The 371,258-nt window shown below is 22.0% G+C and carries 320 protein-coding genes, 27 tRNA genes, 6 rRNA genes, 1 other RNA gene and 1 pseudogene; 301 read left to right on the top strand and 54 right to left on the bottom strand.

The genetic code is table 11. From position 1 onward, the window contains the following. Positions 1 to 28 precede the first annotated feature (28 nt). From ATP_RS00940 to ATP_RS00955, 4 genes are all read right to left on the bottom strand, one after another. Positions 29 to 104 (bottom strand) — tRNA-His (locus ATP_RS00940). 218 nt (positions 105 to 322) lie between these two features. Next, entirely contained in the window at positions 323 to 2,527 is a 2,205-nt protein-coding gene (locus tag ATP_RS00945) for a RelA/SpoT family protein (RefSeq protein WP_012504333.1), read from the bottom strand. Between the two features lie 61 nt (positions 2,528 to 2,588). Then, entirely contained in the window at positions 2,589 to 3,758 is a 1,170-nt protein-coding gene (mnmA, locus tag ATP_RS00950; protein ID WP_269445978.1) for a tRNA 2-thiouridine(34) synthase MnmA, read from the bottom strand. A gap of 2 nt (positions 3,759 to 3,760) precedes the next feature. After that, entirely contained in the window at positions 3,761 to 5,557 is a 1,797-nt protein-coding gene (locus ATP_RS00955) for a nitrilase-related carbon-nitrogen hydrolase (protein ID WP_012504335.1), read from the bottom strand. Between the two features lie 441 nt (positions 5,558 to 5,998). Here ATP_RS00955 and ATP_RS00960 point away from each other — a divergent pair, with 441 nt between their 5' ends. Further along, complete coding sequence (locus ATP_RS00960; RefSeq protein ID WP_041186064.1) at positions 5,999 to 6,256, top strand: molecular chaperone GroES; 258 nt, start codon at positions 5,999 to 6,001, stop codon at positions 6,254 to 6,256. A gap of 177 nt (positions 6,257 to 6,433) precedes the next feature. Continuing rightward, positions 6,434 to 8,044 carry a chaperonin GroEL gene (gene groL, locus ATP_RS00965; protein ID WP_012504337.1) on the top strand — a complete coding sequence of 537 codons (1,611 nt, stop codon included), beginning with the start codon at positions 6,434 to 6,436 and terminating at the stop codon, positions 8,042 to 8,044. Between the two features lie 726 nt (positions 8,045 to 8,770). Here the strand turns inward: groL and nrdF are convergent. From nrdF to ATP_RS01005, 7 genes are all read right to left on the bottom strand, one after another. Next, positions 8,771 to 9,817, bottom strand: coding sequence for a class 1b ribonucleoside-diphosphate reductase subunit beta (nrdF, locus tag ATP_RS00970; RefSeq protein ID WP_012504338.1), 1,047 nt, complete (start codon positions 9,815 to 9,817; stop codon positions 8,771 to 8,773). Between the two features lie 39 nt (positions 9,818 to 9,856). Then, positions 9,857 to 12,349, bottom strand: coding sequence for a class 1b ribonucleoside-diphosphate reductase subunit alpha (nrdE, locus tag ATP_RS00975; RefSeq protein WP_012504339.1), 2,493 nt, complete (start codon positions 12,347 to 12,349; stop codon positions 9,857 to 9,859). Between the two features lie 402 nt (positions 12,350 to 12,751). Continuing rightward, complete coding sequence (locus tag ATP_RS00980; RefSeq protein ID WP_012504340.1) at positions 12,752 to 13,159, bottom strand: hypothetical protein; 408 nt, start codon at positions 13,157 to 13,159, stop codon at positions 12,752 to 12,754. 1,753 nt (positions 13,160 to 14,912) lie between these two features. Beyond that, on the bottom strand, positions 14,913 to 15,281 hold the full coding sequence (locus ATP_RS00990; RefSeq protein ID WP_012504341.1) for an SVM family protein: 369 nt from the start codon (positions 15,279 to 15,281) through the stop codon (positions 14,913 to 14,915). A gap of 23 nt (positions 15,282 to 15,304) precedes the next feature. After that, complete coding sequence (locus tag ATP_RS00995) at positions 15,305 to 16,063, bottom strand: hypothetical protein (RefSeq protein WP_041186065.1); 759 nt, start codon at positions 16,061 to 16,063, stop codon at positions 15,305 to 15,307. 1,015 nt (positions 16,064 to 17,078) lie between these two features. Beyond that, positions 17,079 to 17,831: an ABC transporter permease subunit gene (locus tag ATP_RS01000; protein ID WP_012504343.1), complete on the bottom strand. Its 753-nt coding sequence runs from the start codon at positions 17,829 to 17,831 to the stop codon at positions 17,079 to 17,081. A 13-nt stretch (positions 17,832 to 17,844) separates the two neighbouring features. Continuing rightward, a complete protein-coding gene (locus ATP_RS01005) occupies positions 17,845 to 18,876 on the bottom strand; it encodes a MetQ/NlpA family ABC transporter substrate-binding protein (protein WP_041186066.1) in 1,032 nt (343 codons plus the stop codon). 1,046 nt (positions 18,877 to 19,922) lie between these two features. On the opposite strand from ATP_RS01005, the gene dnaA reads away from it, so the two are divergent. The 31 genes from dnaA (at position 19,923) to ATP_RS01160 (ending at position 46,330) form a co-directional block, all read left to right on the top strand. Then, positions 19,923 to 21,290 (top strand): chromosomal replication initiator protein DnaA, encoded by a 1,368-nt coding sequence (gene dnaA, locus ATP_RS01010; protein WP_012504345.1) that lies wholly within the window; start codon positions 19,923 to 19,925, stop codon positions 21,288 to 21,290. Position 21,291: 1 nt separating this feature from the next. Next, positions 21,292 to 22,422: a DNA polymerase III subunit beta gene (dnaN, locus tag ATP_RS01015; protein ID WP_012504346.1), complete on the top strand. Its 1,131-nt coding sequence runs from the start codon at positions 21,292 to 21,294 to the stop codon at positions 22,420 to 22,422. Positions 22,423 to 22,575: 153 nt separating this feature from the next. Beyond that, complete coding sequence (gene gyrB, locus ATP_RS01020) at positions 22,576 to 24,477, top strand: DNA topoisomerase (ATP-hydrolyzing) subunit B (RefSeq protein ID WP_012504347.1); 1,902 nt, start codon at positions 22,576 to 22,578, stop codon at positions 24,475 to 24,477. Between the two features lie 45 nt (positions 24,478 to 24,522). Further along, a complete protein-coding gene (gene gyrA / locus ATP_RS01025) occupies positions 24,523 to 27,039 on the top strand; it encodes a DNA gyrase subunit A (RefSeq protein ID WP_012504348.1) in 2,517 nt (838 codons plus the stop codon). Between the two features lie 149 nt (positions 27,040 to 27,188). After that, a complete protein-coding gene (locus ATP_RS01030) occupies positions 27,189 to 28,193 on the top strand; it encodes a serpin family protein (protein WP_012504349.1) in 1,005 nt (334 codons plus the stop codon). Positions 28,194 to 28,243: 50 nt separating this feature from the next. Continuing rightward, positions 28,244 to 28,690, top strand: a complete 447-nt coding sequence (tsaE, locus tag ATP_RS01035; protein WP_012504350.1) for a tRNA (adenosine(37)-N6)-threonylcarbamoyltransferase complex ATPase subunit type 1 TsaE — start codon at positions 28,244 to 28,246, stop codon at positions 28,688 to 28,690. A 51-nt stretch (positions 28,691 to 28,741) separates the two neighbouring features. Next, entirely contained in the window at positions 28,742 to 29,296 is a 555-nt protein-coding gene (tsaB, locus tag ATP_RS01040) for a tRNA (adenosine(37)-N6)-threonylcarbamoyltransferase complex dimerization subunit type 1 TsaB (protein WP_012504351.1), read from the top strand. Between the two features lie 18 nt (positions 29,297 to 29,314). Continuing rightward, on the top strand, positions 29,315 to 30,304 hold the full coding sequence (gene tsaD, locus ATP_RS01045) for a tRNA (adenosine(37)-N6)-threonylcarbamoyltransferase complex transferase subunit TsaD (protein ID WP_012504352.1): 990 nt from the start codon (positions 29,315 to 29,317) through the stop codon (positions 30,302 to 30,304). A 17-nt stretch (positions 30,305 to 30,321) separates the two neighbouring features. Next, the gene (glnS, locus tag ATP_RS01050) at positions 30,322 to 31,944 is read left to right on the top strand and encodes a glutamine--tRNA ligase (protein ID WP_012504353.1); all 1,623 of its coding nucleotides are present in this window, start codon (positions 30,322 to 30,324) and stop codon (positions 31,942 to 31,944) included. Between the two features lie 380 nt (positions 31,945 to 32,324). Further along, positions 32,325 to 32,765 carry a Spx/MgsR family RNA polymerase-binding regulatory protein gene (locus ATP_RS01055; protein WP_012504354.1) on the top strand — a complete coding sequence of 147 codons (441 nt, stop codon included), beginning with the start codon at positions 32,325 to 32,327 and terminating at the stop codon, positions 32,763 to 32,765. Between the two features lie 693 nt (positions 32,766 to 33,458). After that, a 16S ribosomal RNA gene (locus tag ATP_RS01060) occupies positions 33,459 to 34,977 on the top strand. A gap of 79 nt (positions 34,978 to 35,056) precedes the next feature. Continuing rightward, positions 35,057 to 35,133, top strand: a tRNA-Ile gene (locus ATP_RS01065). Positions 35,134 to 35,191: 58 nt separating this feature from the next. After that, positions 35,192 to 38,056, top strand: a 23S ribosomal RNA gene (locus ATP_RS01070). A gap of 33 nt (positions 38,057 to 38,089) precedes the next feature. Further along, positions 38,090 to 38,202, top strand: a 5S ribosomal RNA gene (rrf, locus tag ATP_RS01075). Together the 16S, 23S and 5S rRNA genes with 12 tRNA genes alongside form the textbook arrangement of a ribosomal RNA operon. Before the next feature lie 15 nt (positions 38,203 to 38,217). After that, a tRNA-Val gene (locus ATP_RS01080) sits at positions 38,218 to 38,293 on the top strand. Between the two features lie 22 nt (positions 38,294 to 38,315). Then, a tRNA-Thr gene (locus ATP_RS01085) sits at positions 38,316 to 38,390 on the top strand. A gap of 14 nt (positions 38,391 to 38,404) precedes the next feature. Continuing rightward, positions 38,405 to 38,480 (top strand) — tRNA-Lys (locus ATP_RS01090). Between the two features lie 34 nt (positions 38,481 to 38,514). Next, positions 38,515 to 38,601, top strand: a tRNA-Leu gene (locus tag ATP_RS01095). Between the two features lie 10 nt (positions 38,602 to 38,611). Further along, positions 38,612 to 38,687 (top strand) — tRNA-Ala (locus ATP_RS01100). Positions 38,688 to 38,738: 51 nt separating this feature from the next. Next, positions 38,739 to 38,815: transfer RNA gene (locus ATP_RS01105), tRNA-Met, on the top strand. 5 nt (positions 38,816 to 38,820) lie between these two features. Next, positions 38,821 to 38,897, top strand: a tRNA-Ile gene (locus ATP_RS01110). 12 nt (positions 38,898 to 38,909) lie between these two features. Further along, a tRNA-Ser gene (locus ATP_RS01115) sits at positions 38,910 to 39,000 on the top strand. 64 nt (positions 39,001 to 39,064) lie between these two features. Continuing rightward, positions 39,065 to 39,141: transfer RNA gene (locus tag ATP_RS01120), tRNA-Met, on the top strand. 5 nt (positions 39,142 to 39,146) lie between these two features. Beyond that, positions 39,147 to 39,222 (top strand) — tRNA-Asp (locus ATP_RS01125). A gap of 29 nt (positions 39,223 to 39,251) precedes the next feature. Then, positions 39,252 to 39,327, top strand: a tRNA-Phe gene (locus ATP_RS01130). 261 nt (positions 39,328 to 39,588) lie between these two features. Next, entirely contained in the window at positions 39,589 to 40,281 is a 693-nt protein-coding gene (locus ATP_RS01135) for a YitT family protein (RefSeq protein WP_012504355.1), read from the top strand. Positions 40,282 to 40,397: 116 nt separating this feature from the next. Beyond that, entirely contained in the window at positions 40,398 to 41,429 is a 1,032-nt protein-coding gene (gene hrcA, locus ATP_RS01140) for a heat-inducible transcriptional repressor HrcA (RefSeq protein ID WP_012504356.1), read from the top strand. Between the two features lie 29 nt (positions 41,430 to 41,458). Further along, positions 41,459 to 42,166 carry a nucleotide exchange factor GrpE gene (locus ATP_RS01145; RefSeq protein ID WP_012504357.1) on the top strand — a complete coding sequence of 236 codons (708 nt, stop codon included), beginning with the start codon at positions 41,459 to 41,461 and terminating at the stop codon, positions 42,164 to 42,166. Then, positions 42,150 to 43,997: a molecular chaperone DnaK gene (gene dnaK / locus ATP_RS01150; protein ID WP_012504358.1), complete on the top strand. Its 1,848-nt coding sequence runs from the start codon at positions 42,150 to 42,152 to the stop codon at positions 43,995 to 43,997. Before ATP_RS01145 ends, dnaK begins: the two co-directional genes overlap by 17 nt. Positions 43,998 to 44,104: 107 nt before the next feature. Further along, entirely contained in the window at positions 44,105 to 45,211 is a 1,107-nt protein-coding gene (gene dnaJ / locus ATP_RS01155) for a molecular chaperone DnaJ (protein ID WP_012504359.1), read from the top strand. 105 nt (positions 45,212 to 45,316) lie between these two features. Then, positions 45,317 to 46,330 carry a lipoate--protein ligase gene (locus tag ATP_RS01160; RefSeq protein ID WP_012504360.1) on the top strand — a complete coding sequence of 338 codons (1,014 nt, stop codon included), beginning with the start codon at positions 45,317 to 45,319 and terminating at the stop codon, positions 46,328 to 46,330. A 615-nt stretch (positions 46,331 to 46,945) separates the two neighbouring features. On the opposite strand, the gene recU is transcribed toward ATP_RS01160, so the two are convergent. Further along, positions 46,946 to 47,518 carry a Holliday junction resolvase RecU gene (gene recU / locus ATP_RS01165; protein ID WP_012504361.1) on the bottom strand — a complete coding sequence of 191 codons (573 nt, stop codon included), beginning with the start codon at positions 47,516 to 47,518 and terminating at the stop codon, positions 46,946 to 46,948. Between the two features lie 102 nt (positions 47,519 to 47,620). On the opposite strand from recU, the gene ATP_RS01170 reads away from it, so the two are divergent. From ATP_RS01170 to ATP_RS01210, 9 genes are all read left to right on the top strand, one after another. After that, positions 47,621 to 49,300 (top strand): ribonuclease J, encoded by a 1,680-nt coding sequence (locus tag ATP_RS01170; RefSeq protein WP_012504362.1) that lies wholly within the window; start codon positions 47,621 to 47,623, stop codon positions 49,298 to 49,300. Between the two features lie 61 nt (positions 49,301 to 49,361). Beyond that, the gene (locus ATP_RS01175) at positions 49,362 to 51,056 is read left to right on the top strand and encodes a ribonuclease J (RefSeq protein WP_012504363.1); all 1,695 of its coding nucleotides are present in this window, start codon (positions 49,362 to 49,364) and stop codon (positions 51,054 to 51,056) included. Between the two features lie 63 nt (positions 51,057 to 51,119). Further along, positions 51,120 to 51,836: a TrmH family RNA methyltransferase gene (locus ATP_RS01180; RefSeq protein WP_012504364.1), complete on the top strand. Its 717-nt coding sequence runs from the start codon at positions 51,120 to 51,122 to the stop codon at positions 51,834 to 51,836. A gap of 271 nt (positions 51,837 to 52,107) precedes the next feature. Further along, positions 52,108 to 52,617, top strand: a complete 510-nt coding sequence (locus ATP_RS01185) for a sigma-70 family RNA polymerase sigma factor (RefSeq protein WP_041186067.1) — start codon at positions 52,108 to 52,110, stop codon at positions 52,615 to 52,617. 565 nt (positions 52,618 to 53,182) lie between these two features. Then, positions 53,183 to 53,551 carry a hypothetical protein gene (locus tag ATP_RS01190; RefSeq protein WP_012504365.1) on the top strand — a complete coding sequence of 123 codons (369 nt, stop codon included), beginning with the start codon at positions 53,183 to 53,185 and terminating at the stop codon, positions 53,549 to 53,551. Between the two features lie 460 nt (positions 53,552 to 54,011). After that, positions 54,012 to 54,161: a hypothetical protein gene (locus ATP_RS02890; RefSeq protein WP_158300323.1), complete on the top strand. Its 150-nt coding sequence runs from the start codon at positions 54,012 to 54,014 to the stop codon at positions 54,159 to 54,161. Positions 54,162 to 54,191: 30 nt separating this feature from the next. Beyond that, positions 54,192 to 54,641, top strand: a complete 450-nt coding sequence (locus ATP_RS01200) for a hypothetical protein (RefSeq protein WP_012504367.1) — start codon at positions 54,192 to 54,194, stop codon at positions 54,639 to 54,641. A gap of 39 nt (positions 54,642 to 54,680) precedes the next feature. Beyond that, entirely contained in the window at positions 54,681 to 54,998 is a 318-nt protein-coding gene (locus tag ATP_RS01205) for a Panacea domain-containing protein (protein WP_049821842.1), read from the top strand. A gap of 1,294 nt (positions 54,999 to 56,292) precedes the next feature. After that, complete coding sequence (locus ATP_RS01210) at positions 56,293 to 59,070, top strand: N-6 DNA methylase (protein ID WP_012504369.1); 2,778 nt, start codon at positions 56,293 to 56,295, stop codon at positions 59,068 to 59,070. Between the two features lie 371 nt (positions 59,071 to 59,441). On the opposite strand, the gene ATP_RS01215 is transcribed toward ATP_RS01210, so the two are convergent. Further along, a complete protein-coding gene (locus ATP_RS01215; RefSeq protein WP_012504370.1) occupies positions 59,442 to 62,189 on the bottom strand; it encodes a cation-translocating P-type ATPase in 2,748 nt (915 codons plus the stop codon). A gap of 466 nt (positions 62,190 to 62,655) precedes the next feature. Here ATP_RS01215 and ATP_RS01220 point away from each other — a divergent pair, with 466 nt between their 5' ends. The 15 genes from ATP_RS01220 (at position 62,656) to ATP_RS02770 (ending at position 78,141) form a co-directional block, all read left to right on the top strand. Next, positions 62,656 to 65,412, top strand: a complete 2,757-nt coding sequence (locus tag ATP_RS01220) for a cation-translocating P-type ATPase (RefSeq protein WP_012504371.1) — start codon at positions 62,656 to 62,658, stop codon at positions 65,410 to 65,412. A gap of 56 nt (positions 65,413 to 65,468) precedes the next feature. Next, the gene (gene pth, locus ATP_RS01225; protein WP_012504372.1) at positions 65,469 to 65,999 is read left to right on the top strand and encodes an aminoacyl-tRNA hydrolase; all 531 of its coding nucleotides are present in this window, start codon (positions 65,469 to 65,471) and stop codon (positions 65,997 to 65,999) included. Between the two features lie 786 nt (positions 66,000 to 66,785). Continuing rightward, on the top strand, positions 66,786 to 67,364 hold the full coding sequence (pduL, locus tag ATP_RS01230) for a phosphate propanoyltransferase (protein WP_012504373.1): 579 nt from the start codon (positions 66,786 to 66,788) through the stop codon (positions 67,362 to 67,364). 101 nt (positions 67,365 to 67,465) lie between these two features. Beyond that, positions 67,466 to 68,713 (top strand): HD domain-containing protein, encoded by a 1,248-nt coding sequence (locus tag ATP_RS01235; protein WP_012504374.1) that lies wholly within the window; start codon positions 67,466 to 67,468, stop codon positions 68,711 to 68,713. A gap of 4 nt (positions 68,714 to 68,717) precedes the next feature. Then, positions 68,718 to 69,527, top strand: a complete 810-nt coding sequence (gene rsmA / locus ATP_RS01240; protein ID WP_012504375.1) for a 16S rRNA (adenine(1518)-N(6)/adenine(1519)-N(6))-dimethyltransferase RsmA — start codon at positions 68,718 to 68,720, stop codon at positions 69,525 to 69,527. Positions 69,528 to 69,636: 109 nt separating this feature from the next. Then, positions 69,637 to 69,936, top strand: coding sequence for a SpoVG family protein (locus ATP_RS01245; RefSeq protein ID WP_012504376.1), 300 nt, complete (start codon positions 69,637 to 69,639; stop codon positions 69,934 to 69,936). Positions 69,937 to 70,019: 83 nt separating this feature from the next. Further along, positions 70,020 to 72,023: a heavy metal translocating P-type ATPase gene (locus tag ATP_RS01250; RefSeq protein WP_173024101.1), complete on the top strand. Its 2,004-nt coding sequence runs from the start codon at positions 70,020 to 70,022 to the stop codon at positions 72,021 to 72,023. 130 nt (positions 72,024 to 72,153) lie between these two features. Continuing rightward, complete coding sequence (locus ATP_RS01260; protein WP_041186070.1) at positions 72,154 to 72,768, top strand: S26 family signal peptidase; 615 nt, start codon at positions 72,154 to 72,156, stop codon at positions 72,766 to 72,768. 11 nt (positions 72,769 to 72,779) lie between these two features. Beyond that, on the top strand, positions 72,780 to 73,421 hold the full coding sequence (locus tag ATP_RS01265) for a uracil-DNA glycosylase (RefSeq protein WP_012504379.1): 642 nt from the start codon (positions 72,780 to 72,782) through the stop codon (positions 73,419 to 73,421). A gap of 112 nt (positions 73,422 to 73,533) precedes the next feature. Beyond that, entirely contained in the window at positions 73,534 to 74,001 is a 468-nt protein-coding gene (gene dut / locus ATP_RS01270; protein WP_012504380.1) for a dUTP diphosphatase, read from the top strand. 180 nt (positions 74,002 to 74,181) lie between these two features. Further along, positions 74,182 to 74,916, top strand: a complete 735-nt coding sequence (rpsB, locus tag ATP_RS01275; RefSeq protein ID WP_012504381.1) for a 30S ribosomal protein S2 — start codon at positions 74,182 to 74,184, stop codon at positions 74,914 to 74,916. Between the two features lie 57 nt (positions 74,917 to 74,973). After that, entirely contained in the window at positions 74,974 to 75,813 is an 840-nt protein-coding gene (gene tsf / locus ATP_RS01280) for a translation elongation factor Ts (protein WP_012504382.1), read from the top strand. A gap of 91 nt (positions 75,814 to 75,904) precedes the next feature. Then, positions 75,905 to 76,630: a UMP kinase gene (gene pyrH, locus ATP_RS01285; protein WP_012504383.1), complete on the top strand. Its 726-nt coding sequence runs from the start codon at positions 75,905 to 75,907 to the stop codon at positions 76,628 to 76,630. A 2-nt stretch (positions 76,631 to 76,632) separates the two neighbouring features. Then, positions 76,633 to 77,190: a ribosome-recycling factor gene (locus ATP_RS01290; protein ID WP_012504384.1), complete on the top strand. Its 558-nt coding sequence runs from the start codon at positions 76,633 to 76,635 to the stop codon at positions 77,188 to 77,190. 57 nt (positions 77,191 to 77,247) lie between these two features. Beyond that, positions 77,248 to 78,141: a phosphatidate cytidylyltransferase gene (locus ATP_RS02770; protein WP_012504385.1), complete on the top strand. Its 894-nt coding sequence runs from the start codon at positions 77,248 to 77,250 to the stop codon at positions 78,139 to 78,141. Between the two features lie 49 nt (positions 78,142 to 78,190). Here ATP_RS02770 and ATP_RS01300 read toward each other — a convergent pair whose 3' ends face one another. Next, positions 78,191 to 78,703: a DJ-1/PfpI family protein gene (locus ATP_RS01300; RefSeq protein ID WP_012504386.1), complete on the bottom strand. Its 513-nt coding sequence runs from the start codon at positions 78,701 to 78,703 to the stop codon at positions 78,191 to 78,193. Positions 78,704 to 78,890: 187 nt separating this feature from the next. Between ATP_RS01300 and ATP_RS02860 the strand changes: the two genes are divergently transcribed. Both ATP_RS02860 and ATP_RS02865 read left to right on the top strand, forming a co-directional pair. Continuing rightward, entirely contained in the window at positions 78,891 to 80,054 is a 1,164-nt protein-coding gene (locus tag ATP_RS02860) for a CCA tRNA nucleotidyltransferase (protein WP_012504387.1), read from the top strand. A gap of 6 nt (positions 80,055 to 80,060) precedes the next feature. Then, positions 80,061 to 80,978 (top strand): HD domain-containing protein, encoded by a 918-nt coding sequence (locus ATP_RS02865; RefSeq protein ID WP_012504388.1) that lies wholly within the window; start codon positions 80,061 to 80,063, stop codon positions 80,976 to 80,978. Positions 80,979 to 81,076: 98 nt separating this feature from the next. Here the strand turns inward: ATP_RS02865 and ATP_RS01315 are convergent, their stop codons facing one another. The 9 genes from ATP_RS01315 to alaS are packed head-to-tail and all read right to left on the bottom strand — an operon-like array spanning position 81,077 to position 87,446. After that, positions 81,077 to 81,499: an OsmC family protein gene (locus ATP_RS01315; RefSeq protein WP_012504389.1), complete on the bottom strand. Its 423-nt coding sequence runs from the start codon at positions 81,497 to 81,499 to the stop codon at positions 81,077 to 81,079. A gap of 48 nt (positions 81,500 to 81,547) precedes the next feature. Then, positions 81,548 to 81,907 (bottom strand): hypothetical protein, encoded by a 360-nt coding sequence (locus tag ATP_RS01320; protein ID WP_012504390.1) that lies wholly within the window; start codon positions 81,905 to 81,907, stop codon positions 81,548 to 81,550. Positions 81,908 to 81,929: 22 nt separating this feature from the next. After that, on the bottom strand, positions 81,930 to 82,127 hold the full coding sequence (locus ATP_RS01325) for a YneF family protein (RefSeq protein WP_012504391.1): 198 nt from the start codon (positions 82,125 to 82,127) through the stop codon (positions 81,930 to 81,932). Positions 82,128 to 82,162: 35 nt separating this feature from the next. After that, positions 82,163 to 82,723 carry a 16S rRNA (guanine(966)-N(2))-methyltransferase RsmD gene (gene rsmD / locus ATP_RS01330; protein ID WP_012504392.1) on the bottom strand — a complete coding sequence of 187 codons (561 nt, stop codon included), beginning with the start codon at positions 82,721 to 82,723 and terminating at the stop codon, positions 82,163 to 82,165. A 17-nt stretch (positions 82,724 to 82,740) separates the two neighbouring features. Continuing rightward, the gene (gene yqeK / locus ATP_RS01335; protein WP_012504393.1) at positions 82,741 to 83,310 is read right to left on the bottom strand and encodes a bis(5'-nucleosyl)-tetraphosphatase (symmetrical) YqeK; all 570 of its coding nucleotides are present in this window, start codon (positions 83,308 to 83,310) and stop codon (positions 82,741 to 82,743) included. 20 nt (positions 83,311 to 83,330) lie between these two features. Further along, positions 83,331 to 83,897, bottom strand: a complete 567-nt coding sequence (locus tag ATP_RS01340) for a YqeG family HAD IIIA-type phosphatase (protein WP_012504394.1) — start codon at positions 83,895 to 83,897, stop codon at positions 83,331 to 83,333. Next, complete coding sequence (gene greA / locus ATP_RS01345; RefSeq protein ID WP_012504395.1) at positions 83,887 to 84,375, bottom strand: transcription elongation factor GreA; 489 nt, start codon at positions 84,373 to 84,375, stop codon at positions 83,887 to 83,889. Before greA ends, ATP_RS01340 begins: the two co-directional genes overlap by 11 nt. Positions 84,376 to 84,417: 42 nt before the next feature. Further along, entirely contained in the window at positions 84,418 to 84,855 is a 438-nt protein-coding gene (ruvX, locus tag ATP_RS01350) for a Holliday junction resolvase RuvX (protein WP_012504396.1), read from the bottom strand. Then, the gene (gene alaS, locus ATP_RS01355; RefSeq protein ID WP_231834339.1) at positions 84,852 to 87,446 is read right to left on the bottom strand and encodes an alanine--tRNA ligase; all 2,595 of its coding nucleotides are present in this window, start codon (positions 87,444 to 87,446) and stop codon (positions 84,852 to 84,854) included. The genes ruvX and alaS overlap by 4 nt, the downstream gene beginning before the upstream one ends. Before the next feature lie 466 nt (positions 87,447 to 87,912). On the opposite strand from alaS, the gene ATP_RS01360 reads away from it, so the two are divergent. Further along, positions 87,913 to 88,494 carry a lambda-exonuclease family protein gene (locus tag ATP_RS01360; RefSeq protein WP_012504398.1) on the top strand — a complete coding sequence of 194 codons (582 nt, stop codon included), beginning with the start codon at positions 87,913 to 87,915 and terminating at the stop codon, positions 88,492 to 88,494. Positions 88,495 to 89,065: 571 nt separating this feature from the next. Then, the gene (locus ATP_RS01365) at positions 89,066 to 89,626 is read left to right on the top strand and encodes a hypothetical protein (protein ID WP_012504399.1); all 561 of its coding nucleotides are present in this window, start codon (positions 89,066 to 89,068) and stop codon (positions 89,624 to 89,626) included. Positions 89,627 to 91,101: 1,475 nt separating this feature from the next. Here the strand turns inward: ATP_RS01365 and ATP_RS02925 are convergent. After that, positions 91,102 to 91,227, bottom strand: coding sequence for a hypothetical protein (locus ATP_RS02925; RefSeq protein ID WP_269445974.1), 126 nt, complete (start codon positions 91,225 to 91,227; stop codon positions 91,102 to 91,104). Between the two features lie 524 nt (positions 91,228 to 91,751). Here ATP_RS02925 and ychF point away from each other — a divergent pair. From ychF to holA, 4 genes are all read left to right on the top strand, one after another. Then, positions 91,752 to 92,849 carry a redox-regulated ATPase YchF gene (ychF, locus tag ATP_RS01370; protein ID WP_012504400.1) on the top strand — a complete coding sequence of 366 codons (1,098 nt, stop codon included), beginning with the start codon at positions 91,752 to 91,754 and terminating at the stop codon, positions 92,847 to 92,849. Positions 92,850 to 92,896: 47 nt separating this feature from the next. Next, entirely contained in the window at positions 92,897 to 95,635 is a 2,739-nt protein-coding gene (ileS, locus tag ATP_RS01375; RefSeq protein ID WP_012504401.1) for an isoleucine--tRNA ligase, read from the top strand. Between the two features lie 53 nt (positions 95,636 to 95,688). Then, positions 95,689 to 96,393 carry a YitT family protein gene (locus ATP_RS01380; protein WP_012504402.1) on the top strand — a complete coding sequence of 235 codons (705 nt, stop codon included), beginning with the start codon at positions 95,689 to 95,691 and terminating at the stop codon, positions 96,391 to 96,393. Positions 96,394 to 96,462: 69 nt separating this feature from the next. Beyond that, on the top strand, positions 96,463 to 97,437 hold the full coding sequence (holA, locus tag ATP_RS01385) for a DNA polymerase III subunit delta (RefSeq protein ID WP_012504403.1): 975 nt from the start codon (positions 96,463 to 96,465) through the stop codon (positions 97,435 to 97,437). Between the two features lie 383 nt (positions 97,438 to 97,820). Here the strand turns inward: holA and ATP_RS01395 are convergent, their stop codons facing one another. Both ATP_RS01395 and ATP_RS01400 read right to left on the bottom strand, forming a co-directional pair. Next, complete coding sequence (locus ATP_RS01395; protein WP_041186072.1) at positions 97,821 to 98,543, bottom strand: hypothetical protein; 723 nt, start codon at positions 98,541 to 98,543, stop codon at positions 97,821 to 97,823. Positions 98,544 to 98,559: 16 nt separating this feature from the next. Then, positions 98,560 to 99,213, bottom strand: a complete 654-nt coding sequence (locus tag ATP_RS01400; RefSeq protein WP_012504405.1) for a Panacea domain-containing protein — start codon at positions 99,211 to 99,213, stop codon at positions 98,560 to 98,562. Between the two features lie 818 nt (positions 99,214 to 100,031). Between ATP_RS01400 and ATP_RS01405 the strand changes: the two genes are divergently transcribed. The 9 genes from ATP_RS01405 (at position 100,032) to ATP_RS01450 (ending at position 110,570) form a co-directional block, all read left to right on the top strand. After that, positions 100,032 to 100,808 carry a hypothetical protein gene (locus ATP_RS01405; protein WP_012504406.1) on the top strand — a complete coding sequence of 259 codons (777 nt, stop codon included), beginning with the start codon at positions 100,032 to 100,034 and terminating at the stop codon, positions 100,806 to 100,808. A gap of 154 nt (positions 100,809 to 100,962) precedes the next feature. Next, entirely contained in the window at positions 100,963 to 101,781 is an 819-nt protein-coding gene (locus ATP_RS01410; protein WP_012504407.1) for a hypothetical protein, read from the top strand. 421 nt (positions 101,782 to 102,202) lie between these two features. Continuing rightward, on the top strand, positions 102,203 to 102,676 hold the full coding sequence (locus tag ATP_RS01420) for a Panacea domain-containing protein (protein ID WP_012504408.1): 474 nt from the start codon (positions 102,203 to 102,205) through the stop codon (positions 102,674 to 102,676). 104 nt (positions 102,677 to 102,780) lie between these two features. Further along, positions 102,781 to 102,912, top strand: a complete 132-nt coding sequence (locus tag ATP_RS02930) for a hypothetical protein (protein ID WP_269445975.1) — start codon at positions 102,781 to 102,783, stop codon at positions 102,910 to 102,912. Beyond that, complete coding sequence (locus ATP_RS01430) at positions 102,902 to 105,010, top strand: N-6 DNA methylase (RefSeq protein ID WP_012504410.1); 2,109 nt, start codon at positions 102,902 to 102,904, stop codon at positions 105,008 to 105,010. Before ATP_RS02930 ends, ATP_RS01430 begins: the two co-directional genes overlap by 11 nt. Before the next feature lie 504 nt (positions 105,011 to 105,514). Further along, positions 105,515 to 106,693, top strand: a complete 1,179-nt coding sequence (locus ATP_RS02775; RefSeq protein WP_012504411.1) for a hypothetical protein — start codon at positions 105,515 to 105,517, stop codon at positions 106,691 to 106,693. 36 nt (positions 106,694 to 106,729) lie between these two features. Further along, the gene (locus ATP_RS01440; RefSeq protein WP_012504412.1) at positions 106,730 to 106,996 is read left to right on the top strand and encodes a hypothetical protein; all 267 of its coding nucleotides are present in this window, start codon (positions 106,730 to 106,732) and stop codon (positions 106,994 to 106,996) included. Between the two features lie 254 nt (positions 106,997 to 107,250). Further along, positions 107,251 to 110,118, top strand: a complete 2,868-nt coding sequence (locus ATP_RS01445) for a S1 family peptidase (protein WP_012504413.1) — start codon at positions 107,251 to 107,253, stop codon at positions 110,116 to 110,118. Between the two features lie 23 nt (positions 110,119 to 110,141). Next, positions 110,142 to 110,570: a hypothetical protein gene (locus ATP_RS01450; protein ID WP_041186076.1), complete on the top strand. Its 429-nt coding sequence runs from the start codon at positions 110,142 to 110,144 to the stop codon at positions 110,568 to 110,570. 97 nt (positions 110,571 to 110,667) lie between these two features. Here ATP_RS01450 and ATP_RS02895 read toward each other — a convergent pair whose 3' ends face one another. Then, complete coding sequence (locus ATP_RS02895; protein WP_012504415.1) at positions 110,668 to 111,435, bottom strand: hypothetical protein; 768 nt, start codon at positions 111,433 to 111,435, stop codon at positions 110,668 to 110,670. Positions 111,436 to 111,888: 453 nt separating this feature from the next. Here ATP_RS02895 and ATP_RS01460 point away from each other — a divergent pair, with 453 nt between their 5' ends. The 11 genes from ATP_RS01460 (at position 111,889) to ATP_RS01510 (ending at position 124,398) form a co-directional block, all read left to right on the top strand. Continuing rightward, the gene (locus ATP_RS01460; RefSeq protein WP_231834340.1) at positions 111,889 to 112,224 is read left to right on the top strand and encodes a cyclic-di-AMP receptor; all 336 of its coding nucleotides are present in this window, start codon (positions 111,889 to 111,891) and stop codon (positions 112,222 to 112,224) included. Between the two features lie 43 nt (positions 112,225 to 112,267). Then, a complete protein-coding gene (gene rpsO, locus ATP_RS01465; RefSeq protein ID WP_012504417.1) occupies positions 112,268 to 112,483 on the top strand; it encodes a 30S ribosomal protein S15 in 216 nt (71 codons plus the stop codon). Between the two features lie 374 nt (positions 112,484 to 112,857). Next, positions 112,858 to 114,126 carry a histidine--tRNA ligase gene (hisS, locus tag ATP_RS01470; RefSeq protein ID WP_420887221.1) on the top strand — a complete coding sequence of 423 codons (1,269 nt, stop codon included), beginning with the start codon at positions 112,858 to 112,860 and terminating at the stop codon, positions 114,124 to 114,126. Next, positions 114,123 to 115,847 carry an aspartate--tRNA ligase gene (aspS, locus tag ATP_RS01475; RefSeq protein WP_012504419.1) on the top strand — a complete coding sequence of 575 codons (1,725 nt, stop codon included), beginning with the start codon at positions 114,123 to 114,125 and terminating at the stop codon, positions 115,845 to 115,847. Before hisS ends, aspS begins: the two co-directional genes overlap by 4 nt. Positions 115,848 to 115,881: 34 nt before the next feature. Further along, positions 115,882 to 117,129 (top strand): tRNA lysidine(34) synthetase TilS, encoded by a 1,248-nt coding sequence (tilS, locus tag ATP_RS01480; RefSeq protein WP_012504420.1) that lies wholly within the window; start codon positions 115,882 to 115,884, stop codon positions 117,127 to 117,129. A 182-nt stretch (positions 117,130 to 117,311) separates the two neighbouring features. Further along, a complete protein-coding gene (gene ftsH, locus ATP_RS01485; RefSeq protein WP_012504421.1) occupies positions 117,312 to 119,372 on the top strand; it encodes an ATP-dependent zinc metalloprotease FtsH in 2,061 nt (686 codons plus the stop codon). Positions 119,373 to 119,479: 107 nt separating this feature from the next. Next, the gene (locus tag ATP_RS01490) at positions 119,480 to 120,379 is read left to right on the top strand and encodes an RluA family pseudouridine synthase (RefSeq protein WP_012504422.1); all 900 of its coding nucleotides are present in this window, start codon (positions 119,480 to 119,482) and stop codon (positions 120,377 to 120,379) included. Positions 120,380 to 120,430: 51 nt separating this feature from the next. Beyond that, on the top strand, positions 120,431 to 122,410 hold the full coding sequence (gene ligA, locus ATP_RS01495; protein ID WP_012504423.1) for an NAD-dependent DNA ligase LigA: 1,980 nt from the start codon (positions 120,431 to 120,433) through the stop codon (positions 122,408 to 122,410). A 320-nt stretch (positions 122,411 to 122,730) separates the two neighbouring features. After that, complete coding sequence (locus ATP_RS01500; RefSeq protein ID WP_320408552.1) at positions 122,731 to 124,071, top strand: hemolysin family protein; 1,341 nt, start codon at positions 122,731 to 122,733, stop codon at positions 124,069 to 124,071. A gap of 121 nt (positions 124,072 to 124,192) precedes the next feature. Next, positions 124,193 to 124,267: transfer RNA gene (locus ATP_RS01505), tRNA-Thr, on the top strand. Positions 124,268 to 124,323: 56 nt separating this feature from the next. Beyond that, a tRNA-Gly gene (locus ATP_RS01510) sits at positions 124,324 to 124,398 on the top strand. A 145-nt stretch (positions 124,399 to 124,543) separates the two neighbouring features. Here the strand turns inward: ATP_RS01510 and ATP_RS01515 are convergent. From ATP_RS01515 to ATP_RS01520, 3 genes are all read right to left on the bottom strand, one after another. Next, a tRNA-Leu gene (locus ATP_RS01515) sits at positions 124,544 to 124,633 on the bottom strand. A 40-nt stretch (positions 124,634 to 124,673) separates the two neighbouring features. Continuing rightward, on the bottom strand, positions 124,674 to 124,853 hold the full coding sequence (locus tag ATP_RS02945) for a hypothetical protein (RefSeq protein WP_148208585.1): 180 nt from the start codon (positions 124,851 to 124,853) through the stop codon (positions 124,674 to 124,676). 869 nt (positions 124,854 to 125,722) lie between these two features. Further along, positions 125,723 to 127,207, bottom strand: a complete 1,485-nt coding sequence (locus ATP_RS01520; RefSeq protein ID WP_012504425.1) for a DAK2 domain-containing protein — start codon at positions 127,205 to 127,207, stop codon at positions 125,723 to 125,725. Positions 127,208 to 127,422: 215 nt separating this feature from the next. Here ATP_RS01520 and rpmB point away from each other — a divergent pair, with 215 nt between their 5' ends. After that, complete coding sequence (gene rpmB / locus ATP_RS01525; protein WP_012504426.1) at positions 127,423 to 127,611, top strand: 50S ribosomal protein L28; 189 nt, start codon at positions 127,423 to 127,425, stop codon at positions 127,609 to 127,611. 73 nt (positions 127,612 to 127,684) lie between these two features. Then, on the top strand, positions 127,685 to 129,109 hold the full coding sequence (locus ATP_RS01530) for an SAM-dependent methyltransferase (protein ID WP_012504427.1): 1,425 nt from the start codon (positions 127,685 to 127,687) through the stop codon (positions 129,107 to 129,109). A gap of 283 nt (positions 129,110 to 129,392) precedes the next feature. Here the strand turns inward: ATP_RS01530 and ATP_RS01540 are convergent, their stop codons facing one another. The 9 genes from ATP_RS01540 to ATP_RS01580 all read right to left on the bottom strand — a co-directional run bounded on the left by ATP_RS01540 (position 129,393) and on the right by ATP_RS01580 (position 135,804). After that, the gene (locus tag ATP_RS01540) at positions 129,393 to 129,977 is read right to left on the bottom strand and encodes an ECF transporter S component (protein WP_012504428.1); all 585 of its coding nucleotides are present in this window, start codon (positions 129,975 to 129,977) and stop codon (positions 129,393 to 129,395) included. A 28-nt stretch (positions 129,978 to 130,005) separates the two neighbouring features. After that, the gene (gene obgE, locus ATP_RS01545; RefSeq protein WP_012504429.1) at positions 130,006 to 131,271 is read right to left on the bottom strand and encodes a GTPase ObgE; all 1,266 of its coding nucleotides are present in this window, start codon (positions 131,269 to 131,271) and stop codon (positions 130,006 to 130,008) included. A gap of 65 nt (positions 131,272 to 131,336) precedes the next feature. Beyond that, positions 131,337 to 131,627 (bottom strand): 50S ribosomal protein L27, encoded by a 291-nt coding sequence (rpmA, locus tag ATP_RS01550; RefSeq protein WP_012504430.1) that lies wholly within the window; start codon positions 131,625 to 131,627, stop codon positions 131,337 to 131,339. Between the two features lie 25 nt (positions 131,628 to 131,652). Then, the gene (locus ATP_RS01555) at positions 131,653 to 131,970 is read right to left on the bottom strand and encodes a ribosomal-processing cysteine protease Prp (RefSeq protein ID WP_012504431.1); all 318 of its coding nucleotides are present in this window, start codon (positions 131,968 to 131,970) and stop codon (positions 131,653 to 131,655) included. Between the two features lie 13 nt (positions 131,971 to 131,983). Continuing rightward, positions 131,984 to 132,292 carry a 50S ribosomal protein L21 gene (gene rplU / locus ATP_RS01560; protein ID WP_012504432.1) on the bottom strand — a complete coding sequence of 103 codons (309 nt, stop codon included), beginning with the start codon at positions 132,290 to 132,292 and terminating at the stop codon, positions 131,984 to 131,986. Between the two features lie 29 nt (positions 132,293 to 132,321). Then, a complete protein-coding gene (gene trhO / locus ATP_RS01565) occupies positions 132,322 to 133,254 on the bottom strand; it encodes an oxygen-dependent tRNA uridine(34) hydroxylase TrhO (RefSeq protein ID WP_012504433.1) in 933 nt (310 codons plus the stop codon). A 184-nt stretch (positions 133,255 to 133,438) separates the two neighbouring features. Then, positions 133,439 to 134,035, bottom strand: coding sequence for a nitroreductase family protein (locus ATP_RS01570; protein WP_012504434.1), 597 nt, complete (start codon positions 134,033 to 134,035; stop codon positions 133,439 to 133,441). Positions 134,036 to 134,045: 10 nt separating this feature from the next. Then, entirely contained in the window at positions 134,046 to 134,372 is a 327-nt protein-coding gene (locus tag ATP_RS01575; protein WP_012504435.1) for a hypothetical protein, read from the bottom strand. A gap of 94 nt (positions 134,373 to 134,466) precedes the next feature. Continuing rightward, entirely contained in the window at positions 134,467 to 135,804 is a 1,338-nt protein-coding gene (locus tag ATP_RS01580) for an FAD-dependent oxidoreductase (RefSeq protein WP_012504436.1), read from the bottom strand. A gap of 355 nt (positions 135,805 to 136,159) precedes the next feature. Between ATP_RS01580 and lepA the strand changes: the two genes are divergently transcribed. The 5 genes from lepA (at position 136,160) to ATP_RS01605 (ending at position 142,358) form a co-directional block, all read left to right on the top strand. Next, positions 136,160 to 137,977, top strand: a complete 1,818-nt coding sequence (gene lepA, locus ATP_RS01585) for a translation elongation factor 4 (protein ID WP_012504437.1) — start codon at positions 136,160 to 136,162, stop codon at positions 137,975 to 137,977. Between the two features lie 231 nt (positions 137,978 to 138,208). Then, on the top strand, positions 138,209 to 139,501 hold the full coding sequence (locus ATP_RS01590; RefSeq protein ID WP_012504438.1) for an ABC transporter ATP-binding protein: 1,293 nt from the start codon (positions 138,209 to 138,211) through the stop codon (positions 139,499 to 139,501). Further along, complete coding sequence (locus ATP_RS01595) at positions 139,501 to 140,304, top strand: ABC transporter permease (protein WP_012504439.1); 804 nt, start codon at positions 139,501 to 139,503, stop codon at positions 140,302 to 140,304. Before ATP_RS01590 ends, ATP_RS01595 begins: the two co-directional genes overlap by 1 nt. Positions 140,305 to 140,325: 21 nt before the next feature. After that, positions 140,326 to 141,117, top strand: a complete 792-nt coding sequence (locus ATP_RS01600; RefSeq protein WP_012504440.1) for an ABC transporter permease — start codon at positions 140,326 to 140,328, stop codon at positions 141,115 to 141,117. Beyond that, complete coding sequence (locus ATP_RS01605) at positions 141,114 to 142,358, top strand: extracellular solute-binding protein (RefSeq protein ID WP_012504441.1); 1,245 nt, start codon at positions 141,114 to 141,116, stop codon at positions 142,356 to 142,358. Before ATP_RS01600 ends, ATP_RS01605 begins: the two co-directional genes overlap by 4 nt. Positions 142,359 to 142,487: 129 nt before the next feature. Here the strand turns inward: ATP_RS01605 and ATP_RS01610 are convergent. Beyond that, positions 142,488 to 142,579: transfer RNA gene (locus ATP_RS01610), tRNA-Ser, on the bottom strand. Positions 142,580 to 142,738: 159 nt separating this feature from the next. Next, positions 142,739 to 143,092 carry a holo-ACP synthase gene (gene acpS / locus ATP_RS01615; RefSeq protein ID WP_012504442.1) on the bottom strand — a complete coding sequence of 118 codons (354 nt, stop codon included), beginning with the start codon at positions 143,090 to 143,092 and terminating at the stop codon, positions 142,739 to 142,741. A gap of 326 nt (positions 143,093 to 143,418) precedes the next feature. On the opposite strand from acpS, the gene ATP_RS01620 reads away from it, so the two are divergent. The 35 genes from ATP_RS01620 (at position 143,419) to ATP_RS01790 (ending at position 179,012) form a co-directional block, all read left to right on the top strand. Further along, on the top strand, positions 143,419 to 143,676 hold the full coding sequence (locus ATP_RS01620; RefSeq protein ID WP_012504443.1) for a cold-shock protein: 258 nt from the start codon (positions 143,419 to 143,421) through the stop codon (positions 143,674 to 143,676). A 126-nt stretch (positions 143,677 to 143,802) separates the two neighbouring features. Further along, the gene (gene metK, locus ATP_RS01625) at positions 143,803 to 144,936 is read left to right on the top strand and encodes a methionine adenosyltransferase (RefSeq protein ID WP_012504444.1); all 1,134 of its coding nucleotides are present in this window, start codon (positions 143,803 to 143,805) and stop codon (positions 144,934 to 144,936) included. 206 nt (positions 144,937 to 145,142) lie between these two features. After that, positions 145,143 to 146,456, top strand: coding sequence for a trigger factor (gene tig, locus ATP_RS01630; protein WP_012504445.1), 1,314 nt, complete (start codon positions 145,143 to 145,145; stop codon positions 146,454 to 146,456). Positions 146,457 to 146,544: 88 nt separating this feature from the next. Next, a complete protein-coding gene (lon, locus tag ATP_RS01635) occupies positions 146,545 to 148,881 on the top strand; it encodes an endopeptidase La (protein WP_012504446.1) in 2,337 nt (778 codons plus the stop codon). Between the two features lie 87 nt (positions 148,882 to 148,968). Continuing rightward, positions 148,969 to 149,208 (top strand): hypothetical protein, encoded by a 240-nt coding sequence (locus ATP_RS01640; protein ID WP_012504447.1) that lies wholly within the window; start codon positions 148,969 to 148,971, stop codon positions 149,206 to 149,208. Between the two features lie 124 nt (positions 149,209 to 149,332). Next, positions 149,333 to 149,500: a 30S ribosomal protein S21 gene (rpsU, locus tag ATP_RS01645; protein ID WP_012504448.1), complete on the top strand. Its 168-nt coding sequence runs from the start codon at positions 149,333 to 149,335 to the stop codon at positions 149,498 to 149,500. 163 nt (positions 149,501 to 149,663) lie between these two features. Next, positions 149,664 to 150,110 carry an rRNA maturation RNase YbeY gene (ybeY, locus tag ATP_RS01650; RefSeq protein ID WP_012504449.1) on the top strand — a complete coding sequence of 149 codons (447 nt, stop codon included), beginning with the start codon at positions 149,664 to 149,666 and terminating at the stop codon, positions 150,108 to 150,110. Between the two features lie 16 nt (positions 150,111 to 150,126). Continuing rightward, a complete protein-coding gene (gene era, locus ATP_RS01655; protein WP_012504450.1) occupies positions 150,127 to 151,008 on the top strand; it encodes a GTPase Era in 882 nt (293 codons plus the stop codon). Beyond that, the gene (gene recO, locus ATP_RS01660) at positions 150,963 to 151,655 is read left to right on the top strand and encodes a DNA repair protein RecO (protein WP_041186078.1); all 693 of its coding nucleotides are present in this window, start codon (positions 150,963 to 150,965) and stop codon (positions 151,653 to 151,655) included. Before era ends, recO begins: the two co-directional genes overlap by 46 nt. A 54-nt stretch (positions 151,656 to 151,709) precedes the next feature. After that, the gene (locus tag ATP_RS01665) at positions 151,710 to 153,068 is read left to right on the top strand and encodes a glycine--tRNA ligase (RefSeq protein WP_012504452.1); all 1,359 of its coding nucleotides are present in this window, start codon (positions 151,710 to 151,712) and stop codon (positions 153,066 to 153,068) included. A 15-nt stretch (positions 153,069 to 153,083) separates the two neighbouring features. Then, positions 153,084 to 154,904, top strand: a complete 1,821-nt coding sequence (gene dnaG / locus ATP_RS01670; RefSeq protein ID WP_012504453.1) for a DNA primase — start codon at positions 153,084 to 153,086, stop codon at positions 154,902 to 154,904. A 37-nt stretch (positions 154,905 to 154,941) separates the two neighbouring features. After that, positions 154,942 to 156,201, top strand: coding sequence for a sigma-70 family RNA polymerase sigma factor (locus ATP_RS01675; RefSeq protein WP_012504454.1), 1,260 nt, complete (start codon positions 154,942 to 154,944; stop codon positions 156,199 to 156,201). 712 nt (positions 156,202 to 156,913) lie between these two features. Further along, entirely contained in the window at positions 156,914 to 157,339 is a 426-nt protein-coding gene (locus ATP_RS01680) for a tRNA (adenine(22)-N(1))-methyltransferase TrmK (RefSeq protein ID WP_269445979.1), read from the top strand. 111 nt (positions 157,340 to 157,450) lie between these two features. Continuing rightward, positions 157,451 to 157,527, top strand: a tRNA-Arg gene (locus tag ATP_RS01685). Between the two features lie 134 nt (positions 157,528 to 157,661). Further along, the gene (gene rpmF, locus ATP_RS01690) at positions 157,662 to 157,847 is read left to right on the top strand and encodes a 50S ribosomal protein L32 (protein ID WP_012504456.1); all 186 of its coding nucleotides are present in this window, start codon (positions 157,662 to 157,664) and stop codon (positions 157,845 to 157,847) included. 112 nt (positions 157,848 to 157,959) lie between these two features. Next, a complete protein-coding gene (locus ATP_RS01695; protein WP_012504457.1) occupies positions 157,960 to 158,601 on the top strand; it encodes an energy-coupled thiamine transporter ThiT in 642 nt (213 codons plus the stop codon). Positions 158,602 to 158,821: 220 nt separating this feature from the next. Next, the gene (gene rpsD / locus ATP_RS01700) at positions 158,822 to 159,421 is read left to right on the top strand and encodes a 30S ribosomal protein S4 (protein WP_012504458.1); all 600 of its coding nucleotides are present in this window, start codon (positions 158,822 to 158,824) and stop codon (positions 159,419 to 159,421) included. 188 nt (positions 159,422 to 159,609) lie between these two features. After that, positions 159,610 to 162,273 carry a magnesium-translocating P-type ATPase gene (mgtA, locus tag ATP_RS01705; protein ID WP_012504459.1) on the top strand — a complete coding sequence of 888 codons (2,664 nt, stop codon included), beginning with the start codon at positions 159,610 to 159,612 and terminating at the stop codon, positions 162,271 to 162,273. A 65-nt stretch (positions 162,274 to 162,338) separates the two neighbouring features. Next, entirely contained in the window at positions 162,339 to 163,100 is a 762-nt protein-coding gene (locus ATP_RS01710; protein ID WP_012504460.1) for a diadenylate cyclase, read from the top strand. 372 nt (positions 163,101 to 163,472) lie between these two features. Further along, positions 163,473 to 164,549, top strand: a complete 1,077-nt coding sequence (nusA, locus tag ATP_RS01715) for a transcription termination factor NusA (protein ID WP_012504461.1) — start codon at positions 163,473 to 163,475, stop codon at positions 164,547 to 164,549. Positions 164,550 to 164,591: 42 nt separating this feature from the next. Further along, positions 164,592 to 164,864: a YlxR family protein gene (locus ATP_RS01720; protein WP_012504462.1), complete on the top strand. Its 273-nt coding sequence runs from the start codon at positions 164,592 to 164,594 to the stop codon at positions 164,862 to 164,864. A gap of 48 nt (positions 164,865 to 164,912) precedes the next feature. Next, complete coding sequence (infB, locus tag ATP_RS01725; RefSeq protein ID WP_231834341.1) at positions 164,913 to 166,730, top strand: translation initiation factor IF-2; 1,818 nt, start codon at positions 164,913 to 164,915, stop codon at positions 166,728 to 166,730. Between the two features lie 5 nt (positions 166,731 to 166,735). Continuing rightward, complete coding sequence (gene rbfA / locus ATP_RS01730; protein WP_012504464.1) at positions 166,736 to 167,080, top strand: 30S ribosome-binding factor RbfA; 345 nt, start codon at positions 166,736 to 166,738, stop codon at positions 167,078 to 167,080. Between the two features lie 75 nt (positions 167,081 to 167,155). Beyond that, a complete protein-coding gene (gene priA, locus ATP_RS01735; protein WP_012504465.1) occupies positions 167,156 to 169,513 on the top strand; it encodes a replication restart helicase PriA in 2,358 nt (785 codons plus the stop codon). A gap of 97 nt (positions 169,514 to 169,610) precedes the next feature. After that, positions 169,611 to 170,333, top strand: coding sequence for a PAQR family membrane homeostasis protein TrhA (gene trhA / locus ATP_RS01740; protein ID WP_012504466.1), 723 nt, complete (start codon positions 169,611 to 169,613; stop codon positions 170,331 to 170,333). 61 nt (positions 170,334 to 170,394) lie between these two features. Beyond that, positions 170,395 to 171,570, top strand: coding sequence for an acetate kinase (locus ATP_RS01745; RefSeq protein ID WP_012504467.1), 1,176 nt, complete (start codon positions 170,395 to 170,397; stop codon positions 171,568 to 171,570). Between the two features lie 342 nt (positions 171,571 to 171,912). Beyond that, positions 171,913 to 172,003, top strand: a tRNA-Ser gene (locus ATP_RS01750). A gap of 242 nt (positions 172,004 to 172,245) precedes the next feature. Beyond that, positions 172,246 to 173,112, top strand: a complete 867-nt coding sequence (thyA, locus tag ATP_RS01755; RefSeq protein WP_012504468.1) for a thymidylate synthase — start codon at positions 172,246 to 172,248, stop codon at positions 173,110 to 173,112. Then, on the top strand, positions 173,109 to 173,582 hold the full coding sequence (locus tag ATP_RS01760; protein ID WP_012504469.1) for a dihydrofolate reductase: 474 nt from the start codon (positions 173,109 to 173,111) through the stop codon (positions 173,580 to 173,582). The genes thyA and ATP_RS01760 overlap by 4 nt, the downstream gene beginning before the upstream one ends. Before the next feature lie 44 nt (positions 173,583 to 173,626). Next, positions 173,627 to 174,424: a lysophospholipid acyltransferase family protein gene (locus ATP_RS01765; RefSeq protein WP_012504470.1), complete on the top strand. Its 798-nt coding sequence runs from the start codon at positions 173,627 to 173,629 to the stop codon at positions 174,422 to 174,424. Between the two features lie 64 nt (positions 174,425 to 174,488). Further along, positions 174,489 to 175,877, top strand: coding sequence for a TldD/PmbA family protein (locus tag ATP_RS01770; RefSeq protein ID WP_012504471.1), 1,389 nt, complete (start codon positions 174,489 to 174,491; stop codon positions 175,875 to 175,877). Positions 175,878 to 175,882: 5 nt separating this feature from the next. Next, on the top strand, positions 175,883 to 177,193 hold the full coding sequence (locus ATP_RS01775; RefSeq protein WP_012504472.1) for a TldD/PmbA family protein: 1,311 nt from the start codon (positions 175,883 to 175,885) through the stop codon (positions 177,191 to 177,193). Positions 177,194 to 177,256: 63 nt separating this feature from the next. Further along, a complete protein-coding gene (trxA, locus tag ATP_RS01780) occupies positions 177,257 to 177,556 on the top strand; it encodes a thioredoxin (protein ID WP_012504473.1) in 300 nt (99 codons plus the stop codon). A 50-nt stretch (positions 177,557 to 177,606) separates the two neighbouring features. After that, positions 177,607 to 178,458, top strand: coding sequence for a tRNA pseudouridine(55) synthase TruB (gene truB, locus ATP_RS01785; RefSeq protein WP_012504474.1), 852 nt, complete (start codon positions 177,607 to 177,609; stop codon positions 178,456 to 178,458). Positions 178,459 to 178,532: 74 nt separating this feature from the next. Beyond that, the gene (locus tag ATP_RS01790) at positions 178,533 to 179,012 is read left to right on the top strand and encodes a hypothetical protein (RefSeq protein ID WP_012504475.1); all 480 of its coding nucleotides are present in this window, start codon (positions 178,533 to 178,535) and stop codon (positions 179,010 to 179,012) included. A 296-nt stretch (positions 179,013 to 179,308) separates the two neighbouring features. Here ATP_RS01790 and smpB read toward each other — a convergent pair whose 3' ends face one another. The 4 genes from smpB to mscL all read right to left on the bottom strand — a co-directional run bounded on the left by smpB (position 179,309) and on the right by mscL (position 181,781). Next, the gene (gene smpB, locus ATP_RS01795) at positions 179,309 to 179,764 is read right to left on the bottom strand and encodes an SsrA-binding protein SmpB (protein ID WP_012504476.1); all 456 of its coding nucleotides are present in this window, start codon (positions 179,762 to 179,764) and stop codon (positions 179,309 to 179,311) included. A gap of 184 nt (positions 179,765 to 179,948) precedes the next feature. Continuing rightward, the gene (locus ATP_RS01800) at positions 179,949 to 180,482 is read right to left on the bottom strand and encodes an inorganic diphosphatase (RefSeq protein WP_012504477.1); all 534 of its coding nucleotides are present in this window, start codon (positions 180,480 to 180,482) and stop codon (positions 179,949 to 179,951) included. 99 nt (positions 180,483 to 180,581) lie between these two features. Beyond that, a complete protein-coding gene (locus tag ATP_RS01805) occupies positions 180,582 to 181,235 on the bottom strand; it encodes a transporter permease (RefSeq protein WP_012504478.1) in 654 nt (217 codons plus the stop codon). Positions 181,236 to 181,361: 126 nt separating this feature from the next. Beyond that, positions 181,362 to 181,781 carry a large conductance mechanosensitive channel protein MscL gene (mscL, locus tag ATP_RS01810; RefSeq protein WP_012504479.1) on the bottom strand — a complete coding sequence of 140 codons (420 nt, stop codon included), beginning with the start codon at positions 181,779 to 181,781 and terminating at the stop codon, positions 181,362 to 181,364. A gap of 415 nt (positions 181,782 to 182,196) precedes the next feature. Here mscL and rplM point away from each other — a divergent pair, with 415 nt between their 5' ends. From rplM to tuf, 72 genes are all read left to right on the top strand, one after another. Next, complete coding sequence (rplM, locus tag ATP_RS01815; protein WP_012504480.1) at positions 182,197 to 182,634, top strand: 50S ribosomal protein L13; 438 nt, start codon at positions 182,197 to 182,199, stop codon at positions 182,632 to 182,634. Positions 182,635 to 182,641: 7 nt separating this feature from the next. Next, positions 182,642 to 183,034: a 30S ribosomal protein S9 gene (rpsI, locus tag ATP_RS01820; RefSeq protein WP_041186080.1), complete on the top strand. Its 393-nt coding sequence runs from the start codon at positions 182,642 to 182,644 to the stop codon at positions 183,032 to 183,034. Between the two features lie 74 nt (positions 183,035 to 183,108). After that, positions 183,109 to 184,443, top strand: coding sequence for a glutamate--tRNA ligase (gene gltX / locus ATP_RS01825; protein WP_012504482.1), 1,335 nt, complete (start codon positions 183,109 to 183,111; stop codon positions 184,441 to 184,443). A 63-nt stretch (positions 184,444 to 184,506) separates the two neighbouring features. Then, a complete protein-coding gene (gene cysS / locus ATP_RS01830; protein WP_012504483.1) occupies positions 184,507 to 185,823 on the top strand; it encodes a cysteine--tRNA ligase in 1,317 nt (438 codons plus the stop codon). Positions 185,824 to 185,880: 57 nt separating this feature from the next. Continuing rightward, complete coding sequence (locus ATP_RS01835) at positions 185,881 to 188,340, top strand: HAD-IC family P-type ATPase (protein WP_049821845.1); 2,460 nt, start codon at positions 185,881 to 185,883, stop codon at positions 188,338 to 188,340. 50 nt (positions 188,341 to 188,390) lie between these two features. Next, the gene (rlmB, locus tag ATP_RS01840) at positions 188,391 to 189,107 is read left to right on the top strand and encodes a 23S rRNA (guanosine(2251)-2'-O)-methyltransferase RlmB (protein WP_041186081.1); all 717 of its coding nucleotides are present in this window, start codon (positions 188,391 to 188,393) and stop codon (positions 189,105 to 189,107) included. Between the two features lie 587 nt (positions 189,108 to 189,694). Then, the gene (locus ATP_RS01845) at positions 189,695 to 192,286 is read left to right on the top strand and encodes a valine--tRNA ligase (RefSeq protein ID WP_012504484.1); all 2,592 of its coding nucleotides are present in this window, start codon (positions 189,695 to 189,697) and stop codon (positions 192,284 to 192,286) included. 37 nt (positions 192,287 to 192,323) lie between these two features. After that, on the top strand, positions 192,324 to 193,100 hold the full coding sequence (locus tag ATP_RS01850; RefSeq protein WP_012504485.1) for an alpha/beta fold hydrolase: 777 nt from the start codon (positions 192,324 to 192,326) through the stop codon (positions 193,098 to 193,100). A gap of 229 nt (positions 193,101 to 193,329) precedes the next feature. Continuing rightward, positions 193,330 to 193,644, top strand: coding sequence for a 30S ribosomal protein S10 (gene rpsJ, locus ATP_RS01855; protein WP_012504486.1), 315 nt, complete (start codon positions 193,330 to 193,332; stop codon positions 193,642 to 193,644). A gap of 50 nt (positions 193,645 to 193,694) precedes the next feature. Further along, on the top strand, positions 193,695 to 194,354 hold the full coding sequence (gene rplC / locus ATP_RS01860; RefSeq protein WP_012504487.1) for a 50S ribosomal protein L3: 660 nt from the start codon (positions 193,695 to 193,697) through the stop codon (positions 194,352 to 194,354). After that, positions 194,347 to 194,970, top strand: coding sequence for a 50S ribosomal protein L4 (gene rplD / locus ATP_RS01865; protein ID WP_012504488.1), 624 nt, complete (start codon positions 194,347 to 194,349; stop codon positions 194,968 to 194,970). The genes rplC and rplD overlap by 8 nt, the downstream gene beginning before the upstream one ends. Beyond that, positions 194,970 to 195,254, top strand: a complete 285-nt coding sequence (rplW, locus tag ATP_RS01870) for a 50S ribosomal protein L23 (protein ID WP_012504489.1) — start codon at positions 194,970 to 194,972, stop codon at positions 195,252 to 195,254. The genes rplD and rplW overlap by 1 nt, the downstream gene beginning before the upstream one ends. 75 nt (positions 195,255 to 195,329) lie before the next feature. Then, a complete protein-coding gene (gene rplB / locus ATP_RS01875; protein ID WP_012504490.1) occupies positions 195,330 to 196,172 on the top strand; it encodes a 50S ribosomal protein L2 in 843 nt (280 codons plus the stop codon). 15 nt (positions 196,173 to 196,187) lie between these two features. Continuing rightward, the gene (rpsS, locus tag ATP_RS01880; protein ID WP_012504491.1) at positions 196,188 to 196,469 is read left to right on the top strand and encodes a 30S ribosomal protein S19; all 282 of its coding nucleotides are present in this window, start codon (positions 196,188 to 196,190) and stop codon (positions 196,467 to 196,469) included. A 17-nt stretch (positions 196,470 to 196,486) separates the two neighbouring features. Then, on the top strand, positions 196,487 to 196,882 hold the full coding sequence (rplV, locus tag ATP_RS01885; protein ID WP_012504492.1) for a 50S ribosomal protein L22: 396 nt from the start codon (positions 196,487 to 196,489) through the stop codon (positions 196,880 to 196,882). Then, entirely contained in the window at positions 196,866 to 197,603 is a 738-nt protein-coding gene (gene rpsC / locus ATP_RS01890; RefSeq protein ID WP_012504493.1) for a 30S ribosomal protein S3, read from the top strand. Before rplV ends, rpsC begins: the two co-directional genes overlap by 17 nt. A gap of 2 nt (positions 197,604 to 197,605) precedes the next feature. Beyond that, positions 197,606 to 198,028 (top strand): 50S ribosomal protein L16, encoded by a 423-nt coding sequence (gene rplP / locus ATP_RS01895; protein WP_012504494.1) that lies wholly within the window; start codon positions 197,606 to 197,608, stop codon positions 198,026 to 198,028. Continuing rightward, the gene (gene rpmC, locus ATP_RS02840) at positions 198,028 to 198,315 is read left to right on the top strand and encodes a 50S ribosomal protein L29 (RefSeq protein WP_012504495.1); all 288 of its coding nucleotides are present in this window, start codon (positions 198,028 to 198,030) and stop codon (positions 198,313 to 198,315) included. Before rplP ends, rpmC begins: the two co-directional genes overlap by 1 nt. 59 nt (positions 198,316 to 198,374) lie before the next feature. Further along, positions 198,375 to 198,644 (top strand): 30S ribosomal protein S17, encoded by a 270-nt coding sequence (gene rpsQ, locus ATP_RS01905; protein ID WP_012504496.1) that lies wholly within the window; start codon positions 198,375 to 198,377, stop codon positions 198,642 to 198,644. Continuing rightward, positions 198,641 to 199,009 (top strand): 50S ribosomal protein L14, encoded by a 369-nt coding sequence (rplN, locus tag ATP_RS01910; protein WP_012504497.1) that lies wholly within the window; start codon positions 198,641 to 198,643, stop codon positions 199,007 to 199,009. Before rpsQ ends, rplN begins: the two co-directional genes overlap by 4 nt. 17 nt (positions 199,010 to 199,026) lie before the next feature. Further along, complete coding sequence (rplX, locus tag ATP_RS01915; RefSeq protein ID WP_012504498.1) at positions 199,027 to 199,374, top strand: 50S ribosomal protein L24; 348 nt, start codon at positions 199,027 to 199,029, stop codon at positions 199,372 to 199,374. 16 nt (positions 199,375 to 199,390) lie between these two features. Then, entirely contained in the window at positions 199,391 to 199,927 is a 537-nt protein-coding gene (rplE, locus tag ATP_RS01920) for a 50S ribosomal protein L5 (protein ID WP_012504499.1), read from the top strand. Positions 199,928 to 199,941: 14 nt separating this feature from the next. Next, on the top strand, positions 199,942 to 200,211 hold the full coding sequence (rpsN, locus tag ATP_RS01925; protein ID WP_012504500.1) for a 30S ribosomal protein S14: 270 nt from the start codon (positions 199,942 to 199,944) through the stop codon (positions 200,209 to 200,211). Between the two features lie 24 nt (positions 200,212 to 200,235). Beyond that, on the top strand, positions 200,236 to 200,628 hold the full coding sequence (gene rpsH / locus ATP_RS01930; RefSeq protein ID WP_012504501.1) for a 30S ribosomal protein S8: 393 nt from the start codon (positions 200,236 to 200,238) through the stop codon (positions 200,626 to 200,628). 16 nt (positions 200,629 to 200,644) lie between these two features. After that, complete coding sequence (gene rplF / locus ATP_RS01935) at positions 200,645 to 201,190, top strand: 50S ribosomal protein L6 (protein WP_012504502.1); 546 nt, start codon at positions 200,645 to 200,647, stop codon at positions 201,188 to 201,190. A gap of 21 nt (positions 201,191 to 201,211) precedes the next feature. Continuing rightward, positions 201,212 to 201,565: a 50S ribosomal protein L18 gene (gene rplR / locus ATP_RS01940; RefSeq protein ID WP_012504503.1), complete on the top strand. Its 354-nt coding sequence runs from the start codon at positions 201,212 to 201,214 to the stop codon at positions 201,563 to 201,565. 11 nt (positions 201,566 to 201,576) lie between these two features. Further along, positions 201,577 to 202,083 carry a 30S ribosomal protein S5 gene (rpsE, locus tag ATP_RS01945; RefSeq protein WP_012504504.1) on the top strand — a complete coding sequence of 169 codons (507 nt, stop codon included), beginning with the start codon at positions 201,577 to 201,579 and terminating at the stop codon, positions 202,081 to 202,083. A gap of 6 nt (positions 202,084 to 202,089) precedes the next feature. Next, positions 202,090 to 202,275, top strand: coding sequence for a 50S ribosomal protein L30 (gene rpmD, locus ATP_RS01950; protein ID WP_012504505.1), 186 nt, complete (start codon positions 202,090 to 202,092; stop codon positions 202,273 to 202,275). 15 nt (positions 202,276 to 202,290) lie between these two features. Further along, positions 202,291 to 202,731 (top strand): 50S ribosomal protein L15, encoded by a 441-nt coding sequence (gene rplO, locus ATP_RS01955; protein ID WP_012504506.1) that lies wholly within the window; start codon positions 202,291 to 202,293, stop codon positions 202,729 to 202,731. A 3-nt stretch (positions 202,732 to 202,734) separates the two neighbouring features. Continuing rightward, positions 202,735 to 203,979 (top strand): preprotein translocase subunit SecY, encoded by a 1,245-nt coding sequence (locus ATP_RS01960; RefSeq protein WP_012504507.1) that lies wholly within the window; start codon positions 202,735 to 202,737, stop codon positions 203,977 to 203,979. Positions 203,980 to 204,029: 50 nt separating this feature from the next. Next, positions 204,030 to 204,776, top strand: coding sequence for a type I methionyl aminopeptidase (gene map / locus ATP_RS01965; protein ID WP_012504508.1), 747 nt, complete (start codon positions 204,030 to 204,032; stop codon positions 204,774 to 204,776). A gap of 29 nt (positions 204,777 to 204,805) precedes the next feature. Beyond that, positions 204,806 to 205,045, top strand: coding sequence for a translation initiation factor IF-1 (gene infA / locus ATP_RS01970; protein ID WP_012504509.1), 240 nt, complete (start codon positions 204,806 to 204,808; stop codon positions 205,043 to 205,045). Positions 205,046 to 205,082: 37 nt separating this feature from the next. Continuing rightward, complete coding sequence (gene rpmJ, locus ATP_RS01975) at positions 205,083 to 205,199, top strand: 50S ribosomal protein L36 (RefSeq protein ID WP_012504510.1); 117 nt, start codon at positions 205,083 to 205,085, stop codon at positions 205,197 to 205,199. A 17-nt stretch (positions 205,200 to 205,216) separates the two neighbouring features. Beyond that, positions 205,217 to 205,600: a 30S ribosomal protein S13 gene (gene rpsM / locus ATP_RS01980; RefSeq protein WP_012504511.1), complete on the top strand. Its 384-nt coding sequence runs from the start codon at positions 205,217 to 205,219 to the stop codon at positions 205,598 to 205,600. 19 nt (positions 205,601 to 205,619) lie between these two features. After that, complete coding sequence (gene rpsK, locus ATP_RS01985; protein WP_041186083.1) at positions 205,620 to 206,006, top strand: 30S ribosomal protein S11; 387 nt, start codon at positions 205,620 to 205,622, stop codon at positions 206,004 to 206,006. Between the two features lie 14 nt (positions 206,007 to 206,020). Beyond that, the gene (locus tag ATP_RS01990; RefSeq protein WP_012504513.1) at positions 206,021 to 207,016 is read left to right on the top strand and encodes a DNA-directed RNA polymerase subunit alpha; all 996 of its coding nucleotides are present in this window, start codon (positions 206,021 to 206,023) and stop codon (positions 207,014 to 207,016) included. 6 nt (positions 207,017 to 207,022) lie between these two features. Continuing rightward, positions 207,023 to 207,379, top strand: a complete 357-nt coding sequence (rplQ, locus tag ATP_RS01995) for a 50S ribosomal protein L17 (RefSeq protein ID WP_012504514.1) — start codon at positions 207,023 to 207,025, stop codon at positions 207,377 to 207,379. A 304-nt stretch (positions 207,380 to 207,683) separates the two neighbouring features. After that, complete coding sequence (locus ATP_RS02000) at positions 207,684 to 208,508, top strand: ATP-binding cassette domain-containing protein (RefSeq protein ID WP_012504515.1); 825 nt, start codon at positions 207,684 to 207,686, stop codon at positions 208,506 to 208,508. After that, complete coding sequence (locus ATP_RS02005; RefSeq protein ID WP_012504516.1) at positions 208,484 to 209,329, top strand: ATP-binding cassette domain-containing protein; 846 nt, start codon at positions 208,484 to 208,486, stop codon at positions 209,327 to 209,329. Before ATP_RS02000 ends, ATP_RS02005 begins: the two co-directional genes overlap by 25 nt. Positions 209,330 to 209,352: 23 nt before the next feature. Beyond that, positions 209,353 to 210,396 carry an energy-coupling factor transporter transmembrane component T gene (locus ATP_RS02010; RefSeq protein WP_012504517.1) on the top strand — a complete coding sequence of 348 codons (1,044 nt, stop codon included), beginning with the start codon at positions 209,353 to 209,355 and terminating at the stop codon, positions 210,394 to 210,396. A 25-nt stretch (positions 210,397 to 210,421) separates the two neighbouring features. Next, positions 210,422 to 211,156: a tRNA pseudouridine(38-40) synthase TruA gene (gene truA, locus ATP_RS02015; RefSeq protein WP_012504518.1), complete on the top strand. Its 735-nt coding sequence runs from the start codon at positions 210,422 to 210,424 to the stop codon at positions 211,154 to 211,156. Between the two features lie 20 nt (positions 211,157 to 211,176). Next, positions 211,177 to 211,803 carry a dTMP kinase gene (gene tmk / locus ATP_RS02020; protein ID WP_012504519.1) on the top strand — a complete coding sequence of 209 codons (627 nt, stop codon included), beginning with the start codon at positions 211,177 to 211,179 and terminating at the stop codon, positions 211,801 to 211,803. Positions 211,804 to 211,814: 11 nt separating this feature from the next. Further along, entirely contained in the window at positions 211,815 to 212,759 is a 945-nt protein-coding gene (locus ATP_RS02025) for a hypothetical protein (RefSeq protein WP_158300324.1), read from the top strand. 30 nt (positions 212,760 to 212,789) lie between these two features. Next, positions 212,790 to 213,632: a 16S rRNA (cytidine(1402)-2'-O)-methyltransferase gene (rsmI, locus tag ATP_RS02030; protein WP_012504521.1), complete on the top strand. Its 843-nt coding sequence runs from the start codon at positions 212,790 to 212,792 to the stop codon at positions 213,630 to 213,632. 21 nt (positions 213,633 to 213,653) lie between these two features. Next, on the top strand, positions 213,654 to 215,189 hold the full coding sequence (locus tag ATP_RS02035) for a methionine--tRNA ligase (RefSeq protein ID WP_041186084.1): 1,536 nt from the start codon (positions 213,654 to 213,656) through the stop codon (positions 215,187 to 215,189). A 233-nt stretch (positions 215,190 to 215,422) separates the two neighbouring features. Continuing rightward, entirely contained in the window at positions 215,423 to 216,703 is a 1,281-nt protein-coding gene (locus ATP_RS02040) for a glucose-6-phosphate isomerase (protein WP_012504523.1), read from the top strand. A gap of 314 nt (positions 216,704 to 217,017) precedes the next feature. Next, on the top strand, positions 217,018 to 217,152 hold the full coding sequence (rpmH, locus tag ATP_RS02045) for a 50S ribosomal protein L34 (RefSeq protein ID WP_012504524.1): 135 nt from the start codon (positions 217,018 to 217,020) through the stop codon (positions 217,150 to 217,152). 109 nt (positions 217,153 to 217,261) lie between these two features. Then, positions 217,262 to 217,600 (top strand): ribonuclease P protein component, encoded by a 339-nt coding sequence (gene rnpA, locus ATP_RS02050; RefSeq protein ID WP_012504525.1) that lies wholly within the window; start codon positions 217,262 to 217,264, stop codon positions 217,598 to 217,600. A 23-nt stretch (positions 217,601 to 217,623) separates the two neighbouring features. Beyond that, positions 217,624 to 219,342 carry a YidC/Oxa1 family membrane protein insertase gene (locus ATP_RS02055; RefSeq protein WP_012504526.1) on the top strand — a complete coding sequence of 573 codons (1,719 nt, stop codon included), beginning with the start codon at positions 217,624 to 217,626 and terminating at the stop codon, positions 219,340 to 219,342. Positions 219,343 to 219,481: 139 nt separating this feature from the next. Then, positions 219,482 to 219,565, top strand: a tRNA-Tyr gene (locus ATP_RS02060). A gap of 134 nt (positions 219,566 to 219,699) precedes the next feature. After that, positions 219,700 to 221,218, top strand: a 16S ribosomal RNA gene (locus ATP_RS02065). A 79-nt stretch (positions 221,219 to 221,297) separates the two neighbouring features. Continuing rightward, positions 221,298 to 221,374: transfer RNA gene (locus ATP_RS02070), tRNA-Ile, on the top strand. 58 nt (positions 221,375 to 221,432) lie between these two features. Beyond that, positions 221,433 to 224,297, top strand: a 23S ribosomal RNA gene (locus tag ATP_RS02075). Between the two features lie 33 nt (positions 224,298 to 224,330). Next, positions 224,331 to 224,443, top strand: a 5S ribosomal RNA gene (rrf, locus tag ATP_RS02080). A 15-nt stretch (positions 224,444 to 224,458) separates the two neighbouring features. Then, positions 224,459 to 224,534, top strand: a tRNA-Val gene (locus tag ATP_RS02085). Positions 224,535 to 224,556: 22 nt separating this feature from the next. Then, positions 224,557 to 224,632 (top strand) — tRNA-Asn (locus tag ATP_RS02090). Between the two features lie 121 nt (positions 224,633 to 224,753). Next, positions 224,754 to 226,940 carry a polyribonucleotide nucleotidyltransferase gene (locus ATP_RS02095; protein ID WP_012504527.1) on the top strand — a complete coding sequence of 729 codons (2,187 nt, stop codon included), beginning with the start codon at positions 224,754 to 224,756 and terminating at the stop codon, positions 226,938 to 226,940. Between the two features lie 61 nt (positions 226,941 to 227,001). Then, positions 227,002 to 227,413: RNase P RNA component class B (rnpB, locus tag ATP_RS02845), an RNA gene on the top strand. A gap of 68 nt (positions 227,414 to 227,481) precedes the next feature. Then, on the top strand, positions 227,482 to 229,284 hold the full coding sequence (locus ATP_RS02100; RefSeq protein WP_041186085.1) for an AAA family ATPase: 1,803 nt from the start codon (positions 227,482 to 227,484) through the stop codon (positions 229,282 to 229,284). Between the two features lie 109 nt (positions 229,285 to 229,393). Continuing rightward, a complete protein-coding gene (rpmG, locus tag ATP_RS02105) occupies positions 229,394 to 229,543 on the top strand; it encodes a 50S ribosomal protein L33 (RefSeq protein WP_012504529.1) in 150 nt (49 codons plus the stop codon). Between the two features lie 38 nt (positions 229,544 to 229,581). After that, positions 229,582 to 229,974 (top strand): preprotein translocase subunit SecE, encoded by a 393-nt coding sequence (gene secE, locus ATP_RS02110; RefSeq protein ID WP_012504530.1) that lies wholly within the window; start codon positions 229,582 to 229,584, stop codon positions 229,972 to 229,974. Further along, a complete protein-coding gene (gene nusG / locus ATP_RS02115; protein WP_012504531.1) occupies positions 229,971 to 230,558 on the top strand; it encodes a transcription termination/antitermination protein NusG in 588 nt (195 codons plus the stop codon). The genes secE and nusG overlap by 4 nt, the downstream gene beginning before the upstream one ends. 76 nt (positions 230,559 to 230,634) lie before the next feature. Further along, positions 230,635 to 231,060, top strand: coding sequence for a 50S ribosomal protein L11 (gene rplK, locus ATP_RS02120; RefSeq protein ID WP_012504532.1), 426 nt, complete (start codon positions 230,635 to 230,637; stop codon positions 231,058 to 231,060). Between the two features lie 56 nt (positions 231,061 to 231,116). Next, the gene (gene rplA, locus ATP_RS02125; protein ID WP_012504533.1) at positions 231,117 to 231,812 is read left to right on the top strand and encodes a 50S ribosomal protein L1; all 696 of its coding nucleotides are present in this window, start codon (positions 231,117 to 231,119) and stop codon (positions 231,810 to 231,812) included. A 161-nt stretch (positions 231,813 to 231,973) separates the two neighbouring features. Further along, complete coding sequence (rplJ, locus tag ATP_RS02130) at positions 231,974 to 232,462, top strand: 50S ribosomal protein L10 (RefSeq protein ID WP_012504534.1); 489 nt, start codon at positions 231,974 to 231,976, stop codon at positions 232,460 to 232,462. 16 nt (positions 232,463 to 232,478) lie between these two features. Beyond that, the gene (gene rplL, locus ATP_RS02135; RefSeq protein WP_012504535.1) at positions 232,479 to 232,862 is read left to right on the top strand and encodes a 50S ribosomal protein L7/L12; all 384 of its coding nucleotides are present in this window, start codon (positions 232,479 to 232,481) and stop codon (positions 232,860 to 232,862) included. Positions 232,863 to 233,052: 190 nt separating this feature from the next. Then, positions 233,053 to 236,874 (top strand): DNA-directed RNA polymerase subunit beta, encoded by a 3,822-nt coding sequence (rpoB, locus tag ATP_RS02140; RefSeq protein WP_012504536.1) that lies wholly within the window; start codon positions 233,053 to 233,055, stop codon positions 236,872 to 236,874. Continuing rightward, complete coding sequence (rpoC, locus tag ATP_RS02145) at positions 236,874 to 240,932, top strand: DNA-directed RNA polymerase subunit beta' (RefSeq protein WP_012504537.1); 4,059 nt, start codon at positions 236,874 to 236,876, stop codon at positions 240,930 to 240,932. Before rpoB ends, rpoC begins: the two co-directional genes overlap by 1 nt. A 193-nt stretch (positions 240,933 to 241,125) precedes the next feature. Next, on the top strand, positions 241,126 to 241,539 hold the full coding sequence (gene rpsL / locus ATP_RS02150) for a 30S ribosomal protein S12 (RefSeq protein WP_012504538.1): 414 nt from the start codon (positions 241,126 to 241,128) through the stop codon (positions 241,537 to 241,539). Positions 241,540 to 241,590: 51 nt separating this feature from the next. Then, positions 241,591 to 242,061, top strand: a complete 471-nt coding sequence (gene rpsG, locus ATP_RS02155) for a 30S ribosomal protein S7 (RefSeq protein WP_012504539.1) — start codon at positions 241,591 to 241,593, stop codon at positions 242,059 to 242,061. 35 nt (positions 242,062 to 242,096) lie between these two features. Continuing rightward, on the top strand, positions 242,097 to 244,163 hold the full coding sequence (fusA, locus tag ATP_RS02160; protein ID WP_012504540.1) for an elongation factor G: 2,067 nt from the start codon (positions 242,097 to 242,099) through the stop codon (positions 244,161 to 244,163). Between the two features lie 65 nt (positions 244,164 to 244,228). Beyond that, a complete protein-coding gene (gene tuf, locus ATP_RS02165) occupies positions 244,229 to 245,407 on the top strand; it encodes an elongation factor Tu (RefSeq protein ID WP_012504541.1) in 1,179 nt (392 codons plus the stop codon). 51 nt (positions 245,408 to 245,458) lie between these two features. Here the strand turns inward: tuf and ATP_RS02170 are convergent, their stop codons facing one another. Further along, positions 245,459 to 246,277, bottom strand: a complete 819-nt coding sequence (locus ATP_RS02170; RefSeq protein ID WP_012504542.1) for an alpha/beta hydrolase — start codon at positions 246,275 to 246,277, stop codon at positions 245,459 to 245,461. Between the two features lie 664 nt (positions 246,278 to 246,941). On the opposite strand from ATP_RS02170, the gene ATP_RS02175 reads away from it, so the two are divergent. From ATP_RS02175 to ATP_RS02360, 41 genes are all read left to right on the top strand, one after another. Beyond that, complete coding sequence (locus ATP_RS02175; protein ID WP_012504543.1) at positions 246,942 to 247,757, top strand: sigma-70 family RNA polymerase sigma factor; 816 nt, start codon at positions 246,942 to 246,944, stop codon at positions 247,755 to 247,757. 173 nt (positions 247,758 to 247,930) lie between these two features. Then, complete coding sequence (locus ATP_RS02180) at positions 247,931 to 248,239, top strand: single-stranded DNA-binding protein (RefSeq protein ID WP_012504544.1); 309 nt, start codon at positions 247,931 to 247,933, stop codon at positions 248,237 to 248,239. A gap of 29 nt (positions 248,240 to 248,268) precedes the next feature. Beyond that, positions 248,269 to 248,649, top strand: a complete 381-nt coding sequence (locus ATP_RS02185; RefSeq protein ID WP_012504545.1) for a hypothetical protein — start codon at positions 248,269 to 248,271, stop codon at positions 248,647 to 248,649. 190 nt (positions 248,650 to 248,839) lie between these two features. After that, the gene (locus tag ATP_RS02190; RefSeq protein ID WP_041186086.1) at positions 248,840 to 249,022 is read left to right on the top strand and encodes a hypothetical protein; all 183 of its coding nucleotides are present in this window, start codon (positions 248,840 to 248,842) and stop codon (positions 249,020 to 249,022) included. Between the two features lie 230 nt (positions 249,023 to 249,252). Further along, positions 249,253 to 249,459, top strand: coding sequence for a hypothetical protein (locus ATP_RS02195; protein WP_012504546.1), 207 nt, complete (start codon positions 249,253 to 249,255; stop codon positions 249,457 to 249,459). A gap of 5 nt (positions 249,460 to 249,464) precedes the next feature. Beyond that, the gene (locus ATP_RS02200) at positions 249,465 to 249,860 is read left to right on the top strand and encodes a hypothetical protein (protein WP_012504547.1); all 396 of its coding nucleotides are present in this window, start codon (positions 249,465 to 249,467) and stop codon (positions 249,858 to 249,860) included. Between the two features lie 25 nt (positions 249,861 to 249,885). Next, positions 249,886 to 250,518 carry a lambda-exonuclease family protein gene (locus ATP_RS02205; RefSeq protein ID WP_012504548.1) on the top strand — a complete coding sequence of 211 codons (633 nt, stop codon included), beginning with the start codon at positions 249,886 to 249,888 and terminating at the stop codon, positions 250,516 to 250,518. Between the two features lie 11 nt (positions 250,519 to 250,529). Then, entirely contained in the window at positions 250,530 to 251,147 is a 618-nt protein-coding gene (gene tmk / locus ATP_RS02210) for a dTMP kinase (RefSeq protein WP_012504549.1), read from the top strand. Between the two features lie 135 nt (positions 251,148 to 251,282). Then, complete coding sequence (locus ATP_RS02915; protein WP_173024102.1) at positions 251,283 to 251,426, top strand: hypothetical protein; 144 nt, start codon at positions 251,283 to 251,285, stop codon at positions 251,424 to 251,426. Positions 251,427 to 251,504: 78 nt separating this feature from the next. Beyond that, complete coding sequence (locus ATP_RS02215) at positions 251,505 to 252,122, top strand: hypothetical protein (RefSeq protein WP_012504550.1); 618 nt, start codon at positions 251,505 to 251,507, stop codon at positions 252,120 to 252,122. A gap of 127 nt (positions 252,123 to 252,249) precedes the next feature. After that, positions 252,250 to 252,621 carry a hypothetical protein gene (locus tag ATP_RS02220; protein WP_012504551.1) on the top strand — a complete coding sequence of 124 codons (372 nt, stop codon included), beginning with the start codon at positions 252,250 to 252,252 and terminating at the stop codon, positions 252,619 to 252,621. 100 nt (positions 252,622 to 252,721) lie between these two features. Beyond that, positions 252,722 to 253,948: an ATP-binding protein gene (locus ATP_RS02225; protein WP_231834342.1), complete on the top strand. Its 1,227-nt coding sequence runs from the start codon at positions 252,722 to 252,724 to the stop codon at positions 253,946 to 253,948. Between the two features lie 629 nt (positions 253,949 to 254,577). Continuing rightward, positions 254,578 to 254,727: a hypothetical protein gene (locus ATP_RS02900; protein ID WP_158300325.1), complete on the top strand. Its 150-nt coding sequence runs from the start codon at positions 254,578 to 254,580 to the stop codon at positions 254,725 to 254,727. 55 nt (positions 254,728 to 254,782) lie between these two features. Beyond that, positions 254,783 to 255,091 (top strand): hypothetical protein, encoded by a 309-nt coding sequence (locus tag ATP_RS02230; protein WP_012504553.1) that lies wholly within the window; start codon positions 254,783 to 254,785, stop codon positions 255,089 to 255,091. A 33-nt stretch (positions 255,092 to 255,124) separates the two neighbouring features. Then, positions 255,125 to 255,373, top strand: coding sequence for a hypothetical protein (locus tag ATP_RS02235; RefSeq protein WP_012504554.1), 249 nt, complete (start codon positions 255,125 to 255,127; stop codon positions 255,371 to 255,373). A gap of 50 nt (positions 255,374 to 255,423) precedes the next feature. After that, positions 255,424 to 255,732 (top strand): hypothetical protein, encoded by a 309-nt coding sequence (locus ATP_RS02240; RefSeq protein WP_012504555.1) that lies wholly within the window; start codon positions 255,424 to 255,426, stop codon positions 255,730 to 255,732. A 33-nt stretch (positions 255,733 to 255,765) separates the two neighbouring features. Further along, positions 255,766 to 256,188, top strand: a complete 423-nt coding sequence (locus tag ATP_RS02245; protein ID WP_012504556.1) for a hypothetical protein — start codon at positions 255,766 to 255,768, stop codon at positions 256,186 to 256,188. A gap of 13 nt (positions 256,189 to 256,201) precedes the next feature. Beyond that, on the top strand, positions 256,202 to 256,702 hold the full coding sequence (locus ATP_RS02250; RefSeq protein WP_012504557.1) for a Panacea domain-containing protein: 501 nt from the start codon (positions 256,202 to 256,204) through the stop codon (positions 256,700 to 256,702). A 490-nt stretch (positions 256,703 to 257,192) separates the two neighbouring features. Beyond that, positions 257,193 to 258,821, top strand: a complete 1,629-nt coding sequence (locus tag ATP_RS02255; RefSeq protein WP_041186087.1) for a coiled-coil domain-containing protein — start codon at positions 257,193 to 257,195, stop codon at positions 258,819 to 258,821. Between the two features lie 119 nt (positions 258,822 to 258,940). Continuing rightward, positions 258,941 to 259,717, top strand: a complete 777-nt coding sequence (locus tag ATP_RS02260; protein ID WP_012504559.1) for a hypothetical protein — start codon at positions 258,941 to 258,943, stop codon at positions 259,715 to 259,717. A 134-nt stretch (positions 259,718 to 259,851) separates the two neighbouring features. Further along, positions 259,852 to 261,693: a hypothetical protein gene (locus tag ATP_RS02785; protein ID WP_049821846.1), complete on the top strand. Its 1,842-nt coding sequence runs from the start codon at positions 259,852 to 259,854 to the stop codon at positions 261,691 to 261,693. Positions 261,694 to 261,770: 77 nt separating this feature from the next. Then, positions 261,771 to 262,943 carry a toprim domain-containing protein gene (locus ATP_RS02270; RefSeq protein WP_012504560.1) on the top strand — a complete coding sequence of 391 codons (1,173 nt, stop codon included), beginning with the start codon at positions 261,771 to 261,773 and terminating at the stop codon, positions 262,941 to 262,943. A gap of 53 nt (positions 262,944 to 262,996) precedes the next feature. After that, positions 262,997 to 263,266 (top strand): hypothetical protein, encoded by a 270-nt coding sequence (locus tag ATP_RS02275; RefSeq protein ID WP_012504561.1) that lies wholly within the window; start codon positions 262,997 to 262,999, stop codon positions 263,264 to 263,266. Between the two features lie 112 nt (positions 263,267 to 263,378). After that, a complete protein-coding gene (locus tag ATP_RS02280; protein WP_012504562.1) occupies positions 263,379 to 264,017 on the top strand; it encodes a hypothetical protein in 639 nt (212 codons plus the stop codon). Between the two features lie 77 nt (positions 264,018 to 264,094). Further along, positions 264,095 to 264,571 carry a hypothetical protein gene (locus ATP_RS02285; protein ID WP_012504563.1) on the top strand — a complete coding sequence of 159 codons (477 nt, stop codon included), beginning with the start codon at positions 264,095 to 264,097 and terminating at the stop codon, positions 264,569 to 264,571. A 95-nt stretch (positions 264,572 to 264,666) separates the two neighbouring features. Next, on the top strand, positions 264,667 to 265,821 hold the full coding sequence (locus ATP_RS02290; RefSeq protein ID WP_012504564.1) for a hypothetical protein: 1,155 nt from the start codon (positions 264,667 to 264,669) through the stop codon (positions 265,819 to 265,821). A 30-nt stretch (positions 265,822 to 265,851) separates the two neighbouring features. Next, the gene (locus tag ATP_RS02295; protein WP_012504565.1) at positions 265,852 to 267,303 is read left to right on the top strand and encodes a DnaB-like helicase C-terminal domain-containing protein; all 1,452 of its coding nucleotides are present in this window, start codon (positions 265,852 to 265,854) and stop codon (positions 267,301 to 267,303) included. Positions 267,304 to 267,517: 214 nt separating this feature from the next. After that, a complete protein-coding gene (locus ATP_RS02790; RefSeq protein ID WP_012504566.1) occupies positions 267,518 to 268,681 on the top strand; it encodes a hypothetical protein in 1,164 nt (387 codons plus the stop codon). 1,028 nt (positions 268,682 to 269,709) lie between these two features. Then, on the top strand, positions 269,710 to 274,059 hold the full coding sequence (locus ATP_RS02305) for a PolC-type DNA polymerase III (RefSeq protein WP_012504567.1): 4,350 nt from the start codon (positions 269,710 to 269,712) through the stop codon (positions 274,057 to 274,059). 73 nt (positions 274,060 to 274,132) lie between these two features. Continuing rightward, positions 274,133 to 275,050: an IS3 family transposase gene (locus ATP_RS02310; RefSeq protein WP_083767384.1), complete on the top strand. Its 918-nt coding sequence runs from the start codon at positions 274,133 to 274,135 to the stop codon at positions 275,048 to 275,050. Positions 275,051 to 275,684: 634 nt separating this feature from the next. Continuing rightward, the gene (locus tag ATP_RS02795) at positions 275,685 to 276,104 is read left to right on the top strand and encodes a hypothetical protein (protein ID WP_049821847.1); all 420 of its coding nucleotides are present in this window, start codon (positions 275,685 to 275,687) and stop codon (positions 276,102 to 276,104) included. A 407-nt stretch (positions 276,105 to 276,511) separates the two neighbouring features. After that, positions 276,512 to 276,709 carry a hypothetical protein gene (locus ATP_RS02320; RefSeq protein WP_231834343.1) on the top strand — a complete coding sequence of 66 codons (198 nt, stop codon included), beginning with the start codon at positions 276,512 to 276,514 and terminating at the stop codon, positions 276,707 to 276,709. Positions 276,710 to 277,102: 393 nt separating this feature from the next. Further along, a complete protein-coding gene (locus ATP_RS02325; protein WP_012504569.1) occupies positions 277,103 to 278,299 on the top strand; it encodes a hypothetical protein in 1,197 nt (398 codons plus the stop codon). Further along, positions 278,296 to 279,297, top strand: a complete 1,002-nt coding sequence (locus ATP_RS02330) for a hypothetical protein (protein ID WP_041186089.1) — start codon at positions 278,296 to 278,298, stop codon at positions 279,295 to 279,297. Before ATP_RS02325 ends, ATP_RS02330 begins: the two co-directional genes overlap by 4 nt. A gap of 133 nt (positions 279,298 to 279,430) precedes the next feature. After that, positions 279,431 to 279,562, top strand: coding sequence for a hypothetical protein (locus ATP_RS02935; RefSeq protein WP_269445976.1), 132 nt, complete (start codon positions 279,431 to 279,433; stop codon positions 279,560 to 279,562). Positions 279,563 to 279,821: 259 nt separating this feature from the next. Then, positions 279,822 to 280,781: a hypothetical protein gene (locus ATP_RS02800; protein ID WP_049821848.1), complete on the top strand. Its 960-nt coding sequence runs from the start codon at positions 279,822 to 279,824 to the stop codon at positions 280,779 to 280,781. A gap of 28 nt (positions 280,782 to 280,809) precedes the next feature. Next, the gene (locus tag ATP_RS02340; protein WP_041186090.1) at positions 280,810 to 281,520 is read left to right on the top strand and encodes a hypothetical protein; all 711 of its coding nucleotides are present in this window, start codon (positions 280,810 to 280,812) and stop codon (positions 281,518 to 281,520) included. Between the two features lie 804 nt (positions 281,521 to 282,324). Beyond that, entirely contained in the window at positions 282,325 to 282,600 is a 276-nt protein-coding gene (locus ATP_RS02345; protein WP_012504573.1) for a hypothetical protein, read from the top strand. Positions 282,601 to 283,170: 570 nt separating this feature from the next. After that, entirely contained in the window at positions 283,171 to 284,667 is a 1,497-nt protein-coding gene (locus ATP_RS02350; protein ID WP_012504574.1) for a leucyl aminopeptidase, read from the top strand. A 769-nt stretch (positions 284,668 to 285,436) separates the two neighbouring features. Beyond that, a complete protein-coding gene (locus ATP_RS02355; RefSeq protein ID WP_041186091.1) occupies positions 285,437 to 286,291 on the top strand; it encodes a hypothetical protein in 855 nt (284 codons plus the stop codon). 129 nt (positions 286,292 to 286,420) lie between these two features. Further along, complete coding sequence (locus ATP_RS02360; RefSeq protein WP_012504576.1) at positions 286,421 to 287,125, top strand: hypothetical protein; 705 nt, start codon at positions 286,421 to 286,423, stop codon at positions 287,123 to 287,125. A gap of 1,099 nt (positions 287,126 to 288,224) precedes the next feature. On the opposite strand, the gene ATP_RS02365 is transcribed toward ATP_RS02360, so the two are convergent. Next, positions 288,225 to 290,351 (bottom strand): ATP-dependent helicase, encoded by a 2,127-nt coding sequence (locus ATP_RS02365; protein ID WP_012504577.1) that lies wholly within the window; start codon positions 290,349 to 290,351, stop codon positions 288,225 to 288,227. A 282-nt stretch (positions 290,352 to 290,633) separates the two neighbouring features. Between ATP_RS02365 and proS the strand changes: the two genes are divergently transcribed. From proS to ftsH (ATP_RS02505), 27 genes and pseudogenes are all read left to right on the top strand, one after another. Further along, entirely contained in the window at positions 290,634 to 292,055 is a 1,422-nt protein-coding gene (gene proS, locus ATP_RS02375) for a proline--tRNA ligase (protein WP_012504578.1), read from the top strand. 79 nt (positions 292,056 to 292,134) lie between these two features. After that, a complete protein-coding gene (gene argS / locus ATP_RS02380) occupies positions 292,135 to 293,832 on the top strand; it encodes an arginine--tRNA ligase (RefSeq protein WP_012504579.1) in 1,698 nt (565 codons plus the stop codon). Between the two features lie 241 nt (positions 293,833 to 294,073). After that, positions 294,074 to 294,149: transfer RNA gene (locus ATP_RS02385), tRNA-Glu, on the top strand. Between the two features lie 21 nt (positions 294,150 to 294,170). Then, positions 294,171 to 294,247, top strand: a tRNA-Arg gene (locus ATP_RS02390). A 49-nt stretch (positions 294,248 to 294,296) separates the two neighbouring features. Further along, positions 294,297 to 294,373, top strand: a tRNA-Pro gene (locus tag ATP_RS02395). A gap of 19 nt (positions 294,374 to 294,392) precedes the next feature. Continuing rightward, a tRNA-Gly gene (locus tag ATP_RS02400) sits at positions 294,393 to 294,467 on the top strand. Positions 294,468 to 294,659: 192 nt separating this feature from the next. Further along, positions 294,660 to 294,905 (top strand): 30S ribosomal protein S16, encoded by a 246-nt coding sequence (gene rpsP / locus ATP_RS02405; protein WP_012504580.1) that lies wholly within the window; start codon positions 294,660 to 294,662, stop codon positions 294,903 to 294,905. A 68-nt stretch (positions 294,906 to 294,973) separates the two neighbouring features. Continuing rightward, positions 294,974 to 295,450, top strand: a complete 477-nt coding sequence (rimM, locus tag ATP_RS02410) for a ribosome maturation factor RimM (protein ID WP_012504581.1) — start codon at positions 294,974 to 294,976, stop codon at positions 295,448 to 295,450. Next, on the top strand, positions 295,447 to 296,178 hold the full coding sequence (gene trmD, locus ATP_RS02415; RefSeq protein WP_012504582.1) for a tRNA (guanosine(37)-N1)-methyltransferase TrmD: 732 nt from the start codon (positions 295,447 to 295,449) through the stop codon (positions 296,176 to 296,178). Before rimM ends, trmD begins: the two co-directional genes overlap by 4 nt. Before the next feature lies 1 nt (position 296,179). After that, on the top strand, positions 296,180 to 296,524 hold the full coding sequence (gene rplS, locus ATP_RS02420; protein ID WP_012504583.1) for a 50S ribosomal protein L19: 345 nt from the start codon (positions 296,180 to 296,182) through the stop codon (positions 296,522 to 296,524). A gap of 418 nt (positions 296,525 to 296,942) precedes the next feature. Further along, a complete protein-coding gene (gene infC / locus ATP_RS02425) occupies positions 296,943 to 297,500 on the top strand; it encodes a translation initiation factor IF-3 (RefSeq protein ID WP_012504584.1) in 558 nt (185 codons plus the stop codon). A 17-nt stretch (positions 297,501 to 297,517) separates the two neighbouring features. Further along, positions 297,518 to 297,715 (top strand): 50S ribosomal protein L35, encoded by a 198-nt coding sequence (gene rpmI, locus ATP_RS02430; RefSeq protein WP_012504585.1) that lies wholly within the window; start codon positions 297,518 to 297,520, stop codon positions 297,713 to 297,715. Between the two features lie 14 nt (positions 297,716 to 297,729). Then, positions 297,730 to 298,410 (top strand): 50S ribosomal protein L20, encoded by a 681-nt coding sequence (rplT, locus tag ATP_RS02435; protein WP_012504586.1) that lies wholly within the window; start codon positions 297,730 to 297,732, stop codon positions 298,408 to 298,410. A gap of 64 nt (positions 298,411 to 298,474) precedes the next feature. Beyond that, positions 298,475 to 299,074, top strand: coding sequence for a hypothetical protein (locus ATP_RS02440; RefSeq protein WP_012504587.1), 600 nt, complete (start codon positions 298,475 to 298,477; stop codon positions 299,072 to 299,074). Between the two features lie 1,005 nt (positions 299,075 to 300,079). Further along, positions 300,080 to 300,334, top strand: coding sequence for an acyl carrier protein (gene acpP, locus ATP_RS02445; RefSeq protein WP_012504588.1), 255 nt, complete (start codon positions 300,080 to 300,082; stop codon positions 300,332 to 300,334). 24 nt (positions 300,335 to 300,358) lie between these two features. After that, positions 300,359 to 302,794: a leucine--tRNA ligase gene (gene leuS / locus ATP_RS02450; RefSeq protein ID WP_012504589.1), complete on the top strand. Its 2,436-nt coding sequence runs from the start codon at positions 300,359 to 300,361 to the stop codon at positions 302,792 to 302,794. Between the two features lie 64 nt (positions 302,795 to 302,858). Continuing rightward, the gene (gene gmk, locus ATP_RS02455) at positions 302,859 to 303,491 is read left to right on the top strand and encodes a guanylate kinase (protein ID WP_012504590.1); all 633 of its coding nucleotides are present in this window, start codon (positions 302,859 to 302,861) and stop codon (positions 303,489 to 303,491) included. Next, positions 303,488 to 303,703: a DNA-directed RNA polymerase subunit omega gene (rpoZ, locus tag ATP_RS02460; protein ID WP_012504591.1), complete on the top strand. Its 216-nt coding sequence runs from the start codon at positions 303,488 to 303,490 to the stop codon at positions 303,701 to 303,703. Before gmk ends, rpoZ begins: the two co-directional genes overlap by 4 nt. A 35-nt stretch (positions 303,704 to 303,738) precedes the next feature. Then, positions 303,739 to 304,641, top strand: a complete 903-nt coding sequence (gene rsmH / locus ATP_RS02465) for a 16S rRNA (cytosine(1402)-N(4))-methyltransferase RsmH (protein ID WP_012504592.1) — start codon at positions 303,739 to 303,741, stop codon at positions 304,639 to 304,641. A gap of 46 nt (positions 304,642 to 304,687) precedes the next feature. Continuing rightward, positions 304,688 to 305,860: an NAD(P)-dependent malic enzyme gene (locus tag ATP_RS02470; protein WP_012504593.1), complete on the top strand. Its 1,173-nt coding sequence runs from the start codon at positions 304,688 to 304,690 to the stop codon at positions 305,858 to 305,860. Between the two features lie 461 nt (positions 305,861 to 306,321). Next, positions 306,322 to 306,870 (top strand): DUF2963 domain-containing protein, encoded by a 549-nt coding sequence (locus ATP_RS02475; RefSeq protein WP_041186093.1) that lies wholly within the window; start codon positions 306,322 to 306,324, stop codon positions 306,868 to 306,870. Between the two features lie 568 nt (positions 306,871 to 307,438). Continuing rightward, positions 307,439 to 308,230 (top strand): hypothetical protein, encoded by a 792-nt coding sequence (locus tag ATP_RS02805; protein ID WP_049821849.1) that lies wholly within the window; start codon positions 307,439 to 307,441, stop codon positions 308,228 to 308,230. A gap of 40 nt (positions 308,231 to 308,270) precedes the next feature. Further along, the gene (locus tag ATP_RS02485) at positions 308,271 to 308,909 is read left to right on the top strand and encodes a hypothetical protein (RefSeq protein ID WP_012504594.1); all 639 of its coding nucleotides are present in this window, start codon (positions 308,271 to 308,273) and stop codon (positions 308,907 to 308,909) included. Between the two features lie 223 nt (positions 308,910 to 309,132). Then, positions 309,133 to 309,471, top strand: a pseudogene (locus ATP_RS02920) (cell division protein FtsH); the annotation flags it as partial. Between the two features lie 272 nt (positions 309,472 to 309,743). Then, positions 309,744 to 310,997, top strand: a complete 1,254-nt coding sequence (locus ATP_RS02495; protein ID WP_012504595.1) for an exodeoxyribonuclease VII large subunit — start codon at positions 309,744 to 309,746, stop codon at positions 310,995 to 310,997. A gap of 468 nt (positions 310,998 to 311,465) precedes the next feature. Then, the gene (locus tag ATP_RS02500) at positions 311,466 to 313,547 is read left to right on the top strand and encodes an ABC transporter substrate-binding protein (protein WP_012504596.1); all 2,082 of its coding nucleotides are present in this window, start codon (positions 311,466 to 311,468) and stop codon (positions 313,545 to 313,547) included. Beyond that, positions 313,541 to 315,346: an ATP-dependent zinc metalloprotease FtsH gene (gene ftsH / locus ATP_RS02505; protein WP_041186094.1), complete on the top strand. Its 1,806-nt coding sequence runs from the start codon at positions 313,541 to 313,543 to the stop codon at positions 315,344 to 315,346. Before ATP_RS02500 ends, ftsH (ATP_RS02505) begins: the two co-directional genes overlap by 7 nt. A 676-nt stretch (positions 315,347 to 316,022) precedes the next feature. Here ftsH (ATP_RS02505) and ATP_RS02510 read toward each other — a convergent pair. Both ATP_RS02510 and ATP_RS02515 read right to left on the bottom strand, forming a co-directional pair. Beyond that, entirely contained in the window at positions 316,023 to 316,421 is a 399-nt protein-coding gene (locus ATP_RS02510) for a hypothetical protein (protein ID WP_012504597.1), read from the bottom strand. A gap of 86 nt (positions 316,422 to 316,507) precedes the next feature. Further along, on the bottom strand, positions 316,508 to 316,711 hold the full coding sequence (locus tag ATP_RS02515) for a hypothetical protein (protein WP_041186095.1): 204 nt from the start codon (positions 316,709 to 316,711) through the stop codon (positions 316,508 to 316,510). A gap of 893 nt (positions 316,712 to 317,604) precedes the next feature. Between ATP_RS02515 and ATP_RS02525 the strand changes: the two genes are divergently transcribed. Beyond that, the gene (locus ATP_RS02525; protein WP_012504598.1) at positions 317,605 to 319,803 is read left to right on the top strand and encodes a coiled-coil domain-containing protein; all 2,199 of its coding nucleotides are present in this window, start codon (positions 317,605 to 317,607) and stop codon (positions 319,801 to 319,803) included. Between the two features lie 522 nt (positions 319,804 to 320,325). Here ATP_RS02525 and ATP_RS02530 read toward each other — a convergent pair. Continuing rightward, positions 320,326 to 321,399, bottom strand: a complete 1,074-nt coding sequence (locus tag ATP_RS02530) for an AAA family ATPase (RefSeq protein WP_148208581.1) — start codon at positions 321,397 to 321,399, stop codon at positions 320,326 to 320,328. Positions 321,400 to 322,338: 939 nt separating this feature from the next. On the opposite strand from ATP_RS02530, the gene ATP_RS02535 reads away from it, so the two are divergent. The 4 genes from ATP_RS02535 to ftsH (ATP_RS02550) all read left to right on the top strand — a co-directional run bounded on the left by ATP_RS02535 (position 322,339) and on the right by ftsH (ATP_RS02550) (position 329,050). After that, positions 322,339 to 322,776, top strand: coding sequence for a hypothetical protein (locus ATP_RS02535; RefSeq protein ID WP_012504600.1), 438 nt, complete (start codon positions 322,339 to 322,341; stop codon positions 322,774 to 322,776). Between the two features lie 1,714 nt (positions 322,777 to 324,490). Further along, positions 324,491 to 324,898 carry a hypothetical protein gene (locus tag ATP_RS02540; protein ID WP_012504601.1) on the top strand — a complete coding sequence of 136 codons (408 nt, stop codon included), beginning with the start codon at positions 324,491 to 324,493 and terminating at the stop codon, positions 324,896 to 324,898. Positions 324,899 to 325,321: 423 nt separating this feature from the next. Continuing rightward, positions 325,322 to 327,229 carry an ABC transporter substrate-binding protein gene (locus tag ATP_RS02545; RefSeq protein ID WP_012504602.1) on the top strand — a complete coding sequence of 636 codons (1,908 nt, stop codon included), beginning with the start codon at positions 325,322 to 325,324 and terminating at the stop codon, positions 327,227 to 327,229. A 21-nt stretch (positions 327,230 to 327,250) separates the two neighbouring features. Continuing rightward, a complete protein-coding gene (gene ftsH, locus ATP_RS02550) occupies positions 327,251 to 329,050 on the top strand; it encodes an ATP-dependent zinc metalloprotease FtsH (protein ID WP_012504603.1) in 1,800 nt (599 codons plus the stop codon). A gap of 397 nt (positions 329,051 to 329,447) precedes the next feature. Here the strand turns inward: ftsH (ATP_RS02550) and ATP_RS02555 are convergent, their stop codons facing one another. Continuing rightward, positions 329,448 to 330,248, bottom strand: coding sequence for a hypothetical protein (locus ATP_RS02555; RefSeq protein ID WP_012504191.1), 801 nt, complete (start codon positions 330,246 to 330,248; stop codon positions 329,448 to 329,450). 1,105 nt (positions 330,249 to 331,353) lie between these two features. Between ATP_RS02555 and ATP_RS02560 the strand changes: the two genes are divergently transcribed. Further along, positions 331,354 to 332,055, top strand: a complete 702-nt coding sequence (locus tag ATP_RS02560; protein WP_041186048.1) for a hypothetical protein — start codon at positions 331,354 to 331,356, stop codon at positions 332,053 to 332,055. Between the two features lie 251 nt (positions 332,056 to 332,306). Here ATP_RS02560 and ATP_RS02565 read toward each other — a convergent pair whose 3' ends face one another. After that, positions 332,307 to 332,981 carry an adenylate kinase gene (locus ATP_RS02565; RefSeq protein ID WP_012504189.1) on the bottom strand — a complete coding sequence of 225 codons (675 nt, stop codon included), beginning with the start codon at positions 332,979 to 332,981 and terminating at the stop codon, positions 332,307 to 332,309. A 348-nt stretch (positions 332,982 to 333,329) separates the two neighbouring features. Here ATP_RS02565 and ATP_RS02570 point away from each other — a divergent pair, with 348 nt between their 5' ends. The 18 genes from ATP_RS02570 to ATP_RS02655 all read left to right on the top strand — a co-directional run bounded on the left by ATP_RS02570 (position 333,330) and on the right by ATP_RS02655 (position 355,588). After that, positions 333,330 to 333,944, top strand: a complete 615-nt coding sequence (locus ATP_RS02570; protein ID WP_012504188.1) for a superoxide dismutase — start codon at positions 333,330 to 333,332, stop codon at positions 333,942 to 333,944. Positions 333,945 to 333,994: 50 nt separating this feature from the next. Then, complete coding sequence (locus ATP_RS02575) at positions 333,995 to 334,423, top strand: transcription antitermination protein NusB (RefSeq protein ID WP_012504187.1); 429 nt, start codon at positions 333,995 to 333,997, stop codon at positions 334,421 to 334,423. A 111-nt stretch (positions 334,424 to 334,534) separates the two neighbouring features. Further along, on the top strand, positions 334,535 to 335,731 hold the full coding sequence (locus tag ATP_RS02580; RefSeq protein WP_012504186.1) for a DEAD/DEAH box helicase: 1,197 nt from the start codon (positions 334,535 to 334,537) through the stop codon (positions 335,729 to 335,731). After that, complete coding sequence (locus tag ATP_RS02585; protein ID WP_012504185.1) at positions 335,724 to 336,584, top strand: deoxyribonuclease IV; 861 nt, start codon at positions 335,724 to 335,726, stop codon at positions 336,582 to 336,584. The genes ATP_RS02580 and ATP_RS02585 overlap by 8 nt, the downstream gene beginning before the upstream one ends. 180 nt (positions 336,585 to 336,764) lie before the next feature. Continuing rightward, a complete protein-coding gene (locus ATP_RS02590; RefSeq protein ID WP_012504184.1) occupies positions 336,765 to 339,122 on the top strand; it encodes an N-6 DNA methylase in 2,358 nt (785 codons plus the stop codon). A 533-nt stretch (positions 339,123 to 339,655) separates the two neighbouring features. Next, positions 339,656 to 339,967, top strand: a complete 312-nt coding sequence (locus tag ATP_RS02595; protein ID WP_012504183.1) for a hypothetical protein — start codon at positions 339,656 to 339,658, stop codon at positions 339,965 to 339,967. Positions 339,968 to 340,114: 147 nt separating this feature from the next. Next, positions 340,115 to 340,315: a hypothetical protein gene (locus ATP_RS02600; RefSeq protein ID WP_012504182.1), complete on the top strand. Its 201-nt coding sequence runs from the start codon at positions 340,115 to 340,117 to the stop codon at positions 340,313 to 340,315. Between the two features lie 319 nt (positions 340,316 to 340,634). Then, on the top strand, positions 340,635 to 341,396 hold the full coding sequence (locus tag ATP_RS02605) for a hypothetical protein (protein ID WP_148208572.1): 762 nt from the start codon (positions 340,635 to 340,637) through the stop codon (positions 341,394 to 341,396). A gap of 421 nt (positions 341,397 to 341,817) precedes the next feature. After that, entirely contained in the window at positions 341,818 to 342,012 is a 195-nt protein-coding gene (locus tag ATP_RS02610) for a hypothetical protein (protein ID WP_012504180.1), read from the top strand. Between the two features lie 115 nt (positions 342,013 to 342,127). Then, positions 342,128 to 342,703, top strand: a complete 576-nt coding sequence (locus tag ATP_RS02615) for a hypothetical protein (protein ID WP_012504179.1) — start codon at positions 342,128 to 342,130, stop codon at positions 342,701 to 342,703. A gap of 645 nt (positions 342,704 to 343,348) precedes the next feature. Beyond that, positions 343,349 to 344,065 carry a hypothetical protein gene (locus tag ATP_RS02620; protein ID WP_041186046.1) on the top strand — a complete coding sequence of 239 codons (717 nt, stop codon included), beginning with the start codon at positions 343,349 to 343,351 and terminating at the stop codon, positions 344,063 to 344,065. A 439-nt stretch (positions 344,066 to 344,504) separates the two neighbouring features. Next, positions 344,505 to 345,878, top strand: a complete 1,374-nt coding sequence (locus tag ATP_RS02625) for a 2-hydroxycarboxylate transporter family protein (protein ID WP_012504177.1) — start codon at positions 344,505 to 344,507, stop codon at positions 345,876 to 345,878. 741 nt (positions 345,879 to 346,619) lie between these two features. After that, positions 346,620 to 347,390, top strand: coding sequence for a hypothetical protein (locus tag ATP_RS02630; RefSeq protein ID WP_012504176.1), 771 nt, complete (start codon positions 346,620 to 346,622; stop codon positions 347,388 to 347,390). Positions 347,391 to 347,661: 271 nt separating this feature from the next. Continuing rightward, entirely contained in the window at positions 347,662 to 349,911 is a 2,250-nt protein-coding gene (locus tag ATP_RS02635) for a hypothetical protein (protein WP_012504175.1), read from the top strand. 369 nt (positions 349,912 to 350,280) lie between these two features. Then, positions 350,281 to 351,777 carry a carboxypeptidase M32 gene (locus tag ATP_RS02640; protein ID WP_012504174.1) on the top strand — a complete coding sequence of 499 codons (1,497 nt, stop codon included), beginning with the start codon at positions 350,281 to 350,283 and terminating at the stop codon, positions 351,775 to 351,777. Positions 351,778 to 351,883: 106 nt separating this feature from the next. Beyond that, positions 351,884 to 352,582 (top strand): hypothetical protein, encoded by a 699-nt coding sequence (locus ATP_RS02645; protein WP_049821837.1) that lies wholly within the window; start codon positions 351,884 to 351,886, stop codon positions 352,580 to 352,582. A gap of 294 nt (positions 352,583 to 352,876) precedes the next feature. Then, on the top strand, positions 352,877 to 353,455 hold the full coding sequence (locus tag ATP_RS02650; protein ID WP_012504172.1) for a hypothetical protein: 579 nt from the start codon (positions 352,877 to 352,879) through the stop codon (positions 353,453 to 353,455). 483 nt (positions 353,456 to 353,938) lie between these two features. Next, positions 353,939 to 355,588, top strand: coding sequence for an ABC transporter ATP-binding protein/permease (locus ATP_RS02655; protein WP_012504171.1), 1,650 nt, complete (start codon positions 353,939 to 353,941; stop codon positions 355,586 to 355,588). A gap of 805 nt (positions 355,589 to 356,393) precedes the next feature. On the opposite strand, the gene ATP_RS02660 is transcribed toward ATP_RS02655, so the two are convergent. Beyond that, on the bottom strand, positions 356,394 to 356,804 hold the full coding sequence (locus ATP_RS02660) for a hypothetical protein (protein WP_012504170.1): 411 nt from the start codon (positions 356,802 to 356,804) through the stop codon (positions 356,394 to 356,396). A 314-nt stretch (positions 356,805 to 357,118) separates the two neighbouring features. Between ATP_RS02660 and ATP_RS02665 the strand changes: the two genes are divergently transcribed. The 10 genes from ATP_RS02665 to ATP_RS02715 all read left to right on the top strand — a co-directional run bounded on the left by ATP_RS02665 (position 357,119) and on the right by ATP_RS02715 (position 369,565). Beyond that, on the top strand, positions 357,119 to 358,384 hold the full coding sequence (locus ATP_RS02665; protein ID WP_231834336.1) for an AAA family ATPase: 1,266 nt from the start codon (positions 357,119 to 357,121) through the stop codon (positions 358,382 to 358,384). Between the two features lie 219 nt (positions 358,385 to 358,603). After that, positions 358,604 to 359,341 carry a hypothetical protein gene (locus ATP_RS02670; protein ID WP_012504168.1) on the top strand — a complete coding sequence of 246 codons (738 nt, stop codon included), beginning with the start codon at positions 358,604 to 358,606 and terminating at the stop codon, positions 359,339 to 359,341. A 491-nt stretch (positions 359,342 to 359,832) separates the two neighbouring features. Then, the gene (locus ATP_RS02675) at positions 359,833 to 360,636 is read left to right on the top strand and encodes a Bax inhibitor-1/YccA family membrane protein (RefSeq protein WP_012504167.1); all 804 of its coding nucleotides are present in this window, start codon (positions 359,833 to 359,835) and stop codon (positions 360,634 to 360,636) included. A gap of 1,027 nt (positions 360,637 to 361,663) precedes the next feature. Further along, entirely contained in the window at positions 361,664 to 362,380 is a 717-nt protein-coding gene (locus ATP_RS02815; protein WP_012504166.1) for a hypothetical protein, read from the top strand. A 104-nt stretch (positions 362,381 to 362,484) separates the two neighbouring features. Continuing rightward, positions 362,485 to 363,204: a hypothetical protein gene (locus tag ATP_RS02820; RefSeq protein ID WP_012504165.1), complete on the top strand. Its 720-nt coding sequence runs from the start codon at positions 362,485 to 362,487 to the stop codon at positions 363,202 to 363,204. Between the two features lie 1,592 nt (positions 363,205 to 364,796). Further along, positions 364,797 to 365,870, top strand: coding sequence for a metal ABC transporter substrate-binding protein (locus tag ATP_RS02695; protein ID WP_012504164.1), 1,074 nt, complete (start codon positions 364,797 to 364,799; stop codon positions 365,868 to 365,870). A gap of 54 nt (positions 365,871 to 365,924) precedes the next feature. Beyond that, positions 365,925 to 366,671, top strand: coding sequence for a metal ABC transporter ATP-binding protein (locus ATP_RS02700; protein WP_012504163.1), 747 nt, complete (start codon positions 365,925 to 365,927; stop codon positions 366,669 to 366,671). A 1-nt stretch (position 366,672) separates the two neighbouring features. Next, positions 366,673 to 367,746, top strand: a complete 1,074-nt coding sequence (locus ATP_RS02705) for a metal ABC transporter permease (protein ID WP_012504162.1) — start codon at positions 366,673 to 366,675, stop codon at positions 367,744 to 367,746. A 6-nt stretch (positions 367,747 to 367,752) separates the two neighbouring features. Continuing rightward, a complete protein-coding gene (locus ATP_RS02710) occupies positions 367,753 to 368,847 on the top strand; it encodes a metal ABC transporter permease (protein WP_012504161.1) in 1,095 nt (364 codons plus the stop codon). A gap of 70 nt (positions 368,848 to 368,917) precedes the next feature. Continuing rightward, positions 368,918 to 369,565 (top strand): hypothetical protein, encoded by a 648-nt coding sequence (locus tag ATP_RS02715; protein ID WP_041186045.1) that lies wholly within the window; start codon positions 368,918 to 368,920, stop codon positions 369,563 to 369,565. A gap of 268 nt (positions 369,566 to 369,833) precedes the next feature. On the opposite strand, the gene ATP_RS02720 is transcribed toward ATP_RS02715, so the two are convergent. Beyond that, entirely contained in the window at positions 369,834 to 370,022 is a 189-nt protein-coding gene (locus tag ATP_RS02720; RefSeq protein ID WP_012504159.1) for a hypothetical protein, read from the bottom strand. Between the last annotated feature and the right edge of the window lie 1,236 nt (positions 370,023 to 371,258).

The raw sequence follows: 371,258 nt of genomic DNA on the forward strand, positions 1-371,258 counted from the left end.
ATAATAATTTATAATAAATAATATTGTTTGGGGCGGTTGATGGGAATCGAACCCACGAATATCGGCGCCACAAGCCGCCGCGTTAACCACTTCGCCACAACCGCCATTTTTAATAAATAATTAAATAACTTAAATATTTTAAACTAAAATTATTTATTCATAAAATAAACAACACATTACACATTTTATAATCATATTAATTAATAATTTATAAATTAAAAATTATATTCAATATTGAAAAATATTAAAATTACAAAAAATTATAATTATTTAAACATATAATATATAAGTATATCAAACATTTAAATTTTATGAATATAATTTAATTAACATTTCTAGAAATATAATGAATATTAGAAAAATTTCTTAAATTAATCATTAAATTATCTAATTCTTGTTTATTATTAACTAATATTTTTAATTTAATAATGGTTTCAAATTTATTATTAATAACATTTAAATTAACAACATTAATAGCAAATTTATTCAATTTATTCATAATTTGTGGCAATAAAGAAATATTTTTAGAACATTTTATATACAAATAAGTTGAATTTTTGATTTTAACATTAAAATCCCAAACAACATTAACTAATTTATTTTTATTATATTTTTTTAAATTTTTACATTCACTACAATGTATAACAACACCTTGTTCTTTACTAATAAATCCTAAAATTGTATCTCCTAAAACAGGTAAACAACAATTAGCTAATTTTAATTTTATATTACTTAAACCATCAACAATAATACCAATTTTATTTTTTTTATTTGATATTTGTGAAGATTTATTAATATAATGATTCAATAATTTTTTTTGTTCATCTTCTTTAAAAACATGTTGTTGAAAAATTAATTTAGGAGAAATATTTTTTTTACCTATTTCTAAATAAAAATCATTTAAAGAGTTAAAATTATATTTTTTTAAATTATTTTTTAAAAATTTATTATCAATAGTAAAAAATATTTTTTGTAATTGCTTTTCTTTTTCTAATAATTCTTTTCCTAATGAAATCAAGTCTTCGTTTTGATATTTATATAATATATGTTTAATTTTTCTTTTTGCATAAATAGTTTTAACAATTCTTAACCATTCTTTATTAATTGTTGCAACATTTTTATTAGTTTTAATATCAACAAAATCACCATTTTTTAATTGATAATTTAAAGGAGTAATTTTACCATTAATAATAGCTCCAGACATTTTAGCACCAATTTCAGTATGAATTCTAAAAGCAAAATCAATTGGTGTGGAACCTTTAGGCAATTCTAAAACTTTTTGTTTAGGAGTAAAAACATAAACATTTTCACTTAAAATATCATTTTTAATTGCATCCGTAAACTCTTTAGAAGTTTCTTGAGGATAATTATCAGAATCTTTAGTGATTTTAATAAGTTCATTATACCATCTTAATTTTTTCGCAATTTCTAATTGTTTTGTTTCTTTAGAATAAACTTTATTTTCTTTATAAGTCCAATGAGAAGCAATACCTTTTTCAGCTATTTCGTCCATTGCCATTGTTCTAATTTGAATTTCGAATAAAATACCTTCTGTTTTTGATAAAACTGTAGTATGCAAGGATTGATATAAATTAGGTTTAGGAACAGCAATATAATCTTTAAATTTTAACGGAATAGGAAAATAATTAGCATGAATAATTCCTAAAATTTGATAACATAAATCTAAATTATCAACAATAATTCTAATAGCAAATAAATCAAAAATTTCAGAAAAACTCAAATTTCTTTTAGTCATTTTTTTATAAATGCTATAAATATTTTTAACTCTTCCTTTAATTATAAAATTATTTAAATTATTTTGAAAAAATAATTGTTTAATATTAGTTATAATTTTTTCTATAGCTATTTCTCTTTCTCTTTTTTTAGCCTTAATTAATTCTGAAATATGATAGTAAATTTGAGGATTAATATATCTTAAACATAAATCTTCTAATTCAGATTTAATTTCAAAAAGGCCTAAACGATGAGTTAAAGAAGCATAAATTTCTAATGTTTCTTTAGCTATTCTAACTTGTTTTTCGGGTCTTAATGATTTTAAAGTTTGCATATTATGTAATCTATCAACAATTTTAATAATAACAACTCTAATGTCTTGAGCCATTGCTAAAAAAATTTTTTGATGATTATCAGATTGTCCTGAATCTTGATTAAAAACTAACTTATCTAACTTAGTAACATATTTAACTAAATTAGCTATGTCTTCACCCATTAAATTAGTTAATTCTGAAAAACTTAAATCAGTATCTTCTAAAATATCATGTAATAAACCAGCCATTAAAGTATTAGGTTCTACATTTAAATGAGATAAAATTTTAGCTACAGTGACTAAGTGAACAATATAATCTTCACCTGTTAATCTTTTTTGTCCAGCATGTTTATACTTAGCCAACTGATAAGCTTTAGTTATTTTATTTAAAATTTGTGTTTTAGAAATATTTTTAGTAACAGTTTTAATTAAATCTTGAAATAAAATATCATTTTGTAAATAGTTTTTTTTTATTATCAAATAATATCCCCCTTTTTTTCTTTATAATTATTTAAAAAAATAATATAAATTTAAATAATTTTTAAACATAAATCATTTTTTTATTGTGAGAATAAACTTCTTTAATCATACCAGAACCCAAACAAATATCTTCTAAATAAAAAGCACAAATTTGTCCTGGAGTCACGGCTTTAATTTTTTGAGGATAATAAACTTTAACTGTAGTATTATTTAACCAAGTAATACTAATTTTTTGATCTAATTGACGATAACGAAATTTAGCGTTTAAATTTTTTTTAGAAATTTTAATTTGTTCTTGAATATCATAAATAGTACCACGCCATACCACATCTACTATTAAAGCAGAATCACTGTACAAATAAAAATGTTCTGAGCCTTGTTCTACATATAATATATTCTTTTTTAAGTTTTTGCCAACAACAAACCAAGGGGATTGATTAAATTGACAACCACCTAAACCTAAACCTTTTCTTTGACCAATAGTATAATATATGGTCCCTCGATGTTCTTTTAAATAAGTTCCATCAAGCTTTTTCATTTTTCCTGGTTTCATTGGTAAATAATTTTTTAAAAAATCAAAAAAACGTCTTTCACCAATAAAACAAATACCAGTTGAATCTTTTTTATTAGCGTTTATTAAACCAGCTTTTTTAGCTATTTCTCTAACTTCTGGTTTAGTTAAATTTCCTAAAGGAAAAATAATTTTTTTCAATTGATGTTGTTTTAATTGAGATAAAAAATAACTCTGATCTTTATTTGTATCAAAAGCTTTTTTTAAAATTAATTTATTATTTTTATCATAATCTATATTTGCATAATGACCGGTAGCAATAAAATCAGGTTTAAATGTATCAACATATTTAGTAAAAACATTAAATTTAATTTCATTATTGCACAATACATCAGGATTAGGAGTTAAATTTTTTTTTAAAGAATCTAGAAAATATTTAAAAACTTTATTCCAATATTCTTCTACAAAATCAACCTTATGTAATTTAATTTCTAATTGTTGGGATATTTTTAAAGCGTCTTGATAATCTTTTGTTTGAGGACACACTAATTCTTTAATATCAGGATTACCCTTAATATCAAAATTTAAACCAGAATCCCAATTTTTCATAAAAACAGCCTCTACTAAATAACCTTTTTGTTTTAATAATAAAGCTGCAACACTACTATCTACTCCTCCAGATAAACCAATAATAACTTTTTTTTTCATATTTTTATTAATTTTTAATTTTGATTTATTTCAAAATCTAACGGTAATTTAAATTCTGTTCGAGAAGATAAACTGTTGTCTAATATTTTTGGTCCTGGAGAAATATATTGTCTTTTGTGTTGTGATTTATAAAATTTTTGTAAATAATCATTAACTAATTTTAAACTTTTTTTACTGTCAAAATTAAAAACTTCTTTTAAAAACCAAGCTATTTTATCTTTTTTCAAACCTTTAAATAAAAAATAATATAAAATAAAATCTTCAATAATTATTTTTTCTTGTAATAAATCATTGGCTTTTGATAAATAAATTTTTTTTAATTCTGAATCCATATTCAAATCATCAAATTCTAAATTATATAAAAATAATTTTTGCATAAAAGTATTAGATATTCCAACATTAACATTATAAATATAATCATAAAAAAACTGAATTTTAATCTTACCTAATGCAATATCAGATAAATTATAGGTAGCTAAAAATAAATTTTTTTTATCAAATATATCTTTATTATCAACATCTCGTAAAATATTCTTTTCAGAATTTAATAGTAATGAATGATTTTCTTTTAATATAGAAACAGTTTTTACAATATTATTGATTTCTAATTGTTTTAAAAATTGTTTAATTTTTTTAAAATGATTAATATCACTAAATTCATAATAAGGTAAAATGATAATCAAATTATTTAAATCTTTTTTTAAATTTAAAAAAACTTTATAAACAACCATTAAAGATAAAAAATCTTGAATGCTATTGGTAATATTTAAAATTACTTTAACTTTTGGTAGATAATTTAATTTATTTTGTAAAGAGTAAACTTGAAGCATATCAGCTATTTTTAATTGTTTAGATAAATTATTATTCGGGATAAATGGCAAACAATCTAAATTATTTTCAAAAATATATTTTTTCGTTTCCTTTAATTGAAAATTAACTTTTTGAAATTTAAAAAATTTATTAATTATTTGATCACCGTAAGTAGTATCAACCATTCTTTGATTTTTGATAGAATCAAGACAAACATCCACAACCAAACTAACATCTTGATCAAATAAATGTTTTTCACCTATCAATTGACCTAAAACGGCAGCTATTTTATGATTAGAAAAAACAACATCTGTTGATGATTCTGTTATTCCACTACTAGTATAAAAATATCCTCCTATTTGTTTACGAGAATGATTTATTACAGCCATTAAACGTTGTTCTGTTTTACCAATATGTTCAACAGAAGATGATAAATTAAAAATTATGTGAGCACCATTTAAAACTAAAAGATCACTGGGAGATTCTATAGTCCATAAATCTTGACAAATTTCAACTCCAAAAATTAAATCAAATTCTTTATTAATAAATAAAATATCACCAAATGGAACTTTTTGTCCTAATAAAATAATTTCTGTTTGATAAAAATTTTTCCCCGATTGAAACCATCTTTTTTCATTAAACTCTTTATAATTTGGAATAGTTTTTTTAGGAACAATGCCTAAAATACGTTTATTTTGTATAATAACTGCTACATTAAAAATTAAAGCATTAATAACTAAAGGTATTCCCAAAATATAAATTCCTTGGAAAGATGTATTATTGATTAACCATTCTAAAGCTTTAATATTTTCCTCTAAAAAATCAGTTTTAAAAAATAAATCTCCTGCACTATAACTACTTAAACAAAGTTCTGGAAATAATACAAAACTAGATAAACTTAAATCTATAACTTTTAATATTTTTTCAGCATTAATAAAAGGATTGCAAATTTTAATATCAGGACTAGATAATTCAATTTTGATTAAACCATTTTTATACATAATTATAATTAAAAACCTTTCTATATTTTTTTAAAAAAATAAATCTCATTATATTAGTATTTATTAATCTTTCTAAAATTTAATTAAAAAAACAATTTACAATTTTAAATTATAATTTATTAGAAAAAATATTATCAATATTAATAATATTATATATATTTTTTAATAAAATTTTATCATAAAAATTTAATCTTTTAAAATTTTTTTAAAAAATAAGTAATATTTATTTTTTATAAATTTGACATTTTTTTTTAACTATATTATAATTAAATTTGATGTTATATACAATAATTTATTATTTTTGAATTTTAAAAATTAATGAAAATATCATCATTAAAAAAACATTATTTATAAAACATCGTAATTTCATTAAGATATAATAAATATTTAAATTTCATAACATTTTAATGCATTTTAAAAATTTAAAAAAAAGGGGTGAAGATGTTGATTAGACCTTTAGAAGATAATGTAATTTTAGAATTTAAAATTGAAAAAAATACTACAGATAGCGGAATTATTGTAAATACTCAAGAAAAAGAAAAATCATCAGTTGGAATAGTTATTGCAGTAGGACCAAAAGTATCAGAAATTAAAAAAAATGATGAAGTAATTTACAAAAATTATTCAGGTAATAAAATTAAAATTGAAGAAAAAGAATATTTAGTAATTTCTTCGAAAGATATTTTAGCTCTATTGTAAAATAATTTTTTAAAAAAAGTTTATAAATAAATGTCGTTATTATTAACATTTATTATAAAATTAAAAATAAATTTTTAAAATAAAAAACAATAATAAATACTTAAAAAGTAAATTAAATTGCTAAAAATATTAATAATTGAAAAAATAAATTAAATACGAAAGGAGTAAATTTTTAATATGGCAAAAGAAATTATTTACAATAAAGAAGCAAGAAAAGAACTTCTTAAAGGAGTAGATATTTTATCAAATACTGTTAAAGTTACCTTAGGTCCTAAAGGACGTAATGTTATTTTAGAAAAAAATTACGAATCTCCTTTAATCGTTAATGATGGAGTTTCTATTGCTAAAGAAATAGAATTAAAAGATCCTTTTCAAAATATGGGAGCTAAATTATTATATGAAGTTGCTTCTAAAACAAATGATAATGCAGGAGATGGAACCACAACTGCTACTATTTTAGCTCAAAAAATGATTCATAGAGGTTTTAAAGCAATAGATTTAGGGGCTAATCCTGTTTTAGTAAAAGAAGGAATAGAAAAAGCAACAAAAAAAGTTATATCAAAACTTTTAGAAAAATCAAAACCAGTAATAACACAAGAAGATATAGAAAATGTAGCTTCTATTTCATCTGGAAGTAAAGAAATTGGAAAAATAATTGCTTTAGCAATGCAAAAAGTAACAAAAAATGGTGTTATTAACGTTGATGAATCTAAAGGATTTGAAACCAAATTAGAAGTAGTTGAAGGTATGCAATATGATAAAGGTTACGCTTCACCTTATTTTGTTAACAATAGGGAAACTATGTCAGTCGATTTAGAACAACCTTTAGTTTTAGTAACAGACCATAAAATAAACAATATTCAAGAAATTTTACATTTATTAGAAGAAGTAGTAAAACAAGGTAAGTCATTATTAATAATTGCTGATTCTGTTGAAAATGAAGTTACCAGTATTTTAGTTATCAACAAAATGAAAGGAACATTTAATATAGTTGTTACTAATGCGCCTGGTTTTGGTGATAATCAAAAAGAAAATTTACAAGATATTGCTATTTTAACTCAAGCTAAATTTATTTCTAAAGATTTAAATATGAATCTAAAAGATATAAAAATGAAAGATTTAGGTAATGTTCATAAAGCATTAATTAAAAAAGACAACACTGTATTAGTTGGAGCTCAAAAAACTTCCGCTTTAAAAGAAAGAATTAAAGAAATAGAAATCCAATGTGCTAATGCTGATAACGAATTTGAAAAAAATAACTTAAAAGAAAGATTAGCTAAATTATCAGGAGGAGTCGCTTTAATTAAAGTTGGAGCAGCTACTGAAACAGAATTAAAAGAAAAAAAATTAAGAATTGAAGATGCTTTAAATGCTACCAAAGCAGCTATAACTGAAGGAATTGTTGTAGGTGGAGGTAAAGCTTTAATAGAAATTTATAAAGAATTAAACGTTAACTTAACTGATTCTAATCCAGATATACAAAAAGGGATTAATGTAGTTATTGAAAGTCTTTTAGCACCAACATATCAAATTGCAGAAAATGCAGGTTTTGATGGTGATCACGTAATTCGTAAACAATTATCCGAACCAGAAAATTTTGGATTTGATGCCAAAGAAGGTATTTATACTAATTTATTAAAAAAAGGTATTATTGATCCAACCAAAGTTGCTCGTCAAGCAGTTATAAATGCAGCTTCTATTGCTTCGTTAATAATAACTACTGAAGCAGCAGTAGTAACAATAAAAGAGAACAATAATAAAGAAAATTCTATGATGATGCCAGAATAATAAAATTTAAATATTTTATCATAAAAAATAATATAAAAAGCTAAATTATTTAAAAAATAATTTAGCTTTTTTTTGTATAAAAAAATAATTTAATTTGCCTAGTACAATATTTTAAAAAAATTAAAATATATTTTTTTATATTTTAATAATGAATAAAAATTAAATTTATAAAAACTAGAAAGAAAAAAATAGTTTAATGTTAATAAAAATTTGAAAAATAATTTTTTTATTTATTATGAAATTAAATTTAATAAATGGTTTTTTTATTTTTTTTAAAAGTCTAAAAAATGCAACACTTCACAATTTTATGAATAGTATAAAATTCATCAAATTTTCTTTCATTTGTTAAATGATTATTTTGAAATTTTACTATATCGATATGTGGATATTCAATTTCAAGTTGATTAATTATAATGTGGTATTTCTATTTTGGGAGTTTGATATTGTTGTTTAATGGTATTAATAATTTTCATCGTGTCATTATTAAAACATCGTGATAATGAAGTTGAATCAGAGTTAGTGTCAGAACAATAAGCGATAATTTTTTCCGATTCGAAAAACAAAATTGGAATTTTATTAACCGTTGGTTTTGTAATTTCTGAATTAATTTTAGATGAAATTAAAGGTTTAATATTGGTGGCAGTAGGTTTGCAATAGGTAGCACTAAGTTTAACTAAGATTTTATTTTATTAGAAAATAATGCATGAACAAATTTTAAAATTAAATTTAATTAATTTTTGGTTCAACAAAAACAAAATCACTATCTTGTAAACTTTCAGATCTCATTTTTTGATAACCATTACCTTTCATAGAAAAGTTATCCATGGTTTTAGTTTCAGTATTCAAACCATTTAAAATCACTGGATTTACTTCTTCCTTTTCAAAATAAGGATTAAAACCTAAATTCATTAAAGCTTTATTAGCGTTATAACGTACAAATTTATTAACATCATTAATTAAATAATGTTCATTATAAACACTTTTTACTAAAGCAATTTGTTCTTGATAAAAGTATTTTAATAAATCATACATCCATTTTGATAATTCATCTTTAATTAATTTATCGAAAGAATTATAAATATTTAAAGCTAATCTAGCAATATAAACTCCATGCACACTTTCATCTCTAATAATTAAATTAATAATTTCACCTGATTGCATTAATTTACCTTGACTATAAAAAAACAAAGGATAATAAAAACCACTGTAAAATAGCCAAGTTTCTAGAAAAACAGAAGTGACCATAGCTTTCCATTGATATTTTTTAAAAATTAAATCGGTTATATTTTCATCATTATATTTACGTTGAAAAATTTTTTTTTCTAAATCTTCATAAACATCAATAATTTTACCAATAATATTTTGTAAATATTTTTGATTACCTCCCCAAACAAATAAATCATCAATTTCTTTACTGTTTAATAAAGTCATAAAAATATTTGAATAACTTTTAGCATGAACTGCATTTTCCATTGCACCCATAAAATTAAGTGTCGCTTTTTTTTGATGTTCTTCTTTTTTGAATGAAGAAGAAATAATGAACATTCCAGAATCACCTTGATAAGTATCTAAAAAAGTTAAAATTAATAAATTTTTAGAATAAACATTTTTTTCAAATTTACTTAGATCTTTCCAAGTTTGCAAATCCCCTTGTAAACTAATATCTTCAGGACGCCAAAATTGACTTAAATTTTGTTCATAAAAAAAATGAGTATAAGGATCTTCGAATTGATTCCAATTGGCACCAATATAATTAATATCTTTATTTTTCATTATTAAACTTTCTTGTTTTTATTTTTTTAATAATTTTATTTAAACTCCACAAGCTTCACATTCATTAACTTTTAATTTTTGAGTTCGTGTATAATATAAAGTTTTAATACCTTGATAATGTGCATATAAATAATATTTTTGTAATTCTCTAGTTGTAATATCGGATGTAATACCTAATTCAAATGAAATTCCTTGATCAATGTGTTTTTGTGCAGTTGCTATAACATCAATTAAACGATACTTATTAATTTTATAAGCAGTTTCATACATAAAAGAAAATTGTTCTAAACCAGGAGTAGGAAAATATGTTTTAGAATTACCATAAGTTCTTTCTTCAATTAATTGTTTAATTGGGGTTAAAGAAGGAGTAGTGCTCATAATATAACCAATTGAACCATTCGGGGCAACCGCTAAACGATGTGAATTATAAAGACCATATTTAATAACGTTTGTTTTCAATTCTGTCCAGTCTTTATTACTAGGTAATTTAATATGTTTGAAAATATTTTTTACTTTAATATTTTTTGGTAAAATTTCACCTCGATTGTTAAAGTAACTTCCGTCAGCATATTTAGATTTCGAAAAATTAAAAAATTTTTGACCAGTAGTTTTAGCTTTTTGCATTGAATGTAGTAGACTATAATAATTAACTGCGTTAAAAAATACGTCAATTAAATCTAAATCTTCTTCACTACCAAAAAAAATAAAATTTTTTGCAATAAATTCGTGATGTCCCATAATGCCAAAACCAACACTACGATTTAAACGATTAGCTTTAGCAACTCCAGGAACATAAGCAATATCAGTATTTAAAGCAACGGAATTCATTACTTCCATAGCCATAAATACTGTTTCTTTGATTGAGTTATTTTTAATCATATTACCCATGTGACCAGAAGATAAATTACAAGAAATATCCATTCCAATTCTATCTTCTTCTCTTTTATCATAATCGGCATAATGAGAAGTAATCGTTGGTTGTAAAATTTCGGTACATAAATTAGAAAATTTAATTGGTAAATTCAACATATTATTTTTATTGACATTATCACAATACATAATATAAGGATAACCTGATTCGCCTTGTAATTGGGCAATTAAATCTAATAAATTACGCGGATTAATGATTTTCTTTTTAATTTTTGAATTTTTGACTAAAATATCATACCAATAATCCATATTAATACTAATATCAGCAAAATTTTGACCATATTCTAAAAAAACAGTATGAGGATAAAATATATACATCATTTCATTATTTTTAGCTAATTCTAACATTTTATCAGGAATTACAACTCCTAGAGATAAAGTTTTAACTCGCACATCTTCATCGGCATTTAATTTTTTAGTATTTAAAAAATCTTTAATATCAGCATGAAAAACATTTAAATAAACCGCGCCAGCACCATTTCTTTGACCCATTTGATCAGCATATCTAAACCCATGATCAAGTAACTTACAAACCCCAACTACCCCTTTACAAACATTGGCATTTTTTTTAATTGTTTCTCCTTTGGCACGTAAATTACTCAAATTAATTGAAACTCCGCCACCAATTTTTGAAAGTTGCATAGAAAATTCAAAAATACGCGCAATATCGTTTAAAGAATCGCCACCTTCAATTAAAAAACAAGAAACAAATTCGCCACGATATTTTTTTCCGCTATTAAGTAAAGTTGGAGTCGCAGGAGTGAAATTTTGTTGAATTAATGATTTTATTAATTTTTTAGCAAGTATAAAATTACCATGTGCATGATACAAAGCATTAACAACTAAACGATCTTCATAAGTTTCTAAATATTTTGTTTTATTTCTATTTTTTAAAGCGTAATCATTATAAAATTTAAAAATACCCATAAAACTAGCAAATTGAAATTTTTCTGCATAAGCTATTTGATAAATAGTTTTTATTTGTTCATAAGTGTAATGATTAAAAAAATCTTTTTCATAATAATTATTTTCTAATAAATAATCTATTTTAGCTTTTAAACTATAAAAATATTTTAATTTAGGCTTTATTTCTTCTTTAAAATAAATTTCTAACGCTTCTTGATCTTTGGTTAAATCTTTAATATTCCCATTTTCATCAATAACTTGGTTATTTAACATAATCCACTTAGGAATGACATTTTTTTGACCATTTTTATAAATATAATCAGATAACCATTTTTTTAAATACAAAACATCTTCATCAAAACCACTACCTTCAAATTTTAAAACCAAAGGAATACTAAAATTAGAAGCAATTAAATCTCCCGCTTTACCAAAATTAGAACCCCAATTTTTATTTCCAGAAACAGCAACACCTATAGTAGAAGCAGAATGTTTATCTAAAAAAATTTTAGTTTCCTTTGGAATTTCACCAAAATTCACACTTTTAGTAATAAGAAAAATTGGAAGACCACTTATTAAATGTTCTTTCAATTCTAAATTAGATAAATATTCTTTTACGTGATAAAAAGAATAATTTAAGTTTTTAGCCATATTATAAACTTGACCATGTTTTAAACCATCATAAACAATTTTTATCATTTTTAAAATCCTCTCGCCGAAAAAAATTATATTAATCCATATTAACCATGTTAATAATATTATTATCTTAATAATATTATATCATAAATAGAATTTAAAAATTTAAAAAATGATAGGATTTAAATAGTTTTATAAAGTATTTATTTAAAATTTAAATATAAAAAAATATTTAAAATAAGCCCTAGAATAATTATTATTTTAATTTTAAAAATAATCATTATCTAAAAAAATATTTGTTTAAAAAAATCAAAACAACAGTAATTTTATGAAATAAAGTCAAATATAATCAAAAAATATTTTTTAATTATATTTGTTGTAATTGTTCATTAAATTGAATCATTAATTGATGTAAAATTGTAAAATTCTCTTGTTGTTGTAATAATATTGATGTGGGTATATTATTTAATGTATTTCTAAATGTTGTTGTAATAATATTGATGTGGGTATATTATTTAATGTATTTCTAAATGTTATAATATTTTGATTATTATTTATTGTTTTATAAATTAATTCTCTTTGTTCTTCTAAATTTTTAATCATCCTTACTACTCGATAATATTTTTCATTCAATAAAGATAAATTTTGTGGATATAAGTTTTGATTAGTATTTACTGATAACATAAATAATTGTTGTTTTTTGTTTGCAAGATAATAAGTTTTATCATTTATTTCTCTCAAATGATTTGATAATAAAATATAATTAAAATCATGATTATGATGTTCCATCGCTATAATAAAATTATTATTAATAATAAATAATATTCCTAAAAAATTAAAAAACCCAATATAAATTATTTTAAATTTAAACATTAATTAAAAAACCTACTTTTATTTTTGTATCTATTAATTTTATAAAAAACTTAAATTAAAAATAGTTTATTTTTTTATTTTTAATTTAAGTTAAAATTTTGATTGGTCAATCACAAAAACACACAAATATTTCAGTTTTTCTGTTAATTATAGAATGTGTTATACAAATTAAACAAAAAGATTGTTCTATTTCTTAAATGTTGTAAATAAATTTCTTTTCTATTATTTGTGGTAATAATTCCAACATTGATTTATAAAAATCATTAAATTCTTCTTTACGTTTAGAATCTCATTTATTTTTAAAAAATGTATTAAAAATAATTGCGTGATATATAATTAGAATATTTAATTAATTAAATGATTTTTGTAATCTTTTAATAATTTCGTCATTTTTATGATCCCATATTTTACATTCAATAATAAAATCTTGATCTTTTACTAATCGAATAGAAATATAAAAACAGATATTTATAGATTGTTATTCAACAGTAATTTTTTTCAAACAAATTATTTAAAAAAAACTACAATATTATGATATGTACATTCATTAAATTGTTTAAAATCATATCGATATTTTCTAATAACAAAAAAAGAATGCCAAATAATTCCTTTAATTTTTTCTATTTTTTTATTAATTTTAAAAAATAAAAATAACAAATTATTATTCAATAATAAAATAAAAAAATATTTTTAGAAAAATATGTTCTTAAAAGTTAATTTGGAATAAAACTATCATTATTTTAATAACATGTTAGATGAGTTTTAATATACCATGGTTATTGATTATGTAAAATATAAGATAAAAAATAAAACATCAATATCTTGAAATAAATTTAAAAATTCGTTAATAATTTGTTGTCTTGAAAAATAAACTTTTTTATTTTTGTAATTTTTAAAAAGTTTTTTTATATTTTTATCGTAATAATCTTTCAAAAAAATATAAATTACCAATTACAGATCCATAAAACAAAGTTTTAGGTTTTTATTTAATTAAACATTTGTTGTATTTTAATAAATATTTAATATAAGTATAATAAATTAATTTATGTAATTTCATACGTGTTAAAATATTATCATTTTTAAAATTTACAATAATGTAATTAAAAAATTCAAAAATATTTGATTTCATTTTCATTATTTTTGATTTTCATCATATTTACTCTCTTTAAATTTATTTAGTAACTATACTATATAAAGAATTTAATTATTTTTCAAGAGATTGGATTTTTTATTAAATTGGATACTTAGTCATATAATTTTCACTACCTTTCTTTTTTGAATTAATTTAAATAATTTGTAACAAATTTAAATTAAATTTAAATATAAAAAAATACTCCCTAAAGAAAGTATAATTTTATATTTAAATTTTTATTAATTATTTATTCTTATTTAACGAAGATTTCTTGATGGATTTGAAATAGCAAGTATTTGTTGTGTTATTTGTCTTCCTTATAACATTAAAGCACTTAAAGTCGTAGTTTCATCTACTATATTTTGATTATTATTTATGGTAAAAATACATTTATTAATAATAAATAATAAAAAAGTAAATAAATATAAATTAATTTCAATTGACTTTTAAATTGCAACATTAATTAATAAATCTTTTATTTTTTGATTACCCTGCAGAGGTGATTTTATAGAAGGTTTAAAAAAATATAAATTAAATATTTTTATGATATTTAAAAAATTAATTAGTATTTAAAAAGGTTGAAATTAAAAATAAATGATTATATATAAATATTATTTATCTTTATTTTTTTCCTTTGTCTTTATTGTTATCATCATGTTGAGATGATGAACTTCCTCCTCTTTTTTTATTTGCTTCATCTTGAGCTTTTTTTAATAATACTTCCATTTTTTCAGGATTATTTAAAGTTTCCATAATCGTATTTCTTTCTTCCTCTGGAAGTTGATTTAATGCCATTTCTAATTCCCGATATTCTCTAATAGATACTGTTTCTCTTTTTGAAGAAACCGACTTATCAATCGATTTTCCTTTATTAGAATCTTTTTTAGGAGGAGATGCCATAACATGATTATTATTGATAATAAAAAATAATCCTAAAATAATAAATAAACAAATATAAATTACTTTAATTTGACTTTTAAATTTAAACATTAATTAATAACTCCTTTATTTTTTTATCCCTCTGCAGAGTTTATTGGATAAATATTTTTGATAAAAAAATATTGAAAAATATTTTTATATTCTTTAAATAATTTTTTTAAAAATTTTTTAAATTCTTCAATATTTTTTAGTATATTAATTAAAAATTCATATTTGTTTTTAATAAATATGATGATTTTGGGGTTATTTTTGAATATTTGGTTAAATAATTCTGTTTTTTTATCTTGTAATTGTTTTATTATATTTAGGAATGGTTGAAATTCAGAATTATCAAAAACTTTTTTATTTTTTTGTATGATTTTTGATATTTCTCTTTTTTTAGAATTAATCTTTTTTATTTTTATTATTAGTTGACTTTTTAATTCTGCTAATAAAGTTTTTAATGTTTTAATTTTAGAAAAAATTAAATTTATTTGCATGTTTATTAAATTGTAAATTTGTTTTTGAAATTCATTAATTTCTTTTTTTTCGTTTTTAATGGTTTGTGAAGAAAAAATTTGACTATTTTTAATTTTATCAAAAACTAATTTTTTAAATATCGAAATATCGAATGTTAATAGATTTTCATTATTATTTAATAAAAAAACATAATCTTTAATTTTATAAAAATCAAATGTAAACATCATAATTTGAATTTTATATTTAAAAGATTCATTTTTAATTTTTAATAATTTTGTTAATTTTTTATTATTGATTAATAGTTTTTTAGAAAAATAAAAATTTGATTCACTTGTTGTTTTAACATCTTTAATTCTAAAAGATGATAATGACAATAATATTACCTCCAAAAAAGAAATAATGTCAATAATAAAGTTAATATTTTTAAAATTTTATTAACTTTTTATTAACTTTTAATTATTTTTAATAATTATTATTATATAAATTTATATTTTCACTGTCTAATAAAATACTTTATATTATTTTTCTTTTGCTAATTATTTTAATTTTCCATTTTAAAATGATGATATTATTCAAAATATTGTTTAAATTGTTTTTAATTTATTTAACTATTTATTAATTTTTATCTCAAAATACTTAAAATTTAATTTCAATTTCTTGATTTTTTTAAAAAAAAGATCGATAAAAATCGATCTGATATCTGATAGGTAAAATTATGATTTTTTTAAAAAAAATATAAAATATAAAATTTTTATTGTTTTTAAAAAAATCAAATTTAAAAATATTAATTTTGGTGGAGATGATGGGATTCGAACCCATGTATAATATCAATCTTTTTTATATTTTCTACATATTTAGTTTTTTTAAAATTTTTATAATTTAATATAAAAAACAAAAATATTAAATTAATAGTCTTTAAATTGTTATTAATTTTAAATTATAGTTTTTATTTTTTCTATAATTTATTAATAAATAATAAATTTTAAAGAGATAATAAAAAATTAAAATAACTCTTAATAAAATAAATATATTATTTTATATCTATATATTTATTTTATTTTTTCAAAACATAAAAATATATTGTAATAATTTTAAAAAATTATTTTTATGATAAAAAAGCTGAACTCATTCTAGAATTTAATGTTGGATAATAATTATTTATAGAATTTATTAAAGCTCCATTATCTTGTAATGATTTATTATTTTCGTCGTTTATTTAAAACCTCGATGTTTTTACTTGCATAACCAAGATATGCTTTATAAAATTAATTGATACTAGCAAATCCAAAAACATCCCCATAACGATATTATAAACAAATTATTAAATAAATTCAAGAAAAATAATTATATATAGAGGAATTAAACATAATAATATTAACGAGAAATAATTTATTTTTTATTATTATTTATTATATTATTAATAATAATTCCTATTAAATAAATGATACACACCATTAAAAGATTTATAAAAATACATACAAATATTACATCTTCGTTTGTAAAATTATTCGCCTGTCTATGATATGGTGGAGATTGTAAACCATAACGATAAACTATTTCCCCTAAACCATTAATACCAATAGGACCTAAAACACTTGCATAAGCTAAGCAACTAATAAAAAGTGATATTGTTTTTAAAATTATACTCTGAATAGATTCTCTTATTATAAAATATCTTACAAATTGAAATCTATTTGCACCCAACATATAAGAAGTTTCATAAATATTCTCATCCAATTCTAAAAAAATTTGTTCACAATTGCGAGCAAAAATAGGAATTAATATAAAAATCAAACAAAAAAAAGCAGCTTCAAACCCATAATACAAATTAAAATAAGGTCCTAAAAATTTTTTAATAATTAAAATAGAAAAAGCTAAAAAAGGCGCAGACATTAATAAATTAAAAATAAAATTTATCAAATAATAAATTTTATTTTTAAAATATGTTTTTTTTATTCTAATAATATATAAAAAAATACCTAAAAATAAACCTATAACAAAAGAAAAAAAAGTAGCAGGCAATATTAATTTTAAAGTTTCTAAAAAACCATTTAAAATTAAATAAGGTTTTTCTTGGTTGAAATTAACTTTGGGTTCTTTATAAGATAAAACTGCTAAAAATCTTTTTAAAAAAGAATTCATAAATTACCTTTTCTTAACTTTTTCTTAAATGATTGTTGATAAATAATTCTTCTATATTGTCCATAATATTTTTTATTTTCTCTTGTGAATCAATCATAATATGTGTTTTTTGTAAATTTTGTTCGCCAAAATTAATTATTTCATCTTGTTTTAAAGATTCTTTTAAATATTTTATTTCTTCATTATTTTTATTATTTTCCCTCGACATTAAAGTAATTGCAAAAAAATTAAATTCTTTTTCTTGTAATAAAAAATTATCATTTGGTATTACATTGGGAAAATTATTATTATCTATTTTTTCATAATCAACATCAACATTGGACATGAAAGAAGGAAAATTAACAGCTAAATTATATTTATATTCATTACTAATTCGTTCTTGAAAAGCTTGTTCTATTTGAGCTAAAGGTTTACATTCAAAATTATCTTCTTTTAATTTAGAATTTTGATGTAAATCATCCAAAGACAAAATAAAACTTAATGGTTGATTTTTTTTATTATTATCTTTTAATTCCACTAAACCATATTTTTTAAAAAGATTTAAAGCAAAAGTCCTATTTGAATCATCATCTGGAATTAATACTTTAAAATTTTTAAAATTATTATCAATATTTAAATTAATATTTTTATGTTTATAAATACCAAATTTAGCAATATAAAAAGGTTGTACTGGAACAATATTATTCAATGTTTGTTTTTTATTTTGTTCAATCAAAAGCCAAGGAGTATGACATGATATAACGGCATCAATTTGTCCATTGTCAACTAAATTTACTGTTTCGAAAAAACTACCCCTAAGCAATTGAACTTCTAAATCAATATTGTGTTTTTTTAAAAATTCTTTACATGATTCATTTAAAAATTTTTCAACCGGTGTTAAAGCTGTTGCTACTTTTAATTTTGTATGTTTTTGCAATTCTTTTTGATCGTTTTGATTATGATTTGTATTATCATTTTTAAATAATTTATATGAAAAAAATCCAGCTAAAATTAAAATTAGAAATAAAATAAAACTAAAAAAAAATTTTTTAAAATATTTATTCATGTTTTTAATTTGACCTCTTAAATGTTTAATTTTAAACAAATAATTTAGATATTTTATATAACACTTTATTTTTTTATTATTTATTTGGTTTTATTATAATTGAAAAAAATAATTAATGTAATTTATAATCATTTATATTTTAAATTAATTTTTATAAATTGAAAATGTTTCCATAAATAGTTATTATTTTTTTTAAAAATTAATTTTTTGTATTTTTAAGAAAATAAAGAAAAATAAATAAAAATTATATTTTTAGTTTAAAAAAAATTTCGAATTAATTAAAAAGAAAAAAAATCGTTTGTAATTATTAATTTTTAAAATTTATAATAATAATCATAAATTAATTATTTCAAAAAACTAGACTTTTTAAAAAATTAGGAACATTAGACACTTAATTTTTTTTTAACTCTAAAAAAAATGTTCCTGCTTTTTTAAAATTAAGTAATTTACGAATACTAAAATTCATTCTAGAAACATTTTTAAAAATTGTTCCTATATTTAAAAATGTTCCTAACTTAATATTTATTTATTAAATAATTAACAAAAAACAAATTATTTAAGCCAAAAAAAAATGTTCCTAACTTATTCAAATTAGTAAGCTTTTTTAAAAAAATAAGATATAAAAAATTTTTTTTAAAAAAAAATAAAAAATAAAAAAATCTGTCAATTAATATTTAAAAATATGTTTTAAAAATATTAAAAATTATATATCTTATTTTTTTTATGTTCCTATAATGTTCCTATAATGTTCCTATAATGTTCCTATAATGTTCCTATAATGTTCCTATAATGTTCCTATAATTTTTATTATTAAACGTAAAATACTTAAAAAAAAAAATAAAGAACATAAAAAAAACCCTATAATAATAATAATAAATATTTATATATATAATAAAAAATAAATAAAAATAAAAAAAATAAATTAATAATTAAAATAAAAAAATATGTTAATATTATTGTTATAGAAAGAAAAAATAATTATAAAAAAATTAATAATTAAATAAAATAATTAATAATTAAATCGAAAAGAGATTTAAATTTTAATCATGGAAAAATATAATTATATTTGGGAAAAAATTTTAAAAGAAATTTCGAAAATTTACAGTGATGAAGTTTTTAATGAAACTTTTAAAAATACTAAAAAAGTTTATAAATATGAAAATGAAATAATTTTTATTTTAGCAGAAAATGAATTTATAAAAAATAAAATTTATAAAATTTATTTATCAAAAATAAATGAAATATCAAAATCTTTTTTTAAAGAAAATTTAAATTTTAAATTTATAACTAAAAAAGAAATTAAAGAAGAAAAAATAGATAATACAAATTATAATATTTATAATTATGGAAATTTAAATAAAAAATATAATTTTAAAAATTTTATAATAGGAGAGAGTAATAAATTCGCTTTCGAAATGTCTAAAAAAATTTCAGAAAATAAAGAAATAAAAATAAATCCTCTTTATATTTTTGGAAATGTTGGATTAGGGAAAACACACTTATTACATTCAATAGGAAATAAAATTATTAAAAATAATAAAGATAAAAAAGTTTTATATGTAAAAGCTGATGAATTTATAGAAGATTTTATTAATCAACTAAAAGAAGAAAAAATAGAAAATTTCAAATTAAAATATAGAAATATTGATGTACTATTGATGGATGATATTCAAATAATGTCTGAAGCAAAAAGAACTCAAATAGAATTTTTTAAATTATTTGATTATCTTTATTTAAATAATAAACAAATAGTTATTACTAGTGATAAAAATACTTCAGAATTAAAAAACATAATGTCGCGTTTAATATCAAGATTTGAAGCTGGATTAATAATAGATATAAAAAAACCAGATTTTAAGCACAGAATTAATATTTTAAATCAAAAAATGTATGAATTTGAAATAAAAAAAATTAAAATTAATAAAGAAATTTTAGAATTAATAGCTTCTTGTTTTGTTAATAATATTAGAGAAATGGAAGGAGCTTTACTAAGACTTTTTAATTATATTCAAACTTATAGTAATGAAATTGATTTAAATATTGCTAAAGAAATTTTAAAACCACTTCTTAAAGGAAAAATGAATAATTTTAAAAATAAATCTTACAAAAAAGAATATTTAGAAAAAATAAATATTATAATAAGTAGTTTTTATAATATTGAAATTAATGAATTATTAGGAAAAAAAAAACATAAAAAATATACTTTACCGCGTCACATATCGATGTATTTATCTAAAAAATTATATAAATTTTCCTATAATGAAATTGGAAAATTTTTCAAAAAAAATCATTCTGCTATTTCTAAAGGTTGCAAAAAAATTGAAAAAAATATTGAACAAAACACAGAATTTAAAAAATCAGTTGATTTTATTATAAAAAAAATAAAATCAAAAGAAGAAACTGAGGAAATATAAAATGCATTTTAAAATTAAAAAAGAAATATTTTTAGAACAATTATTGAAAATTCAAAAAATTATTCCTCATAAAACTTTTTTTCCTATTTTTTTAGGAATTAAAATAAAAATTAAAAAAGATTTTTTAATATTAGAATCAACCGACGGAAATGCATCAATTAAAATAAAAATAAAAAATGAAAGTTTAAAAATTCAAGAAGAAGGAAGTTTATTAATTTCAGGAAAATATTTTATTGAAATTATTAAAAAAATAAATAGTGATTTTATTGAAATGAAAAAAAATGAAAATAATTCATTAACTATAAAAACAGAACTTTTAGAATATAAATTAAAATTAATGAATTTAAATTATTTTCCTAAAATTAATTTTTTTTTAGAATTTAAAGAAAAAATTGAAATTAAAGGTAATATTTTTAAAAAAATTATTAAAGAAATTAAAATATCAGCCGCAAAAGATGAAAAAAAATCAATTTTAACAGGTATAAATTTTATTTATCAAAAACCATTTTTAAAAGTTTTATCAACAGATTATTTTCGTTTAAGTCAAAAAAAAATAAAATTAGATTTTAATTATAAAAATTTTAACATTGTAATACATTATAAAATTTTAGAAGAACTAAGCAAAATTTTAGAATACTATGAAGATGATAATTTACAAATTTATTTTAATTCTAAAAAAATGTTTTTAAAAGCTAATGATTTATTTTTTCAAACAACACTTTTAGAAGGTGAATTTCCTAAAACACAAGAAATTTTAGAAAATAATTTTATTTATAAAATTAAATTAAATAAAGAAAAATTAATTAAAACTTTAGAAAGAGTTTCTTTTATTTCAAATAAAGACATAAATGATGTTAGTGTTGTTAAATTAACAATAAAAAAAGAAAAAAAAATAGAAATATCTTCTTATAATGATGAAATTGGTAATATTGTAGAAGAAATATTACCTTTAGAAAATATTTTATTCAAAGAAATAGAAATATCTTTTAATGCAAAATATTTAGAAGATATTTTAAAAGTTTTTTTAGTTAAAGAAATTATTATTTCTTTTCAATCTGCCTTCAAACCTTTTATTGTTACTAGTTTTGAAGATAAAACTTCTTTACATTTAATTCTACCCTTATTAAATTAAAAATTTTTAAAATAACAAAATAAAATAACAAAAATTATTTAAAAATAAATTAATATAAAAAATGTTAATATAATAAAATATATAAATTAATTTTTAGAAATAAATATTATATTATTAAAAAATTATTAAAAAGAAAGGTAATTTTTTAACAAAATGTTAAAAAAAACAAAAATATATAATGCTGAAAGCATTCAAGTTTTAGAAGGTTTAGAAGCAGTAAGAATAAGACCTGGAATGTATATTGGTTCAACAAATGAAAAAGGATTAAATCATTTAGTTTGGGAAATTGTTGATAATGCTATTGATGAATCTCTAGAAGGTTATGCAAATGAAATAATACTTGAAGTTTTACCTGAAAATATTATTCGTGTAACTGATAATGGTAGAGGAATACCTGTAGATATTCATCCAAAGACTAATAAAACAGTGGTAGAAACAATTTTAACAACATTACATGCAGGAGGAAAGTTTGATAATTCTTCTTATAAAATTTCTGGTGGTTTACACGGTGTTGGTGCTTCAGTAGTAAATGCTTTATCTTCTTGGTTTTTAGTTGAAATTCATTTACAAGGTAAGATATATTTTCAAAAATATGAAAAAGGAAAACCGGTAACTAAATTAGAAATTAAAGGTAATACGAATAAAAAAGGAACTGTTATTACTTTTTTACCAGATAATGAAATTTTTAAAGAAACTACAAATTATAATTTTGAAATTTTGAAGATAAGAATGCAACAATTAGCATTTTTGAATAAAGGAATCAAATTAATTATTATCGACAAAAGAAAAGATATAGAAGAAAAATTTGAATTTTATTATAAAGAAGGATTAAAAGAGTATATTAAATATTTAAATCAAAATAAAACAAGTTTAAATAAGGAATTTTATCAAGAGAAATTTTTTGAAAAAATGTTTTTTGAAATTGTTTTTCAATACACTGAAGTTTATAATAATAATATTTATTCTTTTGTTAATAATATTCCGACTCATGATGGTGGAACACATGAAGAAGGTTTTAAAATGGCTCTTAATAGAATTTTAAATAAATATGTTAAAGATAAAAATATGTTAAAAAAAAACATTAATTTTATTAGTGAAGATACTTTAGAAGGTTTAACTGTAGTTATTTCTTTAAAACATCCAAATCCTTCTTTTGAAAGTCAAACTAAAACTAAATTTTTAAATTCTGAAGTTAGACAAATTATTTCTAAGTTTTTTGGTGAAGAATTAGAAAAATATTTATTAGAAAATCCTCAAGAAGCTAAAAAAATAATAGAAAAATGTTTATTATCTTCTAAAGCTAGAATTGATGCTAAAAAAGCTCGTGAAGCTACTAGAAGAAAATCACCTTTAGAAACTTTAGGATTTGCATCTAAATTAGCAGATTGTTATAATAAAAATCCTCAAGAGTCAGAATTATATATTGTTGAAGGCGATTCGGCTGGTGGATCTGCTAAACAAGGAAGAGATTCTAAATATCAAGCTATATTGCCTTTAAAAGGAAAAGTTTTAAATGTTGAAAAAGCTCGTTTAGAAAAAATTTTAAGTAATAAAGAAATTATTTCTTTGATTCAAGCAGTAGGAACTGGTTTTGGTAAAGATTTTAATATTGACAAAGTTCGTTATCATAGAATTATTATTATGACTGATGCTGATGTTGATGGTGCTCATATTAGAACTTTACTTTTAACTTTTTTCTTTAGAAATTTAAAACCTTTAATTGAAAAAGGTTATATTTATTTTGCTAAATCACCTTTATATAAAATTCAATATGGTAAAAAAATAACTTATGCTTATGAAGAACAAGAATTAAAAAAAATTTTAAGTCGAATAAGTGGAAAATTTTATATTCAAAGATATAAAGGTTTAGGAGAAATGAATCCTGAACAACTTTGGGAAACTACAATGAATCCAGAAACTAGAACTCTTTTGCAAGTTAATTCAGAAAATGATTTAGAATCTGATCAAGTTTTCAATATGTTAATGGGAGAAGAAGTTTCTGTAAGAAAAAAATTTATTCAAGACAATGCAATTTATGCTGATTTAGATGTTTAATAAAATATCTAATAAAAAAATTTTTTAAAAAGAAGAGACTAAAAAATGTCAAAAAAAAATGATTTATTAAAAAATGAAGATTCTTTGGTTGGAAAAATTAAAAAAATTAATATTAATCAAGAGATTAAAAAATCTTTTTTAAGTTATGCTATGAGTGTTATTGTAGCTAGAGCATTACCTGATATTAAAGATGGGTTAAAACCTGTTCAAAGAAGAATTTTATATGGAATGAATGAATTGGGTGTTTATTCTCATTCTAGTTATAAAAAATCAGCTAGAATTGTCGGGGATGTAATGGGTAAATTTCATCCGCACGGAGATTCTAGTATTTATGAAGCTATGATTAGAATGGCTCAAGATTTTAATTATCGTTATCCTTTGGTTGATGGTCATGGTAATTTAGGTTCTATTGATGGCGATAATGCTGCAGCTATGCGTTATACTGAAGTTAAGATGTCTAAAATATCTATGGAATTATTAAAAGAAATTGATCAAGAAACAGTTGATTTTGTTGAAAATTATGATGGTAGTGAAAGAGAACCGGTTTTTTTGCCTTCTAGTTTTCCTAATTTATTGGTAAATGGGTCAACTGGTATTGCTGTTGGAATGGCTACTAATATACCTTCTCATAATTTATCTGAAGTAATAGACGCTTTAATTAATTATATTGATAATAAAGAAATTGATACTGAAGGTTTAATGAAATTTATTAAAGGGCCTGATTTTCCTACTGGAGGAGAAATTTTAGGTATTTCTGGTTTAAAAGAAGCTTATGAAACTGGAAGAGGAAGAATATTTGTTCGCTCTAAAACAGAAATTATTTATTCTGATAAAAATAAACCAATTATAATAATTAAAGAAATTCCTTATCAAATAAAAAAAACTAGTTTAATTGAAAAAATTGCTTTTTTAGTTAAAGAAAAAATTATTGAAGGTATAACTGATTTAAGAGATGAATCTAATAATTCTAGAGGTATGAGAATTATTATTGAATTGAGGAAAGATGTTGAACCTAAAATTATTTTAAATAATTTATATAAACATACTCAATTACAAACTTCTTTTTGTTTTAATATGATAGCTTTAGTTAATGGTGTTCCTAAAATAGTTTCTTTAAAAAATATGTTGGAAGAATTTTTTCTTTTTAGAATAGATGTTATTAATCGTCAAAAAAAATTTGAATTAAATAAAGCTAAACAAAAAAAACATTTAATTACTGCTTTAGCAATTATTCTTAATGATATAGAAAAAGTTTTAAAAATTATTAAAAATTCTAATGATGTTAAAGAAGCACAAAAAAATATTATGATAAATTATAATTTTGATGAAATTCAAAGTAAAGCTATTTTGGAAATGAGTTTGCAAAAAATTACTAATTTAGAAATAAAAAAAGTTATAAAAGAAGAAGAAATTTTGAAATTAAAAATTTATGAATGTGAAAACATTATTAATTCACAAACTAAAAAAGAAAAAATTTTAAAAAAAGAATTATTAAAAATTAAAAATCAATTTCAAGATAAAAGAAAATCTATTATTAGCAATGAACAATATTTAACTGTTGAAAATGAATCTTTAATTAATAAAGAAACAATTTTAATTACAGTTACTAATAAAGGTTATATTAAACGTTTAAATCTTGATACTTATAAAAAACAAAATCGTGGTGGTAAAGGTGTTTCAGGTTTAAAAATGCAAGAAAATGATTTTTTAGAACATATTTTAATTACTTCTACACATGATCATCAATTATTTTTTACTAATAAAGGTAAAATTTATCAGTTAAAAGGTTATGAAATTCCTTTAGGTTCACGTTACTCCAAAGGTATTCCTTTGGTTAATTTATTACCTTTAGAAAAAAATGAATTTTTAACTTCTTTAACAAGTGTAAAAGATTTTAAAGAAGAAAAAAATTATTTAGTTTTAGTAACTAAAAAAGGTTTAATTAAAAGAAATTCTTTAAAAGATTTTGAAAATGTTCGTAGAAATGGTAAAATAGCTGCTGTTTTAAAAAATAATGATGAAGTTTTATTTGTTAGTAGAACTACAGGTCAACAAGACATTATTTTAGCTGCCTCCGATGGGAAAGCTATTCGTTTTAATGAGTTTGAAATTAGACAAACAGGACGTAAAAGTTCTGGTGTTAGAGGTATTAAAATAAAAACAGAAGAAGAAATTATTGGTATGACTGTGGTTGATAGCGAAAAACAAAATATTTTAGTTATTACTGAAAAGGGTTATGGAAAAATAACTAAAGCTAACGAATATCGTAATCAAATTCGTGGTGGAAAAGGTACTAAAACATTAAAAATAACTTCTAGAAATGGTAAATTAGTTAGACTTTTAACTATTTATCGAAATGAAGAATTAATTATTTTTTCTGATCATGGAAAAGTAGTTAGAATTGATACCAAACAAATACCTTTAACTAAATCTAAAGTAACACAAGGAAATATTTTAATTTCACTAGAAGAAAGTGATAAAGTATCTTCAGTAGCTTTGATTAAAAAAACTTTGATTAAAAAAGAAGAATCAAATGATGAAACTTTAATTGAAATTTTTTAAAAAAATATTTTTAAGACTATTTTGTTAAATAGTTTTTTTTATTTTTAATTATAATATTAAATTTTTTTCCTATATTTAAATTTTGTTATAATTATATTATATTAAAATAAATTAAATTTTCTTTTATATGTAAAAAGCGTGGTAAAATAATGATTAAGTATTTTAAAAATTTTAAAATTATCAAATTTTTATTATTTATTTTATTTTTTTTCTTTATTATTTTAAATCATAATTTTATTTATGGTTTAGATAAAGAAATAGAAAAAGAATTTATAACGTTTGATGTTTATTTAGGTAAAAATTCTAATAAAAAAGATATCACAGAGTATTTACAAAAAAATATAAAAAATTTTGATTTTTCACAAAAAAAAATATTAAGTTTAATTGAAATTGATAATTCAATTATTAATTCAAATTTAATGGCTATTTATTTAGAACCATCATCAAAAGAATTATTTCCAAGTAAAAACATTAATAATTCCAAAGATATTAATTACACAAATATTTATTTTTTTTGGTTTTTAGAAAATAAAAACTTTAATTTCAATATTAAAGAAAATATGTATGATTTATTAGAACAAATTTCCCAATTTGATTTTATAAAAAAAGAAGATTTAAAAAAAATTAAATTAAAAACTTTTAAAAAAATAAATTTCCAAAGAATTAAATTTTGTATTAAAAATATTTTTAAAAAATTATCTAAAAATACTGGATTTATTTTACAAAATTTACTTAATAATGTTTTATTTGAAAATTTTGTATTTAAAATGTTAGAATTTATTGAAATTAAAACAGGTTTATTTTTAAATATAGAAATTTTAAATTTTATAGAAATTAATTTAAATAGATTTGAAAAAATTAAAGAAGAAGTTTTATATTTTGGTGAAAAAAAAACTTTTCTAGGTCCAGGCATTATATTTTTGAAAGAAATTTTTTTAATTATGGAAAAAATAAATAATTCTATTAATGAAAATTTAAATATTGTTATAAAACAATTTAATGAAGGTATTTATGATTTATTTTCTGGAAATTTCTTTAAAGGTTTTTTAGAAATTTTTGTTGATATTCCTAAAAAAATTTTTCAAGGTTTTTTTAATGTTATTGATCAAATAATGATAATTTTTTATCAACAAGATATTTATTTAATTAATTAAATTTTAAATATAAAAAATTTTCAAATTCAAGGAAGTTTAAAAGTTTTAAAATGCAAACACAAAATAAAAAAATAATATCAAAAAAAACTAATTCTTTTGAAGAAACCAAAGAGATAGGTAAATTTTTAGGACAAAAAATTAAATTTATTAAAAAAACAGTTATTGTTTTGTTAGAAGGAAAAATAGGTTCTGGTAAGACTTCTTTTACAAAAGGTTTAGCCAAATCTTTAGGTATAAAAAAAAATATTAATAGTCCTACTTTTGTTTTAATGAAAACTTATTTTGGTTCGACAAGGAATTTACATCATATAGATATTTATCGTTTTGTTTTGAAACCTGAAAATTTAGAAGAATTATTAGAAGAAGTTGAAATAGGAGATGTTTTAGTTATTGAAACTTATCAAGATTTAAGAAAATTATTTAGTAATTTTAATTTTAGGGTAAAAATTGATTATTTAAGTGAAAATCAAAGAAATATTTTAATTGAATTAAATTAAAATATTAAAAAATAAAATTAAAAATATATAGTAAAGGTATGTATAAAGTAAATGAAAAATTTTCTTATTTTAGATACTTCTACTGAAGTTCAAATTGTTATTTTAGTTATTGATGGTAATATAAAAACTTTTAAAAAAAATTTTGGAAAAAAAAATTATGTTGCTAATATGGTTCCTTTGATGGATACAGTATTAAAAGAAAATAAAATAAATTTAAAAGATTTAAATGGTATTTTAGTAGGAACAGGTCCTGGTTCTTATACGGGCACTAGAGTTGCTGTTTTAACATCGAAAATAATTGCTTTATCTTTTAATATACCTTTATTAGAAATTAATAGTTTAATTCTTTTAACTAGTGGATATCTTCAAAAATATTTAACTCCTTTAATAGATGCTAGAAATAATTTTTTTTTTGGTTTAAGTTTAAAAAATAATGAAATAATTTTACCAGAAGGCAGATATAATAAAGTTTTTTTAGATAATTATCCGAATCATATTTTAATAACTAATGATAATATTAAATTAGATTTGAAAAAAGTTTTTTTTTATGCCAAAAAAGTTAAAAACGTACATAATTTAGTTCCTAATTATTTAGTTAAAATTTAAAAATTTAAGGAAAAAAATATGATAATTTTATCGATAGAAACTAGTTGTGATGAAACTAGTGCATCTGTAACTCAAGATGGTAAAAAAGTTATTTCTAATATTGTTTTTTCTCAAATTAAAGAACATTCATTAAATGGAGGTGTTATTCCCGAATTAGCTTCTAGAGAACATTTGAAAAATATTACTTTAGTTTTAGAAAAATCTTTAAAAGAAGCTAATATTCAACCTCAAGAAATTGACTTAGTTGCATTTACTCAAGGACCAGGTTTAATTGGTTCTTTGTTGGTAGGTATTAATTGCGCTTTGGTTTTTGGTTATATTTATAAAAAACCAGTTTTAGGTGTTAATCATTTGTTAGGACATATTTATGCAGCACAAATAGAAAATGAAATTGAGTTTCCTTCACTAGTTTTGATTATTTCAGGTGGACATACAGAATTATTAGCTTTAGAAAATTATTTACAAATTAAAAAGTTAGGTTTTACTTGTGATGATGCTGTTGGAGAAGCTTATGATAAAGTTTCTAGAATTTTAGGTTTTGGTTATCCTGGAGGACCTATTATCGATGAATTAGCTCAAAAAGGTAAAGATATTTTTAATTTCGTTCGTCCATATTTAAAAAATGATAATTTTAATTTTAGTTTTTCTGGTCTTAAAAGTTCAATATTTAATTTAGTTTCTAAAAATAATTTTAATTTACAAGAAAAAATAAATATTTGTAGTTCTTTTCAATCTAGTGTTATTGATGTTTTGGTAGAAAAAACAAAGAGAGTTTTGAAAAAATATTCTTTTAAGCAGTTAATTATTACAGGTGGTGTTGCTGCTAATTATAGTTTAAGAAAAAGATTTTTAAGTGAATTTTCTCAATTAAAAGTTATTATACCTAGTTTAAAATATTGTGGTGATCAAGCAGCTATGATTGGAATTGCAGCTTATTATCAATTTAAATATCAATTAAAATTTAATCAAAATTATCATTGGGAAGGTAAACCTAATTTATCTTTTTAAAAATTAAGGGTAAAAAAATGCAAAAACAATCTAATTTTATTAAAAAAATCATGATGGAAGATTTAAAAAAAAAAAAATATCATCAAATTATTACACGTTTTCCACCTGAACCTAATGGTTTTTTACACTTAGGCCACGCAAGAGCTATTTTTATTAATTTTGAGTTAGCTAAGTTTTTTAATGGGAAAACGAATTTAAGATATGATGATACAAACCCTACTAAAGAAGATAAAATTTATGTTAATTCTATCTTAGAAGATATTAAATGGTTAGGTTATAAACCGAATAAAATATTATTTGCTTCTGATTATTTTTTAGAAATGTATGAAAGAGCATTAAAATTAATTAAAAAAGATAAAGCTTTTGTAGATGATTTAAGTTCTAAGGAAATATTTCAAACTCGCGGTAATTTAATTGAACCTGGTCAAAATTCACGTTATCGTAAACGTAGTATTGAAGAAAATTTAAATCTTTTTCAAAAAATGAAAGAAGGTTTTTATAAAAATGGGGAAAAAGTTTTAAGAGCTAAAATAGATATGAAAAGTTCTAATATTAATTTACGAGACCCTGTTTTATATCGTATTTTACATGCTAAAACTTTAAAAAATGTTAATTGGTTTATCTTTCCTACATATGATTATGCTCATCCTTTAGAAGATGCTATTGAAAAAATTAGTCATTCATTATGTTCTTTAGAATTTGAAAATCATAGAGTTTTATATGATTGGGTTATTAAAGAAACAGAAATGTCTCATATTCCTACTCAAATTGAATTTGGTAAGTTAAATATTACAAATTTTATTTTAGGTAAAAGAAATTTAAAATTTTTAGTAGAAAATAATTTAGTTAATGGTTGGAGCGATCCAAGAATGCCTACATTGTCTGGTTTAAGAAGAAAAGGATATACTCCTGATTCTATTAAAAATTTTTTATTGAACATTGGTTTATCTAAAACTAATTTTAAAGTAAAAAAAAGCATGTTAGAATCTTTCGTAAGAGATGATTTGCAATCGAAAACTTTTAAAATGATGGCGGTAATAAATCCTTTGAAAGTAACAATTACTAATTATCCCTTAAACAAAAAAGAAATTTTAGAGTTTCAAGAAAATAATGATTATTTATTTCCAACTAAAAAAATTTTTTTTTCTAGAGAAATATATATAGAAAAAGAAGATTTTCAAATTAAAAAACCCGATATAAAATACAAAAGATTATTTTTAAATGGTGAAGTAAGATTATTACACGCTTATTTTATTAAAATTTATGATGTTATTAAAAATAATCATGGTGAAGTAATTGAATTATTAGCTACTTATGATCCTAAAACAAAAAGTGGCAGTGGTTTTAATGAAAGAAAGCCTAATGGAACTATTCATTTTGTAGAAGTTAATACATCGCAAAAAGCTAAATTTAATTTTTTTACATCTATGTATAAAAATGAAACACCTCAAGATTTAAAATCAGAATTTAATTTTAAATCTTTAGAAACTAAATTTGGGTTTTTAGATAGTTCTGTTAAAAATTTTAAACATTTAGATAAATTTCAATTCATTAGAAATGGTTATTTTGTTTTTGATAAAACAGAAGAAAAAATATTAAATTTTAATGAAATTATTTCTTTAAAAAAATCTTATAAATAAACAAATTATAAAATTAATTTAATATTTATTAATTAAATAACCTAATATTTAAAAAAAATAACAATCGTGATCAACTTTAAGTTGGTCTTTTTTTATTTTTAAAATATTAATAATATATTTATTTTAAAAGGTATTTAAATTTTTATTTTTAATTTTAAATTTTTCATAAAAAACAACATAATTATCATCTAAATTTTAAAATTATTGTGATATTTTTTTTATATATTTGTCTATTAGTTGAATATTTTTTGTTTTTTGTTATAATTCTTTTCATATATTAATTATTATTATTATTAATTATTATTTTAAATTTTAAATAATTTAATGTTAAATATCTTAAAAAATATAAATTAAATTATCATAAAGGAGAAATATATAAATTGATCAGAATATATACTAGTTTAAGTAGCTCTTCATGTAGGAAAGCTAAAAATTGGTTAGATGAACATAGATTAGATTATAAAGAATTTAATTTAAATTTTTATAAAATTAACTATTTTGATATTAATTTTATATTAAAAAATACAGAATATGGTTTTACAAATATAATTTCTAAAAGATCAAATATTTATAAAGAAAAAAAAATTGATTTTGAAAATTTAAATGTTGTGGAATTGAAAAATATTATTATTAAATATCCAAGTATTTTAAGAACACCAATAATTGTTTGTGATACAAAAATTCAAGTAGGATATAATAGTGATGATATTAGAATTTTTTTGTCAAGAGATTTAAAACGTTATTTTATGAAAAATAAAAATTATAATAGTTTTGAAGAATATCAAAAATTACTTAAATTTTATTTTTATCAAAAAAAATAATTTATATATTAAATAATAATATTTTTTTGTAATTATTTAATTTTAATATCATTATTTTTTTAAGATTTAAATAAATGATTTAAGATTATTATTATAAAATTTATCAAATTAATGATTTAAATTAATAAATAATAAAAGTATTTAGAACATACTGAAATTTTTAAATTAAGTAGTATTTTAAAAAAAGATATTCAAATATAAAAAATATATTATTAATGTTTATAAAAATATTTATTTTAGAATTTTTTAGTTATTACATATTAAATTACTGTTATTTTATATAAATTTTTAAACAAAAAGATTTATATAAATAAATTATTTTTGTTTGTTATTTTTTTATGTTTATTATGAGAATATATAAAATTAAAACATTTTTTATCTTTTAGATTTAATTTTTTAAAAAATTATAATATTATTTTAAAATATTAATTAAAAAATAATTTAATTTATGTTAAAATTATAAAAGTTAATTAAGTTTTTATTTTTTAAGATAAAAAAATTATTTTATAAAATAATAAATTATTGACATTGTTTTTTTAACATGTTATAATATATTTACTTAGAGAAATATTTTTAATTTAAAAAAAATTAAAATATTTTGTTTAGTCTTTGACAACTGAAGATGATAAAAATTTATTACATTTATAAATTTAATTAATTTATCTTATTTTAATTAATTAAAGTTTTTGATTTTATATTAAGAGTTTGATCCTGGCTCAGGATGAACGCTGGCGGCGTGCCTAATACATGCAAGTCGAACGGAAACTTTTAGTTTCAGTGGCGAACGGGTGAGTAACACGTAAGTAACCTGCCTCTTAGACGAGGATAACAGTTGGAAACGACTGCTAAGACTGGATAGGAAGTTTTAAGGCATCTTGAAACTTTTAAAAGACCCGCAAGGGTATGCTAAGAGATGGGCTTGCGGCACATTAGTTAGTTGGTAAGGTAACGGCTTACCAAGACTATGATGTGTAGCTGGACTGAGAGGTTGAACGGCCACATTGGGATTGAGATACGGCCCAAACTCCTACGGGAGGCAGCAGTAAGGAATTTTCGGCAATGGAGGAAACTCTGACCGAGCAACGCCGCGTGAACGATGAAATATTTAGGTATGTAAAGTTCTTTTATTAAAGAAGAAAAAATGATGGAAAAATCATTCTGACGGTATTTAATGAATAAGCCCCGGCTAACTATGTGCCAGCAGCTGCGGTAATACATGGGGGGCAAGCGTTATCCGGATTTATTGGGCGTAAAGGGTGTGTAGGCGGTTTAATAAGTCTATGGTATAAGTTCAACGCTTAACGTTGTGATGCTATGGAAACTGTTTGACTAGAGTTGGATAGAGGCAAGTGGAATTCCATGTGTAGCGGTAAAATGCGTAAATATATGGAGGAACACCAGTAGCGAAGGCGGCTTGCTGGGTCTTAACTGACGCTGAGGCACGAAAGCGTGGGGAGCAAACAGGATTAGATACCCTGGTAGTCCACGCCGTAAACGATGAGTACTAAGTGTTGGGTTAAACCAGTGCTGAAGTTAACACATTAAGTACTCCGCCTGAGTAGTACGTACGCAAGTATGAAACTTAAAGGAATTGACGGGACTCCGCACAAGCGGTGGATCATGTTGTTTAATTCGAAGATACACGAAAAACCTTACCAGGTCTTGACATACTCTGCAAAGCTATAGAAATATAGTGGAGGTTATCAGGGATACAGGTGGTGCATGGTTGTCGTCAGCTCGTGTCGTGAGATGTTGGGTTAAGTCCCGCAACGAGCGCAACCCTTATCGCTAGTTACCATCATTTAGTTGGGCACTTTAGTGAGACTGCCAATGATAAATTGGAGGAAGGTGGGGATTACGTCAAATCATCATGCCCCTTATGACCTGGGCTACAAACGTGATACAATGGCTGTTACAAAGAGTAGCTGAAGCGTGAGTTTTTAGCAAATCTCAAAAAAACAGTCTCAGTTCGGATTGAAGTCTGCAACTCGACTTCATGAAGTCGGAATCGCTAGTAATCGCGAATCAGCATGTCGTGGTGAATACGTTCTCGGGGTTTGTACACACCGCCCGTCAAACCATGAAAGTTGACAATACTCGAAACCAGTAGCCTAACTTGCAAAAGAGGGAACTGTCTAAGGTAGGGTCGATGATTGGGGTTAAGTCGTAACAAGGTATCCCTACCGGAAGGTGGGGATGGATCACCTCCTTTCTAAGGAAAATATCATCTTCAGTTGTGAAAGACTTAAAAAAGTTTTTTATTTTTTAAGATAAAAATAAATAATGGTCCGGGGCCTATAGCTCAGTTGGTTAGAGCACACGCCTGATAAGCGTGAGGTCGATGGTTCGAGTCCATTTAGGCCCACCAAAGTATTTATCTTAAGAAAACAAGCTCTTTGAAAAGTAGATAAATTAAGGTTAAAAGAATTGAAGAAATTAAGGGCGCACAGTGGATGCCTTGGCACTAAGAGACGATGAAGGACGCAATTAACGGCGAAACGTCACGGGGAGCTGTACATAAGTGAAGATCCGTGGATTTCCGAATGGGGCAACCCGCTATGTTAAAAACATTAGCATCTTTGTTTTATAACAAAGAAGAAAACGCAGTGAACTGAAATATCTAAGTAACTGCAGGAACAGAAAGTAATAACGATTCCGCTAGTAGTGACGAGCGAACGCGGAACAGCCAGATACCATATTTAGTTATAAAATTTTAATGAAGTTGAAGTTTTTGGAAAAAAACACCACAGCGGGTGATAGTCCTTTAAACGTAAGTTAAAATCTAAGGTATCAAAAAGTACGGCGAGACACGAGAAATCTTGTTGGAATATGGGAGGACCATCTCCTAAGGCTAAATACTCCTTAAGTGACCGATAGTGAACTAGTACCGTGAGGGAAAGGTGAAAAGAACCCCGGAAGGGGAGTGAAATAGATCCTGAAACTGTGTGTCTACAATTAGTCAAAGTTCGTTAATGAACGATGGCTTGCCTTTTGCAGAATGAACCGGCGAGTTACGATATGTAGCTAGGTTAAGTTTTAAGGAACGGAGCCGTAGTGAAAGCGAGCCTTAATAGGGCGATTCAGTTGCATGTCGTAGACCCGAAACTGAAGTGAGCTAGCCATGAGCAGGTTGAAGTTTAAGTAAAATTAAATGGAGGACCGAACCAGGACACGTTGAAAAGTGTTTGGATGACTTGTGGCTAGGGGTGAAATTCCAATCGAACTCAGAGATAGCTGGTTCTCCCCGAAATAGCTTTAGGGCTAGCGTTGATTAAATATTTTAATGAAGGTAGAGCACTAAATGGGCAAGGGCTTCACCTCGAAGTACCAAACTCAATTAAACTCCGAATGTTATTAAAGTAAGTCAGCAGTCAGACTGTGGGTGATAAGGTCCATGGTCAAAAGGGAAAGAGCCCAGACCGTCAGCTAAGGTCCCAAAATTGATGTTAAGTGGAAAAGGAAGTAAAGATGTTTAAACAACTAGAAGGTTGGCTTAGAAGCAGCCATCCTTTAAAGAGTGCGTAATAGCTCACTAGTCGAATGACTTTGCGCCGAAAATGTAACGGGGCTCAAACATCATACCGAAGCTACGGATAAATAAAATTTGATAATTTTATTATATGGTAGGGGAAGCGTTCTGACATCGCTGAAGCTATAGCGGAAGCAGTAGTGGAGAGGTCAGAAGTGAGAATGCCGGTGTAAGTAACGAAAAGATAGGTGGGAATCCTATCCGTCGAAAACCTAAGGTTTCCAGGGGAAGGTTCGTCCGCCCTGGGTTAGTCGGGTCCTAAGGTGAGGGAGAAATCCGTAGCCGATGGCAAACAGGTTCAGATTCCTGTACTAGTTAATAAACTGATGGAGGGACAAAGTAGGCTAAACGCACCTCTTAATGGATTGAGGTAGAAAGACCAAGTTTGAGAAAATAGGCAAATCCGTTTTCTTATTAAAAACAAGGTTTGAAGGTAACGTGTTTGATGTCAGACTTTCAAGAAAAGCTTCTAGGGTTAATTTATTAACTACCCGTACCGCAAACCGACACAGGTAGGTAGGTAGAGTATACTAAGACGCGCGAGAAAACTCTTGTTAAGGAACTCGGCAAAATAACTCCGTAACTTCGGGATAAGGAGGGCTTTTAACAAAAATTTAAAAGCCGCAGAGAATAGGCCCAAGCGACTGTTTATCAAAAACATAGGTCTCTGCTAAACCGTGAGGTGATGTATAGGGGCTGATGCCTGCCCGGTGCTGGAAGATTAAGAGGGGATGTTAGTTGTTTTACAACAAAGCATTGAATTGAAGTCCCAGTAAACGGCGGCCGTAACTATAACGGTCCTAAGGTAGCGAAATTCCTTGTCGGGTAAGTTCCGACCTGCACGAAAGGCATAACGATTTGGGCGCTGTCTCAACAAGAGTCTCGGTGAAATCAAACTGTCGGTGAAAATGCCGACTACCCGCGACAGGACGAAAAGACCCCATGGAGCTTTACTGCAGCTTAATATTGATTTTATAATTAGAATGTACAGGATAAGTGGGAAACTGTGAACAAAAGACGCTAGTTTTTTGGGAGTTAACGTTGGGATACCACTCTTTTTATTTGTAAAATCTAACCTCCACAAGTAGATTGTGAGGGACAGTGTTTGGTGGGCAGTTTGACTGGGGCGGTCGCCTCCTAAAAAGTAACGGAGGCGTTCGAAGGTTCCCTCAAAATGGTTGGAAATCATTTGAAGAGCATAAAGGTAAAAGGGAGCTTGACTGCGAGACCTACAAGTCGAGCAGGGACGAAAGTCGGACTTAGTGATCTTGCGGTACCGTATGGAAGGGCCGTGACTCAACGGATAAAAGCTACCCTGGGGATAACAGGCTTATCACTTCCGAGCGTTCATAGCGACGAAGTGGTTTGGCACCTCGATGTCGGCTCATCGCATCCTGGAGCTGAAGAAGGTTCCAAGGGTTGGGCTGTTCGCCCATTAAAGCGGAACGCGAGCTGGGTTCAGAACGTCGTGAGACAGTTCGGTCTCTATCCGTCGTGGGCGTTGGAAATTTGAAAGGAGCTGTCCCTAGTATGAGAAGACCGGGATGGATATACCTCTGGTGTTTCAGTTGGTTTGCCAAAGCCATAGCTGAGTAGCTAAGTATAGAAAGGATAAATGCTGAAAGCATATAAGCATGAAGCCTCCCTTGAGATGAGATTTCCCTATGAGATTCCTGAAAGACTATCAGGTTGATAGGCTAGAGGTGTAAGAACAGCAATGTTTTCAGCTGACTAGTACTAATAAATCCATTGACTTTAATTTTTTTAACCCATTTATCTAGTTTTGAAAGATTTTCCTGGTGCTTAAGTTAAAAAGGACACACCTGTTCCCATCCCGAACACAGCAGTTAAGCTTTTTAACGCCGACAATAGTTCGATTTTTCGCGCCAAGATAGGTTGTCGCCAGGAAATGCTGAAAATTATAGAGGATTAGCTCAGCTGGGAGAGCGTCTGCCTTACAAGCAGAATGTCGGCGGTTCGAACCCGTCATCCTCTACCATCAACAAATAGAAAATTTAAAAGCCAAAATAGCTCAACGGTAGAGCAACTGTCTTGTAAACAGTAGGTTGCAGGTTCGATTCCTGTTTTTGGCACCAAATCAGTAATTAATGTCCCGTTAGCTCAGTTGGTAGAGCACTTGACTTTTAATCAAGGTGTCAAAGGTTCGAGTCCTTTACGGGATACCAATTTATTTTTTAAAAAAAATTTTGGGTTATTATTGCCCGGATGGTGGAATAGGTAGACACGTGGGACTTAAAATCCCATGGTTGTAAGACCGTGCCGGTTCAAGTCCGGCTCTGGGTACCAAATATTTTAAGGGGCTTTAGCTCAGTTGGTAGAGCATCTGTTTTGCACACAGAAGGTCGACGGTTCGAATCCGTTAAGCTCCACCAATGATTTATTTTTAATATTAAAAATTTAAAATTAATTAATATATTTTAAATGGCGGTGTAGCTCAGTTGGCTAGAGCGTACGGTTCATACCCGTGAGGTCGAGGGTTCAAATCCCTCTGCCGCTACCACATAAGGACCTGTAGCTCAGCTGGTCAGAGCCACCGGCTCATAACCGGTTGGTCGTAGGTTCGAATCCTACCGGGTCCACCAAAACAGTTTTTAGGAAGAATACCCAAGTTCGGTTTAAGGGATCAGTCTTGAAAACTGACAGGTCTGAAAAGACGCGGGGGTTCGAATCCCTCTTCTTCCGCCATTTATAAGTATTTAATTATAATTAAATTTTAATTTTTTTTTAATAAATTTTAGTTTTATAATATCGCGGGATAGAGCAGTTTGGTAGCTCGTCGGGCTCATAACCCGAAGGTCGTAGGTTCGAATCCTTCTCCCGCAACCAAAAATGGTTCGGTGGTGTAGTGGTTAACATGCTTGCCTGTCACGCAGGAGACCGCGGGTTCAAATCCCGTCCGAACCGCCAGAATTTATTTATATATGTAAAATACGACCGGCTCTGTAGCTCAGTCGGTAGAGCAGTGGCCTGAAGAGCCTCGTGTCGGCAGTTCGATTCTGCCCGGAGCCACCATATTTTATTAGTATTAGAAATTTTTCAAATATTACATTATATTTTTTTTAATAATTTAAGTAGTAATCTTTATTAAAAATAGAGATTACTTTTTTTTATTTATATTATATTATTTTTTGTGATGAATTTAATTTTTTATATTTTTAAATATTTTTATTTTTATTTATAATGAAAACAATTTTTATTTATAATGAATTTTTTTCTTTTTGAAAAAAAATTAAATTTTAAAATTAAATTAAATTTAGCAAGTGGTGTTTATATTTGAAATATTTTGATTTTATTAATTTATTTATATTTTTTAAATTTATTTTGGGTTTTATTTTTTTATTTTTTGGTATTTATTTTTTTATTTTACCCAAAGATTTTATTATTGGTGGATTAGAAGGCAGTTTAATTTTTTTAGATAAAATATTTTTTTATAAAAATGGTAAACAAAATCACTTTTTTACTAAAAATAATGTTATTGTTATTATTAGAATTATATTTTTATTTTTAAGTTTCTTTTTTCATGATTTGCCATTTTTTTTAAAGACTTTGATAATTACAATATTTTTTTCTTTTTGTTTTAAATTATTTGATTATTATAAAATTAATAAAAATTTTTTTATTTATAAATTTCCTAATTTTATTAAAAACAATAATATATATGAATTATTTTTATCTATTATTATAATTATTTTAAGTGTTGGTTTTGGGTGTGGTTTTATTTTTTCTATTGATGCTTGTACAGGCGGAACGGATTGTATTTTTTTAAAATTAAATTTAAAATATAACATTGAATTATTTTATATTTTATTTTTTACAGATGGTTTGATTATTATTATTTCTTTTTTAATAGATTTATATAGAAAAATTAATAATAAAAAAATTATTTTTGTTAAATATATTTGTTCGTATATATGTTTTTTTACAGTTAGTTTTATTATAAATATATTAAATAAATATATTAAATAAATATATTAAATAAATATATTTATTTAATATAATTATTTATAACTTGACATTTTATATATAAAATAATACAATATTTTTAGCAGTCATTTTAATGATTGCTAATGAGGTATTAACTGATGTTGTCTAATAGAAAAAAAATTATTTTAAAATCTATTATAGAAAATTATTCAAAAGAAGCAAAACCTGTCAGTTCTAAATTGTTAACTTATACACTTCATTTAAATGTTTCTAGTGCTACTATTCGAGCCGATATGGCTGAATTAGAAAAACAAGGTTATTTATTAAAAAAAAACTATAATTCTAGTGGTAGAATTCCTTCGTTTAAAGGTTACAATTATTACTTAAATAATTTAATTAAGAGAAATGAAGAATTTATAGAAATGTTTTCTTTTGTTGATAAAATTATTCAAAAAAAAAGTTTTACTAAAGAACAATTGATTAAAAAAGTTTTAGAACTTTTAAGTGAATTTACAAGTTATACCGCAATAGCAATTGGGTCTGATATTTTGAAAACTAGTAAAATTAATAAAATTGATTTAATTTATTTAAATTATTTTGAATTAATTATTTTAATTGTTACAGATAAAGGTCATGTTCAACACCAAAATATTGTTTTAAATCAAAAAAAAGATGTTAACATGTTAGATATTAAGAAAGTAATTATAATTTTAAATGATTTGTTAAAAGGAAAATTTTTGTTTGAAGCAACACTTATTATTCAAAGTGATATTGTAAAAAAAACTATTGGTAAATATATTAATTGTGAAGAACAATTTATTGAATCTTTTGTTGAAATTTTTGCTAATTTTGTAGATAACAATTGTTATTTATCTGGGGTTTTAAATATTTTAAATCAACCAGAATTTAATAATATAGAAATTATAAAAAAATTGATTAATTGTTTAACTAAAAAAGAATTAATAAAAATTATGACTATTAAAAAAAGACTTACTTTTAAATTTTCTGATAATATAGAGTTAATTCAATTAGAAAATTTTACTATTATTTCTATACCTTATTCTATTAATAAATATGAAAAAGGCCAAATAGCTATTTTAGGACCTTATAGAATGAATTATCATAAAGTTATTCCTCTTTTAGAATATTTATCAGTTTATTTATCTAATTTATATGATTTAAATAATTGAAAAAAAGTTAAAAATTAAGGAGTTTTATTATGGCTAATAAAGAAAAGGTTTTTGATTCTAAAAAAAATGAAGAAATTAGTCATGAAGAAAAAAATTTTTCTTCTGAAAGTAAAAATTTATCAGAAAATGATCAAATTCCAAAAGTAGAAAATAATGATTTTTCTAATAAAGATGAATTTGGTCATAAACACAAAAATAATGACAAACATAAAGAATTAAATGTTAAAGATTATATTCAAATTTTAGAAACAAAAATTAAAAATTTAGAAAAAGATTTTATCAATTTAAATAAAACACATGAAAATGAAAAATTAAGATTTAGATCAGATTTAGAAAATTTTACTAAAAGAATTAATAAAGAAAGAATTAACGAACGTAAATATGCTTCTATTAATTTTATAGAAAATATTTTAGTTCCCTTTGATCAATTTGAAAAAGTTTTAGAAATGAATGTTGAAGATGAAATATTAAAAAAATTTTTAGTTGGATTTAAAATGGTTCATCAACAAATGAAAAATATTTTTAAAGAAGAAGGCTTAGAAGAGATTGAATCTTTAGGAAAAATTTTTGATCCTAAATTACACTATGCAATAGAAAAAATATCTGACAAAAATCAACCTAATAATTCTAATATTGAAGTTTTACAAAAAGGTTATTTATATAAAGAAAGAGTATTAAAACCAGCAATGGTTAAAGTAAATGAATGGAGTAATGAAACAAATGACAAAGACAAATAAAATTATTGGTATTGATTTAGGAACAACAAATTCTTGTGTTTCTGTTATGGAAGGTGGAGAAGCAAAAGTTATTACTAATGCTGAAGGTGGAAGAACTACTCCTTCTGTGGTGGCTTTTAAAGGAAATAATATCATGGTTGGAGAAATTGCCAAAAGACAAGCTATTACAAACCCCAACACTATTATTTCTATTAAAAGGCATATTGGAGAAACAAAATATACAGTTTCTGTTAATGGAAATAAATATACTCCTCAAGAAATTAGTGCTATGATTTTACAAAATTTGAAAAAAACAGCAGAAGATTATTTAGGTTCAGAAGTAACTCAAGCTGTTATTACAGTTCCTGCTTATTTCAACGATGCTCAAAGACAAGCCACTAAAGATGCAGGTAAAATTGCTGGTTTAGAAGTTAAAAGAATTATTAATGAACCAACTGCGGCTGCTTTAGCTTATGGAATTGATAAAAATAATCAAAAAGAACAAATTGTTTTAGTATTTGACTTAGGAGGAGGTACTTTTGATGTTTCGATTCTTAATTTAGCAGACGGAACTTTTGAAGTTTTATCAACATCTGGAGATAATAAACTTGGTGGAGATGATTTTGATCAAAGAATTGTTGATTATTTAGTTAAAGAATTTAAAAAAGAAAATTTAGTAGATTTATCTAAAGATAAAATGGCTTTACAACGTTTAAAAGATTCTGCAGAAAAAGCTAAAAAAGAATTAAGTGGTGTAAGTTCTACTCAAATATCTTTACCTTTTATTACTATGAGTGAATCGGGTCCATTACATTTAGAAAATAATTTAACTAGAGCTAAATTTGATGAATTAACTATTGATTTAGTTCAACGTTGTTTGGGACCTGTAAAATCTGCTTTAAGTGATGCTAAATTAACTCGTGACAAAATTGATCAAGTTCTTTTGGTTGGTGGATCGACTAGAATACCTGCAGTTCAAGAATTAGTTAAAAAAGAGATTCAAAAAACACCTAATAAAGGTATTAATCCTGATGAAGTAGTTTCAATGGGTGCTGCTATTCAAGGCGGTATTTTATCTGGTGATGTTAAAGATATTTTATTATTAGATGTAACTCCTCTTTCTTTAGGTATTGAAACTTTAGGTAATGTTTTTACTAAATTAATCGAGAGAAATACTACTATTCCTACTTCAAAAACTCAAGTCTTTTCTACTGCAGCTGATAATCAACCAGCAGTAGATATTCATGTATTACAAGGTGAAAGAACATTATCTACCGATAATAAAACTTTAGGTCGTTTTCAATTAACCGATATTCCACCAGCTCCAAGAGGAACACCACAAATTAGTGTAACTTTTGATATTGATGCTAATGGTATTGTATCAGTGAAAGCTAAAGATTTAGGTACTAATAAAGAACAAAAAATAGTTATTACAGGATCAGGAACTTTATCTGAAGAAGAAATTAAAAGAATGATTAAAGAAGCTGAAGAAAATGCCGAAACTGATCGTTTAAAAAAAGAATTAATCGATATTAAAAATGAAGCCGATACTTTAATTTTTCAAACTAAAAAAGCTTTAGTGGATTTAAAAGATGATGTTGAAGTTCAAGAAAAAGAAAAAATTGAATCTAAAATTAAAGAACTTGAAGAAGTTATTTCTAAAGATGATGTTAATATTATCAAAGATAAAATTAATGCTTTATCTCAAGATGCACAAAATATTGCTATTAAAGCTTATCAAAAAACTCAAAATAAAACAGCTAATGATGATAAAAATCCATCATCTAATGACAATAAAGATGAAAAAATTAAAGATGATGTTGTAGATGCAGATTTTGAAGAAAAAAAATAGTTTCAAATTTTTTTAAAAAAAGGGACTGTATCAGTCCTTTTTTTATATTATTATTTTTATTTTATTTAATATTATTTAGAATTTGATAAAAATTTGGGGTTTAAAATATGGTAAAAAAAAGAGACTATTATGAAATTTTAGGTATATCTCGAGATGCAAGTGATGAAGATATTAAAAAAGCTTATAGAAAAATGGCTAAGAAATATCATCCTGATATTTCTAAAGAACACGATTCTGAAAAAAAATTTAAAGAAGTTCAAGAGGCTTATGAAGTTTTAAGCGATTCTAATAAAAAATCTAATTATGATAATTTTGGTCATCAAAATGCTAATGGTAGTGATGGATTTGAAGGTTTTGGTAGTAATTTTGGTGACTTTGATGATATTTTTAATAATTTATTTAGTAAAAATAGTAGAAATACAAAAACATCATCTGATTTGGACGAAAGAATCGAAATGGAAATTGATTTTTTAGAAGCCGTTTTGGGAACAAAAAAAACCATTCAGTTAGTTTTAGAAGATTATTGTCAAGAATGTAATGGTTCTGGTGCTCATAATAATAAAGATATTGTTACTTGTCAATATTGTAATGGTTTAGGATATGTTAATGTAGAACAAAGAATTTTTTTTGGTAATGTTCGTTCACAACAAATGTGTTCTTATTGTGATGGCCAAGGACAAAAAATAAAAAATAAATGTTTTTTTTGTAAAGGTAAAAAAACTCAAAAATATAAGAAAACTTTAGTTGTAGATATTCCTGCTGGGATTGATAATGGTATGACTTTAAAAATGTCTCAAAAAGGTAACGGTGGTAGAATTGGTAGTAATAATTTAAGAGGAGATTTGTATATTACTTTTAGAGTTAAAGCAAGTAAAATTTTTTCTAGAAAAGGTTTGGATGTTTATACAGAAATTTTTATTACTTTTTCTCAAGCTGTTTTAGGAGTTGTTGCAGCAACAGAAACTATTTATGGTAAAGTTGATTTGAAAATTCCTGCTGGAACACAATCTGGTAATAAAATGAGATTAAAAAATAAAGGCATAGCAGATGTTAATAGTTATTATCGCAAGGGTGATCACTATGTTATTGTTAATATAGAAACACCTAAGAATATTTCAAAAGAACAGAAAAAAATATTTGAAGATTTAAAAAAATTAGAAAATAATTATTATAAAAATAAAACAAGCAGTGGTTTTTTTAAAAAAATTTTATAATAAAAAAAGTTAATAAATGTTATAATTAAATTTGAATAGCGTTAATTTTATAAAATTTATTTAATAAATAATATTAATATAATTAAAAAAAGGAATATTATAGGGATGATTTTAATTAAATATAATCGAAAAAATGATTTAAAACCTTATTTTTATTTTGCTTTAGAAGAATATATTTTATCTAATTTATTGAATAAAGAACAAGAAGCTTTCTTTTTCATGTGGCAAATTCATGGAATTGTTATAGGAAAAAATCAAATTATAGAAAATGAAGTTAATTTAGGTTTTTTGAAAAAAAATAATATTCCTATTTTTAGACGTCCTACAGGTGGTGGCTGTGTATATAATGATCCTCAAGTGCCTTTATTTAGTATTGTTGTTAGAAAAAAAGATAAAAAATTTAATTTCAAAATATATTTACAAAAAATTATTGATACTTTTAAAGATTTAGGTGTTATTTTACATTTTAGTGGTAGAAATGATATTTTATTAAATGACAAAAAAGTTTCTGGTAATGCCTTTATGCAAACTAAAGATGGCATGATCATGCATGGAACATTGCTTTATAATTGTGATGTAGAAACTATGGTTAGAGCTTTAAATCCTAATGATGAAAAACTTATTTCTAAAGGTATTACTAGTGTTAAATCTAGAATTACTAATTTAAAAAATTATATTAAAAATATTTCGCAAGAACAATTGCATCAACTTTTAGAAAAAAAACTAACTGATAAAGAGTATATTTTAAGTGATAAGCAGATTTTGGAAGTAGAGTCATTATCTAAAAAATACATGACTAAAGAATGGCTTTATTTTCAACATCCTGAATATTCAAAAATTTTAAAAAAACGTTTTTCTTGGGGATATTTGGAAATTTTATTAGTTTTGAAAGATGGTAAAATTATAAAAATGAATTTGGCTGGTGATTTTTTTCATAAAAGTGATAATTTACAATTATTTGTAGAAAAATTCGAAGGGTCATTATATTCTTTACCATTTTTAGAAAAAATTTTAGTTAACACTAATATTAGTGAATATATTTTAGATGCTTCGAATAAAGATTTTATTTCACTATTAAAAGAAGGTATTTTAGAAAAATTATTGGTTTATAATAATTAATATTTTAATTATTTACAAATTAAATATTTTTTATTTTTTGATAATAAAATAATTAATTTAGTAATCTTATTATCAAAAAATATTATATATTTAATTGATATTTAATAAAAAATATTAAAAAAATATAATATAAAAATAAATAATATGAAATTTATATAATCTAGAGGAATATATTATAAAATGCAAATTATTTTTTGCTTTAAAGAGTAATTATTATTTATAAATAGTTTTGTAATTAAAATATTTTCTAAATTTATTATTAATGATTTAATAGATTTTTATAATTATTTTTTGATAGTTTTTATTGTATTTGAAATATTATTTTTTTCTATAATTGTTATATTTATTAATTCATTTTATAATTGAATGTTTTTATTTTATACATTACCTTAATCTTTAGAATTATAAACAGAATTTATTTTTTTATTTTTTTTATCTTATATATTATTTTGTTTTTTGGTTTATTTTATATATATAAGAATTAAAATATCAAAAAAAATATTATATTGTTTTTTTTATTATAATTATATTAATAAATATTTTTTATGATTAAATTTTTATCTAAATTATGATATTTTAATTATTATGATGATACGAAATTATAATATTTTATTATTATTTAGAAAGTTTTGTTAATAATTGATCTACTATTTTTAAATAATTTATACGTGGATTGTTATATTGAAAAGATATATTTAAATTATTATTTAATAAAATTTTGTATTTAATGCTTTTAAAACCTTTTTCTAAATATTCTATGATTAAATTAATTGGAACTAAAAAATATTTATCATTAATTTTAAAATGAACAATAAAAAAAGCTAATCCTTCATTATTATTTATTTGTTGTAGATGTTTAATTTGGTGAATAGGTATATTTGAAAATGGATAAGAAGTTTTGCAATTAGTTTCTTTTACATCAAATGTTATATATTTTCCTTTGTATAGGCCGTGATAATCTGGTAGAGCTTCTTTACGAAAGTAAGCTTCAGTTATTTTAGCTTTATTTCTAGAAGGATAACTAACTTTTACAATTTGAATAGGGATAGGGTTTTTATAAATAAAAGCAATTTGATTGTCTAAATAAAATTTATTAGTAATATTAATATCTTTTTCTAATGACATTCCTAAATTACTTTTATTATTGTTTTTTTGACTTTTATTTTTTTTAATTGTTGGATACTTCATAATATTTTACTTTTCTTTCTGTTTAAATTATATATTTAATTATAAACGAGATTTTTACTTTTCTTATTTTATTGACACTTTAAATAAAGGATATTTATTCATATGAAAGAAATTCAATTTTTTGCTTTAGGAGGTCTGAACGAAAATGGTAAAAATTTTTATTTATTAAAAATAAAAAAATCATATTTTATTATTGATGCAGGTTTAAAATATCCTAATGAAATTATGTATGGTATTGATTGTATTATTGCCGATTATAATCAATTAGAAAAAATTAAAGATCAAATTCAAGGAATTTTTTTAACTTCTGCTTCTGAAACTTATGTAGGCGCTTTTGCTTATTTAATTCAATATTTAAAAAAACCAGTTTATACAACTTATTTTATTATGCAGGTATTAAAAAAATATTTAAAAAAACACAAGATTATTTATCAAGATTTAGAATTAAATATTTTAAAAGATGATCAAATAGTCATATTTACAGATACAAAAGTTTCTTTCTTTTTAATTACACAATACTTGCCTGAAACTTTTGGTTTAGCTTTTGAAACCGAAAAAGGTTTTGTTGTATATTCTAATGAAGTTCAACTTTTACAACAAAAAGATAAATCTTTTTTTACTGATTTTTTTAAATTAACGTCAATTGCAAAACAAAAAGTTCTTGCTTTTTTTACAACTTCTCAAAAAGCTTTTATCTCTGGTGAGCCAGAAAAATTACAAAATATTCATTATTGTTTGAATAGTTATTTTATTAATCTTCAAAGAAATATTATTATTGTTCTTTTAATTCCAGATTTATTAAAAATTCAATTAATTATTGATATTGCTGTAAAAAGAAATTTAAAAATAGCAATTTTAGGCCGAAAAAGTCAAATTATCATGGATGTAGCTTTACAAAAAAAATACTTAAAAATACCTGATTCTAATTTTGTTAATTTAAAAAAAATAGAAGATCATTTAAATTATAAAAATTTAGTTGTTATAGTTGTGGGTAAACAATTCGAACCTTTTTATCGTTTACAAAGGATGTGTAAAAAAACTGATCGTTTAGTTCATTTAACTTCTGAAGACAAAGTGTTATTAATGTCTGTTGAATCTGCAGGCAGTGCTAGAATTTACTCTAAAACTTTAGATTTTTTATCTCGTAATAATGTTTCGATAGATATTTTGATTAAAGATTTATTAACTTATTCATATAATTTTAGTGAAAATTTAAAATTTATGTTAAATTTACTAAAACCTAAATATTTGATTCCAATTTCAGGTGAATATCGTCATCAATATCAAGTTAAAAAAATATCTAATGAATTAGATTATTTAGATAAAAATATTTTTTTATTAGAAAATGGTGATATTTGGCACTATGATTTTAAAAAAGAACCTTATGTTCAAAAAAAAGCTTTTAAAAAACTGGGTGAAATTTTAATAGATGGTACTCCTGTAGAAGATGGTAACGATTTTATTATGAAAGATCGTGAATTTTTAGCTATGGATGGTGTTATTATATTTATTGCTAATATTAGTATTAAAAATAAAAAAATATTAGGTAAAACTGAATTAGTAAGTAAAGGTTTTATAGCTTCAAACGAAGTTAATAATGTTTTTTTTGCTAAATTAAAACAAAATTTTGAAAATAAAATTGAATTTTTTTTGAAACAAAATAATTTAAAATGGTTGGTTTTTAAAAAAAATTTAAGAGAAGAATTAATAAAGTTTATTTTTAAAGAAATTAGAAAAAAACCTATTGTTATTCCTATTTTGATCACTATAGGTAATTATTGATTTATAAATTATATTATAATTTTATATTTTTTATTAATATAAGAAAGGCATTATGAAATAAATGAAAATTATTCATCCAAAGGCTAATTTACAAGATTTTGATATCTTTTTTTGTGCTTTAGGTGGATTAGGTGAAGTCGGTAAAAATATGTATATTTTCGAAATCGAAAAAAATATTTTTATTGTAGATGCAGGTATTTTATTTTCTGAAAATATTTTATTCGGTGTTAATTATGTTATTCCTAATTATGAATATTTATTAGAAAACGAAAGTAGAATAATAGGACTTTTTGTAACTCATGGTCATGAAGATCATATTGGTGGTATTCCTTATTTATTAAAAAAAGTTAAAATTCCTAAAATTTTTGTTTCTGGCATTGCTTATGATTTACTTGAAGTTAAATTATCAGAACATAAAGATATTATCAATAATTTAACTAAAATGGAAAAATATAATAATAATTCTAAATATAAATTTGGTAATACAGAAATTTCTTTTGTTCGTTTAAATCATTCTATTCCGGATATGTTTGGTATTATTTTCAAAACTAAAAATGGTAACGTTTTTTATACTGGAGATTTTAAAATCGATCATACTCCGGTTGGGCCTGTTGCAGAATATGAAAAATTAACAGAAATTCAAAAAGAAGGTGTTTTATGTTTATTGTCTGATTCAACAAATGCTGAAAAAGAAGAATTTATTCAATCAGAAAGTAAAATTGGCGCTTCTATTAATGATCTTTTTTCGCAAATTACTGGGAGAATTATTATTGTTACATTTGCATCTAATTTGTATCGTATAAAACAAATTATTGAATCTACTATTTTTACTAAAAGAAAATTAGCTGTTTTTGGTCGTAGTATGGAAAAAACTATCGAAACAGGAAAAAATAATGGTTATTTTAAAATCTCTAATGATTTAATTGTTAATAATAATATTATAAATAAATATAATGATATTACTTTGCTTTGTACGGGTTCTCAAGGAGAACCCTTGGCAGCTTTAAGTCGTATTGCGAACAATACTCATAAACAAATTAAACTGAATCAAGGAGATACTGTTATTTTTTCTTCTTCTCCTATTCCAGGTAATCAAGATAGTATTAATAAAATTATTGATTTACTTTTAAAAATAGACATTAATATTATTACTCATGGGCCTTTGATTAATACTCATACTTCAGGACACGGAAGTCAAAATGATTTAAAATTAATTTTAAGTTTAGTGAAGCCGAAATATTTTATTCCTGTACATGGTGAACATCGTATGTTGACTAAACATAGACAATTAGCTATTGATTGTGGTGTATTGCCGGAAAATATTTTAGTTTTAGATAACGGTCAACTAGTTGGTTTAAATGATCAAGAAATGAAATTATTAGGAAGATTACCGTCAGGAAATATTCAAATAGATGGTTCTGGTATTGGCGATGATATAGGTAATTTAATTTTAAAAGAAAGACGTACTTTGAGCGAAGAAGGTTTATTATCGGTTATTGTTACTATCGATTATAAGAAAAAAAAAGTTTTAAATTTTCCTATGATTATTTCACGAGGTTTTATTTATATGAAAGGCAATCAAAAATTAATTCGTAAAATATCTTTGGAAATTAAAAAAAAAGTTGAAGAAAAAATACAAAAACAAGAAATTATCAAATTATCTTTGAAAAAAATAATTATAGATTATTTAACTTCTTATATTTATGAATTAACATTACGTAATCCTATTATTGTTCCTATTATTTTAAATATTTAATATAGTTTTTATATTTAAGAATTATTATTAAATAAATCTTTTTTGAATAAAGGTTTTATAAATATGATTTCATCGAAACAAAATATTATTTTTAAAAAAATGAAAAAATTATTAAATAAAAAATATTGTGACTTATACCAACAATTTTTAGTTTTCGGAGATCATTTGATTGAAGAAGCAGAAAAAACGAAATCTATTTTAGAAATTTATAGTACTTCTTTGAATAAAAAAGGTATTTTAATATCTAATAATTTAATGAAAGATTTAAAACAAACAAAAACTTTATTTAAACAAGTGGCAATTTGTAGACATCAAAATAATCCTATTGTTAGTAATAAAGTTTTAGTTTTAGATGATATTCAAGATCCTTCGAATTTAGGTGTTTTACTAAGAAGTGCACTAGCTTTTGGTTTTAATCAGGTTTTATTAAGTGAAAATAGTGCAAGTTTTTATAACGAAAAAACCATTAGAGCTAGCCAAGGAGCTATATTTTATCTTTATTTCCAAAGAGGTAATTTAGAATATTTATTACAAAATTTTAAAAATAAAAATTATAAAATTTTTAGTTCTTTAGTTCGTAAAAATAAAAAAACTTTAAGTATTGATCAATTAAATAAATTTCCCGAAGATGTTAAAAAAATATTAGTTTTAGGAAATGAAGGCGCTGGTATTTCTCATAATATTGAATTAATTACTGATTATTTTTTAAATATTCCTACTAAAAAAGTAGAGAGTTTAAATGTATCCGTAGCAGGTAGTATTTTGATGCACTATTTATAATATAATTTTTTTTAATTTATATTAAATAAATTTAAAAAAAATTTTAAATTATAAATATAAAAATTGATTCAAATATTTTTTTTAAAATCATCCTTTTTTAATTTTTCATATTTTTTTATATATTTTTTTACTTTATTCAAGATTTTATTTTTAAACTGCACCTATATATAACGAAGTGTTTAAAAACTTTAGACTTTTTTTAAAAATTAAATAATTTAACTATTTAGATCGATATTTATATCGATCTTTTTTTGTTTTTAAAAGGACAAAAATGTTAAATAAATTAAATACCGAACTGGAAATAAAAGTTCAAGCTTTTTTATTAGATTCACAAAATCTTAAATTACGAGATGAAATTTATGAATTATGTCAAAGACCACTTTTTAATATTGCTAAAAAATTTAAATTGCCACCAATGTTAGAACGTGGTGATTTAATTCAAGAAGGTTATTTATGTTTAGATGATGCAATAAAAAACTATCAAGATAATTTAAGTAATTTTATTACATTTTTTTATAATAACGCAAAAATGAAAATGCGTAAATTAATAAATAAAACAGCGGGTATTAAAAAACATGAAGCTGAATATAACAAACTAGCTATTCAATACAACAACGAAGATATTGAAGAAGAAAAAGCAAGTAGTTGTGGCGAACACCATTTTATCGATCCGCACCAAGTATTAATGCGGGAAATTAACGAATTAAAACTTTTAACCAAAATTAAATCGGTAAAATTAACCGAAAATGAATTAAAAGTTTTAAAATTAGCGTTTAATTGACATATTTCAAAAGGTTTATATGATTTATCTTTATTAGAATTAACTAATATCGAAATCGCTAACCAATTAAATTTAACAACAAGACAAGCTGAAATTTTTAAAAATAAAGCAATTACCAAACTAAAAACCTATTTCAAAACTCAAATAATTACTGAAAACGATTGTAATTACATTCGAATTTATACAGTTAAAAATTGTTATCATCATAAAACCAAATTATATAATCGCCAACAAAAAAACTTAATTGCAATTATTATCAAAAAAAATGGTTTATTTTTTTTAACCACGAAATTTCATTATAGTTTGTAAATAATTCAATCTTGACCTTAACAAGTCATTAAACTGTTATAAATAAAAAATTCAATTAATAACTAAAAAAAGTATTCGAAAGAGTTCAAACTAAACTTAATAGCGACTTTTCAAATAATACTTTCTATTTAAATATTAATTAAATTATTTTTTAAAATTAATTTTTAAAAATTAGTTATCTGTAAAATTTAAATCACTTTTGTGATTGTAAATAACGTTTCATTTTTAGTTATTAAATAAAAGGAGTAATAAATTAATGAAAAAACCATATTTTAAAGATATAGATAGTGCTATTGATTGGTATATGTATTTTTTAAATGAAATTGATTTATTCGATGAAGACCCACAAGATTATTGTCAAAAATATGGTGTTATTAATAATTTATTAACCATTTTTGGTAAATTAGACGACTTTGTTAATCATACTCATGGCGATAGGTTTTATTTCGAACCAATTAATTGTTCTAATGCGATGATCGCTGATGTTAACGCTAAAGCTGATAAATTAAATACCCAAGTTCGTGAAGTAGTCGATCAAATTGACAATGTGATTACTAAATTAGACAATATTGCACACGATATTATTAAATTAAAAACTGAATATAAAATTGTCGATGGAGATTAATTATTTAAAAAAAATAACTAAAAAATTTTATTATAATTTTAAAAAATAATTTTAATTCAATTTGGGCCTCAATAAGTCATTAAATTGTTACCAATAAAAAATTAATTAATAAATCAAAAATTAAATGAGCATTACATGTCAACAAATAAAGTATTAAGTAATTTAGAACGTGAAAAATTATTAGAAAAAATAACTAAAAAATAATTTAAACAAAATTTTAAAAAATTTACAGAAATTTGGTTTAAAGATTGGTTTAAAAATATGTTTAATACTAAATCCAACCATTTTTCAACTTTTGAAATATTTTTAAACAATTTAACTACACAACTTAAACTGCCACAAGATTTTCAGTTAACGGAAAAATATGTAAAAATTGTTACTACAATTATGACGACGCAAACCGAAAATCATCGTCAGGTTATGAGTTGTTTGTTTTAATTTAACGAAAGGAAAAATAATTATGAATAAAAAACCAATTATTTTAAAAATTAATCCTAATAAATTTCCTCGAATTCGTTATTTAATTCCCAAAACTGGTTATTTAATTAAATCCAAAAAAAAATATCATCGTATTCGTGATAAAAAAATTAACTTTGAAATTGATTTTTAAAATTTAAAATAAAAACTAAAAGGATAAAAAATGGTTAAAAACAAAATTAAAACATTAAAAACAAAATTAACGAAATTAAAATGTCAAAATATTGAAATTATTCAAAATAATAAAAATGAAATTAAAGAAATTAATTTTGATTTTGAAGGAATAGATCAAGATAGTTTACAATTTTTACAAATTAAATTTTACACAAATGGTAATTTAAGACGTATTCAATGTTTGGATGATAAATCAATTCCTAACGATAAAGATTTTACTTATGATTTTTATGATGAAAATAATCAGCAAGCATTTAAAATTTGTTCTTTTTCTATCGTTCTAAAAGTTTTTAAATATTTAAAAACAATTAGCAATATTTTACAAAATGAATATTTTATTCCGATTTTGGATAATGACGATGATGAAGAAACAACTTATAATTTAATGTCAACTAAAACTTTTGATATGTACTCCGACATTTATGAAGAATTATTTTAAAACATCATTTTCAAATAAAAAAAACGAGGAAAAATAAAAATGGAAAAAAGTAATGAAATAAATATTTTTGATGTCGCAAATTATATTATTGCCAATAAAAAAATCCCTGATTTAACCAATTTAAAAATTCAAAAATTAATTTTTTATATTTATGCAATTTATTTAGTAAAAACAAATCAAAAAACAAAAATGTTTCATTCAGATATCGAAGCATGGCCTTATGGTGTGGTATCACCGAAATTGTATTTGCATTTAATGCATGAAACTAAAACTTTATCGAATAAAAAAATTATTATTCGTAATTTTAATGAATTAAAATTCGATCCATATCAAAAAACGTTTGTGATTATGTTTTAGAAAAATATGGTGTTTGGACTTCTAGAAATTTAGTCTCTTTAACTCATAAAGACTTTTTAACTTGGTATAAATCATTTTTGGAGTAAAGATTGGAGTTTGAATTCAATTGGTAATCGAGCAATTATTGACTATTATTCACAATTAGAAAATCAAATTTGATAATTTTAAAATTAAGCTATTTTTCAAGGTAGTTTTTTTAGTTTTAAATCGATCTCAACAAATCATAAAACTGTTTTTTAAATTAAATAAAATTTGTAAAAAACCGAAAGGAAGTAAAACATATTTTAACGTCAATAGATTTAATTAGTGGTTTTTTAGAATTTAAAAGTTATTTCACTTGGATTTTTTTAGGAATTGGTTTAACATATTTATATGCTTTAAATTGAAAGGAATATTGATTGGCATATTAATTATTTTTGTAATCTTGGTATTATTATTTTTTTGTTTTTTTGTAAGAAGTCTAAGACAATATAGTCAAAGGTTCTGATAAAAGTATTCAATTGAAAGTTATATATTGCATGAGGCCATTAGCCTGGTGCCAAAGTGGAAGCGGATCAATATGATCTTAAATCGCAGTTTGGTGCAGATAGCGTTTCAACTATGATCAGTGTTGTTAGCAGTGAATTACTTCAATGAAAAAAATTTATTTATTTGTCTAAACAAATTTGTGTAAATAAGGAAAAGCAATTTATTATTGTGTAACTTATAAAGAAACCACTACACAACATCAGGAAATCAAAGAAAAAGAATTTACCATGGGGAATTAGATAAACAATTAGGAAATGCTAAAATGTTATTTTTAAACCACCCTCGGGGATGGGGGAGCTATGAAAAGGATTGACGAAAGCACTTTTAATTCCGCCATTAATACTTATGTTTAAAGTGAACTTTCACAATTAGATTACGGAATCAAAATTGTGCAAATGAATTAAAATCTAAAATTTTATCAATAACAACAAATTGGTATAGCAATGGAAAATAAAATCAACGAAATTTCAACCAAATCAGGTAGTAGACTTATGAGATATTTAAATACTTTAAACGAATTTGAAAAATATGACTAACAAATTAAAAAAAATGAATTGCGGTGCTCAAAAAAAGCGATTTATTCTTATCTGCAAATAAAAAACTCTCTAAATTAAACGACTTAATTTTACAATTAGAAGTCTATGAAAAAACATTAAAAGCTGACTATCCTAGAATTCAAGATATTTGAACCCAAATCCAAAAATTGAAAAAAACGCTCAATTTTGTAAATAAATTGTGAAATAAAATTAATTAAAAAGGAAAAAAAATGAATAAAAGTTTGACTGAAGCAGACATTACTTCTACTATTGATGTTATGTTGATTAAAAAGGGTTGGTGTATAAAAGGTGAAAAAAAAAATATTTTTTGTGAATACCCTATTGGTAGAAAAAGAGCTGATCGAGTATTGTTTTTAGACAATAAACCTTTTTTAGTTTTAGAAGTAAAAAAAAAATCTACTAATTATAACTTAAAAAATGGTTTAGAACAAGCTATTGATTATGCTGAAAACATTGGTGCTCCTGTTGCTTGTGTTACTAACGGAAGTATTATCAAAACTTATCATTTAATTGATAAAAAACCGTTATTTTATAATGATTCGGAAATAGATTTTTTTATACCAAATAATTTAGCTAATGTTTTTTCAAAAAAACACAAATTCAATAATATATCTAAAGAAGTAAGAATATCAAGGGAAAATTTAATAAGTATTTTTAAAAAAATTAATAATTTATTACAAGAAGTTGGAATCAGCGCTGGCATCCAAAGAATTAATGAATTTTGCAATATTTTGTTTTTAAAACTTTTTAGTGAACAAAATATAAAAAACATCAATGAATTATATTTATGGGAAAATTTTAAAAATACACCAGATAATAGTTTATTAGAATTTTTTAAAAAAAACATTATCCCTGAATTTCAAAAAAAATATAGTTCTGATGTATTTATTCAAACGGAAATTAAAAATTCATCTGTTTTAAGAAAAATAATTCAATTACTGGATCCTTTAAAATTAATTGATTTAGAAACAGATATTAAAGGTGATGCTTTTGAATATTTTATTAGTGTTTATTCAGGTGGTCATGGTCAAAAAACTGATTTAGGAGAATATTTTACACCACGTCATATTGTGAAAAACACAGTAAAAATTGTAAACCCAAAAATAGGCGAAACTATTTTAGATCCTTTTTGTGGTACGGGTGGTTTTTTAATTGAAGTCTTTAAACATATTCATCAACAAATTTCTCTTGACGATAAAACTTTATTAAAAAAACTCCAAAAAGAAACTATTTTTGGACAAGAAATTACAAGTACATCTCGATTAGCTAAAATGAATATGATTTTAGCTGGAGATGGACATAATAATATCATTCAATGTGATAGTTTAAAGGTAACCAACAAACAAAAATATGATTTAATAATAACTAACATTCCTTTTGGGAATCAAAAAGAACAATTATATATCGAAACTTGCCTTAATTTTTTAAAGAAAGGTGGTAGAATGGCAATCATTATTCCAGATGGAATATTATCAAATCAAAAAAATTTATTTTTAAGAAAAAAACTTTATAATAATTTTGATATAAAAATTATTTCTATGCCTATGGGAATGTTTGAACCATATACTAGTGTTAAAACTAGTATTTTAATAGCCAATTCTAAAAAAGAAAATCAAACAAATTCGTTTATTAAAATATATAAAATTGAAAGCGATGGGTTTAGTTTAGATAAAAAAAGAAAAAAATTATTAACTATCCAAAACGATTGGGATCGATATCATTTGGAAATGTTAAAAATATATACTACTATCCCTACGGAAAATAATAATTATTCATTTTTAAATCAAAAAGAAATATTTGTTACCTTAAATAATGATTATCCAAAAATTAAATTAAGTGATGTAGTGAATATTCAAAAAGGTAATAACCCGCCTAAAGATGAAAAAGCTTATATAGAAGGAAAAATTCCCTTTTTTAAAGTTTCTGATATTGCTAAATTTCATATAAAATTGAATTTATCGGAAAGCGTTCATAAAATTAATCCTGCTTACAAAACAACTTTAAAATTATTTAAAAAAAATTCTTTATTAATACCTACCACAGGAGAATCTTGTAAATTAAATCATCGTGCCTTAATAAGTAAAGATTCTTATGTAGCATCCACGATTACAGTTTTAACTTGTGATGAAAATAAAATTTTACCTCTTTTTTTATTTTATTGTTTGTTATTTGTTGATATGGGTAATTTTGTAAAAAATGATTTTTATCCTGGTGTAGATTCTCAAATGTTTAAAAACATACTAATTCCTTTGCCAACAATCAAAGAACAAGAAAAAATAATTAAAAATTTAATACCATATAATAAAATCATTGAACAATCTAAAAAAATTTATGCTAATTGGAGACCTCATTTTGTAATAAAAAAAGAATGGAAATCTTTGCGTTTAAAAGAAATTTCTTCCATTATTCAAGGTGTATCAATAAAAAAATTTATTTCTTTTGAAATAGATAATACTAAAAAAATAGATAAAGAAAATAAAGTTGAATTTATTAAATCAGGTCAAGTTAGAGGTTTAGATAAATTCAACCTAAAAAAAAGACATTATTCAAATGAAAATTTAAAAATACCTGAAAATAAATTATTACAAAATGAAGATTTAATTTTAAACAAACAAGGAATAGGAACAGCTGGACGTATTTGTTTTTTTAAAAGTTCTCTTTTTAATAATTCAACAACTATTAACACTTGTGGTTATATTATTCGTGCCAATAAACAAATAATTAATCCTCGATATTTATTATATTTTATGTCTGGAATTATAGGTTTTAGTGAATTACATAATATGGCTATAGGTACTACTGGGCAAATTCAAATTCCTATAACAAAAATTGAAAATTTAATAATAAAATTTCCTAGTTTAGAAGAACAAGAAAAAATTATACAATCATTAAATGTTGAATATGAATTAATTAAAAATCAAAAAAAAATAATTCATATTTTAAACCAAAAAATAAAACAATATTGTGAATCAATAGGATTATTTTAATTAAAAAAACTTAAAAAAATAAATCAAAACCAAGATTCTCAAATGAGAGTCTTTTTTTATAATAATTTACCACATAAGCAATTGCGATTATTAATGAAATTAAACAAAATTATCAAAAGTTCATTCATGAAAGTTTAAATTAAAAATTAAAAAATTAAACGAATTTCAATTACAAATTACAAAATTAAAAAATAAAATTACCCCAATTGATTTACAAATTAAAACGTTTAAACCTAAAATAAAATCCTAAGTGTTACATTTTTTTAGACTTTTTTATTTAATTTATAAATTTTTTTTAGTTTTTTGTTAAAAAAAAATCACCATAATGGAGATTTCATTGAATAAATTATTTTAAAATATTATTAAAAAAATTATAAGATGTTTAAAAATTTTGATGATTTTATTTTTTTCAATATTTCTATTATAAATAAAGGTGTAAGAGATAAAATAATTATTAATAAAAAATCTTTAAAATCTAAATTTGCTAAATTTAAAATATTTTTTAAAAATGTTAAAGATATAGTTGAAAATTGTAATAAACAACTAAAAATAAATATTTTTATTAAATAATTACTAGGCTTTACGACAAAAATAGATTTACGAAAATTTATCAAATTTAAAGCGTGAACTAATTGAGATAAAGCTAAAACCATAAAAGCAAAAGTTTGAGCATATTTATAATTATTAATTATATCATTTTTATGAATATTGAAACCAATCATAGCAGATGCAAAAGTTAAAGAACCAATCATTATTCCTTCTAATATTATTTTTAATATTAAATTTTTATTTATAATATTATTTTTAATATTTCTTGGTGGTTTTTTCATTAAATTATGTTCTTTTGAATCTATTCCTAAAGCTATTGCTATTAATGAGTCTGTAATTAAATTAATCCAAAGAATTTGTACAGCATTTAATAATAAAAAATTAGAAGAAAATAAAAAACTATTAAAAAAAGTATTTATTAAAACAGCTAATATTTCACCAGTGTTGCAACTTATTAGAAAAATTAAACTTTTTTGCATACTATTGAAAATATTTCTACCTTCTTTAATAGCATGAGTAATAGTTAAAAGATTATCATCGGTGATAATTATATCTGAAGCTGTTTTAGAAATTTCAGTACCAGATTTACCCATAGAAATGCCTATATCAGCTTTTTTTATACTGGGAGCATCATTTACTCCATCACCTATCATTGCAACAATTACACCTTTTTTTTGCCAAGCATCTATAATTTTTAATTTATTTTCTGGATTTGTACGTGCATAAACTTTAATTAAGTGCAATTTTTCATTAAATTCTTTTTCAGACATTTTATTTAAAATATCTCCAGTAATGATTAAATCTTTTGTTTTATCAAATATTTTTAATTCTGTTGCTATTGCTTCTGCTGTATTAATATTATCACCAGTAATCATAATGGTTATTATGTGAGCTTTTTTAAAAATTTTAATAGTTTCAAAAGCTTCTTTTTTAACATTATCTTTAATTGATATTAAACCTAAAAAAATTAAATTTTTTTCAATTTTTTGAATATCACAATTATTTTTTATATTGAAATTATAATTTAATTTTTGATATGCTAATCCTAAAATTCTTAAAGATTTTTTACTCATTTTTTCTAAATAATTTTCAAATAATTTTAAATTATTATTGTTTTTTATTAAAATTTTCCCCTTATTATCTATATATTTACAAATGTTTAATAAAATTTCTGGGGCTCCTTTTGTTATTGCGAAATATCCTTCTTTATTTTGGTGCACTGTGGTCATTAATTTTTTTTTGGAATCAAAAGGTAATTCATAAATTTTAATATTTTTATTTCTTAAGTTTGGAATATCATATTTAAAAAAAATACCTAAATCTATAAATGATTGATCTATTGGATTGTTAGCATATGGACAATATTTTTTGTTTTCGTTATTTTTTTCAATATCATAATCAGCATTATTACATAATAAACCATAATTTAATATTTTTACTACATTTTGATTTAAGATATTTTTTTTGTTAATTATATAATTATTTTCATATAAATATAGATCTGTAATTTTTAATTTATTTTCTGTTAAAGTGCCTGTTTTGTCTGTGCAAATGATTTTTGTTGCTCCTAAAGATTCTAAAGAACGAATATTTTTTATAATTGTTTTTTTATCTAATAATTTTTTCATACCTAATGTTAAAATAATAGTAATAATAGTTAATAATCCTTCAGGGATAGCTGCTACAGCTAAAGAAATAGAAGTTAAAATTGTATTTTGAAAAATTTTTAAACTAATTTCTTTTAAATAATAATGTTTTGATAAGATAACAAAAGTATTTATAATAATTAATATTAAAATTATAATAGTTAAAAATTTACCTAATTTATTAATATTATTTTCTAGAGGTGTATTTTTTTTTTTAGTGTTTTGTATTAATGAAATAATTTTTCCTATTTCTGTTTTCATACCGGTAGCAATTACTAAACCTTTTGCTTTTCCATAAGTAACTACAGTGTTTTTAAAAACTAAATTTTTACAATTTAAAATTTCTGTTTCTTTATTTGAAATTATTAAATTATTTTTTATTATTGGTATATTTTCTCCCGTTAAAAAAGATTCTTCTATTTGTAAGTTATAAGTTTCTATTAATCTTAAATCAGCTGGAACCAAATTTCCTGTTTCTAAAAAAACAACATCTCCTTTTACTAAATTTTCTATTAAAACCATTGTAATTTTATTATCTCTTAAAACTTTAATATAACTTAATGTTTTTTTGTTTATAAATATAGACGCTTTTTCTGATTTGTTTTCATAAAAAACACCTAATAAAGCATTAAAAAAAACAATTAATAAAATTAACATTCCTTCAAATAATTCACTGTTATTTTTTGTGAAAAAACCAATGATTAATGTAATAAATGAAGATATTAATAAAATAAAAACTAAAAAATTTTGAATTTGTTTTTTTAGTTTAAACCAAAAAGAAGTTTTAATAAAATCTTTTAATTTATTTTTACCTTCTAAATTAAGTTTTTCTTTTGCCTTATCTGAACTAAGTCCTTTTTTTATATTTGTTGCTAATATTTTTTCTAATTCTTGAAGATTTTTTTTGGCAAATAATATTTTCATATTTTAATTTTTTTTATTTCCTTGTATTATATTTTTCATATGAGATTTAATAAAATTTAATATATAATATTCATTACTTTTTATATTATAATTATAGAATATCATAAAATATTGACAGCAATAATTAATTTTTTTTATTTTAATAATTAAATTTTTATTTTGTTATTTATTTTGTTATAATACTTAAATATGTTGTAAAAAATATTTTAGAAAATATTATATTTATTTTTTTATTAAATTTATTTATCATTTTATTATTATATTTTTTAATATCTTGTATATAACAAATTGTCATAGTTTTTAATTTAAAAAATTTTTTATAAATTAATTTATATTTATTTTTTAGTATAAACTTAAAAAAATATATTTTATTTAAAATTAATTTATTTCAATTTGATATAATTATTTATACACATTTGATTAAGTTTTATATTACCATAAGAGGAAGGATAATAATAATTTTTTTATGTTTAATAAAGATATTTTACATATAAGTAGTTTAAGCTCAGAAGAGGTTTTAAAATATTTGAAAATAAGTCCACAAGGTTTAAATAATCAAGAAGTTGCTGAAAGGCAATTATTATATGGCAAAAATATAATGAAACAAACAAAAAATTTTAATTTTTGGAGACAATTTATTAAACAATTTACTTCTTTAATAGCTTTTGTATTGTGGTTTTCGGGTTTTTTAGCAATTATTATTAAAGAAATTGAAATTGGTAGTGCTATTTTTTTAGTTATTATTATTAACGGTTTATTTTCTTTTTCTCAAGAATATAAAACTGATAAAATTTTATCTTCTTTAGCTAATATGATTCCTAAAAAAATACAAGTTTATCGTAATGGTAAAATTCAAATGATTTCAACCGTTGAATTAACTATTGGTGATATTATTTTTATTGAAAATGGTACTGCTATTCCAGCTGATGCTAGAATTATAGATTCTAATCAATTTTTTGTTGATAATTCAATGTTATCAGGAGAAACTGTTCCCTTGAATAGGACTCATTTTCCTAATAATAAAGGATTTAAAGTGATTTCGGAAATCCCTAATTTAGTTTATGCGGGTACTACTGTTTCACAAGGAAGTGCTAAAGCTGTAGTATATGCTATTGGAGATCAAACTCAAATTGGTGAAGTTTCTGTTTTGGCTCAGTGCATTGATAAAGGAAGCGGAACTTTAGATCGTGAAATTCATAAAATTATTAAAAAAATTAGTTTAATAGCTTCCACTTTAGCTATTTCAGCATTTTTTATTTATATATTATCTGAAATATTAAGACATGAAAACCGTAATATATCATCAGTGTTTAAAACTTCTATTACGGTAGCTTTAGGTATGTTGGTCGCTAATATTCCCGAAGGGCTTTTACCAACTGTTAATTTAAGTTTGGCTGTTGGTTCTCAAAGAATGGCTAAACATAATGCTTTAATTAAGAAATTATCTTCAGTTGAAACTTTAAGTTCAGCAACTGTTATTTGTACTGATAAAACAGGAACTTTAACCAAAAATCAATTAACTGTTAGAAAAATTTTAACACCTGATGGTTTAATTAATGTGACTGGTTTGGGTTATGAAAAAAAAGGTAAAATTTGTTTAAATAATGTTCAAGATAAAAAAGGACTAGAAAAACTTTTAACAGCATCTATTTTATGTTCTGAAGCTAATATAAACATTAACCTAAAAAATCCAAAAGATTTTGAAATTATTGGTAGTCCTACTGAAGGATCATTATTAATAGCTGCTTCTAAATATGGTTATGATATTAATAAAACTAGAAATGATTTTGATATTCTGAAAGTTAATTCTTTTACTTCTGAAAGAAAAAAAATGAGTGTTTTAGTAAATAATAATAGAAATTCATTTTATGATATTAATAATAAATATTTATTTATTAAAGGTGTACCAAATATTATTTTAGAAAATTGTTGTATGCAATATAAAAATCAAAAAGCCATTACTTTAAGTACTGCTGAAAAACAGGAATTTTTAAACAAAAATAATGAGTTTTCTAGTGAAGGATTTCGTATTTTAGCTATAGCATATAAAAAAAATGAACAAGAAGATTATCAAGAAAATGATATGGTATTTTTAGGTTTTGTTATAAATTATGATCCTCCAAAAATAGGAGTGAAAGAAGCTATTTATGATTTAACTAAAGCAGGTTTAAAAACCACTATCATTACTGGAGATTATGGCATTACAGCAATAGCCATAGGTAAACAAGTTGGCATTATTAAAGATGATTTTATTAATATTAATGGTTGTGAATTAGATCAATTATCTAAAGAAGAATTAAAAAATATTTTAAAAACAGACAAACCTGTCATTTTTTCACGAACAACACCAAAACATAAATTACAAATTATTAAAGCATATAAAGATAATGGTGAAATTATTTGTGTTACCGGTGATGGTGTTAATGATATTTTAGCTATGAAAGCTGCACACATTGGAATTGCTATGGGTCAAAATAATAAAGATATTGTATTTAATGCAGCTGATATGATTTTATTGGATGACAATTTTGTTACTATTCCTAAAGCATTATTAGAAGGAAGAGGTATTTATGAAAACATTAAAAAATTTATTACTTATGTTTTTGCTTCCAATGTGCCGCAAATTTTTCCTATTATTTTAATGGCAATTTTTGGAACACCTCTTTATTTAACAGTTTTACAAATACTTGCAATTGATTTGTTAACGGATTTAATTCCCGCAATTGCTTTAGGTGCTGAAGAACCAGATTCTTCTTTATTAGAAAATAAACCAAGAACGAAAGATCAGAATTTATTAGATAAAACAGTTTTCAAAAGAGCTTATTTATTTTTAGGTTTAATAGAAGGATTTATAGCTTTATTTTTATTTTTATATTTTTACTATATTCATGTACAAGATCATCAACAAATAAAAGATTTGCGATTAGCTTCAACTATGGCATTCGGCGGAGTTATTTTTGCGCAGATTGGTAATGTTTTTTGCTGTCGTTCAGATAAGTTTTATTTTTGGAAAACTTTTAACAAAAAAAATAAAATTTTATATTTAGGTATTTTATGCGAATTTATTTTATTTGTTTTAATAACAAATATACCATCATTAAATAAAGTTTTTGACACTAAATCAATTACTTTGAATCAATATTTAATTTTATCGATTTGTCCTTTTATTGTTTTATTATTTGATACTATTTGGAAAAGATTTTTAATTTACAAAAAAAAATAATTTATTATATTTTTAATTTTTAAAATATATTAGTTATTATAATGAAGGTTAAAAATATGAAATTAATTGTCGGTTTAGGAAATCCAGGTCAAAATTATCAATTTACTTTACATAATATAGGTTTTATGATGATTGATTATTTATTGAATACAATTATTACAGATAAAAAAATTGTAAAAAAACATAATTCATATATATATAAAGCTAATGTAGGTTCAAACTTAGTTTTATTTGTAAAACCACAAACTTATATGAATTCATCCGGTCATGCTGTAAAAAAAATTTTAAATGAATATAAAATTATTTTAAATGATTTATTAGTTTTATCTGATGATATTTATTTACCTGAAGGTAATTATAAACTTAAATTAAAAGGTGGTCATGGTGGCCATAACGGATTAAGAAATATTATTGATTGTTTACAAACAAAAAAATTTAAAAGATTAAAGATAGGAGTTAGTCAAGATCATAATATATCTTTAGAAGATTATCTTTTAACTCCTATAGATGATAAAAAAAAATTAATGGTACAAAAATCATTTCCTATTATTTCAAATATTATTAAAAATTTTATTCAAGATTGTTAGGATAAAAAGTTACTTAATTTTAATTTTTCTAATCAAATTTAAATAATTAATATAAAAAAATCTAAATTATTTATTAAAAAAATAAATAGTTCAGATTTTTTTATTATATATTAGTTAGATTATAATTGAATAGATTTAATCAAAAATAAAAAACATATTTATTATTATTGACAAATTTTATAAATTATTAAAATTTATCATTTTTAAAAAAAAAGTAATAATTTTAAATTTTTTATTAACAATTCAAAGTTTCCAAAAATTGTTTTTAAATTTTACTGATTAGTTTTTAAAATTTTGTAATTTAATATATAATTATAATTAATTTTAATAACAATAAATGTTTATTATATTTAAATTAGCAGTTGATGGTTTTATATTTTAGTTTTTAATAAAATGAATACGAAAAAATTCATTAATTTTACTACAATATGATTGCTATTTTATTATTATTTTTTTGACTTTAATATTTTAAGTACTATTTTTATATATTCATAAATTAAAATTATTAATAAAGAAATAAAAAAATATATTTACAAAAATATAATTTTTAATTAAAAAATAATCATTTTATTTAATTTTAATAAAATAAATAAAATATAAGTTATAATAGTATTTGAAAATGTTTACAAAAAAAACATTTTAAAACTTTTAAAAAATAATTTAAATTTTCATATTAAAAGTTTTTTAATTTTTTTTAATATTGTTGTATTATAAAAAAATAATATATTATTTTATATTAAATTTTTATAATTTAAATCAATAAAAAAACAAGGAGATGTTATTTTAATGAATTATCAAATACCTGTAGGAATTTCAGGAAGGCACGTTCATCTATCTCAAAATACTTTAGATATTTTATTTGGAGAAAAAAATTATCAATTAAAAAAATTTAAAGATTTAAAACAATTAGGTCAATATGCTTCAACAGATAAAATAAATATTTTAAGTCCTAATGGTCAAATATTAACAGGAGTAAGAGTTTTAGGTCCAACTAGAAATTTGAATCAAGTTGAAATTAGTAAAAGTGATGCTTTAAGATTTGGTTTTGTTGCTCCGGTTAGAAATTCAGGAGACATTAAAAAATCAGGATCTGCAACTTTAATAGGGCCAAAAGGACAAATAGACATTGAAGAAGGAGTAATCATAGCGGATAGACATATTCATTTATCAAAAGAATATGCAGAAAAATTTCAAATTCAAGATAAACAAAAAGTTAAAATAAAAATAAATGGTATAAAACCTGGTATATTAGAAAATATAACATGTCGTGTTGATAAAGATTTTATATTAGAATGTCATTTGGATACAGATGATGCGTGTGCTTTTTTATTACAAAATAATGATATAGTTGAATTAATTATATAAATTTTATTAAAATATAAATAAAAAAATAATTATTATTATCAATTTTATTTTAAATCATAAAATGATATTCATAAAATTATTTAAAGGTTAAAATTAATAAAATGAAACAAATAAAACAATTTAACAGACCTGAAGTTTTTAGAGATCCTATTTACGGTTATATTTATTTGGATTATGTTTTTTTAGAAAAATTAATAGACACCAAAGCCTTTCAAAGATTACGTAGAATAAGACAATTGGGTTGCGCGAATATTGTATTTCATAGTGCGGAACATTCTCGTTTTACTCATAGTTTAGGAGTTTATGAATTATCTAGACGTTTTTTAGATTTTAAAAATATAAAAAATCATTTTTCTGAAAGAGAAAAGCTATTGTTAATGGTGGCTTCTTTGATGCATGATATTGGTCATGGAGCATATTCACATATTTTTGAAAAATGTTTTCATATAAAACATGAAAAAAAAAGTGCTCAAATTATTATTCATGATCAAGAAATTAGTAAATTATTGGATTCAGAAATTGATTTTAAATTTAAATATGAAGTTGCTTCTATTATATTAAAAGAGCAAAAATTTCCTTTATTAGAACAAATTTTAACTAGTCAACTTGATATTGATCGTTTAGATTATTTAGAAAGAGATTCTTATTTTACAGGAGCAATTTATGGTCATGTAGATACACAACGTTTAATGCGTAGTATGATTATCAAAAACAATAAAATTGTTTTTAAAGAAAGTAGTGTTTACGCTATAGAAAATTATTTAATAAATCGTTATCATATGTATTGGCAGGTATACCATCATCCTAAAATTAGATCTTACTTAATAATTTTAGAAAAAATTTATATTCGTATACAATATTTAATAAAAAAAAATATTTCTATTAATGAAAATATTACAATAATTAAATATTTTATAAAAAATAAAAATGATTTAAATTCATATTTGGAAATGGATGATTATTATATTAATGGTTTAATTGTTTCTTTAAAAAATAATTCAGATGAAATATTAAGTAATTTATGTAATGATTTTTTAAATCGTAAAATTTGGCATTTTCTTGACAATAATGAATATAATCAAAAAAAAATACAAAAAATTTTAATTTATTATAAAAAAAATAATGAATATTATACCGCAATTGATGATGTAAATCATAACGCTTATGATGAAAAAAAAAAAAATATTGGAGATCAAATTTTTATTTTAAATAATCTAGAAGATAAAATTCAAACTTTAAAAAAAAAATCATATATGATTAGTAAAATAATTAAATATGGCATTAGAAAGGACTCTAAATTTTTTTATCGTCCTTTACAACAAGAAGATATTGAAAATAACAAACTTTAAATATATGCATAATAGTAAAAAAAAATATGGTCAAAATTTTTTAAGTGATATTAATTTATTAAAAAAAATAGTTAATGAAGCTAATTTAAAAAATAAGAATGTTGTAGAAATAGGACCCGGGAAAGGGGCTTTAACACAATTTATTATTTTACAATCAAAAAAATTTTTAGCTTATGAAATTGATGAAACATTAAAACCATTTTTAATTTTTGAAAAAAGTAATAATTTTAAAATTATTTATGATGATTTCTTAAAAAGAAATTTAAAAGAAGATTTTTTTAATTACTTCGGTGAAGAAAAAATAACTTTAATTGGTAATTTGCCTTATTATATTACAACTCCGTTAATTTTTAAATTTTTAGAAGAAAAACAAATAAATTCTTTTACGATTATGTTACAAAAAGAAGTTGGCTTACGTTTATTAGCAAAACCGAATACAAAGCATTATAATGCATTATCGGTTATTATACAATTTTTAACAAAAATAAAAAAGATTTTAGAAGTTAAAAAAAATATGTTTAAACCAAAGCCTAAAGTAGATAGTATAGTTTTAAAATTTGATAAAAAAAATCAAAAAAATTTAACAATAAATTTTAAAAACAATTTTTTTATTTTTGTTAAAATTTCTTTTAGTCAAAAAAGAAAAACTTTAATTAATAATTTAGTAAAAGGTTATAAAATTAATAAAAAAAAGATAATTATTTTTTTTGATAATAATAATATTCAATATCATATTAGAGCAGAACAAATAAGTATTGAACTTTTCAAAGAAATTAGTTATTTATGGTTTATGTTTTTAAAAAACATAAATTAATTAGTTTTTGTGTTATTATGTTAAAATATATTATATTAAGAATTTTTTAAGAAAATTTATATTTAAATTTTTAGATTTTTATAATAAATATGGGAGAGTTTAAAATTATATGCAAATAACAAATGTAAGAATTATATTAATAAAAGATGATGCAAGTGTATTAAAAGGAATTGCTTCCGTTATATTTGATGATGTTTTTTTGGTACGTGATATTAGAATAATTGAAAATGAAAAAGGTATGTTCATTTCTATGCCTAGTAAAAAAACAGCTAAAGGAATTATTAAAAATATAGCTCATCCTTTGAATGCTGAAACAAGAAAAATGATGGAAATAGAAATTTATAAAGCTTATGATTTAAAAAAACAAGATTTGGCAAATGACAATCAAGAAAAAACAGAATTAAATTAAAATAAACTAAAATTTTTATAAAAATAAATTATTTTTGATAAAAATTATCTTTTAAAAATTTATATAAAGGAGTGTTAAACAAATTGTCGCATGATTTTTTGAAAAAAAATAAAAATAAAATATTTAAAACTCCTTTTATTTTATTTTTATTAGGTATAAATATTTATTTATTTATATTTTTACCTTTTTTTCATTTGGATCTTTTAACAATTCCTTGGAATAATTCTTATCCATTAACAGAAGGAATTTTTAAAATAATTGTAACATTTATCATTTTAATATTAATTGGTTATCATATATTATACGAAGGTTTTATAGAAACCTTTAATGAAACAATTAAAAATAAAAAATTTACTCCAAATATTCATATTTTGATGTCATTAGGTGCTTTGGGATTTATTTTTATAGGCAATTATAACGATTCAATTATATTAATCATTATTTTTTCAGGAGCTAATTTTTTAGAAGAATATGCCGAATCTAAAAGTCATAAAGAAATAAAAAATCTTTTAAAAATGGCACCAACTAAAGCTCGTTTATTGAAAGAAAATAACAATATAGAAATTATTGATGTTAAAAAATTAAAAATTGGTGATCATATAATAATTTTAAATGGAGATCAAATACCTTCGGATGGGTTTATTTTTTCGGGTAATTCAACTATTAATGAGGCAAATATTACAGGCGAAAGTTTACCTATTGATAAAAAAGAAGGAGATAGTATATTTTGTAGTACTATCAATATAACAAATTCATTTATTATGGAAATAACATCTAATAGCGATGAAACAATTTTTTCTAAAATAATTAAATTGGTTAGTCAAAATAAAAATAATATTTCTAAAAAAGCTAGTTTTATTAAAAAAATAGAACCCATTTATGTGAAATTAATATTAATTATTGTTTTTATAATTTTAATAATAGGTTTAATAATAGGAAAAATAACTAAAATAGATATTAATGAATTATTTTATAAAACTATAATATTCTTAACAGTTGCTTCACCTTGCGCTTTGGCAGTTGCAGATATTCCTGCTACATTATCAGCTATCTCCAATTTAGCTAATAAAAAAATATTATTAAAAGGTGGGAGAACATTAGAAATATTTTCTGATATAAAAAATATTGCTTTTGATAAAACAGGTACTTTAACTAAAGGAAAACCCGTAGTAGAAAATTTTATATTTAAAAATAATATATTAGAAAAAGATAAAAAAAAATATTTAGATATTTTGTTTGCTATGGAAAAAAAATCTAATCATCCAGTTGCTTTTTCAATAAAAAATTTTTTAGAAAAAAATAAAAATATTGATAATAATTTAGAAATAGAAATTAAGAACTTACTTGGTGTTGGTATCGAAGCTTTTTATAAAAAAAAATTTTATAAAGTTGCTAAAATTGATACATTTACAAATGTTACTGATTATATTTCATTAAAAACAAAAAAATTTTTATCTGAAGGAAAAACAGTTATTGGTTTCAGTTGTGATAATGAAATAATTATTTTAATAACTATTTTAGATAAATTAAGAGAAGAAGCAAAAGAAGTTGTTAAATATTTTAATGATCAAAAAATTAATACCTTTATGATTACCGGAGATAATTACCAAACAGCTTTATCTTTGAAAAAAAAAATTCTTCTAAAAAAAATATTTCATAATGTTTTACCACATGAAAAATCAGAAATTATTATAAAATTAAAAAATAAATATGGAATGATAGCTATGGTAGGTGATGGTGTAAATGATACTCCCGCTTTAGTTAATTCTGATGTTGGAATTACATTAAAAGAAGGCACTGATGTTGCTATTGATGTTTCTGATGTTATTTTAATGCAAAATAATTTAAAACAAATTATTTATTTACATAAGATATCTATTAAATTAAAAAAAATTTTGTGGCAAAATATTGTATTTTCGATTACAATAATTTGTTTATTAATTTTTATAAATTTTTACCCCTATATTACATGGATGCCGAAAAATTTCACCACTATAATAGTTGTATTTTGTCATGAATTAAGTACTATTTTAGTAATTTTAAATGGATTAAGAATGTTAAAAAAAATTAAAAATATTTTAATATAAAATATTATTCAATGTAAATTATTATATTTTTAAAATATAAAAAAATATAAAAACTATATTATAAAATAAAAAAGTAATAACAATATTAAAGAAAAAATATAATAATAGAAAGATGATTAATTTAAAAAAAATGATTAAAATAGAATTTAAAAAAATATTTTCTTTTTTAGTAAAAATAAAAATAATATTGTGTTCATTCATATTAATTTATATGATGTCCATATTGATTCATGATTTTATAGATCCTAAAACAACAGTAAAACATCTTTTTTTTAATAAATATATAGTTAGTAGCGGTAGTATGGAACCAACTATAAACACTCATGATGGAGTGTTTGTTTTTAGAATAAATAACTGTGAAGACTTAAAAAAATCTACAAAGCCTCATGTTCCTGTTCCTTTTCCTAATGATAATAACTCTCAAAAAATTGAACAATTTGATAAAAATAATGATGACGGAGATATTATAGTTTTTCAAAATAAAATTAAACCTGCTGAAATGATTATTCATAGAGTTGTTCACAATGATAAAATAAACAAGAAAATAACGACTTTAGGAGATGCTAATGATTCTTATAATCAATCTGATCAAGATATTGATTATGATCAAGTTATTGGGAAATATATTTTTAAATTTAATCCAAAATATTTATTTATATTAACATTTTTAATTTTATTTATATTAATTTATATTCCTGATATTGTAAAAAAATTTTTATATTACATTAAAAAGTTAAAAAAATAGGAATTTAAAAAATGTGGTCTAAAATTATCAATAAAGAAAAAAATAAACCATACTTTAAAAGTATGGTTTATTTTTTACAAAAAGAAATAAAAAAGGGGAAAATTATATTTCCCGAATTTCAAAAAATTTTTTTAGCTTTTGAATTAACACCTTATGAAAAAGTAAAAGCAGTTATTTTAGGACAAGATCCTTATTCTGGGGATAACCAGGCTCATGGTTTATCTTTTAGTGTTAAAAATAATAAAACCCCTCCTAGTTTGAATAATATTTTTAAAGAATTAAAAAATGATCTAGGGATTATAAATAATAAAAATAATTTAAAATCATGGGCTCTAGAGGGAGTGTTAATGTTAAATTCTATTTTGACTGTTGAAAGATTTAAATCTTTTAGTCATAATAATATTGGTTGGCAAATATTTACTAAAAATATTTTTAAATTTTTACAACAAAGACAAAATATTGTTTATATTTTATGGGGTAAATTTGCTCAAAATTATGAAAAATATATTATTAAAGAAAAAAATTATATTATAAAAAGTTCTCATCCTTCTCCCTTGTCATCTTATCTTGGATTTTTTAATTCTAAACCTTTTTCTAAAACCAACAATTTTTTATCTTTTCGAAATATAAAAATTATTAATTGGAAAACATAATTAAAATATTTTAATATAAATTTTTTTTTATTAAATATATTTTTTTCATAAAAATAATAAAAAAATAAATTTTAAAATTAAGTAATAAAATAAAAATAAAAAGAGAATTAATATGAAAAAAAATCAACGTTATTTTGAAATTATTAGTAATTACACAAATCATAATATTAAAATACCTCAACGACAAACTAAATTTAGCGCAGGTTATGATTTAGAATCAGCTGAAGATATTATTTTTCAACCAAAAGAAATTAAATTAGTACCTACCGGAGTTAAAGCTTATTTTGAACCAGAAGAATTTTTAATTATTTGCATCAGATCTTCTGTACCTATTAAAAAAAAATTAATATTATCTAATGGTGTTGGAATTATTGATCATGATTATTATAATAATAAAGAAAACGAAGGACATATTTTTATTAGTTTATATAATTTTACAAACGAAACTATAAAAATTAATAAAGGCGAGAGAATTGCGCAAGGAATTTTTCAAAAATATTATTTAGTGACAGAAAAAATAGATAATAATAAAATTTCTAATAATAAAAGAAAAGGTGGTTTTGGCAGTACTAATTATTAATGTTTTATAATTAAATTTAAAAAAATATAAAAATATGTTAAAATTTTAGATATGTGTAATTGAAAAAAAATAAAATTAAAATACATGAATAATGTTTGAATATTCTAGTGCTTTTAAATTAAAAAAGTGGATATTTTTAAGTTATTCAGAAGATAAAAACAAAAAAGAGGGATTATAAAAATGGCTGCTGTCGTTACAATTAAACAATTATTAGAATCAGGAATACATTTTGGACATATTACAAGAAAATGGAATCCCAAAATGAAACAATATATTTTTACTTCAAGAAATGGTATTCATATCATTGATTTAAAAAAAACAGTAGAAAAAATTGAAAAAGCTTATCAAGAATTACAAAAAATAGCTGCTACTGGTGGTAAAATATTATTTTTAGCTACAAAAAAACAAATTAAAAATATAATAAAAGAAGAAGCACAAGACGCGCAACAATATTATGTGATTCAAAGATGGTTAGGTGGCACTTTTACTAATTTTAAAACTATTACGCAAAGAATTAATTTATTACATCAATTATACAAACAAGAAAAAGATGGTTTGTGGAAAAAATTACCTAAAAAAGAAGTATCAAAATTAATGCAAAAAAGAGAAAAATTAGAAAAATTTTTGGGTGGCATTAAAAATATGAAAACATTACCGCAAGCAATTTTTATTGTGGATCCACAAAAAGAAATTATTGCAGTTTATGAAGCTGCTAAATTAGGAATTAAAATTTTTGGAATTGTTGATACTAATTGTGACCCAGATTTAGTAGATTATATAATTCCGGCTAATGATGATGCTATTAGAGGAGTAAAATTGATTACTTCGATTATAGCTAAAGCAATGAAGGAAACAACAGTAGAAATAAATAATAATAATGTTGATGAAAAAAACAATCAAGTTATACAAAAATAATTAAATTTATTATTATTTTTTTCATTAATTAATTTTAAAAAAAGGATAAAAAATAAAATGCAATTTGATGTAGAAAAAATCAAATTTTTAAGAAATAAAACACAAGCAGGAATAATGGATTGTCAAAAAGCATTAATTAATTCTAAAGGTGATATTGATCAAGCTATTATTTTTTTAAGAAAACAAGGTATTAAAAAAGCATCCGAGATAACTGGGAAAATATTGGGTGAAGGTTTAACTAATGTAATCATAGATAATAATGAAGCTGTTTTATATGAATTAAATTCTGAAACAGATTTTGTTGCAAAAAATAAAATTTTTTTAGATTTATTAAATTTGTTAGGAAAAATTTTATTAAAAGAAACTAAACCAAATATGAATATAGATGAAATTTTAAATTTAAAATTTGAAGATAAAAAAATTAAAGATTTATTATTAGAAAAAACCGCTATAGTTCAAGAAAAAATTTGTTTGAGAAAAGTTATTAAGGTTATTAAAAAAGATGATGAAAATTTTGGAATGTATAAACATCAAAATGGTTTTATTTCTGTTTTAGTAATTACTAAAAATAGTAAAAAAGATGTTTCAGAAGATATAGCTATGCATATAGCAGCAAATAAACCAAAGTTTATAAATAAAGAACAAGTAGATTTAGAAACATTAAATCAAGAAAAATCAATTATCGAAGCACAAGTAAATAAAGAATTAGGAAATGAAAAAACATTTAATATAAAAGAAAAAATCATAGAAGGTCGTTTAAATAAATTTATTCAAAATATTTGTTTAATAGAACAATCTTTTGTAAAAAATCCTGAGCAAAAATTAAGAGATTATCTTAAAGAAAAAGAAGTTGAAATTATTAATTATTGGCGTTTAGAAGTAGGAGAAAGGATTTAAAAAATATAAAAAATAAAAAAATGTATATTTTTTAAAAATTATTATATATTAATAAAATTAATTTATCTTTGGAACAGGGAAATATTATTTTATGTATAAAAGAATTCTTTTAAAATTGAGTGGTGAAGCATTAAAAGGTAATGAAAATTACGGTATAGATGTTGGTGAAATACGTAAAATAGTTGAGGAAATTAAAGAAATTAAAAAATTAGGAACTGAAATAATTATTGTAGTTGGCGCAGGTAATATTTGGCGTGGTTTTGATGGGCAACAAAAATTTGGAATGGATAGAGTTCAAGCCGATTATATAGGTATGTTAGGTACAATTATGAATTCTTTAATTTTACAAGATGCTTTAGAACAAATCAATATTCAAACTAGAGTAATGACAGCTTTTTCTGTACCAACAGTAGCGGAGCCTTATATAAGAAGAAGAGCTTTGCGTCATTTAGATAAAGGTAGAGTAGTTATTTTAGGTGCAGGGTTAGGTTCGCCATATTTTTCTACAGATACGGCTGCTTCTTTAAGAGTGATTGAATTAAAAGCTGATGTATTTTGTATGGCTAAATTTGGTGTAGAAGGTGTTTATGATAAAGATCCTAGAAAATTTAAAGATGCTATTTTGTTATCTAAAATAACTCATGAGCAATTAATTTCAAAAAAATCAGATATAATGGATTTAACAGCAGTTTCTTTATGTTGGGAAAACAATATAGATATTTTGGTTTTTAATATGAGCACTAAAGGTAACATAAAAAAATCTTTTTTAAAAGAAAAAATTGGGACCATTATTACTTCTAAAAATAAGGATAAATAAAAATGCAAGAACAAATGAATGAAATTTTAACTAATGTTGAAAACAAAATGCAAAAATCAAGCATTGAAATGTTAAAAGAATTATCTAGTATTAGAACAGATATATCTAATCCTAATGTTTTAGATAAAATTAATATCAACTATTATGGTGAAAATATATCTTTAAAACAATTAAGTTCTATTAGTGTTGTTGAAGGGAACCAATTAAACATAAAACCATATGATATCAAAATAACAGATCAAATTAAAAAAGCTATTTTAGCTTCAGATTTAGGAATAAATCCAGAAGTAGTTAATAATTCACTTATTAAATTAATTTTTCCACCATTAACAGAAGAAAGAAGAAAATCATTAATTAAACAAGTGGAAAAAATTTCTGAAAATGTTAAAGTTGTAATTAGAAATATTCGTCGTGAAGGCAATAATAAAATTAAAACAATGATATTAACAAAAGATTTAGAGTTACTTTTTTTAAAAAAAAATCAAATTTTAACTGATAAATATATTGAATTAATAGAAAAACAAACTAATGATAAAAAAAAAGAATTATTAAAAATTTAAAGCATATAAAATAAAAAATATTTTAATTATAACTTAAATTATAAAAGGAATTATATAGTGAAACAAAGAATAATTACTGGAATATTTTTATTTTTATTTTTATTTTTATTTTTTATATTACAATTAAATTTCTTAGAGTATCGTTTTGATTTATCAATTTTATTAGGATTTTTTTTTATTGTTTTAGCTAGTCAAGAAATGTTTAATATGATTGAACAAAAAAAAAAAATAAAATTTAATTATAAAATATTTATTTTAATATCAAGTGTAATTGTTTTTTTATTTTCTTTATTACAATGGTCCAGTGATGATGGTAATAATAATAACTTAGAAAACGGAATAATACAATATTTATCAATATTTGTTTTATTTGTAATTTTAATATTATTAATATTTTTTGTTATTTTTGATAGCATTATAGTAAAAGATTTAGAAATAAATTTTATTATCATATTTTATATTAGTATTGGAACATCGAGTTTTTTTTCAATTTTTTTAAAAAATCCCCTTTTTTTTTGGTATATTATTTTAATTACTGTTTTAACAGATAGTTTTTCTTTTTTAACTGGTTTTTTGTTTGGTAAAAAAAAAATATTTCCAAATATAAGTCCTAATAAAACTTTAGAAGGATATATATATGGTAACATATTATCTACTTTTATTATTTTTTTAATTTATTATTCTATCAACAGGTTTTTGAATATTAATTTTTTTCCAATTCAGAACCCATTTATTTTTATTATAGTTACTTTTTTTAATTCTATTATTGTACAAACGGGTGATTTAATAAATTCTAAAATTAAAAGAAATTATAATATTAAAGATTTTGGCAAATTACTTCCTGGTCATGGTGGATTATTAGATCGTTTTGATTCTGTATTATTTCTTTCTTTATTTATAAATTTTATTTTTAAATTTCAAAATTTAATAATAAATCTAAAAATATTATAATAAATAATATAAATATTTATTATAATATTTTTTGGATTAGTTTATGTAATTAATTTAATTTTTTTATTAATGTAAAAGCAAAATCAAAAACAGTTTCAGGAGAACGAGAAGTAATTAAATTATCACTAACTACTGTTGAAATATTAGGACAATATTCACCTTCTATTAATATTTCACATCCAGGATAACAAGAAAATTTATGTTTTTTTAATAGACCTAATTTACCTAAAAATATTGGAGCAGCACATATAGCTCCAATTATTTTATTATTTTTATTAAAGTAATTGATAATGTCTAAAATTTTAGTTAAAGCATAATCATTTTTATTTATAACTGATTTAACATAAGGCCCACCAGGAATAATTAAAAAGTTATAATCATCATAATTTATATTTTCTAAATAGCAATCTGCTTTTAAATTTAATCTAGTAGCAGAAAAAACATTTAAATTTTTATTATTAGTTACAGTTGTAATATCGAAATCATTTTTTTTTAAAATAGCTCTCGTAACTAAAGCTTCACAATCTTCAAAACCATTATATAAAATTAATAAACCTTTCATAAGTTCTCCTCTTTTTATTAATATTTTTAAAATAACAATTAATATAATTTTATCATTATTTTTTAAATTATACAAAAATATATAATTGTTATGTAAATTATTTTTTTAAAAAATTAATATTAATTAATAAAATTTTTATCAAATTATAAAATAATTATTTATTAAATAAAAAAAGAAAAATATAAAAATGAAAATAAAAAAATTAAATTTAGCTAACGATATTTTAAAAATATTACAACAAAATGGATTTGAAGCTTTTATTGTAGGCGGCGCAGTTAGAGATTATTATTTAAATTTACCATTTGTTGATATCGATATTATTACTAATGCCTTGACCTTAGATTTAATGAAAATTTTTAAAATCAATTCTAATAATATAAAGCATGGTTCTTGTAATGTTTGTTTTAAAAATAGCCAATTTGATATAACTACTTATCGAATTGAAGAAAAATACAAAAATCATAGACATCCTACAAAAATAATTTTCACTAATGATGTAAAAAAAGATCTTTTAAGAAGAGATTTTACTATTAATAGTCTTTTAATGGATGATAAAAAAAATATTATTGATTATTTAGGTGGATTATCTGATATTAAAAACTCCATTATTAAAACAATAAAAGATCCTGAAGAAAAATTTCAAGAAGATAGTGTTAGAATATTAAGAACTTGTTATTTTCAAGCAAAATTATGTTTTGAAATAGAAATAAACACAAAAAAAGCTTTAAAAAAACAAAGCTATTTATTAAAAAAAATTTCTAAAGATAGAATTTTACAAGAATTTATAAAAATTATTTCACAAAAACACTTTTATAAATCTTTGATAACTATAAAGGAAACTAATATAATAGATTTTTTAAAAGGTTTAAGTCAGGGAATTAATTTTTGTATTGAAAATAAATTAAAAAAAATAAATAAAGATATTTTCTTTAGTTTATCTTTAATATTAAATAAAAAAATGTTTAATTATTTTAATTTTTCTAAAAAAGATCAAAAATTATATCAAACTGTTGAATTTTTATTTAATAAAAAAAAATTAGATATAAAATGGTCATTATTTAAATATGGTTTAGAAATATGTTTGTTAACCAATAAAATTAATTATTTATTTAAAAAAGAAAAAAATGAAACTCAAAAAATAAAAATAATTTATAAAAATTTAATTATTAAAAAAAATTCAGATTTAAAAATTTCATCTATAGAAATTTTAAAAATAATGCAAATTTCACCTGGTTTATGGTTAAATAATTTAAAACAGCAAATCATTAAATTAGTTTTAGATGAAAAAATTATAAATAGTAAAAAAAACTTATTAAATTATGTAAGAAAAATTAAAAAAAGAAGTGATTAAAAAATAATGTTTGAAAAAGAAATAAATAAAGAATATATTTTATTAGGGCAAGCAATAAGCATTAATCAAGGAGAAAATTTTTATAATTTAACATTAAAATTAACGGATAATAAAGATATTAATATTAAATTAAATAAAAATGACAAAAAACCAATTATAAATAAAATATATCAATTTAAAGTTATTTGTATTTTAAAAAAAGAAAAAAAATTTTTAATAAATAAAGAATTTGATTTAGTGGAAAATATTTTACCAGTAAACGAATTATATCAATTATTTTCTCATTTTTTTTTATGTACCAAGATTAATTTTGCTGTTACACAAAAAATTATAGAAAATTATTTATATAAAATAAAAAATACTGTAATTTTTCAAATCACTAAAAATTTATATGAAAAAAATAAAAAATCTTTTTTAATACATCCTGCAGCATTGAAAATGCATCATACTTATTATGGTGGTTTAAGCAATCACACTGTTAATATTTTAAAAATGTCAGATTTTTTTATTGAATCATTTCCTTATTTAAATTTAGATTTAATATATGCTGGTATTATTTTACACGATATGGCAAAAATTAGAGAATTAAACGATTTAAATAGAACATATACTAAAGAAGGTGTTTTGTTAGGTCATTTAGTAATGATGAGTAATGATATTTCAGAAGAAGCATTTTTATTAAATTATCAAAATAAAGAAGAAGTTTTGGTTTTAAAACATATTATAATTTCTCATCATGGATTATTAAATTTTGGCGCTTTGCAAAAACCTAAAATAGGAGAAGCTCTTTTAATTTGGCATTTGGACAGTATAGATAGTCAGTTTTCTGTTTTAGGAGAAAATTTAAAAAAAATTGAAAAGGGTAATTTTACAGAACCAATATCAGTTTTAAATAAAAATTCTTTTTATAAGCCTAATATATAAAAATCATTGAGATTATTTTTGATTAAATATTTAATATAAAAAAAACCACTTTTACATGGTTTTTTTATTTTTTATAAAATTAAATTTAAAAAATATTACTAATTAATTAAAATATCTTGATAATTAACAGGAAAAATTTTTAAATGATTATATTTGTTAATCATTCTAGAAATTGGGCATTTTTGATGAGCTTCTTCTAATATAACTTTAATATCATCTAGTGAAAAATTTTCTATCCCTACTTTCAAAATTAATTCAAAATAAAAACCTTGTTGATCTTTGTGTAAATTAGAAACTAAATTAATTTTTATATCTACATCATTAAATCCTTTGTATAAAAGAATTTTTTGAGATGTTTTATAAAAACAAATTATCCAAGATAAAGAAAATAATTCTTGAGGATCACTTTGATTTTGATTATTTGGTATCAAAGCAGAAGTTAATTTGTTTTTAATATTATCTTTAATAAAAATAAAATCATTTATTTTTTTTTCATAAAAAATAGTTACTTGAAAAGCCATATATTTATATTTTCCTCGGAAAGTTATTTTAAAAATAATAAAAATATATTAATTAATAAAATAAATTTTTTTAAATTTTTGATATTTTTTCATTAATTTATATACCTTAGGATTTATATAATAAAAACTTTGTTGTGGTTGAAGATTAATGTTTTCATCATCATTATTATCATATTTAATAATAATAAATAAATTACTTAAAACATGAGTAATTTTATGTTTATCATTTAATTTATGAACTGTATTGGGTTCTTTGCAAAAAGTTTTTAAAATTTCTTGTTCTAATGAAGAACACGTAGTTAAATATTTTTTTAACTTGTAAAACCATATTTTTTTATCACAAAAATCCATTAATATTATAATTAATAAAACTAAAAAAAATAAAATTAAAAAATATTTCCATTCCATTATATTATTAAATATAAATTAATCATTTTGTTTTTTTCATACTTTCAACAATTTGTTTAATTTGTTTTTCTGAAGGTGTTCTTCCCATTTGTTTAAACATTTCTCTAATTTGTTTTTCATTAACGGGAGGATTTTTTGTTAAATATTTTCTGAATCCAAAAAACATTGAAACAGCCCCAATTATAGTACCTAAAAATAAATAAGCAATTTCACTCAGCATTTTTGTATTTATCCTTTCTGTTTTTAATAGCTTAATTATACTTTATTTTTTTTTTTTTGATAAAATTTTATTTTTTTACTACCATGTTGTTTATCTTTGATTAATGTTAATTGATCAATGTTATTAGGCAAAATAACCCTTTTATCAATTTCACAAACAATAAAACCATTATCTTTTATAATAAAATTTAAATTTTTCAATAAAGGTAAATAAAAATTAAAATTATATGGAGGATCAATTATAATTAAATCAAAAAAAATTTTTTTCTTAAAAAAAATTTTTAAAATTCTAGAATAATCCAAAAAAAATAATTTAAAATTCGAAGATGTTAAATTAAGTTTAATCTTATTTTTATAAATAGTTTTAATAGCAGACAAAGAATTATCAACTAAATAAATTTTTTTAGCATTTCTACTTAAAGCTTCAAATCCACATGCTCCACTGCCAGAAAATAAATCTAAAACATATTTATTTTCTAACCAAGAACCTAAAGTATCAAAAATCACTTTTCTAATTAAATGAGTAGTTGACCTAGTTGTTGCAGAAGGAACTGATTTTAATTTAAAGCCTTTATATTTACCACTAATAATATACATAATAGTATTTCATAATTTTATTTTTTTCTAATTTTATTTTTTAAATTTGATAAAATTTCTTGTTGTTCTTTGTGCATAATATTTCCTTTTTTTTGATTAAAATCATAATTAAAATCTAAAATTTGATAAACTGCTTGATTTAAATCAATAAAAGCTAATTTTCTAAAATAATCAACTTGTGTATATTTTCTTTGAGGTTCTATTTTATCGCTTAATAAAATTATTTTGTCTAATTTGTTCATAACTTTATGTCCCCAAACATGTTTTCTCAAAGCATTTAAAATTTTAATATCATTTATTTGAAATTCTTTTTGTAAAATAACTGCCGCACTAAATGCATGGTAAATATGTGGAGTAGATTGATATTTTTTTATTATTTTAGGTGGTAAGCAAGATATATGAAATTCTAAAGGTTCGTTTTTAGTATAGTCATGCCATAGAGCGGCAACTTGAGTTTGTAACATATTTTCTTTATAAAAACGTGATAATTTAATAGAAGTGCGATGAACGCCTAAAATATGGCTCAATCTTTTTTTATCATTTTTAAATTTTATTTTAACTTTTTCAATGATTTTTTCTAATAACATAAAAAACTAATTGCCTTACTTTAAAATTTTAAATAATTTGCAAAATTTTTTAATTTATTTTCATATATTTCATTTTTTTGTTTTTTAATTTTTTTTAAAATTACTCTTTCAAACCAAAAACGTTTAAATTTTGTGAATAAAAATTCTTTTTCTCTATTGATAGGTTTAACTAAAATTGATTTAATTTTCATTTTGTGGGCACCCCAAATATCAGTTATTAACTGATCTCCTACCATTAAAACTTGATTAAATGGTAAATTAATTAATTTTAAGGCATGTTTAAAACCAAATAATGACGGTTTTTTACAAAAAATATTTAAATAAACATATAAAAAATCATTATTACAAATTTTTTGTAATTTTTTTTTAGAAGCATTAGAAACAATAACAATTTTAAATTTTTCATTAATTTTTTGTAAGAATTTTTTAGTAAAATTGCTTAAATTTTTATCTGAATAACACATTAAAGTATTATCTAAATCAAAAAATATACCTTTAAAACCTTGGCTTAAAAATAAATCGTAAGGAATTTTAAAAATATTATCAAAATAAAAGTCCGGAACATATCGATTTAATTTATAATTCATGTTGTTCTACTTTTAATATCTCCACTTGAAAATTTTTACCAGTCTCTGATTGAATCGTAATTTTGTCTCCAACTTGATGGCCTCTAATGCCTTTGCCTAAAGGGCAATCAATTGAAATTTTATTTAAAGAAGGGTCTGTTTCTAAAATACCAACTAGGTAAAAACTTTTTTTTATATTTTTTTCTAAAAAATTTAACTCTACTAATTTACCAATATTCACTTCTTTATTTTTCAAACTTTTAATAATTTTAATTTTTTTTAAAATATTTTTGATTTTTAAAATTTCATTTTCGATTAAAGCTTGTTCATTTCTGGCAGCATCATAATCAGCATTTTCAGATAAATCACCTTGTTCTCTAGCTTCTTTTAAAATTTTTAAATTTTCAATTCTTCTAATTTCTGTTAAATGATGTAATTGTTCTTTTAATTCTAGTACTCCAGATTTTGTTAATTCATATATATTTTTTTTATCTTCCATTTTTAAATCCTTTTTCAATTTAAAATTATAAATAACATTATTTTAAATATTACTTTGATAATCTAAAAAATTTTGTAAAATAAACATAGCAGCAACTTCATCTTTTAGTTGTTTAATTTTTTTTTTATTTTTATTATTATTTTTTAAAAATATTAAAGATTGTTTTGTAGATAAACGTTCATCCCATAAAATTATTTTTACATCCAATTTTAAATAATCTTCTAATCTTTTTTTAAAATTAATACTTATTAAACTTTTCACTCCTAAATCATTATTCATATGTTTAGGTAAACCCAAGATAATTGTTTTGATATTTTTTTGAATAATTAATATTTTTAAAGGTTTTAATAAATAATTATATTGGTGATTAGGGAAATTTAAAGTTTTAAAATTAACAGAAAAAAAACCTGCTTCAGAAATAGAAATACCTAAGGTTTTTTCTCCTAAGTCAAGACCCAAATAAGGAGGAAAATAAATCATGATAAATTATCATTCCAATATTTTAAAACCGATTTTAATTTATTTGGGTGTTTAGTACTTCCTTGAGCAAATTTATTGTTACCTCCACCAAAACCTTCTGCTATTTGAGATATTGTTTTTATTATTTGACCAGCGTGTAAAGTTGCGCTTTTACAAAGAAAAAACATTTTATCATCTTGTAAATAACAAATTAATAATATTTCCATTTTAAATTTAACAAATAAATATTCTAATAAATATTTCAGTACTTCCATTTCCATCTTATCATTAATTTTTAAAAACATTTTAGTAGTAATTTTTGATGGAATAAATTTTTTTATATTAGATAAAACATATTTTTTTTGATTTTCTAATAATTCTTTTTTAAAAAAATTAAAATTTCGTTGTAGATTTTGTATATATAATTTATAATTTAAAATGTCTTGAAAACTTTCTGTTATAATGATATTTTCTGGTAATAATAATTTAAAATTAGAAATAGACATTCTTTGTGCTTTTTTAATAATATTTTTTTTTTCATCTAAATAAAAATTAATTTTTTGATTTAAAATATTTATTGCATTTAAACCCACAGACGCTTCTATTCTATAAATCCCTGAACTTATTAAATTACAAGATAAAATAATTATTTTTTTTAAATCTTTAGTATTTTTAGCATGTGTTCCGGCACACAATGTTATAGAATAATCATCCATTTGAACAATTCTTACTATTTCGGGATATTTTTTATCTTTAAAGTATTTAATATTAGGAATTTTTTTAGCATCGGAAAATAATATTTCTTTAATTATAACGTTTGTTTTTTTTTGAATCCATTTATTAACTTGAATTTCAAATTTAAGAATATCTTGAGGTTTTATTTTTTCATAATGATTAAAATCCCATCTTAATAAATTATCTCCAATAAATGATCCTTTTTGTTCAATATGTTTACCTAAAATTAATATAATAGCATCTTGTAATAAATGAGTAGCAGTATGATGTAAAGATATTTGTTTTCTGGCATTAAAATCAATTTTAGCAATTACTTCTTGATCTTCATAAAATAAGTCACTTTGAACTTGATGTAATAATTGACCATGGTGTAAACGAATAATTTTTTTTACTGGTATATTATTAATAAAACCTTTATCATTAATTTGACCACCCATATTAGGATAAAAAGGTGTTTTTTCTAAAATAATACCTTCTTCAAAAATCTTAATAACTTTAGTTTTAGTTTCTAAAATATTATAACCAATAAAATTACTTTTATCTTTAAAATTTAAAAATTTATCATTTTTTTTTTGAATGCTTAATTTAAAATGTTGATTTAATTTTGACAAATTTTTATGTGATTCTAATTTTTTAATAAAACCATCATTATCGATAATAAACCCTTTTTGTTCACAATAGTTTAAAATAATTTCTTTTGGAATTCCATAAGTATCATATAATTTAAAATATTGTTCCCCACTTAAAAAATTATTTTTTATTAAATTTAAAATTTTTTCTTCGCAATTTTCTAGCATATCAAAAAATTTTTTTTCTTCTTTATAAATTATTTTTTCTAAAATACTTTGATATTCTTTTAATTTAGGATAAAAAAATTGATTTTGTTTAACAACTATAGGTATTAGTTTATATAAGAAAGGTTTTTTAAAATTTAAAATTTTTCCTTTTTGTATTGCTCTTCTTAAAATTTTTTTTAAAACATATCCTCTTCCATCGTTTGCAAAAATAACCCCATCTCCAATTGCAAAAACTAAAGTTCGGATATGGTCTGAAATCACTTTAAAAGCTTCTTGATTTTGATATTTAATAGAACTTAAATATGATATTTTTTGAATAATAGGAAAAAAAATATCTGTTTCAAAATTATTTTCGACATCTTGAAGTATACAAGCTAATCTTTCTAAACCAGCGCCAGTATCAATATTTTTACTTGGTAATTCTTGATAAATATTTTTTTTATTTTCAGGATTAAAGTTATATTGTGAAAAAACAATATTCCAAATTTCAACAAAACGATTATTTGGGATATCTTTTTTTATTAATTCCTTACCTTTAGGATGATATTTTGATCCTCTATCGAAAAATATTTCTGTACAAGGGCCACAAGGACCTTGTCCTATATTCCAAAAATTGCTTTCTAAAGAAATCAAATGTTCTGGGTGAATATCTTTTTTTAACCATAAATTTAATGTTTCTATATCTTTATAATAATAAGTAATATAAATTTTATTAGAATCAAATCCAAACCATTGTTTTGACATTAAAAGTTCATAAGCAAAATCGATAGCTTCTTTTTTAAAATAATTACCGATAGAAAAATTACCTAACATTTCAAAAAATGTATGGTGTGTAGATGTTTTTCCAACGTTTTCAATATCATTTGTTCTTAAACATTTTTGAATATTAACGATACGAGAATTAACAACAGGTAGAGAGCCATTAAAATATTTTTTCAAAGGCGTAATGCCTGCATTAACCCATAATAAAGTTGGATCATTTTCTGGTATTAAAGAAAAAGAATTTTCTTGATAATGCCCTTTATTGATAAAAAAATTCAACCACATATTTTTAATTTCCAAAGACGTCATTTTTTTCATTTAAATTTTTGCCTTATTTTTTAATTTTATTTATATTTTTATCTATCTGTTAGAGTTTTATTTTATCATTTTTTATTGATGTTATCAACTTTAAATATTTTTAATAATTGTATTTTTTATTTATATAAAATAATAAATATAATAATTAAAATTGATTATATTTAAATAAAAGTATTAAATTCCCTTCAAAGGGGTTAAATTTAAATAATTTTAAAAATATTTATATAAATAAGCTTCAAAATTTTATTTAAAATTTAGAGTTTTTAAAAAATGAAATAATTTAATTTTTTAGATTAATTAAAATAAGTATTCTTTTTTAATAAAAAAATTTTAAAAATATTTTTTCCTTAATTTTTTGTTAAAATATTTATTATATTTTTTTAAAACATAATTTTTTAATTATTTTACAATTAATGTTAAAATAATTAACAGAAAATATAAAATAAAAAAGATAGAATAAAAAAAGATGGATAAAAAAGAAATTAAAAAAAATACTAAAGAATTTTATCATTATTGTAAAAATTGTATTAATGCTACAGAAATAGCAACTATTATGGGTTTAAATCCTTATGAAACTAAAGAAGAATTAATTAAAAAAAAATTATTAACTTATAAATTTATTCAAAGTGAAGCTATTGAACATGGTAGAAAAACGAAGCCTCGAGCAAATTTATTTTTTAGTATAAAAATGAAAACCAATTATAAACCAATTACTTTAGTTAAAGATATTTTTTTTACAACTTTAGATGGGTATGATGAATCAAAAAAAACTTTATTAGGTATTAAATGTCCATTTAGACCAGAAAATTTAGAGTGGAAAAATTTTTTTCAAAAAAAAATAATTCAACCTTATTACTGGGCTCAAATACAATGTCAATTGTATATTTCAGAAAGTAACTTAGGTTATTTTTTAGCATTTGTTGATTCTGAAAATTTTCAATTTATAACAATTAAACCAGATATAAAATTTATTAAAAGTATTATTCAAGAAGGAGAAAAATTTCAACAATTGTTGATTAAATATCAAAATAAATTTTTAATAAAATAAAAAAATGATTATATAAACATGCGAAAAAAATATATTAATTAATTAATAACCATTTTATTGCCTTAATTTTTGGTATTAATAACATATAACCTACAAAAAAATAACACCTTTTTAAATTTAATTAAAATAAAATTAAATTTAAGCTAAATTATTTATTAAAAAAATAAACATTTTAGCTTTTTTTATTTTCTAAATTGTTATTGAATTAAAAGTTTAATATTATTATAAATTATAAAATAAATAAATCGTATTAATTTATATTTATGATTTAATCATATGTACAATTAATAAAAACAATTATTGTAACTATTTTATTTTTATTTTTTTCACTTTAAAATTATTTTTTTGAGTTGGAAATAGTAAATGAAATTGAAGAATTTTATTTAAAACTAATTTGCTTAGATTTAAGATGTATATATAAGATATACCTTTTAATAATTTGTATTTAGAAATAAAAAAAAAGTCTAAATTTTGTAATACTTTTTAATTGATAATTTATAAAATTTTAATAATAAAAAAAATATTTTTTTCAAATAATTAAACAATTTCTATTGGAAGGTAATTTTATAAAATGAGAATAATACCGCATGAATTATATAAATATAGCCCTGATATTGCATTGTGCGCCTTAAGAAAAGAATTTGGAATGTATGATTATTGTTTAAATATGAATATTCGTAATCAAGGGATGCAATCTTTTTTAGATTTAGGAAGAGTTTATTTTAATTTATTAATTAAAAAATGGGTAGAAGAAATGAAAAAACGTGAACATTATGTAAACACTTTTCATTTATTTTATTTTCAACAAGTAATTAATACTCAATTAATTTCGACAGATGTTTTTTTAATTTTGGAATGTTGTATTCAATGGGATATAAAAGATTTTAAACCTTATAATATTAATTTATCTTGGTATCAAATAGTAATTAAAATTTTGAAAAAAAATAAAAAAACGATAAATAATTTTAATTTAGAAAATTATCATAAATTACTTCAATGGTATCAAAATTATTTTATGAAAATAAATAAAAATGGAAAACTAAAACCTTATAAATTAAACATTTTTAAAGTAATTTTATTTTTTTCTGAATTTTTGAAAAATAATAAAATTTTATTATACAATGATCAGTAGATAAAATAATCTTATTTTTTCTAATTTATTATTATTATTTATTTTAAATGTATTTTTGACGTCTTTTAAATTTATAAAATAGAGAAGAAAGAAAAAATATAACTTCTAATAAATTTTTTTATTAAAAAAGTTATATTTTTTTCTGTTTAATTATTTATGATTTAAAAAATCTTTTATTGAAATTAATTTGAAAATAACTAAAAAAATTATTTTTTCAAATTTTTATTAAAACTAAATTAATTATTGTTTTTCTGTTTAAAATTTAAAAACAAAAAAATTAATTAATGTTTATATTGCATTTAATATATTTTTTTTTATTTTTTTAAACTCATTTTAATATTTAATAACATAAAAAATTATAATAATTTTAAATTTACTATCAAAATAGATTGTATTTTAAATAAAACATTTTTAAGTTGAAAAGTTTCTTGGGGATAATAATTTAAATATTGGTGGGAACTTATACTGGTTATAATACTGAATAAAGTTATTAATCATGTTTATAATTTCTTTTGGTAACAAACAATTGTTGAATCATTTTGAAGTTTTAAATTTTTAAGCTGCCCTAAGAAATATATAAAAGGGAATTATGGATGAGACCTAGATTTATTGGATTAACAACATTAGACTGGATTTTTTTGTTTAAGTTGTAGGGTATTTGATTGATGTTGTTGATAATTAATTTGATTACTGTTTGGTTAGCAATTTGAAAAATTACAATTTCTCAATTATATAAATCCATAATTGCCAATAAATAAAGGTTATTTGTTAAATAGGTGATATCGGTATTAATAATTTTTGATAAAGTTAATTGTTAATGTTAATTTAAATAAAAATCTTATCTAATTTTAATAATTTTTTTTTAATTGACCTAAAACAGTTATCAAACTGTTTGAACTTTCCAATAAACTAATGAAGATTTACATTACATTTTTCTTGAAAATTTTGAATTTAATCTAGTAATTAATTGAATCCAATAAAGATGTAGAAATAAAATTAAACAAACAAATAACTAATTTTATGCAAATCATTATTACCAAATTATTTATTATTTTTATAATAATAACTCTTTAAAATGTTTTGTCAATGATAATGGATAAAATTGAAAATATTTATATGTTTTTTTGATAAAAATTTCAAATAAATTGCATAAAAATATAAATAATATTTTTTTATAATTTAAAAATAAAAAAAAAATCACTAAAAGTGATTTCGAATATAAAGATAAAAAAAATAAAATATTATTTATATTTTTATGATGAATGTTTGATAGTAATTTTTTTAATTTTTGTTACGTTATTATAATTATTTTTTAAGTTTTTTTTAAAATTTTATAACTCAATATTTATCTTTTCATTTATTTCTTCTTTATTTTTAAAAGAAATTTGATTTTTTATTATGTTATTAGTTATTTTTTAGCTTTTTTATTACATCATAAAATTCTTAATTAATAATATAAAAAATTTTTTAAATAATTAACGTTGATTTTGTTTTTTATTTAACTTTGTAGAATGTAAAAAATTATGTTTATCATAACTAATTGGATAACAACCATTTTTAATTCTAATAAATAAAAAACATTCAATCTTGGTTAATTTCATAATAAAAATATTCAATTCGTTAGAATAAAATTTATCAAAACAATCTTAAAATACAATGCATTGGTGTTTTTTATTTTGAAAATTGTATAAAGGGTTTAAATATAAAAAAAATTATTAAACAAATTGAAAATAATTATTAATTTTTTGATTAACAAAATGAATTAATTAAATTTTTTAATTTAATTTTTATTTTGCATTTTTATTTTATTAATTTATATAAAAAATTTATTTTATTTTTTTTATTTTTGGTAACGAAAAAAATTGGGTTACTGCACACTCTAGTTGTCTCACAATGTAAAAAAATATTTTCAATATTTAATTTATTTTTATTAATTTATTCAAAATATATTTATATCATAAATTCAAATTTAAAAAAATGAAATTTAAATTTATGATATAATTTATATTAAATAAATAGTTATATTTTTTTTGAAAATTGTGTTATTTAAAAAATATTAATTTTTTTCGATAAAATTACATTTATATTATTTTAAATTGAATTATTTCAGGAGAATTTTAAAAGAATGAAAGTAGGAATTGTAGGATTACCTAATGTTGGAAAATCTACCTTATTTAATGCTTTAACTAAAATGTCCGCATTAGAAGCTAATTATCCTTTTGCAACTATTGAACCCAATACAGGAGTTGTTAATGTATTTGATTATAGATTACATTCATTAGCTAAGATTTTTAATTCAAAAAAAATTATTTTTACTACTATTGAGTTTATAGATATTGCAGGTTTAGTTGAGGGTGCTTCCAAGGGGGAAGGGTTGGGCAATCAATTTTTAAATCATATTAGAAATGTAGATGCTATTTGTCACATTGTTAAATGTTTTGATAATGATAATATTTTGCACGTTAGAGAAAAAATTGATCCTATTAAAGAAATTGATATTATTAATACTGAATTAGTTTTAGCGGATTTAGAACAAATAGAAAAGCGTTTATTAAAGATTAAAAAAAAAGGTGAAAAATTAAAAAATAAAGATATTTTATTAGAAATAGATTTATTATACAAAATTAAAAAATTTATAGAAAAAGGACAAAAAATTAATGATTCACTTTTTAATTTGGAAGAAAATAAAATAATTAAAAATTTTAATTTATTATCTTTTAAACCTATGCTTTATTTAGCTAATATTGAAGAAAATAATTTACAACATTTTCAAAATAGTGATTTATTTAAAAAAGTTTTATTTTATACTCAAAAAGAAAAAAGAAAATTAGTTCCTATTTGTGTTAAATTTGAAAAAGAACTTTCTTTATTAAACCAAGAGGAACAAGATTATTTTTTAAAAATTTATAACTTGAAACAATCTTCTCTTCAAACAGTTATTCAACAAAGTTATGATTTATTAAAATTAAAAACTTATTTAACAGCTGGACCACAAGAAATAAAAGCTTGGTCTTTTATAAAAGGTATGACTGCTCCCGAATGCGCTAATATTATTCACACTGATTTCAAGAGAGGTTTTATTAAAGCTGAAGTTATTTCTTATAAAGAATTAATTAAATATGAAACATTTCAAAATGCCAAAAATAAAGGTAAAGTTCGATTAGAAGGTAAGGAATATATAGTTCAAGATGGTGATATAATTACTTTTCATTTTAATGTTTGATTAATTTTAAAATGTTTGAAAAATAAATTTAAGGAAATTATTTTACTATGGATTATAAAAAAACTTTATTATTACCAAAAACAGATTTTCCTATGAGAGGGAATTTAGGTATTAATGAAATTAACATTCAAAAAAAATGGGAACAAATTAATTTATATTCGAAAGTTTTAGAAAAAAATAAAAATAATAATAATTTTTGTTTACATGATGGTCCTCCTTATGCTAATGGTAATATTCATATAGGACATGCTTTAAATAAGATTTTAAAAGATTTTATTTTACGTTTTAAAACTATGAATGGATATAAAACAGTTTATATTCCAGGTTGGGATACGCATGGCCTTCCTATTGAAATTGCTGTTTCTAAAAAAATTAACAAAAACGATTACTCTAAGGCAGATTTTATACAAGAATGTAAAAATTTTGCTATACATTATATTGAAAAACAAAAAAAACAGTTTAAAAGATTAGGTATTTTAGGTGAATGGCAAAACCCTTATGTAACTTTAGATAATGTTTATGTATCTGAACAGATTAAATTTTTTGGTGAAATGGTAAAAAATAATTTAATTTTTAAAGATTTTAAACCTGTTTATTATTCGCCAACCCTAGAATCTGTTTTATCTGAGGCCGAAATTGAGTATTATGATGTACAATCTATTTCTATTTTTGTATCTTTTAAAATATTTTTAAATTTTAAAGATAGTGATCAAAAATTTTGGCAACATTCTGAGTTATTAATTTGGACTACAACTCCTTGGACATTGCCTGCTAATGTAGCTGTAGCTGTTAATCCTCAGGCTGATTATAATTTAATTAAAATAGATAATAAAAAATATTTAGTAGGAGTAAAAAATTTAAATTATTTAAAAAAAATTTTTAATTGGAATGATAATATCGAAATAATAAAAATTTTTAAAGGAATTGAATTAGAAAATTTACAATATCAAAATCCCACTGTACAAAGATATAGCAAAATTATTTTAGGAGAATATGTCTCAGAAACTGAAGGAACTGGATTAGTTCATATTGCAACCGCTCACGGTCTTGAAGATTATTTAGTTGGTAAAAAATATAATTTACCAATTATTTGTAGTGTTGATGAAAAAGGTTTTATGACTAAAGCAACTGAAAAATATCAAGGTATTTATTATCAAAAAGCTAATTCATTAATTATTGAAGATTTAAAAAAAATAGGTTTATTATTAAAAGAACAAAAAATTTATCATAATTATCCTCATGATGGCCGTACTAAAAAACCAGTAATTTTTTTAGCTATTCAACAATGGTTTATTTCCATTGAAAAAATTAAAAAAAAATTATTATCTGAAATTAAAAAAGTTCATTGGTTTCCTAGTTGGGGTGAAATGAAAATGCATAATATGATTGCAGAACGTAAAGATTGGGCAATCAGTAGACAAAGAGTTTGGGGTGTACCCATTCCTATTTTTTATGATGAAAATAATATTCCTATTTTAGATATTGATGTAATTAATCACGTAGCTTCTTTGTTTTCAAAATATGGTTCAGAAATTTGGTACAAATGGGGAATAAAAGATTTATTACCTGAAGAATATGTTAAAAATCAAAAATTCATTCATTTATTTACTAAAGAAACTGATATTATGGATGTTTGGTTTGATTCGGGTTCTTCTTTTAATATTTTAAAACTTAAAAATCAAAATTTTCCAGCAGATATTTATTTAGAAGGAGCAGATCAATATAGAGGATGGTTTAATTCTTCTTTAATTATTTCTACAGCTGTTTATAATCATTCTCCTTACAAACAAGTTATTACTCACGGATTTGTTTTAGATGGTAAAGGTCAAAAAATGAGTAAATCTTTAGGAAATATAATTGACCCTTTAAAAATTATTCAAAAAAAAGGTGCAGATATTTTAAGGTTATGGATTGCTACCACTAATTATAATATTGATGTTCGAGTGGATGAAAATATTTTGAAACAAACAGAAGAAATATATCGCAAAATAAGAAATACTTTTCGTTTTATGTTGGGTAATTTAAATAATTTTATTCCTGAAAAACATTATTTAACTTTTTATGAAAGAAAACCAATTCATCAAGTTATTATTATTAAATTTAATAAAATTTTAGAAGCAAGTTTAGAAGCTTATGAAAAATTTCAATTTGAAAAAGCAGTTCGTTATATTCATGTTTTTTTGAATAATGAAATTAGCGCTTTTTATCTTGATTTTGCTAAGGATATTTTATATATTGAAAAAGAAAATAATTTAGAAAGAAGAATGATACAATCAACTATTTATGATGTTTTGCTAGATAATTTAAAAATTTTGACACCAATTATTCCTCATACCACATCAGAAGCTTATCAATCTTTATCTTTTTTACAAAAAAAAGAAGATATTTATTTAGAATTAATGCCAAAAATTAAAAAATTTAAAAATATCAATAATATTGAAAAATCTTATGAAATTTTTTGTTCTTTAAAAGAAATGGTTTTTAAACACTTGGAAAAATCAATAAAAGGTAAGATTATTAATAATTCATTACAAGCAAAATTATTATTAGAATTAACAGATGAATATTTATTAGCTTTAAAAATATTAAAAATTGAAAATAATTTGCATCAATTGTTTATAGTTTCACAAATTAATATTAAACCTTCATTATATGATGTTAATATTCAAGTTTCTAAAGCTTTAGGAAATATATGTCCTAGATGTTGGAATATTATATATGATAAAAAAAACATTGATGATTTATGTATTCGTTGTTATGAAAATGTTAATGATAAATTATATTAGAAAGTTGAAAATATAAATTCAAAATAAAAGATTTTAAAATTATTTTAATTACTATGATTTGTTGTTGTTTTTTTGGTTATTTTAGTGTTTGTTTTTTTGGCCCCCAATATAAATGTGTTATTTATACTTCTGGTATTTATGGAGTTTCTGATGCAGTTTCTAGATTTTTTATTAAAATAGGATTTTTACAAGAAAACAATAAAGATTATTTTGCTTCTTTTCTTTATATATTGGTAAATTTTTTATTGTTTTTATTCATAGCTTTTCCAAAATTAGATAAAAATTTTAATATTAATTCTATTTTTTCTATTGTTTTTCTTTCTCTTTTTGTTTCTTTTTTTTCTTTTCATATTGTAAAGAACCCAAACAATGAAGGTTTTTTTGCTCAAAGTAAAAATTTTTTTGGTATTTTTGATACAGAATCAATAGAACTTAAAAAAAATATTCTAAGAGCTTTTTTATCGGGAATTTTAATTTCTATTTGTTTAATTATTCCTATTAAAATTGGTAGTTCTACAGGTGGTATAGATATTATAGCTAAATATTTATTTATTTATAAAAATAAAGATATTAGTTTAGTTATTATTATTTTTAATTATAGTATTTCGTTTTTTTTTGTTTTAATAAATTTTTTTTTAAATCCATCAGAAAATTTTAATATAAATAGTATTTTATTAAGTAATTTAAAAATGATTTCTTTTTCTATTACTACTTATTTTTTAAATCCTAGTAATAAAAAAATTTTTATAAAAAAATAAAATTATATATTTTTTTTATATTATTTATTAGTTAATTATTGTAAATTATTCAAAAAGTAAGGAATTTTAATGATTTCATCTCCGCTTAATTTGACAATTGTTAATCAAAAATTTTTTTTAGAAAAAAAAATTAAATTTTTAGTTCAACAAAGTAAAAAAAAAAATATTCATTGTATTTTTTATAATTCAGAACAAAATAATTTATATAATTTAGAACAAGAATTGAAGACAACTAATTTTTTTTCTACTAAAAAAATAATTATTATAAAAAAAAGTAATTTGTTATTTGAATCAATTACTATAAAAAATAATTTTTTGTTTAATTATTTTAAAAATCCACGTTTGGATGTAATACTTTATTTTTTTAGTAAAAATTTTAATTTTAGTTTAGATATAAAAAATATTTTAAATAAATATTTTAAAATTAATGAAATTCCTATTTTACAAAAAAAAGATTTTTTTATTTATGTTAAGAAAAAATTGAAAAAAAAAGGATTAGATATTTCTGATAAAATTATTATTAGTTTGATTGAAAAAACTAATTATAATTTATTTTTTTTAGAAGAAGAAATTAAAAAAATTCAAATTTATAGTTATTATGAACCCAAAATTAATAAAAATATTTTAGAAAATTTGGTTTTTTCTGATTTTGAATATTATATTTTTAAATTAATTAATTATTTTTTAAATAATAAAATATCATCTGCACATAATATATTAAAATATTTAATACAAAATAAAGAAGATGTTTATTATATTATTAATCAAATGTTTATTAAATTAAAACAATTAATTATAGTTCAAGATTTATTATTAAAAAAACATAATCAATCGCAAATTTCCTCTATTTTAAATTTTTCTCCAGGAAAGGTTTATTTTTTAATAAAAGAAACTTATTTATTTTCAATTAATCAAATCACTCATTTATTTATGAATTTATTAGAATTAAAATATTTAATTAAAACTAATCAGATAGATTCTAATATAGGGTTGGAGATTTTTATGATTAATATTTGTTTCAATCGAAGTGTTCCAAAACCTTAGATTTTTTTAAAATTAAATAATTTAACTATTTAGATCGATATTTATATCGATCTTTTTTTGTTTTAAAAAGTCTAAAAAAATGCAACACTTCGAATTTTGTTATCTGAAGTTAAATGACAACAAGTTGGGTTTTGGCCTTGATGGATGGAACAAGGAAAACGATATTTGGGGTTAAAGTTTGGTGGTATTATATTTAATTTTTTTAATAAAACTGACATAGGGAAATAGGTTTGGATGTGTTTTATTTTATCTTGAAAATTCATTGATGAAGCTCCTTAATTTATTGTATTATTGTTGTTTATAAACAAAAAAAGCCACTTTTGAAAGTGGCTGGGGGAAAATGGGTATAAAAAAGACCTTCAAATTGAAGGTCTTAATTTGTTTTATTTAATTGTTTTAGTTTTTTTATCATGACAAGATAAACAAACGTCTCTTTTTGGTTTTTTTAATTTAAACATTTCTTTGCAATCTTTACATTGGGAATAATTCTGAACAGGACAATGACACATAAATAAAGATACTTTAACTTGTTTTTCTGTTTTTTTATTAATAATTTCAAATTCCCATTCATAATTATTTTTTTGATTAAAATTTTTTATAACTTTATCTCTTTTTTGTTTTGAAAACCATTCATTTATATTATCGCGAATTTTTAGAACATTATCATTTCTTGCTTCAACAAGTGCTTCCTTATACTCGTAAAAGGTTTTTTTCTTTAATTGTTTTATAAGATGTTTATTACGAAAAAGAATTATCGCAAGCTCATCATCGTTTGTACGATGGGAAGTATAAGTGATAAGTTGATAAAACGCTTCAATAATTATTGAAGCGTTTGTCCATATCTTGCATTCAATATAAAGACTTTTTTTATGATGAATGGGTATACAAATATCTGGATATCCTTCGTTCATCAGAGGTTCAGCGAATAAATATGTATTTTTAAATTCTTCTGAAGTTTGAAAAAAATTATTTAATCCTACAGCAAGAATACTTCTAAAACCACGCTCTATCAAAAAAGTAAAATCTAAACTAAATTTTTCAACATTGTAACAAATATTTGAAATGTTTTGTTTTATTAAATTAATTTTATCTTTTAAAAAAATCATTTATCTTAATATATCCTTATTCGTTTAGAAAAAAATCTGGAAAAGTATTTTGAAACATTTCATCTAAATTTTTTGGTTGTGTAAAAAGCTCGTTTTTCGAAAAAAATTCTAATAAAAGATCATCAGAAATTGTATTATTTTTTGTTTTAGGCCAATAATAATAAAAAGTATAATCCCAAGGGGGTTGGTTGTGAGAAATTTCAGATAATTGAACAGCATTCATGTTTTTAGTTTTTTCTAAGATATTATTAATTACTTCAGCGCGTTCTTTATCAATTTTAGACATATTACCACCTTCAAGGGGTTTTGTTATTATTTTTTCATAATAATTTCTTAAAATATGAAATAATTGTCCAAAAACAGGTCCATATTTCCAAGCTTTAGGTTTTTCAAAAATTAATCTTTTTGTTTTGGATGTTTGATTTTGTATTAAATAACTTATATAGGAATAATAAATAATTTTATGTAACTTCATATGGGTTAAATTATTATTTGGAAGTTTTTTTGATTTTGTAATAATATAATTAGCAACGTCAAAAACGTTAATTTGGTTATCTTTATTTTCCATAATTAATTCCTTTTTTTTAAAATTATTTTGTATATTCGTATTATAACATTTATCTTTTAAAAATGCAGTGGACCAGCAAAATTGAACTACTAAAAAACACAAAAATAAAAAAAATCGTTTATTAAATTTAATTGAATGATAACTAAAAAAAATATTTTGTCAAATTTTTTACTAAAACGAACTGAATTATTTTTTAGAAAGTTATTTACCCTTTCGAGAATTTTTAAATTTAATTTCTTATTTGTTATTAAACCAGAAAAAAAAATAAAAGTCAAATTAATTGATTTTTTTAAAAAAATTTAAAAAATTTAAAAAAAAGAAAGAAAGAAAAAGAACCAAAAAGAAAGAAAGAAAAAAAATTATTTGTACATTAAGTTATATACATTAATTATTATTTTTTATATTTTTTTTAAAGATGTAGATGTTGATGTAGTTTTGGTTTTTAAATGTAGTTTTTTAGGTTTTTAAATAAAATTTTTTCCAAATATAAAATTAAAATATTAAAATAATTTTTTAAAATTTAAAAAAATAATTAAATTACTTGACAAGATTTTTAAAAAAAGTTAAAATATCATCTAAAAGATAAAAACTACATCAACATCTACATCTTTAAAAAAAATATAAAAAATAATAATTAATGTATATAACTTAATGTACAAATAATTTTTTTTCTTTCTTTCTTTTTGGTTCTTTTTCTTTCTTTCTTTTTTTTAAATTTTTTAAATTTTTTTAAAAAAATCAATTAATTTGACTTTTATTTTTTTTTCTGGTTTAATAACAAATAAGAAATTAAATTTAAAAATTCTCGAAAGGGTAAATAACTTTCTAAAAAATAATTCAGTTCGTTTTAGTAAAAAATTTGACAAAATATTTTTTTTAGTTATCATTCAATTAAATTTAATAAACGATTTTTTTTATTTTTGTGTTTTTTAGTAGTTCAATTTTGCTGGTCCACTGCATATCCAACTCCGCCAGATACAAAGGTTGTTAAACCATCATCAGCGAGTCCTAAAAGTGAACCGGAAATGCCAATTATCCCTACGAATATTAATCCACCACCAATTATTCCGGTTCATAATTCGGAATTGGTAAAACCTCAAACTACTACTAAAATTCCTATTTCGTCGTCGCAATCTGCTGAAATTACTGCTTATTGTGCCGATACAAATTCGGCGGTGACTTCATTATCACCAACATTTAACGCTGATGCCATTAAAATTATTAATGAGATTAAAACGAGTTATCAAAATAAAAAAAACGAATATTTAAGCAATCAAACCAAAGACGACCCAACATTAAAAGAATATCAAAAAATGGAAGATGAATTACAAAATCAAATTACTCCAATTAATCCTCAAATTGAAAAAATTAAACCTCGAATAACTGCATTAGATAAAGATATTGCAGATAAAATAAAAGCCATCGAGCAAAGTAGAATTCATAAAGGATATCGTGACCCTAAAACTGAAAAATTACAAACTGAACACTACGACTTAATTGAGAAAAAAGAACTAGCTGAAAAAGAAATTGGCAGATTAGAAGTAAAAGAAAAATCATTACTTGAACAAATAAGAATAGTTCAACGATATAAAAAATCACACGAAGAACAATTCGCGGATTCCGATGCTAGTGATAAACAACGTCTCGACGAACACATTCCCGAACAAATCAACAAACATTTTGACATTCAAAAATAAACTTAATTAAATTTAGCGGTTATTCCACAAGCAATTCATATTCATTATTATAACCAAGTATTTTTAAACCGCATTAGCAGTTTAAAAATATCTTTATTTTAATATTAAAACTTTAACTTTATTAATTCAAAAATAAATTAAAAAGGAGGAAAAAATGCGTTTTAAATTAAAAGTTTGGCTGTTATTATTTGGTACGCTGATTTTAATTGTTGTTGGCGTGATTATTTTTCAATCGTATCCAACTTCACCAGATACAAAAGTTGTTAAACCATCATCAGTGAGTCCTAAAAGTGAACCGGAAATGCCAATTATCCCTACAAATATTAATCCACCACCAATTATTCCGGTTCGTAATTCGGAATTGGTAAAATCTAAAGCTACCACTAAAATTCCTATTTCGCTATCACAATCTACTGACATTACTGCTTATTGTACCGATGCAAATTCGGTGGTGACTTCATTATCACCAACATTTAATGCTGACGTCATTAAAATTATTAATGAGATTAAAGCGAGTTATCAAGGTTTAATTAATGATATTTCAAATGATAAAACCAAACAAAACCAAGAATTAAATAAATTTCAAACACAAATTACCGATTTACAAAACCAAATTACTCCAATTAATTCTCAAATTGAAAAAAATAAACCTCGAATAACCGCATTAGATAAAGATATTTATATTAAAAGAGAAGCCATCGAACAAAGTAAAATTCATAATGGATTTAGTAGTCCTAAAACTGGACAATTACGCGATGAAGTAATAAAATTAATGCGTGATAAAGAACTAGCTGAAAAAGAAATTAGTGGATTAAGAAAAAAAGAAAATTTATTACTCGAACAAATACAATTAAATCAAGAATATGAAAAAAAATTTAAAGAACGATACGCAAGTCTTGATGAAAGTGATAAACAACTTCTCGACGAACACATTTCCCGACAAATTAACAAACATTTCAACATTCAAAAATAAACCTTAATTAAATTTATCGGTTATTCCGCAAGCAATTCATATTCATCATTATAACCAAGTATTTTTAAACCGCATTAGCAGTTTAAAAATATCTTTATCATGATTTAAAATTCGCTTCCCGAGCGGAATCGAAAGAATCGATTGTTAAGCATTATTAATCATTAATTATCATCTTTAACCTAATTGTTTTTTAATGATGATGGTTTACTGTTGACTCTCAACAGCCTAAACCAACAACCTTCTTGTAGGCATGCTTTTCGAGTACTGTTTGAAATACAATCCCAAACAAAAAAAGTACCGAAACCAAAGCATGCTTTCAAGCACTGGTTTAAACACCGCCCAATTAAATTATCAACTAACCCAACACCATTAAATGGTGTTTTTTTTATTTTTAAATTAAAAAAAGAAAAGGAATTTCAAAATGGAAAATAAAAATCAATTCAATATTTTTGATATTGGAAAATATCTTTTAGAAAATTGTCGTAAAAAATATGGTACCGGTATTACTCAATTACAAAAATTATTATATTATGCGCAAGCTGAATATTTAGTTTGTTATAATCAACCATTATTTTTAGAAGAAATACATGCATGGGATTTTGGGCCAATAGTACCGTCAGTTTATTTTGAATTTATCAGATATCTTGCTGAAAGCAAAGATATTTTTAAATATAAATGTAGTAAACACCCTTTACCTAGTAAAGTTATTAAAATATTAAATTTGGTACTTGAAAAAAATGGTAATAAAGATTCACGAACTTTAACTGCCCAAACTCGCAACGAAGCACCGTGGAAAACTACATATTATCCTAATAAAAAAATATCAATTGCCATTATTTCAACTGCAAAAATTTATAATTTTTTTAAAAATAATTCACTAAAACATTTAAAATAATAATAAAATTTTTCTAAAAGTTTTTTAACCAACACCATTAAATGGTGTTTTTTTTATTTTTATTTTTAAAAATAACATTCAAAAAACAAAAGAAAAATATTAAAATGTCAAAACAAATTAAAAAAATATTAAAACAATTTGCTACATTAAACGAATCAGTTGTATTATTAACTCAAATATACTATAATTCTAATATTAAAAATAGTTATAAAAAAGGAAGAAATGATGGAAAATAAACACAAATTAACTCATTTTTATATCAAAAACAATTCTATTATAGAATTAAAAGACAAATTATCGATTTCAGAAATTTTAAAAAATGATGATGAATATTTACAATTATTTAAAAATAATAAATTCGAATTAGATACTATTATAAAACAATCAGCTAAAACAGCTAGAATAATTAATATTCAATTAAGACCATTAGAAGTTCAATATAGACCTATTTTAATTTCTATTTTATTAATTTGCTTAAAAAATACCAAGTTTAAAGAAGAGTTTGATAATCAAAAAAACAATCGATATTCTTATGATTCTAAATTAAAAGCAAACCAAAGAAAAATAGAATATGAATGTGCTTATGACAGTTTATTACAAGACATTAATATTGCTATAACAAATGTTTTACTAAATCAAAACATTAATGATGAAAAAATTAAATATTTACACGAACAAATGTGTTTAATTAAATCCTTATTAGGAGATAATGGTTTAGAAATAATTAAAGATGTTTTAGAAGAATTGAAAACAAACATTTATCATCTATTAGACAGCAAAAATAAATATAGTTATGATATTATTGGTAATTTTTATGAGGTTTTTTTAAAATATGCTGGTGTAACTAATGTCAAAAACGGCATTGTTTTAACACCTAGACATATTACTGAATTATTTACTAAATTAATTGATATTAGTAGTACTGATGTGGTTTTAGATCCCTGTTGTGGCACTGGCGGGTTTTTAATTGCGGGCATGAATTCTATTATCGATAAATTAGATAATAAAAATGAAAAAGAAATTAATAAAATAAAACAAAATCAAATTATCGGTTTCGATAAAGACCCTACTATGTATACTTTATCAATTTCTAATATGTTATTTCGTGGTGACGGGAAATCACAAATTTATAATTTAGATTTTTTCAGTGAGGAAGTTGATAAAAAAATCAAAGAGGGAACAAAAAAACCGACCATTGGATTTATTAATCCACCTTATGCTGGAAAAAGCACACCAATAAACCCTACTAAAAAAGAAATTGAGTTTTTAGAAAAACTGTTAAAGTTGGTTGATGGTCGTGTTGTGATGATTGCACCTTTAAGTACTTACATAAATGACAATCCAATCAGAAATAGAATTTTAAAAAAACATACTTTGGAAAAAATAATTCAAATGCCAAAAAAAATATTTGAACCTAATGCTTCTACGCATACAGCAATTTCTATTTTTAAAACTAACATCCCTCACAACAATAAAGAAGTTGATTTTTATAACCTAGAAGATGATGGTTTAGTTTTATTTAAAAACAAAGGTAGAGTTGACCGTTTTCACAAATGGGGTGATATTGAAAAAGATTTTTTAAATAAATTTCATTCCAAATATTACGATGGTTATAATTATTTAAAACACCAAATTAAAGAAAATGATGAATGGATTTCATTTGCATATGTTAAAACCAATTATAATCACTTAACCGAAAAAGATTTTTTGTTAACTATTAAAAAATATGTTATTTTTCAAATAAAAAAAGATTTAGGAATTTTAAATAAAAATTTCGATGAAATTACTTTGTTAGAAAAACTTAACCAAAAAATTGTTTTCACACCAAAAAAATCGAACATAACGAAAAATTCTTATTTTGACATATTTAAAAATTGTAAAAGTTTTCAAATTAAAGATTTGTTTAAAGTTAAAGGAACCAAAACAACATCTAAAGAAGAAATAGAAGAATATGAAAAAGGTGAATATGCATATATTTCTACTAGAGCGACTAACAACGGAGTTAACGGATTTTATTCTTTTTATTCGGAAGAAGGAAATGTTTTGACTGTTGATTCAGCGGTGATAGGTTCGTGTTTTTATCAAGAAAATAAATTTACAGCTACAGACCATGTCGAACAATTAAAACCAAATTTTAAATTAAATAAATATATTGCTATGTTTTTAACCACTATTATTAACCAAGAGCAATTTCGATATTCTTATGGTAGAGGCTTCAATCAAAAACGTATCAAAAAGACAATTATTAAATTGCCGACAAATAAAGCAGGAACACCAGATTGGGAATTGATGGAAAATTATATTAAAACTTTACCTTATAGTAAAAACTTATAATATTTATTATAGAAACAATATATTACCCTTTATAATGAAAAAATAAACACTAAAGATAGTAAACAAACAAAAAAAACAAAAAAATTAAAAAATAATCTTTAAAACTTTTTGATAAATGATAATTCATTTTAAATATTCTTTTTCATTTATACACTTTTATTGAATTATTAATTAAATTGAATATTTAAATTAAAACAAAAATAAATTACAAAAAATAAATTATAAGTTCTAGATTCTCTTAATGAGAGTCTTTTTTTTATTTTTAAATTCAAATTAAAACCAAAAATTAAACCCTAAGGAGGTGAAAATTAAATGTATCAGTTTTTAAAACATTTTATTATTCAATTAACGCTCGAATTTTTAATAGTTATTAGTTTAATTAATCTTGCTGTTGGAGTTCATGCTGCTTATGGTGCTTTTAAGAAAACTCGGTTGCTCTCGTTTTCACATGCACACTACCGAAACTATTAGTTTTACGGATCCTCATGTATATACTTATCAATATTGGTTACCCCATCAACCCCGCATGCTAGAGTTCACCATTTTAAAATTTTAGATTCCACAGATGTGGATCAAATATTAGCTTTATTTGGTATTCGTGGTGTTAATTGTAACGGATATTCACCTGGATTTAATCGGTTTAATGAAAGCACATTGAATTGGTATTTTAAAAATCCCGATCGATATTTAAAACATGCTTATTTTAAACCGCGTTTTAATCCTTATCAACTTAAATATCCTTATGCTGATTATCAATACACTTTAGATGATATGTTAAGTTATCAAAACGCACCATTTATCGAGGAAGCATTTATTTTTTGGGACGCAAATAAAACTTTACCGAACGAACAGGTTAATTATCATTTAGTTCCGATTACGATTGCTGGGGAGACTAATCAAACCACAATTCGCGAACAGATTAATAATTATTTATTAAATAATCGTATAATTAGTACTACTAAAGTTATTAATCTCAATAGTTATAATATGAGTGTTGATTGTGGATTGGTTTTACCTTTACCAGCCGGCACCTATCAAAATCAAGCTATTACTGCGGTTTATTTTGACGGCGGTATTCGAATTATCGAAAATCCTTCCAAATATTCACTCGCCGATTTATTAAAATTAACGAATGGTGCCAACAATGTTTATTTATTTACGATTAAAACTCCTCAAAAAATCAACATCATTAACCATCATGTTGCCAACATGGAAGAAATTGTTTCATTAATGCAATCTAATTATAATATTAAAATAGATGGTGTTGATATTATTCCAAGTTTTAATATTCCTATGGAAAATTGTTTATATTATTATTTTAAAAATCCCGATTCAAATCTTTTAGGAGCTTATTTTGAAGCTTATCCTAATAAATCTTATCCATATGCCGATGATACATATACTTTACAAGATATGTTGCAAAAACACGATACCATTAAAACCGCTCACGTATTTTGGTTTGATAAGGAAAAAGCTGCAAAAACCAAATACAACAAGGACTTAAAACAATACGAAATCGATCTCCAAAATTGGAAAGATCAACGTATATTTAAAGCTGGAAATGTATATCGTATTGGAGAAATTAGAGCAATTTTAGGAAATAATAATCGTCTTCTTTATTGTTTAGACAGAGGAAAAATTAAAAATATTACTGATCCACGTGGTGGTATAGGTGGCAAATGATATATTTATCCTCTAACTCATGATGACGAATATCGATTGTATTATAAACATATAGCTGGATATTTTGATAGTAATTGGTATTTTGGTATATATAATAACGAAGTACCAAAATATTTTGTTTCTCAAAATAATGGCAATAGTAATTTACTTTGTATAGGTTCAATTTTATATCCAGATAGTATTAAGTTTGAAACTGATGTTAGTCTTTTTAAACCACCAACTAAACCAACTTTAGAATCATTCCAAACTGAATTTGAAAAAAAAATTGATGCTGATATTTTAAGTGGAAAACTTTTATGCTAACTTAACTAAAAGACTATATTAACTGTAGTCTTTTTTTTATTTAAAAATCACTTAAAGGACGAAGTGTTTCATGCTATAATAAAGTTAATAATGATATTTTTTATTTTTTAATTATAATTTTTTTATATTAATAAAAATATTTGTAAATTATTAATTTTATAATTTTAATTTTAAAAATTAATTTTTAAATAATTTAAATTTTTAATATTTTTATAATATTATTGTTTATAAATTTTACATAGAAAGTTTTTCGGATGAATCAAAATTATAAAAAAATTAACTTAAACTATTGGTTTTTTTTTAATTTATTATTTTTATTATTTTTTTATTTTATTATTACAAAATATTATTTTTTTTCAACAATAATAAAAGATTATGAAAAAGAAAATTATATAGATAAAAATTATTTAAGTTTTAATCAACAAAAATCTGATAAATTAGAAACTATAAAAAAAGATTTATTAAGTATTGATAAGTATCCTTTAAGTTTAATTTTTAGTAAAAAAAAATTAGAATCTAATGATAAAATAGAAAAATTTGAATATTATTTAATTTCATTAGATATAATTAATGATAAAAATTTTAAAGAAATAACATCTCGTTTAAATAATTTTGGAATTTATATTTATTCTTTTATTTCTCAAGAAAAATATAACTGTTTTGATTTAAAAAAAAAAACTTATGAAAAAGGTGATACATTATATTCTTTTTCCAAAGATAATTTTTTAAAAAATGTTTTTTATAAAGAAGGAGTAATTAGTTCTTTAAATAATGATGATGAACATGATTCGGAATTTATTTTTTATGTTTATACAAAAGGTAAAGAAAATAAATTTTTTTTTAATGAAAAAGGTGAGTTTGTGGGATTTAAAAAAAAATTTATTAAAGAAAAAGATAATCAACATTTTAAATTTTTAAATTTAGTTTTTAATGTAGATTTCATTTTGGCTTTATTGCCTCAAGAATTAATTTTAAATATTAATAAATCAACAGATATTAAAAATAAAATAAATACTAATTTAAATAATTCTTTTATGAATAAAAAAGATTTTTTTTTATCTAAAGAACAGGATTTATCTAAAATTACTGTGGCTGTTAACTCTATTAATAGTATAGAAGATGATGATAAAATCAGTGTACTAGGATCTGGTATTATTTTTAAATATCACAAAATAAAAGATACAGAATATGAATATTATGTTTTAACAAATCGACATGTTATTATTGATATGGATAACGAAAATGAACAAAATGTTAAAAATAAAATTTTTCATATTCAAAATAAATTTTTTTCTCCTGAAATAAAAGCTAATGTACATTTTTATATTGATAATAATCACGAATATGATGATTTAGCAGTTTTAAAGTTTAGATATCAAAATAATTCTTTAGAAATATTAACTGATATTAATAAAATTATCGATAATCTTGATTTTGATAAAAATTTATCCAATGATTTTTACATAGGAAATTCTGTTTATGTTCTTTGTTCACAAATACAAAAAATAAAAACAATTTATTTTGAAGATGAATATAAAACTTTTTTTAATTTATTTAAAAAAGGGGTTATTTCGACTTTTTTTGAAAAGGAGATTATTTTTGATGTAATTATAGAACCCGGCAATAGCGGAAGTCCTCTTTTTGATTATAAAGGTTCTTTAATTGGGATTAATAAATCTTCTAGTAAACCGAATAATTTATCACAATCTATTAATATAAATTATATTAAACCAAAAATCAAAAATATTATGGATTTAAAATCTTATAATAATGATAAAATAGCATTTTTAAATCCTAAAGATCCTGATATTATTTTAGATACTAAAAAAAAAATTATTAATTTTCGCAATAATATATTTAATAATATTGAAGAAAAATTGTTGATTTCTTTAGAAAATATTATTTCAGCTAATATCAAAGAGTTGATTTTACCTCAATGTAATAATATTTTGAATCATAATAATTTAGTTCAATTTACTATTCAAGGTTTTAATGAATCATCTAATTTGATAGAATATGATCCAAAAATAGAACAATTAAATATTTTTTTTGATAGTAAAAATAAAGAAGAATTTAAATATAAAATTATTATAGAAAAAACTAATTTTACAAATTCATTTATTTCGAGAAATACATATATTTTTTCATTAAATGATAATTCTGAGGATAAGGTATTTTTTATTTTAGAAAATAAATTTAATAAAAATAATTCGAATTTATTTACAAATATTAAAAATGATATTGTTGAAAATACACATTTGCAAGAAATTTATCAACAAAAAATAAGTCAAAATATTATTAATAGTTTTGTTTTATTTGATAATTATGATGATAATATAGGTATTATTATTGACAAAAAGAAAATAAGTACATTAAATCAAGAAAATTATTTTGTTTATTCTATTTTAACTAAAAAATATATTAATTCTGAATATGAGAGAAAATTACAACAAGTTAAATATTTTTTATCTTCAAAATTAAAATTAAAATTAAAAATTAATAATGATTTTTTTGAAGAAGTAGGTTATATGGATAGTTATTTTTTTACTCCGGACAAAAACAATCTTTTAGGTTTAATTAAATTTAATTCTAAAAATAACTATTGCAATGTTTCTGTTAATGATAATGAATTTATGTTGGGCGAAAATATATATGTAGTTAATAATTTTGATGATAAAAATTTTTCTTCATATTTAATAAAAAGTAATTTATCTTTTTATAATTTGAATGATAATGTTGAAAAAAATAATGTTATTGTTATGGATTTGCCTTTTGACCAGCCTAAAATGAAAAATTTTTTTGAAAAGAAATTAAATAATTTTTGTTTTTTTTTTGATCATAAAGGGAGATTAATTAGCATCAATAATGATTTAGATTTTTTATCTTATGAATTGTCTTTTTTTACAAAAGTTAATGTTTCATTCAAAAATATGATTTTGAAATTTCAACAAAATAAAATATTTAAACAATATTTTTTTTTGTTGCTATATTTATTTTTAACTTCGTTAGTTTTTTATTTACAAAAGAATTATTTATGTATTATTTTGTTTTCACGATTTGATAAAATAATTTTTAAAAATATTTATTTTTTATATAATAAATGTTATAATTATAGTGATTAGTAAAGAAGGAGGTGAAATATATGATGAATGTTTCGCCCAAAAAAAATTTTTTAATAATTAATTTGTTTAAAATTTTATTTATATTTATTTTATTTTGTTTTTTATTATCTCCAATTGATATTAAAGCTAAAAGTTTTAAAGATCAAGAATGTTTAAAAATTACAGATCCATTTATTAAAATTAAGCAAGATGAAAATAATAATTTTAAATATCAACAAGAAAATATAAATAAAGTTACAGAATTTAAAGAAGTAAATAAATCATCAAACACAACGCCAATCATTAATTTAGATGTAAAAGTTAAAAAATCAATAATTGATTTAATTAATAATTTAACAGATAAATTAATAGATGTTGTTGGGGAAAAATCTTTTATATTTGGATATGTTATAAAAGCATTTAAACCTATTATTTTATTTCTAGTTAATAATTTAATGACACAATTATTATAGTTATACATATAAAATAATAAATATTACGTTATTTAATTTGTTTTAATTAATTATATATAATAAAAAAATGGCTACTTAAAAAGTAGTCATTTTTTTATTATATTTTTTTTATAAATTTAATGATTCCTATTTTAATCATCATGATTAAAGTAATATTAATAATAATTAAAGTAGCAAAAAAATAAAAATAATTTTTTGTTGATTTATTACTGATTTTTTTATCGTTTTTGTAAAAATATTTTTTTTTTATATTTAATATTTTTTTATTTTTGTTTGATACTTGAATATTTTTATTATTGATTACTTGTTCTAATATTTGTGCTAATTTAAGTGTTTTTTGATCTATTTTTAATGACGGTATCTTTTTTTGTTTTATAACATATTCTAATTCTTTTATTTGATTTTGAATTAATTTTTTTTGATAGGAAGAAAATTCATTTTCAAATAATTTTAAATATTTACGACTATTTTCAATATTTAGAATAGCTGTATTTTTAGCTTCTTCAATTTCTTGAAATAATAATATTTCTTGGTCAAAAATCCATAAATGATTAATTTTAAGTTTAATTTTAGAAATATTTGATGTTTCTAATATATTTTTTAAATTTTGAATTAAAATATTAGCTTTTTGTTTTTCGTCTTTAGTTATTTCATTACTTTTTATTTTTTTTTCAATTTTATTAATTATTTCTTGTGCTTCTGTTTTCGTTTCTTCTATTTTATTTTCTAAAATTTTTTCATAAATATTATTAAAATTTATAAAATTAAATTTTAATTCTATTAAATTATCCTCTTTATAATTTTTTTCTAATAATTCTTTTATTTCAAAATTTAATTTTATTGTTATATTTTTTAATGTATACAATTCTGAAGTATTTAAAAATACATGTATTTTTTCTATTTGATTCCAATTTTTAAGAAATATTTGATTTATTTCGGTTTTTAATTTATTGGAAAAAATATTAATATTTTTTTCATATTTGGATAAAAATATTTGTAATTTATTTTTTAAATATTGAATTTCTTTTTGAATTTTTTGCCATATTTTATTGTTATTAAAGTAATGATTGGATAATTTTTTTTTATTATTCCAAATTATTATTTTTTCTTTGTTATTGTTATCTTCTGAATAATTTTTATAATTTTTTTCTTTTTTATTATAAAAATATTCGATAAAAAAACAAAAAATTAAATAAAAAGTAATAAAATAATATTTTAAAATTTTTGTGCCTCCTTTTTTAATAATAATAATTAAAATTTAATATTGGAATATTTATAAGTATTATGAATAAATTTATATTTAAGGTATAATATTCATATGCAAGAGAAAATGAAATTAATTTTATCAATTGTTTCTTATGAAAACGCTAGTGAAATTCAAAATAATTTAATTAAAAAAAATTTTTTTATTACTAGATTAGCCACTAAAGGAGGTTTTTTGAAAGAAAATAATTCTACTTTTGTTATAGGAGCAAAAGAAAGCCAAGTAGAACAAATATTAAAAATAATAAAGGATTATTCTAAAAAGAAAACTCAAATGATCCCAAATAATATTATAAACCAATTTGGTGCTTATTATAATTTATCTAACGAAATTACTACAGGTGGTTCGATTACTTTTGTTTTAGATATTGAACAATTTGTTAAATTATAACTATAGTTAAAAATTAATTTGAAAAAAATGAAAGGCTTTAAACATGGCATTAAGCAAAGAACAAAAAAAAATAATTATAGAAAAACATCAACGCTTTAAAGGAGATACTGGTTCAACTGAAGTTCAAATAGCTCTTTTAGATGAAGATATTAAAAATAGTAATCATTTAAAAGAACATCCTCATGATTATCATTCAAAAAGAGGTTTGTTTATAAAAAGTAGAAAAAAACAAAAATTATTGAAATATTTAAAATCATAAAAATAAAAATTTTTATCATCATTATTATTAAAAAAATAATTTAAAAAACAAATAATTAAAATTTAAAATATTTATATTTAATAAAACGATTAAATTTTGATTTATTTGTTTTTTATTATTTATTTAACTTAATAAAATTTTACTTTTTGAAATAATTTTAATTATATCCATAATTAAATGCTGTATTTTTTTATTATTTTATATGTCATAATTATATATATTTTTAATAAATATTTTTAAATAATGAAATTATTTATTAAAAGAAATTGTATATTTAAATTAAAAATTTTAAAAATAAAATAAAATTATATGATTTGAAATATAATTAGAATTTATTCTTTAATGAATTAAAAGGATTTTAATGAATTTTTATGATTATCAAAAAACCTAAAGGTACATACGATTTATTATTTGATGAAATATCACAATGGCAAGAATTAGAAAAAAAAGTTAAATTTTTTTTTGAAAATTATAATTATCTAGAAATTAGAACTCCCATAATAGAATACAACGAAATTTTTAATCGAACAGCAACACATTCTGATATGGTTAACAAAGAAATTTATAATTTTTATGATAAAAAAGGTAGACTTATTGCTTTAAGGCCAGAAGGTACAGCAGGTGTTGTTCGTAGTTATATTGAAAATAAATTAGACTTTAACGAAAATTTAAATAAATTTTATTATTTAGGTTCTTTTTTTCGTTACGAAAGACCACAAAAAGGTCGCTATCGTCAATTTCATCAAATAGGGGTTGAAGTTTTAGGCGATAATACTCCTTTTTTAGATTTAGAAGTTATTGCGACGGTTTCAGAAATGTTAATTTTTTTAGGATTAAAGGATTTTAAAATTATTATTAATACTTTGGGTGATGAAAGTTCTTATAAAAAATATATTAAAGTTTTTAATGATTATATTAAAAAACAAGATATTTTTTTATGTTCTTTATGTAAAGAAAGATTAAAAAAAAATTCTTTAAGAATTTTAGATTGTAAAACTTGTGCACAAAAAAATTTTTTAAAATCAGTACCATTAATTACGGATTATTTAAATGATTTTTCCAAACAACGTTTTGATTCTGTAATTAAAGGTTTAAAATTTATGAAAATTAATTTTCAAATTTGCCCTCATTTAGTAAGAGGTTTGGATTATTATAATCATACTGTTTTTGAAATTATTTTAAATTCAGATTCTATCGGAAAACGAAATAGTTTAGGTGGAGGAGGATGTTATGATCGATTAGTTGAAATTTTAGGTGGTCATAAAACTTCAGGAATTGGTTTTGCTTTAGGAACTGAACGTTTAATTTCGGTTTTAAAAAAATACGATTTATTAGAATATTCTAATAATAATCAAATAGATGTTTATTTTTTATTTTTAGATTCTAAATTATTTTTTAAATCTTTATTTTTAGTAAATCAATTAAGAAATGCCGGTATTAAAACTGAAATTAATTATCGTTTTTTACCTTTTTTAAAACAATTAAAAAAAGCTTTAAAATATAATCCTAAATACTTTGTGATTTTAGGTGAAAAAGAAGATAAAAATAATGAAATTTCTATAAAAAATACTATTAATCAAAATCAAAAAAAATTATCTCAATTAGAAATGATTAAATTTTTAAAAAAGGAACTTGATTTATGAATATTAAATATACTCATAATAATAATGATTTAAATTTACAACATATAGGAGAACAAGTTTATTTAAAAGGTTGGATATCAAATAAAAGAAATTTAGGCAAAATGATTTTTTTAGATTTAAGAGATTTTACAGGTAATGTTCAATTAATTGTTAAATCTGATCATTTGCAGTATCAACAAATTTTATGTTTAAAAATAGAAACTGTTGTTGAAGTAAAAGGTTTAGTAATAGAACGTATTAATAAAAATAAAAAATCAATTACAAACGATATTGAGGTTTTAATATCTGAATTATTTATATTATCTCCGGCCAAAACTTTACCTTTTAGTATTAATTCAACTTCTATTGAATCTTTAGAAGAAATAAGATTAAAATATCGTTATTTAGATTTAAGAAGAAATGAAATGAAATTATTTTTAATAACTAGACATAATATTACTCAAATTATTCGTCAAAATCTTTTAGTTAATGATTTTTTAGAACTAGAAACTCCTTTATTATCAAAATCAACTCCAGAAGGTGCGCGAGATTATTTAGTGCCATCTAGACTTTATGCTGGTAAATTTTATGCTTTACCTCAATCTCCTCAAATTTTTAAACAATTATATATGATATCCGGTTTTGAAAGATATTTTCAAATAGCACGTTGTTTTCGTGATGAAGATTTAAGATCTGACAGGCAACCTGAATTTACACAAATAGATATTGAAACATCTTTTTTAACCAAAAAAAATATTATGCATTTGATTGAAAATATAATGATTGATTTGTTTCAAAAAATTTGGTATAAAAATTTATCTTCACCTTTTTTAACATTAACTTATGAAAAAGCTATAAATACTTATGGTACCGATAAACCAGATTTACGATTTGAACTTCCTATTGAAAATATTACTCATTATTTAAAACAAGAATTTATACAAAAAAATATTTTTAATTCAGAAATTAGAGGCATTAAAGTTAAAAAAAATTTTTCAAAAATAAATTTAACAAATAAAATAATAAATAAATATAAATCATTGTTAAAAGAAAAATATAATTTAAATTTAGTTACATTAAAAAAAGAAAATCAGGTTATTAAAGGTTTTTTAAGTCAACATATCAATGATAATAGTTTTTTGAAGGAAGATGAAATTTTTTTTTCTTTTAATGATTATTCACAAGATCAATTATATATTAATAAAGCTTTAGGTTTTGTTAGAAATCAATTGGCTCAAGATTTAAATTTAATTGATTATAATAGAGAATCACTATTATGGATTACAGATTTTCCATTATTTGAGTTTGATGTTAAAACTAATAGATATTACAGTACTCATCATCCCTTTACTGCTCCTAAAGATATATCAATTTTCAAAAAAAACCCGATTAAATCTTTTGCACAATCTTATGATTTAGTATGGAATGGTTATGAAATTGGTGGCGGATCTTTAAGAATTAATGATTATAGTATTCAACAATTAATGTTTAAAACTTTAGGTTTTACCGAAGTAGAAATTGAAAAAAAATTTGGTTTTTTTATAGAGTCTTTAAAATATGGAACTCCACCTCATGGTGGTATTGCTTTAGGATTAGATCGTTTATCTATGTTATTTAATAAAACTAATAATATTAGAAATGTTATTGGTTTTCCTAAGACTCAAAGTGCTAAAGATTTAATGTTAGAAACTCCTGATTCTGTAGAACAAGAACAATTAAAAATTTTAAATTTAAATTATTAATTTTTTTAATTACTTTTATTAAAAGGAATTTAATATGTGTATTAGTTTATCCATTAATTTAAATAAAAAATTATTTTATATTATTTCAGTTAGTGGTGGAGTAGACTCAATGGTTTTATTAAATGTTTTATTTCATAAAAATATTCGTTTAGCTGTAGTTCATTTTAATCATTTAAAAAGAAAAGAATCATTTAAAGATAAAATATTAGTAGAAAATTATTGTTTAAAAAATAACATCCCTTTTTTTTATTTTGAAATTAAACCACTATCAAATAATTTTCAAAATGAATCTAGGCTTTTAAGACAAAAAAATTTACAATCGGTTGCTTTGCTTTATCGTACTTATTATATTATAACAGCTCATCATTTAGATGATTTGGCAGAAAATATTTTTATGAAAATTTCTCGAGGGAGTTCTTTGTTAGGATATAGCGGTGGTATGCAAGTTAAACAAAAAATTTCTGATTTTTATTTTTTAAAACCTTTTTTATATGTAAACAAAAAAGAAATTTTAAACTATGCAAAAAAAAATAATATTCATTATTTAGATGATATTACTAATACTTTAGATATTTATAAACGTAATGAAATTCGTAATCAAATTATTCCTTGGTTCAAAAAAGATATTAATTTTTTAAAACATATTAAAATTTATCATTTTCAACTCTTGGGTGCTCATAAATTTATTAGAAATGAAACAAAAAATTTTTTTAAATTACAAAATTCTAATCTTTTTTGTTTAAAAATTTTTTTAGATTTACATTCAACAGTACAAAAAGATATTATTTTGTTTTTGTTCGAAAATAAAAATATTTTTAAAAATTTTAATTTATTGCAAGATATTATCAAGGGTTTAAAAGAAAAACTTAAACCTAATTTATGTTGGGATATTTCTAAAAATTTTCAATTTGTTAAAAGTTATGATCATTTTTTTTTGTTAGATAAAACAAAAAAATCTTTAAAACAATTTAAAAAACCTATTTTATGTATGGTTTTATTTTTAGAATTAATAAATTTTATTTTTAATCACATGTGTCAAATTTATTATGATAATTTATTATTGCCTTTAAAATTAAGACATCGTAAACAAGGCGACATTATAAAATTTTTATATGGTACAAAAAAATTAAAAAGTTTTTTAATTGAAAAAAAAATACCTTTATACAAAAGAGAAGAATTATGGTTAATAGTTGATGATCAAGATCAAATTTTATGGATACCACAAATATATATTAATAAAACTTTAGGTAAAAAAAATAATTGCTATTTAATTTTAAAATAATCATTTTAATATAGTTTTTTTTTTATGATAAAATAAATTATAATAATTATCAATTTTTATATTTTATTTTAATTAAAATAAAAATAAATTATAAAGCAATTAAATTATATAAATAGAATTTTAAATTAAAAAATTTATAATTTTATTTTTTTGACTATTACATAATAAGGAATATTAAGTTAATGAAAAAAAATATAAAAGACATTTTTAAAAATTTTAATATTTTTTGGTTTTGTTTTATTTTCTTACTTTTAAGTTTATTGTATTGTTTAATTATGATGGAAATTAGTCATCAACATGACAATAATAAACCTTCAGAAATTATTGCTGTATTAAAAGAAATTAAAGAATTACAAACAAAATCAACAGAAGAATCAAAAAAAGAATCAAAAGAATCAAAAGAATCAAAAGAAGACAAGACTAAAATTATAAAAATAAAAAAATTTGACATTCACGAAACTTCAAATTATGGTTCTTATTTAATTGTTTTCCAATGGGGAACGGGAAATAAAGATTCTTTTGAATGGGAGAAAGAACTGAAATTTCCTAATGTTGATCAAGAAACTTATAAAGAAATAATGAAAATTTGTTTTGAAATTATAGGAACACCTATAGATAAAAAAGATAATATTACAAATTTATCACAAATGATTACTAAAATTAAGGAAAAAACTAATTTGATTCCATTACAAAGAATACCGTATCAGCCTTATTTTGGATTTGCTCCTTTTATTTCCGCTGTTAATATTTGTATTTTAATTATTATATTTTATTTTATATACAACAGTATTGAAAAAACTAGCGCCCAAATTTCTGGAAAAAATTTAAATATATCAAGACAAAAAGTTTTAGTTAATCAACAAGAATTTACTTTTAAAGATATTGCTGGAGCTGATGAAGAAAAAGAAGAAATGTCAGAATTGATTAATTTTTTAAAAAACCCTTTTAAATATGAAGCTATGGGTGCTAGAATCCCTAAAGGTGTTTTATTATATGGACCTCCTGGGGTTGGAAAAACTTTGTTAGCAAAGGCTGTTGCTGGTGAAGCTAAAGTACCTTTTTTTGCTGTTTCTGGTTCTGATTTTATAGAAGTATATGTAGGATTAGGTGCTTCTAGAATTAGAAAGTTATTTAATGAAGCTAAACAAAATGCTCCTTGTATAATTTTTATTGATGAAATAGAAACTATATCACATCAAAGAGGGAGTGTAAATTATAGTAATAGTGAACATGATCAAACTTTAAATCAGTTATTGGTTGAAATGGATGGATTTACTAAAAATATTGGTGTTATTGTAATGGCAGCAACAAATCAACCAGAATCTTTAGACCTTGCTGTTACTAGACCAGGTCGTTTTGATCGTCATTTTCATATTACTTTACCAAGTGTTAAAGATCGAGAAGCTATTTTGAAACTACACGCTAGAAATAAAAAATTTAATGATGATGTAGATTTTGAATCTTTAGCTAAACAAACTCCAGGATTTAACGGAGCTCAATTAGAAGCAATTTTAAATGAATCTGCATTATTAGCCACCAGAAGAAACGTTTTAGTGATTTGTAACGAAGATATTAGCGAAGCCCTAGATCGTGTTTTAATGGGGCCTTCTAAAAAAAGTAAAAAATATAACGATAAAGAAAAAAGAATGGTGGCATATCACGAATCAGGCCATGCTGTTATTGGTTTGAAATTACCAGAAGCTGACCAGATTCAAAAAGTAACAATTATTCCTAGAGGTAATGCGGGTGGATATAATTTAACTTTACCTCAAGAAGAAACTTTTTTTTCTTCTAAAAAAAGACTTTTAGCTCAGATAACTTCTTTTTTAGGCGGCCGTGCTGCTGAAGAAGTAGTATTTCAAGATGTTTCGAATGGTGCATATAGTGATTTTAAATATGCTACAGAAATTGCTAAAAAAATGGTAACTCAATATGGTATGAGTGATTTAGGTCCTATTCAGTACATGGAAAATAATTTTTATAAAAATTTTTCAGATTCTAAAGCTGTGGAAATTGATAAAGAAATTCAAAAAATAATTGATTATTGTTATCAAAATGCTAAGAAAATTATTACTGAAAACAGAGATCTTTTAGATTTAATTTCTAAATATTTATTAGAAATAGAAACTATTACTCAAAAAGATTTAGAAGAAATTTTAAACACTGGTATTATTGAATGGTGGGAAAAAGATAAATTAAAAAAAAATCTTCAAAAATCAGAAAAAGAAGACTGTAATAAATAAAAATAAATATAATTTTATATTTATATTAATGTTTTATAAAATCTCTTTTTTAAGAGATTTTTTATTTTTTAATTATAATATTTTTTACTAGAAAGGAAAAAATAAATTTGGGGGAAGAATTTTTTATTATTGATGTAGAAAAAGGTATGCGTTTAGATCATTTTTTAAATAAAAAAATTAATTTTAGTAAAAACAGATGTCAAAAATTAATAATTTTGGGAAAAATTTTAGTTAATAATAAACCATCTAAAAAAAGTTATATTTTAAAAGAAAATGATCATATAAAAGTATTTATTCCTTCAACACCTCTTAATGTTTTACAACCTATTGATTTAAATTTAGAAATTATTTATGAAGATGAATTTTTAGCTGTTATAGATAAACCGAAAAATTTAGTTATTCATCCTTCTATAACTTTTTCTGGAGTTACTTTGATCAATGGTTTATTATTTCAAATTAAAAATTTTAGAAAAATGGATGGTTTAAGACCTGGAATAGTTCATCGTTTAGATAAAGACACAACTGGTTTGATTTTGGTAGCTAAAAGTGAAGAAATTAGACAACAATTACAATTGTCTATTCAAAAAAGAGAAATAAAAAGGTATTATTGGGCTTTAATTCATGGGCACTTGGAAAAACAAGGTAAAATTATTTTGCCTATTGGCAGACATCCTCATAATCGTATAAAGATGGCGGTTGTAAAAAACGGCAAACCATCTATTACTTATTTTAAAGTTTTAAAATATTTTAATAATTTTTCTTTAATAGAATGCCAATTAGAAACAGGTAGAACACATCAAATTCGAGTTCATTTATCTTATTTAAAACATCATATATTAGGTGATAAATTATATGGTTTAAAAGAGAATTGTTACTCTAATGAGAGTCAATTTTTACATTCTAAAAAAATAGAGTTTATTCATCCTATAACTAAAAAAAATATTTTTTTAGAAAGTATTTTACCTATTGGATTTCAAAATGTTGTTAAAAAATTATCTATAAAATAATTATTTATTATATGTTCTTTAATTTTATTATATATAAGGGTAGTGAGGTTAATGGAAGAAATAAAAAAAAGAATTATATTTTTGATTGACAAAATTAATAAAACAAATTATGAGTATTATACTTTGAATGAATCTAGTTTAAACGATCAACAATATGATGCTTTATTTCGAGAATTACTATATTTAGAATCTAAATATCCAGAATATAATTATAAATTTAGCCCAACAACTAAAATTGGTGGTCCTATTTCATCAAAATTTCATAAATTTTTACATGAAAAATCAATGTTATCATTAAACAATGTTTTTAATATTAAAGAATTAAAATTGTTTTATGATAGAATTTCTAAAAAAATTTCTAATTTTACTTTATTAACTGAATTAAAAATAGATGGATTAGCTGTTAGTTTAAAATATAAAAAAGGAATTTTAGACAAAGCTATTACTAGAGGTGATGGTTATCAAGGAGAATTAATTACTGATAATGTTAAAACTATTAAAGAATTACCTTTAAAACTAAAAGAACCTTTAGATTTAGAAGTCCGCGGTGAAGTTTATATGTCTTATGAATCATTTAATTATTTGAATCAAATTAGAAAAAAGGAAAATAAAAGTTTATTTGCCAATCCAAGAAATGCAGCTTCCGGAACATTAAGACAATTAGATTCTAAAGTGGCTGCTGAAAGAAATTTATCTATTTTTCTCTATACTATTGTAAATCCTCCAAAATTTATTATTACTCAAAAATCAATTTTAGAATTTTTAACTTATTTGCAATTTCCTGTTAATAATTATTACGAATATGTTTTGAATTGGGATCAATTAATTAAAAAAATTAGTTATTATGAAGAAATTAAAAATCATTTAGGTTATAATACTGATGGCATTGTTATTAAAATTAATGAATTATCATTTCATTCTATAATTGGTTATACTTCTAAAGCTCCTAAATGGGCTATTGCTTATAAATTTAAAGTTTTTAAAACTGAAACTTTAATTAATAATATTTTATTTCAGATTGGAAGAACAGGCATTGTTACTCCAATCGCAGAGCTTTTACCAACTATAGTTGATGGTAGCGTAATTTCCAAAGTTAATTTACACAATTTTGATTATATTAAACAAAAAGATATTAGAGTTAATGATTTTGTTTTGGTTCATAAATCTGGTAGTATTATTCCAGAAATTATAGAAGTTATTAAAACTAAAAGAAAAAATCAAATTCCTTTTGAAATGATTACACATTGTTATTCTTGTAATACTAAATTAATTAAAAAAGACTCTAATCATTTTTGTTTCAATTTAGATTGTGAAGAAAAAAAAATACAAGAATTATTTTATTTTGTTTCTAAATCAGCTATGGATATTAATGTTTTAGGATTACAAACTTTAAAGATATTATTTTATAAAGGTTTTATAAATAATATTTCAGATCTTTATTCTTTAAATCAATATAAAAAAGAAGTTGAAGAATTACATGGTTTTGGTAAAAAAAAATTTAATAATATTATTATTTCTTTAGAAAAAAGTAAAAATAAATGTTTATCTAATTTTTTAATAGGTTTAGGAATTAAGAATGTTGGTATTCATTTAGCTAAAATTTTAGCTCAAAAATTCGAAAATATTGATAATTTACAAAAAGCTTCCATAGAAAGTTTATTAAAAATTGATGAAATAGGAATAAAAAGTGCTCAAAATATTAAAAATTTTTTTTTAAATTCAAAAAATTTAAAATTAATAGAAAAATTTAAAAATTTAGGGCTTAATTTATTTTATTTTAAAAGTAAAAATAATATTAAAAATAATATTTTTAAAAATAAAAAAGTTATTTTTACAGGTATTTTAGAAAAATATTCTAGAAATCAAGCACAAAATATTGTTATTGAGTTAGGAGGTGTTATTATTAATAGTATTACTAATAAAACAAATTATTTAATCTTAGGTAAAAATCCTGGTTCTAAATTATTAAAAGCTAAAAAATTTAATATTAAAGTTTTGCAAGAACATGAATTTGAAGAATTAATTAAATAATTTTTAAATTTTTAAGTTTATATTATATTTTTTAATATTCATTATTTTAAAATTTTAATAAATAAATGTTAAAATTTATATGTATTTTAAATTTATATATTTTTACAAAGATTTTAAAAATTATATTTCATTCTAATTGTTTCAATTATTTATATATTAAAAATAGTTTATTTTATGAATTTATAGATTTAATTAATTTTATGATATATTATATAATTTATATAGAATAAATAACATTATTTAAATAATAATATAAAATATAATGAAACAACTTATTTTTTAAAAATTTTTTTAAATAGAAAAAGAGGTTTATATTATAAGTGCAGTCGTTGTCGTCGTTATTAGGAGATTTAACATATCCTATAATTATATTAATGATTTTAATAATATTTAATGCTATTTTTGCTGCTAGTGAAATAGCTTTAGTTTCTTCAAGTGAGAATGCAATTGATTTAGATATAAAAAAAGGTTTTAAAAAAGCTATTAAAGTTAAAAAAAATAAAGAAAAACCAACGAATTTTTTATCAATGATTCAAATAATGATTCATATCTTAACTTTTTTACAAGGTAATGTTGTGATGAAATATTTTAGTGATTTTAAAGGTTTTCAATTATATATTATTGAAATAATTATTATTTTTGTTTCTATTATTTTTGGTGAGTTAATTCCTAAAAGATTAGCTATGAATTCTCCCTTAAAAACTACTTATATTTTTGTAAATTTAATGAATTTTATTTCTTTTCTTTTTACACCTTTAGTTTGGTTATTAACTAAAATTAATAATTTTATTTTAATTATTTTAGGATTTGATCCAAATAAAATTGTTAATTCTTTTTCTGAAGATGAAATTCGTTTATTATTATCTTCAAGTTACCGAAAAGGAATTATTGATCGAAATGAAAATGAAATTATTCAAAATGTTTTCGAATTTGATAATACTTCCGTTTCTGAAGTAATGCATCATAGAAAAGAAATAGCTGCGGTGGAGATTAAATGCACCAAAAAAGAATTAATTCAATTTATCGAAACTCAAAAATATACTAGATTTCCGGTATATGATGAAAGTATAGATAATATTATTGGTATAATTCATATTAAAGATTTTTTTAAATATTTAATAGATAATGACGAAATAGATATTAATGAAAGTAAAAAATTTTCAATTAATAATTTTATGAGAGAAGCGCATTATGTTTTAGAATTTAAAAAAATTAGCGAATTGTTTAGAGAAATGAAATTGAAACAAAATCATATGTCTATTGTTATTGATGAATATGGTGGAACTGCTGGTATTGTTACTATTGAAGATTTGATTGAAGAAATTTTAGGTGAAATTTCAGATGAATATGATAATAAAAGTGTTGATATTGAAAAAATTTCTGATAATGAATATATAATTAAAGGTTTTACTAGTTTATATGAAGTTGAAAATATTATTCAAGCCGGATTACCGGTTGATGATTATGACACAATTAGTGGTTTTATGATTAGTCAATTAAAAAGATGGCCGAAAAAAAACGAAAACGTAACAATTATTTTTCAAGGTTATCAATTTCAGAGTTTAAAATATGTTAATAGAGTAATTACTAAAGTTAAAGTGATTAAGATTTCATCTATTGATGAAAAAGATAGTGTTGTATCTATTAGTGATAAAAATTAATTTTTATTTTTATTAAAATAATTTTATTATATTTATTATTTTTTAATTTAAGTGTATAATATTTTTGATTATTATTTTTATAAAATTTAATTTTCCAAAAAATTAATTTATTATTTGGTTAGTCCTTATAGTTTTAATGGTAAAACGTAGCAATGGTAATGCTAAAATACAAGTTCGATTCTTGTTAAGGGCACCAAAATTAATTATGTATATAAATAAATTATTTCATATTTTTTAATTTTTTGGTTAATCGCGGACGTCGTATAGTGGTTATTATACGTGCTTGCCAAGCACGAAATGGGGGTTCGATTCCCCTCGTCCGCTCCATGATTAATTTGAAGTTATTATTTAGAAAATATTTATTATTAATAATAAAAAGTTTTAATATAAAAAAAGCTAGATTAAATTATATCTAGCTTTTTTTATATTTATATATTTTATTATATGAATTTTAACAATGATTACTTAATTTTGGTGCGGATAATGAGATTTGAACTCATATAAGAAATAATTCTTACATACCCCTCAAGCATGCGCGTCTTCCAATTTTCGCCATATCCGCAAATGATAAATTAATATCATTATTATATTTTTTAATTTTTTTATTCTATGGAAAAAATATAAAAAATATTTTTTTCTTCATTTTCTATCATTTCTATCTCTATTTGAACAAAATTTTTTTTTAAAAATGATTTTAAATTATTCAGATTTTTTTTTCGGATTAATTTTTTGTTATAGAAAATAGTTAAAAATTCTGAATCATTTTTTATTAATTTTTTTATTAAATAAAAAGTAGCTTATTGGGATAGAATTAAGGAGTTTCTTCTTACGTTTATTACCCTTAAAGCCCCCCACACCACCGTACAAGCAAGTTTCCAAGCATACGGCGGTTAATTGAGTTTATTTTTTCAACATATAATTTTAGTATAATATTATATCATTAACAATGATAAAAATATTTTAAAATTTAGTTTTCGAAATCAGTTATTTCTGATACTCTGTGTTGGGAGTTTTTCTTTTTTTGTTTTTTATATTTACTCAAAATTCTTCCAACATTCTATATGATGAAACTCAGTTTTCCCCTTTCGCCTTGTAAAGGTTATTAACCTTTTCCTTGGTGAGTCAGTTAATCAACATATTCCAATGTTGATTTTTAATTGTTCACGACTACTATGGTTCTGCTTTCCCCTTGCCATTAATGATTTTTTTCTTATTTAAGGAAAAAATATGGTTTAGGGGGATAGAAGTTACTCTAAATTACTACCTGATATCTTTAGGTGAGATGACCTCTTTTTATTTTTTCTACCATAATTAAATTATGTATAAAAAATTCGTTTTTAACTAGAGGTGAGTTCTTAGATTTTATGACCTATTTTGTTAGGTTGATAATTTTAAGCATCTAAACAAAAAAATACTTAACCGCTCTAAGATTGGAAAAATTTAACTATTGTATTCCCAAGTTATGTTATTACTCTTCTTTTTTCTCTTAGGAGTATTTCAACTCTTATCCATAGATATCTTCATCTTGCGTAATCTTTTTGGGTAAATAGTTTTCCCGCATTTCGCTTTTATTCTCTGCTGTAATTCTAAATTCTTTCGTTTTTAGAACCGAGAATCTGATGTAGCATATTATCACAATGCTTGCAATTGGTTAGTTTGCTAGTAATTTAGGCATCTTTCTCGCCCTGTTTAAATCATTGTTTTTATATATTTTTTTTTCTTCTAAAAAACATATAAAATCATTATTATTTTCATTATTATTTAACGTTAAATCTGTATCTTTTTCATTTATTATTTTACCTATTTTTGTATTTTTTAACTTTTGTTTCATATTATTTAAGTTTTTTTCTAAATCTAAATTAGGATCAAAAGTTAAAAGCACACTATATCCTTGTGCAAAACTTTCTGTTTTTATTATTTTGATATTTTTTTCGGGTAAAATATTAATAATTTTTTGTACTTCAAGATATATTTTTGTTCGGTTAGGTAAAATAATAATATTTCTATTATCAATTTCTTTAATTTTTTCTATAAAATCATTAACTTTTAAAGACATATTTATTGTTTCATCTATTATAATATCAGCATTTAATTCTTGAAATGATTGTAACATTTTGTTACCAGATACTACAGTTATTATAGTATATTTAGAATTTTTTTTTTCTTTTAATTGATTATTTTTTTTTGTTTTTATTATTTTTTCATGTTGTTGCTTCATGTTATCTATTTTTATTTTATTTAATTCGCCATAATTTAATAGATAATTTAATACAATATCAGGGTTATTAGTATGTATATGTAATTTTAGAATATTTTCATCAATAATTAAAACTACAGAATTCCCTTTATTATGTAATTTTTTTTTTATTTTTTCTTTATCTATTTGATTATCATTTTTTAAATTTATTATGTACTCGCTACAATAAATATATTTTAATTCCTCTATATCTAAATTATGAATAGCTTCGAAATTATTGTTTTCTTCTTCTTTATTATTATATTCTAATTTATTGCCTTGTAAGAACATAAGCATCCCTTTTAAAATTTCAATAAAACCAGCTCCTCCACTATCAACTACTTTAGCTTTTTTTAAAATAGGTAATAATTGTGGTGTTTTTTCTAAAGAAATTTCACTATTTTTAATGATTTTTTGCATTAATTCATTAATATCTTGGTCTTTGTATTCAATTTCTTTCATACTTTCGACAGATTCACGAATTACTGTTAAAATAGTTCCTTCTGTTGGTTCCGAAACAGCTTGATAAGCTTTTTGATAGCCACAAATTAAGGTTTTCATAAATTCTGAAATGTTTATAGTATTTTTATTAATTTCTTTTAATTTTATATAAATTCCCGCAAAAAATTGAGATAAAATAACTCCTGAATTACCTTTAGCACCTATTAATAAAGCTTTAGATAAAACTTCTGCAATTTTAATAATAGAATCAGATTGTATTTTATTGATTTCTTTAATACCTTCCATCATTGTCATTTTCATATTATTTCCAGTATCTCCATCCGGCACGGGAAAAACATTTAAATTATCTATTTTTTTATAATTATTTTTTAAATTAATAGCACCATTAGTAATCATTTTTTTAAATAAATCTGCGTTAATTTTTTTTGCATTTATCATTTTTGTTGTTACCTATTTTCTAATTTATTTCTATATTAATAGTTAATAATATTTTTTTATATAATATTATTTAACTTTATATTTTAAATTTGATTTTTTTTAATAATTATAATATAATTATGATAATCATTATTTATTTTAGTATATTTTTATATTTTTATCAAATATTTTTAATATTAAAATATTTGATATCGAAAGGGTGGTTCAAATTTCATATGGGAAGATGTTATATTTCACAAAAATCAACTTTATTTGGTAATAAACGTAGTCATTCTATGAATGCAATCAAAAGAATTTGGAAAACAAATTTACAAAGTATTAGAATTGAAGATGAAAATGGTAAAATTAAAAAAATTAAAATATCTGCCCGTTCTTTAAAAAAATTAAATTTTAAAAGAGTTTGATTAATTTAATTTTAATTTAATTTTTTAAGTAAAGCATAATATTTATTTAGAAAGCAACAGGTTTTAATTATTTATGTATAAAAATATTGAAAATAAAAAAAATTTTCTTTTTCGTTTTATTTTAGTTATTACATCTTTTATGGTTTTATCATTAAATTTTGTAAATGGTCAGAAAAATTTTGAAAATATTTTTAGTTTTATACAATGTAGTTATTTATTTTCATTTTTAATTTTAATTTTAAGTTTTATTAATTCAAAAAGTAAATTGATTAATAAATTCCAATATCAAAAAATTGTTTCTAAACTGAATTTTATTTCTTTAGTAAATATTTTGATTTCAGTTATAATTTTAGTTGGTTTTATTAAAAGTAGTGGATTAATTAGTCCAAAGGATTCTTCAAATAATTTGAGTCTTCTTAGTTGGCTTTTTAATTATATTTTGTGTTATTTTATTTTTCCTATTTTATTATCATATTTTGTTTGGCGTAATTACTCTTTTCCAAGTTATAAAAATCTTTGGATTCTTTTAATTTTCCCTTTTTTTTATTTTTTAATTGATTTTTCAATATATTATTTTAGATATTGGGACGGGAATGAATTACGATATACTCGTTTTATTTCACCAGATATTCAAACAGAATCAATATCATTAATTTTTAATTTAATTAAAATTATGCTATCTTTTCTTATTTTAGGTGGATCCTTTATTTTTATTAAAAATTTAAAAAATTACAAATTATTTAAATTTTTTTTAATTATTTTATCATTTTTTTGTATATCTTTAATTTTTTATAATAAATACGACTTTCAACATATGAGAAAAGCTTTATTAGAACATGATATTCAAGGTTCTTTGCAAAGTGTTGAGTCGCAACATATTGCTTATGAAATTAGTAGTATGGTAACTAATAAAACTAAAGATGAATTATTTTCGAATAATAAAAAAATTTTAGAATTAGGCGCTGGAATAGGCAATATTACTCAATATTTAGTTGATAAATATGGTGTACAAAATATTATTTCTATTGAGATTAATTCTGATTCTTGTGATTTTTTAAGAAAACGTTTTCCTGAATTAACGGTTATTCAAGGTGATGTAAAAGATGTTCAAAAATTATTAAAAGAAAATAGTATTTTATTGACAAATATTGAGGGGATAATATCTACTTTACCGGTTACTATTTTGTCTACTGAAACTGTTCAAAAATTAGATTCTTTAATTGAAATAATTATGCAAAAAAACAACAACATTAAATATATAGAATATCAATTGTTTCCGTTTTTTGATATTATTCATAAAAATAAATTACATTTGATAGATTATAATAAAGAAATTTTTAAATTAAATAAAAAATATGTGTTTACTAATTATTTTATACCTGTAGTTTTATTAGAATATACATTTAAGAAAAAAGTTGATGAAGAAACTTTAGAACCTTCTTCTGATAATCATAGTTTTAATAATGTATCAACTTTTTTTGATAACGGTTCTTATTAGTTCTATTAATAATAATCATCGATTATCACCTTGCTCATCTTCTTTATCAATTTATTCAAAACAAGATATTTTGGAAAATTCTAAAGATAATCATTCCGAAAATTTATCAAATATAATGAATTCGGTAAGGAGTTTATCTGAATTTTCTAATAAAAAAAGTAAAAATAGAAAAAATTTTTTAAATAAGTTTAAAAAATGGATAAATAAAATTTTTTAAAAAAATTCAATAAAATATATTTTTAATAAAAAAAGTTATTTTCTATAATAATAGAAAATAACTTTTTTATTTTATTATTTCATTAAAAAAATTTAAACTATTGATTATTTTTTTAATAATAAAAGTTAAAAAAAATGTTGTTATTAAAATTGATAATGATTTCCATAATATATATTTTTTTCCAATTATGTTCCACAAATTTATGTTGTTATTATCTTGATAATAATATATATTAAAATATATAAAAGATAAAGTATTAAATATTTGATAAAAAAATGAAATTAAAACAAAAAAAATATAAAATTTTAAATAGCTATTTTTTTTTTTCAAAATTAAACCTGGTAAAATACCAAATAAAATAGCAATAATAATACTAATTATAGGATTATAAGTATATTTTTGATGATTGTTAATTAAAAAAAAACCTAACGTTTCTGATAAAAAAGAACCTAAAAAAGATAAATAAAAAGGAATATAAAAAGACATTATTATTAGTGGTAAAAATTTAATTGTATAATCATAATTTCTAAATTTTATAATTGAATTATTTAATGGTATTGTATTATTAATTTTTGCTAATACAATTGATAACGATGATAAAAGAGATGTTAAAGTAATTTGTTTTAAAATTATTAAATTATCTTTTTTCATGATATAAATTAATTTTTCTATAATAAAATTAAGTTATAAATTCAAAAACACGATCACAAATTTTAATTTTATTTTTAGAAAAATAAACTCCTTTTTTTATCAATTCTTCTTCAACTCCTATTTTTTTTAAAAAAATAGCAAATTTTTTAGTAGCTTCTTCATTATTAAAATCAGTTTTATAAAAAAATTTTTCTATTTTTTCTCCTTTAACAACAAAAAATCCTTGATTATCTTTTTTAATAACAAAATCAGGTTTTTCTTCTTCTAGTGTGTATGTTTTAAAAGAAGAATTTTCGCATAATGGTAAGTTTACAACGTTTTTTTTTATCATTTCCAACATTTTATATTTTAATATTTTTAGATTTTGGTTTTTTAATAATGAAGTAGGTATAATATTTTTATTTAATATTTTTTTTTGTAATTCTATTAATTTTGTTTTCGCACCTATTATATCCATTTTGTTTGCTATAATTATTTGTGGTTTTTTTAATAAATTCTTATTATATATTTTTAATTCTTGATTTAAGTTTTCAATATCTTGTAATGGATTACTTTTACTCATATCACACATATGTATCAAAATACGGCATCTTTCGATATGTTTTAAAAATTTAATTCCCATTCCTTTTCCTAAATGAGCATTTGGTATTAAACCTGGTAAATCGGCTACAATAAAACTTTCATTGTCCACATAAACCATTCCTAAATAAGGTTTTAAAGTTGTAAAAGGGTAGTCCGCTATTTTTGGTTTAGCATCAGAAATTATAGAAATTAAGGTAGATTTACCTACACTAGGATAACCTATTAAACCAACATCAGCCAGAATTTTTAATTCAGTTTTAATTTTGAAGCTTTCTCCTATTCCTCCTTTTTCTGCATATTTAGGAACTGGATTTTTAAAAGTTGCTAAAGATTTATTCCCTTTTCCACCTCTTCCTCCTTTTGCAATGGTTAATATTTCACCATGTTTTAATATTTCTCCAGTTATTTCATTTTGTAAATTATAAATAATAGTTCCTAAAGGAACTTTTATATAAATATTTTCAGCATTAGCGCCATGTTTATTTTTATTTTTACCATTTTCACCATTTTTAGCTTTTAAGTGTTTTTGGTATTTTAGTTTTAATAAATTATTTTCGCTTTGTTCTCCTATAAAAAAAATAGAGCCACCTTTTCCTCCGTTACCTCCATCAGGACCACCCAAAGGAACATATTTTTCTTTTCTAAAGGAAACAACGCCATTACCGCCATTACCAGCTTTAATTTCATTAATTGCTTCATCTATAAAATACATTTTATATAATTTTCCTTCAATTTTTTAGAATATTAAAATTAAAAAAAAATATAAAAACTATCTTTTTATATTTTTTTTATATTTTCATAAACAGAAACTTGTTTCTTGTTTTTTTTATTTGTATATTTAATAAACCCATTTATTTTAGTAAATAAAGTGTAATCACTACCTACTCCTACATTATAACCAGGATGTATTTTCGTTCCTCTTTGACGATAAATAATAGAACCCGCAGTAGCATATTGACCGTCTGATATTTTTGCTCCTAATCTTTTAGAATGGGAATCACGTCCGTTACGAGTAGATCCTACTCCTTTTTTAGATGCAAATAATTGAATATTTAATTTTAATAACATTTTTTCTCCTTATTAAATTTCAAAATTATTTAATGTTTGAATATTCTTTGATATGCTTTTTGTAATTTTTTTCTAGTTCTTTGAAACAATATTCTAAATTATTTAATAAAACCATCATTATTGAATTTTGTTTTAATATTTTTAAATTTAAAAAACCATTTTTTAATATATAATCAATATTTTTTTTTAATCCTAACATTTTTAAATTATTTAAAGTTAAAATAATTGCTGTTGAAACCGAAGAACAAACAATATCATTATTTTTTTTATCATATAAAGAGTGTCCAAACACTTTAATTTTTTCTATTTTTTTATTTTTTTTATAAAAATAATAATAAATCATATTTTAATTAAATTTATGCAATTATTTTTGTAATTAAAAGTTTAGTATAATTTTGTCTATGTCCTTGTTTACAACGATATTTTTTTTTACTTTTATATTTAAAAACAATAATTTTTTTTGCTCTTCCATGTTTAATTATTTGTGCTTGAACTTTAGCACCAGATACAAAAGGTTGGCCTAAAATATTATTTTTACCACCAATAGCTAAAATTTCTTTAAATTCATAATTACTTTTTTCCATAAGTGATATTTTTTCTACAAAAATTTCTTGTCCTTCAAAAACTCTAAATTGTTTACTACCATTTTTTATTATTGCAAACATATTTTTTATCCTTTGTTTTATTTTTTTATTTAAGTTGATAAAGTATTTTTGATATTTTTATTTTTCATTATATAACGATTATTTTTACTAATTTGACATTCATAACAACAACTACCAAAAAATTTATGTTCATTTTTTTTGCTACAAAAGAATTGTTTATTGCAAATTGGATTTGCACAATTTATATACCTTTCACAGGGTTTATTGTCAAAATTATCTTTACCTACTATTTTATATTTTTTATTATTTATTTTAATAGCAATGCGACTATCAAAAACATATAATTTTCCATTCCATAAAATGTCGTTTGTTAAATTTGCACTACCATAAGTAATAATTCCACCTTTTAATTGGTAAGTTTCATCAAAACCTTTACTTTTTAAAAAAGCAGAAAATTTTTCACAACGTATTCCGCCAGTACAATATGTTATTATTTTTTTATTTTTAAGTAAATTTTTGTTGTTTTCTACCCATAAGGGTAATTCACGAAAATTTTTAATTTTAGGGTTAATGGCGTTTTTAAAATGACCTAATTGATATTCATAATGATTTCTAACGTCTATTATGATATTATCGTTATTTTTTAAATTTTCATGAAATTCTTTAGGATTTAAATAATTACTTTTTATTTTTAACATATCTATATCTTTATCTAGTTTTAAATTAACTATTTCTTTTTTAATTTTAATAGATAATTTATTAAATACGTTTTTTTTATATTTAGTAATTTTAAAATCTATATCTTTAAAAATTTCATTTTCTTGCATTATTTTAATGTACTTGTTTATGTTGTCGACTTTTCCAGATAAAGTGCCATTAATTCCTTCATGAGATATAATTATTCTACCTAAAAGTTTTAAATTTTGACAAAATTTTAAATGTTTATTTTTAAAACATTGAAGATTTTTAATTTTTGTGTACTTATAATATAAAATTATAATATATTTTTCTATTTTTTTCATAAAAAATAATAACCCTTTATTTATAAAAATTAATAATTTATTATTAATTATAGCATTTTGTTTGTTAAAATTTTTAATTTTAAAATTTTATTAAAAATAATAATGATCATAAATTCTTTATTTATTTTAAAAGATTTATGATCATTTAATTATTTTGATTTATAAAAAAACTAATTTTTAAAAATTATAACCAATGTGTGAAATCTGTAGTTTCCATTTTAAAATTTTTTGTTTCTTCATCTTTTGTAACTTTTTTTCCTATTGCTACTATTAAAATTGGTAAATATTTTTTTTCAATTTTGAAAAGTTCATTTATTTTCTTTTTATTAAAACCACCAATAGGACATGTTTCATAACCATAATTTTTAGCAGATAACATTAATTGCAAAGATACAATACCACATTCTAAAAAAAGTTCATTTTTTATTTCTTCATTGGTCATAGAATCATAATAATTATTGATTTTTTTAAATATTATTTCTTTTTTTGATGTTTCTAAATCATTATATATTTTTGTTTTTAGTTCTTTTTTGTTTATATCTCCAAAAATTAAAATCATAGCCGAACTAGTTTCTAATTGACTTCGATTTCCATTATTTAAACAAATTGCTAATTTTTTTTTATTTTCTAATGTTTCAATAATAAAAAAATGCCATGGTTGAAGATTAAAAGAAGAGGGAGCATATGAGGTATCTTTTAGAATTTTTTTAAAAACATTTCTTGGTATTTTATGATTGTTTTCGAAAGTACGAATTGCTCTTCTAGAAGTTAATAAATTCATTTAAAAATCTTTAACTTAATTGTTGATTGAAATATTTTAAATTATTTATATATATTTCTAATTCGTTTATATTTTTTTCTTTGCAATAAACTTGAAAAACACCTTTTATTAACATAGATTTTGTTTTCTGTAAATTTGTATTAAATTCTGCATTAAATTTTTTTTTAAAGGTTTTAAAATTGTTGTTTGTTTCGTCTATTAAATTTGAAATTTTTTTTTGTTGTAATTTTGACATATTTGCAGAAATTTCTGTATTTTTTAAAGTTAAAGTTAAAGTTAAAATTAATAATATAAATAAAACTAAAAAATTTTTTTTTTGTTGATTTATAATTTTCATTTTTTTAAACTTTCTTTTATTTATTATTTATAATTTTATTTATTTTAAATAAATAAAATATTAATTAGAATATATTTTTTATTTTAAGTAGTTATTATTTAATATTTAAAGCTTTCAAGCCTGCTAAATTTAATATACTTAAAGGTTTATTGAAATGTGGTTGAAAGAAGAAATCTACTAATGATAATTCTTCAACAGTCATGTTTTTTTGAATACAAACACTTAAAGTATTTATTTTTTCTGTTAAATCTGTTTTAGAAATAATTTGGCCACCTAAAATTTTACGAGAAATTTTATCGAATATTATTTTTAATATAACTGCATCATATTTAGGCATAAATTCAGGTCTATTAGCATCTTTAATAATTACAGAATCATAATTATTCCCTAATTTTTTAGCTACATTTTCATTTAAACCGGTAGAAGCAATATGCCAATCATAAATTTTAATACCGCTTGTTCCTTGAGTTCCTAAATATTTAAATTTTGGGGTTTTAATATTTAAACCTACAATCATTCCTGTTCTAATAGCGTTTGTTGCTAAAGGAATGTATTTGGGTTCTTTTGTGGGGTTATAATAACTATTTATACAATCACCACATGCATAAACATCTGGATGGGAAGTTACCATGAATTCATTAATTAATATAGCTCCATTTTCTGAAACTTTTATTTTATCTTTTATTAAATTTGTATCTGGTCTGAAGCCAATACACATAATTAACATTTCAGTTTCAAAAGTTGATTTTTCAGTATGAACTTTAGTTATCAATTCTCCTTCAACATCAAAACCGGTAATTTTTTGATTTAAAGCTAAATGAATACCATGATCTTTTAGTGTTTTTTCAGCTATATCAGTAAATTCTTTATCTAAATATTTAGGCATAATTCTTTTTTCTGCATCTATTAAAACTATTTTTTTACCTTGTACTGCTAAAGCTTCTGCTAATTCAATGCCAATGTATCCAGCTCCAACTATTGTGATTTTATTAATATTTTTAATATATTTTATAATATTATTTGCGTGATTAAAATTTTTAGATAATAAAACATTTTTTGATTTAATTCCTTCTAATTGTGGTATGATAGGCCAAGAACCTAAAGCTAAAACTAATTTATCAAAATTGTCAATAAATTCCTTGTTTGTTTCTAAGTCTTTAACTAAAACTTGTTTTTGTTTTAAATTTATATCGATAATTTCATGTTTTAATTTGATTTCTGCACCCATATTTAAAAGTTCATCTTTATTAGAATAAAATAAACCATTTTTATCTTTAACAACTCCTTCTATATATAAAGCTATACCACAAGAAAGAAATGAAATATTATCATTTTTATCGTAAATGGTTAATTTTGCTTGAGGATTGTTTTTTTTAATAGTTTTCACTGCTGCTGTTCCTGCATGAGTACAACCAATTATAATTACCTTCATTTTATAAGAAAACCCCTTTCAACATTCATTTATTTTTTTATGCATACTTATATATATTCAGCTCATTTACATTATAATATATTTTTATTTTTATAATGTATTTAAAACATATTTAACACTATTATATCTAACATTATTATTTTAAACTTATATCAATTTATATTCAAGTATTTTTTAAAATATTTTCAATTTTTTTTATATATTTTTTAAAAATTTTAATTTTTGATTATAAATATATAAATCTATTTATTTAAATAATTTTTATTGTTATAATAATGTAAAACTTTTATTATTATTTTATAATAAACTTAATTTAATATTTTAAATATTAAATTATTTTATACGGTGTTTAAAAATGCAAATAAAAAAAATAAACAATAAACAAAAAAGAATTAGAAATTTTTCTATTATTGCTCATGTTGATCATGGAAAATCAACTTTAGCTGATAGAATTTTAGAAATTACTAATACAGTTGAAAAAAGACTTATGCAAAAACAATTTTTAGATTCTATGGATTTAGAAAAAGAACGTGGTATTACTATTAAATTAAATGCTGTTCAAATTATTTTTAATGATAAAAAAGGTGATGAGTATATTATGCATTTAATTGATACACCTGGACATGTAGATTTTAATTATGAAGTTTCTCGTGCTCTTGCTGCCTGCGAAGGGGTTATTTTAGTTATTGATGCAACCCAAGGCATCCAAGCACAAACTTTAACTAATTTTTATTTAGCTATAGAAAATAATTTATTAATAATTCCTGTAATTAATAAAATTGATTTACCAAATGCTGATGTTAATAAAGTTCGAAGAGAGATTAAAGATACTTTAGGTATTGAACCAGAAAATACTATTTTAGTTAGCGGTAAAACTGGTGTAGGAGTTACTGAAATTTTAGAAAAAGTTGTTTCTAATATTCCATCGCCTAGAGGAGATATTAATGAACCTTTTCAATCTTTAGTTTTTGATTCTTTTTTTGATCCTTACAAAGGTGTTGTTTCTTTAATTAGAGTTTTTAGCGGCAAGATTCAAAAAGGTGATCAAATTCGTTTTATGTCTAATAACGAAGTTTATGAAGTTTCAGAAGTTGGAGTTTATAGTCCATTTCAAACTCCCAAACCATTTTTATTTGTAGGAGAAGTAGGTTATTTATCTGCTTCTATTAAAAATATTGATAAAGTTAGGGTTGGTGATACTATTACTAATCATAAAAATCCTACTAAACAACGTTTACCTGGTTATCGTAAAATTCAACCGGTTGTATTTTGTGGTCTTTATCCGATTACTTGTAGTAAATATGAAACTTTAAAATCAGCTTTAGAAAAATTGAAGTTAAACGATGCTTCTTTAACATTTGAACCCGAAACTTCTGTTGCTTTAGGATTGGGCTTTAGAATAGGTTTTTTAGGCCTTTTACATATGGAGATTATTCAAGAAAGGATTAGCAGAGAATTTGATATAGAAGCTATCACTACTGCTCCTTCTGTAATTTATCATGTTTATACTAAAAAAGGTACCAAAATTTTAGTTGATAATCCTTCTAAATGGCCTAATACTCAAATAATTGAAAGAGTAGAAGAACCTTTCATAAAAGCAACTATAATTTGTCCACAAATTTATATTGGAACTGTTATGACTCTTTCACAAAGTAAAAGAGGACAATTAAAAGATATTAGTTATTTAGATAAAAATATAGCTATGATAATTTATTTTTTTCCACTTTCTGAAATTATGTATAATTATTTTGATAAACTAAAATCTGTTACTAAAGGTTATGCTTCTTTTGAATATGAAATAGATAGTTATCGTTCTTCATCGTTACAAAAAATGGATATTTTACTAAATGGAGAAGTTATTGATGCTCTTTCTATTATTATTCATAAAGATTTTGCTTATTCTAGAGGTAAAGTAATTTGTTCTAAATTAATAGAATGTATTCCTAAACAAATGTTTGAAGTTCCTATTCAAGTAGCAATTGGAAAACGAGTTATTGTAAGAGAAAACATTAAATCTATGCGTAAAGATGTTATTTCTAAATGTTATGGTGGAGATGTTAGTAGAAAAAAAAAATTATTATCTAAACAAAAAGAAGGTAAAAAGAAAATGAAAAATTTAGGAAAAGTGAAATTACCACAAAAAGCTTTTTTAGCTATTCTTTCTACTGAATAATAATTTGATCAATTTAATTATTTAAATTTAATAAATTATTATTTATTTTCGGATACTTTTTTTAATTGGATATTTTTAAAAATATAGAAAAAATATAGAATATTTTTGATTAAATGAATATTATTTGTTTTATTATATATTACTTAATTATTTTTATTTATTAAAAAATTTTTAAAAAAATTTAATAATTATTTTATTTATATTAATATTTTTTAGGAAGAAACTGAATTTATGGCTAATTTGATTGAATTAAAAGATATAACTAAAACAATTGATGAACAATTAGTTTTAAGAGGTATTAGTCTCGAAATTAAAACTAATGAGTTTGTTACTTTATTGGGTCCTTCGGGTTGTGGTAAAACTACTATTTTAAAAATTATTGGAGGATTTGAAGCTCCTAATAATGGTGATCTTTTATTCGAAGGTAAAAGTATTTTGCAAATACCTGCTCATAAAAGACCAGTTAACACTGTTTTTCAAAAATATTCTTTATTTCCTCATTTAAATGTTTTTGAAAATATTGCCTTTGGTTTAAGAATTAAAGATTTTAATTTATCTATTAAACAAAAAATAAAAATTTTTAAAAATGATAATAAACAAGAAATATATAATTTAAAACAAATTTATCAAATCAAAATTCAAGAGTTATCAAATATTTTAAAATATTTTACTATTCATAATAAAGATAAAATTAAATTTAACATTAAGCAATTAAAACAAAAATTAAAAATAGAAATCACTAATTTTAAAAATAATTTTAATTTTGAATTAAATAAAATGTATGATAATATTTTAGATAAAAAAGATATTGAAAAATTAATTCGTCAAAAAGTGTTTAAATATTTAAAAATTGTGGGTTTAGAAGGTTTTGAAAATCGAAATATTAATCAATTATCAGGTGGGCAACAACAAAGAGTAGCTATAGCAAGAGCTTTAATTAATGAACCAAAAGTATTATTACTAGATGAACCTTTAGCAGCTTTAGATTTAAAATTAAGACAAGAAATGCAATATGAATTAAAAGAAATTCAAAGAAATTCAGGAATTACTTTTATTTTTGTTACACATGATCAAGAAGAAGCCTTAACTATGAGTGATAAAATATTAGTTATGCACCAAGGTGAAGTACAGCAAATAGGAACTCCAGAAGATATTTATAATGAACCGACTAATAATTTTGTTGCTAAATTCATAGGAGAATCAAATTTAATTTCTGGAATAATGAAAGATGATTATTTAGTATTTTTTGATAATCGCGAATTTAAATGTATTGATCATGGTTTTAAAAAAAATGAAAAAGTTGATATTGTTATTAGGCCTGAAGATATTGATATTGTAAAAGAAGAAAAAGGTTTAATAACTGGTAAAGTTATCTTAGTAGCTTTTAAGGGAATTCATTGGGAAATTAATGTAGAAACTTCTTATAGAGTATATATTATTCACACCACAGATTATTTTAAATTTAATAGTTTTGTTGGGCTTTTTTTTAATCCCGAAGATTTACATGTTATGGAAGTGTGGTAATGGTTTATAGAAAAAAAAATTATTTATATAAAATATCATTAATCCCTTATTATTTAGTTTTAATATTTTTTATTTTGTTGCCTATTTTTTTTGTTATTTTAAATTCTTTTCAAGAAACTAATAATGAAGGTTTTGTCCATACTACTTTTACTTTAAAATATTATCATTCTCTTTTTACTAATTTTTCTTTTTTTTATATTTTATTGAGATCATTATCGATATCTATTATTACTGTTTTTTTGCTTTTTATCATATCTTATCCTTTGGGTTATATTGTTTCTAAATTTAATCCTTTAACACAAGGGATTTTAGTTTTATTAATTAATGGTATGATTTGGATTAACATGATTTTAAAAACACAAGCATTAGTTCAAATTTTTAGTTTTTTAGAAAAAATTTTTCATGTTATAATTTTAGAAACTAATTTATCCATGTTTATTGGTTTTATTTATTTATTTTTACCTTATATGTTTTTGCCTATTTATTTAAGCATTATTTCCATAGATCCTCATTTAATTAATGTTGCTAAAGATCTTGGTGCTAATGAAACACAAGTTTTTAAAAAAATTATTTTTCCTCTATCTTTCAACGAGTCTTTTATAGGGTGTATTTTAGTTTCTTTTCAAGTGGTAACTAATATTGTGGTTTCTAAATATCTTGGTCATTCTACTATTCCTATGATTTCTGAATTGATAGAAAATCAAACCCTTTTAATTGGAGATATTCAAAGTGTTTGTTCTATTGCAGTTAATTTAATTTTATTAGTGTTATTGGTTTTTATTTTTTGTAAAAAAAGAAAATAATTTAAAGGTATTGTTAAAATTATGTTTAAAAAAAATTTTTTAGATTATTTTTATTTAAATTTAATATTATTATTTATTTACATTCCTATTTTATCTTTAGTAATTTTTTCTTTTAATCAAACAGAAGGTAGAATTGCTTCTTTAGTAAATTGGGAACGTTTTGGTTTTCGATGGTATGGTAAAATTTTTAGTAATTCTGCTATTAGAAATTCCATTATCGTTACTTTTAAAATTGCCATTTTTTCTACTTTTATTTCGACTATTATAGGTACGTTAGCAGCAATTTCTTTAGCTCAAAATAAATTAAAATGGCAACATTTTATTTTAAATTTAAATCAAATTTCTTTTGTTATTCCAGAAATAATTATTGCTTTAGCTTTATTTGTTTTTTTTGGTTTTATTAGATTAGAAAACGGATTTTTAAGAATGCTTTTTGCTCATATTTCATTTAGTGTTCCTTATGTTTTAGCTACTATTTTTCCTAAATGTAATAATTTTGAAATAAATTTATTTGAAGCTGCTTATGATTTAGGAGCCAACCCTTTACAAACTTTAATCAGGGTTGTTTTACCACAATTAAAAAGTGTTATTTTAGCTGGTGCTAGTTTAGCTTTTGCTTTATCATTTGATGATTTTATTATATCTTATTTTGTAGGGGGATCTGATTATCAAAATATTTCTTCTTATATTTATAGTTTAAAGGGAACTATTAATCCTGCTATTAACGCATTATCATCTATTTTGATTTTATTTATATTTTTTAAAATTTTTATTAATTATCTAAAATTAAGAAAAGAATCTATTTTTAAATGAAAAAAATTATATTTTTGATTTCTTTAGTTATTGTTTTAATTGTATTATTTTTTTATTATCCAACTAAAAGACATAAAGAAATTATAACTTTATTTAATTGGGGGGAATTTATTGATAATGGAATTATTGAAGAATTTAATCAACAAGATCCAGATTTTGAAATTAAGCAAAGTTTTTTTGTTTCCAACGAGTTAGCAATAAATAAAATTAAAACAGGAAATATTTATGATATTGTTATTTTAAGTGAATATGCTATAGAAAAATTAAAAAAGGATGATTATCTTACAAAATTATCTTTAGGTCCTGGTGGGTTGTTTGATGAATCCAAACCAATTTTAAACAATTCTTTATCAAAGATTTTAAGAAATAGCACTACTTTTAAAGAAATTTTTTATAATAATGATAATAAAGTGGATCAAAACAAGGATTTTTATGCAATCCCTTATGTTTGGGGGAATGTTGGTTTATTATATAACAAAAAAATTATTGAAAATATGAATATGAAAATTGATGAATGGAAAAGCATATTAAAAAATCCTAAGATAAAAATATCTTTATACAATAATCCTAAAGATGTTTTATTTATAGGTTTAAAAGCGACTGATTGTGATAATATAGAAAAACCTTCAGATGAACAGATTAAAAAAGCTAAAGAATGGTTAGTAGAATTAAAAAAAACAAATTCTCAACTTTCTTTTGTTACAGATCAAATATTAGATAATATGAAAGAAAAAAATAATGAACGTTATGATATATCATTAGTTTATTCTGGTGATGCTGCTTTTTTAATGGATCAAAATGATAATTTAAGTTACTATACCTTTGATCATGAGGATGAAACAAATAAGGGAACTAATATTTGGATTGATGGTATTATTATTCCTAAAGATGCTAATAAAAAAGGAGCTTATAAATTTATTAATTTTTTATTTAATAAAGATAAATTACAACAAAATTATAATTATATTAAATATGATTCTCCTTATTCTGAAGATGTACCAAATATTAAAACTATGAGTGACGGTTTTAATAAAAATTTGAATAACAAACAATATATAATATATAATTATGATAAAGAATTAAATAAAAAAATTTTTGATGCTTGGTATGAAATTTATTCCGCATCTATTGAAAGTGATAAATGGTTATTTATTTTTAGTTTTTTTATAATTATTTTTATATTATTATTTAATTTATTTTTTTCTTATTCTAAAAAAAAATTAAATCTTTATTTAAAATAAATATTATTTTAAAATAATGATTTAATTTTTATAAAAAGTTCAAAATTTCAATAATTTTATTACTTAATAAATTTTTTTATAATTTTAATAATTTAATTTTATTAAAAAATTTATTAAATTTAAAATTTGTGGCGGAGCAGAAGGGATTCGAACCCTTGCACCGATTACTCGGACTACGTCCTTAGCAGAGACGCCTCTTACAACCACTTGAGTACTACTCCAATTGATTACACTTTTTTATTTTATTTAAAATTTTACTTAAAAAATTTAAAAAATGAAAAATTCTATTTCCTATTTCAAAAAAATAACTTTTTATATTTTAATAACAATTAATTTTATTATAATTTTATAATAAAGTCAAATCAAATTTATTTTTTAATTTATAAGGTTGTTAAAATTGCCAATGCTATGGCATATTTTTCGCTATGTGAAATAGAAATCATAATGTTTTTTGTATCTAAATTTTTGACATAAGGTTTTCCTAATTCATTATTTAAAATCGTGTAAGAACAAAAATTAATTTTTTTATTTTTACTAGTATATGCAGTTTTAAAAATAGCTTCTTTGACTGCCCATCTACCAGCAACAAAACTTAATTTTCTTTTAATATTTTTTATATTTAAAAATATATTATATTCTTCTGGTGATAAAATTCTTTTAGATATTTTTTCTATTCCTATTTTTTCAATTTTTTTAATCTCTATAATATCTATGCCAATATTTTCTATTTTCATTATTTTCTTTCTTTTTTAAAATAATTTTTATTTTTTCATTAGTTATTAATTTTATTAAAATATTTTTTTAATAAAATTGATGCAAATATATTAACTTTTATTTTATCAAAGTTTTTTTATTTTATAATATTTTAATTATTAAATTTATTTGATTTTTGTGAATATAAAATAATTGAATATTTTATTTTTTATTCTAATATTTATGGAATTTAAATGTTTTTAAAATTTATATTTTAAATATCTTGAAATTTTAAATAAATTAGTTATAATATATTTAGGTTGTATTAAACCGAAAATGTTAAAATTAAAGGAGTATATATTTTACTATGTCAGAAAAAGAAACAAAACATTGTACAGAAAAGATCAAAGGTGTTTGTAGATGGTTCAATAAAGATAAAGGTTTTGGATTTTTACAAAAATTAGATAGTGATTCTCAAGACATCTTTTTTCATCAAACTGACATTAAATGTGAAGGTTTTAGATCTTTAGATGAAGGCGAAGAGGTTGAATTTACTCTTGTTCAAGGAGAAAAAGGACCACAAGCTATCGAAATTGTTCGTTTTACAAAACAATCAATAAAATAATAAAATTATTTACAATTATTTTAATTAAAAAAAACTTGAAAAAACAAGTTTTTTTTTAATTTATAATTTATTATTTGTAAATAATTTTTTAAAAATATTCAAATTAAAAAATTAAGCGGTGTTAAAATGCAAAAATTTACTAGTGAATCAGTTACTAAAGGTCATCCAGATAAAGTAGCAGATCAGATTTCTGATGCTTTATTAGATGCTTTTTTAGAACAGAAAAAAGATGCTAGAGTTGCTATAGAAACTATTGTAACTGCCAAAACAGTTTTTATTTTAGGTGAAGTTGAACCGAATATTTTTATTGATTATAATAATATTATTAAAAAAATTGTTCGTTCGATAGGTTATGATAGAAGAGAAGAAAATTTTTCTTATCAAGATTTAAAAATTATCAATAAAATTCATTCTCAATCGAAAGAAATTTCTTTAGTTGTTGATAAAAATGTACCAGGAGATCAAGGTTTAATGTTTGGTTATGCCACTAATGAAACACTTTCCTTTTTACCTTTAGGTTTTGATTTATCAAAAAAACTTTCTTTAAGATTGACAGAAGTTAGAGAAAATAAAATTCTCCCTTTTTTACGACCAGATGGAAAAACTCAAATCACTATGGTATATGATTTTAATAATAATCCATTATATATTGATTCAATAGTTATTTCTTCTCAACATGAGGCTAATATTGATAGAAAAATTTTAGTTGATGCTATTAAAAAAGAAGTGATAATGCCGGTTATAGATAATAATTTTATTAATTCTAAAACAAATTATTACATTAATCCTGCAGGATCTTTTATTAATGGTGGGCCTAATGCAGATACTGGATTAACAGGCAGAAAAATTATTGTAGATACTTATGGTGGTTATTCTCGTCATGGCGGAGGTTCTTTTAGTGGTAAAGATTCTTCTAAAGTTGACCGTAGTGCTTCTTACATGGCAAGATACTTAGCTAAAAATATTGTTGCTTCTGGAATTTGTGATATTTGTGAAATTCAAATCTCTTATGCTATAGGAATTGAAAATCCGATGGGAATTTATATTAACACTTTTAACACCAATAAAGTTTCTGAAAAATTAATTTTGCAAACAATTAAAAATAATTTTGATTTAAGACTTAAAGGAATTATACAAAAATTAGATTTACAAAATCCTATTTATCAACAAACAGCTTCTGAAGGGCACTTTGGAAATTATAAACATAATTTTTCTTGGGAAAAAATAGATAAAAAAAATATTTTTGAAAAATTATTTTAATTTTTATTTTTATAAATTATATATTTATTGTTTACTATTATTTTTATTTATGTTTTTTTTGAATAAATTTTATATTTTACTGAAAATTTTGTATAATATTAATGTATATTAACAAAAATTTTTACTATGATATTCTAATATGAATTAATTTAATTTTATTAAAACTTATTTCAAAATGCGTAATAACAAATATCAGAGAGAAAATTATGGAAATAAAAAAAATTAGTGATTATCGTATAATATATTATTTTTGTATTAATGTTGATGAATTGGAAAAAAAATTGTCTGATAATTATAATCTTATAAAAGATAAAATAAGTTTTAAAGGTTTTCGTAAAGGACATATACCAATAAAAGTTTTTCAAAAATTTTTTAATACTGATTATTTATATAATAAAGTTTTTGAAGAGTTGATAACTCAAAAATATCAAGAAATTTTAAAAGATAAAAAATTAGAAATTATTGGTCAACCTGAATTAATAGATTTAAAACCATATCCTTTTGATTTTTCACATCCTTTAAATTTCGGTTTAGATGTTAATTTAGTTCCAAAAATTGATTTATGTAAATATAAAGGTTTAGAGATAATTAAAAAAAATTTTAATATTGAAGAAGAAATAAAAATCAAAATAAAACATTTATTAGAAAAACAATCTATTGTTGAAGATAAAAAAAGTAATTTGTTTTTAGAATTAAGAGATATTGCTATATTTGACTTTGAAGGCTTTATTAATAAAAAACCTTTTGAAGGAAATCAAGCTAAAGATTTTTCTTTAGAAATTGGAAGCGGTATGTTTATTCCTGGATTTGAAGAATCTATGATAGGAATGAAAATTAAAGAAAAAAAAGAAATTCATATTATTTTTCCTTCTGATTATCATGTAAAAAATTTAGTTAACCAAAAAGCTATTTTTAATGTTTTTTTAAAAGCTATTAAAATTAAAAAACCAGTTGTTCTTTCGGATGAAGTAGTAAAAAAAATGAACTTTAAAAATATTGAAAATATATTTGAATTGAAAAAAAATATAAAAAAAAATTTAGAAATTGAAAATAATTTTAAAGAACAAAAATATTTTAAAGAACAAATTTTAAATCATATAATTAATAATTCTTATGTAGATATTTCTAAATATTTTTTAGATAAGATGAAAGAACAAGAAATACAAAATTTAAAAACCAAAATTATGAAAGAAAAAATTACTTTAGAACAATATCTTATTTCTTTAAATATATCTAAAAAAAAATTTGAAAAAAATATAGAAGAAAAAATTTTTCATAAATTTAAATGGGAAATATTATTAAAAAAAATTATTGAAAAAGAAAAATTAACAGTACTTGAAACAGAAATAGAACAAATTAAACAAGAAATAAATAAAGTAGATAATAAAAATATTCAAGTAAATAAAAACCATTATTCTTCTTCGAGAATTAAAAATTATTTATTAGAAGAAAAAGTTTTTAATTTTATAATATCAAAAGCGATTATTAAAATAGATATTGAAAAAAATCTTAAAAAATAAAAAATTAATGCATGAAATATATTTTTTTTATTTTTTATTTATTTATAATAATAATTTAATAATTTATTTTGGATAGGGGTAAACAAATATGGATAATTATAAAGAAGAAACAAAAATTATTACTAATGAATTGCCTGCTGTAGTTATTAGAGGGCTTGTTCCAATTCCACACAATGATTTTAGAATTGAGGTAGGACGTTCTTTTTCTGTTGAAGCGTTAAAATTGGCAGAAAAAAATAATTATCCTTATGTTTTGGTTTTATTACAAAAGAATTTTTTTAGTGATAAGATTAAAATTTTAGATATTGAAAAATTTGGAGTTTTAGCAAAAATTATTACTAAAGTCAAAATTTCTAATGATATTTATAAAGTTAAGTTTCATGTTGTTAAAAGAATTAAAGTTAAAAAATTTGTGAAAACTTCTCCTTTATATTTAGTAGAATATAATGAAGTTAAAACTTTATATGGTGATTTAAAAGATGAAAAAGTTTTAATTAAAATGGTTATTGAAGAAATTAGCAATAATTCTAATGAAATAGTTGGTAATTCAGATAAAAATCTTTTAGAGCAATTTGGACAAGAAATTAGCAGCGAAAAGTTAACTGATTTAATTATTTTTTGTTTGCGTATTGATGAATCTCAAAAATATAAATATTTAAAAGAATGTAATTTAAATAAAAGACTTTTTTACATTTTAAATGATATTGCTTCTTACATGTTTAATATTTCTATTGAACAAAAAATTAATGATCAGGTTAGACGTAGTATTGATGAAAACCAAAAAGAGTTTTATTTAAGAGAAAAAATGCGTGCTATTCAAAATGAATTAGGCGAAAAAGTTAAAAAAGAAGAAGAAATTGAAGAACTTAGAAATAAAATTAAAATTTCTAAAATGCCTTCTAAAATCAAAGAAAAAGCTTTTCAAGAGTTATCACGCTATCAATCATCTTCTTCTTTGGTAGCTGAATATTTTGTAATTAGAACTTACTTAGATTTTTTAATAGCTTTGCCTTGGAATAAGTTTAGTAAAGATGTTAATGATTTAAAAAAGATTCAAGATAAATTAGATATTAATCATTATGGTTTAAAAAAGGTTAAAGAACGTATTATTGAATATGCTGCAGTAAAAATTATGACTAAAAAAAATCCTCAAACTATACTTTGTTTATCTGGTCCTCCGGGTGTGGGGAAAACTTCTTTGGCTATTTCTATCTCAGAAGCTTTAGGACGTAAATTTGTAAAACAATCACTTGGCGGTTTGAAAGAAGAAAGTGAAATTAGAGGTCATAGAAAAACTTATGTTGGTGCTATGCCAGGACGTATTTTAAATGGTTTGAAAGAAGCAGGCACCATGAATCCAGTATTTTTATTAGATGAAATTGATAAATTAGTATTTAATAATAGTTATGACCCATCTTCAGCTTTAATGGAAGTTTTAGATCCAAAACAAAATAAAACTTTTATGGATAATTATTTATCTGAACCTTTTGATTTATCGCAAGTTTTATTTATTACAACTGCTAACTATTTAGAAAATATTTCTGCTCCTTTGAGGGATCGATTAGAAATAGTTGAATTAAATTCTTATACAGAACAAGATAAGTTTATGATTGCTAAAAATCATTTAATTTCACAACAAATTAAAAGTCATGGTTTAAATGAGTCACAATTTGAAATTGATGATTCTAGTATATTTCATATAATACGTCATTATACCAAAGAAGCAGGTGTTAGAGAATTAAACAAAAAATTAGCTGATTTAGTTAGAAAAACTGTAAAAGAGATTTTAATTAATGAAAAAGAAAAAGTTGTTATAAATAAAGAAAATATTGAATTTTATTTAGGTAAACCTATTTATTTTCATACATTAGCTAATATTAAAGAACAAATTGGAATAGCTAATGGTTTAGCTTATACTTCTTTTGGTGGAGACATATTGCCTGTAGAAGTAACTTATTATAAAGGTAAAGGGCAATTAATTTTAACAGGAAAATTAGGTCAAGTTATTAAAGAAAGTGCTATGACAGCTTTAAGTTTTTTAAAATCTCATGCTAAAGAATTCGAAATTGATTTTGAGATTTTTAATCAAAATGATTTTCATATTCATCTACCAGAAGGCGCTATTCCTAAAGATGGACCATCTGCAGGCATCACTATTGCTACTTCTATTATTTCTGCTGTAAAAAAAAGGTATATTCGTAAAGATATCGGTATGACGGGAGAAATTACTTTAAATGGAACGATTTTGCCTATTGGTGGTTTAAAAGAAAAAGCTATTGCCGCTAATCGTAGTGGTTTGAACACTATTTTAATTCCTAAAGATAATTTAAAAGATATTGATGATATTCCGGAAGAAGTTCTTAAGGTTTTAGAAATTATTCTTGTTGACAATATTAATGATGTTTTTATGAAAGCTTTGGTTTAATATTAATTTATATTTTATTATTTTATTATTACCCAAAAATATTTATAATAAAACATATAAAATAAAGTTGAATAGAGGTTAATAATTATGAATTTAGAATATCTATCGCAATGTATTTTAATTTTGTTTAATTTTTTGATTATTTTTAGTGTAATATTATTTTCTGATGATAATAACATTAATTCTTATTCGGGTAGTTATTCAGAAAAAGATAAAAATCGTAAGATTCAAGGTGCAGAATTGTTTTTAAACCGTTTATTGTTTTTTTTGATTACTTTTTATTTTAGTTATATTATTTTTTTATGTTATTTACCAAACACAAAATAAATATCATTTTAAAGATATTTTTTTTAAAAAATTTATTTGACAAAAAAAATAAATTTTGTATAATTGTTTAGGACATTATTTTTATTTATTAAATTATTTGATATGAAAAGAGGTGTTAAAAAATATGCCAAAAACTATAGTTCGTGAAGAAGAAACTATTGAAGAAACTTTACGTCGTTTTAAACGTGAGGTATCAAAATCTGGTAATCTTGCTGCAGCTCGTAAAAAAGAATATTATATTAAACCAAGTGTAGAAAAGAAAAATCGTCGTAATAAAATGTCATTACGTTAATAATAATATTATTAAATATAAATTTGAATAAAAAGCATCTTTTTAAGTTGCTTTTTTTATTTTATTTTTTTATTATTAACAAATTTATGTAATAAGATATTTGTAATTATTTATTTTTAATTATTTTTAAAAATCTATTTAAAATTAAAAAAAGTTTAAAAAAATGAAAATTAAAATACATAATAAAACTAATATTTCAATTAAATATTTGACAAAAATTTTAAAAAAAATATTTTTTTTTGTACCTGAAAGACAAAATATACATATTATTTTTATAACTCCTTTAAAAATGAAAAAAATGAATTTTTATTATCGTCAAAAAGATTATGATACTGATGTTTTATCTTTTATTAATGAAATTGATAAAGATTCTTTAGGTGATATTTTTATTAATTTAAAGAAAGCCCAAAAACAATCACAAAATTATAATCATAGTTTAAGTCGCGAAGTTTGTTTTTTAGCAACTCATGGCTATTTACATTTAAAAGGTTATGAACATCATTCCAAGGATGAATTAAAAAAAATGCTTATTATTCAAGAAAAAATGTTAAAAAAAGTTGATTTAGATAAAAAAATCATTTCTAAAAATAAAAAAAATAATAATGATTAATTTTAAGGAGATAAATATGAAATTTAAATCCGGCTTTATAACTATTTTAGGAAGACCAAATGTTGGTAAATCTACTTTGATTAATGTTTTAGTTAAACAAAAAATTTCTATTGTTAGTGATAAACCTAACGTTACTATTAATAAAATCATAGGAGTTTGTAATGATATTGATTCACAACTAGTTTTTATTGATACACCTGGATTTAATAATCGTAAATTTTTATTATCAAAAAGAATGGACGAATCTTCTTTAAAAAGTATTTATGGTGTGGATGTAATTTTATTTTTGATAACTGATATTTTAAACTCATCAGAAAAAAAAATTTTATCAAATATTCAAAAACATAAAAAACCTATTATTATAGTAATTAATAAAATAGATAATTTTAAAAATAAAAGCCAAATAGACAAAATTATTTTAGATTGTTTAAAATATTTTAAATTTGATGATATTATTCCTATTTCTGCCATTAATAGTCAAAATTTACTTCCTTTAAAAAATAGTATTTTGTCTTATTTAAAAGAAGGACCAAAGTATTATCCTTCTGATATGGTTACTGATCAAAAAAAAGATCGTTTAATTGCTGAATTAGTGAGAGAAAAAATATTTTTTTATTGTCGTCAAGAAATACCTTATTCTGTTGGCACTATGGTTGAACGCATGAATTATATTAATGATGATTTTATTGAGGTTTGGGTATTAATTTTAATAGAAAAATTATCTCAAAAAAAAATTTTAATAGGTAGTAAAGGCGAAAAATTAAAACAAGTTTCTATTAATACTGCAAAAGAAATTCAAAATATTTTAAATATAAAAGTACGTTTAAATTTATGGATTAAAACAAAACCAAAATGGCGCGAAAATATTTATTTATTAAAACAATTAGGTTATTATTGATGGTTAGAACTCCAGGTATTATTTATAAAATTTCTTCATATCAAGAGTATTCAAAATTAGTTTTTATTTATACACCTGAAGGAAAAAAAACTTTAATTGCTAAAGGTTGCCAAATGATAATAAACCCTTATCGTATTTGGATTGAATATTTAAATTTAATAGAATTTGAGAACAAGCAAAATTCTTTATTTTTAGTTCTTAATAAAGCTTTTTTATTAAATAATTATAAAAATATTAAAAAAGATTATATAAATATTAAAAAAGCTTCTTTAATTTTAGAATTAATTGATAAAACAATTGATAGTCATGATAATCATTTACCTCATGATGTTATTTTTCAAGAAGTTTTAAAAGCATTACAATTTATTCAAACTGGATATTTAAGTTTCGCTCTAAGACTTTTAAATTTTTTAGGATATAAAATTAATTTTAATAGTCTTTTATTAAAAAGTAAAATTATTATAGATGTTCAAAGTGATTTTAATTTAAAAGAAAACAATAATCTTAGTGATGTTCAAATTAAGAAATTATCTTTACTTCGATCTTCTTATGACATTCAAGAAATTAAAGAAAAACTCCCTATTTTAAATTTTATTTATTATTATTATGAATTTTATCTAGATATAAAATTACAAAATCTTTATTAAAATGAATAATATTAATTATTTTTTTCAAAATATATAAAATAATTAGAGGTTTTTATGACATCTTTAGATAAAATTTTTATTTTTGCTAAACAGACAGGTTTTGTTTTTGCAAGCAGTGAGATTTACGGTGGTTTTGCTAATAGTTTTGATTATGGTCATTTAGGTTCATTATTAAAACAAAATATAAAAAAAGCTTGGTTAAAAAAATTTATTCAAGAACAAGAAAATAATATTTTGTTTGATAGTGCTATTTTATTAAATCCACAAGTATGGGAAGCTTCAGAACATGTATCACATTTTTCCGATCCTTTAATAGAAAATAAAGATGATAATAAACGTTATCGTGCAGATAAATTAATTAATCAAAATGATTATAAATTAAACATTAGTGGTTGGTCTTTTGAACAAATGCAAAAATATATTATTGATCATAAACTTTTAGGTACTCGAAATTGGTCTTCTGTAAAAAATTTTAATATGTTGTTTCAAACTTATCAAGGTGTAGTTGAAGAAAAAAGTAAAAAAGTATATTTAAGACCAGAAACAGCACAAGGAATTTTTATTAATTTTAAAAATATTTTAAAAACAGCTAGAAAAAAAATTCCTTTTGGGGTTGGTCAAATTGGTAAATCTTTTAGGAATGAAATAACACCAGGAAATTTTATTTTTCGTACTTGTGAATTTGAACAAATGGAATTAGAATTTTTTTGTGAGCCGGGAACACAAAAAAAATGGTTTTTATATTGGAAAAAATATGTTAATGATTTTTTATTATCTTTAGGAATTAATTCTAAAAATTTAATGTTAAAAGATTATTTACCAGAAGATTTAAGTCATTATTCTGATTTTACTACTGATGTATTATTTAATTTTCCTTGGGGTTTTTCTGAATTATGGGGTATTGCTTCAAGAAGAGATTTTGATTTAAAAAAGCATCAACAATTTTCTAAACAAAATTTAACTTATTTAGATGAAAAAAATAAAAAAAAATATTTACCTTTTGTAATTGAACCTTCAGTAGGTGTAGAAAGATTATTTTTAGCTTTTTTGTTTAACTGTTATGAAGAAGAAAAATTAAATATAAAAGATACTAGACAAGTTTTAAAAATTCATCCTTTTTTAGCTCCTTTTAAAGCAGCCATTTTACCTTTAAATAAAAAAGAACATAGTTCTAAAGCGAAGAAAATTTATAAAGATTTAATGTTATATTTTGAAGTTTGTTATGAAGAAAATCAAAGTATTGGTAAAAGATATCGTAAACATGATATGATAGGCACTCCTTTTTGTATTACGATAGATTGTCAAACTTTTGTAGATGAAACTTGCACTATTAGAAATCGCGATAATTTGAAACAACATAGGATATTTATTAAAGATATAAAAAAATATTTAGAAAATAAGTTATTATTTTAGTTTTTGAGGTAATATATGGGAACAGACAAATTGAAATTTAAAGAATTTATTAATAAAATTAATACAGAAGTGCCCATTTATGATTTAGTTCAAGAAAATAATGTTATTTTAAAAAAAGTTGGTAAGAATTTTATGGGTTTATGTCCATTTCATTCTGAAAAAAACGCTTCTTTTTCTGTTTCGCCAGAAAAAAATATTGCTGTTTGTATGTCGTGTAAAAAAGGCGGTAGGCCTATTTCTTTTTATAAAGAAATAAAAAAAGTTTCTTTTCAATATGCTGTTTCAGAATTAGCTCAAAGATTAAATATTGTTGATTTATCTAAAAAAATTTTTTTATCTAATTCAAACAACCATTTGTATCGAATTATAGAAGAAACAATGATTTTTTTTCAATCTAATTTGTATGATAGAACATTTGGTAAAAAAGCTTTTAAATATCTTGAAGAAGAACGTAAAATAAAAGATGAAACAATCAAATATTTTAAATTAGGCTATGCTTTGAGTCATTTAGAAGAAAATATTTTTAATAATAAAATAAAAAATAAAAAAGAATTTAATAATTTTTCATCTTTGGTTGATTATTTAAAAAAAAATTTTTCTATTAACGATTTGATTGATTTAGGAATTATTAAAGAAAATGAAAAAACAGGTGATTATTATAATTTTTTCAATGAACGTTTGATTTTTCCAATTACTGATCATTATGGTAAATTTGTTGGTTTTGCTGGGCGTAATTTAAATAATAATGAACCAATTAAATATTTATTTAATACTAATACCAAGTTGTTTAACAAACAAGAACTTTTATATCAATTTTATGAAAATAAATCAGAGATTATAAAAAAAAATCAAGTTATTATATATGAAGGTTTTTTTGAAGTTATAGTTTCTTTTCAGTGTGGTATTAAAAATACTGTAGCTACTATGGGTACTAATTTAAGCATTAAACAAATTAAAATATTAAGTGAATTAACTAAAGAATTTATTTTTGCCTATGATAATGATTTTGCCGGTCAAGAGTCATTTTTTAAATTGGGTAATTATTTAACTAAAGAAGGTTTTAGAGTTAAAAGAATATTATTTCCAAACGGTCAAGATCCAGATGAATATTATCGTCAAAAAGGCACCATTCAATTTCAAAAATTTATTATAGATAATACAGAAGATTTTTTAGATATTAAATGTGAAGAATTATCTAAAAAAATAAATTATTTTTCTTTAGATACTGTTGAAAAAGAAAAAATTAAATCGGAATTATTTTCTTTATTTTATAAACAAAATGAAAAAATTAAAATACATTATCAAAGTATTTTGAATAATAAATATAACATTAAAATTAAATTATTTTTTGATAAAAATAACAATATACAAAAATCTGCTGATATTTATAAAGTTAAACAGCTTATGACAACTAATTTTTTATTAGATGTTATTTTTGATAGACATTATTTGTATATAAATTGGGATAGATTATCTAAAGATGAAAAATTTTCTAATTTTCAACAAAAGTCACCTGATGTTTTATCTATAAACGATTTAATTTATTATTATTATGTTTTTTTATTTAAAGAAATTAAAAAATATTATGATTCTCACCCTCAAGAAAATTCTATTACAATAAAAAATATAGATGATTTTTTCAAATTATATCCTCAAGCTTCTTGTTTTATAATTGATTTAAAAAACAAAATTAAAATTAAAGAAATTAATAATTCAATTTATAAATACAAATTAAAAATGAAAAATGAAAAAAAAGAAAATAAAAAAAAAGAAATTTTAAACAAAGTATTAAAACTACAATTACAATTAAACAATTTCAAATTATATAAAGACTAAAAATGAAAATAAAAAAAATAAAATAAAGGTAATTGATATGAATTGGAAAATTTTAATTGAAAATTTATTTAAAAAATTTAATATTAGACAAAAAATAAAAAATGAATTTTTTTTTAATTATGTTAAAAAAAATGATATTAATAATAATTTATTATTGAATTTTAAAAAAGAAGATGATAATTCTTTAATCTTAAAATATTCAGAAGATAAAATAAAAGATTTATCTGATTCGTTAGATGAAATTATTTTAGAAGAAGAAGATTTGGTTTATGAAGATGAAACAGATACTTTAGTATTAGATGAATTTGAAGAAAAAAAAGAAGAATTTTTAAATATTGATAAAAATCCAATTGATTTAAAATTTTATGATCCTGTTAAGATATATTTGAAAGAAATTGGCCAAATTCCATTATTAACTTTAGAAGAAGAACAGGAACAATTTAGATTAGTTTATGATGGAAGAGAAGCAGAAGCGAAACTAGAAAGTTATAGAAAAAAAGAAATTGAATTATCAGAGAAAGAAATTTCTGAATTAAACGATATTTTAAAAATATCTAATAAAGCTAAACATAGATTGGTTGAAGCTAATTATCGTTTAGTTGTTTCTATCGCTAAGCGTTATATTAGAAGAGGTTTAGAATTTTTAGATTTGATTCAAGAAGGCAACAGAGGATTAATGCGTGCTATAGAAAAATTTAATATTGATAAAGGTTGTAAATTGTCTACTTATGCTACTTTTTGGATTGTACAAAAAATTTTAAGAGCAGTAGCTGATCAAGCTCGTATTATTCGATTACCTGTTCATATTGTGGATAGAATTAATATTATTTCTATGGCAAAAAGTAAGTTAAGATTAAAATTACATCGAGAACCAACTATTGAAGAATTATCTGAATTTATTAATATTTCTGAAAAAAAATTAAGAATTATCGAAATAATTAAGAAAAAACCTATTTCTTTGGAAGCAAGGGTTGGAGAAAAAGATGATTCTTCTTTAGGGGAATTTATTAGTGATCCTGATTCTTTATCACCTCATGATTATATGTTACAAGAAATTATGAAAAATACTTTAAATGAAATTTTAGAAGACACTTTAACAGATAGAGAAGAAAAGATTTTAAGAATGCGTTATGGATTATCAAATGGGAAAGTTCATACTTTAGAAGAAGTAGGAAATGTATTTGGTGTTACACGTGAAAGAATTAGACAAATAGAAGCTAAAGCTTTTAGACGTTTAAGAACTCCTGCAAGACAAAATAAATTGAAAACTCTTTATAATAGGATGAATAAAAAATAGGATATATCAAAAATGAAAAGAATTTTATTTATTGCTTCGTTAAGGGCGCCTGTTAGGATATAAAAAGATATCTAGAAAAAAGACTAGACGTTTTAGAAATGACAAAACGAGAACAACAGATTCACTTTTGAATCGAAAGATAAAAAAGGAAAATAGCATATCTGTAAAGCGATAAGTTAACTAAAAAGAATATTATGTTACTACTAAATTGCAAGTTCATATGAAATAAGGTTAAAGTCAAAAGATTGAAGTTCAGGTCGAGTGGGCAAAGCAAGCCTCTAATAGGTAATGAGACTGAATTAACATTCAGTATAGGAATATTCCCTATCAAAACCCTATTTGTTATCATTAATTTTAAAAATTAGTTAACGGTTTTTAAAAGTCATTTACTCTAAAATAGGGTTGTAATAATGATAAACATTTTATAAAAATAAAAAAAGACATTGAAATAACCGATATTCATTATCACTTAGCTTTTTGTATTACCAGGGAAGCCTAATGGGAACACACAATAATTTTTAATTTATTAGTGTTTTTTATGGTGGCAGAGGCGTTGTAGTAGTTTGAGACGGTAACACCGATTACATGGCAAAGAACGCTAGAATTATGTTTAAATTATTAAACTTAATTGTGAAAGCTTAGTGCATGGAAACATGCCCGCTGGGTTTGGGAAGAAGCTTTAAAGTAAATATTTCTTGAGTTAATTGCTTTAATTCGATCTTCATCTAAAAATTATGAAAAAGTTTTAGATATTGGCACTGATCATGGATTAGTTTTAAAAAAGGCTTTTGAATTAAGATATATAAAAAAAGGTATTGCTTCAGATAATAAATTTAAGCCTTTAATGCAAGCTAAAAAAAATTTAAAAAAATATTATGTTAATTTTTATTTAAGTGATGGTTTTGATAATATTAAAGAAGATTTTGATTTAGCTTTAATTTGCGGTATGGGGGTTTTCAATATTATTAAAATTTTATCAAAAGCTCCTCATAAAAATAAACATTTTTTATTAGGACCACAAGGTAAAATAGAATATTTATTATATTGGTTGGAAGAAAATGATTTTGAAATTATAGAAAAATATCATATTTTTGATAAATTTGATTATTTATTTTTAAAAGTAACTTTAAAAATTTAAAATTTATAATTAATATTTTATTATCGATTTTTTCATTTAATATATAATTATTTGAATTTTTTTTTTTTTTAAAGTATAATATAGGTTGTTGAATTTCTTAAAATTTTTAGTGTTTGAGTAGCTCAGTTGGATAGAGCAACGGCCTTCTAAGCCGTCGGTCAGGGGTTCGAATCCCTTCTCAAACGCCATTAAGTCATAAATTTTAATAAATTTTGAAGATTAAATTATGATTATTTTAATTTTATTATTTTCATTAACTTATTGTTTAAAAGATATTTTTTTATATTTTATGTGATTAATAAGAACTGAGGAGAAAATTATTATGGCTGTCCCGTTTAGAAGAACTAGTAAAACTGTTAAAAGAAAAAGACGTACACATTATAAACTAAGTGCGCCAAATTTAGTAGTTTGTCCTATAACTAAAAATTTTACTTTGCCACATCGTGTTACTAAAAACAGTGGTTATTATAAAGATAAATTATATTTAGCAAATAAAAAAATTGATTAAAAATTTTATTAATTTTTTTCAGTATATTTTAATTAATTCATTACATAAAATTATAATATTTTATTTTTATTAATATAAAACATTAATCATAAAGAGAGTTAATAAAAAATAAGTGAAATTAAATAATTTACAAAAAACAGCAGCTTCAGCTTCCTTAGTTTCTTTTGCTATTGTTTTAGATATTTTTTGGACTTTAACTTTTTCTTGGAATACAATCGGTAGTGGAACAATATTTAAAATTTCAGTTTTGCCTTTAATTTTAATAGGCTTTATATTTGGTTTTAAGTACGGTTTATTATCTTGTATTTTGTTTAATTTTTATCACTTACAAAAAGCAAGTTTTTTCACATTAAAAGTTTGGTTGGATTTATTTAATATTAATTCCACTTGTTCAATATTTATTTATCTTTTGGATTATACTTTGCCTGATTTATCTTATAGTATTTCTGGATTATTTTATTTACCTGATTTTAACAATAATAATCATTTTAAAAAAATTTGTTTAGCTTTATTTTTAATTTTTTCTTTAAAAGCTATATTTCATATTTTATCTGGTTACCTTTTTTGGATTAATCTTACACTTACTCCTGAAGTAATTAGTAAATTTCCTAATTTTTTTCGAAAATTATTGGATCATAAACATTATTTGATTTTTTCTATTATTTATAATTTTATTCCAACTATAACAACCGGTTTATTAAATGGAGTAATTTTTTATTTTTTGAATAATAAATTTCGATTTAAATTATTTTAAATAATTTTTATATAATTATTATTTATTTTAGATATTCTAAAAAAAATATTATTTTTTTTTTAATTATTTTATTATTATTTACATATTTTTTAATTTTTAATAAAAATTTTATTAAAAATTTTTAATTTATTTTAAATTAAAATATTTTTATTATTTAATATAAATTAATTTAAAAATTTTTAATTTTATTTTTTATAAATTTAAGGAGAAAATACAATTAATGTCTCGTTATACAGGTTCTATTTGGAAAGTTTCACGTCGTTTAAATTATTCTTTATCAGAAACAGGTAAAGAATTAATTAAAAGACCTTATGCACCAGGAATGCATGGTAAAAAAAGAATTAAAGCTAAAGATTATGGTTTACAATTACAAGAAAAACAAAAAGTTCGTTTTACTTATGGTATTTCTGAAAAACAATTTAAAAAAATTTTTAAAGATGCGGGTAAATTAAAAGGCATTCATGGTGAAATGTTTTTGTTTTTATTGGAGTCTCGTTTAGATAATGTTGTTTATCGTTTAGGATTTGCTAAAACTAGACAACAGGCCAGACAATTGGTTAATCATGGCCATATTTTGGTAGATGGTAAAAAGGTAGATATTCCTTCTTATAGTTTAAGAGTTGGGCAAATTATAACTTTGAAAGAAAAATCAAAAGATTTGATTATTGTAAAAGAAGCTTTAGCAAATAAATTAAATCGTGTTGATTATATTTCTTTAAATAAAGAATTAGTTGGGAAATATGTTCGTATTCCTCACAGAGATGAATTATTGCCTAATATTAAAGAACAATTAATAGTTGAGTTTTATAATAGAAAATAAAAAAAATTTATGCACCCCTTTCTTAAGAGGTGTTTTTTTATTATATTTTTATATTAAATTTAAGTTTGTTTATTCAAAATTAAAAAATTTAGTAAAATTAACTTATAAGTTTAAATTTTATTGATTGATTTTGATAAAAAAAATTTTTATATTTTTTTAAGTTATTCATTACTCGGGGGTTTAATTTTATGAAAAAAAAATCAAATAAAAATTCTTCTTTTGATTATGTTAAATATATAAAAGAAATTAGTCAAAAAAATTTAAAAGAAACTTTAAATTATTTTAATTCTGACGAAGAAAATGGAATAATATCAAAACAAGTTATAATTAATCGAAAAATTTACGGTGGAAATGAATTTTTAAAATATCAAAAAATTTCTTATATTCAAAAATTTATAAAATTTTTTTTCAATCCTTTTAATATTATTTTATTATTAATGTTAATTATTTCTTTATTAACTGACGTTATATTTATAAAACCGGATCATTCTAAAGATTTTACAACTATTATTATCATTTTTTTAATATTTTTTTTATCTAATTTTATTTCTCTATTTCAAGAAATGAAATCTTCAAAAATAGTTGAAAAACTAAAGAAATTGGTTCAAACCACTACTAAAGTAAAAAGAGATAATAAAATTCAAAAAATTATTTCAGATGATTTAGTGAGAGGTGATATTGTTTTTTTTACTTCTGGTGATATTATCCCTGCTGATATTAAATTAATTGAGACTAAAAATTTTTTTGTTCAAGAAGCTAGTTTAACAGGCGAAGCTTATTCAGTTCAGAAAGATGCTAAAAATAAAGATATATATGAAAATTTTTTAGAAGATAAAAGATTGATTTTTACGGGGACTAATGTCATTTCTGGTTATGCTAAAGGTATTGTGATTATTACAGGTGAAAATACTTATTTAGGTAATATAAATAAAAATATTGATAAACAAAATAATTTTTCTAATTTTCAAAATGGTATTGCTTCTATTTCTAAATTATTACTTATTTTTATTTTTTTTATGATGCCTTTAATGTTTATAATTAATTATTTTAAAAATCCTAATTCTCCCAGTATAATAATGGAATCTTTATTATTTTCATTGACTATTGCATTTGGATTAACTCCAGAAATGTTACCTTTAATTACTACTACTTCTTTATCTGTTGGATTACTTTTATTATCAAAAAAAAAAGTTTTAGTTAAAAATTTGAGTTCTATTCAAGATTTTGGTGTTATGAATATATTATTTACTGATAAAACAGGCACTTTAACAGAAGGTCATGTTTCATTAGATGGTTATTTTGATTTAAATAATAATTTAAATCAAAATGTTTTAAAAAATGCTTATCTTAATAGTTTTTTTCATTCTGGGGCTAAAAATATTATAGATGATTCTATTATTTCTAAGATTCAAGATTTACAAAAAAATAATTTTATTAAAATTGATTATCATCAAAAATTTCATAAAATCGATGAAATTTCTTTTGATTATACTAGAAGAATGGTTAGTATTATTTTAGAAAATAAAAATAATAAAAAAAAAACAATGATTACTAAAGGAGCTATAGAAGAAATTTTAAATATTTGTGATTATGTTGAATTTAGTAAAAAAAATATTGTTCCTTTAACTCCTGAATATAAAAAAATAATTTATGATAACATTATTGATTATAATAAAAAAGGTTTTAGAGTTGTTGGAGTAGCGAAAAAAAATATTTCTTCTTTTGTTAAATCTTTAAATGATTTTGATGAAACAAAAATGATTTTAATAGGTTTTTTAACTTTTTTTGATTCTATAAAAAAAAGTGCTAAAAAAACAATATCTTCTTTAAAAAAATACGGTGTTGAAGTAAAAATTTTAACAGGCGATAATGATATTTTAACTAAAACAATAGCACAAATGATTAATATTAATAATATTAGTTTGTTATCTGGGACTGAAATAGACAAATTAGATGACGATGAATTATATCAAAAAGCTAAAAAAATAAATATTTTTACAAAATTTTCACCAGAACAAAAAGCAAGAATTATAGATGTTTTTAAAAAAGAAAAAAATATTATTGGTTTTATGGGTGATGGCATTAATGATGTGCCAGCAATGCAAAAAGCTCATTTAGCTATTTCTGTTGATTCTGGAACAGATATTACAAAAGAAGCGGCAGATATTATTATTTTAGGAAATGATTTAAGTATTTTACAAAAAGGAATTATCGAAGGTAGAAAAACTTATACTAATATGTTAAAATATTTAAAATTTACTTTAGCTTCTAATTTTGGTAACGTTTTAAGTGTTTTAACAGCAAGTTTATTTTTAAAATTTATGCCAATAAAAACAATTCAAATTTTATTTTTAAATGTTGTTTATGATTTAACTTGTTTCGCTATTCCTTTTGATAATGTAGATTCTAATTATTTAAAAAAGCCACGTAATTGGGATTTAAAAAACATTAGAAATTTTATGATTTTTTTTGGATTTATTTCTTTTTTATTTGATTTATTGTTTTTTTTCATTTTGCATGGTGAAAGTGAAACTATATTTCAAACTGGATGGTTTATTTTTTCTATGTGGTCGCAAGTTTTTATTATTTATTTATTACGCACAGAAAATATTATTAAAGATATAAAACCATCGTTATTAATGTTTATTTTACCTATAACGGGTGTTTCTGTTGTGACACTTTCACCTTTTATACCTTTTTTATGTGATCCATTAAAATTGAATTCTGAATTTTTTAATAAATTTCAAAATGTGTCTTTTTTATTATCATTTGTATCAATATTAATTTTATATTTTATTATGGTAAAAATAGCTAAAAATATTTTTATTAATAAATATAAATATTTATTATAATTTATATATATTTAGATATAAATTTAATAATTTGTAACCAAAATAAAAAAAAGAAAAGGTATTTTATGGATTTTTTTTTAGAATTTTTAATTTATTTTATCTTATTGATATTATTATTTTTTTTCGCTTTTAAAATTATTTTTAGTAAATATCAAATTTTTAAAATTATTTTTTTAATGTTTTTATGTACTGGTTTAGTTTATTATTTTAAAAAAATTACTAAAAATTTATTATGCGATTTAGACGACTTATTAGGGTTACAAATTTATAATTCATTATTAATTTTTACTTTAATTAGTATTATTATTATAAAGGCACCTTATTTAAGAATTTATTTTAATAATTATTTAAAATTTTGGTCTAAACAGAAAAATATCGTTATGGGAAGTCATACTACTCAAAAAGCTATTTTAGATTCTGTAATTGAAATGTCAAGTAAAAAAATTGGAGCTTTAATTACTATAGAAAAACATAATACTTTAGATATGTTTTCGCAAAAAGCTATTTTAATTAATGGTATGGTTTCAAAAGAATTAATAATGAATATTTTTATTCCTAATACTCCACTTCATGATGGTGGTACTATTATTCGTGGAGATAGAATTTTATGTGCTGGCGCTTATTATACATTATCCGATGATGAACATTTTGAAAAAACCACAGGTTCTAGACACCGTGCTGCTTTAGGCATTAGTGAAACTACTGATAGTATGACTTTAGTGGTTTCTGAAGAAACCGGACGTATTTCTATTGCTTTAGAAGGTATTATGTTAAATATTGATGATAAAAATAAAATCCAAGAATATTTAATTATGTTTATGATTTAATACAGTAGTGGTATTAATTTTATTATCATTTATAAAACGAAATTTATTGTTTTTTATCTATTTATTTTGAAATATTTATATAATCTTTAATTTAATTTTAATGTTTTTATAAATATGTTATAATTATAATATTAAAAAAAAGTTTTTATTTTAATTTTAGGATTTTTTCTTTTGAATTATTTTATTATTTTTAGGTTTTAAAATTAGTTTTTTAATTATAATAGTGATTTTAAATCACTATTTTTAATTTAATATTTATTTTTAATATTGTTGATAGCATAAATTAAAAAATTTTATAAAATCAATAATAAAAAATATTTATTTAATTTTTTATTATGTATAATTATTTTTTTTATAAGGTAGGTATAAATTTTGAATAGTAAAGATTTTTTTAATATTATTAGTGAGTTTGCTGAAGAAAATGAATTAACTAAGGAACAAATAAAAGATGCTTTTACGAAAGCTCTTATTTATGGTTGTAGAAAAGCACATAAGATTAAATCTTGTAAAGTTGATATTAAAGAAGATCGCAATGAAATAAATTTATATAAGCAATATTATATAATTGATCCAGAAGAACAATATTTAAATAATTACAAAGATTATACTCACATTGATTTAGAAGAAGCAAAAAAAATTAAAAAAAGAGTCAAAGTAGGTCAAATTATTAATATTAAGACTAATCCTAAAGATTTTAACCTTTATGCTGTTAAAGATTTTAAAAATAAATTTAAAGAAGAATTAACTAAACAAAAAAGAGAAAATATTTATGATTATTTTAAAAGTTATGAAGGTAAATTGATTAATGCGAAAGTTATTGGTTCTAATAGTAAATTTTATTATCTAGAATTGGAAAAAGAAATGACTACTTTGTTGCCTAAAAAAGAAACTTTAAATAAAGAAATTTTTGCCGAAGGTGATCGTATTAGAGTTTATATAGTTGAAGTTCAAAAAACTACTAAATTACCACGAATTTTTGTAAGTCAAACTCATATTGGTTTAGTGACTAAAATTTTTGAAGATTGGATTCCTGAAATTAATGATGGTACTTTAAAAATTATGATGATTGCTAGAATTCCAGGCGAAAGAACTAAGATAGGGTTATTTTCTAATAATCCTCAAGTCGATCCGATTGGTTCTTGTATTGGTAAAAACGGTAATCGTATTAAGAGTATTATTAAACTTTTACAAGGAGAAAAAATTGATTTGTTTTTATGGAGCGAAAAAAATGAAGAATTAATTTCTAATTCTTTACAACCAGCTAAAATATTTCAAGTAAATATTAAGAATTTAGAAAATAAAAAAGCTTTGGTAATTGTAGAAGATGATCAACTATCTTTAGCAATTGGTAAATTAGGTAAAAATGTGAAATTAGCTGCTCAAGCTACTAAATGGAATATTGATATTAAAACTTTATCTCAATTAAAAAAAATAAAAACAATGACTTAAAAATATTTATGTTATAGATATGTCATAAAATAAGGTAAATTAATGATAAAAAAAAAACTTATTTTAAGAACTTGTATTGCAAGTCGCTGTATTTTACCAAAAGAAAAATTAATAAGAGTTGTAGTTACAAGAGATAAATTAATTTTTATTGATTTTGATCATATACTTTTAGGTAGGGGAGCTTATTTTGTTTTAACTCTTAAAAATGTTTTATTAATTCAAAAAAAAAAGATTTTAGAAAAAAAACTAAAAACTTATATACCTAAAGAAATTTATCAAAAACTTTTAGAAATGGTTCAAACTATCGAAAATTAATTATTGATTTTAATAAAAAAACATTTTATTTATGAAAGGATAAAGCTTGTGAAAAAAATAATACCTCAATCAAAAAATAAAACCAAAAATGATGACTCGAACGTTAAAAAACAAAAAATAAAAAAAAGTTATGTTTTTAATTCAAAACATAATATTCAAGAGATAGCTAAAATATTTGGTATTTCTAGTGCTATCTTAATTAAACAACTTTTAAAAATAGGGATAATAGTTAATATTAATGATACTTTAGATAAAAACATTATTGAATTATTGGGTACTGAGTTTAATGTTGAAATTATTTTTGAAAATTCGGATAATTTAAAAAAAATAATTATGAAAAAAAAAAATATTCCAAAATTAGAAAAAAGACCTCCAATTATTACCATTATGGGCCATGTTAATCATGGGAAAACCACATTATTAGACACAATTAGAAAAACCAGGATAGTTGATAAAGAATTTGGTGGCATTACTCAACACATAGGTGCATATCAAACCAATTATAAAGGAAATTTAATCACTTTCATAGATACTCCAGGTCATGAAATTTTTAATCAAATGAGAGCTAGAGGAGTGCAATTTACAGATATTTGTATTTTAATATTGGCTGTTGATGACGGAGTTAAACCGCAAACTATTGAAGCTTTACAACATGCACAAGCAGCAAAAGTACCTATTATTGTTGCTTTAAATAAAATTGATAAAACTAATAGAATTAATTTGGAACCAATTATGTCTGAACTTTCTAATTATGATTTATTACCTGAAATTTGGGGTGGCAAAACTCCATATGTGGAAATTTCTGCATTAAAAAATAAAGGTATTGATCAATTATTAGAATTAATTTTATTAATTAGCGAAATAGAAAATTATCAAACTGAAATAAAAATTCCTGCTGAAGGTCATGTTTTAGAAAGTAACTTAGCTATATCTAAAGGACCCATAGCTACTTTTATTATTAAAAAAGGAACTTTAAAAGTTGGCGATATTGTTGTTGTTGGTCAAACTTATGGTAAAATTCGTTCTATAGAAAATGACTTAAAACAAAAATTAAAAATAGCTTTACCTTCACAGCCTATTAAAGTTTCAGGTTTAAAAGAAGTTGTGTTAGCGGGAGATTTTTTTATGGTTGTTAAAGATGAAGTTACTGCTAAAAAAATAGTTAATCAAAAAAAAGAACAATATAAAAAAAATTTAGAATCAGAAAATAAAATTTCTGGTTTAGAAAATTTTTTAAGTAATTTAGATACTGCAGAGACCAAATATTTAAATATTATTTTAAAAACAGATTTTCAAGGTAGTTTAGAAGCTATAAAAAGTATTTTAGAAAAAATTTCTTTATCTGATGTTAAAATTAAATTTATAAAAATGGGTGTTGGTGATATTTCTGAAAGTGATATTAATTTAGGTCAATTAAATTCATCTTTAATTATAGGTTTTAATGTAAATTCTAATGTTTTTGTTAGAAGTTTAGCAAAAAATAAAGGTATTAAAATAAATTTATATAATGTTATTTATCGTATTTATGAAGATGTAGAAAAGATAATGAAAAGTTTATTAAAAACTTCTTTGGAAGAAAAAGTTATAGGTCAAGCTGAAGTTAGAAAAATATTTAATATTAGTACAATAGGAACTATTGCTGGTTGTTATGTTATTAGCGGTATGATAACTAATGATTCATTATTAAGAGTAATTAGGAATAAAAAAATTATTCATCAAGGGAAAATAATTTCTTTAAAACATTTAAAAGATAATATTCCAAATTCTAAGAAGGGTCATGAATGTGGTATTTTAGTAGAAAATTTTAGTAATTTTGAAATCAATGATATAATAGAAGCATATAAGTTAGAGAAAGCGGAGAATTAAAATACATGGGATTAACAAATGAAAAATTAGCTAGTTTGATAAAAAAAGAATTAGCGTTAATAATTAATGTATCTATTCGTAATAATAAAATTGGATTTATTAATGTAACTGAAGTTAAGTTAACTAATGATTTATCTTTTGCAAATGTTTATTATGTTATTTTAAATAATCAACCAGAATTTTTATCTTTAGCTGCTGAAATTATAGAGAAAAATAAATCTACAATTAGAATGTTATTGGCAAAAAAAATAAGAAATATAAGAAAAATACCTGAATTAGTATTTATTTATGATACATCTTTAGAATATGGAAATCATATTGATAATATTTTAAAAGGTATTAATAAATAAAAATTTAAATTATAGAATAATTCTTAAATATTTTTATTAATTAAATAAAGGAATAATGGGTGGAATTAGATTTTAATGATTGCTCAAGTTGTTATTGATTTGAAGGCATTTACATTAAGAAACCGACATTTTGATTATATAATACCTGAAAAGTTTCATGGAATGATTCAAAAAGGTATGCGTGTTATAGTTCCTTTTGGTTTAAAAGATAACAAAAGATTAGGATATGTTTGTGATTTAGTTAACTATAGTGATTTTGCTAAAAAAGAGTTATTAGAAGTTTTAGATTTGGAACCTTGCATTGATCCAGAACTTTTTTTATTAGCAGAAGAAATTTTAAAAATTCCTTTTATTTCGAAAGCACTAGTTTATGAGACAGTTATTCCTAAAGGGCTTTTGATAAATTACCAAAAAAAAGTTTTACTTTTTAATAAAAAAGGTATTTCGGAAGAAATAATACAAAAATTTAATAATAAAAATGAATGGTTACTTAATGATTCAGAATATAAAAAATTTGGAGTTGAATTAAATAAATTAGCTTGTAAACTTGATATTTTAAAAATACAAACTTTATTAAAACCTCGTTATTCAGAAAAAAAAGAAACTTTTTATTATTTTAATCCTATTTGTAAAGATTATCATCAAATACAATTAAATCCTAAAGAAAAACATGTTATAGAACAATTTAAAACAACATTAAATATTAAAAAAATAGATTTTTTGAAATTTAGTACTTATGCTGTCATTAATAATTTATTAAAAAAAGGAATTATTTTAAAATATGAAAAAAATTTAAATGATTTTATTTTGCATCATAATTTTTCTTTATCAAAAAATAAAAAAGTAACTTTAAATCAAGAACAAGAAGAAGCTTTAGGACAAATTGATTTAAATAAAAATAAAGTATATTTACTTTATGGTAAAACTGGAACTGGTAAAACAGAAGTTTATTTAAAATTAATTGAGAAAATTTTAAAAAACAAACGTCAAGTTTTAATTTTAGTTCCTGAAATAATTTTGATAGCTCCTTTAGCACAAAGACTTAAATCTAAATTTACTGAAGAAAAAATATCTATTATGCATAGTTTATTGTCGTCAAAAGAAAGATATAATCAATATAAAATGATTAAAAATCAAGAAGCGACAATTATATTAGGTACTAGAAGTGCTATTTTTTCTCCTTTACAATCATTGGGTATTATTATTATCGATGAAGAACACGATGAATCTTTTATACAAAAAGAACAAGTATCTTATGATGTTAAAGAATTAGCTAAAATTAGAACAAAATATCATAATGTACCTTTAATTTTAGGTAGCGCTACTCCTTCTTTAGAAAGTCATTATAATGTTCAACAAAATATATATAAATTATTAACTTTAAATCAAAGAATTTTAGTAAATAATTTTCCTTTAATAAAATTAGTCGACATGAAGAAAGAATTAACAAAAGGTAACTTAGAACCTTTTTCTTTTGAATTAAAAAAAAAATTAAACGAAACATTAAAAAAAAATGAGCAAGCAATTATTTTTATTAATACTAAAGGTTATGCACCTTTTTTATTGTGTCGTTTTTGTGGTTATGTTCCTAAATGTATTGAATGTAATATTAGTCTTACTTTTTATAAAAAAAAAAATCTTTTAAAATGCAATCATTGTGGATTTAGTTTAAAATTTAAATTAATTTGTCCTAAATGTAATCAAAAAAAAATTAAAACTTTTGGAATAGGAATTGAATATTTAGAAAATTATTTAAAACAAAACTTTCCCACAATAACAATTAAAAGATCAGATGCAGATACTATTACTAAAATTAGTCAATATGAAAATATTTGGAATGAATTTAATCAAAATAAATATCAAATTTTATTAGGAACACAAATTATTTCTAAAGGTTTAGATTTTTCCAATGTTACTCTTGTTGGAATCATTGCGGCAGATAGTTTATTAAAAATACCTGATTTTAAAGCTTCTGAAAAAACTTTTCAGTTGTTAATGCAAACATCAGGACGCGCCGGAAGAGCTAAACAAGGCACAGTAATTATTCAAAGTTATGATATTGATAATTATGTTATTAAATCAGTTGCTAGTTATCAAGAAAAATATGTTGTTCAAAAACTTTTAGATGAAAGAAAAATATCTCAATTACCTCCATTTAATTATGTTAGTAAAATTTTAATTTGTCATGAATCATACTTGCAGGTTTTTTCAATATCTAAAAATATTAAATATATTTTAGAACAAAAATATAACAAAAAAGAAATGATAATATTAGGACCTATTTTATCTTTAATATCCAAAAAAAATAATAAATATAGAATATTATTAACATTAAAATATTCAAAATGGCCTTTAAATTTAGATTTTATTTTAAAAGATAACATTTTAAAAAATGCTGATATTTTTTTTGATAGATTTGCTCATTTATTTTAAATTTATGGTTTAATTATTTATATTATTAATTTTTAATTTTAAGTATATTTAGTAATTTTTTTTAAGTATTTTTATATTTTTTAAGAGAGAATTTTTTATGACTAAGAGAAAAAAAGAAAATAGTTCACAAACATTAGGAGAAGAAATAGCTAATTCTATTTCGCACGGTTTAATGGTTCCTTTCGGAATTATTATGTTAATTTTAATTTCATCTTATATTTATTATATATGGCCCAAATTAACTGAAATCCCTTTTTTTAATAAAGTTTTTTCTATATTTTACCCCTTTTCTATAATTTTTCTTTATTTAACTAGTACTTTATATCATTCTTTAAGTTTTACAAAGGCAAAAAAAATATTTAAAAAATTTGATCATATTGGTATTTATTTATTAATCTTTGGAACTTTTACTCCTTTTTTACTTTTATCATCGGAATTAAATAAGCCATTGTTTTCTGAATATATTATTACTAAAGGATTATTTTTTTTTGTTTTTCAATTTATTATCACAATAATTGGAATTATATTAAAATGGTTTTGGATTTATAAATGGAATAAAATACATATTTGTTTATTTCTTTTATTAGGTTGGAGTTCTTTATTTATTTTTCCATACTTGTATAAAACAGGTAATGATGATTATAATTTAGTTTTTTATCTTTTGTTATCTGGTGGATTTTTTTATAGTTCGGGAGTTTATTTCTATATTAAAGATTATAAAAAATATTATCATTTTATTTGGCATTTATTTGTTTTATCAGGGACTATTTGTCATTTTATTGCTATTATGTTTTTTTTACATTTTATATCGAAATCTTAGAATACTAAATTATAATTTATAGTAATAATACATACATATCACAGGAGAAATGTTTAATTATATGAAAATTATATCAGTAAACGCCGGAAGTTCTTCTTTAAAATTTAAATTATTCGATATGCCGAAAGAAGAATTGATTTTTTCTGGCTTGATTGAAAAAATAGGTGATCAAAAATCTATTTTTAGTTTAAGTTATGGAAATACTAAAAAAGAAACAATCATGCCAGTTTTAAATCATCAACAAGCAGTAAAATTATTATTAGATTCTTTACAAATTAATAAAATTATTGATAATTTAGAAGAAATTAAAGGAGTAGGACATAGAATTGTACAAGGCGGAGAATTATTTAAAGATTCTGTTGTTTTAACTGAAGAAAATATTTTAAAAATTGAAAGTTTAAATGATTTAGCTCCTTTACATAATTATGCTAATGTTTTAGGAATAAAGGCTTTTGAAAAAAATATACCTAATATTTTTCAAGTGGGTGTTTTTGATACTACCTTTCATCAAACTATAAAACAAGAAAATTTTTCTTACGCTATTCCTTATGAATGGTATCAAAAATATAAAATTAGAAAATATGGATTTCACGGTATTTCTTATAAATATGTTTCCAATAGAACTTCAGAAATATTAGCCAATAAAGATTCAAAAATTATTGTTTGTCATGCTGGTAACGGCGTTTCTTTATGTGCTATTGAAGGTAATAATTCTGTAGATACTTCTATGGGATTCACGCCACTCGAGGGTGTACCGATGGGTACAAGAAGTGGTAACATTGATCCTACTATTATTGAATTTATATCTTATAAAGAAAATAAAAGTATTAAAGAAATTATGAATATTTTGAATAAGAAATCAGGTTTTTTAGGAGTTTCAGGTGTTTCTAATGATGCTAGAGATATTGAAATTTCTTTACAAAATGGAAACAAAAGATCTTTATTAGCGCATGATGTTCAAATTAAAAGAATATGCGATTATATTGGTAGTTATTATTTTTTACTAAAAGGGATAGATGCTTTAGTTTTTACTGCTGGTATGGGTGAAAATTCTTCATTATTTAGAAAAAAAATTATTCAACGTTTATCATTTTTAGGAGTTTTTTTAGATGATGAATTTAATAATTCCAAAGGTGAAAGAATTATTAGTACTTCAAATTCTTTTTTTAAAGTTTTAGTTATACCTACAAATGAAGAAATTGAAATTGTTAGAGAAGTTTGTAAAATTAAAAATTAAATTTTTATTATCAGATAACAATATTATATTTTTTATTGATAAAATTATTTATTATTTTATTTAATTATTTAATTAAATAGAATATATTTTTATTAATTTTATCAATAAAATTTTAATTCTTTTTTTAAAGTTTTAGTTATACCTACAAATGAAGAAATTGAAATTGTTAGAGAAGTTTGTAAAATTAAAAATTAAATTTTTATTATCAGATAACAATATTATATTTTTTATTGATAAAATTATTTATTATTTTATTTAATTATTTAATTAAATAGAATATATTTTTATTAATTTTATCAATAAAATTTTAATTATTACATTTTTTTATTTTATTTATTGGATGGAGGAATACTCAAGGGGCTTAAGAGGTACGCTTGGAAAGCGTATAGATCTTTAAAAAGATGCAAGGGTTCGAATCCCTTTTCCTCCGCCATTATTAATTAAATAAAAATAACTCATTATTTTTTAAACTATTTAATAATTTTGGTTTATTTTTATTTAATTAATTTTTTTGAAATTAATATATTTATTTGTTAAAATTTATTATTAGTAATCATTTATTTCAATTTGAATATATTTTTTACAAAATATTTTATACATTTATTAATAATTTTGATTATTTTTTAACTAAAAATTAAAATTTTATTATATTTATTGATAGGAGTTTAAATTATTATGCAAGCTTATTTAAATTTATGTCGAGATATTTTAAATTATGGGAAAAAAAAAATAGATCGTACAAAAACAGGAACTAGAAGTATTTTTGGTTATCAAATGCGTTTTAATTTAGAAAAAGGATTTCCTTTATTGACTACTAAAAAAATGAATTTTAAAGCTATTATACATGAATTATTATGGTTTATTAAAGGTGATACTAATATTCGTTATTTGGTACAAAATAATGTTAATATCTGGAATGAATGGCCTTATCAAAAATATTGTAATTCTAACTTTTTTCAAAATTTAACATTACAAGAATTTATTGATAAGATTATAATAGATGAAAAGTTTGCTAAAATTCACGGAGATTTAGGTCCTATTTATGGTCATCAATGGAGAAATTTTCAAGGCATTGATCAATTAACTGATTTAATTTCAGAAATTAAAAAAAATCCTCATTCAAGACGTTTAATTTTAACTGCTTGGGATCCTACTGTAATTAAAGATATGTTATTACCACCTTGTCATGTTATGATACAGTGTTATGTTGAAAAAAATAAAATCTCTATGCAACTTTATCAAAGAAGTGGAGATGTTTTTTTAGGTATACCATTTAATATTGCTTCTTATTCTTTGTTATTAATTATAATTGCTCAATGTACAGGTTTAAAACCTTTTGAATTTATTCATACTATAGGTGACGCTCATATTTATAATAACCATATAGAACAAATTCAAAAACAAATAAAAAGAATTCCTAAAAAGTTACCAATTATGACTTTAAATCCTCACATAATCGACATTAACCAATTTACATTTAATGACTTTAATTTAGAAAAATATGAATCTTATGGTATTTTGAAAGGGGTTGTTGCTGTATGATTAGTTTAATTACTGCTTTAGATCCTAATTTTTTGATTGGCAATTGTAATATGCTTCCTTGGCATTATCCCCAAGATTTAAAATTTTTTAAAAAAATGACTAATAATAAAAATGTTTTGATGGGTTATTGTACTTATAAATCTTTAAAAAAATATTATAAAAATAAAAATTTTTTATTTCAAAAAACTTATGTTGCAAGTTTTGATCAGTCATTACAATTACCTGATGCAATTGTTATAAATAATTTGTTTAATTTTTTAAAAAATATTCAAGATGAAATAATTATAATTGGCGGAAGTCAAATTTATAAACAAACGTTACCTTATATAAATATACTTTATGTTACTCATATTTTAACAAGATTTCAAGGAGATTCATTTTTTCCTTTTGTTAATCTAAAAAAATATAAAATTGTATCTAAAAAAATTTATCCCGAATTAATTTTTGTTGAGTATCATAAAATTAGTTAAATTAGTTTGTGTTATTTTAAAGAAAAAGGTTATTCAAACAAAAAATGTTTAATTTAATTTTTTTATTTATTTTTTTTATTAATTGGGGATTTTTAATTTATCAATTTGATCATTGTCATTACTTTTATTATGTATTTGTTTTTTCTTTATTCCCTATATTATCTTTTTTAATATCTTTAATTTTTATTTTTTTACTTTGTTTACTTTGTATGATAATTATGAAAAATTTAAGAGTAAATCATATTTTTAAGTATATAGTTACCCGTCATATATCTATTTTTTTATTAAGATTATTAAGAGTTAAAATAGTTTTTAAAAATTATGATTTAATACCTTCAAAAGAAAATTTAATTATTTATGCAAATCATAAATCATGGTTTGATGCATTTATTATTTTAAGTGTGATTCCGAGATGTTTAGCTTTTACTCCTAAAGATACTTTATATAAATATTCATTGATAAATTATTGTTTTAATTCTTTCGATTGTATTCAGATATTTAGAAAAAATAATCGTGAAACATTTAAAAATTTAATCAAGGGCATTGAAAATATAAAAAAAGGGTTAGCCATTGTTATTTTTCCTGAAGGAGGCATCAAAGATATTAAAAATGAAAAAGCTGTAGAATTTTTACCTGGTGCTTTTAAAATCGCTTTTAAAAGTGAGGCTATTATTTTACCTTTGAGTATTAAAGGTTCTATAAATATTAAAAATTTTTTTTTTCTTAAAAGAAAAATTGTTGAGGTTCATTGTCATAAAACTATTAATTTTCAAGATTATAAACTTCAAAATACAAAACAAATATCAGAAAAAACACGAGAAATAATTAATTCTATTTTTTAATATTGTTATTTTAAGTTAATTTTTTTAAAATATTATATTTTTTGAAAGGGAAAAAAGCTATTAAATGTTAAATAAAAAAGAAATTCAAACTATTTTAAATCAATCTTTAGAAACAGGTGCCGATTTTGCTGAACTTTTTTTCGAAGACACACATACTAATAGTTTAGAGATTATAGGTCAAGAAGTCACTAATTGTAGTAGTAAAAATATTTTTGGTGTGGGTATTAGATTATTAAAAGGAATTGACGAAGTTTATTGTTATACTAATGATATTAGTTTTTCTAATATTTTGGATTTAGTTAAAAATTTGAAATTAAATTTTTCAGGTCCCCCACATAACGTAATTCCTTTAACGGAACCAGAAAAATTACTTAATAATATTAAAATACCATATTCCAATATGACTAAATTAGAAAAATCAAAAAAAATGCTTAATTTATCTAAAATTATGAAAGATTATGATGTTAAAATTATTCAAACTCGTGTAAATTTTTCAGAAAAAGAACAAAAAGTTTTGATAGCCAATACAAAAGGAGTTTATCAAAATGATATTAGGAATTATATTAATTGTAGTTTGATTTCTGTTGCTAAAAAAGATAACCAAATAAAAGATAATTATGATGTAGTAGGAAAATCTGTCGGTTTAGAATTTTTCGAAATGTTTGATTTAGTTAAAATAGCTAAAAATGTATCAAAAACAGCAATTATTTTACTAGATGCTAAAGAGATAAAACCACAAAAAATGTCTGTTGTAATTAATAATGGTTTTGGTGGTGTAATTTTTCACGAAGCTTGCGGACATCCTTTAGAAGCATCATCGGTTGCTAAGGGTTTTTCTCCTTTTGCTGGAAAGATTAATCAAAAAATTGCGTCTGAATTGGTAACAGCCTATGATGATGGTAATATTAAAAATTCTTGGGGTAGTTTAAATTATGATGATGAAGGAAAAAAAACTCAAAAAAATTTATTAATTAAAGATGGTATTTTAAAAAATTATTTAGTTGATTTACGTAATGGTAGGGAAATGAATATGGAATCAACTGGTTCTTCACGAAGAGAATCATATAAGTTTTCTCCTACTTCTAGAATGAATTCTACTTATATTGAATCAGGCAAAGACACTCCTCAACAAATTATTCAAGATACAAAGTATGGTTTGTATGCTAAAAGTTTAGGTGGTGGCACAGTTGTTCCTTTAACTGGAGAATTTAATTTTGTAGTTAGAGAAGGGTATTTAATTGAAAATGGTAAATTGACTTTTCCTGTCAAAGGAGTCATGTTAATTGGTTATGGGCATGAAATTTTACATAAAATTGATCGAGTTGCGAATGATTTAAAATTATCACAAGGTTCTTGTGGCGCTGGTTCGGGTTATGTTCCAGTAGATGTAGGACAACCAACTATTAGGGTGAAAGAAATAATTGTTGGCGGTACAGAAAAGGAAAATTGTTAATAAAAATGTATCAAAAATGGATTGAAAAAGGAATATCTAAAGGATTTTCTGATTTAGAAATATTTATTAATAAAAATAAAAAATTAAATATTTCTTTAGAAAATGCAAAAATTGATAACTATACTGAAAGTAAGATAATTTCTGTTTCTTTAAAAGGCATTTATAAAAATAAAATATCTCAAGTTTATTTTGAAAATTTAAGTGATGATAATTTTGAAAAAATGTTAGATGTTTTAAAAAATAATATATCTGTTATAGATACCAAAGAACCGGCTATAATTTTTGAAGGTTCTGAAAAATACCCCAATATAATAGAAAATAATTTTGATTTTTCTAAAGTTGATTTAGAAATGAAAATTAATTTATTAAAAAATTTAGAAAAAATTATTTCTAAAAGCCCTTTTTATAAAAAAATTGAAAAAAATAGTTATCAAGAAGTATTTCATCAAAAAATATTAATTAATTCTAAAGGAGTTAATTTACAAAGCAATAATAGTTTTGCTTATATTTATACATCTGCTATTTTTACAAAAAATAAAGATGTTCAAAGTTATGGAAAAGTTCAACTGGTTAAAAATTTTCTTGAATTTGATTTTGAAAAACACGCTAAAAAAATTATTCATTATGGTGAAAAAAAACTTTGTGGAAAATCTTTGAAATCTAATGTTTATCCAACTGTTTTTTCTAATGAAATGTTCGCAGAACTTTTGCAAAGTTTTAGTGGTATATTTAATGCAGAAAATGCTTATAGAAATTTAACTCAATTAAAAGATAAATTGAATGAAGTTATTGCTTCTCCTAAAATTAATATTATTGATGATCCGCTATCTGATTTTACTTATTTTAAAGAAAAATTTGATGATGAAGGCGTTGCTTGTTATAAAAAAATTATTGTTCAAAAAGGGGTTTTTAAATTATTTGTTAATAATTTAAAAACTGCTAAAATATTTAATAATAAACCAACAGGTAATGGTTTTGGCAATGGAATTTCTATGACTAATTTTTATTTAGAAAAAGGTGAAAAAACTTTAAAAGAAATGATTTATCCTATTGAAAATGGAATTTATATTACTGATTTAGTAGGTTTACATACTGGTGTGGAGATGATAAGTGGTGATTTTAGTTTACAAGCTAGTGGTTTTAAAATTGAACAAGGGGAAATTACTACTCCAATTAAAATGATTGTTATTTCAGGTAATTTTTTTGATATTTTAAAAAATTTAAAAGATATTGGTAATGATTTTAAATTACAATTATCTGGATTTGGTAGTGCTAGTGTTTATGTTGGTGATTTAACTATTGGTGGAGATGAATAATAATAATTAAAAATTTTAAAAAAATATTATTTTAATTAAAAAATAATTTTAGAAAGTGAAAATATGTACAATTATAATGGAATAAATTATCAAACTTTAATTAATCAAAAAGAATTAGTTTTGGTAGATTTTTTTGCTGAATGGTGTGGTCCTTGTCAAAAGTTAATGCCAATTTTAGAAAAAGTTTCTCAAATTGAGAAAGATATTTTTTTTTGTAAAGTGAATGTGGATAATTATCGCTCTTTGGTTTTAGAAAATAAAGTTATGAGTTTTCCTACTTTGATTTTATATCAAAAAGGTAAAGAAATTAAGAGACAAATTGGTTATTGTTCACAAAATGAATTGATAAAGTTTTTAACTTAAAAAATATTTTTATATTTAATTATAAATTTTTTTTAAAAAGGAATTAATAAATGGAAGGATTTTTTTTAGTTTATAAAAATAAATTTGTTACATCTCATGATGTTGTTAAACAAATTAAAAAAAAATTTAATTTTTTAAAAGTTGGCCATTCTGGTACTTTAGATCCTTTAGCTGAAGGCCTTTTAATTGTTTTTATTAATAAAGCTACTAAATTAGCTTTTTTATTTGAAAATTTAGACAAAAAATATGAAGGTACTTTTGTTTTTAATCAAAAATATGATACTTTGGATATTTTTGGTAAATTGATTGATGTAAAAAATGATATTATTTCTGATGAACAAGTGCAAAGATCTTTTGAGAAATTTCATAAAAAAAAATACTTACAAAAACCACCAATGCATTCATCTATAAAAATTGAAGGTCAAAAAATGTATAATTTGGCTAGAAAAAATATTATAGTAGAAATTCCTAAAAGAGAAGTTATAATTCATAGTTTGTTAAAGACTTCATTAGTTTATGATAATCAAGTGGATTTTTTAACTCACGTTTCTAAAGGTACTTATGTTAGAAGTTTGGCTGCTGATATAGCTTTAGATATGAATACTTATGGAGCTTTAAAAAAATTAAAAAGAATATCGATTGGTAATTATTTGTTAAATGATGCAAAAACTGTAGAACAAATTAGTTTAAAAGATTTAATTATGGTTGAAACATTGTTTTCTAATTATGATGAATTAATTTTAAATGATTATTTAATTAAATTAGTTAAAAATGGAATTTATTTAGATCAAAGACAAATTATCACTAATAAACCTTTTATTGTTAAAAATAATAAAAATAAATGGATTGCTTATTATGAGAAAATTGTTAAAAATACATATGCTCCTAAATATTTTTTTTGATAAACATAAATTTGTTAAAAATAATGATTTATAAAATAAATCAATTATCAAAAAAATAGAAAGTTAATTTCATTATGAGATATCAAATCAAATATAATAAAAATAAAAAAATTTTAATATCTTTTATTTTTATATTTTTTTTATATTTAATTTTTAAAAATCAATTATTATTAAAAATATATAATGATTTTAACAAATTTAAAAAAGAAATAAAAAATAATGAATTCATTAAGTATGAAAAACAAGAATTAAGTAAAAAAAAATTTATTTTAAATATTTTTATTTATAAAAATAAAATGTTAAAATTAAAAATTCGAAAATTTAAGAAAAAAATACAAAATTTATTTAAAAAAAATAAAAAATTAAATTATATTTTAAACTTAAAAGATGAAATAATAAAAAAATTAGATAAAAATTTTAAATTTTTTCAAATAAATGCAAATAAATTTATAGAATTATCGAAAGAACAATTAAAAGAAATTAGTTATTTAAAAAAAAATATAAAAGAAAAAGAAAAAATTATAGATTTATATATAAGATTTAATAACCTCTAGTTTTAATTGCTAAATAAAAATAAAAAAATATTTTAAAAAAAACTAAATTGTTTATTAAAAAATAAACAGTTTAGTTTTTTTTATTTTCTAAAATAGCAATATACTTATTGTTTTATTAGAGTGAAAAAAGAGAGCGATGTCTAATTTTTTTATAGACAAAAAATTATTAAATTATAGTTTTTATATATATATATATATATATATATATATTTAAAAACCCAATTTTTTTTAAAATTGACACATTTGATAATTTTTTAAATTATAATTTTAAAATTTAAAATATTTTGAATTTTTATTTAAATTAATGGATAATTTTTTTTAAGATCTAATTTAATAGTTTTTTCTTTTAAATCATTTCTTTTATCATATTTTTTTTTCCCTTTTGCTAAGGCAATTTCTAATTTTGCTAAATGTTTATCTAAATAAAGTTTTACTGGAATAGTTGTTAAAGATTGAATTTTCATTTTATTTTTTATTTGTATAATTTCTTTTTTATTAAGTAAAAGTTTTTTTTCTCTTTTTTCCTGAAAAAATAAATCACAACTTAATTTATATTTATCGATTAACATATTCATTATAAAAATTTCATTATTTTTAATAAAAATATGTGCATTTTGTATATTAACTTTTCCTAATCTAATTGATTTAATTTCACAACCTAACAATTTAATACCTGCATAATATTTTTTTTCTAAAAAATAATCATATTCTGCTTTTTTGTTAACAGTAATTATTTTAAAATTTTTTTTCATAATTTATTAATACTTTCGTTTAATAATTATATTTTTTAATAATTTATTTTGTAAAATTTTCAATATTTTTAAATTTATTATATTATGAATATTTTAGAATTTATATCAAATATATAAATTTTTTTTATTATTATTAATATTTTTTTAAACGCTGTTAATTTATTTAAAAAATATATTATTGATTTTAATTATTATTTATTTTTTTTGCGTAATTTTTTAAATGTTTGTCAATAATTTCTATTGCTTCTTTTTTTCCTTTTATGTTTTCTATGAAACATTTTTTATTTTCTAATGTTTTATAGTTTTCAAAAAAATGTTTAATTTCTGATAATAAATTTTTTGGTATTTCTTCAATATTTTTATAATTGGACGTAATTGGGTCTTTAGTTGGAACAGCTATTATTTTTTCATCTAATTCATTATTATCAATCATTTTTATAATTCCTATTGGCAAGCATTCCACTAAAACCATTGGTTCTAAGGGTTCTTGTGTTAGAACTAACACATCTAAAGGATCATTATCTTCACAATGAGTTAGAGGTATAAAGCCATAATTAGCTGGATAACGAAATGCCGTATTTAAAAAACGATCTAATATTAACATTCCTGTTTCTTTATCTATTTCATATTTTTTTTTACTACCTTGTGGTATTTCAATCACAGCTATAAATTTATTTTTAGTAATTTTTTTAGGATTGAAATTTTTTATTAAATTCATTTTTATTTTCCTTTTTTTATAAATATATTTACTATTTTTGTATATATTAATAAATAATTAAATAATAAATAGATTATTTTTATTTTTATATTTTAAATTTTAAATATTTTTATTTATTTTGATTTTTTGGGATAAATAATTCCCTATTAAATATATTATTTGAATAGTTAAAACAATAACAATGAAACAAATCAAAACATTAAAACCTTGGTCATTTTTATATTGTTCATAAGCTATAACTCCTAATCCCAGACCACCTTCATTATTTCCACCAAAAGAACCACCTGCAATTGTTGAATAACAAATTCCTGTTATAAATAAAGAAGTTATTTGAATTGTTAATTCACTTATGAAGTTTTTATTTTTTATTATTTTTTTTAAACAAAAAATATAATTTTTTGTATTTTTAATAAACATTTTTTCTATTTTTTTAGCAAAAACTAAAGTTAAATATGAAGTTAAAATAAAACAAGCACATATAAACCCTCCTTTTTCATTATTTTTGGAAAAAAGTTCAAAAATCAAAACAGTAAAAAGAGAAAAAAATATAAAAGGTAAGTGAGTAAATATATTAATTATTTTATTAATAGTTGAATAAAAAATTTTTTTTATTATTTTATCATTTTTACGTGTTTTATATAAAGAAATTCCTAATAAAAAACCTAATAAAGCACCCATAAAACAAGATATAAAAGATAATTCTAAAGTTTCTTTTAATTTTGACATTAATTTTATTAAGAAGACAACATCCATTACTTTTGTTATTCCTTTAACTTTAATTTTTTATATATATTTATAAATATTAAAACAGGATTATTTTAAAATTCACATATTTTTAAAAATTATTAAAAAAAAAAATATAAAATTATTATTTTTCTATTAATTTTTTTTTTTTAAAATTTCTTTAATTTCTTTTATTAAAATGATTTGTTCTTTAGTTAAACTTTCTATATTAACTTTTTCTGAATTTAAATTTTGTCTAAAAACAATAATAAGAATTATGTAAATAAAAAAAGACATTATTAAAAATTCAAAAACTGTTTTTAAAAATTTACCATAATATATGTATATATTACTGTTTGAGGTTATACGAAAACGCAAATCTGAAAAATCATTTTTATCACTACTGAATAATAGATTCATGAAAGGCATAATAATATCAGAAGATAAAGAATTTACTATTTTAGAAAATAATTGACTTATCACAAAAGCAATTGATAAATTTAAAACATTGCCCTTATTAATAAATTTTTTAAATCCTTTGGTAAAGTTATTATTTAAGATTTTATTAATATTCATATATGTTAACCTCCCTTTTTTAAAACTATTTATAGTGTAATTTTAACATAAAAAAAATATTTTTTATTAGAAAATAATTTAAAGAAATTTTTTTATAAATTATATATAATTATATTATAATATAATTAAATTTATTAATTTATATATTTAATTTTTTGAAACATTTTTATTTAGTAAATTTTTTTATTAATAATAATATCTTATTTTGATATTAATTGACATTTTTATACTAATTTAATATAATTTAATGAAATAGTGATAATTATAAAATTTTATAATAACTAATTAATAAAGATGATTTTTTAAATTTTATCAAAATTAAAATTTTTTTAAATAAATTACAGATAGATGAAGGTATTTTTATATTATGGAAAAAAATAATGATATAAATCATAAATTGGATGACAAAATATTTATGTATAATGATAAAACATTTATGGCAAACGATAAAACATTTGTCAAAAAATGGTTTATAGTTGATGCTAAAAATAAAACTTTAGGTAGATTATCAACTAAAATAGCTTCTATTTTAAAAGGTAAGCATAAACCTTTTTATACTCCACATATAGATAATGGTGATTATGTTATTGTTATTAACGCCGATCAAGTTGCTTTAACAGGCAATAAATGGAAAAAAAAATATTATTATAGACATTCTGGTTATCCTGGTGGCTTAACTAAAGTAACTGCAGGTGATATGATTAAAAAATTTCCTACAAGAATTGTAGAGAAGGCTATTTTAGGTATGTTACCACATAATAAATTAGGTTCTAAAATAGGCAAAAAATTATTTGTTTATGCTAAAGAAAATTATAAACAAAAAGCGCAAAAACCAGAAAGTCTAGAGGTATAATTATTAAATTATGAAAAATCAATATTTTGGCTTGGGCAGACGTAAAAGAGCAGTTGCTAGAGTTATTTTAACCAAAGGAACAGGTAATATTATTGTTAATAAAAAAAAATTTGAAGAATATATACCTTTTATTACAAAACGTTTGGAAACTCTTTATCCTTTAAAATTAACTGATAGTTTAGAAAAATATGATGTTATGGTTAATGTTAACGGTGGCGGTTTGGTATCACAATCTGGAGCAATGCGTTTAGGTATTTCGAAATCTTTATTGATTATTAATCCAGAATGGAGAACTGTTTTAAAAAAAGCAGGTTTACTTACCAGAGATCCACGTTCAAAAGAACGTAAAAAATATGGTTTAAAAAAAGCTCGTCGTGCTCCTCAATTCTCTAAACGTTAATTTTATTTTTATATTATTTTAAAAAATAGTTTTTTATTTAATTAATTTTTATAGTTAAAAAGGAAAAATATAAAATGACAAAAATAAGAGTTCGTTATGCTCCTAGTCCAACTGGTTTTTTGCATATAGGTAACGCTAGAACAGCCTTATTTAACTATTTATTTGCTAAACATTATAATGGTGATTTTATTATTAGAATTGAAGATACTGATTTATCTAGAAATATTTCCGGTAGTGAAAAATCACAATTAAAAAATTTAAAATGGTTAGGTATAAAATGGCAAGAAGGTCCTGATATTGGAGGTTTATTTGGTCCTTATAAGCAATCAGAAAGACTAAATATTTATCAAAAATATGCTCAAAAATTATTTTCTCAAGGTATGGCTTATAAAGAATATAAAACAGAAGATAATCAAAAATACTCTCTTCGTTTTAAAGTGCCTAAAAATACTGAATATATTTTCAATGATTTAATTCGTGGTAATATAGTTTTCCAAAGTAAAGAAATTGAAGATTGGATTATTATTAAAGAAAACGGATTACCAACTTATAATTTTGCTGTTGCTATTGATGATTTTTTAATGAAAATATCACATATTTTTCGGGGCGAAGAACATATTACTAATACTCCAAAACAGATTATGATTTATCAGTCTTTAGGTTGGAAAGTACCAATATTTGCTCATATGACTTTGATTTTAAATGAAAATAAAAAAAAGTTAAGTAAAAGAGACCATTTATCTATTCAATTGGTAGAAGAATATGCTAATAAAGGTTATTTGCCTGAAGCATTATTTAATTTTTTATCTTTACTAGGTTTTTCTCCTAAAAGTAGTACAGAGATTTTATCTCATGATGAAATAATTAATTTGTTTGATGAAAAAAAAATAACAAAATCTCCAGCAATTTTCGATTATATTAAATTAAATTATATTAATAGCCAATATATTAAGAAAATGTCTACTATTGATTTAGCAAAAAAATCACAAAAATATTTTCAAAAAGAATATCCTAATTTTGATATTTTATTTTTAGAAAAATTAGCTACTTTATTGAAAAATAGAATTCATTATATTCAAGAAATTTTTCATTTATATCAATTTTTTTTTATAAAAAATAAAGAATTAAAATTAGAGGACAAAACTTTTTTACTTAATCATCAGAGTTTATTATTATTAGAAACATTAAGAGAAATTTTTAAAAAAATAGATTTTAAAGCTTTATATATAGAAAAAGCTATTGAAAAAGTTTTAACAATGCATAATATGAAAAAAAATTTTTTCATTATTGTAAGAATTGCTACTACTTTAGAAACGCAAGGACCCTATTTACCTCTTTTTTTAGAATTATTAACTCGTAAAAAAGTATTATCTAATTTAGAAAAAGTTATAAAAAAAATTTCTTGTTAATTTTTATAAAAAATTTTATTATTATTTTTTTTGATTATATTAATTAAAGGAAAAAATAACTTAATGTTAAAAATTTATAATACTTTAACGCGTAAAAAAGAAATTTTTAAACCCTTATATTCAAATATTATTAATATGTATGTTTGCGGTCCTACAGTTTATGATAATATTCATCTTGGGAACGCTAGACCTTTAATTTTTTTTAATATGTTAAAAAAATATTTACAAAATTTAAATTTTCAAGTAAATTATGCAGTCAACATTACTGATATTGATGATAAAATTATTAAAATTGCTATAGAACAAAAAACAACAGAAAAATTTATTTCAACTAAATACATTAATTGTTTTTTAAATATTTTAAAACAGTTAGAAATTGAAAATATTGATTATTTTCCTCAAGTTACGGATTTTATTCCTTCAATTATTTCTTATATTGAAAAATTAATATTCAAAGGATATGCTTATATTAATGATCAAGGAGTTTACTTTAGAGTTGGATTAATATCTAATTATGGTCAGTTAGGTTCTAAAATTATTGAAGATTTAAAAAAAAACAATAGAAAAGAATTTGATTCACAAAAAGAAAATCATCAAGATTTTATTTTATGGAAAAAAACTAAATTTGGAATTAAATATCAAAGTCCTTGGTTTGAAGGCAGACCTGGGTGGCATACTGAATGTGTTGTAATGATTAAAAAAATTTTTAATGTTACTTTAGATATTCATGGTGGTGGTAATGATTTAAAATTTCCACATCATGAAAATGAATTAGCTCAATCTATTGCTTATGATGGGAATAATCTAAGTAATTTTTTTATCCATATAGGTCGTATTGATTATCAACAAGTTAAAATGAGTAAATCTTTAGGAAATGTCATATGGGTAAAAGATTTATTAAAAAAATTTCATCCTAATGTAATAAAATTATTAATACTTTCTCATTATTATCGCCAACCTATTAATTTTCATGATTCTTTAATGGAGCAATTTGTTGCTAAATATGAAAAAATAAATAATTTATTACAAAAAAATAATTTTATTTTAAAAATTAATAATATTTTTTCAAATCAATTAGAAATATCAATGATAAAAGAATTTTATGAATACATGAATGATGACTTAAATACACCTAATGTAGTAAGTTTAATTGAAAAAGGATTAAAGATTTTTCATCAAAACATTAATTTTGATAGATTATCTCAAATTCAAAATACTTTAATTTTTATTTTAAATATTTTAGGAATTAAAATTTTTTTAAAACCAGTTACCAAAGAAATAATAGAAATTTATCATTTATGGCAAAAAGAATTTAAATGTAGAAATTTTGAAAAATCGGATTATTATAGAAAAATTTTAATAGATTTAGGATTTATTTAGTTTTCGATATATATTATATTTTATTTAAAAAAAATGATATTTCTACGTGGAGTATTTATGAAAAAAAACAAAAAAACAAATATTAATAATATTAATGAAAATAATTTAAAAAATAAAATTTTTTCTCAATTTTATGGATTAAACAATAAAGAAATAGAAGAAAGAAAAAAATCAGGAAAAGTAAATATAATTACTCAAAAGGTTCAAAAAACAGCATTAAGCATTATTTTAAGTAATTTTTTTAGTTTTTTAAATTTATTAGTATTTTTAATAGCTTGTTTTTTAATTTATCTAAAAAGATATGAACAACTTTTTTTTCTATTTACTAACACAACTAATGTTTTGATTGGAATTTTTCATGAACTTAGGGCTAAATATACTTTAGATAAAATATCTTTATTAATTTCTAATAAATCTAAAGTTATTCGTAATGGTAAATTAATTGAAATTAATGCTTCCGAAATAGTAATTGATGATATTTTGTATATAGAAACAGGATATCAAATTTTAGTAGATGCTAAAGTAAAAGATGGATTTATTGAAGTAGATGAATCTTTTTTGACTGGAGAATCAAATTTAGTTTCTAAAAAAAAAGACGATTTTTTATTTTCTGGTAGTTATGTTTTTTCAGGTCAAGCTTGTGCTGAAGTTAAAGAAATAGGAAATAATACTTATATTCAAAAAATTTCTAAAGAAGCTAAAAAATATCTTAAAATTCAAACACCTTTAATGAGAAATTTATCTTTTTTTGTTAAAGTTATTTTGATTATTATATTTCCGATGGCTATAACAATGTATTTAACTTTTCCTCATGAATCAATGTATAATACATTAAATTTGTATTACTTGGGCTTGTTTGGGATGATTATTGGAATGATGCCGACAGGAATTTTTCTTTTAATAAGTTTATCTTTAACAATTAGTTGTTTAAAATTAGTTAAAAATAATGTTTATGTTCAAGATTTTTTTGCTATTGAAATGTTATCTCAAATCAATATTTTATGTTTAGATAAAACAGGCACTATTACCGATGGTAAAATGAATGTTAAAAAGGTTTTAAAAATTAACCAATTACATAACATTTCCTTAGAACAAATTATCTCACAAATGTTACCCACAAAACAAGATTTAAATTTTACTAGTGATGTTTTACGAAAAAGTTTTGTTACTTCACAATCTGATTTTTTGCCATATAAAAAGATTGATAGTTTAAGTTTTTCTAGTATACGTAAATATAGTGCTATAGAATTTGAGCAATTAGGTACTTTCTTTTTAGGTTCTCCTGAATTTATTTTAAAAAAAGATTTTAATATTATTCAAAAAGAGGTTGATGAATATTCAAGTTTAGGTTATAGAGTTATTTTATTAGCTAAAAATAATTTTTCTTTAAAAGAAAATGAAAAAACATTTTGCGAAAAAGAACCATTATATTTGATTATTATTGAAGATAATATTAAAAAAAATATTATTTCTACTATAAATTATTTTAAACAAAATGATGTAGCAATTAAAATTATTTCAGGAGATAATTATTTAACTGTGGCTAGCATTGGTAAGCGTTTAGGAATTATAGAAAATAATCAAGAAGCTATTAGTTTAGAAAATTTAACTGATAAAGAAGTCAGTGACTTGGCTTTAAAATATAAAGTTTTTGGTAGAACCTCACCTAAACAAAAAAAAATTTTAATTGAAAGTTTTAAAAAACAAAATTATAAAGTAGCCATGACTGGTGATGGAGTTAATGATGTTTTAGCTTTTAAAGTTTCTGATATTTCTATCGCGATGGGTTCTGGCAGTCAAGTAACACGTAATTTAGCCAATATAGTTTTAATGGATTCTCAGTTTAATTCAATACCTAATATTGTTTCAGAAGGTAGAACAGTAATCAATAACTTGGAAAAAGTTTCTATTTTATTTTTTTCTAAAACAATTTCTTCTTTTTTATTAGGATTAACCGTTGTTATTAGTAATTTGTTTTTATTTTCATATATGAAAAAATTAATTTTTCCCATTGATCCTTTACAATTAAATTTATTAGATTTTTTTTCTATTGGAATTCCTTCTTTCTTTTTAATGTTTGAAAATAATAATAAAGTTGTTAAAGATGATAAATTTTTAATAAAAGTTTTAAAAAAAGCTTTTCCTTTTTCTTTTCTAATTTTTTTAAATTATGTATTTTTATTAATTTATTTTAGTAATGATGGCTCGGATAATTCGCAAACGCAAATAATAGTATCAAATTGTTTAGTTTTGATTGTGACGTTTGTTTTATTCTTTTTATTATTTTGTAAATGTTATCCATTTAATAAATGGAAAAAAACATTATTTATTTTTATGATAATATTTTTTGTAATTACTTTTTATTTATTAAACCTTAAAGAAATTATTAATTTTGTAATTTTTACACCAGAATTTCTAAAAAACACATTACATTTATTTAGTTTTTATTTTTTATTTTTTAATTTTTTTGTTATTTGTATGTTTTTTTTAATTAAAAGATTTGTGAAGAAATATTAATAATTATAATTATTAATATAATAAATAAAAAATTTAAAAAGGTTTTTATAATGATTATTTATGGTAAAAATACAGTTAAAGAAGCAATTCATTCTAAAAGAAAAATTTTTAATTTGTTTATAGATGAAAAAAATTTAGATTTAAGATTGTTAAATTTTTTGAAAAAGATAAAACTTAATTTTCAATCAGTAGATAAACAATTTTTAAATAATTTAACTGGAGTTAGTAAACATCAAGGAATAGTTGCTAAAGTTGATGATTATAAATATAGTTCTTTAGAAATATTTTTAAATAATGTTAATTCGAGTAAAATAAAAAGATTTTTAATTTTAGATCAAATTCAGGATCCTCATAATTTTGGAGCTATTTTAAGAACTGTGGAAGCTTCTGGGTTCGATGGTATTATTATTAGTTCTAAACATCAAGTTCCTATAAATTCTACTGTTGCTAAAATTGCTAGTGGGTCTTTAGAATATGTTAAGATTTTTTTAGTAGCAAATATTTATCAAACAATTTTAAAATTAAAAAAACATAATATTTTAATTGTTTCTGCGGACGAAAAATCTTCTTATACTTTAGAAAAAATTCCTTCAAAACAATCATTAGCTATTATTGTCGGGAATGAAGGTTCAGGAATTCGTTTTTTATTAAAAAAAAATTCCGATTTGTTAGTTAAAATACCTATGCAAGGTAAAATTAATTCTTTAAATGTTAGTGTAGCGGCTGCTTTATTAATTTATTCTATTTTATTATCAAAGGATTTATAATATTTGATTTAATTTATAAATTAGCAAATATTAATTATTTTTTAAATATTTCATAATTTATAATTTTTATTGTATAATATTTAATATAATTATTGTTTAATAAAGATTCATGAATTTAAATTATTTAAGTAATTTATTATATATTGTTTCATAAAATATCTATTTATATATATTTTCAGAAGTAAATAATCATAGTTTATATTTTTTACATATTGTTTATTTTATATCGAAAATGTTTATTCATATATATTAAATTTATAGTATAATTAATAAAAATTTTAAAAAATAAATACTTTAATTAATAAATTTTTTATGAAAATAAAAATTATTTAATGGATATTTTTATATAAAATTTAATTTATTGATTATTTTTAAATAAATATGATTTTTTTTTATTATTTTTATCAACTTTAAATTTTTTTTATTTTAACAATTTTACAAATATTAACAATCATAATTATTTTTTAATTATTTTTTAATTATTATTTAATTAACATTTTATTTTTTTTTACTATATTATTAATAAATTTGATAATTTATTTTAATTAATTCATTTTTTGAGAAAAATTTTAATTAGGAACTTTATTATGAAAAAAAAATATGATTTTAAAATCATAGAAAAAGATAGATATAAAAATTGGATAAATAAAAAATATTTTAAAGATAATTTAAAAAATAATATTACTAATAGCACTATTAATAAAAAACCTTTTACTATTATTCTTCCACCTCCAAATGTGACTGGCAAACTACATTTAGGTCATGCTTTAAATAATGTTTTACAAGATGTAATTATTAGAAGAAAAAAAATGTTAGGTTTTGAGGTTCTTTTTTTACCAGGAATGGATCATGCTGGCATTGCTACACAAATTAAAGTAAAAAAAAGATTGAAATCTGAAGGATTATTTAATAAAGAACTTTCTAAAGAAACTTTTTTAAAATACGCTTGGCAATGGAAAGCAGAATACGCAAATAAAATAAGACGTCAATGGGAAATTTTAGGTTTACATTTAGATTATGACAATGAAAAATTTACTTTAGACTCAGATTTAAGTTCCACTGTTAAATATGCTTTTATTAAATTATATCATCAAAATTTAATTTATCGTTCGGATAGAATTATTAATTGGGATCCACAAACACAAACAGCTTTATCTAATGTTGAAGTATATTATCAAGAAAAAAATTCTAATATGTATTATTTAAAATATTTTTTGCAAAATGATAATAGTTTTTTTTTAGAAGTGGCCACTACTAGACCAGAAACTATGTTTGTTGATCAAGCTTTAATGGTTCATCCAGATGATAACAGATATAAACATTTTATTGGTTCTAAATTTTTCATTCCTGATACTAATATTGTTATTCCTTTGATTAGTGATCCTTATGTTAAACCAGAATTTGGATCAGGAGTTGTTAAAGTAACTCCAGCTCATGATGAAAATGATTTTTCAATTGGTAAAAAACATAATTTAAAAGCAGTTTTATGTATGAATAAAGATGGAACTATGAATAAAATGGCTTTTAATTATGAAAATTTAGACCGTTTTGTTTGTCGTCAAAAATTAATTAATGTTTTGGAAAAGAAAGGTTTTGTGAGTAAAATAGAACCTTATGTTTGCTCAATAGGTTATTCTTCTATTTCTAATGTTCCTATCGAACAAAGACTTTCTTTACAATGGTTTTTAAAAACTAACGAATTAGCTAAAAATGTTTTAAATAAAAACAAAATTAATTTTTATCCCGCGCGTTATAAAAAAACATTTATGCGTTGGTTAGAAAATTTACAAGATTGGTGTATTTCACGCCAATTATGGTGGGGCCATTCTATTCCTGCTTGGCAAAAGGGTTCTAAAATTAAAGTTCAGATTGAAAGTCCAGGTAAAGAATGGAAAGCTGATCCGGATGTTTTAGATACTTGGTTTTCTTCTTCTTTATGGCCTTTTAGTGTTTTAGGTTGGCCAAATAAAGATAATTTTAATTTTAAACATCGTTTTCCTACGGATGTTTTGGTTACAGGTTATGATATTTTAACTTTTTGGGTTTCTCGTATGTGTTTACAAAGTCTACATTTAACTCATAAAGATCCTTTTAAAGATGTTTTATTGCATGGATTAATTAGAGATTCTAAAGGGAATAAAATGTCTAAATCTAAAGATAATGGTATTGATCCTAATTTAGTTATAGAAAAATATGGAACAGATGTTTTAAGATGGTTTTTAACTACAAATTCTAGTCCTGGTATGGATTTCAATTATGATGAAATTAAAATTGATGCTAGTTGGAATTTTTTAAATAAAATATGGAATATTAGTCGTTTTTTTAAGTTAAAATTTAATATTTTTACAGAAGATTTCGATGAAAATAAATTATTATTTCCAGAAAAAGCTATTTTAACTCAATTTAAACAATTATTAACTAAAGTCGATATTTTATTTGAAAAATATGAATTTCATGAAGTAGGGAAATTAATTTATAAATTTCTTTGGGAAGATTTTGCGAATTGGGGATTAGAATTTTTAAAAGATCATATTCAAACAACTAACACACAAAAATTTTTAATTTATATTTTTAATAATATTTTAAAGTTATTGAATCCATTTATTCCATTTTTAACAGATTTTATTTATGCAGAAATTAATAAAACTGATACTATTATGTTATGTAATTGGCCAAAAATTCATTATGAAAATTTAGAATGTTTGAAAGATTTTGAAATTTTAAAGAACTTGATTATTAAAATGCGCCAATTTATTAAAAAATATGAAATTAATAATTTTAAATTAATCTCTATAGAATTAGAACTTTCTATTGAAAAACAAGAAATCTTATTACCTTTCAAAAGTATTTTAAAAAAATTTTTTCAGGTTAATGACGTAATTTTCATTAAACAAGTTAATAAAGAAAGTAAAACTCTTTTATTTGTTGAAAGAGATATGAGTGTTTATTTAGATAAAAATATTTTTTTATTTTTAAATAAACAAAAAAGTAAAAATAATCTACAAAGTCAAAAAGAATTTATTTTTAAAGAAATTAAACGCAGTGAAAATATTTTAAATAATAAAGATTTTTTAACAAAAGCTAATCCAAATAAAATAATAGAAGAGAAAAATAAATATCAAAATTATTTATCTGAGTATAAAAAAATAATGAATTTTTTATCTCATGAAAAAGAATAAAATTGATAATAATTAATTTATCAATGAGGTTTTAAATATGATTATTAATAATAATATTATTTATACTGAATTTAAAATTGTGAATAATCCCAAAGCTAATATTATTATTACTCATGGTTTAGGCCAAAATTCTAAAGATTATTATAGTTTATCGAAATATTTTAATCAAGCTGGTTATAATGTTTTATTATATGATGTTCGTGGACATGGTAAAAGCAGCGGCCCAAGAGGCGATATTCATAATTTTCATTTTTTTTTAGATGATTTATTTCAATTAGTTTTGTTTTTGAAAAAAATTAATAAATTAAAAATTTTTTTATTAGGCCATAGTATGGGTGGCATTATTGTTAATAGTTATGCTGTTAAATATAGTAATATCGATGGATTAATTATTAGTTCAGCGCCTACCATGATTGATAAAAAATATTTATTTTATCAATATCCTTATTATTTTTTTAATTTTAAGAAAATTAAACTAAATTTTCAAAGATTTAATAATGTTTCAATTGATAACTATAATCCTTATAGTTTAGATTATGTAAAGCCACGTTTAATGAGAAATATTTTAATTTTAAGCATAAAATATTTCAATAAAAATTTAAAAAAATATTTATTTCCTGTTTTGTTTTTGCATAATTTTCAAGATAAAATAGTTTCTTACTTACATAGTAAAACATTATTTAATAAAATTGAATCAAAAGATAAAAAAATTAATTTATATCCTTATTATGATCATAATTTATTTAATGTTTTAGAACATAAAATAGTTATATCAGATATTTTAGAATGGTTAGATTTACAAATTTTAAAATAAAAATTTATTTTATAAAAATATTTAACATTATTAAATATTTAATTATTTATATTGCAATATATTTTTTTTTAAGTTATAATATTTAATGTTTATTTTTAATTCTAATTTATTTAATAAAAAAAAATAATAATTATTTTTTTAAATTTAATATCATTTATGAAATTTATTTTATATATAATCTTTGAATTGCTTTTTATGATATTTAAAAAATAATATATGGAGAAATAAAATGTCTAAAGAAAAAGAAATTATTAAGATTTTTTTGAAAACATATGAACATCACTTGATTGATCAAGTTGCGAAAAAAATTATTAATAATGTTTTAAAAACAGGAGTTGAAGTTAAAGGACCTGTACCTTTACCTACCAAAAGAGAAGTTTTTACTGTTTTACGTTCTCCTTTTGTAAATAAGGATTCTCGAGAACAGTTTGAACGTCGAACTCATAAGCGTTTAATTCAAATTATTAATCCTAATCCAAAAACTATTGATGCTTTAATGCATATTGATTTGCCTTCTGAGGTAGATATTTTATTAAAAAAATAAAAATTAGATAAATAATTGTTAAAATTTTAGAAAGGAAATAATTAAAGTATATGGCTAAGGGAATCTTAGGAAGAAAAATAGGTATGACACAAGTTTTTGATGAAAAAGGATCATTAATTCCTATTACAATTGTTGATGTTTCGGATAATGTTATTTTACAACAAAATAGTGTTGAAAAAAATGGTTATCTTTCTACTCAATTAGGATTTAGTTCTAAAAGAGAGAAATTAAGTACAAAACCAGCTTTAGGACATTTTAAAAACGCTAAAACATCACCTAAGCGATTCATTAAAGAAATTCGTTTTTTACCAGGTATTAAAAATGAATTATCAGAATTAGATTTAGGCACTAGTCTAAAAACTAATTTATTTCAACCAGGAGATATTGTCGATGTTATTGGTATTTCTAAAGGTAAAGGTTTTTCTGGTTCTATTAAAAGACATAATCAAAGTGAAGGTCCTAAAAGTCATGGTTCTAGATACCACCGAAGACCAGGTTCTATGGGACCAATTAAAGGTAAAATAAAAGGTAAGAAATTGCCTGGACAAATGGGACATCAAACTGTAACTTTGCAAAATTTAAAAATTAATTCTATTGATCATGAACAAGAACTTTTTTTAATTAAAGGTAGTATTCCTGGGCCTAGAAAAGGATTTGTAATGATTAAAACTGCAATTAAAACAGTCATAAAGGAGAACCAAGATGCCTAAATATAATTTGATTAATCAAAAAGGAGATTTTTTATCTCAAATTGATTTAGATGATGAAATTTTTGGTATTTCAATAAATAAACAAGTTTTATATGATGTAGTTAATGCTCAGAGAGCATCAATGAGACAAGGTACTCATGCTACCAAAAACAGAGCTTTAGTTTCAGGTGGGGGTAAAAAACCTTGGCGTCAAAAAGGAACAGGACGTGCTCGTCATGGAACTATTAGATCACCTTTATGGAGAGGTGGGGGCGTTGCTTTTGGTCCTTCTCCTCGTGATTATTCTGTGAAAGTTAATCAAAAGGTACGAAGATTAGCTTTAAAAATGGCCTTATCTTGGAAAATTAATAATAAAAATTTAATATTAATAGATAATATTAATTTAGAAACACATAAAACTAAAGAATTTCAAAATATTTTAGATCAATTAAATATTCAACAAAAAACTTTAATTTTAACTAAAGATTTAAATCATAATTTATGTCTTTCTATTAGAAATTTATCTAAAGTATTATTAGAAACTGTAAGTCATGTTAGTGTTTATCAATTGTTAAGTTATTCTACAATTATTTTAACAAAAGAAGCTGCTAATTATTTTGAGGAGAATTTAAAATAATGATTAAATATTATGATTTGATTAAATCGCCTATTTTTACAGAAGAAACTAATAAATTAATCGAAAGACAAAATAAATATTTTTTTAAAGTATCTAAAAAAGCTAATAAAATAGACATTAAAAAAGCTTTAGAAAAGATTTTTTTAATTAAAGTAAAATCTGTGAATACTTTAAATGTTTCTCCTAAGTTTAAAAGAAAAGGTAAATATTCAGGTTATACATCAGGTTATAAAAAAGCTATTGTGAAATTATTTCCTGGTCATAAAATAGATATTATTAATTAATATATAAAATATTTATTTGTTTATTATAAAAAAATAAACATATATTATAATTTTTTAAGGAAGGTTAATCAATCAATGTCAATAAAGACATCAATTAAAAAATATAAACCTACTACTAATGGTCTACGTAATATGAGTGTTTCTAGTTTTTCTGAAATTACATCTAAAAAACCTGAAAAAAGTTTATTAGTTACTCGTAAAAAAATGAGTGGTCGTAATAATCAAGGTAAGATAACTGTTAGACATCAAGGCGGTGGCGTTAAGAGAAGATATCGTTTAATAGATTTTAAAAGGAATAAAGATAATATTATAGGTAACATATCTCAAATTGAATATAATCCTAATTGTAGCGCTAATGTTGCTTTAGTTTATTATGCCGATGGTGAAAAAAGATATATTTTATGCCCTAAAGATTTAAATGTTGGTTCTAAAATTTCATCTGGACCTAAATCTGATATTAAAATTGGTAATACTTTACCTTTAATTAATATTCCTGTTGGTACTAAAGTACATAATATTGAACTAAAACCAGGTAAAGGTGGCCAATTAGCTCGTAGCGCTGGAACTTATGTTCAAATTATCAGTAGGGAAGATAAATATGTTTCTTTACGTTTACCTTCTGGCGAAGTTCGTAAAGTTTTAAGTTCTTGTCGCGCTACTATTGGTGAAATCGGTAATGAATCTCATAAATTAATTAATTATGGTAAAGCTGGTAAAAAACGTTATTTAGGCATTAGACCTACTGTTAGAGGCTCTGCAATGAATCCTAACGATCATCCTCATGGAGGCGGCGAAGGTCGTGCTCCTATTGGTCGTAAATCACCAATGACTCCTTGGGGTAAAAAAGCTCGAGGCGTTAAAACTAGAGATCGTAAAAAGAAATCAAATTGTTTAATTATTAGAAGTCGTAAAAAATAATTAGGAGGAAAAAATATGCCACGTTCAGTTAAAAAAGGACCTTTTTATGACAATCATTTATTAGTTAAAGTTTTAAAACAAAAAGATCTTAAAAATAAAAAAGTTATTAAAACATGGTCAAGAAGATCAACTATTTTGCCACAATTTAGAGGAAACACTTTTGCTGTTTATAATGGACGTGTACACATACCTGTTTATATTAATGAAGATATGGTGGGACATAAATTGGGAGAATTTTCTCCAACACGAACTTATCGTGGACATGATAAAAAAGATAAAAAAATTCAAAAAAAATAGTAGAAAGGAATAAAAAAATGATTTCTAAAGCTATTATAAAAAAAGTATCAATTGCTCCTCGAAAAGCACGTTTAGTAGTTGATTTAATTCGTGGTAAAGAAATTAAAGTAGCTAAAGCTATTTTAATGTTTACTCCTAAATCAGCTTCAAGTATTGTTTTAAAACTTTTAAATAGTGCTGAAGCTAATTTGGCGCAAAATATTAATTTAAAATCTAATGATTTTTATATTTCTGAAGTTTATGTTAATGAAGGAATACGTTTAAAACGTTTGTTTCCGCGAGCTAAAGGTTCAGGTGATATGATTAAAAAAAGAACTAGTCATATTGTTTTAAAATTATCTATGGCAAAAGAAATTAAAGAAGAAATTAAAGCTAAAAAAAAGGAGGTTAATATTCATGGGACAAAAATCTAATCCTAATGGTTTAAGATTAGGTATTATTAAAAATTGGGATTCTAAATGGTTTGCAAATTTTAAAAAAACTCCACAATTTATTCATGAAGATTTTTGCATTCGTAATTTTATTAATAAAAATTACTCTAAGGCTTTAATTGCTCAAATTGAAATTGAGCGTAGTAAGAAAAAAGATAAAGAAATTATTAAAATTAATTTACATGTTGCTAAATCTAATATAATTAACGGGAAAGATAATGAATCACTGAAAAAAATTACTAAACAAATAGAACAAATAACAAAAAAAGAAGTATTTTTTAATGTTATAGAAATTAAAAATCCTGATAAAGTAGCTATTTTAGTAGCAAAAACAATGGCTGAACAATTAGAACAGCGTTTTTATTTTAGACGTGTACAAAAAATGGCCATTCAAAAAGTTTTAAAAACAGGAGTTAAAGGTGTTAAAACTTTAATTTCCGGTCGTTTAGGTGGTTTAGAAATGGCCCGTAGTGAAGGTTATTTAGAAGGTAGAGTTCCACTTAATACTTTACGAGCAGATGTTGAGTATGCATTTACAGAAGCTCATACAACTTACGGATCTTTTGGTGTTAAAGTATGGATTTTTCATGGTGATGTTTTACCAGGCGAAACTATTTTAGATACTAGAAAACCTTTTGCTATAAAAAGCAATTATATTTCTAAAAATAATAAAAAAAGCAATAATTATAAAGGTGATAAATAATTATGTTAATGCCTAAGAGAACTAAATACCGTCGTCCTCATCGTTTAAGTTATGAAGGTAAGGTGAAAGGTAAAAATTTAATTGTTAATGGTAATTATGGTTTGATAGCACAAGAGGGTAATTGGATTACTAACAAGCAAATCGAAGCTGCTCGTATCGCTATGACTCGTCATATGAAAAGAACAGGAAAAGTTTGGATTAATATTTTCCCTCATTTATCTTTAACTAGAAAACCTTTGGAAGTACGTATGGGTTCGGGTAAAGGTGCTCCAGAAGAATGGGTAGCTGTAGTTAAAAAAGGTAAAGTTTTATTTGAAGTAAGTGATTTAAATAATTCTGTTAAAGCAGAATTAGAAGCTTTAAGATTAGCATCGCATAAATTACCTATTAAAACTAAAATTGTTAAAAAGGGTGAGCAAAAATAATGAAAATACAACAATTTCGTAAAATGAATATTAAAGAATTGCAAGATAATTTAATTAATTTTAAAGAAGAATTTTTTCGTTTACGATTTAAGTTATCTTTAGGTCAATTAACCAATACTTCTCAAATTAATAAAGTTAAAAAAAATATTGCTCGTGTTAAAACTGTTATAACAGATAATTTTTTATCTAAAAAAAATTTTTCTAAACTTGAAAATAGTAATTTTAAAGATACAGAAGAAAATAAAAAAGAAAAAATAATATTAGAAAAAAGTATAAAATCATTATAATAATAATTAAGATAACTTTAATATTAATTTTTTTAACTATAATATAAGGAGGGATTAAAATGTTACGTAATTCTAGAAAAATTTTTACAGGCAATGTTGTTTCTGATAAAATGAATAAAACTATCACTGTAGTAGTAAATGTTTATAAAAAAGATTTGTTATATGGAAAAATAGTTAAAAAATCTAGAAAATTTTATGTTCATGATGAAACTGAAAAAGCCAAAAAGGGTAACTTAATTAGTTTTATGGAAACTAGACCTCTTTCTAAAACTAAAAAATTTCGTTTACTAAAAATTATTTTTAGCAATGATAAGGATAAAAAACAATGATTCAACGAGAAAGTCGTTTAGTTGTTGCCGATAATAGTGGCGCTAAAGAGGTTTTAGTTATTAATATTTTAGGTGGAAGTACTGGTTTTTATGCTAATATTGGAGATATTGTTATTGTAACTGTAAAAAAAGCAATTTCTTCTGGTGCTATTAAAGCGGGAGATGTATTAAAAGCTGTTATAGTTAGAACCAAATATGGTTTAAGACGTAAAGATGGTTCTTATATTAAATTTGATGAAAATGCTGTAGTTATTATTAAAGATGATTTAACTCCAAGAGGTACTCGTATTTTTGGCTCAATAGCACGCGAATTAAGAGAAAAAAAATTTACTAAAATTATTTCTTTAGCACAAGAAGTATTATAAAGGAAGTATGATACGATATGCATATTAAATTAGGAGATAAAGTAGCAATTATTGCTGGTAAAAATCGTTTTGTTACTGATGAAAACGGTAAAAAAATTATTAAAACTGGAAAAATTTTAAAAATTTTCCATAAACAACAAAAAGTATTGGTTGAAGGTATTAATATTGTTTTTAAGCATAAAGCTCCTTTAAAAGATGAAGATAAAGGTAATATTATTAAACAAGAAGCACCAATACATATTTCTAATGTAGCTTTAATTGATTCTTTAAAAAATGTTCCCACTAGAGTTGGTTATCGTATAGAAAATAATAAAAAAGTTCGTTATTTTAAGAAATCAGGAACTATAATAGAAGATTTGAACTAAGGAGAAATTTTAATAAATGACAAAAAGATATCATAACAAAGAAGAAATAATTTCTTTTTTAACTAAAAAATTTAGTTATAAATCTTTAATGCAAGTTCCTAAAATAGATAAAATTGTTATTAATATGGGCGTTGGTGATGCTGTAACTAATCCTAAAGTTTTAGAAAATGTCCTTGAAGAATTAACTTTATTAAGTGGTCAACGCCCGGTAGCTACTAAAGCTAAAAAATCAATTTCTAATTTTAAACTAAGAGAAGGAATGCTTATTGGCGCTAAAGTTACTTTAAGAGGTGAAAGAAAAGAATCTTTTTTATATAAATTAACTCAAGTAGTTTTACCTCGTGTAAGGGATTTTAGAGGTGTTTCTTCTAAATCTTTTGATGGTAGAGGTAATTATTCTTTAGGTTTAAAAGAACAAATTGTTTTTCCAGAAATAAATATTGATAAAATAACTAAAAATCGTGGTATGGATATTATTATTGTTACTACTGCTAAAACCAATAAAGAAGCTAAAGAATTACTAGAGCTTTATGGTATGCCTTTTAAAGATTAAGGGAGAAAAAATATATGGCTAAAAAATCCAAAATAGTTAAAAATCAAAAACAAATGTTATTAATCGCAAAATATGCTGATAAATATTTTGAATTAAAAAAAAATGCTGATTATGAAGGTTTATCTATGATTCCTGCTAAGGCTTCAAGAGTACGTTACAGAAATAGAGACTCAATTGATGGCCGCTCTCGTGGATATATGCGAAAATTTGGTATTTCTAGAATTAAATTTCGAGAATTAGCACATAAAGGTGAAATACCAGGTATTAAAAAAGCTAGTTGGTAAAAAAGGGAGATTAATAAATAATATATGGTTATGACTGATAATATTGCTGATATGTTAACTCGCATTAGAAATGCGAATCAAATGCATCATTTGCAAGTAGTAGTTCCGATTTCAAAGTTGAAAGTGGAAATTTTAAAAGTATTAAAAGAAGAAGGTTTTATAAAAAACTTTTTTATTAAAGAATTTAAACGAGAAATTATTATTAGTTTAAAGTATACAATCGAAAGAGAAAGAGTTATCAAAGGTTTAAAAAAAATTTCTAAACCGGGTTTAAAAGTATATACTTCAGTAGAAAAAATTCCTAAGGTATTGAGTGGTTTAGGTATTGCATTGATTTCTACTAATAAAGGTATTTTAACAGATAATAAAGCTCGTTTAGAAAAAGTAGGCGGCGAAGTATTGGCTTATATTTGGTAATGAAAGGAATAACAACATGTCAAGAATAGGCAATAAAGAAATTCAAGTTCCTGATTCTGTTAATGTACAAATTCAGGATAAAAATTTTATTGTTGTTACAGGCCCTCAGGGAAAACTTGAATATCAATTTAATCATAAAATTAAAATTCTTCTTATAAATACTATTATCAAAGTATCACGTCCTAATAATGAACTTTTTATGAAAAAAATTCATGGTACTACTCGTGCTTTATTATCTAATATGATTGAAGGGGTAGAAAAAGGATTTGTTAAACGCTTAGAAATTGTAGGTTTAGATTACAAAGTTGATTTACAAGGCGATAATTTAATTTTACATTTAGGTTTTTCGCATTCTATTAAAATTACGATACCTAAAGGTATTGATATAGAAATTCCTAAAAAAATTAAAGGTATTCATATTAAAGGTATAGATAAACAATTTGTAGGTGAATTTGCTTCTAAAATAGCTAAATTACGTAAACCAGAACCTTATAAAGGAAAAGGTATTCGTTTTGAAGGTCAATATGTTATTCGTAAAGCTGGTAAGAGTACTAAAAAATAAAGAAAGGTTGATTAAATATTTATGATCATTAAAAAAATATCTAATTTAGTTCGTAAAAAACGTCATTTAAAATTAAGAAAAAAAATTATTGGTACAAACCAAAAACCACGTTTAAATATTTTTCGTTCTAATAAATCTTTTTATATACAATTAATAGATGATGAAAAGCGAATAACTTTATGTAGTGTTCATAGTAAAGAAGTTGATTCTAAAGGTTTAAATATAACAACCGCTACTAAAGTTGGTGAACTAATAGCTCAGAAAGCTTTAGCTCAAGGTATTGTTAATGTAGTTTTCGACAGAGGTGGATTTTTGTATCATGGCAAAATTGAAGCTTTAGCTGATGCTTCTCGAAGATTAGGGTTAAAGTTTTAAAGGTAATTGATATGATAAAACAAAAGTTTAATAAAAAAGTAAATTTATTTGAAGAAAAAGTAGTTAAAATAAAACGCATTACTAAAGTAGTTAAAGGCGGACGACGTTTTCGTTTTGCTGTTTTATTAGTTGTAGGTGATAAAAAAGGTAGAGTAGGTTTTGCTACTGGAAAATCTCAAGAAGTTGTAGAGTCAATAAAAAAAGCTTCAGAAAAAGCAAAAAAAAATTTAATAAATGTACCTTTATATAGAACAACCATCACACATTTGATTACTGGTCACTTTGGTGCTACTAAAATTTTGTTAAAACCAGTTATTAAGGGTACAGGTATTATTGCAGGTGGTAATGCTGCAAGAACTATTTTTGAATTAGCAGGTATTAATGATATTTCAGCTAAAACTTTAGGTTCTAGAACATCTATTAATGTTTTAAGAGCTATTGTAGATGGTTTAAAAAAATTAAGAACAAAAGAAGAAATTGCTAAAATAAGAGGAATTTCTTTTGATAAGGTGGAATAATAAAAAATGAAAAAACCACAATTTATTATTATTTTAAATAAAAGTTTAATTGCTCGAACTAAATCACAAATTCAAACAGCACATATTTTAGGTTTAAGAAAAATTAATCAAAAAGTTATAAAAGATGATAATCCAGTTAATAGAGGTATGATTAGAAAAATTTATCATTTAGTTACTATTGAAAAACTTTAGAGAGGATATGAAATTATGTTGCATCAAATAAAACCATTTAAAGGCGCGCGTAAAACAGTTAAGCGTTTAGGTCGAGGTTGTGGTAGTGGCACTGGTAAAACTTCTGGCAAAGGTCATAAAGGGCAATTAGCACGTTCTGGTGGTGGTGTTAGACCAGGTTTTGAAGGCGGTCAAATACCTTTTTTTCAGAGAATTCCTAAACGTGGGTTTCATAATATTAATCAAAAAAAATATTCTATAGTTAATCTAGGTGCTTTAGAAATATTGGAAAATAACACTTTAGTAAATCAAGAATTATTATTAGAAAAAAAAATTATTAAAAGTATACTACCTAATGGAGTTAAAATTTTATCTAAAGGGAAATTAACAAAAAAATTAAATTTTAAAGTTTCTAAATATTCAAAAAAAGCTCAAGAAAATATTAAATTAGTTGGTGGCAATATTGAGGTTAATTAAAAGATGTTAAAAAAAATAAAATTAATTTTTAATAGTAAATTAATTTTCAGATTCATTTTCACTTTATTTATTATTTTTATTTTTATTTTAGGACGTAGTATACAAATCCCTTTTTTAAATGTACAAATACAAACTATTATTCAATTATTGAAAGGTTTGACTACATCTGATAAATTTTTAATTAATTTTGATCTTAATAATTTTAATTTATTATCTTTAAGCATATATCCTTATATTACTATTTCTATTTTTATTCAATTGGTTCAAAAATTCATTCCTCATTTGAAAGAATGGCGTGAACAAGGCGAAGTTGGAAAACAAAAATTAAATCGTTTAACTCGTTTTTTAGCTATTTTATTAGCTATGTTTCAAAGTTATTTAATGATTAATAAATATAGTGGTAATAAAGAAAGTGGTGGTGAGATATTTATTGGAGAAAAGTTATATATATCGTTTTTTTTAGCTACCGGAACAGCTATTGCTATTTGGTTATCTGATTTAATTACAGCCAAAGGGGTTGGTAATGGAACTTCAATTTTAATTATGGTTGGAATGAGTAGTGGAGTAATTACTACTTTTCAAAAAATATTTGCATTTTGGAATACAGACAAAATTAAATTTTTTGCTTTATTGTTTTTTTTATTATTTATTTTAATATCTACTATTATAGTTTATTTAGCTACTTTAAAAATTCCTATTATTTATCCTAATAAAAAAAGTCAAGTAGAAAATTATATTCCTTTAAAAATTAATGTTCCTGGTGTATTGCCAATTATTTTAACATCCACAATGCAAGCATTTTTTATGTTTTGTATTAATAATATACCATTTTTTAATCAATTAAAATGTAAAGATAAAATTATAGAGTTTATTAGTATATCTACTAATTTAGGAATTATTTTTTTTGTTTGTTTAATAATTTTCTTCTCTTTTTTAACTGCTTTTTTAATTGTAAATACTAATGATATTGCCGAACATTTATCTAAACAAGATGCTTATATTGAAAATTGTAGACCAGGTAAACAGACTGTGGAAAAAATATCTTATGATTTTTTCAGAATTACTATTATTGGTGTTTTTTTTATGATTTTTTTATTTGTATTACCTCTGTTAATTAGTAAAGGTTTTGATTTTAAGGAATTTAAAATAGGGGGAACAGGATTTTTAATTATTGTTGGTGTTTCTATTGAAACTTTACAACAAATTAGTTCTACTGCCAATAAAGAAGATTATGCAAAAATTTTTTAAAAAAATAATAATTACATGTTTTTTATTTTATAAATTTATAGGTAAATTAAATGATTCTGATTAAAACAGAAAATGAAATTAATTTAATGAAACAAGCTGGTTTTATTTTAAAAACTCTTAGAAAAATGTTAAGTTTATATTTAAAACCTGGCATTTCAACTTATTATTTAGATATTTTGGCTAAAAATTTTATTAAAAAACAAAGAGCTGTTTCTGCTTTTAAAGATTATCAAGGTTTTTCTAAACATATTTGTACTTCTGTTAATGAAGTAGTTGTTCACGGTATTCCTTCTAAAAAACAAATTTTAAAATCAGGTGATATTATCACTATTGATTTAGGAATTAATTATAAAGGTTACTTTGTTGACTCAGCTTTTACTTATGCTATTGGAAGTGTTGAAACACCAATTATTCAACTTATAGAGGTGACGCAAAAAGCTTTATATGAAGGTTTAAAACAAGTTAAACCTAATAATTATATTGTTGACATTTCTCGAGCTATAGAAGAATTTATTAAACCTTACGGATATGGAATTGTTAAGGATTTTACCGGCCATGGGATTGGAAAAAATTTACATGAAGAACCTTATATTCCAAATTGTATAGTGGTTGATCAAGAAAACGTTGAATTAAAACCAGGAATGATTTTTTGCATTGAACCAATGATTACTTTAGGTAATGAAGAAATAGAAATTTTATTGGATAATTGGACAGCTGTTACTGTTGATCGCAGTTTGAGTGCTCACTTTGAACATACTGTTTTAGTTACTGAAAAAGGTTATGAAATTTTAACTTAAGATTTAAAAAAAGGCTGGTGATTTTATAAGTGTTAAAACAAAACTCTAAAGAAGAATTATTACAAGTAGATGCAAAAGTTATTGAAGTTTTACCTAATGCAAATACTAAATTTAAGGTTAGATTAATTTCTAATAATAAAATTATTTTAGCTCATGTTTCTGGTAAAATTCGTATTAATAAAATCCGTGTTTTACTTGGCGATAGAGTTAAAGTAGAAATATCTGCTTATAATTTTAATGAAGGACGAATTGTTTATCGTTATACATAAAATTAATTAATATTTTTTTCAAAAGGAGAAATATATAATGAAAGTAAGATCATCTGTTAAAAAACGCAGTCCAGATGATATTATTGTACGTCGAAAAGGACGTGTTTATATCATTAATAAAAAAAATAGAAGACATAATCAAAGACAAGGATAATTTAAAGGAGTATTTTTATGGCAAGAATTGCAGGTGTTGAAATTCCTAGTAATAAAAGAGTTGTAATTGCTTTAACTTATATTCGCGGTATTGGAATAAAAAAAGCTCAAAATATTTTGAGTGATTTAAAAGAAATTGATATCAATACTAAAGTAGAAGATTTAAAAGAACAACATTTGATCGCTATTAGAAATAAAATTCAAAATGGTAATTATTTAGTAGAAGGCGATTTAAAAAGAGAAGTTGCTTTAAATATAAAACGTTTGATGGAAAATGGATCTTATAGAGGTTTACGCCATCGTAAAGGTTTACCTTCTCGTGGTCAAAATACTAGAAATAATGCTAGAACTATAAAAGGTAAGCGTAGGACAAAAAACACGGTTGCTAATAATAAAAAATAGAAAAGGTTAATATTTGTTTATGATTAAGAAAAAAAAAAATAAAAATAAATTTAAAAAAAATATTAATTTAGGAATAGCACATATTCACACTACTTTTAATAATACTATTTTAACTATTACTGATTTACAAGGCAACACTATTACTTGGAGTAGTGCTGGATCTTTGGGTTTTAAAGGAAGTCGTAAATCAACACCTTTTGCGGCTCAAATTGCATCATCAACCGCAGCAAAAGCAGCTTTAGAACATGGAATGTTGAAAGTAGAAGTTTTTATTAAAGGCCCAGGCGCAGGACGAGAAGCTTCTATACGTTCTTTACAGGCTTCAGGATTAGAAATTACTTCAATTAGGGATGTTACAACAGTACCGCATAATGGTTGTAGACCTCCTAAACGTCCTCGTGGATAAGAATTTATAAAGATATGAAAAAAATTAAATTTATTAATCTTTTTTTTCTTGAAGAAAATTTATCTGAAGATTTATCTTTTGGTAGGTTTATTATTCAAAATTTAGAACCTTCTTATGGTGTTACTATTGGTAATCCTTTAAGGAGAGTTTTATTATCTTCTTTACCTGGAGCCGGGATAGTTTATGTGGAAATTAAAGGTGTTGATCATGAGTTTAGTACAATTCCTGGAGTTTATGAGGATGTAATGTCTATTGTTTTAAATTTAAAACAAGTGGTGATATCTGTAGATTCAATAGATGATGATTTTGAACAAGAAATGGAATTGTTTGTTACAGGAAAACAAAAAGTAACAGCTTCTTGTTTTGAACAAGTTGAAGGTATTAAAATTATTAATCCTGAACAAGAGATAGCTAATTTAGTATCTGAAAATGCTTCTTTAAAAATGACTGTATTAATTAAAAGAGGAATAGGTTATGTTAGCGCTGAAGAAAATAAGATTTATACAAAAAAAAAGAAAGGTTTAATTAGTATTGATACTTTGTACACACCTGTTTCAAAAGTTTCTTATGATATAGAAAAAAAATTAGGTGATAAAGAAGAATTAGCAATTGAAATTACTACTAATAAATCTACTACAGCTAAAGATGCTTTAACTACAGCTTCTAAAATTTTATTTGATCATTTTAGTTTTTTAGCTAATTTAAATGAAAAAAAAGATCAAATCAGTTTCATTTATAAACCAAAGAAAGAATTACCTAATAAATCTTTAGAATTAAGAATTGACCAATTAGAATTATCTGTTCGTTTGTTTAATTGTTTAAAAAAATCAGGAATTGAAAAAGTATCTGATTTAGTTTTATTAAAAGAAGAAGAAGTTTTTAAATTAAAAAGCTTAGGTAGAAAATCTTTTAATGAATTAAAAGAAAAATTTAAGCAACATGGTCTTGAATTTCAAAATGATTTAGAAAAAAAATTATATTATGATGATGAAGAAGAAATGGAGGAATAATCGATAATGGCTTATAGTAAATTAAGACGTAATACATCTCAAAGAAAATCTTTATTAAGAAGCTTAGTTTCTGATTTAATTATTAAAGAAAAAATTATTACCACCGAATCTAAAGCTAAAGAATTACAAAAAAAGGTTGAAAAAGTCATTACTTTAGCTAAAAAAAAGAGTTTACACCATAGACGTCAAGTATTTAAAAAATTATTTGATGAAAATATCAATAAAGAACAAACTGTTACTCAAAAATTATTTACAACTACAGCTGAAAAATATATGAAGAGAAATGGTGGTTATACAAGGATAATTAAAACTGTTCCTCGTCGTGGGGATGCGGCTCCTATGGCTATAATTACTTTTGTTTAAAATAATTAAATTTTAAAAAATGTCTTATTTTATTTCTATAAGACATTTTATTTATTTTAATACAGAAATTATTTTACATTGTTCATATTTTAAAAAAATTAATTATTTATAAAATACTTAATTTAAATATTTTTTTTACTAAAATATTAATATAATTTAGTACTTATATTTTATAATAAAGTAAATTTTTTAATAATTTATTTTAAATTATATTTTTTACATATAAAATCACAATAATTTATTAAAAATAAATAATAATATCTTATTTAATATATAATAAAAGTTAAAGGTGATTATATTTTTTATGTTAGAAATTCAAAATTTAAGTTTTGTTTATGATGATAAAACAGTATTAAAAAATTTAAGTTTTAATATTGACAAAAATAATTGGGTCTCTATTATGGGTCATAATGGTTCAGGTAAATCAACTTTAGCTAAAATTTTAGTTGGTTTATTAGAACCTTTTGAAGGAAATGTTTTAATTGATAGTTTAAAGTTAAATTATAATAGTTTACCATTTTTACGTAATAAAATTGGTATGGTTTTTCAAAATCCGGATTATCAATTTATAGGTCATACAGTAAAAGATGACATAGCTTTTGGTTTAGAAAATCAAAATTTGTCTAGAAATGAAATTATAAAAAGGGTTTATGATTATTCTGAAATGGTTGGTATGAGTAATTTTTTAAATAAAAATCCACAAGAACTTTCTGGTGGACAGAAACAGAAAGTTGCTATTGCATCTGTTTTAGCTATGCAACCAGAAATTATTATTTTTGATGAAGTTACCGCTTTTTTAGATAATCAATCAAAAAAAGAAATTGAAAATATTATTAAAAAAATTAAAGATAAAATTGTTATTACTATTACTCATGATTTAGATTTCGCTTCTAAAAGTGATGAAATCATTGTTTTATCACAAGGTAAATTAGTAAAGAAATCTAAACCAGAAATTATTTTAGAGAATCAAGTTTTTGTAAATCAATATAGTTTAGAACCAACTTTAGCTTTAAAAATTTATTATGAAATGCAAAAAGATATTATTTTTTATAAAGATAAAAAAATTAAAGATATACAAATATTAGAAAAGATGAAAGAAATTTTATGGCTATACAATTTGAAAAAGTAAAATATTTTTATGACAAAAAAAATAAAATTTCTTCTTTAAAAGATATTAATTTAAGTATTAAACCTGAAGGTGAATTTATTGCTTTAATTGGTAAAATAGGTTCTGGAAAAACAACTTTGGTTCAATTAATGAATGCTTTATTAATTACTGATATTGGTAAAATAATAATTTTTAATCAATTAATTAATTCTAAAACAAAAAAAAAAAAATTAGTTGCTTTAAAAAAGCAAATAGGATTAGTTTTTCAGTTTCCGGAGTATCAATTATTTGAAATTAGTGTTTTAAAAGATGTTATGTTTGCACCTGAAAATTTTACTAATGATTATGAATTATCTAAACAAAAATCGATTCAAGTTTTAAAAAAAATTGGTATTTCGGAAGATTTATTTGATAAATCTCCTTTTCAAATTAGTGATGGTCAACAGAGAAAAGTAGCCATTGCAGGTGTTTTAGCTATGGAACCAGATATTTTAATATTAGATGAACCTACAAGAGGTTTAGATTCTGTTAGTAAAAAAAATATAATGAATTTTTTTAAAGAAATATATAAAAAACAAAAAAAAACTATTATTATGATTACACATGATATTGATTTAGTGGCTGAATATGCTTCTAGAATTTTATTTTTGAAACAAGGTGAACTTGTTTTTGATGGGAATAAAGAAACTTTTTTTGAAAGTGATGATTTTTCTAAATTTGATTTAGATTATCCACAAACTTTTAAAATTTTAAAACATTTACAACAAACTATTGGAATTCCTTTTGAATATAAATATTGTTTTAAAACTTTATTAGAATATTTAAAAAAAATTTATCTTTAAAAAATATTTTTAAAGGGGTTTTTATGACAAAAAATGATTTAAATCTGAAATATGACAGAGAAATGATTTTTTCTGTTTCTAAATCTTCTTTGTTGCAAAGAATTCATCCCTCGTTTAAAATTTTAATTTTATTTTTTACACTTTTTATTATTTTTCGTTTACCTATTTATTTTCCAGAAGTTTCAGATAAAGAAAAAAAAATATTTTTAATATATGGATTTTTATTTTTTTTATTATTTTATTATTGTTTTTTTTATAATTGTTTTTTCCAACATTTTCTTGAACAAATTAAAAATTTAAGATTTTTATTTCTTTTTTCACTACTGATTCAATTTGAATCTTTTGAAAATAGAATTTCAACAAAACTATTATTTGCAATCCCCATTTATGATTGGAGTGGTTATAATAATTTTTTAATATTGATATTTTTGGTATTCTTTTATAATATAACTAAACAAAAAATTTTTTTTAAAATGATTTATTTTATTTTTTTGTTATTTTTATTTTTTGTTTTTCCGAGTTTAATTTTATCTTTATCCAAACCTTTATCAAATGTTCAAAATTATGGACTCCAAACAACATCTTTTTTAAAAAGTTTTTTTATTTTTTTACGATTAATAATTATTATTATGGTTATTTTTGTTTTTAATAAATCAACTTCTTTTATGGAAATTAATGATGGTTTAAGAATAATTTTATCTCCGTTAAAAAAAATTAAAATACCAGTAGAAATATTTACTTTTATGTTATCTTTAATTTTTATTTCTGTACCTTTTTTATTTCAAGAAACTGAAAAAATTTTAAAAGCTCAGACTTCTCGAGGAATGGATTTGCAAAATAAAAATTTTTTAAAAAAAATTAATAATTTATTATCTTTATTGATTCCTATTTTTGTTTTAGTTTTTAAAAGATCTTTAATTTTAGCTAATGCTATGGAAGTGAGAGGTTATGTTTTAGGAGCACCACGTACTAAAATGATTTATTATAAAGTTACAAAAATTGATGTTTTTTTTACTATGACGATAGTTTTTGTTTTTTTTATAATTAATTATGTTTTAATTAATTAAAAATTAAAAAATATAGGAGATAAATTTGAAAGATTTTAATTATAAATTAGTTTTAAGTTATGATGGCACTAATTATTATGGCTTTCAAAAACAATTGCATTTAAATACAATTCAATCTGTTTTAGAAAATGTTTTAAATAAAATTACTAAGCAAAAAAAAATTAAAATTTACGGTGCCAGTAGAACTGATAAAGGTGTGCATGCTTCAGGTCAAGTAGTACATTTTCAACTCCCATTTTTAATTCCTAATGATCATTTTCAAAAAATATTAAATTTTTGTTTACCGTCAGATATTCAAATTACCAAAATTATTTTAATTTCGAAAGAATTTCATTGTCGTTTTCAAGCTAAATCTAAAATTTATCATTATGTTTTTTCTAAAAAAAAATTAAATGTTTTTAATTATCGCTTTCAAGTTTATATTCCTAATATGGATTTTAATAAAATTAAAGAAGCAATCTTATTTATCGAAGGTAAACATGATTTTTCTTTATTTACTTCACAAAAAAGTTTAAAAAATTATCAAAGAATTATTTTTAAAGCCTTTATAAAAGAAACAAAACAAAAATATTTTTTGATAATTCATGGTAATAGTTTTATTCAACACATGATTCGTTTTTTAGTTGGTTTTTTAATTGAAATTGCTCAAAATAAAAAAACTTTATCAGAATTTAAACAAATGTTAGATTTAAAAATTAATCAAAAAGCTAGATTATTAGCACCAGCTAAAGGTTTAATTTTAAAAAAAATTTTTTATTAATTATAATAAGGAGTACAATAATGTTTATTTCTTTTGAAGGTTGTGAAGGTACAGGTAAAACTGTTTTATCTAAAAAATTAGAAAAAAAATTAATAGAAAAAAATTATTTAACAATACTTACTAAAGAACCCGGTGGTTGTTTACAAACTCAACCAATTAAAAAAATACTTTTAAATTCTTCTTTTAAAAAATTACACTGTTACACTGAGTCTTTATTATATGCTGCAGACAGAATAGAACATTTGAATCGAATTATTATTCCATCTCTTCAACAAAAAAAAATTGTTATTTGTGATCGTTTTTTAGATTCGTCAGTGGCTTATCAAGGATACGGAAGAAATTTAGGAGAAGAATTAATTTATAAAATTAATTTTTACGCTTTAAAATATTTACCTGATATTACTTTTTATATTGACATAGATCCTTTTATTGGTGTCCAACGTATTAAAAATTTTAGAAAAGAAAAATTAGATAATTTCGATTTAGAAAAAATGGATTTTCATGAACGTGTACGTGAAGGTTATTTAAATATTTTTAAAAAAAATAAATCCAGAATTATATTAATTGACGGCAATCAATCTTTAGAAAATATTTTTACAATTATTTATCAAAAAGTTATAAAATTTTTAAATATTAAGGTTAAATAATGACAATAACAATGTTGTCATTATATCAAAAGTTTAAAAAAATTATTCAAAATAAAAAAATATCTCACTTGTATTTGATTGAAGGCAACAAGATTTTAAATAAAAAAGAATTAGTTATAAAAATATCTTATGAAATTTTAAAAATTGATGATCAAAATTTAACATTAGAACAATTAACGATGACAAACATTTATCCTAATTTTTATTATTTAAATAAAAACGATTCTTTGATTAAAAAAGAAGATATTTTAAATTTAAAGTTTTATTTTTTACAAAACCCTTTTTTATATAAAAAGAGAGTTTATGTAATTGAAAATATTAATCAAATGACTTATTCGGCTAGTAATATTTTGTTAAATTTTTTAGAAAACTCATTTAATAAAAATACTCATGGTTTTTTATTATCTCATGATATATCGCAACTATTACCAACTATTGTATCACGTTGTCAAGTTTTTAGTTTAGCTTTTTCTTATGTTGCTGAAGAAAAAAAAAAATATTTGTCTTTGCAAGAAGAAGGTTTTGAATTTATAGATTGTTTTTTGATGTCTTTAATTCAACAAGAAAAAATAAATTTACTTTTTTTTAATACTTCTTACTATATTAATTTTAAAAAAACTTTTTTAAATATTATTGAAGGTTTACAAAAATCATATTTTTTAAGAACTATATTTATTCATTGTCCAATATTAAAAGAAAAAAAGGGTTGGTTTCGAGATTTATTAATTTGTTTGTTAAAATATTTCTTAGTTATTTTTTATAAAAAAACAAACATTGAATGTTTTTATAATTATGAATTATCAGATATTTTTTTGATAGATTTTTCTATAAAAAATTTAAATATGATGATAAATTTAATTATAAATTTACAAAAAAAAGAAAAATATTTATTTACTGATGAAGATTTATTTATGACTTTATTGATTGGTTTAGATGATATTTGTTTTATAAAATAATATTTTAAAATTAAAGGAAAATTAAAATTAATGTTTTTATCACAAAAAAGTTTTATAGAAATTAAACCCACTTTATATTTAGTATCTACTCCTATTGGTAATTTATCTGATATAACTTTAAGAGCTTTACAAATTTTAAAATCTGTTGATTTTATTTTAGCAGAAGACACAAGAATATCTAAAAAGCTTTTAAATTTTTATGATATTAAAAAACCTATAATTTCTTTTTATCAATATAATCAACAAAAACGTTTAAATAAAATCTTACAACTTTTGACTTCTAATCATAATTTAGCTTTAATTAGCGATGCTGGAACACCTTTAATTAGTGATCCTGGTGATTTATTAGTTCAAGAAGTACAAACAAGAGGCTTTCATACAATAGCTATTCCTGGTGTAACTGCTTTTTTAACAGCTTTTATTACTTCTTCTTTTAAATTACCTTTAATTTTTTTAGGTTTCTTACCTCGTTCACAAAATAAAAAAAAACTTTTTTTATTAAAATATCAGTTTTGCGAAGCAACTTTATTGATTTATGAATCATCTTATAGAGTATTAGAAACCTTGCAGTTGTTAAAAAAAATTTATGGCAATAGAAACATTTCTTTAGCAAGAGAATTAACTAAAAAATTTGAACAAATCATTAATACTTCATTAGAAGAAATTTTAAAAAAAGAATTATTTTTAAAAGGTGAATATGTTATAGTAATTGAAGGTTTTACTAAATCTTCTATGTTATATGAAAATTTTTCCTTACTACAACATATTCAATTTTATTTAAAACAAGGTTTTAGTGAAAAAGAATCTTTTCATAAAGTAGCTAAAGAAAGAAAAATATCCAAGAGAGAAATTTATAAAAAATATAAAATTTAATTTTTGAGGAATTATAAAAAAATGAAAAAAAAAGAAAAATTTTATCTTGCAACAGCTATTGCTTATGCTTCAGATATTCCTCATGTTGGCAATGTGTATGAAGTTGTTTTAGCTGATTTTTTAGCTCGTTTTAAAAGATTAGAAGGTTATGATGTTTATTTTCAAACCGGAACAGACGAACATGGTCAAAAAATATTTCAAAAATCAAAATCTAAAAATCAAAAACCACAAACTTATGTTGATTATTTTTCTCAAGAAATTAGAAGAATTTATGATTTAATGAATGTTAGTTATGATAAATTTATTAGAACTTCTGATGAAAATCATAAAAAATCAGTACAATCAGTTTTAGACAAATTATATCAAAAAAAAGATATTTATTTAGGAAAATATGAAGGATTTTATTCTGTTATTGAAGAATCTTACGTGTTAGAAAAAGATTTAGTAAATGGATTGACTAAAAGTGGTGAAATTCCCATATGGAATAGTGAAGAAGTTTACTTTTTTAAATTATCTAAATATCAAAAAAAATTATATGATTTTTTAAAAAATGATAGTGTTTTAATTAGGCCAGTTAATAAAAAACAAGAGATTTTAAATTTATTAAAAGAACCTTTGCCTGATTTATGCATTACTAGAACTTTTTGTAAATATGGTATTAATTTGAATTTTAATTCACAACATTTTGTTTATGTTTGGGTTGATGCTTTGTTAAATTATATAACTGGTTTAAATTATCATCCAGATTTACCTAAAAGTAAAGAATTTTTAAAATATTGGCCTTGTGATATTCATATTATAGGTAAAGATATTATACGTTTTCATTTGGTTCATTTTTTAATTTTACTGATATCATTAGAATTGCCTTTGCCAAAAATTTTTTTTGTTCATCCCTTTATTTTATTTGATAAAAATAAAATGAGTAAATCTAAAGGTAATGTTTTATATATTGATGATTTATTAAAAACTTTTTCAGTCGATACAATTCGTTATTTTATGTTACACGAAATACCATATAATCAAGATGGAAATATTACGCATGAATTATTAAGAGAAAGACATAATACTGATTTAGCCAATACTATAGGTAATTTGTTAAATAGAACTTTAGGAATGTTAAAAGCTTATCGTAATGGTCATTTAAAAAAGGTTATTCTACCAGAAATTTTAGAAATTGATTTATCTAAAAAGTCTTTGGAAGCTTTACCATTAATACAAAAAAAAGTATTTAATTTTCATATTTCTGATGCTATAGAAGTTATTATACAATTAGCTCGTTTTTCTAATAAGTACATTGATTTAGCTAAACCTTGGATTTTATTTAAAGAATCTGATAAACAAGATGTTTTAGATCATGTTTTATATAGTTTAATAGAAACTTTAAGATTTATTGGTGTTTTATTACAACCTTTTTTGCCTACTACAGCTAAATCTATTTTAAAACAGATTAAATCTGAAAATAATACCTTTGCTAGTTTAGAAATTTTTGGTGTTACTGAAAGTAAAACAATATTTTCAAAAGAAATACTTTTTATTCGCTTTGAGGATAATAATTAATTTTTTAATTTTAAATTTTTATATATTGAAATTTTTTTATTTATAAATTAATTTTCAAAAAATATAATAGATGATGCTTAAAATTTTTTAATTATATTTTTTATATTATAATAAATGATAGTTGGATTTTTTTATTTATTATTTTTTTAAATATAAATGTTTATATTTTTATTTTTATAATATTTTAAAAAAATAAATGTTTTAATGTTTTAAAGGAGTTTTTTTAAAATTATATGGGATTAAAATTAGATTTATCGGGTATAAAAAAATTTATTAATTTTGAAAAAGAAAGTCAGAAATTAATATCTAAAATTAAGACAATTCATCAAAATATGCAAAATAAAAGAGGTGTTGGAAAAGATTTTTTAGGTTGGTTAGATTTACCTTTTAAAGTTAATTCTCAAGAAATTATTAAAATTAATCAAATTAAATCTTATTATAATTTAGAAGTTTTAATAGTAATTGGAGCAGGCGGTTCTTATTATGGCGTAAAAGCTGGTTTAGATTTTTTAAAATTTGACTTTGTGTCATCTAATCCTCAAATTATTTTTGCAGGTTATCAAATATCAGGTTTTTATTTATCTAATTTAATTAAATATTTAAAAAACAAAAATTGGGCTATTAATGTTATTTCTAAATCAGGTAATACTATTGAACCGGCTATTGCATTTCGAATTTTAAAACAAGAATTAGAAGTTAAATTTGGTAAAAAAGAAACTAAAAAAAGAATTTTTGTAACAACTAGTAAAAATAAAGGGAATTTATTTAAATTAGCTTTACAAGAAGGATATGAAGTTTTTGATGTTCCAGAATCTGTCAGTGGACGTTTTAGTGTTTTATCTGCTGTAGGATTTTTACCTTTTATTTTTGCTAATATTAATATAGAGAATATTTTAAAAGGTGCTAGAGATGCTTTTTATGATACTAGTAGTTGTGAATTATCAAAAAACCTTTCTTATCAATATGCAGTTTCTAGATTTTGTTTATATCAAAATAAAAAACATATTGAATTATTAGTTAGCTATGAACCTAGTTTAATTTCTTTTACTGATTGGTGGAAACAATTGTTTGGGGAATCTGAAGGTAAAAATGGTAAATCTCTTTTTCCGTGCGGTCTATATGCTACTTCAGAATTACATTCTTTAGGACAATATTTACAAGAAGGTCCAAAAATTTTTTTTGAAACTATTTTAAATGTTAAAAATATACCCGATGATTGTTTGATTCCTGATGTATTTAATGATATTGATAAATTAAATTATTTATCTAATAAAAGTTTATCTTATGTAAATCAACATGCTTTAAATGCCGTTAAGATTGCTCATATCCAAGGTAATGTACCTAATATAGAAATTACTTTTGATTATTTAGATGAATATCATTTTGGTTATTTAGTATATTTTTTTGAAAAAGCTTGTGCTCTTTCTGCTTATCTTTTAGAGGTTAATCCTTTTGATCAACCTGGAGTAGAAAATTATAAAAAAAATCTTTTATCTTTGTTAGGTAAAAAATAATAAAATTTATTTACCTATCTACTTTGTTATGAATTTAAAATTTTAATTAATTTATTTTTATAAAATAAAAAAATTTAAAAAAAGAGTAATCATTTATTTTATTATTTTTGTATATAATATTACTAATTATTGATTAGAAAAATTTTTTATAATAAAAATTTAATTAAAAAATATATATTAAAATATAATTTTTAATTAAATTTTAAATTATTATCAAAAATATATTTTAAAAAATATTTTTTAATTTATTTATTGTTGACAAATAAAAAAAATCTAGTTATAATTTAAGAAAAAGAGGTACGGGATTATTTTGTATGAAAAGAACATATCAACCAAGTAAAATTAAAAGACAAAGAACTCATGGTTTTAGAGCTAGAATATCTACTATCGGGGGTAAAAGAGTTATTGCCGCAAGAAGATCTAAAGGACGTGTGCGTTTAACGGTTTAATTATTAAATATAAATATTATAATTATTAAAATTTTTATTTATATTTACGAGGTATTTATAATTTAATAATTTGTTTATAATTTATTAAAATTAATCTAAATTTGAAATTATGAAAAAAAAATTTATTATTAAAAAAGATATTGATATTAGCAATATTTTAAAATTAAAAAAAAGCATTGGTAATCCTTTTTTTGTTTTATATTATTCTAAAAATAAAAATCAAACACATTTTAAATTTGCTTTAAGTATTGGTAAAAAATATGGTAAAGCTTATGAAAGAAATTTAATTAAAAGACGTTTAAGAATGATTATTCACGAATTTCATATTTTAATTGATTTTAAAATATCTTTTGTTTTAGTTATCAAGCCTAAAGCTAAAAATTTAACATTTCAACAAATTAAAGAAGATTTTTTTATTTTATTAAAAAAATCTAATTTAATAATTTAAATTTAGTTAGGAATTAAAATATTATGCCCAAACAAAGCAGTAATTTTATGCAAACTATTTTTTTAATATTATTTTTCATTATTTGTTTTATTTTTATAAGATATATATTTGTTAAACCAGAACCAAAAGAAAATTTACTTTATGTGGCTGCTGTTTTTAAAAATAAAGATAAAATGTCAGAATTTAGTCAAGAATTGAAAAAATTGCATTCTTTAGAACCACATTTATCTAAAGAATATGATATTCAAAAATTATTCATAGACCAACAATATTTAGATGTTTTTAAATTATATACTAATAATCAAGAACAAAATATTCAAATTAAAAAGTTAACAGAAAGTCAAGAACTTCTTAATAATATTAAAATCGAATTTGAATATAAAGAAGATGATAAAACAGCATCTCAATCTGTTTTTATTATTAAAATTATAGATATTCAAAGTAAAATTCAAAATATTATTAAATTTGATAATGAATATAATTTTAATTATTTTTATTTTGATTTGCAAAAAAACTTTCCTCCAGAATCCAAAGATTTTCAAAAACAACAAAATAAAAACGCTAATGATGTTAAGGATTTTTTTACTGTTTTAATGGGAACTAATTATAAATATATTGTTGAGGAAAAATATAAGAAATATTTTGATATAAGCGAAAATAAAGACTTTTTTTTAAAATTTTCAAATAGTAACAATAATAAAAAATTTGAATCACTTTTAAGTCAAGAATTGTTTAATAACGAAAAAAAAGAAATTAATTCTCACGATTTAAGTATATATAATCAAATTATTAAGCAAGTTGTGGCAGGTAATAATAATCCTCCCCACTTAATTGCAAAATTAAAATTTAATAATGATATTTATTTTGATTTTCCAATATTTGTTAATAATTCTGGATATTTACCTATCCAATGGCCTTCTAAATTAGATTGGAGTGGTAAATTAGGTTTTTATTATATTTGGAATGTTTTGATAATTTCTATCGGTTTTTTTCTATACATTTTTTCTTACATTTTTGGGAATTTAGGTTTTGGTATTATTTTAACTACTATTTTAGTTAGAACTTTATCTTGGCCAATTTATACTAAAACCAGTACTTTTACATTAAACATGAGTTTAGTACAACCTGAAATAGATAAAATTAGAGATAAATATATTTTAAAAAAAGATCCTGTTTCTATTCAAAAAATGCAATTAGAAACTTTAAGGGTTTATAAAAAATATAATATTGGTTTTTTAGGTATGTTTACAACATTTTTACAAATACCTATTTTTATATCTATGCTGACTACTTTAAATCGTTTTCGTATTCCTGGAGGTATTTTTAATTTAGATAATAAATTTTTAGATAAAACACCATTTTTGGGTTTTATTAAATTATCAGCTTCAACAACTAATGACAATGATATAAGAGATATTTTAATTAAAATTTTACTTTCAACTTTTGTAGGTATTACTATGATTATTTTAAATAAGATTAGTTTTAAAAAACCATTTTATTTACAAAATAAATCTTATACTGTTTTAAATATAGAAGAAAAAGCTAAAAGAGAACAAACTGAAAAAAGTTTTAAAATCGTTAGTTATTTCATGGTTGCTATTATGGTGTTTGCTGCCTTTAATGATAATGTTTTATCTTTATATTGGTTGGTTGGTAATACTTATACTATTTTTCAAACTGTTTTTAATCGTCAACAAATGGAAAAAAAATATTATTTGTTAAAACAAAAAAATTATGAATAAATTCTGTAATTAAGTATTTATTATTTTATATTTTTTTTAATAATTTATTTTTTACAAAAAAAAATATAAAAAAATTTGATTTTTATTTTTTAATATGGTAAAATTTTAATTGGTTTTGAATTAATTAGAATTTTTTTACGGAGGGGTAGCGAAGTGGTTAAACGCAGCAGTCTGTAAAACTGTTCCGCAAGGTACGATGGTTCGAATCCATTCCCCTCCACCATTTTTTAATTTTTTTTAAATTAAAAAAAATTAAAATATTTTGTTTAGTCTTTGACAACTGAAGATGATAAAAATTTATTACATTTATAAATTTAATTAATTTATCTTATTTTAATTAATTAAAGTTTTTGATTTTATATTAAGAGTTTGATCCTGGCTCAGGATGAACGCTGGCGGCGTGCCTAATACATGCAAGTCGAACGGAAACTTTTAGTTTCAGTGGCGAACGGGTGAGTAACACGTAAGTAACCTGCCTCTTAGACGAGGATAACAGTTGGAAACGACTGCTAAGACTGGATAGGAAGTTTTAAGGCATCTTGAAACTTTTAAAAGACCCGCAAGGGTATGCTAAGAGATGGGCTTGCGGCACATTAGTTAGTTGGTAAGGTAACGGCTTACCAAGACTATGATGTGTAGCTGGACTGAGAGGTTGAACGGCCACATTGGGATTGAGATACGGCCCAAACTCCTACGGGAGGCAGCAGTAAGGAATTTTCGGCAATGGAGGAAACTCTGACCGAGCAACGCCGCGTGAACGATGAAATATTTAGGTATGTAAAGTTCTTTTATTAAAGAAGAAAAAATGATGGAAAAATCATTCTGACGGTATTTAATGAATAAGCCCCGGCTAACTATGTGCCAGCAGCTGCGGTAATACATGGGGGGCAAGCGTTATCCGGATTTATTGGGCGTAAAGGGTGTGTAGGCGGTTTAATAAGTCTATGGTATAAGTTCAACGCTTAACGTTGTGATGCTATGGAAACTGTTTGACTAGAGTTGGATAGAGGCAAGTGGAATTCCATGTGTAGCGGTAAAATGCGTAAATATATGGAGGAACACCAGTAGCGAAGGCGGCTTGCTGGGTCTTAACTGACGCTGAGGCACGAAAGCGTGGGGAGCAAACAGGATTAGATACCCTGGTAGTCCACGCCGTAAACGATGAGTACTAAGTGTTGGGTTAAACCAGTGCTGAAGTTAACACATTAAGTACTCCGCCTGAGTAGTACGTACGCAAGTATGAAACTTAAAGGAATTGACGGGACTCCGCACAAGCGGTGGATCATGTTGTTTAATTCGAAGATACACGAAAAACCTTACCAGGTCTTGACATACTCTGCAAAGCTATAGAAATATAGTGGAGGTTATCAGGGATACAGGTGGTGCATGGTTGTCGTCAGCTCGTGTCGTGAGATGTTGGGTTAAGTCCCGCAACGAGCGCAACCCTTATCGCTAGTTACCATCATTTAGTTGGGCACTTTAGTGAGACTGCCAATGATAAATTGGAGGAAGGTGGGGATTACGTCAAATCATCATGCCCCTTATGACCTGGGCTACAAACGTGATACAATGGCTGTTACAAAGAGTAGCTGAAGCGTGAGTTTTTAGCAAATCTCAAAAAAACAGTCTCAGTTCGGATTGAAGTCTGCAACTCGACTTCATGAAGTCGGAATCGCTAGTAATCGCGAATCAGCATGTCGTGGTGAATACGTTCTCGGGGTTTGTACACACCGCCCGTCAAACCATGAAAGTTGACAATACTCGAAACCAGTAGCCTAACTTGCAAAAGAGGGAACTGTCTAAGGTAGGGTCGATGATTGGGGTTAAGTCGTAACAAGGTATCCCTACCGGAAGGTGGGGATGGATCACCTCCTTTCTAAGGAAAATATCATCTTCAGTTGTGAAAGACTTAAAAAAGTTTTTTATTTTTTAAGATAAAAATAAATAATGGTCCGGGGCCTATAGCTCAGTTGGTTAGAGCACACGCCTGATAAGCGTGAGGTCGATGGTTCGAGTCCATTTAGGCCCACCAAAGTATTTATCTTAAGAAAACAAGCTCTTTGAAAAGTAGATAAATTAAGGTTAAAAGAATTGAAGAAATTAAGGGCGCACAGTGGATGCCTTGGCACTAAGAGACGATGAAGGACGCAATTAACGGCGAAACGTCACGGGGAGCTGTACATAAGTGAAGATCCGTGGATTTCCGAATGGGGCAACCCGCTATGTTAAAAACATTAGCATCTTTGTTTTATAACAAAGAAGAAAACGCAGTGAACTGAAATATCTAAGTAACTGCAGGAACAGAAAGTAATAACGATTCCGCTAGTAGTGACGAGCGAACGCGGAACAGCCAGATACCATATTTAGTTATAAAATTTTAATGAAGTTGAAGTTTTTGGAAAAAAACACCACAGCGGGTGATAGTCCTTTAAACGTAAGTTAAAATCTAAGGTATCAAAAAGTACGGCGAGACACGAGAAATCTTGTTGGAATATGGGAGGACCATCTCCTAAGGCTAAATACTCCTTAAGTGACCGATAGTGAACTAGTACCGTGAGGGAAAGGTGAAAAGAACCCCGGAAGGGGAGTGAAATAGATCCTGAAACTGTGTGTCTACAATTAGTCAAAGTTCGTTAATGAACGATGGCTTGCCTTTTGCAGAATGAACCGGCGAGTTACGATATGTAGCTAGGTTAAGTTTTAAGGAACGGAGCCGTAGTGAAAGCGAGCCTTAATAGGGCGATTCAGTTGCATGTCGTAGACCCGAAACTGAAGTGAGCTAGCCATGAGCAGGTTGAAGTTTAAGTAAAATTAAATGGAGGACCGAACCAGGACACGTTGAAAAGTGTTTGGATGACTTGTGGCTAGGGGTGAAATTCCAATCGAACTCAGAGATAGCTGGTTCTCCCCGAAATAGCTTTAGGGCTAGCGTTGATTAAATATTTTAATGAAGGTAGAGCACTAAATGGGCAAGGGCTTCACCTCGAAGTACCAAACTCAATTAAACTCCGAATGTTATTAAAGTAAGTCAGCAGTCAGACTGTGGGTGATAAGGTCCATGGTCAAAAGGGAAAGAGCCCAGACCGTCAGCTAAGGTCCCAAAATTGATGTTAAGTGGAAAAGGAAGTAAAGATGTTTAAACAACTAGAAGGTTGGCTTAGAAGCAGCCATCCTTTAAAGAGTGCGTAATAGCTCACTAGTCGAATGACTTTGCGCCGAAAATGTAACGGGGCTCAAACATCATACCGAAGCTACGGATAAATAAAATTTGATAATTTTATTATATGGTAGGGGAAGCGTTCTGACATCGCTGAAGCTATAGCGGAAGCAGTAGTGGAGAGGTCAGAAGTGAGAATGCCGGTGTAAGTAACGAAAAGATAGGTGGGAATCCTATCCGTCGAAAACCTAAGGTTTCCAGGGGAAGGTTCGTCCGCCCTGGGTTAGTCGGGTCCTAAGGTGAGGGAGAAATCCGTAGCCGATGGCAAACAGGTTCAGATTCCTGTACTAGTTAATAAACTGATGGAGGGACAAAGTAGGCTAAACGCACCTCTTAATGGATTGAGGTAGAAAGACCAAGTTTGAGAAAATAGGCAAATCCGTTTTCTTATTAAAAACAAGGTTTGAAGGTAACGTGTTTGATGTCAGACTTTCAAGAAAAGCTTCTAGGGTTAATTTATTAACTACCCGTACCGCAAACCGACACAGGTAGGTAGGTAGAGTATACTAAGACGCGCGAGAAAACTCTTGTTAAGGAACTCGGCAAAATAACTCCGTAACTTCGGGATAAGGAGGGCTTTTAACAAAAATTTAAAAGCCGCAGAGAATAGGCCCAAGCGACTGTTTATCAAAAACATAGGTCTCTGCTAAACCGTGAGGTGATGTATAGGGGCTGATGCCTGCCCGGTGCTGGAAGATTAAGAGGGGATGTTAGTTGTTTTACAACAAAGCATTGAATTGAAGTCCCAGTAAACGGCGGCCGTAACTATAACGGTCCTAAGGTAGCGAAATTCCTTGTCGGGTAAGTTCCGACCTGCACGAAAGGCATAACGATTTGGGCGCTGTCTCAACAAGAGTCTCGGTGAAATCAAACTGTCGGTGAAAATGCCGACTACCCGCGACAGGACGAAAAGACCCCATGGAGCTTTACTGCAGCTTAATATTGATTTTATAATTAGAATGTACAGGATAAGTGGGAAACTGTGAACAAAAGACGCTAGTTTTTTGGGAGTTAACGTTGGGATACCACTCTTTTTATTTGTAAAATCTAACCTCCACAAGTAGATTGTGAGGGACAGTGTTTGGTGGGCAGTTTGACTGGGGCGGTCGCCTCCTAAAAAGTAACGGAGGCGTTCGAAGGTTCCCTCAAAATGGTTGGAAATCATTTGAAGAGCATAAAGGTAAAAGGGAGCTTGACTGCGAGACCTACAAGTCGAGCAGGGACGAAAGTCGGACTTAGTGATCTTGCGGTACCGTATGGAAGGGCCGTGACTCAACGGATAAAAGCTACCCTGGGGATAACAGGCTTATCACTTCCGAGCGTTCATAGCGACGAAGTGGTTTGGCACCTCGATGTCGGCTCATCGCATCCTGGAGCTGAAGAAGGTTCCAAGGGTTGGGCTGTTCGCCCATTAAAGCGGAACGCGAGCTGGGTTCAGAACGTCGTGAGACAGTTCGGTCTCTATCCGTCGTGGGCGTTGGAAATTTGAAAGGAGCTGTCCCTAGTATGAGAAGACCGGGATGGATATACCTCTGGTGTTTCAGTTGGTTTGCCAAAGCCATAGCTGAGTAGCTAAGTATAGAAAGGATAAATGCTGAAAGCATATAAGCATGAAGCCTCCCTTGAGATGAGATTTCCCTATGAGATTCCTGAAAGACTATCAGGTTGATAGGCTAGAGGTGTAAGAACAGCAATGTTTTCAGCTGACTAGTACTAATAAATCCATTGACTTTAATTTTTTTAACCCATTTATCTAGTTTTGAAAGATTTTCCTGGTGCTTAAGTTAAAAAGGACACACCTGTTCCCATCCCGAACACAGCAGTTAAGCTTTTTAACGCCGACAATAGTTCGATTTTTCGCGCCAAGATAGGTTGTCGCCAGGAAATGCTGAAAATTATAGAGGATTAGCTCAGCTGGGAGAGCGTCTGCCTTACAAGCAGAATGTCGGCGGTTCGAACCCGTCATCCTCTACCATCAACAAATAGAAAATTTAAAAGCCTATGTAGCTCAGTTGGTAGAGCATCTGACTGTTAATCAGAGGGTCCTAGGTTCGAGCCCTAGCATAGGCGCCATATTTTTATATAGTTTATACATTTTTCAATTTTTTAAGACCTTAAGGTCTTTTTTATTTTTAAAAATAATTACAAATATTTTGCATAAAAATTAATTATTATTAAGGGAAGGATTTTGAATATGGATTTAAATACTAAAAATAATAATAAAAAAGTTTTTGAAATTATTTTTGAAAATAACGTTTTAAGAATTGAAATTGGTGAAATATCAAGACAAGCTAATGGATCTGTAATGTTATTTTATAAGGATACTGTTATTTTAAGTGTTGCTGTTTGTGGAGATAAAAAAAATTCTTTAAATTTTTTACCTTTAACTGTTAATTATCAAGAAAAATTATATGCTGCTGGTAAAATACCTGGAGGTTTTTTAAGAAGAGAAGGAAAACCTTCGGATCAAGAAATTCTTTGTTCTCGTTTAATTGATCGTACAATAAGACCATTATTTTCTAAAAATTTTAAAAATGAAGTTCAATTGATAAATATGGTTTTAAGTAGTGATCCAGATGGCAACAACGAAAATATTGCTTTATTAGGTAGTTCTTTAGCTTTATTAATTTCTGATATTCCTTTTTTTGAACCAGTTTCTAGTGTTTGCGTTGGTAAGATTGGTGATAATTTGATTATTAATCCTACATTATCCCAAAGAGAAAATTCTTCATTTTTTTTAATTTTAGCAGGAACTAAAGATAGTTTGAATATGGTTGAAATGAGTTCTAAAGAAATTAGCGAAAATAATTTTTTAGAATCTATTAAGTTTGGTCATGAAATTATTAAAAAACTTTGCTTGTTTCAAACAGAAATTGCTAATCAAATCGGTAAAACCAAAATAAAAATTCCCTTACATAATGTTAATAATTTATTAGAAGTAGAAATAAAAGATAAATATTTTTCTGAAATAGAGATGATTTTAAAAAACAAATGTAATGTTAATAATGTAAAAAAATCTGATATTTTAAAAAAATTAAAAGAAAATGTATTAGAAAATTATAAAGAAAAATTTTTAAATAATAAAAAAGATAATTTTAATTTACTAGATTTAGAAAATCAAAAATTATATTTAAATGAAGTTGAGATTATATTTGATTTTTTAGTTAGAACTATAATTAGGGAAACAATTTTGAAAGAAAATATTAGACCTGATGGAAGAAATTCTTCAGAAATTCGATCAATTACATCTCGTATTGATATTTTACCTAGAACTCATGGTTCAGCTTTGTTTACTCGCGGAGGAACTCAAAGTTTAGCTATTGTTACTTTAGGAACTTTAAGAGAAAGTAAAATTATTGATGATTTATCAGATGAAGTTGATAAACGTTTTATGCTTCATTATAATTTTCCTGCTTTTGCTGTTGGTTCAGTGGGTAGATATTTGGCCCCCAGCAGAAGAGAAATAGGGCACGGCATGTTAGCAGAAAAAGCCTTAGAATGTGTTTTACCATCTGAAAACGATTTTCCTTATTCTATTCGTGTAGTTTCAGAAATTTTAGATTCAAATGGTTCATCTTCTCAAGCTACTATTTGTGCTTCTTCTATGGCCTTAATGTCTGCTGGAGTACCTTTAAAATCTTTAGTTGCAGGAGTAGCTATGGGTTTAATTGTTGATGATATTGATAAAATAAATCATTATACTATTTTAAGTGATATCGAAGGGTTAGAAGATTATCAAGGTGATATAGATTTTAAAATTGCTGGTACTAAAGTTGGTATTACTGCTTTACAATTAGATATTAAAATTAAAGGCATTACATTAGAAATTTTTGAAAAAGTTTTAGAACAAGCAAAAAAAGATAGAATAAAGATTTTAAATGAAATGGAAAAAGTAATTAATAAGTCTCGCAATGAAGTTTCCAAATATGCTCCTAAAGTAAAGATGATTTTAATTAAACCAGAAAAAATACGCGATATTATTGGTAGTGGTGGTAAAATAATTAATCAAATTATTGAAAAACATGATAATGTTAAAATTGACATTATGCAAGATGGAAAAATTTATATTATGCATCAAAATATGGAAATTGTTGATTTAACAGTTACTTACATTCAAAATTTTTTAAAAAAAATTAAAGTAGAAAATGTATATGAAGTAAAAATTTTGCGTTTTGTTAAAGATAAAATGGATAAAACATTTGGAGCTATAGCAGAAATTTTTCCAGGTATTGAAGGTTTTATTCATATTAGTAAATTAGAAAATTATAAAGTTGATAAAGTTGAAGATGTTTTAAAAATAGGTCAAATTATTTTAGTAAAATGTATTAAAATTAATGAACGCGGTCAAATTGATTTATCCAAAAAAGATGTATTTAAATAAAAAATATATAAATATTTTAAAATTTATTAAAATTTATTAAAATTAAAATAGTTACCAAATTAATAGAAGGCGATCGAGGGTTAAAATTAATTTTTAAAATTATTTTAATTTTAGGAAAGTCCATGTTAGCACATACTTAAAGGAATGTATGTAGTGTTTGTGTCTAAGAAAAAAATAACTTAGAGTACCTTAAATTTATTAGGTAACGGCTTTTTCAATTCTAAGGACTATATATAATACAAACAATAGTTTATGAAAAGAAAAAATAAAGTGCCACAGAGACGAGATAATTATAAATAATTATGTGAAACGCGGTAAACCCCTCAAGCTAACAACCCAAAATATGGTAGGGGCATATGAGAATTAATAATTCCTTTTGAAAAATAAAGTTAATTTTTATACTATTTTTTTAAAAAATAGAGATAAATGATCGCACTTGTTAAAAAAACAAGAACAGAACATGGCTTATGCATATTATTTGGTACTTTTATTATTTACATATTTTATTTAAAAAATATAATATAGTTTGGATAAATTATATATGAATTTAAAAAAAGAAGAAAGAAATAAAAAAATTAATTTTTATTTTTATATTATTAGTAAAATTTTATCATTTATAGTAAATTTATTATTTATTGTTGCTATAATTATATTTTTATATCAATTTAATAATAATAATCCTTTAATGAATAACAATGAAGTATCTTGGGTGGAAAAACATTTAGTTAAAGATGAAACAAATAATTTAGACAATATTCAAGGCTATGAGTATGTTAAAACAGAAATGGACAAATTGGTCGAATTTGCTAAAGGAAATAGAGATGAATCAACTATCGAAAGAGGAATTTTATTATATGGTCCTCCAGGCACTGGTAAAACATTTTTAGTAAAGGCTTTAGCTGGTTCAGTTAAAAAATATGCAGATTTTTATTATTTTTCAGCCTCTTCTTTTCAAGAAAAATATGTAGGAGTTGGTGCAGCTAGAATTAGAAGTGTTTTTGAATTAGCTAAAAAAAAATCTATAGAAGATAAGAAAAAAACTTATTTTATTTTTGTTGATGAAATTGATGCTCTTGGTAAAGACAGAGTTTTTGACGATAATAGTAAAAATGATTCTGTTTTAAATGAATTATTAGTTCAATTGGATGGTTTTCATGATAACAATAACCAAAATGAACCCAAAGTAGTATTTATTGCATCTACTAATAGAGAAAAATTTTTAGACGAAGCTTTAACACGTTCAGGGCGTTTAGGTAAAAAGATTAAAGTAGATTTTCCTGATAAAATAATGATTAAAAAAATTATTGAATATTTTATTGAAAAGGATGATGGTATAATTAAAGAAATTTTTTCTAAATTAAAAAATGAAAATGAAACAGATTATTCAACAAAAATAGAAGATTTATCTTCTTTAATGGTTAAACTTAAATTTACTCCTGCACAAATAAAGTCATTATTTAAAAATTTTAAAGATTTATTATTAAAAGAAGTAGAAAACAGCAAAAACTTAACATTAGTTGAAATAATAGATAAAATTTTTGAATCAATTGATACAGTTATTTTTGGTCCTAAAAATTCTTCAGCATTAGAAAATAACGACAAAAAAATATTAATTTTTCATGAATTAGGCCATGCTTTTTTCGCTTTAATTAATGAACACAGAGTTCAAAGAATTTCTTTAGAACAAAGAGGGCCTGTTCAAGGATATACTATGAATGTTCCTAAAAACAAAAATATTTTAAAAAATAAAACAGATTTTTTACAAGAAATAAAAATTGCTTTAGGTGGTAGAATTTTTGAAGAAATATTTTATGGTTCGGAAAATATTACTTTAGGATCTGCTAATGATTTTCAACAAGCTTACCAAATAGCTTATTCTATGGTTGCTGATTTAGGAATGTCGGTAAATCAACAAGAAAGAGACAAATTAATAAAAGATTTTTCAAAAATTTCTAAAAAACAGCAAAATTCTGAAACGTTAATTGCAAATAATGAAAGTATCAAAGAATTTTCAAAAAATTTAAAATTAGGTAGCGGCTTTGAAGATATTAAAAATATTGTTTTACAGAATAAAAATTACGATTCCAATATTCGTTCATCAATGATGGAAATTATTAGCTTTTGTTATTTTCAAAATATTTTAGATTTTTATAAGAAAATTATGAATGTTTCATCAACTTCAAACACAAACAACCAAGAAAACAATAATGATGAAATAATACAACAATTTGCAAATGACTTTGAAAAGAAAAAAAAAGAAATAAATCAGAAAGTTATAAATATTAATTCTATCAATTTAAATGAACAACAAATAGAAGAAATTTTAAAAAACATTTTAATATAAAATTTTAAAAATTATGGTAAAATTTATTAAGAAATGTTTTAAATTATTTTGAATTTAAAAAAATATATCAATAGTTTAAATTTTTAATTTGTTTTATTTAAGAGGTTTTATGGTAAAAAAAAATATTTTAATTTGTAGTATTTGTTTGAATCGTAATTATAATACAAAAACTAATAGTATTTACATTTCCAAACGTTTGATTTTGAAAAAATATTGCCCTAATTGCAATCGACATACTTTACATAAAGAAAATCAGTGATAATAAAAAATTAAGAGAAAGGGATATTATGCATTTATATGATATATAAAAAAAACGAAGAACAATCCAAAAATCAATTATTAGAAGTTATCATAAACAAATATGACTGGAAAAAAATTTTATTATTTTATGTTTCTTTTATTTTTATCGGTATATTTCTGGATCAAAAAATTTATGAAAAAAATAAATTATTAGCTTATTTTTTATTTGGAGTTTCTTTTTTTACTCTTGTATTAGGAATTTATCCTTTTTTGAAAAGTTCTTTATTAAAAATTAAGCATATCAGTTGGCCTTCTATTCAAGATATTTTTTTTAATATTTTTTGTGTAATTTTGTTTACTTTAATATTGATTTCTATGGTGTATTTATTTGATAAATTTATTCATAAATATTTATTTAAATATTTATCGGTTTTAATAAATTCAAAATGATAAATTTAAAAAAAATATTAGAAAAAGAAAAAGATGAAAATATTAAACAAGAAGCCAAATGGTACATCTTGCAAACTTATTCTGGTTGTGAAAATTCTGTAAAAAATAATTTATTACAAGTAGCTGATAGTATGAATATGTTAGATTCAATTATTGAAGTTGTATCTCCTAAAGAATTTTATACTGAAGTTAAAAATGATGGCAAAAAAAAGAAAAAAGAAAGACATATTTATTCTGGTTATATTTTTATTAAAATGATTATGACTCAACGTTCTTTTTATTTAGTTAAAAATGTTCCTAGAGTTAATGGTTTTTTAGGCTCTTTAAATAATCATACAAAACCTGTTCCTTTAAGCGAAAGAGAAATAAAACCAATTTTAATGAAAATAGGTATGCTTTCTAAAAATGATCTTAATTATTTAAATGGTAAAAATGTAGAAATAATTTCTGGTTCTTTCTCAGGCCAAATATGTAAAGTTTTACATGTTGATAATCAGCAAGAAAAAGTAACTGTTGAAATTGATTTATTCGGTAGGTCAACACCAATAGAAATTTATTGTTCTCAATTTAAAGAAATTAATTAAAATTTAATTAATATTTTTGATTAAAAATAAAATAATAAAAATTTTTAGTAATAAAAAAGGATGATATATATATATTATGGCTAAACAAGTTGTTAAAAAAATAAAACTGCAAATTCTAGCTGGTAAAGCTAATCCAGCTCCACCCGTTGGTCCTGCTTTAGGTCAAGCTCAAGTTAATATTCCTTCTTTTTGTTCACAATTCAATGAAGCAACAAAAGATCAAGCAAATTATTTGGTTACTGCAGTTATTTCTGTTTATAATGATAGAAGTTTTACTTTTATTATAAAAACACCTCCTGCAAGCAGTCTTTTAAAAAAAGCTGCCAATATTAAATTAGGTTCTGCTAATTCAAACAAAAATAAAGTAGCAACTATTAAATTTGATCAGATTAAAGAAATAGCAACTTTGAAGATGCCAGATTTAAATGCTTATACTTTAGAAAGTGCTTGTAAAATTATTGAAGGTACTGCTCGTAATATGGGAATTATAGTTGAAAAATAATTAAGATAAAAAAATAGTATATTTTGTTTATTTTGTTTAAGAAAGGAATTGTATAAATGAAAAAAAGAGGAAAAAAATATTTGTCAGTTAAAACAATGGTTGATAAAAATAAATTATATTCTCTTCAGGAAGCCATTGAATTAATTAAACAAATTAGTACAGTTAAATTTGATGCTTCGGTTGATTGTTCTTTTAGGTTCAATATAAATCCTAATAAAGCTGATCAAAATATTAGAGGAGTTATAGTTTTACCTCACGGCATTGGTAAAGTTTTAAAAGTAGCTGTTATTGCTAAAAGTAATGAAGCTCAAGAAGCAGCGAAAAAAGCAGGAGCAGATTATATTGGAGAACAAGAATTAATTAATAAAATTTCTAAAAATTGGTTTGATTTTGATGTTTTAGTATCTACACCAGAAATGATGCCACAATTATCCAAATTAGGACGTGTTTTAGGTCCTAAAGGATTAATGCCTAATCCAAAAACAGAAACTGTGACTAATGATGTTTTTAAAGCTGTTCAAGATATTAAAAATGGTAAAGTTGAATATCGTACAGATAAAACTGGTAATATCAATTTAATGATTGGTAAAATTTCTTTTTCTGCGCAACAAATTTTAGAAAATTTTAAAACTTTATATGAAAATTTAATGTTGGCTAAACAAAATATAAAAAATTTACATATTAAAAATATTAGTATTTCAAGTACTATGTCACCTGGAGTTAAAATTAATCCAATTTTTGCTAATAAATAATATTTATTACAAAAATAATAATGTGTTAAAGAAAATAGGAATTTTTAATTAATTTAATATTTCCCTATTTGGGTAATATTATTTAAAGTTTCATTTTTCTTTGTCGGAATATAATATTTTTTATTTGAAAAAAATTTGTAAAAAATATAAGGAGAAAGAACTTGAAATTAATTATTGCAGAAAAAATTAAAGCTGTAGAACAATTAACTGATAAATTAAATCAAGCTAAAACTGTTATTATTTTTGAATATACAGGAATACCTGTTAGTTTTTTTACAGAATTACGTTCGGAATTAAGAAAATCTGATTGTGAAATGAAAATATATACTAATAATATTATGAAAAGAGCTGCTAAAGCAACTAATTATGATGGTTTAATTTCTTATTTTAAGGGTAATAAGGCTTTGGTTTATAGTTCAACAGATTTAATCAGTCCTGCCAAAATTATTTATGAATTTTCTAAGAAAAATTCTATGATTAAAATTATTTCTGGAGTAATTGAAAATAAAGTAGCATCATTGGATGAAATTAATTCTTTAGCTTCTTTACCTTCAAAGGAAATATTGTTAACTATGTTGGTTTCCGGCATGATGACACCATTAATGCAGTTATCAGCTTGTCTTTGTATGTTATCAAAAATAAAAAAATAGGAGAAATAATAAAAAAATGGCTAAATTAACAAAAAAAAATTTTATTGATTCTTTACGTGAAATGTCTTTATTGGAAGTTAAAGAATTAGTTGATGGTTTAAAAGAAGAATTTGGAATAGATCCAAATGCTTTATTTGTATCTGGTTCAAATCAAGATAATAACAAAATTCAAGTAGAAGAAAAGACAGAATTTTCAGTAATAGTGAAAGATTTTGGTGATAGTAGTAATAAAATTCCAATTATTAAAACAGTAAAAGAAATTACTGGTTTTGGGTTATACGATATACAAAAATTATTAAATACTCCTGATGCGGTAATTCAAGAAAAAATTTCTAAAGAAAAAGCAGAAGAAATTAAAAATAAATTAGAATTAATTGGAGCTGTCGTAGAAATTCAATAATTTTTAGTTTTTAATATTTATTATATTTTATAATATTTAAAATTTTATTTTATTTTTATTTAACCTTTCAGAAGGTTTATTTAAATATAAAACAAAATTTTTATTTTTTTAGATGATAAAAAATTATTTGATTATTTTTTTTGAATAATAATAATTTAATAATTTAATAATTTATAGGAGTTTTTTATATATGGAATATCGTAATATTAAATACGGCACAAAAACTGAACGTCGTAATTATTCAAAAATGAATTACGATATTGAATTACCAAATTTAATTGAAATTCAAACTAAATCTTTTGAATTATTTTTAAAAGAAGGCATTAAAAAAATATTAAAAGATATTTCTCCGATTGAAAGTAATAATGGTGATTTAAAATTATATTTTGATGATTTTTATTTAGATAAACCTAAATACAACATTGAAGAGGCCAAAAACAGAGATATTACTTATTATGCGCAGTTATTCGCTAAAGCGAGATTAGAAAATGTTTTAACTAAAGAAATTAAAGAAAGTAATATTTTAATTACAGAATTACCATTAATAACTCCCTCTGGAACTTTTATTATCAATGGAACTGAAAGAGTAGTAATTTCCCAAATTGTTCGTTCTTCAGGTATTTATTTTACTAAAAAATTTGATTCTAAAATACGTTATTTAGCTCAATTAATTCCTACTCGTGGTGCTTGGATTGAATATGAGCAAAGCAATAAAGATTTTTTATATGCTAAACTTGATCGTTCTAAAAAAATTCCCTTAAATAAATTTATTTGTTGTTTAGGTTTTGATACTAAAGAAAAAATTGAGTCTACTTTTGGATATAATAAATTTTTAGATTTATCTTTAAAAAAGGATCAAATTTTAAATATTAATGAAGCTATTATTGAATTACATTCTAAATTACATAGAGGTGAAAAAGTACCGGTTGATGTTGCAAGAGAGTTTATTTTTTCTAAATTATTTTATGCTAAAAAATATGATTTATTAGCTGTAGGAAGATATAAATTTAATCAAAAATTAGATGTTTTAAAACGTATTAAAAATACTTATTTAGCTAAAGATTTAATAGATCCAGAAACTAATGAAATATTTTTATCAAAGAAAACTTTTTTGAATGAAGAAATAATTGAAAAATTAAAAAATAAACGTAATTGTTTTACTTTTGAATTGGTTAATGCTGATAATAATTTAGAAAATGAAATTAATGAAGAAATATTAACTTATGCTAATTATAATAAAGATAAAATTCTTGAATTATATATTAAAGACAATATTATTAATATAAAAACAGGAGAAATTTTAGTTGAAAAAGATACTTTAATAACAGAACAAGTTATGAATATTATTAGAAAAAACGGACAATTTATTCATGATAAAGTATCAAAATATTTTTTATGTAATAAAGATTTATATCAAAAACATAAAGAACGTAAAGGCGTTTTTAATGAAGTTTTAGAAGTTTATATTTTAGATAATTTAGGGAATCCTAAACCAACTATTAAAGTTATTGGTAATATACAATCAGAAAATAACAAACAACATATTACTGTATCTGATATTATTGCAAGCATTAGTTATTATTTAAATCTTTATGAAGATATCGGCAAAACTGATGATATTGATCATTTAGGTAATCGTCGTTTACGTTTAATTGGAGAACTTTTAACTAATCAATTTCGATTAGGTTTAATTATTTCTGAAAAAAATATTAAAGATAAAATGTCTATTAGTAAATTTAATAATATCACAGTTAATAGTTTAGTTAATTTTACTTCGCTTTCTGCTATTATAAAAACTTTTTTTAATAGTTCTCGTTTATCTCATTTTATGGATCAAATTAATCCTTTAGCAGAATTAACTCAAAAAAGAAGGGTTTCGGCTTTAGGTACGGGTGGTATTGATCGTGATCGAGCAGGAATTGAAATTAGAGATATTAATAATTCTCATTATGCTAAATTATGTCCAATTGAAACTCCCGAAGGACCTTCTATTGGACTGATTGCCTCTTTATCTACTTATGCTCGAGTAGATAAGTATTGTTTTATTCAAACTCCTTATTTAAAGGTCATAAAAAATGAACAAGGGCAACCTAAGGTTTCCGAACATATTGATTATTTAACAGCAGATCAAGAAGAAAAAGAAGTAATTGCTTCAGTTACTTATTTAAATTCTGATAATACTTTTAAAGAAAAAAAAATTATTGCCAGAAAAAATGGTGAAACAGGCTTACACGAAATAGACAAGATAACTTATATTGATGTTTCACCTAAACAAATTGTTTCTGTAGCTACTTCGTCTATTCCGTTTTTAGAACATAACGATGCTTCTCGTGCTTTAATGGGTGCCAATATGCAAAGACAAGCAGTTCCTCTTTTAATTCCTGAATCACCTATTGTAGGCACTGGCATTGAACATAGAATTGCTAAAGACTCAGGATGTTTAATATTGGCTAAAAATAGTGGTTATGTAACTTATGCTGATGCTCAAAAAATTGTAATTACAGAAAAACCTAAAAAAACTATTACAATTAATAATGAAGTGATTTATAAAAATGAAGAAGAATTTAATTATGAAAAAGCTAAAATTTTACATAAAAAAAATGTTTTTAGTTGTCAAACAGAATATAAATTAATTAATTTTGCTAAATCTAACCAAGATACTTTAATTTTACAAAAACCATTGGTTTTAGATGGTGATTTTGTAAATAAAAATGATATTATTACTGATGGTCCGGCCACCCATAAAGAAGAATTAGCACTGGGTAGAAATGTTACAGTAGCTTTTATGACTTGGGAAGGTTATAATTACGAAGATGCTATTATTATATCTGAAGATTTAGTAAAAAATGATATTTATACTTCGGTTCATATTGATAAATATGAAATTCAAACAAGAGAATTAAAAAAAGGCGCTGGAGTAGAACAAATTACTAGAGAAGTTCCTAACGTAAGTGCTGAAGCAATCAAAAATTTAGATGAAAGAGGAATTATTATTCCTGGTTCAGAAGTTAAAGAAGGAGATATTTTGGTTGGTAAGATTACTTCACAAGGTATGGTAGAACAAACTGCTTATGAGAGATTAATTAATGTTATTATTGGTGAAAAATCCAGAGAACATAAAGATTCTTCTTTAAGAGTTCCTTGTGGTGAAGGTGGTATTGTTCAAAGCGTTAAATATTTTTCTAAAGAAAATAATGATATTTTGCCACCCGAAGTAAACGAAAATATTCGTGTTTATATTGCTAAAAAAAGAAAAATTAAAGAAGGTGACAAAATTGCCGGTAGACATGGCAATAAAGGGGTAATTTCTTTAATATTGCCTAAAGAAGATTTACCTTATATGAAAGATGGCACTACTATAGATATTATTTTAAATCCTTTAGGTGTTCCAAGTAGAATGAACATTGGTCAAATCTTAGAAATGCATTTAGGAATTGCTGCTCAAAAACTTAATATTAAAGTTGCTACTCCTGTTTTTGATGGTGTTAATAATGATGATTTAAGAAAAATTATTAAAGAAGCAAAATTATCATTAGATGGCAAAATGACTTTATATGATGGTCGAACAGGAGAACCATTTGATAGTTCTATTTCTGTCGGAGTTATGTATATGATAAAATTGTCTCATATGGTAGAAGATAAATTACATTCTAGAAATATAGGTCCTTATACTCTTATGGCTCAACAACCCATGGGAGGTAGAAATCAAAATGGTGGACAAAGATTTGGAGAAATGGAAGTTTGGTCACTTTATGCTTATGGAGCTGCTAATTCTTTACAAGAAATTTTAACTATCAAAAGCGATGATATTATTGGACGTCAAAAAACTTATAGTGCTATTACAAACGGATTGCCACTTCCTAAACCTTCCATTCCAGAAAGTTTTAGGGTTTTTGCTAAAGAACTTCAAGCTTTAGGTTTATATGTTGAATTAATTAATTCTAAAACGAAAGAAAATGAAATATTAAAATCTTTAGTTGAAAACCAAAAGAAGGGTTCTAATAATAGATAATGATGTTAAAAAAAACAAAAATAAAAAATATTAATATTTCTGACCGAATTATTAATAAATTAAAACTTTTAGGAATTAATTATTTAGAAGAATTTAATACTTTTAATTTAGATGATTTAAAAAATTTATTAAAAGAAGATTTTGTTGATATTATTCCAATATTAAAAGAATATTCTTTACCTTCTGATTTTAAAAATTTACATTTAGAACAATCAGTTATAGAAAAACTTTATGAAAATGGTATCACAGATTTTAATTCTTTAATGTTAACTTCTAAAGATATTTTAAGTAAAATATTTTTTAATGATATGGATGCCATAGATAATTTAAATAATTTATTTATTTTATATAAATGTGATACTATTAAATTTTTTTCACAATCTAATAATGTATTGTCTAATTCTAAAAAAAGTAATTCTAATAGAAATTATCAACATTTTAAAATTCGTTTATCTTCAAGCGATGAAATTAGACAATGGTCTTATGGTGAAATTGTTAATTATGAAACTATTAATTATCGTACTTCAAAACCGGAAACTGGTGGTCTTTTTTGTCAAAAAATTTTTGGACCAGTAAAAGATTTTCAATGTATTTGTTCTAAAAAACAAATTGTTAACAAAGGACAAATTTGTTCAAGGTGTAATGTAGAATTTACCGAATCAAAAGTTAGAAGAGAAAGAATGGCTCATATTGAGCTCGCCACACCTGTAGTACATACTTGGTATTTTAATAACTCACCTAGTCGTTTATCTATTTTATTAGGTATTAAAGCAAAAGAAATTGAAGAAATAGTTTATTATATGTCTTATATTGTAATTGAACCTGGAAAATCTTCATTAAATAAAAAACAAATTATTTCTGAAATGGAATATAATAATTATTCTGAATATTTTAGTAATAGTTTTGTAGCTTTGACTGGAGCAAAAGCAATTAAAACAATGTTGCAAGCTTTAGATTTAGAAAAAAATATAAAAATTTTACGTAAAAATCTTAAAATAGTTCCTAAACCTAAAAGGAACGCCATTATCAAAAGGTTAAAGATTTTTGAAGATTTTAATAAATCAGAAAATAAACCAGAGTGGATGGTTATGGATGTTATTCCTGTACTTCCTTGTGGTTTAAGACAAATGGTTCCTTTAGATGGTGGTCGTTTTGCTACTACTGATTCAAATGATTTATACAGAAGAATTTTAAATCGTAATAGTCGTTTAAAAAAACAATTGCAACAAAAAGCACCTAAGTTAATTATTAAAAATGAAAAAAGAATGTTACAAGAGGCAGTGGATGCTTTGTTTGATAACACTAAACCTAATAAAAAAAATTATTCTAGTATTAATAGAAATAAAACTTTAAAACCTTTATCAGAAACATTAAGGGGTAAAACTGGTCGTTTTCGTCAAAATCTTTTAGGCAAGAGAGTTGATTATTCTGGACGTTCAGTAATTATAGTTGATCCTTATTTAAAGATGCATCAATGCGGTATTCCAAGACAAATGGCGGTAATTTTATTTAAACCTTTTGTTTTGAGAAAATTACAAGAACAAGGTATTGACAAAACTAACATTGTCCATGTTTATGATAAAATGGATGAACAAGTATGGAAAGCTTTAGAAGAAGTGGTAAAAGAACATCCAGTATTATTAAATAGAGCGCCAACTTTGCATCGTTTAGGAATACAAGCTTTTGAACCAAAATTAATAGATGGTAAAGCAATTCGTTTACATCCTTTAGTAACGCCAGCTTTTAATGCTGATTTTGATGGTGATCAAATGGCAGTATATTTACCTCTTTCTTTAGAAGCACAAGCGGAAGCTCGTTTATTAATGTTAATGTCTAATAATATTTTAGATCCTAAAAACGGTAATCCTGTTGTAACTCCATCACAAGATATGGTTTTAGGTAATTATTATTTAACTATTGAAGAAAAAAAAAGCCGTATTCTAGAGGGTGGTTTTAATATTGAACAAAAAAATAAAGAACATCAATATAAACATCGTAAAGAAGGTAAATTTTTTAATAATTTACAAGAAGCTGAAATTGCTTTTGAGAAAAAAGAAATTGCTTTACATACAAGAATAGTGATTAAACCAAGCGGTATTACATCTAGTTTTACAGATGAACAAAAAGAAAAATATTTAGTTACTACTTTAGGTAAAATGATTTTTAATAATATTTTACCTTCAAATTTTCCTTATATTAATGAACCTACTAAATATAATTTAGAAATTCAAACTCCTGATTGTTATTTTATTAATAGGGGCATTGATCCAAAAACAGTTTTAAATGATATTCCAATTCCAAGTCCTTTTAAAAAGAAATTTTTATCTATGGTAATTAATATATTTTTTAAAAAGATGCCAATTATCGAGACTTCTAAAATGTTAGATGATATTAAATCTTTAGGTTTTAAATATTCTACACTTGCGGGTATTACCATTTCTTTTGAAGATATCAATATTTATTCAAAAAAGAAAGAATTATTACAAAAAAAAGAAAAAAATATTATTAAAATCGAAGAATGGTATGAAGACGGTCTTTTAACTAGTTATGAACGTAAAAATTTAGTTATTAAAGAATGGAAAGAAGTTCGAGATCAGATTCAAGAAGGATTAATGAATGATTTAAAACAAGATAATCATGTATTTATGATGAGTGATAGTGGAGCACGTGGAAGTATTTCTAATTTTACTCAATTAATGGGTATGAGAGGTTTAATGAACAATCCTAAAGGTGAAATTATTGAAGTTCCGGTAAAGACTTCTTTTATAGAAGGATTAACTGTATCAGAATTTTTTATTTCTACTCATGGGGCTCGTAAAGGCTCAACTGATACTGCTTTAAAAACAGCTGAATCTGGATATTTAACTCGTCGTTTGGTAGATGTTGCACAAGATATTATTATAATTAAAGATGATTGTGGAAGTGAATTAGGTTTTAATGTTGAAGCTATTAAAAATGATGGTAAAGAGATTATATCTTTACGTGACCGCATATTAGGTCGTTTTTTAAGTAAAGATATTTTACATCCTCAAAGTAAAAAAATTATTTTTTATAGAAATCAATTAGTAAATGAAGATATTTGTAATAAAATTATTGATTTAGGTATTGGAAAAGTAGAAATCAGAAGTATTTTAAATTGTAATTGCCCACGTGGAGTTTGTATTAAAGATTATGGTATAAATTTAGCAACTAATAAACTAGTAGAAATAGGCGAAGCAGTAGGAGTTATCGCTGCTCAATCTATTGGTGAACCAGGTACACAATTAACTATGAGAACTTTTCATACCGGTGGTGTTGCTTCAGTTTCTGATATTACTCAAGGTTTACCAAGAATTCAAGAATTATTTGAAGTAAGAAAACCTAAAGGGAAAGCTATTATTAGTGAGTTGAAAGGTAAAGTTAAAAATATTGAAAAAATAAGAACTTTAAATCCTGAAATTGTAATTTTATCTGATGATGAAGAACAAGAAATACGTTATATTGCGGATGCTAACTCTGAAATTTTAGTTTCTAAAGGTATGAAAATAAAATCTGGTCAAAAATTGACTTCTGGTTCTATTGATTTAAAAGAATTATTAAGAGCTACAAACATTGTAGAAACTCAAAAATATATTTTAGAAGAAGTTCAAAGTGTTTATCGAGCGCAAAATGTATCTATTAGTGATAAACATATTGAAATTATAATTCATAAAATGTTAACTCATTTACTAATAATTTATGAAGGAGACACTGACTTATTACCAGGTTCAGAAATTAATATTCAAAAATTTAAAAAAACTAATCTTGAAATGTTAAAACAAAATAAATCTTTAGCTGCTGGAAAACCGATATTATTAGGTATTACAAGTTCTTCTTTAAAAAGTGAATCTTTTTTATCTGCAGCATCTTTCCAAACTGCTACTAAAATTTTAATTGATGCAGCTATTAGAGGTCAAGTTGATCGTTTAGAAGGTTTAAAAGAAAATGTTATTGTAGGTGGTTTAATACCTGCTGGAACTGGTATTTTAGAAACTTCTAGTTTTGAATACAAAACTTCAAATCCTATAAAAGATAATTAACAAATATAATTACAATTTTTAAAAAAATAAAAAAAATTTAATTTTTTAAATATATTTTATTTTTATATTTTTTAAGATTAAATTATTGACTTTTTTTTAATAAATAGTTATAATTACATATAATTATAATGATTAAAATTATACAATTCTAAATTTAAGGTTAAAAATATTAAATTTCAGAAAGGAGAATTTTGTGCCTACTATTTCACAATTAATTAGAAAAAGACGAGTTGATAAAATTGTTAAAACTAAAGCGCCTGCTTTAAGTTATGGTTTTAATAATTTAAAAAATAAAGTTCAAAAATATAAATCTCCTCAAAAAAGTGGAGTTTGTATTCGTGTAACGACAATGACACCTAAAAAACCTAATTCCGCTTTACGTAAATATGCTAGAGTTCGTTTAAGCAATGGTACAGAGGTGAATGCTTATATTCCAGGAATTGGACACACTTTGCAAGAACATAGTGTAGTTTTAATACGTGGTGGTCGTGTTAAAGATTTACCTGGTGTACGTTATCATATAATTAGAGGAATATTAGATGCTAAGGGCGTTATTAATCGTAAACAAAGTCGTTCTAAATATGGTTCTAAGAAAAATAAAAATTAAAAGTTATTAAAAATTTAAAGACAAAAAAGAAAATAGGTGAATAAACTTAATATGCCACGTAAGAAAAGTATAAATAAACGCGATGTTTTACCTGATGTTTTTTATAATTCTAAGTTAGTTACTAAAACTATTAATACTATTATGAAAGATGGTAAAAAAGCAACTGCTCAAGCTATTTTATATGGAGCTTTTAATAAAGTAAAAGAAATTACTCAACGTGAACCTATAATTGTTTTTGATGAAGCTTTAAAAAACATTATGCCTGAATTAGAAGTACGTTCTAGACGTATAGGTGGGCAAAAATATCAAATTCCTTCTGAAGTTCGTCCTGAAAGAAAACAATCTTTAGGTTTAAGATGGTTAGTACAATTTGCTCAAAAACGTAATGAAAAAACAATGCAACAAAAACTTGCCAAAGAAATTATTGATGCTGCTTCTGGAAATGGTTTAGCAGTAAAAAAAAGAGAAGAAATACATCGCATGGCTGAGGCTAATAAATCTTTTGCTCATTATCGTTGGTAATTTATATATAAGTAATTTAAACTAAGGAGAAAAAAATGCCTCGTAAATTTCCTTTGGAAAAAACACGTAACATTGGTATTATGGCTCATATTGACGCAGGAAAAACTACCACAACAGAAAGAATTTTGTTTCATACTGGTAAAATTCATAAAATTGGTGAAACTCACGATGGTGATTCACAAATGGATTGGATGAAACAAGAACAAGAAAGAGGAATAACTATTACTTCTGCGGCAACTACTGCTTTTTGGAAAGAACACAGAATTAATATTATTGATACTCCGGGTCATGTTGATTTTACTGTTGAGGTTTCGAGATCATTAAGAGTTTTAGATGGTGCGGTAGCAGTAATAGATGCTAAAGCTGGCGTTGAACCTCAAACAGAAACTGTTTGGCGTCAAGCTACTGAATATAAAGTGCCCAGAATTATTTTTGTTAATAAAATGGATAAGATTGGTGCTAGTTTTGATTATGCTGTTAAAACTTTGTATCAAAGACTAGGCATCAATGCTTCTCCTATTCAATTACCTATAGGTTCCGAAAATGAATTTAAAGGTATAGTTGATTTATTAGAAATGACTGGGGTTGAATTTTTAGGTACTTCAGATGAAAAATTTAAAACTATTGAAATTCCTGAATATATGAAAGAATTAGCTCAAAATAAAAGAATAGAATTAATTGAAAAAATGGCTAATTATGATGAAGAGTTAATGATGGATTATTTGAATGGTAAAGAAATTACTGTCGAAAAATTAAAAAATGTGATCAGGCAAGCCACTTTAAAAGCTGATTTTTTTCCAGTTTTATGTGGATCAGCTTTTAAAAACAAAGGAGTTAAGAAAATATTAGATGCTATTATTGATTATTTACCTTCTCCAATGGATGTTTCTTCGATAGTAGGTTGTAATTTTGAAAATAAAGAAATTATTAGAAAAACCTCAGATAATGAACCTTTCACTGCTTTAGCTTTTAAAGTAATGACTGATCCTTATGTAGGTAAATTAACTTTTTTTCGTGTTTACGCTGGTACAATTAAAACAGGCTCTTATGTAACTAACGCTACTAAACAAGTTAAAGAACGCTTAGGACGCTTGTTACAAATGCATGCTAATTCTAGAGAAGAAATTAAGGAAGTATATGCAGGCGATATTGTTGCTGCGGTAGGTTTAAAAAATACTACAACCGGTGATACTTTAACTTCAATAAACGATGATATTATTTTGGAATCTATGAATTTTCCTGAGCCAGTAATAGAGATTGCTATTGAACCAAAAACTAAAGCTGATCAAGATAAAATTGGAATTGCTTTATCTAAATTATCTGAAGAGGATCCTACTTTTAAAATTTATACTAATCGTGAAACTGGTCAAACTATTATAGCAGGCATGGGTGAATTACATTTAGAAATTATTTTAGATCGTTTAAAAACTGAATTTAAAGTAGAAGCTAATGTAAATCAACCTCAAGTAGCTTATCGTGAAACTTTAACAAAAATTTCTACTACAGAAGGAAAATTTATTCGTCAGTCAGGCGGAAGAGGTCAATATGGCCATGTTATCATTCGCTTTGAACCTAATTCAGATAAAGGTAACGAATTTATTAATAAAATTGTAGGTGGAGTTATTCCTAAAGAATATATTCCAGCAGTTAAAAAAGGTTTAGAAGAGTCTTTATCAAATGGTATTTTGGCCGGTTTTCCTTTGATAGATGTGAAAGCAACTTTAATTGATGGTTCATATCATGATGTAGATTCTTCTGAAATAGCTTTTAAAATTGCTGCTTCTATGGCATTAAAACAAACTAAAAATGAAGGCAATCTTGTTATTTTAGAACCTATTATGGAAGTTGAAATTATTACTCCTAATGATTATATTGGAAATGTCATTGGTGATTTAACTTCTAGAAGAGGAAAATTAGAAAATCAAGATTCTAGAGAAAATACTGTTATCATTAAAGCATTAGTTCCTCTTTCCGAAATGTTTGGTTATGCTACTATTTTACGTTCTAATACTCAAGGTAGAGCCAGTTTTATTATGCAATTTTTAAAATATGAAAGAGCACCTAAAAATATTGCTGAAGAAATTATTAAAAAACGCAATTGAATTATAAAAATATATTAAAATAAATATGATTAAAAAATAATTTTAAAAAGGAGATTTAAATAAAGATGTCTAGTAAAGTATTTTTAAGAGATAAAGTGCATGTTAATGTAGGAACTATTGGTCATGTTGATCATGGAAAAACTACTTTGACTGCTGCTATTACTAAAATTTTATCAACAAAAGGCTTAGCAGAAAATAAATCATATGATCAAATTGATAAAACTAAAGAAGAAAAAGAACGTGGTATAACTATTAACACTACCCATGTTTCTTATGAAACTGAAAAAAGGCATTATGCTCATGTTGATTGTCCTGGACACGCTGATTATGTTAAAAATATGATTACGGGTGCTGCGCAAATGGACGCTGGTATTTTAGTTGTTTCAGCTTATCATGGAGTAATGCCTCAAACTCGTGAACATGTTTTGTTAGCTGGACAAGTTGGTATCTCTAAATTGATAGTATTTTTAAATAAATGTGATTTAGTTAAAGAAGAAGAATGGATTCATTTAGTAGAAATGGAAGTTCGTGAATTATTAAACGAATATAAATTTGATGGTGATAAAACTCCTTTTGTTAGAGGTTCAGCTTTAAAAGCTTTAGAAGGCACAGATGTTGAAGGTATCAATAAATTATTAGAAGTTTTAGATGAATATATTGAAGATCCAATTCGTGATGTAGAAAAACCATTTTTAATGCCGGTTGAAGGAGTTCATACTATTACTGGTCGTGGAACTGTTGCTACTGGTCGTGTAGAAAGAGGAAAAATTAAGATTAGTGAAGAAGTTGAAATTATTGGTTTAAAAGAAACTAAAAAAGCTATTATTACTGGTCTTGAAATGTTTAAAAAAGAATTAGATTTTGCTCAAGCTGGTGATAATGTTGGTATTTTATTACGCGGTATTACTCGTGATCAAATTGAAAGAGGTCAAGTTTTAGCTAAACCAGGTTCTTTAAATGCTTATCATAAATTTTTGTCTCAAGTTTATATTTTGACTCAACAAGAAGGTGGACGTCATACTGCATTTTTTTCTAATTACAGACCACAATTTTATTTTCGTACTACAGATGTTACTGGTTTCATTAAATTAAAAAAAGATGTTAAAATGGTATTACCAGGTGATAGAACAGAACTTATTGTTGAATTAAATCATCCAATCGCTATTGAAGCAGGCACTAAATTTTCTATTCGTGAAGGTGGACGCACAATAGGAGCTGGTACAGTAACTGAAATTATTGAATAAAAAAAAACTCTGTTAAAAAAATAACAGAGTTTTTTTTATTCAATTTTATTTTTAATTTATTTGTTTATTTAACCATTCTATAATGTCTAAATTTACTTGTTTATAATCTGAATCATTAAATAAATTGTGATCAGAATTTTCATATAATTTTATTTTTTTATTCACTGCAACTATTGTAAAAAAGTTTGTACTATTATCATACGGTACTATTGAATCTTTTTGACCGTGTAATACAAAAAATGGTACTTTATATTTATCTAAGTTTTCGTTTAAATAATTTATGCCTAAAATCATAATGTTTTGAATAAAATTTTGTGTTATTTTAATATTATTTTTTATTATTTTTAATTCATTATTGTTTTCTAAGTTTAAAAAATATGATTTGAAAATTGAAGTAGGTGTTGCAATATTAATAATTCCCTTAACATCATTATATTTTATAGCATAACAATTATTTAAAATCCCCCCTATAAAATTACCTAATAAAAAATTTGGTAATTTATTTTTGTTTTTTAAAAACATTAATATTTTTTGTAAATCTTTTAATAAAATTTCCAAATTATCATTATCTATTTTATTTTTAGAACTTTTATTATATCCTCTTATATCATATAAAAAAACATTATATTTATTTTTTTTTAATTCTTTAATTAAATTTTTATATTTTTGACAATTTTCTTCTATTTCGTTAGTTATAACTATATTTGCCTTAGCATTGTCAGCTTTTTTAAATTCATAGTAAATAATATCTTCTAAATTATCAGAATAAGCATAAATATTTAAAGAGAAAAAAAATAAATTTAAGTTAATTAATAAAATAAAACTTATAATTAAATAAAAATACTTATTTTTTAAATATTTTATTTTCAATATTAATGATGCTCCTTTTAATTTAATTATTTTTTTTAAATCAAAAAATAAAATTTGAAAATGATAAAATTAATTTATAAAATATCTAGTTTTTGTTTTATTTATTTTAATTTAAGAATTTTTATAAATTATTTTGTTCTTCTATTGTAATTATAACAATAGATACTTTAATTTTTTCATTATATCCACTATTTTTAATAAAATCTTTTTAAGTTTAAAATTTTTTTAAATTAATAAAAAAATGAACAAGTTTATTTTTATCTTTAAGAACGTCATTAGCATTTTTTTTAGTAAATATTGCTATTTTTATTGCAAGAATTTAAATTTAATTTTTGTTTTTTCAATTTATTAGAAAAAATTTCCCTAATTTGTTTTTTGTTTATCATTTATTAGTAATCTTTTATTTATTTTTTTATTTGTTATTTTAATATTTTAATTATTTTATTATAATTTTAATTTTATATGATTTATTTTTAATTCAGGAATTAAAATTTAAACATTGGTATATTATTAGTGCATCTTTATCCTTTAATAAAAATACATAGGTTTCGAATTTATAAATGGCGAACTGTTGCAAAACTTTAGACTTTTTTTAAAAATTAAATAATTTAACTATTTAGATCGATATTTATATCGATCTTTTTTTGTTTTTAAAAGGACAAAAATGTTAAATAAATTAAATACCGAACTGGAAATAAAAGTTCAAGCTTTTTTATTAGATTCACAAAATCTTAAATTACGAGATGAAATTTATGAATTATGTCAAAGACCACTTTTTAATATTGCTAAAAAATTTAAATTACCTCCAATGTTAGAACGTAACGATTTAATTCAAGAAGGTTATTTATGTTTAGAATATTCATTAGAAAAATATCAAGATAATTTAAGTAATTTTATCACTTTTTTTAGTAATCAAGCAAAAAAAACAATGCAAAAATTAATAAATAAAACAGTTGGTATTAAAAAACATGAAGCTGAATATAACAAATTAGCTATTCAATACAACAATGAAGATATCGAAGAAAAAGCAAGTAGTTGTAGTGAACGTTATTTTATTGATCCACATCAAGCATTAATGCAAGAAATTAAAGCTGAAAAAATCATAACTAAAATTAAATCAGCTAAATTAACTAAAAATGAATTACAAGTATTAGCATTAATAACAAATTTAAACATTAATCAAGGTACTCATGATGTATCTTTACCAGAATTAACTAATATCGAAATTGCAAATCAATTAAATTTAACAATTAGACAAGTAGAGAATTTTAAATATCAAATAATGAAAAAACTAAAAACCTATTTCAAAACTCAAATAATTACTGAAAACGATCACAATTATATTCGAATTTATACAATTAAAAATTGTTATCATCCTAAAACCAAATTATATAATTATCAACAAAAAAACTTAATTGCAATTATTATCAAAAAAAATGGTTTATGTTTTTTAACCACGAAATTTCATGATAGTTTGTAAATAATTCATTCTTGACCTTAACAAGTCATTAAACTGTTATAAATAAAAAATTCAATTAATAACTAAAAAAAGTATTCAAAAGAGTTCAACCAAACTTAATAGTGACTTTTCAATAATACTTTCTATTTAAATATTAATTAAATTATTTAAAAAATCATTTTAAAGGAGAAAATATGTTAAATCAAGTTATTTTAATTGGTAGAATTACTAAAGATATTGAATTAAAAACTTTTACTATTAAAAATGAAACTATTTCCAAAGTTAATTTTCAATTGGCAGTTAATAGTTCCAAAGATAAAGCAGATTTTATTTCTTGTATTAGTTTTCGAAAAATAGCTGAAAATATGCCAAAATTTTTAAAAAAAGGTTCAAAAATTGCAGTAATTGGTAAAATAAAAACTAATTTTTTTGAACGTGATGGTAAAAAGGAATCACGTACTTTTGTAATTGTTAACAATATCGAATTTTTAGATAATAAATAAAAAAAATAAAAAAAAGGAGTATTAAATTAATGAAAAAAACAATTTTAAAAGATCATAGTGAAGGTTTAGTAAGTTTTACTCATTATTTAGATGAAATTAATTTATTTGAAGCAAATCTTGAAGGTGAATTTCCTGATTCAGCTTTAGGAATTATTGCTAATTTAGAAGCAATTACCTATCTTTTAGATGATTTTAAGATTAATACTGGAGGTTTTGATTTTGTTCCAATTGATTATTCGACTACAACTGAATTTGATGATGTTGAAAAAATAACTGATAAATTAAATGCTAAACTTCGTGTTGCAATTAATCAAATTAAAGATGGTATTCAAACTTTACGCGAAATTGGTTCACATCTTGATGATTTAAATGAAAAATATGAAATTATTGATCCTGATGATGAAGAATAAATTAATTTAAATTTAAAATAAAAACTAAAAACACCATAATGGTGTTTTTTTTATTTTAAAAACAATTAATTGAGGTAATTTTAATGGCATTAATATTCGAAATTATTCATGTACTACATTTAATTTTTATTATTTATGGCTCATTGATGATATTTTGTTTTCCTTAATTTAATTCAAGGAGAGTTTAAAAATGTTTAACGAAACAAAAATAGGTTATTATATCTTAATTATTACTTCAATATGTTGTATATTAAGTAATTTATTTTGTTTATTGTTTGATTTAATGTTAGGTTTAAAAATTAATCTTTTTATTTGCCTTTTAAATGAAACCATTTTTTTAATTTATTTAATTGTTAACGAACATAAAACCTAATTAAATTAAGAAGATTAATTAGATTAGTACTTACAATTACCAATTTATTTCGTAATTTTAAAATGATTAGAGTTAAAACTACTATTGATTGAAATACTATCAATTTTAAAATAAATATCAAAATAATTATTAAATAATTATTAATTAACTGTATTAGTTTTTAAACTTTAATTAAAAATTGGATTAAATAATAAAATTTCCCAAATTTTTCGTCAAGGAGGAAAATAAGCATGGTTCAACAAAATCCTAATTTATTATTAGCTATTTTAAAATTTATTTTTAATTTTTTTAAACAAGTTTTGATTTTATTATGTTTATTTTTAATATCATTAGGATATTTAATGAAATATTCTTATTTAACCTCATTTACACGATTGAAAAAAGGAAATTTTGTTAAATTATACTATTTTATTAAAAATATTAAAAACAATGTTTAAAATTAATGACAATTTTAACAATTTTTGAAAAAATACTTCAATTTTATAATTGGATTTTAGAAACTTATATTTTATTAGTTAATTTTTATCAAAATAATAATCAAATTTTAATTCGTGGTTTAATTATTTTTATCGTTTTAATTTTAATTCCATATATTTTAAATATCATTGATTTTATTTTAGGAGTTATTGGTAAAATTTTCGAAACAATTGGTAATTTGATTATTATTATTTATCAAATTTTTTTAACAATTTTAGGAATTAAATCTAAACCACGTAATTTAGTTTATTACCAAAATTTAAATGGAATTAAATTTTGGTTTAAGATTAATTCTGATTATTCTTTGACACCAATTAATGAAAATTTTGGTATTATTATCGATCAAATTAAAGAAAAATAAAAATAAATAAAAAGGAATCAAAAAAATGGAAATTAAAGATTTAAAACAACGTAGTAAACAATGGTATTTACATCGTATTAAATATGTTAACGCAACTGAAATTGCAACAATTACTAATAACGATCAATATCGTAATCTTAACCAATTAATTCATGATAAATTATTTGGTACAACTTTTACTGGTAATAAATACACTGAGCATGGTATTTTAATGGAACCAATTGCTAAACAATTTTTTGAAACTTTAACTAAGCATCAATTTGAACCAACTATTTTTGTTGATGATACTGAAACTTTTTCAGCATCATTAGATGGTTATAATGCTAAAACTAATACCATTTTAGAAATTAAAGCACCATTTATTGATGAAAATAATTGTGTTTCAAAAAGTTGGGATAATTTTTTAACTAACAAAGAAATTCCAATTAATTATTATTGTCAAATTCAATGTCAACTATATTGTAGCAAAGCTAAATTAGCTTATTTTTTAGTTTATTTTTCCGAAACTAATTATCATATTGAAAAAGTTTATTTGAATTCAAAATTTATTCAAACAATGGTTCAATGTACCAAAAAATATTTAGATTTTTACCAATTAGTTAAAACTGAATTATTAAATACCACTTTTGTTAAACAATTAGCTAAAAAAAATATTTAAGGAGAATAAAAATGTTATTAATTGTTTTTGAAGGTATTGATGGTACTGGTAAAACAACCTTAATTAATAATTTAGCTCAAACTTTAAAAACAATTCAACCAAATTCAAAAGTAATTATTATTAATGGATTAGGTAGTACTAACATTGGCACATCAATTCGTGAAATGTTTTTATTTAATCCAAAAATGATTTCGGAAACACGATATTTTTTAAGTTTTGCTAATTTAATTCAAATTCAAAATGAGTTAATTAAACCACATTTAAAAACGAATACCATTATTTTAATGGATCGTTATTTAGGATCAAATTTTGCTTATCAAGCTTATCCTTTTCAAATTGATCCACATTATTCAATTTTTCAATTAATCCAAAAAAAATTTTTAAAACCACAAATAACAGTTTTAATTGATTTAGAACCAAAAATTGCTTTAAAACGTAAAGGTGATTTAATCGATTTAATTGAAAATCAACCTTTAAGTTATTTTCAACAAGTTGTTAAAGGATACCAATTATTTTTTAATCATTATTTAAAAACTGATTACAAAATTAAATTAAATGGTTTAAATTCAACTTTACAACATCAAACTGTTATTTTTAATTATCTTGACCTAATTAAGTCTTTAAACTAATTAAAAATAAAAGGTTATTATTATCAAATAGTTTTACTAAATCCTTATTCATAAAAATAAGGATTTTTTTTATTTAAAAATAACTTAATTAATTTTCAAGTTGTTTTTAAAAAGAAATTAATTAAAGGAGTAATTATGGCAACTATTGTTAAAAAATATCGAAATGGTAATATTTATTATTACTACGAAACTGGCAAAATTAAACGAATTAGCCAAGATGGTAAAATCACTTGGTATACCAAACATATTTTTTTTAAACATCCAAAAAGTTTAAATTAATTAAATTTTTAGACCTAAATAAGTCTTTAAACTGTTTATAAAATTTAATCAAAATAATTATAGAAAGGAGAAACGAAATTGAGTAAATCTAACATTAAAATTTTTGATAAGTTAGGTTTAGTTTTATTAATTGTTTTAGCTTTTGTTAGTACTGGATTTACATTATATGCTATTCAAAAATATTTTTATCAAGAAGTAAGAGATGAAATTTCAATTTTTGATGTTAAAGATTATCCTGAATTTAACGTTGTTAAAACTAATGGTAATAACTTAACGAAACAAATTTTTCCATTAAATTTACCTAATTTATCACCAAGTACTACTGCATCTATTATTAATATCGAACATACAGCAACTTTAAATGCACCAAATTTCAAGATTGAAATTCCAATGTATTTAAAAGTTAAAAATCATTTTGATACTTTAGGAACTTTTACTTTATCCGAAAATGATTTTAGTTTAGAACGTAAATGTGATTTTGCTAATTATGATGATGCAAATCGTCCACAAATGATTTTAAAAGATAAAAAAGGTCAAATTAAAATTGATTATCGAATTGAAAGTAATCGTGTTTTTAAAAATCATTCTAATAAATTAGAATTGGTTTCAATTTATGAATTAGTTGATAAACAAGGTAATAGTTTTGAAGGTTCAACTCCTCAAATCACTAAAAATGTTATTAAATTAACTAACTAGTTTGTTAACTAATTGATTTTCATAATACCTTTAAATATCAAATTAAAATTGGTATTTAAAGGTTATTTTATTTAAAAATTTTAAAATATTAATTTATTCTATTTTTATTGAAAGGAGTTTTTTACAAATGAATGAATTAGAAACCAAAATTGCTGTTTTAACTAAAAAATTAAAAACTGTTTATGAATGGTTATTCTCTTTAACTATTATTGTTGTGATATTAATAATTTTTCATTTTATTACTATTTATAAAATGAAAACTAATTGTGATAAAGTTAATGAAGTTAACCAAAAATTTAATACTGAATTAGGAAGAAAATGTGATTATCCAATTTTACATAAAATGTTTACTGATTTTTCAAATACTAACAATCATCGTCTTATTGTTGTTGAAATTCCTAATAAAAACGGAGTTAAAACTGAATCCAAAGGATCATCAACTAATAATGAAGTAAAAAAAGATGACAAATCAACTGATAATCCCGATTCCAAAAAATAATTTAATTAAAATCCAAAAACACCATTATTGGTGTTTTTAAATTTTAATTAACCAATTTTATATTCAAAACATTTAATTTAAATTGAAAGGAGAAACCAAAATGTCGAGAAAAAATACACCAATTGAAAACAAAACCTCAAAAACTAAACCAATTGCTAATAATAATAAATTTCCTAGTTTAGTTAAAATAAATTTAATTTTATTTATTTTTAGTGGTTTATTTATTAGTGGATTTATTTATTTTCTATTATTAAACACCAATGTTCGTGAATTAGAAAAACGTGTTATTATTTCTGAAAATGATTTTACTAATTTAAAAACTACTCTTAATCAACTAAAAGAAACCAATAACAAAGCTAATTTAGAAAAAGAAACAGTATCTAATAATGGTAATCAAGATGATTTATTAGTTCCACAATTTCAAATTTCGGATTCTACTAAATTTTTATCATTTGATAAATTAATTGGTTTTAAAGAAGAAAAAGTGGCAGTTGATGGTTTTATCGATTATATCTATAATAAAACCAAATATGAAAATGTTGGAGATGTTGACCCTCCTTTTGGAATTTTACTTTATGGAGTTCCAGGTACTGGTAAAACTACTTTAGCTCGAGCTGTAGCTAAAGAAACTAAATTACCTTTTTTTGAAATTTCAAGTTCAATGTTTTCTCAAAAATATCGTGGTATTGCTCCACAAATGGTAAAAGATTTATTTGCTATAGCTAGAGTAGTGGCCGAAGAAAAAGGTGGTGCTATTATTTTCTTAGATGAATGTGAAACCATTTTCGTTAATATTAATAATCTTGAAGCAAATTCTGAAGTTGCTAACGTTGTAAATGCTTTTAAAACTGAAATGACTTCAATTGATAATAATCCTAATAAACCAATTTTTGTAATTGGTGCTACAAATCACATCGATCAATTAGAAGAAGCAATTAAATCACGTTTTACTTATAACATTGAAGTAAAACCATTTGAACGAAAAGAACGTCAAGAATTCTTAGAATTTATGATTAATCGTCGTAAAAATCCTTATAGTGATGAATCTAAAAAATATTTATTTGAAGTAATTAATGTGGCTTTAGATGATTATCAAGGTGAAAATAGTTTTTTGAAATCTAATCGTACTTTAGAAAATATTTTAAAAACTGCTATTAATGTTTTTTGTAAAAATCGTGAAATTAAGGAACCTAAAACTTCCGAAAATTCTACAAAATCAAAATTACGTGAAACAATTGATAAAACTGATTTAAAAACTGCTTATTCAATGGTAGTTTCCAAAGATACCACAATTTTAGACAAAATCGAAAATTCAATTAATAAATAACCTTTTATTAAAAATTAAGTTATTTATTAACAAAGATTCCAAATAATTCCTTTACTATCAAAAAACAGGTACCAAAAAATACCTTTATTTTGTTAGTAAATTTATTTTTGGTATTATTATACCTTTAAAAAATACTAATTAAATTTAATAATTAGTATTTTTTTTTTATTTATTTTTAAAATATTGTTTTAAATTATTAAAAATATTTTGATTTTAATAATTTAAATGAATATTTTAATTTATATTCAAATAAAAACGAAAGGATTAAAACTTTAATAAATTTTATTATAATTACTAATTTCATATTTGTAATTATTTTCATTAAAGTTAATTTTAGTATCATTTTGCTTCAATTTATTTCTCAATTCAAAATTTTTTTTTATTTTTTTTTAAAAAATAAAAAAAATATTGATAATAATTTAATATTAAATCAACATGAGAAATTTATAAAATCGAGCTTTTATTATAAACATTATTTCTCTTATAAGGAATAAAAAGGAAACTGTTAAACAAAAATAACTATCCTTAAATAAAAAAATAATGCCATTAAAACATCACCAAAAATAACCAAAGTTAAAACAAATTTTAAATTATTACCAAAATAAATCAATATGAAAGGAAAAACAATTATGAATAAAAAACCAATTATTTTAAAAATTAATTCTAATAAATTTCCTCGAATTCGTTATTTAATTCCAAAAACTGGATTTTTAATTAAATCCAAAAAAAAATATCATCGTATTCGTGATAAAAAAATTAACTTTGACATTGATTTTTAAAATTTAATTATTTATTAAATAAAAATAAAAAATAAAAAAAAGGAGAATTTAAAAAATGCAAATAGAAGAATTATTAAAAAATGAAGTATTTACCAAAAAAATGAAACGTTATATTGAATTTGAAAGCACACTTGATTCTTTAAATGGTGGTGGTAGAGGTTTTACATCTCTTTGTGAAACTTTATACGAAACTAAAATGCATATATCAGACACTTTTTATGAGTTCATTAATAATTTAGATGAAACACTTCAAGAGTTCAAAAAAATAATTAAAGTAAAAAAAGTGTTTTTAAAAGAATTAATTAAAGAAGAATACAAACTAGATGACGAATATTTTCGAGATTTATATAATAAAATTTTATAAAAAAAATAAAAAATTTCAAAGGAGAAATAAAAAATGAATGAAAACAAAAAATCTAAATTATTAAAAGATAAAAATTTTATAAACAAAATGAAAAAATTTACTGATTCTATTTCAAGAATTTTTTTATCTCAATGGGCGAAATTTGAACCTATGTGTGATAAAAAAATTTTCAAATTTAAAAATAGTGTTTCGAATAAATTAGAAATTTTACAAAATAAAATTCAACAAGAATTTCAATTAACTTCTGAAGAATTTACCGAAATTCATGAAGAATTATTTTAAAAATCATTTTAAATAAAAATAAAAAATAAAAAAAAAGGAGAATTTAAAAAATGAAAAACGACGAATTATTAAAAAATGAAGTATTTATCAAAAAAATGAAAGATTATATTGAATTTGAAAAGACACTTAATTCTTTAGATGGTGGAGATCGAGGTTTCGAATCTCTTCTTGAAACTTTATACGAAACTAAAATGAATATGTCAGATACTTTTTGTGATTTCATTGGTGATTTAGATGCAAAACTCCGAGAGTTCGAAATCATAATTGAAGCAAAAAAAGCAATGTTAGAAGAATTAATTAAAGAAGAATACAAACTAGATGATGATCGTTTTGAAGATTTATATGAAGAAATTTTATAAAAAAAATAAAAAATTTCAAAGGAGAAAAAATTAATGACGAAAAATCAAATGAAAAAATTAAAAACAAAATTAACGAAATTAAAATGTCAAAATATCGAAATTATTCAAAATAATAAAAATGAAATTAAAGAAATTAATTTTGATTTTGAAGGAATGTATCAGGATAGTTTACAATTTTTAAAAATTGAATTTTATTCAAATGGTAATTTAAAATATATTCAATGTTTTGGAGATAAATCAACTCCTAAAGATGAAGATTTTACTTATTATTTTTGTGATGAAAATAATCCAAAAATATTTAAAGTTCGTTCTTTTTCTATTGTTCCTGAAGTTTTTAAATATTTAAAAACAATTGGTAATATTTTAAAAAATGAGTATTTTATTCCAATTATGGATATTGATGATTGTGAAATAACTTATAATTTAATGTCAACTAAAACCTTTTATATGAATTAAAGGGAAAATAAAAATGGAAAAAAGTAATGAAATCAACATTTTTGATGTGGCAAATTATATTATTGCCAATAAAAAAATCCCTGATTTAACCAATTTAAAAATTCAAAAATTAATTTTTTATATTTATGTAGTTTATTTAGTAAAAACAAATCCAAAAACCAAAATGTTTCATTCAAATATTGAAGCTTGGCCTTATGGTCCAGTTTTTCCTGAACTTTATTTTGCTTTAAGTAAATTTCATAATGTTATTATTGATAAACCACTAGTCGTTGATTTTCCAAAAGTAATCAACCATTTACCAAAAAGTTGTATTGAATATATTTTACAAAAATATGGTAATTTAAAAGCTTATGAATTAACAAGACAAATTCATGATGAAGAACTTTGGAATGATGTTTATGTTGATAATATTTCTTTTGAAGAAAATAAAATTACTGATAAGGTAATTTTTGAATATTATCACGATGAATTTGATGATTTTAAAATAGATAAAACTTATTTTCTTAAAAAATAAATTACCAGTTCAAGATTCTCTTAATGAGAATTTTTTTTTATTTTTAAAATTAAAAATAAAATTCAAATATCAAAACTAAAAATTTCATTAAAGTTAATTTTAGTATCATTTTGCTTCAATTTATTTCTCAATTCAAAAATTTTTTTTATTTTTTTTTAAAAAAATAAAAAAATATTGATAATAATTTAATATTAAATCAACATGAGAAATTTACAAAATCGAGCTTTTATTATAAACATTGTTCCTCTTCTAAGGAATAAAAAAGAAACTGCTAAACAAAAATAACTATCCTTAAATAAAAAAATAATGCCATTAAAACATCACCAAAAATAACCAAAGTTAAAACCAATTTTAAATTATTATTATCGTTAAAATCAATTTTAAATTATTATTATCGTTAAAATCAATTTTAAATTATTATTATTAACATTTTAAACAATTAATTCCTTAATATGAATTCAAACTATTAAGAAAGTAGGTGTCAAAAAAAATGATAGGAATTTTCGACTTATTTAATATGTATTTTAATTTTCATCATTATTTTACTTGGTTATGTATTGGTTTAATTTTAATCACGATTTATACTTTTGTGAGTAAATTTATTTTTGGTAAATTTTCAATTAAAAGTTTTATTTTTATTATTATTATCATCTTTTTAATTTTATTTTTAATTAAAACGATCTTTTTTAATCCTTATGCTAAAAATAGTGAATATTGTAATAAGTTAATTACCAAAACTGATGAGGTATTAAAAAAAGTTGATGAATGTATTAAAGAAAAAACTGAATTAGGCGTTGAATTATTAAATAGTTTAAATATTTATCAAGAAATGATTAAAGATTTAAATGATATTAAAGGTTTAAATATTCAACAACAAAATGAAATTAAAACCAAAATTAAAGTTATTGATGAAGCAATTATTAAAATTAAAGCTGATATTGAATCAAGAAAACAAACAATTATTAAACTCGAAACGGAAAAAGGCAGTAAAATTAAAACTAAAAATGAAATTGAAACCAAAATTAAAGATTTAGAAGAAAGATTAAAAACTGAAACTGATCCCGACATTCGTGCTAAATTAAAAACTGAAATTGCGGAATTACAAAATCAACAAACTACTTTAGTTCAAGAATTAATTAATCTTGATGTTGAAATTAAAAAATTAAATAATGAAATTAATTATTTAAATAAAAATTTAGAAAATTTAAATTTAGTTAAAACTGATTTAGAACAAAATTTTAAAAGATTAATGAATGAAGATACACAAATTAGTTATCAAATCGATTCAATTGAAAAACGTAAAGAACGTATTCAAGTTGAAATTAATGAAAATGAAAAACAATTACAAGAATTAAAAGATAAAAAAAGAAATTATGAAATTTCGAAAAAAAACTTAGAAGAATTATTAGTTTTAGGTAAAACTTATGAAATGGAAAATGCTTGGAATGCTAAAAATATTCATCAAAGTATTACCAATGTCGGTAATATTGCTTGTAAATGTATTGCAGTTAATCAAGGAATGAAATTAGCTGGAAAATTTTTAGATTTATGTTCTAGTTTTAAAACAGTTCCTCAAATTACTAATATTCCACTTAATACTGCTTCAGCAAATTCAATATTAGAACAAAAAATTAAATCTGCTAAAAATGGTGAATTTCCAATGATTGATAAACCAACTTTTGAACGTCTTTTGCAAAGTTTAGAAGATGATATGGCTAATATTGATAACGAAATTATATCTACTCAAAATCATCGACAAGAATTACAAAAACGAATTTCAAGTGAAGTTAATATAGAACATGGTAAAATATTGCAAAAAATTCAAGCATTAAATTCGATAAATAATGATACTAGAGAATTTTATAATGAAAGATTTCGAGAAAAAATTTCTAAATACGACAAAATTGAAAAAGAATTTAATGACGATAAATTCACTTTCCAAGGGAAAGCTGATTCAATAATTGATTTATACAATAAAAAAACTCCTTTAAATGAGGATTTAAAATTAGCTATTTCTACTAGACTAGAAGAATTAAAATTAAAAAATCCTTCATTATTTAGAGCTCAAACACGTTATTTAAAAAGTAAAGGTTTTGATATTGGTGCTAATTCAAAATAAAATTTGAAATTGGTACCAATTAATCAAAATTTTTTTTGCATATTAATTCCAAATTTAAATTAAAAAAAGTATCTTTATAATATATTTTAAAAAATTAATTAGAAAGGATTTACATTATAATGAACTTTAAACAAACTTTATTAACTTTAATTGGTATTTTAATTGGTGTTTTAATTATTTTAATATTTTATTATCAAAATACTGGTAATTCTTCTCAATTACCAGTATTGTCTCCTGATTCTAATTTACCGAATTCTAATCCAATCAATCATAAAACCATTATTGATGAAAATGTTTCTAATCATAAACCAATATTATTTGATGAAAACGTTTCTAATCATGAACCATTAATTACTTCCAAATTGGATAATGCTGAAACTAAAATTATTCCAATATTAATTACTGAAAATGAATTTAATCTTATTATTAATTATATTGAAAATGCAACTATGACTAAAATACCTGAATTTATTCAAGATCAAGTTCAAATTACTAAAATCAACGAAATAAAAGAATCTTATCAAAAAAGACAAGATCTATATAGATCATGGGTGAAAAGTGATCTTGAAACAACAAATCGGTTTCAAGAAAAAATTGATAATTATAAAAAAGAAGAATTAGATATTAATAATAAAAAAGAAAAAATTCAAAAAATAATTCAAAATTTAAAAAACCAAAAAATTTCTCATGATATTAATACCAAAATTTTACAACAAGAAAATGAAATTAATTATTTAAACAAAAATTTAAAGAATTTAAATTTAGTTAAAACTGATTTAGAACAAAATTATCAAAGATATCAAAAAACTAATAATGATAATAATAAATATCGAGACAATTGTGAAAAACAAAACACCAAAGAACGTTTATTAAAAATTTACACTATTAAATCTTAAATTCGATTTAAAACCTAAAATTTAATAAATAAAAAAAATAAAAAAATAAAAAATAAATAAAAATAAATAAAAAAAAATAAAAAAAGAAAGGAGTAAATCATGTTAAAAAAAATAAAAAATGAAAGGAGTAAATCATGTTAAAAAAAATAAAAAATTTAATTATAACCAAAAAATTAATTTTAATTAAAAATTTTTTCATCTTATTGGTTTTAATGAGTTTTTCCTTTATTACAATTAAAGCAAACACTAATACTTATTTTTATGCTAAAATTCGTGATGAAATTAAACTTGGAGTTTGTGATGAAAAATGGCAACAAGAATTGTTAAAAAATCAACCAAAAATGAATATTAAACGTTTTAAAGTTTTCGAATTTGATGATATTTATAAAATATTAGAGTTTCATGATATTAAAGGTTTAAATCAAGTGTATAGTAATGCTGGATATAATTCTTATGATAAAAAAAATTTAAATGCTTGGAGTTTTAAAAATCCTCCTGCTAATTTATTAGCTGTTTATTTTAAACCACGAATTCCTTGTCATTATTCAGTAAAAGAACCATATCCTGAATCTGATAATTATTATACTTTAGAGGATTTATTAAAACATGAATATGAAATTAGCGAAGCATATATTTTTGAAAAAGTTGATAAAATTGATTCGAATTTAAATATTCATTATATTAAAACTACTATTCCATATTACCAAACTGAAATCAATTATATTAAAAATTATTTAAATTTCAATCAATCAATTAACTTAAATTGTTATAACTCTAATTTAAAATCTGGTATCATTTCACCTTTACCTAATTCTAACTATAATGGTTCTTTTGTTGATGTAGTTTATTTTGATGATGGTATTCGTTTTATGAATCCTAATAACCATGATATTAATGATTTATTAAAATTAAGTAATGGTGCAAAAAATGTTTATATATTCTCTTTAAATATTGCACCAAAACCTCAACCAAAAATTGAGCCACCAAAAAAAATAAATCGTATTGATATTTATGTTGCTGATAAATTTGAAATTCCTAATATTATGTCTAATAAATATGGAATTAATGGAATAAATTATTGGAGTAATTATAGTGAACCAAGTTATAATGATTCAAATACCGATTTTCGTGGTAATTATTTGATTAAAAATCCTGAACCAAACCTTTTAGGAGCTTTTTTTGAATATTATCCTAATAAAGGAAGTAGTGATTTTAATTATCGTGTTTATTCTTTAGAAGGAATGTTACAAAACCATGATACCATTAAAACTGCTTATATTTTTCATCATCAACCAAAAATCAACATCATTAACCATCATGTTGCTGATAGAGATGAAATTGTTTCATTAATGCAATCTAATTATAATATTAAAATAAATGGTGTTGATATTATTCCAAGTTTTAATATTCCTATGGAAAATCGTTTATATTATTGTTTCAAAAATCCCAATTCAAATCTTTTAGGAGCTTATTTTGAAACTTATCCTAATAAATCTTATCCATATGCTGATAATACATATACTTTACAAGATATGTTGCAAAACCACGATACTATTAAAACTGCTTACATATTTTGGATTGATAAGGAAAAAGCTACAAAAGCCAAATACGATAAAGCTTTAAAACAATACGAAATCAATTTGCAAAACTGGAAAAATCAATGTATATTCAAACCAGGAACTCATTGGGGTTGGGATATTCGTAATACATTAGGCACTAGTAATCAATATCTTTATAGTAATGATAAAATTAATTTTGACATTTATCTTCTATTAGGTACTAAAGTATCAAGATTTGAACCATCAAAAAAACTTTTATATGAATATTCTTCAGGTTGGATAGAAAGTGAATGGTATTTTGATAAATTAGTTATAGGTCAAAGTAGTCTTTATGGTAATAGGAAAGTAGATATAAAAAATTATCTTCATACCACTAGACCACCAACTGAACCAACTTTAGAATCATTCCAAACTTAATTAAATAAATTTTAAAAGACTACATTAACTGTAGTCTTTTTTTTTATATAAAAATCACTTTTTAAGGAGTTTAATTTATGGATATTATTACTATTAAAAATCAAATTAAAACCAAAATTCTAGTTACTAAATATTTATCACAAACTTTACCTAATTCTAATTATTATAATTGTTTTAAATGTCATCAAAAAAATAAAATTATTGTTAATCATAGTCAAAATATGTATAAATGTTTTAAATGTGATAATCGATTTCACGATATTTTTGATTTATATCAAGAATTATATCAAGTTAATTTTAATACTGCTTTTCAAGCTTTAATTAACGAATTAGATGAAATTAAATTATCACCATTAATTCAAAATCCGCATCAATTTTCTCATTTAAATAAAACTAAATTTAAAATTTTAACTACTAGTGCTAATTATTATCATTATTTATTAAAAAATTATGTACCTTTTAATGAATTAGCTTTAAATTATTTACAAAATCAGCGTCAATTAAATTTAACCACAATTAACGAATTTAAACTTGGATTAGCTCCACAAACTAATTCTAATTATCAATTTATCAATATTTTAGTTAATTACTTAACAAAAAATAATTTTGATTTAGATTTAGTTCAATTTTTAAATTTAGCTATTTCCACTAAAAATCCTCATTTAAAAAATTTTGGTTTAAAAGATGCTTTTTATAATGCAATTATTATTCCAAAAACTGCTTTAATTAACCAAAAAATTCAAGTCATTAGTTTAAAAGCTAATTTATTAAAACGTCAACTAAATACACCAAAATATTTAGAAATGAAAAGTAATGATTTAATTAAACCACGAGATTATTTATATCGATTATTCGAACATTTACCGTTTATTAATGCTAAAAAACAAGTAATTATTGTTGAATCAGAATTTGATGTTATTAAAAGTTATCAACATCAACTTAAAAATGTGATTTCTATTTGTGGGAAAGATTTCACGAATATGCAATTAAAACAAATCTTTCAATATATTCCAAAAAATTACGAAATTTTAATTATTTTAGATCATGATTATGGTGGTAAAATCCAAGCTTTAAAATTATATTTAAAATTAATTCAAGCTAATTATTTAGTTGTTAAAGTTATTATTTTACCTCAATATAAATCTCTTGATGAATTTTTAGATCATTATAATTTAATTGAATTACAACTAATTTTAAATGATGCCAAATTTTGTTTAACTTTAGATCATGCAATTAAGAAAACTCCTTAAAAAGGAGTTTTTTGTTTTAAATTAAAAACTAAATTCAATTTAAAAAGGAATTTATGAATATTAAGCAATTTATTTTTAATTTTTTAAAATATCATTTACTAAAAATACTAATGATTTTTATTATCATTTGTATCATTAGTAATTATATTCTTTATTATTATTTTGATGATTATGAAGCTTATTTTAATTATTGGTTTTATAGTTTATTAGATATTCCAAATAAAATATTTGGTAATTTTAATCAAAGAACTTTAAATAGTTGTCTTAATAATCAAATCTATTTTCGATTAATTACCAAAAATCAAAATCATGAATCAAAATAAAATTTTTTATCTTTACCTATTTAATTAAACATCTCATCGAGATGTTTTTTTTAGCTTTAAAAACAATTCCATCAAAAACCAAAAATAAAAAAAAGAAAGTTAGGTATTATCTATGCTGAATTCTAAAGACAACGTTTTAAATTATCTTTTTACAGTTTTAAATAATTTTTCGAATATTGAAAAATATCCGAATCTTACCACTTTATTAAAACAAATCACTTTAATTTTCCACGAAATTGAAAACGATTTTATCGATCTTAAAAAACAAGATTTAAAAATTAACGAAATTGATGATATTACTAATTACCAATTTTTTAAAATTTTAACTCATAATTTACAAATTAGTAATATTAATTTGAATTTAATGAATCATCACATTATTGAAATTAATCAAATTAGTCAAAAAATTTTAACGATTTTAAATTCAACCAAAACTACTAATTTATCCATCAAATATGATGTATTTACCACTAATTTAGATCTCGGTTTTTATTTAAAAGTGAATAATTTAAATTTAATTGGTATTTTAAAAACAATTTTCGAATTAATTACTGTTAATGAATGTCTTTTTATTTCAAGTAATTCAAATGATTATTTCAACCAATTTCAATTATTTCAAAAATATTTAACTAATATTCAAAATAATTTAATCATTATCATTAAATCTTTAACAATAATTAATGCTTATTATCACCAAATTTTAAAAGATTTTAAAATTCCTGCCACAAAACCTAATCGTTTTCAAAATTAACTATTTTTTAAAAACTCCTTGAAAAAGGAGTTTTTTTTATATTCAAAATCCAAAATCAAAGAAAAGAGTTAACTAATATGTTTACTAAAATCGAAAATCAAATTAAAGCCGTTTTTACTAATGATGCTGATAAATTAAGAATTCGAATTTTAAATTATTATCATCGTTATAATATTAAACCAATTTCACATCATTTAGAACAAATAATTTATAGTTTTTTAAATAAATCTCGAAAATTTAATCAAGTTCAATTAAAACCACGATTAAATCCTGAATATGATATTTTAATTAATAATTTTTACAAAATTGATCTTAAATCTAGTTTAAGTGGAGATAGATTTTTAACTAAAACAATTTCCTTTACTAAAACTTTTTTAATTTGTGTTTACAATTTAAATAAAATTAAATTTTATTGGTTGAATTCACAAGATCAAGAAAAATATTTAGCTAATTTTAAATTTAATCAATCAATGAGACATTTTCGATTTCTTAATCTTAATCGTTTTTTAAAACCAATTTTAATTCTTGAATTTCCTGAATTTAAAATATTTTAATTTTAAACTTAAATAATTTATTTTTTTTAAAACTCCTTGAAAAAGGAGTTTTTTTTATATCCAAAATCCAAAATCAAAGAAAGGAGTTAACTACTATGTTAACCAAAATTGAAGACCAAATTAAAGATGTTTTTATCAATAACTCAATTGAATTAAAAAACCAAATTCAAAATTATTACGATCAAAACAAACGAAAACCAAAATCTCAAGATTTTGAAAAAATTATTGCTGATTTTTTAACTAATTCCAAAAAATTCACTAATATCAAATTAGAAAAAGGTAATAATCCGAATCATGATATTTTAATTAACAATTTTTACAAAATTGATTGTAAAACTAGTTATTCAAATACTGATATTAAAATTGGTAATTATATTAATATTCGTAAAACTTTATTAATTGCAACTTTTATTAATGATAAAATTAATTTTTATTTATTAAATTTACAAAATCAACAAAAATATTTATCTAGTTTTAAATTAATTAAAGGTAGTACTAATTTAAGATTTTCATTATCCAAATTAATTAAACATGGTTTTAAATCAATTCTTGAATTAACAATTTTAAAACCAAAATCATTTTATACTTTTGATGAATTTTTAAAATTAAATTTAAAATACCAATTTATCCAAACTGAAATTAAATCATTAACTTCAATTTCTAAAATCGAAATTGAATTAAAAAAATTTATTCAAAATAATCAAAAGATTTTAATTGATTATTTAAATCAATACCAAAATTATCATCAAAAAAATTGTAATAGTTTTGAATTCGAACAAGTTATTTTTGATTTTTTAAATCAAAATCATAACTTAATTAATCATATTTTTAAATGTAATGGTTCTAATAAATTTTATGATTTCGGTATTAATTTTTTTAATTCGAAAATTAATCAATTTCAAACTTATTATTTAGATATTAAAACAACTAATAAGATATGGCGCATTGCGTATAATAATACTACTTTTTTTAATTCTAAAAATCTAATTAAAAATTCTCATATTTTTACTAAATCTAAAATGAAACAATTTTTAAAACATAATCCAAAATCGTTATTAATTTTTTGTTATGAAAAAAACACTAATAATGGTTTATTTTTTTTAAATGCTAAAACTCAATTAAAATATTATCAAATTTTTTTTCAAGCAAAAAATACTTTTCAAATTCAATTTTCATTAGTTTTTAAAAAATATAAAAACACTAATTTTTTAAAATCAATTACGATTTTTAAAAATGTTTTTAATTACTAAAAAATCAAAAAAATAAAAAAAGGAGTAAAAATGACGAAAAATATTAACTTCAAATCTGAAACAATTTTAATTACTAAATTAATTCAAACTTTAAATTCTAATCAATCAAAAGATATTAAAAACATCATTATTTTATTAAAAAATGTTAAATTTAACGAAACAAAATATCAACAAATTTTTAATTTAATTTACCAAATTTATCAAAATAATTCTACCATTAATTTAACTGATTTTTTAACTTATAATCAATATTTACCTAATTCTAATATTAATCAAGTTTTAATTCAAGAATTATTAAAAACACCTTTAATTTCAAATTTAGAATTAAATGATAATTTAAACACTTTAAATAATTTTAAAATTCAACAACAAATGTGGTTAAATATTTCAACTACTTTAAATAAAATTAAAACTAATACAATTTTACCTAATTTTAACGAATTAAATCAATTAGCTAATCAAATTTTAACTATTCCTAAAATTGAAAATTCAAGTAGTAAACATTTTGCTGAATTAATTATTAATTATTTAATCAAAATGAATTCAGGTATTGCTAATTTACAAAAAAGTGTTTTAACTAATAATTTTAAAACTCTTAATTATTTACAATTTAATCATTATTTTAATTCAATTAGTAAAGGCAAATTAATTACTTATTCAGCTTTAACTGGATTTGGAAAAACTACTTTTGCTTTAAATTTAATTTTAGAATTTTCAGATAATTATTATTTAATTCATCAAAAATATCCTAAAATTAAATTTTTAAGTTTAGAAATGAATTGTGATGAATTATTAGAACGTATTTTAGCTATTAAAACTAAAACTAATTTAAGTACCATTATTAATAAAAGTTTTGAAATTGATAATTTTTATACTACTAATGGAATTAATAATGGTGAAATTTACTCTACTCAATTTGATGAATACGTTAATAAAATTAAAACAATTCCAAAATATAATTTTTTAATCGATTCATTTCCAAAATTTAACGATATTAATAGTCTTGAAAATCAAATTCGTCTTGAATCTCGAAATAAAAATTTAGATATGTTGTTTATTGACTATTTAAATTTAATTCAAAATCCTGAATTTACTTACAATCCTGAAAGAAGTATTGATAACATTGTTTTACGTTTAAAAACTCTAAGTGTTGAATTAGAAATACCAATTTTTCTAATTACTCAATTTACTAAAGAAGCTTCTAAAAATACTAAAAACAACGATTTTAACGTCGTTGATATGAAAGGTTCAAGTTCAATTTCTCAACATTCAGATATTGTTTTTTATTTACAAAATCTTAATTTCAAATCCGAAAATGAAAAAAATCATTATGCTACAACTAATCCAATCAAACTATTAATCACTAAAAATCGAAACGGTAAATTAGGTTCAATTATTTATGATTTTCAAAAAAAATACCAAACTTTTACTGAAATTGAACCATTTATTGAAAAAGATGACGAAAAAATACTCAATGATTAAAAACAGGTACCAAAAAATACCTTTATTTTGTTAGTAAATTTATTTTTGGTATTATTATACTCTTATTAAGAAAAAATACTAATTAAGTTCTATAATTAGTATTTTTTTTAATTTAATTTTTAAATATCGTTTTAAATTATTAAAAAATTTTAAATTTTAATAATTTAAATGGATATTTTAATCAATATCCTTATTAATTAAAAAAGGAGGAAATATGTTAACGAATTTAACAAAAATTACTAATTTTACTATTTTAACTGAAAAGTTATCAAATATTGAAACCATTAAAATTGCATTATCTTTTCGAATTAATTATCAATTTTCAATTTCTAATCAAAGTAAAAAAGCCGATTTTGTTGTTAATTTTGGTTCAAATAATTTAAACGAATATGAAAATTCAATTTTTTATGATAAAAGTTTTTTTAATCATATTCAAAAAAATATTAAAGAAAAAATGGATTTTCCAATTTCCATTGTTTATGAAAAAACTAAAATCACTACTAATTCAAATTCAAATTCAAATTCAAATTCTAATATTAAACCAATTATTAACTTTTTAAACCATTTAAATCCAAATGCTTTATCTAATTTAACCATTTTAATTCAAAAATATACCAAAAAAAATCAAGTTTTTGAATACTATAATTACAAAAATCATACTTTTTATGTTTCAGAAATTAATTATCCTTTAATTATTAATCAAAAAAACATTCTATATCAACAATTAAATCACGATTTACCAATTACAAAACCTCAAACTAATGAAACAAATTTAGAAATTGATTATTTTAATGATACTAAATATTTAGGTTCAAAATCAATTTTTCAACATCAATATCGTGATTTTAATAAAAATCAAATCAAAGAGTTATTAATTCCAATTTTAAAATCAAAATTAAAAACTTTAAAATTAATTCCTTTTAAAAACGAAACGAAATTAGATCAATTTCAACAACCATTAAAAACCAATTACGTTCTAAAATATAATCGAATTTTATATTTAAAAGCTGATTTACCATATTTAAAGTTTTTCTTAAAACAAACATCAATTGGTTTTAAAGTTAAAAGTAATCGTTTAAATATTAAACGAAAAAGTTTTTATTTTAAAAATCGACGATTTTATTTTAATTTAAGTACTTTAAAATATCAAAATCAAAATTTTGAATATTTAATCGATTTAAAAGGTAAAAATCGTTATAGTTTAGGAATCATTAATTTAAATCAAAAAAATGAATTCAAATATTTAACTATTAATATTGAAACTAATTTATCAATTAATAAGATTAATTTAATCCAAGATTTATATTCTAAATTAAGTATCAAATTTGATTTAAAACTTTTTAATCAAATTTGGAATTTAATTGAAAAAGAATTATAATTTAAAACTTAATTCTAAATTAAACCTAAAAAAATACCATTATTTGGTTATTAAATCAAAATAAACATCTATTATATACCTTAATAAACTATTAACCAAATAAAGGTCTTTAAACGTTTAATAATTATAATTTAAATTTTTTTAAAAAAAAACTTCAATTTGAAAAAAGATACGTAAAATACGCGCTAAAATGTCGAATTTACAATGACAACACATACCAACATAGATACAACAATAGTGACAACATTAGTGGCAATGATAAGTGATACAACGACAACAATAGTGACAACATTTGCTTTTCGTTTTTATTCGATTTTTATTTACGATTTAAGTACCTGATATTTATATTTTATATTTATAAAAAAATAGATATATTTTTTTTATATTTATATATGTCTGTTTTTTTTATTATTATATATATATTTTTTTATATAAAAACCAAGCTTTTTTTTAAATCACGTTTTGAAGTAATTTTGGTTTATATTATCATAGCATTATTTTTTTATTTTAAGAATAGTTATTTTTATCTAGCAGTTTCTTTTTTATTCCTTATAAGAGAAATAATGTTTATAATAAAAGCTCGATTTTGTAAATTTCTCATGTTAATCTAACATTAAATTATTATCAATATTTTTTTTATTTTTTAAAAAAAAATAAAAAAAAATTTTGAATCGAGAAATAAATTGAAGCAAAATGATACCAAAATTAACTTCATCAAAATTAAATTACAATTGAAAATTTAAATTATCTTTAAATTGAAAAGAATTTAAAAATCTAAAAGAAGTAAAAAATAATTTATCACCTTTTTTTCGTTTTCCATTTTGTCTTAAAATTTTTTTATAATTGGTAATTTCAATATCGAAAATACCTTTTATTTTGTTCGTAAATTTATTTTGAGTATAAATGTATCATTTAAAATTAAAAGTTAACAAAAACGTTATTTTTATTAAAATCAAATTAATTAATTTTAATACCATTTTTTAATGGTATTTTTTTTTATTTAAAAAATCATCTTTAAAGGAGCTTTTATGTCAAAAATTATTAAACAAATTATTAAGAATCATGAACTTTTTTACGAAAACAATCAATTAATTAAAATCTTTCATCGTGATTTTATTCTTGAAATTACAAAAAAAGAATTCATTTTAATTATTAAAAATCAAACTAAATTTCAAAATTTTAAATTTCAAAAAACTAATTTCCAATTAAAAGAAATTAATTATCAAAATTTGGATTATCAAAAATTAATTATTAAACCAAATAAAATTAATCCACATTTAATCCAAAATCTAAAATTAGATCAAAAAATTATTTATAAAAACAATCAAATTATTAAAAAAATTCGAACTAAAATCGAAAATAATACAAAAAATTATTATTTTTTAGATTCAAATTTAATTTATTGTCAAGAATTAGATTTAACTCACCAAGGTTATAAAAATATTTATCATTATATTTACGCTCAAAAAAATAAAGGTGATTTATTACTCAAAATAGTTAATCAAACTATTCCAAAATTAAAACCACAATACCAAACTTTATATCAAACTTATCAAACTATTAAACCACAAATTAAATTACAAGTTGATAATTTTACGATTATTCCACATTCTAAAGTTCAATATTTAGCTTTAATTAACCAAAATTATGGTTTTAAAAATAAAACTTTAACATTAAAAGGTTATATTCAAGAAATTCAATTTAAACCAAGTTATTTAGATAATGAAAAATTGGTTTTAGAATTTATTTTAGCTAAAAAAACTTTCGATTTAAGTAGTGATGATGCAATTTTGGTTAAAAAATTCGATTTTAATATTGATGAAAAACAAAAATGGCAAAATGCTGAAATTCAAAATGATGATTATTTAGAAATTACTGGAACAATTTATCAACCAAAAATCAACGATCAAGTTTATTTAATTTTAAAAACTTATCAAAAAATTATTTTACCAATTAAAATTGACAAACAAGTTGGTTTAAAACGAATTGAATTTTCAGCTCATACAAAAATGTCAGAATTTAATGGTTTAATTAGTCCTGAAACTTATTTAACACGTTTAAATCAATATCAACATTCAAGTATTGCTTTTATTGATTTAGATAATGTTATTGCATTTCCAAAAATTGAAGCAGTTTTTAAAAATACAAATATTAAACCAATTTATGGATTAGAAATTTATTTTCAATCAAATCAAAAACTTTATCTTAATAATCCAAAAATTACTCAAGATTATGATTTAAATTTAGCTACATATGTAATTTTTGATTTTGAAACTACTGGATTATCAAAAATTAACGATCAAATTATTGAAATTGCTGCAATTAAAATTCAAAATAATCAAATTATTGATGAATTTCAAACTTTAATCAATCCTCAACAAGAATTAACTCCTTTTATTGAAAATTTAACCAATATTTCTAATCAAGATTTAAAAAATCAACCATTAATTGCTACAATTTTACCAAAATTTTTAAAATTTTGTGAAAATAGTATTTTAATAGCACATAATATTAGTTTCGATATGGGATTTTTAGTTAATCAAACTAAAAAACATTTAAATTTGAAATTAAATTTACCTTTTATTGATACATTAAATTTAGCTCGTTATTGTTTGGATTCAAATTTACGTTATTTTAATTTAAAAAGTTTAGCTAAATATTTTAAAATTTCTTTTGAAAATCATCATCGTGCTATGAGTGATGTTTTAATTACTAAAACCATTTTTCAACAACTTTTAAATTATTTATTAACCAAAAACATTCAATTTTATCAACAATTAAAATTAACTTTACCAGTTAAATTTATTAAACCTTTTCGTATTACACTATTAGTTAAAAATCAAATTGGTTTAACTACTTTATATCAATTATTAAGTAAAGCACAAATAACTAATTTTAATTCAACCACTAAATTAACATTTATGGATTTAATTAATCATCGTTCTAATTTATTAATTGGTAATACTATTAATGATGGTGATTTAATGGAAATTGCTTTAAATGAAAATGATTTTGATTTAGAAAATGCTATTAATTTTTATGATTATATTACAATTCAACCAATTACTTGTTATCAACATTTAATGTTAAATTTAGGTACTAATGGTTCAAAAATTATTCAAAATGCTATTAAAAGAATTATTAAATTTGCTAAAAAAGCTAAAAAATTAATTATTGCTACAGGAAATGTTTTTTATTTAGATCACGAACAAAAAAAATATTATGCTATTTATACCAAAACTGCTTTAATAGCTAAGAAATTACATCCATTAGTTAAATGTGAATTCGAGGATTTACCTAATAATGCTTTTTTAACAACCACTGAAATGTTAAAAATGTTTGAATTTTTAAATGATTCAAAATTAATTGAGGAAATTGTGATTATTAATCCTAATTTATTAAATACCAAAATTGCTTCAATTAATATTTTGCCACAAAAATTATTAACTTTAGCTGATAATGAATTAGCTACTTCACCTTTAAAAATTAATAGTATTAATCAAACTTTAAAACAAATCATTTTAACTAAAATGATAACTAAATATGGTGAAAATTGGTCTTTAGAATTAAAACAACGTTTTTATCAAGAATTTCAAATTATTATTAATCATCAAAGTCCTAATTATGAAAATATTACTGTAATGTATTTATTAGCTTATTTATTAGTTCAAAAATCACTTCAAGATGGTTATTTAGTTGGTTCTCGAGGTTCAATTGGTTCATCATTTATTGCTTATTTAATTGGAATTACGGAAGTTAATCCATTAAAACCACATTATTATTGTCAAAATTGTTTACAAACTTGGTTTAATGTATCAGAATTAGAATCAACAATTGAATGTCCTCGTTGTGATTTATTATTATTCAAAACTGGTAATAATATTCCATTTGAAGCTTTTTTAGGTTTAAATGGTAATAAAACCCCTGATATTGATTTAAATTTTGCTTCTAAATATCAAGAAAAAGCTCAAAATTATTTACAGTTTATTTTAGGCATTAAACAAGTTTTTAAAGTTAGTACAATTCAAACTATTTCGAATAAAACTGCTTTTAGTTATGTTTATAATTATTTAAAAACTCAACAAATTAAAGCACGATTTCATCAAATTAATTTAATTAGCAAACAATTAATTGGTACCAAAAGAACTATTGGCACTCATAGCTCAGGTCTAATAATTGTTCCAAAAAATAATTCAATTTATCAAATTGCCCCTTTTCAAAATTCAATTCATAACTCAAAAATTTGGCAAACAATTAGTTTTGAATATCACAGTTTTGAAAATAATTTATCAAAATTAGATATTTTAAGTCATGAAAATCCTACTTTATTTAAAATGTTTTTTGATTATATTAAACAACATCCAAAAAAATTTCCTTTTAAAAATTATCATGAAATTCCAATTAATGATTCCAAAGTATTTCAATTATTTACTCAAACTTTTAAAAATAGTCAAGGAATTACAATTAGTACTTTAGGTATTCCAGAATTTGGTACTAAATTTGTCCGTAAAATGTTAGTTAATATTTATCAAGTTGAAAATCAACCCTTTAATTTAGAAAAATTAATTAAAGTGTCAGGATTATCTCATGGTACTAATGTTTGGTTAAATAATGGTTTAGATATTATTAATCAAACAAATGAATTTCAAAATTTACCAGTTAAAATTACTTTCAAAGATATTATTGCATGTCGTGAAGATATTTATAATTATTTAATCATTAATCAAGTACCAAAAATTAAAGCTTTCGAAATCATGGAATTTGTTCGAAAAGGTAAACAACATCAAAACCTCACTGAATGGCAAACTTTAATTAAACCTTATCAAAATTTAATTCCAACATGGTATTGGAAATCAGCTTTTAAAATTAAGTATTTATTTCCAAAAGCTCATGCTTCAGCTTATACTTTAATGGCAATTAAAATTGCTTATTTTAAAGTTTATTATCCAATTTTATTTTATTATGGATATTTTTCACAAAAAATAACTCAATTTAATTACCAATTAATCATTGGTTCAATTAAAAATTTAGAACAAGAAATTAAAACTTTAAATCAAATTAAACAACGAAAATTAACCAATTTAGAAAATGAATCCTTAATAACTTATGAATTAGTTTTAGAATTTAAACAACAAAATTTTAAATTACAACCAATTAATTGGAATTATTCAGCAATTAATGAATTTTTAATTATTAACGAAACTACTTTATTAATACCTTTAACTGCTTTAAATTCATTAGGAATTGAAAAAGCAAATTTAATTATTCAGCAACGTCAACAAAAATTATTTACTGATAAAACTGATTTTATTAAACGAACTAAAATTAGTAAAACTTTAATCTCCCAATTAGAAACATTAAATGGTTTTATTTTTTAGTTAGTTAGTATTTGATTTGAATAACCTTTTAAATTATGTTAACATCGAATTAAAAATAAAAGGGTTAAAAATTGTGGAAAATCAAATTCGAAAAAAAATTATTGAAAGTTTTAAATTTCCTAAAGTGTTTTTGTTAAAAATGATTCAACAATATCAAGGAATAACATCTTTAAGAAAAATATTACGCATCTTAAATGTTAGTAAATCAACTTATTATTATTGGTTAAAAGTTTCTCAAGATCAAAAACGTAAATTAGCAAATCGAAATTTGATTGTGAAAAGAATTAAACGTTTATGTCAAGTTAACAAATTTTATTATGGTTTTCGTAAGATTACTATGTTATATAATCGTCAATATCAAGCTAATTTAAATATTACTACTGTTTATCGTATTATGAAACAAAATCACTGTTTATGTAAATTAAAACCAAAACGTTATCGTCATCAATATCAATCAAATTTTACAATTTCCGAAAATTTAATCCATCAAGACCAAAATACTTTTTATACTAATCAACCAATGCAAAAATTATTTACTGATATCACACAATTTAAAATTATTGATAATCAATTTTTATATTTATCAACCATTATTGATGCTTATAATCGAAAAATAATTGCTTTTAAGATTTCTCAAAATCCAAATAAAATTTTAATTTACGATACTTTTAACCAAATTATGCAAATTAAATCTAATTGTATTATTCATTTCGATCAAGGAACAATTTATCGTTCTTATAATTTCCAAAATTGGTTGATAAAACGAGGTTTTAAAATTAGTATGTCACGTAAAGCTAAACCTAACGATAACGCTTTAATGGAATCTTTTTTTGGTTTAATTAAAACGTTAATTTATCACGAAATTCCTTATTTAGAAAATTTAACTTATGAAAAAGCTAAACAATTAATTTATAATTTCTTAATATTTTATAATAATAATTGGATTTTAACTAAACTAAATTATCAAACTCCTAATAATTATCAAGAATAGACTTTTTTAAATCATCAAATAATTAAGGAATAACAATCTTAAAAATAAAATTTAGAAATTTTCATTTTAATTGTGGTTAATTTTTGAATCTTATACCTAAAAAATACCTCAAATTTACCACTTTAAATTATTTTTGGTATCATTATACCTTTTAATTCAAAAAAGTAAATTTTCTTAATATATATAAATTCATTCACTTTTTACGAATTAATTAAACAAAATTAAAAATTTTGGAACCTTTTCGTAAAAAAGGGGATCCTTATAAGTGTAGGGTATTTTTTTAAAATAAAAATATTTTTAAAAAATATTTTTAAAAATATCATTATAATTGCTATTTAAAATTCATTCACTTTTTACGAACTAATTAAACAAAATTAAAAATTTTTAAGAGTTTTCGTAAAAAGGGGGATATATATAAGTGTAGGGTATTTTTTTAAAATAAAAATATTTTAAAAAAAACAACGTTTTAAAAAATAAAAAAATAAAACAAAAAATCTAAGTAGTTATTTTATTTTTTTAAAAAGTCCAAAAAAATGCAACACTTCGATTTATTTATAAAGATCCTCATAAAGCCAAAACCTTAAATAATATTGATTTTGGTGAATCGTTACCAGATGTTCCTATTGAAGGTGATATGTATTATTGTTATAAATCAGATATATATGGTAAAGAATTACCTGGGGAAAAAAATTATTTTTTAAGAAAATTCTTTCAATTAACATTTTGGATTGCTTTAACTACATTTATAGTGTTTTTAATTCCGAAATTTAAGCCCGCAATCAATCAAAATCCAATTTATAATCACATTTATTATATATCAATGTGGTTTTTAATTATTATAGGTATGTTAATGTCAATATATTTTTTTTGTGAAAGATATGCTTGTTTTTGGTGTTTTTATGTAAAATTATTTCAATTATTAGGGATTTTCCGTTTTTTAGAAAAAGATTTTAATAAAACTATTAATTCCCATAATTATTTTCCAATTAGTAAATTTTATTATGAAAAATTAAAAGCGAAAACGCCAAAACCAAAATCAAACCCAAAAGATTAATTAATAAAAAATATTAAATGACTCTCAAACTGAGAGTCATTTTTTTTTAAACAACCTATTATCACTAATTTTTAAACTTTTAAAATTCTTTAATAAAATTTTACCTATGTAAATTCTAAGTATATTTTTTTTAAATTTTTTCAAAAATCAATTAATTTGACTTTTATTTTTTTTGGTTTAATAACAAATAAGAAATTAAATTTAAAAATTCTCGAAAGGGAAAATAACTTTCTAAAAAAATAATTCAGTTAGTTTTAATAAAAAATTTGACAAAATATTTTTTTAGTTATTATTCAATTAAATTTAATAAACGATTTTTTATTTTATTTTTGTGTTTTTAGTGGTTCCATTTTCTGGTTCACTGCAATTATATATTAATGTGTTTTTTAATTATTATGGGTATTTTAGTGTCAATATATTATTTTTGTGAATCTTTTGCTTGTTTTTGGCGTCACTATGTTAAATTTTTTAAATGGTTAGGTATTTTCTTATTTTTAGAAAAAGATTTTAATAAAACTATTAATTCTCATAATTACTTTCCTATCAGTGTTTGTTATTATGAACAACAAAAAGAAATTGAAAAAAAGCAACAAAAAATAAAATAATTGAATCTTTAAAAATATTCAATACTGTTTAATAGCAGTATTTTTGGTTTTCTTAGGTGCATAATCGCTTCACCAAAAATTTATTTTAAACATTTTTTTAATTAGTGTGTTATCATATACACAATATATATTTTACGAGTTTCAAATACATGATATTCAAAAGATATGAGTTGATATCAAAAACAATCCCAACCAAAAACCAATTGTATAAAAAATATATAATTAAATTATTAAAGGAAAAAAGTAACAAAAATCTTTTAGGATAATCAATTTTCATTCTAGTTATTTTTAATTTTTCGCAAAGAGATGTTAATTTTTATAAATTATTATCTATTTTTAAAAAAATACAATATTTTAATTTTATTAAATAAAAAATAATTTTTAGGGGGTTTTATGTCTTTTAATTTTTTTAAAAATCTTAAAATAAAAGTTTTATTTTTTATTTTTTTAATCTTTTCTTTTTTAAATATTTCTTTAATTCCTGTTTTTGCTTTAATTACTGATGGTGGAGGCGGGACTAATCAACTATCTTTTAATCCTAATGATTATGAAATAGATTATAGTCAAAGACATAATTCAAAATTTTGGCGACACGAAGATGGACATGTTTTTGCTAGTAATGCAAGAATGTTTTATGATTTTCCAGGAATGAAAATGGTTCCTTGTAGAACTTATCAAGAGTATGCTAATAAACCTCAAATAGCCAGTAATGCTATTAACATCGGTTTGAATTTTTTTTCTCCAGCTAAATTGTTTAAAGTAATTAAAACAGGTTATCAAATAGCCAAAGAATACGGTGGTGATCAAATTTGTGATTTTAAAGATGATGGCGTTGCCATGATTAATGATATTGTTAGATATTATACTTTAAATGATCAAGGGAAAGCTTTTTTCTTTTTTGATCCTAGTCAATTGAATGAAATAAAACAAGTAGATATCACTTTTTGTGATTGTGATATGTCTCCTTCTTTCATTACTAGTGTTATTGATTTTGTCATTAATTTAACAGATTTTTTAGAAACAGCTAATTTTGATGAATTGGTAGAAAAATTATTATTAAAAGGTGAATTTTCAGATGCAGAATTAGTAGAAATAGGCATAGCAAAAATGGATTTAACCCAAAAAAAAATCACCAAAGAAATCCAAACCAAAATTAAAAATTATATTAAGAAAAAAATAAACCAAAAAGTAGGCCATGCTATCGCCAAAACCGCTTTAAAAAAAGGAACTAAAAAAGTTGTTGGAAATACCTGGGGGAAAATTTTTTTTCCTGAGGTGTTTGAAGCAATTGATATGGCAGAAAAAAAATATGAGTCTTTTGCATCTAAAAAAGAAAATATTCTTTTTGATATAAAAAATAATAGTTATGAAAAAACATTAGGGTTTGTGCTTCGTTTTCCTTCCAAAAATGAATTAAAATTGTATGAATTAAAGAAAGATAGTAACAACAATAGTGTTTATAGATTAATTAAGAGAGTTAATTTTTCTGATTCTAGCCATATGCTTATAAATTTAATTCAACTTAAACACGGTCTAGAAATGGAACCCCAAAAAAACTTAACCGTTTATTGTGGTAAATTAAAAAAATGAATTATTATTATTTAGGTATTAATTTTATTGTTGGTTGTCTTGCTTTATATATCATTACAAAAACTAAATATTTGGATTTTATGATCAATCCTTCAAGTAAGTTTTATAAACAAAATTTCAAAACTTATATTAATAACCATCATGACGATCAAAGACAAAATAAATTTATTCAAAAAAACATTCATAAAATTAACCAATTAAAAGAAAATATTTTTCAAAAAACTAAATCAGACGCCGTTATATCTCATAAAAGTGTTTTTTATAGGTTATATAGTTTGATTGGTATTCTCATCTTATCAGCGATTATTACTATTTGTTTTTTAATTAATTTCAAATGTGAAATTACATCATTATTTTCATTTTGGTATTCAACATTAATCATTATAGTTTTATTATATTTCATACGTTTTTTATTTTATTGTTTTGTAGATGTATATGTTTTTGCTAGTCGGATTTGTTTTTTATTTTCGATTTTTTTGGCTGTTGTATGGGGAGTATATTTTGCGTGTTTTTATTTTGCAGAACATAAATTATTAACAACTACATTTGTATCATCGCCTTTATCAAACACTATTTTAAGGTATTTTTTAATATTATTTGTTTTATTACCATTTTTGATAAGTTTTATAGTGCTTTTTTTAATAAGCTATTTATATAGAGTTAATAAAATAAAAGTTAACTTGAGATTCCATGTTTGGCTCAAAAAATTATTTATCATTAGTTTTTTTTGTGGTACATCTTTTTTGCCTTCTTTTTTAGGCAGTAATAAATTAATTGTTTTATTTTTAGGATTATTAGAGGCGTTATTTTTCTTGATATTATATAGTTTAGTTTGGGTTAATACTTTAAATCAACTAGATCGTTTTATCGAACAAAAAATACCTAAAAAATGTGAATGGCTTTTAGTTTGGTTTTTATTAGAAGCTTTTGTGACAATATTTTTATCAATTTTATATATTATTGTAAGTATTGTAAATTATTTTATTAAAAAAAAATAAGATAAAATATTTATTTATTTTTTTGACTTATTATACATAAAAAACTTATAATGAAAAAAAGCAGTATTTGAATAATGTTTTGAATTTCCATTAAAACCAAAACTTTTTATATTTTCATTGATTAAAAGACTTATTGTTTATAAGTCTTTTTTTATTAGAATTTATTTGTGTTAAGAAAAAAAGAAAACCAACTTCAACATTAAACAAACAAAAAACTTTAAAAACCTTAAATACTGTTGAATGGCAGTATTTTTTGTTTTCTTAGGTGCACAATCATTTCACCAAAAATTTTATTAAACATTTTTTTACTTGGTGTTATAATATATATAATTAAATTATCAAAGGAAAGAAAGTAACAAAAAAATTTTAGGATAATCAATTTTCATTCTAGTTATTTTTTAAATATTTGTTTTATTTTATTGATTACTATTTGTTTATTATTGGTTTTTGATAATCAAGTTTTTGGGTTGTGTTAGAATGAATTTTCCGAAAGAACTATTAGACAAACAGAAATTATTCACATCATGTTAGAATCTGATGCTGATCAAAATACAGTTCTAAATTATATTAAAACCCGTATTAATCCTAATTTTAATGGTTCTGTCAGCAATATTTCATCATATAATGCTACAAAAGAAGGGTCTATTCATTGGTCTATTAAGGATGAAGAAGACATTCTAGCCGTTTATTTTGATGGTGGTACTAGAAATAAAAGAGATCGCAATTATGATTTTGTGGATTTAAGATGGTTAGGCAATGGTTCACCCCATATGTATTTTTTTTGGAAAATAAGAGAAGATGTGAATGTATTACAACATCATGATATTTTAAAAGCAAGACATGCTAAAAAAGATAATCTTGCAGTAAAATTTGCTTCCGCTATAATAGATAAAGCGTCAGATAAAGTGCCAAGTGTTAAAAATATTAAAAACAAAAAAATAACTATTAAAAAAATTATGAAAAAGATTGCTCAAAAAGTATCTAAAAAAGCTGTTAAAAAGATATCTTTAGGTAATTTTGTAATTACTGGTGCTGTTGAGGTTGTAAGTGAAAAATTAGCAGATTTAGTAATTGATATTTTCGAAAAAAATAATCCTGCCGCTTTAGAAATGGTCAGTTCACATATTAGCAAATTGGAAGATTTTGCAATGAATGTGACCGATTTCGTGGACGATGTTCCAGTAGCTCGTGTTTTAGCCAGAGGATTTTTTGAATTTGGTGAAACTATAAATAAAGCAAAAAGTTATCCAGTTAACGTTTTTAAAGAGTTATTTAAAAATCTTTCGAATCAAAATAATTATAAAAAAGTAAACGACCCTTTAGATTTCGCCAATAACGTTGGTAAAAGTACCACAGTAGCTTTTGAAAGTGTTAACAAAGCAACCGTTAATACAGCTAAAGATATTTGTTACGGTGCTTATGACACTTTGACTAAACTTTTTCCAACTTGGAGAACACCTCTAAAAAATTTTTTAAAATTATAAAAAAATATAAAGAAAAGGAGGTTATAAAATGCAACGTAAACAAATAATTAAAGATATCATCGCCTTTTTAATTTTAAGTTCTATGTTGTTTATTACTGCCTTAGAATTAAAAAGTAGTCATTTGGGTTTTATGGAACACCAAATAATATATTGGATTTTTAGTTTTATTTCATGCTTTATAGCATGGGGAATATTAAATTATATTTCTTTTAAAATAGTACGAGGAACAGGATTTATTTATAAAGATCCTAATAAAGCCAAAACCTTAAATAATGTTGATTTTGGTGAATCGTTACCAGATATTCCTAGTAAAGGTAATATGTGTAATTGTTATAAATCGGATACATATGGTAAAGAATTACCTGAAGGAAAAAATTATTTTTTAAGAAAATTCTATCAATTAACATTTTGGATTGTTTTAACTACATTTATAGTGTTTTTAATTCCGAAATTTAATTCCTCAATCAATCAAAATCCAATTTATAATAAAATTAATTATATATCAATGTGGTTTTTAATTATTATAGGTATGTTAGCGTTAATATATTATTTTTGTGAAATATCTGCTTGTTTTTGGTGTTTCTATGTAAAATTATTTCAATTATTAGGAATTTTCCGTTTTTTAGAAAAAGATTTTAATAAAACGATTAATTCCCATAATTATTTTCCAATTAGTAAATTTTATTATGAAAAATTAAAAGCAAAAACGCCAAAACCAAAATTAAACCCACAAGATTAATTAATAAAAAAATATTTAAATGATTCTCGAAATGAGAGTCATTTTTTCGTTAAACAACCTATTATCATTAATTTTTAAACTTAAAAAATACTTTAATAAAATTTTACCTATGTAAATTCTAAGTGTTTTAAAAATTATATTTTTTTTAAATTTTTTCAAAAATCCATTAATTTGATTTTTATTTTTTTTGGTTTAATAACAAATAAGAAATTAAATTTAAAAATTCCAGAAAGGAAAAATAACTTTCTAAAAAAATAATTCAGTTAGTTTTAATAAAAAATTTGACAAAATATTTTTTTAGTTATTATTCAATTAAATTTAATAAACGATTTTTTATTTTATTTTTGTGTTTTTTAGTAGTTCCATTTTTCTAGGTCCGTTTCACATTTTAAAATTTTCATAATAAATAAATTCAATATTTAATTATAAACTAACAGTTTCATCATTTTTCAAAACTTTAGAATTTTTAAAATCAAATGAAATAAATATTAATTTTATTTTGATAATTCTTATTAATTTTGGAAAATAGTATTTTTTATATATTTAAGTATTTGATTTGTTTTAAATTAATATTTATGTTAGAGTGAAATTAGAAATATTAGAAAAAAATATTATTATATCATAAAATTAATTTAAACTTTTTTAAATTATTTTTTAAAATAATCATAAAAAAGGATAATAAAATTAAAGATTAAGGAATGAATTACTAATGTTTAAATTTAAAAACCAATTTATAAAAATTAGTGTTTATTTATTTTATTAGGATTATTTTTTATTATTAACAATAATAATTATGTAAAAGCAATGAGAAATAGTAAAAAAAATAATAATGATGATGAAATTTTAAATGATGAAATGTATTTATTTTGGCAAAATGAACAATATTTAATACAACAACAAATGATCGAATATCATTTGGATAATACAAGAAAAATAAATCTTTCGGTCCAATATGATTATATTAGTCAAAAAATTAAAAATTATCAACAAAGAAAAGTTAATAATAAAACAACTAAAACAAAAAATAATGATCAACCAGAAAGCAGCAGTCAACATAAAAATTTATCAAAAAAAAAATAAAAATAATTTTAAAATTAATTCATTGAATTATTTTAATTAATATTTTAATTTAAATGAGTTTATATAATATAATTTTATCTATTATTTGAATGTATTGATGTAAATCAGAAAATTTTATTTGACATCAAATTAAAAACGGCCTAATTATTTATAATATAAAATTTCCTGTTTTTTTAGCAAGATAAAAAGTAAGGTATTTTTATAATAATCTTTTTAAGATTAAACACATTAATTATAATCTTTATTATAAAAAAATAAAAATAATAAAAAAACTATTTAATTAAGTTATTTTTTTAAAAAATTTTAAAAATTTGTTTAAGTTTGGTAATTTAAAAGTACATAAAATTTATTTTTATGATTTGAAATAATTTTTAAACAGTATTATAATATAGTCATATTATAATAAAAATAATTAAAAGCAATTTAAATTGTTCATTGTTATAATTGATTTAAAAATACAAAAGTAAATCATAATATTCTTAGAATTATTGATAAGAATAAATAGCAATCATAATAATAAAATAAAATTTTAAATTTATATTTTACAAAAAAGAAAGGTATTTATAAAAAATGAATGTTTCTTTTATAACTCAATATACATCATCTATTGATGCTGATGCAGCAATACTTTTACAAGTAGAAAAATTTGAAAAAACTTTTGGTTTAGAATTAGTTGATCCTAATAGAATTATAAAAAAAGGTTATTTAATAGAAAATTTTCAAGGTTCTTTTGGCTCTCAAATAAAATTTTTATATTTAGAAGGTTCTCCTTTTGCTTTTGTTAAGGTTGTTGGTTTAGGAAAAGAACAAAGCATAAATGATGAAACTTGGCTTAAAGCGGGGGGGCTTTGTGTTTCTGAAATTAAAAATTATCCTAAAAAAGTAGTTGTTTTTGCTGATGCTTTGGGTATTGATGTTTCAACAACACAAATAATGAATTTTGTTCTTGGAGCTTTATTAAAACAATATTCTTTTGAATGTTATTATACCGATAAAAAAAAATCTAAACAAAAAAACAAAAATATTTTGGAACTCGTTATAATTACGAAAAATGCTGAAAATTGTCAAAAAGAGTTAAAACAAGTACAAGCTATTTGTGAAGGCGTTAATTTAACTAAAGAACTAGTTAATGAACCTGCTAATATTTTAGGTACAGAAGAATTTGTTGAAAAAATTAAAAAATTAGAAAAATTAAATGTTAAAGTTCAAGTTTTAGACAAAGAAAAATTAAAAGAATTAGGAATGAATGCTTTATTATCGGTAGCTCAAGGTTCTTCTCGTCCTCCTTATTTAGTGATTATGCAATGGAATGGAAGTGATAACAAAGAAGAAGAACCATTAGCTTTTGTTGGTAAAGGAGTAGTTTTTGATTCAGGAGGAATTTCCATTAAGCATTCATCCGGTATGGAAGATATGAAGGCTGATATGGGTGGGGCTGGAACTGTTGTTGGATTAATGCACACTTTAGCAACTAGAAAAGCTAAAATTAATGTTACCGGAGTTGTTGGTTTAGTTGAAAATATGCCTAGTTGTCATGCTCAACGTCCTGGTGATATTGTAACTTCTATGTCTGGACAAACTATTGAAGTCATCAATACCGATGCTGAAGGAAGAATGGTATTAGCTGATGTTTTATGGTATTGTAAAACCAAAATTCAACCTAAATTAATAGTAGACTTGGCTACTTTAACTGGCGCTATTAGGATTGCTTTAGGAGAACAACATGCAGGACTTTTTTCAAATAATGAAGCTTTAGCTAAGCAAATAATTAAATCAGGTGAGGCGACATCAGAAAAAGTTTGGCAATTACCTTTAGGTCTTGAATATGATAAGTTAATCGATAGTAAATTTGCTGATATGAAAAATTCATCTGGTGGTTCTGCCGGTTCGATTACTGCAGCTCAATTTTTAAAACGTTTTGTAGATGAAAAAACTCCTTGGGCTCACATAGATATAGCGGCTGTATGTATGGGTAATAAATTAAATGAATTTAATAATTCTTGGGCTTCCGGATTTGGTGTACGTCTTTTAAATTATTTAATAAAAAATTATTATGAACAAAAATAATTTAATAAATTACATTAATCTACTTTTTGTTAATATTAAAAAATATAAAAATAAAATAAATTAAAATTATAAAAAAATTATTACCAAGTATATTAATATTTTGGTAATAATTTTTTAATACAAGTTAGTATTTTTTTGGCACTAATAAAGAAAAATAAACAAAATTAAATTCAACTTATAAAAAAAGCTAAATTTTTTATTAAAAAAATAAATAGATTTAGTTTTTTTATTATTTAAATTAAAAATATATTGATTATATATCATAAAAATTCACATAAATAAGAAATAATAACTTTTCAAAAAAAATTAATTCAGCTAGTTTTAATAAAAATTTGACAAAATATTTTTTTTGTTTATCATATAGTTAAATTTAATAAATAATTTTTTCTTTTGGTACTTCTAACGGTTCTATTTTTCTCTCACAAATGATAACAAGGAACCAAAAAATGAACACAAAAAATGGATAACCTTTAAATTGGAGTTATATCATATAATAAACTATTAAACGAGTTAAGAAGGAAATTGCTATTTAAATTATATTATTTATTAAATTTTATTTTAATTATTTACATAGTTTTGTAAAATATCAAAAATAATTGGAGGTTTTATATTCATTAATATGATGTTAAAAAATAAATTTGCTTTTTTTCAAAAAATTATTTTATGAATCACTATTTGTTTATTATTTGTTTTTGATAATCGAATTTTTGCGTTGCGTGAGAATTAATTTTCCGAAAGAACTATTAGACAAACAGAAATTATTCACATCATGTTAGAATCTGATGCTGATCAAAATACAGTTCTAAATTATATTAAAACCCATATTAATCCTAATTTTAATGGTTCTGTCAGCAATATTTCATCATATAATGCTACAAAAGAAGGGTCTATTCATTGGTCTATTAAGGATGAAGAAGACATTCTAGCCGTTTATTTTGATGGTTGTACTAGAAATAAAAGAGATCGCAATTATGATTTTGTGGATTTAAGATGGTTAGGTAATGGTTCACCCCATATGTATTGTTTTTGGAAAATAAAAGATGTCGACTTATTAGAACATCATGATGTTTCAAAAGCAAGACATGCTAAAGGTAATCTTGCAGTAAAATTTGCTTCCGCTATAATAGATAAAGCGTCAGATAAAGTACTAAGTGTTAAAAATATTAAAAACAAAAAAATAACTATTGAAAAAATTATGAAAAAGATTGCTCAAAAAGTATCTAAAAAAGCTATTGAAAAAATACCTTTAGGTAATTTTTTAATTACTGGTGCTGCTGGGGTTGTAAGTGAAAAATTAGCAGATTTAGTAATTGATATTTTCGAAAAAAATAATCCTGCCGCTTTAGAAATTGCCAGTTCATATATTAGCAATTTTGAAGATGTTATAATGAATGTGACCGCTGTAATGGACGATGTTCCAGTAGCTCGTGATTTAGCCAGAGGATTTTTTGAATTTGGTGAAACTATAAATAAAGCAAAAAGTTATCCAGTTAACGTTTTTAAAGAGTTATTTAAAAATCTTTCGAATCAAAATAATTATAAAAAAGTAAACGACCCTTTAGATTTCGCCAATAACGTTGGTAAAAGTACCACAGTAGCTTTTGAAAAAGTGTTGGTAAAGTAACCGTTAATACATCTAAAGATATTGGTTACGGCGCTTATGACACTGTGACTAAACTTTTTCCAACTTGGAGAACACCTCTAAAAAATTTTTTAAAATTATAAAAAAATATAAAGAAAAGGAGGTTATAAAATGCAACGTAAACAAATAATTAAAGATATCATCGCTTTTTTAATTTTAATTTCTATTATTCCGTTGTTATGCCTAGAAAAACATTTTGGTTTTATGGAACACCAAATAATATATTGGATTTTTAGTTTTATTTCATGCTTTATAGGGTGGGGAATATTAAATTATATTTCTTTTAAAATAGTACGAGGAACAGTATTTATTTATAAAGATCCTCATAAAGCCAAAACCTTAAATAATATTGATTTTGGCGAATCGTTACCAGATGATCCTAGAGCACGTAATATGTATTATTGTTATAAATCAGATATATATGGTAAAGAATTACCTGAGGAAAAAAATTATTTGTTAAGAAAATTCTATCAATTAACATTTTGGACTGTTTTAATTATACTTATAATATTGTTTATTCCAATTTTTCATGATTCTTCTATATATAAAACTTCGTTTTATAAGAAAATTAATTATATATCAATGTGGTTTTTAATTATTATAGGTATGTTAATGTCAATATATATTTTTTGTAAAACAAATGCTTGTTTTTGGTGTTTTTATGTAAAATTATTTCAATTATTAGGGATTTTCCGTTTTTTAGAAAAAGATTTTAATAAAACTATTAATTCCCATAATTATTTTCCAATTAGTAAATTTTATTATGAAAAATTAAAAGCGAAAACGCCAAAACCAAAATCAAACCCAAAAGATTAATTAATAAAAAAATATTTAAATGACTCTCAAACTGAGAGTCATTTTTTTTAAACAACCTATTATCACTAATTTTTAAACTTAAAAAATTCTTTAATAAAATTTTACCTATGTAAATTCTAAGTGTTTTAAAAATTATATTTTTTTTAAATTTTTTAAAAAATCAATTAATTTGACTTTTATTTTTTCTGGTTTAATAACAAATAAGAAATTAAATTTAAAAATTCTCGAAAGGGAAAATAACTTTCTAAAAAAATAATTCAGTTAGTTTTAATAAAAAATTTGACAAAATATTTTTTTAGTTATTATTCAATTAAATTTAATAAACGATTTTTTATTTTATTTTTGTGTTTTTTAGTAGTTCCATTTTTCTGGTTCACTGCCAAAATTATAAATGCGTTTTGATGAATGTTTAAATTAAAAAAATAATTTATATTTTATTATTTATTATTTTAGGATTATATTTTGTTTTTAAAAATAATTATTTAAATGCTATTAGAATAACTTTAGAAAAAATAAAAATTTAACTTATGAAGATGAATTAATTATTTGTTAGTATATTTAGTAGATTTAACGACATTTTTAATGATTTATTTTTAAATTTTGATAAAAATTTAAGCATAAATGTAGATGGTTACACAAAAATTATAATTATTTCAAACTAAACTTTAATCTAATAAAAAAATAAGCACAAGATAAAACAACTTAAATTTACCATATAATAATGGAAATATTTAATTTAATATATATATAATTTTATTTATAAGACTCTCTTCATCGAGAGTCTTTTTTTATACTCAAAAACAATATTTATTAAAGATATTGATAATAATTTCTCAATTTTTAATCGAATTTTATTTATATAATAAAATATTAGGTTTTTAAATTGGGAATGATTATTCCAATTGAAAAAATTTAATTTTATTTGTATTTGATTAATCTTTTTTTATTTTTAGTAATATTTACTTATCTTTTTTTAAATTTTTATTAATGCATGATGATTTGGTGAATTAAGCAAAACTAAATAATAATCCACCATAGTTTTTTATTAGTGCTAAAATAATGATATATAAATTTTAGTAATTTTATTTGTTTTTTTAAATTACGATATTTTTTTTAAATTTATTTTAGCATAATCATAAGCTATTTTTTTTATTCCAAATTGAGGTTCAAAAGCAATTATTAATAAATTATTTTCAATATTAGTAATAATTCTACCAATTCCAAAAATATCATGTTTTATTTTATCACCAATTTTAAAAAAATTATAATTATTATTGAATTGATATTTTGATTCGGATATAGATTTTTTTCTAGGTAAAAAAATTTTCATATTTTCAAAAAAATCTGATTCTTTAATATTAATTGTTTTATGACCAAAAATATTTCTTTCATAAGCTCCTAATAAAAATAATCTTTCTTTGGCTCTGGTAATTGCAACATACGCTATTCTTCTTTCCTCTTCTAAAGGAGCATTATATTTATTATTTTTTAAAGGTAAAATATTTTCTTCAAAATAAACCACAAAAACTATTTTAAATTCAAGTCCTTTAATTTTATGAATGGTAGATAATGTTACTTTATTTTTATTATCTTTTTTAACTTCATTGTTTAAAGATATTTGATCTAATATATCAATCAATTCTTGTTTAACTGTTTTCTTTTTATCTTGATCTTTTTTTTTAGTAAAAAATGATTTTAAGTCTTCGATATATGTTAAATTATCATTTTCCGGATTAATTTTTTTTTTATTTATTGATTTTGAATAGTTTACTTTTTGATCAATATAATCAATAATGTTTTCTAATTTTAAAAAACTATTAGAATTAATTTTTTTGATCATTTCTAAAATTAAATTTTTAAAATTTAATAAATTTTTATTGCATTTTTTTTCTTCTTTGCATAATAAAATTAATGTTTCAAATAAAGAAATATTTTTTTCTTTACTAATTATTTCTAAATTAGAAATGGTTTTTTTACCAATTTTTCGACTAGGAACATTAATAATTCTTTTTAAGTAAAAATCTTGTTTAGGATCGATTAAAATTTTAATATAAGCTAAAATATCTTTTATTTCTTTTCTATTAAAAAAATTAATATTACCGAATACAATATAAGGAATATTTTTTTTTAAAAAAATTTTTTCAAATTTTTTTTCTAAGCCATTTAATCGGTATAAAATTGCTATATCTTCGTAATTACATTTTTCTTTCTTAATTAAATTTTTAATTTTTTCCGCAACAAAATCTACTTCTTGATCATCATTTTCAAACATTTTAGGAAATACTTTATGACCTTTACCAAAAAAACTTTGAAGTTTTTTGGTAAAACCATAAAAACTGTTATTTTGAATTAATAAATTAGCTTTATCTAAAATATTATTAGTAGAACGATAATTTTCATCTAAAATTAAAGTTTTTGCTTTAAAATCTTTTAAAAATAATTTATTATTAGTAATTTCAGCTCCGCGAAAAGAATAAATACTTTGATCTGGATCGCCAACTGCGAATATATAATTATTTTTGGTATTTAATAATTTTAAGATTTGATATTGTAAAAAATCAGTATCTTGAAATTCATCAATTAAAATATGAGTAAATTTATTTTGAAAATAATTTTTAATATTTTCATGTTTTTTAAGAAGTTTATAAGTATAAATAATTAAATCATCAAAATCAAGTAAATTATTGTTTTCTAAAAATTGTTGATAATTATTATAAATTTTTAAAATATTATTGTCATAATTATCAATAAAAATTTTTTTTTCTTTTTTATTTTTAATATTAGAAATATATTTATTTAATTCTTTTGGTTTATATTTTTCTTTATCAATATTTAAATCTTTTGAAATCTTTTTTATAATTTTTAAACTATCTTTAATATCTAAAATACTATAATTAGAATCAAAATTGTTATTTAAAACGTGAATAAATTTTTTTAATATTCTGTTTCCTAAAGAGTGAAAAGTACATATAGTACTTTTATAAATATCTACTTTCATTGCAACTAGACGTTCCTTCATTTCAGAGGCTGCTTTATTTGTGAAAGTGATAGCCAAAATTTTTTCATTATTTATATTTAAATATTTAATTAAATATGCAATTCTTATTGTTAAGGTTTTTGTTTTTCCGGTACCAGCACCTGCTACCAAATATACAGCTTTATCTTTTGAAGTAACGGCTTGATATTGTTTACTATTTAGTTGTTTTAAATATTCATCAGAAAACATTTTTATACCTTCTTTTTGATTATGTTTTATTTATTTTTTATATATGTTAAAATTTAATTTATAATTTTATTTTTATAAAAAAATATAACATATAAAAAAATTAATAAAAATATTTATATATAATTGATTTTGTTTATTTTTATAATTTCGTGTAAAATAAAAACATATTAAAAAATAAATTTCAATAAAAAATCGTATTATAATTAAATTATAATATTTTTTTAATTTTTTAACACTTAAAAACAAAATTTTAAACATTTAAAAAAAGGTTAAAACTTAAATATGAAAAAAAAATTAGTAAAATCAATTACTTCTCGAACTTTTGATTTTGGAAAATGGTATACTGATGTTTGTGTTAAAGGAGAGTTAATAGCTTATTCAGATGTTAAAGGTTTTATTATTTATTTACCTGACGGTTATTTTTTATGGGAGCAAATTCAAAAATTTTTTAATAAAGAATTACAAAAAACAAATCATCAAAATGTTTATTTCCCTTTATTATTTACTGAAAATTTATTTAAAAAAGAAAAAAAACATATTCAAGGTTTTCAACCAGAAACTGCTTTTGTAACTTTTGCAGGTGATAAAAATTTATCTGAAAAATTAATTTTAAGACCCACATCAGAAGTTTTATTTTCTCAACATTACGAAAAGACAATCACTTCTTATCGTGATTTACCTAAGCTTTATAATCAATGGTGTAATGTTATTCGTTGGGAAAAAAGCACTAGGCCTTTTTTAAGAGGTAAAGAATTTTTATGGCAAGAAGGGCACACTGCTCATGCTAATGCTCAAGAAGCTATGTCAGAAACTTTATCTATAATAAAATTATATCAAAAATTAGGTAAAGAACTTTTAGCTATTCCGTTTGTAATAGGTAAAAAAACTGAATTAGAAAAATTTGCCGGCGCAATAGAAACTTATTCTATTGAATCTTTAATGCCTGATGGTCAATCATTACAATCTGGAACATCTCATTTTTTAGGAACTAAATTTTCTGAAGCTTTTAATATTAAATTTCAAGATTTAGATAATAAAATAAAATTTGTTTATCAAACTTCTTGGGGAATTTCAACTCGTTTATTAGGAGCTTTAGTTATGGTTCACGGCGATGATGAAGGTTTGGTTTTCCCTCCTTACATTGCTCCTTTACAAATTATTATTATTCCTTTACAACCGAAAGATGCAAATGTAATAAAATTTTCTAATGAAATATTCGAAGTTTTAAAAAATAAATACCGTGTTAAATTAGATGTTCAAAATAAAAATACAGGATGGAAATTTAGTCAGTACGAAATGAAAGGTATACCTTTAAGAATAGAAGTTGGCAAACACGGATTAGAAAAAGATGAGATAACTGTTTTTACTAGGTATAATTTTTTAAAACAGCAATTTAAAAAAGATGATTTATTAACAAAAATACCTTTTTTATTTAAAAATATTCACTTAATGATGTATCAAAAAGCTTTAAAATATTTAAATGAGCATCAATACAAAGCTAATAATTACGAAGAATTTAAAATTTTATTAAAAAAAGGTGGTTATGTTGCTATTAGCATTAGCGGTACTAATGCTGAATTAAAAATTAAAAAAGAAACAGGTGCAACAGCTCGTATTATATTAGAACAAGAATTAATTACTGATAATTGCCCTATCACTAATGAAAAAGCAATATACACTGCGTTATTTTCTAGAGCTTATTAAAAAAAGTTATAATTTTTTTAGTTAATATTATTATCTATTTTACGTTTGATTAATAACATTTAAAAAAAGAGGTAAAAAAATGATTTTTTCTAATATTAAAAGTCAATTAGAAAAAAAATTAATATATATTTATAATATTGATATTAATTTAATCGATAATTCAACTAATTTTGAAATTGATTTTTTTATACCTTTATTTTTATATAGTAAATTATTAAAAAAAGAAATTTTAAATGTCTTTGAAGAATTTAAAGAAACATTATTAACTTATGAAGAAATATCAACAGTTGAATTTTTAAATGGTTTTTTGAATATTAAATTAAATCGAAATTTATTAACTAAAAATATATTATTAAATATTGTTGATTCTAAAGATAAATATGGTTCTAAAGAATATAATAATCAAACTATTGTTTTAGATTATTCTTCTCCTAATATTGCTAAAAATTTTTCTATTGGACATTTACGTTCGACTGTTATTGGTAACGCTTTAAAAAATATTTATCAAAAATTAGGCTTTAAGACTATAAGTATTAATCATTTAGGTGATTGGGGAACCCAATTTGGTAAATTAATTTTAGCTTATAAAAAATGGGGTAATCACAAAAAGGTTTTAGAAGATCCTATGAATGAATTACAAAAACTTTATGTTTTTTTTCATGAACAAGCTAAAATTAATCCTAAATTAAATCAAGAAGCTAGTGATTTGTTTTATCAATTAGAACAAAAAAATGAGGAATTAATTGGTTTATGGAAATTATTTAAAGAAATTTCTTTAAAAGAATTTCATAAAATTTATGATTTATTAGGAATTAAATTTGATTATTATATTGGAGAATCTTTTTATAATGATCAAATCCCTGACTTGATTTTAGAATTAAAACAAAAAAAACTTTTAAAATTAGACCAAAATGCTTATATTGTAACTTTAAATGATATGCTTCCGCCCGCTTTGATTCAAAAAAAAAATGGTAGTACTGTTTATTTAACTAGAGACATAGCTGCTTTATTATATCGTTTTCGTCATTATAATTTCAGTAAAATTTTATATGTAGTTGGTAACGAACAAAAACTTCATTTTCAACAATTAAAACAAGTAGTTTTTAAAATGGGATATGATATTGATTTAGTAAATATTAATTTTGGTTTAATTTTATTTAAAGGTAAAAAACTTTCTACTCGTTTTCAAAAAACTATTAAGTTAATTGATGTTATTGAACAAATTAAAAAATTAGCTAAAAAAATTATTACTATTAAAAATCCTAATTTATTAAACATTGAAGATATTTCAAATAAGATAGCTATCGGTTCTATTATTTTTAATGATTTAAAAAATAATCGTCATTTAGATATTGATTTTGATATTGAAAGAATGATTCAATTTGAAGGTCAAACTGGTTCTTATTTGCAATATACTTGTGTTAGAATAAATTCTATTTTAGAAAAAATAAAAAAAGAAAAAAAAAAACAAATTGTTTGGCATGAATTAGAAATTAATAATAATAGTTATTTAAAAGAACATTATTTTATTTTAATTAAATTATTAGATCGTTTCTCTTTAATTTTAGAACAAACAAAAATTGAAAATATGCCAAGTATTTTGGCTCGATATCTTTTGAAAATAGCTAAAAAATTTAATCATTTTTATTCTAAGGAAAAAATTATAACTTCTCAAATAATTTTACAAAACACTAATCTTTTACTAGTTCAATCAGTTTTTATTATTTTAAAAGAAGGTTTAAGGTTATTAGGAATACCTTTATTAAATAAAATGTAAATTAATATTAGTGTTTGATATTTTAAAAAATATTTTTTATATATTAATTACTTATTATTTTATTTGTTTTTAATCATAATATATGTTATTATATTATAGTAAATTGTTATATTATTTTTTTTATTTTAAATTATAAAATTTTTTCTGATATTTTATATTTTATATTTTATATTTTATGTTATAATGATTTAATACTGAAAGATTTAATTAGTAATAAATTAGTAATAATTGAAATGAAAATGGCCCGTTGGAGAAACGGTTAACTCACATGCCTTTCACGCATGCATTCACGGGTTCGAATCCCGTACGGGTCACCAAAAAATAATTATAATAAATGTGCACCCATAGCTCAATTGGATAGAGCGTCTGACTACGGATCAGAAGGTTGGGGGTTCAAGTCCTCTTGGGTGTGCCATAAAAATTTTATTAAAATAATATAATAAATATTGACTATTTTTTATTAACGGGAAGTAGCTTAGCTTGGTATAGCGCCTGGTTTGGGACCAGGAGGTCGCGGGTTCAAATCCTGCCTTCCCGACCATTAGAAAATTATTATAAAAGCGAATGTCGTATAGTGGTTATTACTCTAGCCTTCCAAGTTATAGACGTGGGTTCGATTCCCACCATTCGCTCCATTGTTTTATTATTATTTTAAACAACAGTAATTTATTTTTTATATAAAAATGTTATTTTAAAGTTTTTATTTTAATTATTTTATAATATAGACATTTCAATAATTAAAATAAAAACTTTAATTGGAAATTAATATTTGTTAAATTCATTTTTTTATTTTTTAATATATATAAGAAAGAAGGTTTTAATAATATATGTCAGTTAAAATACGTTTACAACGTTTTGGTAAACACAAAAAACCTTTTTATCGGGTTGTAGCTATTAATTCTAAAAATTCTAGAGATGGTAAATTTTTAGAAATATTAGGTACTTATGAACCCTTATTAGGTAACATTAATTTGAATACTAAAAACATTGAAAAATGGTTATTTTATGGTGCTGTGCCAACTTTAACTGTTAAAAATTTAATCAATAAGCAAAATAAAAATAATAAATCTTAAATTCAATAATAATTTTATTTTAATTTTTAGAAAAAAATTTAAAATTATTAGTGGAGAATTTTAAAAACATGCATTATTTAGGAAAAATAATTAATACACACGGAATAAAAGGGTATTTAAAAGCCCAATTAGAAATTGATTTTTTATCGTTTTTTAAACCTCAACAAAAATTTTATATTAATAATTTTTTAGTTGAATTAGTGAGTTTACAAAAGTATAAAGATTTTTTTTTACTTAAATTAAAAGACTTAAATAATTTAAATCAAGTAGAAAAATTTAAATTTTGTGATATTTATATTGATAATGAATATTTTTCTGCTGTTAATAATTTTTATAGTTATCAAGAGTTAATTGATAAATCAGTTTATGATGAAAAAAAAGTTTTTTTAGGTAAAGTTAAATTTATTATAAAAGTTCCGCAAGGTTATCTTTTGGAAATAAAAAAAAAATGTGGTAACACTAGTTTGGTTCCTTTTTTGAATTATTTTGTTAAAGAAATTAATATTGATAATATTATTATTAAAACTATTGAAGGATTAATATGATAATTGAAATTATTACTATTTTCCCGAAATTTTTTGATTCTTTTTTTGAACATTCTATTATTAAGAGAGCAATTAAAAAAAATAAAATTATTTTTCAAGTTCATGATTTAAGAAATTATAGCAATAATAAGCATAATCAAGTAGATGATTCTCCTTATGGTGGAGGAGCAGGAATGTTATTGAAATTCCCTCCTTTTTATGAATGTTTAAAAAAAATAAAAAAATCTTTTAGTAAAGTTATTTTATTATCACCCCAAGGGACTTTATTAAATCAAAAAATGGCCTTTGAATATGTAAATGAAATAAAACATTTAATTATTTTAAATGGCAACTATGAAGGCATTGACGCTAGAATATTAAATTATATTGATGCAGAAATTTCTATTGGTGACTATATATTAACAGGCGGAGAAATAGCTACTATTGTTTTAATTGATGTATTAGTAAGACTTTTACCAGGTGTTATTAATTCTGAATCTTATTTAGAAGATTCGCATCAAAAAGATCTTTTAAAATATCCTCAATATACTAAGCCTAAAATTTATCAAAATCAAAAAGTTCCTGAAATACTTTTATCTGGTAATCATAAAAATATTAAAGATTGGCGTTATAATCAAAGTTTAAAAAATACTTTTTTTAAAAGGCCTGACATTTTAAAAAAAATTAACTTAACAGAAAAACAACAAAAAATATTATTAGAAATTAAAAAAAAATTAAAAGAAGGTTAATATGAGTAATTTAAAAGGACAAAATTTAATTGAATACGTTAATAATAATAATTTAAAAAAATTTCCTGATTTTAGAACCGGTGATATAGTTAAAGTTTTTGTTAAAATTGATGATGTTAACCGTCAAAGAGTTCAGTTTTTTGAAGGTTTAGTAATTAAACGTAAAGGTAGACACATCACAGAAACTTTTACTGTAAGAAAATTTGGAGTAGAAAGAATTTTTCCACTTCATTCCCCTATGAATGATAAAATAGAAGTAGTTCGTCGTGGTATTGTTCGTCGTTCTAAATTACATTATATTAGGAAACTTTCTGCTAAGGCTTCTAGAATTAAAGAAAAAAAATAAAATTATAGTGTTGTTATGTTATATTTTATTTTGGTTTTATATGAAATCAAAATAATTTTTTAATTAATTTTTATTATTTTAATTTAATTAAAATTTATTAAAAAAATTACATTTTTTATTTTTATTGTATAATTATTTATATAACTATATTAAAATTTAAAATATTTTTTCAATTATCTTTAAAAAAATATGAAAAGAAGAGAAGATAACTCTCTCGCCTGATTAAAATTTAAATATTTTAAAAAAATTTTTGGGCAAATAGCATATTATTGAATCATATAGTACAAATTTTATTTTTGTATTTTCTTGATATCAGGATTTATTAATGTTATTTTAAAAGAGTTACTTTATTAAAAAGTAACTCTTTTATTTTTTAATGATTATAAAAAAATAATTAATCTATTAAGAGGAGATTTTTTTGATTAAAAATAAAAAAGTTAGTGCGAATGTTAATTTAAATATTTTATATAATGAAGATATTCCTAATGGTAAATATTTAATCATTGATGAAAAAGGTAATAAAATAGGCGTTTTTGATAAAAAAGAATGTCTTCGAATTGCGGAAGAAAAAGAAATTGATATTTTATTAGTTAATTCTAGTTCAGTTCCTATGATTGCTCGTTTAACTGATTATTCTAAGTATCGTTATAATCAGCAAAAAAAAAATAGAGAAATGAAAAAAAAACAAAAAAATATTAATGTTAAAGAAATTAGAATAGGTCCTAATATTGGTTTAAATGATTTTAATATTAAAGTTAAAAACATTCAAAAATTTTTATCTCAAGATGATAAGGTTAAAATTATTATGCGTTTTCGTGGTCGTATGATAATTCATCATAAATTAGGTTTAGAAGTTTTAAAAAAAATAATTACGGAATTAAGACATATTTCTTATACTGAAATGGAACCAAAACTAGTAGGAAATCAGATAATAATTATTTTATTACCTAATAAATTAAAAAAAATTAGTGAATAAAAAAGAAGGTTAAAAAAATGATTAAAAAGAAATCTCATAGTGGATTGAAAAAACGCATTAAAATTAGTAAAAATAAAAAAATTTTAAGAGGTCATGCTTATAAAAATCATTTAGCAGCTTCTAAAACTACTAAACAAAACAGACAATTACGGGGTTTAACAATGGTACATAAATCTGATGTAAAAAGAATTAAAATTATGCTTAATAATTTATAAGAGAGGTCAAAAAAATGTCTAAAATAAGTTTTGTACCTGCGAGACATCGTCGACGTAAAAAAATTTTAAAATTAGCTAAAGGATATGTTGGATCTAAAAGCACTATTTATAAAACAGCTCATGAACAAGTAATGCGTTCATTACAATATGCTTATAGGGATCGTAAACAAAGAAAAAGAGAATTTAAAAAACTATGGATTTCGAGAATTAATGCTAGTGTATTTGCTTATGGAATTAAATATTCTTCTTTTGTTCATGGATTAAAATTGGCAAATGTATTTATTAATCGTAAAGTTTTATCTGAACTAGCTATTCATAATCCAGATGTTTTTGTTCAATATGTTGAATTAGCAAAAAAATTTTTATCAGAAAAAATATCAACAACAATAACTAAACCTAAAAAAGTTTTAATCAACGAAATATTAAATGAAAAAAAAATAAATGTTAATCAATTAAAAAATGAAAAAAAAAATACTAAAGATTTGAATGATATTGATAAAAGAACATCAGAATTAAAAAATAACAATGATAAAACATTATTGCTAGAAAAAGAAAATGATATTGAACATATAGATTTATCAAAAATGTTAGTAAAAGATTTAAAGGATTTAGCAAAAAAACATAATATTAATAATTTTAATAAATTAAAAAAAACAGATTTAATTAAAGTTTTGAAATCTTTTTATAAACAATAATTTTATTATATTTTAAAAAAAATATTTTTTAAATTTAATTTTTATAAAAGGGGTATATAAAAAAATGTATAATAATGTTCAAAAAAATAATAAATTTCATAAAAAACAAGTTTTTTTTTGTTTGTTTATGTTTTTTTTCATGATTTTTTTATCTTTAATATGTTTTTTTAAAGATAAAATTATTCCTTTCAGTAATAAAGAGGGGGGAATAAAAATACATCTAATTTTATTAGGAATATTTTTATTTTTTTTAATTTTTTTATTAATTTTTCCACGTAGAACAAAAAAAAATTTACTTCATAATAGAAAAATATTTTTGTTCGAATCTGTTATTTTTATTCTTATAGCTTTGGTAAGTTTTATTTTTCCTGGTTTAGGTATGCCATTATTCGGAGTAAAAAATAATTTTTTTAGTATTGATAATAGTATCGCTATTATTTTAATCATATATGGATTATCTAATTTATATATTGATTATTTTTTTAATTCTCCAAAACGTTTTCATCATTTTTTCATTAATTTAATTATTTTTGGTTTAGGTATGAATTTAATAGGAGATCATTATCAATTAGAAGAAAAAATTTTTAATATTTTGTTTTTTATTTTTATTTCTTCTGCTTTTTATTATTTAATTTTATTTTTTATCAAAAATTTTAATCATTAATAAAAATTAAATAAGGGATTTTAAAATTAATTATTTAATATTATTTAAAATTTATAAAATAATTTAATTTATTTTAATTTTTGATGTAGGTAATGAAAACATAGATGTGTTTAATAATTATGTTAAAGAGGAATTATAAAAAATAATAGTTTAAATTTTATAAATTATGATAATTTAAAATTTCTATTCAATTATTTCTAAATTTTTTCCAATAATTAAATCTTGTCATAATTTGAGTTTTTAAAAACATTAAAACTTATTTCTGAATAAGTTTTAATGTTTTGATAGTTTAATAAAAAGTTGTTTTTTTTAAGAATTTATATTAATAAAAGTGCTAATCAAATTCCTTAATAAATTGTTATTGCTATAGTATATCTTACAATATCCAGGATTATATTAAAATTTGAAAAAATAAAAAATTACATTCTTTGCTTAATGAATAAATCTTAAAAAATATTTTAATGATTGTGGTTTATTTGTTGATTATTAAGATTTAAGAAAATTTATATTAAAAATATCTTTATAAAATAGTATTTCTTTTGGTTAATACAAATTAATTTATGTTATTTATATAACTATATTTTTTAATAATTTATTTTATTAATCAAACAAAACTTTCTTATTAGTAATTTTTATTCCAATTAGATATTATTAACTCTTCATATTTCAATTTTCAATAAATAAGATATTTAAAATTCCATTAAACTTTTAAGTTTATTATTAGAAGAATTAGATGAAAAAAACATTACAAGATATTTTATTTCATTAAATTTAATGTATTTTTAAAAATATTAAGAAGAGATTTTTATAATCTCTTTTTTTTATTTATAATTTATATTTTTATTACAGTGATATAATTAAATTATAAGTGGCAATTTAGAATTTAATTATATTGGGGTTAGAAATATATAAAATTCAAATATTTTTAATTTAAATAATTATTTAAATTAAATTTTATTAAAAATTATTAAAAAAAAACATATATTCAGGAGAGTATATTTAAATATGATTTTTCAAAAAATCCAAGAATTTATCGCAGAACAATTATCTATTGATAAAAATAATATTAAGTTAGAATCTGATTTAAAAGAAGATTTAGGAATTGATTCTATTGATGCGGTGGGCTTAATTATTAAAATCGAAGAATTTTTTAAACTTGAAGTTAGTGATGAAACTTTACAAAAATTTAAAAATGTTAAAGATATTTTAGAGTATATACAACAACATGTTGATAATTATGATTATTTAGAAAAAAAATAAAAATTTTAATTTAAAGGAATATACATGAGAAATGTTTTATATGATTTTAAAAAGATAGAGTACAAATGGCAACGTTATTGGCTTGAAAATAAAGTTTTTAAAACTTCTGATAATTTTGATAAAAAAAAATTTTATTGTTTAGATATGTTTCCCTATCCCTCGGCCGAAGGTTTACATGTAGGTCATATTGAAGGTTATACGGCCAGCGATATTTTTAGTCGTTTTAAAAAAATGCAAGGATATAATGTTTTACATCCTTTTGGTTGGGATTCTTTTGGTTTACCAGCTGAACAATATGCTTTAAAAACTGGCAACAATCCTAGAAATTTTACTTATGAAAATATTAAAAATTTCAAAGAACAAATTATTAAAATGGGAAAAGGTGTAGATTGGGATAAAGAATTAGCTACTTCTGATAACGATTTTTATCATTGGACGCAATGGATTTTTAAGAAATTATATCAAAAAAATTTAGCAGTTTTAAAAGATTTAGAAGTTAATTTTTGTGAAGGATTAGGAACTGTTTTAGCTAATGAAGAAATAGTTTCTAAAGATGGTAAACTTTTTTCCGAAAGAGGCGATTTTCCGGTTGTTAAAAAAACCTTAAAACAGTGGGTTTTGAAGATTACTGATTATGCAGAAAGGCTTTTAGATGATTTAGAACTTGTTGATTTTCCTTCAAATTTAAAACAAATTCAACGTAATTGGATTGGAAAATCTAGTGGAGTAATCATTACTTTTAAAGTTGATGGTTTTTCGGAAACTTTCGATGTTTTTACTACTCGTCCTGATACTATTTTTGGCGTTACATGTTGTATTTTAGCGCCAGAACATATTTTAGTTAAAAAAATAACTAAAACTTTATTTCAAAAATCCATTTTTGATTATATTGAACAAACTAAACAAAAACAAGAACTAGAACGATCTATTGATAAAAATAAAACAGGTGTTTTTACTGGTTCATACGCTATTAACCCTGTTAATCAAAAAAAAGTACCAATTTGGATTTCAGACTATATTTTACCTCATTATGGGACTGGTGCTTTAGCAGCTGTTCCAGCACATGATCAAAGAGATTTTGAATTTGCTAAAAAATATCAATTAGAAATTATTTCTGTAATTAAAGATAAAGATAATCAAATACAAGAAGTTTTTTGTGGTGACGGAATACATTTTCAAAGTCATTTTTTAGATGGTTTAACTAACGAAACAGCTAAAATAAAAATTATTGAATTTTTAGAAAAAAATAAATTAGGTTATATTCATAATATTTATAAATTGCATGATTATTTTTTTTCACGTCAAAGATATTGGGGAGAACCTTTTCCAGTATTTTATGATGAAAAAGATAATATTCATTTACTTTCTGATGAAGAATTGCCTTTAGAATTACCTTATTTAAAAGATTTTAAACCTTCTAATAATGCAAAAGAGGCTCCTCCTTTATCGCGAGTTAAAAATTGGATTTATTTTGAAAAAAATGGTAAAAAATATCGAAGAGATGCTAATACTATGTCACAATTGGCTGGTAGTTCTTGGTATTACATAGCTTATATTTTGAAAAATAGTTTAGGCATGTTACCTTTAAATACTTTGGATTCTAAAAAAAAAATAGATTATTTTTTGCCTGTTGATTTATATATTGGAGGAGCTGAACATTCAACTGGTCATTTATTATGTGTTCGTTTTTGGCATAAAGTTTTATATGATTTAGGTTTAGTTTCTACTAAAGAACCTTTTAAAAAAATTATTCATCAAGGTATTATTTTAGGTAATGATAATACTAAAATGAGTAAATCTAAAGGTAATGGTGTTAGTGCTAAATTAATGTTAGATCAATATGGAGCTGATGTTTTAAGATTATATGAAATGTTTTTAGGTCCATTGAGTGATACAAAAATTTGGTCTTATAAAAATATTAAAGGTTCTATTAAGTTTTTGGAACGTGTTTATAATATTTTTAATTTTGAAATTACAACAATTAATCAAAAAGAGTTAGAATTTTTATATCATACCACTGTTAAAAAAGTAACTGATTTATATGAAAAATTAAAATTTAATGTAGCGATAAGTCAGTTAATGATTTTTGTTAATGAAGTTTATAAACATAAAAAAATTTCTAAATACCAAGCAAGAGGTTTTTTAAAATTATTAAATCCTATCGCTCCTCATTTAACAGAAGAATTAAATCAATTATTTTTAAATGAAAAACCAATATGTTTTTCTTCTTTCCCTTCTTATGATGAAAGTTTTTTATCTTTAAAAAATGTAGAAATTATAATTCAAATTAATGGTAAGTTACGTTCAAAAATTACTAGTTTAATGAATGAAAGTAAAGAAAATATTTTAAAAATAGCTTTACAAGATGCTAAAATTATTAATTATATTCACCATAAACAAAAAATTCAAAAAATAATTTTTGTTAATAATAAATTGTTAAATATTGTTTTAAAAAAATAATAAAAATTGATTTATTATATTAATTTTTTAATTATAAAAATATGAAAGGGTATAAATAAAAATTATGAAATTAAACAAAAAAGGACTTTTAATTATTATTTCTGGTCCTTCTGGCGTTGGTAAAGAAACTGTAAGAAAAGCTTTATTTAATATTAAAAATCATAATTTTATTTATTCTATTTCTTTTACTACTAGGCCGCAAAGATCATATGAAAAACAAGGAAAAAATTATTATTTTGTTTCTGAAAAACAATTTTTAAATTATATTAATAAAGATTATTTTTTAGAATGGGCTAAGTTTTTAGGTTATTATTATGGTACACCTCGTAATGCTATTGAAGAAGATATGAAAAAAGGTAAAGAAGTTATTGTAGAGGTAGAAGTTGAAGGGGCTTTAAAAATTAGAGAAAAAAACATTAAAGATGCTGTTTTTATTTTTATTGTTCCACCGAGTAAGAAAAGTTTATATGATCGTTTGAAAAAAAGAGGAACAGAAACAGAACAAATTATACAACAAAGAATTCAAAAAGCAGATAAAGAATTTTTACTTGCTTATAAATATGATTATATTGTTATGAATGATGAAATTAACAATGCTGCTAATAGAATAATTTCTATTATAAGTGCAGAACATTCTAAAACTAAAAGAAGTATTTATACTTATTTTAAAATTTTAGAAGGAGAGAAAATTAAATGATAAAAAAAAATAAAGATGGTCTTAATTATCCTTCCATTGATAAATTATTGGAAAAAGTTGATTCTAAATATAAATTAGTTTATATTGCTAGTAAAATTGCACATATTATAGAAGATCAAAAATTAGAATTAAAAGAATGCATTTGTCAAAAAAACATCGGTAAAGCTTTGGAAGAAATTATTAAAGATAAAGTAACAGTCGTTTTTGAATAATTTATTTTTCAAAAATTATAATTTTTAATTATTGAATGAAATTAAACCATATTCCAGTTTTACCGAAAGAAGTTTTAAAATATTTAAATGTTAAATCATCCGGCATTTATGTTGATGCTACATTAGGCGGTGGTGGTCATAGTGAATTGATTTTAGAAAAATTAAAAAAAGGTTTTTTATATGCTTTTGACCAAGATATTTTTGCCATTAAACAATCAAAAAAATTATTTGCTAATAATCATAAAATTGAATTAATTCATAGCAATTTCTTTTTTTTAAAACAAGAATTAAATAAAAGAGGCGTTTTTTTTGTTGATGGTATTATTTTTGATTTAGGTTTATCTTCTTTTCAGATTGATGATAAAGAGAGAGGTTTTAGTTATTTATCTAATGAATTTTTAGATATGAGAATGGATAGAGAACAAAAACTTACTGCTCATTATATAATTAATAATTATAGTTTTGAAAAATTAAGAAACATTTTTTTTAATTTCGGACAAGAAAAAAATTCTTCTTTAATAGCTGCTGAAATTATAAAAAAAAGACCTTTGAACACAACTTTTGAATTAGTTGAAATTGCAGATAAATTTAATTATAATAGAAAAGGTCATAGTTCTAAAAAAATTTTCCAAGCTTTACGTATTGAAGTGAATAAAGAATTAGAGTTATTACAAAAAACCTTACATCAGTGCTTATCTTTATTGAAAGAAGGTAGTTCGATAGTAGTTATTAGTTTTCATTCTTTAGAAGATCGTTTAGTTAAAAATTTCTTTAGAGCAAACAGTATTATTAATCTGCCAACTAAATTACCAATAGTTAGTAATTTCAAAACTGTTTTAAAAATCATTACTAAGAAAGTTGTTAAACCTAGTTTAGAAGAAATAGCTTTTAATCATCGTAGTCGTTCTGCTAAATTAAGAGCTGCGGTAAAAAATTAATAAAATTTTTAAAAAAAATAAAAAAAATAGGAGTTTTAAAAAAATCATGGATATAAATCAAAAATCTTTACTTTTACATGAAAAAAATAAAGGTAAATTAGCAACTAAATCTAAAATAGAAATAAAAAACTTTGATGATTTATCGTTAGCTTATACTCCGGGAGTAGCTGAACCTTGTCGTAAAATTAATCAAAATAATAACGATGTTTATAAATATACTATGAAATCAAATACTGTGGCCGTTATTACTAATGGGACTGCGGTTTTAGGTTTAGGTGATATCGGTCCTAAAGCTGCTATTCCTGTTATGGAAGGTAAATCGATTTTATTTAAACAATTTGCTGATATTGATTCTTTTCCGATTTGTATAGATTCAAAAGATTCTCAAGAAATTATAAATATTGTTTCTAAAATTTCTTCTGTTTTTGGTGCAATTAATTTAGAAGATATCAAAGCTCCAGAATGTTTTGAGATAGAAGAAAAATTAAAACAAAAATTAGATATTCCAGTTTTCCATGATGATCAACATGGTACAGCTATTGTAGTTTCGGCTGGAATTATTAATTCTTTAAAAATTGTTAATAAAAAGTTAGAAGAATCTGAAGCTCTGATTATTGGTGCTGGTTCTGCTGGTATTTCTATAGCTAAAATGTTAATTTCATTAAAAATTAAAAATGTTGTTTTATATGATAAAAAAGGTGTTATTTATAAAGATCGTGAATGGTTAAATAAAGAACAACAGAAAATATCTTTAATTACTAATTTACATCAAGAAAAAAGTAATCTAATTGATATTTTTAAAAATAAAGATATTGTAATTGGAGTGGCTGGACCTAATATTATTACTAAAGAAATGATTTCTAATATGAATAAAGATTCTATTGTTTTCGCTTTAGCTAACCCAGTTCCAGAAATTATGCCTCAAGAAGCTAAAAAAGCTGGTGCTAGAATCGTTGCCACTGGTAGATCTGATTTTCCTAATCAAATTAATAATGTTTTAGTTTTTCCTGGAATATTTAAAGGTGCTTTAGAAGCTAAAGCTACCGAAATCAATGATGAAATGAAAATATCCTCAGTTTATGCTTTATCTAACATCATTTCTGAAAAAGAATTAAACGAAAATAATATTATTCCTAATGTTTTCGATAAAAGAGTAGTTAAAGAAATTTCTAAATCTGTTATTGAAGCAGCCATTAAAACTAACGTAATAAGAAAATAATTTTTTTAATTAATTTAATCAATTAAAATCCAAATAGGATTTTAATTTTTATATATTGAATAAATATTTGCAATATAATTAAATTAACTATTGAATGGTTAGAAAATTTTTTTACGATGTGTTTATTTTGTGATGGGGATTAAAACAATAATGATGAAAATTAAATATTTTAATTATATCTCGATATTTTAGTTTATTAAATTTCAGAACAATAATATTTTAATTTATTTATCATATTTGATAAATGAATTACCAAAAATTTAAAAATGATTGACAAGATTTGATTATTTTTTATAAAAATTATATGTGCTAAGCATTTATCTTGAAAAAAAAATAAATAATGATAAAATAAAGATTAATAATTGAGATAATAAAAAAAATAATAATAATTATCTTGATTATTTTTTTTTTTTTTAGACAATAAATTTTTGTTTATAATTAGAAAGTTGAGGTTTTTTATTTTGAAAATTAACAATAGATTTAAAAATAATAATATTTTATTATTTTTTTTAACAATAATATTTTTTTTATTAAGTAGTAATTTAATTAAGGCTAATTCGGATAATGTAGGGACAAATATAGAAAATATTTTTGATGTTAAAAATCAATCAATTCAAAGTATTAAAACAGAAATAGAACCTCCAATTAAACCAATAACAAATACTAAAATAGGTTATAATTCTGATGGTAAAACTATAGATTATCGTACTAAATATCACCCTTTAACACAAAATAAAACTCAACATACTTGTTACACTCCAAATGGTAAAAGAATTTTGTGTAGACAAATATTCGATCCTCAAACCGAAGAATTAATTTCTTTAGACACTAGATTTAATTATTTAAATAATGGTAAAAAAGTTGTAATTAGGTATGTCACAGAATTTGATCTTTTAACAGGTAATATAGCAAAAAAAACATGTTATCGTCCTGATAGGAATCAACAAATTGCTTATATTGAATATTATGATCTTCAAACAGAAGAATTAACAGGAATATTTTATTTTTAAAATTATTTATTTAAATAATATTTAATTAATTAGGTTATTAATTTATTTTATTTTTTCTAATTTTTAAATTTATCCGAATTAATAATCAAAATAAAAAGTAAATATTATAATTTAAAATTAGTTTTATTAAAAAATACAAAAAAATCATTTATCGAAAATAAAAAAATAAGTAAAAAGCTTTTTACTTTTTTTTTATTTTATTTTGCTATAATATTGAAAATGTTTAATTAAGTAAGAATACTTCTTCAAAAAAAACATTATTTATTCAATTAGTTATTCAGGAATAAAAGAAAATGGTGTTTTAGAATATACAATGACTGAATTTGTTGATTTTTTTGAAGAAAAAATTATATCACCAATTCAACCATATAATTCTCAATCTATTTCTAATGAATTGAAAAAAGTTAAATAAAAAACTCATGAAGAAATATTTGAAAAAATATTATTTTTGATATTTACAAGTTATTTATATATTCCGATAGTTGTTTTAAAAGAAAATTAAAAATATAATATAAAAATTAATAATATTAAATTTATATATAACTGAGAGGAAAAAATATATTTTAAAATGAAAATTACTTTGTTAAAAAAAATAATTATTATTACATTATTGTTTATAAGCGCTTCCTTAATTGAAGCGGTGTCTAAATTTACTATTAATGCTTCAACAGATTGTCATAATTCTTTTTTTAAAATAGAATTTTTACCATTGATTTTAATAGGTTTTTTGTTTGGTTTAAAATATGGCGTTCTAGCTAATTTGTTATATTTATTAATTCATTATATATTTGAATATGTTGTAGTTTTACATTCATTATCTGCAACTTTATCATTACCATCATCATTTAATTTTTATTTGTTTTTTTTTAAATTTTTTTTACCTTATATATTTTGTTCTCTTTCTGGTTTATTTTATAGACAGGACTTGGAACATTTAAATCAAAAAAAAAATATTATATTAACTTTTTTGATTATAGTTATATTAAATATTATTTCTGTTTTTTTAACAGTTAATTTTTTATCTATTTCTTCTTTAGAAGCAGATCATCATCACGAACATGAACATCACGAACATGAACATCACGAACATGAACATCACGAACATGAACATCACGAACATGAACATCACGAACATGAACATCACGAACATGAACATCACGAACATGAACATCACGAACATGAACATCACGAACATGAACATAATAGTTTATTGAAAAAATTTTTTAATGATAGTGTTCCTTTTAAAACCATTTATTTAATTTATAATTTATTATCAGTTTTATTTAATAATCTTACTATTTGCGTACTGGTTATTTTGATGACTCCTAGATTAAAAGAGAATTTAAATAAAATATCTTAATATTTAAAAAAATAAAAATATATATTATAAAGGAATAATCATGCTTAAAACAAAAAAAATATCTCGAATAGAAAAGATATTCACTTTGATTACTTGTATAATTGGAATTTCAATTATTTATCTTTATATATTTTTTTCTTATTTAAACAATGAAGAAATAATAAAACCCATTTCTAAAACAAAAATTAACCAAAAATCTGCTTTTGAAACACATAAATTATTGAAAAGTGAACAAAATCTAATTTTTTTAAAAGATATTGATAAAAATGTGAGTCCTAGATTTAAAGAGAAATATCAAGAAATGAATAAATTTAAAGATAAAATAAAAAATAACAATTTCCAATTATCAATATTAGAAACAAAATTAAAATCATTAGAAGAACAATTTAATTTAATAGAAAATAAAAAAAATGATGTAAAATTAAAATTACAACAAGAAGAAGACTTAAATAAATGGAAAGAATTGCAAATTGAACAAATTCACTTACAACAACAATATAATCAAAAAAATCATTTAATAGAAAGTATAAAAAAAATTAAACAAGACAATATGTTTTTAGAAATTTATATACGTGAATGCATTAAAATATTAAAATTTGAAGAAGATTTAAAACAATATTTAATTCAACAAGAAAAAAATAAAATTGATCGAAATATAAAAAAAATTAATATATCTTGACCGCTTTTTAATGGGGCCCGTCAAGAAGTCAATTAAATATGACCCTGAAGAAAACGCCTTTATGGTCGCTTATCATGAAACGAGGCATATAGCAGAAGTTACCATTGGGGATTAAATTAAAACATGCTCAAAAAAGTTCAAAAATCACTATTATCCCCAACAGCATGCCTGCGTTTATAATTTAATGATGTCGGCAAAATAAACTTTCTTTTCTTCTCGAAAAAGAATGTTAGCACAAATCCAATCCTTTTTAGGAGGACGTGTCGCGGAAGAATTAGTTTTTGATGATATTTCTTCTGGTGCCTTTGACGACTTTCGACAAGCGACTAAAATTGCCCGGTTAATGGTGACTAAATACGGGATGAGTGATTTAGGAGTTAGTCAAGATTCCGAATTTTCGGATAAAAAACTGATTGATACCGCAATTAAAAAAATCATTTCCGAATGTTATCAACAAGTTCAAATAATTATTAAAGAAAACAAAGATTTGTTAGATAAAATTGCTAATATACTTTTAGAACAAGAAACGATTACTCAAGCGGAAATAGAACAATTAGTGTGATTATTATATTTTTCTTATTATCTCGGTTTATAAAAAAAGCATAACAATAACTTTATAATTTTTTACATTCTTTTTTTTATTTGCATTTATTTTAAAAAAGTATTATATTAAAAATTATTAATTGTTAAAAATAAATTTTTTATTTTAATATTTATAATTTCTTTATTTGAGGTTTCAAATAATAATTGTTATTGGTGAATTACTATCATTTTTAATATATAAACATTTCATAATTTTAAAATGTCTTAAATATATATAGGAAAAAAATAAATATGGTATATTCTATAGAAAATTGTTTCGATGTTTCTGATTTTTTAGAACAAATTGATGAATTTAAAAAAGATAAAAATAAAAAAATACCTTTAATGAGAGGTTATATTAGAAACGAAGAAAAAATTTTCTATTTTATTAGTCATAAAAATGATAATAAAATAAAGATACAAATGAAAGTATTCACAAAAGATATAATAGATCGAGATATTATTGTTAAAAGTAAGTTGATCTGTAAAAATTTTTATGGTAACTATATTTTTAAACTAGAAATTATTGATTGGTTATTTATAGAAGAAGATGAAAATAAAAACTGCCAAAAAACTATCAAAGTGATTAAATCAGATTCAAAAATAGGGATTTTAACCAATGAAAAAGGAGATGCTATTTCAGATATTGAAGCTGAATTAAACAAAGAAAATTATAAAAAATATGAAATATTTTCTGTTTTTACTCAAGGCTACAATGCTATTGTTGATATTTCTGACAAGGTGAAAGAAATAAATGATAAAAATCAATGTAATATCATTTTACTTAGCCGTGGAGGTGGTAATGAATCAGATATTGATGCAGTTTTTAATAATTTAGATATAATAAAAACTATTCAACAATCAAAAATCCCGATTGTTACTGCGATAGGTCACGCAAATGATGTTACTTTTTCTGATTTAGTGGCTTTTGATAATGCTACTACTCCCACCTCTGGTATTCAAATAGTTTTGAAATTAATAAAATCAGCTGTTGAATTTAAAAATAATAATAAAAATAATAATAATGATAAACAATTATATTTATCTTTATATAAAATTATGTTAAAAATTAGAAAGTTTTTTTCAATATTTTTTAAATTAATAAAATCAGTTTTTGGCGTTAAAAATAATAACAATGATAAACAATTATATTTATCTTTATATAAAATTATGTTAAAAATTAAAAAAGGTTTTTCAGAAATAATAAATATTGAATTTTCAAATCAAACTATTATTACCAATGTATATGATGAAAATGAAAATATAATTATTTTAAATTGGTGTTTATTGATTGAAATATTAAATCATTATAATTTTAAAATTTATCGTTTATATTATGATAATGTTTCAAGTAATTTAAATTTAAAACAAAAAAGATTATATTTAAATGAAACTCAGTTAAAAGAAACGATAGATTTTGTATTTTTTGATTTTAATAATAGAGTTACTAATTATAATAATGATAAGAAATTATTATTTATCAATAAAAATATCGTCATAAATTAATGTAATAATTATAATAATAACTTTAATTGTCGTTTTTATAAATATAATTTTCAATTTAGATAACAAAAAAATTAACTTTTTTATAAACTTGATTTAATTTTGTTGGTTCTCCAAACGAGTACTTTATTTTAGTTTGATTTAAAAAAATAATTTAAATCAATCTAAATTAAAAAAAGGTTAATTTAAAAAAATAAATTTATTTTTTTAATATTTATTTTTAATACTTTGAAGACTAGCGTTTTGCTAGTCTTTTTTTATTTTTAAGAATTAAAAATATTTATAATTTTCTTTAACATTGTGAAATTTTATTCATTTTTTGAAATATAAAATTTGTATATAAAAAATTTAAGATTTTTTTTCTAAATTATGTTATTTATTTATCAAGTAAAAAAACATTTAACTTGTTTTTTTTTTTTTTATATGTCATAATAAATGAAATATAAAAAAGAAAGGTTACAAAATATATAAATGGCTTGGAAAGAATTTTTTGTTAAAAATAAAAAGATTTTAATAATTTTTTTTGTAATATTATTGACTATCGGAATTGCTTTTTTTATATATTGTTTGTATCTTAGAAATGACAAAAATCATAGCCAAAAAAATATTGATATTTATAATAATGAAAATTTAATAGAATTAGAAAAAGAAAAAATGTATACTAAATTAATTCCTGAATCCCAAGAAATTAGTGATTTAAAATTTGTTATTGATTTAACAGATTTACAAAAAGAAATGCTTTTATTAATGAGAGAAAATTTTGTTGTAGTAAAACCTGATTGGCAAGAATCAATAAAACAAGGTCGAGCTGCTTTTGAAGGAGATTTTAGTAAAGTTTTAAAAGAAAATGAATTAAAACCTTATTTAAAACCTCAATATGATTTGGGGTTATTGGGAGATTTACCGAAAGATGAAGAAAATATCTCATGCGATATTAGAGGTTATAATAATTTTTATAAATTACGCAATTGGGAATCTCATCGATGGCATTTTAAGTTAAGAGATAATTTGCAATTTGAAAATCAAACAGAAATTAATAATCAAGTTGTCAAGTATTCTTTAGAAAAACATAAGGAAATAATAAAATTATTATATGATATCGATAAATTACCCGATAATCCTGATTTGCCATCAAATTTTAAATTTTTATTAGAAACAGAATGTGATATTGATATTAATGAAAAATATGATTTTATTTTATCTTATAAAGAAAAAAAAGATTTACATTCTGTTATTAGCTTACTGAATCAATTAACTTTATTTTCATCCGATATTTTTGAAAATACTTATTCATTAAATAATGGCGATATAGATAAATCCAATTATGGAACTTCAGCTTTCCCCTTTTTATCTTATGGTCCTTATTTACTTAAACAAGGTTATGATTCTCAAAAGGATTGGATATTTGAAAAAAACGATTTTTTTTATCGAAAAAACGAATACCCTTTAAAAAATATTCTTTATAAAAAAACTAATTCTTCAGAAGAAAAATATGATTTATTTAATAAAGATCAAATTAATGAAATCATTATTAAAGATACAAAAGATATTTCAAAAATTAATCAAAACAAATTTAAAAATTTTTTAAAAAAAACTATTAGTAATTCTATTTATATTTTTTTTAAACAAGAAGAAATTGAGAATGAAGATGATGAAATTTTAAAACAACAAAAAACCAAGACTAATTTTTTTCTAAATGATGCTCGTTTTCGTAAAGCTTTATTTTTATCTTTAGATCGTTGTTCTTTATTAGAAAAAGAAGATTATTTTGGTTTAGTACCTAATTTTTCTTTTGTTTCTGATTTAGTGAAGTTTACTGAAGAATATCACTTTAATGAACAACAATTTCATCAACAAAATTTAAATAATATTTTTAATTTAAAAAATATACAATCAGAACAAGATATTAATTCAAAAATATATCAACCTGAACAAGCTCGTCAATTATTAGAAGAAGTAAATACAGATTTTAATAAACAATTTCCTCAATTTCAACAACCTTTAATTATTAGAATTTTTACTGGATTTGATGAAACAACTGAATTTAGAGAATTAAAATTGACTTCATTTTTAATTGATAGTTGGAAAAATGTTTTTTCATCATTATCAGATAAAATTCAATTTGATCAAACAACAGATCCTTCTTTTTCTTATAATGTAGATCTTGGACCAGGTTTTTTAGCAACAATTAAAAATCCTCATCAAATATTTATTTATATGTATGATCAATTTGAAATATTAGATTCATTAGGTAAAAGCAACAAAAGAAAATTTATTTTAAAAGAATCAGAAAGTTCTGAAAAAGAATTTACTGTAGGAGAATTACAATCATTTCTTCAAGAATTACAAAAAAAAATAGATAAAAAAATTAATAACAATAAAAGGGATGATTTTGAAAAATATTGTCTTATTTTAGCACAATTAGAAAAAAAAGCTTTAGAAGAATTATACTGTTTGCCTTTGATTAAAGGAACAAGGTATAAAATTTATCAAGTTTTAGAACGGGATTTTAAAAATTCTTTTCTTTTGTGGGGATTGAATGATATATGTTAAAAATTAAAAATTTTATTATTTGGATTAAAAAAAAATTTATTTTAATTATTTTATTAACCTCATTTAGTCTATTTTTATTTATGATTTTTTATAATTATCAATTGAATTATTATAATTTACCTAAAAAAGAAAAAGAATTTTGTGTATTAATGTCGGATATTGACAAAAATAAAATAAAAAAAATAATTTATCAAAAAAAATATGATCTTTTGAATGGCGATTACTTTTATATTGAAGCAACTGATAAAGATAAAAACGAAACATGCTATTGTAAAACAGAAATTATGCTTTATGATAAATTTGTTCAGTTATTAGAATTTAAATATCAAAAAAATCAATTGACAGAAATAAAGTCTCAGCTTGATACAAATTATTTTAAAACAATTATATATTTATCACAATTAATTAATGTTTTTTCTAGTATTATTTTTATTATATATATTGTATATATTATGAATACATCATCAGTTAAATTAAATTCTAATTATCAAATTGTTTCCAAACAAAAATCTCTTTTCACTTTCAAAGATGTGGCCGGTAATGAAGAAGAAAAAGAAGAAATGACCGAGTTAATTGATTTTTTACAAAATCCTAAAAAATACGAACAAATAGGAGCTTCCACCCCGAAAGGTGTCTTATTAGAAGGACCACCAGGTACCGGTAAAACTCTTTTAGCCAAAGCTTTAGCGGGCGAAGCTAACGTCCCTTTTTTTGCTGTTTCAGGTTCGGAATTTGTAGAAATGTATGTGGGTGTGGGCGCTTCAAGGGTCAGAACCTTGTTTAAAGAAGCGAAATTAAATGCTCCTTGTGTATTATTTATTGATGAAATTGATGCTTTAGGTGGAAAAAGAAATGTTAGTGGTCACGGTTCTTCCCAAGAAAAAGATCAAACTTTAAATCAACTTTTAACCGAAATGGATGGTTTTACCAAATCTCAAGGTATTATTGTGGTAGCTGCCACTAATCGCGTGGATATTTTAGATCCTGCTTTATTACGTCCAGGCAGATTTGATCGAATTTTTAAAGTAGGTTTACCGGATATCAAAGCTCGAGAAGCCATTTTAAAAGTACATGCACAAAATAAAAAATTATCCCCTGATATTGATTTTCATCAATTAGCGAAACAAACTCCGGGGATGAGTGGGGCTCAATTAGGAGCGGTTTTAAATGAAGCTTCAATTTTAACGGTGCGAAATCAAAAAGATCAAATTACTATGATCGAATTAGAAGAAGCCATTGATCGTGTTTTAATGGGACCCGCGAAAAAATCGCTTAAATATGATGCGGAAGAAAGAAAAATGGTCGCTTATCATGAAGCTGGCCACGCTGTCATCGGTTTAAAATTAAAATATGCACAAAAAGTTCAAAAAATTACGATTATTCCTCGGGGTAACGCCGGTGGTTATAATTTAATGATACCTGAAAAAGAAACCTTCTTTTCTTCTAAGAAAAGAATGTTAGCAAATATTACTTCTTACTTAGGTGGTCGAGTAGCGGAAGAATTAGTTTTTGATGATATTTCTAATGGATCTTATGATGATTTTAAACAAGCTACTAGAATTGCTAAATTAATGGTAACTAAATACGGGATGAGTGATTTAGGAGTTACACAAGATTCTGAATTTTCAGATAAAAAAGCGATTGATACCGAAATTAAAAAAATAGTTGATGATTGTCATCAAGAAACTAAAAATATTATTAAGCAAAATAAATCTTTATTAGATAAAATTGTGGTTTTACTTTTAGAACAAGAAACGATTACTAAAGAAGAGATAGATAAACTATTTGAAATAAAATAATTTATTGAAAGTTAATTAACAATATTTTTTTATATTATTCAAAAAAAAGAATTCGATATGAATTCTTTTTTATTTATTTATTATTTATTTTTATAATATAATATAAATTTGTAAATTATTTTATATGATATTATAAATTTCTTTAAGTTAGTTTTTAATATATTTTATGTTTAATATCAGTTTTTTTAAATTATTTTTATTAAATATTTGTTCTAATTTTAGTTGTTTTATTTTTTTGATTTAATTTATTTCATTTGATTTTGGTTTTTTTAAAATAACTAAAATTTCCTTCAAGTAAAAAGTTTTTTTTATTTATTTAAATATTGGTTGTATTATTTTAAACATTTCTGACTGTTTAGTGGTCTTGATGTGGTTAATTCTTAATATTTGTTCAATTTATAATGGATAATAAAGGTGTAATGTTGGTGTACAAGTATTTATTAATTGGATTTTCACTCTGTTAACAGGAAAAAGTTAATAATATATTTTGGGAATTTAAATTATAAAAAGAGAAGCTCAAACGGTTAATTAAATAACTGTCTTAGCTTCTTTTTTAAGTTTTATTTTGGTTTTCTACACTATTTAGTGTCTATTTAATAAATAAAATATTGATATTCAATATTAGATTAATAAACTCAATAAACTCTTTAATAAAAAATGATTTTCCACCAATAATTTATAATTGGCGGTTATCATGATTGTCGTCGTTTGAATGATTTCCATTATGATTTTGATAATTAGTTGGATAATGATTAGCTTGTGGGGCTTGTGTTAAAATTATCATTTGTTGTTCTAGATTAATAATTATTTGGTTTAAATTTTGATATCTTGATGTTAGAATTTCGATTATTTCAGGATTATAATATCGATAATTTAAAATTTGTGTCATTATTCGATTTCTTTCTGTTGATAATTCGTTAATTCGTTGTTGTATTTCGTTGAGTGACGATTCAGGATGATCATCAATTTGATGATTTTCCAACGCCTGAACATAATTATGACTAAATAAGATTAATAATAAACTTAATAAATAACTTCCATTAAGGATTTTGAACGCATTTTTTAATTTGAACACGATATTAAATAACTCCTTTTTTTATTTAAAGATTGGACTTATTTTGTGAAAGCTCGAATTAATAATTAAAATGATTATTCTTATTATCAAATATTTATTTTTTCCATAATAAATTTAATTAATTTTAACCAATAGCTAGCGATATTATTTAAAAGTGTTTGATCAGTTTTGAAAAAATCCAAATTAAGACTCATAATTGTATTTTTAAGATTATAATGATATAAACAACCCCCAATAATAGCTCCTAAAAGTAATATTATGATAGTTTGCATGATATTAGAAAAAAACATATTTTTTAACTTCCTTTCTGGTTAAGATAAATTTAAAAAAATAAGATTTTTAGTTTTGGATCAAAAATTAATATTTTAAAAATTTAATTTTTTCATCAATTTCTTATCACTAAAAAAATTATTTTTTTTTCTATTGGTTTAAATTTGAAATTTATTTTTTTAAAAAAATTAAAAACATAATTATTAATATTCTTAATTTTATTATGATATTTTTATCAATTATTTAAATACATTTTATTTTTTATTTTAAAAAAACAAAATATATATATATAATTATAATATATAAAAAACAAATATAAGGTAAAATTAATTTTTTTTACATAAAATTTTAATTTTAAATTTATTAGTTTTTTATATATTAATAATAAATTTGAATTTAAACCAATAGAAAGCAAAACAATTTTTTAAAAAACTCATTAGTTAGTGATAAATATGAAACTATATTGATAACACAATTGTGGTAGTGATTATTTTTTTAAAACCATAATAGTTTTAAGATTTTTTATATTTGATAATTAAATAAAATTACGATCATTGAATCAATTTTAAAATTTTAATTGCTTTTTGATTATTTTTTATGATGATGTTAGAGTTCCCCTCCTATAAACACTATTTGATTAGAAAAATTATATGTTTTATTTATATATCAATGTGCCTAATTATCATTAATTTAAAAAACTATAATCTGAATAATATTTTAAATTAAATTAATTAATATTTATTAATTTAAATCGAATAAAATAGGTAATTATTAAAATTTTATAATGAAGAAAAAAATATTAACTTATTGAAAGTAATTAAAAAAAGTTAATTAATAGCGAAAACTAAATAAAACATTTAATATCTAAACTGCAAAATAAATAATTATAAATAATTAAGAAAGGAATAATTTTTTGTTAAATAATAATTATTTTATTAAAAAATCGATTTTTATGTTTTTTATATTTTTATTTTTTTTGGGATTAATATTTTTTATTAAGTCAAAATTATTTCTCTCTTGGGACTATTTTAAGGAATCAAATAAAAGTTTAATTGATTCCAAAAATTTTGTTTTAATTAAATCTAAAATAAAAATTTTAGAACAAGACAAAGATTCTTTACAAGCTAAAATTGATAGTTTAAGTAAAGAAAAAGAACAAGAAATAGCTACTTTAGAACAAGACAAAGCTTCTTTACAAGCTAAAATTGATAGTTTAACTAATGAAAAAGACAAACAAATACAAAATTTACAAAAAGAAAAAACTAATTTAGAAGCAACAAAAATTACTTTAGAACAAGACAAAGCTTCTTTACAAGCTAAAATTGATAGTTTAACTAATGAAAAAGACAAACAAATACAAAATTTACAAAAAGAAAAAACTAATTTAGAAGCAACAAAAATTACTTTAGAACAAGACAAAGCTTCTTTACAAGCTAAAATTGATAGTTTAACTAATGAAAAAGACAAACAAATACAAAATTTACAAAAAGAAAAAACTAATTTAGAAGCAACAAAAATTACTTTAGAACAAGACAAAGCTTCTTTACAAGCTAAAATTGATAGTTTAACTAATGAAAAAGACAAACAAATACAAAATTTACAAAAAGAAAAAACTAATTTAGAAGCAACAAAAATTACTTTAGAACAAGACAAAGCTTCTTTACAAGCTAAAATTGATAGTTTAACTAATGAAAAAGACAAACAAATACAAAATTTACAAAAAGAAAAAACTAATTTAGAAGCAACAAAAATTACTTTAGAACAAGACAAAGCTTCTTTACAAGCTAAAATTGATAGTTTAACTAATGAAAAAGACAAACAAATACAAAATTTACAAAAAGAAAAAACTAATTTAGAAGCAACAAAAATTACTTTAGAACAAGACAAAGCTTCTTTACAAGCTAAAATTGATAGTTTAACTAATGAAAAAAAAAGAGAAATAAAAATTTTAGAAGCAACAAAAATTACTTTAGAACAAGACAAAGATTCTTTACAAGCTAAAATTGATAGTTTAACTAATGAAAAAGACAAACAAATACAAAATTTACAAAAAGAAAAAACTAATTTAGAAGCAACAAAAATTACTTTAGAACAAGACAAAGATTCTTTACAAGCTAAAATTGATAGTTTAACTAATGAAAAAGAACAAGAAAAAGCTGCTTTACAGAAACAAATTATTAATTTAAATAATGAAAAAAAACAATTAGAAATATCAAAAACAATAAATATTCCTATTGTTGCAGAAGAACCTTATTTAACATATGAAGATCAAAATGGCGATATAATTAGAGAATACAAATTTTTTGAAAATATGATACCAAAGGAAAAAGATAATATTGGTAGAATTAATTTTTTTTCTAAAAAAGATTTTTTAGACAACATGGATAAACTTAAATTAGATACTTATCCGATTATTTGGAATGAAGGGATTGAAAAATTAGGCGTTTTAGAAACAAATGAAAAACTAAAAAATAAAGGAATAATAAAGCAGCCCAATATTTATAAATCCGACTATCGATTTATTTATACTAGTATTCCGAATGGTAGTGACAAGGAGTTATTAACTAAATTTTCGAATGTAACTGGAATTAAACGAGGTCGTATTAATGACAACATATCTTTTTCAGAAAAATCAAGCAGTAATATTGATTTAATGTCTAATTCTAGTATTAGAAGACTTATTTTTTTAAAAGATGAAGTTAATTGTATACGTTTAATGACTAAAAATTTAAAATTGTCTTTTGATTGGGTAAGACTTATAACTGATAAGTTTCAAAAATATTTACCCGTTACAAAAAAAATTATAGATTTATTATTATCAAATCAATTGGTAGAAGCAAAAGAATTGTCTGAACGAAATTCTGAAGAACCAAAATTTCAATTTCAAATTGAAAACAATTTTCAAATTCCGTCAAATTTATATATAAGAAAAATTTATAATATTAATGATTTTACCGATTTTCTAAAAAAATTAAATTTACAAAAAAGTGATTATTTATATGATATCCGTGAATTTGTTATTTACAACATTGAAAAAAAGCTTTATGATCCATATAATAAATATCATATTCAAATTCCGGCTTCAAATGATAATAGGCAATTTTTAATTTAAAACTAATATATCATCAATTCAATATCTAAATTAAACCTAACTTTATATTTTTTAATTTCTACTAAATAATTTATTTAATGAGAACGCTTTGAGCGTTCTTTTTTTTCAAAAATTAAATCAAAATAAATAACTTGCCTATTTTAATAATATTTCACTTAAGATAGTGTGTTTAAATTGTTAAAATTTAGCTATTTTGTAATATTTTCTAGATAAAAATAAAATAGATTTATTAAAATTATATGGTTGTTTGATTATTTGATTAATATATATAATTAAGATGATTTATTTGGATATTGATAAAATTTAATATTTATAATATTTATTTTTTAATTTATGATGTTTCAGGGAATAAAAAAAATTTAACTGTTTAATTTGAATTAAACAGTTAAACTAAATTTTTAAAATACCATTTTAGATTATTAAAATATTTCTCAGTTTCATGAGCTTGAAAGATATTTAAAATTGAAAAAAGGACATTTATATTAATCAAATGTTTTTTTTATGGCTGTGAGTGGAAATTAATTAAGTTTTAGATATATGTTTTCCAATAACCATTTGATAGGCCTCTTCTATATCGTCTTTATTGATGTTATCACGTAATTTTGAATTTGAATTTTCTTTTTCTTTTTTTATTTTGCGATTTTGTACAAAAATACTCACAATAGTTTTCAACAAGTTTTCTAAAGTCCGATTAGTTTTTAGATATTCTGGAGCATCATTAGGTAAACTTTCTAAACGATCATTAATATCCTTTAATAAAAATGTTTCAGCGTCATTTTCATAAGGATTCTGACGTTTTTTAATCATAAATTTTAAAAATGCTTCTCTGTCTTGTTTGGTGCCGGGTTTAATTTCGATGTGATAGTTAAAACGTGATTTTATCGTTTCATCAATTTGATAAAAATGATTCGTCGCTCCGATAATAAAAATCGGTTTTTCAGGATTATTATGCATCGAAGTCAGTTCCGTTTTAAATTGATTCACCACATTAGCAATATCTGTATCATTAGCTGACAATGATAAATTAGTAAAGATGGTTTCGCATTCATCTAAAAAGATAATAGCTCCTCCTTTACTTTCTGCTTCTTTCCGAGCATTATCAAATAATTCTCTCACCATTTCGGGGGCATCGCCAATATATTTTTGGGAAAAAATTGAACTTGGAACTTCAAAAAAAGGTAACCCCGTTTCTTTGGCCACCGATCGGGCTAAAGTAGTTTTTCCAGTTCCCGCCACGCCATAAAATAAAATACCTAACGGAGGTTCAACTTTCCCAATATTTTGATAATCTTCCGGATTTTTAATATAATTAATAAAACCGTCTAAAGCTTTTTTTTCTTCTGAAAAACCAATTAAATCTTGAAAACAAGGAAATTTTTCGGTGTTTGAAGAGGTGAAATTTATATTTTTTCCTTCTGGAGCATCAGTTAATTTTTTTGTTTCTAATAATTGTTGTTCTTTTTTTGGAGGGATTTCGGGCACATTTTTTTTCTTTATTGAATAACGATAACAAAAAAAGTAAATAATAATATAAATAATTATGCTAATAACCACATAACAAATAATTTGAACTTTTGATAAAGGTTTTTTAGACATCTTTTTTAACCTCTTTGACGAAAATTTTAACAAAATAATTACTTGATTAATTAATTTTTTTGATTATTATATGTTAACTTAAAAAAATATTAAATATAAGAAAAATACTCAAATTAGGGAATTATTTATTTGGCGAATTATTAATCCAATCTACTCAATTTTTTATAATTAAATTTTAACTGAAAAAAAATTTTAGTACAATAAAAATGCTTTAATCTGAGAATGATCAAATACTAACGGGTAAATTAACTTTAATAAAAATTATTAAAATGATCATGATTAAAAATATTAGTGATTGGGATTGTTAATTAATCATAGATCAATTTAAATTAAAAAAAATCCCAATTTAAAGTTAGGATTTTGCTTTTGAGAAAGTGAAAATCTTTAAATATCAAAATTATTTTAAAATAAATCAATTTGATATTTAAAGATAAAGGATTATTTTTAATTTAAACTCAATCATTTATTTTTTGGTTTGGGTAAAAAATTTGATAATGAAACCAATATTAAAAAAAATAAATATCTTTTTGGACCTTCAAAAATTTGATTATTGTGATTAATAATGAAAAATAAAACAATTAGAAAATTGATTGAATTAAATTTAGTCGTTAAAAAATATTTAAAAAGAAATCAGATTTTTTAATATCATGTAGAAAATCAAAAAAACCAGTCGAAAGCTTTTTACTGGTTTTTTTATTTTATAGTGTTACAATACTAAAAATTGAAAATATTTAACTCAGTTATTTTTTAAATCAATGCGAATCAAATTCCATTTTCAATGGGAAGGTAGGTGGTATGTACGATTTTTGATTGATTTTGATAATCATTCAATCAATTTTATTAAGAAAATAAAAAAATTAAATTTTTACTATTGGCTGGCTAATATTACCTTAGTTCAGAGGAAGATCATCAAAATACGCAAAGGAATGATTAATTAAAATGTTTCCATTTAAAAAAAATTTATTTTTTTTAAAAATTAGTTTGTTGACTTTTTTAGGATTTGGCTTCATTATGAACATGAATATTATGGCTATGCAATTAACAGCGATTAATCCAACAGACACCCGTGAAGCCATTACAACGCCATCAATTGCTGATAATAATCAGAATACCGTAATAATCAGTCAGTTATTTAAAAAAATAACTCATTATCAAAATATTGAAAACCAAAAAATTATTTCCCATGTTGAAACCTTTAACCTTAGAACTGGCAAACTAGCCAACGTGACATATTATTATGCGGATGTTAAAAATAAAAGAGATTATAAAGAAATTTTTGATATTGAAACAGGTGACATGATTAAAAAAATTAAGTATGATCGTAAAACCGGTCGTATCAGTTACACTAATAGATTAAGATTAATACATTATTTATAATTGTCACTCTGAAAATGAAAAAATCATTGATATTATGAAGTATAAAAAATAACATTGCCAAAAATATATCAACCTTTAACAACATTAAATCATGCAGGTTATTAAATTTAAAAAACAATTTAATCACCTATTGCTTATAGTAAAAAAATTTTTGATCGCCCTCCTTGGAAGTGGCGTTTTTTTTAGACATCTTTTTATTTGGTGAAAAGATTAAAAAAAGTTTGATCAAAAGACCAAAATTAAAATTATTCGACAACAATCACCATGATGTCATTAGCTTCTGGATTTTGAAAGCTTTTACGGAATGACCTTGTTGGAGTGATAAAAAATCATGAGCGAAGGTATTAATCATAAACCTTTCTGCAATTAATTTTCCTAATGAGGTTGAAATAATGAATTATTTAGGAGAACAATTATTGAACTTTTAATTTATAAAAACTTGGTGTACCAACAAATACTCACGCTGGGAATGATCAAATATTAACGGTTAAATTAACTTTCATGAAAATGATTAAATTATCATTATTTATCCATATTGGTGATTTTAACTGTGAATTGTTTAAGGATAGATCAATTTAAATTAAAAAATATTTCAATATCCAATATCCAATTTATTTATTGTCAAATCATTTTCATTAATTAAATTGAAGGATGATGGCTAATTTCAACTCGATCATTAATGATTTTTGGTCATAGTTCGCAAAATGTTTTACTTGCATAAAAAAATAAAAATGTTATAATTTAAAAAATATTTTAAAAAAAAAAAAATAAAAGAGATGAAATTTAATTTTATCAACCAAATTAATAACATCCCAAAAAATATTAATATTGACATCTGGTTTTTGATCGGAATGTTTATGTTATTAAATATATTCGATCCGTGATCAAATGATGACTACGAAATTAATAGAGAATCATCCAGAAAAGATAAATCAAAAAATCTCCATGGCATTCATTGGTGATAATAATGATAATACCATCACCACCAGTAAGTGATGGAAAACAATCACTCATGATCACAATATGGAAAACCAAAAAATTATTGCCGATGATAAAGTAGGATTTGATCGGTCAACCAATCAAGCTCCAAAAATTCAATCTTGATTATGATGATGGCACTACCAACTATTGGGAAGAAAATAATGTTTCAATTTCGAACAACTTAGAAGAAAATTAAAATTAATCCTTGAATTAATTTTTAAAAGTTCCTAATTTTTTTAATATTTTTTTTTTAATATTACGGATTGCTGCTCTTTTAAGAAGTTTTGATATTATCAAAATTACTGTCAAAATAAATTTTTGGAAGTTAAAATAATAGCCATTAATTTAAATAATATCAAAAATGACATTTTTTTAGAGACCGATCATTAAAAAGTTGATGATTCAATAATATTTGTTATGAAGGCATGAAGTTTAAAAATTAAAAAATGAAACTCCCAAACTGCTGGGTTGTATAAATATTTACCAATTAAATTGGGAATTATTATATTAGTCATTGATAATTTAAAATTTTTCATTGTATAATTGCGAAGGTTTTTTTCAGAGGGTGGATACTGCTACTTTTAAAAGATGAAAAAAATAGTTTGATCAGAAAACCAAATAAAATTTATTGGGAAATAATCACAATGTTGTATTGAGAGATTCTTGATTTGGAAAGATTTGACGGAATGAACTTGGTTTAGTGATAAAAAATCATGAGAGGGGGTGTTAATTAATGTTTGAATTCAAAAAACCATTACAAATATTTAAAATTGGATTTTTGATTTTATTGGGATTATTTATCTTCAATAGTTCTGATTTAATAGCAGTCCTTCCTGAAGCAGAATTTGTAGGTAACATGAGGATTGTTAATTCAACTGTGACTGACATGGGTGTTTTAGAAAAACATGCATCATTTAGTGAATATTTTGATTTTAAGCAACCAAACGCTTGTTATAATGGCAATTTAGGTGAATTTGGTATTATGTGGAAAATCAAAAACGCACCGCATAATTTATTAGGAGTTTTCTTCGATGATGGTACTAGAATTGATGAAGATGATAGATTTACTTTAGAAGAATTAAAACAAATGGGTAATGGTGCTCAAAATATGTATATTTTTTGGCAGTACCAACAAAAATAATTATTTTGCTTTGATTTTTATAAATCAAACATTTTCTATTGCTAATTTAGAATATTCTGATTCTTATTTTGTTATTATACCGGATTGATCTTAAAATGAAAACATGGCTGAAAATGATTAACATTTTTATGATGTTGAGAAAGAAAAATTAAAATAATATGGTTTAAATAAGAATTATCAAATTGATATTATAAAAATCATTAATTGACGGAAAATTAATATCTTCGTCATTAGCACTAATGAGTAAACCGAATAAAATAATTTTCAATTGGGTTGGTGAAAGCAACAGAAGTTTTCATAGGTTCATCATTAATGATGGAAAAAGATATTGAAAATTGAGATTATTTTGCCTTTTTCTTCAAGTTTAGATAAATTTTAAAAAATATTTTCAGAGTAAATATTCACGAAAGAGAGTTTATAAAGTTGGATTTTCAAAAATTAAAGCGATTTATTTCTTCATATAAAAACATTATATTAACATTAATATGTTTTATTGCTATAAGTTTGATAGCAATTGTAATTTATATTAAAAATCCAAATAAAAATACAACAGAACAAACAAATTCGAGTATTCCATTGTTAAAAAAATCAGATAATAATTTTATTTATTCAGTTCCAAACGGAATAGGGCAATTATTTCCTAACAAAGAATTGGGATTATATGCTTTATATGCGGATTCTCAAGAGTTTTTAGTCCAAAAACCTTTAATCAGTACCTTTTTTGAAGAATTAGTAGATGAAGAGGCATGGAATCAATTAAGTTCAAATGACAAAAGTGATATGCTTCATTATAATTCTCATTTAATTCCTCGAAAATTTGTTTTTCATTTAATTGAAAGTATTAAAAATTCTAAAGATTTCAATCAATATATAGGTACAAATGATGGATTTAAGCAATCACAAAACCAAACAAGCAAAAATTTTACTTTTGTTTTGCGTCCGGATGCTAAATTTGAAAATGGAACTCCAATCAATGCTAAAACAATACAAACAACAATAAACAAATTTATTTCTTTATTTGGTGATTTTAAGGACATGTTAGGTTTAAAAAACATAGGTACAGAAAAAGATAGTAATTATGTAAAAACTTTTGAAGATAAACCATATGAATTTCAATTAAAATTTTCTGCACCAAAAAGTTTATTTGAAGTTATTAAAAATATTAATAGAATTATTTTAATTGAAGAAACACAATACAACGCATCTATTTCTCCCGATGGACAAATAAAATATGGAACAGCAGCATATCCTTTTATTTCCTATGGTCCTTATATCATTAATCAAGGCTATAACGATAAAACATGGATTTTTTCAAAAAATAATTCGTATTTTGACCACCACAAAAACGTTTTGCCGTATGACGAAGTTCAAATGTTAATTGAACATAATTCAGGATCATCAGTTCAAGAAACAGAATTATTCCAAGATAATAAATTACATTTGTATGTATGTGATGCAAACAAAATAGATTCAAAATTTTTGGATAATTTTAAAAAAGATTTATTTTGTAAACCTGCGGGTTATTCTTTGATAATGAGTTTTTCATCAAATCCGAGAGTAAAAGATCCTAATTTACGAAAGGCTTTATTTTATAGTATAGATAGAAACAAAATAAAATCAATATCCTCTTTTTTATCTCCATCATTAGATTTGATGAGTGATGTTTATAGAACAAAGGATTCTATCTTCACTTTTAATGACACCCAAGAACATGAACAGAATATTACCGACATGTTTAAACAAGATTTAAAAGAATATTGTAAAAAACAAGGCACATATCCAAATCATTCAAAAGGCCAAAAAGATGCAGCATTACAATCATTAAAAAATAATTTTGGTTATGATTCAAAATTATCTCAATTTTTTTTATCAAAATATAAAAAAAACCAACAACAAATAGAGTTGACTTTGGCAACTAGAGATGGTGTATTTACAGATGAAAATTTTATTAGAGAAATCAAAGAACAAATAGAAACCGCATTTACTATTGATGGTATTAAACAAATTAATTTATTATATCGATTAAATGATTCAACGGCGGATATAAATATTTCAGTTTCAGGATTGAAACCTGAATGTTTAATTTCGACCTCAGAATATAATATTAGACGAGGAAATAACAACAGCTTTTATTTACCAGAAGAGGAATCAACACAAACAGCATTACTAAAATTGGAAAAAAAAGTTTATTCAGAATTATTATTCAATATGCCTTTGGCACAAATGAAACAAATGCGTTTTTTATTTGATGTTGAACACAACTTTATTAAATATTTTAAATTTTTTGGCTTTAAAACAAAACCTTATGATTTTGTAGGCGAATTTATGTAAAATTTAAATAAGGAAAAAATTATGAAATATAAAAAGAAAAATATTTTATTTATTACCACGATTATTGTGATATATTTGGCATTTTTATTTAATTGGTTAGAAATAGGAATATTTAAACCAAAAGGCGAATCAATTAGTGAATCAGAAATGTTAAGCAAGATTTCGCGTAAAGATATTAGTGAAAGTGTTAGATATAGTGTTTATAAAACAATGTTTTTAAAAGACAAACCTTTTGACATCAGAAATGTTTATCAAATAGAATTAACAACTCATAATAATGAAAAATTTCATGCAGAAATTATTAAAAATACCAAAGAAGAACTATCTTTTGAATTATTGCCTAGAAATAAAATTTCTTATCAATATGAATTCAGACCTTTTAGTTGGTTGTTGAGTATTTTTAGTATTTTGTTAAATTTTATTAATGTATTATCTAGTTTAGTATTTACTATTTATATTTTTCTAGCTATTCATCGTGAATCAGGTAAACTTAATTCTAAATCTTTAATTACTTCCAAACAAAAATCCCTTTTCACTTTCAAAGATGTGGCTGGGAATACCGAAGAAAAAGAAGAGATGACCGAATTAATTGATTTTTTAAAACAACCACAAAAATACGAAACTATAGGGGCTGCCATTCCGAGGGGTGTTTTATTAGAAGGACCACCAGGAACTGGTAAAACTCTTTTAGCCAAAGCTTTAGCGGGCGAAGCCAGTGTTCCTTTTTATGCTGTTTCAGGTTCGGAATTTGTGGAAATGTATGTAGGTGTAGGCGCTTCCAGGGTTAGAAAATTGTTTAAAGAAGCGAAATTAAATGCTCCTTGTGTGTTATTTATTGATGAAATTGATGTTTTAGGTGGTCGAAGAGGAGGAAATTCTTCAGGCGGCAATCAAGAAAAAGATCAAACTTTAAATCAACTTTTAACCGAAATGGATGGTTTTACTCCATCTCAAGGTATTATTGTGATTGGAGCTACTAATCGCGCCGATATGTTAGATGCAGCCTTATTACGACCAGGGAGATTTGATCGTAAAATTCTGGTTAATTTACCAGATATCAAATCACGTGCGGAGATTTTAAAACTACACGCCCAAAATAAAAAATTATCTTCTGATATTGATTTTCATCAATTAGCACAACAAACTCCAGGGATGAGTGGGGCCCAATTAGCTGCGGTTTTAAATGAAGCTTCGATTTTGACTGTCCGTAATCACAAAGATTTCATTACCATGACTGAATTATCCGAAGCTCTAGACCGCGTTTTAATGGGACCCGCTAAGAAATCGATTAAATATGACCCTGAAGAACGCCGTATGGTTGCTTATCATGAAGCAGGACACGCAGTCATTGGGATTAAATTAAAACACGCTCAAAAAGTTCAAAAAATTACGATTATCCCTCGGGGTAACGCTGGTGGTTATAATTTAATGATGCCAGAAAAAGAAACTTTCTTTTCTTCTCGAAAAAGAATGTTAGCACAAATCCAATCCTTTTTAGGAGGACGTGTCGCGGAAGAATTAGTTTTTGATGATATTTCTTCTGGTGCCTTTGACGACTTTCGACAAGCGACTAAAATTGCCCGGTTAATGGTGACTAAATACGGGATGAGTGATTTAGGAGTTAGTCAAGATTCCGAATTTTCGGATAAAAAACTGATTGATACCGCAATTAAAAAAATCATTGATAATTGTTATGCCCGAACTAAACATTTAATGTTAGAAAATAAAACCTTATTAGATCAAATCGCTCATTTATTATTAGAACAAGAAACGATTACTCAAGCAGAAATAGAACAATTAGTTGTAAATACTAAGAAATAAGAATTTAATCAAAAGACTTTTTGGAGTCTTTTTTTATTTTATTAGTGCTAATTAAAGTAAAAAAATATCAAAATAAAAACATTGTGATGAAAAATTAACAATTAAAACAGAGATTGAAGTTAAAATATAGATTTCAAAAAAATAGTTGGTTCAGAAGAAAAAATTATTATTCATACACGCAGAAAAAGAATTTAATTCGTTAGCAGAAGAAAATAAATTAACTATCTTGATCTTTTGTTTTTTTCGGTTGATTTGATTAATGTTTGGAGATATTTTTTGAATATTATTTTTGAGATTTTTAATAACATGATATTAATTATTTTATAGATTAAATTTGGTTAACGGTAGTTAAATAAAAAAACTCTCTTAAAAGAGAGTGGGATCATAATGTTTGAATTTAATTTTTACTTTCGATAGTTTCATAAATAGGTGGTTTTATACTGATAATTTGACCTTCTCGATTGTATTTAGTATCTTGTCTTTGACTATAAAGATTATATTCAGTTATTTCTAATTTAGGTTTGGTTTTAGGATCATTAGGATTAATATTAAATATCATATAATTATCATCCATATGATAATAAGTTATTATTTTTTTAAACTTATTAGCTTGATAATATTCATTCAACCTAATAAGTTGTTCAAAATTGAGTGTTTTAATATAATATTCTTTTATAACTAATTCATCATTTTGATTAAATTTACTAATTATTTTACTATAGGTTTTATTAGCTTCAATTTTGGTTTTTTGTGGATCAATATTTTTATCTAAAATTTCGTACCGAATTGGATAATTAGTATTAATAAATTCGGATGTTATTTGTGGTAATTGAACATCATAAAATTGTTTTTCTTGAATATTAAATTTATTTTGATAAGGTGCCATTTTTTCCATTATTTCAACTAATTCATGATAAAAATTTATTTTTTTATCTTTAGCTTCGGTTTCAGTAGTCGCATTTAAAATAGAATTTTTAGTTTCGGTAAATTTTTTCATTATGCCGTTAATATCCCAATTATTAGCAGCATCCGAATCATTTAAAGCTTGATCATTAGGTAAATCGTGATGATTTAAAAATTGTGAAAAGTTATCTAGATTTTTTTTCTTATTTACAGTTTTAAAAAATAACCATCCAATAACTAAACTAATTAAACTTAACGCACTTATTATGAATAAAAGTTTGTTTATTTTTGACATTTTTATGACTTTCTAATAAAAAAATCACATTTTTATTATACTTATTTTTTTTCGCTCTTAAAAAAACTAGTAGTTGTTTATTTATATTTTAATTAATAGAAGATAAATTTAGCCTTAACTATTGAGTAATAAAGCTATTTCAATTATTTTTTTTTATTTAAAATATTATTTTGATCAAAAAAATACTAAGTTGCTAAATTAGATTGAATTAAATTCATTATTACTGGTAAATATTTTGCATAATGTTAGACATGAAAAATATAAATTTGTATATTACCTTAAATCTTAAAATTGGACAATAAAATACTTTTTAAAATTAAATATTTAATTTTTAGTTTTGTTATTTAAGTTGAAAATATATTGATTATATATCATAAAAATTTACACAAGAAAGCAAAAATCACTTTTTAAAAAAAATAATTAATTTATTTTTAATAAAAATTTGACAAAATTTTTTTTGTTTATCATATAGTTAAATTTAATAAATAATTTTTTCTTTTGGTATTTATAATAGTCCTATTTTCTGAGATTTATATTGATTAAAGTTCCCTCCTCCTATTTTATTAATTAAAACTAAAATTACTTATAAAAAAAATAAAGAGACAATTTAACCACTTATAAAATCACAAATTATAACAAGTAACCAACAAATAGATAACCTTTATAAATCGGAGTGATATCATATAATTAAATTATTAAAAGAGTTAAGAAGAAATTGCTATTTAAATTATATTATTTATTATTTTTTTATTTTAATTATTCATTGGAAGTTTAACATTGATTATATGTTAAAAAATTAATTGGCTTTTTCTCAAAAAATTATTTGAATGATGACTATTTGTTTATTATTTGTTTTTGATAATTAAGTTTTTTTGGGCTGCGTGAGAATGAATTTTCAGAAAGAACTATTAGACAAATAGAAATTATTCACGTAATATATTAGAACCTAATGCTGATCATTTTTAAAGCATTAGTAAAGCAACAGTTAATGCAGTTAAAGATATTACTTACGGTGTTCAAGATACTTTTTTAAAACTTAACCGTTTTTTATTTTAAAAAAATATTAATAAATTATCAAAAAATATAAAAAAAAGGAGGTTATATGATGCAACGTAAACAAAGAATTAAAGATATAATCGTTTTGTTGATTTTAAGTTCTATTTTTGTTATTACGTTACTAGAAGTAAAAAATTTACTAAAAGTAAACAAAAGTTATTTTGATTTTATGAAAAATGAAATAATATATTGGATTTTTATTTTTATTTCATTCTTTATGATAATTGGATTATTTTTTTATATTTGTTTTAAAATAACAAACGGAACAGCATTTATTTATAAAGATCTTGATAAAGAAAAAAACTTAAATAATATTGATTTTGGTCAATTATTTTTGTTTTTGGATATTTTTATTTTTCGTAAAAAAAGAGATTGTAATAATAAATTAATTAATCATGGTACAGAATCACATTCCGAAAAAAATTATTTTTTAAGAATATTTTTTTCATTATTATTTTTAATGATGTTTTTATTTATAATTACACATTTTTTAATTCCAGTTTTTTATTGTTCTATAGATAAAGATAAAATTGAGATTTATTATAATATTTGTTATGATATTTTATATCGTATTTCACTTACTGTATGTTTTTTATTAGGAAATGGAAATATATATAAATTTTTGGAAAATTTTGCTATTTTTTGGTGTTATTATGTAAAATTATTTCAATTATTAGGAATTTTCCATTTTTTAGAAAATGATTTTAATAAAACTATTAATTACCATAATTATTTTCTGATTATTGAGTAGTATTATAAAAAATTAAAAGCATAAAACCAAAAAACCAAAATCAATAAAAAAAATGAATAAAAAATATTTAAATGACTCTCAAACTGAGAGTCATTTTTTTTAAATAACTAAACGTCATAAACTACACAAACTATTGATTTTTTAATTAATAATTTAGTTAGTTTTAAAAGTTGAATTTATTTTATTTTTTTAGTTTTTTTATATAAAAAAATTGTTTACAACAACTATTTTTTTAATAATTATAAAATTTTTTAAAAAATTATTTTTGCTTTTCGCATTTGTATTAAAATTAAATTGGTTACTTCCGAAATTGAAGTTTTCAAATCATCTACTTTAATTTCTAAAAAATGCGTCGGTGTTTGATTTTTAAAATATTTAACTAAAGGTAAAGTTTCTTTTTTATAGACTACTAAACGTTTTAAAAAAGTTTCTTTTTGATCATCTTTTCTTTGGATTAAAGGGGTTTGATCATCATCACAAAACCATAATTTTCGCGGAATTTTTGTTTCAATATGATAAATATTACCACACTTCGGACAAATTCGACGGCCAGTAATTCTTTTTTGTAAACAATCTTCTGAAGTATTTAAATAAATTACTGCGGTTAAATTAATTTTTTTAGTTTGAAAAAATTTTTTTAACATTTTGGCTTGAGCTAAATTGCGTGGAAAGCCATCAAGTAAAAAGCCTTTTTTAAATTTATCTTCAGATAAGTAATCTATCACCATTTTGTTAGTGATTTCATCCGGAACTAAAAGTCCTTTTAAAATATAAGCTTTAGCTAAGTTTCCTAGCTCAGTATTTTGACTAAAATTTTTTCGAAACATATCTCCAGTAGAGATATTGTAAAGTTTAAACATTTGAGAAAGAAGAGCAGCTTGAGTTCCTTTTCCAGTTCCTGGAGCTCCTAATAATATTATTTTCAATTTCTTTCCTTCCTGAAAGTTAACTTAGTGAAATTTAAGATAACTTTTAAGCCGATTTATGGTATATTTTTTCCAAAAGTTTTTCAAAAATTTTTAAATGGTTAAAATTTAAATCCAACATTATTGAACTTGATTTTTTAACTATTTATCATTATCTTTGGATTCAATTATTTCAATTTTTAAAACTATACTTAATATTTATAACATATAAAATAATAATTTTCAATCTAATTATAAAAAATTAAAATCATGTTATAATTATGTGTATATAAGATATTTATTTTTGTGTATAAATATTTTAAAAAATTTTAATTTTAAAAAAATATTTTCCGAAAGGGAAGCTATAACGTGTTAAATTTTAAATTACCTGAATTATCTTATAATTATGATGCTTTAGAACCATTTTTCGATGCTAAAACGATGGAAATTCACTATACTAAACATCATCAGACTTATGTTGATAATTTTAATCAAGCTTTAAAAAATTATCCAAATTTAAATTATTCTTTAGAAGCAATGTTAACTGATTTAAATTTAGTTCCAATTGCGATTAGAACAGTGGTCCAAAACCACGGTGGTGGTCATTTTAATCATTCTTTTTTTTGGAAGATTTTAAAATTAAATTATCAAAAAACTCCGAAAAATGAACTAGCTAATTTAATTAACCGACATTTTGAATCTTTAGAAAATTTTAAAAATGAATTTATTGCGGCTGGAAAAAAACTTTTTGGTAGTGGTTGGGTTTGGTTATTATTAACTTTCGATCAAAAATTAATAATTACTACTACTATTAATCAAAATACTCCTTTGCATTTAGGAACACCGTTATTAGGTTTAGATTTATGGGAACATGCTTATTATTTAAGTTATCAAAATCGTCGTCCTGATTACATTGAAGCTTTTTTTAGTGTTATTAATTGGTCTCAAGTGGAATATAATTTAACTTCAGTTTTAAAAAAATAAGAATTTCTTCAACTGATTTTAAATTCATAAAGGAAAATAAATCTTTTGTTATGAAAAAACCAAGTTTAATACGTATTGAAGTACTTATTTTATTATATCAATATGATTTTTACCTCCAGGATTTAAAGTTTTTGAATTATACCACCAAACCTCAAAGTTTGGTTTTTTTTCAAAAAATTATTCCTAAAATAACTTTAATTGATGAAATTATTCAAAAAAATCTTTATAATTATCAATTAAAACGTTTAAATAAAGTAGACCAAGCTATTTTACGTTTGGCTACGTTTGAATTATTAGAAAATAAGATCATTGCTCCTATTATTATTGATGAAGCTTTGGAATTAACTAAAAGATATTCAGAATTAGATGATCAAAAACAACATAAATTTAATAATAAAATTTTAGATCAAATTTATCATAGTTTAAAATCTCTCAAAACTAATTTGGAGGTTAAAAAAATCTCTGAAAACCATATTTAAAGTTATTTTTCTCTAATTTTTTAGTTAGAGATTTTTTTATCTTTAATTAAACTAAAAAAAATTAAAAATAAAGATCAACCAAGTTTTATTTTTAGAAAGAATGGAATTATTTTGAAAAATTATATTAAAGATAAATTACAAAAATTAAATTTTTCTTATTTAACTCCTATTCAAGAAGAAGTTTTTAAAAATTTCTCTCAACCACAACATTTAATTGGTTTAGCACCGACGGGTACTGGTAAAACTCATGCTTATTTATTAGCAATTTTAAGTCAAATTGACGTTAACCAAGCTGTCGTTCAAGCTGTTATTATCGCACCAACAAATGAATTAGTTTTACAAATTTTTAAAATGTTACAAGCGATTCCTGAAAATGCAGTTAAAGTACGAATTTTTTATGGTGGTATGGATAAAAAAAGAACTAGTTTAAAATTACAAAAACAGCAACCTCAAATTGTGATCGCTACTCCAGAAAAATTATTTGAATATGCTATTTCTTTAGGACAATTAAAAATTAACCGCACCCTTTTTTTTGTTTTAGATGAAGCTGATATGTTGTTAGATCGAAAATTTTTATCTTTTTTAAAACCATTAATGATTACTAAATCAAAACCTAAAATAATGCTATTTTCTGCTACTTTTAAACCATTTTTAACTAATTTTATTAAACAAAATTTTGGTCCTACTTTATTAATTGATTTAACTAAAAATTATTTAAAAAATATTAAATATTATTTATTAAAAAGTCATGATAAATTAAAAACTTTATTAACTTTAACCCAAAAATTAAAACCTTATTTAGCTTTAATTTTTGTTTCTCGTAAGCAAGATCAATTACCGATATTTGAAACTTTAAAAAAACATCAGTTAAATGTTTTTAATTTTTCATCAGATTTATCAGTTAAACAAAGAAAACAAAGTTTAAAAGCTATTGAAAATTTAAAATATCAGTATATTATTACGAGTGATTTAGCTGCTCGTGGTTTAGATTTAGATATTTCTTTAGTGATTCATTATGATTTACCTTTACATTTAGAATTTTTTCAACATCGCTCCGGTCGTACTGGTCGCATGGGAAAACCAGGTGAAGTAATTACCATTTACAATGAATCAGAAATAAAAACAATTAATAAATTAAAAAGTCAACATTTTAATTTTCAACAAATGATTTTAACTTCTAAAGAAATTGAAATTTTAAAACCTAAACCGGATCGCAACCACAAACCGCATTTAATTAAAACTCCTAGAAAAAAAAATAAAATTCGATCAATTCAAAAATATTCCCAAGGAAAGAAAAAAAATGCTTAAAATTGGTTGTTTTGTTTCTTTAAAAAAACCCGATATGTTTTATGGTGCGGTTCAAGCGGCTATTGCCTTTCAAGCGAATACTTTTATGGTTTATAGTGGGCCACCCACGAACACTCAACGTGTGGCTTTAAATAATTTTAAAATTTCTGAAGCTTTAACGTTATTGAAACAACATCAAATTAATCCGGATGATTTAGTTGGTCATGCTCCTTATATTATTAATTTAGCGAATCCTAATCCAGTTAATCGGTCATTCGCCATTGATTTTTTAACTCAAGAAATTATTCGTTTTAACGAAATGCAAATTAGTCAAATGGTACTACATCCTGGAAATGCTCTTCGACAAACTAAAAATACCGCCATTGAATTAATTGCTCAAGGAATTAATCAAATTTTTAAAAATACCTCACATTGTCGAACTAAAATTGCTTTAGAAACTATGGCTGGTAAAGGTACAGAAATTGGGCGCGAATTTCAAGAACTAAAAGCTATTATTCAATTAATTCAGGATCAAAGTCGAATTAAGGTTTGTTTTGATACTTGTCATGTATTTGATGCGGGTTATGATATTAAAAATAATTTTTTAAAAGTGATTGAACTTTTTGATCAAATTATTGGTCTGAAATATCTTTCTTGTTTGCATATTAATGATTCCAAAAACTGTTTAGGTAGTAAAAAAGATCGTCACCAAAATTTAGGCTTAGGACAAATTGGATTGAAGGCATTAATGGAAATTATTTATCATCCTTTATTTTTATCTTTGCCAAAGATCTTAGAAACACCTTATATTGATGGTCAACCGATTTATAAACAAGAAATTATTATGATTAGAACCGAAAATCATTTTGATTAATTAAGCGAACTGTTGCATTTTTTTAGACTTTTTAAAAAAATAAAATAACTACTTAGATTTTTTGTTTTATTTTTTTATTTTTTAAAAAAAGTCTAAAAAAATGCAACACTTCGCTTTATACGAAGAAATTTAATCCAAAAGAAAATAAATAAAAAAATAAAAAAAGGAAAATAAACAATAATGGTAAATGAAAGGAAAACTGAACAACTTGTACGAAAAATGTTAAAAGAAGCAGGATACTATAATAATCCGAATATCATTATTGAAGAACAATCATCAGACAATCCTCGAATAAATAAATTACTTAAAACAGCTAGTAAAAGCGGTGATGGAAAAGGTTATCCTGATTTTATCATATCATTTGTAAACCAACAAGATAAATTAATATTAATAGAATGTAAAGCATCTACAACTAAACATGAAAGTTTAGATAAAAAACAATATAAAGATTATGCTTTTGATGGTGTTTTGCTTTATGCTAATTACTGTAAAAAAGATTTTGATGTGACTGCTATCGTGATAAGCGGAGAAACAGAACAAGAAAAGAAAATATCTACTTTTTTATGGATTAAAGAAAGTTATTATTATAAAAATATTCAAAATAAACTAATATTAAATCCTCAACAATTAAACGAAATAATAACAGAACAAAAAAAACCTATTAGCGAAGAAGCTTTAATAATGAAAGCTGTTGAATATAATAAATTATTACATTCTAACTCTATCCCTGAAGTGGAAAGGTGTATTATTATTAGTTCTATTTTAGTAGCTTTACAAAACAAAGTTTTTATTAATGAGTATAAATTATATACTCATAAAGAAAATGACAGACTGATCGATGATATTGTAAAATTTTGTAAACAAATTTTAGAAGATAAGCAAATTTCAAAAGATAAAATTCAAACTATAGTAACTGAATATTCTAAATATAAAAATAATAAGCAATTAACTTCGCCATTTATTAAAGATAAAAAAACTAAAACAAATATACCTAATAATTTATTAAGAAATTTAATAGATGATGTAAATGATAATATTTTACCTTATATTCGTGATAATAAATTTGATATTTTAGGTAAATTTTACACTCAATTTATTAAATATGCTGGCGGTGATAAAAAAACAGGGCTTGTTTTAACACCGATTCATATAACTGAATTTTTTTGTGATTTAATAAATATACAACCAAATGATATTGTTTTTGATCCTTGTTGTGGCACTGGTGGTTTTTTAGTTTCAGCAATGAAAGCGATGGTTCAAAATGTCAAATATGAAAAAAATAAACAAGCAGAAATTAAATTAAATCAATTGATAGGTATTGAAATTAGACCAGATATGTTTAGTCATGTATGTTCTAATATGATGATGAGAGGCGATGGGAAAAGTAATATTTTTCATGGAAATTGTTTTGATGATGAATTAATAAAAATAGTTAAAAAGAAAAAACCCAATATTAGTTTTTTAAATCCTCCTTATAGTAATGGAAATGCTGAAGAACAATTAGAATTTATTGAAAATAGTTTGAATTGCTTAACCAAAGGGGGGGAATGCGTCGCTATTTGTCAAATGAGCACTGCCTTAAATACTAAAGGATTAACCATTAAAGAAAGATTATTTCAAAAACATACTTTAAAAGCAGTTTTATCGATGCCTGAAGATTTATTTTATCCTGTGGGAGTAGCTACTGTCATTTTAATTTGGGAAGCTCATATTCCTCATGATAGTAATATTAATACTTTTTTTGGTTATTTTAAAAATGATGGTTTTGTGAAAACAAAATATAAAGGAAGAATTGATATTAACAATAAATGGCCTTCAATTAAGAATGAATGGTTAATTACTTATAAAAATAAACAAGACAAAGAAGGTTTATCTGTTAATCATCCTGTTAAATATCATGATGAATGGTTGGCCGAAGAATATTTGACAACTAATTATGATGATTTAACTGATGATATTTTTATCAAAAAAATAAAAGAATTGATCGCTTTTGAATTTTTAAACGTTCATAATAATACTTTGTGTTCTTTAACAAACGAAAAACAATTACTTCATCGATTAAATTTAAATATAAATAAAATGAAATTTTTTTCCATTCAAGAATTATTTATGATTGAAAGAGGTAAAGATATCATCAAAGATTTAGAACAAGGAGACATCCCTTTAGTAAGTTCCAGCAGTTTAAATAATGGTGTTAAAGATAACGTCCAAAAAGGAAAAAAACTTTTTCCAGCTAATTGTATTACAATAGCTAATAACGGCTCCATAGGTTCTTCATTTTATCAAAATAAATCTTTTTATGCTACTCCTGATGTAACTATTTTAAGAAATAAAAAACTAAATGTTTATAACGCTTTATTTATTACTATTCTTCTTGAAAAAGAAAAATATAGATTTAATTATGGTAGAAAATGGAGCAATGATAAAATGAAAAATAGTCAAATTAAAGTTCCAACCAACGATAAAGGGGGGGCAGATTGGGAATTTATGGAAGAATATATCAAATCATTACCTTACAGTGAAAATTTTAATAAATAAAAGTTTTAATAATAAATTTATATACTGATAAAATAAATATTAAAGATAGTAAACAAACAAAAAAATAAAACAAAAAATTTAAGTAGTTATTTTATTTTTTTTAAAAGTTCAAAAAAATGCAACACTTCGATATATATATCTATTATGGTATTTTTATTTTTTTGCTTAAGCAGGGAAGAATATTTTTTATTTTTGGTTCAATTTTATCTTAATGAATTAGAGATATTTTGAAATCATATGAATGAAATAATTATTATTCAGGTCTCATTTGATTAAAACTATCACTAATTTTTTTACTTTGATAAAATTTAAATTACTTCAAATCGAAACTTAATTCATGCAGTAGTAATTAATTAGGTTTTAATTTTAAAAATAATTTTTTATTTAAGTAATGAAATCAATATTGATTATGATAACAAACAATAAATTAGTTCTTCTCATTAATCAAATTACACAGAGAAATTTTATTTCACTAATTTTTAAAAATTTAATAGTGTAAGGAGTTTTATAAATTAAAATTAAGGAAGTTAGATATGATAAAAATAATTTTAGAAAAATTTTTAGCTTTAATTGGTTTGATTTTTTTATTAGGTTTAGCTTTTTTTTGGGCTGATGGTATTTATCCTGAAGACATTTTACGAACTGTAATTAATATTCCTACAAGTACAACTTTTAAACCAGATTCTGAAAAAGATCAAGATCAATTACCAGTTACTTCGCCATCGTCAGTTCTTCCACAAGATGAGAAATTACCAGTTACTTCGCCATCGTCAGTTCTTCCACAAGATGAGAAATTAACAGTTACTTCACCATCGTCAGTTCTTCCACAAGGCGAGGAGTATTAATAACGAAATTATTTAAAATATTATTTTAAATTTGCAATTAATTGATATTTTTATTAAACCAAAACGTTTCGTATATAATATTTTTTTTGATTTAAAAAAGTTTTTTTAACTTATTAAAATTAAAAATCTATTTGTCAGGTTTTAAAAATGAAAAAACAAACTAAAGAACAAAAAATTAGAAAAATGTTAAAAAACGCTAATTTATTAACTTTAAAAATTGTAATTTTAAAAAATTTAAATACTAAAACCAAATATATTAAAAATAAAAATATTTTGTTTGTTAATCCTCAAGTTAAACATTTAGTTTTTCAATTCTTAGTGAAACAAAAAAAGGACTACTTTTTATAAAGATATTTTTAAAGTTTTTTTAATTTTAAAATTTAAATGAATAATATTTTACTAAATTTTTAAAATAATTTAAAAATTTAGTATTTTTTTTCTCTAAAATTCTTTTTTAATTTTAAACATGCTAAAAAAAGTTTAAAATTAAAGTAGGTATATTAAGTATTTTAAATATATTTTTACTTTATATATTTATTTTAATTATTTAAAAATATTACTATTATTGAAGATTTAAATATTAATAGTAATAATTTTATTAGAAAAAAGGATATTAAATTTGTTTATCATTAATCAAAAATTTTTATTTAAGTTTATAATATTTTTATTGATTGTCAGTTTTTTAAATTTTATTTTTATTAAAGGTGAAGAAAGTGCGACTGTTTTAAATAATAATAACCATTCAGTTGGTTTATCGCTTCCTTCTTCTTTCGTTGAACAAAATAAAGATTTAAAGCATGAAGACTTTACTTTAACACTATTTGTGAGACAACCAAATCAATTTATAATTGAAGTGGAATTTTCGCCAGTTTACAGATATTATTTAGATTTAAGAATTAACCAAGATCAATCATCTTTTACGAAAGTTATTAATATAAAAACTAAATTTATGGATGATACCGAATCTAATCATGTGAACCCTGTGCCAGTTATAATCTTATTTAAGTTGAAATTAATTGAAATTGAATTTGAAACTCATGATAAAGTTATCTTTTCGAACGAACATTTAGAAGAAAAAGACCCTGTTACTCATGAAAATAAAATTTTTAATGGTTTTTATAAAAAGTTGTATAGAGATGGTGTACATTTTACTAATAAAAGTTTAAAAGAACTGATATTTCCGAATAGTATCACCTCAGTAACTCAAATATCAACATTGGAAAAAAATAATGATCAAACACCACACCCTTTTAACAGTATTCCAGAATCATTTTCATATTCGGTAAATGAAAATAATGATCATAATCTTCAACAGCTTAGTAGTATGCATCAAAATCAGTTTCCTCGGAAATATTATTTTTTAATTATTCCAGTAGCGATGATTTTGATTATATGTTTGATTATTTTTCTATTTTGGTTTAAAAAATAATTTTAAATTAAACTATTTGGAACATTAAAATAGTTTGTTTTCTATAAATAACTTAAGTTTAGTTAAAAAGTATTTTGAACACCAACTTTGAGTTATTTAAATTAAATAATGTCATTCAATCAACAACTCTGTTTGAGTTTTGTTGATTTTTTTTATTTTAACCAATTAATTCAGTTTTAAAATTTTAACAGATATCAAAGAAAAAGAAAACATTTCATTACCGGAAATTTTTAATTGCTTTATATTTGTAAAATTTTTTTTAAAATGATATATTTTAATAAGTTAAATATTTAATTCGGATTATGGTTTTTTGTATGATAAAAAAATAATATTGTTTGGTATTAATTTTTTTAATAACTAAAGTTATATATCTTTTGAATATTTAATTAATTAAATTTATTTTATTAGGAAAAAAATCGATATGAATAAAAATAAAAGTGATAATTCAACACCAATATTTTTTAGTTTAGATTTAAAAATTTTAATTTTTTTAAATTTTTTACTTTTAATAATTAACGGTTCTTGTATTTTGTTTAGATTTCAAGCTTTACCTAAAATATTGTATTATTATAATTTTATAGAATGGATAGAAACAAAGACTTCCCCAAAAAAATAATTACTTTAAATAAAAAAATCATATTATATAGAATTTGAATTCTTTTATATAGAGAGATGTTTTTGTGGTTATAGATTGTTATTTAAATTGATGATAAATAGAGGTTTGGTGGGATATGACTTTATTTAAAATTTTTTTAAAAAAAAAGATTTTTTTATTTTTTTTAATGTTTTTATTTTTGATGCTTTATATAACCATTAATGGTGTTCAACAACCTGCTCATAAACGGGAAACAAAATATCAATTATCGGTTAAATTGCCTTCTAAATTGCCTTCTCCTTCTATTAAATTGTTATATAAAAAGGATAAAGAGGAACATACAATTGATAATCCAACTATTCAACAAGTTGTTGATGTTGTTTGGGAAGATAAATTATCTGTCTGTAAAGTTTATACAGATACAAAAAGGTTTGTTAACGGTAGAATTGATCTTGTCAAGAAATGGAAGGATAACGATGACAACATTTTACAAATAGAAGAAATGGATTCAGAAAACTCATCATCATTCAAAAAAGCTTATAGGACTAATGAAAAAGATTCCTACAATAAAATACTTGAATTTATTATTTATCAAAATCTTGATTCTAAAGAAGATTATAAATCACCTACTAAAACTATAGAATTTACACCTATACAACCACGTACTCATCATTATTTAGAATCAAAATTTTTCGATTTCAAACAATTTTGATATTACAAAATAATTCAGCAAAATAAAAAAAACGAAGTGTTGCATTTTTTTAGACTTTTTAAAAAATAAAATATTTGTTCAAAAGTAGTTAAATTTGATTAATTAAAGTTTTTATAAAATTTAAAAAAAATATAAATATGATTTTGATAATTAAATAGACAATATTATAATTTTAAAACTACATTAACAACCAAATGCAATTTTTAAACGTAAAAAATAAAATAAAATAGTGGTTAATATCGGTTATTTAGTCTAAATTTATCATCATAAAAACAATTAATTCAAACATGATTTGATAATCATTAATTAAAAAACAAAGTTTTAAATTGAAAAAATTTAACAGTGAATATCAAGACATAAAGATATTTACTATCAAAGTGTTTTAGTTTATCATAGGTGTCTTATAAATAACATTTGGACATTTTTTTAAATCATTTACAATATCAAAAAAATTAGATCAAGTTTAAGTTTTCTTTTTAGAAGATTAAAAAATAACAAATAAAAAAATAAAATATTTGTTCAAAAGTAGTTAAATTTGATTAATTAAAGTTTTTATAAAATTTAAAAAAAATATAAATATGATTTTGATAATTAAATAGACAATATTATAATTTAAAAATTATGTTTAATCAGGGAAAGTCAAATATGATCTATAGTCAAAATAAATTATTAAAATTATTTTTAATAATTCCTTTATTTATTGCTTTCACAATTTTTTGTTATGGTTTACAAAATCATAAAAAAAGTCTTCAATATAAAGTGAGTGTTAAATTACCAAAACCGATACAACCACCGACAGACACAGAGATTTCAGAATATTTTAAGGTAAATCTAACTAATAACCCCGTTAATTTAGAAAATTTTCAACCATCAGAAGATTCAAATAAAACTGACTCAGAATTAATACCAATTACAACAAAAACTTCTATTTCAAAAACAATACCACAAATAAAAGATTCAATAATTACGCGAGAATATGAAGTTTTTTTAGATGATCAAGTTTCTTCTAAGGAATATATTAAAGTTCATGTAGATTATTTTGCAATAAAAAACATTTCATACTACGACAAATCATCAAATGAAAAAAAAAATATTTCAAACAATTTGTTTAACCAACACTACATATACGATTGGTTCTTAAAAACACCATTATTTAAAAATTCAACAAATCAAATCGATGATGTTATTTTAAAAGCTTCAAAACAACCAGGAGAAACAAATCCCAAGTTAAAGTTAGACCTTAAACAAACTTTAAATTATCAAATATTAAAAGAATATCCTATAATTAAAGAATTAATCTCAAAAAATGTTGATAACATCGAATTAGAAATTGATTTTACAATCAAAACTATAGAAGATTAATATTTTGGATTTAATTGACTACAAAATTTAATTATTTTTACTAATGGTTAATTTTGTAGTTTTTTATTTAATGATAATGATTTAATTTTTCATTATTAGTTATCTTTGATATTTTTTTAAATTCTTTATCAATTATTTTTAAGTTTAATTGAACAGTATTTGATGAATTTTATTTTCATATTTTTCAATTAAAGTTAAATTATTTTTTTTTTCATTGACAATATTTTTAAATTTTTAATTTTAAAAAATTTATTTAGAAAACCTAATGTTAAAGATGAAGATTATTTGTTATATTGTGATGATAAAAATTAAATATTGTTTTTTTTAAAAATTAAATGTTATCATATAATTATTAGTAAGATATTTTGAATAAGATCTTATTAAAATTTGAATTTTTAAAAAAAATTATTATAAAAATCGAAAAGGTGAAGAAATTAAAATGAAAGAAGCCAATATTATAAAAAATAAAAATAACAAATATGAAATTTTTAGTTTAAAATCTTTATTTTTTTTAGGTTTAATGTTTATTTGTGTTTTAAATGTTTATATGTTTAAACAAAATACTGCTTCATATTATCAACAATTATTTACACCTTTATTATTATGTATGGTTTTAGGTATTTTTTTACATTTTGTCGGTAATATGATCCCTTTTTTGAATAAATTCGGACTAAGTTTTTTATTATGTGCTTTAGTTCCTTCTTATTTAGTTTATCAAAAGGTAATATCACCGAAATTAGTAGAAAAATTTCATGAAGATTTTTTTAATAAAGGTATTAATTTTCCTCATTTTTTTATTCTTTTAGTAATTGCAGGTAGTATTTTTAGCATTGATAATAAATTATTAAAAAAATCTATGAAGAAATTTCTTCCTTTAACTTTAATTTCTGTTACGGTTGCTTTTTTATTGGTTGGAGGAATAGGACATTTATTACACTTTTCAGTTCCTAAAGGATTTATTTCCAAAGGTTCCTTCTTAGATGCTATTTTTTATGTTTTTGTTCCTATAACTAATGGGGGAGTTAATTTTGGTGTTAATGGTCTGACTAATGGTCTGTACGGAAGAGTATCATCGAAAATAAATAACTTTGAATTACGTGCATTTTTAATTGCTCCTTTAATTTTAACTCGTATACTGGCGATTGTTTTCACGAGTTTATTGTGTAATTATTTAAATAAAACGAAATTAAATGGTCAAGGTCAATTAGAATATATTAAAAATAAAAATAAAAGTGATTTGACAAATAAAAATAAAAAATTATTTGAACTGTCCGATATCAGAACAGGATTGTTAATAGCGATTGCTTTTTATATGTTGGGACGTGTATTAAGTTTTGTCTTTTTTAAAAATAACGATTTTGTTTTAGTATTTATGATAATTTTATTATTTATTTTTAAATTATTTAATTTAATGCCTATCAGTTTTCAAGGGAATTTGATTCAAACTGGTAAATTTATGACTACTAATTTTGCTGCTCCTATGTTGGTTGGTTTTAGTTTAACTACTAATTGGAAAATTTTATTAGCAGCTTTAACGGCATCCAAGATAATTTTATTAGTTTTAACTTCTTTATTAACAGTAACTTTAATTTCTCTTTTACTGGCGAAAAAATTTGGTTTTTATGCATTAGAAGCTGCCTTAACTGCCGGTCTAGGTTCTCACAGTGTTGGTGATTCTCCAGAATTTGGCGGAATTATCACTATTAGTAAAAAACTAGATTTATTGCCTTTAATGAACATTACTACTCGTATTATTGGACCAATGATTTTTTTTATTTCGTCTTTAAGTTTTCAATATTTTTATACATCTTAATAAAATTAATTAATAACAACAACATTGTTGATAGTTAAAATAGTATGATGATGTTATTAATATTGATAAATTTTTTGATTTGTTTGAGATTTTTTCAAATTAAACCATTAATAATTAGACTAGCTATGATCGAGCTAGTCTTTTTTAATTTATTATTTTTTTATTTGTCAATGATGATTAAAATATGAAATTGAATCTCGAAATCAGTGTCAATTAAATTGGTTTCGGAAAAATAAATTTATTAAATAAGAAAATATTTTTTAGAATTGATAATACATCATTAATTTATTTTCATAAAGCATCATATATATAAACAGTTAATAATTAACTAATCTTCTAATTTTGAAAATATTTTTAATCAGTCTTATAATCCATAAAAAGAAGATAATCAATATTACTTTAAAAAATTTCTTTACTCCAATATTAATTATTTGATAGTTGAGTAAACAGGAGATTTCTTTTTATTTTATCTTCGGAAAAAAATATCATTTTTTTATTTACCAGGTTTATTTTTTTTAGTTTTTCTTTCAATCAGAGTTAATAAAATAACTCAATTATAAATATAAATATTAATATTTATTATTATTGATTTTTTTTATTTTAGCATTATTTTCATTTTGATTTCATTAATTGATTATAATAATTATAATTTAAAGAAATTTTTTAAATGATAATTTTTTATCTTTAATTATTTTCATTGGGAAAATAAAAATATATTTGATGAATTTGGAGGTATAAAATTTGATTTTAAATAAATTTAAAAAAATCTTTTTTATTAATTTATTTTTGACTTTAATGAGTTTGATATTGATAGGTCTGAAGTTTTTTGATCCATCATTTAATGTTTTTCATTTTTATTTAAAATTATTTTTTTTATTAACTTGGACTTTAAATGATGTAATTGTTAATCACAGATGTGATGAATTAAAAAAAAAATATATGTTTTTAGATTCTAAACGTCTCTTTTTTAAAAGATATTTGATTAGTTGGGGTTTATTTTTACTAGGATTTATTTTGATAATTAAAATTTGTTTTTATGCTCCTACTGAAGAATTGGCATTAAATAAATTTATTTTGCAGATGATGACGACTGATACTCTCAATATAGATCGTATTATTATTTTAGGTTCTATTTTATTGATCATATTTTTAATTTTTTTAATATTGATAGTTTCTTGGGTATTATATGTTTATAATAGATTAAAAATTTTTATTTTTTTAGATTATTTAGAAAAAAAAGTAATCTCCAAAATTATTCGTCAAGAAGAGCATGATATTCATTTTTCAGAATTTCAAAAAAGACATTTTTTCGTTATTAAAATGTATTTTTTAACTTTTTTGGTATTACCTTTTTTATTTTTGTTTATTATTTTTTTTATTAATCATAATTTAATTTTGAATGCAATGTTTTTAAAAATTTATTATTTCATTTTGGCACTACCTTTATTAATTGGTAATTTTTTTAGTTGGATTAATTTTTATAAATTAGCTGTTCTTTTAGATGAAATTTAGTATAATTAACTATTTTTCAGATTTTTGATGAAAAATTTTTAAAATTAATAATTGATCGATGGATTGGGAACAGATATTAAAAAAATAAGATCAATTTATTTTTTTGCATTTTACTTGAATTTTTATTTTTTATAATTATACTTAAAGAATATAATAAAAAAATTAGTATGTTTATTTTTTTATTTGTTATTTTGTTAATAAATAATATATTTAAATTTTTTTTATTAATAATAATATTATTAAGAAATATAAAGGAGTAAAAAAAAGTTTTATGTTTACATCGAATTTTAAAAATAAAAAAAATTTAAATATATTATTTTATTTTTTTGCGATATGTTTAATGTTTTTGGCATTTATTGTTAGTGTTCCAATAAGTGCTGAAAAAAAAGATTTTAAAGCATTAGTTGATGCTCGAGCAATAAAAATTAGCCCTATAGAACATAAGGTATTTGATGGTAAATCAACACCAAACACATATACAATAAAATCAGACCAAATAGATGCAATAAAATCATTATTAAAAACAGAATTTGACCAAATAGATGGTATAAAAGACAATTATGACCTTTCAGTAGAAATCGCTGAAGGTGATGCAGCAGGTGTTTTAAAAGTAACTGATGGAACAATTAAAGATTTAAAAATTGTTGCAAAAGTGAAAGAAGACAAAAAAACTTTATTCTTAGAAGGAGACGATGCAAAAACAGCATTTACCTTTTCTAATGATCTTACTAAACTTAGAGTTCCAACAACATCAACAGACAAAAAAACTGTATTAGCATTTGCAGACTTTGAAATATTGGAAAAAGGTCTACTTGAAGATTTAGAATCAACAGAATCACAAAAAAGAAAAGCAAATCAAACACACAATAACAAATATAAAGAAATAGTTAAAACAATTATTCAGGATATAAATAAATTAAATCCTTTTACAAAATTAGATGACCAAGAATTTAAAAATTTTACAATAATTACTGTTAATAACAATGGTGTGAAACAAGTTAAATTATCAGGTAAAACTCAAGGAAAAGCAGACGATAAAAGTGAATTTTTAAATTTTAGAGGAGAAAAAACTATTGATTTAAATGTTTCGCCCGCATTACAAGATGCAGAAACATTTATTAAAGCAAAAAATAACAATAGTTTATATATTGGTCCTATAAAAAAAGAGACAACAGACGCAAACGCAACACTAACAACTGAAGCACAAAAAGAAAAAATTAAAACATATTTGATAACAAAAATATTACCAACAAAAGACAATCAAGATAAATTACTTGCAATAACAAAAGACGATTATGGAATTACATTTGACGACACAAATAAAAAAGTTAAAATAAAATTATTAAATACAGGCAAGAAAACAACAATTTTGTCTGCAAACAATGATCTAGTAGAATTATCATTTGATAATGATCTTGAAAGACTTAAATTGTTAGACAATTTCGAAATAGACACAAAAAAATATGAAGAAATAAACAATAAAAGTATTAAAAAATCAGCAAAATACGAATTTATTTTTCAAAATATTAAAGAATTAAATCCTTTTACAGAATTATTAGCGAGTGATTTTGATGTAGATTTTGATTCATCAACAAAAAACGTTATATTAAAAGGTAAAAACACTGGTACACCAGAAAATAAAAGTTATAAATTGATTAATAGTAAAATGACTACATTGAAAGTTAAAGTAGTTGATGAAGATTCAACAAAATCATCCCAATCAAAAAATAACAACAGGGACGATAGACAAAATCAAAATACATCAGGCGAAAATCAACAATCATTACAAAAAACAGATTTAAAAAAATTAATTGAAAACAAAAATCATAATTCTTTAACTGTGGGACCTGTAAGATTTGAAGCATGGGATGTTTCAACAGACCAACAAACAGTTAAAAATGACCAATTTTCATCAGTTATTACTAATAATATACCGGCAGCATTATCAGGTAAAGTAGAGATAGGAGACTGGAATTATAGATTAAAAACATTTAAATTAAAAGTAAAAACTGAAAATCAAAGTGATTTTGTTCAAAATGAATTACAATTAACATTTAGTAATAATCTTAATGACATTTTTTTACCGTCATCAACAACAAAAATTACATTAACAGAAGAACAATTTAACACAATGAAAAACTCAAACAACTCAGATCCTAACAAATATAAACTTATTGTTGATTTTATTAAAACACACAATCCTATGATATTATTAGAATCAAAAGATTTGGAAATAAAATTTTCTGAAACAAAACAAGATTTAATTTTATCAGGTAAAACAATAGATATAGACGGAAATCGTACAGGACTAAATTTTAGTAATACAAAAGTAATTCCGTTGGAAGTTACAGAAACTAAAACAAAAACTAACCAAGAACAAAAAACAACAACTCAAGACCAAACAACAGCAACAACTCAAGACCAAGGAATTTCTTGGTGGATATATGTTATAACTATTGTTTTTGTGGTTACTATAGGTTTTATCGCTTTTAAAATTTTTAAAAATAAAAATAGACAATAATATAATATTTTAAAATTAAAAAAAATATTTTTAGTACGAAAATAAGAATATAAATGTTTAAATTTCTTTCAAATAATTAAAAAAAATTTAAACATTTAGTTCTTATTTTTTTATTTATTTTTCTTATTTATTATTAATAATTTCTAAAAAAGTAGTTTTTTTATTTATTTTTCTTATTTATTATTAATAATTTCTAAAAAAGTAGTTTTTTTTATTTTTTTATTTGTTATAGTTGAAATTTTATAAAAAAATATATAATATTTATAATAATGATTATTTTTTTGATTTAATAATCATGATTTTATTTTTTAGGTTAATTTTTTTTATTTAAAAAAAATGTAAATTAAAATTTAATTTCAGGAGAAAAAAATGAATTTTTATTATCATAAATTAGAACAAAGATTTGAAGAAATTGGGCATTTAGGTAATATTTTAAATTTATTAAGTTGGGATATTGCTTGTAATATGAAAAATGGTTCAGAAAATAGTCGAACTAAAGAAATTATTACTTTAAATAATATTATTCGTAAATTATTGATTTCGAAAGAAAATAAAAATTGGCTTTTAGAAGCTCAAAAAGAAATTAAAGATTTAGATCAATGGCAACAAGTTAATTTAAAAGAAATAGCTTTAACAATTAAAAATAAAGAAATTATTTCTGAAGAATTACAAAATAAATTGATTTTAGCCACTAATCAAGCTGATTTAATTTGGCGTAAAGCTAAAGTTAATAATGATTATGAATTATTTAAACCTTATTTATCAGAAGTTATTAAATATACTAAGGAAATTGCTCAAGTTCGTGCTAAAGCTTTGGGTTTATCATTATATGATGCTTTAATTGATCTTTATGATACTGGAACGACAGTCCAAAGTATCAAAAAAACCTTTGCGGTTTTAAAAGAAAAATTACCTCCTTTAATTAAAGAAATTTTAAAAAAACAACAATTAAAAAAACATTTATATCAACAAATTTCTTTACCAATTAAACAACAAAAAAAAATTAATTATCAAATTATGCAAACTTTAGGTTTCGATACTAATAAGGGTCGCTTAGATGAATCCGCTCATCCTTTTTGCGGTGGTACTCCTCATGATGTTCGTTTAACTACTCATTATTCTGCAGACAATTTTTTGAATAGTTTTTATGCTACCGTACATGAAACAGGTCATGCTTTGTATGAACAAAATTTACCTGAAAAATATAAAAATCAGCCTGTTGGTAATGCTCGAGGTTTTCAATTTCACGAAAGTCAATCGTTATTAATGGAAAAACAAGTTGGTAAATCGAAAGAATTTTTAAATTATTTAACTAATTTATTAAGTCAAAAATTTAATTTAAATGATGATTTATTTAAAACGGAAAATTTATATTTAGCCGCTAATCAAGTTAAACCTGATTTCATTCGGATTTATTCTGATGAAGTTACTTATTGTTTGCATATTATTTTACGTTTTGAAATTGAAGAATTATTAATTAATGATCGATTATCTTTAGATGAACTACCAACCGTTTGGAATCAAAAAATGCAAGATTATTTAGGTATTTCACCCAAAAATTTTACTGAAGGTTGTTTACAAGATGTTCATTGGTCAGCAGGTTGTTTTGGTTATTTTCCAAGTTATGCTAACGGTATGATTATAGCCGCGATGGTTATGGAAAAAATTAAAACTATTTATCCTAACATTAAAAATGATTTCATTCAAGGAGAATTTAGTAATTTAAATCAATATTTAAATCAAAACTTTAGAAATTTTGGTTCTCTTTATTCTAGTGAAGAAATGTTATTTCAATTGACAGGTGAAAAAGAAGTTAATCCATATACTTTTTTAAAATATTTAGAAGATAAATATTTATTTAATTAAAGATTAATATTTTTAATTATTTAATATTTGGATAGAAAAATTTAATTTCATAATTTTTATATTTAAAGTTAATTTTAAAAAAAATAAAGAAAGAAATTTAATGAATATGAAAAATCAATTTAAAAAATTATTTAAACATCGCGCGGATAATGTTTTTAAAATATTATTTGCAATGGGTTTAATTTTAATAGTTTATATTATTTTTACTATACAATTAAAAAATATTTATCAAAAATCATCTATTAAAGGTTCTAAGACATGGTTGGATTTAATTTATTATTATACTAATCAAAGTAATATTTTAGTTTTAATTACAATGACTTTATTTTTTACTTCGTTTAGAAAAAATCCTAAATTTTCTTGTTTAGCTTTTATTACTTTAACATCTATTTTATTTACTGCAATTATTAATCATACTATTGTTTGTCCAACAGAACTTAAAGATTTCAGTTTTTCCTTAGAAACTTATTATCATTATCATCACACTATAATTCCTATTTTATATACTATTTTTTATTTTTTTAAAAATATTCCACCGATAGATATGAAAAAAGTTTATATTAGCTTAATTCAACCTTTAGTTTATTTTTACTTTTTTTTATTTCAAGGTTTATTTAACAAAAATACTAAATATCCTTATTCATTTATTGATCCTATGAACAAAGGTATTTTTAATATTACAAGTGAAGGTGGACAAGGTTATTTTTTAGTTTTATTAATGTCTATCATTTTAACAATTTTATTTTACTTTTATAATTATGTATTAGCTTTTATTAAAAATCGATATTTTTCTTATAGGGGTTAAGATGGTTTTTATCAAAAAATAATGATAATGGCTATTTTTAAATTAATTTTAATAAATTAATTATTGTTATTAAGAAGTTTATTAGAAATTATATTTTTTATAAAACATTAAATACCAAATTATTATTCCGTTAAATAAATAATTTTCAATAAAAAAATGTAACACTTCGTTGCAACATAAAGATTTTTTAAAAATATTTTAAAAAATCAATGTTTTAAAAAATAAAAAAAAATCTAAGTAGTTATTTTATTTTTTTTAAAAGTCTAAAAAAATACAATATTTCAGGGAGTAATAATGAATCAAATTCAAACTATTAATATAAATTTGGATAAAAGTAAATTAAGTACAGTACAATTAGTTTTCGTTACTGTTATAAGTGTTTTGACTTTAGGTCTAGCATGGTTTAGTGTTTATCCTTTTTTTAAAGTTTTTGCTTTTAAACGCGATATTGAATTACAAATTTCCATAAAAAAAAATTTTTTACAAGAAATAAATAATTTACAAAATAAAATTCAAAAAAATATTAATTTTAAAGTAGAAAATTATGATATATCAAAAAATAATCCAAAAAAAGAAAGATCTTTATTCGCATTAGGAAAAATACAAATAATTTTTACATCTATAATCGCAACTATTTCTATTATATGTATAATATTTAATAATATTATTGATTTACCAAATCATGAAGAAACATATCCTTTATTTAGTTTGTTCTATATTTATTGTTGGGAAGTTGTTTATAATGGGAATATAATATTCCAAAAAAATAAATATTCAATTATTCAACTAGAAAATGAAAAAGAAAGATTATATGAAGATATAAAAAATTTTGAACAAAAAGAATTTTTATTATCACAACAAAACAAAAAATAATGATAAAATGCACTATTTATTTTTAAAATAAATAGTGAATTTTTTAAATTATATTTTTATTTATTAAAAATAAATTTTATTATTTTTAAAAAAAGTCTAAGGTTTTAGAAAACTTCGGTGTTCAATGTTATTTCTTTCTTGTAAACTTTTAAAAACTGTTTATTTTATTGAGTTTTAATTTTTGATTATTGTCCATCATTTTTAAATATGAAAATATTTTAAATAAATAAGAAATTTTGATTCAAAAAAAATTCTAATTGGTTAATAAGTTAATATGCAATGAAGAATAATAATTTAATGTTTGTTATTTATTTTTTAATGGTGTTTATTAGAATTTAATTGTATTACTAGAATTTAAAAATTAACGGATTTAAAAGCTTTTTCAGAATGCAAATTATATATTTTGATGAAAAATATAGATATTATTTCTATATATATAAACATCAATCAAATGTCAAAAGAAAGTAAGAGAAAATATTTTTTATGATTCAAATAGTCAATTTAACTAAAAATTTTGCTAATAAATCTCAAATGCCGGTTAATGTGTTAAAAAAAATATCTTTAAATTTACCTGATAAAGGATTAATTTTTATGTTAGGTAAATCTGGTTCGGGTAAAACTACTTTATTAAATTTATTAGGTGGTTTAGATTTTTTTGATCATGGCGATATATTAATCAATGGCAATTCAACTGTTAATTTTAAACAAAGTGATTTTGATAATTATCGTAATGGTAGTGTCGGTTTTGTTTTTCAAGATTTTAATTTAATTGAAGATCTGAATGTTATGCAAAATTTAGCTTTACCTTTACATTTACAAGGTAAAAAAGCTGATCCAGTTATGATTAAGAAATTATTAAAAGATTTTGATTTAGATGGTTTTGAATTGAGAAAAGTTAATCAACTTTCTGGCGGTCAAAAACAAAGAATCGCTATTGCGCGTTCTATTATTAAAAATCCTTCCATTATTTTAGCCGATGAACCCACCGGCAATCTAGATTCTAAAACAGGCAAACAGGTTTTAGAAATTTTTAAAAAATTATCTGCGGATAAGTTAGTGATTATTGTTAGTCATGATGCGGAAAGTGCTTATCGTTATGGTCAAAGGGTTATTGAATTACAAGATGGAAAAGTGTTATCAGACTTATCAAAAAATAATGTTTCTCCATCTCCTCAACAGGGTTTTAATCCGAAAAGTTTCAAAATTGGACAAAAAATTACCCCAGAAATTTTGCTTCAAATGCAAAACCAAAACCAAAATGACTTTAAAGCTTCTTTTATAGCGACTAATCAAGTGGCGAATGATAATACCCACGAACATCGAGAAATGATTAAAATTGGTAGTTATTTACCCCTTAAATTAGCTTTTAAAATGGGCATGAGTTATTTTAAAGAAAAAAAAATTGCTTTAATATTTTTTTTATTAATATCTGCGTTGATGTTATATTGCCAAATTTTTACGAATGCTGCGTTTTTTGGTGTGAAATCATTAAAAAATCTACAAACTCATGCACAACAATTATCCTTACAAGAATCATTAAAAAAAATAGATTTTTTAGATAAGTCGATTCAATTTTTTTTGCAATTTGCTGAAACAACGATAAGTAATGGCACAAAAAATATGTTATATTTAAATTTAATTGTTTTTATAACTGTTTTTTTTACTGTTGGTCGATTTGTAAAACAAAGTATTCAATTTAAAAAAAAAGAAATTGGAATTTTAAGAGCTTTAGGCGCTAGAAGTAGAGATGTGTTTAAGATTTTTTTTAGTGAAGGTTTTGTTATTGCTAGTTTAATATCTATTTTTGCGATTTTGTTTTTTTATTTCATTCCTTTTAGAAATATTTTGATTGAAGATGTAGTAAAAAAAATGATTAATTTTTATGTTGTAAGGTTAGAAAACTGCGAACAAGTAAGTATTATACAAAAATTACCCTCAGAATTAATATCAATCATCGGTAAAATGAAGGATGACTTGATTTCATTTAGAGAAAACATTATTTTTTATTTACATTTAGGCATTGCATTTTTAAATATTGTTGTAAGTACTTTTTTAATTGTATTTATTAGTATTTTTTATCCTATTTATAATTTCGCTCGAAAAAAACCTATTGAAGTTATTTTAAATAGATAATTATATTAATTTTTGCCAATATCAAATATTAATTTATTATATCTTAGTAACCATATAGTTTTTGTTATCAAAAAGTAAAATTTTCTACCTAGTTATTTCCTTAAAACTATTTCGAAACAGAATATGAACATCATGGTGAAATTTTTTAGGAGGTAATTGAAAAATAATTAATCAACATTTATCTCAAAAAGAAATTATTATCATTATTACTAAATTTATTCATCATGATAATCATTTTCTACCCCTCCAAAAATATTGAAATTATCATATTCTCTCAACTTTTAAACTTCAAAACTGGGTATTGTAAAAATTAATCAATAATAAAGGTGAGAGTTGCAAAAAATACCCTCTATTTAATCGTAAATAAAAAAAAATTACTATTATATATATTATATATAATAGTAGAGGTAAAAGAGATTAATATAAAAAAATTTTTCAAGTTAATTAAGGATATTTAGCATTAGATTTTAGTTTTTTAAAAAATTTTTTAATTTTTTTCTGATTTAATTACCCATCAAAATTAAATTTAAATAATTTTGAAAAAAAATAATTTTCTTAAAAATTAATTAATTTAGTTTTAATAAAATAATTTTTTTAGTTATTATGAAGTGAAATTTAATCAACAATTTTTTATTTGATTTGGTGTTTTTTAATGGTCTCATTTTTCTAGCTAATATTAAATAAATATTTTGATTTTTTAATGTGAATGTTTTCAACAGAATAAAATTTAATGTATTCTTGGAACTTAAAATTATTGATTATATAGAATCAAACGTTTTTATAAACATTTATTAAATTATCAAAATTAACTCAAAATAAATATGATGATTAAAAAAATAATTACGATAGTTGATATACCGAAAAAACTACTTTTCCAATCCTCTCGCATAAATTCATATAAACCTTTGAAAAAATAAATTGTTCGATGAAAAAAATTACCTTCTCGTCTTTTTTGTAAAATAAAAAATCTATTTCCTTGATCTTTTTTTAATTCATATTCATTTTGTTTTATATCTCTTTTTAATGTTAAACTTTTTTTTTCTTTTTGGGATAATATTTTTGATTCTAATAATTCTTTATTTGGTTTTTCTTCTAAATTTAAAAAATGCTTACTATCTGATTGAGCTTTAATAATATTACAACTTACTAAAAATATCAAAACTAAATTAATAATTAAAATAATTAATGTTTTAATATTTAATTTTAAATTATGCATAAAATATTCTTTCTTTTAATGTTTTTTTTATTTAAATTTAAGTATCTTAATAATATTATATACATAATTTGTATATTTAAAATTAAATATTAAAAAAATAAAATCATTATTAATCATAAAATAAAAAAATTCATATTATTAATAACTTTCTAACAATAAATATTTTTGAAATTAAAAAAAATTGCCAAAATGGTGAAATAATAAGTTAAATTATTTAATTTTTAAAAAAATTTTAGATTTTAAAAAATTCTAAAGATAATCCAAAATAATAAAAATGTTAAATAAATAATTAGTAAAAAAAGGAATTGAAATCAATGTCAATTGAAAAAAATAATTTAGAATTTGAAAAAGAATTTAATAAATCAAATTCACCAACCGTTTTAAAATCTTCAAAATTAATTGTAATGAAATTATTTTTATTAGTTTTATTTTTATTGTTAATTATAATTTGGGTTTATATGACCATGATGTCCAAGGAATCGAAAAAATTTGATCAGAGAATTGTTTCGATAGAAGAAAAATTATCAAAAATAAATACTGAACACTCCGGCTTCCATTCGAATGAAAAGTTAGAAACTAATTCCAGTGAAAAAATTAATTCAAATTCAAAAAATGTAAAAAGTAATCCACCCAATTCTCCAGAAGAATCAAATGAAGAAGATAGATTACAATTTCAACCCGCAGATACCACTAAATTTTTACCATTTGATAAATTAATCGGTTTTAAAGAAGAAAAAGTGGCAGTTGATGGTTTTATTGATTATATGCGTAATAAAACTAATTATGAAAATATTGGTGATGTTGAGCCGCCTTTAGGAATTTTACTCTATGGTTGTCCTGGTACAGGTAAAACTACCTTAGCCAGAGCTGTAGCTAAAGAAATTAAATTACCTTTTTTCGAAGTTCCAAGTTCAATGTTCTCCCAAAAATATCGCGGAATTGCTACACAAATGGTAAAAGATTTATTTGATAAAGCTCGTGAATTAGCTGAACAAAAAGGTGGTGCCATCATTTTCTTAGATGAATGTGAAACCATTTTCGTTAATATTAACAATCTTGAAGCTAATGCTGAAGTTGCTAATGTTGTGAATGCTTTTAAAACTGAAATGACTTCAATTGATAATAATCCTAATAAACCAGTTTTCGTAATTGGGGCCACAAATCATATTGACCAATTAGAAGAAGCAATTAAATCACGTTTCACTTATAACATTGAAGTAAAACCATTTGAGCGTAAAGAACGTGAGGAATTCTTAAAATTTATGATTAATCGTCGTAAAAATCCTTATAGTGATGAAGCGAAAAATTATTTATTCAAAGTAATTAATGTGGCTTTAGATGATTATCAAGGTGAAAATAGTTTTTTAAAATCAAATCGTACTTTAGAAAATATTTTAAAAACAGCTGTCAATATTTTTGCTAAAAATCGTAAAATTGTTGACCCTAAAATTTCAGAAAATTATAGAAAACCAAAATTACGCGATAAAATTCAAATATCAGATTTAAAAACTGCTTATTCAATGGTAGTTTCTAAAGATACCGCAATTTTAGATAAAATTGAAAATTCGAGCAAAACTTAATTAATTTTAAGTTTTCTGATTTTTTTGGTGATTATCAAATTTTAGTGAAATTTTTATTAGGTCTGACTATTTTTATGATTTTGACATTAATTATTTATAAATTAATTTAAATGTTTTATAAATCATTATAAAAAAGTTTTTATTGAGTAGTTTTAAAATATTTTTTTCTATGATTAATATTAAATTTTTTTTGTTTTAGAAAGGGAAAAGATATGTTAAATGATCCGAGTTAAATTATTTGTTAAGTTTTTTTTATTGATATTTTTAGCGTTAATATTGGTTTTTAATCAATTTATTAAAGCTCAAGAAGAACTTAAATTAATCGATTTAAAATATACTGATTTAACAGATGATAAAGAGTTAATTTTTTCTAAACCTTTGAAATATTTGGAAACGAAAAAATTTCATGAATTTAAACCTACTAGTATTTTTCTGCAAGTTTTTTTAAAAGGAGATAATATAAGAAAACCAATTTTGATAATTAAATTTAAACAACCTAATAATGAATTAGAATTATATTATTTAACAAAACCAAGTGAAGTTTTATGGGAAGGTTCAACGTTAAAAACAGTTAGTATTGTTAGTAGTCAAAGAAATAATCAGGAAAATCAAAAAATAATAAAAGAAAAATATCCTTATAATATTTCTATAAATAATGAAAATGATTTTAGAAAAAAAATGATTAATGATTATGGTCGAGAGGTATTTAATGAACTTCAATATTTAATTTATGGAAATGATCAACAACATACTTCAACATTTAATGAACAACCCATTGAAAATATGAGAGATAAAACTACTAATGATACGATATTGAATCAAGTATTGAAAAAATTTCAAGATTTATTCAGTGATAAACTAACTTTAGTGAAATTTTTCATTGGTATTATTTTATTTTTAAATTTTATAATATTTGTATATAAATTTATTAAAAAAATTATCAATAGTGATAAATAAATTTAAAAAAAATATTAATTTTTAATTTTTTTAAAAATAAAGCAATTATATTGTTTAATATTTAAATCAAACAAATTAACAATTTATTAATAAATTGTTATAATTATAGTAATAATTATATTTTTTATTATTTCAATAAAAATGATTTAATAGTAATAACAACACAAATTGATTAGATATCAGATATAATGATGTATCATCAAAAATATAATTAAATTAAACATAAAAAATAGGAGGATTAAAAAAGATATTGTTTTAAATAAATAATCTTATTATATTGTTTATTTTATATATTTATATTTTTTTAGCCAAAATCAAAAAAATAATTCTTATATTAATATTATCTAAATTAAAATTTAATTTTTTTATGTATAATATATATAATTTTTATAAATAAATATAAACTAAAAAATCAAATAATATAATTTTAAAAATTAAAAAAAATTTAATCTTAATAAATCATAAAAAATAATTTTAAAAGGAGTTTTAAAATGAATAAAAACATAATTTTAAATGATGTTTTAAATAGTGTTAATACAAAAAAAAGTATTTCCATATCTAAAAATAATGTTTCGAGAAAAAGTATTGCTTTAAAAACTATCACGCTTTTATTAGTTACTATTGCAACAACTATCATTACTTTTTTTCTTTTTAATGGTGGTTTAACTGTGCAACCTGCTAAAATAACTGCGTTAAATGATCGTAAAGTTTCTATTATTTTAATTTTGTTTGTTTTACCAATCATTTCTTTTATATTAATTATAGGTTCTAGGTTTTTGCCTGTTCAAATGGTTAAATATGTAGCGATGACATATTCTATTTTTGAAGGCATGTTTTTTGGTGTTTTATTTTGTTTATTAAATATCGTTTATGATAATGTTTTAATGTTGGTAGCTATCGATCTTCTAAGTGTTTCAATTCTTTTTATATTAATGAATTTAGCTTTTTACAATAATATTATTAAAGTTACTAAAAAGTTTGTTATTTTTATTATGATATCGATGTTTATGATTGTTCTATTCGACTTAATAATCCTTTTTTCTAGGGTTTACAGTGGTTATAGTATTAAGCAAATGAACCCATTTTTAGGTGCATTCGTTTCTATTTTTGCTATTATAATCGGTACTTTGAGTTTAGCGATGGATTTTAAATATGCCGAACAAATTATTCAACAGAATATTTCCAAAGAATACGAATGGCAAGTGGCTTTAGGTTTTCAAATCACCCTTATTTATATTTTTATTCGTATTTTAGAATTAATGTATTATGCAGGACTATTTAGAGAACGCAAATAATATTTGGAACTTTAAAAAAATTTAACGGATATTTTAAATAATAGATAATTTTTGATTTTTTGATATTACTTGAGGAAATAAGATTAATAACTTTGATAAAATTGATGTTATTAATCTTATTTATTTATCAAAGATTGTATAATTTACAAAAACATTTCGAAGATATTCAAAAAATTTTAAATAAATATCAAGATAATGAAAAATTAACAGATATCGAGACAATATTATTATTAACATATTGCAGTGGACCAAAAAAATGGAACTACTAAAAAACACAAAAATAAATAAAAAAAATTGTTTATTAAATTTAATTGAATAATAACTAAAAAAAAATATTTTTTCAAATTTTTATTAAAACTAAATTATTTTTAAAAAATTTGACAAAATATTTTTTTTGTTTATCATATAGTTAAATTTAATAAATAATTTTTTCTTTTGGTACTTCTAACGGTTCTATTTTTCTCTCACAAATGATAACAAGGAACCAAAAAATGAACACAAAAAATGGATAACTTTTAAATTGGAATTATATCATATAATTTTAAACTATCAAACAATTAAGAAGGAATTTACTATCTAAATTATATTATTTATTAAATTTTATTTTAATTATTTACATAGTTTTATGAAATATAAAAAAATAATTTGAGGTTTTATATTCATTATATGATGTTAAAAAATAAATTTGCTTTTTTTTCAAAAAATTATTTTATGAATCACTATTTTTTTATTATTGGTTTTTAATAATCAAATTTTTGGGTTGCGTGAGAATGAATTTTCCGAAAGAACTATTAGACAAACAGAAATTATTCACGTCATGTTAGAATCTGATGCTGATGAAAATACAGTTCTAAATTAGATTAAAACCCATATTAATCCTAATTTTAATGGTTCTGTCAGCAATATTTCATCATATAATGCTACAAAAGAAGGGTCTATTTATTGGTCTATTAAGGATGAAGAAGACATTCTAGCTGTTTATTTTGATGGTGGTACTAGAAATAAAAGAGATCGCAATTATGATTTTGTGGATTTAAGATGGTTAGGTAATGGTTCACCCCATATGTATTGTTTTTGGAAAATAAGAGAAGATGTGAATGTATTACAACATCATGATATTTCAAAAGCAAGACATGCTAAAGGTAATCTTGCAGTAAAATTTGCTTCCGCTATAATAGATAAAGCGTCAGATAAAGTGCCAAGTGTTAAAAATATTAAAAACAAAAAAATAACTATTGAAAAAATTATGAAAAAGATTGCTGAAAAAGTATCTAAAAAAACTATTAATAAGTTATCTTTCGGTAATTTTTTAATTACTGGTGCTGCTGGGGTTGTAAGTGAAAAATTAGCAGATTTAGTAGTTGATATTTTCGAAAAAAATAATCCTGCCGCTTTAGAAATTGCCAGTTCATATATTAGCAATTTTGAAGATGTTATAATGAATGTGACCGATTTCGTGGACGATGTTCCAGTAGCTCGTGATTTAGCCAGAGGATTTTTTGAATTTAGTAAAACTATAAATAAAGCAAATAATTATCCAGTTAACGTTTTTAAAGAGGTAGGTAAAAACCTTTTTAATCAAGATAATTATAAAAAAGTAAAAGATCCTTTAGATTTCGCAGATAATATTGGTAGAGGCACCGTTTCAGTCATTAAAGGTGTTGGTGCAACCGTTAATACAGTTCAAGATATTGGTTACGGTGTTTATGACACTCTTACTAAAGGTTTCCGTTTCTTATTTTAAAAAAATATTTTTGAATTATAAAAAATATATAAAGAAGGGAGGTTATTATTATTCAATACAAACAAATAATTAAAGATATCATCGCTTTTTTAATTTTAAGTTCGATGTTGTTTATTACTTTACTAGAATTAAAAAGCAGTCATGTTGATTTTATGAAAAACAAAATAATATTTGGGATTTTTATTTTTATTTCATGCTTTATACTAATAGGAGTATATTCTTATATTTGTTTTAAAATAATACGAGGAACAATATTTATTTATAAAGATCCTAATAAAGCCAAAACCTTAAATAATATTGATTTTTATGAATCGTTGCCAGATGTTCCTAGCAAAGGGAGAGGGAACAAATTTTATAAATTAGATACATATGGTACAGAATTACCTTGGGGAAAAAATTATTTTTTAAGAAAATTATCTCAATTAAAATTTTGGACTGTTTTAGTTACAATTATAATATGGTTAATTCCAGTTTTTCTTCGTGATCCTTCTATATATAAAACCTCGATTTATAATCAAATTATGCATATATTAATTTATTTTTTAGTTATTATGTTTTGTATATTGATAATATATTATGTTTGTGAATTGTACGCCAGTTTTTGGTGTTACTATGTAAAATTATTTCAATTATTAGGGGTTTTCCGTTTTTTAGAAAATGATTTTAATAAAACGATTAATTCTCATAATTATTTTCCGATTAGTATAAGGTATTATGAAAAATTAAAAGAAAAAAATCCAAAACCAAAATCAATCAAAAAAATATTAAAAATATTAATAAAAAAAATATTTAAATGGATCCTCTCTGGATGGCTCTCGAAATGAGAGTCATTTTTTTTAAATAACCTATTATCACTAATTTTTAAACTTAAAAAATTCTTTAATAAAAAATTTGACAAAATATTTTTTTTAGTGATTATTCAATTAAATTTAATAAACGATTTTTTATTTTATTTTTGTGTTTTTAGTGGTTCCATTTTCTGGTCCACCGCATATGATCCAACTGTGTTTTTTACCACACAAATATGGCCAAGTAGAAAGGTGATTATTTTTTAGATCATGATTTTGAAGAAGATAATTCTATCATTAAAAGTTCTCATGAAGGTTTAGATATTCATCATATATTTGAATACGAAGCGAGAAGTTTATCGAAATTCCCAATATGTTGAAAAAGTTTTTTTCGAATATCAAAAATCTTATAATTTATTTTATGGCAATTTATTAGAACATTTTGTTTTACACTTAAAAATTTGTGATTATGCTATAAAAATCCTGGAATATATCATCCTCATGTAGGAAAAAAAGGTGCACAGAAATTATATTTAAACGTTTACCAAATATATATATATATTAAAAATATATAAATATCATTATAAAAATTATGAAAGAAAATTAGCATAAAAAATTTATTATCTAAGATCAGATTTTTGGAAATGTTAATTTTATATGACAAAGTTTAAATCTTTATAAATATACCAATTTTTTGAAGTTTCTCACTCTTTTATAATATTTTATCATTTAAGAAAATATGGTATAAAATTCAATTACATATAAAAAAAATCTAAGTTTTTAAATAAAATTTGATTTTTTTTATATGTAAAAAAATAAATAAATTTCTTTAATAATTAATACTCTTATAAAAGGGTATTGTATTTTTGTTTAATGACGTGTTTTTGATTAATTTTTTATTTATATTTCATTTTTGATAATAATAAAAATGTTTGTGATAGGTTGATTATCTAGAAAATTTGGCTTTATTTTTTTTCAACTATCCTTATTGAAAGAATAAAAAAATACAATTATAAAATTTATTAATTGATCTTTATTTTTTAAATATCAGTTATCAATAATTATTTTATTTTTAAAAAAATTGAAATTAATATAATAATTAATTCTCCATTGTTTTTTTAATTTTTTGTAATCTTAAAATAAAATTCCATCATTAAAAAATAAAAAAACTTCAATAAGTATCGATTTTTTATATAAAAATTAAATTAAATAAAAAATTTAAACATTGAAATATTGATTAATATTGTTATATAATGTGTTTGAAATTATTTAATTAAAAAAATTTAATTTTACGAAAAAAAATATATTTTAATTATTTTTTTAAATACTAGTTACATTAAATATCAGTTATAATAATAATATTAGATAATATTTATTTTTTTCATTATATTTAAAATTTAATTACACTTTGATGATTTTTATTTCAAATTTTTATTTTTTTATTGATATTAATTGTCATTATTTGAAATGAGTTTAGAATAATTAAATATAAAAATTTAAAATATTTGAAATTATATGATAATTTTAAAATTAAAACCTAATAAAAATAAAAATTTATTTTAAATTTTTTTCATTATTTTCAATTGATAAAAAATAAAATATAAAAAGGAGGAATTGGTAATAATCAAATGGAATTAAAAAAAAAAAAAATTTACTTCATTAGCATTTTATTATTAAGTACTTTTTTATTGGTATTTTTAAGTATTTTAACTTTTTTAAAGATTTTGAAGGCTGATGATTTTAAATCTTCTAAAAAGATAGTTGCTACTACTACTATGTTAGGTAATTTATCTCAACAGTTAACCCAAGGGATTAAATTAAATGAAACAAATGATGATTATTTTGAGGTTAAAACTTTAATGACAACTGGAGTTGATCCACATAATTATCAAGCTAAACCAAGTGATTTAAGGCATATTATAAGTGCTGATTTAATGGTTACTAATGGTCTTCATTTAGAAGCGCAAATGCAAAAAGCTTTTCAAACTTTATGTCAAAGTGAAAATCATGCATGTGAGTTTTTTTCAGCAGGTGAATATTTAACATCTAACAATAATCAGGACATAATACGTGGTAAAAGTGACTATCCTGATCCGCATATTTGGTTTAATGTTGATTTATGGCAAATAGTTTGCGAAGGTTTAAAAAAAGAAATTAAAAAAATTATTAAACCTCAAGATAAATCAAAAATTGAAGTTCAAATAGATCGTAATTTTAATATTTATTATGAAAAATTAAAAAAATTAAAAGAAGATATTATTCAACAAATTACTGACACAAATTTTGGTCAATCAGAAGTTTATTTAATTACAGCTCATGATGCCTTTTCTTATTTATGTGATTTTTTAAATAAAATACAAGATGGTGGATCAAAAATACAAACAGAAAATAAAAAAATATTTAAATTAGAACCTATACAAGGAATTTCTACTCAAGATGAAGTTAGCTCGGGTCGGATTTTAGAATTGATTCCTATTATTAAAGCTAATAGTGTTAAAGCTATTTTTACTGAAAGTTCTGTTCCTGAAAATACTATTAAATCTCTCAAAGAATCATCATTAGAATGGGTTAAAATAGTCCATCCCACTACAGACGATAAAGAAAATCTTTTATATTCAGATTCTTTAAATGATAAAAATGATTACATAGAAACATTTCAACATAATATAAATATTATTTTCAAATATTTAAGCAAAAAATGAAAATTTATTGTAAAAATATAATATTTTTTTATAAGAAAGGAAAAATTAATCAATATGAAACAAAATTTCATTGATATTAAAGATTTAACTGTTGCTTATGAATCAAAACCAGTTTTATGGGATATTGATTTAGAAGTACCACAAGGTGTTTTAATGGCTATTATAGGGCCAAATGGTGCTGGAAAATCAACTTTATTGAAAACTATGTTAAATATAATTCCTAAAATATCGGGAAAGATATTATTCAACGGTCAATCTTATAAACAAGTTTATAAAAAAATTTCTTATGTTCCACAAAGAAATTCGGTAGATTGGAATTTTCCCACAACTGTCTTAGATGTTGTTTTAATGGGGCGTTATGGCCATTTAGGGTGGTTCCAAAGACCTGGTAAAAAAGATAAAGCCATTGCTTTAGATTGTCTGGAAAAAGTTTCAATGACTACTTTAAAAGATCGTCAAATATCTGAACTTTCAGGTGGTCAACAGCAAAGAATATTTTTAGCTCGAGCTTTAGCACAAGAAGGTGATATTTATTTAATGGATGAACCTTTTCAAGGTGTAGATATTAAAACAGAAAAATCTATTATTGAAGTTTTAAAGTCTCTTCAAAAACAAGGGAAAACATTAATTGTAGTTCATCATGATTTAGATACAGTCCCTGTTTATTTTGATCATGTAACTTTAATTAATTTACAAAAAATAGCTAGTGGAACTATTGCTGAAAATTTTAACGAAGAAAATATTAAAAAAACTTATGCTGATAATAAATTTCAAAGAAAAGTAACTGAAGTAGGTTTATGAAATGAATTCTATAGATGATGGATGGATATATATATTAAAAATACTTTTAGGAACTTCTTGTTTGGCTATAACTGCTGGTTTTTTAGGGGTATTTTTAGTTTTAAAAAAGCAAGCTTTAGTTGGTGATGCTTTATCGCATTCCTGTATTCCTGGAATTGTCATAGTTTATTTAATTACAAATGAATTTGATGATAAATATTTATTTTTAGGTGCCTTTATTGCTTCTTTTTTAGTTTTATTTTTGATCGAAATAATTAAAAAGTATACCAAAAAAATTAAATATGACGCTATTTTAACTTTACTTTTATCTTCTTTTTTTGGTTTAGGTAAGGTACTTTTATCATATGCTCAAATTCACGCTCCTGATACTAAAATTTCTCGTTTAGATAAGTTTTTTTTAGGTCAAGCAGCCTCAATATCACATCAACAACTTAAAATAATTATAATTATTTTTATAGTAGTATTTTTTATTATTACTCTTTTTTGGAAAGAACTTAAATTATTTATTTTTAATGAAGAATATGCTACAATAATAGGAATTAAACCCAAAATAATGAATTTTATAATCAATTCTTTAACTATTTTGGTAGTAATTATTGGTTTACAAATTGTAGGAGTAATTTTAATTAGTTCTTTAATTATTGCTCCCGGATTAATTGCTAGAAATTGGAGTAATCGCTTATCTTTAAATTTTTTAATTGCTGGTTTTTGTTCTATTATTGCCAGTATTTTAGGTGTTTTAATTAGTTCTTTTAAAATTAATGAATCCACTATACCAACCGGACCTGCTATTACTTTAATTTTAAGTATTTTTGTTTTTTTATCTTTACTTTTAGCTCCTCAAAATGGTATTATTAAAAACAATTACAGACATTACCATTATAAAAAGAAGATTATTATTTTTAAAAAATTAATTCATTTTTATACAAATAAAAATGATTTAAATAATTTAAATATTGAAAAAATTAATCCTTTATTTTTTGAGCAAGGTTATTTAATTTTAAAAGAAAACAAAATTCATTTTAGTATTAAAGGAAAAAAATTAGTCAAAGAATTAATAGAAGGGAGAATATAAAAAAATATGTTTAATATAATACTGATATATCCTTATTTTGCTATTGTTTCCACTTCTATTGCTTGTTCTATTTTAGGTAGTTTTTTAATTTTGAAAAAAAAATCTATGTTAGTGGATGCAATTAGTCATAGTGTTTTATTGGGAATTGTTGGGTCGGTTTTATATACAAAGGATTTATCTTCGCCGTTACTTATTATAGGAGCCACATTGACAGGCCTTTTGACTGCTTATTTATCAGAGTTATTGAGTAGTAATAAAAAAGTTAATGAAGATGCTTCAATTGGAATTGCTTTTTCTTTTTTATTTTCTATTGCGGTTATTATTATCGGCCTTAATATCACTGGAATTAAAGAAGCGCATGTGGATGTTGATGCCGCACTTCTAGGCGACCCTAATTTAGTAACTTTACCAAGGATTTTTAATATTTTAGTAGTTTTATTTTTAAATATTATTTTTGTATTAGTTTTTTATAAAGAATTAAAAATTGCAAGTTTTGATAAAGCTTTGGCATCTTCTTTAGGTTTTTCTGTAGGTTTAATTAATTATGCTTTAATTACTTTGGTTTCTTTAACAACGGTAGTTTCTTTTGATGCTGTTGGTTCTATTTTGGTAATTGCTTTAATGATAGGACCAGCTGCAACTGCTCTTTTATTTGCTAAAAATTTATTTCATAGCGTTTTATTATCAATATTATTAGCTTTTTTAAGTGCTCATATTGGTTATTGTTTATCTATTTTAACAGATTTACCATTATCTGGTTTAACATCCTTCATTACTTTAGTTTTGTTCTTATTAGTGCTTTTTTTTGCACCTAACAACGGAATTATTTCTAAAATATTTAAATATCGTTTTCAAAAAAAGATTTTTTTTTCAATTAGTTTATTAATGCATATTCAAAATCATAATAAAAAACAAAAAAAAATCGATACTGAAATAATTCCCTTAGATTTAAAGTGGTCTTTAAATTTTTATAAAAAATGTCTTAATTTTTTATTTGAAAAAAAATATATTAGATTTAAAGGTAATTATATATTTGTAACTTTAAAAGGGAAAGAATTTTTATATAAAAAGAATGAAGAATTTGGAGTTATTAATAATTAATTTTTATTTATATATATATGTATATATATATTAGAAATATTGGGGGGTTATAATAAAATTTATTTTGAAAATGAAATTAATAAATTTACGTAAAATAATCATAGTTTCTCTTTTAATAACTTCATCTTTTGTTTTAGAAATATTTTCAAAACACATATTTTTATCTAACATTATGGTACCATTTTTTCATATTAAATTTTTTATAATTTCAGGTATACCTTTAATGTTGATGGTAATTATTTTAGAATTTAGATATAGTTTTTTAGGTATAATTATTTATTCTATGATTTGTTTTTTTGTTAACATTTTACCCGGTTCTTATCAATTATTTGCGACATTTGGTTATAAAAGTGATTTTTCTCAATTTCAGTGGATATTTTTAAATTCTTTAACAAATTTTTTTATTCCTTGTTTTTCTTATTTATTTTTATCTTTTTCAAATAATAAAAATATTAATAATTTCGATAAACGTTATAAAATATTTTTATTTTTATTATTAATGATTGTTTTTCAAACTATTTCTAAAACTTTTAATGGTTATTATTTATATTTTGATACTATTAAAGAAAAATTAAATTTACAAAATAAATATTCTATTTTTTTGATTATTATGTTGTTAAATTTATTTCCCAATTTGACTACTAACTCATTTAATTTATTAGTTTGTTTAAGAATTTTATTTTATTTTAAAAATTTCCATTATTTAGATAAAAAATAATATAATAATGAATTTATTTATATTATTTTTTATATATTTTAAGTTAGTTTTAAAAATTATTTATATTTATACTATGATTATTATTTTTAAAATTGATAGAAACAAATAATAGATACTTTTTATATAAAATTATATGTTTTTTTAAAACTATCATTATTATTATAATCCCTTTTTTAAACTTTTTTCTCTTTTTGAGTAAAATATATTTTATTTTTCATAAATAAAGAATAATAATTAATAATTATTTTAGTAAGTTTTAAATTTATTATTAAAACTGATTTGTTGTTGATTTTACAAAGTTTTCTATTGATTGTTGTAAATTGTAAGGTGATGATTCATTATTACTAGAATTTTTTTGTATTTCATTTAAATTTTTTAATAATTGTTCTTTTTCTTGAGTTAAAATATCTATTTTAGTTTGTAATTCGTTATTATATGTTTGTGTTTGGGTTATCATTTCTGTAGCTTTTAATTGTAAGTTTTGTAATTCTTGATTTAAATTATCAATTTTAGCTTGTAAATCTTTTTTATCTTGTTCTGATTTGGTTATTTGTTGTTCTTTTTCAATATTTAAATTATTTATTTTAGCTTGTAAATCTTTTTTATCTTGTTCTAAAATTTTTATTTGTGTGGTTTTTTCTTGTTCTTTTAGACTTAAATTTTGATTTAAATTATCAATTTTAGCTTGTAAATCTTTTTTATCTTGTTCTGAATTAGTTATTTGTTGTTCTTTTTCAATATTTAAATTATTTATTTTAGTTTGTAAATCTTTTTTATCTTGTTCTAAAATTTTTATTTGTTGTTCTTTTTCTTGTTCTTTTAGGCTTAAATTTTGATTTAAATTATCAATTTTAGTTTGTAAATCTTTTTTATCTTGCTCTGATTTGGTTATTTGTTGTTCTTTTTCTTGTTCTTTTAGACTTAAATTTTGATTTAAATTATCAATTTTAGTTTGTAAATCTTTTTTATCTTGCTCTGATTTGGTTATTTGTTGTTCTTTTTCTTGTTCTTTTAGACTTAAATTTTTATTTAAATTATCAATTTTAGTTTGTAAATCATTATAATTTTCTGAATCATTTTCTTTTAAATCAATTATTTCATTTATTTCTTTTTTTTCTGTTTTATTTATTGAATTTAAGATAAAAAAAATTAATAATATACAAATTATGTTAAATAAAAATAAATAGTAGTAATTTTTATTTATTTTTTTATTTTTTTTAAATTTATTTTTTTTTCAATTTTTTTCTTTCTAATTTTTATTGATAAAATATTTTATTTAAGGCATAAAAATAATGATAATCTTATTTTTTTTATACTTATCTTTATGCTTTCAATTATATTTTAACATATTTTTTTAAAAAATATTTTAAATAAATAATTTATTATATTTTAACATATTTTTTTTAAAAATAGATAAATAAATATTATTTACTTAAAAAAAATAATTATAATTAGTTATTTATTTATGTTAATAATATATATAATATTTAAAAATTATCTTGCAATTTCTTTATATATATAATGATTTAAAAAAAAGATTAATGAGATTATTTTGCTATTTTTTTTGTAAACTAAATAATAAAGGGAGGTGCGCCCCGCTTTTCGAAAACCCAAGCAGAGCCCTCCCTCTTTTGTTTTTCTTTTGAGAAGCTTAATAACGATGTGCGCGCCATGGTCTAAGTTATATATATAT

Source organism: Candidatus Phytoplasma mali, from assembly GCF_000026205.1.
Taxonomy (GTDB): domain Bacteria; phylum Bacillota_I; class Bacilli_A; order Acholeplasmatales; family Acholeplasmataceae; genus Phytoplasma; species Phytoplasma mali.

Excerpts from the sequence above, each read along its gene's own strand:
- ATP_RS00955 (WP_012504335.1), bottom strand. The coding sequence starts at position 5,557 with ATGTATAAAAATGGTTTAATCAAAATTGAATTATCTAGTCCTGATATT.
- ATP_RS00960 (WP_041186064.1), top strand. The coding sequence starts at position 5,999 with ATGTTGATTAGACCTTTAGAAGATAATGTAATTTTAGAATTTAAAATT.
- groL (WP_012504337.1), top strand. The coding sequence starts at position 6,434 with ATGGCAAAAGAAATTATTTACAATAAAGAAGCAAGAAAAGAACTTCTT.
- nrdF (WP_012504338.1), bottom strand. The coding sequence starts at position 9,817 with ATGAAAAATAAAGATATTAATTATATTGGTGCCAATTGGAATCAATTC.
- nrdE (WP_012504339.1), bottom strand. The coding sequence starts at position 12,349 with ATGATAAAAATTGTTTATGATGGTTTAAAACATGGTCAAGTTTATAAT.
- ATP_RS00980 (WP_012504340.1), bottom strand. The coding sequence starts at position 13,159 with ATGTTTAAATTTAAAATAATTTATATTGGGTTTTTTAATTTTTTAGGA.
- ATP_RS00990 (WP_012504341.1), bottom strand. The coding sequence starts at position 15,281 with ATGTTTAAATTTAAAAGTCAAATTAAAGTAATTTATATTTGTTTATTT.
- ATP_RS01000 (WP_012504343.1), bottom strand. The coding sequence starts at position 17,831 with ATGAATTCTTTTTTAAAAAGATTTTTAGCAGTTTTATCTTATAAAGAA.
- ATP_RS01005 (WP_041186066.1), bottom strand. The coding sequence starts at position 18,876 with ATGAATAAATATTTTAAAAAATTTTTTTTTAGTTTTATTTTATTTCTA.
- dnaA (WP_012504345.1), top strand. The coding sequence starts at position 19,923 with ATGGAAAAATATAATTATATTTGGGAAAAAATTTTAAAAGAAATTTCG.
- dnaN (WP_012504346.1), top strand. The coding sequence starts at position 21,292 with ATGCATTTTAAAATTAAAAAAGAAATATTTTTAGAACAATTATTGAAA.
- gyrB (WP_012504347.1), top strand. The coding sequence starts at position 22,576 with ATGTTAAAAAAAACAAAAATATATAATGCTGAAAGCATTCAAGTTTTA.
- gyrA (WP_012504348.1), top strand. The coding sequence starts at position 24,523 with ATGTCAAAAAAAAATGATTTATTAAAAAATGAAGATTCTTTGGTTGGA.
- ATP_RS01030 (WP_012504349.1), top strand. The coding sequence starts at position 27,189 with ATGATTAAGTATTTTAAAAATTTTAAAATTATCAAATTTTTATTATTT.
- tsaE (WP_012504350.1), top strand. The coding sequence starts at position 28,244 with ATGCAAACACAAAATAAAAAAATAATATCAAAAAAAACTAATTCTTTT.
- tsaB (WP_012504351.1), top strand. The coding sequence starts at position 28,742 with ATGAAAAATTTTCTTATTTTAGATACTTCTACTGAAGTTCAAATTGTT.
- tsaD (WP_012504352.1), top strand. The coding sequence starts at position 29,315 with ATGATAATTTTATCGATAGAAACTAGTTGTGATGAAACTAGTGCATCT.
- glnS (WP_012504353.1), top strand. The coding sequence starts at position 30,322 with ATGCAAAAACAATCTAATTTTATTAAAAAAATCATGATGGAAGATTTA.
- hrcA (WP_012504356.1), top strand. The coding sequence starts at position 40,398 with ATGTTGTCTAATAGAAAAAAAATTATTTTAAAATCTATTATAGAAAAT.
- ATP_RS01145 (WP_012504357.1), top strand. The coding sequence starts at position 41,459 with ATGGCTAATAAAGAAAAGGTTTTTGATTCTAAAAAAAATGAAGAAATT.
- dnaK (WP_012504358.1), top strand. The coding sequence starts at position 42,150 with ATGACAAAGACAAATAAAATTATTGGTATTGATTTAGGAACAACAAAT.
- dnaJ (WP_012504359.1), top strand. The coding sequence starts at position 44,105 with ATGGTAAAAAAAAGAGACTATTATGAAATTTTAGGTATATCTCGAGAT.
- ATP_RS01160 (WP_012504360.1), top strand. The coding sequence starts at position 45,317 with ATGATTTTAATTAAATATAATCGAAAAAATGATTTAAAACCTTATTTT.
- recU (WP_012504361.1), bottom strand. The coding sequence starts at position 47,518 with ATGAAGTATCCAACAATTAAAAAAAATAAAAGTCAAAAAAACAATAAT.
- ATP_RS01170 (WP_012504362.1), top strand. The coding sequence starts at position 47,621 with ATGAAAGAAATTCAATTTTTTGCTTTAGGAGGTCTGAACGAAAATGGT.
- ATP_RS01175 (WP_012504363.1), top strand. The coding sequence starts at position 49,362 with ATGAAAATTATTCATCCAAAGGCTAATTTACAAGATTTTGATATCTTT.
- ATP_RS01180 (WP_012504364.1), top strand. The coding sequence starts at position 51,120 with ATGATTTCATCGAAACAAAATATTATTTTTAAAAAAATGAAAAAATTA.
- ATP_RS01185 (WP_041186067.1), top strand. The coding sequence starts at position 52,108 with ATGTTAAATAAATTAAATACCGAACTGGAAATAAAAGTTCAAGCTTTT.
- ATP_RS01190 (WP_012504365.1), top strand. The coding sequence starts at position 53,183 with ATGAAAAAACCATATTTTAAAGATATAGATAGTGCTATTGATTGGTAT.
- ATP_RS02890 (WP_158300323.1), top strand. The coding sequence starts at position 54,012 with ATGAATAAAAAACCAATTATTTTAAAAATTAATCCTAATAAATTTCCT.
- ATP_RS01200 (WP_012504367.1), top strand. The coding sequence starts at position 54,192 with ATGGTTAAAAACAAAATTAAAACATTAAAAACAAAATTAACGAAATTA.
- ATP_RS01205 (WP_049821842.1), top strand. The coding sequence starts at position 54,681 with ATGGAAAAAAGTAATGAAATAAATATTTTTGATGTCGCAAATTATATT.
- ATP_RS01210 (WP_012504369.1), top strand. The coding sequence starts at position 56,293 with ATGAATAAAAGTTTGACTGAAGCAGACATTACTTCTACTATTGATGTT.
- ATP_RS01215 (WP_012504370.1), bottom strand. The coding sequence starts at position 62,189 with ATGAAAATATTATTTGCCAAAAAAAATCTTCAAGAATTAGAAAAAATA.
- ATP_RS01220 (WP_012504371.1), top strand. The coding sequence starts at position 62,656 with ATGTTTAATAAAGATATTTTACATATAAGTAGTTTAAGCTCAGAAGAG.
- pth (WP_012504372.1), top strand. The coding sequence starts at position 65,469 with ATGAAATTAATTGTCGGTTTAGGAAATCCAGGTCAAAATTATCAATTT.
- pduL (WP_012504373.1), top strand. The coding sequence starts at position 66,786 with ATGAATTATCAAATACCTGTAGGAATTTCAGGAAGGCACGTTCATCTA.
- ATP_RS01235 (WP_012504374.1), top strand. The coding sequence starts at position 67,466 with ATGAAACAAATAAAACAATTTAACAGACCTGAAGTTTTTAGAGATCCT.
- rsmA (WP_012504375.1), top strand. The coding sequence starts at position 68,718 with ATGCATAATAGTAAAAAAAAATATGGTCAAAATTTTTTAAGTGATATT.
- ATP_RS01245 (WP_012504376.1), top strand. The coding sequence starts at position 69,637 with ATGCAAATAACAAATGTAAGAATTATATTAATAAAAGATGATGCAAGT.
- ATP_RS01260 (WP_041186070.1), top strand. The coding sequence starts at position 72,154 with ATGATTAAAATAGAATTTAAAAAAATATTTTCTTTTTTAGTAAAAATA.
- ATP_RS01265 (WP_012504379.1), top strand. The coding sequence starts at position 72,780 with ATGTGGTCTAAAATTATCAATAAAGAAAAAAATAAACCATACTTTAAA.
- dut (WP_012504380.1), top strand. The coding sequence starts at position 73,534 with ATGAAAAAAAATCAACGTTATTTTGAAATTATTAGTAATTACACAAAT.
- rpsB (WP_012504381.1), top strand. The coding sequence starts at position 74,182 with ATGGCTGCTGTCGTTACAATTAAACAATTATTAGAATCAGGAATACAT.
- tsf (WP_012504382.1), top strand. The coding sequence starts at position 74,974 with ATGCAATTTGATGTAGAAAAAATCAAATTTTTAAGAAATAAAACACAA.
- pyrH (WP_012504383.1), top strand. The coding sequence starts at position 75,905 with ATGTATAAAAGAATTCTTTTAAAATTGAGTGGTGAAGCATTAAAAGGT.
- ATP_RS01290 (WP_012504384.1), top strand. The coding sequence starts at position 76,633 with ATGCAAGAACAAATGAATGAAATTTTAACTAATGTTGAAAACAAAATG.
- ATP_RS01300 (WP_012504386.1), bottom strand. The coding sequence starts at position 78,703 with ATGAAAGGTTTATTAATTTTATATAATGGTTTTGAAGATTGTGAAGCT.
- ATP_RS02860 (WP_012504387.1), top strand. The coding sequence starts at position 78,891 with ATGAAAATAAAAAAATTAAATTTAGCTAACGATATTTTAAAAATATTA.
- ATP_RS02865 (WP_012504388.1), top strand. The coding sequence starts at position 80,061 with ATGTTTGAAAAAGAAATAAATAAAGAATATATTTTATTAGGGCAAGCA.
- ATP_RS01315 (WP_012504389.1), bottom strand. The coding sequence starts at position 81,499 with ATGGCTTTTCAAGTAACTATTTTTTATGAAAAAAAAATAAATGATTTT.
- ATP_RS01320 (WP_012504390.1), bottom strand. The coding sequence starts at position 81,907 with ATGGAATGGAAATATTTTTTAATTTTATTTTTTTTAGTTTTATTAATT.
- ATP_RS01325 (WP_012504391.1), bottom strand. The coding sequence starts at position 82,127 with ATGCTGAGTGAAATTGCTTATTTATTTTTAGGTACTATAATTGGGGCT.
- rsmD (WP_012504392.1), bottom strand. The coding sequence starts at position 82,723 with ATGTATATTATTAGTGGTAAATATAAAGGCTTTAAATTAAAATCAGTT.
- yqeK (WP_012504393.1), bottom strand. The coding sequence starts at position 83,310 with ATGTTATTAGAAAAAATCATTGAAAAAGTTAAAATAAAATTTAAAAAT.
- ATP_RS01340 (WP_012504394.1), bottom strand. The coding sequence starts at position 83,897 with ATGAATTATAAATTAAATCGATATGTTCCGGACTTTTATTTTGATAAT.
- greA (WP_012504395.1), bottom strand. The coding sequence starts at position 84,375 with ATGGAAGATAAAAAAAATATATATGAATTAACAAAATCTGGAGTACTA.
- ruvX (WP_012504396.1), bottom strand. The coding sequence starts at position 84,855 with ATGATTTATTTTCCTCCTTATTTGGGTCTTGACTTAGGAGAAAAAACC.
- alaS (WP_231834339.1), bottom strand. The coding sequence starts at position 87,446 with ATGAAAAAAATGACGTCTTTGGAAATTAAAAATATGTGGTTGAATTTT.
- ATP_RS01360 (WP_012504398.1), top strand. The coding sequence starts at position 87,913 with ATGGATAAAAAAGAAATTAAAAAAAATACTAAAGAATTTTATCATTAT.
- ATP_RS01365 (WP_012504399.1), top strand. The coding sequence starts at position 89,066 with ATGAGAATAATACCGCATGAATTATATAAATATAGCCCTGATATTGCA.
- ATP_RS02925 (WP_269445974.1), bottom strand. The coding sequence starts at position 91,227 with ATGAAATTAACCAAGATTGAATGTTTTTTATTTATTAGAATTAAAAAT.
- ychF (WP_012504400.1), top strand. The coding sequence starts at position 91,752 with ATGAAAGTAGGAATTGTAGGATTACCTAATGTTGGAAAATCTACCTTA.
- ileS (WP_012504401.1), top strand. The coding sequence starts at position 92,897 with ATGGATTATAAAAAAACTTTATTATTACCAAAAACAGATTTTCCTATG.
- ATP_RS01380 (WP_012504402.1), top strand. The coding sequence starts at position 95,689 with ATGATTTGTTGTTGTTTTTTTGGTTATTTTAGTGTTTGTTTTTTTGGC.
- holA (WP_012504403.1), top strand. The coding sequence starts at position 96,463 with ATGATTTCATCTCCGCTTAATTTGACAATTGTTAATCAAAAATTTTTT.
- ATP_RS01395 (WP_041186072.1), bottom strand. The coding sequence starts at position 98,543 with ATGATTTTTTTAAAAGATAAAATTAATTTAATAAAACAAAACATTTCA.
- ATP_RS01410 (WP_012504407.1), top strand. The coding sequence starts at position 100,963 with ATGCGTTTTAAATTAAAAGTTTGGCTGTTATTATTTGGTACGCTGATT.
- ATP_RS01420 (WP_012504408.1), top strand. The coding sequence starts at position 102,203 with ATGGAAAATAAAAATCAATTCAATATTTTTGATATTGGAAAATATCTT.
- ATP_RS02930 (WP_269445975.1), top strand. The coding sequence starts at position 102,781 with ATGTCAAAACAAATTAAAAAAATATTAAAACAATTTGCTACATTAAAC.
- ATP_RS01430 (WP_012504410.1), top strand. The coding sequence starts at position 102,902 with ATGGAAAATAAACACAAATTAACTCATTTTTATATCAAAAACAATTCT.
- ATP_RS01445 (WP_012504413.1), top strand. The coding sequence starts at position 107,251 with ATGAATCAAAATTATAAAAAAATTAACTTAAACTATTGGTTTTTTTTT.
- ATP_RS01450 (WP_041186076.1), top strand. The coding sequence starts at position 110,142 with ATGAATGTTTCGCCCAAAAAAAATTTTTTAATAATTAATTTGTTTAAA.
- ATP_RS01460 (WP_231834340.1), top strand. The coding sequence starts at position 111,889 with ATGCAAGAGAAAATGAAATTAATTTTATCAATTGTTTCTTATGAAAAC.
- rpsO (WP_012504417.1), top strand. The coding sequence starts at position 112,268 with ATGGCATTAAGCAAAGAACAAAAAAAAATAATTATAGAAAAACATCAA.
- aspS (WP_012504419.1), top strand. The coding sequence starts at position 114,123 with ATGAATATTAAATATACTCATAATAATAATGATTTAAATTTACAACAT.
- tilS (WP_012504420.1), top strand. The coding sequence starts at position 115,882 with ATGTGTATTAGTTTATCCATTAATTTAAATAAAAAATTATTTTATATT.
- ftsH (WP_012504421.1), top strand. The coding sequence starts at position 117,312 with ATGAAAAAAAATATAAAAGACATTTTTAAAAATTTTAATATTTTTTGG.
- ligA (WP_012504423.1), top strand. The coding sequence starts at position 120,431 with ATGGAAGAAATAAAAAAAAGAATTATATTTTTGATTGACAAAATTAAT.
- ATP_RS01520 (WP_012504425.1), bottom strand. The coding sequence starts at position 127,207 with ATGATAAATGCAAAAAAAATTAACGCAGATTTATTTAAAAAAATGATT.
- rpmB (WP_012504426.1), top strand. The coding sequence starts at position 127,423 with ATGGGAAGATGTTATATTTCACAAAAATCAACTTTATTTGGTAATAAA.
- ATP_RS01530 (WP_012504427.1), top strand. The coding sequence starts at position 127,685 with ATGTATAAAAATATTGAAAATAAAAAAAATTTTCTTTTTCGTTTTATT.
- ATP_RS01540 (WP_012504428.1), bottom strand. The coding sequence starts at position 129,977 with ATGAAAAAAGATAATTTAATAATTTTAAAACAAATTACTTTAACATCT.
- obgE (WP_012504429.1), bottom strand. The coding sequence starts at position 131,271 with ATGTATTTTATAGATGAAGCAATTAATGAAATTAAAGCTGGTAATGGC.
- rpmA (WP_012504430.1), bottom strand. The coding sequence starts at position 131,627 with ATGTTATTAAAATTAAATATTCAATTATTTGCATCTAAAAAAGGAGTA.
- ATP_RS01555 (WP_012504431.1), bottom strand. The coding sequence starts at position 131,970 with ATGATTTATTATTATTTTTATAAAAAAAATAAAAAAATAGAAAAAATT.
- rplU (WP_012504432.1), bottom strand. The coding sequence starts at position 132,292 with ATGTTTGCAATAATAAAAAATGGTAGTAAACAATTTAGAGTTTTTGAA.
- trhO (WP_012504433.1), bottom strand. The coding sequence starts at position 133,254 with ATGAAAAAAATAGAAAAATATATTATAATTTTATATTATAAGTACACA.
- ATP_RS01570 (WP_012504434.1), bottom strand. The coding sequence starts at position 134,035 with ATGAATTTATTAACTTCTAGAAGAGCAATTCGTACTTTCGAAAACAAT.
- ATP_RS01575 (WP_012504435.1), bottom strand. The coding sequence starts at position 134,372 with ATGAAAATTATAAATCAACAAAAAAAAAATTTTTTAGTTTTATTTATA.
- ATP_RS01580 (WP_012504436.1), bottom strand. The coding sequence starts at position 135,804 with ATGAAGGTAATTATAATTGGTTGTACTCATGCAGGAACAGCAGCAGTG.
- lepA (WP_012504437.1), top strand. The coding sequence starts at position 136,160 with ATGCAAATAAAAAAAATAAACAATAAACAAAAAAGAATTAGAAATTTT.
- ATP_RS01590 (WP_012504438.1), top strand. The coding sequence starts at position 138,209 with ATGGCTAATTTGATTGAATTAAAAGATATAACTAAAACAATTGATGAA.
- ATP_RS01595 (WP_012504439.1), top strand. The coding sequence starts at position 139,501 with ATGGTTTATAGAAAAAAAAATTATTTATATAAAATATCATTAATCCCT.
- ATP_RS01600 (WP_012504440.1), top strand. The coding sequence starts at position 140,326 with ATGTTTAAAAAAAATTTTTTAGATTATTTTTATTTAAATTTAATATTA.
- ATP_RS01605 (WP_012504441.1), top strand. The coding sequence starts at position 141,114 with ATGAAAAAAATTATATTTTTGATTTCTTTAGTTATTGTTTTAATTGTA.
- acpS (WP_012504442.1), bottom strand. The coding sequence starts at position 143,092 with ATGAAAATAGAAAATATTGGCATAGATATTATAGAGATTAAAAAAATT.
- ATP_RS01620 (WP_012504443.1), top strand. The coding sequence starts at position 143,419 with ATGTCAGAAAAAGAAACAAAACATTGTACAGAAAAGATCAAAGGTGTT.
- metK (WP_012504444.1), top strand. The coding sequence starts at position 143,803 with ATGCAAAAATTTACTAGTGAATCAGTTACTAAAGGTCATCCAGATAAA.
- tig (WP_012504445.1), top strand. The coding sequence starts at position 145,143 with ATGGAAATAAAAAAAATTAGTGATTATCGTATAATATATTATTTTTGT.
- lon (WP_012504446.1), top strand. The coding sequence starts at position 146,545 with ATGGATAATTATAAAGAAGAAACAAAAATTATTACTAATGAATTGCCT.
- ATP_RS01640 (WP_012504447.1), top strand. The coding sequence starts at position 148,969 with ATGAATTTAGAATATCTATCGCAATGTATTTTAATTTTGTTTAATTTT.
- rpsU (WP_012504448.1), top strand. The coding sequence starts at position 149,333 with ATGCCAAAAACTATAGTTCGTGAAGAAGAAACTATTGAAGAAACTTTA.
- ybeY (WP_012504449.1), top strand. The coding sequence starts at position 149,664 with ATGAAAATTAAAATACATAATAAAACTAATATTTCAATTAAATATTTG.
- era (WP_012504450.1), top strand. The coding sequence starts at position 150,127 with ATGAAATTTAAATCCGGCTTTATAACTATTTTAGGAAGACCAAATGTT.
- recO (WP_041186078.1), top strand. The coding sequence starts at position 150,963 with ATGGCGCGAAAATATTTATTTATTAAAACAATTAGGTTATTATTGATG.
- ATP_RS01665 (WP_012504452.1), top strand. The coding sequence starts at position 151,710 with ATGACATCTTTAGATAAAATTTTTATTTTTGCTAAACAGACAGGTTTT.
- dnaG (WP_012504453.1), top strand. The coding sequence starts at position 153,084 with ATGGGAACAGACAAATTGAAATTTAAAGAATTTATTAATAAAATTAAT.
- ATP_RS01675 (WP_012504454.1), top strand. The coding sequence starts at position 154,942 with ATGAATTGGAAAATTTTAATTGAAAATTTATTTAAAAAATTTAATATT.
- rpmF (WP_012504456.1), top strand. The coding sequence starts at position 157,662 with ATGGCTGTCCCGTTTAGAAGAACTAGTAAAACTGTTAAAAGAAAAAGA.
- rpsD (WP_012504458.1), top strand. The coding sequence starts at position 158,822 with ATGTCTCGTTATACAGGTTCTATTTGGAAAGTTTCACGTCGTTTAAAT.
- mgtA (WP_012504459.1), top strand. The coding sequence starts at position 159,610 with ATGAAAAAAAAATCAAATAAAAATTCTTCTTTTGATTATGTTAAATAT.
- ATP_RS01710 (WP_012504460.1), top strand. The coding sequence starts at position 162,339 with ATGGATTTTTTTTTAGAATTTTTAATTTATTTTATCTTATTGATATTA.
- ATP_RS01720 (WP_012504462.1), top strand. The coding sequence starts at position 164,592 with ATGATAAAAAAAAAACTTATTTTAAGAACTTGTATTGCAAGTCGCTGT.
- rbfA (WP_012504464.1), top strand. The coding sequence starts at position 166,736 with ATGGGATTAACAAATGAAAAATTAGCTAGTTTGATAAAAAAAGAATTA.
- priA (WP_012504465.1), top strand. The coding sequence starts at position 167,156 with ATGATTGCTCAAGTTGTTATTGATTTGAAGGCATTTACATTAAGAAAC.
- trhA (WP_012504466.1), top strand. The coding sequence starts at position 169,611 with ATGACTAAGAGAAAAAAAGAAAATAGTTCACAAACATTAGGAGAAGAA.
- ATP_RS01745 (WP_012504467.1), top strand. The coding sequence starts at position 170,395 with ATGAAAATTATATCAGTAAACGCCGGAAGTTCTTCTTTAAAATTTAAA.
- thyA (WP_012504468.1), top strand. The coding sequence starts at position 172,246 with ATGCAAGCTTATTTAAATTTATGTCGAGATATTTTAAATTATGGGAAA.
- ATP_RS01760 (WP_012504469.1), top strand. The coding sequence starts at position 173,109 with ATGATTAGTTTAATTACTGCTTTAGATCCTAATTTTTTGATTGGCAAT.
- ATP_RS01765 (WP_012504470.1), top strand. The coding sequence starts at position 173,627 with ATGTTTAATTTAATTTTTTTATTTATTTTTTTTATTAATTGGGGATTT.
- ATP_RS01770 (WP_012504471.1), top strand. The coding sequence starts at position 174,489 with ATGTTAAATAAAAAAGAAATTCAAACTATTTTAAATCAATCTTTAGAA.
- ATP_RS01775 (WP_012504472.1), top strand. The coding sequence starts at position 175,883 with ATGTATCAAAAATGGATTGAAAAAGGAATATCTAAAGGATTTTCTGAT.
- trxA (WP_012504473.1), top strand. The coding sequence starts at position 177,257 with ATGTACAATTATAATGGAATAAATTATCAAACTTTAATTAATCAAAAA.
- truB (WP_012504474.1), top strand. The coding sequence starts at position 177,607 with ATGGAAGGATTTTTTTTAGTTTATAAAAATAAATTTGTTACATCTCAT.
- ATP_RS01790 (WP_012504475.1), top strand. The coding sequence starts at position 178,533 with ATGAGATATCAAATCAAATATAATAAAAATAAAAAAATTTTAATATCT.
- smpB (WP_012504476.1), bottom strand. The coding sequence starts at position 179,764 with ATGAAAAAAAATTTTAAAATAATTACTGTTAACAAAAAAGCAGAATAT.
- ATP_RS01800 (WP_012504477.1), bottom strand. The coding sequence starts at position 180,482 with ATGAATTTAATAAAAAATTTCAATCCTAAAAAAATTACTAAAAATAAA.
- ATP_RS01805 (WP_012504478.1), bottom strand. The coding sequence starts at position 181,235 with ATGGATGTTGTCTTCTTAATAAAATTAATGTCAAAATTAAAAGAAACT.
- mscL (WP_012504479.1), bottom strand. The coding sequence starts at position 181,781 with ATGAATATTAATAAAATCTTAAATAATAACTTTACCAAAGGATTTAAA.
- rplM (WP_012504480.1), top strand. The coding sequence starts at position 182,197 with ATGTATAATGATAAAACATTTATGGCAAACGATAAAACATTTGTCAAA.
- gltX (WP_012504482.1), top strand. The coding sequence starts at position 183,109 with ATGACAAAAATAAGAGTTCGTTATGCTCCTAGTCCAACTGGTTTTTTG.
- cysS (WP_012504483.1), top strand. The coding sequence starts at position 184,507 with ATGTTAAAAATTTATAATACTTTAACGCGTAAAAAAGAAATTTTTAAA.
- ATP_RS01835 (WP_049821845.1), top strand. The coding sequence starts at position 185,881 with ATGAAAAAAAACAAAAAAACAAATATTAATAATATTAATGAAAATAAT.
- rlmB (WP_041186081.1), top strand. The coding sequence starts at position 188,391 with ATGATTATTTATGGTAAAAATACAGTTAAAGAAGCAATTCATTCTAAA.
- ATP_RS01845 (WP_012504484.1), top strand. The coding sequence starts at position 189,695 with ATGAAAAAAAAATATGATTTTAAAATCATAGAAAAAGATAGATATAAA.
- ATP_RS01850 (WP_012504485.1), top strand. The coding sequence starts at position 192,324 with ATGATTATTAATAATAATATTATTTATACTGAATTTAAAATTGTGAAT.
- rpsJ (WP_012504486.1), top strand. The coding sequence starts at position 193,330 with ATGTCTAAAGAAAAAGAAATTATTAAGATTTTTTTGAAAACATATGAA.
- rplC (WP_012504487.1), top strand. The coding sequence starts at position 193,695 with ATGGCTAAGGGAATCTTAGGAAGAAAAATAGGTATGACACAAGTTTTT.
- rplD (WP_012504488.1), top strand. The coding sequence starts at position 194,347 with ATGCCTAAATATAATTTGATTAATCAAAAAGGAGATTTTTTATCTCAA.
- rplW (WP_012504489.1), top strand. The coding sequence starts at position 194,970 with ATGATTAAATATTATGATTTGATTAAATCGCCTATTTTTACAGAAGAA.
- rplB (WP_012504490.1), top strand. The coding sequence starts at position 195,330 with ATGTCAATAAAGACATCAATTAAAAAATATAAACCTACTACTAATGGT.
- rpsS (WP_012504491.1), top strand. The coding sequence starts at position 196,188 with ATGCCACGTTCAGTTAAAAAAGGACCTTTTTATGACAATCATTTATTA.
- rplV (WP_012504492.1), top strand. The coding sequence starts at position 196,487 with ATGATTTCTAAAGCTATTATAAAAAAAGTATCAATTGCTCCTCGAAAA.
- rpsC (WP_012504493.1), top strand. The coding sequence starts at position 196,866 with ATGGGACAAAAATCTAATCCTAATGGTTTAAGATTAGGTATTATTAAA.
- rplP (WP_012504494.1), top strand. The coding sequence starts at position 197,606 with ATGTTAATGCCTAAGAGAACTAAATACCGTCGTCCTCATCGTTTAAGT.
- rpmC (WP_012504495.1), top strand. The coding sequence starts at position 198,028 with ATGAAAATACAACAATTTCGTAAAATGAATATTAAAGAATTGCAAGAT.
- rpsQ (WP_012504496.1), top strand. The coding sequence starts at position 198,375 with ATGTTACGTAATTCTAGAAAAATTTTTACAGGCAATGTTGTTTCTGAT.
- rplN (WP_012504497.1), top strand. The coding sequence starts at position 198,641 with ATGATTCAACGAGAAAGTCGTTTAGTTGTTGCCGATAATAGTGGCGCT.
- rplX (WP_012504498.1), top strand. The coding sequence starts at position 199,027 with ATGCATATTAAATTAGGAGATAAAGTAGCAATTATTGCTGGTAAAAAT.
- rplE (WP_012504499.1), top strand. The coding sequence starts at position 199,391 with ATGACAAAAAGATATCATAACAAAGAAGAAATAATTTCTTTTTTAACT.
- rpsN (WP_012504500.1), top strand. The coding sequence starts at position 199,942 with ATGGCTAAAAAATCCAAAATAGTTAAAAATCAAAAACAAATGTTATTA.
- rpsH (WP_012504501.1), top strand. The coding sequence starts at position 200,236 with ATGGTTATGACTGATAATATTGCTGATATGTTAACTCGCATTAGAAAT.
- rplF (WP_012504502.1), top strand. The coding sequence starts at position 200,645 with ATGTCAAGAATAGGCAATAAAGAAATTCAAGTTCCTGATTCTGTTAAT.
- rplR (WP_012504503.1), top strand. The coding sequence starts at position 201,212 with ATGATCATTAAAAAAATATCTAATTTAGTTCGTAAAAAACGTCATTTA.
- rpsE (WP_012504504.1), top strand. The coding sequence starts at position 201,577 with ATGATAAAACAAAAGTTTAATAAAAAAGTAAATTTATTTGAAGAAAAA.
- rpmD (WP_012504505.1), top strand. The coding sequence starts at position 202,090 with ATGAAAAAACCACAATTTATTATTATTTTAAATAAAAGTTTAATTGCT.
- rplO (WP_012504506.1), top strand. The coding sequence starts at position 202,291 with ATGTTGCATCAAATAAAACCATTTAAAGGCGCGCGTAAAACAGTTAAG.
- ATP_RS01960 (WP_012504507.1), top strand. The coding sequence starts at position 202,735 with ATGTTAAAAAAAATAAAATTAATTTTTAATAGTAAATTAATTTTCAGA.
- map (WP_012504508.1), top strand. The coding sequence starts at position 204,030 with ATGATTCTGATTAAAACAGAAAATGAAATTAATTTAATGAAACAAGCT.
- rpmJ (WP_012504510.1), top strand. The coding sequence starts at position 205,083 with ATGAAAGTAAGATCATCTGTTAAAAAACGCAGTCCAGATGATATTATT.
- rpsM (WP_012504511.1), top strand. The coding sequence starts at position 205,217 with ATGGCAAGAATTGCAGGTGTTGAAATTCCTAGTAATAAAAGAGTTGTA.
- rpsK (WP_041186083.1), top strand. The coding sequence starts at position 205,620 with ATGATTAAGAAAAAAAAAAATAAAAATAAATTTAAAAAAAATATTAAT.
- ATP_RS01990 (WP_012504513.1), top strand. The coding sequence starts at position 206,021 with ATGAAAAAAATTAAATTTATTAATCTTTTTTTTCTTGAAGAAAATTTA.
- rplQ (WP_012504514.1), top strand. The coding sequence starts at position 207,023 with ATGGCTTATAGTAAATTAAGACGTAATACATCTCAAAGAAAATCTTTA.
- ATP_RS02000 (WP_012504515.1), top strand. The coding sequence starts at position 207,684 with ATGTTAGAAATTCAAAATTTAAGTTTTGTTTATGATGATAAAACAGTA.
- ATP_RS02005 (WP_012504516.1), top strand. The coding sequence starts at position 208,484 with ATGGCTATACAATTTGAAAAAGTAAAATATTTTTATGACAAAAAAAAT.
- ATP_RS02010 (WP_012504517.1), top strand. The coding sequence starts at position 209,353 with ATGACAAAAAATGATTTAAATCTGAAATATGACAGAGAAATGATTTTT.
- tmk (WP_012504519.1), top strand. The coding sequence starts at position 211,177 with ATGTTTATTTCTTTTGAAGGTTGTGAAGGTACAGGTAAAACTGTTTTA.
- ATP_RS02025 (WP_158300324.1), top strand. The coding sequence starts at position 211,815 with ATGTTGTCATTATATCAAAAGTTTAAAAAAATTATTCAAAATAAAAAA.
- rsmI (WP_012504521.1), top strand. The coding sequence starts at position 212,790 with ATGTTTTTATCACAAAAAAGTTTTATAGAAATTAAACCCACTTTATAT.
- ATP_RS02035 (WP_041186084.1), top strand. The coding sequence starts at position 213,654 with ATGAAAAAAAAAGAAAAATTTTATCTTGCAACAGCTATTGCTTATGCT.
- ATP_RS02040 (WP_012504523.1), top strand. The coding sequence starts at position 215,423 with ATGGGATTAAAATTAGATTTATCGGGTATAAAAAAATTTATTAATTTT.
- rpmH (WP_012504524.1), top strand. The coding sequence starts at position 217,018 with ATGAAAAGAACATATCAACCAAGTAAAATTAAAAGACAAAGAACTCAT.
- rnpA (WP_012504525.1), top strand. The coding sequence starts at position 217,262 with ATGAAAAAAAAATTTATTATTAAAAAAGATATTGATATTAGCAATATT.
- ATP_RS02055 (WP_012504526.1), top strand. The coding sequence starts at position 217,624 with ATGCCCAAACAAAGCAGTAATTTTATGCAAACTATTTTTTTAATATTA.
- ATP_RS02095 (WP_012504527.1), top strand. The coding sequence starts at position 224,754 with ATGGATTTAAATACTAAAAATAATAATAAAAAAGTTTTTGAAATTATT.
- ATP_RS02100 (WP_041186085.1), top strand. The coding sequence starts at position 227,482 with ATGAATTTAAAAAAAGAAGAAAGAAATAAAAAAATTAATTTTTATTTT.
- rpmG (WP_012504529.1), top strand. The coding sequence starts at position 229,394 with ATGGTAAAAAAAAATATTTTAATTTGTAGTATTTGTTTGAATCGTAAT.
- secE (WP_012504530.1), top strand. The coding sequence starts at position 229,582 with ATGATATATAAAAAAAACGAAGAACAATCCAAAAATCAATTATTAGAA.
- nusG (WP_012504531.1), top strand. The coding sequence starts at position 229,971 with ATGATAAATTTAAAAAAAATATTAGAAAAAGAAAAAGATGAAAATATT.
- rplK (WP_012504532.1), top strand. The coding sequence starts at position 230,635 with ATGGCTAAACAAGTTGTTAAAAAAATAAAACTGCAAATTCTAGCTGGT.
- rplA (WP_012504533.1), top strand. The coding sequence starts at position 231,117 with ATGAAAAAAAGAGGAAAAAAATATTTGTCAGTTAAAACAATGGTTGAT.
- rplL (WP_012504535.1), top strand. The coding sequence starts at position 232,479 with ATGGCTAAATTAACAAAAAAAAATTTTATTGATTCTTTACGTGAAATG.
- rpoB (WP_012504536.1), top strand. The coding sequence starts at position 233,053 with ATGGAATATCGTAATATTAAATACGGCACAAAAACTGAACGTCGTAAT.
- rpoC (WP_012504537.1), top strand. The coding sequence starts at position 236,874 with ATGATGTTAAAAAAAACAAAAATAAAAAATATTAATATTTCTGACCGA.
- rpsG (WP_012504539.1), top strand. The coding sequence starts at position 241,591 with ATGCCACGTAAGAAAAGTATAAATAAACGCGATGTTTTACCTGATGTT.
- fusA (WP_012504540.1), top strand. The coding sequence starts at position 242,097 with ATGCCTCGTAAATTTCCTTTGGAAAAAACACGTAACATTGGTATTATG.
- tuf (WP_012504541.1), top strand. The coding sequence starts at position 244,229 with ATGTCTAGTAAAGTATTTTTAAGAGATAAAGTGCATGTTAATGTAGGA.
- ATP_RS02175 (WP_012504543.1), top strand. The coding sequence starts at position 246,942 with ATGTTAAATAAATTAAATACCGAACTGGAAATAAAAGTTCAAGCTTTT.
- ATP_RS02180 (WP_012504544.1), top strand. The coding sequence starts at position 247,931 with ATGTTAAATCAAGTTATTTTAATTGGTAGAATTACTAAAGATATTGAA.
- ATP_RS02185 (WP_012504545.1), top strand. The coding sequence starts at position 248,269 with ATGAAAAAAACAATTTTAAAAGATCATAGTGAAGGTTTAGTAAGTTTT.
- ATP_RS02190 (WP_041186086.1), top strand. The coding sequence starts at position 248,840 with ATGTTTAACGAAACAAAAATAGGTTATTATATCTTAATTATTACTTCA.
- ATP_RS02195 (WP_012504546.1), top strand. The coding sequence starts at position 249,253 with ATGGTTCAACAAAATCCTAATTTATTATTAGCTATTTTAAAATTTATT.
- ATP_RS02200 (WP_012504547.1), top strand. The coding sequence starts at position 249,465 with ATGACAATTTTAACAATTTTTGAAAAAATACTTCAATTTTATAATTGG.
- ATP_RS02205 (WP_012504548.1), top strand. The coding sequence starts at position 249,886 with ATGGAAATTAAAGATTTAAAACAACGTAGTAAACAATGGTATTTACAT.
- tmk (WP_012504549.1), top strand. The coding sequence starts at position 250,530 with ATGTTATTAATTGTTTTTGAAGGTATTGATGGTACTGGTAAAACAACC.
- ATP_RS02915 (WP_173024102.1), top strand. The coding sequence starts at position 251,283 with ATGGCAACTATTGTTAAAAAATATCGAAATGGTAATATTTATTATTAC.
- ATP_RS02220 (WP_012504551.1), top strand. The coding sequence starts at position 252,250 with ATGAATGAATTAGAAACCAAAATTGCTGTTTTAACTAAAAAATTAAAA.
- ATP_RS02225 (WP_231834342.1), top strand. The coding sequence starts at position 252,722 with ATGTCGAGAAAAAATACACCAATTGAAAACAAAACCTCAAAAACTAAA.
- ATP_RS02900 (WP_158300325.1), top strand. The coding sequence starts at position 254,578 with ATGAATAAAAAACCAATTATTTTAAAAATTAATTCTAATAAATTTCCT.
- ATP_RS02230 (WP_012504553.1), top strand. The coding sequence starts at position 254,783 with ATGCAAATAGAAGAATTATTAAAAAATGAAGTATTTACCAAAAAAATG.
- ATP_RS02235 (WP_012504554.1), top strand. The coding sequence starts at position 255,125 with ATGAATGAAAACAAAAAATCTAAATTATTAAAAGATAAAAATTTTATA.
- ATP_RS02240 (WP_012504555.1), top strand. The coding sequence starts at position 255,424 with ATGAAAAACGACGAATTATTAAAAAATGAAGTATTTATCAAAAAAATG.
- ATP_RS02245 (WP_012504556.1), top strand. The coding sequence starts at position 255,766 with ATGACGAAAAATCAAATGAAAAAATTAAAAACAAAATTAACGAAATTA.
- ATP_RS02250 (WP_012504557.1), top strand. The coding sequence starts at position 256,202 with ATGGAAAAAAGTAATGAAATCAACATTTTTGATGTGGCAAATTATATT.
- ATP_RS02255 (WP_041186087.1), top strand. The coding sequence starts at position 257,193 with ATGATAGGAATTTTCGACTTATTTAATATGTATTTTAATTTTCATCAT.
- ATP_RS02260 (WP_012504559.1), top strand. The coding sequence starts at position 258,941 with ATGAACTTTAAACAAACTTTATTAACTTTAATTGGTATTTTAATTGGT.
- ATP_RS02785 (WP_049821846.1), top strand. The coding sequence starts at position 259,852 with ATGTTAAAAAAAATAAAAAATTTAATTATAACCAAAAAATTAATTTTA.
- ATP_RS02270 (WP_012504560.1), top strand. The coding sequence starts at position 261,771 with ATGGATATTATTACTATTAAAAATCAAATTAAAACCAAAATTCTAGTT.
- ATP_RS02275 (WP_012504561.1), top strand. The coding sequence starts at position 262,997 with ATGAATATTAAGCAATTTATTTTTAATTTTTTAAAATATCATTTACTA.
- ATP_RS02280 (WP_012504562.1), top strand. The coding sequence starts at position 263,379 with ATGCTGAATTCTAAAGACAACGTTTTAAATTATCTTTTTACAGTTTTA.
- ATP_RS02285 (WP_012504563.1), top strand. The coding sequence starts at position 264,095 with ATGTTTACTAAAATCGAAAATCAAATTAAAGCCGTTTTTACTAATGAT.
- ATP_RS02290 (WP_012504564.1), top strand. The coding sequence starts at position 264,667 with ATGTTAACCAAAATTGAAGACCAAATTAAAGATGTTTTTATCAATAAC.
- ATP_RS02295 (WP_012504565.1), top strand. The coding sequence starts at position 265,852 with ATGACGAAAAATATTAACTTCAAATCTGAAACAATTTTAATTACTAAA.
- ATP_RS02790 (WP_012504566.1), top strand. The coding sequence starts at position 267,518 with ATGTTAACGAATTTAACAAAAATTACTAATTTTACTATTTTAACTGAA.
- ATP_RS02305 (WP_012504567.1), top strand. The coding sequence starts at position 269,710 with ATGTCAAAAATTATTAAACAAATTATTAAGAATCATGAACTTTTTTAC.
- ATP_RS02795 (WP_049821847.1), top strand. The coding sequence starts at position 275,685 with ATGTATTATTGTTATAAATCAGATATATATGGTAAAGAATTACCTGGG.
- ATP_RS02325 (WP_012504569.1), top strand. The coding sequence starts at position 277,103 with ATGTCTTTTAATTTTTTTAAAAATCTTAAAATAAAAGTTTTATTTTTT.
- ATP_RS02330 (WP_041186089.1), top strand. The coding sequence starts at position 278,296 with ATGAATTATTATTATTTAGGTATTAATTTTATTGTTGGTTGTCTTGCT.
- ATP_RS02800 (WP_049821848.1), top strand. The coding sequence starts at position 279,822 with ATGTTAGAATCTGATGCTGATCAAAATACAGTTCTAAATTATATTAAA.
- ATP_RS02340 (WP_041186090.1), top strand. The coding sequence starts at position 280,810 with ATGCAACGTAAACAAATAATTAAAGATATCATCGCCTTTTTAATTTTA.
- ATP_RS02345 (WP_012504573.1), top strand. The coding sequence starts at position 282,325 with ATGAGAAATAGTAAAAAAAATAATAATGATGATGAAATTTTAAATGAT.
- ATP_RS02350 (WP_012504574.1), top strand. The coding sequence starts at position 283,171 with ATGAATGTTTCTTTTATAACTCAATATACATCATCTATTGATGCTGAT.
- ATP_RS02355 (WP_041186091.1), top strand. The coding sequence starts at position 285,437 with ATGTTAGAATCTGATGCTGATCAAAATACAGTTCTAAATTATATTAAA.
- ATP_RS02360 (WP_012504576.1), top strand. The coding sequence starts at position 286,421 with ATGCAACGTAAACAAATAATTAAAGATATCATCGCTTTTTTAATTTTA.
- ATP_RS02365 (WP_012504577.1), bottom strand. The coding sequence starts at position 290,351 with ATGTTTTCTGATGAATATTTAAAACAACTAAATAGTAAACAATATCAA.
- proS (WP_012504578.1), top strand. The coding sequence starts at position 290,634 with ATGAAAAAAAAATTAGTAAAATCAATTACTTCTCGAACTTTTGATTTT.
- argS (WP_012504579.1), top strand. The coding sequence starts at position 292,135 with ATGATTTTTTCTAATATTAAAAGTCAATTAGAAAAAAAATTAATATAT.
- rpsP (WP_012504580.1), top strand. The coding sequence starts at position 294,660 with ATGTCAGTTAAAATACGTTTACAACGTTTTGGTAAACACAAAAAACCT.
- rimM (WP_012504581.1), top strand. The coding sequence starts at position 294,974 with ATGCATTATTTAGGAAAAATAATTAATACACACGGAATAAAAGGGTAT.
- trmD (WP_012504582.1), top strand. The coding sequence starts at position 295,447 with ATGATAATTGAAATTATTACTATTTTCCCGAAATTTTTTGATTCTTTT.
- rplS (WP_012504583.1), top strand. The coding sequence starts at position 296,180 with ATGAGTAATTTAAAAGGACAAAATTTAATTGAATACGTTAATAATAAT.
- rpmI (WP_012504585.1), top strand. The coding sequence starts at position 297,518 with ATGATTAAAAAGAAATCTCATAGTGGATTGAAAAAACGCATTAAAATT.
- rplT (WP_012504586.1), top strand. The coding sequence starts at position 297,730 with ATGTCTAAAATAAGTTTTGTACCTGCGAGACATCGTCGACGTAAAAAA.
- ATP_RS02440 (WP_012504587.1), top strand. The coding sequence starts at position 298,475 with ATGTATAATAATGTTCAAAAAAATAATAAATTTCATAAAAAACAAGTT.
- acpP (WP_012504588.1), top strand. The coding sequence starts at position 300,080 with ATGATTTTTCAAAAAATCCAAGAATTTATCGCAGAACAATTATCTATT.
- leuS (WP_012504589.1), top strand. The coding sequence starts at position 300,359 with ATGAGAAATGTTTTATATGATTTTAAAAAGATAGAGTACAAATGGCAA.
- gmk (WP_012504590.1), top strand. The coding sequence starts at position 302,859 with ATGAAATTAAACAAAAAAGGACTTTTAATTATTATTTCTGGTCCTTCT.
- rpoZ (WP_012504591.1), top strand. The coding sequence starts at position 303,488 with ATGATAAAAAAAAATAAAGATGGTCTTAATTATCCTTCCATTGATAAA.
- rsmH (WP_012504592.1), top strand. The coding sequence starts at position 303,739 with ATGAAATTAAACCATATTCCAGTTTTACCGAAAGAAGTTTTAAAATAT.
- ATP_RS02470 (WP_012504593.1), top strand. The coding sequence starts at position 304,688 with ATGGATATAAATCAAAAATCTTTACTTTTACATGAAAAAAATAAAGGT.
- ATP_RS02805 (WP_049821849.1), top strand. The coding sequence starts at position 307,439 with ATGAAAATTACTTTGTTAAAAAAAATAATTATTATTACATTATTGTTT.
- ATP_RS02485 (WP_012504594.1), top strand. The coding sequence starts at position 308,271 with ATGCTTAAAACAAAAAAAATATCTCGAATAGAAAAGATATTCACTTTG.
- ATP_RS02495 (WP_012504595.1), top strand. The coding sequence starts at position 309,744 with ATGGTATATTCTATAGAAAATTGTTTCGATGTTTCTGATTTTTTAGAA.
- ATP_RS02500 (WP_012504596.1), top strand. The coding sequence starts at position 311,466 with ATGGCTTGGAAAGAATTTTTTGTTAAAAATAAAAAGATTTTAATAATT.
- ftsH (WP_041186094.1), top strand. The coding sequence starts at position 313,541 with ATGTTAAAAATTAAAAATTTTATTATTTGGATTAAAAAAAAATTTATT.
- ATP_RS02515 (WP_041186095.1), bottom strand. The coding sequence starts at position 316,711 with ATGTTTTTTTCTAATATCATGCAAACTATCATAATATTACTTTTAGGA.
- ATP_RS02530 (WP_148208581.1), bottom strand. The coding sequence starts at position 321,399 with ATGTCTAAAAAACCTTTATCAAAAGTTCAAATTATTTGTTATGTGGTT.
- ATP_RS02535 (WP_012504600.1), top strand. The coding sequence starts at position 322,339 with ATGTTTCCATTTAAAAAAAATTTATTTTTTTTAAAAATTAGTTTGTTG.
- ATP_RS02540 (WP_012504601.1), top strand. The coding sequence starts at position 324,491 with ATGTTTGAATTCAAAAAACCATTACAAATATTTAAAATTGGATTTTTG.
- ftsH (WP_012504603.1), top strand. The coding sequence starts at position 327,251 with ATGAAATATAAAAAGAAAAATATTTTATTTATTACCACGATTATTGTG.
- ATP_RS02555 (WP_012504191.1), bottom strand. The coding sequence starts at position 330,248 with ATGTCAAAAATAAACAAACTTTTATTCATAATAAGTGCGTTAAGTTTA.
- ATP_RS02560 (WP_041186048.1), top strand. The coding sequence starts at position 331,354 with ATGCAACGTAAACAAAGAATTAAAGATATAATCGTTTTGTTGATTTTA.
- ATP_RS02575 (WP_012504187.1), top strand. The coding sequence starts at position 333,995 with ATGAAAAAACCAAGTTTAATACGTATTGAAGTACTTATTTTATTATAT.
- ATP_RS02585 (WP_012504185.1), top strand. The coding sequence starts at position 335,724 with ATGCTTAAAATTGGTTGTTTTGTTTCTTTAAAAAAACCCGATATGTTT.
- ATP_RS02590 (WP_012504184.1), top strand. The coding sequence starts at position 336,765 with ATGGTAAATGAAAGGAAAACTGAACAACTTGTACGAAAAATGTTAAAA.
- ATP_RS02595 (WP_012504183.1), top strand. The coding sequence starts at position 339,656 with ATGATAAAAATAATTTTAGAAAAATTTTTAGCTTTAATTGGTTTGATT.
- ATP_RS02600 (WP_012504182.1), top strand. The coding sequence starts at position 340,115 with ATGAAAAAACAAACTAAAGAACAAAAAATTAGAAAAATGTTAAAAAAC.
- ATP_RS02610 (WP_012504180.1), top strand. The coding sequence starts at position 341,818 with ATGAATAAAAATAAAAGTGATAATTCAACACCAATATTTTTTAGTTTA.
- ATP_RS02615 (WP_012504179.1), top strand. The coding sequence starts at position 342,128 with ATGACTTTATTTAAAATTTTTTTAAAAAAAAAGATTTTTTTATTTTTT.
- ATP_RS02620 (WP_041186046.1), top strand. The coding sequence starts at position 343,349 with ATGATCTATAGTCAAAATAAATTATTAAAATTATTTTTAATAATTCCT.
- ATP_RS02625 (WP_012504177.1), top strand. The coding sequence starts at position 344,505 with ATGAAAGAAGCCAATATTATAAAAAATAAAAATAACAAATATGAAATT.
- ATP_RS02635 (WP_012504175.1), top strand. The coding sequence starts at position 347,662 with ATGTTTACATCGAATTTTAAAAATAAAAAAAATTTAAATATATTATTT.
- ATP_RS02640 (WP_012504174.1), top strand. The coding sequence starts at position 350,281 with ATGAATTTTTATTATCATAAATTAGAACAAAGATTTGAAGAAATTGGG.
- ATP_RS02645 (WP_049821837.1), top strand. The coding sequence starts at position 351,884 with ATGAAAAATCAATTTAAAAAATTATTTAAACATCGCGCGGATAATGTT.
- ATP_RS02650 (WP_012504172.1), top strand. The coding sequence starts at position 352,877 with ATGAATCAAATTCAAACTATTAATATAAATTTGGATAAAAGTAAATTA.
- ATP_RS02655 (WP_012504171.1), top strand. The coding sequence starts at position 353,939 with ATGATTCAAATAGTCAATTTAACTAAAAATTTTGCTAATAAATCTCAA.
- ATP_RS02660 (WP_012504170.1), bottom strand. The coding sequence starts at position 356,804 with ATGCATAATTTAAAATTAAATATTAAAACATTAATTATTTTAATTATT.
- ATP_RS02665 (WP_231834336.1), top strand. The coding sequence starts at position 357,119 with ATGTCAATTGAAAAAAATAATTTAGAATTTGAAAAAGAATTTAATAAA.
- ATP_RS02670 (WP_012504168.1), top strand. The coding sequence starts at position 358,604 with ATGATCCGAGTTAAATTATTTGTTAAGTTTTTTTTATTGATATTTTTA.
- ATP_RS02675 (WP_012504167.1), top strand. The coding sequence starts at position 359,833 with ATGAATAAAAACATAATTTTAAATGATGTTTTAAATAGTGTTAATACA.
- ATP_RS02820 (WP_012504165.1), top strand. The coding sequence starts at position 362,485 with ATGTTGTTTATTACTTTACTAGAATTAAAAAGCAGTCATGTTGATTTT.
- ATP_RS02695 (WP_012504164.1), top strand. The coding sequence starts at position 364,797 with ATGGAATTAAAAAAAAAAAAAATTTACTTCATTAGCATTTTATTATTA.
- ATP_RS02700 (WP_012504163.1), top strand. The coding sequence starts at position 365,925 with ATGAAACAAAATTTCATTGATATTAAAGATTTAACTGTTGCTTATGAA.
- ATP_RS02705 (WP_012504162.1), top strand. The coding sequence starts at position 366,673 with ATGAATTCTATAGATGATGGATGGATATATATATTAAAAATACTTTTA.
- ATP_RS02710 (WP_012504161.1), top strand. The coding sequence starts at position 367,753 with ATGTTTAATATAATACTGATATATCCTTATTTTGCTATTGTTTCCACT.
- ATP_RS02715 (WP_041186045.1), top strand. The coding sequence starts at position 368,918 with ATGAAATTAATAAATTTACGTAAAATAATCATAGTTTCTCTTTTAATA.
- ATP_RS02720 (WP_012504159.1), bottom strand. The coding sequence starts at position 370,022 with ATGATAACCCAAACACAAACATATAATAACGAATTACAAACTAAAATA.